Origin of the sequence: Raoultibacter timonensis (genome assembly GCF_022845715.1) — a bacterium.
GTDB lineage: Bacteria > Actinomycetota > Coriobacteriia > Coriobacteriales > Eggerthellaceae > Raoultibacter > Raoultibacter timonensis.
Genome location: NZ_AP025564.1, coordinates 2,768,227 through 3,229,599, shown reverse-complemented (window position 1 = coordinate 3,229,599; position 461,373 = coordinate 2,768,227). Strand labels below are relative to the sequence as shown.

Annotated in this window: 380 protein-coding genes, 6 rRNA genes and 1 other annotated feature (2 of these 387 cut by a window edge); of the genes, 226 read left to right on the top strand and 160 right to left on the bottom strand. The window is 60.6% G+C overall.

Annotated elements, in window-relative coordinates; translation table 11 throughout:
• Window positions 1-1,551, bottom strand: partial view of an acyltransferase family protein gene (locus MWL89_RS13260; RefSeq protein ID WP_244386611.1) — the 5' portion only. Its footprint begins 294 nt before the window's first position; only the first 1,551 of its 1,845 coding nucleotides appear in the window; the start codon lies at window positions 1,549-1,551; its stop codon lies beyond the left edge, outside the window.
• Between the two features lie 151 nt (window positions 1,552-1,702).
• On the bottom strand, window positions 1,703-1,834 hold the full coding sequence (locus MWL89_RS16335; RefSeq protein WP_279611926.1) for a hypothetical protein: 132 nt from the start codon (window positions 1,832-1,834) through the stop codon (window positions 1,703-1,705).
• 160 nt (window positions 1,835-1,994) lie between these two features.
• On the opposite strand from MWL89_RS16335, the gene MWL89_RS13255 reads away from it, so the two are divergent.
• The 3 genes from MWL89_RS13255 to MWL89_RS13245 all read left to right on the top strand — a co-directional run bounded on the left by MWL89_RS13255 (window position 1,995) and on the right by MWL89_RS13245 (window position 4,596).
• Entirely contained in the window at window positions 1,995-2,279 is a 285-nt protein-coding gene (locus MWL89_RS13255) for an ArsR/SmtB family transcription factor (RefSeq protein ID WP_244412610.1), read from the top strand.
• 75 nt (window positions 2,280-2,354) lie between these two features.
• On the top strand, window positions 2,355-2,573 hold the full coding sequence (locus MWL89_RS13250; RefSeq protein ID WP_102379827.1) for a cation transporter: 219 nt from the start codon (window positions 2,355-2,357) through the stop codon (window positions 2,571-2,573).
• Window positions 2,574-2,697: 124 nt separating this feature from the next.
• A complete protein-coding gene (locus MWL89_RS13245; protein WP_244386609.1) occupies window positions 2,698-4,596 on the top strand; it encodes a heavy metal translocating P-type ATPase in 1,899 nt (632 codons plus the stop codon).
• Between the two features lie 79 nt (window positions 4,597-4,675).
• Here MWL89_RS13245 and MWL89_RS13240 read toward each other — a convergent pair whose 3' ends face one another.
• From MWL89_RS13240 to cydD, 3 genes are all read right to left on the bottom strand, one after another.
• Entirely contained in the window at window positions 4,676-5,578 is a 903-nt protein-coding gene (locus tag MWL89_RS13240; RefSeq protein ID WP_244386607.1) for a hypothetical protein, read from the bottom strand.
• Between the two features lie 135 nt (window positions 5,579-5,713).
• On the bottom strand, window positions 5,714-7,465 hold the full coding sequence (gene cydC / locus MWL89_RS13235) for a thiol reductant ABC exporter subunit CydC (RefSeq protein ID WP_244386605.1): 1,752 nt from the start codon (window positions 7,463-7,465) through the stop codon (window positions 5,714-5,716).
• Entirely contained in the window at window positions 7,462-9,183 is a 1,722-nt protein-coding gene (gene cydD, locus MWL89_RS13230; RefSeq protein ID WP_244386603.1) for a thiol reductant ABC exporter subunit CydD, read from the bottom strand. Before cydD ends, cydC begins: the two co-directional genes overlap by 4 nt.
• A 343-nt stretch (window positions 9,184-9,526) precedes the next feature.
• On the opposite strand from cydD, the gene MWL89_RS13225 reads away from it, so the two are divergent.
• Window positions 9,527-9,973: a pyridoxamine 5'-phosphate oxidase family protein gene (locus MWL89_RS13225; RefSeq protein WP_244386601.1), complete on the top strand. Its 447-nt coding sequence runs from the start codon at window positions 9,527-9,529 to the stop codon at window positions 9,971-9,973.
• Between the two features lie 113 nt (window positions 9,974-10,086).
• On the opposite strand, the gene MWL89_RS13220 is transcribed toward MWL89_RS13225, so the two are convergent.
• The 3 genes from MWL89_RS13220 to MWL89_RS13210 form a co-directional block, all read right to left on the bottom strand.
• The gene (locus MWL89_RS13220) at window positions 10,087-10,596 is read right to left on the bottom strand and encodes a hypothetical protein (RefSeq protein WP_244386599.1); all 510 of its coding nucleotides are present in this window, start codon (window positions 10,594-10,596) and stop codon (window positions 10,087-10,089) included.
• 240 nt (window positions 10,597-10,836) lie between these two features.
• Complete coding sequence (locus MWL89_RS13215) at window positions 10,837-11,244, bottom strand: type II toxin-antitoxin system VapC family toxin (protein ID WP_244386598.1); 408 nt, start codon at window positions 11,242-11,244, stop codon at window positions 10,837-10,839.
• A complete protein-coding gene (locus tag MWL89_RS13210; protein ID WP_244386596.1) occupies window positions 11,241-11,609 on the bottom strand; it encodes an argininosuccinate lyase in 369 nt (122 codons plus the stop codon). Before MWL89_RS13210 ends, MWL89_RS13215 begins: the two co-directional genes overlap by 4 nt.
• 827 nt (window positions 11,610-12,436) lie before the next feature.
• Between MWL89_RS13210 and MWL89_RS13205 the strand changes: the two genes are divergently transcribed.
• Together MWL89_RS13205 and MWL89_RS13200 are read left to right on the top strand one after the other, a co-directional pair.
• Complete coding sequence (locus MWL89_RS13205) at window positions 12,437-12,841, top strand: metal-sensing transcriptional repressor (RefSeq protein WP_102379820.1); 405 nt, start codon at window positions 12,437-12,439, stop codon at window positions 12,839-12,841.
• 52 nt (window positions 12,842-12,893) lie between these two features.
• On the top strand, window positions 12,894-15,638 hold the full coding sequence (locus tag MWL89_RS13200; protein WP_244386594.1) for a heavy metal translocating P-type ATPase: 2,745 nt from the start codon (window positions 12,894-12,896) through the stop codon (window positions 15,636-15,638).
• 87 nt (window positions 15,639-15,725) lie between these two features.
• Here MWL89_RS13200 and MWL89_RS13195 read toward each other — a convergent pair whose 3' ends face one another.
• The 3 genes from MWL89_RS13195 to MWL89_RS13185 all read right to left on the bottom strand — a co-directional run bounded on the left by MWL89_RS13195 (window position 15,726) and on the right by MWL89_RS13185 (window position 17,814).
• On the bottom strand, window positions 15,726-16,499 hold the full coding sequence (locus MWL89_RS13195) for a CPBP family intramembrane glutamic endopeptidase (protein WP_244386592.1): 774 nt from the start codon (window positions 16,497-16,499) through the stop codon (window positions 15,726-15,728).
• A 605-nt stretch (window positions 16,500-17,104) separates the two neighbouring features.
• On the bottom strand, window positions 17,105-17,323 hold the full coding sequence (locus tag MWL89_RS13190) for a helix-turn-helix domain-containing protein (protein ID WP_244386590.1): 219 nt from the start codon (window positions 17,321-17,323) through the stop codon (window positions 17,105-17,107).
• An 8-nt stretch (window positions 17,324-17,331) separates the two neighbouring features.
• Complete coding sequence (locus MWL89_RS13185; protein WP_244386588.1) at window positions 17,332-17,814, bottom strand: hypothetical protein; 483 nt, start codon at window positions 17,812-17,814, stop codon at window positions 17,332-17,334.
• A 351-nt stretch (window positions 17,815-18,165) separates the two neighbouring features.
• Here MWL89_RS13185 and MWL89_RS13180 point away from each other — a divergent pair, with 351 nt between their 5' ends.
• From MWL89_RS13180 to MWL89_RS13150, 7 genes are all read left to right on the top strand, one after another.
• A complete protein-coding gene (locus MWL89_RS13180; protein ID WP_244386586.1) occupies window positions 18,166-18,816 on the top strand; it encodes a MarR family winged helix-turn-helix transcriptional regulator in 651 nt (216 codons plus the stop codon).
• Between the two features lie 63 nt (window positions 18,817-18,879).
• Complete coding sequence (locus MWL89_RS13175; protein WP_244386584.1) at window positions 18,880-19,608, top strand: GNAT family N-acetyltransferase; 729 nt, start codon at window positions 18,880-18,882, stop codon at window positions 19,606-19,608.
• A 797-nt stretch (window positions 19,609-20,405) separates the two neighbouring features.
• The gene (locus MWL89_RS13170) at window positions 20,406-22,769 is read left to right on the top strand and encodes a molybdopterin-dependent oxidoreductase (RefSeq protein WP_102379805.1); all 2,364 of its coding nucleotides are present in this window, start codon (window positions 20,406-20,408) and stop codon (window positions 22,767-22,769) included.
• Complete coding sequence (locus tag MWL89_RS13165; protein ID WP_102379804.1) at window positions 22,762-23,103, top strand: 4Fe-4S dicluster domain-containing protein; 342 nt, start codon at window positions 22,762-22,764, stop codon at window positions 23,101-23,103. Before MWL89_RS13170 ends, MWL89_RS13165 begins: the two co-directional genes overlap by 8 nt.
• A gap of 394 nt (window positions 23,104-23,497) precedes the next feature.
• Window positions 23,498-24,748 carry an MFS transporter gene (locus tag MWL89_RS13160; protein ID WP_180995249.1) on the top strand — a complete coding sequence of 417 codons (1,251 nt, stop codon included), beginning with the start codon at window positions 23,498-23,500 and terminating at the stop codon, window positions 24,746-24,748.
• Between the two features lie 64 nt (window positions 24,749-24,812).
• Entirely contained in the window at window positions 24,813-26,054 is a 1,242-nt protein-coding gene (locus MWL89_RS13155) for an MFS transporter (protein ID WP_180995248.1), read from the top strand.
• A 340-nt stretch (window positions 26,055-26,394) separates the two neighbouring features.
• A complete protein-coding gene (locus MWL89_RS13150; protein ID WP_244386582.1) occupies window positions 26,395-27,699 on the top strand; it encodes a trigger factor in 1,305 nt (434 codons plus the stop codon).
• A gap of 99 nt (window positions 27,700-27,798) precedes the next feature.
• Here the strand turns inward: MWL89_RS13150 and MWL89_RS13145 are convergent, their stop codons facing one another.
• The 3 genes from MWL89_RS13145 to MWL89_RS13135 form a co-directional block, all read right to left on the bottom strand.
• Window positions 27,799-29,406: a PucR family transcriptional regulator gene (locus MWL89_RS13145; protein ID WP_244386580.1), complete on the bottom strand. Its 1,608-nt coding sequence runs from the start codon at window positions 29,404-29,406 to the stop codon at window positions 27,799-27,801.
• 139 nt (window positions 29,407-29,545) lie between these two features.
• Window positions 29,546-30,853 carry an ATP-binding protein gene (locus tag MWL89_RS13140; protein ID WP_244386578.1) on the bottom strand — a complete coding sequence of 436 codons (1,308 nt, stop codon included), beginning with the start codon at window positions 30,851-30,853 and terminating at the stop codon, window positions 29,546-29,548.
• On the bottom strand, window positions 30,850-31,713 hold the full coding sequence (locus MWL89_RS13135; protein ID WP_244386577.1) for a LytR/AlgR family response regulator transcription factor: 864 nt from the start codon (window positions 31,711-31,713) through the stop codon (window positions 30,850-30,852). Before MWL89_RS13135 ends, MWL89_RS13140 begins: the two co-directional genes overlap by 4 nt.
• An 89-nt stretch (window positions 31,714-31,802) precedes the next feature.
• Between MWL89_RS13135 and MWL89_RS13130 the strand changes: the two genes are divergently transcribed.
• From MWL89_RS13130 to MWL89_RS13090, 9 genes are all read left to right on the top strand, one after another.
• Window positions 31,803-33,614 carry an FAD-binding protein gene (locus MWL89_RS13130; protein ID WP_244386576.1) on the top strand — a complete coding sequence of 604 codons (1,812 nt, stop codon included), beginning with the start codon at window positions 31,803-31,805 and terminating at the stop codon, window positions 33,612-33,614.
• Between the two features lie 181 nt (window positions 33,615-33,795).
• Complete coding sequence (locus MWL89_RS13125) at window positions 33,796-34,713, top strand: hypothetical protein (protein ID WP_244386575.1); 918 nt, start codon at window positions 33,796-33,798, stop codon at window positions 34,711-34,713.
• A 197-nt stretch (window positions 34,714-34,910) separates the two neighbouring features.
• Window positions 34,911-35,726, top strand: a complete 816-nt coding sequence (locus tag MWL89_RS13120; protein ID WP_244386573.1) for an ABC transporter substrate-binding protein — start codon at window positions 34,911-34,913, stop codon at window positions 35,724-35,726.
• 30 nt (window positions 35,727-35,756) lie between these two features.
• Window positions 35,757-37,196, top strand: coding sequence for an amino acid ABC transporter permease (locus tag MWL89_RS13115; RefSeq protein WP_102379794.1), 1,440 nt, complete (start codon window positions 35,757-35,759; stop codon window positions 37,194-37,196).
• A gap of 13 nt (window positions 37,197-37,209) precedes the next feature.
• The gene (locus tag MWL89_RS13110) at window positions 37,210-37,956 is read left to right on the top strand and encodes an amino acid ABC transporter ATP-binding protein (protein WP_244386572.1); all 747 of its coding nucleotides are present in this window, start codon (window positions 37,210-37,212) and stop codon (window positions 37,954-37,956) included.
• Between the two features lie 15 nt (window positions 37,957-37,971).
• Window positions 37,972-38,685, top strand: a complete 714-nt coding sequence (locus MWL89_RS13105) for a response regulator transcription factor (RefSeq protein ID WP_244386571.1) — start codon at window positions 37,972-37,974, stop codon at window positions 38,683-38,685.
• Window positions 38,686-38,920: 235 nt separating this feature from the next.
• Complete coding sequence (locus MWL89_RS13100; protein WP_244386569.1) at window positions 38,921-39,838, top strand: ABC transporter ATP-binding protein; 918 nt, start codon at window positions 38,921-38,923, stop codon at window positions 39,836-39,838.
• Window positions 39,838-40,611, top strand: coding sequence for an ABC transporter permease (locus MWL89_RS13095; RefSeq protein ID WP_244386567.1), 774 nt, complete (start codon window positions 39,838-39,840; stop codon window positions 40,609-40,611). Before MWL89_RS13100 ends, MWL89_RS13095 begins: the two co-directional genes overlap by 1 nt.
• 12 nt (window positions 40,612-40,623) lie before the next feature.
• The gene (locus tag MWL89_RS13090) at window positions 40,624-41,571 is read left to right on the top strand and encodes a sensor histidine kinase (protein WP_244386565.1); all 948 of its coding nucleotides are present in this window, start codon (window positions 40,624-40,626) and stop codon (window positions 41,569-41,571) included.
• Here MWL89_RS13090 and MWL89_RS13085 read toward each other — a convergent pair.
• The 5 genes from MWL89_RS13085 to MWL89_RS13065 form a co-directional block, all read right to left on the bottom strand.
• Entirely contained in the window at window positions 41,568-41,855 is a 288-nt protein-coding gene (locus tag MWL89_RS13085) for a HigA family addiction module antitoxin (protein ID WP_102379788.1), read from the bottom strand. The genes MWL89_RS13090 and MWL89_RS13085 overlap by 4 nt on opposite strands.
• Window positions 41,842-42,135: a type II toxin-antitoxin system RelE/ParE family toxin gene (locus tag MWL89_RS13080; protein ID WP_244386563.1), complete on the bottom strand. Its 294-nt coding sequence runs from the start codon at window positions 42,133-42,135 to the stop codon at window positions 41,842-41,844. Before MWL89_RS13080 ends, MWL89_RS13085 begins: the two co-directional genes overlap by 14 nt.
• A gap of 95 nt (window positions 42,136-42,230) precedes the next feature.
• Window positions 42,231-42,506 carry a hypothetical protein gene (locus tag MWL89_RS13075; RefSeq protein WP_102379786.1) on the bottom strand — a complete coding sequence of 92 codons (276 nt, stop codon included), beginning with the start codon at window positions 42,504-42,506 and terminating at the stop codon, window positions 42,231-42,233.
• Between the two features lie 281 nt (window positions 42,507-42,787).
• On the bottom strand, window positions 42,788-44,326 hold the full coding sequence (locus MWL89_RS13070; RefSeq protein ID WP_244386561.1) for a hypothetical protein: 1,539 nt from the start codon (window positions 44,324-44,326) through the stop codon (window positions 42,788-42,790).
• Entirely contained in the window at window positions 44,323-44,874 is a 552-nt protein-coding gene (locus MWL89_RS13065) for an RNA polymerase sigma factor (RefSeq protein WP_244386559.1), read from the bottom strand. The genes MWL89_RS13070 and MWL89_RS13065 overlap by 4 nt, the downstream gene beginning before the upstream one ends.
• A 235-nt stretch (window positions 44,875-45,109) precedes the next feature.
• On the opposite strand from MWL89_RS13065, the gene ahpC reads away from it, so the two are divergent.
• The 5 genes from ahpC (at window position 45,110) to MWL89_RS13040 (ending at window position 50,645) form a co-directional block, all read left to right on the top strand.
• Window positions 45,110-45,673: an alkyl hydroperoxide reductase subunit C gene (gene ahpC, locus MWL89_RS13060; protein ID WP_244386557.1), complete on the top strand. Its 564-nt coding sequence runs from the start codon at window positions 45,110-45,112 to the stop codon at window positions 45,671-45,673.
• Window positions 45,674-45,812: 139 nt separating this feature from the next.
• Entirely contained in the window at window positions 45,813-46,697 is an 885-nt protein-coding gene (locus MWL89_RS13055; RefSeq protein ID WP_244386555.1) for a methionyl aminopeptidase, read from the top strand.
• An 897-nt stretch (window positions 46,698-47,594) separates the two neighbouring features.
• Window positions 47,595-48,746: a hypothetical protein gene (locus MWL89_RS13050; RefSeq protein ID WP_244386553.1), complete on the top strand. Its 1,152-nt coding sequence runs from the start codon at window positions 47,595-47,597 to the stop codon at window positions 48,744-48,746.
• Window positions 48,743-50,254, top strand: a complete 1,512-nt coding sequence (locus tag MWL89_RS13045) for a hypothetical protein (protein WP_244386551.1) — start codon at window positions 48,743-48,745, stop codon at window positions 50,252-50,254. Before MWL89_RS13050 ends, MWL89_RS13045 begins: the two co-directional genes overlap by 4 nt.
• A gap of 79 nt (window positions 50,255-50,333) precedes the next feature.
• Window positions 50,334-50,645, top strand: coding sequence for a hypothetical protein (locus tag MWL89_RS13040; RefSeq protein WP_244386549.1), 312 nt, complete (start codon window positions 50,334-50,336; stop codon window positions 50,643-50,645).
• Window positions 50,646-51,368: 723 nt separating this feature from the next.
• Here MWL89_RS13040 and MWL89_RS13035 read toward each other — a convergent pair.
• Both MWL89_RS13035 and MWL89_RS13030 read right to left on the bottom strand, forming a co-directional pair.
• Window positions 51,369-52,934 carry an MDR family MFS transporter gene (locus tag MWL89_RS13035; protein ID WP_244386547.1) on the bottom strand — a complete coding sequence of 522 codons (1,566 nt, stop codon included), beginning with the start codon at window positions 52,932-52,934 and terminating at the stop codon, window positions 51,369-51,371.
• Between the two features lie 12 nt (window positions 52,935-52,946).
• Entirely contained in the window at window positions 52,947-53,384 is a 438-nt protein-coding gene (locus tag MWL89_RS13030; RefSeq protein ID WP_244386545.1) for a MarR family winged helix-turn-helix transcriptional regulator, read from the bottom strand.
• Between the two features lie 387 nt (window positions 53,385-53,771).
• On the opposite strand from MWL89_RS13030, the gene MWL89_RS13025 reads away from it, so the two are divergent.
• A complete protein-coding gene (locus tag MWL89_RS13025) occupies window positions 53,772-54,146 on the top strand; it encodes a VOC family protein (RefSeq protein ID WP_244386543.1) in 375 nt (124 codons plus the stop codon).
• A gap of 548 nt (window positions 54,147-54,694) precedes the next feature.
• Here MWL89_RS13025 and MWL89_RS13020 read toward each other — a convergent pair.
• The 6 genes from MWL89_RS13020 to MWL89_RS12995 form a co-directional block, all read right to left on the bottom strand.
• Window positions 54,695-55,351, bottom strand: a complete 657-nt coding sequence (locus MWL89_RS13020; RefSeq protein ID WP_244386542.1) for a DUF6320 domain-containing protein — start codon at window positions 55,349-55,351, stop codon at window positions 54,695-54,697.
• A complete protein-coding gene (locus MWL89_RS13015; RefSeq protein WP_244386541.1) occupies window positions 55,335-56,876 on the bottom strand; it encodes a phthiocerol/phthiodiolone dimycocerosyl transferase family protein in 1,542 nt (513 codons plus the stop codon). The genes MWL89_RS13020 and MWL89_RS13015 overlap by 17 nt, the downstream gene beginning before the upstream one ends.
• Entirely contained in the window at window positions 56,849-57,868 is a 1,020-nt protein-coding gene (locus tag MWL89_RS13010; RefSeq protein ID WP_244386540.1) for an alpha/beta hydrolase, read from the bottom strand. The genes MWL89_RS13015 and MWL89_RS13010 overlap by 28 nt, the downstream gene beginning before the upstream one ends.
• 337 nt (window positions 57,869-58,205) lie before the next feature.
• The gene (locus MWL89_RS13005; protein WP_244386538.1) at window positions 58,206-58,835 is read right to left on the bottom strand and encodes a hypothetical protein; all 630 of its coding nucleotides are present in this window, start codon (window positions 58,833-58,835) and stop codon (window positions 58,206-58,208) included.
• A gap of 125 nt (window positions 58,836-58,960) precedes the next feature.
• The gene (locus MWL89_RS13000; protein ID WP_244386536.1) at window positions 58,961-59,521 is read right to left on the bottom strand and encodes a TetR/AcrR family transcriptional regulator; all 561 of its coding nucleotides are present in this window, start codon (window positions 59,519-59,521) and stop codon (window positions 58,961-58,963) included.
• Window positions 59,522-59,671: 150 nt separating this feature from the next.
• The gene (locus MWL89_RS12995) at window positions 59,672-60,721 is read right to left on the bottom strand and encodes a hypothetical protein (RefSeq protein ID WP_244386534.1); all 1,050 of its coding nucleotides are present in this window, start codon (window positions 60,719-60,721) and stop codon (window positions 59,672-59,674) included.
• Between the two features lie 553 nt (window positions 60,722-61,274).
• Here MWL89_RS12995 and mnmA point away from each other — a divergent pair.
• From mnmA to uvrB, 3 genes are all read left to right on the top strand, one after another.
• Window positions 61,275-62,351 carry a tRNA 2-thiouridine(34) synthase MnmA gene (mnmA, locus tag MWL89_RS12990; protein WP_244386532.1) on the top strand — a complete coding sequence of 359 codons (1,077 nt, stop codon included), beginning with the start codon at window positions 61,275-61,277 and terminating at the stop codon, window positions 62,349-62,351.
• A 136-nt stretch (window positions 62,352-62,487) separates the two neighbouring features.
• Window positions 62,488-63,087 carry a dephospho-CoA kinase gene (gene coaE, locus MWL89_RS12985; RefSeq protein WP_102379769.1) on the top strand — a complete coding sequence of 200 codons (600 nt, stop codon included), beginning with the start codon at window positions 62,488-62,490 and terminating at the stop codon, window positions 63,085-63,087.
• Window positions 63,088-63,337: 250 nt separating this feature from the next.
• Entirely contained in the window at window positions 63,338-65,488 is a 2,151-nt protein-coding gene (gene uvrB / locus MWL89_RS12980) for an excinuclease ABC subunit UvrB (RefSeq protein ID WP_279611924.1), read from the top strand.
• A 1-nt stretch (window position 65,489) separates the two neighbouring features.
• Here the strand turns inward: uvrB and MWL89_RS12975 are convergent, their stop codons facing one another.
• Together MWL89_RS12975 and MWL89_RS12970 are read right to left on the bottom strand one after the other, a co-directional pair.
• Complete coding sequence (locus MWL89_RS12975; protein ID WP_244386530.1) at window positions 65,490-67,397, bottom strand: MFS transporter; 1,908 nt, start codon at window positions 67,395-67,397, stop codon at window positions 65,490-65,492.
• A 1,109-nt stretch (window positions 67,398-68,506) separates the two neighbouring features.
• Entirely contained in the window at window positions 68,507-69,838 is a 1,332-nt protein-coding gene (locus MWL89_RS12970) for an MFS transporter (protein ID WP_244386528.1), read from the bottom strand.
• Window positions 69,839-70,486: 648 nt separating this feature from the next.
• Between MWL89_RS12970 and MWL89_RS12965 the strand changes: the two genes are divergently transcribed.
• Window positions 70,487-70,918 (top strand): hypothetical protein, encoded by a 432-nt coding sequence (locus MWL89_RS12965; RefSeq protein ID WP_244386526.1) that lies wholly within the window; start codon window positions 70,487-70,489, stop codon window positions 70,916-70,918.
• Between the two features lie 113 nt (window positions 70,919-71,031).
• Here MWL89_RS12965 and MWL89_RS12960 read toward each other — a convergent pair whose 3' ends face one another.
• Window positions 71,032-72,801 (bottom strand): FAD-dependent oxidoreductase, encoded by a 1,770-nt coding sequence (locus MWL89_RS12960; protein WP_244386524.1) that lies wholly within the window; start codon window positions 72,799-72,801, stop codon window positions 71,032-71,034.
• Between the two features lie 309 nt (window positions 72,802-73,110).
• On the opposite strand from MWL89_RS12960, the gene MWL89_RS12955 reads away from it, so the two are divergent.
• The gene (locus tag MWL89_RS12955; protein ID WP_102379761.1) at window positions 73,111-74,577 is read left to right on the top strand and encodes a helix-turn-helix transcriptional regulator; all 1,467 of its coding nucleotides are present in this window, start codon (window positions 73,111-73,113) and stop codon (window positions 74,575-74,577) included.
• 202 nt (window positions 74,578-74,779) lie between these two features.
• Here the strand turns inward: MWL89_RS12955 and nifU are convergent, their stop codons facing one another.
• The 3 genes from nifU to cysK all read right to left on the bottom strand — a co-directional run bounded on the left by nifU (window position 74,780) and on the right by cysK (window position 77,424).
• Window positions 74,780-75,235, bottom strand: coding sequence for a Fe-S cluster assembly scaffold protein NifU (gene nifU, locus MWL89_RS12950; protein ID WP_102379760.1), 456 nt, complete (start codon window positions 75,233-75,235; stop codon window positions 74,780-74,782).
• 62 nt (window positions 75,236-75,297) lie between these two features.
• Window positions 75,298-76,485, bottom strand: a complete 1,188-nt coding sequence (gene nifS / locus MWL89_RS12945) for a cysteine desulfurase NifS (protein ID WP_244386522.1) — start codon at window positions 76,483-76,485, stop codon at window positions 75,298-75,300.
• Window positions 76,486-76,503: 18 nt separating this feature from the next.
• On the bottom strand, window positions 76,504-77,424 hold the full coding sequence (cysK, locus tag MWL89_RS12940; protein ID WP_244386518.1) for a cysteine synthase A: 921 nt from the start codon (window positions 77,422-77,424) through the stop codon (window positions 76,504-76,506).
• Between the two features lie 310 nt (window positions 77,425-77,734).
• On the opposite strand from cysK, the gene MWL89_RS12935 reads away from it, so the two are divergent.
• Complete coding sequence (locus MWL89_RS12935; RefSeq protein WP_102379757.1) at window positions 77,735-78,154, top strand: RrF2 family transcriptional regulator; 420 nt, start codon at window positions 77,735-77,737, stop codon at window positions 78,152-78,154.
• A gap of 12 nt (window positions 78,155-78,166) precedes the next feature.
• Here MWL89_RS12935 and MWL89_RS12930 read toward each other — a convergent pair whose 3' ends face one another.
• The gene (locus tag MWL89_RS12930) at window positions 78,167-79,420 is read right to left on the bottom strand and encodes a hypothetical protein (protein WP_244386516.1); all 1,254 of its coding nucleotides are present in this window, start codon (window positions 79,418-79,420) and stop codon (window positions 78,167-78,169) included.
• Window positions 79,421-79,642: 222 nt separating this feature from the next.
• Here MWL89_RS12930 and MWL89_RS12925 point away from each other — a divergent pair, with 222 nt between their 5' ends.
• From MWL89_RS12925 to MWL89_RS12915, 3 genes are read left to right on the top strand one after another with little or no spacing between them, the layout of a single operon-like run.
• Window positions 79,643-82,132: a molybdopterin-containing oxidoreductase family protein gene (locus tag MWL89_RS12925; protein WP_244386514.1), complete on the top strand. Its 2,490-nt coding sequence runs from the start codon at window positions 79,643-79,645 to the stop codon at window positions 82,130-82,132.
• A gap of 5 nt (window positions 82,133-82,137) precedes the next feature.
• Window positions 82,138-82,881, top strand: a complete 744-nt coding sequence (locus tag MWL89_RS12920) for a 4Fe-4S dicluster domain-containing protein (protein WP_244386512.1) — start codon at window positions 82,138-82,140, stop codon at window positions 82,879-82,881.
• Between the two features lie 51 nt (window positions 82,882-82,932).
• Window positions 82,933-84,177: an MFS transporter gene (locus tag MWL89_RS12915; RefSeq protein ID WP_244386510.1), complete on the top strand. Its 1,245-nt coding sequence runs from the start codon at window positions 82,933-82,935 to the stop codon at window positions 84,175-84,177.
• Window positions 84,178-84,665: 488 nt separating this feature from the next.
• Here the strand turns inward: MWL89_RS12915 and MWL89_RS12910 are convergent, their stop codons facing one another.
• The 3 genes from MWL89_RS12910 to MWL89_RS12900 are packed head-to-tail and all read right to left on the bottom strand — an operon-like array spanning window position 84,666 to window position 86,642.
• Entirely contained in the window at window positions 84,666-85,379 is a 714-nt protein-coding gene (locus MWL89_RS12910) for an ABC-2 transporter permease (RefSeq protein WP_244386508.1), read from the bottom strand.
• Complete coding sequence (locus tag MWL89_RS12905) at window positions 85,376-86,266, bottom strand: ABC transporter ATP-binding protein (RefSeq protein WP_244386506.1); 891 nt, start codon at window positions 86,264-86,266, stop codon at window positions 85,376-85,378. The genes MWL89_RS12910 and MWL89_RS12905 overlap by 4 nt, the downstream gene beginning before the upstream one ends.
• On the bottom strand, window positions 86,259-86,642 hold the full coding sequence (locus tag MWL89_RS12900) for a GntR family transcriptional regulator (protein ID WP_102379749.1): 384 nt from the start codon (window positions 86,640-86,642) through the stop codon (window positions 86,259-86,261). Before MWL89_RS12900 ends, MWL89_RS12905 begins: the two co-directional genes overlap by 8 nt.
• 391 nt (window positions 86,643-87,033) lie before the next feature.
• On the opposite strand from MWL89_RS12900, the gene MWL89_RS12895 reads away from it, so the two are divergent.
• The 5 genes from MWL89_RS12895 (at window position 87,034) to MWL89_RS12875 (ending at window position 93,883) form a co-directional block, all read left to right on the top strand.
• Complete coding sequence (locus MWL89_RS12895; RefSeq protein WP_244386505.1) at window positions 87,034-88,500, top strand: helix-turn-helix transcriptional regulator; 1,467 nt, start codon at window positions 87,034-87,036, stop codon at window positions 88,498-88,500.
• A gap of 147 nt (window positions 88,501-88,647) precedes the next feature.
• Window positions 88,648-89,868, top strand: a complete 1,221-nt coding sequence (locus tag MWL89_RS12890) for an MFS transporter (RefSeq protein ID WP_244386503.1) — start codon at window positions 88,648-88,650, stop codon at window positions 89,866-89,868.
• A gap of 180 nt (window positions 89,869-90,048) precedes the next feature.
• Window positions 90,049-92,304, top strand: coding sequence for a molybdopterin-dependent oxidoreductase (locus MWL89_RS12885; protein WP_244386501.1), 2,256 nt, complete (start codon window positions 90,049-90,051; stop codon window positions 92,302-92,304).
• A 3-nt stretch (window positions 92,305-92,307) separates the two neighbouring features.
• Entirely contained in the window at window positions 92,308-92,652 is a 345-nt protein-coding gene (locus MWL89_RS12880) for a 4Fe-4S binding protein (protein ID WP_244386498.1), read from the top strand.
• Window positions 92,653-92,665: 13 nt separating this feature from the next.
• Entirely contained in the window at window positions 92,666-93,883 is a 1,218-nt protein-coding gene (locus MWL89_RS12875) for an MFS transporter (RefSeq protein ID WP_102379744.1), read from the top strand.
• Window positions 93,884-94,189: 306 nt separating this feature from the next.
• Here the strand turns inward: MWL89_RS12875 and dtd are convergent, their stop codons facing one another.
• Window positions 94,190-94,636: a D-aminoacyl-tRNA deacylase gene (gene dtd, locus MWL89_RS12870; protein ID WP_244386495.1), complete on the bottom strand. Its 447-nt coding sequence runs from the start codon at window positions 94,634-94,636 to the stop codon at window positions 94,190-94,192.
• 12 nt (window positions 94,637-94,648) lie between these two features.
• Window positions 94,649-95,428 carry an EFR1 family ferrodoxin gene (locus MWL89_RS12865; RefSeq protein WP_102379742.1) on the bottom strand — a complete coding sequence of 260 codons (780 nt, stop codon included), beginning with the start codon at window positions 95,426-95,428 and terminating at the stop codon, window positions 94,649-94,651.
• A gap of 237 nt (window positions 95,429-95,665) precedes the next feature.
• Here MWL89_RS12865 and MWL89_RS12860 point away from each other — a divergent pair, with 237 nt between their 5' ends.
• The 4 genes from MWL89_RS12860 to MWL89_RS12845 all read left to right on the top strand — a co-directional run bounded on the left by MWL89_RS12860 (window position 95,666) and on the right by MWL89_RS12845 (window position 97,526).
• Entirely contained in the window at window positions 95,666-96,028 is a 363-nt protein-coding gene (locus MWL89_RS12860; protein WP_244386488.1) for an arsenate reductase family protein, read from the top strand.
• A 26-nt stretch (window positions 96,029-96,054) separates the two neighbouring features.
• Entirely contained in the window at window positions 96,055-96,681 is a 627-nt protein-coding gene (locus MWL89_RS12855) for an IMPACT family protein (RefSeq protein WP_244386486.1), read from the top strand.
• 77 nt (window positions 96,682-96,758) lie between these two features.
• Window positions 96,759-97,271: a flavodoxin family protein BilS gene (bilS, locus tag MWL89_RS12850; RefSeq protein WP_244386484.1), complete on the top strand. Its 513-nt coding sequence runs from the start codon at window positions 96,759-96,761 to the stop codon at window positions 97,269-97,271.
• 3 nt (window positions 97,272-97,274) lie between these two features.
• A complete protein-coding gene (locus MWL89_RS12845; protein WP_244386482.1) occupies window positions 97,275-97,526 on the top strand; it encodes a TfoX/Sxy family protein in 252 nt (83 codons plus the stop codon).
• Between the two features lie 155 nt (window positions 97,527-97,681).
• Here the strand turns inward: MWL89_RS12845 and MWL89_RS12840 are convergent, their stop codons facing one another.
• Both MWL89_RS12840 and crcB read right to left on the bottom strand, forming a co-directional pair.
• A complete protein-coding gene (locus MWL89_RS12840) occupies window positions 97,682-98,602 on the bottom strand; it encodes a DUF368 domain-containing protein (RefSeq protein ID WP_244386479.1) in 921 nt (306 codons plus the stop codon).
• A 4-nt stretch (window positions 98,603-98,606) separates the two neighbouring features.
• Window positions 98,607-99,011: a fluoride efflux transporter CrcB gene (crcB, locus tag MWL89_RS12835; RefSeq protein ID WP_244386477.1), complete on the bottom strand. Its 405-nt coding sequence runs from the start codon at window positions 99,009-99,011 to the stop codon at window positions 98,607-98,609.
• Between the two features lie 95 nt (window positions 99,012-99,106).
• On the opposite strand from crcB, the gene MWL89_RS12830 reads away from it, so the two are divergent.
• Entirely contained in the window at window positions 99,107-99,562 is a 456-nt protein-coding gene (locus tag MWL89_RS12830; protein WP_244386475.1) for a GNAT family N-acetyltransferase, read from the top strand.
• A 418-nt stretch (window positions 99,563-99,980) separates the two neighbouring features.
• Here MWL89_RS12830 and MWL89_RS12825 read toward each other — a convergent pair whose 3' ends face one another.
• From MWL89_RS12825 to MWL89_RS12805, 5 genes are read right to left on the bottom strand one after another with little or no spacing between them, the layout of a single operon-like run.
• Entirely contained in the window at window positions 99,981-100,799 is an 819-nt protein-coding gene (locus MWL89_RS12825) for an energy-coupling factor transporter transmembrane component T family protein (RefSeq protein ID WP_244386474.1), read from the bottom strand.
• A gap of 18 nt (window positions 100,800-100,817) precedes the next feature.
• Entirely contained in the window at window positions 100,818-101,417 is a 600-nt protein-coding gene (locus tag MWL89_RS12820) for a Gx transporter family protein (RefSeq protein WP_244386473.1), read from the bottom strand.
• Between the two features lie 23 nt (window positions 101,418-101,440).
• Window positions 101,441-101,992, bottom strand: a complete 552-nt coding sequence (locus MWL89_RS12815; protein WP_244386471.1) for a NusG domain II-containing protein — start codon at window positions 101,990-101,992, stop codon at window positions 101,441-101,443.
• 35 nt (window positions 101,993-102,027) lie between these two features.
• Window positions 102,028-103,074, bottom strand: coding sequence for an FAD:protein FMN transferase (locus MWL89_RS12810; RefSeq protein WP_244386469.1), 1,047 nt, complete (start codon window positions 103,072-103,074; stop codon window positions 102,028-102,030).
• A gap of 28 nt (window positions 103,075-103,102) precedes the next feature.
• Window positions 103,103-105,016, bottom strand: coding sequence for an FAD-dependent oxidoreductase (locus MWL89_RS12805; protein WP_244386467.1), 1,914 nt, complete (start codon window positions 105,014-105,016; stop codon window positions 103,103-103,105).
• Between the two features lie 231 nt (window positions 105,017-105,247).
• On the opposite strand from MWL89_RS12805, the gene MWL89_RS12800 reads away from it, so the two are divergent.
• Complete coding sequence (locus MWL89_RS12800; RefSeq protein ID WP_244386465.1) at window positions 105,248-106,684, top strand: helix-turn-helix transcriptional regulator; 1,437 nt, start codon at window positions 105,248-105,250, stop codon at window positions 106,682-106,684.
• 103 nt (window positions 106,685-106,787) lie between these two features.
• Here the strand turns inward: MWL89_RS12800 and MWL89_RS12795 are convergent, their stop codons facing one another.
• The 3 genes from MWL89_RS12795 to MWL89_RS12785 are packed head-to-tail and all read right to left on the bottom strand — an operon-like array spanning window position 106,788 to window position 109,227.
• On the bottom strand, window positions 106,788-107,504 hold the full coding sequence (locus MWL89_RS12795) for an ABC transporter permease (RefSeq protein ID WP_244386463.1): 717 nt from the start codon (window positions 107,502-107,504) through the stop codon (window positions 106,788-106,790).
• Window positions 107,501-108,367 (bottom strand): ABC transporter ATP-binding protein, encoded by an 867-nt coding sequence (locus tag MWL89_RS12790; protein ID WP_244386461.1) that lies wholly within the window; start codon window positions 108,365-108,367, stop codon window positions 107,501-107,503. The genes MWL89_RS12795 and MWL89_RS12790 overlap by 4 nt, the downstream gene beginning before the upstream one ends.
• Window positions 108,364-109,227, bottom strand: coding sequence for a MerR family transcriptional regulator (locus tag MWL89_RS12785; RefSeq protein ID WP_244386459.1), 864 nt, complete (start codon window positions 109,225-109,227; stop codon window positions 108,364-108,366). Before MWL89_RS12785 ends, MWL89_RS12790 begins: the two co-directional genes overlap by 4 nt.
• A 206-nt stretch (window positions 109,228-109,433) precedes the next feature.
• Between MWL89_RS12785 and MWL89_RS12780 the strand changes: the two genes are divergently transcribed.
• Entirely contained in the window at window positions 109,434-110,261 is an 828-nt protein-coding gene (locus MWL89_RS12780; protein WP_244386456.1) for a MerR family transcriptional regulator, read from the top strand.
• Window positions 110,262-110,380: 119 nt separating this feature from the next.
• Here the strand turns inward: MWL89_RS12780 and MWL89_RS12775 are convergent, their stop codons facing one another.
• A complete protein-coding gene (locus MWL89_RS12775; RefSeq protein ID WP_244386454.1) occupies window positions 110,381-110,782 on the bottom strand; it encodes a YbaN family protein in 402 nt (133 codons plus the stop codon).
• Window positions 110,783-111,007: 225 nt separating this feature from the next.
• Here MWL89_RS12775 and recN point away from each other — a divergent pair, with 225 nt between their 5' ends.
• The 7 genes from recN (at window position 111,008) to MWL89_RS12740 (ending at window position 118,187) form a co-directional block, all read left to right on the top strand.
• On the top strand, window positions 111,008-112,726 hold the full coding sequence (gene recN / locus MWL89_RS12770) for a DNA repair protein RecN (protein WP_244386451.1): 1,719 nt from the start codon (window positions 111,008-111,010) through the stop codon (window positions 112,724-112,726).
• A 320-nt stretch (window positions 112,727-113,046) separates the two neighbouring features.
• On the top strand, window positions 113,047-113,520 hold the full coding sequence (locus MWL89_RS12765) for a MarR family winged helix-turn-helix transcriptional regulator (protein ID WP_244386449.1): 474 nt from the start codon (window positions 113,047-113,049) through the stop codon (window positions 113,518-113,520).
• A gap of 682 nt (window positions 113,521-114,202) precedes the next feature.
• The gene (locus tag MWL89_RS12760; RefSeq protein ID WP_102379725.1) at window positions 114,203-114,823 is read left to right on the top strand and encodes a tryptophan transporter; all 621 of its coding nucleotides are present in this window, start codon (window positions 114,203-114,205) and stop codon (window positions 114,821-114,823) included.
• A 37-nt stretch (window positions 114,824-114,860) separates the two neighbouring features.
• Window positions 114,861-115,721, top strand: coding sequence for an energy-coupling factor ABC transporter ATP-binding protein (locus tag MWL89_RS12755; protein ID WP_244386448.1), 861 nt, complete (start codon window positions 114,861-114,863; stop codon window positions 115,719-115,721).
• The gene (locus tag MWL89_RS12750; protein ID WP_102379723.1) at window positions 115,718-116,572 is read left to right on the top strand and encodes an energy-coupling factor ABC transporter ATP-binding protein; all 855 of its coding nucleotides are present in this window, start codon (window positions 115,718-115,720) and stop codon (window positions 116,570-116,572) included. Before MWL89_RS12755 ends, MWL89_RS12750 begins: the two co-directional genes overlap by 4 nt.
• Window positions 116,572-117,318, top strand: a complete 747-nt coding sequence (locus tag MWL89_RS12745) for an energy-coupling factor transporter transmembrane component T family protein (RefSeq protein WP_102379722.1) — start codon at window positions 116,572-116,574, stop codon at window positions 117,316-117,318. The genes MWL89_RS12750 and MWL89_RS12745 overlap by 1 nt, the downstream gene beginning before the upstream one ends.
• Window positions 117,319-117,353: 35 nt before the next feature.
• On the top strand, window positions 117,354-118,187 hold the full coding sequence (locus tag MWL89_RS12740; protein WP_244386446.1) for a deoxyribonuclease IV: 834 nt from the start codon (window positions 117,354-117,356) through the stop codon (window positions 118,185-118,187).
• Between the two features lie 58 nt (window positions 118,188-118,245).
• On the opposite strand, the gene MWL89_RS12735 is transcribed toward MWL89_RS12740, so the two are convergent.
• Window positions 118,246-119,298: a BRO-N domain-containing protein gene (locus tag MWL89_RS12735; protein ID WP_244386444.1), complete on the bottom strand. Its 1,053-nt coding sequence runs from the start codon at window positions 119,296-119,298 to the stop codon at window positions 118,246-118,248.
• A gap of 237 nt (window positions 119,299-119,535) precedes the next feature.
• On the opposite strand from MWL89_RS12735, the gene MWL89_RS12730 reads away from it, so the two are divergent.
• The 4 genes from MWL89_RS12730 (at window position 119,536) to MWL89_RS12715 (ending at window position 123,154) form a co-directional block, all read left to right on the top strand.
• Window positions 119,536-120,267 carry a response regulator transcription factor gene (locus tag MWL89_RS12730; protein ID WP_244386442.1) on the top strand — a complete coding sequence of 244 codons (732 nt, stop codon included), beginning with the start codon at window positions 119,536-119,538 and terminating at the stop codon, window positions 120,265-120,267.
• 207 nt (window positions 120,268-120,474) lie between these two features.
• Window positions 120,475-121,383, top strand: a complete 909-nt coding sequence (locus MWL89_RS12725; RefSeq protein ID WP_102379719.1) for an ATP-binding cassette domain-containing protein — start codon at window positions 120,475-120,477, stop codon at window positions 121,381-121,383.
• Window positions 121,376-122,254, top strand: a complete 879-nt coding sequence (locus MWL89_RS12720) for an ABC transporter permease subunit (RefSeq protein WP_244386440.1) — start codon at window positions 121,376-121,378, stop codon at window positions 122,252-122,254. The genes MWL89_RS12725 and MWL89_RS12720 overlap by 8 nt, the downstream gene beginning before the upstream one ends.
• A gap of 3 nt (window positions 122,255-122,257) precedes the next feature.
• Window positions 122,258-123,154 (top strand): sensor histidine kinase, encoded by an 897-nt coding sequence (locus tag MWL89_RS12715; RefSeq protein WP_244386438.1) that lies wholly within the window; start codon window positions 122,258-122,260, stop codon window positions 123,152-123,154.
• Window positions 123,155-123,203: 49 nt separating this feature from the next.
• Here MWL89_RS12715 and MWL89_RS12710 read toward each other — a convergent pair whose 3' ends face one another.
• Window positions 123,204-124,568, bottom strand: a complete 1,365-nt coding sequence (locus tag MWL89_RS12710; RefSeq protein WP_244386436.1) for a winged helix-turn-helix domain-containing protein — start codon at window positions 124,566-124,568, stop codon at window positions 123,204-123,206.
• Window positions 124,569-124,905: 337 nt separating this feature from the next.
• Here MWL89_RS12710 and MWL89_RS12705 point away from each other — a divergent pair, with 337 nt between their 5' ends.
• On the top strand, window positions 124,906-125,691 hold the full coding sequence (locus tag MWL89_RS12705) for an alpha/beta hydrolase (protein ID WP_244386434.1): 786 nt from the start codon (window positions 124,906-124,908) through the stop codon (window positions 125,689-125,691).
• Here MWL89_RS12705 and MWL89_RS12700 read toward each other — a convergent pair.
• Window positions 125,669-126,031 (bottom strand): YxeA family protein, encoded by a 363-nt coding sequence (locus tag MWL89_RS12700; protein ID WP_244386432.1) that lies wholly within the window; start codon window positions 126,029-126,031, stop codon window positions 125,669-125,671. The two genes, MWL89_RS12705 and MWL89_RS12700, sit on opposite strands and share 23 nt — an antisense overlap.
• 325 nt (window positions 126,032-126,356) lie before the next feature.
• Here MWL89_RS12700 and MWL89_RS12695 point away from each other — a divergent pair, with 325 nt between their 5' ends.
• Complete coding sequence (locus tag MWL89_RS12695) at window positions 126,357-126,794, top strand: YjdF family protein (protein ID WP_102379714.1); 438 nt, start codon at window positions 126,357-126,359, stop codon at window positions 126,792-126,794.
• Window positions 126,795-126,805: 11 nt separating this feature from the next.
• On the opposite strand, the gene MWL89_RS12690 is transcribed toward MWL89_RS12695, so the two are convergent.
• From MWL89_RS12690 to MWL89_RS12680, 3 genes are all read right to left on the bottom strand, one after another.
• Window positions 126,806-127,690, bottom strand: coding sequence for an SPL family radical SAM protein (locus tag MWL89_RS12690; RefSeq protein ID WP_102379713.1), 885 nt, complete (start codon window positions 127,688-127,690; stop codon window positions 126,806-126,808).
• A 397-nt stretch (window positions 127,691-128,087) separates the two neighbouring features.
• Window positions 128,088-128,435, bottom strand: coding sequence for a nuclear transport factor 2 family protein (locus MWL89_RS12685; protein ID WP_244386430.1), 348 nt, complete (start codon window positions 128,433-128,435; stop codon window positions 128,088-128,090).
• A gap of 8 nt (window positions 128,436-128,443) precedes the next feature.
• Window positions 128,444-129,223 carry an SDR family oxidoreductase gene (locus MWL89_RS12680; RefSeq protein WP_102379712.1) on the bottom strand — a complete coding sequence of 260 codons (780 nt, stop codon included), beginning with the start codon at window positions 129,221-129,223 and terminating at the stop codon, window positions 128,444-128,446.
• 250 nt (window positions 129,224-129,473) lie between these two features.
• Here MWL89_RS12680 and MWL89_RS12675 point away from each other — a divergent pair, with 250 nt between their 5' ends.
• Complete coding sequence (locus MWL89_RS12675) at window positions 129,474-129,803, top strand: TfoX/Sxy family protein (RefSeq protein ID WP_244386428.1); 330 nt, start codon at window positions 129,474-129,476, stop codon at window positions 129,801-129,803.
• A complete protein-coding gene (locus MWL89_RS12670; protein WP_102379710.1) occupies window positions 129,800-130,219 on the top strand; it encodes a pyridoxamine 5'-phosphate oxidase family protein in 420 nt (139 codons plus the stop codon). Before MWL89_RS12675 ends, MWL89_RS12670 begins: the two co-directional genes overlap by 4 nt.
• 41 nt (window positions 130,220-130,260) lie before the next feature.
• Here the strand turns inward: MWL89_RS12670 and MWL89_RS12665 are convergent, their stop codons facing one another.
• The 5 genes from MWL89_RS12665 to MWL89_RS12645 form a co-directional block, all read right to left on the bottom strand.
• The gene (locus tag MWL89_RS12665; RefSeq protein WP_146040684.1) at window positions 130,261-131,151 is read right to left on the bottom strand and encodes an SPL family radical SAM protein; all 891 of its coding nucleotides are present in this window, start codon (window positions 131,149-131,151) and stop codon (window positions 130,261-130,263) included.
• Between the two features lie 137 nt (window positions 131,152-131,288).
• Entirely contained in the window at window positions 131,289-131,960 is a 672-nt protein-coding gene (locus tag MWL89_RS12660; RefSeq protein ID WP_102379708.1) for a GyrI-like domain-containing protein, read from the bottom strand.
• 37 nt (window positions 131,961-131,997) lie between these two features.
• A complete protein-coding gene (locus tag MWL89_RS12655) occupies window positions 131,998-132,465 on the bottom strand; it encodes a GyrI-like domain-containing protein (RefSeq protein ID WP_244386426.1) in 468 nt (155 codons plus the stop codon).
• A 521-nt stretch (window positions 132,466-132,986) separates the two neighbouring features.
• Complete coding sequence (locus MWL89_RS12650; RefSeq protein WP_244386424.1) at window positions 132,987-133,904, bottom strand: helix-turn-helix transcriptional regulator; 918 nt, start codon at window positions 133,902-133,904, stop codon at window positions 132,987-132,989.
• A 4-nt stretch (window positions 133,905-133,908) separates the two neighbouring features.
• Entirely contained in the window at window positions 133,909-134,526 is a 618-nt protein-coding gene (locus tag MWL89_RS12645; protein WP_102379704.1) for a GNAT family N-acetyltransferase, read from the bottom strand.
• A gap of 316 nt (window positions 134,527-134,842) precedes the next feature.
• Here MWL89_RS12645 and MWL89_RS12640 point away from each other — a divergent pair, with 316 nt between their 5' ends.
• The 4 genes from MWL89_RS12640 to pheT all read left to right on the top strand — a co-directional run bounded on the left by MWL89_RS12640 (window position 134,843) and on the right by pheT (window position 141,628).
• On the top strand, window positions 134,843-135,955 hold the full coding sequence (locus MWL89_RS12640) for a serine hydrolase (RefSeq protein ID WP_244386420.1): 1,113 nt from the start codon (window positions 134,843-134,845) through the stop codon (window positions 135,953-135,955).
• A 718-nt stretch (window positions 135,956-136,673) separates the two neighbouring features.
• Window positions 136,674-137,609: a serine hydrolase gene (locus tag MWL89_RS12635; protein ID WP_244386418.1), complete on the top strand. Its 936-nt coding sequence runs from the start codon at window positions 136,674-136,676 to the stop codon at window positions 137,607-137,609.
• Between the two features lie 447 nt (window positions 137,610-138,056).
• The gene (gene pheS, locus MWL89_RS12630) at window positions 138,057-139,118 is read left to right on the top strand and encodes a phenylalanine--tRNA ligase subunit alpha (protein ID WP_244386416.1); all 1,062 of its coding nucleotides are present in this window, start codon (window positions 138,057-138,059) and stop codon (window positions 139,116-139,118) included.
• 14 nt (window positions 139,119-139,132) lie between these two features.
• Window positions 139,133-141,628, top strand: a complete 2,496-nt coding sequence (gene pheT / locus MWL89_RS12625; RefSeq protein ID WP_244386414.1) for a phenylalanine--tRNA ligase subunit beta — start codon at window positions 139,133-139,135, stop codon at window positions 141,626-141,628.
• 99 nt (window positions 141,629-141,727) lie between these two features.
• On the opposite strand, the gene MWL89_RS12620 is transcribed toward pheT, so the two are convergent.
• Both MWL89_RS12620 and MWL89_RS12615 read right to left on the bottom strand, forming a co-directional pair.
• On the bottom strand, window positions 141,728-143,071 hold the full coding sequence (locus MWL89_RS12620) for an ATP-binding protein (RefSeq protein WP_244386404.1): 1,344 nt from the start codon (window positions 143,069-143,071) through the stop codon (window positions 141,728-141,730).
• Entirely contained in the window at window positions 143,068-143,775 is a 708-nt protein-coding gene (locus MWL89_RS12615) for a LytR/AlgR family response regulator transcription factor (RefSeq protein WP_244386402.1), read from the bottom strand. Before MWL89_RS12615 ends, MWL89_RS12620 begins: the two co-directional genes overlap by 4 nt.
• A gap of 170 nt (window positions 143,776-143,945) precedes the next feature.
• Here MWL89_RS12615 and MWL89_RS12610 point away from each other — a divergent pair, with 170 nt between their 5' ends.
• The 3 genes from MWL89_RS12610 to MWL89_RS12600 all read left to right on the top strand — a co-directional run bounded on the left by MWL89_RS12610 (window position 143,946) and on the right by MWL89_RS12600 (window position 148,463).
• On the top strand, window positions 143,946-145,703 hold the full coding sequence (locus MWL89_RS12610) for an FAD-dependent oxidoreductase (RefSeq protein ID WP_244386400.1): 1,758 nt from the start codon (window positions 143,946-143,948) through the stop codon (window positions 145,701-145,703).
• 208 nt (window positions 145,704-145,911) lie between these two features.
• Window positions 145,912-146,664 carry a DUF2087 domain-containing protein gene (locus MWL89_RS12605; RefSeq protein ID WP_102379697.1) on the top strand — a complete coding sequence of 251 codons (753 nt, stop codon included), beginning with the start codon at window positions 145,912-145,914 and terminating at the stop codon, window positions 146,662-146,664.
• 680 nt (window positions 146,665-147,344) lie between these two features.
• Complete coding sequence (locus MWL89_RS12600) at window positions 147,345-148,463, top strand: helix-turn-helix domain-containing protein (RefSeq protein ID WP_244386399.1); 1,119 nt, start codon at window positions 147,345-147,347, stop codon at window positions 148,461-148,463.
• Between the two features lie 19 nt (window positions 148,464-148,482).
• On the opposite strand, the gene MWL89_RS12595 is transcribed toward MWL89_RS12600, so the two are convergent.
• Window positions 148,483-148,740, bottom strand: a complete 258-nt coding sequence (locus tag MWL89_RS12595) for a hypothetical protein (protein WP_102379695.1) — start codon at window positions 148,738-148,740, stop codon at window positions 148,483-148,485.
• Between the two features lie 113 nt (window positions 148,741-148,853).
• On the opposite strand from MWL89_RS12595, the gene MWL89_RS12590 reads away from it, so the two are divergent.
• Both MWL89_RS12590 and MWL89_RS12585 read left to right on the top strand, forming a co-directional pair.
• Window positions 148,854-149,216 (top strand): hypothetical protein, encoded by a 363-nt coding sequence (locus tag MWL89_RS12590; RefSeq protein WP_244386398.1) that lies wholly within the window; start codon window positions 148,854-148,856, stop codon window positions 149,214-149,216.
• 595 nt (window positions 149,217-149,811) lie between these two features.
• Complete coding sequence (locus tag MWL89_RS12585) at window positions 149,812-152,217, top strand: glycoside hydrolase family 3 C-terminal domain-containing protein (RefSeq protein WP_244386397.1); 2,406 nt, start codon at window positions 149,812-149,814, stop codon at window positions 152,215-152,217.
• Window positions 152,218-152,271: 54 nt separating this feature from the next.
• Here the strand turns inward: MWL89_RS12585 and MWL89_RS12580 are convergent, their stop codons facing one another.
• On the bottom strand, window positions 152,272-152,556 hold the full coding sequence (locus MWL89_RS12580) for a response regulator transcription factor (protein WP_244386395.1): 285 nt from the start codon (window positions 152,554-152,556) through the stop codon (window positions 152,272-152,274).
• Between the two features lie 83 nt (window positions 152,557-152,639).
• Between MWL89_RS12580 and MWL89_RS12575 the strand changes: the two genes are divergently transcribed.
• Window positions 152,640-152,849, top strand: coding sequence for an FAD-binding protein (locus MWL89_RS12575; RefSeq protein ID WP_244386394.1), 210 nt, complete (start codon window positions 152,640-152,642; stop codon window positions 152,847-152,849).
• 125 nt (window positions 152,850-152,974) lie between these two features.
• Here MWL89_RS12575 and MWL89_RS12570 read toward each other — a convergent pair whose 3' ends face one another.
• Window positions 152,975-154,777 carry an FAD-dependent oxidoreductase gene (locus MWL89_RS12570; protein ID WP_244386393.1) on the bottom strand — a complete coding sequence of 601 codons (1,803 nt, stop codon included), beginning with the start codon at window positions 154,775-154,777 and terminating at the stop codon, window positions 152,975-152,977.
• A gap of 852 nt (window positions 154,778-155,629) precedes the next feature.
• Between MWL89_RS12570 and MWL89_RS12565 the strand changes: the two genes are divergently transcribed.
• From MWL89_RS12565 to MWL89_RS12530, 8 genes are all read left to right on the top strand, one after another.
• Window positions 155,630-156,541, top strand: a complete 912-nt coding sequence (locus MWL89_RS12565) for a helix-turn-helix transcriptional regulator (protein WP_244386391.1) — start codon at window positions 155,630-155,632, stop codon at window positions 156,539-156,541.
• A gap of 149 nt (window positions 156,542-156,690) precedes the next feature.
• Window positions 156,691-157,209, top strand: coding sequence for a response regulator transcription factor (locus tag MWL89_RS12560; RefSeq protein WP_244386390.1), 519 nt, complete (start codon window positions 156,691-156,693; stop codon window positions 157,207-157,209).
• On the top strand, window positions 157,206-157,682 hold the full coding sequence (locus MWL89_RS12555; RefSeq protein WP_244386389.1) for a response regulator transcription factor: 477 nt from the start codon (window positions 157,206-157,208) through the stop codon (window positions 157,680-157,682). Before MWL89_RS12560 ends, MWL89_RS12555 begins: the two co-directional genes overlap by 4 nt.
• 113 nt (window positions 157,683-157,795) lie before the next feature.
• Window positions 157,796-159,301: a sensor histidine kinase gene (locus MWL89_RS12550; protein ID WP_244386388.1), complete on the top strand. Its 1,506-nt coding sequence runs from the start codon at window positions 157,796-157,798 to the stop codon at window positions 159,299-159,301.
• A gap of 58 nt (window positions 159,302-159,359) precedes the next feature.
• Window positions 159,360-160,115 (top strand): TVP38/TMEM64 family protein, encoded by a 756-nt coding sequence (locus tag MWL89_RS12545; RefSeq protein ID WP_244386387.1) that lies wholly within the window; start codon window positions 159,360-159,362, stop codon window positions 160,113-160,115.
• A gap of 217 nt (window positions 160,116-160,332) precedes the next feature.
• Entirely contained in the window at window positions 160,333-161,532 is a 1,200-nt protein-coding gene (locus MWL89_RS12540) for a class II glutamine amidotransferase (RefSeq protein WP_244386385.1), read from the top strand.
• The gene (locus MWL89_RS12535) at window positions 161,525-163,030 is read left to right on the top strand and encodes a glutamate synthase-related protein (RefSeq protein WP_244386383.1); all 1,506 of its coding nucleotides are present in this window, start codon (window positions 161,525-161,527) and stop codon (window positions 163,028-163,030) included. The genes MWL89_RS12540 and MWL89_RS12535 overlap by 8 nt, the downstream gene beginning before the upstream one ends.
• A 4-nt stretch (window positions 163,031-163,034) precedes the next feature.
• The gene (locus MWL89_RS12530; RefSeq protein WP_244386381.1) at window positions 163,035-163,805 is read left to right on the top strand and encodes a GltB/FmdC/FwdC-like GXGXG domain-containing protein; all 771 of its coding nucleotides are present in this window, start codon (window positions 163,035-163,037) and stop codon (window positions 163,803-163,805) included.
• Between the two features lie 255 nt (window positions 163,806-164,060).
• On the opposite strand, the gene MWL89_RS12525 is transcribed toward MWL89_RS12530, so the two are convergent.
• From MWL89_RS12525 to MWL89_RS12510, 4 genes are all read right to left on the bottom strand, one after another.
• Window positions 164,061-164,489: an FKBP-type peptidyl-prolyl cis-trans isomerase gene (locus MWL89_RS12525; RefSeq protein WP_102379685.1), complete on the bottom strand. Its 429-nt coding sequence runs from the start codon at window positions 164,487-164,489 to the stop codon at window positions 164,061-164,063.
• Between the two features lie 263 nt (window positions 164,490-164,752).
• Window positions 164,753-165,187, bottom strand: a complete 435-nt coding sequence (locus MWL89_RS12520) for an FKBP-type peptidyl-prolyl cis-trans isomerase (RefSeq protein ID WP_244386379.1) — start codon at window positions 165,185-165,187, stop codon at window positions 164,753-164,755.
• 68 nt (window positions 165,188-165,255) lie between these two features.
• Window positions 165,256-165,489: a zinc ribbon domain-containing protein gene (locus tag MWL89_RS12515; RefSeq protein WP_244386377.1), complete on the bottom strand. Its 234-nt coding sequence runs from the start codon at window positions 165,487-165,489 to the stop codon at window positions 165,256-165,258.
• 126 nt (window positions 165,490-165,615) lie between these two features.
• Entirely contained in the window at window positions 165,616-167,055 is a 1,440-nt protein-coding gene (locus MWL89_RS12510; protein ID WP_244386375.1) for a LuxR family transcriptional regulator, read from the bottom strand.
• A 231-nt stretch (window positions 167,056-167,286) separates the two neighbouring features.
• Here MWL89_RS12510 and MWL89_RS12505 point away from each other — a divergent pair, with 231 nt between their 5' ends.
• From MWL89_RS12505 to MWL89_RS12490, 4 genes are all read left to right on the top strand, one after another.
• Window positions 167,287-169,902, top strand: a complete 2,616-nt coding sequence (locus MWL89_RS12505; RefSeq protein ID WP_244386373.1) for a molybdopterin-dependent oxidoreductase — start codon at window positions 167,287-167,289, stop codon at window positions 169,900-169,902.
• Window positions 169,903-169,986: 84 nt separating this feature from the next.
• The gene (locus MWL89_RS12500) at window positions 169,987-170,814 is read left to right on the top strand and encodes a 4Fe-4S dicluster domain-containing protein (RefSeq protein ID WP_244386371.1); all 828 of its coding nucleotides are present in this window, start codon (window positions 169,987-169,989) and stop codon (window positions 170,812-170,814) included.
• Between the two features lie 107 nt (window positions 170,815-170,921).
• Window positions 170,922-172,412, top strand: a complete 1,491-nt coding sequence (locus tag MWL89_RS12495; protein ID WP_102379681.1) for a uracil-xanthine permease family protein — start codon at window positions 170,922-170,924, stop codon at window positions 172,410-172,412.
• A gap of 203 nt (window positions 172,413-172,615) precedes the next feature.
• Window positions 172,616-173,926 (top strand): uracil-xanthine permease family protein, encoded by a 1,311-nt coding sequence (locus tag MWL89_RS12490; protein WP_244386369.1) that lies wholly within the window; start codon window positions 172,616-172,618, stop codon window positions 173,924-173,926.
• Window positions 173,927-174,028: 102 nt separating this feature from the next.
• On the opposite strand, the gene MWL89_RS12485 is transcribed toward MWL89_RS12490, so the two are convergent.
• Window positions 174,029-175,339, bottom strand: coding sequence for a glutamate-cysteine ligase family protein (locus MWL89_RS12485; RefSeq protein WP_244386366.1), 1,311 nt, complete (start codon window positions 175,337-175,339; stop codon window positions 174,029-174,031).
• A 127-nt stretch (window positions 175,340-175,466) separates the two neighbouring features.
• Here MWL89_RS12485 and MWL89_RS12480 point away from each other — a divergent pair, with 127 nt between their 5' ends.
• The 10 genes from MWL89_RS12480 (at window position 175,467) to MWL89_RS12435 (ending at window position 188,983) form a co-directional block, all read left to right on the top strand.
• Entirely contained in the window at window positions 175,467-177,314 is a 1,848-nt protein-coding gene (locus MWL89_RS12480; protein ID WP_102379678.1) for a nucleoside-diphosphate sugar epimerase/dehydratase, read from the top strand.
• A gap of 259 nt (window positions 177,315-177,573) precedes the next feature.
• Window positions 177,574-178,638 carry an N-acetyl-gamma-glutamyl-phosphate reductase gene (gene argC / locus MWL89_RS12475; protein ID WP_244386362.1) on the top strand — a complete coding sequence of 355 codons (1,065 nt, stop codon included), beginning with the start codon at window positions 177,574-177,576 and terminating at the stop codon, window positions 178,636-178,638.
• Window positions 178,639-178,658: 20 nt separating this feature from the next.
• The gene (gene argJ, locus MWL89_RS12470) at window positions 178,659-179,939 is read left to right on the top strand and encodes a bifunctional glutamate N-acetyltransferase/amino-acid acetyltransferase ArgJ (RefSeq protein WP_244386360.1); all 1,281 of its coding nucleotides are present in this window, start codon (window positions 178,659-178,661) and stop codon (window positions 179,937-179,939) included.
• Entirely contained in the window at window positions 179,936-180,919 is a 984-nt protein-coding gene (gene argB / locus MWL89_RS12465; protein ID WP_102379675.1) for an acetylglutamate kinase, read from the top strand. The genes argJ and argB overlap by 4 nt, the downstream gene beginning before the upstream one ends.
• A gap of 101 nt (window positions 180,920-181,020) precedes the next feature.
• Window positions 181,021-182,235 (top strand): aspartate aminotransferase family protein, encoded by a 1,215-nt coding sequence (locus MWL89_RS12460; protein ID WP_244386357.1) that lies wholly within the window; start codon window positions 181,021-181,023, stop codon window positions 182,233-182,235.
• 203 nt (window positions 182,236-182,438) lie between these two features.
• Window positions 182,439-182,867, top strand: a complete 429-nt coding sequence (locus MWL89_RS12455; protein ID WP_102379673.1) for an arginine repressor — start codon at window positions 182,439-182,441, stop codon at window positions 182,865-182,867.
• Between the two features lie 238 nt (window positions 182,868-183,105).
• Complete coding sequence (locus MWL89_RS12450) at window positions 183,106-184,464, top strand: argininosuccinate synthase (RefSeq protein WP_244386354.1); 1,359 nt, start codon at window positions 183,106-183,108, stop codon at window positions 184,462-184,464.
• Window positions 184,465-184,491: 27 nt separating this feature from the next.
• Window positions 184,492-185,883, top strand: coding sequence for an argininosuccinate lyase (gene argH, locus MWL89_RS12445; RefSeq protein ID WP_102379671.1), 1,392 nt, complete (start codon window positions 184,492-184,494; stop codon window positions 185,881-185,883).
• 232 nt (window positions 185,884-186,115) lie between these two features.
• Complete coding sequence (locus MWL89_RS12440) at window positions 186,116-188,449, top strand: transglycosylase domain-containing protein (RefSeq protein ID WP_244386350.1); 2,334 nt, start codon at window positions 186,116-186,118, stop codon at window positions 188,447-188,449.
• 27 nt (window positions 188,450-188,476) lie between these two features.
• Window positions 188,477-188,983: a SadB/YajI family lipoprotein gene (locus MWL89_RS12435; RefSeq protein WP_244386348.1), complete on the top strand. Its 507-nt coding sequence runs from the start codon at window positions 188,477-188,479 to the stop codon at window positions 188,981-188,983.
• 144 nt (window positions 188,984-189,127) lie between these two features.
• Here the strand turns inward: MWL89_RS12435 and MWL89_RS12430 are convergent, their stop codons facing one another.
• Complete coding sequence (locus MWL89_RS12430) at window positions 189,128-191,332, bottom strand: PBP1A family penicillin-binding protein (RefSeq protein ID WP_244386346.1); 2,205 nt, start codon at window positions 191,330-191,332, stop codon at window positions 189,128-189,130.
• Window positions 191,333-191,516: 184 nt separating this feature from the next.
• Here MWL89_RS12430 and MWL89_RS12425 point away from each other — a divergent pair, with 184 nt between their 5' ends.
• The 5 genes from MWL89_RS12425 (at window position 191,517) to MWL89_RS12405 (ending at window position 197,440) form a co-directional block, all read left to right on the top strand.
• Entirely contained in the window at window positions 191,517-193,991 is a 2,475-nt protein-coding gene (locus MWL89_RS12425) for a U32 family peptidase (RefSeq protein WP_244386343.1), read from the top strand.
• A 123-nt stretch (window positions 193,992-194,114) separates the two neighbouring features.
• Window positions 194,115-195,332 carry a tyrosine--tRNA ligase gene (gene tyrS / locus MWL89_RS12420; RefSeq protein ID WP_102379667.1) on the top strand — a complete coding sequence of 406 codons (1,218 nt, stop codon included), beginning with the start codon at window positions 194,115-194,117 and terminating at the stop codon, window positions 195,330-195,332.
• Between the two features lie 136 nt (window positions 195,333-195,468).
• Window positions 195,469-195,993: a hypothetical protein gene (locus MWL89_RS12415; RefSeq protein ID WP_244386339.1), complete on the top strand. Its 525-nt coding sequence runs from the start codon at window positions 195,469-195,471 to the stop codon at window positions 195,991-195,993.
• Window positions 195,994-196,085: 92 nt separating this feature from the next.
• The gene (locus tag MWL89_RS12410) at window positions 196,086-196,574 is read left to right on the top strand and encodes an RNA polymerase sigma factor (RefSeq protein ID WP_102380373.1); all 489 of its coding nucleotides are present in this window, start codon (window positions 196,086-196,088) and stop codon (window positions 196,572-196,574) included.
• Window positions 196,571-197,440, top strand: coding sequence for an anti-sigma-I factor RsgI family protein (locus tag MWL89_RS12405; protein ID WP_102379665.1), 870 nt, complete (start codon window positions 196,571-196,573; stop codon window positions 197,438-197,440). The genes MWL89_RS12410 and MWL89_RS12405 overlap by 4 nt, the downstream gene beginning before the upstream one ends.
• A gap of 18 nt (window positions 197,441-197,458) precedes the next feature.
• Here the strand turns inward: MWL89_RS12405 and MWL89_RS12400 are convergent, their stop codons facing one another.
• Both MWL89_RS12400 and MWL89_RS12395 read right to left on the bottom strand, forming a co-directional pair.
• Window positions 197,459-198,904 carry a TfoX/Sxy family DNA transformation protein gene (locus MWL89_RS12400; protein ID WP_244386334.1) on the bottom strand — a complete coding sequence of 482 codons (1,446 nt, stop codon included), beginning with the start codon at window positions 198,902-198,904 and terminating at the stop codon, window positions 197,459-197,461.
• 242 nt (window positions 198,905-199,146) lie between these two features.
• On the bottom strand, window positions 199,147-199,917 hold the full coding sequence (locus MWL89_RS12395) for a class I SAM-dependent methyltransferase (protein ID WP_244386329.1): 771 nt from the start codon (window positions 199,915-199,917) through the stop codon (window positions 199,147-199,149).
• Between the two features lie 664 nt (window positions 199,918-200,581).
• Between MWL89_RS12395 and MWL89_RS12390 the strand changes: the two genes are divergently transcribed.
• The 16 genes from MWL89_RS12390 (at window position 200,582) to acs (ending at window position 225,167) form a co-directional block, all read left to right on the top strand.
• Window positions 200,582-202,090: ribosomal RNA gene (locus MWL89_RS12390) — 16S ribosomal RNA — on the top strand.
• A gap of 284 nt (window positions 202,091-202,374) precedes the next feature.
• Window positions 202,375-205,341: ribosomal RNA gene (locus tag MWL89_RS12385) — 23S ribosomal RNA — on the top strand.
• Between the two features lie 99 nt (window positions 205,342-205,440).
• Window positions 205,441-205,554: ribosomal RNA gene (rrf, locus tag MWL89_RS12380) — 5S ribosomal RNA — on the top strand.
• The 16S, 23S and 5S rRNA genes sit together here, the layout of an rRNA operon.
• Window positions 205,555-205,712: 158 nt before the next feature.
• The gene (locus MWL89_RS12375) at window positions 205,713-207,128 is read left to right on the top strand and encodes a helix-turn-helix transcriptional regulator (protein WP_244386327.1); all 1,416 of its coding nucleotides are present in this window, start codon (window positions 205,713-205,715) and stop codon (window positions 207,126-207,128) included.
• A 548-nt stretch (window positions 207,129-207,676) separates the two neighbouring features.
• Window positions 207,677-209,185 (top strand): 16S ribosomal RNA (locus MWL89_RS12370).
• Between the two features lie 284 nt (window positions 209,186-209,469).
• Window positions 209,470-212,436: ribosomal RNA gene (locus MWL89_RS12365) — 23S ribosomal RNA — on the top strand.
• Window positions 212,437-212,535: 99 nt separating this feature from the next.
• Window positions 212,536-212,649: ribosomal RNA gene (gene rrf, locus MWL89_RS12360) — 5S ribosomal RNA — on the top strand.
• A gap of 274 nt (window positions 212,650-212,923) precedes the next feature.
• Window positions 212,924-213,526 carry a hypothetical protein gene (locus MWL89_RS12355; RefSeq protein ID WP_102377441.1) on the top strand — a complete coding sequence of 201 codons (603 nt, stop codon included), beginning with the start codon at window positions 212,924-212,926 and terminating at the stop codon, window positions 213,524-213,526.
• A gap of 75 nt (window positions 213,527-213,601) precedes the next feature.
• The gene (locus tag MWL89_RS12350) at window positions 213,602-214,693 is read left to right on the top strand and encodes an isocitrate/isopropylmalate dehydrogenase family protein (RefSeq protein WP_102377442.1); all 1,092 of its coding nucleotides are present in this window, start codon (window positions 213,602-213,604) and stop codon (window positions 214,691-214,693) included.
• A 76-nt stretch (window positions 214,694-214,769) separates the two neighbouring features.
• Window positions 214,770-217,430 (top strand): aconitate hydratase AcnA, encoded by a 2,661-nt coding sequence (gene acnA, locus MWL89_RS12345; protein WP_102377443.1) that lies wholly within the window; start codon window positions 214,770-214,772, stop codon window positions 217,428-217,430.
• 219 nt (window positions 217,431-217,649) lie between these two features.
• Entirely contained in the window at window positions 217,650-219,635 is a 1,986-nt protein-coding gene (locus MWL89_RS12340; protein WP_244386326.1) for a Tat pathway signal sequence, read from the top strand.
• Between the two features lie 86 nt (window positions 219,636-219,721).
• Window positions 219,722-219,856, top strand: a sequence feature (ribosomal protein L10 leader region).
• 67 nt (window positions 219,857-219,923) lie between these two features.
• Complete coding sequence (rplJ, locus tag MWL89_RS12335; protein ID WP_102377444.1) at window positions 219,924-220,445, top strand: 50S ribosomal protein L10; 522 nt, start codon at window positions 219,924-219,926, stop codon at window positions 220,443-220,445.
• Window positions 220,446-220,545: 100 nt separating this feature from the next.
• On the top strand, window positions 220,546-220,926 hold the full coding sequence (gene rplL, locus MWL89_RS12330; protein WP_102377445.1) for a 50S ribosomal protein L7/L12: 381 nt from the start codon (window positions 220,546-220,548) through the stop codon (window positions 220,924-220,926).
• Window positions 220,927-221,087: 161 nt separating this feature from the next.
• Entirely contained in the window at window positions 221,088-222,242 is a 1,155-nt protein-coding gene (locus MWL89_RS12325) for a DUF4013 domain-containing protein (RefSeq protein ID WP_244386325.1), read from the top strand.
• A gap of 226 nt (window positions 222,243-222,468) precedes the next feature.
• A complete protein-coding gene (locus tag MWL89_RS12320) occupies window positions 222,469-223,140 on the top strand; it encodes a hypothetical protein (RefSeq protein WP_244386324.1) in 672 nt (223 codons plus the stop codon).
• 35 nt (window positions 223,141-223,175) lie between these two features.
• Complete coding sequence (gene acs, locus MWL89_RS12315; protein ID WP_102377446.1) at window positions 223,176-225,167, top strand: acetate--CoA ligase; 1,992 nt, start codon at window positions 223,176-223,178, stop codon at window positions 225,165-225,167.
• 167 nt (window positions 225,168-225,334) lie between these two features.
• Here acs and MWL89_RS12310 read toward each other — a convergent pair whose 3' ends face one another.
• From MWL89_RS12310 to MWL89_RS12280, 7 genes are all read right to left on the bottom strand, one after another.
• On the bottom strand, window positions 225,335-226,165 hold the full coding sequence (locus MWL89_RS12310; protein ID WP_102377447.1) for a MerR family transcriptional regulator: 831 nt from the start codon (window positions 226,163-226,165) through the stop codon (window positions 225,335-225,337).
• Between the two features lie 245 nt (window positions 226,166-226,410).
• Window positions 226,411-227,463, bottom strand: a complete 1,053-nt coding sequence (locus tag MWL89_RS12305; protein ID WP_244386322.1) for a sugar ABC transporter substrate-binding protein — start codon at window positions 227,461-227,463, stop codon at window positions 226,411-226,413.
• Complete coding sequence (locus MWL89_RS12300; RefSeq protein ID WP_244386321.1) at window positions 227,460-229,676, bottom strand: bifunctional diguanylate cyclase/phosphodiesterase; 2,217 nt, start codon at window positions 229,674-229,676, stop codon at window positions 227,460-227,462. Before MWL89_RS12300 ends, MWL89_RS12305 begins: the two co-directional genes overlap by 4 nt.
• 140 nt (window positions 229,677-229,816) lie before the next feature.
• Window positions 229,817-231,592, bottom strand: coding sequence for a molecular chaperone DnaK (dnaK, locus tag MWL89_RS12295; RefSeq protein WP_102377449.1), 1,776 nt, complete (start codon window positions 231,590-231,592; stop codon window positions 229,817-229,819).
• Between the two features lie 24 nt (window positions 231,593-231,616).
• Window positions 231,617-232,369, bottom strand: a complete 753-nt coding sequence (locus MWL89_RS12290) for a J domain-containing protein (RefSeq protein ID WP_244386320.1) — start codon at window positions 232,367-232,369, stop codon at window positions 231,617-231,619.
• Complete coding sequence (locus MWL89_RS12285; RefSeq protein WP_180994950.1) at window positions 232,356-233,222, bottom strand: DUF5685 family protein; 867 nt, start codon at window positions 233,220-233,222, stop codon at window positions 232,356-232,358. The genes MWL89_RS12290 and MWL89_RS12285 overlap by 14 nt, the downstream gene beginning before the upstream one ends.
• A 73-nt stretch (window positions 233,223-233,295) precedes the next feature.
• Complete coding sequence (locus tag MWL89_RS12280; RefSeq protein ID WP_102377451.1) at window positions 233,296-233,733, bottom strand: MarR family winged helix-turn-helix transcriptional regulator; 438 nt, start codon at window positions 233,731-233,733, stop codon at window positions 233,296-233,298.
• Window positions 233,734-234,091: 358 nt separating this feature from the next.
• Between MWL89_RS12280 and MWL89_RS12275 the strand changes: the two genes are divergently transcribed.
• From MWL89_RS12275 to MWL89_RS12260, 4 genes are all read left to right on the top strand, one after another.
• Complete coding sequence (locus MWL89_RS12275; RefSeq protein WP_425226272.1) at window positions 234,092-236,701, top strand: DEAD/DEAH box helicase; 2,610 nt, start codon at window positions 234,092-234,094, stop codon at window positions 236,699-236,701.
• A 160-nt stretch (window positions 236,702-236,861) separates the two neighbouring features.
• Entirely contained in the window at window positions 236,862-238,649 is a 1,788-nt protein-coding gene (locus MWL89_RS12270; protein WP_102377452.1) for an ABC transporter ATP-binding protein, read from the top strand.
• Window positions 238,650-238,955: 306 nt separating this feature from the next.
• The gene (locus tag MWL89_RS12265) at window positions 238,956-240,224 is read left to right on the top strand and encodes a RidA family protein (RefSeq protein ID WP_244386318.1); all 1,269 of its coding nucleotides are present in this window, start codon (window positions 238,956-238,958) and stop codon (window positions 240,222-240,224) included.
• A gap of 235 nt (window positions 240,225-240,459) precedes the next feature.
• Entirely contained in the window at window positions 240,460-241,656 is a 1,197-nt protein-coding gene (locus MWL89_RS12260) for an NADP-dependent isocitrate dehydrogenase (RefSeq protein WP_244386316.1), read from the top strand.
• 842 nt (window positions 241,657-242,498) lie between these two features.
• Here MWL89_RS12260 and MWL89_RS12255 read toward each other — a convergent pair.
• The 4 genes from MWL89_RS12255 to MWL89_RS12240 form a co-directional block, all read right to left on the bottom strand.
• On the bottom strand, window positions 242,499-245,042 hold the full coding sequence (locus tag MWL89_RS12255) for an excinuclease ABC subunit UvrA (protein ID WP_244386312.1): 2,544 nt from the start codon (window positions 245,040-245,042) through the stop codon (window positions 242,499-242,501).
• 140 nt (window positions 245,043-245,182) lie between these two features.
• Entirely contained in the window at window positions 245,183-245,479 is a 297-nt protein-coding gene (locus MWL89_RS12250) for a DUF1905 domain-containing protein (protein WP_102377456.1), read from the bottom strand.
• 73 nt (window positions 245,480-245,552) lie between these two features.
• Window positions 245,553-247,700, bottom strand: coding sequence for a Tex family protein (locus MWL89_RS12245; RefSeq protein ID WP_244386309.1), 2,148 nt, complete (start codon window positions 247,698-247,700; stop codon window positions 245,553-245,555).
• 501 nt (window positions 247,701-248,201) lie between these two features.
• Window positions 248,202-250,724: a carboxylesterase family protein gene (locus MWL89_RS12240; RefSeq protein ID WP_244386306.1), complete on the bottom strand. Its 2,523-nt coding sequence runs from the start codon at window positions 250,722-250,724 to the stop codon at window positions 248,202-248,204.
• A 300-nt stretch (window positions 250,725-251,024) separates the two neighbouring features.
• On the opposite strand from MWL89_RS12240, the gene MWL89_RS12235 reads away from it, so the two are divergent.
• Window positions 251,025-251,366: an arsenate reductase family protein gene (locus MWL89_RS12235; RefSeq protein ID WP_102377460.1), complete on the top strand. Its 342-nt coding sequence runs from the start codon at window positions 251,025-251,027 to the stop codon at window positions 251,364-251,366.
• A gap of 93 nt (window positions 251,367-251,459) precedes the next feature.
• On the opposite strand, the gene MWL89_RS12230 is transcribed toward MWL89_RS12235, so the two are convergent.
• On the bottom strand, window positions 251,460-251,999 hold the full coding sequence (locus MWL89_RS12230; protein WP_244386303.1) for a GNAT family N-acetyltransferase: 540 nt from the start codon (window positions 251,997-251,999) through the stop codon (window positions 251,460-251,462).
• Complete coding sequence (locus MWL89_RS12225; protein ID WP_244386299.1) at window positions 251,996-252,946, bottom strand: DUF808 family protein; 951 nt, start codon at window positions 252,944-252,946, stop codon at window positions 251,996-251,998. The genes MWL89_RS12230 and MWL89_RS12225 overlap by 4 nt, the downstream gene beginning before the upstream one ends.
• Window positions 252,947-253,204: 258 nt before the next feature.
• Between MWL89_RS12225 and MWL89_RS12220 the strand changes: the two genes are divergently transcribed.
• Window positions 253,205-253,822 carry a DNA-3-methyladenine glycosylase I gene (locus MWL89_RS12220; protein ID WP_102377463.1) on the top strand — a complete coding sequence of 206 codons (618 nt, stop codon included), beginning with the start codon at window positions 253,205-253,207 and terminating at the stop codon, window positions 253,820-253,822.
• Window positions 253,823-253,895: 73 nt separating this feature from the next.
• Window positions 253,896-254,876 (top strand): alpha/beta fold hydrolase, encoded by a 981-nt coding sequence (locus tag MWL89_RS12215; RefSeq protein WP_244386298.1) that lies wholly within the window; start codon window positions 253,896-253,898, stop codon window positions 254,874-254,876.
• 80 nt (window positions 254,877-254,956) lie between these two features.
• Here MWL89_RS12215 and MWL89_RS12210 read toward each other — a convergent pair whose 3' ends face one another.
• The 5 genes from MWL89_RS12210 to MWL89_RS12190 all read right to left on the bottom strand — a co-directional run bounded on the left by MWL89_RS12210 (window position 254,957) and on the right by MWL89_RS12190 (window position 260,532).
• Complete coding sequence (locus MWL89_RS12210; protein ID WP_244386297.1) at window positions 254,957-255,943, bottom strand: ArsR family transcriptional regulator; 987 nt, start codon at window positions 255,941-255,943, stop codon at window positions 254,957-254,959.
• The gene (locus tag MWL89_RS12205) at window positions 255,915-257,663 is read right to left on the bottom strand and encodes an ABC transporter ATP-binding protein (protein WP_244386296.1); all 1,749 of its coding nucleotides are present in this window, start codon (window positions 257,661-257,663) and stop codon (window positions 255,915-255,917) included. Before MWL89_RS12205 ends, MWL89_RS12210 begins: the two co-directional genes overlap by 29 nt.
• Before the next feature lie 573 nt (window positions 257,664-258,236).
• Entirely contained in the window at window positions 258,237-258,728 is a 492-nt protein-coding gene (locus MWL89_RS12200) for a hypothetical protein (RefSeq protein ID WP_244386295.1), read from the bottom strand.
• 145 nt (window positions 258,729-258,873) lie between these two features.
• Window positions 258,874-259,512: a DJ-1/PfpI family protein gene (locus MWL89_RS12195; protein WP_244386294.1), complete on the bottom strand. Its 639-nt coding sequence runs from the start codon at window positions 259,510-259,512 to the stop codon at window positions 258,874-258,876.
• A gap of 111 nt (window positions 259,513-259,623) precedes the next feature.
• Window positions 259,624-260,532 (bottom strand): helix-turn-helix transcriptional regulator, encoded by a 909-nt coding sequence (locus tag MWL89_RS12190; protein ID WP_244386293.1) that lies wholly within the window; start codon window positions 260,530-260,532, stop codon window positions 259,624-259,626.
• Window positions 260,533-260,733: 201 nt separating this feature from the next.
• Between MWL89_RS12190 and nrfD the strand changes: the two genes are divergently transcribed.
• From nrfD to MWL89_RS12155, 7 genes are all read left to right on the top strand, one after another.
• Window positions 260,734-261,660 (top strand): NrfD/PsrC family molybdoenzyme membrane anchor subunit, encoded by a 927-nt coding sequence (nrfD, locus tag MWL89_RS12185; RefSeq protein ID WP_244386292.1) that lies wholly within the window; start codon window positions 260,734-260,736, stop codon window positions 261,658-261,660.
• 4 nt (window positions 261,661-261,664) lie between these two features.
• Window positions 261,665-262,147, top strand: coding sequence for a GntR family transcriptional regulator (locus tag MWL89_RS12180; RefSeq protein WP_102377471.1), 483 nt, complete (start codon window positions 261,665-261,667; stop codon window positions 262,145-262,147).
• 5 nt (window positions 262,148-262,152) lie between these two features.
• A complete protein-coding gene (locus tag MWL89_RS12175) occupies window positions 262,153-263,145 on the top strand; it encodes an SPFH domain-containing protein (RefSeq protein WP_102377472.1) in 993 nt (330 codons plus the stop codon).
• Window positions 263,146-263,414: 269 nt separating this feature from the next.
• A complete protein-coding gene (locus MWL89_RS12170) occupies window positions 263,415-265,889 on the top strand; it encodes a molybdopterin-containing oxidoreductase family protein (RefSeq protein ID WP_244386291.1) in 2,475 nt (824 codons plus the stop codon).
• Between the two features lie 13 nt (window positions 265,890-265,902).
• Window positions 265,903-266,529 carry a 4Fe-4S dicluster domain-containing protein gene (locus MWL89_RS12165; RefSeq protein ID WP_102377474.1) on the top strand — a complete coding sequence of 209 codons (627 nt, stop codon included), beginning with the start codon at window positions 265,903-265,905 and terminating at the stop codon, window positions 266,527-266,529.
• Between the two features lie 90 nt (window positions 266,530-266,619).
• Complete coding sequence (locus MWL89_RS12160) at window positions 266,620-267,303, top strand: TorD/DmsD family molecular chaperone (protein ID WP_244386289.1); 684 nt, start codon at window positions 266,620-266,622, stop codon at window positions 267,301-267,303.
• 40 nt (window positions 267,304-267,343) lie between these two features.
• Entirely contained in the window at window positions 267,344-268,066 is a 723-nt protein-coding gene (locus tag MWL89_RS12155) for a hypothetical protein (RefSeq protein ID WP_244386288.1), read from the top strand.
• Window positions 268,067-268,392: 326 nt separating this feature from the next.
• Here MWL89_RS12155 and MWL89_RS12150 read toward each other — a convergent pair whose 3' ends face one another.
• The 5 genes from MWL89_RS12150 to MWL89_RS12130 form a co-directional block, all read right to left on the bottom strand.
• On the bottom strand, window positions 268,393-269,940 hold the full coding sequence (locus MWL89_RS12150) for a flavocytochrome c (protein WP_244386287.1): 1,548 nt from the start codon (window positions 269,938-269,940) through the stop codon (window positions 268,393-268,395).
• A 139-nt stretch (window positions 269,941-270,079) separates the two neighbouring features.
• Window positions 270,080-271,513 (bottom strand): helix-turn-helix transcriptional regulator, encoded by a 1,434-nt coding sequence (locus MWL89_RS12145; protein WP_244386286.1) that lies wholly within the window; start codon window positions 271,511-271,513, stop codon window positions 270,080-270,082.
• Between the two features lie 13 nt (window positions 271,514-271,526).
• On the bottom strand, window positions 271,527-272,510 hold the full coding sequence (gene guaA / locus MWL89_RS12140; RefSeq protein ID WP_244386285.1) for a glutamine-hydrolyzing GMP synthase: 984 nt from the start codon (window positions 272,508-272,510) through the stop codon (window positions 271,527-271,529).
• Between the two features lie 180 nt (window positions 272,511-272,690).
• Window positions 272,691-273,005 (bottom strand): hypothetical protein, encoded by a 315-nt coding sequence (locus MWL89_RS12135; RefSeq protein ID WP_102377478.1) that lies wholly within the window; start codon window positions 273,003-273,005, stop codon window positions 272,691-272,693.
• Window positions 272,992-273,498: a helix-turn-helix transcriptional regulator gene (locus MWL89_RS12130; protein WP_244386284.1), complete on the bottom strand. Its 507-nt coding sequence runs from the start codon at window positions 273,496-273,498 to the stop codon at window positions 272,992-272,994. Before MWL89_RS12130 ends, MWL89_RS12135 begins: the two co-directional genes overlap by 14 nt.
• 202 nt (window positions 273,499-273,700) lie before the next feature.
• Here MWL89_RS12130 and MWL89_RS12125 point away from each other — a divergent pair, with 202 nt between their 5' ends.
• The 6 genes from MWL89_RS12125 (at window position 273,701) to MWL89_RS12100 (ending at window position 282,705) form a co-directional block, all read left to right on the top strand.
• Window positions 273,701-275,521: a YgiQ family radical SAM protein gene (locus MWL89_RS12125; RefSeq protein ID WP_244386283.1), complete on the top strand. Its 1,821-nt coding sequence runs from the start codon at window positions 273,701-273,703 to the stop codon at window positions 275,519-275,521.
• Window positions 275,522-275,646: 125 nt separating this feature from the next.
• Window positions 275,647-277,095: a M20/M25/M40 family metallo-hydrolase gene (locus MWL89_RS12120; RefSeq protein WP_244386282.1), complete on the top strand. Its 1,449-nt coding sequence runs from the start codon at window positions 275,647-275,649 to the stop codon at window positions 277,093-277,095.
• A 6-nt stretch (window positions 277,096-277,101) separates the two neighbouring features.
• The gene (locus MWL89_RS12115) at window positions 277,102-278,574 is read left to right on the top strand and encodes an MFS transporter (protein WP_244386281.1); all 1,473 of its coding nucleotides are present in this window, start codon (window positions 277,102-277,104) and stop codon (window positions 278,572-278,574) included.
• 213 nt (window positions 278,575-278,787) lie between these two features.
• Window positions 278,788-280,284, top strand: a complete 1,497-nt coding sequence (locus MWL89_RS12110; RefSeq protein ID WP_244386280.1) for a phytoene desaturase family protein — start codon at window positions 278,788-278,790, stop codon at window positions 280,282-280,284.
• Window positions 280,268-281,170, top strand: a complete 903-nt coding sequence (locus MWL89_RS12105) for a phytoene/squalene synthase family protein (RefSeq protein ID WP_244386279.1) — start codon at window positions 280,268-280,270, stop codon at window positions 281,168-281,170. Before MWL89_RS12110 ends, MWL89_RS12105 begins: the two co-directional genes overlap by 17 nt.
• Window positions 281,171-281,175: 5 nt before the next feature.
• A complete protein-coding gene (locus MWL89_RS12100; RefSeq protein WP_244386278.1) occupies window positions 281,176-282,705 on the top strand; it encodes a DUF92 domain-containing protein in 1,530 nt (509 codons plus the stop codon).
• 140 nt (window positions 282,706-282,845) lie between these two features.
• On the opposite strand, the gene MWL89_RS12095 is transcribed toward MWL89_RS12100, so the two are convergent.
• The 3 genes from MWL89_RS12095 to MWL89_RS12085 form a co-directional block, all read right to left on the bottom strand.
• On the bottom strand, window positions 282,846-283,520 hold the full coding sequence (locus tag MWL89_RS12095) for an alpha/beta hydrolase (protein ID WP_102377485.1): 675 nt from the start codon (window positions 283,518-283,520) through the stop codon (window positions 282,846-282,848).
• 721 nt (window positions 283,521-284,241) lie between these two features.
• Complete coding sequence (locus MWL89_RS12090) at window positions 284,242-285,234, bottom strand: DUF5692 family protein (protein WP_102377487.1); 993 nt, start codon at window positions 285,232-285,234, stop codon at window positions 284,242-284,244.
• A gap of 108 nt (window positions 285,235-285,342) precedes the next feature.
• Window positions 285,343-286,002 carry a TetR/AcrR family transcriptional regulator gene (locus MWL89_RS12085; protein ID WP_244386277.1) on the bottom strand — a complete coding sequence of 220 codons (660 nt, stop codon included), beginning with the start codon at window positions 286,000-286,002 and terminating at the stop codon, window positions 285,343-285,345.
• A gap of 181 nt (window positions 286,003-286,183) precedes the next feature.
• On the opposite strand from MWL89_RS12085, the gene MWL89_RS12080 reads away from it, so the two are divergent.
• From MWL89_RS12080 to MWL89_RS12065, 4 genes are all read left to right on the top strand, one after another.
• Window positions 286,184-286,756, top strand: a complete 573-nt coding sequence (locus MWL89_RS12080; protein WP_102377489.1) for a cytochrome c3 family protein — start codon at window positions 286,184-286,186, stop codon at window positions 286,754-286,756.
• Window positions 286,757-286,944: 188 nt separating this feature from the next.
• Window positions 286,945-287,550 carry an FMN-binding protein gene (locus MWL89_RS12075; RefSeq protein ID WP_244386275.1) on the top strand — a complete coding sequence of 202 codons (606 nt, stop codon included), beginning with the start codon at window positions 286,945-286,947 and terminating at the stop codon, window positions 287,548-287,550.
• On the top strand, window positions 287,547-289,406 hold the full coding sequence (locus MWL89_RS12070) for an FAD-binding protein (RefSeq protein WP_244386273.1): 1,860 nt from the start codon (window positions 287,547-287,549) through the stop codon (window positions 289,404-289,406). Before MWL89_RS12075 ends, MWL89_RS12070 begins: the two co-directional genes overlap by 4 nt.
• A 27-nt stretch (window positions 289,407-289,433) precedes the next feature.
• Window positions 289,434-290,171, top strand: coding sequence for a hypothetical protein (locus MWL89_RS12065; RefSeq protein ID WP_244386271.1), 738 nt, complete (start codon window positions 289,434-289,436; stop codon window positions 290,169-290,171).
• Between the two features lie 109 nt (window positions 290,172-290,280).
• Here MWL89_RS12065 and MWL89_RS12060 read toward each other — a convergent pair whose 3' ends face one another.
• Window positions 290,281-291,210, bottom strand: coding sequence for a MarR family winged helix-turn-helix transcriptional regulator (locus MWL89_RS12060; RefSeq protein ID WP_102377491.1), 930 nt, complete (start codon window positions 291,208-291,210; stop codon window positions 290,281-290,283).
• A 179-nt stretch (window positions 291,211-291,389) separates the two neighbouring features.
• On the opposite strand from MWL89_RS12060, the gene MWL89_RS12055 reads away from it, so the two are divergent.
• From MWL89_RS12055 to MWL89_RS12040, 4 genes are all read left to right on the top strand, one after another.
• Window positions 291,390-292,220: a class I SAM-dependent methyltransferase gene (locus tag MWL89_RS12055; RefSeq protein WP_244386269.1), complete on the top strand. Its 831-nt coding sequence runs from the start codon at window positions 291,390-291,392 to the stop codon at window positions 292,218-292,220.
• A gap of 78 nt (window positions 292,221-292,298) precedes the next feature.
• Complete coding sequence (locus MWL89_RS12050; RefSeq protein WP_102377493.1) at window positions 292,299-293,207, top strand: patatin-like phospholipase family protein; 909 nt, start codon at window positions 292,299-292,301, stop codon at window positions 293,205-293,207.
• A 75-nt stretch (window positions 293,208-293,282) separates the two neighbouring features.
• The gene (locus MWL89_RS12045) at window positions 293,283-294,158 is read left to right on the top strand and encodes a tRNA threonylcarbamoyladenosine dehydratase (protein ID WP_244386268.1); all 876 of its coding nucleotides are present in this window, start codon (window positions 293,283-293,285) and stop codon (window positions 294,156-294,158) included.
• The gene (locus tag MWL89_RS12040) at window positions 294,155-294,925 is read left to right on the top strand and encodes a TatD family hydrolase (RefSeq protein WP_244386266.1); all 771 of its coding nucleotides are present in this window, start codon (window positions 294,155-294,157) and stop codon (window positions 294,923-294,925) included. Before MWL89_RS12045 ends, MWL89_RS12040 begins: the two co-directional genes overlap by 4 nt.
• Here MWL89_RS12040 and MWL89_RS12035 read toward each other — a convergent pair.
• Window positions 294,922-295,500 carry a hypothetical protein gene (locus MWL89_RS12035; protein WP_102377496.1) on the bottom strand — a complete coding sequence of 193 codons (579 nt, stop codon included), beginning with the start codon at window positions 295,498-295,500 and terminating at the stop codon, window positions 294,922-294,924. The two genes, MWL89_RS12040 and MWL89_RS12035, sit on opposite strands and share 4 nt — an antisense overlap.
• Window positions 295,501-295,989: 489 nt before the next feature.
• On the opposite strand from MWL89_RS12035, the gene MWL89_RS12030 reads away from it, so the two are divergent.
• Complete coding sequence (locus tag MWL89_RS12030; protein ID WP_244386264.1) at window positions 295,990-297,105, top strand: hypothetical protein; 1,116 nt, start codon at window positions 295,990-295,992, stop codon at window positions 297,103-297,105.
• Between the two features lie 70 nt (window positions 297,106-297,175).
• Here MWL89_RS12030 and MWL89_RS12025 read toward each other — a convergent pair whose 3' ends face one another.
• A complete protein-coding gene (locus MWL89_RS12025; protein WP_102377498.1) occupies window positions 297,176-297,970 on the bottom strand; it encodes a nitroreductase family protein in 795 nt (264 codons plus the stop codon).
• 39 nt (window positions 297,971-298,009) lie between these two features.
• Complete coding sequence (locus tag MWL89_RS12020; RefSeq protein ID WP_244386263.1) at window positions 298,010-298,993, bottom strand: diaminopimelate dehydrogenase; 984 nt, start codon at window positions 298,991-298,993, stop codon at window positions 298,010-298,012.
• A 186-nt stretch (window positions 298,994-299,179) separates the two neighbouring features.
• Between MWL89_RS12020 and MWL89_RS12015 the strand changes: the two genes are divergently transcribed.
• The 4 genes from MWL89_RS12015 (at window position 299,180) to MWL89_RS12000 (ending at window position 302,595) form a co-directional block, all read left to right on the top strand.
• On the top strand, window positions 299,180-299,905 hold the full coding sequence (locus tag MWL89_RS12015; protein WP_244386261.1) for a response regulator transcription factor: 726 nt from the start codon (window positions 299,180-299,182) through the stop codon (window positions 299,903-299,905).
• 109 nt (window positions 299,906-300,014) lie between these two features.
• On the top strand, window positions 300,015-300,956 hold the full coding sequence (locus MWL89_RS12010) for an ABC transporter ATP-binding protein (protein ID WP_244386259.1): 942 nt from the start codon (window positions 300,015-300,017) through the stop codon (window positions 300,954-300,956).
• The gene (locus MWL89_RS12005) at window positions 300,950-301,720 is read left to right on the top strand and encodes a hypothetical protein (RefSeq protein WP_244386258.1); all 771 of its coding nucleotides are present in this window, start codon (window positions 300,950-300,952) and stop codon (window positions 301,718-301,720) included. The genes MWL89_RS12010 and MWL89_RS12005 overlap by 7 nt, the downstream gene beginning before the upstream one ends.
• Window positions 301,717-302,595, top strand: a complete 879-nt coding sequence (locus tag MWL89_RS12000) for a sensor histidine kinase (RefSeq protein WP_244386257.1) — start codon at window positions 301,717-301,719, stop codon at window positions 302,593-302,595. Before MWL89_RS12005 ends, MWL89_RS12000 begins: the two co-directional genes overlap by 4 nt.
• On the opposite strand, the gene MWL89_RS11995 is transcribed toward MWL89_RS12000, so the two are convergent.
• Window positions 302,592-303,290, bottom strand: coding sequence for a response regulator transcription factor (locus tag MWL89_RS11995; protein ID WP_244386255.1), 699 nt, complete (start codon window positions 303,288-303,290; stop codon window positions 302,592-302,594). The genes MWL89_RS12000 and MWL89_RS11995 overlap by 4 nt on opposite strands.
• Entirely contained in the window at window positions 303,268-305,034 is a 1,767-nt protein-coding gene (locus MWL89_RS11990) for an ATP-binding protein (protein ID WP_244386253.1), read from the bottom strand. Before MWL89_RS11990 ends, MWL89_RS11995 begins: the two co-directional genes overlap by 23 nt.
• 286 nt (window positions 305,035-305,320) lie before the next feature.
• Here MWL89_RS11990 and MWL89_RS11985 point away from each other — a divergent pair, with 286 nt between their 5' ends.
• On the top strand, window positions 305,321-307,675 hold the full coding sequence (locus tag MWL89_RS11985; protein WP_244386251.1) for a molybdopterin-containing oxidoreductase family protein: 2,355 nt from the start codon (window positions 305,321-305,323) through the stop codon (window positions 307,673-307,675).
• Between the two features lie 3 nt (window positions 307,676-307,678).
• Window positions 307,679-308,251 (top strand): 4Fe-4S dicluster domain-containing protein, encoded by a 573-nt coding sequence (locus MWL89_RS11980; RefSeq protein ID WP_244386249.1) that lies wholly within the window; start codon window positions 307,679-307,681, stop codon window positions 308,249-308,251.
• Window positions 308,252-308,331: 80 nt separating this feature from the next.
• On the opposite strand, the gene MWL89_RS11975 is transcribed toward MWL89_RS11980, so the two are convergent.
• Complete coding sequence (locus MWL89_RS11975) at window positions 308,332-309,993, bottom strand: FAD-dependent oxidoreductase (protein WP_244386247.1); 1,662 nt, start codon at window positions 309,991-309,993, stop codon at window positions 308,332-308,334.
• Window positions 309,994-310,248: 255 nt separating this feature from the next.
• Here MWL89_RS11975 and MWL89_RS11970 point away from each other — a divergent pair, with 255 nt between their 5' ends.
• Window positions 310,249-311,664, top strand: a complete 1,416-nt coding sequence (locus tag MWL89_RS11970) for a response regulator transcription factor (protein ID WP_244386245.1) — start codon at window positions 310,249-310,251, stop codon at window positions 311,662-311,664.
• 112 nt (window positions 311,665-311,776) lie between these two features.
• Here MWL89_RS11970 and MWL89_RS16420 read toward each other — a convergent pair whose 3' ends face one another.
• The 8 genes from MWL89_RS16420 to MWL89_RS11935 form a co-directional block, all read right to left on the bottom strand.
• Window positions 311,777-312,043, bottom strand: coding sequence for an aminoglycoside 6-adenylyltransferase (locus tag MWL89_RS16420; RefSeq protein WP_367997872.1), 267 nt, complete (start codon window positions 312,041-312,043; stop codon window positions 311,777-311,779).
• The gene (locus MWL89_RS11965) at window positions 311,943-312,629 is read right to left on the bottom strand and encodes an aminoglycoside 6-adenylyltransferase (RefSeq protein WP_244386243.1); all 687 of its coding nucleotides are present in this window, start codon (window positions 312,627-312,629) and stop codon (window positions 311,943-311,945) included. The genes MWL89_RS16420 and MWL89_RS11965 overlap by 101 nt, the downstream gene beginning before the upstream one ends.
• Window positions 312,630-312,654: 25 nt before the next feature.
• Window positions 312,655-314,826, bottom strand: coding sequence for a DEAD/DEAH box helicase (locus MWL89_RS11960; RefSeq protein WP_244386242.1), 2,172 nt, complete (start codon window positions 314,824-314,826; stop codon window positions 312,655-312,657).
• A complete protein-coding gene (locus MWL89_RS11955) occupies window positions 314,823-316,139 on the bottom strand; it encodes an ATP-binding protein (protein ID WP_244386241.1) in 1,317 nt (438 codons plus the stop codon). Before MWL89_RS11955 ends, MWL89_RS11960 begins: the two co-directional genes overlap by 4 nt.
• Complete coding sequence (locus MWL89_RS11950) at window positions 316,140-317,576, bottom strand: TerB N-terminal domain-containing protein (RefSeq protein WP_244386240.1); 1,437 nt, start codon at window positions 317,574-317,576, stop codon at window positions 316,140-316,142.
• Between the two features lie 486 nt (window positions 317,577-318,062).
• Window positions 318,063-322,148 (bottom strand): YidC/Oxa1 family membrane protein insertase, encoded by a 4,086-nt coding sequence (locus MWL89_RS11945; protein WP_244386239.1) that lies wholly within the window; start codon window positions 322,146-322,148, stop codon window positions 318,063-318,065.
• Between the two features lie 166 nt (window positions 322,149-322,314).
• Window positions 322,315-324,744, bottom strand: a complete 2,430-nt coding sequence (locus MWL89_RS11940) for an alkaline phosphatase family protein (RefSeq protein WP_244386237.1) — start codon at window positions 324,742-324,744, stop codon at window positions 322,315-322,317.
• A 364-nt stretch (window positions 324,745-325,108) separates the two neighbouring features.
• Window positions 325,109-325,252, bottom strand: a complete 144-nt coding sequence (locus MWL89_RS11935; RefSeq protein WP_180994956.1) for a hypothetical protein — start codon at window positions 325,250-325,252, stop codon at window positions 325,109-325,111.
• 621 nt (window positions 325,253-325,873) lie between these two features.
• Here MWL89_RS11935 and MWL89_RS11930 point away from each other — a divergent pair.
• On the top strand, window positions 325,874-327,727 hold the full coding sequence (locus MWL89_RS11930; protein WP_102377518.1) for an FAD-binding protein: 1,854 nt from the start codon (window positions 325,874-325,876) through the stop codon (window positions 327,725-327,727).
• 75 nt (window positions 327,728-327,802) lie between these two features.
• On the opposite strand, the gene MWL89_RS11925 is transcribed toward MWL89_RS11930, so the two are convergent.
• The 3 genes from MWL89_RS11925 to MWL89_RS11915 form a co-directional block, all read right to left on the bottom strand.
• Complete coding sequence (locus tag MWL89_RS11925; protein WP_102377519.1) at window positions 327,803-328,708, bottom strand: LysR family transcriptional regulator; 906 nt, start codon at window positions 328,706-328,708, stop codon at window positions 327,803-327,805.
• Between the two features lie 57 nt (window positions 328,709-328,765).
• Complete coding sequence (locus MWL89_RS11920) at window positions 328,766-330,304, bottom strand: LuxR family transcriptional regulator (protein ID WP_244386235.1); 1,539 nt, start codon at window positions 330,302-330,304, stop codon at window positions 328,766-328,768.
• A gap of 163 nt (window positions 330,305-330,467) precedes the next feature.
• Window positions 330,468-332,099 (bottom strand): FAD-dependent oxidoreductase, encoded by a 1,632-nt coding sequence (locus MWL89_RS11915; RefSeq protein ID WP_244386233.1) that lies wholly within the window; start codon window positions 332,097-332,099, stop codon window positions 330,468-330,470.
• A 475-nt stretch (window positions 332,100-332,574) separates the two neighbouring features.
• Between MWL89_RS11915 and MWL89_RS11910 the strand changes: the two genes are divergently transcribed.
• Window positions 332,575-333,561 (top strand): helix-turn-helix transcriptional regulator, encoded by a 987-nt coding sequence (locus tag MWL89_RS11910; protein ID WP_244386231.1) that lies wholly within the window; start codon window positions 332,575-332,577, stop codon window positions 333,559-333,561.
• Here the strand turns inward: MWL89_RS11910 and MWL89_RS11905 are convergent.
• Entirely contained in the window at window positions 333,505-334,143 is a 639-nt protein-coding gene (locus MWL89_RS11905) for a hypothetical protein (protein ID WP_244386229.1), read from the bottom strand. The two genes, MWL89_RS11910 and MWL89_RS11905, sit on opposite strands and share 57 nt — an antisense overlap.
• 813 nt (window positions 334,144-334,956) lie before the next feature.
• On the opposite strand from MWL89_RS11905, the gene MWL89_RS11900 reads away from it, so the two are divergent.
• From MWL89_RS11900 to MWL89_RS11885, 4 genes are all read left to right on the top strand, one after another.
• Window positions 334,957-335,628 (top strand): response regulator transcription factor, encoded by a 672-nt coding sequence (locus tag MWL89_RS11900; protein WP_102377524.1) that lies wholly within the window; start codon window positions 334,957-334,959, stop codon window positions 335,626-335,628.
• A gap of 1 nt (window position 335,629) precedes the next feature.
• On the top strand, window positions 335,630-336,682 hold the full coding sequence (locus MWL89_RS11895) for a sensor histidine kinase (RefSeq protein ID WP_244386228.1): 1,053 nt from the start codon (window positions 335,630-335,632) through the stop codon (window positions 336,680-336,682).
• Window positions 336,683-336,785: 103 nt separating this feature from the next.
• A complete protein-coding gene (locus MWL89_RS11890) occupies window positions 336,786-337,469 on the top strand; it encodes an ABC transporter ATP-binding protein (RefSeq protein WP_102377526.1) in 684 nt (227 codons plus the stop codon).
• On the top strand, window positions 337,466-340,429 hold the full coding sequence (locus tag MWL89_RS11885) for an ABC transporter permease (RefSeq protein WP_244386226.1): 2,964 nt from the start codon (window positions 337,466-337,468) through the stop codon (window positions 340,427-340,429). Before MWL89_RS11890 ends, MWL89_RS11885 begins: the two co-directional genes overlap by 4 nt.
• A gap of 631 nt (window positions 340,430-341,060) precedes the next feature.
• On the opposite strand, the gene MWL89_RS11880 is transcribed toward MWL89_RS11885, so the two are convergent.
• Window positions 341,061-341,717 carry a hypothetical protein gene (locus MWL89_RS11880; protein WP_244386224.1) on the bottom strand — a complete coding sequence of 219 codons (657 nt, stop codon included), beginning with the start codon at window positions 341,715-341,717 and terminating at the stop codon, window positions 341,061-341,063.
• A 263-nt stretch (window positions 341,718-341,980) separates the two neighbouring features.
• Between MWL89_RS11880 and MWL89_RS11875 the strand changes: the two genes are divergently transcribed.
• Window positions 341,981-343,225 carry a DUF1015 domain-containing protein gene (locus MWL89_RS11875; RefSeq protein WP_244386222.1) on the top strand — a complete coding sequence of 415 codons (1,245 nt, stop codon included), beginning with the start codon at window positions 341,981-341,983 and terminating at the stop codon, window positions 343,223-343,225.
• Window positions 343,226-343,745: 520 nt separating this feature from the next.
• Here MWL89_RS11875 and MWL89_RS11870 read toward each other — a convergent pair.
• Window positions 343,746-345,563, bottom strand: a complete 1,818-nt coding sequence (locus tag MWL89_RS11870) for an elongator complex protein 3 (RefSeq protein ID WP_244386220.1) — start codon at window positions 345,561-345,563, stop codon at window positions 343,746-343,748.
• Window positions 345,564-345,756: 193 nt separating this feature from the next.
• Between MWL89_RS11870 and MWL89_RS11865 the strand changes: the two genes are divergently transcribed.
• From MWL89_RS11865 to thrH, 3 genes are all read left to right on the top strand, one after another.
• A complete protein-coding gene (locus tag MWL89_RS11865) occupies window positions 345,757-346,509 on the top strand; it encodes a class I SAM-dependent methyltransferase (RefSeq protein ID WP_244386218.1) in 753 nt (250 codons plus the stop codon).
• A gap of 272 nt (window positions 346,510-346,781) precedes the next feature.
• A complete protein-coding gene (locus MWL89_RS11860; protein ID WP_244386216.1) occupies window positions 346,782-347,267 on the top strand; it encodes a hypothetical protein in 486 nt (161 codons plus the stop codon).
• A gap of 261 nt (window positions 347,268-347,528) precedes the next feature.
• On the top strand, window positions 347,529-348,131 hold the full coding sequence (thrH, locus tag MWL89_RS11855) for a bifunctional phosphoserine phosphatase/homoserine phosphotransferase ThrH (RefSeq protein ID WP_102377535.1): 603 nt from the start codon (window positions 347,529-347,531) through the stop codon (window positions 348,129-348,131).
• Window positions 348,132-348,280: 149 nt separating this feature from the next.
• Here the strand turns inward: thrH and MWL89_RS11850 are convergent, their stop codons facing one another.
• Window positions 348,281-349,705: an amidophosphoribosyltransferase gene (locus MWL89_RS11850; protein ID WP_244386214.1), complete on the bottom strand. Its 1,425-nt coding sequence runs from the start codon at window positions 349,703-349,705 to the stop codon at window positions 348,281-348,283.
• 206 nt (window positions 349,706-349,911) lie between these two features.
• Here MWL89_RS11850 and MWL89_RS11845 point away from each other — a divergent pair, with 206 nt between their 5' ends.
• The 4 genes from MWL89_RS11845 (at window position 349,912) to MWL89_RS11830 (ending at window position 356,767) form a co-directional block, all read left to right on the top strand.
• Window positions 349,912-350,916: an asparaginase gene (locus MWL89_RS11845; RefSeq protein ID WP_244386212.1), complete on the top strand. Its 1,005-nt coding sequence runs from the start codon at window positions 349,912-349,914 to the stop codon at window positions 350,914-350,916.
• Window positions 350,917-351,160: 244 nt separating this feature from the next.
• Complete coding sequence (locus MWL89_RS11840; RefSeq protein WP_244386210.1) at window positions 351,161-352,999, top strand: NAD(P)-binding protein; 1,839 nt, start codon at window positions 351,161-351,163, stop codon at window positions 352,997-352,999.
• Window positions 352,992-355,712 (top strand): formate dehydrogenase subunit alpha, encoded by a 2,721-nt coding sequence (gene fdhF / locus MWL89_RS11835; protein WP_244386209.1) that lies wholly within the window; start codon window positions 352,992-352,994, stop codon window positions 355,710-355,712. Before MWL89_RS11840 ends, fdhF begins: the two co-directional genes overlap by 8 nt.
• On the top strand, window positions 355,709-356,767 hold the full coding sequence (locus tag MWL89_RS11830; RefSeq protein WP_244386208.1) for a nucleoid-associated protein: 1,059 nt from the start codon (window positions 355,709-355,711) through the stop codon (window positions 356,765-356,767). The genes fdhF and MWL89_RS11830 overlap by 4 nt, the downstream gene beginning before the upstream one ends.
• Window positions 356,768-356,853: 86 nt before the next feature.
• On the opposite strand, the gene ettA is transcribed toward MWL89_RS11830, so the two are convergent.
• Window positions 356,854-358,533 (bottom strand): energy-dependent translational throttle protein EttA, encoded by a 1,680-nt coding sequence (gene ettA, locus MWL89_RS11825; protein ID WP_244386207.1) that lies wholly within the window; start codon window positions 358,531-358,533, stop codon window positions 356,854-356,856.
• Window positions 358,534-358,767: 234 nt separating this feature from the next.
• Between ettA and MWL89_RS11820 the strand changes: the two genes are divergently transcribed.
• The 7 genes from MWL89_RS11820 to MWL89_RS11790 all read left to right on the top strand — a co-directional run bounded on the left by MWL89_RS11820 (window position 358,768) and on the right by MWL89_RS11790 (window position 365,552).
• Entirely contained in the window at window positions 358,768-360,222 is a 1,455-nt protein-coding gene (locus MWL89_RS11820; RefSeq protein WP_244386206.1) for a helix-turn-helix transcriptional regulator, read from the top strand.
• A gap of 264 nt (window positions 360,223-360,486) precedes the next feature.
• The gene (locus MWL89_RS11815; RefSeq protein ID WP_102377542.1) at window positions 360,487-360,942 is read left to right on the top strand and encodes a hypothetical protein; all 456 of its coding nucleotides are present in this window, start codon (window positions 360,487-360,489) and stop codon (window positions 360,940-360,942) included.
• A 21-nt stretch (window positions 360,943-360,963) separates the two neighbouring features.
• Window positions 360,964-362,595, top strand: a complete 1,632-nt coding sequence (locus MWL89_RS11810; RefSeq protein WP_279611917.1) for an FAD-dependent oxidoreductase — start codon at window positions 360,964-360,966, stop codon at window positions 362,593-362,595.
• 178 nt (window positions 362,596-362,773) lie between these two features.
• Window positions 362,774-363,676: a helix-turn-helix transcriptional regulator gene (locus tag MWL89_RS11805; protein ID WP_244386205.1), complete on the top strand. Its 903-nt coding sequence runs from the start codon at window positions 362,774-362,776 to the stop codon at window positions 363,674-363,676.
• A gap of 60 nt (window positions 363,677-363,736) precedes the next feature.
• Window positions 363,737-364,165, top strand: a complete 429-nt coding sequence (locus tag MWL89_RS11800; protein ID WP_244386204.1) for a DUF3788 domain-containing protein — start codon at window positions 363,737-363,739, stop codon at window positions 364,163-364,165.
• A gap of 62 nt (window positions 364,166-364,227) precedes the next feature.
• On the top strand, window positions 364,228-364,638 hold the full coding sequence (locus MWL89_RS11795; RefSeq protein WP_244386203.1) for an MGMT family protein: 411 nt from the start codon (window positions 364,228-364,230) through the stop codon (window positions 364,636-364,638).
• A 125-nt stretch (window positions 364,639-364,763) separates the two neighbouring features.
• Window positions 364,764-365,552, top strand: a complete 789-nt coding sequence (locus tag MWL89_RS11790; protein ID WP_244386202.1) for a rhomboid family intramembrane serine protease — start codon at window positions 364,764-364,766, stop codon at window positions 365,550-365,552.
• A gap of 81 nt (window positions 365,553-365,633) precedes the next feature.
• Here the strand turns inward: MWL89_RS11790 and MWL89_RS11785 are convergent, their stop codons facing one another.
• Window positions 365,634-366,062, bottom strand: coding sequence for a hypothetical protein (locus MWL89_RS11785; RefSeq protein WP_244386200.1), 429 nt, complete (start codon window positions 366,060-366,062; stop codon window positions 365,634-365,636).
• A 201-nt stretch (window positions 366,063-366,263) separates the two neighbouring features.
• Here MWL89_RS11785 and MWL89_RS11780 point away from each other — a divergent pair, with 201 nt between their 5' ends.
• On the top strand, window positions 366,264-367,604 hold the full coding sequence (locus MWL89_RS11780) for a dihydrolipoyl dehydrogenase family protein (protein WP_244386198.1): 1,341 nt from the start codon (window positions 366,264-366,266) through the stop codon (window positions 367,602-367,604).
• A gap of 134 nt (window positions 367,605-367,738) precedes the next feature.
• On the opposite strand, the gene MWL89_RS11775 is transcribed toward MWL89_RS11780, so the two are convergent.
• The 5 genes from MWL89_RS11775 to MWL89_RS11755 all read right to left on the bottom strand — a co-directional run bounded on the left by MWL89_RS11775 (window position 367,739) and on the right by MWL89_RS11755 (window position 372,380).
• Window positions 367,739-368,632 carry a DUF5996 family protein gene (locus MWL89_RS11775; RefSeq protein WP_244386196.1) on the bottom strand — a complete coding sequence of 298 codons (894 nt, stop codon included), beginning with the start codon at window positions 368,630-368,632 and terminating at the stop codon, window positions 367,739-367,741.
• Between the two features lie 9 nt (window positions 368,633-368,641).
• Window positions 368,642-369,298, bottom strand: coding sequence for an ABC transporter permease (locus MWL89_RS11770; RefSeq protein ID WP_244386189.1), 657 nt, complete (start codon window positions 369,296-369,298; stop codon window positions 368,642-368,644).
• Complete coding sequence (locus MWL89_RS11765) at window positions 369,295-370,059, bottom strand: ABC transporter ATP-binding protein (protein WP_244386187.1); 765 nt, start codon at window positions 370,057-370,059, stop codon at window positions 369,295-369,297. The genes MWL89_RS11770 and MWL89_RS11765 overlap by 4 nt, the downstream gene beginning before the upstream one ends.
• A gap of 97 nt (window positions 370,060-370,156) precedes the next feature.
• Window positions 370,157-371,719: a glycine betaine ABC transporter substrate-binding protein gene (locus MWL89_RS11760; RefSeq protein WP_244386185.1), complete on the bottom strand. Its 1,563-nt coding sequence runs from the start codon at window positions 371,717-371,719 to the stop codon at window positions 370,157-370,159.
• Window positions 371,720-371,759: 40 nt separating this feature from the next.
• Window positions 371,760-372,380: a hydrolase gene (locus MWL89_RS11755; protein ID WP_102377552.1), complete on the bottom strand. Its 621-nt coding sequence runs from the start codon at window positions 372,378-372,380 to the stop codon at window positions 371,760-371,762.
• A 143-nt stretch (window positions 372,381-372,523) separates the two neighbouring features.
• On the opposite strand from MWL89_RS11755, the gene MWL89_RS11750 reads away from it, so the two are divergent.
• Window positions 372,524-372,739 carry a HigA family addiction module antitoxin gene (locus tag MWL89_RS11750; RefSeq protein ID WP_244386183.1) on the top strand — a complete coding sequence of 72 codons (216 nt, stop codon included), beginning with the start codon at window positions 372,524-372,526 and terminating at the stop codon, window positions 372,737-372,739.
• Between the two features lie 149 nt (window positions 372,740-372,888).
• On the opposite strand, the gene MWL89_RS11745 is transcribed toward MWL89_RS11750, so the two are convergent.
• The 3 genes from MWL89_RS11745 to MWL89_RS11735 form a co-directional block, all read right to left on the bottom strand.
• Window positions 372,889-374,676, bottom strand: a complete 1,788-nt coding sequence (locus tag MWL89_RS11745; protein WP_244386181.1) for an FAD-dependent oxidoreductase — start codon at window positions 374,674-374,676, stop codon at window positions 372,889-372,891.
• Between the two features lie 257 nt (window positions 374,677-374,933).
• The gene (locus tag MWL89_RS11740) at window positions 374,934-376,346 is read right to left on the bottom strand and encodes a helix-turn-helix transcriptional regulator (RefSeq protein ID WP_180994960.1); all 1,413 of its coding nucleotides are present in this window, start codon (window positions 376,344-376,346) and stop codon (window positions 374,934-374,936) included.
• A 193-nt stretch (window positions 376,347-376,539) separates the two neighbouring features.
• Window positions 376,540-378,018 (bottom strand): DUF2130 domain-containing protein, encoded by a 1,479-nt coding sequence (locus tag MWL89_RS11735; RefSeq protein ID WP_244386180.1) that lies wholly within the window; start codon window positions 378,016-378,018, stop codon window positions 376,540-376,542.
• Between the two features lie 240 nt (window positions 378,019-378,258).
• Between MWL89_RS11735 and MWL89_RS11730 the strand changes: the two genes are divergently transcribed.
• Window positions 378,259-378,426 (top strand): hypothetical protein, encoded by a 168-nt coding sequence (locus tag MWL89_RS11730; protein WP_180994961.1) that lies wholly within the window; start codon window positions 378,259-378,261, stop codon window positions 378,424-378,426.
• Window positions 378,427-378,470: 44 nt separating this feature from the next.
• Here MWL89_RS11730 and thpR read toward each other — a convergent pair whose 3' ends face one another.
• Together thpR and MWL89_RS11720 are read right to left on the bottom strand one after the other, a co-directional pair.
• Window positions 378,471-379,001 (bottom strand): RNA 2',3'-cyclic phosphodiesterase, encoded by a 531-nt coding sequence (thpR, locus tag MWL89_RS11725; RefSeq protein WP_244386179.1) that lies wholly within the window; start codon window positions 378,999-379,001, stop codon window positions 378,471-378,473.
• Window positions 379,002-379,010: 9 nt separating this feature from the next.
• Window positions 379,011-379,421 (bottom strand): peptide deformylase, encoded by a 411-nt coding sequence (locus MWL89_RS11720; RefSeq protein ID WP_244386178.1) that lies wholly within the window; start codon window positions 379,419-379,421, stop codon window positions 379,011-379,013.
• Between the two features lie 175 nt (window positions 379,422-379,596).
• Between MWL89_RS11720 and MWL89_RS11715 the strand changes: the two genes are divergently transcribed.
• Window positions 379,597-380,079: a flavodoxin gene (locus MWL89_RS11715; RefSeq protein WP_244386177.1), complete on the top strand. Its 483-nt coding sequence runs from the start codon at window positions 379,597-379,599 to the stop codon at window positions 380,077-380,079.
• A 156-nt stretch (window positions 380,080-380,235) separates the two neighbouring features.
• Here MWL89_RS11715 and MWL89_RS11710 read toward each other — a convergent pair whose 3' ends face one another.
• From MWL89_RS11710 to MWL89_RS11695, 4 genes are all read right to left on the bottom strand, one after another.
• Window positions 380,236-381,801, bottom strand: coding sequence for an amidohydrolase (locus MWL89_RS11710; RefSeq protein ID WP_244386176.1), 1,566 nt, complete (start codon window positions 381,799-381,801; stop codon window positions 380,236-380,238).
• An 8-nt stretch (window positions 381,802-381,809) separates the two neighbouring features.
• Entirely contained in the window at window positions 381,810-382,949 is a 1,140-nt protein-coding gene (locus MWL89_RS11705) for an aromatic amino acid transport family protein (protein ID WP_244386175.1), read from the bottom strand.
• A gap of 302 nt (window positions 382,950-383,251) precedes the next feature.
• Entirely contained in the window at window positions 383,252-383,671 is a 420-nt protein-coding gene (locus tag MWL89_RS11700) for a peptide deformylase (RefSeq protein WP_102377563.1), read from the bottom strand.
• A 151-nt stretch (window positions 383,672-383,822) separates the two neighbouring features.
• A complete protein-coding gene (locus MWL89_RS11695) occupies window positions 383,823-384,080 on the bottom strand; it encodes a helix-turn-helix domain-containing protein (RefSeq protein ID WP_102377564.1) in 258 nt (85 codons plus the stop codon).
• Window positions 384,081-384,346: 266 nt separating this feature from the next.
• On the opposite strand from MWL89_RS11695, the gene MWL89_RS11690 reads away from it, so the two are divergent.
• The 5 genes from MWL89_RS11690 (at window position 384,347) to MWL89_RS11670 (ending at window position 390,571) form a co-directional block, all read left to right on the top strand.
• Window positions 384,347-384,958 (top strand): cytochrome c3 family protein, encoded by a 612-nt coding sequence (locus tag MWL89_RS11690; protein WP_146040568.1) that lies wholly within the window; start codon window positions 384,347-384,349, stop codon window positions 384,956-384,958.
• 70 nt (window positions 384,959-385,028) lie between these two features.
• Complete coding sequence (locus MWL89_RS11685) at window positions 385,029-386,696, top strand: FAD-dependent oxidoreductase (RefSeq protein ID WP_244386174.1); 1,668 nt, start codon at window positions 385,029-385,031, stop codon at window positions 386,694-386,696.
• A 110-nt stretch (window positions 386,697-386,806) separates the two neighbouring features.
• Window positions 386,807-387,778 (top strand): hypothetical protein, encoded by a 972-nt coding sequence (locus MWL89_RS11680; protein WP_244386173.1) that lies wholly within the window; start codon window positions 386,807-386,809, stop codon window positions 387,776-387,778.
• Window positions 387,779-387,946: 168 nt separating this feature from the next.
• On the top strand, window positions 387,947-389,641 hold the full coding sequence (locus tag MWL89_RS11675; RefSeq protein ID WP_244386172.1) for a DUF2075 domain-containing protein: 1,695 nt from the start codon (window positions 387,947-387,949) through the stop codon (window positions 389,639-389,641).
• 396 nt (window positions 389,642-390,037) lie between these two features.
• The gene (locus MWL89_RS11670) at window positions 390,038-390,571 is read left to right on the top strand and encodes a hypothetical protein (RefSeq protein ID WP_244386171.1); all 534 of its coding nucleotides are present in this window, start codon (window positions 390,038-390,040) and stop codon (window positions 390,569-390,571) included.
• 675 nt (window positions 390,572-391,246) lie between these two features.
• Here MWL89_RS11670 and MWL89_RS11665 read toward each other — a convergent pair.
• From MWL89_RS11665 to MWL89_RS11655, 3 genes are all read right to left on the bottom strand, one after another.
• Window positions 391,247-391,987 carry a nuclease-related domain-containing protein gene (locus MWL89_RS11665; protein ID WP_244386170.1) on the bottom strand — a complete coding sequence of 247 codons (741 nt, stop codon included), beginning with the start codon at window positions 391,985-391,987 and terminating at the stop codon, window positions 391,247-391,249.
• Between the two features lie 315 nt (window positions 391,988-392,302).
• A complete protein-coding gene (locus MWL89_RS11660; RefSeq protein ID WP_244386169.1) occupies window positions 392,303-392,692 on the bottom strand; it encodes a hypothetical protein in 390 nt (129 codons plus the stop codon).
• A 199-nt stretch (window positions 392,693-392,891) separates the two neighbouring features.
• Window positions 392,892-394,334: a helix-turn-helix domain-containing protein gene (locus MWL89_RS11655; RefSeq protein WP_244386168.1), complete on the bottom strand. Its 1,443-nt coding sequence runs from the start codon at window positions 394,332-394,334 to the stop codon at window positions 392,892-392,894.
• Window positions 394,335-394,505: 171 nt separating this feature from the next.
• Here MWL89_RS11655 and MWL89_RS11650 point away from each other — a divergent pair, with 171 nt between their 5' ends.
• Window positions 394,506-396,254 (top strand): FAD-dependent oxidoreductase, encoded by a 1,749-nt coding sequence (locus MWL89_RS11650; RefSeq protein ID WP_244386166.1) that lies wholly within the window; start codon window positions 394,506-394,508, stop codon window positions 396,252-396,254.
• Between the two features lie 311 nt (window positions 396,255-396,565).
• Here MWL89_RS11650 and MWL89_RS11645 read toward each other — a convergent pair whose 3' ends face one another.
• On the bottom strand, window positions 396,566-398,146 hold the full coding sequence (locus tag MWL89_RS11645) for an FAD-dependent oxidoreductase (protein WP_244386165.1): 1,581 nt from the start codon (window positions 398,144-398,146) through the stop codon (window positions 396,566-396,568).
• A gap of 123 nt (window positions 398,147-398,269) precedes the next feature.
• Here MWL89_RS11645 and MWL89_RS11640 point away from each other — a divergent pair, with 123 nt between their 5' ends.
• Entirely contained in the window at window positions 398,270-399,169 is a 900-nt protein-coding gene (locus MWL89_RS11640) for a LysR family transcriptional regulator (protein WP_244386164.1), read from the top strand.
• A 717-nt stretch (window positions 399,170-399,886) separates the two neighbouring features.
• Here the strand turns inward: MWL89_RS11640 and MWL89_RS11635 are convergent.
• Both MWL89_RS11635 and MWL89_RS11630 read right to left on the bottom strand, forming a co-directional pair.
• Window positions 399,887-401,818, bottom strand: coding sequence for a hypothetical protein (locus tag MWL89_RS11635; protein WP_244386163.1), 1,932 nt, complete (start codon window positions 401,816-401,818; stop codon window positions 399,887-399,889).
• A gap of 44 nt (window positions 401,819-401,862) precedes the next feature.
• Window positions 401,863-402,891 carry a helix-turn-helix domain-containing protein gene (locus tag MWL89_RS11630; RefSeq protein ID WP_244386162.1) on the bottom strand — a complete coding sequence of 343 codons (1,029 nt, stop codon included), beginning with the start codon at window positions 402,889-402,891 and terminating at the stop codon, window positions 401,863-401,865.
• A gap of 159 nt (window positions 402,892-403,050) precedes the next feature.
• Here MWL89_RS11630 and MWL89_RS11625 point away from each other — a divergent pair, with 159 nt between their 5' ends.
• From MWL89_RS11625 to MWL89_RS11605, 5 genes are all read left to right on the top strand, one after another.
• Window positions 403,051-403,191 carry a hypothetical protein gene (locus MWL89_RS11625; RefSeq protein WP_244386161.1) on the top strand — a complete coding sequence of 47 codons (141 nt, stop codon included), beginning with the start codon at window positions 403,051-403,053 and terminating at the stop codon, window positions 403,189-403,191.
• A gap of 90 nt (window positions 403,192-403,281) precedes the next feature.
• Window positions 403,282-403,761 (top strand): tyrosine-type recombinase/integrase, encoded by a 480-nt coding sequence (locus MWL89_RS11620; protein ID WP_244386160.1) that lies wholly within the window; start codon window positions 403,282-403,284, stop codon window positions 403,759-403,761.
• A 26-nt stretch (window positions 403,762-403,787) separates the two neighbouring features.
• Window positions 403,788-404,312 carry a site-specific integrase gene (locus tag MWL89_RS11615; protein WP_244386159.1) on the top strand — a complete coding sequence of 175 codons (525 nt, stop codon included), beginning with the start codon at window positions 403,788-403,790 and terminating at the stop codon, window positions 404,310-404,312.
• Window positions 404,309-404,629: a BTB/POZ domain-containing protein gene (locus tag MWL89_RS11610; RefSeq protein WP_244386158.1), complete on the top strand. Its 321-nt coding sequence runs from the start codon at window positions 404,309-404,311 to the stop codon at window positions 404,627-404,629. The genes MWL89_RS11615 and MWL89_RS11610 overlap by 4 nt, the downstream gene beginning before the upstream one ends.
• Before the next feature lie 506 nt (window positions 404,630-405,135).
• Entirely contained in the window at window positions 405,136-406,197 is a 1,062-nt protein-coding gene (locus MWL89_RS11605; RefSeq protein WP_244386157.1) for a DNA cytosine methyltransferase, read from the top strand.
• On the opposite strand, the gene MWL89_RS11600 is transcribed toward MWL89_RS11605, so the two are convergent.
• Entirely contained in the window at window positions 406,192-407,292 is a 1,101-nt protein-coding gene (locus tag MWL89_RS11600; RefSeq protein ID WP_279611916.1) for a restriction endonuclease, SacI family, read from the bottom strand. The two genes, MWL89_RS11605 and MWL89_RS11600, sit on opposite strands and share 6 nt — an antisense overlap.
• Window positions 407,293-407,872: 580 nt before the next feature.
• Between MWL89_RS11600 and MWL89_RS16415 the strand changes: the two genes are divergently transcribed.
• Window positions 407,873-408,457 carry a DUF4143 domain-containing protein gene (locus tag MWL89_RS16415; protein WP_425226287.1) on the top strand — a complete coding sequence of 195 codons (585 nt, stop codon included), beginning with the start codon at window positions 407,873-407,875 and terminating at the stop codon, window positions 408,455-408,457.
• On the opposite strand, the gene MWL89_RS11595 is transcribed toward MWL89_RS16415, so the two are convergent.
• Window positions 408,380-409,264 carry a LysR family transcriptional regulator gene (locus tag MWL89_RS11595; protein ID WP_244386154.1) on the bottom strand — a complete coding sequence of 295 codons (885 nt, stop codon included), beginning with the start codon at window positions 409,262-409,264 and terminating at the stop codon, window positions 408,380-408,382. The two genes, MWL89_RS16415 and MWL89_RS11595, sit on opposite strands and share 78 nt — an antisense overlap.
• Before the next feature lie 143 nt (window positions 409,265-409,407).
• Here MWL89_RS11595 and MWL89_RS11590 point away from each other — a divergent pair, with 143 nt between their 5' ends.
• The gene (locus MWL89_RS11590) at window positions 409,408-411,159 is read left to right on the top strand and encodes an FAD-binding protein (RefSeq protein WP_244386153.1); all 1,752 of its coding nucleotides are present in this window, start codon (window positions 409,408-409,410) and stop codon (window positions 411,157-411,159) included.
• 273 nt (window positions 411,160-411,432) lie between these two features.
• Here MWL89_RS11590 and MWL89_RS11585 read toward each other — a convergent pair whose 3' ends face one another.
• Complete coding sequence (locus tag MWL89_RS11585) at window positions 411,433-411,786, bottom strand: hypothetical protein (protein ID WP_244386152.1); 354 nt, start codon at window positions 411,784-411,786, stop codon at window positions 411,433-411,435.
• Between the two features lie 81 nt (window positions 411,787-411,867).
• Here MWL89_RS11585 and MWL89_RS11580 point away from each other — a divergent pair, with 81 nt between their 5' ends.
• The 19 genes from MWL89_RS11580 (at window position 411,868) to MWL89_RS11490 (ending at window position 430,874) form a co-directional block, all read left to right on the top strand.
• Entirely contained in the window at window positions 411,868-412,821 is a 954-nt protein-coding gene (locus tag MWL89_RS11580) for an Abi family protein (RefSeq protein ID WP_244386151.1), read from the top strand.
• 216 nt (window positions 412,822-413,037) lie between these two features.
• Window positions 413,038-413,640: a Type 1 glutamine amidotransferase-like domain-containing protein gene (locus MWL89_RS11575; RefSeq protein WP_244386149.1), complete on the top strand. Its 603-nt coding sequence runs from the start codon at window positions 413,038-413,040 to the stop codon at window positions 413,638-413,640.
• Between the two features lie 124 nt (window positions 413,641-413,764).
• Window positions 413,765-414,436: a DUF3800 domain-containing protein gene (locus tag MWL89_RS11570; protein ID WP_244386147.1), complete on the top strand. Its 672-nt coding sequence runs from the start codon at window positions 413,765-413,767 to the stop codon at window positions 414,434-414,436.
• Window positions 414,437-415,214: 778 nt separating this feature from the next.
• The gene (locus MWL89_RS11565; protein WP_042433142.1) at window positions 415,215-415,433 is read left to right on the top strand and encodes a helix-turn-helix domain-containing protein; all 219 of its coding nucleotides are present in this window, start codon (window positions 415,215-415,217) and stop codon (window positions 415,431-415,433) included.
• 78 nt (window positions 415,434-415,511) lie between these two features.
• Window positions 415,512-415,760 carry a helix-turn-helix transcriptional regulator gene (locus MWL89_RS11560; RefSeq protein ID WP_101677788.1) on the top strand — a complete coding sequence of 83 codons (249 nt, stop codon included), beginning with the start codon at window positions 415,512-415,514 and terminating at the stop codon, window positions 415,758-415,760.
• A gap of 5 nt (window positions 415,761-415,765) precedes the next feature.
• On the top strand, window positions 415,766-416,281 hold the full coding sequence (locus tag MWL89_RS11555; RefSeq protein WP_244386145.1) for a hypothetical protein: 516 nt from the start codon (window positions 415,766-415,768) through the stop codon (window positions 416,279-416,281).
• Window positions 416,282-416,295: 14 nt separating this feature from the next.
• Window positions 416,296-417,084, top strand: a complete 789-nt coding sequence (locus MWL89_RS11550; protein WP_244386143.1) for an ATP-binding protein — start codon at window positions 416,296-416,298, stop codon at window positions 417,082-417,084.
• A 201-nt stretch (window positions 417,085-417,285) separates the two neighbouring features.
• A complete protein-coding gene (locus tag MWL89_RS11545) occupies window positions 417,286-417,819 on the top strand; it encodes a hypothetical protein (RefSeq protein ID WP_033500213.1) in 534 nt (177 codons plus the stop codon).
• Between the two features lie 57 nt (window positions 417,820-417,876).
• On the top strand, window positions 417,877-418,428 hold the full coding sequence (locus MWL89_RS11540) for a hypothetical protein (protein WP_244386141.1): 552 nt from the start codon (window positions 417,877-417,879) through the stop codon (window positions 418,426-418,428).
• Window positions 418,425-420,242: a VirD4-like conjugal transfer protein, CD1115 family gene (locus MWL89_RS11535; protein WP_244386139.1), complete on the top strand. Its 1,818-nt coding sequence runs from the start codon at window positions 418,425-418,427 to the stop codon at window positions 420,240-420,242. Before MWL89_RS11540 ends, MWL89_RS11535 begins: the two co-directional genes overlap by 4 nt.
• A gap of 84 nt (window positions 420,243-420,326) precedes the next feature.
• A complete protein-coding gene (locus MWL89_RS11530; RefSeq protein WP_006234636.1) occupies window positions 420,327-420,542 on the top strand; it encodes a hypothetical protein in 216 nt (71 codons plus the stop codon).
• Window positions 420,543-420,554: 12 nt separating this feature from the next.
• A complete protein-coding gene (locus tag MWL89_RS11525; RefSeq protein ID WP_244386137.1) occupies window positions 420,555-420,980 on the top strand; it encodes a PrgI family protein in 426 nt (141 codons plus the stop codon).
• On the top strand, window positions 420,949-423,426 hold the full coding sequence (locus tag MWL89_RS11520; RefSeq protein WP_425226271.1) for a VirB4-like conjugal transfer ATPase, CD1110 family: 2,478 nt from the start codon (window positions 420,949-420,951) through the stop codon (window positions 423,424-423,426). Before MWL89_RS11525 ends, MWL89_RS11520 begins: the two co-directional genes overlap by 32 nt.
• Window positions 423,427-423,428: 2 nt before the next feature.
• Window positions 423,429-425,030 carry an NlpC/P60 family protein gene (locus MWL89_RS11515; RefSeq protein ID WP_341801922.1) on the top strand — a complete coding sequence of 534 codons (1,602 nt, stop codon included), beginning with the start codon at window positions 423,429-423,431 and terminating at the stop codon, window positions 425,028-425,030.
• Between the two features lie 30 nt (window positions 425,031-425,060).
• Window positions 425,061-425,759 carry a hypothetical protein gene (locus tag MWL89_RS11510; RefSeq protein ID WP_244386135.1) on the top strand — a complete coding sequence of 233 codons (699 nt, stop codon included), beginning with the start codon at window positions 425,061-425,063 and terminating at the stop codon, window positions 425,757-425,759.
• A gap of 2 nt (window positions 425,760-425,761) precedes the next feature.
• Window positions 425,762-426,763, top strand: a complete 1,002-nt coding sequence (locus tag MWL89_RS11505; RefSeq protein ID WP_204244307.1) for a VirB6/TrbL-like conjugal transfer protein, CD1112 family — start codon at window positions 425,762-425,764, stop codon at window positions 426,761-426,763.
• A gap of 109 nt (window positions 426,764-426,872) precedes the next feature.
• Complete coding sequence (locus tag MWL89_RS11500) at window positions 426,873-427,331, top strand: hypothetical protein (protein WP_042433176.1); 459 nt, start codon at window positions 426,873-426,875, stop codon at window positions 427,329-427,331.
• 12 nt (window positions 427,332-427,343) lie between these two features.
• Complete coding sequence (locus MWL89_RS11495; protein WP_244386133.1) at window positions 427,344-430,070, top strand: VaFE repeat-containing surface-anchored protein; 2,727 nt, start codon at window positions 427,344-427,346, stop codon at window positions 430,068-430,070.
• Between the two features lie 72 nt (window positions 430,071-430,142).
• Window positions 430,143-430,874 carry a class B sortase gene (locus tag MWL89_RS11490; protein ID WP_244386131.1) on the top strand — a complete coding sequence of 244 codons (732 nt, stop codon included), beginning with the start codon at window positions 430,143-430,145 and terminating at the stop codon, window positions 430,872-430,874.
• Window positions 430,875-431,079: 205 nt separating this feature from the next.
• On the opposite strand, the gene MWL89_RS11485 is transcribed toward MWL89_RS11490, so the two are convergent.
• From MWL89_RS11485 to MWL89_RS11460, 6 genes are all read right to left on the bottom strand, one after another.
• Window positions 431,080-431,634, bottom strand: a complete 555-nt coding sequence (locus tag MWL89_RS11485; protein ID WP_244386129.1) for a hypothetical protein — start codon at window positions 431,632-431,634, stop codon at window positions 431,080-431,082.
• Window positions 431,631-432,902, bottom strand: coding sequence for a relaxase/mobilization nuclease domain-containing protein (locus MWL89_RS11480; protein WP_244386127.1), 1,272 nt, complete (start codon window positions 432,900-432,902; stop codon window positions 431,631-431,633). The genes MWL89_RS11485 and MWL89_RS11480 overlap by 4 nt, the downstream gene beginning before the upstream one ends.
• Complete coding sequence (locus MWL89_RS11475) at window positions 432,890-433,336, bottom strand: CopG family transcriptional regulator (RefSeq protein WP_244386126.1); 447 nt, start codon at window positions 433,334-433,336, stop codon at window positions 432,890-432,892. Before MWL89_RS11475 ends, MWL89_RS11480 begins: the two co-directional genes overlap by 13 nt.
• A gap of 210 nt (window positions 433,337-433,546) precedes the next feature.
• Window positions 433,547-434,503 (bottom strand): ParB/RepB/Spo0J family partition protein, encoded by a 957-nt coding sequence (locus MWL89_RS11470; protein WP_244386124.1) that lies wholly within the window; start codon window positions 434,501-434,503, stop codon window positions 433,547-433,549.
• Window positions 434,490-435,254: a ParA family protein gene (locus MWL89_RS11465; protein WP_244386123.1), complete on the bottom strand. Its 765-nt coding sequence runs from the start codon at window positions 435,252-435,254 to the stop codon at window positions 434,490-434,492. The genes MWL89_RS11470 and MWL89_RS11465 overlap by 14 nt, the downstream gene beginning before the upstream one ends.
• Before the next feature lie 204 nt (window positions 435,255-435,458).
• A complete protein-coding gene (locus MWL89_RS11460) occupies window positions 435,459-435,830 on the bottom strand; it encodes a YraN family protein (protein ID WP_123219256.1) in 372 nt (123 codons plus the stop codon).
• 546 nt (window positions 435,831-436,376) lie between these two features.
• Here MWL89_RS11460 and MWL89_RS11455 point away from each other — a divergent pair.
• The 5 genes from MWL89_RS11455 (at window position 436,377) to MWL89_RS11435 (ending at window position 440,981) form a co-directional block, all read left to right on the top strand.
• Window positions 436,377-436,652, top strand: coding sequence for a hypothetical protein (locus tag MWL89_RS11455; RefSeq protein ID WP_244386122.1), 276 nt, complete (start codon window positions 436,377-436,379; stop codon window positions 436,650-436,652).
• A 168-nt stretch (window positions 436,653-436,820) separates the two neighbouring features.
• Window positions 436,821-437,033, top strand: coding sequence for a YlcI/YnfO family protein (locus MWL89_RS11450; protein WP_229079560.1), 213 nt, complete (start codon window positions 436,821-436,823; stop codon window positions 437,031-437,033).
• Window positions 437,034-437,035: 2 nt separating this feature from the next.
• On the top strand, window positions 437,036-437,869 hold the full coding sequence (locus tag MWL89_RS11445; RefSeq protein WP_117752658.1) for a GIY-YIG nuclease family protein: 834 nt from the start codon (window positions 437,036-437,038) through the stop codon (window positions 437,867-437,869).
• The gene (locus tag MWL89_RS11440; protein ID WP_244386121.1) at window positions 437,870-440,431 is read left to right on the top strand and encodes a type I restriction-modification system subunit M; all 2,562 of its coding nucleotides are present in this window, start codon (window positions 437,870-437,872) and stop codon (window positions 440,429-440,431) included.
• 1 nt (window position 440,432) lies between these two features.
• Window positions 440,433-440,981: a restriction endonuclease subunit S gene (locus MWL89_RS11435; RefSeq protein WP_244386120.1), complete on the top strand. Its 549-nt coding sequence runs from the start codon at window positions 440,433-440,435 to the stop codon at window positions 440,979-440,981.
• Window positions 440,982-441,103: 122 nt separating this feature from the next.
• Here the strand turns inward: MWL89_RS11435 and MWL89_RS11430 are convergent, their stop codons facing one another.
• The 3 genes from MWL89_RS11430 to MWL89_RS11420 are packed head-to-tail and all read right to left on the bottom strand — an operon-like array spanning window position 441,104 to window position 442,807.
• Window positions 441,104-441,487 (bottom strand): hypothetical protein, encoded by a 384-nt coding sequence (locus MWL89_RS11430; RefSeq protein ID WP_425226286.1) that lies wholly within the window; start codon window positions 441,485-441,487, stop codon window positions 441,104-441,106.
• A gap of 44 nt (window positions 441,488-441,531) precedes the next feature.
• Entirely contained in the window at window positions 441,532-442,602 is a 1,071-nt protein-coding gene (locus MWL89_RS11425; protein WP_244386118.1) for a site-specific integrase, read from the bottom strand.
• Window position 442,603: 1 nt separating this feature from the next.
• Window positions 442,604-442,807 (bottom strand): hypothetical protein, encoded by a 204-nt coding sequence (locus MWL89_RS11420; RefSeq protein ID WP_244386117.1) that lies wholly within the window; start codon window positions 442,805-442,807, stop codon window positions 442,604-442,606.
• A gap of 140 nt (window positions 442,808-442,947) precedes the next feature.
• On the opposite strand from MWL89_RS11420, the gene MWL89_RS11415 reads away from it, so the two are divergent.
• Window positions 442,948-443,361 (top strand): helix-turn-helix domain-containing protein, encoded by a 414-nt coding sequence (locus tag MWL89_RS11415; protein WP_244386116.1) that lies wholly within the window; start codon window positions 442,948-442,950, stop codon window positions 443,359-443,361.
• A gap of 618 nt (window positions 443,362-443,979) precedes the next feature.
• Here MWL89_RS11415 and guaA (MWL89_RS11410) read toward each other — a convergent pair.
• Window positions 443,980-445,575 carry a glutamine-hydrolyzing GMP synthase gene (gene guaA / locus MWL89_RS11410; RefSeq protein ID WP_244386115.1) on the bottom strand — a complete coding sequence of 532 codons (1,596 nt, stop codon included), beginning with the start codon at window positions 445,573-445,575 and terminating at the stop codon, window positions 443,980-443,982.
• Window positions 445,576-445,974: 399 nt separating this feature from the next.
• Here guaA (MWL89_RS11410) and MWL89_RS11405 point away from each other — a divergent pair, with 399 nt between their 5' ends.
• Entirely contained in the window at window positions 445,975-446,391 is a 417-nt protein-coding gene (locus MWL89_RS11405) for a helix-turn-helix domain-containing protein (RefSeq protein WP_244386114.1), read from the top strand.
• A gap of 62 nt (window positions 446,392-446,453) precedes the next feature.
• On the opposite strand, the gene MWL89_RS11400 is transcribed toward MWL89_RS11405, so the two are convergent.
• Complete coding sequence (locus MWL89_RS11400; RefSeq protein WP_244386112.1) at window positions 446,454-448,085, bottom strand: FAD-dependent oxidoreductase; 1,632 nt, start codon at window positions 448,083-448,085, stop codon at window positions 446,454-446,456.
• Between the two features lie 231 nt (window positions 448,086-448,316).
• Between MWL89_RS11400 and MWL89_RS11395 the strand changes: the two genes are divergently transcribed.
• Genes MWL89_RS11395 through MWL89_RS11385 form a run of 3 tightly spaced genes read left to right on the top strand, consistent with a single transcriptional unit; the run spans window position 448,317 to window position 451,041 of the window.
• A complete protein-coding gene (locus MWL89_RS11395) occupies window positions 448,317-449,807 on the top strand; it encodes a helix-turn-helix transcriptional regulator (RefSeq protein WP_244386111.1) in 1,491 nt (496 codons plus the stop codon).
• Between the two features lie 52 nt (window positions 449,808-449,859).
• Complete coding sequence (locus MWL89_RS11390; RefSeq protein WP_244386110.1) at window positions 449,860-450,090, top strand: hypothetical protein; 231 nt, start codon at window positions 449,860-449,862, stop codon at window positions 450,088-450,090.
• Between the two features lie 15 nt (window positions 450,091-450,105).
• The gene (locus MWL89_RS11385; RefSeq protein ID WP_244386109.1) at window positions 450,106-451,041 is read left to right on the top strand and encodes an undecaprenyl-diphosphate phosphatase; all 936 of its coding nucleotides are present in this window, start codon (window positions 450,106-450,108) and stop codon (window positions 451,039-451,041) included.
• A gap of 128 nt (window positions 451,042-451,169) precedes the next feature.
• On the opposite strand, the gene MWL89_RS11380 is transcribed toward MWL89_RS11385, so the two are convergent.
• Window positions 451,170-452,642, bottom strand: a complete 1,473-nt coding sequence (locus MWL89_RS11380; protein ID WP_244386108.1) for a helix-turn-helix transcriptional regulator — start codon at window positions 452,640-452,642, stop codon at window positions 451,170-451,172.
• 306 nt (window positions 452,643-452,948) lie between these two features.
• On the opposite strand from MWL89_RS11380, the gene MWL89_RS11375 reads away from it, so the two are divergent.
• The 4 genes from MWL89_RS11375 to MWL89_RS11360 all read left to right on the top strand — a co-directional run bounded on the left by MWL89_RS11375 (window position 452,949) and on the right by MWL89_RS11360 (window position 458,640).
• Entirely contained in the window at window positions 452,949-454,265 is a 1,317-nt protein-coding gene (locus tag MWL89_RS11375; RefSeq protein WP_244386107.1) for an FAD-binding protein, read from the top strand.
• 313 nt (window positions 454,266-454,578) lie between these two features.
• A complete protein-coding gene (locus tag MWL89_RS11370) occupies window positions 454,579-454,860 on the top strand; it encodes a chorismate mutase (RefSeq protein WP_102377582.1) in 282 nt (93 codons plus the stop codon).
• Window positions 454,857-455,657, top strand: a complete 801-nt coding sequence (aroF, locus tag MWL89_RS11365; RefSeq protein ID WP_244386102.1) for a 3-deoxy-7-phosphoheptulonate synthase — start codon at window positions 454,857-454,859, stop codon at window positions 455,655-455,657. Before MWL89_RS11370 ends, aroF begins: the two co-directional genes overlap by 4 nt.
• Before the next feature lie 556 nt (window positions 455,658-456,213).
• Window positions 456,214-458,640 (top strand): ATP-dependent helicase, encoded by a 2,427-nt coding sequence (locus MWL89_RS11360; protein WP_244386099.1) that lies wholly within the window; start codon window positions 456,214-456,216, stop codon window positions 458,638-458,640.
• 134 nt (window positions 458,641-458,774) lie between these two features.
• Here MWL89_RS11360 and MWL89_RS11355 read toward each other — a convergent pair whose 3' ends face one another.
• On the bottom strand, window positions 458,775-460,547 hold the full coding sequence (locus MWL89_RS11355) for an FAD-dependent oxidoreductase (protein WP_244386097.1): 1,773 nt from the start codon (window positions 460,545-460,547) through the stop codon (window positions 458,775-458,777).
• Window positions 460,548-460,969: 422 nt separating this feature from the next.
• On the opposite strand from MWL89_RS11355, the gene MWL89_RS11350 reads away from it, so the two are divergent.
• Window positions 460,970-461,373: the 5' end (the start) of a helix-turn-helix domain-containing protein gene (locus tag MWL89_RS11350; protein WP_244386093.1), read on the top strand. It continues 886 nt past the right edge of the window; 404 of the gene's 1,290 nt are visible here — the first part of the coding sequence; the start codon lies at window positions 460,970-460,972; its stop codon lies beyond the right edge, outside the window.

The following is a 461,373-nucleotide window of genomic DNA, read 5'->3' as shown; positions in this document are numbered from 1 at the left end:
CACGACGGTTTTTCCGACGACGCCCGCATCGTCATAAGGGTCGAATACGCTTTTTGCCGTATAGAACTGACGGCTGATCTGTGCGTCGATGAGTCCGTCGGGGAAGGCTTCTTCGAAGTAGGGAACGGTTCGAACCGAGACCGAATCACCTATCATCACCGGGTTGTATTTCTTGACGACGGGATCGGGTTTTGGCGCTTCGATCACATCGCCTACATGGCGATCGCCTATGAGGGGCATGAGCGAAACGTCGAGCCCCATCTGCTGCTTGACGAGGGAGGCGCGGCTTTTCTCGGAGCTGGTTTTCATCTCGTCAATACCCTCGACTGCCGAAGTGGGCGGCACGATCGCGATGCCGCCGATGGCCATTGCGGCAACGATTCCGCAGCTTGCGAGGGCAACGAGGTGCTTTTGCGCAAACGCCTGCAGGTTAATTTCGCCCGATCGGACGCCTTTGACGAAGGTGCCGATGGCGCCTTTCCTGATCGGGTCTTCGATGAATTTGAACGAGAAGGCGGAAACGGCGAAGATGGCGGCGAGCTGCACCAGGCAGTACAGAAGGTTGATCTCGCCTGTGGCATTGCCGGGGTTCATGAGCAGCAGCACGGGGTAATGCCACAGATACATGCCGTAGGATCGTTTGCCGATCCAAACGAGCGGCCGCGCCGAGGCGATCGACCCGAACCTGCTTCGGGGGTTCGCGATTACCGCAATGACGACGGCGGTGAGCACCGAGGCGATTACGAGGCCGCCCCAGTACAGAAACGGCGAGAACCCGTCGGTAAACGCCACCATGAGCGCAAGGCCGGAAAACGCTGCAATGCCGATGCCGTCCATGGCCATGCGGCCTTGCTTGGTAAGGCGGGCGCCTACTTTGCCCATGCGACTCGCAGGCATCTTGAACGCGAGCCATGCTCCGATGAGCAGCGAGAAAGCGCGCGTATCGGTTCCGTAGTATACGCGGCTCGGATCGGCGATGGGATTGTAGAGAAAGGCCATGGCGAGTGCGGATGCGGCGGCGAGCACGACGGCTATGCGGCGCAAGAGCGGCCGTTTGGCCCCTAGCTTGAATGCGGCGAGCAGGGCGACGGGCCATACGAGGTAGAACTGCTCCTCGATGGCGAGCGACCAGAAGTGGTTGAGCGGCGAGGGCGCGCCGAGGGCTTCGAAATACGAGAGGTCGTGGAAGATGTACCACCAGTTGCTGAAGAAAAGAAGCGCAGGCGGTATGTCGGGACGCATCTTCGTGAGCAGCTCGTGGTTGAACGCGGTACAGAGGGCGGCTACGACTATGATGACGAACACGATGGCGGGCACGAGCCTTCGAACGCGCCGCAGCCAGAAATTCTTGAGGTCGATGGTTTTCGTTTGAGCCCATTCGGTTACCAGCAGGCCGGTGATCAAGTAGCCGGAAAGGACGAAGAATACGGTGACGCCAAGCAGTCCGCCTTGGGCCCACGAGAAGTTCATGTGGTAGGCGATGACCGCGAGAACCGCGAAAGCGCGCAAGCCATCGAGAGCGGGAATGTATCGCGATTTGGAGCCAGACATGCTGCAGTTCGTCCTTGGGTCAATGGTTGTCGAAACGTTCTTGCATCAACAGGAACCGATGCATTATAGCATCGCATTGCCTTATAAGCACAGCGAACGCGCGCAGGGATCGAGCGGTTGGGTCTAGGACGGCGAACGGTTGAAGCGGTGTTTACTTCATATTGGAAAAACGCTCGACCGCTTTCGCGAAGCTTTCGATCCCATCGGCGGTCCTGTTGGGTGCGCACGCCGGCGTTGTGGCGATAGCGTTGCCCGCAGCGCCGATATCTCGAAATATTTCCATACCCCCTTGACAGCTCCCTTCCTGTCCTTATACTTATGAACAGTTGTTCATATGTTTGAAAGGTAAAGCTATGGAAACGGAGAACGAGCGCACGGCGGCTGCCGAGGAAGCATCCGCATGCGGATGCGGGGAGCCCCATGGCGAAGAGGCCCCCGAGTGCATGCCCGATGAAGAACTCCTGTACGACCTCGCCGACTTGTTCAAGGTGTTCGGCGACACTACGCGCATCAAGATTCTCTACGCGCTCATGGGCAAGGAGCTGTGCGTAGCCGATATTGCCGAGACGATCGGGGCTACGCAGAGTGCGGTATCGCACCAGCTGCGCACGCTCAAACAATCGCGGCTCGTGCGTGCGAAGCGCGATGGGAAAAACGTTATCTACTCGCTTTCCGACGATCACGTATACACGATGCTCGCCCAGGGCATGACGCATATCTGCGAATAAGGGAACAATCGGGTGGCCCGCATATCGCGAAGGCGAAACCCGGATCCTCATACTGTTACGACGAAGGGATACCGCATGCGTAAGACATTCAAGCTCCAGGACCTCGATTGTGCGAACTGCGCGGCCAAGATGGAGAACGGCATCAAGAAGATAGACGGCGTGAATGACGCCACGATGAGCTTTATGACGCAGAAGCTTGTGATCGATGCCGACGACGGTCGGTTCAACGAGATTCTCGACGAGGTCGTCAGCGTGTGCAAGAAGGTAGAGCCCGATATGGTGATCCTTCGCTAACAGGTAAGCCGCACTGCCGCAGGGATAAAAGACGAAACCTGCGGTCCATCGATTACGTTATGTTCGCCGACGGGCGCGGTCTATCCTTATGCCCGAAACCGGATAGGCGAATGAAGGGAAAGCCATGAATAAGAAGCAGAAGCGAACGCTCATCCGCATCGTTGTTGCGATCGTGCTGTTCGCTATCATATATCCGCTGCCGCTCGAAAGCTGGTTCGGGAGCCCCCTGGGGCTCTACGTCGAGTTCGCGCTCTTCCTCGTTCCGTACCTGATCGCGGGCTACGACGTGCTGTTCAAAGCGGCGCGAAACATCGGGCACGGCCAGGTGTTCGACGAGAACTTCCTCATGAGCGTGGCGACCATCGGCGCGTTCGCGCTCGTGCTGTTTCCCGATTCCGATCCGCATATGGCCGAGGGCGCTGCAGTCATGCTGTTCTATCAGGTAGGCGAGCTGTTCCAGAGCTATGCGGTCGGCAAATCGCGCAAATCGATCGCCGACATGATGGATATCGCGCCCGACTACGCCAACGTCATGCGCGACGGCGAGCTCGTACAGGTGGATCCGTACGAGGTCGCCGTGGGCGACGAGATCGTCGTGAAGCCGGGCGAGCGCGTTCCGCTCGACGGTGTGGTCGTGTCGGGCGCGTCGCAGCTCGATACCGCGGCGCTCACCGGCGAGTCGGTTCCGCGCCACGTCGAGGCGGGTGCCGAGGTCATTTCGGGGTGCGTCAACATGACGGGCCTTCTGACCGTAAAGGTGGCCAAGCCGTTCGGCGAGTCGACCGTCTCGCGCATCCTCGAACTCGTCGAGAACGCGAGCGAGAAGAAGGCTCGCACCGAGAACTTCATCACGCGGTTCGCGCGCTACTACACGCCCGCCGTCGTGATCGTGGCCGTGCTGCTTGCGGTCGTACCGCCGCTGCTGTTCGGCCAGAACTGGTCGGACTGGGTGCAGCGCGGTCTGATCTTCCTTGTGGTTTCGTGCCCCTGCGCGCTCGTTATCTCCGTGCCGCTTTCGTTCTTCGGCGGCATCGGCGGTGCGTCGAGGCTCGGCATCCTCGTGAAGGGAAGCAACTACCTCGAGGCGCTCGGCGATACCGAGACGGTCGTGTTCGATAAGACGGGGACGCTCACCGACGGTACGTTCAGCGTGGTCGCGGTTCATCCCGAAACCGACGTCGATCCCGACCTCATCCTGTCGGTAGCGGCGCACGCCGAAGCGTACTCCGACCACCCGATCGCCCTGTCGGTCAAGGAGGCCTACTCGGGACCGATCGACCGCGAGCGCATCGCTGATGTGGAGGAGAGGGGCGGTCACGGCGTACGCGCTACGATCGACGAGCGGGTCGTGCTCGTGGGCAACGACAAGCTCATGTGCGAAGGCGGTGTGGACTACCACGATTGCGAGCTGACCGGCACGATTCTGCATGTGTCGCTCGACGGCGAATACATCGGCCATATCGTAATCGCCGATGTGATCAAGGAGGATGCCGCCAAGGCCATCGCCGAGCTCCATGCGGTGGGGGTGAAGCGAACCGTCATGCTCACGGGCGATCGCAAAGAGGTGGCCGCAGCCGTGGCTGCCGAGCTCGGCATCGACGAGTACCGCGCACAGCTGTTGCCGCAGGATAAGGTGGCTGCAGTCGAGAAGCTGCTCGATGAGACGACCGGTAAGGGCAAGCTCGCGTTCGTGGGCGACGGCATCAACGACGCGCCGGTGCTCACCCGCGCCGACATCGGCATCGCGATGGGCGCGATGGGTTCCGACGCCGCAATCGAGGCTGCCGATATCGTGCTGATGGACGACCGCCCCTCGAACATCGCGAAAGCCATCCACGTTGCCCGCAAAACCATGGGCATCGTGCGTCAGAACATTGTGTTTGCCCTGGCGATCAAGTTCCTCGTATTGATCTTGGCGGCGCTTGGCATCGCGAACATGTGGCTGGCCGTGTTCGCCGATGTGGGCGTGGCGGTGCTCGCCATTCTGAACGCCATGCGCGCGATGAACGTGAAACGGGATTAAGCTGCGGCTTCACGAGAAGCGCGGCATCTAAAGCGGCCCTGATCCTTGAGGATCGGGGCCGTTGTTCTGCCGATGCGAACTAGCCGCCAGTGCGCACTTTGCGGCGGACGTCTTCGGCTATCTGCAGCGATTCCGTGCGAAGCTCATGAAGATTGAGATCTTCGAGCGCAACAGGCTGGCCGGTTTTCGGAAACGCGCATGTACCCCGCAACGTTTCGTTGCTCTCATGCACCGCAATGCCTTGAATCATGAGCCCCAGCGGCTTCGCACAGGAAATTACCGTATCGCCGTATGCGTCGATTACCGCTTGCATCTTCTCGCGATCAGAAGCGTAGAGGTGCAGGCGATAGTATGGGGTGCCGCTTGCCGCCCGCCTGCTGAACTTCGTTTCCACCAGAGCCGCACCCTCGATCTTTTCGAGAATCGACCCGGCTTGGTCGAGGTTTTCGAAAGATCGGCAGAATGCGCGCTTAACCGTTTCGAGCAGGATGGACTGGTCGGCTCTCGCGTGGCGGGCGTCGGCTTTCGGCACCCGCTTTCCGCTCGGCGAGTCTGCCTGCGCGCATCCGAGCAGCTGGGCGATTCGCTCAACCGATTCGGGGAAGAGGTGGTGCTCCTTCATACCCGCCCTTGCGGGGTGGATTACGATCTCGTCAACATGGAGCCCCTCTTGCGCCATTGCGAGCCTCAGCAGTTCTCGGCGGGCGTTGATTTCCGAGCGGGCCATCGAATCATCGATGTAGACGCCTAGGAGGTACCATCCCTTGTCTTTCGCCGCGCCCTTGCGTGGCGCGGTATCCTCCTTGAAGTACAGGCCGTTCGTGTGGCTGAGCAGGAAGTCGGCAACGTTGGGATCGTCCGACCACGTGCTGACGACGGAATTCTTGTATCGCGTATTGTTTTGGGCAATGCGAAGCAGCTTGGCCTCGTCGGGATCGAGTGCCGCGAGAAGGTTCGATATTCCTGTGGCAAGGCTTTCCATGTTTTGCCTCTCGGATCGTGTCGGCGTCGAATAGTATAGCTTACCGCATACGATGCGCTCGGGCGAACACGAAAGCGGCGGGCGCACGGTTTGTCCTTGGCGCATGCTGCTTGCTGCGGATCGACCGGCTCATCGTCAAACCGGGATCGCGGTGCCTCGGTCGAATGCGAGCAGCCGTTGGTAGCGGGCGCTGGTTTGCTCGAGGTCGGCGGGCGAACCCGAGAGTTCGAGCTTGCCGTCCTCGATGAACACGACGCGATCCATCATCGAGGTGCCCTGGAGGTGATGGGTGATCATGACGAGCGTTTTGTCCCGCGTCGTTTCGAAGAACGTTTCGAGCAAAGCGCGTTCGGTTGCGGGGTCGAGGCCGACGGTGGGCTCATCGAGGATGATAATGGGCACGTCTTGGAGCAGGACGCGGGCGAGTGCGACGCGATGGCGCTCGCCTCCCGAAAAGCGCATGCCCGCCTCGTCGACGAGTGTGTCGAGGCCTTCGGGCAGCTGCGCGACCATGTCTGCGAGTCCGACCTTGCCGAGAACCTCCCGTATTTCATCATCGGTTGCGCGGGGGTTGCCGATCTGCAGATTCTCGCGCAGCGTCCGATTGAAAAGGTAGGTCTGCTGCTGGATAACGCCGATGTAGCGCGCCATGCTGTCGCCGAATCGGGTTGTCGCCACGCCGCCGAGCGTAACGGCGCCGGCAACCGGTTCGAGATCGCCGCGTATGAGCGAGGCGAGCGTGCTCTTGCCCGAACCGCTTTTTCCGAGGATCGCAAGCCGCTCGCCGTGCGCGATGTGAAGGGTGAGGTCATCGAGTACGCGGCGATTCGTGCCGGGATAGCGAAACGTCAGGCCGTCGATCGCTATATCGAGGGGCGCTTCGGGCTCGACCGCATCGCCTTCGGTGCGGTCGCTTGCCGGAAGTTCGCCCAGCCGCTCGATCGAATCGCGATACGAACTGGCTTCGGTTGCCGCTGCCGGCAGGGGGGTGAAGGCGTCTATGAGGGGGAAGAAGCCGAGTACGAATGCAGCGATCCAGTTGGCAGCGCCGCCATGGGCTCCGCCGAACATGTTTGCCGACCATACGAGCAGCATAACGGCGACCAGCGCGAACACTGCGCTCGTGAGAAGGTCGCGCCTGCGAGAGAAGCGTTCCGTCGATGCATCGATGTTCCTCATAGCGCGCTCGGTTGCTTTGTATCGGGCGAGGTACTCGTCGCCGCGATGCGAGAAGATCCAATCGGAGACGCCGAGCACGTTATCGGTGAGTTCGCTGTACAGTTCGTTCTTCATCGCTTTGCGCTTGGCGTTGCGTGCGCCGTTGACGAGCGCCGAGACGAGGGGTGCGAGAAACACGACCACGCCGAGGACGAGCAGCATCGCGAGGGCAAACCAGACCGAGAAGAACCCGAGGCCGATAACGATGGCGAAGTAGAGCAGCCAGGCCACGATCGTGGGGAAGACCGTGCGTAAGTACAGGTTCTGGATATGCCCGATATCTTCGGCGAGCAGCCCGAGGATATCGCCGGTTCTGCGGGATCGCTTGAAGGCTATCGCATCGCCTTCAAGCGCCTCGTAGAGCTTCAAGCGCAGACCCGACGTCATTCGGAGCACCCAATCATGGCTTGTGAGGCGCTCGAAGTATTGGAAGATCGGCTTTCCGATGCCGAATACGCGCACGAAGATGACGGGGAGGTGGATCATGAGGATGTTCCCCGGCATTTCGGCTGCACGGCTGATCAAATAGCCGGAGGTGAACATGAGGGCGCCTGCGAACACGAACGTAGCCAAGCCGAGTACAAGGGCGAGCACGAGGGCGCGACGATACTGCTTGAAGAACGGCTTGACCCAGCGATCGGCCTTGACGGTTGTCTTCCAGCTGCTCATCGGACCTCCGACCATTCCGTCAGCGCGGCAAGGGCGGCGAAGCTCTCGTTGCTCGCGCTTAAATCGGCAAGCGCTCCCTGCCCCGCGATGCGTCCGCGGTCCATGACGATGACCTCGTCCATGTCGTGCATCCAGTGCAGACGATGCGTAGCGAAGAAGACGAGCCTTCCTTCCATGAGCGGAAGCATCTTCTCTTTCAGCTCCATTTCCGTTTCGATGTCGAGGTGGGCGGTGGGCTCGTCGAAGAGCAGGATCCGCCGAGAACCGTCGAGGAAGGCGCGGGCGAGTGCGATCCGCTGCGCCTGGCCGCCGGAAAGCGGACGGGCCCCCTCGCCTATGATGGTTTCAAGGCCGTCGGGCAGTTCGTCGACGAGGCTGTCGAGCCCGACGATCTCGACGGCGCGCACGATATCCTCGGCGCATGCGCTCGGATGGTAGAACGCGATGTTGTCGCGCAGCGAGGCATGGAAAATATAGGGGTCCTGGGGAATGTAGATGACCTGTTTCTGCCAATCGGACTGCCCGAGATCGGGAAGGGCGGTGCCGTCGATCGAAACAGAGCCCTCGTTCGGCGCACAGAAGCCTCCGAGCAGGCTGATGAGCGTGCTTTTTCCCGCTCCGCTCGCTCCGACGATGCCGTACTTCTTCAAGCCGCTTGCCGTGAAAGAAATGCGGTCGAGCGTCGGCTGATCGGCGTATGCGAATCCGACGCCTTCGAGCGTGAGCCGCGATTCGTCCGACCAGGGTGAAATCGGTGTTTCGCTCGGTGTTCCGTCGGGCGAATCGATAAGGCTGCGAATGGATGAGAGGGCGTTCTTCCCATCGAGGGATGCGTGGTAGTCGGAGGCGAAGTTCCTGATGGGTCTGAAGTATTCGGGCGCAAGCACGAGGATGGCGAGCGCGGGGAACAGCACGAGCGTTCCGTCCAAAAGCCGCATGCCGAGCATGAAGGCAACCGCCGCGATCGAAAGCGTGGAGAACAGGTCGAGGACGAAGCTCGAGAGCGTAGCCACGCCGAGCGTCTTCATCGTGGCGATTCTGAACCGCTCGCTCACCTCGAAGATGGTCGTGCCGTAGCCTTTGCTCGCGCCGAAGAGTTTGAGGGTGTCGATTCCGCGCAGCGTATCGATGAAGTGGTTGGACATGATCTGGAAGGTGCGGTGCTGCTTCGAGGCCTTCTCCTTGGCGGTGCGACCGAGTATGGCCATGTAGAGGACGATGAACGGGAATGCGATGAGCATGATGAGTGCCGAGACCCAATCGAGGGGGAATGCGACGACGAGCAGGATGATCGGGATGACGAGCAACGCGCACATCTTGGGTAGGATGAGGCGAAAATACGTTTCGACTTGGTCGACGCCTTCGAGCACGGCTGCCGTAACACTGCCGGTGCCGTTTTCCTGCACGAGGCGCGCTTTCGAGGTGAACACTTTGTGCAGCAGTTCCGATCGGAGCGCGTCGGCGCGCTCGTAGGCGTAGCGATCCATGAAGCCGTCCTGAGCGTAGGCAACGCCCTGTTTGCCGATGAAGCACGCGAAAAAGAGGGCGATCCAGGCGAGCTGGTCGCCGAGGGCACCTCCGTACCAGAGGTTCGCGATGGCGCGTGCGAGCGACCAGGCTTCTCCGATGACGCACAGCGCTTGGCAGGCGGCGAATGCGCACAGTACGCCGAGGACCCGTTTGATCCCCGGCAAAGCGAAGACGGATTTGTCTAACATCGATTGCACTACCGTATGGTCCCTCGGTTGCTGTCGCAGGTGTTCTGGTTCATCCCGAAAGCAGAGTGTAGCACGCATGCCCCCTTTGTCGCTCGTTGACATCCTGCTGTAACCAATAATGATATAAATATAGTAGCATTTAATTTGAAAAGGCGCCACATGATGGAAGGCATGCAGGAACATCGTGTGCGAATCCGAGTTGCAAGCTCATGGTTTACATATGAGAACAGATGTTCTATATTGATAAGACGATAAGCCGGAACCCGCCAAAACATCGGACCATTTCCTCGCTGTGCGATCGGCTGGTGTTTTGGGCGAGTTCCGACAAGGAAAGGGATGTCCCATGGAACTCGATCTCAAAGATTTTGCAGAAACCGTCAAAGCCGAAGAGGTGATGTATTTGGCGACGGCGGCGGGCGATAGGGTGTCGGTCCGTCCGGTTAGCCCGCTTTTGCTCGATGAGAAGACCGTCTGCTTCTACACCAGCAAAGATGCACTCAAGTATGCTCAGATGAAAGAGAATCCCCATGTCGGATTCGTCGTCGGCGCGGTTGGCCGCTATCAGGGGGAGGGCACGGTGCGATTCCTCGGAAGCGTCTTCGCCGAAGAGAACGCTGCTCTTGCGAACGCATATAAAGCGAAATACCAAGGAGCCTTCGAGGAGGCGGCACCCGGCGAGGTGATGGAGTCAAACGAGTTCCTGGTCATCGATCTGGGCTTGCTGAGGGGCTGGATATTCGACAAGGAAAACCCCGAAGTACCGATCGGGCAGGGCGAAATCGCGTTCTGAGAGCCGTGATCCCCGCCTGCTCGCGATCCCCGGCTTTTCTCGGCTTCGAACTCGTCTTGTCGCGAACCGCTCTTTTCCAGGCGTAAGGGTTCGGGGCGCGAAGGCCTCGTCGTCTACTGCTTTACGAGCAGGGGAACGGCGAGGCTTATAAGCAGAAAGATGGCGAGGATGACGAGCAATACCGCGGTTGCCTTGCGGTTGAGCTTGACGTCTTCGGCCTTCAGGGCGTTTTCGGCTATGAGCTCGTTCTCGGCAACGCGTCGTTCCCGGCCCATCTTTACGAACATCCAAACGAGGTAGGCGACCAGCGCTGCCGCGAAAACTCCGCAGAGAACGCCGCCGGCTGCGTACACCGCTTCGTTGTTGAGGTAGCTGCCGAGCCCGAGCAGGGGAATGGCTGCAGTCATGGCGCAGCATATGATCATTGCGACCGATACGCGCTTGCCGAGCGTGCGCTGCTCGGGGCTGTTGTACTCCTCATCGGTTACGAAATTATTGCCGGCAATGGAGCGCAGCCATTGGCCGTGCCAGTACTTCCACGCCAAGAGCGCAAACAGGGCGAAGAGCGCGAGGGACAACGCGAGCCCTATGGCGAATGCACCGAGGTCGCCGACGTGTTTCATAGCTCACTTCCTGTCTTGCGCGGTCGGGGTCGCCCGACCCAGATCATCAATACCTTAGCATTGCTAAATATACCCGAATCACTGTTAATTGGCAAGGCGAACGCACGATGTCGAGTTGCGTTATCCATCCGAGGGGCTTCTTGGGCGTTCGGCGGGCGCTCTGTCCCGAAGCGACGGGGATCGTCTGCCGTAAGCGCATGGATGTTCTAGGGGTAGGGAAAACCGTGCGACAGAGCGAGTTTACAGATCCACCTCGCGCACGTAGTCTACCCCTGTTCGTTCGCAGAGGCTGACGAGCCCCCGATCAGCCGTGAAGAGAGTCGCTGCACGACGTCTGGCCAACGTCAGATACAGCAGGTCGTATACCGAATGGTCGAGGCGTGCCGCTTCGAGAAACGCCTCATCGATGTTCTCTTCCAAGGGGATCGTCTCGTCGACGAGAGCGAGCGCTTTGGTGGCGTAGCCTCGTGCGGCGTTGTGATCGAGGAGGCCGGCGTGAACGTACTTCCAAAACGCATTGCGTACTTCAACGGTAAAAAGCGCGCTTGTGACGACTTTTTCCCGCTCAAGCATGAGGGCCCTGAAACCAGATCCAAGCGATGTGCCGCGTGCTATTTCGACGGCGGCGCTGCAATCGAGCACGATCATAGGGCGCTGCTCCGCTTCGGCTCGACGGCGGCCATGCGCTCCTCGCGCATCTCGCGTACCAGGTTGGCTGAATCGGGGAACCCTTTAGGTACGTTTAGCAAGGGGAGCTCATCCATTTCGTCGAACAGCGCCTTGCGATACGCGATGCGCTCGGCCCATGGGTCGATATTGGCTGCCTCGGCTTGCTCGTCGAATATCGCAACAACAGATTCTAGCGGGTCGGACTGCTTTCTTTTGCGCATGCTCAGATAAGCCCTCATAACGTGTACGGTCTGCTGGGAGATGCTCCTGTCGTCAGCGGCAGCGCATGCCCGCAGGTCATCGTAGAGGTCTTCGGGAAAATCCCGAACTTGCAAGGCTGGCATAGGCACCTCCTTCATATTACATACTTTTTCATGAAGTATACATGCAGGATGGAAAGAGAGCAAGAGGATCGGGATTCTGGTCCAGTAACTTCGGTGGGCTTCGGTAGATAACGGCTATCGGCGGTCCTCTTCACGTGGAGGTTTCAGAGGCAATCTGGTTTACGGATTCGTCCAGTGCGAAGCGATCGGGGCGATGAATCTCGGCGCGCGCGAAAGGCGGGGTGCGGTGGAGATTGTCGGATCACTTGACGATGCAACGATGGCCGAAGTGATGGCTCGCGTTCTCGTCGTGATCGGCGCCGAGGCGGTCTAGCTTTCGGGTTCGCTGTAAGCTACTGTCGGCAGCGCCTGTTCGGAGACCCTGAGGCATCGGATCGTCGATGGTTGTGTGGGGCACGTCGGCGATGCTCCCAACATAGGGAAGCCATTCTATGTCCGCCAACCGCCGCTGTGCGATGGATTTCGGAGTCCCCTTCCGAATCCGAGACACGTTTCCCCTGATCAAAATTTTCCGAGCTGGATTATCAATAAAAAAACGTCGCACAGAGGCGGTTGGCGGACGTTGCATCGCGTGTTCCCTGCCGAATCGCTGCCGACATTGTCTCTGTTTGGGGCTTTGAATCGCCAGTTGCCGTCGGGGCCGCTCGGGGCCGGTAAACGGTGATTGCCGGTGGATGGGTCGGGCAGATCTTCCCTTTGCCTTCTCGAGCACATGCTTCCGTTTTGTAACTTGACAATACCCCTTGGGGGTATATACTTGCACGGAACGAACATACCCCTATGGGGCATATGAGCCCCGAGCGAGTCTTTCCACATAAGGACTGAACATGAACAAAACCAGACAAGGCGAAAAGGTATTCGAAGCCAACAGCGCTCCAGCGAACGACGGAGCAGGTGCTGCCCTTGACGCACCTGCCGGCAACGAAGCTGCGGCCGCTGCCTGCTGCCACCACAAGGACACACCCCGCAGCGCCGAATTCCAGGCCGATCTGCAAAAGCGGCTAAATCGTGCGATAGGTCAGCTCAACGGTGTGAAAGGGATGCTCGACGACAACCGTTACTGCGGCGATGTCCTCGTGCAGCTCGCCGCCGCCGAAAGCGCCATCCGAAGCGTTTCGGGAAAGCTGTTGCAGGATCATCTTGAAACCTGCGTTGTCGAGCAGATTCGACAGGGCAACGACGAGGTGGTCGGCGAAGTGATGCAGCTGATGAAGCGGTTCTCGCGTTTGTGATTTCCCGATCTCGGCGCAACGCTGCGCCGATTGCGAAGCAAGGAGCTATCCTATGAAACAGACATTCGACGTGACGGGCATGACGTGCGCAGCCTGTTCGGCGCGCGTCGAGAAGACGGCGAATGCGGTTCCCGGCGTCGAAAAGGCCACGGTGAACCTGCTTAAAAACTCGATGGAGGTCGACTATGACGGCGCGCCCGACACACTCGCCTCCATCAGCGCGGCCATCGACAAAGCGGGCTACGGCGCCGCACCGCGCCCGAGCGCTTCGTCGGGCGGCGGCGCGCGGCCCGCTCGAGGAGCCGCCAGCCCGGTGAACGCGGCGGCTGAGGAGGCAAAGACGGTCAAGATGCGCCTTATCGTCTCGTTCATCTTCACCATACCGTTGTTCTACCTGTCGATGGGCCATATGTTCGGCTGGCCGCTGCCGAGCGTCTTCCTCGGTGACGAGAACGTGCTCATCTTCGCATTCACCCAGTTCCTGTTGCTGCTTCCCGTTATTTTCGTCAACTTCAAGTTCTTCCGTGGGGGCTTCAAATCGCTGTTCCACGGCTCTCCCAACATGGATTCGCTCATCGCGCTCGGATCGACCGCTGCGACGGTGTACGGCATCTACGCGATCTACAAGATCGGGTACGCCCTCGGCTGGGGCGACATGCACCTGGCTCATGCGACGGCCATGGATCTGTACTTCGAATCGGCAGCCATGATCCTCACGCTCATCACGCTCGGCAAGTACTTCGAGGCGCGGGCGAAGGGCAAGACGACCGATGCCATCTCCAAGCTCATGGATCTCTCGCCCAAAACCGCAACGCGGCTCGTTGACGGTACCGAAGAAATCGTTCCTGCCGAAAGCGTGCGGGCGGGCGACATCCTCGTGGTCAAGGCGGGGGAGGGCGTTCCCGCCGACGGCGTGCTCGTCGAAGGCGGGGGAACGCTCGACGAATCGGTGATCACCGGCGAAAGCGTGCCGGTCGAGAAGGGGCCGGGCGATCCGGTTACCGGGGCGACGGTCAACCGCTCGGGGTGGTTCACCATGCGCGCCGAGAAGGTCGGCGAAGAGACGGCGCTTGCGAACATCATTCGGCTCGTTGACGAAGCTACGAGCTCGAAGGCCCCGATCGAGAAAATGGCCGACAGGATATCGGGCGTGTTCGTACCTGTGGTTATCGTCATCGCCGTTATCACGTTCGTTGTCTGGATGGCGATCGGGGGCACGCTCGAAACGGCGCTCTCGCACGCCGTCACCGTGCTCGTCATCTCATGTCCCTGCGCGCTCGGCCTTGCCACGCCGACGGCCATCATGGTGGGCACCGGTCGCGGGGCGGCGAGCGGCATCCTTGTGAAATCGGCAGAGGCGCTCGAGACGGCGCACGGCATCTCCACCGTCATGCTCGACAAGACCGGCACCATCACCCAGGGCAAGCCCGAGGTCACGGACGTGATCGAGGCGGGCGGTGCGGCTGTTGACGGCTCGGACGGGGGCGTCGCTTCGACGGGTGCGCAGCCAGGTGACGCGCGCGCGTTCATCGCGTTCGCTGCCGGCATCGAGAAGCGTTCCGAGCACCCGCTTGCCCAGGCGATCGTGAGCTACGCCGAGGCGCAGGGTGTCGAAGGCGCTGCGGTCGGGGACTTCTCCCAGATTCCCGGCGAGGGTATTTCCGCGACGGTCGATGGCGAAGCTTGTTTTGCCGGAAACCTCCGCATGATGGAGGCGCACGGCATCGACGCTTCCGCTTTTACCGACAGGGCCCGCTCGCTTGCCGACGACGGCAAGACGGTGCTCTACTTCGCCCGCGCAGGACGGCTCGTCGGCCTGATCGCAGTCGCCGACGTGGTAAAGCCCACGAGCAAGCTCGCGATCGACGAGCTGCGGCACATGGGCATCTCGACTGTCATGCTGACCGGTGATAACGAGCGCACCGCTGCCGCCATCCAGCGCCGCGTCGGCGTGGACACGGTGATCGCCGGGGTGCTGCCGCAGGACAAGGAGAAGATGGTACGCGATCTGGCGGCCCAGGGAACGGTTGCCATGGTGGGCGACGGCATCAACGACGCCCCGGCGCTCGCGCGCGCCGACGTGGGCATCGCGATCGGGGCGGGCACCGATATCGCCATCGAGAGCGCCGACATCGTGCTCATGCACAGCGATCTTGCCGATGTGCCGGCTGCTATCGGCCTTTCGCGGGCGACCATGCGCAACATCAAGCAGAACCTGTTCTGGGCGCTGTTCTACAACGCCATCTGCATCCCGATCGCGGCGGGCGTGCTCGCGGGCATCGGCATCAACCTCAACCCGATGATCGCCGCTGCTGCGATGAGCCTGAGTTCGGTATGCGTGGTATCCAATGCGCTCAGGCTGCGTCGATGGAAGCCCGCGCTTTCGGCGGGAACCGCCGATGAAGTAGGCGCGGGGGATAAAGGCGCTCACGGTCGACAGGCGAGTACCGATGCGATTGCCGGCCATGTTCCCGGCGAAGCGGCGCGAGCGACGGACGGGGACGCCGCCCAACGGCTGGATGCAGCCGAAACGGAAGCAGTCCGGATTGCTGGAAACGATACGGAACCGAACGGAAAGGACGCCACCATGGAAAAGACGCTCGATGTTGAAGGAATGATGTGCGCGCATTGCGTTGCGCACGTGAAGAAGGCGCTCGAGGGAATCGACGGCGTCGAGGAGGCTGTGGTCGATCTCGATGCGGGCGAGGCCACGGCGAAGCTTTCCGCCGACGTGGCCGACCAAACGCTCATCGACGCGGTGGTCGATGCGGGTTACGAGGCGAAGATCGCAAGCTAGGTACGATTGGGCGGGGGCGGATCGTACGCGGGACGGCGGGCCGCATGCCGTATGGGCAATCCTCGGCATTCGGCCTGCTGCGCGCCCTTACGACCCATCGGGATCCTCGCGGTTTTGTGCCTGCTCTATGGCATCGAGGATGATGCGGTTCGGGGCCCTGCCGTGGAAATAGTCGGGCTCGCGGACCATCTTCCGACGCTCTGCGAACAGCGTTACGAGGTCGTATCCGGCGTGGGCTATGGCCACGAGAAGCAGGCTTCCCGTGGCGAGGTAGGCGACGTTCAGCAGAACGGCGAGCGCGAGGGTGAGCGCGCTCGACCAGAAGTCGCGATAGCGAACGTGCGCGATCCAGAACACGAACGACGAAACGAACACGGCAATGATCGCCGCAAGCAGCGGCGGTACGAAAAGGGAGAAGCCGTACAGCAGCAAGCCGAGTAAAACGAAGCGGAACAGCAGCTCCTCGGTGAAGCCGGTCAGCACCATGAGGACGACGATGGCGCTTGCGGATAGGCGGGGCATCTCGCCGTTTACGCCCTGACGTGTCGCCAGGATCGCTTTTCTTCCCGATGCGCTGCGGAGCGCCCAGCGCTCGCATGCCCACGCGAGCGCGAGAAGCACAAGGGCGAGCGCGGCGCCGGCGACGGCTGCTTGTGCAGGGCTTTCGGTCAGCGAAGAGACGATACTTCGTATCCATGCGGAGCCAAATACCGTTTGCGCCCAATCACCCGAGGTCAACCCGGTGAGCGCGATGGTACCCGCGAAACCGATCAGCAGCAGAAGACCCTGGGAGAGGGCTATGTTCGCCACGAGGTGGCGTTCTTCGTTTTCATCGAGCGGATAGCGATCCCGAGCGTTCACCGCCGCCTCCTTTGATTCGAGGCCTTCAAATCATCGTAGCGCTGAGGCGTGCTTAAGAGGTGACGATTTGGGCAAGTCCACAGCGATTCCGTCGGAGGCGGGAGCGCGCCGCTGTATGATTGCCGATGCCTGCTCGGCGGCGATCTGGGCGTTTCGGCGATCCGGTGCAATCGACTGATATCCCGAGCGATATCGGAGATTCGCTTCGATTGGCATTCGCCTGGAACCCTGAGATGTCAGGCCCCATCGGCTGCTTGCCTTACCGCGCCGACGAGCGATGACGAACGACTTAGTTTTTTTGCCAGAGTCTTTGCTTGCTTCGATGTCCGCGAACCGCCCCTGTGCGACGTTTTTCGGCTGAATGGGGCAACCTTGAATTCTGCGACCTGCGATTATGCAAGCAAGTTCGAGTAAAATGTGCGGTTCGGCGTCGCACGAGGGGCTTTCGCGGACATTGAAGCGTCGTGATGCAATGCAATCTTGCACATCCTCGCGTGGGTACCGCCGTGGCGGTATAATTGTCCTGGTTTCGGAATGCTTGTGCGGTGTGCAAGGTGCATCCGTCGCCAAAGGGGCGTGAGAGGCGATTCCAGGAAGGCGGCTGGCTATTCCTCGCCCGTATCGTCGACATGTTCAAGGATGTCGCCAGGTTGGCATTTCAGCTCGGTGCAGATGGCGTCGAGCGTTTTGAATCGCACGCCGCTCACTTTGCCGTTTTTGAGTTTGGAGAGGTTGCCGTCGGCGATGCCCACCTTTTCGGCCAGATCCCCGAGCGAAATCTTGCGGTCCGCCATCACGCGGTCGAGACGTAAGATAATAGCCATGGCAAGCCCTAAATGATCTCGTAGTTTTCGTCTTGGACGAGGTAGCCGTACTCGAAGATCTGCCCGAGGCAGAACACCACGAACGCGAGAGCGAGAGCCATGATGCTGTTCTCGTCGAAAATGACGAAGGATATCGTGCCCGTTGCACCGCTGATGACGGCATAGCCGATCCATTGGGGCACCACGAGGGCAACGAACAGCAGTGCTGCGGCGATTTTGATTCTGCCGGGCAGCTCCTTGAAGAACGGGGTCTCTTCTTTGCCGATGCGAAAGAATATGAGTGCCGCGTATACGAGCAGAGCTGAGACGAGCGCGTATCGCAGGAGCCATACGCCTGCATTGACCTGGGCGCGAATATCGAATCCCGATTTTCCGATGATCCAGTTCCAGCCTCCCCAGAGAACCGCGCAAGTGCAGATCGCCGCAATGCACAGCAGGATGACTGCGATTGCCGTACTCGTTCTTTCGATCCTCGCCTTTACCTCGTTCATGCTGCCTCCTTCTGCTCGATGGCCGTATCGTATCATGAAGCATGATGAAAAACAGCAAGAATATGACGTTTTACGTCATATCTATGCGTATGTTTTGATTGGCTGGGCGTAATCGCGAAACGCTGCTTGCCGAAGAAGTCGTTTATTTCATCGAGAATCGATCGCGATTGCGGTCTAGCAGCCGGTTCGCCTTGAAGGAAGGGCGTATAGCTCAATCCCATCAGGCTTTATGTGCGTGTCTCCAAAATTCAAACGGTACCTGTAAAAAATATCTTGATTTCCAACAGGTACCCGTCTATTATGATGGGCATACTACAAACGGTACCTGTTAGAAATGTAAGGAGACCTATCATGGAGGCAACGACGAATGCGAATATAAACCTCTACGAAAAGCTCGCAACGCTTCAGCACCTGCTGATGCGGCAGCGGTTCGCCCGCAAGGGCGCAGGACCGGTCGCCGATCCCATGCGCGGCCAAGGCAGAATCCTCGCCCTCCTGAAAATAAAGGACGGCGTGAGCACCAAGGACATGTCGAGCGTGCTCGGCATCCGCACTTCTTCGCTCAACGAGCTTCTTTCCAAGCTCGAGGCAAAAGAATACGTTGTGCGCGAGCAATCGGAAGAAGACAAGCGCGTAATGGTGGTTAAGCTCACCGACAAGGGACGCGACGTCGAACAGCCCGCCGTCGGAGCGGCGACGGCCGATATGTTCGACTGTTTGACCGACGAGGAGAAGAAGGCTTTCGGCGAATGCCTCGATAAGATGATCGCGCACTTGGGCGCCGAGGTGAGCGAGCAGAGCGACGAGGATTTCGATGCCATGCTCCGCAAGCGCGAGAAGGCTTTCAAGAAGTTCTTCGGCGAAGGCCATCGATTCGACGGCCCCGAGGGGTTTCCGCCATTCGGCGCGTTCGGCCCGCGTGGCTGCTGCGATGGGTTCGATCCGCGTGACGAGGGCCGTCGCGGACATGGCCGCCGCTCGGAAGGTCGCGAGAGGGATTGAGCTTGCGGGTAGTAATCGGTAGCGGCGCTGGGCATTTCGATTAAGCGAGGTAACTTCATGGATATGGCGGAGAATTTGGGCAAGAGCGCGGGTGTGGGCGAGAGCTATGCCGACTTGCATGAGGAGGATGGATTCGCACGCGAGATGCGGGAGCTGGCGCTGAGTCTCGTCATGCAGGTGCCGTCTCGACCGCGAGCGGTATATGCGACACCGAACGACGAAGGTCTTGCAGTTGGCGACTCGATTACCATCAGGCTGGCTGATCAAAGCGATATTGAGACCATTTGCGCATTGCGCTGCGCTCAATCGGTCGAATACTGGGAGGTGGCGCCTTCAGACGATGCGTACCGCCTGTTCTGCACCCAAACGGAAGCGTACGTGCGCCGCAACCTCAACACGCATGTGTATTTTGCCCTTGTCGAATACGATGGCAGCGTCGTATCGATGTCGGGCCTCGAAGTGGTGGATCGGATGCCCGCCATCGCAATGCAAGGGGGCGCCGAGCGTGCTGCAACGATCGTATCGTGCTATACGCTCCCCCCGCATCGCGGCAGGGGGTACATGGGCCAAATGCTTTCAACGTGGACAGCCATTGCTCCTATGATCGGGGTGGATGCGATATACCTCGAGAGCCGCAATCCGTCGATGCAGCTGCTTGCGCTCGACGAAGGCTACGAGTATGTATCCGAGAAATATCGAATCGACCTGAGGTCGCTCGATAGCGCACCGAACCCCGTTCAGCTCGAAGTGCTCGAATCGAGGCACATGCCCGAGCAGCTGCCCGCAAGCTAGCCGCAACGCGCAGCCGAGGGGACCGTAGGCGGAAGTCGATCGATGCTGGCGGCGCTCGTCAACCCCCGCACCGTCGCCTTCGGGCACGGTTGAGTTTCGATGGGAGGTGCATCTCCCATCGAAACCGGCGGCTTGTGAACATGCGCTCCAAGAGCAAGAGGCCGCTCGTGTTGGCGGCCTCCTATGCTTTCGGAATGCTGGGAGGCTTGGGAGCACCGGGCGCTTTCGGTGCTTTGGGTGCGCCGCTCGTCTGCGGGGCTGCGGGCGGTTTGAGCGTTCCTTCTCCCGCAGCGCTTGGGGCGATCGATGAAAGATCGGACCCGCATCCCGAGCACGTTTCAGGAAAAGGCATTCCTGGAATAACGGGAATGATTTTGCCGCATTGCGGGCATTCTTTGGGTCCTGAGATATCAGCTGGTCTGAAGCACATGGCGATTCCTTTCTGCGCGGATGGATGAGGCGCTACGGTCGCAAGTATATGAATCAATATGCCGATCGCACATGGCAAAACCTCCAAAATCGTTCGTTTGATTTTGGAGGTTTTACTCTGCCACCTGCTCAATTCGCTGGTTGGAGCGACGCGCGTAAGGCGGTTCGAAAAAGCTCTAAAAATCGGCACCTACTTTTGTGAACTCTTCCATGTTCGACCTCATTTTTCTTGGATAGACTGCGCCCAACGGAGCTCTTTTTGGGACGGGGACAAAGCGTCGAATGGGTCGTATTCGAGCGCGCAACCGAGCTCTATCGGGGGCACCGTATGCATTCGGCATAAGCGGACGAGAGAGGAAGGTGGGGTTATGGAGCTTTTCGAAAAAAAGTTTGACCCTGAACTCTACAAGACTGATTTTCATTGGAAGGAGGGGGACTACGACGTTTACCGCGTGTGCCATTGGTCGGCACCGGGCTGCCACAACTCATGCGGCATTCTTCTGTATGTCAAGGATGGAAAGCTGGATCGGGTGGAAGGCGACCCGAATCAACCGTATAACAGAGGTCGCTTATGCATGCGCTGCCTTAACCTCCCCGAGGCGTGCAACGAGCTGCTCGATCGCCTGAAGTGGCCCGTGAAGCGGGTAGGCGAGCGCGGTGAAAACAAATGGGAGCGCATCAGCTGGGATGAGGCGTACGACATCATCGTCGAAAACGTTCAGCGCATTCAGAAGGAATGGGGCGCTGAAGCGATTTGCGGCATGATCGGTACCGGTCGAAACGTCTGCTGGCAAAACCCGCTGATTTGCTATGCGGGCTTCGGAACGCCCAATATGAGCTTTGGCTTCCTTTCCGGCGATTGCTGCATGGTTCCCCGCACGTCGCTGTCGTTCTGCGTGTGCGGAGATCTTCCTGTTGTGGACGCATCGCAGTTTAACGAGGAGCGCTGGGATCATCCCGAGTACGAATACCCTGAGGTTGTTCTCGTCTGGGGTAACGATGTGATCAAGTCGAACGGCGACGGCTTCCTCGGTCACTGGATCGTCGATATGATGACCCAAGCCAAGACGAAGCTCATCGTCGTCGATCCCGACCTTACCTGGTTGGCGTCTCGCGCTGACGTTTGGATTCAACCCAGGCCGGGTGTCGATTCCGCTATTGCCATGGCCATGACCAACGTGATCATTCAAGAAGATCTATACGATCATGATTTTGTAGAAAATTGGACGTATGGTTTTGAACAGCTGGCCGAAAGGGTCAAGGATATGACTCCTGAGAAGGCGGCTGAAATCGCTTGGGTCGATGCGGAGGATATCCGAAAAGCAGCTCGGATGTTTGCGGCGGCGAAGCCTGGCGCTCTCCAATGGGGATTGACCACCGACATGCGCGTTAACGGTATTTCCGAAGCGCATTGCCTCATGTCCCTGAACGCCATTTGCGGCAATGTCGACCAAGCCGGTGGCAACTACCTTGCCCGTGAAGCGTACAGCATGAACCTCGCCTATCTGTGCGGTTATTTCGAGAATCTCGACGTTGACATGCGCGCTAAACGCCTCGGCAACGATATCTCGCCCATGCATCAGTTCGGATTGAGCTCAACGGCTGCTTCGGACGTTGTGCTTCAGGCCATCGAATGCGGCGATCCGTATCCGGTGAAGATGCTGTGGTTCCAGGGCTGCAACTCGATTGCAAACATGGCTGCAGAAGCACCGCGCGTATACGATGCTATCAAGACAACCGAATTCAACGTCGTTGTCGACTACTGTATTACCCCGACGGCGGTTGCCTGCGCGGATATCGTGCTGCCGTGCGCTATGAGCCCCGAGCGCAACCAGCTCCGTACGTGGTGGACTCCGCTGCGCCAGTCGACGAGGGTTGTCGAGTACTACGAATCGAAGACCGATGAACAGATCATTCTTGAGCTCGGAAAACGCTTGAACCCCGATGCCTGGCCGTATGAGACCGATGTCGATCTGCTCAACGCCCGTCTCAAAGAGGGCGGTGTGCCCGAGGATTTCGCCGGATTGCAGGAGATGGTGTACGACTGGGAGCCGCTTCAGTACCATCGCTACGAAAAGGGCCTCCTGCGCCCCGACGGACAGCCTGGATTCAATACGCCGACAGGTATGATAGAGCTGTACTGCACGACTCTCGAGGCGTTCGGAAACGATCCGCTTCCCAGTTACGAAGAGCCGCCCGAGGGCCCGTTGAGCACCCCGAAACGGTTTGAAGAGTATCCGATCGTTCTCACGACGGGGCATCGTTCGTTCGAATTCTTCCATTCGGAGCATCGCAACCAGAAAACCATGCGCGAGTTCCATCCTGAGCCGCGGGTGCGCATCCACCCCGAAACCGCTGAGAAATACGGTATCGAAGACGGACAATGGGTTTGGATCGAGAATCAGCGCGGTCGCTGCCGTCAGATCGCCTGGGTGACCGAGGGCATGAAGCCCGATTGCGCAAGCGCCGAGCACGGTTGGTGGTTCCCCGAAACCGACGGCGCTGAACCCCATCTGTTCGGTGTGTTCGATTCCAACATCAACAACCTTACCTCGATGATGGTTGTCGGTGAGACGGGCTACGGCGCACCGTACAAGGGGTTGCTGTGCAAGATATACCCCTGCACCGAAGAAAATAGCAGAATCATGCCATCCGAGCAGGTCACCCGCCTCGGTGGTTGGGAGTACGACCGCGTTGAGAAGTTGGCTATGGGAGGTCATCAGTATGAGTAACAACTACGGACTTTTCATCAATTACGAGTATTGCACCGGCTGCCATACGTGTGAAGTTGCATGCAAGAAGGCGCTGAACCTTCCCGAAGGACAGCACGGGATCGTGCTCTGCGAGGATGGGCCTCGCAAGAATCTCAATGGCCAGTGGGAGCTTACCTACCTTCCGCTTCCTACCCATCTATGCGATTTCTGTGCCGATCGGGTAAGCGAAGGTCGCCTACCCAGCTGCGTGCATCATTGCCAGTCGGGGATTATGGTCTACGACACTTTGGATAACCTGGCAAAGCTGGCAGCAGAACATCCGCGCAGCGTCGTCTTCAGCTCTCAGCAATAAGCGAGAGTGAAGCGCCGTTGCGGCGGATCGCGTATCCGATTTCTATAGAAGGGAGATCGAAATGACTGAAAGGGAGCCTTTCCCAACGTTGGTTGTAAACGAAGTATGGGCTCGATGCGGCGGCTGCTGCGAATGCGAAGACGTATCTCACGGGCATGAGGGCGCCTGCGGGCAGCGGTGCATTCTCCCCATGCAGGGAGGCCCGAATATCGGTGGCTGGGAGGCTGTTGCTCGGGATCCCGATGGGCCTCTGACGGCCGAGAACTGCATGATCGTCTGTGCTCCGTGCTTTAAAAAGATGCGCGAGTCGGGGCAATAGCATCTGGTATTCGGCAGGGGGCGCTCTGTGCGGCATCCCCTGCCGGTCATTGTTCGCACGATGAAGGAGTCGTTTATGGACGAGTCGAAAAAAATAGCAAAGACGCCGTATGCGTGGTTGATCCTTGCTGCGGCGTGCCTTGCCCATTGTTTTTGGAATATCGCTATCATTCAGCCTGGCGGCCTCTCGCAATTCTTCTTTGACCCTGCCGGTGCGTACCTGTATACGCCCATGGAGTTTTCCATGGTTATGACCGTTCCGTTTCTTACAACGGGTCTGTTCGGCCTTGTGTTCGGCGTATGGGCGGACAAGAAAAGCCTTGCGATAGCTACCGACGTTGGCGCTATCTTGGGCCTTATCGGCGTAATCGCAAGAGTTTTCTTGTGCGACGGCGGATTCATGCCGATGTTTTGGTCGAGTTTTTTGATGGGCTTCGGTCTTGCGGGCCTCAATGCGAACGCTTCTAAAATATTCGCTTCGTGGTTCCGTCCTGAGAAAGTAGCTATGCTCATGGGGCTCTATATCGGCAGTTGTACGCTGGGCGCGGCAATTGCTTTGGGTATCGGAGCTCTTTTCGACGGATTGCGGTCGGCCTTTACCTTTTCCGCGATTCTCGGCGTTGTCGTGGTAGTGATCTACGTTGCCGTTCTGAGAGATCGTCCGAAAGGCGAGCCTAAGCCAGCGGCGGAGCCGACAATCGAGTATCTCAAAGTGGTTGCCAGCAAGAAGCTCATATGGCTTGCAGCCCTTGCAGCCGCTATCTTCATTGCGTTCGGGACAACGCAGAACAGCTATCTTACGCAGGCCTTGACGACTATCACGGGAGCCGATCTCCTGGGCGCTGGTTTCGTGGGAACGATCGTGAACGTTGCCGTTATCTGCGGTTCTTTGTTTTGGCCGTGGTTCGCTACGAAGGTCGGGCGATTCCGCATCGTCGCCGTTGGAGCTGTGCTCGCCGCTGTTTGCACGGCGATTGCCATCTTTGCTCTCCCGTTTGGCACATGGACGTACGTGCTGTATTTTATAGTCGGATTTGGTGCGGGCGGCGGAGCTCCGATCGTTATGGCGATGCCCGCCCTTATGCCCGGTGTGGGGGCTAAGTATGCAGGTGCTGGCGGCGGCCTGATCTCAACGGTCATGAACCTCGCTTCGTTCGTTCTGCCTTCGTTCGTGCTTGCACCTCTGTTTGCAAACGATATGAGCGTGCTCTTCACCGTTATCGTCGTCGGTTATGTTTTGTTCGCCGTGTCTCTGTTCGTCATCCCCGAGGTTGGCCGTAAGGGGAAGATATGGAAACAAGGAGGCTCCGAGGGGGCTGTTCGGTAGCCTTTTTCGCTGATCTGATCGTATCTATCTTATGTCCCGCGTTTCATTGCTTAGGGGGTTTGAAATGACGGAAATGAAGTACACGGTCTCTAAAGAGGGTATAAAGCTCTACAACTATCGATGGGTTATCATTGCCTGCATGTTCGTTGTTCATTGCTGTCTGAACGGGGCGCTTTTGATTCTCGGTGGAGCAGCGTTGAACGTGATGTCTGCGTTCGAGCTCGATCCCCAGGGTTTTTCGCTCTGCATGAGCGTTTCGTTTCTGACGGGAGCCATTCTCGGCATTCCGTCGGGGACGCTTGCCGATCGGATCGGTATCCGCAAGGTTATGATACTGGGCCTTGTTGTTGCCACCATAGGAGCGGTTTGGCGTGTGTTCGCCGTTGATTTCTGGACCTTGTTTTTATCCAGCTTCGTTATGGGCGTTGCACTTGCTGCGCTGAACGCCAATTCGGCAAAGCTGCTGAGATTGTGGTTTCCTGGCCGGTTCATGTCGGTTGGCATGGGGATCTACGTTGCCGGTGCGACGGTCGGCTCCGCAACTGCCATTGCATGCGGTCAGTTCGTCGATATTCATGCCGCCTTTATCGTGCTGGCCGTTCTACTTGGGATATGCGTTGTCGTCTGGGCTGTTTTCTGCAAGACGCACCCTGATGGCGAAGGTGGCGTTAATGAACCAGTCTTCGAACACATTGGCGTTGTCTGCCGAAGCAAGGGACTTTGGATAACGTGCATACTCATGTTTTTGATCATGGGCCTTTCGTTGACCGAAAACGGGTTTCAGGTGGCGGCGTTGACGTCCCCTGCTGCGGCAGGCGGGTTGGCCTGGGATCCCGTCTTGGCCGCTACGCTCACGTCGGCGACGAACGTATGCGTGTCGATTGGCGGCGTCTTGATTCCGGCTATAGCTGCGAGAATCAACAAGGTAAAACCCGTGTTTATCCCCGCGGCATTCGCGATGGCCTTGCTGGTGGCCATAGCGTGGTTCTGCGGCAACCCGATAATCACGTTCGTTTGCTTCCTGTGCCAGGGGGTTCTTATGGGAGGCGTTATCCCCATCGGGAAAACCATGCCGGGGCTCTTGCCGGATATCAAGCCAGAGCATATGGGCGCTGCCGGAGGCCTGCAATCAACGTGTCAGAACCTCGGTGCGTTTATAGTCCCTTCCTATATCGTAACGCCGCTTGCGGGTAGCAATTACACCAGCATTTTCATCGGCGTGATCGTGCTTTGCATCTTGATCGGATTAGTGGGTTTTGCTCACAAGGAGACCGGTGCAACCCCAGCGCACGATCGGACAGAGTAGAAAACGAGGTGTGGGCATGCCGTGTTATGTGTGCAATCCACAATGTGGCCGCTGTCGCCCCCCGCGCCGAGGAATGCGGCGATGCCCCTACTGCAACGTGCTTGCGATGCCCTCGGATGACTCTGACATTTTGGGCGAAAACGTATGCCCCCGATGCGGGCGCACGCTTCCAGAGCCTGAGAGCACCAAGTGCGAGTACACCAGGAGGCTGTGCGGAATTCCCTGCGTTCGGGCAGTTGAAGAGGCGGAGTCGGGGCTTTCGGAGCCATGTCCTTGGGGTGATGATTTCGGTCGATAGGGCCGATGGCATTTCGGTGCCAACCGATAGATAGGAGACGTCATGGACTATAAAGAGTGCGGGGAAAACGAAAGCAAACTGCAGAAGCGGTTCAGCGTGGCCCTTTCTCGAGACGAGTACGGCGAGCTTTCGCAAGAGATACTCGTCTTTCTCGCCATGCAAATGGGTGTTGACTACATTACAAACCAGCCCCAAGACGCATTGCGGAAGAAACTAGGCGACGATTTAGACCATCAGGTTGCGCTTTGCCTGGCGAATCAATGCGTTGACGAGATCGTAGGCAGGGAGGACCTGCCGGCGGCTCTCGAGCCGGTCGTTGAATCCATGGCGGGATATCCTGAAGGTCCGGAGTTCACCTTTGAAGCAACGGTGTATCTCAAGCCGGAACTTGAGTTATCGTCGTACGAGCCCGTAGCTCTCGCTCTGCCCGATTTCGCTGTATCGGACGATTTGGTCGCCCGGAACATGCAGGCCATTGTTGAAGAAAAAGCCCGCCTCGTCAAAGACGAGCAAGCGAGCGAAGCCGATGCCGGCACCAGAAACGTCATTTCGCTTGATACGAAAAAATGCGGGATGCAAGTGCGGGCCCTCACGATGGCGGAGACGGTTTATCGCATAGGCGATGGCTTGCTGCCCCCGCAGATAGAGGAACGGCTTCCCGGCATGAAGCCTGGCGATATCAAAGAGTTCTCGTTTGTCGTAAAAAGCAAGAATTTCCTCGGCCTTGAAGTCGAAGAGACGATGGACTGCGTGCTCCATCTGATCGATATTGTAAAAAAAGACACGCCTGACGTTACCGACGATTGGGTGAAGAGCTCCATACCGGGTGCGCATGATGTCGAGGGCTTTCGCACTTTGGTCAGGGAGAGTTTGGCCGAAAAGGCGCGCGTCGACTACGATAGGGCGAAAGAGGAAGCCGCTGCGTCTGCTCTAGCGCAGCGGTTAAGGGATCTCGATCTGCCGGAAGTATACTACGATTACGCCCGCGCGGGACTGATGCAGAATATCTCCGCGGCTCTTGCTAAGCAGGGTATTGCTGAAGAGGAATTCTATGCAATGCAGGGGGTCACGGGTGCTCAATTCATGGCACGTATGCGCATGAGGGCTGAAGAAGTTCTGCGTCAGGGTCTTGCGTTGGATGCCCTGGCCCGCCATGAGAACTTGGAAATTGGCGAGGATGACATATTTTGTGCACTGAGGACCATAGCTCCAGGAAGCGAGCTTGAGACGCGTAGGATGCTTGAAATGAACGGCCGTGTGTATCAGTTGCGCGAAATGGCATTGCGGGCCAAGGCGCGTACGCATCTTTTAGATAACGCGGTCATCCAGCTGGCCCAAAGCGCCTGAACGCTTTGAGGGCACTAAACGGTCCGAGTCGCTGTGCCTTGCGATTCGGACCGTCGTTTTTCATTCCGCGATCTTGAGGGCTTGCTCCGCAGATGCTTCCTACGGGGTATCTTGTCCGAGAATCTCTCGGTACAGTTCAGGGTTTCGCATGAGCTTGCAATACAGGATCGAGAAATCAAAGAGCACCCTATCGCGCGACCAGCTTTCGTCGAAGTTCAATCCGAAGCGCTTTTCGATTTTATCGATTCGATACAAGACGGTATTTCTATGCATGTGGAGCTTCTCTGCAACGGCGGTCGCTTTGCGTTCGTGATGAATGTACGATGCGAGAATGCGAGCATCGTCACCGCCGGTTGCGATGTCCTCTGCAATGATCTTCTCTAATATCGTATGGGAGAACGAGAAATCTTTGAGTTCTTGATTCATGTCGCTGGAGTCGAGGATAGCGAACTTGAGTACTTCTTCGAATGTATAGCACGGAGCCTGCAGCTCCTTGTCCGCTGTCGTAAAACGCTGTTCGAGGTTGACGAACTCTTTGTATTTGATGACGAGGTTAGTCTGCTGGTATGCAAACAAAAGGTTGGAAATGTCATCGAATACTTGCGACATTGCCACGTATCCTTTGATGGGGCCACAGCAACGAAGCAATTCTTCTTCAATAATCGAGTTCGAAAGAATGTTGTCGAGACCCTTCGAGTAGAGCAACACAAGCAAGTCATCGTTGTAGACTACGGGAAGGCATTTCCCATCGTTCATGTGTTTTGCTTCGTTAAGCAGGCTCGGCAAACCGTCATCGGCTTCGGGGTTCTCTGAAACGAAACGAAGGAGCCTGAATTCGGCATCAAGGGGGAAACCGATGTTGTACGCGTAATCGTTCAGCAGACCCTTGGCAACGTATCGCCCCTGTATCAATTCATCGAAAAGCGAATATGCCGAGAACCGGGCAGGGGAGTAGCTGCCCGTTTGCCGATCCGATTTTTCTGCAATCTTTTTTGCAAGCATGGCGAATAGGTCGCGTTGGCCCGGCGTTGGCTCTTTTTCGTACAGGGCGAGAACGTGGTAAAGGTCTTTGTTTTTGTTGCGAATGAGCTCATTCGCAACAAAAACATTGCTTGCCGTGCCCTTGAACGAGATCAAAGGCCTTCTCAGCATGAGTACGCTGTTGAGGATTTCCTTCTCACGTTCGGCGAACATCTTGCATAGGGGAAGATTCGCATTGAACCACGATCGAGCCAGCGGCACGAGATCGGCGTTATAGAGCAGCAGCGGCACTCCGAGAACCTTTCCGCTTTTGTGGAGTACCTGTTCGTACCCGTCAGAGGAAAGCGGGATCCGATCGAGTTCGTTTTGCCAAGCTTGGATTGAGAGAAAATAGTTCTGCAGTCTTTGCAATAGGTTAGCCGAACGGGAAGTGCCCCGTATGACGATTGCCTGATTGGGGATGTCGGGCGTCGCCTCGGAAGCATCCTCTTCGGCGATTACGATCAGGCAGGACGAGGGGTGAAGCTTCGATGCCTGTTCGGCGGCTTTGCCTTTGCATACGAACAGCATGTCCTTTTCGGGGACAATGCCCTTTTCCCAATGGACCGACGACACCCATTTGAATCCCTTGGGGGGATGTGCCGGTTCGGAGATAATCTCATTCGGTTGCAGCATGTCGATAACCATGTTGTACGAGATGGTGGTAATGTATGTGCCGTTAGCCACAGCGTCCCCCGATCCAATGGCCGCGCACCCAAAAGCGCCTCTGATGTTGCTTAGTGATGTGTTTTGCGGTATGCCTGCTTATCATACCATGTGGGTGGGCGCTTCTGCCGTTATGGTCTTGCGTACACCATAGCGCAAACTACGCGGGCACGGGGATTACGACGTTGAGCACGAACACGCCGTCCTTCGCCTCGAAGCTCATGGCTCCTCCGTGTTTCTGGGCTATTTCCTCGATGCTGTCCAATCCGAAACCGTGGCCTTCTCGCTGGCTTTTCGTGGTTGCCAGACGCTGCCCCCTCTTCGAAAGCTCGCCGACGAAGTTGTTGTTTACCCGCATGACCATGAGGTTGCGATCGTAGGATACCTTGAGGGCAATCTCGCGCAGCGCTTCTTCCCCAAGCGGGGCCGTAGCTTCGATGGCGTTGTCGAGGGCGTTGCCGAACAGCGCGCACAGTTCGAAGCTCGTCATGAAGCCGAGACGGCTGGCGTCGACGTAGGGGACGAGCCTGATCCGCTCGCTCTGGCAGAGGGCGGCCTTATCGGCAAGGATGATGTCGACCGCTTCGTTGCCCGTCTCGACGAACGCCTCGTACGGCGAGATGCTCTGGCTCATGCCCTCCACGAACGCCTGCACCTGGCCGATATCATGGCTTGATTCGAGGGTTCCCAGGTAGTGCTTCAGGTCGTGGTATTGGCGCCGCACCGCATCGACGGCGTTCTTCTTCATCGCATAGTGCTGATGCTGCTCGCGCAAGAGCGCCTCCATCTGCAGAAGCTCGGCTTTCTTCACGACCGAAGAAAGGTTCGCGGCGTTTACCACGATGATGACGATGATCGACCCGAGCAGCAGAAGCAAGGTGAGCACCATGTCCTGGTACAGGGGCGTATCGGCGTTCTCGTAGGCGTAGCTGCGCGATCGCAGCAGCATGAAGGGGAGGATGGGCAGAAGGATCGAGAGGCACTGGGTCCACGTGAGGTTCTCGGCGCCGTTGTCGAACAGCCAGCGGCTCACGAGAAGCGAGATGGCTGCCAGCACGCCGAAGGTCAGGCCGAAGTTCAAGAGCGTGAGCGCAAGGGGCGACCACTGCGAGAAAAGATCGACGAACGGCTGCATGAACAGGTCGAGGGCGACGATCTTTCCCGCCTCTACGCACAGGATGAACACGCAGCTGACGTAGAGGTCCTGCTGCTTGCTCGAGCTTTTCTCCCAACCGAGGTAGGAGAAGTACCCGGCGAGGCAGAGAAAGAAGTCGATGGAGAACTGCTGGTGCAGGTACGTGACCAGCATTTGGTAGGCAACAAGCGCGATGGCCGCCCATGCGGCGGGCCAGCCGAGCGGGCGGCGGCTTTGCAGGGGCCGTACGAGCACGAAGAACACGAGGCACTCGAGCAGGCAGGGAACCTGCCAGATGATGCCCGTCGTGTCGAGAAAGTACCCGCTTATCATAGGAACCGTCCTTTGTAATCGGCAAGCACCTTCATGAAGAAATGCTTGCGGTGCTTGCTGATGGGAATGGCCGTGCCGCGGACGACCACGTCTTTCGGCATGACGGTGTCGACGTAGGCGAGATTTACGAGAAACGATGCGTGTACGCGGAAGAACTGGGCGGGATCGAGTTTCTTTTCGATCGCCTGGAGCGCCTCGTTGCAGAAGATGCTGTTCGTATCGGTATGGACAAGCGAGCGTTTCTGCGATGTTTCTACGTACATGATCTTATTGCTGTTCACAAACACGTGCTCGCGGCCGCTGCGCAGGGTGACGAACCGCTCCCGCCGTTGTTCGAGCGTTTGTATCGCGCGCTGCATATGGGTGCGGAAAAGCGGATAGCGCAGCGGCTTGACGATGTAGGCAGACGCGTTGACCGTATATCCCTCGAGTGCGAACTGGATCATGTTCGTTACGAAGAATATGAGGACGTCCCCGTCGTGCGCGCGTATGGTGCGTGCCGTAGACAGGCCGTCGAGCCCTCCCATTTCGATATCGAGAAAGACGATGTCGGTGTCGGCGGGGTAGCGCTCGACAATATCCGCGCCGTCGTGAAAGACCGCAATGTCGAATGCGGTGCCCTGCTCCGCCGTAAAGCGGTCGAGCGCTTCGCGCAGAAGACGTGCGTCACAGTCGTCGTCCTCCACTATGCAGACGCGAATCGAATCCATACCGTCTCTTCCCGTGCGGCCGCGCAGCGCGACGAGCCGTTTTCGCCTGATGCCAGTATAGCAATTCGGCGAAAACGCTTTGTGCCCAATCGTTCCCGTCTCGCGGCCAAACGTCCATGGTTTCTTGAGGGCGGCCAACGGGCTTGCCATGATGTGCCCCGCAAGGGGGCCGGACGCATGAGCGGAACGTGTGCGCGGTGCATACGATGCCGGCCGCACCCAAGAGAAGGGATGTACGCATGGAGAACTTCGAGTCTGGACAAGGCGCTGGATTGTCGCGCCGTTCGTTTCTGATGGGCCTGGCGTTGGCCGGGTCGGCAGCGGCGGGAGCGGGACTTGCGGGCTGCAGCCCTGCGAGCTCGACTGCGGCGGCCGAAGACGGTGCCGCCGATAGTGCGGGCGAGGAGGCGGGAAGCGGGGCCTCGTCTACGTCGAACGTGGGAACCGACGTCAACGGCAATACCGTGTACTACTCGATGCGCCGTGACTGGTTGGGCGAAGCTCCGACGATAGCAGACGATCAGGTAACCGAAACCCAAGAGGCGGATATCGTGATCGTCGGCGCAGGGTATGCGGGATCGCAGTGCTTTCGCATGGCATGCGAGAAAGGTCTGACCTGCATCGTCGTCGACACGCAGGCAAAGGAGACGTTCGAGACGTACGGCGGGCAGCTCGGGCATTTCAACTCGACGTGGCAAGAAGAGGTGCTCGGCATTCCGAAAGATACGTTCGACCCGGTCGATTTCATCGACAGCTATCAGCTGCAGTCGGCGGGTCGTGCTCATCCCGATCTCATCAGGCAGTTCGCCCATCGCAACGGCGAAATGGTGGATTGGATGATGGAGCTGCAACCCGATCTTTCGGCTGTCACGGGCGTGAATTCGCTCAACACGAGCGGGGACTACAGCTACAAGAAGGGCTATTTCTGGACGTACCCGGCGGTCATCAACCTCGGGTCCGGCGCGTTCGAGACGTCGGGCGCCTTCTGCACCGCTTCGGTCGACAAAGGCATCGAGGCGAGCCCCGATTCGCAGGCGCTGTTCGGCTATACCGCCAAAGTTCTTGTCAAAGACGGCGATGCGGTGAGCGGCGTTATCGTGCAAAACGATGCGGACGAAACCTACGTCAAACTTGTCGGCGCCAAGGGCGTTGTGCTGGCGACCGGCGACTTCAGCGCCAATTCCGAGATGTACAGCGCGCTCTGCACCGAGGTGCAGGAATCGAACCCCTACACGCAGCTTGTAGGCTCGGGCCGCGACGGTTACGGCATCAGGATGGGCATGTGGGCCGGTGGCGTGATGGAACTCGGCCCGCGCGCTGCGATGGGCGGATGCACCTCGGCTCTGCCGATGGGCACGTTCGGCGCCGCATCGGGGCTGTGGATCAACAAATACGGCAAGCGCTACTGCAACGAGGCGTTCGGCGTACCGTTCGTGGCGGGCGTGCAATCGGCTCGTCAACCCATCGACAGCAGCATCATCCAGGTATGGGATAACGGGCATTGGCGCGAGTTCGCCCAGAACCAAGCGCTCGGGCACTTCAACCTGAGCGATATCAGCGATGCCAAGATGGACGAGCTCGCTGCTACGCTGCAATCCGCCGTCGATGCCGGTGCGACGGGCGTGAACGAGAGCCTGTTTGCAGCGGATACGCTTGAAGAGCTGGCGGGATATCTGGGCTTCGAGGGCGAAGCCGCCGACAATTTCGTCGAAGCGGTGCAGACCTACGATGCCTACGCGGCCGCGGGCAAAGACGATGATTATGCGAAACCTGCCGATATGATGTTCCGCATCAGCGAACCCCCGTACTTCGCCGAGAAGCTGCAGCGCAACGCCAACATCGTGCTCGTAACGCTTTCGGGCCTGTTCATCGACGGCGACGGCAGGTGCCTCGATCAGAACTTCGAGCCCATCGAGGGCCTCTATGCCACGGGGAACGCTTCCGGCGGTCGCTTCCCCCTGCAATACACCGCGCCCATGAACGGCATCAGCATCGGGTTTGCCACCGTGTTCGGCGCCCTTTTGGGTGAGCATCTGGCCGAACAGGCGTAAAGACCGGTACCGTTTATGCCGCCATCCGAGCGCCGGGCCGCAGCATGCGATGCACTGCGGCCCGGATTCGCTCGAATAAGCTGCGGGTCGCTCGTTTAGTCGAAGGGCGATGCCGCGCCGACCTCCGAGCGCGCGACGGCGTTGCGCGCTCGCTGCAGAAAGACAGACGATTGGAAAACCCATGTACAACCCCGATGCAAAGCAGCCGATAGCCTTGTTCCTCAGCGCTCCGTTTTGTCCTTGCGTGTGCCCGTACTGCATGCAGGCGACGCTCGAGGCGGGCGATCCGCGGGTGCGACGTGCCTACATTGAGGCGCTCGGCCGCGAGATCGAATCGGCGGCGGGCGGATTCGACGATTGCACCGTCGCGGCCGTTTGGGTGGGCGGTGGCATCGCGGGGCACATGTTCGACGAAGAGCTCGGCAATCTTCTCCGGTCGCTTCCCCGCATGTTCGATATGGCCGCTGATGCGGAAATCACGTGTACGGTGCATCCCGGCATGGTGAGCGTCGAGACGCTCAATGCTTGCAGAAGGGGGCGTGTGACGAGGCTCGCGGTGGAGTACGAAACCGCAAGCCCGTCGGAGTGGGCGACGCTTGGGAGATTTCTCGATCCGTCTGCCATGGATACGACGTCGATGGTTCTAGGAACCGCTGCCCGCGCGATGCTTTCGCTCGAGTTCAGCCTTGCCGTGGGCATAGCGGGGCAGACCACCGCCTCGCTTCGGCGAAGCATCGACAAGGCGATCGCCTACGGAGCCGCGCACATCACGCTGCAGTCCGTGAGCCCGCAAAGCCCCGCATGCGCTTCCTCCTCTGACGAAGAGCGCGCGCAGCTGCTCGGCTTCGCCACGGCCTACCTCACGGCACGCGGCTTCGATCAGTACCTTCCCCTGCTGTTCGCCCAACCGGGTGCCCGGTGCCGATATCGCGAATTGGAGGCGGGCGGTAGCGACGTGCTCGGGTTCGGCCTTGGAGCCCGAACCAGCTTCGCGGGAGTTCGGGCAACCAATACGACGGACCTCGACACCTACCTTCCTTACGCTGACGTCCCCGACGTGTGCGTTGCCGAGATCACGCGCCCCACGGCGGTTTGCTAGTTCGCCCGTGCGGCCGATCGCGATTGCTCACGCGGCCGCTATTGGTATCGCTCACACGGAAAGAGCATCCCGCTTAGCGAAAACACGGCCATGATCCAAAGAAATATTGGATAATGCAGCAGATACGCTTTATTATGGTAAAGCGGTTGTCCGTAGTAATTTTCGCATGTGGACCATGCAAAGAGGGAGGGATACCTATGAAATTGAAGAAATGGAGCCTGCTCGCCGTCGTCGGCGCGCTCGTTGCAGCGCTTGCGCTGTTCGGCTGCTCGTCGGGCGACGACGGTGCCAAGAAGGACGAAGGCGGAAGCGCTCCCGCCACTGAGTCGGGCTACGCGCTCATCAACGACGGCAAGCTGACCGTTGCCGCTTCGCTCGACTTCCCGCCGTTCGAGAACCTCAACGGCGACAAGCCCGAGGGCTTCGAGGTGGAGCTCATGCAGGCTCTGGCCGAGGAAATGGGCGTCGAGTGCGAGTACTTGCCGTCAACGAAGTTCGACACCATCGTGCCGCTCATCCAAACCGGCGGTAAGGCCGATGTGGGCGTGTCGGGCATCACCATTAACGACGAGCGCCTCGAGCAGGTTGATTTCACCGATCCGATCTGCGACGTGAACCAGGGCATCACCGTGCTCAAGGAGTCCGGCATCACCGAAGTGAACCAGCTCGAGGGCAAGAAGGTCGGCGCCCAGACGGGCACGACCGGCTACGAGTGGGCTGCCGAGAACATCAAGGACGTCGAGATGGTCGGCTTCGACGAGATGACCGCGGTATACGCAGCGCTGCAGTCGGGCCAGATCGATGCCATCGCCGTCGATTTGCCGGTGACCAACTACTACGTGAAGACCGCCTACACCGACTGCGAGGTCATCGCCGAGATCCCGACGGGCGAGCAGTACGGCATTGCGGTGAGCAAGGACAACCCCGAACTCACCAAGGCGCTCAACGAGGCTATCAAAGCAGTGCGCGATAGCGGGAAGTACGACGAAATTGCCGCCAAGTGGCTGCAATAACCTACCGAGCAATCTACAGATAGGGTGACGATGCGGACCGCTATTCAGTTCTTGCGGAAACACACTCTTAGCGCCGTGGCGATTCTGTTCGCCGCGGCGCTTGCCCTTTCGTTCGCCTTGCCGGTCCAAGCGCATGCCCTCGATGTGGAGCGCTGGACCGCCAAGCCGAACAAAGACGGCGATAGCACGACCGTTTTGGGCGCAACGGCAACGCGGGTAACGTGGCAGGGCCAATCCGCCGAAGACGAGTCGGTGGCCGGCGTGGTCATCGAGCTACCCGAGGGATCGACCGTCGAGGCCGAGAACGTTAAAACGACGGTGCTCGCGGGGCTCGATCGTCTCGAGGCCGAGGCCGAAGCGACCGTCGACGGATCTTCGGTCACAGTGGCGCTCTCCGAGCCGGCTCCGGCGGGCTCGCTCATCATGGTCGAGTGCAACCGAACGCTCTTGCCCGCAAACGGCGGCACGTTCGGCGTTGCGGGAAGCTACACCACCGCCGACGGGCAGCAGCACGAGATGCCAGCGACCGACCAGGTCATTACGGTTTCGAGCACGTCTCCAACGGAGCAGGCCTCGTCGTGGCTCGGCGAACAGGAATGGGTCAAGGCGTGGAACTCGAACAAGTTCCTCCACCTGTTCTTCGATCCCACGCTCATCGTCACTTCGGTGCCGGCGCTGTTCTCCGGCTGGCTCATGTCTTTGGGACTCGTCATCATCAGCTTCCCTCTTGCCATTCCGCTCGGCCTCATATGGTCGTTTTTGCGCATGGCGAAGCATCGCCTGCCGCGGGCCCTCGGCGCAACCTACATCAACATCGTTCGCGGAACGCCCCTGTTCCTGCAGCTCTACATTGCGTTTTTCGGCCTGCCGCTCATGGGCGTGCAGATGGACCCGTTCATGATGGGTGCCATCGTGCTCATCATGAACTCGAGCGCGTATCTGGCCGAGATATTCCGTGCGGGCATACAGTCGATCAACAAGGGCCAATCCGAGGCGGCGCGCTCGCTTGGCATGAGCGGCATGCAGACCATGTTCTTCGTGATCATCCCTCAGACGGTTCGCCGCGTTATCCCGACCATGACAAGCGAGTTCATCCTCATGTACAAGGACACCTCGCTTCTGGCTGCGGTCGGCGTCATGGAGCTCATGATGTACGCGAAAACCATTACGGCCGCAACGGGCAACGTGACGCCCTATATCGTGGCTGCGGGCTTCTACCTTATCGTGACCATCCCCATGACGAAGTTCATCAACTCGATGGAGGCGCGCATGGCACACGGCCATCGCAAGCACAAGAAATCCGATGGCGGCTCGGCGGGTACGGCGGAGGCGGCTTTCGAACCCGGCTCCGACGCCGCGGTGGCGCGCTCTATCCGCATGTCCGAAACGTTTGCCGGTCCGACCGAGGCCGATGCGGCAGCGCAGATCAAAAAGACCGCGCAGCGCAATGGCAACCACATCAGTCACTAGGGGTGAGCGGTAGATGAGCGAATCGAACAACGAGATCGTGGTCCGCATCGAGGACCTCCATAAGAGCTTCGACGATAACGAGGTGCTGCGCGGTATCGACCTCGCCGTGCGCCGCGGCGAGGTTGTGGTCATCCTCGGTCCTTCGGGTTCGGGCAAGTCGACGATGCTGCGGTGCGTGAACCTTCTGGAAAAGCCTACGGGAGGGCGCATCTTCTTCGAGGATACCGAGATCACGGCCAAGAAAACCGACATCAACGCCGTGCGTGCGAAAGTGGGCATGGTGTTTCAGAACTTCAACTTGTTCCCGCACCTGACGGCGAAGAAGAACGTGATGCTCGCCCAGCAGAAGGTGCTCAAGCGTTCCAGGGAAGAGGCCGAGCGCGTGGCCGTCGACCAGTTGACCCGGGTGGGTCTCGGCGACCGCATCGATTACAAGCCCTCCGAGCTCTCGGGCGGCCAGCAGCAGCGCGTGGCCATCGCCCGCGCGCTTGCCATGGATCCGCACGTGATGCTGTTCGACGAGGCTACGAGCGCGCTCGATCCGGAGCTCGTGCGCGACGTGCTCGGCGTTATGAAGGAGCTTGCCAAAGGCGGCATGACCATGATGGTGGTGACGCACGAGATGGGGTTCGCGCGCGACGTGGCCGATCGCGTCATCTTCATGGACGGCGGCGTGATCGTGGAGGAGGGAACGCCTGAGGCGGTGTTCGACAATCCGCAGTCCGACCGCACGAAGGACTTCCTCGGGCATATCTCGTAGAACACGGCGGCTACGATGGGCGATTGCGCGACAGCACAAAAGATCCTCGTCGTCGAGGATGACCAGGATATCAATGCCCTGCTTGCGAAGATCATGCGAAACGAGGGCTACGAGGCGGTCCAGGCGTACTCGGGCACCGAGGGGCTGCTCCGCATCGAAAGCGATGCTTTCGATCTCATACTGCTCGACATGATGCTGCCCGGTATGGACGGGATGTCGTTCGTAGCCCGGTTGCGCGGCGAGCTGCTATCGAGCACGCCCGTCATCGTCGTATCGGCAAAAGCGGGTCTTGCCGATAAGGTCGACATGCTTTCTCTCGGCGCCGACGATTACATCGTGAAGCCGTTCGAGCCCGAAGAGGTTGCCGTGCGCGTGCGGGCCGTACTGCGGCGCAGCGGAGACGCATCTGCGCGGGAGACGGACGGTGGGGGGAAGACGTACGTTTTCAAGGGCTTAACGCTGGACGAAACGGCTCGCAGGGTGATGCTCGACGACGCCGAAATCACGTTGACGGTATCGGAGTTCGATATCCTTTCCGTGCTGATCCAATCTCCCGACAAAGTGTTTTCCCGAGAGCGCCTCTACGAGCTCGTATGGAAGAGCGGTTATTACGGGGAGGATAACGCCATCAACGTCCATGTGAGCAATATCCGCAAGAAGCTTGCGGCGATTCGTCCCGACGAGGAATACATCAAGACGGTATGGGGCATCGGGTTCAAGCTCTCGTAGGCGGGATCTGCGCCGCGGTGCTTGCGGATGCGCGCGGACGGTGGCGATTCGGACTTCGGTCGGCGCAAAAGTCGATCTTGATCTGCGGGTATCCAACGGTCGCGGATTGGTTGCGGCATGGGTGCTGCGGCATCTTTACGATTTCCTTAGATTTCGTTGAGGACTTATTAAAGGCCCGAACGGTACAGTTCTCTCATGCAATCGAGATCGTGGGAGAAAGGAAGAACCGATACCTATGGATACGGTGATAGAAACAAGGGGCTTGACGAAGCGGTACGGTGATTTCGCCGCCCTGGACGGGGTGGGCGTTTCGGTGCGCCGTGGTGAGATATTCGGACTCGTCGGCGATAACGGAGCCGGAAAAACGACGCTCTTCAAGCTGCTATGCGGGCTTGCGTTTCCGAGCGGGGGCGAGATGCGCCTCTTCGGCGAACACGCGCAGGCCGATCTCGAACGGCAGCGTTCGCGGGTGGGGGCCATCATCGAGCAGCCGGGGTTCTATCCGAACCTGAGCGTCGAGAAGAACCTCGAGTACTACCGAATACAGAAAGGCGTTCCGGGCAAACAGGTGGTTTCGGAGCTTTTGGAGCTCATGCGCCTCACCCACGCGAAGAGGCGCGCATGCAAAAACCTTTCGATGGGAATGAAGCAGCGCCTCGGGCTCGCGATGGCGCTTCTGGGGGAGCCCGAGATCCTTATCCTCGATGAGCCGATCACGGGGCTCGACCCGAGCGGTATCGTCGAGATACGCGCGCTTCTGCAGCGGCTTAACCGCGAACGGGGAATTACCATCGTGCTTTCGAGCCACAATCTGGCCGAACTCGAACAGCTGGCAACCACCTATGCGTTCATGAGCCATGGGCGCATTCTGGAACAGGTGAGCGCCGAGCGCCTTGTTGCGCGATGCGCCGATTGCATCGACATTGCCGTCTCGGATGCCGAGCGCTACACGGCTCTGTTCGAAAAGAGCTTCGGGCAGACTCGCTATCAGGTGCTTCCCGACAAGACGGTGCGCATTTTCGATCCGCAGCAAAGCATTGAAGCCTACAGTGCTCTGGCGAGCGAGCAGGGGATGGGCATCTTCAAACTCGAACGGCATCGCATGTCGCTCGAGCAGTACTATCTGAATTTGAAGGAAAGGGGAATCGCGTAATGCTGAACTATATGAAAAGCGAGTGGTACCGCATCGTCCATGGCAAAGAATTGTACCTGATAACCGGCATACTCTCGGCGGTTGTTTTGGCGGCGAACGTCATCTTGTATGCGATGACGTTCGTCGAGGATGCGTTTCCCTATGCGTCGGTGCGATTTTCACTCAGCAACCTTTTGTATATGATGACCATGCTGTTCGCTCTCGGAGGCGTGCTCGTCGCCATATTGTACGCCGATGATCGGAAGAACGGCACGATGAAGAACGCGATCGTGCACGGCTGCTCGCGCACGAGCCTCTTCATCGGAAAGAGCCTCATCTCCGTGGCGGCGGGGCTCATATGCATGGCGGTGGTGCTGGTCGTCTATATCGGAAGCGCCGCGCTTTTGCTCGAAGGCCCCGCTGCAGAGCCTGCAGTCGAGCTTTTGATGGCCGTCGTAGCTGCGCTGCCCTCGGTTGTTGCAATCGTCGTGCTCGCGGTGGCGCTGGATGGTTTCTTTTCGAAGACGACCACCGCTATCGTCGCGTTCGTGGTCATCGTGTTCGCCATCCCGCAGGTGCTTGCGCTCATCGGTTTGCGCTATGAGCCGATCGCCGAGCTCGCCAGCTGGTTTCCGGCGGTCCTGTTCGGCAACGATGTGGGTGTATGGCCCCTTGATTTCACCATGCCGTGGGAACAGCTGTTAGGCTGGGCGAAATGCATGGTCGTCGGATTCGGATGGTTGGCGGTGTTTGCGGTTGCGGGCCTTTGGCGCGCACGCAGGGTTGAGCTGTAGGAAAGGAAGCGTATGGCTGAAGCGCCCTTGATCGTTGTGCTCGTACTGGCTCTCGTGGCTGCGGGGTACTTCTGCCTGCGGTACTTCCTGTTGAAACGCTCGCTGCGAAACGCCGATCGCGAACTGCGTGAAATTACGGAGGATTTAGGGGAGAACCGCATAGTCAAATTGGCTGCTCCCGATCGTGATCTGGAGGCGTTTCTCGGAACCGTCAACCAAGCGCTGGCCCATATCCGAGGCGAAGCTGTGCGCTACGCACGGCAGGAAGCCGAATTGAAGTCGCAGGTTGAACGTATTAGCCACGACCTGCGAACCCCGCTCACCTCGATCCTCGGATACTTGGCGCTTGTGGACGAGGGCGGCCTCGATGGGGAGACGCGCGATTCCCTTGCAACCGTGCGCCGCAAGGCCGATTCGCTTCAACGGCTGATCGCCCAGTTCTACGACCTCTCTTGCGTGAGGGGCGAAGATTACCGTCTCGATGTGGGCGAGGTTGAAGTCGGTCGGCTCGTGCGGGAGTCGGTTGCCGGGCAGTACCGGCTCCTCTCCGAGGCCGGACTCGAGGTGGACGTGGGGATTCCTTCGCATGCGGTGTTCGCGTTGGCAAACGAGGCTGCTGTCGAGCGCGTGCTGGCGAATCTGCTCACCAACGCCGGCAGGTACGCGAAGACGGCGTTCGAGGTAACGGTTTCGGAGAACGTGGACGAAAGCGGCGTTTCGCTCGTATTCGCCAACGATACCCGCACGCTCGACGAGAGCGAAGTCGTTCGCCTGTTCGAGCCGTTCTACACGGTCGATGGATCCCGTACGCAGGAGAGTTCGGGTTTGGGTCTGACGATTGCGCGGCACCTTGTCGAGCGCATGGGAGGTACCCTGACGGCGCAGACCGAGGTGCGCGGCGGTACTCAGTGGTTGAAGTTCGAAGTGGTGCTGCGGGCCGGCGGGTGCTCGGCGAACTAATCGACCAGGGTTTCGACGGCGGGGAAGTCGCACTGCTCGAGCGTCTTTACCTGATAGGTCATCTGAAGGCTCAGCCAGAAATCCGGCGTTGTGCCAAGCGCCTTTCCGATAAGATACGCCATTTCGGGCGTGATGGACCGCCTGCCGTGGATGATGTCCGAGATGGCGGATTGCGGCTTGCCGATCGCCTTGGCGAGACGGTACTGCGAAATGCCGAGCGGGTCGAGAAACTCCTCCTTAAGGATTTCACCTGGGTGAGAAAGGAGCGTTTTAATGGTAGTCAACGAATTCAACCTCCTCGATACCGTGTTTGGTCCAAGAAAAGCAGAGGCGCCACCGACTATTCATCCGTATACTGTAGCGTCCCTCGCGGTTTCCGCTGAGTTTCTCGAGTCGATTGCTGGGCGGGATGCGCAAATCGCCCAAACACCCCGATGCTTCAGCGGCGTCGAGCATCTGGAGCTTTCTCATCAGCGGCTTCCGGAGCTCTGGTGGCACGCGTCGGGATGCGGTTCCTGAGCAATCGATCCAAAAAGATTCGATGTCTCGATCTTTGAATTGCATGGCGGCTCCCATACTTCTGCAAAACAGAATGCTACTGCAAAACAGATATAAAGGCAAGCGCTGCTGTACCAGCGTGGCTTGCCGATCGCCTTGGGCTATCGGGTCGAGTAGTTGGGAGGAAGCGTGTCGAAGAGCATCTGGTGGAGCTTCCGCCTTCTCGTGCGGTAGTCTTCGCTGTCTTCAGGGGGTTCGACTCCCAGATGCCTCATGAGCTCATGGGCGATTTCCTCGTTCGCATCGAAATCGGCAAGCTGTTCGCAGGTTACCTCGATTACGGTGGCATCGGGGTGGGACGCAATATCGAACGGCCGTCTTCCCGGATCGTCGATGATGTCGATGGCTACGTTCGCTTCGGGCCAGTAGAGGCTCATGATCTGCTCCTTTGTCGCGGTGGCGGTATATTCTGAGTATAGAGCGGTCGTTTTGACTGTTCGTCCGACAGATTTCGCGGGGTTCTTGCAGAAATCGCACGCGGTCGCGACGCAAACCTTGCAGAAATCGGATGCGAATCGTACGGTTTGCGGAATCGATCGCGATCCCGGCGCGACGTGGGCCGCCGATCGTTCGGCGGCCCACAGGCTGTACTCGCGAATGCGCTGCGGCTTGTCAACCTCGAACCGCGATACGGTTCGAGGCGGTAACGCAGTTTCCCCTACGATGAGTCTCGAGCGTGCAGATCGACCACTGTCCCGTCGATGGTTACAGCTACCAGATCGTCGAAATCCTCGATAGGGGTGATGATGAAGATAGCTCCTTCCTGCGCGGTCAGATCGATCGAAGAGCCGTTTCTCGGTGCCTCGCTCAGATCCCTCTCCGTTCCGTCGCGGTACACGAGTCGCACGTCGGCATCGACGGCGTTTTGCTGTACGGCGGCATCGACAGCGTTTTCATCGGCTAACGCTTCATACGTGAAAGACAGCTTCACGCCGAGCGGCGAGACGCTCACGGCGTCGACGATGAAGTTCTTTCCCCTGTCGGGCAGAGCTACGCTTGTCTCGATCTCAAGCACGTCGATCCGCTCGGGCACGGTGAACGCCACTTCCCAGTTTCCTTCGATCAGGGTGTCATAGGAGAACCCGTATACGTGCAGCCGATAGTACGGCAGATCGGCTTCATCGATGCGGAAGACCGCTTCCCGGTAATCGCAGGCAAGGTAGACCATGCCGTCTTTCGGGTGCTCGTATGTTCCGTATCCCACCTCGTAATAGATGTCGATCTTTTCGCCCGTGCGCGTGTCGATGAGGTTGAACGATTGCATCGCCTCGGGGCCGCCGCTCACCTCATCTGTGGGGTTCATTTGAACGTGCAGAAGACCGTCTTGGTAGCAGATGTTGGATAGGTAGCCGGTATCGAGGCCAGGGATGGCAACGTGCATCTCGTCGCGCACGAGGACCCGATCGACGTCTTCGATGCGGTGCCCTTCTGCGACGAAATCCGTGCTCGACCCGCCGCTCAGTCCGCCCTCGCTCATCCAATCGATGTCTTCGAACGTTCCGCCTTGTCCGAGCAGCCCCGCAAGGTCGAGGTCTTCGGCGACCATGCTATGCTCTGCCCGATTGGCGTAGATGTTCGAAATCGATAAAGTGGCCGTTTCCCCCGATGCCAGCCCGGAACCCTGCATCATGAGCGTGGCGGTTTTCGTTTCGGGATCGTAGCTCAGCGTCTCCTCGCCATAGCCATGCGAATCGTCTCCATCGAGGCTCATCTTTCCGAAGTGCAGCTTATCGGACAGGCGATCGCCGGTCGTATCCTGCAGATCGACGACGAGGTAGGTGGTTTCGCCGTCGTTGATAGCCGCCGCTACGTCGAGCTTGATTCCCTGGTCGGTCGTGCTTGCGCCGATGGTCTGGGCTTGTGTGGCAATTTCTGCACCTCCCCCGAAATACGACACGAACAGTTCCTGGATGCGGTCGGCGTAGGCAAATCCCGCAAGCACGATAAGCGCTGCGGCCGCGAAGAGCGCGACGAAGCGCCCGGTTCTGCGATGGGGTACTTCGGGGGCCTGCTTTTTCTCGTCGACACAGCGGGGAACTGTTGCCCCATGTTGTTCGGCCGATGCCGCAGCGATCTTCTGGGCGAATCGTGCTTTGATGCGTTCGGTGCGATCGTCGTCGAAGGGGTGCTCGTACGACGCGATGTCATGCAGCGCGTCGTCGGGCAGGTTTTCAAGGGGGTTTTGGTTTTCGGTCATCGTTGATCCTCCCGATCGTCGGACAAGGAGACGGATAGGGTTCGCTTCGCCCGGTACAGTCGGTTCTCCACGTCCTTTTTCGCTCTGCCCATCGCTTCGGCGATGGCTGCAGGCTTCTGCTCGTAGAAGTATCGTCGTATGAGGATTTCGCGCGTCGGTTCGGGCAGGCATGCGATCGCTTCGTAGAGGGCCTGGTAGTCGATGGGGTCTTCGGGCTGGGCGGCGGCGAGCTGCTCATAGCAGTCTTCGAGCGAAACGGTCGAGTTTCGGGTTTGCTTGCGGAATGCGCTGACGGCTCGGTTTCTCGCCAGCGTGCAAAGATACGTTTTCAGGCTGCCTTTGCCCGCATCGAATCGTTCAGGGTACTGCCACAGCTGGAAGAACGCATCGCTCACGCATTCTTCGACATCCTCGGCAAAGAATCCTGCGGATTTCGGCAGATAGCGTCCCGCCACTACCCAGAGCAGCCGGGCGTACTCGTCGATGATCGCCTCGTACGCCCGCTGATCGCGCCGGCGCAGCTTCTCGATAAGCTCATGGTTGCCCAATCGTCCTCCTCGGTCGAAGGCCTGCGATGCGGCCGCCGCATCCTTCGTCGTTCACCGTTCTGTAAGCTTACCTATACGTATTCGCAGCGAAAGCGAAAAACACTCGCCGGATAGGGTAGATCGTGCGATCGGTCGGCATAATAATCACTTCCAAAGTAACAATTATGTGAAAGTTCGACACAGATAACATCGAAGGAGCTACTATGGCACCAACCACAAGAGACAGGAGCAACCCATGTCCATGATCAACCAGGAGATCGACGATTTTTCCGTCCAGGCCTTCCATAAAGACGATTTCGTCACCGTCACGAAGGACGACGTGCTGGGCGGGTGGTCGGTGTTCTTCTTCTATCCCGCCGACTTCACGTTCGTGTGTCCGACCGAGCTTGAGGATCTCGCCGCCATCTACGATAAGTTTCAGGAGGCCGGATGCGAGATATACTCGGTTTCGACCGACACTCACTTCGTCCACAAGGCGTGGCACGACACCTCCGAGAGCATCGCGAAACTCCCGTTCCCGATGCTCGCCGACCCGACGCATCGGCTCTGCGACATCTTCGACGTGTACATCGAGGGAGAAGGCGTGGCCGAGCGCGGCAGCTTCATCGTGAACCCCGAGGGCAAAATCGTGTGCTACGAGGTGAACGCGGGCAACATCGGGCGCAACGCCGCCGAGCTGCTGCGTCGTGTGCAGGCGAGCCAGTTCGTTGCCGAGCACGGCGATGCCGTGTGCCCGGCCCGCTGGATGCCGGGCGCCGAAGTGCTCCATCCGGGCATCGATCTGGTCGGCAAGCTGTAGACACGTCGTAAGCCTGATTGCCGCAATGATACTCGGCGCTGTGGCAGGTTTCGACATCGGACGATCAACCGAATAGGCGGTTCGCGGCCCGGGTTCGCCCGGGCCGCGGTACAATAGCCGCGAGAGAAAAGGATTGCGCATGTACGACGGCGAAGGACAACCCGGTCGCAACGACGAATGCTGGTGCGGCAGCGGCAGGAAATACAAGAAGTGCCACCTGGAGACCGATGAGCGGCTCCAGCAGCTCTACGAACAGGGGTTCGAGGTTCCGGCTCGCGGTTTGCTCAAAACACCCGCAGACATCGAGGGCATCAAGAAAAGCGCGGCTGTGAACATCGGCGTGCTCGACTACGTAGCCGAGCGCATCGGGCCTAACACGACCACCGGCGAGATCGACCGTTGGGTATACGATTACACGGTCGAGCACGGCGCCGTGCCGGCTCCGCTCGGTTACGAGGGCTATCCGAAAAGCGTATGCACTTCGGTGAACGAGGTGGTGTGCCACGGCATCCCCTCCGACGACGAGGTGCTCGTCGAGGGCGATATCGTCAACGTCGACTGCTCGACGATACTGGACGGCTATTTCTCGGACTCCTCGCGCATGTTCTGCATCGGCGAGGTGTCTCCCGAGAAGCGGGAGCTCGTGCGCGTGACGAAGGAGTCCCTCGACAAGGCGCTCGAGCAGGTAAAGCCCTGGGGCCTCATCGGCGATGTGGGCCAGGCGGTGAACGATTTCGCGAAGGAGCACGGTTATTCGGTCGTGCGCGAGTTCGGCGGCCACGGCATCGGCCTTGAGTTCCACGAGGATCCGTTCGTGAGCTTTGTCGCGCAGGCGAATACCGGCATGGTGCTCGTTCCGGGCCTCGTGTTCACCATCGAGCCGATGATCAACCTGGGGGCGCAGGAGATCGACATGAGCGATCCTAACGGCTGGACCGTGCGCACCGAAGACGGCAGCCCGACTGCCCAGTGGGAAATCCAGCTTGCGGTGACCGAGGACGGCTACGAGCTTTTGTCCTGGTAGGGCTGCGGCTGCATTGAGGCTATACGTGCCGCCTCGAAAACGAATACGTTTCGTGGAAAAGGCGATTGGCATAAAGTGAAGTAAACGTACAGTGTGGTCAGCGAAGCGTCCGACGATTCGTATTGCACCTACCTCCGGCGCTTTCATATCCCCAGTAGTTTCTTCGCCCTGCTTTCCGAGGGAGTGTCCTTGGTCCAATTCGCAAAACGGTTAGCTGTGTGTCTCCGTTCGGCGCATGGCGGCAATCTCGGCTCCTTCCTTTGCATCGAGCAGATTTGCCACAGGTGTTGAACGATTCGTACCGTGCGAGCGCCGGGAAATCTGTTTTGCATCCAGTGAGGTTTGCCGCCTGAAAGAGTCCGCAAACCGGGCTCTGAGGAACTTTTTGTATGTATACCGATAAGCTTTCATGTATCATCAAGTGAGCTGAGATTCGCCAATCGCTTTCGAACGCTTAGCGGCGGGTTGATTTGCGGAATCGGAAAATGCGAAACGGAAAGGTTGGAAGATGATGTTGATTGAAGCAGGCGGCGCGGGCGCTTCGGCGCCGGCGGCACGGTGCAAAATGCGCCGGGGGGGGTTCTGTTTTAAGAGCCGCTCTGCTGGCTTTTTCGGTATGCTTGGCGGCGTTGGCTCTTGCGGGATGCGCTGACACCGCTTCTCCTTCAAGTGGGGGGAACGCCCCAGCGGACGACGGTGCATCCGTCCCGGCTCAGAGCGGGCCGCCCCAAACCGATGAGCCCCAAGCCGCTGCCTCGGTCGACACCTACTACGCGCAACATACGCGCGGAAACACCATGACCCAGCTGGCCTCCACGTCGGGGGAGGTCGTCGAGCTGCCCGACGGATACCAGGTCGTAGGGCCCTATTCCGAGGGTTTGGTCATGGTGCGCTGGCTTGAAGCCTCGAACGACCGATGGGGGGGTCGGCACCGACGGGAACTTCGACTACGGGTTCATGGACGCGTCGGGCAACCTCGAAATCGAGGTGGACGATGCGGCGGCGTCCATTGGGCTGCCGGCCGAAAACGACGAAGGAGCCGCCCTGCGGTGCACTCCGGGCGCGTACTTTCAGGAAGATCGTGCGGTGCTGGACTGCCGGTACGGCGCGCGCGGCAACGAGTACCATTTCTCGCTGGTGATCGACGCCCAGGGAAGCGTCGTCGCCTGGACGGGGCTCGACGCCGGGTACATGGACGTCGAGTCGGCGGCCTCTTTGCCCTATACGAGCTTTCCCGACTCCATGGAGCTCGTCAACTTCCCCAGCTTCGGCATCGCGGGCGCGTACGAGGACGGGCTCCTTCGGACGAGTCTGGGCACGTCTCTGGCCCAAGACCATACGATTCTGCTCGATGCGGACGGGGAGGTGTACGCGAACTTCTACGGGTCCGACAGCTACGTGCGCAGCTCGGATCTGCTGAACTCCCGCTATGTCGTGGGCGGTCTGTACAACGTGTGCTCCTACGAGGCCCGCGCGCCCGAGGCGAACCCCGTCGACGCGTTCGACGTCGTCGACATCCTGGAAGCCGAGGATTTCGACGACGCCCAGATCGTCGATATGGCGGGGGACGGGCCGGCGGCCATCCTCAACGCGCGGTCGAACACCGCCAAAGGGGAGCGCGTGCTGACGGGCCTCTACGATATCGAGGCGGGCGCATGGATCGGCGAGCCCGTGCTGGGCGGCGGCGCGCAGGCGGCGCACTACGGTGCCTTCCCCGTCAGCATCGAGGGGAAATACAGCGAAGCGTACGAAGGCGGCTCGTGCGGGCTCATGTCGTCGGACGGAACGTGGCTTTTCGCACCCGACGCCCTCTACGGCGGCGCGACATGCAGCAAGATCGTTCACCTGCAGGGCACCTACTGGCTTGCGACGGCCGGCAAGGGCGACGGCGAGCGCAGCTACCTGATCGATGCCGCGAACCCATCGCTTCAGCCGGCTTGCGTGGATGATCTCGTGCTGCCCGAAGACTTCCGCGAGACCGACGCCATGGACGAGGAGCTCATAGAAGGCGCCTCCTCGCGCAACCAAGAGATGGGGGAGGCGCGATGAGCGCAGGGGTCGGTTCGCCCTCTCTCGGAACCGAACCGCTGCCGAAACCCGGGCCGTTGCTCGCCTTGGCCGTCGCCGCGTTCTTGCTGTGCGGATGTCTGGCGGGGTGCTCGGGCGAGGCGGGCTCCGGCCGGAGCGAGGCGGGAGGGCAAGGCGCGGTTTTCGCGCCCTCTCAGCTGGACGCGTCCGACGGTCCCGCCGGCGCGGAAGAGCAGATATCCTACATCGTGGGCAACGCCGGCCAGGCGCTGCCCGCCGAAGATCGCCCCTCGCGCGTTATGCAGCTGGGGGTTGATGCGGGAGTGGGAGCGGCGGCCCAGGAGGCGCTTCACATGCAGGAGTGGACGAACTACCTCTACGACGAGTCCGGACGCCTCGTGAAGACGGCGACGTTCGGCGAGACGGTCCTTGCCAATACGGTCTCCTCCTACGAGTACGACGCGGACGGCAGGCTGCTTTCCGCACGGGTCCAGTCGGGAGACGGGGACGTCGCGTCTCTCGACTACGCTTACGAAAACGGGAGGCTGGCAAGGGCGGAGGCGACGACGGTCGAAAAGGGGGAGGCGAGCGGCGCTGCCGTCGAAACGTATACCTACAATGAGGAATTCTGCGCTCTTACGGTTGACCAGTATTATGCGAACGGCGATTTGAAAGGAGCTTTCGTGGCGTACTTCGACGAAGAGCATCCTTGGGAGGGCAACCCCATCGATTACGACGGGGGGCGTATGGTATCTGCCGATGTTTACACTGCGGAAGGCGAGATGAAGCAGCATGAAGAGTTCGTCTACAACGAAGACGGCACCCCGTCGCTGAAAACCATCCAGGTGTTTCCCGTCGATGGCGGCGAGGAGTCGTACAGCGAGCGCGCGTACTCCTACGACGAGAACGGGTTCGAAACGTACATGACCTTCGAGCAGACCCTCGCCGACGTCCGCCAAGCGCACCGCATCGAGCGGACGTTCGGCGCCGACGGAAGGATGACGCGCAAAATCGAGCGGTCGAACACCGGCGACGAGGTGAGGACGTACGCTCGCGACGAGCGCGGGCGCGTCGTCGCGAGCAAGTGCGTCTCCGGCTGGGCCCCCATCGCGTGGTCCCCCTCCCTGACGGTGTACCAGTACGACCTGGGCCTGACCGAGGCGTCGCCTTCCGAGGAGGGCATGGAGGAGGCGGCGCAATACGAAAGCGACCGCTTGAGGGAAAGCTACTACGATCTGGCGGCCGTGTACGTGGCGGGAAGCTATCAGGCTAGGAGCGGAAGCATGTACGACGGGTCGCAGCCGGTGCTCGAGCTGCATGCCGACGGATCCGGCACCTTCGACGGCGTTTCGGGCAGATGGGAGTGGGACGATACCGCCCGCGCCCTCTACGCCTACATCGGCGGCGAGGCTCCCGCGTGGTACGTCTGGGGGCAGGAGGCGGGCTATCCGAGCGGGCAGCGCTTGGGCGACGGCGCATTCGCCGAGTTCGACCGCGTGCGTGACGAGAACGGCGTGCCGGTCGACTGACGCGCCCCGCGTGATCTCGTGGCGAGGCGTGCGTCTCGTCCAAGGCGAACGTATTCAAATCAACGATAGGAGGAACGATATGGACGTTAGCAGCGAAAGCCGGCCGACAGGATGGCGGGCGGCGGGCGCCGCATCCCGGGCAGTCGCGGTCGCGGTCGCGACCGCGCTGTTGGCAGGCCTCATCGCCATGCCGGGCTGCTCTTCTAAAACATGCAACGATTGCGGGGAAACGTTCTCTGGCCAGGCCTACTACCAAAGCTATTCCTCGAACCCGAACTACAACCCCTACCGGGAAGACGGAGGGGAGCTGTACGAGGGCGCCGGCACGATCTGCGAAGAGTGCGCGCAAGACCGCTGGGGAGACGATTACCGGGACCATAAGGCGAAATAGCGCGACGCACGGGGACGCGCGGAAGCCCGACCCGCCCTTCGCCTCGCTGAAAGGCGAAGGGCGCGAAGAGGGTCTTCGCATGCCACGCTTCCAGGATCGCGCTGATGCGAGAAACGAGGCGGCCGGGAATCGGTTGTGGCGTGCGGGGGATTGCTGGCTCGGCGATTCAGTTTGCGCGATCAATAACGCATGTTTGCCCTACGGAGGCAGCGGGGATGTTCGTGTCTATTCGGAAAGCAAGATGACGAAGCTTTTGCACGATCGGTTTTCTGAGACTTCATGGTTCAGGGTCGGGCGTACTTCGTGCATTGCATGGGCCGCGAAATGCACGGACTCCCGCTATCTCTGTCGCGCTGTTTTCTCGAGACACAGCGGGCCTCACAATGCAGGACCGATCTTGCCGAGCGGCTTTTCGGGGCGAAACCGAGTGTGACCAAGACGATTGAGAGGCTGCTTCGCTTGGACGCGTAGAAGAGGTGCGCAGCCGCTCGCAGGCGTTGCCCGTTCGTAGGCCTGCTGCAGCCAAAGCGCTGTTGTCTACAGCGGATACGACAGAACGATCGTTGACGGAACGGGGCATTGCGCCCGTGTGCATCTGCAAGCTTGCCGAAGAGGGAGCTTTGGATGGTTGCGCCTACGCGATCTTGCCGGGTGCGAACGTTTTGGACGGCGCAGCCTAGCACTAGTACCGTCGTTTAATACGGCTTAATGCGCAATTCGAAGCTATTTCGCCCCGTCTCCCATGTGCCCCGAATCCTCCACGGTGGTGGCGAGCGGCGTTTCTCTCAAGAAGAGCATGAGCGCGAGCCCTGCGATACCGAGGGGCAGCATGAAGAAGAACACGGGTACGAGCGCATCGTTGTATGCGGTGCCGAGCGCCTGCTGCACGGCTTCGGGCAGACCGTGCACGATGCCCGGTGTGAGCGAGTTCGCGTCGACTCCGAGCACCCCTGCGCCCCCGACCGACGAGAGGTTTTCGGCCAGCGTTCGGGTGAGGCCGCTCGTGAAGATGGCCCCGACGATGGAAGTGCCGAGCGTCGTGCCGACCTCACGGAAGAAGTTTGTCGCGGCGGTGGCCATGCCGACGACCGATGCCGAGAACTCGTTTTGCACGACGAGTACGAGGATCTCGAAGTTCAACCCGATGCCGAAGCCGAGCACCGCAAGGAACACCCCGATGAAAGCGAAGTGAAGCTCGGCGGTAATCGTCGTGAGGCAGGCGATGCCGACGACCATGATCACGAAGCTCGCTACCATGAGCTTCTTGTAGGTGCCGCGTTTGCTCACGGCGTAGCCCGAGATGAGCGAGGCGATGAAGTAGGCGATGCTCATGGGCATTTCCATGTAGCCGGCCGCGGTGGCGCTCATGCCGTCGACGATCTGGAAGTACGTGGGCAGGTAGGTGACGGCGCCCATCATGGCGAACGTTGCAATGAACCCGGCGATGGTGGCGATGTTGAAGTTGCGGTTCTTGAAGAGCTCAAGCGACATGATGGGCTCTTTCGCCCGACGTTCGGCCAAAACGAACAGGACGCCGAACGCGGCGGCAGCTGCGAAAAGCCCGACGATGACCGGAGAATTCCAAGCGTGTTCGGTGCCGCCCCACGAGGTGGCGAGCGTGACGCACGTTATGGCGATGGCGAGCGTCATGGTGCCCCAGAGATCGAACGAGGCTTTTTCCACGGTGCGCTTCGGCTTGGGCAGGCAGATGACGGCGGTGACGATGGCGACGGCTGCGAGCGGGATGTTGATCCAGAACGCCCAGCGCCAGCCGATGGTGTCGGTGAACAGGCCGCCCAAAAGCGGTCCGACGAGCATGGGCACGGCGTAGGCGATGCCCATGATGCTGAGGTACAGGGCGCGGTCGCGTGGCGGTATTACGTCGGCGACGATGGCTTGGGAGAGGATCATGAGACCGCCGCCCCCGAGTCCCTGCACGGCGCGGCCCGCCACGAGCCCTTCCATGGAGCCCGTGAGGCCGCAGACGACCGAACCAGCGACAAACAGGACGAGCGCTCCGATGAACAGCCCTTTGCGGCCGATGAGGTCGCCCATCTTCCCGTACAGCGGCATGGTGACAGTGGCCGCGAGCACGTAGGCGGTGGTTACCCACAGCATGTGGTTCACCCCGCCGAGCTCGCCGACGATGGTGGGCAGGGCGGTGGCGACGACGGTCTGATCGAGCGATCCGACGATCATGGCTACAAGCAGCCCGGCGAATACGGCGATGACCGATTTCTGGGGCAGCTCGATGGCGTGCGGGGTCTTGTCGTTTCGGGGAGATTCCATAGGTGTCTTTCCTTACGATTGCATTGCTTGCTGGAACAGGTCGAGAAACCGCTTGCTGATCTCATGCGCGCGGATCATATCGTCTTCGCCGATCTCATGCGCGCAGCGAAGTTCGATGCGGCGCAGGTCGCCCATTATCTCGTCGCAGCGGCGTTTGCCCTCGGCGGTCAGTACGTGAAGCTTGCTTCGTTTATCGGCCCCGTCGGTGCGATGGGTTGCCAGCCCCCGCCTCTCGAAGGTGCCGACGATAGAGCTGATCGTCTGCTTGGGCAAAAACAGTTCGGCGCACAGGCGCTTCTGGCTGATGCCTTCGGGGTTCTCCCCTAAAACGAAGAGAACCGACATCGAGTAGTACGACTCGCCGTAGCGCTTGGCGAACTCGCCGTACAGGTAATCCATGTGGAAGAAGTCCTCGTACATGTTGTCGATGTGCTGCCCGAACCTGTCCATTGCCTTGTCCCTTCGCACGAAGTCCCTGCAAGCGAGCGCACACGCTCGCAATTAGTCTGATATCGGACTAATTTAGCGTGAGACGGTGCGGGACGCAAGGGTTGCGGGGCGGTACTCTGTTTCTCCATAAGCCGCATTCGACGAATGCGCCCTCGCCCTATGCTGAACGTGCCACGGCGCATTCCCGTTGTGCGCAGCGGCGATTTCGTTGCCCGCGACAGGAGGTGCGCTCGAGCGGAAGCCCGCGAAGCGCTCGTGGCCGCAGACGGCAAACGCGCGACCGCACGGGGCCGATCGCCTGCTTGCGCAGCTTGCGTACCGCCTGTTCGATGGCGCATTATCGTGCTACACTGATGCCGTCGACCGCCAACGAGAAAGGACGATGCGATGATCGATCATATGAGCGTCAAGGTGAAGGACTTCGATAAGGCCGCAGCGTTTTACGAAGCCGCGCTTGCACCGCTCGGCTACGTCAAAGGCATCGAGTATCCCGGCGGCTTGCAGCTTCACGTCGAGGGCGAGCCGGGTGACGTATGGGTGATGGCCCTCAAGGACGACGAGGCGCCCCTGCCTACCCATATCGCGTTCACTGCGAAGGATGCCGAAGGCGTCAAGGCGTTTTACGAGGCGGCGCTTGCGGCGGGTGGAACCGATCACGGCGCCCCCGGTCCGCGCGATTACCATCCCGGCTACTATGCGGCGTTCGTGTACGATTTCGAGGGCAACAACATCGAAGCCGTCATCCACGACTTTGCCGAGTAGAGCAGCCTTTCGCGACCGCGCAAAAGGCCGTTGGGCAAACCGTTCACTCGGCCGGAGCGGAGCGAACGGTCGGGATGGGCCACCGGGCGGATTGTACGCCGATCGTCGGGCGGGTTGCGGAGCGCACCGCCAAGCCGGGGCATTTCGGTTCGGCCCAATCCGCTCGGTGGTTGTTGCACATGCACGATACTGAACCCGTGAAGGTAAGAAGGGAAATAGCTGACCTGCGGGTCTCGTACAGGTGCCCAACGATATCGCACTTATAGGGGCGTCGGATCGTTCAGTATCGCAATTCTCAAGCAGCAACCGTTCTTTCAGCGCGAGACCGGGGCAGACGCGCGCGAGACCGGAGCCGACCCTGCGCGAGGTCGCGGTCGACGTGCGTTGATACCATGCGTCGGCACCGTGCGCTAGCATGTCCGAAACATCGTATCGTCGTCAATGCTCATACGGGATCCGGTCCATGCTACAGGCGGCTTTCGATACGGCCGCTGCACGGTTGCGCCCTCGCATCCTCCGCGCAGCTTTCAGGCTGCGAGCCTTTCGCGTTACGCCGAAAACAGCTTGCGCATCTCGGCGAGCAGCTGCTTGCGCGTGAACACGAGCAGTGCGAGGAGGAACACGCTCGCAGTCAGTGCGCTCGCGTAGGCGAGCACGTTCCATGTGGTGAGGTTCAGCGCTACGAGCACGAGCGGCGTCAACCCGAGCAGCACGTCGAACAGCAGGTATTTGGCGTACCCCGACACGAACGTGCCTTTGAACACCGCGATGAGCACGGTGTCGAATACGAGGGCGACCAGACATATGCTCGGAATGACGAACGTGGTTATGATGAGGTTCTGCGACACGACGAACCATACGGCGGCGATGCCGAGCAGCACGAGGAAGTAGCGCACCACCACGCGCAGAAAGTCGGGCGAGTGCGTGAGGATGTTGCGCACGAACAGGTAGTTCACGGCGAGCGCCACGCACACCGTCAGTACGATGTCCCACGGAAGCGGTATGAGCTGCCCCAAGAACAGCATGACGAGCAGGCACACGCCGGTGGCGAACGCGAGTACCCGAAGCGCGATGGCTCCCGATTTGCGCACCCCGTTGCGAGGGAACGGCGACGGATCGGCTTCACCCGTGAGTTCGGCCTGGCAGAGGGGGCATCGGTCGAGGTCGCCGGTAAAGCTCACGCCGCATTTATTGCACTTCATCATCGTCGGCGCTCCTTTCCTCCCGGGCTACCTTCTGCTTTCTGGGCTTCGCGGGTTTTGCCGTTCGTTCGGTCTTTACGGCCCGTTCGGGCTTTGCGGGTTTTGCGGCCTGCTCCTGCGTCGTCGGCTTTTCGGGCTTTGCGGCCCGCTCGGGCTTCTCGGATCGTCGGGGTTTCCTCGGCGCCTTGGCCTTCTTGGGCTGCGGCTCGTCTTCTTCGCTTGCGGGCACCTGGCCGCCCAAGCGTTTGACGGAGGTTTCGAACTTGGCTTCCAGCCGGTCTTCGGCAACCTCTTCGCTCGTCTTGTTGATGTTGATGGAGCCTTCGATGCCCTGGCTCGAGAAGTACCGGCAGAAGTTCTTGATGATGTCGGGATTGGAGTACACCGAAGAGATGCCGATGCTCAGATCGTTGCCGAAGGAGCTGAGGAGGAAGTTGATTCCCGTAGTCGAGGTGAGCACGTTGATGTTGCGAATGTACGGGGCGAGCCGCTCGTCGATGGCGATCTGCCCGAGGTTCGAGACGGTCGTGGTGGTGTCGCGGGCGGCAAGGTAGGTGGCGAACTCGAGGATGAGGTCCTTTACGAACAGCGGCGCCAGGCGCAGGACGGGGTTCTTCTCGAGCGCGATCATGCGGTTCATGCGGGATTTGAGGTGTTCGGCGTTGGTGACCACCTTGAGTTGGGCGTGCACCTGCCTCGCCACCTCTTCGACGGGTTCGTCCTCGTCGCCCGGCACATAGGATACGAACGCCAATCCGAAGAAGTTCTTCGTGGTGGTGGATTTGAAGTGCTGGCGAAGGTCGACCGGCACGTCGAGGCGGATCGCGCGGTTTCGATCGCGCCGCGGCATCTCGGTGCGTATGGCGCACATGACGGCGGCGATGACGAGCGATGTCACGCTGACGCCGAACGAGCGTGCCAGTTCGAGAACCTGCGCGGCGGGCACGTGGTACTCCATGAACGTGGGATCGGCCTCGTCGCGCCAGCCGGTGATGCGGTATACCTTGGGCGCATGCGTTGCGGCGGCCTTGTCGCGCTCGTAGTACTTGTCGAAGCTGTTTTCAGACTTCTGGTGGTCGGAGCCGTCGTATTCCAGCGGGATGCCCTCGATGCCGTAGCGTTCTTGCAGGTAGGCGTAGAGCAGCGCCTTGAAAAAGCTCAGGGTTCCGCGCCCGTCCGATACGATGTGCGAGACTTCGAGGTTGATGCGGTTTCGATAGTAGCTCACGCGGAACAGGATGCTCTTCGCGTCGACGTGCAAGCCGAAGCAGATCGGCAGGTTCTCGCGCTGTACGACGGGCGGCTTGGTCGCCTGCTCGAGGTAGTGCCAGAACATGCCGCTGCGCAAGCTCACGTTGAAGCCGGGGAAGATGTCGACCGTTTTCTCGAGCGCATGCTGCAGTACTTCGGGATCCACCTCGTCTACGAGGGAGGCCGAATAGCGGAACACCGTTTGGGCGGAGCTGCCCGCCTGCGACGAATAGAATTTGCCGACGTTGTCTAGTCTGTACCAAGTAGCCCGAGCCACGCCGGTTCGTCCCCCTGTTCCAGCTCGTCCCCATCAAGGAAGTGCTTGATGATGCGATACGTGTCCTTAACGATGTTGAACACCGAGGGGTACAGAAGGTACCCGTGCACGGCGTCGAGCACACGATAGCACGCTACGCAGCCGCCGTCATCTGCCAGACGCTGCGCGAACACTTCGCCCTCGTCGCGCAAGGGGCAGTACTCGGCGGTGATCACGAGGGTGCGAGGCTGCTCGGCAAGGCTTGGTGCGATTAGCGGAGCGAAGTACGGCTTGTGGAGGTCTTCCGACGAGGAGGCGTACAACTCCATGTATCCCATGATGTCGCGCGCGGTGAGCAGGTAGTCCTCCCCGTTCTCGCGCACCGAATCGAACAGCGAGGTCGTCGGATTGTGGTCGTTGTACGTTGCGGGATACAAAAGCATCTGGGTGCGCGGCAGAAACTCGCCGCGATCGCGGGCCATGAGCGACACCACGGCGGCGAGGTTGCCGCCCGCGCTATCGCCGAACAGCACGATGTTTCCCGTGTCCACGTCGGATAGCAGCGTGCCCGCATGCAGCTGGCGCGCCACCTCGTAGCAGTCTTCGGGCGCCTGGGGGAAGCGGTGCTCGGGCGCGCGCCGATAGTCGACCGATACCACGCGCCGTTCGAGCTTGATCGCCATCGTGGTGCAGGCATCGGTATAGAAGTCCACGCTGCCGTTGACCCATCCGCCCCCGTGGAAGAACAGGATCGTGCCGCGGGAATCCTCGGTGACCTTGAGCCCCGAAGCGAGGGAGAAATCGATATCGAGCGGCGTGAACACGCGCAGGGGCAGCTCGAAGCCGTCGGGCATGGTCGCCTTGGCTTCGTCGATGCGGCAACGCGGATCGGGAATCATGAGCCTGGCGCTCACTTCCTCGGCGACGCGCTGTGCCTCGTAGGATTTCCTGATATCGGGTTTGATCCGCGAAGCCGCTTTGAAGGCGGCGAGGATCGCCTTGTTGATGGGCATGTCGATGCCGTCCTTTCGCAAAGAGCGGCGGCACCGATCCCGTGCCGGCTTGCCGCGCGGCGCACGCTCGCGCCGCTGATGGGTCTATCGTAGCACAGAGGGGCCGTCCTCCGTGCTACGAGCCGTACGCGTTTTCCATCCGTGATGCGCCGGCGAAGGGCGCTGCCGGGTGATCGGGTCCGTTCGGCAACCTGTAACCGAGAGGCGATCGCCCGTGCGGAGCCGACCGCGGGCGCTTCGCCGCAAACGGCCTGCGGGCGGCTCTTCTCAGGCGGACGGCAGGCGGGTTCGGCCGCCATTGCCGGTTTTCGCGCGGTTCGCCTCCGTCGCGCTGCTGTTATTCGCTGTGCGCGGGGCAGTCGACCGTCATGGTGGCAAAAGAGGCTTCGACGCGTGCGAGCCTTTCGGCATCGTAGCCGATGCGGTCGATTTCGGCGAGGTCGGCCTTGTCCTTTTCGCGGTCGGTTGCCGCCTTGGCGGCGCGTACCGATTCGATGGTTGCCACGCCGATGCGCGTACCGTCTTCGAGTTCGCGCATTTCGACGAAGTCGGCCTCGGCGAGGCTCTCGATCGCGGCGACGAGCAGCGCATCGTATCCGGCGAACGAGCGGTGGAGCGCGTTTCTCTGGGTGAGCTTGCCGTTCTCGATCCTGAAGGGGGCGAAGCTGACCATGACGCCGTCGGTGAGCGCATGCACGCCGTAATCCTCCCTTTTGGAATTGCATGTGATCTCCCGCGAATCGAGCGCGGCGTCGTAGAACCCCCGTGTTTGCAACCACGTGCGAACCGTCGGCATGTCTTCGTCGCGCACCGAGAAGTCGACGTCGTCATGACAACGGCCCGAAGCGTTGCCCGAGATGACCCAAGGTACCAGGCCTCCTTCGAGAAACACCTTGCCGGCGAGTTCGGGCGCGAGCAGGACCTTGAGGGCCACCGTCTTCGCATCGGTAAAGCTCGTGGTTTCCATGGGTTTCCAATCTCTCGGTTCTCGGTACTTCAAGCTCGGGTCTCTCGAGCTTTTGCTCCTGGTGCTTCGCGTGCGGCTTTGCGCTCGTTTCGGATAGGCGGCTCGCGGCGGCTCGGACGGTCGCGCTACGCGCTTTTCGGAGTGGTCAGTCTCATGAGGTAGTGCGCCTTTTCGACCACTTCGTCAATGCTGAGTTCGGGTTCGTCGAAGAGCCAGAGGCGGATGATGCCGACGAGGCCCGAGGCCACATAATGGAACAAGAACTCGACGTCCTGCTCGGCCATGTGAGGGTTCGCTCTTTCCCAATCGGCGTGGTACGCCTCGTAGAGAAACGAGATCACGCGATCGATGAAGTTCCCTTCGCCGCGGTTCTGGAATGCGGCGCGGATGAGCACGCGATGATCGGAAGCGAATGCGATGAGGGCCGGCGCCATGTCGAACACATTGGCGGGAAGCTGCTCGACATAGCGTTCGAATCCTGCGAACAGGTCGTCTTGCATGGCAAGCAGCAGGGCGAATTGGTCGGAGTAGTACTTGTAGAAGGTTTTGCGCGAGATGCCCGCATCGTCGCAGATTTCGCTTACGGTGATCTCGGATACAGGTTTGCACTCAAGGGCCCGCGAGAACGAATCGAAGAGGCATTGCTTGGTGTAGCGCTGCCGCGAGTCTTTCGGTTCGATGTACATCAGGGCTCCTCGTCGTTTTACGGTGGTCGGAAGGCTGCTGCTTTGCGCATTGGGCGATCGCCTGCCCTGTTCATTATAATCGCTTCCGCTGCACGGGCGGGCAAGGCGCTTGGCATTGCCGGAATCGTGGTTTTATCGAATGGGAATCCGTCAACGCCGCCCGGTCCTCGCGTGGGGGCGCCCGATGCTCCGCAGCAACCGCGCCTGCGCGAGCATCGTCCGCGCTTCGGCGTGAGCCGCCCAGAGCAGATACCTGAGCATGCGCTCGCGTTCGACCAGCTTGAGGACGAGCGCTGCGGGCGCAGCTCCCGAGTCGAGCCGCGTGCCGTACTCGGTGATCGAGTAGGCGTTGACTTCGAACCGTCCCGTCATGAGCATGGTAGCCGCGCAACCGAACTCGACGATCGGTTGCGCGTCCGCGACGCCCCTCGACTTCATCCGCTTGGCTTCACGGCTATTGTACGGCCTGATGGCGATATGATTCGCTCCGCTCGCGAGCGCGGTGTCGATGGTGCACTGGAGCTGGTGGGCGTCTTGACCCGGTTGGGCGAACGCGAAGTTGAGCGAAACGGTTTCGAAGGCCACTTCTTTCAATGCGGTAAGGGTCTCGGTGCAGACGGCGTTCGGCGAGACGGGGGCATCGGTTGCGCACGGCTCGGCAGCGCTCAGGTTGATGGCGATATGCGCGACCCCGGACTCTTTGAGCGTACGAAGCCGATCGGCAGTTACATCGGCCGATGCGAGTTCGAAACCCGTGCCGTTCGTAATGTCGAATCGCTCGCGAACCGACTGCATGAGGGCATCGACCTCCTGTTCGTCGAGCGCTGCGGTATTGCCCTTGATGAACAGCGTGGTGATGGTTTTCCGGGAGCCTGATTCGGCTTTGCGGAGGCGTCCGTCCGATACGCTGAAGGCGGTTCTCCAGGAAGCGGATCCTGCCGCATCGATCGCTCGGAGGATTTCGTCGAGAAGTTTGCGTTCGTCGCTCTCCCGCTGAGCGCGACTATGCGCGCCATCGTCGCATGCGCGATCGTTCAGGGGGGTGTTCGCGAAAGGAACGTGGATGTACATTCCCAGGTTGGCTGCCTCGGCGTAGTCGAAGTACGAACCCCGCTCGTGGGAAAAGCGCAGGGGTTTGATTGAGCTTAACTTGGTCGAACGTGACAGGCAGGCGTTGGCGAGCGAAGATACGGCTTTCATGGTTCCTCCCGTGATCGGTCGGGTGGTCGGTCGGTTCGGCGTCCGTGCATTGCCGATATTATAGACTTATGTTACTTAAGAAACAATAGACTATAAAAAAGAATGCAGGAGGACTCGATAGGGTGAGCTATCGCATTGTGCGCTCTTGGTTCGAAATGCGCACGGCACCGCGTTTCCATCGATGATCGGCAGGGTGAGCTGACGATACAAAAAATGCCGTCGTGAAGCGTTTTCGTTAGCCCCGGGTGTGCATTTTTGGGCACCTGAGGGCTTCCTCGGAGGCGTTCGAGAGCGCGTAAAGTTCTGATCTGGCGGTTCCGAAAGCGGGCGGAACGGCCTTCGCTGAAGCCGGGGGCGAAGGCTTCACAACGGCGTTTTTTTTGTCCTTTTTAGCGGGCATTCCGTGCAAAAGCGTTGTCGGCATCCCCGTTTGCTTGGGGGCGAATTGCGGGATTGGTATACTGCTAGAAATCTTGGAACCGTTTCGGGAACCCGTGGCTCCCGAAAAACTTTCGGCGTGGGGATTTCCTGCGTGCGATACGAAAGGCGCTGTATGGACGGCAAGGCACAAACAGGAACAACGCGCGTAGCCCTCGGAATGAGCGGCGGTGTTGACAGCGCCGTGTCGGCCGCCGTGCTCATGCGTGCGGGCTATGCGGTCGTCGGCGTTACGTGCCTGTTCGCTTCCGACGAGAAGTCGCAGGCGGCGGCCGAGGACGCAGCGGCGGTCTGCGCCCTTTTGGGCATCGAGCACGAGGTATGGGAGTGCGAAGGCGCGTTCGAGCGATCGGTCGTGCAGCCATTCGTGCGCGACTATGCCCAGGGGCTCACGCCGAGCCCCTGCGTTTCGTGCAACGCGCTCTGCAAGATGCCCCAATTGTTTGCGGCGGCCGATAGGTACGGGTGCGAAAAAGCTGCGACCGGCCATTATGCCCGCATCGCCCAATTCGAGGAAAGCGGGCGGTTTGCGGTGAAGGCGGCGCTCGACGCGTCGAAAGATCAAAGCTACATGCTCTCGCAGCTGACGCAGGCGCAGCTGGCGCGCCTCGTGCTTCCCCTGGGTGCAGCGACGAAAACGGACGTGCGCATGCTTGCGGCCGACCTCGGACTCCCGGTTGCCGATAAGCCCGAGAGCCAGGATATCTGCTTCATCGACGGCGATCACCTATCGTTTCTCGAAGAGCGGGGAGTTGCGGATGCGCCGGGTGTCATCGTCGATGCGCGGGGGCAAGCGCTCGGCCGCCATAACGGGCTTTTCCGCTATACCATCGGTCAGCGCAAGGGGATCGGCATTGCGGCGCCCGAACCGTACTACGTGATCGGCAAGCGCTTCGATCGAAACGAGCTCGTGGTCGGCTTCAAGCGCGAAACGCTTATCGGTACCGTTCGCGTCGCTCGTCCGAACTGGCAGGCGATCGAATCGCTCGACGCTCCGCTTGATTGCATGGTGAAGCTTCGCTACCGCAGCATCAAAGCCGCGTGCACGGTAACGCCGTGCGACGGGGGCTCGGTCGACGTTCGCCTGGTGAGCCCCCAGCCGACGACGGCGCCCGGCCAGCATGCGGTTTTCTACCTGGGCGAAACGGTGCTCGGCGGCGGGATGATCGAGGCGGTGGGCGACGGCTCGTAAGGCGGGCTGGGCGATGCCCGGCTCCGGCTTCGCAAGGCGCGAGGGCAACGTCTTGTCGCCCTGTCTTTTGCTGTGCGGATCGCTGTGATATGATGCGCGAAGGAATGCACGGGCAAGCGCGAGGAGGTCGCAGGACATGAAAAAGATCTTCATTATCGGCGGTATGGGCGCCGGGAAGTCGATGGCGACCAAAGCGCTCGTCGAGGAGGGATTGCCGTTCATCGACCTCGACGAAGTGGGGCATGAGGTTCTGACGCGCGATTACGTGAAGGCCGATCTGGTCGAGGCGTTCGGCGAGGATATCCTCAACGCCGAAGGCGAGGTCGACCGCCCCGCGCTCGCCGCAAAGGCGTTTGTCAACGAGATTCAGACGAGCCTGCTCAACAGCATCACGATGCCCCGTATCGAAGAGACTTTCGCCGACCGCATCGACGATCTTGCGAAGGAAAGCGAAGCGGTCGTTGTCGAATACTCCGCATTCAAGAACAGGAGCATTTCGCTTGCTGCCGATGCCGATTGCATCATCGCGGTGCTCGCTCCGCTCGACATGCGTATCGAGCGCGCCGTAGCGGCGGGGTGGGATGAGGAAGACGTCAAGCGCCGTATCGCGCGGCAGATCACCGACGCCGAGCGCATCGAGGTGGCCGACGTGGTGTTCCATAACGATTCCACTCCCGAGGATCTCAAGCGCCAGGTTGTCGAGTGGTGGGACGCCTTCAAGGCGGGAAACGCCTAGGACGAAACCGCTGGCTTTTCAGGTCGGTCGGCCGGATGGGGCCGCCGGTTCCGCGTTGCCGTTGGTTCCGAAAAGCTAACAGTTCGGTACAATCTTCACGAACATCTGTTCACTTCGCGTAGCATGTGGTACGCTAATACTCTTATGCGTACATGCGCCTGATCGACCGCGCGCGTGCGCGAAGCTTCGCGCACGGCGGCTTCGCGCGGCGCTTGTCGAATCGAACGTTTGACATGGGATCGGAGGAGCGATGGCTCACCTTTCGAATATAGATGGTATGGAGATGGCGGGCAAGCCGCAGGAGGTTCGCCTTGCCTCGACGCCGTTTCGCGCGGTGTCGCCGTTCGAGCCGGCGGGCGATCAGCCTCAGGCGATCGAGCGGCTTGCTGAAAACGTCGAAAACGGCATGCGCTACCAGACGCTTCTGGGTGTGACGGGCTCGGGTAAGACCTTCACCATGGCGAAGGTCATCGAGGCCACGCAGAAGCCAACGCTCGTCATGGCACCGAACAAGACGCTCGCGGCTCAGCTCGCTTCCGAGCTCAAGGAATTCTTCCCCGACAATTCGGTCGTGTACTTCGTCAGCTACTACGACTACTACCAGCCTGAAGCCTACGTGCCTTCGAGCGACACGTTCATCGAGAAGGACGCTTCGATCAACGAAGAGGTCGAGAAGCTGCGCCATGCGGCAACCTCGGCGTTGCTTTCGCGGCGCGACTGCATCGTGGTGGCGTCGGTGTCGTGCATCTACGGTATCGGCAGCCCGATGGACTACGCCGGCATGGCCGTGTTCGTCGACAAGGAAAAGGAGATGGATCGCGATACGGTCATCCACGACCTCATCGACATCCAGTACGACCGAAACGATTACGAGCTCAAGCGCGGTACGTTTCGCGTGCGCGGCGATAACCTCGACGTGTTCCCGCCCTACGCCGACAATCCCATCCGCATCGAGTTTTGGGGCGATGAGATCGAACGCATCGCCGAGGTCGACAACGTGACGGGCGAGGTGTTGAACGATTTCGAGGCGCTGCCGTTGTGGCCCGCGTCGCACTACGTGACGGCGCGCCCGAAGATGGACAAGGCCATCAAAACCATTGGCGAGGAACTGCGCGACCGCTTGGCCCAGTTCAAATCCGAAGGCAAGCTGCTCGAAGCGCAGCGGCTCGAAATGCGCGTCAATTACGATCTCGAGATGCTCGAGACGATGGGTTTCTGCTCGGGCATCGAGAACTATTCGCGCCATATGGACGGCCGCGATCCGGGCGAGCCCCCCTACACGCTCATCGACTACTTCCCGAAGGACTTCCTCTGCATCATCGACGAGAGCCATGTGACGGTGCCACAGATCCGCGGCATGCACGAGGGTGACCGCAGCCGCAAGATCACGCTCGCCGAGCATGGTTTCAGGCTTCCGAGCTGCCTTGACAACCGCCCCCTCCGCTTCGACGAGTTCGAGGAGCGCGTCCCGCAGTTCGTCTACGTGTCGGCGACTCCCGGCGATTACGAGGAGAAGGTATCGCAGGACAAGGTCGAGCAAATCATCCGCCCGACAGGGCTTCTCGATCCCGAGATCATCGTACGCACGTCGGCTTCGCAGATCGACGACATCATCGACGAGGCGAAGGAGCGCGCGGGGCGAGACGAGCGCGTTCTCATCACCACGCTCACGAAGAAGATGGCGGAGGATTTGACCGATCACCTCCTCGATCAGGGTGTGAAGGCCCGCTACATGCACTCCGACATCGCAACGCTCGAACGCGTCGAGATTCTTCGCGATCTGCGTCGCGGCGAGTTCGACGTGCTCGTGGGCATCAACCTGCTGCGCGAGGGCCTCGATTTGCCCGAGGTTTCGCTCGTGGCGATCCTCGATGCCGACAAGGAAGGGTTTCTGCGCAATCACCGTTCGCTCATCCAGACGATCGGCCGCGCTGCCCGTAACGTTTCGGGCCAGGTCATCATGTACGCCGACAAGATCACCGATTCGATGCGCCTCGCCATCGACGAGACGCGCCGCCGCCGCGAGATCCAGATGCAGTACAACGAGGAGCACGGCATCGAGCCGCAGACCATCCGCAAGGCCATCAACGACATCATGAGCTACGTGAAGGACGAGGTGGGCAACACCACCGCCGAGCAGGTGAACCTCGAGCTCGCGGCGCTTTCGCGCGAGGAGGTGCTGCGCATCATCTCCTCGATGGAGGACGACATGGCGTCCGCTTCCAAGAGCATGGACTTCGAGGAGGCCGCCCGCCTGCGCGACCAGGTGGTCAAGCTGCGCGCGCAGGTCGAGGGCTCGAGCGAGGACGACGTCCTCAAGCGGCTCAAGAAGGACGCCCGCAAAGGCAGCGCGTTCGGAAACCGCAAGCACGCCGCCTACGGGTCGAGCCAGCGGGCGTAGGCTAAGCTGCGTCCGAGGCGACCCTTTTCGGGAGCCCGGCGAATTCCGCCAAGAAGTAGCGTACGAGATCGGAGCGGCTCACGGTTCCCGCCAGCTTCCCGCCTGAAACGACGGGCACCTTCTTGATGTGCGGATCGGAGAGCGCGAGACAGACGTCTTCGACCGAAGCATCCGCCTCGATGCAGACGACCTTTTTCGTCGCAAGCTCCATAACGTTCGCCTTGAGCAGGTCGGGTACCCGCTCGGCCAGATCGCCCCGCTCCGCGATCGACAGGTAGGCGTACAGCGGATCCATCCGCTTGCGCTCGCCGCCGGTGAGGTAGCGCATGACGTCGCCGTCGGTGATGAAGCCGACCACCGCATCACGCGCATCGACGACGGGCACGCCGCCCGTCTGGGTCTTCACCATGGTGTCGATCGCTTCGAGCACGGTTGCGGTGTTTGCAACCCGATAGGCGTCCGACTTGCCGATCAGAGAAAGGATGGGAGCAGCCCTTGGCGTCTCGGCGCTATCCGCCATATCTTCGGTGAGTCCCGGTGCGCCTTTGTGCGCGTAGTACACTGCTACGAGGAACCCGATGATCGCGCATACCGCTGCGGCGAACACCGCGCTCGAGAACCCCGCCGCTTGCGCGAGCGTCGATGCGGCGCCCGCCTGCGATTCGGCGCCGACGCGCGTCGAGTAGATGCCGACGAACAGGGCCGGTCCGACGCAGGCGGCAATCTGGACGAACAGGTTCATGATCGTGACGCCGTTGCCGTTTTGGCTTCGGGTGAGGCTTGCGAGCCCTGCGGTCTGCGAGGGGGCGAAGACGAGCCCGACGCCCGCGTACACGAGCACCGATCCGACCAGGACGGGAACGAGGGCGGCGTTCATCGAAACGAAGGCGATGGCCACCTGTCCGATCGCTATGATGCCGAATCCGGTGGGGAGCAGCGGCCATGCGCCGATCTTGTCCATGACGCGTCCGCCGAAGATTGCGGTCACCGAGTTGACGAGGACGGGAACGAGGATGAGGAGGCCCGATACGAGAGCGGTGGCTTCAAGGGAGCCCTGGTAGTACAGGGGGAGCAGCACGCTCATCGAGAACGTGGTCATCATGGCAACGATCACGAGCGGGCAGGCGAGCGCGAAGCGCGGATTCACGAGCGGAGAAAGATCGATGAGCGGTTCGTCGAGCTTGCGCTGCCTCAGTACGAAAGCGGCGATCGTCGCTGCTCCTGCGATGAGGCCGGTGAAGCCGACGAAAACATCCGACGTGAACGACGAAAGACCGTAGACGAACGCCGTCAGGCCGATCGCTGCGAGGGCGACCGACGGGGCGTCGAGTACAGTGCGCTCGGTGTCGAGGATGCTCTTCACAGCGAAAGCGCCAACGACGACGATGACGGCGATGGCGACGGTGGGCAAGAAAAAGATCGACCTCCATCCGAGATAGGTGACCATCAGCCCCGAGATAACCGGCGCGAACGCGGGGCCGAGCGTGATGCAGCAGCTTCCGACGGAAAGGAAGGTGCCGAGCTTCTGCTTGGGCGCGATGGCGAGTACTGCGGTCATCATCAGGGGGATGAAGATGCCGGTTCCGACCGCTTGCAGCAGGCGGAATGCAAGCAGCAGGGGAAAGGTCGGCGCAACCAGGCATGCAGCCGAGCCGATAACGAGGAACGCCGATCCTGCGAAGAACAGCGTGCGAACCGAGAACCGCCGCGAAAGGTAGGCCATGCAGGCCACGATGATAGCCGTGACGATCATGTATCCGGTGACGAGCCATTGGGCGAGCGAGGAATCGACCGAGAACGCGGCGATGATGTCGACGAGTGCGACGTTCACGATGTTCTCGTTGAAGGCGGCGACGAATGCCGATGCGTAGAGAACCGCCAGCATGGGCAGCAAGTTTTTCTTATTCAATTAAGCATGATCCTTTCTACGGCTCGGCGAGGATCGAGAGTAACCGCCTCTCGCGCCGAGCTCGAACGAGCGTCTATTCTAGCGAAGAGCGGGCAGCGTTCGTAAGCGTTATTTTGTGGAGATTCGGGCGACGGCGGGCAGCGTTTGCACGGGCAGACCGGGCAGCGCAAGCGCGGGTGGGCGTTGCGGGTTTTGCTGGGCTCCGGTCGTCGCGGCAAACAATCATCGTATCGCAAACGCAGAACGCCAATAGCAATCCGCCGCTCTAAAGACTCGATCGGATGCGTATCGATGGCAGTTTGGTGGCGGATGGCTCTGGATCTGGCAGAGAATTCGACCTATGTCAAAAGATAAGGTAGTAAGTATCGCACGAGGGGGTTATTGCGATTTTGCCACCTGGTGTTTTCTTGCGGGTAGCCATATTATCAATAAAGTAAGTCATTCCTGAATTGACACAGGTCGAATTCTCTGCCAGATTAGGCGATGCCACTGTTAAGTCAGGATTGGCATGTGTCCGTTCGGAGGTTTCAAAACGTCGGCTCCCCTCAAGAGCTATGCGGAAGCGCGCCAATGGCGTTTTGGCAGCGGAAGGCCATGCGGGCCGTTAGCCTCCATCGGTCTGCGCTTGCGTGGCTCATGCCGACGGGTCGTCAGCAGTTGTGGCTAAGAGATGGCAACATTTGGTTTTCGGCCACCGAAGCGAGTGCGATAGGCGCCTGCACATCCACCCGATACCGATATTGACGACTCGTGTCTTGAGCGTGCGTTCAAGACACGAGTCGATGCGGTTAAACGTAGCTTTGCTTTCGAGCCTGTCGGGCTCAAGGGCGGCGAATGTGAGCGCTCGATATGCGTCTGCCTGCTTGCATCTGCGCTCGAAGTAGGTCGTTCGGATCGCTCTGCTTGTTCAGGCAGAGTCGGAAAGCCCGAAGAACCCGAAGAACCCGAAGAACCCGAAGAACCCGAAGAACCCGAAGAACCCGAAGAACCCGAAGAACCCGCTGATCGACGCCGCGCCGCCGATCACATCAGCGAGCCTTCGAGTTGGGCACCGCGCCGCCGACTCCTTGTCGGAAAACGGCGGCGGCGCGGAGATCTTGCCGCCGCTGCTATTCGCAGGTTTCGGCAATGCGGTTTGCGGTTCCGTCGGCCGCATCCGCACCCGGCTGTCCGTCCCCGATGCTCTCGGCAGCAGCCGTATCGAGTGCCCGGACGCTCTTGGGCAGGTAGAGCACAAGCCCCAATGCCAAACACAGGATGCCGTCGACCAGGAAGAACGGCGCGATGCCGATAGCCTCGGCGGTTACGCCGCCGATCGCCACGCCAAGCGGTGAGGCGAGGCCAATAGCCGCGGTGGTGAGGCCGAGCGCGCGGCCCATCTTCTCCTCGGGCACGTTTTTCTGCACGAGGGTGATGAGCGGGCCGTTGAACCAGGCGCACGCGACGGCCATGACGGCGCACAGTGCGACGAACACCCAGAACATGTTCGGCGTGAGCAGGCCGCATGCAGCTGTCGACGTGCCGACGATGATAGCGGCCACGGCCATGAGGCCGGCAAGGCGCTTACCGCCGCCCCACGCCATGAGGATGCCCGAGCCGACGAGCATGCCCACGCCGAACGCCGCCTCGGTGATCGATGCGGCGAAGCCGTCGCCCCCGAAGTGATCGTAGGTCATGAGCGGGAACATCGCGCCCAGAGGCCCGAACACCATCATGCCGAGCGTGATGCCCACGATCAGTATCATGAGACCGCGGTTCGCCGACAGCGCCTTCCATCCGTCTCGCATGTTGGCGAGCACGTGCTGGTTTTCCGTCGTTTCGTCGTGGATGGTCGGGATCTTTGCGAGTGCCAAGCCGAGCACGGCTACGCAGGCTCCCAAAAAGTCGAGGAACATGACCGAATAGAACCCGATAACGGTGTAGAGGAAGATGCCGAATGCCGGCGCGCCGATGCTCGCCATGCTCATGAGCAGCTGGTCGAGCGTGTTGATGCGCAGCAGGTGCTTCTCGGGCACGAGCAGCGGCATGGCCGCCATCATGGCGGGGCCGTGGAAGGCCTGGCCGATACTGCGGACGATGATCATGACGATGATGAGCCCGAACGACGCCTTTCCGAGCAGGATGAAGATGCCGAGTATGAGCGAGACCACGCCGACGCTCATGTCGGCGACGATCATGACGATCTTGCGGTTGTATTTATCGGCGATGACGCCGCCGAAGGGCGAGAGCAGCCCCTGGGGCAGATAGGCGCATATGGTTGCGGCGGCGAGCATGAGGGCGCTGCCGGTCGTCTCGGTGATGTACCACACGGCAGCATATCCTGCAGCGTAGCTCGTCACCATCGAGACGGCCTGACCCGCCCAGATGGTCGCGATAATCGCGAGCCAGCGCTTTGGCAAGGGTCGGCCCGCTGCGCTGAGTACGGTTGTCGATTCCGTCATATAATGAAACTCCTTGTTCTCGTTCGATGTTCAGTAGCGCGCTTTCAATTTCAGTGTGGGGTTGCGGGGGGAGCCTTGCCAGCTATTCCTGTTGGAATTTTCCGCAACTATCGGGTGCGGATGCGATGCAACTGTGCTGATCGGAGGCGCTCTGCCGCCACGGAAGTTCCGATTGCGCCCCATGATGGGCAGGCGCAGGGCAAGTGAAGCGATAGAACCGAAACAGTGCAAGGTGATTCGCATCCGCATGCCGAAGCACGCGTGATGTCGCGGACAAGTCTCTCGTACCCTAGCGGGTTAAAGAAACATGTGATGAATCCCTGCCATAATCTCCTCGGTTCCTCTCAGATCGATGCGAGGCTGGCATCTCGATTGCCGCCGTCGATCCGTAAACGGCCTTGAGTTTACCATGAGAAGGGAAGACGATCGACAGTTAATTGCGCAGCACGCGAGAAAAAGCGGAGAAACGGAAAACATACGGCATTGCGGAGAAAAATGGAAAGCTTGCTTTACATTGCATGAAGAGCTGTCTATACTATATGGAAAGCTAGCTTTACATTTTAGCCATAAGGTGCATTCGAGCCCGCATCTGCCGAGAGAGGTGCGAGGCGGTGTTCGAGTGGAACCGCGCATTCTAGGAGGATCCCGATGGCCACTGCAACGAAAAGTCGGACGACATCGGTCGTAACGCTGTCAATTGGGTTTTTGTGCCTGCTCGTCACGGTGGCGCTCGGTCTCAACATCGGCGGCGCTGCCGATATGTTCCCTACGGCGGGCAAGGCGGTGTGGGGCTTCGGCGGCTGCGCGGTTGCGCTTTTGATCTGCAGCATCGCATCGTGGCTCCATAAACCGACGTCAAGCGAGCTGGTGAGCGAAGCCGACGAGCGCAACATCGCCATACGGTCCCAAGCCGCCGAGAAGGCGTTTACGCTGCTTTCGGTGCTCGTGCCTATCGGGGTGCTCGCCTTGTTCGTCTCCGATCAGCTGAGTGTTGCCGGCGTGTTGATCATGATCGGTCTTGAAGTGGTTGCGTTTCTCGGCTACCTGTTGTGGATTGCAAAGATACAGCGAAGCATGTAGCGTTTCATACGCGCAGGAACGCACGGGTCTGAAACGGGCGAAGCCCGACTGGCGTTTGAGGGAACGCGCCGGTCGGGCTTCGCTGAAGAAAAGCGGGTACGGTCGGGTGATCGTTATTCCCAGGGTGAGAGCGCCGTGGCGTTCATCCCGGCGATGTAGGAGAAGGCGAATCCGGGGCCGAGCGTGCCGCCCGCGCCGTTGTAGAACAGGCCGGGCCCGCCGATGCCGGCGTTGTTGCCCGAGGCGTACAGGCGCGGGATGACTTCGCCCGTGACGCTGATGACCTCGGCCTTCTCGTTTACCTTCAAACCGCCCTTCGTGCACATCGGGTACGGCTCGCAGATGACGCAGTAGAACGGGCCCGCCTCGATGGGGGCGAGGCACGATTCGGGTCGCGAGGTGCCGCCCTGATCCCATTTCGTCTCGCCGCGATGGAGTTCGGGATCGACGCCTTGCGCAGCGTACTCGTTGTACGACTGGATGGTTTTGAGGGCGGTTTCGCGAGCGTAGGCATCGCGGAAAGGAATCTGGTCGAGCAGTGCCTCGAGGGTGTCGGCCTGGTAGGCCACCCAGGAGCATACGTCGCCGTTTGCGTCGCGCATGGTCGAGTTTTCAGCATCGGCGACGGTGGAGTCGCAGATGTAGAACGCGGGGATGTTCGTCCAGCTCGTTCCGTAGGTTGCACCCTCTTCGTCACCCGAGAGGCCCAGATCGCGGCCCCAGAAGCCATGCCAGAGCGAGTCGTAGTCGACGGCCTCGTCCATGAAGCGGCGCCCGAACTTGTTGAGCACGCACGATCCAGCCTTGCACATCAGGCCGTAGAACGTGCCGAGTCCGAAATCGTTGTATTCGGTGGGGGCGTCGCACCACTCGTGATAGGGCATGTCGGCAGGGTCGACGCAGACGACCTGGCCCCATGCATAGGACATGAGGTCGAGGTCGGCACCGACCGCCTGCCCCATGAGGATGCCCTCGCCCTTGCACGTGGCAACTTCCATCGTGCGGTTTGCGGGGATCTCCATGTACTGGCGCTTCATGTCGTCGTTCCAGCCGAAGCCGCCGGCGCCGAGGATGACCGCCTTCGACGCCTTGATGCTGACCGTTTTGCCGTTCTTGGTCTCGGCTTGCAGGCCGATGACCTCGGCGGTGCCATCATCGGTCGTGCGGGTGATCAGGCGCTTGGCGGTTGTGTTGGTGAGGATCTCTCCGCCGTACTTCTCGACGATGCCGTTGGCGAGGGGGTCGGTGACGAACGCGCCCGACGAGGTCGTGCCGAAGGCCCCGGTCATCTGACCGGCTTCGGTCGACTGCTTGCCGACGGGAGCGATGGTGCGCACCTGATCTTTTGCTCCGGGGAACACGTCGTAGTGATAGTCGATGCGGGGGCTGATCTCCCAGGACAAGTCGGCGGTTTCGGCGAGGAAGTCGATGGCTTCAGGCCCGTAGGTCAGAAACGCCTCGAGGATTTCGGGAGTCGATTTGCCGGCTGCGGTGGCCGTGATGTAGGCGAGCGCATCGTCGCGGTCGTCGAGGTTGTCGGCCATCGCCGTCGAGTTGAGCGGCATCCACGTCTGGCCGTTCGATGTGGCCGTCGTGCCGCCGGTTTTGTCGGCGGCTTCGATGATGATCACGCGATCGCCCTCGGCGGCAGCCTTGCCCGCACCGGTGAGCACGGTGCCCGACCCGACGACGGCCACGTCGCATTCGTAGTCCCATGACTCGGGTACGCCGACGGCGGCGTTTGCGGTTGCTCCCTGCGGAGCGCAGCCCGCAAGCGATGCCCCCGCTGCAGCTGCGGCGGCTACGCCGAGCGCTCCGAGAAACCCGCGGCGCGTCAGGCCCGCGGCGGTTTGGCCCTGCTCGGTTTTCATTACGTTTTCCATGATGGTCTCCTTGACTGACGGCGAGCGCCCAAGCGGTCTATGCGCGCTTGCCGTACAACCCCTCGTGTTCCCTCAAAACATCGATCGGACCCCGTGTCCGATCCGCCCCGCTTGGCGGCTGCTATCGTAGGGCGGTAAGGGGGCGGGGAGAATGGCCTGTATGGGGGTATTTGCTGAAACATTTGGTTGAACAGGAAAAACTTAATTATTATCACCCTGATCGGGTAATTGGCGATCGAGCCGAACGACATGAAAAGGTAATGCTATAATCGGCTCGAATCGTCGGGCCGGGGTGCGACAGGAGGCAGGATGGGCCGCGTTCTTCAAACGGTGAAGTCGACGGCGGACGACCTCAAGCGGGGCGGCATGATCGTCGTTCTCGGGTACATGATGTACGTCGCATGGGATTCGATGGAGCGGGACCGGTATCTGACGGCGTACCAGGGTGCTGGGGAGATACCCATCCTGTGGTCGCCGGCCTTCCTTACGGTCGCCCTGCTGTGCGCGTTGGCGGCGTTTCTCGCTCACAAAGGCATCGTGCGGACGCTCTACCTCAAGCCGCTCTGCATCGCAGTGCCGATTATCGGATCGGTGTCGAGCATCGTCTTGTGCCTGCAGCGCCTAGCGGGAGAAACGCCGAACCCCTGCCTTATCGCGACGTTCGGCTTGAGCATCGCGTGGTTCATTCTCGTGTGGGCGGAGCGGTTCGGCGCCATAGGGGGTTGGCGGACGTTTTCCATCGTGCTCGTGGCCGATGCCGTATCGGCGGTCGTACAGTACGTGTGCGTTCAGACCATGGGGTCTGCGGCTTTACTGGTTACCACGGCGCTGCTGCCAGTGCTCGCCGCTGTCTTGCTGCATTTCGCTCCGTATCGCGAGAGCGCTCGGGAGCTGAAGGGCAAATCCCCGACGTTCGCTTGGACGTGGGTTCTCGCGGTGGCGGTGGCGGCGTTCGGCGTCATGTACTTCATGCTCCGAAGCGTACTGTACACCCATTCCTACACGTTCATCAATGCGGCGATTGTTCCCGCCGGGTCGCTCTGCGCCCTTGCAGTGCTGTTCTGCCTTGCGGTGTTTCTGCCCCATGGGGATCGCTTTGCCAACCTGTTCATTCCCGGAGCGATTGCCATCGCCACGCTCATGTTCGTGTTCGCCATGGTGCTCACGCCGTTTCTCCATGCCGATGCGGTATGGAGCGTGCTCGTCGTCATGGGCAACCGTTTCGGGTTCGTCGCGCTTATCGTGGGTTTGGCCGAACTATCCCATCGGCAGAACGTCTTGCCCGTTTCGGTGTACGGGGTCGGTTTCGCTGCGCTGTATGCGGGGTATGCGGCAGGCGGCTTCGTCGGCGTGTATCTCGCCCAGTATGCCGAAAGCGTTACCGGCCTGCTGATCGGTTGCTCGATCCTCTCGCTTCTGTGCATCGGCCTTTCGTTCGCATGGATATTCCGCGAGCGTGCGGGTGAGGGCATAGCGAGGGTTGAGGGGGAGAAGGGATCGGCTGCCGCGCAATCGGAACCCTCGTCGTTCGATGGGTTCTTCGATGCGGCCATCGCCCAGGTGCAGCAGGAGTTCGAGCTGTCGCCGCGCGAAGCGGAGGTGCTCTCTCTCATGGCGCGGGGACGGACCGGTCCCTATATATCGGAAACGCTGTTTATCTCGCAGAACACGACCAAGAAGCACATCCAGCACATCTACCGTAAACTCGACATCCATTCGAACCAGGAGGCGATCGACTTGGTCGAGGCGCGTTGTCGCTTGCTCGGAAAGGCGTAATCGCTGTCGACGCCGACGGGCTGGCCGCCAGTCTTGGATGCGCTGCTGCAATGGCTCTGGGCGGCAGCCGCGCTCTTCTCGCTCGCGGCGCGATCGGTCTGGAGCCGAGCGTCCTGAGCGCATAAGCTCGAAGCCGAATGCTCGAAGGCGAAGAGCCGAAGCCCTCCGCCTTCGAACCTGTTTCGGTACGGCCCCGAAGCCGCTATGCGAGCGCGTACTCCGGCTCGGTTTCGTGCTCGTGAATGTCGGTCTTGGGCTTTTCGAGCCCCTCGATCACGATTCCCTCGCGTTCGGCGTAATCCCAGAGCGCGGCATGAATCGCCTCTTCGGCGAGCAGCGAGCAGTGCACCTTTACGGGCGGCAGGCCGTCGAGTGCTTCCATGACCGCCTTGTTCGTGACCTCGAGCGCTTCTTGGATCGTCTTGCCCTTGACGAGCTCGGTGGCCATCGAAGAGGTGGCGATGGCGGCGCCGCACCCGAAGGTCTTGAACTTCACGTCGCGGATGCGGCGGTTGTCGTCGATATCGAGGTATACGCGCATGATATCGCCGCACTGGGCGTTGCCGACGGTTCCGCATCCGCTGCAGTTCTCTATCTCGCCGACGTTTCTCGGGTTGGTGAAGTGGTCCATTACTTTTTCGCTATAGGCAAAAGCCATGATCGGCTCCTTCCGGTTTCTTTGCTTGCAGGTCTGTCGCCGTTCGCGCGACGGCTCGGTTTCTAACTTGCCTTTTTCTGGTCTTTGAGGAAGTCCTCGTACAGCGGGCTCATGGCGCGGAGGTTCTCGATCGTGCCCTTGAGCGCGTCGATCGTGTAGTCGACGTCCTCGCGGGTGGTGTCGCGTCCGAGTGTGAGGCGCAGCGACCCGTGCGCGATCTCGTGGGGCAACCCGATGGCCAGCAGCACGTGGCTCGGGTCGAGCGATCCCGAGGTGCAGGCCGATCCGCTCGAAGCGCTGACGCCCTTGAACGCGAGCTGCAGAAGCATGCCCTCGCCCTCGATGAACTCGAACGAGAAGTTCACGTTGTTGGGCAGGCGCTCGCGCCTGTGGCCGTTCAGGCGGCTGTGCGGAATTTCGCGTTCGATCCGCTCGATGGCGTAATCGCGCAGTTCGCACAGCCGTGCGGCCTCTTCTGCCTGCTCGGCTAACGCGAGCTCGGTCGCCTTGGCGAATCCGACGATGCCCGCGACGTTCTCGGTGCCCGCGCGAAGCCCGCGCTCCTGCTGGCCGCCGTGGATGAACGCCTTGCTTCGAACGCCTTTTCTCATGTAGAGGAGCCCCGTGCCCTTCGGCCCGTAGATCTTGTGGGCCGAAGCCGACAGCATGTCGATGCCCATTTCCTTGACGTCGATGGGCAGATGCCCGAACGCCTGAACCGCATCGGTATGGAAGAGCGCGCCGTGGGCGTGGGCGATCTTCGCAAGCTCGGCGAGGGGCTCGACGGTGCCGATCTCGTTGTTGGCGAACATGATCGAGACGAGGATCGTGTCAGGCCTCATGGCCGCTTCGAGCGCGGCGGGGGAGACGATGCCGAACTCGTCGACCGGCACATACGTGATCTCGAAGCCGCGTTTCTCGAGGTATTCGGCCGTATGGAGGATCGCGTGGTGCTCTATCGCGCTCGTGACGATGTGGCGGCCTTTGGACTCGTATGCCTCAGCCGTCGCGATGAGCGCCCAGTTGTCCGATTCGCTGCCGCCCGAAGTGAAGTACACCTCGCGATCATCGGCGTTGATGGCCTGCGCAACGGTGCGGCGCGCTTCGGCGAGCGTTGCGGCCGCCTCTTCCCCGAGGGGATAGATCGAGCTCGCATTGCCGTATGCTTCGGTGAGGTGCGGCATCATCGCTTCGAGGGCTTCGGGGCGCATCTGCGTGGTGGCCGCGTTGTCGAGATATATCTGCTTCATGGTGAATGCTCCTTGGTGCTATTTCGGCTCGATCATGGATAGGTAGCGCTCTCCGGTATCGGGCAGTACGACGACGATGGTCTTGCCTGCGAACTCGGGCCTTCGGGCAAGCGCGCGGGCGGCTGCCGTAGCGGCGCCCGACGAGATGCCCGCAAGCACCCCGAGGTTGCGGGAGAGCTCGGCTTGGACGGCGAACGCCTCGGCGGTGGGAATGCGGACGACCTCGTCGTATATCGCGGTGTCGAGCGTGTCGGGTATGAAGCCCGCGCCGATGCCCTGGATCTTGTGCGGTCCCGATTGCCCGCCCGAAAGCACGGGCGACTCGTCGGGTTCGACGGCCGCGATGAAGAGATCGGGATTCTTGTTCTTCAGGAACGCGCCCGCGCCCGAGATCGTGCCGCCGGTGCCGACGCCCGCGACGAGCACGTCGACGTTGCCGTCGGTGTCGCGCCAGATTTCGGGTCCGGTCGTTTCGAAGTGGACGCGCGGATTGGCGGGGTTCTCGAACTGCCGCGGCATGAATGCTGCAGGGTCTTCGCCGAGCAGTTCTTCCGCTTTCGCGATGGCGCCGGGCATGCCCTTCGCGCCTTCGGTCAGCACGAGTTCGGCGCCGTATGCCGCCAAGAGCTTCCTGCGCTCGATGCTCATGGTTTCGGGCATGACGAGTGTGAGGCCGTAGCCCCTGGCTGCGGCGAGCATGGCAAGGCCGATGCCGGTATTGCCGCTTGTGGGTTCGATGATGCGTCCGCCGGGGGCGATAAGGCCCTCGGCCTCGGCGTCGTCGAGCATCGCTTTGGCGATGCGATCCTTAACGCTTCCGCCGGGGTTGGCGGCTTCGAATTTGCCGAGTATTCGTGCGAGCTCCTGCTCGCCCGCAATGCCCGATATATCGAGTAGGGGGGTGTTGCCGATCAGGTTGTCGATGTTCCGTGCGTACATGGTGTGCTCCTCGTCGTTCGTCTTACGTCACCATAATTCCCAGTAATATACTAGGAATAAGATACTCGCAATAGTGGAAAAGTCAAGATATGTTGCCGAATGGTCGAAAAAACATAGTAATATAGTAGGAAATAGGCCCACGCGACGAGAATTCGAAGCCACATATGTGCTTTGTGCCCCTGCGGCGGTTTGCGGCGGGTACAATGAAGGCTGCTTTACCATGCTCGCCGAACCGACCGTATGATTGAGCTCATCGGTTTTCGGGCGTCAAGAAGTATTTCTAATCCGGATCAGACGATGGGGTACCGCAATGATGATTTCGACCAAAGGACGCTATGCCTTGCGCTTGATGATCGACGTCGCCGAACAGGGCGACGGCGCTCGCGTGCCGCTGCGCGAGGTCGCCGAGCGTCAATCCATCTCTATCAAGTACCTTGAGCAGCTTGCAGGAAGTCTGGTGCGCGCCGGCTTGCTGAAGAGCACGCGCGGCGCACGGGGCGGATATGTGCTCACGCGGCCCGCTGCCGAGATGACCGCAGGCGACGTGCTGCGAGCCGCCGAGGGCAGCTGCGCTCCGGTTGCATGCCTCGAGGATGATTTCGGGGTATGCCCGCGCAGGGGCGAGTGCAACACCATATCGTTTTGGGAAGGTCTCGATCAAACGATCGAGCAGTACGTCGATGGCGTATCGCTTGCCGATCTGGTGAACAAGCCCGATTGTGCGATGTAGCGGCTCGGTGCTTTACGAGCGCCTGTCTGCATCCCCGCCGTATTCGGGCTGCAGGATGGCGTCGAGTATCTTGTCGCGGTTGAGCAATTCGGAGGAGATTGCTTTCTCCATGAGCTTTTCAAGCGTTTCGGCGAGGTCGACGGCGCAGAACAGGCGGTGTTTCGACAGGCGGGATATCTCGCGGACTATTCCTGCTTCCGTGAGCTCTTTCATGGCGTTGTTGGTCGCTGAAAAACCCCGTCCGATTTTTTCTGACGCAATTGCAATGGTGAGGCAGGGCCATCCGAGGAATAGCTTGGCGAGCGTGAGCGTTGCTGAATCGCTCCGCGTCTTGCTGAGGCTTTTCTGCCATCTCTGCCAATAGGCGGCAAGGATGCTTTGGCAAAGGTAGGCGGTCTTCACGGCCATTTCAGCGCAATAGGAACTGTGTCGGAAATCCGTTTGCACACTCGTTTCGGAAGTCTTACTGTTGACGAGACCTTCCATGTTCGAAACGAGCGATTGAACGTGGCGTGTGACGTTTCGCGCCGGGCCGATGGCGAGTGGAGCGATGCTGCTGGTAAGGACTCCTCGCCGGTAGAAGACCAGATGGGAAAAAACTCGTTCGTATGCATCGAGGTTTCCCTCGTAGGGCTTGATCAGCTGCAGCTGGGCATGAGAGATTTCAGCTTGCGCCGAGGGGGTTAATATGTTTGCGTTCAAAAGGTCGATATAGTCGTCGATGAGCGCATCCTTCGCAGGCGTTTGTCGCCTGCTTTCGGCGGATTCCGCTTTCCTGCGGATCGCTCTTCGCTCGCGAGGATCGAGGGATTCCGGATTTGCGATGGCTTCGATCTCGTTTTCGTTGTACAGATCGCGGATCGTTTCGAAGATGCCCGAATCGATGACGGTGTCTTTCGCGATGTTGCGCGCGACCCAATCGACGGTTCGCATGTAGCGGTAGGAAACGGTGGCGCCCGAGGCGTCTTCGAGCCCCAGTTTGTTCGCGAGGCGGTAGAGCCTCGTGCAGTCGTCGTCGGTGAACGGGGTGTTGAGAATGGCGGCCTCCAGCTTAAGGAGGTCGAGGTATTTCACGCGTCTCCCATCGATGCTCACGGACGAAAGCGCCTCGACACGCAACAGCTGCTGCCTGGTTTCGCTCATGAGCTGGCTTTGGGATGCAAGTGCGTCGAACCTCACCAAGTCCATTTCTGAAGAAGAGAGAAGACCTGCGGTATAGCCGTCGATGCAGATCGATTCGTATCGGGATAAGCTGCGCATTTCCATTGGCTCCCCCTAAGACAAGTGCATGCGAGCATGGTTGTTCGTTCCGCTTGGATCATTATATTGTCATTTAGGGTAACAAGCTACAACATTGCAGGTTAGGGTCTCTTCCTGCAATTCAAAGCGCAAGGTCATCATTATTTCCATCTTGCTATAAATGAATTCCCTGTTCAAGACGATATGCTCCGCACCATAGCAGCCGAATTGATTCAGTGAGGGGGAATAATGACGAGAGAACGCGTAATCGGCGATCTTTCTGCGGCGCACGACGGCACAGAAATCAAGTACACGTGCTGTGCGCAGAACGGGTGTTGGGATGCCAGCTGCATCGTCAGATGCGAAACGAAAGACGGAGAGCTCGTTTCGCTTTCTGCGGATGACAGCATCAACGCCGGGTTGCCGCGCGAAGACGTGAGCGAGGAAGCTCTTTGGCAGGGCATGGTGCAGATGAGACCTTGCGCCATGGGCCACGCTTGGAAAGGGGAACTCAACGCCGAGACGAGGATCCTTCATCCGCTTAAGCGCATTGGGGGCAAAGGCCCGGGCAACGGTCATTTTGTCGAGATTTCTTGGGAAGAAGCGCTCGACACGGTTGCCGGAAAGCTAGTGGAATTCAAAGAAAAATACGGTCCGTACTGCATAGCCCACAGCGTAGACGATGTGTTCGAGGATTGCGGCTTCAAGCTGGCCCCTTGGTTTGGCATGGGCATGGCTGCGTGGGGCGATAGCTCATGTTCGGGAACGACGTGCGGTGAGAAAATGCACCTCGGATTCGACATGGTGGGGGCGTTTCACGGCAACACCGACGTATGCGTTGGCTTCGAGGCGCCCGATCTGTTCAATTCGAAGCTGATCGTGCTTTGGGGCCTCGATCCTTTGGTGGGTTGGTACGGGTCGGTCTCCTACTACATGAAACTCGCTGCAGAACGCGGCGCGCAGATCATCGTCATCGATCCGCGCTACACCAACAGCGCAGAGACGCTTGCCGACCAATGGCTTCCCATACGCCCCGGCACCGACATCGCCATGCTCCTTGCGGTCGCCTACGTTCTGTACAGCGAAGGCATTTACGACCGCGAATACGTTGACCGATGGGTTGAACCGGACGGCTTCGAGGCCTGGCGCCGATACGTCATGGGAGAAACCGATGGCATTCCGAAGACACCGGAGTGGGCAGAGCCTATCACCGCTCTTCCAGCGGAAACGATCAGGGGATTTGCGAATCTGTATGCAACGAGCAAGCCGGTCCACCTCCATTTTTACTATGCGCCGGCGAAACGTCATCTCGGCGAATATGCGGCGAACGCGGCGATGCTTTTGCAGGCGATGACGGGAAACCTCTCTATCCCGGGCGGTTGCGAGACGGGATGCAGTCTGATCACGCCTCCGAGGATGCCGTTCCCCTCCGTCGACTGGCAGCAGGCGGCTCCCGAGTACAATCCCCCCGTCTGTTACAACATCCAAAAGATTGCAGAGGCCATCATCCAGCGCCCGAACCTCGATAGCGGCACCATCGACGAGGAGACGTATCGCGCGCTCATCGGCTCGCCTCCGGCATCCCCGCTTCCGAACATTAAGATGATGATCGTCGAAAACCAGTATCCCATCAGTCACCACGAAACCAACAAGCGCATGAAATCGCTTGAGATGTGCGAGTTCAACTGGGGTTTCCAGTGGCATTACGGGCAGGCGTCCCTGGAGTTCATGGACATCGTGTTCCCGGGCGTCAACATGATGTTCGAATCGCGCGATAACTACCAACTTGGCTCGGAGCGGTTCATGTACGGCCCGAACGGCATGCGCAATTACTTTCTGTACGCCGATAAGATCTGCGAGCGTCCGGGCGAGGTGCGTCCGATCCATTGGGTACACACCGAAATTGCGAAGAGGCTCGGTATTGCGGAGAAGTACAATCCCCGTCTGGCGAACGTATCGCTTGACGAATGGGACGATGCGGTGCATGAACTCTATCACGAGGCCTACGATGCGTGGGCGGCCGATCCGACCGGTGAGCTGAAAGCGCTTGGTATCGAGCCGAAGCCTTGGAACGAATTCTTGAAGATGCCCGTCGTGCGCATCCCGATCGACAAACCCTTCTATCCTTACAAGAACTACATGGAAGCGGAAGAGGAGAAAAGCCCGTTTGCTACGCTGAGCGGCAAGATCGAGTTCTCTTCGAAGACGGTTGAGCTGCTCGATATGAGGACGCAGACCTGGTATCGGGGAGGTCTCGAGCCGATCCCCGTTTACGACCCCGCGTACATGGAAGGCAAACCCGCAAACGACAGCTTCTACAACCCGAAGGCCGAGCGGTATCCGCTCTCACTGGTAACGCCCGTCTCCGCATATCGGCAGCACGCCTGCCTCGACGCGAATCCCCAGCTGCGCGACGAGTGCTATCGCCACGCGATCTGGATGAGTCCCGTCGATGCAAAGAAGCGGGGTCTGAAAGACGGCGACGTTGCGCGCGCGTACAACGAATTCGGCGAGGTGCGCATGCCCGTGTACGTCACGTCCCGCATGATGCCGGGAACGGCCGCCGTGTTTCACGGCGCATGGTATACGCCGAAGATCGAAGAGAAGACGGAAAACATGCCCTACGGACTCGACCTGAGGGGCACGCCCAATTTTCTGATCGGCGATGAGCACGCTCCCCATATCGTCGGGGCGCTTCTCACGGCAGGGCTTATTGAAGTCGAGAGAGCTGGGAGGTAGTAGCAATGACCCAATACGGATTTTTCTTCGACCAGAGCCGCTGCTACGGCTGCCAAGCGTGCGCGACGGCGTGCAAAGACTGGAACGGCCTCGCGCCCGGTCCCGAGAAGTGGATGACCGTTTACGAATGGGAGTCGGGAGCCTTTCCTCTGACGAGGATCCATACCCTTGCGTTTTCATGCGGGCACTGCGAGAACCCTGCGTGCGTTCCCGCGTGCCCCGAGAATGCGGTTTTCAAGGAAGACCGGTTCGGCGCCGTTCTTGTCGATGACGAGAAATGCGTCGGATGCCGCGAATGCGCGAAGGCCTGCCCGTTCGGTGCTCCAAAGTTCGCCTCCGACGACGAGTGCGAGAAGATGAGCAAATGCACGATGTGCGTCGACAAGCTCATCAGGGGTGACCAGCCGCAGTGCGCACTTGCCTGTCCGATGCGCGCTTTCGATTTCGGTCCTTTGAGCGAGCTCATTGAGAAGTACGGCGATGTGCGCTCGCTTGAGGGTATGCCCGATACAGACGTTCTCAGGCCGGCTATGGTCTTCAAAGGGCTAGCCGAGCGCAAGGAGCTGATTCCGTTCGATGCCGAAAAGGTTATCAGACTCAATGCTGATCGCGGCGATCTGCCGAAACTCTTTGACGAGGCGACCGACGTCACGGAGATACCGGAAGGCATCGTTCTTCGGAACGGGCTCACGATGAGGCATGACTCTGCGGGCGACCTTATGCGGGCAACAAGAAATGATTTGGGGTAACGGCTGAGTGCAGCCAAACATATCAGTTTTCAACGTTTGAAAGGGGAACACGTGGAAGCAGCAAAGAAGAGCATAAGCGCGTACAACCCGAGGGTGGCCTGGCTTGCTCTCCTCGGTGGCGTTGCAATTTACTTCGTCAACAGTGCGGCCCAGTACAAGATTCCGCCCATCATGCTCGAACTCAACCAGGCTTTGGGGCTGACGCTATCGGAATCGGGGTGGCTCATGTCCATCATGAGCCTCTTCGGCTTGATCTTGGCATTGCCCGCCGGCGGCATAATCATGAAGATCGGCGTGAAGTGGACGACGGTCATCGCTGCCGGGTTCCAGCTCGTCGGTTCGCTGATCGGGACGTTCGCTGGCGGTTTCGAGTTGATGCTGGTCAGCAGGGCTCTCGAGGGCGTCGCCCTTGGTTTGTGCAATGTCGTCTCCTTCGCGGTGGTAACCTCGTTTTTCCCTTCGGAAAAGCGAGGCGTGCCGAATTCCTGCGTGACGGCGCTGTTTACCGTTTCGGTGTTCATGATGATGAACGTCGCCGTTCCGCTCGATAACAGCTTCGGCTGGCAGGGCATCTGGTGGTTCGTCAATATCCTGAGCGTTTTGGCGGTTCTTGCCGCCCTGTTCCTGATACCCGGCAAAGACAAGGAGATCGACTTCGACGAAGATGTCGAGCAGCCGGGCGTGAAAGAAAAGGTCGACTACAGGAAGCTTCTGAGGACGCCGGCGATCTGGATTCTACCCCTCGTGTTCATCGGTTTCAACATCGGCTACTACGGCATCTCCACCTATATGCCGACCTATCTTGTCGAGGTTGTCGGTGCCGATCAGGCTACCGCAAACTTCGCGGTAAGCTGGAACTCGCTCGTTGGACTTCCCGCAGCCCTCATTATCGGTGTGATCCTGAACAAGGTGAAGATTCCCAATCGCAAGTACGTTACGGCGATCACGATGTTCGTTCTTGCCGTTTGCTACTTCGTAGCGTTCAGTATGCCGACCGTCGAGTCCGCGGCGTTCCTGCTCATCTTTATGGGATTCATCTGCACCTTCGTTCCCGTTTCGCTCTATACGATCGGGCCGGATGCCATTCCTTCGGCGGCGTACGCAGCCATCATTCTCGCTATCGTCACCTTTGGCCAGAACCTTGGCATGACGCTTGGCCCGCTGGTCGTTGGCTACATCGTCGATGCGGCCGGTAACTTCGCAGCCAGTGCCATGCCGCTTGCGGTTCTGGCTGCCATAGGCGGCTTCGTCATGCTTTTCGTCAAAGTGAAGAAGCGAAACGCCAGCGAAGCGTAGCGGGATTCGGTAAAAGCTGCCGGCAGTGTAGAATCGAGAGAGAGGATCATCCAGTGTGTTTCAGACCGTCAAATGCTTCGGCATCGGAGGCGAACAAATGCCCCGAATGCGGAAAGGCCATTCCCCTGTTGGGGGGAGTCGTGCTGATGGAATGCCCTTTTTGCAAGTGTGATTTTTCCCCGTACATCAACCCCGACGGGACGCCTAAGATGAAGGCACCGGGCGCTTGCGCCCCTGCGGCACCAGGCATCCATCAGGCGCCAAGTGCTCCTGGGGCACCGAAGCCGCCTGCGGCCCCGAAACCGTAGCGCCTCGGGTTTTTTCGCTGCTGCATTAGCGCGATCGATTTGCGCTGGCGCTTGCAGTACGATCGAGGATATGACGAATCGATGGGAAGCGGTCCGATCCGTTGGGTTTGACGGGTCGGACCGCGTGCTATGCAGCGGTGATTCGTGCCTGTGCTTTCGAGCCGCTCGCGTCGGCCGCCCTTAGAACTCGCGCTTCGCGTAGAGCTTCACCGAGAGCATGCACGAGGCCAGGTAGATCACGGCGCTGACTGCGATGATAATGCCTGCGATCGCAAACGTCCCGGCAACGGTTTCCATCATCGATCCGACGGTGTTGAGAAACGGCATGAACGAACCGAAGTCAAGTTTGAACACCTCTCCCGAACCGACTCCGAGCAATATGACGACGAGGAAGAACACCGGCACGTAGCGAACGGCTTTCGTCATTCCGAAGCGGGCGATGAGGGGCAGCGTGATGGACAGCATGACGCAGATCATACCGACGGGCGCGATGGCGCTCAGCAGCATCTCCTGGGCGCTAAAGCTCGCCGATAGGCCGAACAGCTCCGGGATGTTGGGTATGAAACTCGATGCCGCGACAACGATCAGGCACGCTGCAAGCCCCAGCACAATGCTGAAAAGCAGCACGATCGCCAAACTCGCATACCTGCCTGCGATGACGTTTCTGCGAGAGAGCGGCAAGACGAGGCGGAACTGCTCCCAGTTGTTGCGCTCGTCGTAGGCGAGCAACGTGAACGCAAGGGAGAACGGCATCATGACACCGAGAAACGGTACGATCATGTAGATGTTTCCCATGAAGATCGACAGGGCAATCACGATAACCGTATACAGGAGCGCCTGTTGCTTCATGTACTTCTTAACGGTCAGAAGATCCGAGAGAATCATTGCCTTCATCGGGTCTCTCCTTTCAGCATCAATCCCATGTAGGTGTCGATGCTCGCCTTATCGAGTGCGATGTCCTTGAAGTTCTCGGCGAAGGCGAAGCGGTCGGGTACGAGTACGGAAATACCGTAGGTGTGACGCAGGTAGCGCATATCGCCGGGCGCGAAGAACCCGCTTTCCGCAAGGGACTCGAACTCGGCGGCGCGGCAGTGGGCAACGCCGGCGGTATCGGTGATGGCGTCTTTCTCAACGGAGAAGACGATGCGCCCCCCGTCGATGCAGACGATGTAGTCGGCGATCTTCTCGAGGTCGGAGGTGATGTGGCTCGACATGAGGATCCCGTGCCGTTCGTTGCGCATGAAGTCGCGCAGCACGTCGAGCGCTTCGTCTCGGGCGAGGGGATCGAGGCCCGCGGTCGCTTCGTCGAGGATGAGCAGTTCGGGTTTATGCGCAAGCGCGCAAGCAAGCGAGAGCTTCATGCCCATGCCGCGGGAGAGGTCCTTGACGGTTTTGTCTCGAGGCAGCTCGAACATGTCGAGATACCGTTCGAACAGGGTGCTATCCCAGGCGGCGTAGCAGTAGCTCATGAGCTTGCCGACGTTTTTGACGTTCATTTCCTCGGGAAACGAGCAGGTGTCGAAGACGACGCCCATGCGCTGTTTGATGGAGACGGTCTGCGAAGAGGACATGTGCGCATCGATACGCTGCCCGAACACTTCGATCGAGCCGGAATCGGGCGCGATGAGGCCGAGGACGGCCTTGATGGTGGTCGTTTTGCCGGCGCCGTTGGAACCGACGAACCCGACGATGCTTCCGGCGGGTACGTGCAAGTCGATATTCTGCAGGTCGAAGCCATCGTAGTGCTTCGACAGGTTTCGTATGTCAAGCAGGTTATTCATGGTCGTTGCTTTCTATCAGGAGTGCGAGCATGTCGATGAGGTCGTTCGGATCGATATCGGCGCTGTGCGCTTCGTCGATCGCCTGGGAAAGGAGGTCTTCGACTCGGCGGAGGCGTTCCTCGCGGAGAAGCTCGAGGTTGCCGCCGGCGACGAAGCTGCCTTTGCCCTGCACCGTCTCGATGAACCCTTGAGCCTCGAGGTCGGCGTAGGCGCGTTTGGTGGTGATAACGCTGATGCGCAGATCGCCTGCAAGCGCGCGAATGGAGGGAAGTTGCTGGCCCTCGGCGAGCTGCCCGCTCAGGATGAGGTCTTTCATCTGAGAGGTGATCTGCTCGTAGATGGGCTTGCTACTTGAATTTGAAATGATGATGTCCAATAGTGCTCCTCGGTTACCGGTTCGTGAGGCGCCCGGCGTCCCGAGTGCCTCGGTGGCCGGTTGCAGCGTCCCGCGTCCGGCCGGATAGGATCGAGCACGTTCCTCGCGCCTATCGTCGGGTATAGTGTATATACCCTATATGCACACTATAGACACAGTATACACACCCGTCAAGATGTTTTTGGAAAAGAGCCGAACCCGGTGAATTCGGTGATTTGCGGTATTTGACAAAATCGCGCGATTTGTTTCTAATGGGCGTACTCGGTGCCGGGAGCTCTGTCGCGGGCGGGGCACCTTGAGCGCTTTGCGACGAGCGGCGGTTGGCGGAAGTTGGCAGGGGGTTGCCCGTTTTCGAGCGCGACAATGTCTTACAACAGCATAAGGGGGAATCATGGCCGTTGCCGCAAACAACGATCAACAGCAGATGCTGCTCAGCCGAAGCGGGGCGACGCTCATAGCGGGCGTACTTTCGCTGGCGGCGTACTGGGGATGGATATTCTCGACGTATTCCTCGACGGTCATCAACCCGTTCGGATCCGATGGAATCACCGCTTATCTGGCTTTGCTGGTCATAGCGGCAGGGTCTTCGGCGCTGTGCATGTTCGTAACGGCGCTTGCCCCCGATCGGATGGAGTCGTTCTTCCGCGGGACGGGAGGCACGGTGCTTCTTGCAGTGCTTTCGCCGATCGGTTGCATTCCCGCTTTCCTGAGTCGTTTGGGCGTCGATGTCACGTTTGCCCAAGCGCTGGTTCCATGGATTGTATCCACGTTCGTATCGTCGCTGATCTTTCTTAAGACGGGAGCCTTCTTCGTATGGCTTAAACGCGCGAAGCTGTCGCGTTGCATCGCGCTGAGTTTTCTTCTGGCGGCGATGTTCTACGTGCTCTCGCTGCTGCTGTCTGCGATTGTGGGCGTTCTCCTGGTTATGGTGCTGCCGGTCGTTTCGTGCATCTGCACGCTTGTGGCCGACCGATATATGGCCGGTGCGCAGCCGGTCGACAAAGGTACGCGTGCGGCGGTCGAGCGCAGGAAGGAATCGCTCGGATCGCGCATCGCCGAGCTCAGGCATTTCGCACCGCTGACCCTTATCTACACCATATCCTTCGGGATCGTGTCGCATGTGGTGCTTTATCTGGCATCGGTGCACGATCTGATTATCGTCATCGCCGTGTCCATCCTTGTGTCCTCCGTGTTCGCCGCCGTCTGCTCGTTCGTGTTCAAGGCGAATTTCGAAGCGGAGCGCATACGCCGCTTGCTGTTGCCGCTCATCGCGGTTGCCCTGCTTCCGTTCCCCTATCTCTCGCCCGTGATGAAGGTCGTGTTTCTCTCGGTTGCGGTGTTCGGATTCACGTGCTTCGACGCCATCGGATGGGGAGATTTGGCCGATGAGGTGCGCGATCGCGGTTTGAAGCTTTTCGGTTACCTCAGTGCGGCGTCGACCATCAACTTCGCAGGTATTTTTGTGGGATGGGGTATCGGGTACCTCTTGTTTTCGCTTTTAGGGGAGGGCGGCTATGAAACGGGGTTCGGCATCGTTTCGATCGTTCTCGTCATACTGCTCATCCTCAATCTGGTGATGGACAGCATCGGGGAGACCGAAGGCGGCGGTGTTGCCAAGACGACGGAGTTCCGCGATACGTGGAAGGAGCGTTGCATGAGCGTGGCGCAAAGCCATAAGCTTACCAAGCAGGAAGAGCGCATATTCATCATGCTGGCGCGCGGCCGTAATTACAAACACATTTCAGACGAGCTCTATATATCGGTTCATACCGTCAAGACCCACATCTACCACATATACAAAAAGCTCGATATCCACTCCCAGCAAGAGCTTATCGACATGGTGGAGATCGAGCTGTGACAATGAGATCGATCTGCGAAAACCATTTCTCATACCCTATGTAATACCGCGTTTTGGCGCCAAAATGGCGACGGCGGTTCGATGTGCCGCGTGTGCCGCGTGCTCAATACTTGCGCTGCATGTATTGTTGCGGAAAGGGGGAGCACTATGCGTCGCAAAGCTTGGATTCCCGTATGGGCGATCATCATCGCCAGCATTTTGATTGCAACTCAATATGGGAAGGTTCCGCCATCACAGCCATCGATGATCGAGTCATTGGGCCTCTCGTACACCATGCAGGGGCTTCTGATGACGGCATTCTCTGCGTCGGCGCTTGTCATGGCGCTGTTTGGGGGAGTTCTGATCGATCGTTTCGGGGCGCGAAAGGTGGTGAGCGTGGCGCTTGTCGTATCCGTTGTCGGAACGGTGATCGGCATGTTCATGACCAATGATGCAGGATTGCTTGCATCGCGCGTATTGGAGGGAGCCGGCTACGGGGTAACCATGACGGCGGGTCCCGTGATCATCGCTGCGTGGTACGAACCGGCAAAGCGAGGAATCGTATCGGGCGTTTGGGGAGCGAACGTGGGCATCGGCATGCTGATTTCGCTTGGCGTTGCCAACCCCATTCTCTCGACCACCGATTGGACGGGCATGTGGGTGTTCTCGCTGATATCAACCGTGCTGGCAGCCGCGCTCGTCGTCATATGCGTCCGTATGCCCGACATGTCGCAACGGCGTGATCTCGATGAGATCGAGGCGGAGCGCGAAGGTAAGAAGCACGGTGTGCTCTGGGGCTATATGGCGCCGCTCGCCATGTTGACGGCGTTCATGTTCTTCCTCGTGGGTGGCGCAACCGATGCGTTCAACAGTTTCACCATCACCTATCTGAACATCGATTTGGGCCACACGTACGAAGATGCGAACATGGCTTCGATGATCGCATCGTTTGGTATGCTGGTCGGCTCCATCATCGTCGGTATTATCTTTGCGCGCGTTCGCGATAAGGGTATGGTGCTCATCGTCAACATCGTTCTTTGCATTGTCGTGCAGTTCGCCTGGTTCAATCTCGACGCTTCGATGCCGGTCATGTTCTTTGTGGCGTTTCTGGCAGGATGCGTGCTGGGAGCTGCGCCGACGCTCTTTTTCGCCATACCGCCGTTCGTCGCTCGCTCGTCTACGACGGTTGGTGCTGCCGTGGCGCTTGTGGTGCTCGGTCAGAATCTGGGAACGCTTGCCGTGCCCACACTCGTCGGATCGGTGCTCGACAATGCAAGCTACTCGGCTGCTGCGATGGTCATGGGCGGCCTGTCCTGCGTTGCGCTCGTTGCCGCATTCGTTTTTAGGGCACGTTTTCGCAAACGCGAGGAGCAGGCGGAAACAGCCTGATCGCACCTGTTTGAGCCGCATCATACCGTTGGTCATACCGGTTGTTTCGTAGGCGTTCAACCTTAATTCAGAGTACGAAATACGATGATCGGCCGATTACCGAGAGCCGATACGTACGGCAGAATCCACAACCAGTGCAAGGCATGAGTTCAGCAAGACGTGAGATCAAAAGGAGGAAAAATGGAAGACAAAAGGGAATATGCCCTCGTCGAGCATGAGAAACCGTTCAGGTACGATGAAGACGGTCTGCATGTGACGCGCGGGAGCGCATGGTCGGGCCCCGGATGCCATTTGGGGTGCGGCTTGCTCATGTACACCGATGACGAGGGCCGTCTCGTCAAGGTGGAGGGCGATCCGGAAAACCCCTTCAACGAAGGAAGGCTCTGCTGCCGCTGTCTGGCGTTGCCCGAAGTGGTCTATCACGAGGATCGCATTCTATATCCCATGAAGCGCGCCAAAGAGGATCGTGGCAAAGATCGATGGGAGCGTATCTCTTGGGAGGAGGCGCTCGACACCATTGCGACGACGTTTCTCGATCTGAAAGAGAAGTACGGCCCTGAGTGCATCGCATTCTACTCGGGCACGGGCCGCGATATCGGTCAATATATTACACGGTTGAGCTGGGGTTTTGGGAGTCCGAATTTCGTTTTCGCAATGAGCGGGCAGTCGTGCTACTCGCCGCGCGTTGCGGGATGCTTCGCGAATACCGGTGCGTTTTGGCTGGGAGACTACTCGCAGCAGTTCCCTGATCGCTACGATAATCCCAATTGGGTACTTCCCGAATGCATCGTCGTGTGGGGCAACAATCCCCTCGTATCGAACTCGGACGGCCTGTACGGCCATTGGATCGTCGATTGCATGAAGCGCGGATCGAAGCTCGTTACCATCGATCCGCGACTGACCTGGCTCGGAGCAAAATCGGAGCACTTCTTGCAGATCAGGCCCGGCACGGATGCCGCACTTGCTTTGGGTATGATCGACTACATCATCAAAGAAGACCTCTACGATCACGAGTTCGTCGATTTATGGTGCTACGGATTCGATGAGCTTGCCGAGCGGGCAGCGGAGTTTCCGCTCGGCAAAACGTCCGAGATCACGTGGATTCCCGAAGAGGATATTGCGGCAGTCGCCCGCTTCATCGCCGAGGCGAACAATGCGATCCTTCAGTGGGGCGTCGCCATCGACCAAACCAAGGAAACGATTCCGACCGCGCAGGCACTGCTCGCCGTCTTCGAGATCACCGGCAACATCGACAAACCGGGCGCTATGGTCAATCCGCCGAGCATTCTCTACTACGCCGCTGGCTGGGGATCGGAATTCCTGACCGAAGAGCAGTACAACAAGCGCATTGGGCTGCCCGAGTATCCGCTGTTGAACCTTGGGTTCCAGGAGTGCGCGACCGACGAGCTCATCAAGACGCTCGAGACGGGCAAGCCCTACAAGCTTCGGGCTGCGTGGCTGCAGACCACCAACATCCTTGCATGCACGAGCCCCGATCCGGAGCGCACGCTCGCGGCCCACAACAACTACGATTTCATTGTCTGCGTCGACCTGTTCATGACGCCGACGGCAATGGCACTCGCCGATATCTTCCTGCCCGCTACCACGTTCCCCGAACGTAACGGCCTGCGCATCGGCGACGGCATGCAGCGCGGCGAAACGATCAATCAGGTTATCGAGCCTCTCGGCGAATGCAAATCCGACATGGAAATCGATCTCGAGATCGGCAAACGTATCTCTCCCGACGTGTGGCCGTGGGATACGGTTGAAGACATGTACACGAGCATCCTTGCGGAAACAGGATACAACTTCGAGGAGATGCAGGAAGTCGCACCTGGGTTCCCCCCGTTCGAATACAACATGCATGAGAAGGGCACGCTGCGTGAAGACGGGCAACCCGGTTTCCAGACGCCGACCGGCCGCATCGAACTGTGGTCGCACTACTACAACCATGCCGATCTCGATCCGCTGCCGTATTTCGAGGAGCCGTCGCCGGGCCCTGGCGCCACTCCCGAGCTGCTCGACGAGTATCCGCTCGTGCTTACCACGGGTGCCCGCATTTGGAGCATGTTCCACTCGGAGCATCGGCAGATCCCGCACCTGAGAGCTTTGCATCCCGATGCGATAATCCAGGTCAATCCAAAGACTGCCGCCAAGTACGGCGTGAAAGACGGGGATTGGGTTTGGGTTGAGAACCAGCGCGGCCGCTGCAAGCGCCGCGTCGTTGAAACGCCGGTTATGGATGAGCGCGTGTGCAGCACCGACCATGCATGGTGGCTTCCCGAGGCGCCCGGCGAACTCGAGGACGGCCTATACGGCATGTTCGATCTCGACATCGGCAACCTCATCGAATACAAGTGCGGCAAATCGGGTTTTGGCGCTAACTACAAGACGCTGCTGTGCAAGATATATCGTGTCGATGAGGGGGAGGAGTAGGTTATGACTGCATACGGTTTGCTTATTGATTACGAGTGGTGCACCGGGTGCCATACCTGTGAGGTCGCCTGTCAGATGGAGCATGGGTATCCCGTTGACCAATGGGGGATAAAACTTGTCGAGGTGGGGCCTTGGGAGTATGCTCCCAAAACGTGGCAGTACACGTATCTGCCCGTCCCTACCGACCAGTGCGATCTGTGCGCTGAGCGCGTTGGCAAAGGCAGGGTTCCGACGTGCGTGCACCACTGCCAGGCGAAGTGCATCGAATACGGTCCCGTAGACGAGCTCGCTGCAAAGCTTGCCGAAAAGCCCAAGCAGAGCATTTTCCGTCCAGCCGAGACGAAGTAGAGGAGCGGTCTATATGAAGAAGCATGCTTGGATTCCCGTATGGGCCATCATCGTAGCCAGTATCCTGATCAGTTTCGAATACGGCAAAGTGCCGCCATCGCAGCCGTCGATGATCGAGGTTTTGGGCTTGTCGTATACCATGCAGGGCCTGCTGATGACCTCGTTCTCCGTTGCGGCTATCGTCATGGGCCTGGTTGGCGGAACGCTCATCGATCGCTTTGGCGCCCGCAAGATCGTGAGCATCGCTCTTGTGGTTTCGATCGTCGGTAACGTGCTGAGCCTGTTTTGGACAAGCGATGCGGGGTTGTTGGTTTCCCGCGTTATGGAGGGCTTTGGCTACGGTGCCGTAATGACGGGCGGGCCGGTGATCATTTCGGCTTGGTACGCTCCTGCAAAACGCGGTCTGGCTTACGGTGTGTGGGGTGCGAACGTAGGCGTCGGCATGCTCATCTGCACCGGTGCCGCCAATCCGATCCTCGCCGTATCCGATTGGTCGGGTATGTGGGTCTTTGCGCTCATCGGCGCGGTTTTGGCTCTGCTCATGGTTGCCATCTGCGTGGGCATGCCCGCCGACGAAGACAGGCAAGACCTTTTCCTCGACGATGGGTCGACGGTCGAGTCCGATGAAAAGCACGGGGTTTTATGGGGGTATCTGGCGCCGCTGCCCATTCTTGCTGCGCTCATGTTCTTTCTCGTGGGTGGCGCGACCGATGCGTTCAACAGCTTTACCATCACGTATTTGAACGTTGCGCTCGGCTACGACTACGGCGCGGCGAATCTCTGCTCGTTCATCGCTTCGATCGGCCTGCTTGTCGGTGCGGTCATCATGGGCTTCGTGTTCGCAAAGGCCAAGGATAAGGGCCTTGTTCTGATCGTCAATATCGTGCTGGCTGCCATCGGCCTGTTCCTGTGGTTCAGCATCGACCTTCCCCTGGAAGCTACCTACGTGATCGCGTTCTTCATCGGTTGCGTGCTCGGTGCCGCCCCCACCGCTTTCTTTGCCGTCGCTCCCATGACGGCGCGCTCTAAAGACACCGTGGGTTCGGCGAACGCCGTTATCGTGCTCGGCCAGAACATGGGTACGTTGGTTATCCCCACGGTAGTGGGCATGGTGCTCGACGCCTCATCGTTCATGATGGCGGCTATGGTCATGGGCGGCGTATCGGTTGTGGCTCTCGGCATTTCGTTTGCATGGCGCAGCATCTACCGGAAGAAGATGGCCGAGAAGTAAGGGATTCGAATACCTTATCGCAGTTGGATCGAATCGTTTCGGGGGCGGGCTTCTTCGGGGCCCGCCCCCGCGCTTAAAGGAGGAAGGTCGTGTGCTATCCATGTTGCGGTTGCGGTAAATGCAGGCCGAAGTTCACCATGCAAACTTGCCCGAGCTGCTGGCAGGAAAACGAACCCGGTGCAACCGCGTGTGCTCTGTGCGGCTATGCGTTTCCGCCGCGACCCGGCGTATCGGCCAAGAATGCGGTCGGAAAGAAGCGCGGCAGCGAAAGAAAAGGCGATAGCGGGACGGGCGGATCTGCGGGTTCTACAACGAATCGGTATCGAGCCAGAGCGTAAACGGCCCCTCGTTGACGAGCTTCACGTCCATCATGGCGGCGAACACGCCGGTATCTACGTGCGGCACATCTGCGCGGGCGAGATCGGCGAAGTATTCGTAGAGGCGCTTCGCCTCGTCGGGCGCACACGCTTCGGTGAACGAAGGACGGTTTCCCTTCTTGCAGTTGGCGAACAGCGTGAACTGGGATACAACGAGCACTTCGCCGCGCACGTCGGAAAGCGAAAGGTTCGTCTTGCCCTCGTCGTCTTCGAATATGCGAAGCTTGGCTGTTTTCGTCCAGAGCTTCTCCGCCTGCGCCTCGGTATCGCCGTGGCCGACGCCGAGAAAGATCACGAGACCCTTCCCGATAGAGCCGACCGTTTTACCGTCGACGTCCACTCGAGCTTCCGATACCCGCTGAACGAGCGCTCTCATGCTGCCCGCCGATCAGCCGGCCAGCACGGGGTTTACGTAGCGCCCGCGCGCTTCGGTCTTCTTGCCGTATTGAATCGAATGGAACGGACAGCGGTGAAGGCAGCCGAGGCATTGCGTGCAGCCCATCTCGGCCCAGCGCGGCCTTCCGTCGATGATGGTGATGGTGTTCGTGGGGCAGTTGTCGGCACAGCGTCCGCAGCCGATGCAGGTTTCGAGCGTGTAGAACTCCGCCGTTGAGCGGGGTTTTTCTTCGCTTTCGGTAAATTTGGACATGATCAGGCCGAACGGATTTCGGGTTTCCTTGCGCACGGCGGCGCGCTGCTTGACGTCTTCGGCGACGCGAAACGATTTCGCGAGGGCGTCGTCGAGGAGCTTCTCGCGTTTCCTGCCCTCGGCGGGTGCGTAGAGATAAGTGCAGTTACCGACCGATTTCACGCTGAACGAGGCATCGAGGTTGATGCCCTGGGTGCGTCGAAGCTCGTCGGCGAAGAACCGCGCCGTGTTGCCCACGAACGCTCCGCAAGAGAGCACCACATAACAGTATCCTGGCATGAACGGCTTACCGTCGCGGCCGGTGAAGCGCGCCTTTTTCAGAAAGGCGTCGATGATCGGCGGCGTCGTCCACGCGTAGACGGGAAATACGAATCCGAGGTTCTGCCCCTGGATCATCGTGAAATCGAACTGCTTGTACTTGTACGCCTTGCCGATGTCGACGATCGTATCGTTGGTCTCGTCGCCGAGTACCTGCGCCGTAGCGAGCGAGTTGCCCGTGCCGGTGAAGTAGAAGATCATGGTGCCCTCCTGGTCGTTTACTGGTATCCAGTATACGCATCGCCGCCGTTTCGGTCTTCGATTGCGAACGACTTGTTGATAATGCGTTAGGGCGGGTGCGATCGGCTGTGGCGGCGTCGGTGCGGCGGGCGGCAGGAGCGCTTCGCGAATCGGGCGGCCGGTTTGCGGCGGCAGCGCTCGTTTTCCGCGCAACGCCGATCGACTTTGCTATGATGGATTCAAACGGAAGGAGATCCTATGGCAGATATCGTATTCATCTGGTACCCGAAATGCTCGACGAGCAAAAAGGCCAAGAAGTGGCTCGACGATCACGGCATCGCATACACCGAGCGGGATATCGTCATCAACAATCCCACGGCAGTGGAGCTCAAAGCCTGGCATGCGAAAAGCGGGCTTCCCCTCAGGCGATTCTTCAATACGAGCGGTATGCTGTACCGCGAGCAGAACATCAAAGAGAAGCTCGATGCGGGCATGCCCGATGATGAGGCCTACGGGCTTTTGGCAACGAACGGCATGCTCGTGAAGCGCCCGATCGTCGTAGGCGACGATTTCGTGCTGACGGGCTTTCGCGAAGCCGATTGGGAACGGGCGCTCCTCTAGGGTGCCGAAAGCCGTACGCCGGTAGCATGACCGATCAATCCTACACAACCGTCGACGGGCTGGCCGTTGCCGAGGTTACCGAGAAGAAGAGCCGCTTCATCTCGTCTCTCTCGCACGCCGAAACCGAGGACGAAGCGCTGGCGTTCGTCGAAGCGATCAAGGCGGCCAACCGCATGGCGCGCCACAACGTCTATGCTTACGTTTTGCGCGAAGGCGGGCGCGTGCGCTACTCGGACGATGGCGAGCCTCAGAAGACCGCGGGGCTTCCGACGCTCGAAGTCGTAGCGCATGCGGGGCTTACCGACGTCGTCGTGGTAACCACCCGCTACTTCGGCGGCACCCTTCTCGGGACGGGCGGGCTCGTACGCGCCTATACGGCATCTGCGCAGGCCGCTGTCGAGGCTGCGCGACTTGTGGTGGTGTCGAGGTGCGTCGATGTGAGCACTGCGGTGCCGTATTCTCTCTATGAACAGGCGATCCGCATTGCGGATGCGTGCGGGGCCAAGGTCGAGCGCAGTGATTTTTCCGATGAGGTGGCGCTTGTCTTTCGCATACTCGACGGGACGCAGGCCCCCCTCGAAGAAAAGCTCTCAGAGCTTTCGCGCGGACAGGCTTTCGTTTCGGTGTCCGAGCCGTTCGATGCGGCGTTTTGAACGTCGCGTGACGGTTCGGTCGAGGGTGCTGCCTTTCCCCTTGCGCGCTGCTATGATGAGGGCGATAGGAGATGGCCATGAAGTACCTTATTACGTTTGCGAGTACGACGGGAAACACCCAGGAGCTCGCGCAAGCCGTACGCGAAGCGCTCGACCCCGAGGAGTGCGTCAACTTCGGCTCCACTATGATGATCGCGCCGCATGACGTGGTCGAGGCGAAACGGGTATACGTGGGGTTCTGGACCAACCGCGGTACTTGCCCCGATGCGATCGCTGAGTTTCTAGGCGGCCTTGCGGGCAAGGAGGTGTTCCTGTTCGGCACTGCTGGATTCGGTGAAAGCCAGGATTACTTCGATGGCATTCTTGCCCGAGTGAGGGAACATGTGCCGAAGAGTGCGCGCATCATCGGGGAATTCATGTGCCAAGGCAAGATGCCGTCGAGCGTGCGCACGCGCTACGAGGCGATGCTCTCGGATTCCGACGAAGAGGCGAAGGCGCGGTTTCTCATCGAGAACTTCGATCGTGCGAGCAGCCACCCCGACGAGACCGATCTGTCCAAACTCAAAGAAGCAGTAGGAAAGGCGAGGTGAGCCATGAAATTGAGCGAACTTCCCAACATCGGCGCCCATGCCGAACAGCAGCTGACCGAGGTCGGCATCGATACGGCGGAGGCATTGATCGAAGCCGGTGCCGAGCAGGCGTGGCTGCGGGTGAAGACCATCGATCCGGGCGTATGCCTCCATATGCTCTACGGCCTCGAGGGCGCGGTGCAGGGCATTCCGAAAAAGAACCTGTCGCCCGAGCGGAAAGCCGAGCTCAAGGCGTTCTTCGACGCTGAACAATAATTTTCGGCACGTACCCCCGAGGGTTTTGGGGCTCAACGCAACCGTCGGCGAAAACGCGCGGCATGCGCGAGTCCGCGCGATCGTCGGAATCGGGTTTCCGATCAGCGGAAGCGCCGGATACGAGCGCTTTTCCCGACTATCGGAAGCGTTGCGGGTTAGCGATCCTTGTGGTTTTCGCCGGGGGTGTCGTCGAGCTTTCTCTTGAGCAGTTGCAGCCCTGCGACAACGGCGCCGCCGATAAGGAAGAACAGGACGCTGAACTGACCCAATCCCATGGCGGGCATCGGCGAGGCAAGCGTGAGCGGCCCCTGCGTGATCGAGTACAGCGAGCCGATCATCATGCCGACGATGCAGTAGATCGTCTGCGACCGGTAGCGGCGCAGGCAGAATCGGATGAGTCTCACGAACAGCAGAACGCCGCATGCGACGCCCAGAACGAACACGCCCAGGATGGGTGCGTAGGCGAAGTCGAATCCCATGACGCTGCGCACTGCGCCCATGATGGGCACGTAGAGCCCGAATATCAGCAGCAGCGTCGAACCCGAGATGCCCGGCAGCACCATGGCCGAGATGGCTATCATGGCGGCGAAGAACACGTAGGCGACGAGTCCGAAATCGAGGTGTTCGATGGCCACGTTCACGCCTGCACCCGATGCGGGATTGAGCAGCGTGACGGCGACGACGAGCGCAATGCCCGCAACCGTAAAGGCGAGGTTGCCCCAGCGGCCTTGCAGCGATCGCTTTTCCTCGAGCGCAACAACGGGTATGGCAAACACGATGAAGCCCATGAACAGCGAGCTCACCTCGTAGATATGCGAATCGAAAAAGCTCGTGAGCACGGCGGCCGACATGCCGAAACCGACGATCCAGCCGATGGCGAGTTTGGCGAGAAACCTGATCGCTTCGAGCCGATCGTTTTTCTTTCCATGGAACAGATCGTCGAGCGAGCCGATGAACCGATCGTAGAATCCGAGCAGAAACGCGATTGTTCCGCCGGAAACGCCTGGCACGCTATCGGCCAGCGCCATGCAGAATCCCCGGATAAAATTGATCGCGAGGTTTTTGGCTCTGCGCACGGCGTTACGCCTTCCAGATGATCTGCGCTAGGAGGCGTCCCGCAAAAACGCCTACGAGGCAGAGGGCGAGGCTCAGCCCGATATAGAGCGCACCCAGGCCCGTTGCTCCCGATTGAAGGAGGTCGATGCTCTCGAGGCTGAACGTCGAGAAGGTGGTGAAACCACCGAGGATGCCGGTTATGCAGAAGAGCTTCCACGAGCCGCTCGTGGGAAAATCGGCTTGCATGAAGAAATGCGAGGCAAAGCCGATCACGAAGCACCCGACGATGTTGACGAAAATCGTCGCCACGGGAAATCCTGCGAGCGCATGTTCCGAGGGGATGAGCGCCTGTGTCGCCAGGGCGACACCGTAACGGCCAGCCGCCCCGATGGCGCCTCCTGCGGCGACGGCTAAGAAACTGAAAAGCATGGTCTGGGCTTTCTCGTGTAGTGTACGATAATCGAACCAAAAGGTATTGTAGGACATGTTGAACGGCCGCGTGCCGTTTTAGGGAAGAGGACACAATGGAAATGGAAACCGTCGCAAAAGGCGAGCGTACTGAAGAGCTTGTGCGCGCCGTTGCCGCCGTATGGGAGGCATCGATTCGCCCTACGCACCTGTTCCTTGCGGAGTCGGACATTGACGAGCTGCGCCCGCAGGTACGGCAAGCCCTATCGGCGGTCGACACGCTGGTGGTCGCGTTTGACGATGCGGGTAAGCCCGTGGGCTTTCTCGGGGTTGAAGGCGACATGATCGAGATGCTGTTCGTATCCCCTGAGCTGTTCGGCGCGGGGGTGGGCAGGCGGTTGCTCAACTATGCGACCAAAACGCTTGGCGCTCGCAGGCTCGATGTGAACGAAGGAAACCCCGGTGCCCGTGGATTCTACGAGCACATGGGCTTCGCGGTGGTCGGCCGCTCCGAAATCGACGGGCAGGGAAGGCCGTTTCCTCTGTTGCATATGGAGCTGCAAGACGAATAGGCCTTGTGCGGCGCGGGTTGCGTTTTCCGCGGCGAGATGTTCAGGGCCGGGCACATCTGCCCCGTCGGAGGCGGTGCTCCAGTCGCGCGTTGCTGAAATCTGGCATAAATTTCGAGGTATGGCAAAATATAGTATATTACTAATTAGTAAAGTGCATGGAAGATTTTTTCTGACCAGGAGTTTTTTTGGCAAGCATTCAAAAACTAGGTATGTAGCAGATTATCAAATTGCCATACCTCCAATTTTGTGCCACGTTCCGCGTGTTGCGAAACGTGAGGCCTGGATGGGAAGCTCGGATCGGCAAAGGTTTATTCTGCGGCATCTGCCATGCTTGCCGATACCTATCTTGCATCTTGTGATCGAGCCGCGTGTATCGTGGCAACCAGCGAATGCGTCTGGGCAAGCCGTAAGCGTGCCTTTACAGAAACACCGCGACGCAGGCAAGCAGTGCGACTCCGAGGGCTCCGGCGAGCGAATCGCTCCGCCTCATCCGCGCGATGCTAAGGTGCGTGCGTGCGGCACCGGTGTAGCAGCGGGCATCCATGGCGCAGGCGAGCGTATCAGCGCGCCTGAACAGGTTGATGAACAGCGGCGTGATGATCGGCACCCAAGCTTTGGCCCGCGTGAGCAGGCATCCTTCGTCGAAGCGCAGCCCCCGTGCCCTTTGCGCCTTCATGATGCGCTCTGCTTCCTCGACGGTCGAGGGAATGAATCGGATCGTCAATGCGCATACGACGGCCACGTCTTCAACGGGCACCTTGAGGCGGGTGAGCGGACGCAAAAGCGAGCGGACCGCATCGACGATATCGATAAGCGGGGTCGTGTAGGTGAGAAGCGAAGTTGCGGCAATAAGGAACACGATGCGCAGCGCGAAGAAAACACCGTTCTCGACGCCCTGAAGGCTGATGCCGAACGTTCCAGCAAGCGCGATGGTTCCTGTGCTCGCAGGCGCTCCGTCGCCCGATCCGGCGTTGAAAGTGAAGGCGTTGAGCGCCACCGTGAACAGCAGAATGAACAGGACCGGCTTGAGGCTCCGTACGGCGAGCTTTGCCGGGATGTTCGCGGCGACGTAGCCAAGGGCGCCGAGCGCGCCGCAGATGCAGATGCCGATCCAACCGGTCGAGAGGAACAGCGCGACCGCATACGCGATGACGAGAACGAGCTTAACGCGCGCGTCGGTGCGGTGAACGATGCTTGTGCCCGCTACGTACTGTCCGATGGTGATGTTCGCGCTCATGGCTTGCCTCCTGCGAACCTATGAGCGTTTCGCGGCGATTGCAGCAGCGTGTCGATTTGCCAGTCGATCGGCTGTTTTGCTGCGATCGCCGGGTGCGGTCTTGCTGCGGCCGCTAGCGGTTGCCTGCAAGGGGGGAAGCGCTCTCAGCACTCCGAATGCGATCGTCCCCGTTGCAATACCCGTAATGCAGGCGGCGATCACCATGGCGGGCAGGTTGACGAAGAGCGCGGGCGTCTGCATGATCGCTACGGCAACGCAAAGCTGGCCCATGTTGTGCAGCAGCGCTGCGATCACGCTGACGGCGACAAGCGAAAGCCTGCCGAAACGCCACGCTGCGTACATGCCGAGATACGCGAGCGCACTTCCCGCAAGGCTGTATACCGCCATCGAAGGAGCGCCGATTATAAGGGAGGTCACGCCTACTTTGAGGAGCATGACGGCAAACGCCCAGCGGGGTCCCATCAGATAGAGCGCAATGAGCACCGCTATGTTGGCGAGGCCGAGCTTCACTCCGGGAATCGCTATGGGGACGGGTATTGTCGCTTCAAGGTATCCGAGCACCAGGGTAAGTGCTGCGAAGAGGGCGATGTAGGCCAGTTGTTTCGTTTTTCCGCTCATGATTTCCTCCCAATGTACGGCGGCTAGCTTGCCACGGTGTCGATCGTCGATGCGCCTTCGTCGGTGCCGCCCTCGATGCTTACGATGAGCTTGTGGGGCAGGCACACGATGATCTCGCCTGCGCTGCCGATGGCGCCTTGGTTGATGCAGTCGTGACCGGGGCAGTCGGCTGAATCCATATGCACCTCGCCGTTCTCGACGGCTACGACGTTCGTGCCGAGGGCGGTCTCGACGGGGTAGCTGCCGTTTTCGCTGAGGGGGATTCGCTGCGTAGCCCCCTCGCTGTCGGTAATGACGGCTATTCGGTCGTCGGCGTTGGCTGCGAATGCGATTTGCATGCAGCCCCACGCGGCGATCGCAATGACGAGGAGCCCCGCAACGAACAGCAGGCTGCGATGCGATTGTCTTCTTGCGACGACGGATGCATCGAGCTTTTCTGCACCGCTCTCGGCTACGGGCGGGGCTGCTGATGCGGGTTGCCCGCCGATGCCGGATGCATAAGGAGATGCGGCGCTGTTTTCGGCGACGGACGAGTCTGCGGGTGCGGTGCGCATGCTGGTGTCGGGTGCGGCCATTGCGGCTTCCTTTCTCTCGTTTGCGGGATCGATGCTCATCGGGTTTGCTCCGTCACCATTCCCGACGAGGCGCTTGCGGTTCCTCCGGTTTCGATGAACAGCGCCTCGAGCCCGTCGTGCGATTCGATGAATGCCATGCCGGCCTCGGCGCCGAGCAAGAACGCGGTCGTTGTGCACGCGTCGCCGTCGAGCGAGGATGCGCTCACGATGGTGACGCTTGCGAGGCCGTTGTCGGCGGGCATGCCGGTTGCAGGGTCGAGCAGATGGTGGTACGTTCGGCCGTCCTGCACGAAGCTGCGTTCGTTGATGCCGCTTGCCACCACTGATTTGTCGGTAACGGGAACAGCGGCGAATGCGGTTCCCCGCGCCTCGTTGGGATCCTGCAGGCCAACGTTCCAGACCGACCCATCGGGTCGTCGTCCGAGCGCATAGGTGTTTCCGCCCAAGTTGACGAGCGCGCTTTCACAGCCGTTCTCCCGCAGCATCCGCGCTATGTCGTCGGCGATGTAGCCTTTGGCGATGCCGCCGAGATCGATTCGCGCAAGGGGGTCGCATACGCGTACCGTCTCGCCGTCGAGATCGACGGCGCGGTAGTCCACGTGAGCGAGCGCTTCGGCGAGCGCCTGCTCTTCGGGCACGATGCCCGCTTTGAAATCCCACAACGCCACAACGCCGCCGATGGTGATGTCGAACAGCCCGTTTGACTCCTCGCTGTAGGAGAGCGCCCGCGCGATGATGTCGGCCGTTTCAGGGTGCACGGCAACCGGATCGCCTGCGGCGTTGTTGATGAGGTCGACATCGCTTCCGGCGACCGTTTTCGAAAAGATGTTCTCGAAGTAGATGAGCCGCTTCTCTACCTGGCCGAGCAGGCTTTCGGGGCAATACGCCTCGATGCTCACCAGCGTATCGAACAGAAAGACGTCGAGCGTAGCGGCTTCGTTGCAAGAATGTGCTTTCCCGTCTGCGGGGGCGAGTCCCGCCGCGCTGGCGGCCGCTGAGGTGCAGCCGCCGAGCGCGGGTACGAGGCCCGCCCCAAGGGTGGCGAGAGCAGCAAGCGAGATGAAGTTTCTGCGGGTTAGCATCGGTGCACCTCGGCTCACTCGGGTGTTTCTAGTTCTCTGCGATGGCTTCGGCGGCAAGCTTGCCGGAAGTGAGTGCCCAGCCGTTGTTCGCGCCGGAGGGGGAGTTCGATCCCATAACGCCGCCGACGACTTCGCCCGAAGCGTACAGACCCTCGATGGGTTCGCCGCTCTTGTTCATGACCTGCAGCGAATCGTTCACTACGAGACCGCCCATGGTGGTGGCGTAGCGCGGCTTCTGCTCGACGAGGTAGTAGGGGCCTTCGCCGATCTTCATCTGGAGATACTCGCCCGTCCGTCCGAACTCGTCGGTTCCCGCATCGACGCCCGCGTTGTAGGCGTCGACCGTGGCCTGGAGCGTTGCAGGATCCATGCCGAGCACGCCGGCGAGCTCTTCGATCGTATCGCCGTGCGCGAAGATGGGGGTGGTGGAACCGTTGGCCTCAAGGTAGCCCTCGACGGCCTGCGTGTTGAAGCCGGTATCCTTGAGCTTGGTGCTCCATACGTCGAAGTTCTCTTGGTCCATCAAGAGGTAGAGCATCGAATCGGTCTGCTCGAGTTCGACTTCGAGGATTTCGTGGTTGGATGCCTTCTCGTTCACGACGCGCTCGCCCTCGGCGTTCACGAGGATCGTGCTCATCGGCCATACGAGCAGGTTGCCGTCGATCGTGGACTTGGCACGGCCCGGGGAAACCTCAGCGCCGTTGGGATAGAGCTTGGCGTATTCCATGAGGCGCGTATCGGCATCGATGCCCTCGGCGGTCGCCATGGTGAGGCCGTCGCCGGTGGATCCCATGAGGCCGTAGTAGAGCGAGTTCTGAAGCTCCTCGGTCAGGTATTCGTCGCTGTTGCCGTAGCCGCCCGTGGCGAGCACGACGGAATCGGCTTTGAGAACGTACGTGGTGCCGTCTTTGCCGGCGGCGTTCACGCCCACGACCTTGCCGTTCTCTTCGATGAGACTCTCGGCGGTCGTGTCGAGCAGCACGTCGGCTCCGGAATCCTTCACGGCCTGGCGAAGCGATTCGGTAGCGCCCGCGCCGCCGCCCGCGTAGGCGAGCTCGCGATCGTGGGAGTACTCGGCCAGGTCGTGCAGGCCGCCTTCCATGTTGTACTCGACGCCGGCGTACTCGTGGATCCAGTCGGTGGTTTCGCCGACGTTGTTCGCGTAGAGCTCGATGAGCTCGGGCACGCAGATGTCCTCGCCGTTCTTCTGGAAGTCCTCGACCATCGATTCGGCGCTGTCATCGGTGACGCCCGCTTCGGCCTGAAGCTTGCTGCCCGTGACAACCTGGTTGCCGCCGCTCACGGAGATCGATCCGCCGAGGCGGTAGGTTTTCTCGACCAAGATGACGTTCTTGCCGAGCTCCTGCAGGCGGATGGCGGCGGCCATGCCCGCACCGCCGCCGCCGACCACGATGGCGTCGGCTTCTTTTTCGACCGTCTCGGTCGACTTCTCTTGTGCGGGAACCTTCTTGAGCTGGCTCACGTTGCCGCCTGCCTGCTCGACGCAGTCGGTGATGGCGGCTACGAGCCCGAGGCTCGACATGGTAGCGCCCGACATCGTGTCGACGCCGAGGCTCTGATACTCGATTATGGAAGCGGGGATGGTCTCAAGCGCTTCCGCTGCCACGGTTTCGGTTTCCGATTGGGAGACCACCTTGATATCGGTGATGGCGTCTTCGCTGAACGTCACTTCTACGGTGATGTCGCCGCCATTGCCCGTGCCGGTACCGGTATAGGTGCCGGGCGTGTAGCTCTGCTCGGACGCGGCCTCGTTCGAGCCGCTATTGCCGCCGTTGCCCCCGTTGCTGCTGGGGCTGCAGGCGATCAGGCCCGAGAACACCAGCATCATGCTGAGCGCGAGGGCGAAAACGCGCGCGAGCGTAGCTTTGTTCTTGCTTCCGTGCGGTTTCGGCATGTTCGCCGTTCCCTGTTCGGTTTTCATCGTACCTCCTTATTGATTCTCTTCCTCGTTTTGCGGCGGATTGTCACCGCACGCCAATCGTATGGACGCAGGGTGGATCCGATAAGAACCCCAAACGGGTCGAATGCGGTTTTCATGCCACCCGAAACGGGTCTTATTGCCTTTATGGGGCCGTTTTCGGCGGCATCGATCGGGGGAAGCCGAAATGGTACAATCGGGCATGTTGTTTATGCGGGCGTAGGCGGGAGCAGCATGCGGTTCTTCAAGACGGTACAGCCGTGCAATCTCGGGCTGATGTGCATCCACATATGGATCTACTGCTCCACGCATCGCGCGATCCCCGCCGAGGGCATGCCGCTTATGACGGTGATGTACCTGGTGCTGTCGGTGTCGCTCGTGGCGATGGTCTTCGTCGAACGCGCGAAGCCGCTTGCGGAGCGCACGAAGCGCCGCGTTGACGTTGCGTCCGCGGTCTGCATGGCGTGCGCGGCGTTCTTCTTGACTTTTCCCTTGCCGTTTTCGGGCGCGTCGACCACGTTTTTGGGAGCTGTCCTCGGCGGCGTGAGCGTGGGGTGGACCTACGCTCGGTGGGCGGAGTTCTACGCCGAACTCGATATCCACTACGCGGCCCCGCTCGTGCTTCTGACCATGGCGCTCGGGTCGCTTGCGAAGACCGTCGTCGACCTGCTTCCCCCGGTGCCCGCTACGGTGGTGCTCGTGTGCATGCCGATCGTTGCATACGTCACGTTGTACCGCTCGACCGCGTCGGTACGCCCTGCGCTCGAGCCGTACCGCTATTACAACAGCCGCACCATCATGTCGCTGTGGCGTGTGGGATTCGGTATCGCCGTGTACAGCTTCACGGTGGGTGTTATCCAGTCGATGCCGCTTGCGCAGTTGGCTTCGACCGGGGTCGTGGCCATTGTCGCCAAGCATGCGGGCGAGATCGTCGTGGCGCTGGCGTTGCTGGCGTGGGTCGTGGCGTTCAAGCGGGGCCTCTCGTTCGGACGCATCTGGAACCTCGTGCTCGTGCTCATGGCCACGGCCCTCATATTCACGCCGTACCTTGAGGACGTGCTGAGCGGCTACCTGTTCACGTTCGTCGGCGTTGCGCAGACGTTCGTGATCATCATCCTGTTCCTCGCGCTCGCCGATATCGCGCGCCACAGCTCGTATCAGCCCATCACGGTGTTCGCCGCCGGATGGCTCGCCTACACGCTGCCGTTTTCGCTCGGCGATATCCTCGGCGAATCGCTCCAGGCGATCACGCCCGACGCGTCGATGGCCATGGCGGCCATCGTGTGGCTGCTCGTGATCGTCACGCTGCTCTTCTTCGACGAGTCGTCGGCGGGCAAGCGCCTCATCTTCACCGAGTTGAACGACGAAGGTGACGAGGATACGCCGGCTAAGCGCTTCGGCGCGCAGCAGGAGGCGCTCAACGAAGAGAAGGCCGCCGACATGTTGTCGCTTCGGTGCACGGCGCTCGCCAAGGAGCTGAAGCTCACGCCCCGCGAGCACGAGATCCTCGAGCTCATGGCGCGCGGCAGGAGCAAAACCTATATCGCCGAAGCGTTCTTCATCTCCGAGAACACGGTGCGCGGCCACGTGAAGCACCTCTATGCGAAGCTCGGCGTGCACAGCAAACAGGAGCTGGTGGATCGGGTCGAACAGACCGAGGTGAGAGGTTAGGGTTTGGCTGCGCTGCGTGAGTTCAGAGCAGCGCGACGGGCGGGCGGTTTTGAGAGAGCTTGCCCTGAAGTAGACCGATGCGGCGGTGCGCCCCCCGACCGCCCTACTCCGTGCGCCCGATCGCCTTTATGCGCAGGGCGCTTGCGAGCGCGAATACCCCGAACAACCCTACCATGAGCAAGACGTTTTGCACCACGTTCTCGCCCGAGAAGGCATTGAACGCCCACCGCGAGGGGAGGAGGCCCCCGATCGTGCGCATGGCTTCGGGGAGGAACTGATCGGGCAGCATGATGCCCGAGAGCATGATGCTTACGAGGAAGAGCATCATGGCGACTACCGAGAGCTTCGCTTGGCTTTTGAACAGCAGCCCGAGAAACACCCCGATTGAAACGGCGGCAGCCATGAAGCAGAGTGCCACGCCGAGAAACGGCAGCGCTTCGGCGACGGGCTCGGCTCCGAAGATGATCGGGGAGAGCGCGGCGATGACGCACGATACGACGAGCAGATGGGCGCATGCCGAGACGAACCCGTTGGCAGCCGCCGTCCACGGGGGCACGCCGCCGATCCGGTAGGCCTTGCGCATATCGGTTCCGAAGAACCCGACGATCGACGTCGGCACGCCCACGAACGCTCCCGCGCACACGGCGAACACCGTCATCGCATAGGCGAGCGTCTCCTTCATGCCCGGGTCGATCGACGAGAAGATGCCGCCCATGAACAGCAAGAAGGCGAGCGGCATGATGTAGTACATCATGAGGACGTCTTTTTTCCTGAAATCTATTTTCCACTGGAGCCAAACCCCGTACGCGAACGCCTTCATGCCGCATCTCCTCCCTTGGATATTTCCATGAATCGCTCCTCGAGGCTCGCGCGTTCGGTTCGAACGTCGAGTATCTCGAGTCCGTGCGTGCGTGCGATCGAAGCGATCTCGAACAGGGCTTCGCCAAGATTGCTTGCGCGAAACACGCTGTAGCCGCCATCTTCCCCGCAGTAGCTGCACGTTCGAACGAGGCGCGGCAAAGCCTCGCCCGAGGCCCGCACGGCGATGGTGGCGATCCGGCCTACTTCGCTTTTCAGCTCGGCCGGAGTTCCGCAAAACGCAATGCGGCCGTCGCGCAGGATCGCGAGCGTGTCGCAGAGCTCTTCGACTTCGGCCATATCGTGGCTTGCGAGGAGCACCGTCTTGCCTGCCGCCCGCATGGCCCTGATCTCGTCGTGGAGCTGTAGCCGACCTTCGATGTCGAGCCCTGCGGTCGGTTCGTCGAGTACGACGATGTCGGGGTCGCCGATGAGGGCGAGCGCTACGTGGAGCCTTTTCTTCTGGCCGACCGAAAGCGATCCGTAGCGCTTGTTTTTCAGCTGCTCGAGGTCGAATAGGGCGAGCGTCGGCGCGGTGGGCGTCTTGTTCCAGAGGCAGAACAGCGATACGGCCTCTTTGACCGTGCATTCGGCGACGATGCTCGAGGCTTGCAGCTGCACCCCGAGCGATCCGCCGAGTTCGACGGTTCCCCCGTCGGCGCACCGCAGGCCCTCGATGCATTCGATCGTCGTCGTCTTGCCCGCGCCGTTCACGCCGAGCAGCGCGAACACTTCGCCACGCGCCACCTGAAACGATACGCCTTTCAGTACCTGATTTAGGCCATAGCTTTTGGTGAGGTTCCTTACGTTCACGATCGCATTCATGCGTTTTCCTTCCTCGACCCGGACGTCGGTTGCGCGCCTTTGCGGTCGGCCTGCCTCTCTTCGTCTTCGCCGGCTTGCCCGAAGTCGAGTTCGGCCGCCTGCTCTTCGAGATACGAAAAGAGCGATCTTCCCATGAAGTCGTCGATGGCCTCTTGCCGTCCGCGCATTTCGTCGGGCCAGTTCTCTTTGCTTTGGCCGAACTCCATGAGTTGGGGAAGCAGGCCCATGTCGCCTTCGGTGAAGTCCTCGATCATCGCCCACATCGCCTGCGCCGCCGCTCGGCCTTCGGGGCCTGCGGGATCGGCTCCCGCCTGCGACAGCTCGTACATGCGATTCGAAACGGCTTCGAAACGCTGTGCAAGGCGGAGCATGAACTGCTCGTCGCGTTCAGCCCGCGCCTCTATGTGGGATTTGAGCTCGCTTCCGAACTCGTCGAGAGCGGGCCAATCGCGCTCCTCTACGGTGCGGACGGCGAAAATCGCATCGGCGACTCGCTCGAAATCGATCTCCGATTCGCCTCCGATCTCTTCGGCCACGAATTTCAGCGTGACGAGGGCTTCCTTCAGCCGCGCTATCTGCATTTCGGTGATCGCGATCTGACGATCGAGAAGCTGGCGAGCATGTGCTGCATCGGACTCTGCCGAGAGCTGCTGCTTTATTTCGTCGAGCGAAAGCCCGATGAACTTGAGCGAAAGAATGTGCTGCAGCCTTACGGCATCTTTCGGGCCGTAGAGGCGCCGACCTCCTTCCGAGTACGCGGAAGGCTTGAGCAGGCCCTGCCGATCGTAGTATTGCAGGGTTCGTACGGAGACTTTCATTTTGTCGGCAAGCTCGCCAACGGTGTACATCGAATCGATCATGGGCATCCTCGCATCGCGTTTACGTGCTGTACGGGCAAGCTTATTACATGACGCTACGTAACGAACAAGAGGTTTCCGAAAAGGTATTGACTCTTACGTTACGTCATAGTTTATGCTTGCTTGCAGCATGGGGATACGATCGAAAAGCCTGCAGGCGCTCCGTGCTGAAACATGAGAATCGATAGGCGGGAAACGAGAGGAGCCACATGGCGATGAGGCAAAGCGGGCCCCGAGGTGGCGAGGCGAACGCCGCGGGAGCTGCGCATGATCGCAATGCGAGGTATTCGGTGCACGAGCTCGCCGAGCTTTCGGGCGTGAGCGTGCGCACGCTGCACCATTACGACGCCATCGGGCTCTTGAAGCCCCAACGCGCTGAAAACAACTATCGGGTGTACGGGGCAGCCGAAGTCGATCGATTGCAGCAGATACTCCTGTACCGAGAAGTCGGCATGGGGCTCTCCGAGATCAGCCAGGTGCTCGACGGCAGCTTGTTTTGCGCCGAGCGGGCGCTCGAGGGACACCTTGCCCGCCTCATCGAGCAGCGTGAAAGAACGAACGTGCTGATCGCAAACGTGGAGAAAACGATTGCGAACAAGAAAGGAATGCTGGTTATGAACGATACGGAAAAATTCGAAGGATTCAAAAAGAAGCTCGTGGAGGACAACGAGCGGCAGTACGGAACAGAAGCGAGGGCGGCTTATGGCGATGAGGCCGTCGACGCGAGCAATGCGAAGGTGATGGGGATGAGCGAAGAACAGTATCAGGCGGTCCAAGGTATCGAGGCCGCCATGCGCGAAGCGCTCATCGCGGGCATGGCGGAAGGCGATCCCGCAGGCGAGCAGGCACAACGCGCCGCCGATCTGCATCGCCAGTGGCTCATCGCGTTCTGGAAGGACGGGCAGTATTCGCCTGCGGCCCATAAGGGCATGGTGGAGATGTACGTCGCCGACGAGCGGTTCAGGAAATACTACGAGGCGATGGCCCCCGGCGCGGCTGAGTTTCTCCGCGAGGCGGTTCTTGCGTACTGCTCGTAGCCGCACGGGCGGTCGTGGACGGATGGTGCCTTGCCGCTCTGTGCGGGCGCTGAAACGGCCCTGGAACCGAAAGGGGTTCCAGGGCCGTTCTGGTCGGATCACGCGTTTGATTCTGCGGCCTAGTCCGCCTCCTCCTGCCTCGAGAGCTCGAGCTGCTCGAGCGAGGTGGTGGGGATCCTCACGCACATGAGGTACAGAAGCCACAGCGCCACGAGGCCGAGCACGAGCCAGATGTACCAGCGCTGCACGAGAAAGGCGCTGATTCCCATGAGCACGTACGAAACGGCGAGGATACGCACTTTGACGGATGCGGGGATGCCCCCGTTCTCCTTGAAGGGGATCACGTACTTTCTGTAAACGCCGGTCGACATGATCCAGGCATGGCAGCGCGGGGACGATTTGGCGAACAGAAACGTTGCCAGAAGCAGAAACGGGGTGGTTGGCAGAACGGGAACGAACACGCCGATGAAACCGGCTATGCAGGCGATCCAGGCGCAAACGAGGAGTAGGTAGCGCTTCATGGGTCCCTTTCGTCGGGGCTGATGCAAGCCTGTCGGAGCATCGAGTATAGCAAATGCCGCGTGAATTCTCATCGGGGAAACCCCGGATAAGGCTCCATCCTGCTAAACTCCCATATATCGGAAAACCACAGGCGAGCGAACGCGCAGGGCAACCCCTGGCCGCTCGATGATGTTTTAGGACGCGATGCATATCGCCGCGTTGATTGGATAGGGAGGAGTCGTGCGATGATCGACGAGATACATGTGCAAAACGTCGCGTTGATACGGGAGGCGCATCTAGTACCGGCTCGCGGCCTAACGGTCTTGACCGGCGAAACGGGTGCGGGGAAGACGGCTCTGCTCTCTGCGTTGAAGCTCCTCTGCGGAGAGCGCGCCGATGCGGGGTACGTGCGCGAAGGCTCGTCCTCGCTGCTCGTCGAAGGCAGGCTGTTCTGCGGCGACGATCTCGACGGTACGGTGGTCTCCCGCAAGGTCGGTTCCGACGGCCGCTCTCGCGTGTCGATCGACGGATCGCTTGCGAGCGTCGGGGAACTTGCATCGCGCGTCGGCTCGACGGTTGATCTTTGCGGCCAGCACGAGCACCAGCGTCTGCTCAGGCAGCAGACGCACGTGGGCATGCTCGACGCATGGGCTGCCGAATCGATCGGTGCGGCTTTGGCCGCCTATCGTGAGGCGTTCTCGAAAGCTCAGGCGGCAGCCGCAGAGCTCGAACGAGTCGAAGAGGCGGGGCAGGCTTCGTCGGCGAAGTTGGACGAAGCCCGGTTCGTGCTGCAGCGGATCGACGAAATCAACCCCGTCGAAGGCGAATACGAAGAGCTCGCGAACACGCTCGCGAAAGCGGAGCACGCCGAGTCGCTTGCGCGCGCTGCCGATACGGCGCATGCCGCTTTGGCGGGGGAGTCGGGTGCCATTGACGCCGTGAGCGCTGCTGCTGCAGCGCTTGATTCCATGAGTGCGGTCGACGATCAGTTCGGCGCCCAAGCTGCAAGCCTGCGTGAGGCGACCTATGTGCTCGAAGACGTTGCGCGCGAGGCGCTCGCCTATCGCGATTCGATAGAGTACGACCCCGATACGCTGGCTGAGAACCAGGATCGCATGGGTGCGTTGCAGGGACTCATGCGCGCTTTCGGCCCGCGCATCGAAGACGTGCTCGCCCGACGCGACGAAGCGGCGGATCTCGTATCGCTCGTCGACGATTCCGCAGAGCGGGTGCGCCGTGCGCGCGCCGAGGCGGAGAAAGCCGAAAGCGAGCTCGCCGAAGCTGCGAATGCGCTCGACGAGGCTCGTCGAGAGGCTGCACCCCGATTCGCCCAGGCGGTATCGCGGCAGATGGCTCGCTTGGAAATGGGCGGAGCATCGATCGAGTGCTCCCTCGAGCGCCAAGCGCGCGGGCAATGGACCAAGACGGGCCCCTCTCGTTTCGAATTTCTCTTCAGGCCGGCCGAGGGTCTTGCCGCGCGTCCGCTCGCGCGGATTGCATCGGGGGGCGAAGTGAGCCGCGTCATGCTTGCGATCAAGGTCGTGCTCGGCGAAACCGACGAAGTCGAAACGCTCGTGTTCGACGAAGTGGACGCCGGGGTGGGCGGCGCCACGGCCGTAGCGCTCGCTGCGGTGCTCGCCGATCTTGCGAAAACCCACCAGGTTATCGTCGTTACGCATTTGCCGCAGGTTGCCGTAATGGGAGATGCGCATTATCTGGTTGCAAAGCAGGGCGATGCGGGAGCCCCCATCCCCCGAGTCGAGGGGCAATCCGGGGATCGAGATACCGGCGGGCAGGGTGCATCCGATGGCTCTTCGGGCGGGCTATCCGTTCCCGAAACCGTGCTCGTCTCGCTTGAGGGCGAGGCCCGCGTTGCCGAAGTGGCCCGCATGCTGTCGGGCGACGCTTCGGAAACCTCGCTTGCCCATGCTGCGGAAATGCTTGCGCGAGGGGATCGGCGCTAACCGCTTGGTTCCACCGTTCGTTGCGGGAGCGGAGCCGAAAACGCCCGGGCGGTCACGCTTCCGGGTCGCCTTCGGCACGCTCGTCTCGCATGGGGATGCGCCGTACGAGCATCTCCCGTTCTTTGGTGAGGTCAGATGCCTTTTTCTTGTGCGCGTGCTCAAAACCTGAGTTTTCACCCGTACAATTCTCGACGTATGTAAGGTAAAAGATTATATATACGTTATGAACTGAGAAAAAGTTCTTGTCGCAGGTCGCTACATGTATTATGATACCAATCAGTGACGTAATGACTTACCATTAGAGACCTCAAAGGAGTATCATGAAGGATAGCGACCACGTATCTGAGCACAGCCCCGATTACCTTATGCTGAGGATGCTTGTCGGTTTCGGCAACAAGCTCGGAACCATCGATCGTATGACGTTTCGTGAGTTGACCGGCCGCCAGTGCACCCTTATCGCGTCGATCGGGACGTTCGAAGAGCCTCCGACGCTCGGCCAGCTCGCCGAATGCGAGGGGAGCTCGCACCAGAACATCAAGCAGATGGCTTTGAAGCTTCAGGAGAAGGGCTACGTGAAGCTTCTGTCCGACTCGAGCGACGCGCGCAAGATCCGCGTGACGGCCACAAAGAAGGGCCATGAGTTCTGCAAAAAGCACCATGAAGCGGAAGACAAGTTTCTTGAGCTGCTGTTCCAAAACATCGGCGAGAAGGAAGTCGCAAACGTATCGAAGGTCATGAGCAAGCTCAATGAAAACCTCGACACCATGATCTGCGACGGGCTCAAGCTGAAGTAGCTTGCCGCCGGTCTACGACGTACGGCCTGGTCAGACGGCCTTGTTGTATGGTATAGCGCATCGCGCCGCATTCTTCTGCGAAACGGTGCGCCCGTTGTCGGCCAAAAGACACGGAATCGTTGGAAAAACCGTGTTTTACGACCGACAATGTTGGGCGCACGCAAAAGGCATATGCGCTGCGATGTGTCGCGCTGTGAAAAAACCGTTGACAGCATCGCGGGGGTATGTGCTATAGTACCCTCACAACTGAATACCTCAAACCGATGAGGCGAGAGTCAAGCCATCATGAGCACTCACAGAGAGCGGGCGTTGCTGGGAATCCCGTAGGAAGCTGGATGGTAAATGGTTCGCCGAGGGAAAGGGGAAAGGGCTGTTCGCAACCCGAGTATCTGGACCGTGAGCCTGCGTTAAGGGCAGAAAATGTGTTGGCATTTTCGTGAGAGGGCTCGATTTAGAGTCAAAAAAGGTGGCACCGCAGGTACAAGACCTGTCCTTTTCTCGAAGGACAGGTCTTTTTTGTTGCTGCGGCCACGCGAATGCCGGCGAAACCCGTATGGGGTTCTGCCGGAGCGTGCATCTTTTTTGATCTGCCGAAATCCTCATCCGAGTTCGTGCCGGCCGAATGAAACGCCCGGCGACGGGCAAAGGACGCGGGGCGACCCGCAGGAAAGGACTGAGGAACATGGCAGATCAGATCAAGCGCGAAATCGCAACGGAAGCAGCATCGGGCAAGGCGGCAACCGCCCGCAAGCGGAGCCTCGATGCCGAGCAGAAGAAGGGCTTCGACATTTCGGCGCTCATCCTCGTGGCGGTGCTACTTGCTGCGGGCGCCGTGCTCAAGATGACGGTCGGCAGCTTTGTCAATTTCTTCGGCATGAAACCGAACTTCATCATCGCCATGTACTGCTTGGCAATTCTGCTCGTTCGCCCCAATTTGGGGCAGGCGGCCATCATCGGCCTCATTGCGGGCGCGGTGTGCCAGCTGCTGCCGGGGACGCCCTACATCAACTTCATCTCCGAATTTCTCGGGGCGGTCGCCATGGCGGCGCTTATTCGCATCCCGATGAAGATCGGGCGGGCGAACCTGCAGACCATCGTGAGCACGTTCGTTGCAACCGTCGTTTCGGGCGGCGCATTCACCATCTGCCTGTTTCTGTTTCTCGGTGCCGATGCCTCGAGCTTGGTCGCCTACGTGCCCATCGTGCTGTGCACCGCGCTCATCAACTGCGTGATCGTCCAAGCGCTCTACGTACCGCTCGCGAAGGTGCTCAAGAAGGAAGCACCCGTGAAGGCGATCGCCTAGGCGCATCGGGAAACGGCAGACTGGAAGGATGAACGACATGGCTGCGGAGCACCAGCCCATCATCGCCATCGAAAAGGCGAGTTTCACCTACGAGGGTGCGAGCAAGCCCGCTCTCGAATCGATCGACCTTGCCGTGCACGAAGGCGATTTCCTCGGTATCATCGGCCCGTCGGGTGCGGGCAAATCGACGCTTGTGTACAGCATGAACGGGATCATTCCCCACTACTGCAAGGGCGATTTCTTCGGGTCGGTGTCGCTTGGGGGCAACGATACGTTCGAGACGAGCCTGACCGATCTCTCGCGCATCGCCGCGACGGTGTTTCAGGATATCGACGCGCAGATGGTGGCGTCGGTGGTCGAGGACGAGATTCTGTTCGGACTCGAGAATTTCGGCGTTTCCAAGACCGAGATCGAGCCGCGGCTCGCCGAGGCGCTCGCGAGTGTGGGTATATCCGACCTGCGCAACCGCGCCATCTCGTCGCTTTCGGGCGGCCAGAAGCAGAAGGTGGCCGTTGCGGCGGTGCTCGCGCTCAAGCCGCGGGTTCTCCTGCTCGACGAGCCGACTGGGGCGCTCGATCCTGCCAGTTCGCGGCAGATATTCGAACTCCTGCGCGAGCTGAACGAGCATCATGGGATCACCGTCGTCGTGGTCGAGCAGAAAATCGGGCTGCTTGCCGAGTTCACGAAACGCCTTGCGGTGCTTGCCGGCGGAACGCTGCGTTACTGCGACGAAACGCGTGCGGTTCTGCGTAACGCCGCCGAGCTGCTGGCGATCGGCGTGAACGTGCCGCGGGTCACCACGCTTTCGCTGCTGTTGCACGAAGAGGGTTACGGTATCGATCGGTTCGCAGTCGACGTCGACGAAGCGAAAGGTATGATCGAGGGGATTGTCGCATGAAAACAGTACTCGAATTCAACCAGGTGAGCTACGCATACGAAGCGCAGGCCGATGGCAATTCGGTGGTTTCGGGCCTTTCGTTCTCGATTCGAGAAGGCGAGTTCGTCGCCCTTATCGGAAGCAACGGTGCGGGAAAAACCACCACGTCCAAGCTCATGAACGGCCTTTTGAAGCCAACGGAAGGATCGGTGCTCGTCTGCGGTGCGCCGACGACCGAGCTTAAGACGAGCGCCGTCGCGCGCACGGTGGGTATGCTGTTTCAAGATCCCGATAGGCAGATCTGCCAGAATACGGTATACGAAGAGCTCGCGTTCGGCTTGCGCCTGCGCGATCTTTCCGAGGGCGAAGTTGCTGCACGTGTCGAGGAGGCCATTGAAGATTTCGGATTCGACGGGCAGGCGGCGCCGTTCATGCTCTCGCGGGGCGAGCGTCAACTGCTCGCCCTCGCTTCGGTCGTGGTGTGCGAACCCGAGGTGCTGATCCTCGACGAGCCCACGACCGGCCTCGACTACCGCGAATGCATGCACATCATGAACCGCATCAAGAAGCTCAACCATGCGGGCACGACCGTTGTTATGGTGTCGCACGACATGGAGCTCGTGTTCGACTTCGCAGGCCGCGTGCTCGCCATGGCGGCAGGCCGCCTCGTAGCCGACGGTGCGCCTGAGACGGTGTTTCGGGATGCTTCGGTCATGCGGGAGTCGTCGCTTGTTCCGCCCCAGATGATCGAACTGTCGCTTCGGCTTTCCGAGGAGCCCGAAAACGGCAGGGCATTCGCCCATGTCGCCTCATCGTACGAAATGCTCCAGGTGCTCAAGGCAGCTGGATTCAAGGGAAGAAGGGTTTCGTAATGGCCGGATTGCTTGATTACTCCGCAGGTTCGACGGTGCTGCACCGACTGAATCCCATCGCGAAGATCGCGCTTGCGCTCGCCGTTTGCATCGCGGCGTTTCTGAGCGACAGTTTCGTGTACCTACTTGTCTTACTTGCGTTCAACGTGTGCATCGGGCTTGTTGGCGGCATTCGCAAAAAGACGTTCTCGCTGCTGTTCGGCCTGGTGAAGATTTGCATCTTCCTCTTCGTCTTGCAGGTGCTGTTCATCCGCGCGGGCACGCCGGTGTTCTTGTTCGTGACCGACGAAGGCCTGCGCATCGCGACGCTTGTGGTGCTGCGCCTGATCGATGCGACGATGCCGCTTGCGCTCATGCTGGCGCTCACCCAGATGAGCGACCTTTCGAACGCGCTCGTGAAGGTGCTGCACCTGCCGTACAAGTACGCATTCACCGTTACGACGGCGCTCAAGTTCATTCCGGTGTTCACTGACGAGATGTCGTCCATCATCGAATCGCAGACGGCGCGCGGCGTCGACTTCGATACGAAGAACCCCATCCGCAAGCTCAGGCTCGTGCTGCCCCTGTGCGCCCCTTTGCTCATCACCTCGGTGGGTCGAACCGAGCAGGCGGCGATGGCAGCCGAGGTGCGCGGGTTCTACCTGCGCGACCGCTCGTCAGGCAGCAAGGAATACCCGTTCGGAATGATCGACGGAGGAGCGCTGGCGGTTATCGTGGTATTGGTGGTGCTCGCCGTGCTGGTATAGTGGTTGCCGGCCGCAAAAGAAAGCGAGTTACGAACATGCTGACGATCGGATGCCACCTGTCGAGTTCCAAAGGCTACCTCGCCATGGCGAAAGACGCCGTGTCGATCGATGCGAATACGTTCCAGTTCTTCACGCGCAATCCGCGCGGGGGCAAGGCGAAGGCCATCGATCCCGATGATGTGCGGGCGTTCTACGCCTTCGCTGAAGAGCAGGGGATAAAGACGATCCTTGCGCACGCCCCCTATACGCTCAACCCGGCGGCAGCCGAGGATCGCGTGAGGGAGTTCGCGCTCATGACGTTCAAGGACGATCTGGCCCGCATGGAGAACACACCGCACCAGATGTACAACTTCCATCCGGGAAGCCACGTCAAGCAGGGCATGGAGGTCGGCATTGCGAAGACAGCCGATGTGCTGAACGATGCGCTCAACGACAGTCAGACCACGACGGTGCTGCTCGAAACCATGTCGGGCAAGGGCACCGAGGTGGGAGGCCGTTTCGAGGAGCTTGCCGCCATCATCGACCGTGTGCAGCTCGGCGATCGGCTGGGCGTGTGTCTCGATACCTGTCACGTTTGGGACGCCGGCTACGACATCGCGGGCGGTCTTGACGGCGTGCTCGCCGAGTTCGACCGCATCGTCGGGATCGACCGCCTTAAAGCGATTCACCTCAACGATTCGCTCAACCCTTGTGGAGCGCATAAAGACCGCCATGCCACGATAGGGAACGGCGAGATCGGCTTTGAGGCGCTTGCGGCGGTGATGAACCATCCGCTGCTGCGCGACCTGCCGTTCTACCTTGAGACCCCCAACGATCTCGAAGGCCACGGCGCGGAGATCGCGCAGCTGAGGACGGCCTACATCGGTTAGATGCGCGGCGTAGGCCGGTTGCGGGGCGGCGACGCCGCCCGAACGCCGCGCCGTTCGGCTAGCGGCGCCCTGTGCGCGCCGCCGATTCCTCGATCGCCTGCGTTTCGATCACCTCGCTCATCAGCCGTCCGAAATCGGGTGCCGCTTTGCGGGTGATGACCGAATGCCCGATCTTCTTCTCGGCTGCTTTTCGGGCAATGCCCGCAACTTCGCCGCCGGATGCCGCCGCATCGCGGTGCTCGTCGAAGGTGCCGGGGTCGACGGCACGCTCGATTTCGGTGACGGTTGCTTCGGCGAGCGTGCACAGCGCGAGTTCCATATCGCCCATGTTGTCGCGAAGGCTTTCCTTCCCGAGCCCCTTATATGCTTTGCACTCGCGCGTCGTCAAGTCCGACCAGGCGCGGTATATGTCGTTGGTGAGGATGGCGTACTCCGAATTCGATGTGACGCCCCGCTCGGTCCATTCGAAGGGGAGGCTCTTTCGCGTGCGAATGGACGAGAGGCGCTGGCCGATCCATTCTTCGGTACAGCCCTTGCGGCGGTAATGGAGAATGGCGCGCTCTATTGCCTGCTCGGGATCGAATACTTCATCGATGCGCTCCTTTCCGATCCGTGCGAGCCAGAGCTTGAAAGGCTCTGCTTTGCGCGAGGGGATTATCTGCACGAGTCGAAGAACCTGCTCGGTGTTGCCGACGTCGGTAAGTCTCATTTTTCCGTCCGTCGCACGCATTTTCAAAGCGTTACAATTTGTAACGCTTTGATTTCCCTCGTCCTTGAGTCGCTTTTTCAGAACGCGCCAATAGGTTTGCGGCTTCGGGCTATCGGTAAGGACCTCTACCACATCGATGATCGAAAAATACCAATCCTCTTCGTCTTCCGACCAGACCGATCTGATCTCGCGGCCTTCGAACAGGTGCATCTCGCTCAGTCGGGGCGCTTCGCGCGGGGCGGTTGCGGCTCCTGCGCTGACCGCGTCGCCCGCTGCGGTTTCGTCGCCCGCACCGCCCAAGCTGTCTGCACCGCCCGAGCTGCTTGTCCCGCTCGATAGAGCCGCCGATCCTCTCGGGTTTCCCTCGGTACGCTTTGCGTGCCTATCCTCGGTTTTCAGCATGGCTTCGCCTTCCTTTCTTGAAGGTCCACAAAAACGATGAAGTTGGCAGGCGGCGGGGAATGTGCGAGCGAGGACGTAGCGAGCGATCGGTGCCGCCTCTTGATGTGCAAGCCAGCGGCATACCGTACGTGCTACTCATATAATACGAACATATGTTCTAATGTCAAGATATGTTTTCGAGAAATGTAATCTTGTGCGAAAATGGCACTTGAAAACGAATCCCACCGATAGGCAACCATGACCGCTCGCATACTCATCATCGAAGACGACGCCGATATCAACGAGGTTATCGCCACCCATCTCTCCCGCAACGGCTTTTCGTGTACGCAGGCTTATTCGGGAAGCGAAGCGCGCCTGTTGCTCGAAGTCTCGGCGCAAAGCGATTCTTCCTTCGACCTCGTGATCACCGACCTTATGCTCCCCGGCATCCGCGGGGAAGAGCTCGTCTCCCTCATCCGTGCCCGCGGCGATGTACCTGTGATCGTCGTGTCCGCGCAAAGCGAGCCTGCGGGCAAAGCCGAGCTGCTGCGCTGCGGGGCGGACGATTACCTTGTCAAGCCGTTCGACCTCGACGAACTGCTCGCCCGCGTTTCGGTGCAGTTGCGCCACGCGGCGCGGGCTCGCGGTAGTGCGGCGGCGCCGAACGCGGGCGAAGCGCCGTCGGATAAGGCGGCGCCTATGGTGTACAAGGAATGGGAGCTCGATCGAGAGTCCCGCACGTTCAGGGTTGCCGGCAACCCGGTGAAGCTAACCCGCATCGAGTACAACATCGTCGAGGCGCTCGTGCGTCGGCCGAAGAAAGTGTTTACCAAGCAGGAGCTTTTCGAGGTGGCATGGAACGAGGAGTGCTTCATCGAGGAAAAGGCCATCAACGTGCATGTCAGCAATATTCGCGGCAAACTCAAGCCTACGGGTACCGATTCCTATATCGAGACGGTATGGGGCATCGGGTTCAAGCTTGCGGATTAGGATGATCGTGCGAGCGCGTTGTGCGACCAAAGCGCGTCGCGCTTCTCGGATGGGCGGTTTCGGTTCGGCCGCGGCGGCATCATCCGAACGCCTCGGACCCCCTGTGCCTTCTTTAAGCTTTCTTAACGGTTTCGAGGCGATTGCTGAAACTCCCTTCCGTATCGTGGATGCATACCGAAACGAAAGCGGAAAAGAAAGGAGCGGACTGTGAACGTAATCGAGACCTACGGACTTGAGAAAACGTACGGCGGCAAGCGAGCCGTCGATCATTTCGACATGCACGTGGCCAAGGGCGACATTTACGGATTCGTCGGCCTCAACGGCGCCGGCAAATCGACGGTCATGAAGATGCTGGCAGGATTGGCGAAGCCGACGGGAGGCGAGATCAAGCTGTTCGGCGAGACGAGCGGCGGCGAGGCTGTTCGTCGCATGGGCGTGCTCGTCGAGGCCCCCGGGCTCTACGGCAACATGAGCGCTTACGACAACATGATGATGAAGGCGCTCGCCCTCGGCCTCGTCGATCCGAAACGCAAGGTAAACGATCTGCTTGCCTTTGTGGGCCTCGGGCATGTTGGAAACAAGAAGGCCAAGCAGTTCTCCATGGGTATGAAACAGCGCCTCGGCCTCGGACTCGCGCTTTTGGGCGATCCCGATCTGCTGCTGCTCGACGAGCCTTTGAACGGGCTCGATCCCGAGGGGGCGCGTGAGATCCGTGAGCTCATCATGCGCTTGAACGCAGAGCGCGGCATTACGGTCGTAATAAGCTCGCACATTCTCGAACAGCTCGGCCGCATGGCAACGCGCTACGGCGTGATACGCAACGGCCATATGGTTCGCGAGCTTTCCGCCGAGGAGGTCGAGAAAGAGTGCAGCGATTGCCTCCAGGTTTCGACCGTTGACCCCGCCCGATCGCTCGCCGTACTGCAGGAGCGGTTCCCCCAGGCCCGGTTCCAGGTTATGCCCGACAACTCGATCAGGATCTTCGGCGTTACCGATGCCGCCGCAATCGGCGGGGTTCTCAACGACGCCGGTATCGCCATCCAGGGGCTCTACGCCCATCGGCGCGATCTCGAGGAGTTCTTCGTGGGTTTGATGGGAGCTGAGTACCATGGTTAATATCTTGAGAATGGATTTCTACCGCGCTGTACGCAGCAAGTCGTTTTGGATCCTGCTCGGCAGTTTAGTGGTTCTCGGCTTGATCGCCATGGGATCGATCAGCTACATGCTCTCTCCCGAGTTCATGCAGACGATGCAGAACGCGAGCGGTGCAGCGGCGAGCTCGGGCTTCCAGTTCGGCATCTCGACCCCCGGCGGCGAACAGATCGACATGAGCGAGGTTAGCCAGAGCATCGACCAGGCGCAGTACATGCTTTCGGGCCTCACGCCCATGGCTCTCATCGGCAACATCTTTATGAACGGGGGAGGATTGGCATGCCTGTTCGTGGTATTCATCGCCATCTTCTTCGCAGCCGAATTCGAGAACGGTTTCAGCAAGAACGTGTTTACGGCTTCTCCGAGCCGCACGGTGTACCTTCTTACCCGTGCTGTTGAGATCGTGCTGTTCGCCATCGTGTTCACGCTCGTAACCGCGGCGGCGACGCTTGCGGGAGCTGCGATCTTCGGGATTGAGACGGTCGCTGCGTCGACGGGCGATATGGCGCTGTGGTTTGCGCTTGTGGTGCTCGTGCTTTCGGGCATGGGCATGCTCACAGCGCTGTTCGTGTGGCTGACGCGCAAGATGGCTGCTGCCATCGCCATCGGCATCGTGGTCGGCAGCGGTCTTGTCGTCTCGATCGTTCAGGCGCTGCTGTCGCTCTTCCCGGACATCGAGCATCTGGGCGATTTCACCCTGTACGCGTGCATGCGCTCGCTCGGGGTCGGTCTCGACGGTGGCTTGAGCGTCGCGCACATTGCGGCTGTCAGCCTCGTGTTCCTGGTCGGCTATGCCGCGTTGAGCCTGCTTATCCTCAAGAAAAAGGACGTCTAGGCCATGGACGCCCTGGTTGCCGTTATCATCGTTCTGGCTGTAGCGGTTGCCGTGCTTGCTGTCCAGGTCGTCCGTTCGGAGCGGGAACTGCGCAAGCTCGCGCAGTTCCTCAACCGCCGCGATTCGGCAAGCAATGCGCGCGTTACCATTTCGGTGCATTCGCGCGGGTTTTCGAGCTTGGGCCAGGCGATCAACCGGCAGCTCGATCGGCATCAGGGCGAACGGATTGCCGCCGAAGAGCATGCATCCGAGATGCGCCAGGGCCTCACCTATCTTTCGCACGATATCAGAACGCCCCTTGCCGGTGCAAAAGGGTATGCGCAGCTGCTCGAGGACGAGGGCGACGTCACGGCGAGAAGGCGCTATCTCGAGGCGATCGAGCGGCGTATCGACGATGCTTCGAAGCTCCTCGATCAGCTTTTCGCCTATGCGCAAGTGCAGGATCCCGATTATCGCATCGAACGCGAACCCGTGGACGCGAACGCGGCTTTGGCCGAAACGCTCGCGGCGCTGTATCCCCAATTCCAGGAGAAGGGATGGGCGCCGCGGATCGACCTCGAAGACGAGCAGCTCGTCGTATTGGCCGATGCCGAGGCCCTCGCGCGCATATTCCGCAACCTCGCGGTGAACGCGCTGCGCTACGGCGCCGATGCGCCGTCGATCGTGCAGCGTGGTCCGGGCATCTCGTTCTCGAATCGCGTGGAGGACCCCGGAGAGCTTGATGCGGCGCGATTGTTCGACCGGTTTTATCAAGGCAGCGAATCGCGGAGCGAAGGCAGCGGGGGCTTGGGCCTCGCCATCGTTGCTCAGCTTTGCAGGGCGATCGGCGCAGCTGCGACTGCGACGCTCGACGGCGACGTGCTTTCCGTAGCCGTCGAGTTCGAGGGCGCGCGGCGTTAGGTTGCACCCTGCGCTTGCGGTCGCCCTGCGTTCCCGGATTCTTTCCGTGCTAGGGATTGCACTTGCTGCACGGCGTGTACCCTTGTGCGACCGCATCTGACTGAGAGATGGCAATCTTGCTCTTCTTCAGGTATTGGCATCCGCTGGCGTGGTATTTTTCTCCGGTGTTGGTGATGTAGACCGTATAGCCACCTGTGTCGGGCGTGCTGCTGGCTGCGGCAGCCGCCGCTGCCGCAGCTGCTTCGGCTGCTGCAGCCTCCTCCTCTTCCGCTTGCTTTTCGGCCGCCTCCTTCTCGGCTTGCGCTCTTTGCATGGCGTCGGTATCTTTATCGAGCGTTAGCTTCACCGTGTGGCTCTCCTCGCCGTCGAAAGAGTATGAAACGGGGTCGGAGGCATAGATCGTTGTTTCGTCGGACAGCGCGGCGGTATCGATTGCGAAGTCGTAGGTTCCCTGTTCGTAGGCGAGCGTTTTTCGCTGTCCGGGCTTCACGTCTACCCGGTCGGCTTTCCCGGCATCTGCTCCTTTGGTGCAGGTGACAACTACGGGGACCGTTTTGTCCGAAGGCCATTCCTCTGCGGTGACGGTCAGGGTGAGCTTTGCCTTCTCTGCTTTTGCTTCGGCGGGTTCCGAATCCGCTTTCTGCGATACGGCCGCATCGGGGGCTTTCGAGGCGGTATCGGGCTTGGCGGTGCTTTCCGAGGGAGTCCCTGCAAAAACGAGGGATACACCCAGGAACACCGAAGCCGCAGAAAGTGCTATTGAGGCTTTGGGCGCTTTGGTGGCGGATTGGTTTTTCCTTGCTATCAGGAATGCTGCTATTGATGCGAAGCCGCAGAGTATGCCGAGCAAGGCAAGCGTCCTTGTGAGGCATAGCAGCACAGCTATGATGGCTAAAGCGAGAGGCAGTATCGGAAACGTGCGATGTGCGGTTTCGCTTCGCTGGGGCAAGTTGATAAAGGAGAAGCTCGATCCGGTTTGCGTCTGGGCGTGGTTCGGATCGGCTGGGCGCGCTGCGGGCGTTTCGGGAACCCGGTAGAGCCCATCTGCTGCGGGTTCTGCTGCTTTGCGACGAGCGTCTTCGGCATGTTTTGGCTGGGACGCACCGAGCGCATGCTCTTGCGCGAGCGCCTTGCCGTCGCCCGTCAATCGGACTTTTGCTTTTGCGGGATACTCGATGAGGCCTGCCTCGTGCAGTTCGGCACGTGCCTTCTTGAATCGGTTTCCGTAAAGCGTGGTTTTGCTCGCGCCGATTCGGTACGTTCGCTCCGCAACGCTCAGTCCGAGGATCGCGGCGGTGTCTTTTTCGAGCGAGGCTTCCGACTTCTGGCGCCCGCTCTTCAAAGCGTCGAGTATGGCGCGTCCGATGGCTTTCTCGTCGGGTATGCTGTTTTTCGTGACACGCTTCTCGTTCATGGTAGATCCCCTTTGCCAAATCGGCTGCAGCTCTAAGAACGGGCTGCATGCCCTAAATCCCCAGATGAGCACATTGTAGCAAAAATATTATCGAATCGATCATCATAGTGGTCGCCGTCGGCCGAGCGCGGCTGTCTTTGCGACTGCGGAAAGCTGCGACTGCGACGCTCGACGGCGACGTGCTTTCCGTAGCCGTCGAGTTCGAGGGCGCGCGGCGTTAGGCTTTGCGGTTTCAGATTCGAAACGATGCCAGTCTGTCCGCTGCGGTAATCCGCGGCAGGCGTATACTGGCCTTTTTCGGATTATGGTTTCGTTCGGGCGAGGCTCGGATCGAGAGATGGGCGGTGGTTGCGCGGTGGGAGTCGAGTCGGATGCGGGTAAACGAAAGCGTCGGCATGCTGGCAGGTGGATCGCCCTTGTTCTTGCGGCGATCGTGGTTCTAGCCGTGGGCGGGTTTGCGGTTTACGTAAACGATTACTACCACGCCGCTTCGGACAACGGCGCCTACCTTGAATCAACCGAAAGCGTTCCCGTCGAGCAAACGGACGGCCTCCTTGCTTTCGGCGATCCCGATTCGCAGGTCGGTCTTATCCTCTATCCGGGAGCCAAGGTTGCCTACGATGCCTATGCGCCGCTTATGAGCGGCTTGGCCGAGCGAGGGGTGTTCTGCGCGGTCGTCGAAGTGCCCTTCAACATCGCCTTTTTCGGTTCCGACGCGGCGGCGAAGGCGATCGAGGCGTATCCGAACGTGGGGTCGTGGTACGTGGGCGGCCATTCGCTCGGGGGCGTTGTTGCAAGCTCGTGGGCGGCCGACCATGCAGGCGAGGTCGAGGGCGTGGTACTGCTCGCATCGTATCCGACGGCCGACCTCTCCTCGTCCGATTTGCGGGCTATCTCCCTGTACGGCAGCGAGGACGAAGTGCTCAACCGCGACGCATACGACGAGGGTCGTGCGAAGCTGCCCTCGAGCGTTGAAGAGGTCGTGATCGAGGGCGGCAACCACGCCCAATTCGGCAATTACGGCGAACAGGCGGGCGATGGCGAGGCATCGATTTCACCCGAAGAACAGTGGGCCGAAGCCTCCTTCGCCATCGCCGATTTCATGAAGATGCGTGCGAGCTAAGCGCCTCCCGCGCTTGCTCCGGCACGTCCTCGTACGCCACTTCCTCCCAGGCGACAACACCTCGAATCGGCTTTGTCTCGAGTTCGAGATAAGCGCCCGCGCGCAGCTCGCGGCTTGTTTGGAAGGTGACGAGCGACCGGTTTCCCGCATCGTCGTAGGCGTCGAGGTTGTATTCGTACGCCATGCCTGCGCGCGGTTCGATGGGCCGCACCCTGCCGCTGTCGATTACGACATAGGAATGGCCGCTCTCCCCGTACAGAGCCCACGCTCCGAGTGCGGTAGCTCCTACCACCGCAGCGATTACCGCTCCGAGCCCGATGACGATTTTCGCTTTACCCATGTATGCTCCTGTCGATTCGATACCGCCGTCCACGATACGCGTGCTTCCTTGCGGTTATCTTGAGGAAACCTTGCAGCCACCTTACTTTCGGGAGCCGCTTGGCGGCGCTGCGTGGTTCGCGAGATGGAGCCAGGTGCGCTATACTGGCTTACGCGAAGATAAAAACACGATCCGGCCGGTAGTCCGGATGCGGGATTGCTCTTTTCGGCTGCAGCGAGCCTCGTGCGGGGCTCGCATGCACGTTCTCCGATTGCACAATTCCGTCAGTAACCTGCCTCCTTGGTTGTCCCTTCTTCGCGTGAGCGACAATGCAATAGGAGGAATCATGCAGGTCAATTCATCATCGACATTGACGATACTTCACGACGGCCAATTCTGGGTTGCCCTATGCGAGCACGAAGAAGCCGGGCTCTACGGTGCGCGGCGCATCGTGTTCGGACCCCACGAGCCGACCGACGAACTCGTGCTTGCATTCGTGTGCGGGCGATGGGACAAGCTCGGCATCCGTATGGGCGCAAAAAACGCAGACGGCGAAACCGGCATGCGCGCCGACCGCATCAACCCGAAGCGCATGCAGAGGATCGTGCGTCGCGCGATCGAGGCGCACGGCGTGGGAACGAAGGCCCAGCAGGCGATCCGCGAAGGGTACGAGGCGCATAAAGGCGAGTGCAAAGCGCAGGAAAAAGACGCCCGTCGCGCCGATGAGCAACGCCGGTTCGACCTCAAGCAGCAGAAGCGCAAGGAGAAGCGCAGGGGCCACTGACCCTGCGCTTTCTAGAACAGCCCCAGCTGACTCGGCTCCTTCTTTTTGTAGGCGTCGATGATGTCGGGCATGCGGTAGAGGATACCCGCTTCTTTACACCGCTTTCGGAGCAAGCCGAGCGCCTCGCGTTTGCGGGGCGAGTTGCACATATAGCGGTCGCCGAATTCGATTCGATAGCGATCGGGGAGTTCGGGCGAAACGTCGCCGAGCCGATCGAGGAAGTGCTCCTTTTGTCCCGCGCGCATGGTTACGCCGCCCATCGTGTAGATGAACCGCGCGCCCGCTCCCTTTGCCGCCGCAACCATCGCTTCGATCGTCTCGTCGTTGTCGGTGACGTAGGGTAGAAGGGGAGTGAACAGGATTCCGCAGAACAGATCTGCATCGGCAAGCTCGCGCAGGGCCGCGAGCCGCTTCGTCGGGAGGGGTGCGCAGGGTTCGATGATGCGGGCGAGGTTGTCGTCGGTCGTGGTGATCGTGAGCTTGACGATAGCCGAGTGCTGTTGGGCTATGCGTTGGAGGATGTCTATGTCGCGAGTGACGAGCGTGCTCTTCGTGTCGATCGAGACGCCGAACCCGTACTGCTCGACAAGCTCGAGGGCCCCGCGGGTTACTCCGAGCTCGCGCTCGAACGGATTGTACGTGTCCGACATCGCCCCGATGCCCACAACGCCTTTGCTTCGGCGAGAGCGCAGCTCGCGGTTCAGGATGGCGAGCGCATCGAACTTCACCCGCACCTCGTCGAAGTTCTCGATGCGGTAGCAATCGCTGCGGCTGTCGCAGTAGATGCAGCCGTGCGAGCACCCCCTGTACAGGTTCATGTTGTAGTCGATGCCGAACCACTGCGCATTGTCGTAGCGGACTTTCTGGAGGATGGATTTCGCCCTGATCGTTTTCATGGGTGCAGCATACCAGAGTAAAGCGGACAGGATGCGTCCTCTTCGGATGACAAGACGATCCGTGCGGGATGCACACGCCCGCCGCATGGTCCGACGCCAGAATCATAGCCCGATGTCCAGAGTTCGACCATTGCCTGACGGCAAAGCGGGGTTCCGCGTACAAAAAACGTCGACGTGAAGCGTTTGGACGGGCGCTGAGGCGTTGTTCCGGCGAATGCTTGCGGAGCCGAACGTGCATGCGGAACGGACGCCAGTCTGATCAGGCGATTCGTGGGAAACAAAAAACCAGTTCGATCGCCGAAGGGCTTGCGGGCTTCGCGTCGACGTTTTTTGTACGCTTGAGCGGGTTTCGGTGGCCTGAAACGAGGCGCAACGCCGAAACCCGCTTGCGTTCGGGCTATGCGGGGCGGATGACCATTTCCTGTATCAGGCTGTTATCGAGCGCGCAGCTGCCGTCGTTGCAGTTCTCGATCGTTGCAACGGCGTGGACGACGACGCCGTTGTAATCGGCGTAGAAGTTGACGGTGCGCTCGTCGATGACGCGCGGGTCGAGCATCGAGAAGCCGCTCAACACGAACTGGTTGTGGTAGAACATGTCGATGGCTCGCTTGCCGTAGGTGTAGAAGTTCTCAAGTCCCACAAGCTGCGGGCAGTAGTCGAACAGGCGGCACGTTTCGGTGAAGCACTCGGCTAGGGCCTCGTGATCCTTATTCTGCATGGCTTCGACGAAAGCTTGGATGATCATAGGGCCTCCTAGTAGACTTTCTCGGAATGCAAAAGCGCATCGGTGCCGCCATCGACGAACAGCACGACGCCGTTGATGCCGCGCGCTTCGGGCGAAGACAGAAATGCGATGGCGTTGGCGATCTCGGTCGGATCCATGAGCGGGTCGCCGCCGTAGTTGGTCGGCACCGGCAGCGCCCGCACGGCGACGAGCATCTCGTCGGTCAGCTGATCGGTCATGGCGGTACGCACGTTACCGGGGGCAACGGCGTTCACGCGTACGCCGCGCGCACCCCAGTCGGCGCTCATGCGACGCGCCCACCGGGCGAGGGCGTATTTCGTCGCCGCGTAGAACGCATGGGCGGTTGCGGGGTCGTAATCCTTGACCAAGTCGAGGATGCGGTCTTCGTCGGCCTGGTTGTTGAGCATGCCGACCACGTCCATGCGGGCAGCGCCCTGCGCGATGGTGTTCGACGATATGACGACGCAGTTGCCGCCCCTCTTCTCAAGCAGATCGCGCACGCCGATGGCCATCTCGGTAGCGCCGAAGTAGTTGAGCGAGATGATGAGCGGTATGCTGCCGTTGGCTGCGGAAACGCCGGCGTTGCAGATCATCGCGTCGATGCCGTCGGGATAGCGCTTGTGCAACTCGTCGATGGCTGCCGCGCGGCCCTCTTTCGAAGCGAGGTTCGCGTTGATGTCGCCTCCCTTGAGGTCGATGTTGACGACTTCGTGCCCCTGCTCTTTCAGGATCGAGGCGGTTTTGGCACCGATTCCGCTGGTGGCTCCGGTGATCACGTAGATACCCATGCGTATAAATCCTTATCTCGTAGAGCGCCCGTCGTTCGGCGTGCGCATCGCGTGAACCAGCGCATCATACCATGCCTGCGAGCAGGCTTTGTTTCCGGTTCGCCAACGTTGGGCGAGCAGCCTTTGACGGTCGGGGTTCGGTAATCTCTGCCGTATCTAACCCAATTTGACAAACAAATGTTCGTTTAGTATTATGTCTCGGACGATGATCGGCTGCGTGCGGAGGCGGCTGGCAGTTTCAGGAGGTTGCATGGCTTCAAGTCAAGAGTTCGCCGAGTACGTGTGCGATCAGCTCGCCGAAGCGGGTTTCATCCACGTTCGCAAGATGTTCGGCGAATACGGGGTGTACTGCGAGGGGAAGTATTTCGGCCTCATTTGCGATAATCGGTTCCTCGTCAAGATAACCGAAGGTGGAGAGAGGCTCATGCCCGGCTGCCCGCGGGGCTTGCCCTACGAGGGTGCCAAGGAGGCGTTCCTCATCGAAGATCTCGAGGATCGCAAGTTTCTCGCAGAGCTGGTGCGAACAACGTGCGCCGAGTTGCCCGCACCGAAACCGAAAAAGAAGAAGGCTCGCTCATGAAGGATGCAGCGCAGACTATCGGTAACCTTGTCGATCATCAGAACACGACGTTCATCGGCTCGGTCGGCGAGGACGGCTTTCCCGGCGTGAAGGCCATGCTGCCGCCGCGTAAGCGCGAGGGCATCCGCACGTTCTACTTTACGACGAACACGTCGTCGAGAAGGGTGGCCGATTTTCGCCGCGATTCGAAGGCGTGCATCTATTTCGTCGACCGGCGGTTCTTTCGCGGTGTCATGCTCCAGGGGACGATGGAGGTTCTCGAAGATGCGGAATACAAGGAGATGATCTGGGAAGGCGGCGATACGGCATATTATCCGCTCGGCGTTACCGATCCCGATTACTGCGTCCTGCGCTTCACGGCCGAGCGAGGCCGTTACTACCGTAACTTCTCTTCGGAGGATTTTGAAATCGAATAGCGCCTGCCCACCGTATCCCTGCGCCGCTTCAAGCGTATCGGCTAAAACAAGCTCGTCTGCTCCTGCTCGGTGTGGTTCTGGCTCGCATGGATGATGTCGTCCATGCGATAGAGAATACCCGCCTTATCGCATCGTTCCCGCAGCAGCGCAAGGATGTTGTTCAGTTCGAGGCTGTAGCAGAAATACGATGAGCCGTACGTGTCTCGGAACCGTTTTGCAAGTTTGGGAGACATGGCTTTGAGCTTGCTCATGAAGTATTCCTTCTGCCCGTCGCGAATGGATATTCCCCCCAGCGTGTAGATGAACCGCGCGCCGTTGTCGTGGGCAAGCTCGACGAGGGATTCGATGTTCTCTGCGGTATCGGTTACGAAGGGGACGAGGGGAGTGAGCATGACGCCGGTAAACAGGCCGCTGTCGCTGATCTCTTTCATGGCGGCGAAACGCTCGCTGCTCGACGGCGCATGGGGCTCGATGGTACGTGCCAGATCGTCATCCGCGGCGGTGATGGTGAACCGCACGTTTGCGGAGCGCGCCCAAGCGACCCGTTCGAGTACGTCGATGTCCCGGGTGACAAGCGGGCTCTTCGTGTTTACGTCGGCTCCGAATCGACAGTCGGCGATGATCTCGAGGGCCCGTCTCGTCACGCCGAATTCCTCTTCGTAAGGATTGTAGCAATCGGCGATAATGCCTGTGCTGATGATGCCGCTCGACTTCTTCGCGTGCAGCGATTTGGCGAGCAGCACATCGGTGCCTTCTTTTACCTGTACTTCGGTGAAGTCCTTTATCCCGTAGCAGTTGCTGCGACTGTCGCAGTAGATGCAGCCGTGCGTGCAGCCCCTGTACAGATTCATGACGTAGTCGATTCCGAACCATTCGGAAGGCTCGTAGCGAGACTTCTGCAGAATGGTCTTGGCGGGAATCATCCGAACCATGCCCTTTGCCCCTTTTCGGTTCGATGCTGCGCTGCAGCACTGTGTACATAAGGAATTACCGAAATAGTATAGCGAAGGACGAACCGATACCTGTGGGCATCGTGAGGATTCGAAGTGGCGAAGCGTTGTACGATGCGCTAGGCCGTACGGATGGGATGGCGAATGACCGTCTTCATGTTCTCGGGCTTACTGCGCCGTGGGTCTCCGAGGTATATCTCGTGGTGCCTGCGCGCGATGGGAAAAGCTTCTTGGTCGTCGGAGAAGTCGCTTGCGTATCCTTGCTCCTCGATGAAGCGGTCGAGCGCGATGATGGTAGCGGGCTCGTCGTCGTAGGGTCCCTTGTGCATCACCTGGGCGCACAGGCCTTCGTGCCACGTTTCGAACCGGGCAAGCGACATGTCGAGTTCGGGCTTCTTGCGGGAGGCTTCGTCTACGGCCCAGGCGAACACTTCGGGCGTGACGAACTCCGGTTGCCTGATCATCGAGATCCATGAAAACGCGCTCTTATCGTTGACCGTGATGCCGTTGAAAGGTTCGCCCTCGTTCCACCAAAGGCCCTCCAAGGGAGGCACTACATAGTCGAAGTACCCGTCGGGCTGGCTGCCGGACAGTTTGGACATCTTGATGGTGAATGCAAGGCCGTACAGGATGCCGACCGCTCGCTGGTACTCCCCGTTCTCTTCGTTGGGATCGCCTTTGCCGGCTACCATGATGAACCCCATGGCGGGCACGTCGATAACGGACGGCTTTGTTTTGGGAAGGTACAGATCGGGATATGCCTTCTTGTAGTCGAGCTTCGCTTCCGCCATGGGGTTCCTTTCGGTAAAGACGATTTGTGGGTGTGCGCTATCGGATTGCGATGTACAGGTCGATGTCGGTATCGCTCTGGTCGTCTGACGGGGGATACGCTTCGAAATCGACGGTCCAAGCGCGACGCGACGTCAGCTCTTCCATTGCCCAGATCTCGTTCCATGCCTCGACAACGGTGTTGACGCAGTCACCGTGAACGGTGAACTTCGCATAGGTGCCTGCCGGGATGATGAGCTCTTCCATGCGCTCGGGTACGGCTCCTTGAGCGCTGGCTGAACCGACCATCATGGCGTACGACTGGTCTTCCATGCTGTAATCGTAATACAGGCCATAGCACATATAGGGTTCGCTCGAGGCGTTCGGCACCGATTCGGCCATACCCTCGCCCATGAACGACTGCCAAAGGCCGCCGATTTTCTCAGAGCAGTCGGGTGCGTCGTTCGAGGTGCGGATGACCGGCCCGATGATGCGGCTTTCGGCAAGTTCGACAACGGTGTAATCCATGAGGTTCCTTTCGGTTGGGTTTGATGGTACCAGCATATCGCCCCTTAGCGGACAGGGTATGTCCTCTAATGCGAAAGAATTTCGAGGCACAATGCAACGCTTGTTGATCTGTGCCGATCTGTAGTTGCGGTGGGTCGGGCTTTCGTTCTTGCCAAAGCTTCGGGAGGAGATTCGCCAAAGTTCGGGTTGCGGCACGGGGGTGTGTCTCGCCTCGTCGGAAGCTGGCTTTCCGCTCGCCCGGAGTCCGTTCAGGGTCAACGCAAGGCCCCAGTTGCACGAAAACCCCGTACTCGTGGCAGAAAACGCAAGATATTCGTCGTAGGACGGCGCTGATGGGAAGGACTCGGCTTCCTCGTTTCATCCTCCTTCGAGTTGTCCCAGCTCAACGGCTTGCGGTCGGGATTAGATCATGGAAGGGGTTCCGATTGGCGACGAATACCATGCGTTTTCTGCCATCTTGATGCCTGTTCGGCGATTCGGCAGCGTATTGACCCGGCAGCGTATCGAGGATCGAACATGACCTAGTGCTGTTCGCAATATATGTCTGCCACCCGCTTCGCTTGTTCGCGCAGCCAAGTTCTCAGATCGTGCGGCTCCAAGACCTCGAGGGTCGATCCGAACGACAGAAGGTAGAACCTCGTTCGCTCGTCGAGCGTGCACGACAGGCGGACTTCGAGGCTGCCGTTGTCGAGGTGGCCGATCATCTCGGGGGCGAACTCCTCGCGGACGCGTTCTTTGGCCGATGAGGCGAAGCGGAGCACGAGCTCATCGTCGCCGCGCGGGCGCGCACCCGATTCGCCGAGCGATTCGGGTATCGGGCGCGCTGCGAAGCGGTCGGGCAGCAGCTCCATGTTTTCCCAGTCGATGCGAAACAGTTTGAAGGTGCGCCAGTCCTCGCGTTTGAGACAGTACGCCCTCACATACCAGCACGACTCCTTGAACACGAGGCGCGCAGGCTCTACGGTGCGCACCGACGCGTTGCCTGCGGCGTCGTAGTAGGGAAAGCGGAGGAGGTGGCGGGTGCATATGGCGCGCCTGATGGTGTCGAACGCGTGCTTGTACTCCGGGGGAGCGCCCCAGAACGAGAAGTCCATGTCGAGCCAGTCGACGGGTTCGCGCTGGAACACGCGGGCGAGGCGATCGCGGACCGCATCGTCATCGACCGCCCCGGTACGTCCGAGGGCGGAAAGCGCGGCGAGGATCTCTTCCTGCTCGGAATCGGATACAAGCGATTTGTCGAGCACGTAGTTGTCGAGCAGATGGACGCCGCCGCCCTTGCCCCTGGTCATGTAGACCGGCACGCCGGCACCGGACAGGGCGTCAACGTCGCGCCTGATGGTGCGGGTCGATACTTCGAGTTCGCGTGCAAGCTCGGCGGTGGTCATGCGCCGCCGCTCCATGAGCAGGTAGACGATTTCGAACAGGCGCCCCGTCTGCATGGTGCTACCCGATCGCCTTGTCGAAGCGAGACGGAACCTCTCCTCGAAGGATGCCTTCCACGAGAGAAGCGTCGAGTGCTGGAAGGGGGATGACGGGCTGCGGAGCGCCGGCGAAGCTCCCGATCTGCTTTTGATACCAGGCAACATCATGCCAGGCCCCGCATTTGAATCCCGCTTGCCTTTGGATGCCCATAAGTGAGAACCCCAGGGCTTCATGCAGCCCGATGCTCGCATCGTTCGGAACGGTGATGAGACTGAACACGTTGCGCACCCCTTGCGTTGCCAGGAGGCTCAGAAGCGCGGTGCAGAGCGTACGACCGAGCCCTGCACCCCGAAAGGCGGAGTCAAGGTATACGGACAGCTCGGCGTTCCATGCATAGGCCGCTCGCTCCCCGATGCGGTGGGCGTACGCGTATCCCGCTACCGTTTCGTCGCGCACCGCGACGATGAGGGGGTAGGTGTCAGCGAAACCGGCGAGCCTCGCACTGAAATCATCAAGCGAAGGTACGCTTGTCTCGAACGTGATAGCGGTTTCGTTTACGTAGGGTGCGTAAACCTCGAGAATGGCGGCGAAATCGCCGGTCCCGCCAAGTCGCAGCGTTACCTCGGACTGTTCTGCCATGGAATACGTCTTTCTCGATAGGGCCTGTGATCCTTGCGGTTGCGCAGCTGCCGGGCAAGCGGTTTTGCCGGGCAGCGCGAACGCCGTTTCATCCTAGCAGAACGAGGAAGCGCTGTGCGGCACCGCCGGGCAAACAGCATGCCATTCTTATGCAATAAGTTACCTGAATATATGTAGATTAATGATACATATCTGCCCAAGGCGTAAACATTTATCATAATACGGTTGTTTCCACCTGTATGGTGGCAAATTTGTTTTCCGTACCAGCCTGCCGAGCGGCGGGCTTTTTATATCGGGTAGCCGGTAGGAGCGCGGCATGGCAAAGCGGATCTACGTGGGACATAAGCCTCACTGGTACGAGAATCTTCCCGTATCTCCCGCCGTGCTCGCTCTCGTGTTGGCCGTCGTTGTGATAGGGGGAGGGGCGTGGGCCCTTCTCGGTATCTTCGCTTCTCCTCCCGAAGATGCGGGTGACGATGCGCCGGCAGAACTCGGGAGTGCGAGCGATGCCGTCGTCGAGTCGGTTGTCGAAGCTCCCGAACCCGAGCTTGAGTTCGACGCGTCTTCCGTCGATGCCGCATCGGGCGTATACGAGATCAACCTTTTCTCGGCGGTCGACGGGACGAGCGAGGTGCTCGGGGATTCCCAGACGGAAGCGATCGATGCGGCTATCGCAGATTTCGCTGATTTGGGCTATCAAGCGGGATTCGTGGTTCTTGACCTGCATACCGGTAAAGGTATCGGCTATAACGCCGACGAGGAGTTCTTTTCTGCGAGCACGATCAAGGCGCCGTTCGTGACGTTTCTCTACCAGGAGTTCGTTGACACCGGCGAGACGGAGCTCGACGAGCATCTTGACAAGGATTACGTCCTCGGCGGCACCGGTATCATGGCATCCGAAAGCAAGCAGGAATACGAGCTCGAAGAGGTGATAGCCGATACGATCGTCTATTCGGACAACACGGGGTACGGAATGCTTCGAGACCACTACGAAGGTCCGAGCTGGGATGAGTGGACTGCGGCGGCGGGCGTCCCCCAGGCCCTCAGCGTCGAGGGATGGTATCCCTTCTACGGAGCCCGCGACCTTGCGAAGTACTGGATCGCCATCAACGCCTACCTCGAAACCGGGTGCGAGGATGCCCTGAGCCTCAAGGAGCTTTTCGGGACGACTGAAATATCGTTTCTGCGCACGGCGCTCGGATCCCATTCCGAGGTATACGCAAAGGCCGGCTTCGAAATCGATTCAGAAAACGGCGATCTGGGGGCGATGAACGATGCGGGTATCGTATCCGGGCCGTCGGGCGATTACCTGATTGCCGTTATGTCGAACGCCGATTACGATTCCGAGTGGATGACCGAGAACACCGAGCTCATGACCAATCTCATCGTGGCGCTCGACGCGGCGCATGCGGAGTATCTCGCCGAGTAGCGGGTTTGCCGCACGGGCTTCGGCGGATTCGAAACCCGTTGCGCACACGGCGTCGTCCAACGGGCAAGCGATGCGCCTACGAGATGCTTCGACGCTGCTCAAGACCTGTTTGTTGCCGAATGACCGAGAAATCTATTTGAAGGTTCGCAATATATGAGTATCATACTTATATATGAGCGAACGGTATCCATACGGCGAGGGACCCCGTTCCCGCAGCGCTGCTGCGGGGTCTGATCGAAATGGCGTGCGCTCTCGCCATACCGTGGAGCGGGTATCCGTCTCGTTTGGGTCGGGACGCTCGGTGCCCGGCGGATTCGAGGACGATGACGCGAGCGAGCGTTCGTGCGGTGTGGAGCACGATTCGGGATCGCCTGGCCGCACGAAACGTGTGCCTCGCATCGACAACGGCTCGACAGCGCGTCGCGCAAAGGCGCGGCTCCCCCGAACCGGAAGCGAAGCACGCCAGCGGCCGGCTGCTCCGCCAACGAGGGGCGCTCGATCGTTCGATCGTTTCTCGGACTGGAACTCGCGTAGCGTCGGAGCGCCGGTTCTTGCGGGAAGGGAGGCGCTCGGCAGAAAGCCCCGTCGCGGGTTTTCTCCTTTCCGGGTTTTGGCGGCCGCAGCGGTTGTATGCTTCGTATTCGTGGGCGGGATGGCGCTTTTCGGCACTTTGGCTTCCGGGGAGCAGCACAGCGGGCATTCCGGGGAGCCGACGGAGTTGAGCTCGGCGGTGGACGGTGCCCTGACCGCCTTGGTTGAAAACCCGCCGCATCTCAATCTGGAGCAAACGGATCTCGCCATCGTGCCGAGCGGGCGTGACATCACTGCGTTTTCCGTGCTCAAAGGCACCGTGGAGCCTCTTGGAGAAAGCCAGTCCGCTACGCTGCGAGGTGCGATTTCGGCTTTCGGCGATAGCGGTTACCATGTGGGCTTCGTGGTGCTCGACCTGACGACGGGTCGAGGCGTCAGCTACAACGCCGATACCGATTTTTTCTCGGCGAGCACCGTTAAGGCGCCGTTCGTCACCTTCCTCTGGCAGGAGTTTATCGAGGGCGGCAGGGCTTCAGTCGAGGACGTGCTCGTCAAGGAAGACGTATACGGCGGTACGGGTGTCATGGCTTCGGAAGAGGGCAAAAGCGAGTATGCGCTCGAAGAGGTCATGGCCAATACGATCATGTACTCGGACAATACGGGATACGCGATGCTCCGCGATCACTACGACGGCGATAGCTGGGATGCGTGGACGGCGAAGGCGGGGGTCTCTCAGGCTACGAGCGATTCCGGCTGGTACTACGACTACGGGGCATGCGACCTCGCAAAGTACTGGATCGCCATCGATTCGTACCTCGAGGGGAATACCGAGGGCGCCCAGAGCATCGAGAAGCTGTTCGGATCGACGGAGGTGTCGTTTTTGCGGCAGGCTCTCGGATCGGACTGCGCGGTCTATGCGAAAGCCGGGTTCGAGTCCAGCTTTGTCGGCAGCGCTGCGGCGCTCAACGATGCGGGAATCGTGGAAAGCCCTTCGGGCGATTACCTCATCGCCGTCATGTCGGATGCCGATTACTCCTATCCCGATGCGACGGAAAACGCCTATCTCGTTGTCGATCTCATCAAGGCGCTCGACGGCGTCCATGCCGAGTTGCTTGCGGCATAGCCCCGCGGGTTCGCGGCGACTTATGTGGTATCCGCTTGAAAAATCTGGGACACGAGGCGCAGGATGGGCTATACTAACGCGTTACAACAGCATACCCAAATGCTATGACGAAGACAGCATCGCGGTTCCATGACGCCACCAGAGAAGAGCTCCATCGGCTGAGAAAGCTCGACGGCATGCACGATGATTCACTTTACCAGCAGCGGGGCTGAACGGTCGGGCTTCCCGACGCCAGTAGGTTTCGCCGGGCGCTCCCGTCACAGGGCACATGAGTGGACTGCTCGTCCGTTGCGCGCCCGATGGCGCTTTCGGTTTACGCGGCGGTCAACCGAGGTGGTACCGCGAGAGTCTTATCTCGTCCTTGGACAAAAGGATGGATAGGGCTCTTTTTTATTGCTCGCGCCCGGACGGTTTCCGCAGCGCGGGGTGATGACGAAAGGCAGGAACATGGCACTAACAGACGAATTGGCGGCGCTTCGCTCCGAAACGCTCGCCGCCATCGAGCAGGCGGCGGATTCCGCAGCGCTCGAACAGGTGCGCATCGCCGTGCTCGGCAAGTCGGGCACGCTTACCGGGTATCTGCGTTCGATGGGCAGCGTGCCCAAAGAGGAGCGCGCTTCCGTGGGCAAAACCGCCAACGAGGTACGCATCGCCGTCGAAGGAGCCCTCGAGGCGCGCAAAGCCGAGCTCTCGGCTGCGGAACTCGCGGCGAAGATCGACGCGAGTGCGGTGGACGTGACGCTTCCGGGCCGTGCCCAGCAGATGGGTACGCGTCACCTCATCAGCCGCATCACCGATGAAATCGCCGAGGTGTTCCTCGGCATCGGCTACACGGTGGTGTCGGGTCCCGAGGTGGAAACCGACTACTACAACTTCGAGGCTTTGAACGCACCGGCCGACCACCCGTCGCGCGGCTTGGCCGACACGTTTTACGTACGCGACCTCTCGGGTGCAGTTGCCAACGTGCGCGGGGAGTCGGACGTGCTGCTGCGCACGCAGACATCGACCGTGCAGGTGCACGCTATGGAGGATCGGGAGCTTCCCATCTTCGTTATCGCTCCGGGCAAGGTGTACCGCCGCGATGTGGCGGATCCGAGCCATCTGCCACAGTTCACCCAGATCGAAGGCCTTGTTATAGACAAGGGCATCACGTTCGGCGATCTCAAGGGGACGCTCGATTACCTGTGCAAGCAGATGTTCGGACCCGACCGCAAGACGCGGTTCCGCGCCCATTACTTCCCGTTTACGGAACCCTCTGCCGAAGTCGATGTGAGCTGCGGCATCTGCCATGGCGAAGGCTGCCGTTTCTGCAAGGGAACGGGCTGGCTCGAGATCCTCGGCTGCGGCATGGTCGATCCGAACGTGCTCTCCATGTCGGGGATCGATCCGGAGGAGTATTCCGGCTTCGCGTTCGGCATGGGCGTCGAGCGCATCGCGTGCCTCAAATACAACGTGCCCGATTTGCGCATGCTGCTCGAAGGCGACATGCGGTTCCTGCGTCAATTCTAGCGGAAGGCGTCTCAATGAAAGTATCTCTCAAATGGCTTAGCGAATACGTAGACGTGCCAGTCGATACGAAGGCCCTCTGCGATAGGCTCGATCTGACCGGTACGGGCGTCGAGGGCGTCGAGACCGTCGGCGCCGCGTTCGAGAACATCGTGTGCGGTCAGGTCGTCACCAAGGAAAAGCATCCCGATTCGGACCACATGTGGGTGACGACGGTGGACGTGGGCGCCTGCAACGCGGACGCCGACGGCAATCCGGAGCCGCTGCAGATCGTGTGCGGCGCGCAGAACTTCGATGCGGGCGACCATATCGTTGTGGCGATGGTGGGCGCGGAGCTTCCGGGCGGCATCAAGATCAAGAAATCGAAATTGCGCGGAGTCGCGAGCTGCGGCATGAACTGCTCGGAGCGCGAACTGGGGCTCGGCAACGATCATGACGGTATCATGATCCTTCCCGAGGACGCGCCCATCGGCGTCCCGTTTGCGGAGTACCGGCAGCTGACCGATACGGTGCTCGACCTGGAAATCACACCGAATCGCCCCGATTGCCTGAGCATGGTTGGCATGGCGCGCGAGCTGGGCGCGATGTACCAGCGCGATTGGACGAACCCGCTTGCCGCGATGGCGTCCGAAATGCGGCTCGATCAGGAGGCGGTGCCGGTTGATTCGGCGGTAAGCGTGACCATCGACGATCCGAAGCGCTGCCCCCGTTATTCGGCGCGCGTCATCCGCGGGTGCAAGGTGGGGCCGAGCCCCGACTGGATGGTCGAGCGCCTGGCGGCCATCGGTCAGCGTTCCATCAACAACATCGTCGACGTGACGAATTACATCCTGTTCCTGTTCGGACAGCCTCTCCACGCGTTCGACCTGCATAAGCTCACCGGCGCAGACGGATGCGCCCATGTGGTGATCCGCGCTGCCGAAGACGGCGAGAAGCTCGTAACACTCGACGGCGAGGCGCGTGAGCTCACCTCCGACATGACGGTCATCGCTACGCCCGAGCGCGGTGCGGTTGCGCTTGCCGGCGTCATGGGCGGGCTCGATACCGAGGTTACCGACCAGACGGTCGACATTCTGCTCGAGGCGGCCACCTTCGAAGCGGGGCGCACGAGCCGTACGAGCCGCAACCTCGGCCTCATCAGCGAAAGCTCCATGCGCTACGAGCGCGGTGTTGACGATCACGGGATCGACCTGCGCTCGGCCGCCGCTGCGGCGCTCATCGTGGAGGTCGCCGGCGGAGCGGTGAGCTGCGCTGCGGACAACGCCGCAGGCATCGTGGACGAATGGCCGCTGAAGTCCGAGGCCCCGCAGCTGGTTTTCCGCATTGCGCGCTTCTGCGACATGGTGGGCGCCGACATTCCCCGTGACTTCATCGAGGACGCTCTGCGCCGCTTGGGCTGCGAGGTTGCCGATTCCGACGAGGCTGACGCCTTGTCGGTTGTCGCGCCGACGTTCCGTCCCGATCTCGAGCGCGAGATCGATCTGTACGAGGAGGTTTTGCGCCTGTACGGGATGGACCGCGTTCCCGCAACGCTTCCCGGCGGGCGCGGGCGCGTCGGCACGCGCAGCGTAGCAGAGCAGAAGGTGTCGGTCATCCATGCGGCGCTCCGTGCGAGCGGTTTGAACGAAACCATGACCTACTCGTTCGCCGAGCCGACCGAACTCGAGCGTCTGCGCATGAAAACCGACGGCTTGGGCATTCCCGTCGAGCTTATCAATCCGATGAATGCGGATCAGTCGATCATGCGGCAAAGCATCATTCCCGGCCTTTTGCGTTCGGTTGCCTACAATCAGAGCCATGGCGTGAAGAACATACAGCTCTACGAGATGGGCGTCGTGTTCTTCGGGGCCGAGGGGCGCAAGAAGCCCAAGGAGAAGCAGAAGCTTGCCGGCGTGCTGGCGGGAGCAATGGGCGAAGCTGGTTGGAACGCGAATCCCGCGCCGTTCGATTTCTTCGACGGCAAGGGCGTGATCGAGAATCTGGTCCGCGAGCTCGCCATCCCCAAGGTGCGCTTCAAGGCTCTCGATGCTGAAGAGGCACCGCATTTGCAGCCCGGCCGTGCGGCCGAAGTGCTCAGCGGCGGCGCCGTGCTCGGTTGGGTGGGCGAGCTCCATCCGCTCGCGACGGAGGCCTACGAGGCTACGGCTCCCGTGGTTGCGTTCGAGTTCGATGTGGATGCGCTCGTCAAGGCGAGCTGCCCCGCACGCGATTACATCGACGTGCCGGTGTTCCCGGCGGTATCGATGGACGTTGCATTCGTCGTTGACGAGGGTGTGGCACACGAGCGCCTCATGCAGTGTATGAGCTCGGCGGGCGGCAAGATGCTCGAGAAGGCGGAACTGTTCGACGTGTACCGCGATGACGAGCGGGTCGGAAAAGGCAAGAAGTCGATGGCCTATGCGCTCACCTATCGTGCGCAGGATCGTACGCTGACGAGCGAAGAGGTCGATAAGGCCCACGAGCGCCTGATCAAAAAGGTGTCGGCAGCAACCGGTGCCGAGGTGCGCGGGTAACCGCACGGATAGCCGCCTGCAAGCGGCGGCAGGCGATTGCAGGGCGGGCGTCTTCGGGCGTCCGCCCTGTTCGTTTGCGGTGGACCGGCGGCATGTTTGCTATCGCGCGATCACCTCATTCGGGTCGATCGGGATCATGATGGTCAGCACGAACTCATCGTCTGCAATATCCCATGAAAGGTAGCCGCCGTACGATTCGGCAGTGAGCCGCATGCTCTTGATGCCGAATCCGTGGTTTTCCGTATCGGCCTTGGTCGTTCCTATCGAGGCTGTTTCGCAATCGATCGCTCCTGAAAACTGGTTTCTACATTGGATTACGGCGAGGTCGTTCGTGTAGGTGATGGTGAGACAGATGTCTTTCACTTCGTTTGAGGGAAGCTTCTGAGAGGCCTCTATGGCGTTATCGACCGCGTTGCCGACGATGGCGCATAGGTCGAAGCTGTTCATGAACCCGAGTTTGCCGCCGTCAACGTAAAATGCTGGTCTGATCCCGTTGTCCCAGCAGATTCTGCGCTTTTCGGTCAAAAGGATGTCAAGCACTTCGTTTCCTGTCTGCATCTCGCAAGCAAGGGGTTCGATTTCTTGCTTCACGGCAGAGGCGAATTCCTCGATATCATGCTTGTCGGGAGTGTATCCGCCTCGCCCGAGGTCTTCGATTTTGCCGATGTACTGCTTGAGATCGTGGTACCGTCTGTTTACCGCATCGACCGCTGTTTTTCCCGCTAGATACTGCATGTGCTGTTCGCGAAGGAGCGCCTGCATGTGCAGAAGCTCGTTGCGTTGGATCTGCGCTGAAAGATTGTGCGCATTTGCGACGATGATTGCGATCGTGCATACGCTGAGGAGAACAAGGATGAGCACCATATCCTGGTACAGCGTGTGGTTTGTCGAATCGTATACGTATCCGCTGGTGCGGATATAGGTATAGGGGATAAGCGGCAGAAGGATGAACAGGCTTTGGCTCCAGGAAAGACGTCCTACTCCCTCGCCGAAAACCCATCGCGATATAGCGAAGAGCGCGAGGGCGTCGAAGGCGACGTAAAGGGCTATCCAGATGGACGTGATTGCGATGGCCGACAAGGGTGAAAGCGCACTGAAGAGCGGCTGCATGATGCCGTCGACAGTGATGATTTTTCCAATCTCAGAGCAGAGGAGAAATACGCACGCAAGGTAAAGGGATTGACCATTGCGAGTGTTTCGCGTAAGGGCGAGGTATGCGGTGATCACTGCGATGTTGAGTATGAAATCGAACACGAAATCGAAGTGGAGCAGATGTACGCCATGCCAAAGGGCGAACAGGACGATTCCGCACGATGCGGCCTTGATAGACGTCATGCGCTTGCGTCCCAGCGGACGAACGAAGGCAACGAGCAGGGCGAGCTCTGCGGCCGATGCGACGATCCAGAACGGATCGGTGTAGGCGAGCATGTAATTGGTGATCATATCGTTTTCCCTACATAGTTGGTCAATGCTGCAAGAAAATCCTGTTTGCGGTGTTTGCTTACAGGAAGAGTCTGGTCGCTGACAAGGGCATCGGTTGGCGTGATGGTTTGGATATGGGCGAGGCTTACAAGATATGCGTTGTGGATGCGGAAAAACGAATGCCCAGCAAGCTTTTCTTCGATCGCCTTCATGGATTCGCTGCAGGGTAGTGGACCGCGTGTGGTGTGGATGACGGTTTTCTTCCGTTCGGTTTCCACGTAGGCGATCTCGTTTGCATCGACGAAAAGCGTTTGTTTTGCCTGTTTAACCGGTATAAGGTGCGTTCGGCGCCGCGCACTGCGTTCGACTGCTCTCTTGAGCATCTGGTAAAGCGATCGATAGGTTATCGGTTTGATGAGGAACCCCATGGCATCAACTGCGTACCCCTCGGGGGCAAGCTGTCCGTAATTGGTCATAAAGCAGATGGAAACGGTGGTGTCCAATTTCCGGATTGCATGGGCGGTTGCGAGTCCATCTAAGACGGGCATGTCGATGTCGAGGAGGACAAGATCGACATCATCGGTATAGTGTTCGAGCAACTCTCGGCCATTCTCGTAGCTGCGCAGGCACTTCTGCGACAACCCCTCGTCGATGCAGCGATCTAAGAGCAGTTTTACCCGCAGGGCGTCATCGTGGGAATCTTCGGCCATTGCAAGTGTGAACATCTTCAGCCTCCTGCTCTCAGTATACCGATGTCTGCTTGTTCCGTGCATCCAGACGGTCGCAGCAGACGGCCAGCCAGTCGGATTTTGTTGCGCCGCCTTGGCGGCATCGCCATTATCCGTGGTGTTCGGTCGAGTTGGCTGAATCTATCCGTCGAGGAAAGGACAAGGGGATGAATGCAAGCAAGGGATTGTCGAGGCGTTCGTTTTTAACGGGAACCGCGGTTGTCGGTGCTGGTGCGGCGCTATTCGGTATGGCGGGATGCTCGCCGTCGGGTGCGTCATCGGAGGCGAGCGCCGAGGCTGGTTCGGCTGCGGGCGTCGCGGAAAACGCGACTGTGCAAGCGGGGTATCTGACGTATTTCGATTGGTTGGGGGAAGAACCCGCGATCGATGATGCCGATATCGTCGAAACCGTGGATGCGGAAGTGGTGGTCATCGGCGGCGGAAACGCCGGGGTCTGCGCTGCCCTTGGGGCAGCCGAGGCGGGTGCGAAAGTGGTTGTTCTCGAAACGCAGACGGAAGACGTGTATACGTTTTTGGGCCACGATATAGGGCATCTTAACTCCGCGTGGTCGAAAGCCCACGGTGGCGACGAGATCGACGAGGTGGAGTTCATCCAGGATTGGACTCGCAGGAACATGAACCGCAGCAATTACGAGCTCGTCCGGCAGTTCGCTTCGGAAAGCGGTTCGGTACTCGATTGGATCCTTTCCCATCTCAGCGATGACATCGTTGAAAACTGCGGTATTTTCGGCGTTCCGAAGCCAACTGGGTATCCTGGCGAAATATCGGGCTACAAGTGCTGGTCGTCGGCTATTCATTTTCAGGATGAGGGTACCGATTGGCCCGATGCGGCAAAGGCGCTGAAAGCGGCAGCCGAAGATCTTGGCGCAGCATGGTACTTCGATTGCCGGGCTATGAAGATCGTCATGGACGGCGATCGGGCCGCGGGGGTAGTCGGCATGTCCTCGGACGGCACGTATACGAAGTTCTCCGCTTCGAAGGGCGTCATCATTGCGGCGGGGGACTACAGCGGAAATCCCGAAATGGTCTTTGCGTTGAACGACGAGTACCGTGATTTTGTGCAGTCGCGCAAACAGGATTACACCGAAATAGTCGGAAGCGGGCGTGTGGGCGACGGGCAGAAGCTCGGTTGTTGGGCGGGCGGTCGTATGGAGCCGGGGCCTCGCGCGTCGATGGGTCGCGCAATGGGCGCAGGTGCGTTCGGGGGTGTTGCGCTCCCGCAGCTGAACCGGGACGGTTTGCGGTTCATGAATGAGGGCATTCTGGGCGTTTGGGGCAATTTGTTTCAGGTTATGCGCCAGCCTAAAGGCATGATTTACGGTGTGGCGGACGCTTCGTGGCGCGAGTACATTCAGAAGAACGCGCCTGAGCACGTGTATCCGGGAACGGGCGGCTTTCATGATGGCGGATTCCTGGAAACGCTCGACGCGGAGATTCCCAACGTCTTGGGAACGGGAACCGAGGGCTACAAGATTCGCGGCTGCCTGACGTATGCGGGCGAAACGCTCGAAGAGCTGGCGGATAACCTTGGGTTGTCGGGAGAGCCCAAGGAGAACTTCCTGGCCTCCATCGAGCGCTACAACGAACTGTGCGAAAAGGGGGTTGATGAGGATTTTGGCAAAGACGCATTCCTTATGGACCCTATCGTCGAGCCGCCGTTCTATGCATCGGTCATCGACAGCAGCGAGTTCAAGTTGGGGCTTGTCGAGCTGAGTGGATTGGTAACCGATAAAAACCAGCAGGTGCTCGACTACGATGACGATCCTATACCCGGTCTCTACGCTACGGGGAATAGCTGCGGCGGCCGTTTCGCTCTGCAGTACTGCACGCCGATTGCGGGCATCAGCATCGGCTGGGCGACAACCATGGGCAAGCTCGTCGGCGAAACCGTAGCGGCAAGCTAGTTGGCGCGGTGCCGGATGCGGGCCCGGTGTGCTTGCCGTTGGGCCTAGCGGCAAGATCCGAACAAGAAGGACCTAGGGGAAACTCCGAGGTCCTTCTGCGCATATGTATGCAATATGTAGCATGTTGACAATATTTATAAACATAATCATAATACGTTTATGAAATACAGAACAAGCGAACACAGCATGTATGAATGGAGTAAACGCAATGGATTATGGGACATTGACTATCGAAGAAATCAGAAACGGCTACCGCTACGACGAGGCCGAGAAGGCGCACGTGTGCAACTACTGCGGGCGCATGTTCCCGCGGGGGCAGGTGTTTCCCATCGGCGATCGCTACTATACTCCCGAGTATGCGGCGAGGGAGCACATCGCCTCCGAGCACGATAGCTCGCTCAAGAAACTCATCGAGGGCGGTGCGAAATACAACACGTTCACCGATACGCAAAAGGAGTTGCTCGCGCTGTTCGGCGAGGGCCTGAGCGACAACGAGATCGCCAACAAGCTCGGCATCAAGGCGTCGACGGTTCGCCATCAGAAGTTCACCTTCCGCGAGAAGGCGAAGCAGGCGAAGTACTACCTGGCCGTTTACGAAGAGGTGTTCGGCGATGGCGGCAAGGCGCGCAAAGCCGACGACATCGTGGACATCCCCAATACGGCGACGATGATGGACGACCGCTACGTGATTACCGAGAAGGAGCGCGAGCGCATCCTCAAGAGCGAATTCGAGAGCATGAGGCCTCTCCGGTTGCGTCACTACCCGTTGAAGGCGAAGAAGCAGGTGGTCGTGCTGAGCGAGGTTGCGAAGCTGTTCGAGCTCGGCAAGAAATACACCGAGGCGGAGACGCGCGAGATGCTCGCTGCCGTGTACGAGGATTACAGCATGCTGCGTCGCTATCTGGTCGACTACGGCTTCATGGGCCGTACGAAAGACGGAACCGAATACTGGCTGAAGTAGCTCGCAGGCAAGGCGGCTATGAAAAAGCGGGGCGGCTGAGGTCGCCTCGCTTTGCGTTGTCGAGGGCTTTCGGGAAACGATGCCGCTCGACGGCGCGACCATAGGGGATTGGGTCCGCAGCTTGAAAAGAAGTACGGTTCGAGAGGCTGCGTTATGGCGGGGCCTCCCGGAAACTTCCTGGGGTTCTGCTGCGGAGTTCTCCGACTTGGAAGGTTATGCATCGTTGCGTCTGCGCGGCTCCCGCAATGAGCTTAATGTCCGCGAACCGCCTTCGTGCGAGGATTTTTCGGGCTGAACCGAGTTCGAAGAACCGGCGAACTGGGAAAACGCTTGTCTGTTGCGCAATGCACGTTCGAAAACCCTCGCACGAAGGCGGTTCGCGGACATCGTTCATCAGTTCTCCGCAACGCGCTCGGCCCCACAACGCGCACGGCTCCGCAACGCGCTCGGCTCCGCAACGCGCCTGGCCCCGCGACGTCCGCCCCCACAACGCGCACGGCTCCGCAACGCGCTCGGCCCCTGCTGCGCACAATTCCCGCAGTGTGCGGGAGCGAATCTCCACTTGACTATGAGGCCAAAAAGTCAACTATCGCTCCATTGCATCAACTATTGCGATATCCCATACTGGAATAGGACGGGCATATGCCCGTCGATGCGGGCGATCGTTTCGGAGGTGCGGCATGGAAAGCATCAACCTCGGCAGAATGATAGCGCAGCTGAGAAAATCGGCGGGTCTTACGCAAGCCGATCTGGCCGATCATCTCGGTGTGACCAAAGCTGCGGTTTCGAAATGGGAACTCGGGCAGAGTTTGCCCGACATAGCGCAGCTGCCGCGCATCGCATCGTATTTCTCGGTTACGATCGACGAGCTTTTCGCCTATCGGCCGCAGATGAGCGAGCGCGACATCAAGCGGCTCGCTGCCGAGATCTCGCAATTTCTGCCCGACGATACCGAAACGGCTATTGCCGAATGCCGTCGTTTCATCAAGGACTATTATTCGTGCTGGCCTCTCGTGATCAAGCTATCGCACCTGATGTACACAGCGGCAATCCGTGCCAATCCGTCAAAGCCCGATCCGTCGATCATCGAGGAGGCGTCGGGGTACTACGAGCATGTTGCCGAATGCGCCGATGACGTCGAAATGGTGAGGGCGGCAAGGTTCGTCGGCGCGGGTATGGCTTTGACGCAAGGCCGCTACGAGGAGGCCGTCGAGCGTTTCGAGGGGCTCAAGACCGCGCCGCCGCTCGAGGTCGAGCCATCCCTCGCTGCCGCGTATCGAATGCTCGGTGATACCGAGAAGGCGATCGAGATCAACCAGGAGCACTTGTATTGGAGCGTTTCGGGCGTGATAAACAGCTGTGCTGCGCTTATTCCACTCTGCGGACATGATGGTGAACGGCTGCATGCGCTCGTCACGGCTGTGGAAGGCGTGATCAAGTTGTTCGGCCTGTCGGATGCCAACCCCTCTTACGAGCTGTCTGCCCACTTCGCTGCGGCGTCGGCGTACAAGCAGATGGGGCAGCTCGACCGGGCCTACGAGCAACTGGAACAGTTCGCGCGCGATGCGGGGCGCGCCGATGAGCTGTTCTCGCTTGATCGCGATCCTGGGATGCTCTTCGATCGACTCGGCCATCTGTTTCGTCCCGAAGCCGACGACGATAGGGTATACCTCGAAAACACCATGGCGGGATTCGGGCGGCTCGGTCTGATCCAGATGCTCGAAACCGATCCAGCATGGGCGGACGCGCACGACGACCCACGGTTCGCCGCCATCGTTTCCTCGATCGAATCGTCGTAGACGGGCCGTTTCTGCGAGCTTACAGCCATCCGAGGGGATTTATGTTGGTGAGAAGGCAGAACGTTGTGGGCACGGCAAAGATTCCAGCGACGACGATGGCGTATCTCAAAGGGGATTTCCTCCGCTCGACGGGACTGCCGTTCGCTTGAGCTGCGTCGGCGAGGTATCGGACATCGTCGACGCAGCAGGCGACTCGGAACAAAAGCCAGGTGATTACGGCTCCGATGCCGGCGTACAGGAACAAGGAAATTGCCAAGAGTACGTAAAATCTAATCATATGCGCGCCGCCTTCCAGCGATTCCGAGCCGGTCGCGTCGGCGCGGAAAAATCGCTTATCTGGTAGGGTGCCTCGCCGCTCATCGCCGATAGCTCGTGAAAGGCAAAGCTTCGATGCGAAACGTCTATTCGATCGGAATATCCGTCTTCGAACATCCGATGGAATCTGCAGTAGACAGGTGTAAAGTAGATGCCGCTTGCCATGCCGGCTATGGCGCAGCCCAGCGATACGGCGCCTATGACGTGCAGCGGCGGTGCGTATTGCAGCCACGTTACGACTGCAACAAACGGGCTGGCGAACAAGGCGCCGAACAGCAGGCTTCCCAATGCGGCCCGGAAGAGGCCCCGAACGAAACCGAGCGCTTTGCGCACCCGGATCGCTATTGCGAGAAAAGCGAGGGGGAACGCCCCGCTTTGGAGAAGGTTGAAAAAGGCTTCCTGGTTGTTTCTCGCGGTAGCGCATTCGGCCGCGAATGAGAGAAGCACGATAGCCGTGCCGATTATCAGCGTCTCGAACGTCATTCGCCTTTGGGAACTTCGGTCCGGCAGGGTGGCGGGATCGGCGGCGACCCGTATCAGGCTCCCGTGCCCCCGTTTGTTTGCGTGGCGGTTGAGTCGCCCGGGAAGCCCGGCGTTCTCGTCGATTTTCATAAGCAGACAGGGTAAGCCAGCCGCGACGATGACGGATGCGACGAAAAGTGGGATGCCGAATGCGACCACGAGTCCCCGTTTCTCGAGCGATGGAGGTGTATCCGAATCGACACCGATTGTAGCAAGCTCTTACAGCTGCGGGTATTCGTCTGGCATTTGAACCGAGTAACTCTATTAAATATTCGTGAAAAGGTCATCTATCAGGATGTTCCTCAACCGCTTCGTCGCGTACGGCTGCGTACAGCCGTACGTTGGGCTTTTCGTCGAACGGGCTCTCGCTTTCCGGCATTGCGCCAACGCGGCGGAGCGCGCTTTGGGAATTCGGGGTGGACGGGGCGGCTCTCTGCGGGGGATAATGCCGTGAGCGGATGGGGCTTGCTGCGAGCTGGCTGCATTCTGCGCTTACGGCGGAAGGGACCCTATGGATATCGAAGCCATCGTTTCGAAGATGACGCTCGAGGAGAAATGTGATTGTCTTACCGGAAGCGACTACTGGACGTTCGGTGGATGCCCGAGGCTCGGTGTGGCACCCCTCGTTGTTGCGGATGGCCCGCACGGCCTGCGAAAGCAGCCCGGTCCAGCCGACAACCTCGGTATTGCGACCAGCGATCCAGCCGTATGCTTCCCGACGGCGAGCGCTTCGGCCTGCTCGTTCGACATCGATCTCATGAGGCGGATGGGAGAAGCTATCGGCGATGAGGCGCGCGAACAGCAGGTCGATATCGTGCTCGGCCCCGGGGTCAATATGAAGCGAAGCCCCCTGTGCGGGCGCAATTTTGAGTACTTCAGCGAAGATCCTCATCTGGCGGGGGAGCTGGCGGCAGCGTATGTAGAAGGGGTGCAAAGCAGGGGTGTGGGAACCTCCCTCAAGCACTTTGCGGCAAACAGTCAGGAGACCAACCGCCTGATCGTCGATTCGGTGATCGATGAGCGCGCGCTTCACGAGCTGTACCTCGAGCCGTTCCGCATTGCCATAGAGAAGGCGCATCCCTGGACGGTCATGACGGCGTACAACCTGGTGAACGGCGTTTATTGTTCTGAAAACAGCTACCTGATGGACGAGGTGGCTCGCGGGCTATGGGGCTTTGCGGGAGCTTTTATCACCGATTGGGGCGCCGAAAACGATAATGCGGCTAGTCTTCCAGCCGGTCTCGATCTTGTTATGCCGGGCCCGCGGCCCGATTATCGCGCCGATGTTCGCACCGCCGTCGAGTCGGGCGCTCTTGAGGAGAGCCTGCTCGACAAAGCCGTCGAACGAATACTGAAGCTGCACGAGCGGTGCGAGCGCCACGAGGCCGCATTCGTTGTACGCGATGCGCAGGCCCGCTTGTCCGTTGCACGCGAAGTGGCCGAGGGCTCGGCTGTCTTGGTGAAGAACGACGGGGTGCTGCCCCTTGCCGCCGATGCGTCGATCGCGCTCATCGGTGCGTTTGCCGAAGCTCCTCGGTACCAGGGAACGGGCTCGTCGAAGATAAACCCGGTCGCCCTGTGCTGCGCGCGCGAGGGGTTTGCCTCTCGGGGTGCGACATGCGCATACGCGCAGGGATACGATCGGAAGACGGGGGAAACCGACGAGGACATGCTTGCCGCCGCGGTCGAGCGAGCTCGCAGCGCCGAAGTGGCGGTCGTGTTCGTGGGACTTCCCGATGCGGCCGAGGCGGAGGGATCCGATCGGGCCGATATGGGCCTTCCCGACGGCCATAACCGGCTGGTTGCGGCCGTGTGCGACGTCAATCCGAATACGGTCGTCGTCGTTCAGGGGGGAGCCCCCGTCGAACTGCCGTGGCGCAGTAGGCCCAGCGCGATCCTTCTCAGCTATCTTGCGGGGTGCGAGGGGGGAAGCGCTACGGCGGCGATTCTCTTCGGAGACGCGAATCCGTCTGGAAAGCTTGCCGAAACATGGCCCGACCGCCTTGCCGACGTGCAGAACGCGAACTCGTACCCTGCCGCAGGTCGTCAAGCCCTTTACACCGAGAGCGTATATGCGGGGTATCGGTACTACGATGCCGCCGAGGTGGAACCTGCTTATCCGTTCGGCTTCGGCCTTTCCTACACGACGTTCGCGTATTCCGATTTGAGCATCGAAGGTGCGGGCGAAGGCTTTGATGTCTCGTGCACCGTGCGGAACAGCGGCGCCCGTAAAGGGGCGGAGGTCGTTCAGCTCTACGTTGCCCCCGTCGATCCGTGCGCGTTCATGGTGCCTCAGCAGCTCAAGGGCTTTGCGAAAGTGAGCTTGGAGCCTGGCGAGGAGAAGCGCATAACCATGGCTTTACCTCATCGGGCATTTGCCCATTACGATGCCGGCCGGGGCGACTGGATTGTCGAGGGGGGCTGTTACGAGATCAGAGTTTCGGCGTCGAGCAGGGACGTGCGGCTCGTCGACACGGTGCTTGTGCCAGGGGAGGTCGGGCATTCCGACGGGGTGCCCGACGTCTACCACCGCGTCGAGCCAGGGTGCTTCACCAACGAGGCGTTCCTCGCGCTGTACGGGCGCCCGTTTCCCAAGGTCCTGACGGCGATGCGCCCCTATACGGCGAATGCGACGGTCGGCGATCTGAGGACCTCGCTTATCGGCAGGCTCGTACAGGCTGCATTGCGTCGCGAGCTCAAGACCCTCATTCCCGACGACAAGGAGATGCGCGCCGCGTTCGATCGGGCGGCGATGGATACCCCTTTGCGCGCGGTAGCCATGTCGGGCATCGATATGAACGTTGTTAAAGGTGTGGTGGATATCCTGAACTACCGCTTCATCCGGGGAATCAAACGCCTCCGTGCCGTGAATTCGCATGCGAAGGACGCCGAAAGCCCGCGGGGCGAACGCCCGTGAGGCAATGCCGCTCAGTCGAGCGAGGCGGTTGCGAGAGCCGAGAACCCGTTCGGGCTACTCGCCTTCGGCGGTGATGATTTCTATAAGCTCGGCGCGCGAGTGGATGTCGAGCTTCAAGTAGATGCTCTTGATGTGCGATTTGACCGTGTTTTCGGAAACGAAGAGCTTTTCCGAAATAGCGTGCACGGTTCTTCCCTGGGCGAGGTGGAGGACGATTTCTCGTTCGCGCGGGGTAAACCGCTCGCGATCGGCAAGCGCGTTGCACTTGAGTGCGAGAACATCGAGGGGTTCCGCGCTCGTGGGCGTTTCCGCTACAACGAGCTGTGCAGCAAAGGCCATGACGACGATTTCGGCAAGATGGCGGAAAGGATGTTTCCCGTCGAGAACCCCCCGTACTGTGCGTGCTCGTTTACCGTGGGGGAATGCTCTACATATTCGGCGGTCTGGAGTGCGATCTCGATATGCACGTGCTCGATGACGACGATGTGCCGATCGAGGGCCTTTACGTCGCGGGCAATAGCATGGGCCGCCGCTTCCTCGTCGAGAAGCCCGTTGTCGTTGCCGGTTTGAGTTTGGCTACGGCAACGTCGTTCGGGCGTCTCGCCGGTGCAAACGCCGCCAAGGGAGTCTAGGGCCGGGCAGAGCGGCGCAGCAGCGCCGAGGCAAGGCGAATCGGGGCCCGCGCAGTTGAAGCGCGCGGGCCCCTGCATCGTCTCGGTCGCATGGACGGATCTTTCGATCCTGCAGCCGAGGTGTCCTACGACTGGGCGGCGTAGAGTCCGGCGAGGTATCCGTGCGTGATGCAGTTGCCGTGGTTCATGCCCGACATCAGCGTCGAATAGCTCGTGGCGAACTTCATGCCGACGGTGTTGCCCGCGCCCCAAAGACCTTCGATGGGGTCGCCTTCCTTGCTGAGGATCTGGAGCTTTCCGTTCGCCCGGAGGCCGAGGTAGGCACCCATGGCGGGAGCGACGTCGGCTCGGCAAGCGAAGAACGGCGGCGTATCGATGGGGAAGAGCTTGGCCGGGTCGCAGCCGAAATCGTCGTCCTTCTTCTGGGCGACGAGCTCGTTGTAGCGCTCGACCGACGCGATGAACGCATCGCGCGGCAGGCCGGCGAGGTCGGCAAGCTCCTCAAGCGTGTTCGCCCCGAACACCGGTCCGGCATAGGGGTCGAGCTTCGGGATGACGCCTTCGGGTTTGCCGACCGACGACATGAACGCTTCATGGAACGCCTCGATATACTCGGGTCCTGTGTAGCCGATGGCTACCGGCAGATCGGTGACCATGAGGTTGCGGTGCCCTGCGGCTTGGTAGGGCAAGCGGTCGCGCCAGTTCACGTCGATGATGTCGTAGCAGCAACGGTCGGGCTGGTTCATCACCTGGTCGTGCTTTTCCCAGATGCCCATGTCCTCGTTCCAGAAGCGCTCGCCTTTTTGGTTGACGCAGAGCGCAACCGTGCCGCCGATGCCCGATTCGCATGATCCCATGGCGGTGTCGCCGAAAAGATCCATTGCGGCACCGACCCACAGCGCCATGATCTGGGCGTCTCCGGTCGTACCGCCGAGCTCGAACGGTTCGAGTTCGAACATGGTTTCCCACTCCGGCTCGCCGCCGGTGACGATGCGGTAGTTCTTGACCATCTGCGGCGCGTATACCTTGTGCATGACTTCCGATCCGCATCCGAATTGCGCGCAGCCGCCGCCGCAGAGGATGACGCCCTTCGAGGCTTCGATTTTGGATATCGCCCCGCTCTTGTCCTTCACGTAGCCGCCGTTGACTTTGCCCGACTCGTCGGTCGTGAGCTTGATGACGGCCGAGCTGAACCGGAATTCCGCGCCGAGGTTCTGGGCGATGTCGCGGCTCTTTTCGCCGAGGTGGATCCAGGTGAGCGAGCCGGTGCCGTTATCGGGGTCCTCCTTGAAGTCGATCGCTCCGAGAAACGTCTTGCACATGTCGTTCGCTTCGGCTCGTTCGGCCGGCACGGGGTAGTAGGCGAGCGTTACGTTTGACATCTCGTCGGGCTCGTCGGCGATGGGCTCGATGTACCAATCGAGCACTTCGCCCGAGTAGTTGGCCCATAGCGATGCCAGGGCCATGTTGGCCCTGCCGACGCTCCGGCGCTGGTATTCGCACAGTATTTCCGATACGTCGACTTCGCCGATAAGCTCTTTCGATATCGAATTGTTCACCGAAGCGCATTGGAAGCCGTGGATGCTGATCCCCGTCTTCTTTTCGACGACGATGACCTTCGCTCCCGCTTCGGCCGCCGAGCGAGCTGCCGCGATGCCCGTGATGCCCGCTCCTACGATGAGCACGTCGCACGATACCGTCTCCTTCACGTCGGCATCGGCTACCTCGGGTGCGGTTCCGATGGCGCTTTCGTCGCCGGGTTTGATGTCGGCGGGCACCGAAGCCGCCCCGCTCGGTTCGCTGCCCGCGCTGCTATCCGTTTTCGCGGGTGCCGAGCATCCGGCAAGCCCTGCGACGGCCGCGCCTGCGCCGGCGAAGGCCCCCATCTTCAGAAAGTCGCGCCTGTTGAACGATGCATCGATACTCATAGCTGTTCCCTTCCTCGCGTTCGGTCGGCCTTGCACCCCTGCCGATCGAATCTGGTGTATGCTGCCTTGGTGAGGCGGTTAGCATCCTAGCAACTGGAAAACGAAAGCGCTTCACACCCGTTATGTGAATTCAATAGGGAATAACTTAATATAGAATGGAGCTATGCGTTTCGGCTGGAGCGACGGGAGGACGCGTGGCGCAACGCAGGATCAGAGCATCCGAGTACGTCTCGGAGCACCGGCGCAGCTTTGCGGCAAGCGTTGGCTTTGCGCTGTTCATGCTCTGCTGCATGCTGACCATTTGGGGCGGCCTTCCGCTTTTGGAGCGAACGGGGCTGACACTCCTCTCGCTGCTCGCATGGTGCTCGATACCGCTGTTCGCCACGATCGCCGCAGCGCTTTTTGTTTTGGCGTACGCACGGGCGCTCCCCCCGTCGGTGGCTCTCGTTGTCGAGGTGCTTTCCCGCCCCTGGGTTGCCTGCGCCCTCATCATCGGCAGCTACATCGTGCTCGCTTTGGTGGGCAGCCTGTCGGGAGAAGCGGCTGCATGCGCGTTCGGCGTTCTGGCGGGCGGGGGAATCGCCTCGCTGCTGATGCGGTGGGAGCTGGCGTTCGGCGCGCTCGGCGTGGGCGAGGTCGTCAAAGTCGTTCTTGCGGCGCTCGTCGTCCATTCGATCCTATTCGCGGTTCTCGCCTTGGCGCCGTTGCTCGTGCTCGAGGCGGTGTTCGTTTTAAGCACCGTCGGCTCGACGGCATTGCTCTGCTTTTTCGAACGCACGGGAAGATCGGGTGCGGCAGCGGGGGGGGGTCGGTGGATGCGCCTTCCGCACGGCGGGTGCGGAAGAAGGTGCGGTGCAGGATTCGGGCAAGGCGTCTTTCCGTCTCGATGCGCTTTTCAAGGCGCTCCGCAACCCTATCTTCTGCGTGGCCGCGACCGTATTCGCCGTGGCGATCACGCGGACCATGGCCTTGCAGACGGTGCCGCAGATGGTTGCCGCCGTGGGCATTACGAGCTCGATCGGCGCCGCCGTTACGGGGGGCGTGCTCGTTTTGGTGCTCGTCAGCCCGCTGGGCTCGGGAGCATGGGTGCGGGGCCCGAGCATCACCTCCCTTTACCGCATCATGTTTCCGGTGATCGCCACCGCGCTGCTGGTGCTCTCCATCTTCAACGGCACCGAGCTGATCGTCACGATGCTCCTGTACGCCGCGTTCTCGCTGCTGTTCGCCATGATCATGCCCTCGTGTCTCGAGACCGCCCAAAGCGAAGGCGTAGAGGTGCGGTTTGCATTCGGGGTGTTCGCGGGTATCGTGTACGCCGCGTTCGCGGCGGGAGCGCTGGCAAGCGTTGTCCTGTACCATGCCCGCGTGTTCGACGCCCCCATCCCGCTCATTGCCGCACTTCTCGTGCTCTATGCGCTGTCGATGGCGTATGCCGGCATGCAGCGCCGCGAGAAACCCCAGGGGGAACGAGATGCAGGCGAGGCGGCGACCGATGCTGCGGGGGAGGCGGTTGCGGCCTCGGATGCCTCGCTCGAGAAGCGGTGCGAAGCTATCGTTCGGCGCTTCGAGCTGAGCCCCCGCGAATCCGATGTGCTCGTTGCGTTCGCCCATGGTCGCAATGTCGCCTACCTTGCCGAAAGGCTCTGCCTTTCGGAGAACACCATCCGAAGCCATAGCAAGAGCCTTTACACGAAGCTCGGCATCCATTCGAAACAGGAACTGCTCGACCTTGTGGAGGAGGCGGGTAAGGGTGATTGCGGGTAGCTTGGAGGGTTTTGCAGTTGATGCTTTTTTGACATTCGTCTGGTATCGTTTTCGCTTGTCGGCAGGCGATGGCCGCCGAGCAGTTGAGAATTCGGCCGACCGAGCGGATCGGGGGCTTTTCGGGCAAGCGGGAAAGGCGAAGCGCATACGTGGTAGACGAAACGGGTACAGGGCGGGAGCGAGCCGACGGGCCGCTCATTCTAATCGCGGATGACGAGCGCGATATCGTGAGCATGCTCAAGAGCTATTTCGAGCTCAACGGCTACCTTGTGGCTACCGCGTTCGACGGGGCCCAGGTGCTCGATCGCGTGGGAAAGCGCCAGCCCGACATCATTCTGCTCGATATCAACATGCCTTCGGTAGACGGTATTTCGGCTTGCCGCATGATTCGCGATGCGGTTTCGTGCCCGATCATCTTCCTTACGGCCCGCGTCGAAGACGCCGATAAGCTCGAGGGCTTTGCGGCGGGGGGCGACGATTACGTAACCAAGCCGTTTTCGCTCGAGGTTCTCGGCGCTCGGGTATCTGCCCACATCGCGCGCGATCGCCGCGTCCGAACCCGCAGCGTCATTTGCGTGGACGAGGTGCTTTCGATCGATTTCGGACGCAGGGCGGTGCTTGTCAACGGCATCGAAGTGTCGATGACCAAGAAGGAATATGCCGCATGATTCGCGATGCGGTTTCGTGCCCGATCATCTTCCTTACGGCCCGCGTCGAAGACGCCGATAAGCTCGAGGGCTTTGCGGCGGGGGGCGACGATTACGTAACCAAGCCGTTTTCGCTCGAGGTTCTCGGCGCTCGGGTATCTGCCCACATCGCGCGCGATCGCCGCGTCCGAACCCGCAGCGTCATTTGCGTGGACGAGGTGCTTTCGATCGATTTCGGACGCAGGGCGGTGCTTGTCAACGGCATCGAAGTGTCGATGACCAAGAAGGAATACGAGATATGCGCGCTGCTCGTCAAGCACCGGGGGCAGACTTTCGACCGCGATCGCATATACGAGCTCGTGTGGGGCGAGCCGGGAGACGGCTCGGTGGTAACCGAGCACATCAGACGGCTGAGGAAATCGCTTTCCGAAGCGGGTGCCGAGGGCGATTACATCAAGACGGTATGGGGCGTGGGGTACCGATGGCGCGCATAGGAGGAGAGCCGCACGGTTAGGATCGCCCCGGTCCTCAACCGCATTGCGATCCGGGATTCGCTGATTCCGAATCGCGCCGCGCTCCGGCTGGCTTTGCGAAGGGCAAACCGGGCATGCTCCATCCCCTGCGCCGCTTGCGGGCGTTCATGCGCTCGTGCTCCCTGAAGACCGCATTCGCGATCTACGCGATAGCGGCCACCGTCGTCGCGCTCGCCGTGTCGACGGGCGCCGCAAGCGTTCTGTCTAACGCATCGTCTGAAATCTGGCGTGAATCCTCGGCTCGATCGGGGATGTACATCTACGTGAGCGACGCCAATGCGCTCGTGCCTGCCGAAGCTCTGTCGTGGTACGGCAACGAAGACGATTCCCTGTACGTTGAGGTTCCGGAAGACGAATCGGCCTTAGCCATACGGATTGACGAGCCGGGTTCGGATAGCGAAAGCATGCGCGTGTACGATGGGCGGATTCTCGACGGCGAGGACCTCGCCGAAGGCGCAACCGACGATCCCATTCCCCTTGCTGCCGTGCCCGCTTACGACGAGGCTCAGAAGAGACGCCTTCCCGAAGGCGCTGCCGACGGGTCTTTGCTGCCGGCGGACGAAAGAGGCGAAAAGCCGGCTTCGTCGGTCATGTCCTATTATGTCGCCCATCACCCCGAGGATGGCGCATACGACGCTTTGCAACTGCTCACGTTCCTCGTGTTCCCGGGAGTGTTCGCCCTCGTCTTCGTTGCGACGGCCCATCTGTTCTACCGCAATCATCTGAAGCAGCCGATTGCGACGATGCGCGGTGCTGCGCAGCGGATCGCCGAAAACGATCTCGATTTCGAGCTTGCGCCCGATAGCGGCAACGAGCTCGGCAAGCTTACCGAAAGCTTCGAGACGATGCGCGCGTCGCTTGTGACGAGCAACCGCGAAATGTGGCGGATGGTCGAGGCGCGCAAAGAGGCGAACGCGGCGTTCGCCCACGATCTGCGCACGCCGCTTACCGTGCTCGGGGGGCAGCTCGAGATGCTTGCATCGTATACGGCGAGCGGAAGTCTCGCCGCCGATCAGATCGAGGAGATGGCGCGTTCGTCGCAGCGGCAGGTTGAACGTATCGAGCGCTATATCGAAGCCATGCGCGATCTTGCAAAGCTCGACGATTGCGAGGTGGTCGCCGTCGACGTCGACGCAAGCCGCCTTGTCGAGCGCCTTGGCGAAGCGGCGCGAGCGCTGGCTGCCGATTGCGGCAAACGTTCCGACGTCATCGCCTCCGAGCTGCCCGAAACCGCACGCCTCGATGCCGATGTCGTCGAGAGGGTTGCAGGTAACCTCCTCGCGAATGCGGCGAGATACGCGACCTCCCTTGTCGTGTTGGTTTGCGCGGCGGACGGATCGGATCTCGTGGTGACCGTGGAGGACGACGGTCCCGGTTTTTCGGCAGAAGCCCTCGAGCAGGGGCTCGAACCCTACTATCGCGATACGTCTCGCCCCGATTCATCGGAGCATTTCGGGCTGGGCCTCGGTATATGCTCGTTGCTGGTTGCCAAGTGCGGCGGCTCGGTTGCTCTGTCGAACCGCTTCGACGAAACGGGCGCACGGGTGGAGGCCCGTTTCCCCGGCGTTTTCAATCGTTGATGCTTATTTGACACTTGCGTTCGATGATGATTCCGATGGATATATCGAAGGGATCATCATGCGGCGAGAAGCAGCGAAGACGGGACAGACGGCGTCGATTGAGCAACGAGGGGCCCTGATTGCGAAACGCGCGGCGGTAATCGCGGTCGCCGTTGCGGTGTTGGCTGCAACGCTTGCTTGGTCGGCGGTATACGGAAAAGACGCGTTTTCCCTGTTTACCGACGGCCAGCGATTGCAAGCGTGGGTCGACGAGCGCGGTGCTTTGGCTCCGGTCATCATGGTTCTGCTCGTGGTTGCCCAGGTGGTTGTTGCCGTCATTCCCGGCGAGCCGCTCGAGCTGGGGGCCGGTTATGCATTCGGGTTTTGGGAGGGGACCGCTCTCTGCCTTGCCGGCAGCCTGATCGGAACGGTCGTTGTCGTTGCTCTTACGCGGACCGCCGGCATGCGGGTTGTCGAGCTGTTCTTCTCTCGCGAAAAGATCGAGTCGATCTCATGGCTTCGCGCGTCGAAGCGATTCGAGCTCATCTTGTTCATCTGCTTTCTCGTTCCCGGCACGCCGAAGGACATCATGACCTATGTTGCGGGCCTTACGCCGTGCCGTCTGTCGCGCATTGCGGCCATCACGACCGTCGGCCGCATACCCTCTATCGTTTCGTCGACGCTCGCCTCGGCCTATGCTGCGCAAGGCGACTGGACGGCTACCGTTCTCGTCGCGGTTGTCACCCTCGTTTTGGTCGCCTGCGGCGCGGGGGCGTACGCGCTGATTGCGCGCCGGGAGAAGAATTCGGGCGGGACGGATGCCGTGCAGCCTTAACACACTCGAAACACGGCGCATATCCTTCTGAAACATAGCGCCCGTACACTCGTAGCACCACAGAATGCCGGCCCCGCACCTCGAGGCGTTCCGTCTGGGTTCGCAAACTCATCCGAGACGGCAGGTAGGGCGTTCGTCGGATGCTCGGTTGGCCGACGAACGCTCGCGGGCGGGGTACGCGTATTCACACGATGAAATGAGACGAGGTGTACAGCGCATGACCTTACGCGAAGGCGATATCAGGATTCCGTCCGGGTGCGCCATTGCGGGAATCATGGATAAAAGCGGCGGACTCCACGACGGGAGCGACATTCTGAAGTCCATCGCATTGATGCATGATCGCAGCAACGGCCTCGGTGGCGGGTTCGCCGCATACGGCATCTACCCTGCGTATCGGGATCTCTACGCGTTCCACATCATGTACGAGAGCAAAGAGGCGCGAAGCGAAACCGAAGCGTATCTCGATGGGTACTTCATCAGCGAGAAGCAGGAGCGCATTCCCACCGAAGCGGTGCGGGGCATCCAGGATCCGCCCGACATCTGGCGCTACTTCGTTGCGCCTCATCCGGTCAAGCTCAATATGAGCGGACTCGACGAAGCCGAATACACGATGCAGCATGTGTTTCGCATCAACGCTTCGATCCTCGGAGCTTTTGTAGCCTCGTCGGGCAAGAACATGGGAGCGTTCAAGGGGGTGGGCTATCCCGAAGACATCGGCGAGTTCTACCGCATCTGCGATTACAAGGCGTGGCTGTGGACCGCGCATGGCCGCTTTCCCACGAACACGCCCGGATGGTGGGGCGGGGCGCATCCGTTTACGCTGCTCAACTGGTCGATCGTGCACAACGGCGAAATATCGAGCTACGATGCCAACCGCCGCTACGTCGAGCAGTTCGGATACGATTGTACGCTCATGACCGACACCGAGGTCATCACCTACATCTTCGACCTGCTCATCCGCCGTCACGGGTTTTCGCAGGAGACGGCGGCCCGCATCATGTGCGCGCCTCTGTGGGACGAGATCGACCGCATGGAGCCCGAGCGGGCGGCGTACGAGACGGCGCTTCGATGCGTGTATTCGAGCGCGCTTGTGAACGGCCCCATGTCGGTCATCCTCGGCTCCGACGAAGGCTTGCTTGCTTTGAACGACCGCCTGAAGCTGCGTGCCCTTATGGCGGGCGAGAAGGGAAGCATGGTCTACCTCGCCAGCGAGCAGGCGGCGATCGAGATCGTATGCCCCGGCGTGGAGAACGTCGCTCCCATCGACGGAGGCGTGCCGTACGTGGTGCAGCTCGACGAAGTGGCTGCGCGCAAGGCGCAGGAATCGTGCGAGAACATCCCGGCGAAAGACCGGCTCCAAGAGCATTTGACCGGCGTTCTGCCGGCATCGAGCAAGGGGGTGCTCCGCCATGCTTGATTGCCTGCTTCCCCGCTACAAAGTGCTGCGCGACTCCGAGGCGTGCGTTGAGTGCGGCGTATGCGAGCGCTCGTGCGCCAACGGGGTCCACCATGCCGACGAAAAGAACGGCCGTTTGAGCGCCGATCACGCCAAGTGCGTGAACTGCCAGCGCTGCGTGGTCATGTGCCCGACCCTGGCTCTCGCCGTAACCGCGTGGCCCCAGGTGGGCAATGGGTCGAACAACTGGACGCTCGGCGTTATGCAGGATATCGCCAAACAGGCGCAAACCGGTGCGGTGCTCCTTTCGTCGATGGGAAACCCGCAGCATTATCCCATCTACTGGGATCATCTGCTGCTCAACGCGAGCCAGGTGACGAACCCGTCCATCGATCCGTTGCGCGAGCCGATGGAGACCCGCGTGTTTCTCGGAAGCCGCCCCGATAAGCTCGTGGTCAACGAGCGCGAACACGCGGTGGTTACCCGCATGCCTCCGCAGCTCAAGCTCGATATCCCCGTGATGTTCTCGGCTATGAGCTTCGGCTCGATATCCTTGAACGCGCAGAAATCGCTTGCGATGGCAGCCGTTGAGCTCGGCACGTACTTCAATACCGGCGAGGGCGGATTGCACAAGGATCTCGAGCGGTACGGCGACCACGCGATCGTGCAGGTGGCGTCGGGGCGCTTCGGCGTCGACATGCACTACCTCAATGCCGGCTCCATGATCGAAATCAAGATCGGCCAGGGGGCCAAGCCGGGCATCGGCGGGCATCTTCCCGGCGAGAAGATCAACGAGGAGGTCTCGCAGACCCGCATGATTCCGCAGGGAACCGATGCCATATCCCCCGCTCCGCACCACGACATCTACTCGATCGAGGACCTGCGCCAGCTTGTATTCTCGCTTAAGGAGGCCACGCGGTATACGGTGCCGGTTGCCGTCAAGATCGCAGCCGTCCACAACGTTGCGGCCATTGCGAGCGGTATCGCCCGCGCGGGCGCCGATGTGATCGTGCTCGACGGTTTTCGCGGCGGTACGGGCGCAGCGCCCGCGCGCATCCGCGACAACGTGGGCATCCCCATCGAACTCGCTCTTGCGGCGGTCGATCAGCGGTTGCGCGACGAAGGCATTCGCTCGAAGGTGAGCCTTGTTGCCGGCGGCTCCATCCGTTCGTCGGCCGACGTGGTTCGTGCGGTCGCCCTCGGAGCCGATGCGGTGTACAGCGCCACGGCGGCGCTCGTCGCCCTCGGGTGCCACCAGTGCCAGGACTGTGCAAGCGGCAGGTGCAACTGGGGTATCGCGACGCAGCGTCCCGATCTCGTGCGCCGTCTGAACCCGGAAATCGGCGCCGAGCGCGTGGTGAACCTCATGCGGGCGTGGAACCGCGAGATCGAGGAGATGATGGGCGGCATGGGCATCAACGCCATCGACAGCCTGCGCGGAAACCGGTTGATGCTGAGGGCGGTGGGCTTGAACGATAAGGAGCTCGAAATCCTCGGCGTGAGATATGCGGGGAGTTGATCGCATGAATAAGATAGGGACAGTGTGCGCAACGGGCAGCCCGGCCGAGTCCGCTGCGTGTTCGGTGACCCTTGGAACCGAACATTTTACCGAGGCGAACGCGCTTGTGCGCGAGGCGCTCGAGCGGGCGGATACCGTTGAGATTCGCGAGGCGTTCGCGCAACGCTATCTGGGGTGCGGGATGCCCAGCGGCAAGACGCTTCTGATTCATGGCGTTCCCGGTAACGATATGGCGTGCTATATGGACGGCGGCGCTATCGAGGTTTTCGGCAACGCGCAGGATCAGATCGGCAACACGATGAACGGCGGCAGCATCGTCGTCCATGGACGTTGCGGCGACGCTGCCGGCTACGGCATGCGCGGAGGCACGATATTCGTGCGCGATGGCTGCGGATGGCGCGTGGGCATTCATATGAAGCAGTTCGAGGGCAGATGCCCCATCATCGTTATCGGCGGCGATGCGGGGAGCTTCCTCGGGGAATACATGGCGGGCGGCATTATCGTGCTTTTGGGAAAGCCGGGAAGCTACCTTGCGACGGGCATGCATGGCGGCGTCATCTACATGAAACACGAACTCGCGTGCGCCGATGTTCCGAGGGGGCTTGTCCAAGAGCCGATCGACGAGGCCGACGAAGCCGTTGTCGGACGCCTGCTTATCGAGTACAACGAGCATTTCTCGCACGATCTCGGCGGGTCGGTCGATGCGAGCGCAACGGGTTTCTTTCGCTTGCGGCCCGCCTCGTCGAGGCCGTACGCAAGCATGTACGCCAATTGATTCGCGTCGCACGATCGTGCGCGCGATGGTATGACCCGCTGCCTTGTACGGGGGCCGCGCGGTCGGGGGCCGGGCTGTATCTGTGGCAGTCCGGCCCTTTTGCGTATCGAGTCGTTTGATGCCCCGTTGCCAGCCGCCTTGGCGGGCTGCCGACGAGGCTACCGTGCGAAACACCGATGCGCAGCTGGTTTCGGCTGCATGAAAAAAGCGAGCCGCAGGGGCTCGCTTTCGTATCCAACGCTGTTTGCGCGAGGGTTAGTCGGCGCACTCGACAAGCGTGATCTCGAAGTTGAGATCTTTGCCGGCGAGTTCGTGGTTCATATCGAACGTGGCAACGCCGTCGGTGATGTCCTTCACGAACACGGGGAAAGGCTGTCCTCCAGGACCCTGCATGTAGATGGTCTGGCCGACGGGCAGCTGGTCGCCGTTGGGGATCTGGGAGACGGGAATCTTTTGGATCAGCTCTTCGTTGTACTCGCCGTAGGCTTCTGCAGCGGGGATGTGGACGGTCTTGGTCTCGCCGACAGCGAGGTCTTTGACGGCGGCATCGAAGCCAGGGATCATCTGACCCACCATGCAGGTGAACTCGATGGGCTCGCCGCGGTCCACGGAGGAATCGAACTTGGTTCCATCGTCAAGCGTTCCGGTGTAGTGGACCTTGACCTTTTTGCCTTCGTTGCTCATAAAAGAGCTCCTTTCAAAAGAAAACAGTGGATTCAGTCTAACCGAACAGGTAAGCCCAGCCTGGCCGCAACGACGAAGCGGCGCAGCTTCGTCACAATTTCGTTGATTGGGATCGACGAAGACGTCGGCGGATGCTCGTCTCCGATTCCGGATCGGCGCGAAGGGCTCCGATCGTCAAAGGGGCAAGACGGTATTGCGGATGCGGGGCTTGCCTGAAAACCGGCGCGATTGCCCCGCCGCGGTTGCCGCCGCGTCGGGCCTCGCTAGCACCGATCGAGGTCGGTTACCGCGAGCAGGGTGATGGTGAAGTTGAGCGCTTTCGCGATGGCGTCGTGGTTCGTGTCGAACACGGCTTTCTCGTCGGTTACCTCGATGACGCGTGCGGGGAAGGTTTGCCCGGTGGGATCTTCGAGGTTGACCATCTCGCCAACGGGAAGCTTGAGATCGCTCGGAATCTTTCCGCGAGGGATCTCGATGATGCGCTCGTCGGATCGCTCTTCGTACGCCTCGTCGGCGGAGACGCGCACCGATCGCGTTTCCCCTGTTTTCATTGAACGCACGGTTTCCACGAATGCGGGCGGCATCCATCCGTCGATGCAGGGAAACTCGATCGGGGGGTCGGTCTGGTCGATGAACACGTGTCCGTCGTCGAACGTGCCCACGTACGAGACCCTTACCATTTTGTTGCTGTTGTCCATGATGCATCCTCGCTTGACGGCGGTAGCCGCTTCGGCTGTTCGATCGGGTCGGCAATCGCCGCCATCGACTAATCCTCTTCGAGGAACCATTCGATATGGCCGCATCGAGCGCAAATGAGGATCGTTGCGTTGCGGTTCGCCCAGTCGAGCCCGAGGAATGTCAGCCCCGCAGTGTTGAGCTGGGCCGTGCTCTTTTCGAACCTCTTCGAGCCGCAGTGCGAGCACTCGACGATCCTGTCTGCAACTTCGTAGCTTGCTCCGCCTTCGATAGGCGGTTCGTTCGAGCTGTTCTCGGATCCCATGATGCCCCCTTGATTGCCGATGCCTTCGGTTGGCTGCATGTCGATGACGCTTGGCCGCAATCGTACCCGTGTGGCGCTATGCCCATGATACGCTATGATGCTGTCGGTCTTGGCGAAAACGTCGGTTTACGGCCTCTCTTGCCGAAATGCGTCGAACATGTCCAAAAGCTCCATTTTCGTATGGATGCCCATCTTCTTGTAAATGTTGTACGTGTGCGTTTTCACGGTACCCGTGGCGATGAAGAGGTTCTGGGAAATGTACTGCGTCGTGCGGCCTTTCAGAAGCGGGTCGAGCACGTCGATCTCCCTTTTCGAGAGCTGCCATGATTTTCCGAATTGCCGAATGCACTCGTCGGGGGTCTGGCTCGGATTGTTGTTCTGCGCGAGCTTTTCTTCGAAACCCCTCTCTTCCGCTATGCCGCTGAGGGAAAACACCTCCTTTTCGGTGAATACCAACGTCGATGCCACGACGGTCACGACGGCGCCGATGCCGACGACGAACGCGATCGGGGACACGAAGGGCGGCAGCGTGGTTGTTGCCATGCCGATGAGCCAACCCGACAGCATGCCCGCCGTTATGGCGAAGCGGGCGATGCCGAAGGTCCGCAGCGGGGGAAGATCGTTCATCTTGATCGCATTGCAGTAGTCGTTGAGAATCAGTATTTCGAAAGCCAGGTAGGCCGTCATGATGAATATGTCTGCAACGATGAACGCGTTGTGCTCGGCGAAGAGGAGCACCGCGAGGCCGATGGAGAAGGCGAGGGGGACGAAGCGGTAGAAGTAGTATATCCCCCGTGCTTTCTTCTTCGAATTGAAAATCAGCGCGATGGCCAAGCCCAGCCCGATGCAGCACGGCGCTTCGATGTAGGGTCCCGCGACCGCACCGCTGAACCCGTTGCATACGGCAGTGCTCGTGACCATGCCGAACAGTATGGCGTATAGGCCGAGCGCTGCGGTCATTCTGGTTATGTAGGGAAAGATGGGCGCTTCCCTGTGGCCGTTCGGTCTCATTTCGCTGAGGATGGCACCCGATTCCCCCGATTCGTGCTCGTACAGCTTGTTCGAGAAGATAAACGTGATGCCGGATAGCACGGGGAGCGCAACGGCGCATGCGCGCGCAGCCTCTAATCCCGCCCACGTTATGCAAACGAAGAGGATCGAGCCCATGGCGTACGAAAGCGTCATGTACAAAGCGGTCTCACCGAGCTTCATGTGGCCGAAGAAGCTGAGCCAAAGCATGAAGATGGACGCATCGGCACACGCTACGAGGGCGATCGTCAGCGGCGAGGCGCCGAAGGCGATCAGGAGCACGGAAGCCAGGGGGCCGACAACGCTTCCCATGCAGAGGAGAAACATGCGCCCTGTGACGGAAGAGAGCCAGGCAGAAAAAACGATGATGAGCGCGATGCCCGCCAGCCGGAAGAGCAGCTCCATTGCCTCGAGGGGGTATACGAGTTGCGAAGCGCCTTCGAGAACGGGTGTCGGCGATACGCCAACGAGAAACAACCAAGCCCAATAGAAGCCGAATCCAAGCATGCGGATAGGAAAAAGCGTTTCAGTCTTCATGATTCCCCCTGACAAGATCAGTCGACTGCGATATCCGGTGACCTAAGCGGTCTGCCCCCTTGTTTAGTGTAGAGGGTTGAGGGTTCTCGCAACATAAACCAATAGTCGTAAAGATTCTTTCTGTCCTTTGGATGATTTGAAAAACAAGTCGTCGCACTTACGATTTCGCACGAAGCGTATCGGTTCGCAGAACGTGGATACGCATTGCATGACGAGAGAGGATGAGTGCTTATGGGCATTGAAACGAGAGGCGAAACCGTTTATCGGGGCATTGCGTGGTCGGCGTTTGCGTGCAGTGCGAACACGGCGGCTGTTGACGTCAAAGATGGGAAGATCATCCGTATTCGACCGCTCCATTATGACGAAGTTTCCACCGAAGAGCAACGCAAACCGTGGCGCATCGAAGCGCGCGGCAAGGTATTCGAGCCCGGTAAGAAGACGCTGCTGCCCCCGCTGTCGCTAACGTACAAGAAGCGCATCTACTCCCCGAACAGGGTTCTGTTTCCCATGAAGCGCGTGGATTGGGATCCGAACGGCGAGCGCAATCCCCAGAACCGCGGTCTTTCCAAGTACGAGCGAATCAGCTGGGACGAAGCCACCACCCTCATCGCATCCGAGATCAAGCGCATCCACGATACGTACGGGCCTTTGGCTATCATGTGCCAGGCTGACGGTCACGGGGAGACGAAGGTCGTGCATGCTCCTCACGGTGCGCAGGCGATGATGCTCGAACTGTGCGGCGGATACACGCTGCAGGCGCGCCAGCCCGACAGCTGGGAGGGCTGGTACTGGGGCGCCAAGCACATGTGGGGCATGGACCCGGTGGGGATGCAGGTCAACCAGAGGAATCTGTACAAAGACGTGTGCGAGCATGGCGATGCGGTTCTGTATTGGGGCTGCGACCTCGAGACTACGCCGTGGGGTTGGGGCGGCCAGCAGCCGAGCCGCATGGCGTACTTCCTGGAGGAGCTGGGCTTGAAATCCTTCTTCGTTTCACCTGACCTGAACTATACGGGCGCCTGTCATAAGGGAAAGTGGATTCCCGTGCTCCCCAACACCGATGCGGCACTGCAGCTGGCCATTGCGTATGTATGGATCACCGAGGGAACCTACTACAAAGAATACGTCGAGAGCCACACGGTCGGCTTCGATTGGTTCGAGTACTACGTGCTCGGCAACGAGGACGGCGTGCCGAAGACGCCGAAATGGGCTGAGGAGAAGTGCGGCGTGCCATCGTACACCATCAAGGCCTTCGCCCGCTACTGGGCCAAGCACGCCGTTTCGATCGCCCATGCGGACGGCGGCGGCATGATTCGCTCGCCGTTCTCGCACGAGCCCGCGCGACTCGAGATCGTTCTTTTGGCAATGCAGGGCCTGGGCAGGCCCGGTACGGGGCAGCTGCATATGATCGAGTTCGGGCAGTTCGGCTTCGACGAGTGGAACCCCATGCCCCGCTCCGAGAAGTACTTCGAGGTGCCGGGCGCCTACCACGGCTGGATGGAGACCATCGGACGGCAGAACTTCTTCCCGAAGACCATGACGCCGCAGGCGCTGACGCTTCCCGAAGGCGAGAAGCTGCGGTGGTACGGCCACGTCGTGTGCACCGCGCCCCGCGCCGATCAGTTCGTTCCGTTCGAGTTCCCCGCTGACGGCGCGCCGATGATCCATATGGTGGTTTCCGATTCCCCCAGCTGGACGACCTGCTGGAACGGCGGCTACTCCATGCAGGAAGCCTTGCGCAACGAACGCGTCGAAACCATCGTGATGCAGCACCCGTGGTTCGAGAACGATACGGCGTTCGCCGACATCATATTGCCGGTGAACACCATGTTCGAAGAGAAAGACGTGGCGGTCGACAACTGGTCGGGCCAGTTCAACATGATGTACATCCAGGACGACTGCATCGAGCCTTTGGGCGAATCGAAATCAGACTACGAGTGCGCCATCGAGGTTGCCAAGAAGCTGGAGCGCTACGGCGGGTCCTACGAGAACCTGGTGCAGCGCTATACGCAGGGCAAGACCGTCGACGAGTGGATCGAAGCCGGGTTCGAGAGCGCGCAGGCCGACAGCTTGATGACGTACGACGAGTTCGCAGAGAAGAAGATGTGCCTTGCGCCCACGGCGGACGGCTGGGAAGACGATCCGGTGGCTTTGAGGGCGTGGTACGACGATCCGGCATCCCAGCCCCTTTCGACTCCGACCCGGAAAATCGAAATCTACTCCACCGGGTTGGCGGAGCACTTTCCCGATGACACCGAACGGCCCATCGTTCCCCATTGGATCGAGGAGACCGAGGAGCACAAGGAGCGCATATCGAGCGACCGGGCTGTGAACTACCCCTTCCTCATGGTGACGAACCATCCCCGATGGCGCGTTCACTCCGAGCACGACGATGTCACCTGGATGCGCGAGATCCGCACGTGCAAGGTCGAGGGGCCCGATGGATACCTGTACGAGCCCGTTTGGATGAATCCCGTCGATGCGGGCAAGCTGGGCCTCGAAGACGGCGACGTGGTGCGCGTGTACAACGAGCGCGGAAGCGTTCTCGGTGGTATGTACGTCAACGAGAGGATCATGCCCGGGGCGGTGTACCAGGACCATGGGGCCCGCGTCGATCCGATTGTGACCGGGAAGTGCGGGCTCGACCGAGGCGGCGCCAACAACCTCATCTGCCCGACGGCCACCACGTCGAAAAACGCTGCCGGGGAGGCGACGAACGGCTTTTTGGTGAACGTCGAGAAGGTCGACGTGTTCTCCCTGGCCGAAGAGTACCCCGAGCAGTTCGGCCGCGAGTACGACCCGTCCGACGGCTTGCGGGTTTCCGCCTGGCTGGTCGACGGCCAATAGGGCATGCTTTGGCGCGGCGGACGCCGTTCGATTCGACGCCGCGTCGTGCAGCGCGATTCCACTGCGAAGAAAACGGAGAAGAGCATGAAGGTATTTGTATTTGATCTCGACGCGTGCAACGGGTGCCACAACTGCCAGGTTGCGTGCAAAGACGAGCACTGCGCTACGAATTGGCTTCCCTATGCAGAGGAGCAGCCCGATACCGGGCAGTTCTGGTGCAAGGTGGACGAGGAGGTGTGCGGAAGGGTTCCGCACGTCCGCGTGAACTACCTGCCCCATCTGTGTAACCATTGCGATAACGCACCCTGCATAGCCGCAGCTCCCGAGGCGGTATACAAACGCGAGGACGGTATCGTGATCATCGATCCCCGAGCTGCCCACGATCCCGAAGCGCTTGTCGCCTCATGCCCGTACGGCGCCATCTTCTGGAACAAGGAGTTGGGGATAGCGCAGAAGTGCACGGGATGCGCGCATCTGCTCGACGACGGGTGGGCCGAGCCGCGGTGCGTCGACTCCTGCTGCACGGGAGCCTTGCGGTTTGGGAGCGAGGAAGACTTCGCCGAGGAAATCGCTCGTGCCGAAGTACTGATCCCCGAAGCGGGTACCGCCCCGCGCGTGTACTACCTGAACAAACCGAAGCGCTTCATCGCCGCAACCATCGTTGATATCGAGGCCGATGAAGTGGTCGAGGATGCGATGGTCACCCTGCAGCGCATCATCGACGACGAAGTGGTTGCCGAGGTTCGAACCGACGAGCTCGGCGATGTGTGGCTCGAAAACCTTGAGCCGGACCGATACCGCATGCGGGTGAGCAAGGAAGGGTATCTGGATCTGCACCAGGAGTTCGACTTGTCCGAAAAGGACCGATCCGTCCCTGAAATGCGCTTCTATCGGGTTCCTGCTGCGGTTTAGACACCGCGGCTCTCATAGGGCGGCCCAATCGACTGCGGTCGATGCCCGAAGCGGGGATGCGAACAGCGGATCGGGCCGCATCGAATCGTTTACGCAAGGAGGTTTTTATGGGTAAGAACACAGGGGAGAAAAAGAAAGGGGCCCTCAAGCGGGGCTACGGGATGAACGAGGTTCCGCGGGCGGGTGAGCTCGGCGCTTTCGGCTTGCAGCACGCGCTGCTGATCCTGTTCCAGACGCTGCCCGCTCCGCTTTTGATAGCGGGCGGATTGGGGCTGGGGCCGGTCGAGACTTCGATTTTGATTGCATCGGCTCTGTTCGTCAGCGGCATCTGCACGTTCGTGCAGAGCTTCGGCGTCGGTCCTTTGGGAGCCAAGATCCCTATGGTCATGGTGGGCAGCTTCGTGTTCATCGCGCCCGCGCTGCTGATCATCCCCCAAGCGGGATTCGGCGGCTACATGGGGGCGTGCATCGTCGCGGCAATCATATGCGGCATCGTGTTCGTGCTCTTCTCCGATTGGCTCAAGGTGATCTTCCCCTCGTTCATCTCAGGTGCGGTTCTGCTCGTTTTGGGGACGGGCCTTATCGGCAACGCGCTTGCGAATTGCGCGGGCGGCAGCGGCGCTGCGACGTTCGGTGATCCGATCAACCTCGCCTTGGCCGCGGTAACCTTCCTCATCACGCTCGTTTTGAGCATTTTCGGAAAAGGGTTCATCCAGGGTGCCGCGCCGCTGATCGGCATGGCGGCGGGCTTCGTTGTTGCGATCTTTCTCGGCATGGTCGATTTCACGTCGGTTTCGGAGGCTGCCTGGTTCGGCCTTCCTCAGCCGCTGCACTGGGGCATATCGTTCCCCCTCGACGCGTGCCTGGTCATGACGCTCATCGCCGTCTGCGGTGTCGTTGAGATACTCGGTACGACCGCAGCGACCACCACGGTTGCCGACAATCGCATGGCGACTCCCGGCGAAACGAAGAAAACCGTGCTTACCCAGGCCGTTACGAGCGTGTTCGCGGGCATCTTCAATGCGGTGCCCACCATTTCCGGCAGTGCGAACATCGGCCTCATGGATGTCACCCGCGTATTCACGCGCTTTGCGGTATCCGTTGCGGGGGTTCTGGTCCTGCTGATGGGGCTGTGCCCGAAGCTGTCCGCGATCTTCTCGGTCATCCCGAACCCCGTTTTCGGCGGCGCGGTGCTCATGCTGTTCGGCTCCATCCTCGTCAACGGCATGAAGATCATCATGGATTCCGAGCAGACCTCGCGCACGCAGACCATTCTTGCGGTGTCGCTTGCCGTCGGCATCGGTTTCAACTCGGTGGCAGGAGCGCTCGATCAGTTCCCGTTCTGGGTGTCGACCATGCTCTGCGGCGTGCCGGGCACCGCGTTCGTTGCGGTGATCCTCAACGTCATCCTGCCCGGACGCAATCTGAAGAAGCAGTCGGTGTACGAGTATGCGGCATCTCTGGGCGAAGCGGATCTGCCCGCCGATGTCGAGCCCTCCGCGGGCATGAAGGCCGCCGAGGCTCTGCCTGACGATGCGGGCGGAGCGGCGGTGGCGGCCGATTACGTGCCCGACGATTCTGATTCGCGCAAGATCTGATCTCGCTCGCTGGGTGCGGTTCGTACTGTGCAAACGGAGCTGCACCCAGCGATCGGACCGCAGGCGGAAACTTTGTTGACCCTGGGTTTCGGTCCTGCCGATCCGATAGTCTATCGGTGCCTCAAAGCCCTTTGTCCCACCTTCAGGTGCTCGAGGCGCAACTTCAATCGGTCTTATCGAATCGATTGCTAAGGGGGAGTCCAATGAAATCGCAAGGATACGGGATGAACGAGCGCCCCCCGGTGCATGAGCTTGTCCCGTTCGGCATACAGCATGCGCTTCTGGTTGCTTTCCAGGCGCTGCCTGCGCCGTTGCTTATAGCTGCGGGGTTGGGATTCGATCCCGCCCAAACAACCATCCTCGTTGCCTGCGCTCTGTTCGTGGCGGGCATATCCACTCTCGTCCAGACGCTCGGTATCGGATCGGTTGGCGGCAAGCTGCCGATCGCTATGGTATGCAGCATCGTGTTCGTCTCGCCGGCGCTCGTGATCGCGCCGCAGGTCGGTTACGCGGGCTATGTCGGGGCCTGCCTCGTGGGCAGCATCGTGTGCGGCGTGGTTTTCGTTGTTTTTTCGGATAAGCTGAAGATACTTGTACCATCGTTCGTGTCGGGGGCGGTGGTGTTCGTCTTGGGGACCACGCTTCTCGGCGTTGCCCTGGCTTACTGTGCCGGTGGGTCGGGAAGCGTCGATTTCGGAGATCCGGCAAACTATCTGCTTGCGGGGTTGACGCTGATCACCGTTTTGATTTTCAACGTGTTCGGCAAAGGGTTCCTGCACGGAGCGGCCCCGCTTATCGGCCTTGCGGTGGGCTTTGCCGTAGCAGCCGTTATGGGTCGAGTCGACTTTGCCCCTGTTGTCGAAGCGGCATGGTTCGCCTTTCCCGAGCCGCTGCATTGGGGAATCGAGTTTCCGATCGAGGCGTGCATAACGATCGCATTCCTCGCCATCTGCGGCATAGCTGAACTCTTGGGGGATACGTCGGCGACCACGATGATAGCCGAAAAACGGATGCCCACAAAGAGGGAGACCCGCGGTGCGATATTCACGCAAGCTGTCACGAGTGCGTTCTCTGCGGTGTTCAACAACGGGCCGACTATTTCGGCGAGTGCGGATGTGGGCCTTTTGGGTATCACGAAGGTGTACAGCCGTTACGTTGTCGCTTTTGCCGGTGGCATCATGATACTGGCCGGTTTGTGCCCCAAGGTCAGCGCGCTGTGCTCCGTCATCCCCACTCCGGTGTTCGGAGGCGCGGTGATCTTGACGTTCGGGATCGTGATGGTAAGCGGCATGCAGATTATCATGAGGGAGAAACCCGATGCCAGAACGGTAACCATTCTGGCCGTTTCCCTTGCGGTCGGCCTGGGCTTCAACGCCCAGCCCGAAGCTTTGGCGGGTTTTCCTCTGTGGGTCTCCATGTTTCTGAGCGGCGTTCCCGGCACGGCGCTCACGGCCGTTGCCCTGAATCTGCTCCTCCCTGGAAGGAAGGGCCGGAAGGGAGATGCAGGGCAGTAGGCGAAACTGCGCATGATGGACATGGCAGGGTAGGCTCATGCGAGTGGCATGGTTGAGCGAAGGCGGGCGGCTGCCTGAGCGGGCGAGTCGTCCGCCTTCGCGCTAGCCGCGCTCTGCCAGATCGGCGAGGGTCACGCGGTCGGCGACGAGGCGTGCGAGCGGATCGAGGTAGTGCCGCTCGCTTTCTGCCAATCCTCTCCGTGCGATGGCGACCATCCGGTCGGCAAGATCGGCTACGGGGCGGCCGTATACTTCGGCAACGTACCCGCGTGCCATGAGCGCTTCTTTGGCGGCGTCGATGTCGGCTCCGCTGACGCCCCCGAACAGCGCATCGAGCGCGTCAAGCGTTTCTTGGGTGGCGAACAGGCCTTTGACGAGCCCGGCGTAGGCGATCGCATAGGGGATGGGCAAAGCGTCGGCCGGCCTGATCTCGATGTAGGTTTTCAACCGCACGTCGTTGAAGAACATGGAAACGGCGTGCTCGACGTCGCTCACGTCCATGACGGTATCGGCGTACAGCTCGCCGAACGTCTTCTCCGAATAACACCATCCGTGCTTTGCGCACGATACGAGGATCGCCGGGGTGTCGAGCACGTACTCGGCGTAGGCGCGCATGTCGAAGCCTTCGTCCATGACGCCGGGCACGAGGCCGCAGCGGTCGGGATCGCAGTACTTCCAGATCTCGGTTCTCATAAGTTTGTGCGGGCGCCGCTTGCCCTCGAACACGGGGGAGTTGTCGCATATGAGCGAGAAGACGGGTACGAGCGCATAGGCGAGGCGCAGCTTGCGCAGGCAATCTTCGGTCGACGCGTAGTCGATCGACACCTGGGTGGATGCGCTTCCCCGCATCATGCGCGGCCCCCAGGGGCTGATCTCGCCCAGGTAGAGGTTCATGAACTTGTAGCGGCGTTTCGGGATGAGCTCGAGATCCTCGGCGCGGGCCGTCGGATGGTAGCCGATGGTCAATGCCTCGAGGCCGACGGGCGAGAGGATGTCTTCCAGACGGTCCTCGAAGGCGAGAAAGCACGCTTCGGCGCTTTCGAGGCTCTTGAACGGCCCGGCGGAAAGCTCGAGCTGCGCGGCGGGTTCGAGGGTGACGGCTTCGCTTTTGCGGCTCACGCCGAGCAGATCGCCGTCCTCGGCGAACGTCGCCTCGGGGTAGTCTCGGTGAAGCTGTTCGAGCAGCCAATGCACGCCGTGCCCCTCGCTGTAGGATACGGGCTCTTCGCCCGCCGCCTTGACGATCGTATGCTCGAGCTCGATGCCGATTTCCCCGGTCACCGGCTTGATACCGCTCTCGTAGTACGCGACGATTGCGGCTATGTTCTGCTCACGTGCGGGCTGCGAACCGAGGTCTGCGCAGGCGGTCGGAACGGGCCGCTCTACCGCCGATTGCGTGGCTGTAGTATTCATGTAGTGAACTCCTGAAACCGTTTCGGTAGCTTTCCATGGTAATTGATTTGTGTACAATACTCCTTCGGCAGGGAAAACCTGTAGCGATTCTGAAACCAAACACATTTTTCGCTGAAAGCAAGGCGCAATGGATTTCCATATCACCAAGCGAACAGCACTTCTGCTGTTCTTCGATATAGCGGCGACGTATGCCGCTTACTGGCTTGCGTCGCTTCTGACCGATGTCGTCGGCGAGGTGTTTTACAACAACGAAATCTACTTCATGCTGGGCATCCTCGCGCTCATCAACGTGCTCGTGCTCGGCGTATTCCACCTGTACAACAACCTTTGGGAGTATGCGAGCGTCGACGAGGCGATCCAGATCGTGCTCGCCGTCGCCCTCTCCACGCTGGTGGGGGCCGTGTTCCTCTGGATCATCGACGTTCGCCTTCCCATCCGCGTGTTCTTCGTCGCCCTGTTCCTGCTCATCTTCTTCTGCGGGGGCATGCGCATGGTCTACCGTGTTGCACGGCGCAAGAAACGTGCATTCACCAGGCCCGAGCAAGCCTGCGACAGGCCCCGCACGCTCATCGTGGGCGCGGGCGAAACCGGCTCGCTCACCATCGATCGCATGGCGAGCAAGGATCCGCTCATGCCGGGCATCCCGCTTGCAGCCGTGGACGACGATCCCTCGAAACGGGGATTGCGCATCCACGGCGTGAAGGTCGAGGGCACGAGCGACGACATCCTCGAACTCGTCGACAAGTACGATATCGAGCAGATCGTCGTTGCCATCCCCTCCTCGACGCTCGAGGAGCGCAAGCGCATCTTCGGGATATGCACCAAGACCGACTGCAAGCTGCGTACGCTTCCGAACATCCGCGAGCTGCGCATCGACGAGCTCGGAGACGTGTCGCTGCGCGATGTCGACGTGGCCGATCTCCTGGGCCGCGAGGAAATCGTGCTCAACACGCGCACGGTTTCGGGCTATATCGCAGGCGAGACGGTGCTCGTCACGGGCGGCGGCGGATCGATCGGCAGCGAGCTTGCCCGACAGCTTTGCAAGGTGGCTCCTGCGCGCATCGTCATCTTCGACATCTACGAGAACGACGCCTACATGCTGAGAAACGAGCTTCTGGCCGAATACGACGATATCGAGATCGATATCGAGATCGGCAGCGTCTGCGACGCCGCCCGCATCAACGAGGTGTTCGAAAAATATCGGCCGGGCGCGGTGTTCCATGCCGCCGCTCACAAGCATGTGCCGCTCATGGAGATATGCCCGCGCGAGGCGATGCAGAACAACGTGTTCGGCACGCTCAACACGGTTCGGGCGGCCGATGCGTACGGGGTTGCCCGCTTCATCTTCATCTCCACCGACAAGGCCGTGAATCCCACTTCGGTCATGGGGGCGACCAAGCGCCTCGGCGAGATGGTCGTCCAATACTACGCCCGTACGTCGAAGACCGTGTTCTCGGCGGTTCGCTTCGGCAACGTGCTCGGCTCGAACGGCAGCGTCATCCCCGTGTTCAAGCGCCAGATCGCTGCGGGCGGTCCGGTGACGGTCACCCATCCCGATATCGAACGCTACTTCATGACCATCCCCGAGGCGTCGCGGCTCGTCATCCAGGCGGGCGGCCTTGCCAAGGGCGGGGAGATATTCATCCTCGACATGGGCGAGCCGGTGAAGATCGTCGATCTGGCCAAGAGCCTCATTCAACTTTCGGGGCTTACGCCCGACGTCGATATCGAGATCACCTTCACGGGTTTGCGCGAGGGGGAGAAGCTCTACGAGGAGCTTTTGATGGACGAGGAATCCACGCTGCCCACCACCAATTCCTCGATCATGATCTCCACCGGTCAGGAGATCAGCTACGACGAGGTTGCCGCAAAGCTCGACGAGGTCGAAGCGGCGATCGCGAAGACCGACGACGAAGCGATTGCGATTCTCGAAGCGGCCGTTCCCACCTACACCCATACGACGAACCGAGGGTAGGCCGCCCGGGCAACCGTGCGGCCTGTTTTCTACGTGCGATCGCTGCCGGTGGCCTTTCGGCGGTGCCTGCCGCGTCGCTCGCTGCGAAGCGAATCGGCTGTTTGCGCGTCTCGATCGCCGAGTGCGGAGGTCGGGCATCGTTACCGAATCATGACTTTTCGCGAACGAGTTCGCTCGTTTCCTTGCAAAACGAGCTGTACTTACCGTAGGATAGATGGCACGAAACACGCAGGTTTAAGGCATGAGCCGAGGAGCAGACATGACGATAAAAACGGGCATTGTTGGGGCGGCCGGATTCGCCGGCATCGAGCTCGTGCGGCTCCTGGGCGAGCATCCTTCGTTCGAAGTGGGCGTCGTCACCTCCGATTCGCTTGCCGGAACGCCGGTGTCGGATCTGTACCCCGCGCTCGACGGCCATACCGATCTCGTCTTCGAGAAGCACGGCGTCGATGCGCTCGAAGGATGCGATGCGGTCTTTCTCGCCGTGCCCCATACCGCAGCTATGTCGCAGGTGCCCGCGCTTCTCGAGGCGGGCATTTCCGTTTTCGATCTGTCGGCCGATTACCGGCTCAAAGACGCCGCCGTGTACAAGCGATGGTACGCCACCGAGCACACCTCGCCCGAGCTGCTCGAAAAGGCTGCGTTCGGCTTGCCTGAACTGTTCGCATCGGAGCTTGCACGTGCGGCAGCCGAGCGGGAGGCGGGCGCGGCTGCGCTCGTCGCATGCGCCGGCTGCTATCCGACGGCCACTTCGCTTGCGGCGTACCCCGCCATCCATGCGGGGCTTGTCGACGGGACGGTTATCGTCGATGCCGTATCGGGGGTGACGGGCGCTGGCAAGAAGGCGACGGAGCGGACGCATTTCTGCTTCGCGAACGAAAGCATCGAGGCCTACGGCGTCGGAACGCACCGCCATACGCCCGAAATCGAGCAGATCCTCGGACTCGAGGGCAAAGTCGTGTTCACGCCGCATCTGGCCCCGCTCAACCGCGGCATCCTCTCGACGGTGTATTTGCCGCTTTCCGCCGAGCATGCGGGCGAAACGTCGCTTGAAGCGATCCGCGACCTCTACACCGAATTTTATGCGGAAGATGCGTTCGTCCGCGTGCTTCCGCTCGGAACGATGCCGAAAACGGGATCGGTTGCGGGCAGCAACGCCTGCCACATCGGCCTCGCTCTTTCGGCTGCGGGCGATATGCTCATCGCGGTCGGCGCGATCGACAACCTCTGCAAAGGCGCCGCTGGCCAGGCCGTTCAGTGCGCGAACATCGTATTCGGACTCCCGGAGACGACGGGGCTTACGGCTCCGGCGCTTCCGGTTTAGCTTTGAAGAAAGGTTGCGGTATGGAACAGGGATGCATCAGGCTCGATCCGCCTCCGAATCTCACCGTCGTGGCAGACGGGGGAGTGGCGAGCGCGCACGGGTTTGCGGCCTGCGGCGTGCATGCGGGCATCCGCAGAAACCGCGACGAGCTCGATCTGGCGCTTGTCGTTGCCGACGAGCCGTGCGCGGCAGCGGGCATGTTCACGCAGAACGTGTTCTGCTCGGCGCCGGTTACCGTGTCGCGCGAACATCTCGACGGCGTGTCGTACGGCACCGCCCGCGCGGTGCTCGTCAACTCCGGCAACGCCAACGCGGCGACGGGCGACATCGGTCTGGCGAACGCGCGCGAAACGGCCCGCATGGCCGCCGATGCCATCGGCTGTACCGAAGACGAGGTGCTCGTCGCTTCGACGGGCGTGATCGGCGTTCATCTGCCCCTCGCTCCGTTCGAAGACCATCTCGGCGAGGCGGCTCACGCGCTTTCGGGGGCCGGCGGCCACGATGCAGCTTGCGCGATCATGACCACCGACACGTTTCCCAAGGAATACGCGGTGACCTACGAAAGCGGTGCTTTGGGGTTCGAGGGCATGCGCGTGACGATCGGCGGCATGGTGAAGGGTTCGGGCATGATCATGCCCAACATGGCCACGATGATCGCCGTCGTCACCACCGATGCGCCGATCGCGCCCGAGGCGGCGCACAGAGCGCTCAGGCAGGCGGTCGCCGTAAGCTTCAACAAGGTGACCGTCGATTCCGATACCTCCACCAACGATTCGTGCTTCTTGCTGGCGAGCGGCAAAGCCCCGGGCGCTCCGGGTTCCCTCATTGTCGATCGGGATCCTGCGTATTTCGAGTTTGCCGATGCGCTCGGGCACGTCTGCACGACGCTTGCGCGCGATATGGCCTGCGACGGGGAGGGGGCAACGCGCCTCATCACCGTCGAGGTGCGTGGTGCCGCGAGCGATGAGGATGCCGACTTGGCCGCTCGCGCCGTTGCCAACTCGCCGCTCGTGAAGACGGCGGTGTTCGGCCACGATGCCAACTGGGGCCGCATCGCGATGGCCATCGGCAAATCGGGCGCGGCGTTTCGCCAGGAAGACGTCTCGATCGACATCATGGGCATCGCCGTATGCCGCGGCGGCCTCACCGTCGAGTTCGACGAAGACGAGGCGCTGAAGCGTTTTGAAAACCCCGAGATCGTCCTTTCGGTCGATCTCGGTGCAGGCGAAGGTTCCGCCACGATGTGGACCTGCGACCTTACGCATGACTACGTGACGATCAACGGAGACTATCGAACATGAAGTACGCAAAGGACACCCGTCCCAAACCCGTATCCAGCAGAACCGCCGAGGTCCTCGTCGAGGCGCTGCCCTGGATCAAGAACATCACCGGCAAGACCGTCGTCATCAAGTACGGCGGATCGGCGATGGTCGACGGCCAGCTGCGCACCGATGTCATGAACGACATCGTCCTGCTGAAGATCATCGGCATCAACCCTGTCATCATCCACGGCGGCGGCCTTGCCATCACCGAGGCGATGAACCGGTTCAACATACCCGTGGAGTTCAAAGACGGTCAGCGCGTGACCACCGAGGAGGCCATGGAAGTCGTACGCATGGTGCTCATGGGCAAGGTGAACCAGGAGCTCGTCGAGGCGATGAACGAGCACGGCAACCTCGCCGTGGGCGTGAGCGGCGCCGATGCGGGTACGATCATGGCGGAGCAGAAGTCGCCCGAGCTCGGACGGGTGGGGCGCATCTCGCGCATCAATTCGGGGTATCTCGAAGACCTCATCAACGCCGATTACATCCCCGTCGTCGCATCCATCGCGATGGGCGAGGAAGGCGGTTACTACAATGTGAACGCCGATTTGGTGGCGGGCCACATCGCCGCGGCCATCGGGGCGCACAAGATCGTGTTCCTGACCGATGTCGACGGGCTCTACGAGGATTTCGACAACAAGGATTCGCTCATTTCGAACCTCACGATGTTCGAAGCGCAGTACATGGTTGAGAACAACGTCGTTTCGACGGGCATGATCCCGAAGCTTCAATCGTGCATCGCGGCGCTCGAGGCGGGGGTGTTCCGCGCCCATATCATCAACGGCACGACGCCGCATGCGCTTCTGCTCGAGCTGCTGACGAACACCGGGGTCGGCACCACCTTGCACAGTACGGAAGAGTCGTGCAGGTTCGATGCCCATCCGCTCGGCAACTTCGCGGCAAAGCTCATCGAGAACCGTCAGCGGCCGACCCTCATGAGCGATTCGAACGATCGATAGCGTTGGTTCGACGACGGCTGCGCCGCAGACGGCTGCGCCGCAGACGGCTGCGCCGCGGTTCGAAAGACAAGGTAATCCTTCAGGGAAGAAGGCGGATAGCTATGAGTTTGGCAGAACAGAAGACCCTCGAGTCGACGTACCTCATGAGCACGTACGCACGCAAGCCGATCGAGCTTGTGCGCGGCGAGGGCATGCGCGTGTTCGACGACGAGGGGCGCGCGTACCTCGATTTCGTGTCGGGGGTAGGCGCTGTGAGCCTCGGACATTGCCATCCGGCGGTGACGGATGCGGTTGCGGCACAGGCGGCGCAACTCATCCATGTGAGCAATTACTACTATATCGAGGGGCGCGGCCAGGTTGCCGAGCTTTTGTCCGGTTTGCTCAACGCGTGCACCGAAGAAGAGCATCCGTCCCCTTGGCAGAGCTTTTTCGCCAATTCGGGTGCCGAGGCCAACGAGTGCGCCATCAAGCTCGCCCGCCTGTGGGCCAAAAAGCACAAGGGAGGCGCCCAGACCATCGTGACGCTCGATCGGGGCTTCCACGGCAGGACGCTCGCCACGTTGGCCGCTACGGCGCAACCGGCCAAGCAGGAGGCGTTCAAACCCCTGCCGGCGGGGTTCGTCCACACCGTCCAAAACGACATTGCAGCGCTCGAGGCCCTGTTCGCCGAGCGGGGCGACGATATCTGCGCGGTTATGCTCGAATGCGTGCAGGGTGAAAGCGGCGTGCATCCGTGCACCGAGGGATACCTGCATGCGGTACGCGATTTGACGAACCAGCACAAAGCGTTGCTCATCTGCGATGAGATCCAGTGCGGTATGTACCGTTGCGGCACGTATCCGTTCGGGTTCCAGCACTTCGGCATCATGCCCGATATCGTGACCGTCGCCAAGGGCGTCGCCTCGGGTTTCCCGACCGGTATGTGCGCGGCGCGAAGCGACGTTGCGGCGGCGTTCGAGCCGGGCGACCACGGGTCGACGTTCGGGGGGAGTTGCTTGGCCGTCGCCGCCGCCAGGGCGACGATCGAGACGCTTGGCGAGATCGATGCGGCGGCAAACGCCGAAGAGGTGGGCGCGTATTTGCGCGAGCGGCTGTCGTCGCTGCCCCACGTCGGGGAGGTGCGCGGTCTGGGACTTATGTGCGCATGCGATTTCGATGGGTCGGTCGATGCGGGCGCGCTGACGATCGCCGGGCTGGAAGAGGGCCTTCTACTCAATTCCACCGGACCGCATACGTTGAGGTTTTTACCTCCCCTTGTCTGCGCGAAAGGCGATGTAGATGCGCTTATCGAGCGTCTGAGCAGGCTCTTATCTTAATCGGGGGATTCGTTGCGGACGAGAGCCGACGGTGTTTGACGAGAAACTTATGCATCTTTTGAAATTCTTATCGCACTTGCAGGCTTTTTACGTTAAGATAACCTGCATAAATTGCAAGGGTTTGTGCAGTTTTCTGCATATGCCCAGCAAAATGGTAGACCGTATGTGTTTTACTGCTCGAGTGAAGGACTGAAAGCGCCTACATGAGAAAGCGGCAACAGAGGCATGACGTCATTCGCGATATCATTCGCGAACACAACGTCAAAACACAGCGCGATCTGGCCGAACAGCTGCAAGCTGCCGGGTATGATTGCACTCAAGCCACTATATCCCGCGACATCATGGACATGGGGCTCGTCAAGTCTCGGGAAGGATTTTATGTTCTTCCTGAAGAGATGCGGTTGCAACGTATGGTCTCGGAACTAGTCGAGGAAGTACACTTAGCCGGTAATATGGTAGTTGTGAAGACATACTCAGGTGGAGCAGCAGGCGTCTCAGCCGCGCTCGATAAGGCAGCCCTTAAGGGCGCCCTGGGTACCGTTGCCGGCGACAACACCATCATGATTGCCACACCGACCCCCGAAGCTGCTTCGGATGTAGCGGGCGCAATCAACCGACTGCGACGACGTTAGTCGTCTATTTTCTTTTGGGGACGTATGCGCCCCTACCCTCATCCCCGCTCTACACTTGTGAGCCCGACCAGGACCTAAGCCTGCCCGGTCGGCGGCGATCCGCACAGCAGGATCGCTGAGTAGGTAAACCTGTACGAAAAACCGTATGCGTTGCCCAAAATCCCAAGGGAGCGGCCCGCCGCAAGGCATTCTCGGCTCATCAGACAAGGTAACAAGCCAGCAAGGAAGGAACTAAACAATGGCTAAGGATAAAGTTGTACTCGCGTATTCCGGTGGACTCGACACGTCGGTTTGTCTCAAGTGGCTCCAGGATGAGAAGAACCTCGACGTTATCGCGGTGGTCGGCGATGTGGGGCAGGAGCATGACGGCCTCGAAGAGATCAAAGAGAAGGCCCTCGCCCTCGGCGTGCTCGATTGCCTGATCGTCGACATGAGGGAAACGTTCGTTAACGAGTATCTGAGCAAGGCCCTCTATGCGAACGCCATGTACGAGAACAAGTACCCGCTCCTTTCGGCGCTCTCGAGACCGGCCATCTCCAAGCATCTGGTCGACGCCGCCCACAAGTACGGTGCGAAGTACATTGCCCACGGTTGCACCGGCAAGGGCAACGATCAGGTGAGGTTCGAGGCTTCCATCATGATGCTCGATCCCTCGATCGAGATCATCGCGCCCGTCCGGGAATGGGATCTCAAAACCAGGCCCGAAGAGATCGACTGGGCGTTGGCCCATGGCGTACCGGTTCCGGCCACGAAGGACAATCCGTATTCCATCGACGACAACCTGTGGGGCCGGGCCATCGAGTGCGGCGTGCTCGAAGACCCGTGGGCCGAGCCGCCGTCGGACATCTACACCATGACGGTCGATCCGCAAGACGCTCCCGACGAGCCCGAGTACGTGGAGATCAAGTTCTCCAAGGGCATCCCGTACGCCCTGAACGACAAGCAGATGAGCTTCATGGGCGTTATCCTCGAACTCAACAAGATCGCCGGCGCGAACGGCTTCGGCCGGATCGACATGATCGAGAACAGACTCGTCGGCGTGAAGAGCAGGGAATGCTACGAGGTTCCCGGGGCGCTCGCCCTCATCGAAGCGCATAAGGCGCTCGAGGACCTGTGCCTCGAGAGGGAAGTGCTGCACTACAAGCTCGGTATCGAGCAGAGCTGGGCGACCGCTGTCTACAACGGCTTGTGGTTCTCGCCGCTCAAAGAGGCGCTCGATGCGTTCCTCGCTTCTACCCAGCAATGCCTCTCGGGCACCGTGAAGGTGAAGTTCTACAAGGGATCCTGCACGGTTGTCGGACGGAAGAGCGCCTATTCTCTCTACGATTACGCGCTTGCTACCTACGATGCCGACGATGCGTTCGATCACGGTGCGGCCAAGGGCTTTATCGACCTGCATACGCTTTCGGCCAAGACCTGGGCTTCCAATCGGAGGCAAGAAGGCGCGCCCGCCGATGTGTTCAGCGCCGAGAAGGCTCAGGGGCCGCTCAAAAAAGGCAAGTACGATGCGGTGACCGAGATCGTGAAAGAAGACGACCACTCCGACATCGTCGAAGAGGCCGAGCAGGCAATGTACGGCACCGCGGTGAAGGCGTAAGGCCAAACGGCCCGGAAGGAGAAGAACATGGCATTGTGGTCAGGGAGATTCGAGCAGGGGGTCGATGCGTTCACGCAGCGCTTCGGCGCATCGCTGCCCGTCGACAAGGCGATGTACAGACAGGATATCGCCGGCTCCCGCGCACATGCGAACATGCTGGCGGCTCAAGGAGTGATCGCGGCTGAGGATGCGGCGGCGATCAGCGAGGGGCTATCGTCTATCGAGCGCTCGATAGACGAGGGCTCTTTCGCCTTCGACGTCAACGACGAGGATATCCATATGGCGGTCGAGAAGGTTCTCACCGCCGACGTCGGGGATGCGGGTGCGCGGTTGCATACGGGCCGCTCCCGCAACGATCAGGTGGCGACCGATGCCCGCCTGTTCGCCAAAGAGCTTTGCGGCGAACTCATAGCGCACAACGTATCGCTGCGCCGCGTGCTCGTCGAGAAGGCCGAAGAGCATTTCGGCACCGTCATGCCGGGATACACCCATATGCAGCACGCGCAGCCCGTGCTCTTCTCCCATCATATGCTCGCGTACTTCTGGATGCTTACCCGCGACTGCGTGCGCCTCAAGGCGGCCTACGATGCCGCCGATGCGAGCCCGCTCGGTTCGGCGGCGCTCGCTGGGACCACCTATCCGCTTGATCGGGGGATGACGGCCGCCGAACTCGGCTTTGCCGGCGTGACCGAAAACTCGCTCGATGCGGTATCCGATCGTGATTTTCTGCTCGACCTCGATTACGCGTGCGCGGTCTCGATGATGCATCTCTCGCGTTTGTGCGAGGAGATCATCCTGTGGTCGTCTTCCGAATTCGGGTTCATTACGCTGTCGGACAAGTACTCCACCGGCTCGTCGATCATGCCGCAGAAGAAGAACCCCGATTTCGCGGAGCTCATCCGCGGAAAAACCGGACGTGTGGTGGGCGATCTCGTCGGCCTGCTCGTCACGATGAAGGCGCTGCCGCTCGCATACAACAAAGACCTCCAGGAAGACAAGGAAGGCGCGATCGACGCAGCCCATACGCTTGCCGATTGCCTTGTATGCATGGACGGCATGATCGAGACCATGAGCGTGAACGCCGCCGCCATGCGCGAACAGGCGAAAAAAGGATTTCTCGCGGCAACCGACGTGGCCGATTACCTGGCCAAGAAGGGCATGCCGTTTCGGGCCGCCCACGAGGTTGTCGGCAATCTGGTATTGATGTGCGAAAAGCGCGGTTGCGACCTTGACGGACTGTCGGTCAAGGATTTCAAGGCCGCAAGCGATCTGTTCGACGAAGATATCGTTTCGGAGCTCGATCTTGAAAGCATCGTCGAGGCCCGCACCACCTACGGCGGCACCGGCCACGAAGCGGTGCGCGTTCAGCTGAAGCGGGCCCATGAGGTCCTCGAGCAGGACGCACGACTACACGGATAAGCTCCCTTCTGGAGCATTACCGCATGACAGGGACGGCCCGTGCGCATCGCGTGCGGGCCGTCGCCGTTTCGGCCGGGGTTGCTGCTCGGTGGCGCAAGGCCTACATCCACGGGGGTAGTTACGCGGTGCCTTCCTGAACGCCCTATGGCCTTTTTTCAGCAAACTTATGTACTTTCATAAGCCCAAGAGGCCTGATGGTAAAATGGGCGAAGTTTTTTCCTGGAGGTGACCCGTGGCTTCTCGCTCTATCAAGAACAGGCCCAACGTTAAGAAGAAGAACAAATGGACGGTGCCGCTTGCGGTGCTCGCCGTGCTGATTGCCGTCATCGCTGCAGGTGTGGGCGGTATTTGGGCGCTCGGCGAATCGTGGCTCAAGGACCTTCCCGACTACGAGAACGTCGATCAGTTCAACACTGCGCGCAAAACGACGGTTTTGGCGAGCGACGAGACAACCGTACTCGCCGAGTTCTACCTCGAAGACCGCGAGCCGGTAGAGCTCGACCAGATCAGCCAGTACGTGCTCGAGGGCACCGTGGCAACCGAGGACGAGCGCTTCTACGAGCACGGGGGATTCGACCTGTGGGGCATCGCCCGCGCGGTTGTGGTTAACCTGACCGGTTCGTCGCGCGAGGGCGCTTCGACCATCACGCAGCAGTTCGTGCGCAACACGATCCTCTTCGAGGAGGCCAACGATATCTCGATTAAGCGCAAGGTGCGCGAGATGTACCTCTCGATGAAGCTCGAGGAGATATACAGCAAGGATGAGATCCTGCTCATGTACCTCAACACCATCAACTACGGTTCAGGCGCCTACGGCATAGAGGCCGCCTCCCAGCGCTATTTCTCGAAGAGCGCAGCCGAGCTTACGCTCGTCGAGGCGGCTACGCTCATCGGCATACCCCAATCGCCCACCTACAACAACCCCATCGACTATCCCGATGCTTGCCAGGAACGGCGCAACCTCGTTTTGAACCGCATGCTGACGAACGGCTACATTTCGCAAGCGGAATACGACGAGGCGGTCAACACGCCGCTCGAACTCAACGTAACCGAGCGCTCGAACGACGGTATCTACCAGTACCCGTACTTCACGAGCTACGTGCGCGACTATCTTCTCTCCAAGTATTCGAAGTCCGAGATATTCGAAGGCGGCTGGACCGTGTACACCACGATCGATCCGACCATGCAGGCGCAGGCCGAGGCCGCCGCTCAGGCGAAGCGCGATACGCTCGCCGATAACTTCGATGTGGCGATGACGGTGGTCGACCCCGAAACCGGATTCGTGAAGGCAATGGTGGGCGGCAGGGACTATTACGCGAACCAATGGAACTTCGCTACGCAGGCGCAGCGGCAACCCGGGTCTTCCTTCAAGACGTTCACCCTGGTCGCCGCACTCGAGGCGGGTATCAATCCCCAAACTATGGTTGACTGTTCGACTACCATGACGGTGGACGGGGCCAAGATATCGAACATCTACAATATCAATTACGGAACCCGAAGCATCGCCCGCGCGTTCGCCGTGTCGTCGAACACGGGCTTCGTGAGGCTGGCGATGTCGCTTGGGCCTACGAAGGTCGCCGAAGTGGCCGAACGCATGGGGATCACGACCGATCTTCGTGCGGTTCCGACTCTTACGCTGGGTACGAGCGAAGTCACGACCATCGATATGGCCGAGGCGTACGGAACGATAGCCAACGGCGGGGTGAAGCAGGAGGCGACCGGCATCGAGCGCATCCTCGATCGCAACGGCAACATAATCGAAGACAACACCAACCGCCAGGGCGAGCAGGCGATCACTCCCGAGGTTGCCTCTGCAGCGACGCAGGTCATGGAGGGCGTCATCAACACGTCGGAGGGAACCGGCACTCGGGCAGCTCTGCCCTCGGGCCAGCCGGTCGCCGGCAAGACGGGCACGACCGACGATTACAACGACATCTGGTTCTGCGGGTTCACGCCGCAGCTTTCCGTTGCCATCTGGATCGGCGATCCCCGTGATATGAACGAGAGGCAATCCCTTTCCACCGACGAGACGGCGACGACTGTGTTCCGTGATTTCATGACCGCCGCTCTCGAGGGCCAGCCGATCGAGCAGTTCAAGAAGGCCTCCGCTCCTCCGTACAAGAACTACACCGACTCCAAGTGGAACATCGGCGGCAAGTCGAGCAGTTCGGACGACGAAGACGAGGATGCTAAGAAGAAGGCGGAGGAAGAAGAGAAGAAGAAGAAGCAGGAAGAGGAAGACAAGAAAAAGGAAGAGGAAGAAAACAACAAGCCCGATCCGACGCCGACGCCGACGCCCGATCCGACGCCAGAGCCCGATCCGACGCCAGAGCCCGATCCCGATCCGACGGATCCAACCGATCCGGGTCCGACGGATCCGACCACGCCGACGAATCCCACCGGCGCAGCGGCAACCGCTTCGCTCCGCTCTGCGGCTACCGCGTCTCGAGCAGCGGGCCTGTTTGCAACCCCGCCGTCTCCATATGCGGTCCGTAACGATTGGTTATCAGAGTTGTCATCGGGCAACGGGATTTCTTTTCGTACAATAAGCTTAACAGCAGCGTAATGCTCGGTATCGATACGAAAGGTACTCATGAAACGAACGAACCTCACTAGACTCCTGGTCGTCGCCCTCTTCGGTGCGTTGCTTGCGATGTCTCTGGGCGGCTGCATGGCTCAGAACAACACCGTCAACACCCAGCAGACGGAAAACCGCCAGTACATGTCGAAGGTCAATCAATCCATGGAGGATCTGACCAATCGCCTCGACAGCTTCAATCAGGCTGTTTCGAACAACGATTTGGTGGGCATGAAAACCCAGGCCGATAACGCGTTCAAAGCGATCGACGATTTGAACGCCCTCGAGGCACCCGAAGCGCTAAAAGATATTCAGACGGCTTACGTCGACGGCTGCACCGATCTCAAGGATGCGTTGAGCCTTTATGTCGATTTGTATACCGAGATCGAGAGCGCTACCGAAGAGGAGCCGTTCGATTACTCGACCTACGATGCCCGCCTGAAAGAGATCCAGGACAAGTACGATAGCGGAATCGATAAGCTTGAGGAAGCCGATAAAAAAGCCAACGAGATGCCCAATTAAGGCACGTGCTTCGAAGCAAAGCGAGCAGCTCGTCTAAGCCGAGCGAGCGGCGGATGCGAAAGCGACCCCATGGGGTCGCTTTTTTTACGTACCGATGTCCTGAAAGCGCAGAGATGCTCGCCTACGGAGGCGGGGAGCGAGGGCTTATCCTCCCGGGTTCGGGCCGAGGGATACGTGGAGGCGCACCTTGCCGCCCACCACTTCTTGGCTGATGACGATGCCTTGCGGCACGGTAGCCGAATACTCTTCAACGTATTCGGCGCTGTAGCCCGCAAGGGCGTTGGCGGCTTGGTCGAGCGTCATGCCGACGACATTCGGAGGAGCGGGTGGATCTGCGGGTTTATTCTGCTCCTGCTGCTTCTTCTCGTCCTCCTCCTGTTTCTTTTTCTCCTCTTCCTCTTTCTTCTTTTCTTCGGCTTCCTTTTTGCCTGCTTCGGTCTCTTTGTAGAGCTTGTCGTTCTGTTCTTTGTTGAACTTGTTGCCGTAGGACGGATCGGCTGCGGGGGCAAAATCTTGAATCTCGTATCCCTCGAGTGCCATGTTCATGAAATCCTGCCAAATGGCGTTGCATGAGAGGTTCTGGTTGCCCGGCTGTTCGTAGTCGGGGTTGCCGATCCAGATCGCGCAGGAGAGCTGGGGCGTATAGCCGACGAGCCAATGATCTTTGAAGTCTTCGGACGTTCCCGTCTTGCCGGCAACCGGTTGTCCGTTGTAGGGCATGTATCCTGCGGCCGTTCCCTCGGTAAATACCGTTTTGAGCACCTTGGTTACCGCATAGGCGACCTCTTCGGAAATAACCCGTTCGCCTTCGGTACTGCTCGAGCTGATCTCGTTGCCGTTGCGGTCGAGCACCTGGGTGATGGCTTCGGGCGAATGCTTGACGCCCCCGGTTGCGAAGGTTCCGTAAGCGCTGGCCATTTCCAGGGTGGTAACGTTGCCGGCGCCGAGCGTTGAAGTGAGAACCTCAGGTTGGGGGGTGGTGATTCCCAATCGGTATGCCGTTTCGACGGCCGTGTGCGGGGTTACCTCTTGGACGAGGCGAATGAAACCGGTGTTGGACGAGACGGCGGTGGCGCTCTGGATCGAGCGGATGCCGTAGTTGATGTTGCCGAAGTTCTCGACGGTGTATTCTGCGTTAACCTTGTACGGCGACGTGCAATCGATGAGGGTTGAAGGATTGATGCCCTGCTCGATGGCGGCGGTAAGGGTGAAGGGCTTGAACGAAGAGCCTGCCGATCGGCCTCCCTGCGTAGCAAGGTTCCATTCCTCGGTGTCGTAGTCTTTGCCGCCCACCATGGCGAGGATGTATCCGGTGTTCGGATCGAGGCAGGTAAGGGACACTTCGTCCTCTTCGCTCATGCGCGCGTACTGGTTCTCGCAGGCAAGCTCGGCCTTCGCCTGCATGGCGGGGTCGATCGTCGTGTAAACGGTAAGCCCGCCCTTGAACACCTCGGCCTGGGAGTACTCTTCGAGCAGCAGCTGGCGTACGTAGCTGGTGAAATACGGGTAGGCGTAGATGCCGTCGCTTGAGCGCGGGGGAGCGGGGTTGAGCACGAGCTCTTGTGCGCTCGCCTCGTCGTACTCTTCCTGGGTGATGTTGCCCGCGGTGAGCATGCGGCTCAGTACCACGTTGCGCCTGTCGCGGCAGGCGTCGGGGTTGGTTTTCGGATTGAGGTAGGTGGGCGACTGCGGGATGCCCACAAGCGTTGCCGCCTCGACGAGCGTGAGGTCGGCGGCTGATTTCTGGAAGTAGTTCTTGGCGGCCGTCTCGATACCGTAGCAGCCGTCGCCGTAGTTGATGGTGTTGAGGTACATGAGAAGGATATCGTCTTTCGAGTACACCTTTTCGAGTTGCGTTGCGAGTTCCGCCTCTCGGATCTTTCGTTCGAAGGATATCTCCGTCGCTTCTTCCGCGAGCAAGGTGTTGCGAACGAACTGCTGCGTGATGGTCGAGGCTCCTTCGAGCGCGCCTCCCCGAATGTTGTTGACGAGCGCGCGCACGATGCCCTGCGGGTCGACGCCGTTATGTTCGTAGAAGCGCACGTCTTCGGTTGCCACGGTGCCTTCGAGTACGTATTCGCTCACCTGATCGATGGCCACCGGCTCGCGGTTCTCGACGAAGAACTCAGCCAAGAGCGTGCCGTCTTTCGCGTACACGCGGGTTTTTTCGGCGAAGTTGAACGCATCGGATCCCTCGATGCTCGGAAGATCGTCGAGCCAGGAATTCATGACGCCGAGCGCGCCCTGCACGCCGCCGTACACGACGAAGCAGGCGGCGATCAAAACGATGATGACTCCCCATTTCGATGCGTGGGCGTGGACCTCGCGCTGTTTCCTTCGGTTCTTCATGCAAACACTATACTAGAAAGTGGGGCTTTTGTGCGCTCTCGCAGGGCTTTCTGCTTTATTTGGGTGAGGGCGACGCGGGGAGTGCCTATTCGCTATCATGTGCTTTGCATACGAGTAAGACGAGATCGGGTTGTTGCGCGATTCTTTCGACGCCCCGATCGCACCGATACGATTACGGATGGTCATGAACACAATGCAAACCGAAGCGCTTCGGGCAGCACCCGAACTGCTCGCTCCTGCGGGAAACGAGCAAAGTCTCCATGCGGCCGTGCAGGCGGGCGCCGATGCGGTATACCTGGGCGTCGAATCATTCAACGCGCGGCGCTCGGCCGAGAACTTTACGCTCGAAACGCTCGCTCGAGCGTGCGACTTTGCGCACTTGCGCAGCGTGTCCGTGTATCTGACGCTCAACACGGCCGTCCTTCCGAACGAAGCCGACGACGCCATGGAGCTCGCCCGTCAGGCGTTTCGGGCGGGCGTCGATGCGTTCATCGTACAGGATATCGGCATTGCATCCGAGCTCGCCCGAACGCTGCCCGAGGCCCGAGTCCATGTTTCAACCCAGATGAACACGCATTCGACGGCGGGTCTCGAAGCTGTCGCTGCGCTCGGCGCGAAGCGGGTAACGCTTGCGCGCGAGCTTTCGCTCGGTGAGGTCGGACGGATGGCGAGCGCTGCCGCCCGGCTGGGCATGGAAGTCGAGACGTTCGTGCACGGTGCTCTGTGCGTGTGCTATTCGGGACAGTGCTTCATGTCGTCGATGATCGGAGGCAGATCGGCCAATCGGGGCTTGTGCGCCCAGGCGTGCCGCCTGCCCTATACGCTTCACAACAAAGCGCTGCGCAAAACGCTCGATGCACCGGGTGAGCACCTGCTTTCGCCTAAAGATCTTCGCGCCATTGAGCTTCTGCCTTCGCTGGTTGAAGCGGGAGTCGCGTCGTTGAAGATCGAAGGCCGGATGAAGTCGCCCGATTACGTGTTCGCGGTCACGTCGGTGTATCGCCGTGCGCTCGACGAGGTGCTCGCTGCCCGAGCCTCGACGCTCGGCGACTCCGGACACGTGCGCTACCGCGTTGCCGATGAAGACGCCCAGGTGCTTGCCGAAGCGTTCTCGCGCGGATTCACCACCGCCTATCTCGAAGGCGAACGCGGCAACGATATCATGAGCTATGGGCGTCCGAACAACCGGGGCGTGTTCATCGGACGTGTTGCGCAGGTGCGCGACGGCTTGGTCGAGATAGCTGCGGAAGATGCCATCGTCGCAGGAGACGTGCTCGAATTCTGGACGAACAAAGGCCACTTCGCGTATCCCGTCGAGCGTATCGATGCGGTCGACGGCGCCACGGTGCGCGTGCCTCTGGCGAAGAAGGTCGGCAAAGGCGACCGCGTGTTTCGCGTGAGAAGTGCTGTCGCGGCCTACGTCGACGATGCGCTCGAGCCGCGCATTCCCGTCTCCGGAACCGTTGCCATGCGCATCGGCGAGCCGCTCGTCATGGAATTCTCGGCAGCGGGCTCGACTGCCCGGATCGAGGGGCCCGTGGTCGAGGCGGCCCGAACGAAGCCGGTTACCGAAGCGGAGATCCGCGAGCATGTCGACCGGTTGGGCAACCTGCCGTTTACGCTGCAGTCGCTCGATGTGACGGTTGACGAGGGCGTCGGAATTGGGTTTTCGCAGCTGCACAAACTGCGCACCCGGGCGTTGGGGCAGCTCGAAGAGGCGATGCTCGAACCGTACCGCGCCAGAAGGCTGCCGCGCATCGAGGCCCGTCGCGCCGTTGCTTCGCGATGCACGAACCGTTGCGATGTTGCCGTGCTGGCCACCAATCCCGCCTGCGCGCGCGCCGCTAAACGCGCGGGCGCGAACCTCATCTACGTTCCCGCGCTGAATTACAAACGCGGCGAGGCGGTCATTGCCGGGCAGGTGTCGGGAACCGCTGAGCAGGCGGGCTATCCCAAGCAGGCGATCATCGCATTGCCGACGGTCGGCCACGATGGCGAGGGCGGTTCCCGCGAAGGCGCGGTCGGGTTCGATCCATGGGCGTATGTGAAGACGGGCAAGCCCGTACTCGTCGAAAACCTCGGACAGCTCTTCGAGGCATCGCGCCTGGGTGCTCTTCCCGAAGTCGGCCCCCATCTCCCCCTGCTCAATCGCTTGGCGCTCGATGCCGCAGCCGATCTCGGGGCGGGGCGCGTATGGCTTTCGCCCGAGCTCTCGCTTGTCCAGATCGAGGCGCTTGGTAAGGGCGCACCGGTGCCGCTCGGGTTGACCGTCATCGGATCGCAGGAGCTCATGGTCACCGAGCACTGCCTACTGATGAGCCAGGGTCCTTGCAACGAGGATTGCGCGTCGTGCGCGCGGAGGAAGAGCCCTCACTACCTCAGGGATCGCAAGGGTTACGAGTTTCCGGTCGTCACCGATTGCTGCGGAAGAAGCCACTTGTACAATGCGGTCGCACTCGATATCGCCCATGCGGTGCCCGAGCTCATCGAAGCCGGGGTGTCGGCCATCATGGTCGATACGGCGCTCATGAACGTGGAGGAAACGACCAAGGCGGTTCAGCGGGCTGTTCGGGCCCGCGACATCGCGCTTTCGGGTGGCAATCGCGTGGCGAAGTCCGAAGGCGCCACGAGCGGGCATCTGTTCAGGGGGATTGCGTAGGGGCTCTCTTGCGCTTCGTGCGAAGCGGGCGGGCGTTCGGAGCCAAATGCGGCTTCATGTGCTACCATAACAAACCATCGTGCGGCTCGGGCCGCGCAATGTGGGAAACCGGTATTGAAGGAGATGAGTTCGATAACCCCCGAAGAGCAGATGCATATCATCAAGTCGGGTACGGCGCAGATCGTCCCCGAAAGCGCCTTGCTTGAGAAACTCAAGCAAGGAAAGACCCTCAATGTGAAGCTGGGCGTCGATCCGACGGCACCCGACATCCATCTCGGGCATGCGGTGCCGCTGCGCAAGCTGCGCACATTCCAGGATCTGGGTCACCGCGTGACGCTCATCATCGGCGACGGTACGGCGCTTATCGGCGATCCGTCGGGACGCAACTCGACACGCCCTCAGCTCACATCCGAACAGGTGAAGGCTAACGCCCAAACCTACGTCGATCAGGCTTATCAGATCCTCGATCCCGAAAAGACCACGCTCAAGTACAATTCCGAGTGGCTTTTGTCGCTCGATATGGAGGGCCTGCTCTCGCTTGCCTCCAACTTCACCGTCGCCCGTATTCTCGAGCGCGATGATTTTCATAACCGTTATACGTCGAACCAGCCCATCAGCTTGCACGAGTTTCTGTATCCGGTCATGCAGGCCTACGATTCGGTCGTCATCGACTCCGATGTTGAGATCGGTGGAACCGATCAGCTGTTCAACCTGCTTGCGGGCCGCGAGCTTATGGAGAAGAAGGGCATGGAGCCGCAGGTGTGCCTGACGCTGCCGCTTCTCGAGGGCACTGACGGCGTGCAGAAGATGTCGAAGAGCTACGGCAACTACATCGGCCTCACCGACGAGCCTGCCGATATGTTCGGCAAGGTCATGTCGATTCCCGACGAGCTTATGGTCAAATACTATCGCCTTGCATCGACCTGCTCGGTCGAGGAGGTCGACGAGATAGAGCGAGGCCTTGCTGCCGACGAGCTGCATCCCAACAAGGTGAAACGAGCCTTGGCGCGCAATATCGTTGCCGCGTACTACGACGAGGAGGCGGCTCGTGCCGCCGAAGATCAGTTCGACAAGGTTTTCAAACAGCACGAGATGCCCGACGACATCCCCGAGTTCAAGGCGGATCTCACGCCGAACGACGAGGGCCTGGTCTATCTGGCGAAGCTGCTTGCCGATGCAGGTCTTGCTTCGTCGGCCGGCGAAGCGCGCCGTCTCATCGACGGCGGTGGCGTGAAGATCGACGGTGAAGCGGTTGCCGCGAAATCCTACAACGTCGAGCCCGGTCGCCTCGAAGGCGCTGTGCTGCAGGTCGGCAAGCGCAAGTACGCCAAGCTGGTGTAAATCGGGAACGCCCGAAGGGGTTTTATCGAATAAAATGCGAGGACTTCTTCGGAAGTCCTCTTTTTTTAAAAAAGTTGCAAGGATTTCCTTCTCTTGATCGTTTTGGTAGGGTAAGGACAAGAAAAGGAGCAGAATCATGAATAGGAAGAAAGTTGCCGCCATCGTTATCGGAGCACTCGTCGTGGCGCTCGCCCTGCCGACGGTGGCGTTTGCCGGCTCGCATGGCGGATTCGGCGGTCGGTTCGCTCAGTGCCAAGGCGAAGGCTTGGGTGCTGCCGTCATGCGCACGCAGGGTGTGCTGAGCGAGGTAGGCGGCCGCGCCTTCGTCGATGCCGACGGTGACGGCGTGTGCGATCGCTATGCCGACGGCCGCTGCGGCGGCTACGTCGATGCCGACGGCGACGGCATCTGCGATGATTGCGGCTTCGAGGCGGGAGCCTGCCGAGGATACGTCGATGAGAACGCCGACGGCATATGCGACAATTACGCCGGCGGTGCGGGATGCGGGCGCGGCTACGTCGATGCCGACGGCGACGGCGTGTGCGACCGCTCCGGCTCCGGTGCTTGCGGGCAGGGCGGCAACGGCTCCCAGGGGTTCGGTGCCGGCCAAGGCGGCGGATACGGCATGGGGCATGGCGGCAAGCATCATCAACGTGCGTAACCACCGAGGCTGCCCGACGGCGGTTCGAACGACCGCCGTCGGGCAGCGTTGTGCTTCGGGTTGCGGCTTGAAGCGGGATTAAGATGGACGGCATGAGGAATAGATCCGATATAGAGCAGGTCATCGACGAGCACGGCAATACCGTGTGGCGCGTCTGCGTGCTCTACTTCCATCAGAGCCCCGATGCGCAAGACGCCTTTCAGGAGACGATGCTCAAATACGCATTGCACGGGGGCGATTTTGCCGATGCGGAGCACCGCAAGGCATGGCTCATCCGTGTGGCCACCAACGTTTGCAAAGATATGCTGAAGGCATCGCACCGCACGAGATCGGTGCTTGACGACGGGACGATTGCCTCTTCGTCGGCCTCGTCCGATACGCATTCGCAACCGGGCTGCGCCGAAGGCGAAGTGCTCGATGCCATGCTCGGCCTCACCGATCCTCCGAGAACGCCCGTTTACCTTGCTTTATACGAGGGGTATACGGCACCCGAGATAGCCGAGATGCTCGAAGCACCCGTAAATACCGTCTACTCGTGGATTGCTCGCGGAAGAAAGCTCTTGAAGGAGGCGCTCGCATGAACGAACTAGAACAGAGGATCCGCGAAGCCTTCGATGACGTTGTTCTTCCCGAAGAGGCCAAGCGCGCTACGCTCGAGGCCTACGATCGGCTCGCCTGCTCAGACGAGGTTGCCGGGGGGCCGGAGACGCCCGACCAGGCTACAGGTTTTGCCGTTTCCTCCTCGGTCGCAGCTGCGGCACGGCGATCGCGGGCACGTGTTCTGCGCAGGGTGGGGTTCGCCATGGCCGCCTGCATGGCGCTTGTCGCCATCGGGCTCGGCGGGTTTTCGGCGTACGCTACCGAAACCGCCCAAATCGGGATCGACGTGAATCCCTCGATCGAGATCGGAGTCAATCGGTTCGATTGCGTGGTGTCCGAGCGCGCCGTCAACGAGGATGGCGCCGAGCTACTCGGTCAAGTGTCCCTTGTGGGGAAAAGCTACGACGAGGCGATGGCGGCGCTCTCCCAGAGCGAGCTGTTCATGTCGTATGTAGGAGACGACGCGTACATCGAGATCAACGTGACATCCGACGATGCCTCCCAGGCCGAATCGCTTACCCAAGCATCCGACGCCTACCTGCAAACGCTTCCATGCCGCGGATCGTGCCATACGGTTTCTGTCGAGGATCGGGAGGAGGCCCTCGCTGCGGGTATGGGCGTAGGTCGCTACAACGCCGCCCTCGAGCTGATGGAACTCGACTCGAGCGTGACGCTTGAGGAATGCCGATCTATGACGATGCGAGAGCTGCGCGATCGCATTGCCGCTGCGGGGGGAGATGCGGAGGATGCTTCGACGGGAATGGGCGAACATCACGGCCAGGGATCGGGCAACGGGATGCGCGGGCAGGGAGCCGGAAACGGCCGCCGCAGCCATTCGGGCGAATGAGCTGCGGCTAACCTGCGTTTACAGGGCGAGCTTGCTGAACGATTTGAGCGCGGTTTTCGTCTCGTCGTCGAGCTCTTTGACCGCGATGCCCAGGACGGCTCCCTCAAGCGCATAGAGCCAGTTTATCGAGGTGGCGGGATCTTGCTTCTTCAGGAGCACCCACGATGCCCGGCTTCCCTTTTCCCGCAGTGCCTCTGCGGTTGGTATTCCGACCGATTCGAGTCGTGCGGCAAGCGCCTTGCCGATGCCGGGGAGGTTCTCGAGAGGGGTCTGCGCCCCCGATTTTGCCTGCGCGGGCTTGCGGCCTCTGCGGCGGCTCGGCTTCGCGGCGGGCTGCTCGTCTGGCCTCTGCGGCGCTTCGGCCTCTGCGGCGACGGGGGATTGCGGAGCTGCTTTCACTGCTCCTGTCGGCTTGGGCGCAGCTGTTTTCCGCTCGGCAACGGGGGCCTGCTCGGGGGATCCCTCGGCGCTCTTTGCGGCTTCGGCCGTTTGTGCGGGCTTGCGACGGGGGCGTTTCGGGCGGGGGGCCTTCGCCTCCTGTTCGGCTTGCGCCGGTGCCTCCTGGCTTTCTGGTGTTGCGATCGGTTCGGCCTCGTTCGGGCGGGGTTGGACCGCTGCTTCGGTGGATGCGGCGGAATCGTTGACGGCCGCGCGCGGCGCCTTCGACCTGCCGGCCGATCTGCGTGCGTTTTGTCGCTGGGGCTCGGCCGGCGCGCTTTCCTGCTGCTCGTCTTCGACATGCGCTGCATCGCCATCTGCGGGTGCAACCCCGTTGCCGTTCGCTTTTGCTGCAGAGCGCGGCTTGCGGCGTTTGCTCGACTTGCTGCGCTGCGAGCCGCCGTTGCCGACGCCGTTTCCGTTTTGCTGGACCGCTTCGTTGGCCGATTCGGGGAAAAGCGGCGCTCCCTCGACGGTGTAGCCCTCCTCGGGCTCGTCGGAGCCCGATGTCGAATCGAAGAGGTTGCGGATGTTGCGGTACATCGCGGTGCCGACGATCTGTCCGGCGGTGCGCACGAGCGCTTCGTGCACGTCTTTGCGGGAGTCGGCCGATACGAGGGCATCGGCCAGCATGAACTCGTCGATTGACTTCTTGAGGCCGAGGAAGCGGAACTCGTCGGCGTAGCGGTTCAGGAGGTAGTGGATCGCGGGTTTGTAGCCTTGGTCCTGGCTGACGATGTAGCCGTTCTCGATTTCGTGGCAGGCGATCCGGCGGCTGAGTTCGGCGATCAATTGCACGTCGAGGCTGTTCTTTACGCCGGAGTCCTGGCAGAGGATCCACTCGATGCGGGCGGGGGAGTCTTTGATCGACCCCTTCTGCTTCTGCGAGAGGTTGCTTTCCCGGTGAAACACGACGACGAGATCGTCTTCGCTGAGCGATTCGATGCCCTGCAGGCACGTGTTGATGTGGTTTTCGCTGTCGATGAAATAGGTACGACGCGCTTTGACGGGGGTTTCGGTTTCCATGATTACTCGTTTCTCTATCCTTGTATATGCGGAATAAGCGAATGGCGTCTTGCGTGCGCTCGCCATCGCCTTATCGATACGTTTTGCCAAGAGTAACAGAAATCGTAACCGCGATACGCATATGCAGAGAAGCAACATGCGATCTCGGCGCCGTACCCCGCTGGAAATCGTTCGGCATGTAGCGTTCTTGCAGGACTTGTCGGGGGGGGGGCGAGGCTCGTGCGGCGTTCGCGGCGGTCTCGCTAGCGATGCGAACGGGCCCGCAGAAGCCAAGTGGCGCCGACGATATCGTTGAGCAGCTCGTCGTATTCGCCCCTTTGGGCTTTAAGGTAGTGCGCGAACAGATCGGCCTGCTCGGGATGCATCGAGCTGAGTTCGTCGACGCGCTGCGCAATCCACCCCATCTCCTTGTCGTAATCCGTTGCGGAGTCGGTTGACGGGCGGCATGCGACGATTTCGAACCCGGCGTTTTCGAACAGGCTGTTCCAGGCATCCAAGGTGGGGTACGGAGCTGCCGTATCGTCGTCGTTCGCATAGGCGTCGTCGAGCAGCAAATGCCCCCCGTTCCGAAGCGTTTTCCGCAGCGCGGCAAGCATGGCTTCGGGTTCTCCGAGAACGGGGCCGACCGCACCGTAGACAGTGCAGTCGTACCCTGTTTCGCTCAGCACGCGCACCGTGATGTCGCCGATCTCGAAGGAGCATCGATCCGATACCCCTTCGCGTATCGCAGCGCTGCGCGCCTGCCCGATGAACTCGGGGATCGCATCGATTCCCTTGACGCGCATCGCGAGACGTTTAGCCAATGCGATGGCTACCGCGCCTTTGCCGCAGCCGAGATCGAGGGCTCGTTGCCGTTCGCCCGCGGGCACATGATCGGCTAAGAGCTCGACCATGTCATCCGGCGAGCTGCCCAGCTCCCAGAAATCCTGGAGCAAGTAGGCGAGGTAGGGGATGATGACGGTCGTATCCGCCGTCATCGATGCCGCAAGGTTCTGTTCCGTTTTCGTATCCATGGAAGTATTGTAACGTATTATCAGAGAAGGCTCCTGGGCTTTCATGAGTTGAGTCCGGGCTCAAGTGAATTCCCCGCATGCAAGCAAGCAAATATCTTTCCCTTATAAAGTAAAGCCGCCTGTCCGATAAAGCCCTTTGCCAATTAAGAGCGCTCAGGTGCGTTCGTCGGCGATGCCAGAGTCGGGCAATCGAGGGCGTCTCGCGGCTCCGTAGTGCCCAGCAGAGGCATCTTCCAGATGCTCATCAGGCAAAATAACGGAAAGAGAAAATAGACGCAATTTTCTTCGCAATATCCCTTGCGTTTTCTTTTTCATAGGTCTAATATATTCAACCCGCGCTTTTGGCGTGGGACCGCCCTAGAGTTTCGGATGATGCCGACCTTTTCAGGGAAATCAAAACGCTGAGAAATAAAGTTAAGATTTCCGAAAAAAGTTCTTGACACCGATACCGAGGGGCAGTAATATATCTCCTTGCGCGTTTGCCTCCGGCGGATGCGCGGGACGGCCCGGAAGGGCCGCCGAGAACCTTGAAAACCGGATACTGTGATACGAACAAGCTAGTAATAAACCTCGTCAGATGCCCGCCCCCAGAACAGGGCTCCGGGCACCTTGACAAAAGACCAAGATTCAAATTTTTCGAAGACGCGTCCTTCGGGGCGCTTTTTGAACGGAGAGTTTGATCCTGGCTCAGGATGAACGCTGGCGGCGTGCTTAACACATGCAAGTCGAACGAATAACCCACCTCCGGGTGGTTATAGAGTGGCGAACGGGTGAGTAACACGTGACCAACCTACCTCTCACTCCGGGATAACCCAGAGAAATCTGCGCTAATACCGGATACTCCGGGCACCTCGCATGGGGAGCCCGGGAAAGCCCCGACGGTGGGAGATGGGGTCGCGGCCTATTAGATAGTTGGTGGGGTAACGGCCTACCAAGTCGACGATAGGTAGCCGGGTTGAGAGACCGATCGGCCACATTGGGACTGAGATACGGCCCAGACTCCTACGGGAGGCAGCAGTGGGGAATTTTGCGCAATGGGGGAAACCCTGACGCAGCAACGCCGCGTGCGGGATGACGGCCTTCGGGTTGTAAACCGCTTTCAGCAGGGAAGAAATTGACGGTACCTGCAGAAGAAGCTCCGGCTAACTACGTGCCAGCAGCCGCGGTAATACGTAGGGAGCAAGCGTTATCCGGATTTATTGGGCGTAAAGCGCGCGTAGGCGGCCTGTTAAGCGGAATCTCTAATCTGAGGGCTCAACCCCCAGCCGGATTCCGAACTGGCAGGCTCGAGTTTGGTAGAGGAAGATGGAATTCCCAGTGTAGCGGTGAAATGCGCAGATATTGGGAAGAACACCGATGGCGAAGGCAGTCTTCTGGGCCAACACTGACGCTGAGGTGCGAAAGCTAGGGGAGCGAACAGGATTAGATACCCTGGTAGTCCTAGCCGTAAACGATGGGCACTAGGTGTGGGGAGGAGTACCTTTCCGTGCCGCAGCTAACGCATTAAGTGCCCCGCCTGGGGAGTACGGCCGCAAGGCTAAAACTCAAAGGAATTGACGGGGGCCCGCACAAGCAGCGGAGCATGTGGCTTAATTCGAAGCAACGCGAAGAACCTTACCAGGGCTTGACATTCAGGTGAAGCGGCGGAAACGCCGTGGCCGAAAGGAGCCTGAACAGGTGGTGCATGGCTGTCGTCAGCTCGTGTCGTGAGATGTTGGGTTAAGTCCCGCAACGAGCGCAACCCCTGTCGTATGTTGCCAGCATTAAGTTGGGGACTCATACGAGACTGCCGGCGTCAAGCCGGAGGAAGGTGGGGACGACGTCAAGTCATCATGCCCTTTATGTCCTGGGCTGCACACGTGCTACAATGGCCGGTACAACGGGCTGCGAACCCGCGAGGGCGAGCGAATCCCTTAAAACCGGTCCCAGTTCGGATTGGAGGCTGCAATTCGCCTCCATGAAGTCGGAGTTGCTAGTAATCGCGGATCAGCATGCCGCGGTGAATACGTTCCCGGGCCTTGTACACACCGCCCGTCACACCACCCGAGTTGTCTGCACCCGAAGTCGACGGCCTAACCTTTCGAGGGGGGAGTCGCCGAAGGTGTGGGGAGTAAGGGGGGTGAAGTCGTAACAAGGTAGCCGTACCGGAAGGTGCGGCTGGATCACCTCCTTTCTAGGGAGACTACATCAGTCAGGCGCAGTCGAGAGAACTCCTGCGACCTAGAAGATTCTTATCACAGATTCACTTAAGAGGAATCGCTGGCAGAAGCGTCCCTCGCAGTATCCGGTTTCGAAGGCTCTCGGCCTTCGGGGAGCCCCTCAGGGGCGCCCGCGCACCTTGAAAGTTGCATAGCGTTTAGTGAATCATTATTCAATTCTTTTAAGAAGTGAAGTGATTCGCATCACGATCGCGAATGATATTTGAAAGACCCAAATACTTTATTTAAGCATTTGTCAGATAAAGATATTAAGGGCACACGGTGGATGCCTTGGCATAAGAAGTCGATGAAGGACGTGACAAGCTGCGATAAGCTGCGGTGAGGTGCAAATTACCTTCGACCCGCAGATTTCCGAATGGGGGAACCCAGCCGGGGTAATGCCCGGTTACTCTGGCCCGAACACATAGGGCCAGCAGAGGCAACCCGGGGAACTGAAACATCTAAGTACCCGGAGGAAGAGAAATCAACCGAGATTCCGTTAGTAGCGGCGAGCGAACGCGGACCAGCCCAAACCCATGCACGTGTAAACATTAGGGTGTTGCTGCATGAGGTGTTGTGGGGCCGTCTATTCTTTCAACCTAATTTGACAGACGCAGTTACAAAGCGTCGCGGTAGCGGAACGGCATGGAAAGGCCGGCCAGAGCGGGTAAAAGCCCCGTACGCGAAACCCCGGCGCCTGCGAAGACGGTACCCGAGTAATGCCGGACACGTGAAATCCGGTATGAATCAGGGGGGACCACCCCCCAAGGCTAAATACTCTCTTATGACCGATAGCGAACCAGTACCGTGAGGGAAAGGTGAAAAGTACCCCGAGAGGGGAGTGAAATAGTACCTGAAACCGTGTGCCTACAAGCAGTCGGAGCAGTATTCGTACTGTGACGGCGTGCCTTTTGTAGAATGAGCCAGCGAGTTGCGGTGTGCGGCGAGGTTAAGTTTTGAAACGAGCCGTAGTGAAAGCGAGCCTTTAAGATGGCGTTTAGTCGTATGCTGCAGACGCGAAGCCGAGTGAGCTATCCATGGGCAGGCTGAAGCGGGGGTAAGACCCCGTGGAGGGCCGAACCCACTTCGGTTGAAAACGGAGGGGATGACCTGTGGATAGGAGTGAAAGGCTAATCAAACTCGGAGATATCTCGTTCTCCCCGAAATAGCTTTAGGGCTAGCCTCGATCGTTTAATACCGGTGGTAGAGCACTGGATCTTCTAGGGGGCTTCACCGCCTACCGAAAAGAACCAAACTCCGAATGCCGGTATTCCAGAGATCGGGAGTCAGAATATGTGGGCTAAGCTGTGTATTCGAAAGGGAAACAGCCCAGACCGCCTGCTAAGGTCCCTAAATCCATGCTAAGTGGCAAAGGATGTGCGTTTGCCTAGACAACCAGGATGTTGGCTTAGAAGCAGCCATGCATTTAAAGAGTGCGTAACAGCTCACTGGTCAAGTGGACATGCGCCGACAATTCACGGGGCTAAGCATGGTACCGAAGCAGCGGACTGAATTATTTCAGTGGTAGGGGAGCTTTCCATACCGGGTCGAAGCCGGAGGGTAACCGACGGTGGACTGTATGGAAGTGAGAATGCTGGCATGAGTAACGAGAGAAGTGCGAGAAACACTTCCGCCGTAAGCCTAAGGGTTCCTGGGCAAGGCTAATCCTCCCAGGGTCAGTCGGGAGCTAAGGCGAGGCCGCGAGGCGTAGCCGATGCACAACAGGTTGATATTCCTGTACCACCAACGAGCGTTACCACCGATGGGGTGACGGAGAAGGGTAGCTGGGCGGGGTTCTGGACGTCCCCGTGAAAGCGCGTAGGGCGGCGCGTAGGAAAATCCGCGCGCCACGAAGCCTGAGACGTTAGACGAAGCAATTGAGTGAAGTCAGTGAGCCCATGCTTCCAAGAAAAACCTCTAGGGAGCTACGTTGGTGCCCGTACCAAAACCGACACAGGTAGGCGGGTAGAACATACCAAGGCGATCGGGAGAACTATGGTTAAGGAACTCGGCATATTGACTCCGTAACTTCGGGAGAAGGAGTGCCCCTGACGGTGAAGGACCCCGCGTCCGGAGCTATCGGGGGTCGCAGTGAAACGGCCCAAGCGACTGTTTATCAAAAACACAGGACTCTGCTAAGTCGTAAGACGACGTATAGGGTCTGACGCCTGCCCGGTGCTGGAAGGTTACGTGGATGGGTTAGCGCAAGCGAAGCTCTGAAACTAAGCCCCAGTAAACGGCGGCCGTAACTATAACGGTCCTAAGGTAGCGAAATTCCTTGTCGGGTAAGTTCCGACCTGCACGAATGGCGTAACGATTTGGGCGCTGTCTCAACCATAGACCCGGTGAAATTGTATTATTCGTGAAGATGCGAATTACCTGCGGAAGGACGGAAAGACCCCGTGAACCTTTACTGCAGCTTGACATTGGTTGTTGGTTCGGTGTGTAGAGGATAGGTGGGAGACTTCGAAGCAGGGACGCCAGTTCCTGTGGAGTCGCCCTTGGAATACCACCCTCATCGTATCGGCAACCTAACGTGCGACCGTGATCCGGCGTGCGGACCGTGTCAGGTGGGTAGTTTGACTGGGGCGGTCGCCTCCTAAAATGTAACGGAGGCGTACGTAAGGTCTGCTCAGAACGGTTGGCAATCGTTCGTAGAGTATAAGAGTATAAGCAGGCTTGACTGCGAGACCTACAAGTCGAGCAGAGAGGAAACTCGGTTCTAGTGATCCGGCGGCTCAGAGTGGAATGGCCGTCGCTCAACGGATAAAAGGTACTCCGGGGATAACAGGCTGATCTTGCCCAAGAGTCCACATCGACGGCAAGGTTTGGCACCTCGATGTCGGCTCATCGCATCCTGGGGCTGAAGTTGGTCCCAAGGGTATGGCTGTTCGCCATTTAAAGCGGTACGCGAGCTGGGTTCAGAACGTCGTGAGACAGTTCGGTCCCTATCCTCCGTAGGCGTAAGAGAATTGAGAAGGGCTGCCCCTAGTACGAGAGGACCGGGGTGGACGAACCTCTGGTGTAGCAGTTGTCGACCAACGGCATAGCTGCTTAGCTACGTTCGGAACGGATAACCGCTGAAAGCATCTAAGTGGGAAGCCGGCTTCAAGATGAGTTCTCTTTTCGGTAAGACCCCTCGTAGACTACGAGGTCGATAGGCCGCAGCTGCAAGCGCTGCGAGGCGTTCAGGCGAGCGGTACTAATCGGTCGAGCTCTTTATCTTACCACTTTCACATCTTCGCGACGTGCGGACGAACGCTATGCAACCTTCAGGGTTGCGCGGGACTTGAGAACCGAATAGGTCTCGTGGAATACCTTCTACGAGCGCGACCATGGAGGCAGGGATCACCCGATCCCATTCCGAACTCGGCAGTTAAGCCTGCCATCGCCGAAAGTACTGCGGTGTAGTCCGTGGGAGGATAGGACGTCGTGCTCGTAGAGGGTATTTTTCTTTTTCGGCCCGCGGCCCCGCGGGCGCGGGCCCGCCTCGGCGGGCCCTTCGCGTATAGGGCGCGCGAAACGGATGCCGTTTCGTGTATGTTGTTGCGCAACGTGTTTGCAGATGCGCTTGTGCTGGCGAAAGGAGCGGAAGGGATGCGTCGTGCGATCGTAACCGTTGTTGGTTTCGCCTGCTTGTATGCGGTTGCCACGGTGTTCTTCTACTACGATTGGCTCTACGAGCTCCCCTTCGAGACGGATGCGTTCCTGTACGAAGTGTTCCTCAACGCATCGCTGTGCATCGCTGCCGTCGTCGTCGCCCTGCTGATGCGGTCCGCCGATGCGGTGAAGCCCATCGCCTATGCGGGCACGGCAGGGTATGCGGCTGCGCTCGCGCTGCTCTTCTTTGCATGGCAAACGGGGGCTGGGGAGGCTTTGGTGTATGCGGCGGGCGTGTGTGCCGGCATCGGCTCGGGTACGCTCATCCCGTTATGGTTCATGCGGATAGGGGAGACGGGAAGCCGGGGTTTCGGCTACGTCCTCGGTGCGGGATCGCTTCTGAGCGGGGTCACCATGCTGGCGGAGAACGCTCTGCCCGTAGCGTCGATGATCGTGTCGTGCGCGGTGCTTCTAGCCGTATCGCTTGTTGCGTTCGCTCGCCTCGAGCGGGTCTCAAGCCGGGTTTCGGATGAGGGCATCTTCGACCAAAGGGCCGTTGAGCGCAGAAAGGGCATATTCGCCTCCCTCGCCGCGCCGCTGGTGTATGTGTTTTTCCTCTCGATCATCTACGGTGCCCTCGATGTGGTGATGGCGGTCTCCGGACCTGTTCCCACGAGCGACTCGGGTACGATATTCCAGGGAACGAGCATTGTGACGAACATGTTCTTCCTGCTGTACGTCAGGTTCGGTCGCGGCCGATACGCCTCCTTGCTCAACATATGCTTGGGAATCATCGCAACGGGTTTGATCTTCTTCCCGTTCTTTCCCTCGGGATACGGCATGGCGCTTGTCGTGTTCGTCCATGCGGGGTGGGAGATCGCCCTGCTTGTATCCTATGCGCTGGCGATCGAGCTGCTGAGCGGCAATCGCCGGGGGATCGTGGCGGGTGCCGCCGCCGTGTTCGCGTTTCCTCGTCCGGGCGTCGTGCTCGGGTCGGGCATCGCGACGCTCGTTGCGGTGGACAACCAGTTCGCGTTCACGCAGCTCGCTATGGTGGCGTGCTCCCTTTTGTACTTGATCGTCGTCGGCGTGCTGTTCATCCGCACTAGGGAGAAGCGTGCGGCGGATCGGGCCATCAGGAAGCGCGACGAGATCATCGACCGCTATATAAAGGCGCGCGACGACCTTCGCAGCCTGGCATGCGACGAATTGGCGCAAGCGCATGGGCTGACGAAGCGCGAAACCGAGATGCTCCATCTGCTCTCCCAGGGAAGGGACGCGGCTTATATCGGAGAAGCGATGTTTCTGTCGCGCAATACGGTAAAGAGCTATTCGAAGTCGATCTACGCGAAACTCGACGTGCACTCGAAGCAGGAGCTCATCGATTTGGTCAACGATGCCGCGCCGTATTGAGTCGTCTTCGCTGCTGCACGGCGGATGCTAAGACATGCTGAAAGCGGTGAGATCGTCTTGCCGGGTCGGCGATCACGGCCCGCCAGCACGGTTTCCCGTGTCAATAACGTTAATGCCTTACTTGATGATTCTGTGGGCGCGAAGTTTTTGATAAAAACCTCTTGCCCGACGGGGCAACCCTATGTATTATATTTCAGCCGCGCTCGTAAGGGCGCGGATTGCTGTTCAGGGTTGTTCCCGATGCAAAGGCTTGGATCGGAGCGTTTCGTTCGCAAAGCGAGGCGGTCAGAAAAAAAGTTTTTGAAACTTCAAAAAAGTTGTTGACAGCGGGGTAACAGAACAGTAATATATCTCCTTGCGCGTTTGCCTCCGGCGGATGCGCGGGACGGCCCGGAAGGGCCGCCGAGAACCTTGAAAACCGGATACTGTGATACGAACAAGCTAGTAATAAACCTCGTCAGATGCCCGCCCCCAGAACAGGGCTCCGGGCACCTTGACAAAAGACCAAGATTCAAATTTTTCGAAGACGCGTCCTTCGGGGCGCTTTTTGAACGGAGAGTTTGATCCTGGCTCAGGATGAACGCTGGCGGCGTGCTTAACACATGCAAGTCGAACGAATAACCCACCTCCGGGTGGTTATAGAGTGGCGAACGGGTGAGTAACACGTGACCAACCTACCTCTCACTCCGGGATAACCCAGAGAAATCTGCGCTAATACCGGATACTCCGGGCACCTCGCATGGGGAGCCCGGGAAAGCCCCGACGGTGGGAGATGGGGTCGCGGCCTATTAGATAGTTGGTGGGGTAACGGCCTACCAAGTCGACGATAGGTAGCCGGGTTGAGAGACCGATCGGCCACATTGGGACTGAGATACGGCCCAGACTCCTACGGGAGGCAGCAGTGGGGAATTTTGCGCAATGGGGGAAACCCTGACGCAGCAACGCCGCGTGCGGGATGACGGCCTTCGGGTTGTAAACCGCTTTCAGCAGGGAAGAAATTGACGGTACCTGCAGAAGAAGCTCCGGCTAACTACGTGCCAGCAGCCGCGGTAATACGTAGGGAGCAAGCGTTATCCGGATTTATTGGGCGTAAAGCGCGCGTAGGCGGCCTGTTAAGCGGAATCTCTAATCTGAGGGCTCAACCCCCAGCCGGATTCCGAACTGGCAGGCTCGAGTTTGGTAGAGGAAGATGGAATTCCCAGTGTAGCGGTGAAATGCGCAGATATTGGGAAGAACACCGATGGCGAAGGCAGTCTTCTGGGCCAACACTGACGCTGAGGTGCGAAAGCTAGGGGAGCGAACAGGATTAGATACCCTGGTAGTCCTAGCCGTAAACGATGGGCACTAGGTGTGGGGAGGAGTACCTTTCCGTGCCGCAGCTAACGCATTAAGTGCCCCGCCTGGGGAGTACGGCCGCAAGGCTAAAACTCAAAGGAATTGACGGGGGCCCGCACAAGCAGCGGAGCATGTGGCTTAATTCGAAGCAACGCGAAGAACCTTACCAGGGCTTGACATTCAGGTGAAGCGGCGGAAACGCCGTGGCCGAAAGGAGCCTGAACAGGTGGTGCATGGCTGTCGTCAGCTCGTGTCGTGAGATGTTGGGTTAAGTCCCGCAACGAGCGCAACCCCTGTCGTATGTTGCCAGCATTAAGTTGGGGACTCATACGAGACTGCCGGCGTCAAGCCGGAGGAAGGTGGGGACGACGTCAAGTCATCATGCCCTTTATGTCCTGGGCTGCACACGTGCTACAATGGCCGGTACAACGGGCTGCGAACCCGCGAGGGCGAGCGAATCCCTTAAAACCGGTCCCAGTTCGGATTGGAGGCTGCAATTCGCCTCCATGAAGTCGGAGTTGCTAGTAATCGCGGATCAGCATGCCGCGGTGAATACGTTCCCGGGCCTTGTACACACCGCCCGTCACACCACCCGAGTTGTCTGCACCCGAAGTCGACGGCCTAACCTTTCGAGGGGGGAGTCGCCGAAGGTGTGGGGAGTAAGGGGGGTGAAGTCGTAACAAGGTAGCCGTACCGGAAGGTGCGGCTGGATCACCTCCTTTCTAGGGAGACTACATCAGTCAGGCGCAGTCGAGAGAACTCCTGCGACCTAGAAGATTCTTATCACAGATTCACTTAAGAGGAATCGCTGGCAGAAGCGTCCCTCGCAGTATCCGGTTTCGAAGGCTCTCGGCCTTCGGGGAGCCCCTCAGGGGCGCCCGCGCACCTTGAAAGTTGCATAGCGTTTAGTGAATCATTATTCAATTCTTTTAAGAAGTGAAGTGATTCGCATCACGATCGCGAATGATATTTGAAAGACCCAAATACTTTATTTAAGCATTTGTCAGATAAAGATATTAAGGGCACACGGTGGATGCCTTGGCATAAGAAGTCGATGAAGGACGTGACAAGCTGCGATAAGCTGCGGTGAGGTGCAAATTACCTTCGACCCGCAGATTTCCGAATGGGGGAACCCAGCCGGGGTAATGCCCGGTTACTCTGGCCCGAACACATAGGGCCAGCAGAGGCAACCCGGGGAACTGAAACATCTAAGTACCCGGAGGAAGAGAAATCAACCGAGATTCCGTTAGTAGCGGCGAGCGAACGCGGACCAGCCCAAACCCATGCACGTGTAAACATTAGGGTGTTGCTGCATGAGGTGTTGTGGGGCCGTCTATTCTTTCAACCTAATTTGACAGACGCAGTTACAAAGCGTCGCGGTAGCGGAACGGCATGGAAAGGCCGGCCAGAGCGGGTAAAAGCCCCGTACGCGAAACCCCGGCGCCTGCGAAGACGGTACCCGAGTAATGCCGGACACGTGAAATCCGGTATGAATCAGGGGGGACCACCCCCCAAGGCTAAATACTCTCTTATGACCGATAGCGAACCAGTACCGTGAGGGAAAGGTGAAAAGTACCCCGAGAGGGGAGTGAAATAGTACCTGAAACCGTGTGCCTACAAGCAGTCGGAGCAGTATTCGTACTGTGACGGCGTGCCTTTTGTAGAATGAGCCAGCGAGTTGCGGTGTGCGGCGAGGTTAAGTTTTGAAACGAGCCGTAGTGAAAGCGAGCCTTTAAGATGGCGTTTAGTCGTATGCTGCAGACGCGAAGCCGAGTGAGCTATCCATGGGCAGGCTGAAGCGGGGGTAAGACCCCGTGGAGGGCCGAACCCACTTCGGTTGAAAACGGAGGGGATGACCTGTGGATAGGAGTGAAAGGCTAATCAAACTCGGAGATATCTCGTTCTCCCCGAAATAGCTTTAGGGCTAGCCTCGATCGTTTAATACCGGTGGTAGAGCACTGGATCTTCTAGGGGGCTTCACCGCCTACCGAAAAGAACCAAACTCCGAATGCCGGTATTCCAGAGATCGGGAGTCAGAATATGTGGGCTAAGCTGTGTATTCGAAAGGGAAACAGCCCAGACCGCCTGCTAAGGTCCCTAAATCCATGCTAAGTGGCAAAGGATGTGCGTTTGCCTAGACAACCAGGATGTTGGCTTAGAAGCAGCCATGCATTTAAAGAGTGCGTAACAGCTCACTGGTCAAGTGGACATGCGCCGACAATTCACGGGGCTAAGCATGGTACCGAAGCAGCGGACTGAATTATTTCAGTGGTAGGGGAGCTTTCCATACCGGGTCGAAGCCGGAGGGTAACCGACGGTGGACTGTATGGAAGTGAGAATGCTGGCATGAGTAACGAGAGAAGTGCGAGAAACACTTCCGCCGTAAGCCTAAGGGTTCCTGGGCAAGGCTAATCCTCCCAGGGTCAGTCGGGAGCTAAGGCGAGGCCGCGAGGCGTAGCCGATGCACAACAGGTTGATATTCCTGTACCACCAACGAGCGTTACCACCGATGGGGTGACGGAGAAGGGTAGCTGGGCGGGGTTCTGGACGTCCCCGTGAAAGCGCGTAGGGCGGCGCGTAGGAAAATCCGCGCGCCACGAAGCCTGAGACGTTAGACGAAGCAATTGAGTGAAGTCAGTGAGCCCATGCTTCCAAGAAAAACCTCTAGGGAGCTACGTTGGTGCCCGTACCAAAACCGACACAGGTAGGCGGGTAGAACATACCAAGGCGATCGGGAGAACTATGGTTAAGGAACTCGGCATATTGACTCCGTAACTTCGGGAGAAGGAGTGCCCCTGACGGTGAAGGACCCCGCGTCCGGAGCTATCGGGGGTCGCAGTGAAACGGCCCAAGCGACTGTTTATCAAAAACACAGGACTCTGCTAAGTCGTAAGACGACGTATAGGGTCTGACGCCTGCCCGGTGCTGGAAGGTTACGTGGATGGGTTAGCGCAAGCGAAGCTCTGAAACTAAGCCCCAGTAAACGGCGGCCGTAACTATAACGGTCCTAAGGTAGCGAAATTCCTTGTCGGGTAAGTTCCGACCTGCACGAATGGCGTAACGATTTGGGCGCTGTCTCAACCATAGACCCGGTGAAATTGTATTATTCGTGAAGATGCGAATTACCTGCGGAAGGACGGAAAGACCCCGTGAACCTTTACTGCAGCTTGACATTGGTTGTTGGTTCGGTGTGTAGAGGATAGGTGGGAGACTTCGAAGCAGGGACGCCAGTTCCTGTGGAGTCGCCCTTGGAATACCACCCTCATCGTATCGGCAACCTAACGTGCGACCGTGATCCGGCGTGCGGACCGTGTCAGGTGGGTAGTTTGACTGGGGCGGTCGCCTCCTAAAATGTAACGGAGGCGTACGTAAGGTCTGCTCAGAACGGTTGGCAATCGTTCGTAGAGTATAAGAGTATAAGCAGGCTTGACTGCGAGACCTACAAGTCGAGCAGAGAGGAAACTCGGTTCTAGTGATCCGGCGGCTCAGAGTGGAATGGCCGTCGCTCAACGGATAAAAGGTACTCCGGGGATAACAGGCTGATCTTGCCCAAGAGTCCACATCGACGGCAAGGTTTGGCACCTCGATGTCGGCTCATCGCATCCTGGGGCTGAAGTTGGTCCCAAGGGTATGGCTGTTCGCCATTTAAAGCGGTACGCGAGCTGGGTTCAGAACGTCGTGAGACAGTTCGGTCCCTATCCTCCGTAGGCGTAAGAGAATTGAGAAGGGCTGCCCCTAGTACGAGAGGACCGGGGTGGACGAACCTCTGGTGTAGCAGTTGTCGACCAACGGCATAGCTGCTTAGCTACGTTCGGAACGGATAACCGCTGAAAGCATCTAAGTGGGAAGCCGGCTTCAAGATGAGTTCTCTTTTCGGTAAGACCCCTCGTAGACTACGAGGTCGATAGGCCGCAGCTGCAAGCGCTGCGAGGCGTTCAGGCGAGCGGTACTAATCGGTCGAGCTCTTTATCTTACCACTTTCACATCTTCGCGACGTGCGGACGAACGCTATGCAACCTTCAGGGTTGCGCGGGACTTGAGAACCGAATAGGTCTCGTGGAATACCTTCTACGAGCGCGACCATGGAGGCAGGGATCACCCGATCCCATTCCGAACTCGGCAGTTAAGCCTGCCATCGCCGAAAGTACTGCGGTGTAGTCCGTGGGAGGATAGGACGTCGTGCTCGTAGAGGGTATTTTTCTTTTTCGGCCCGCGGCCCCGCGGGCGCGGGCCCGCCTCGGCGGGCCCTTCGCGTATTTCGGCGGGTTTGTCAAACACGCCGCATAGCAGGCCCGCCGCCCGCCGCTTCTGCCGTGTTGATTCTGCGCGACGGACATGCTCGGTGCTGGCCAAACGGTATAATGAAAGCGAACATTCTGGCATACCCGTTGGCGTGCCCGGTAGACCTCGGGCCTGTACGTTCGATTCCGACAGACCCGGGCGGTAGATGGAGGCATCACGTGAGCGAAAAATCATTGGACGCAAAGAAGCTGGCCGAACAGGCAAGCGTGGACGACGTGGCACTCGGCGGTTTGGTCGACAACCTTTCGGGAGCCTCTCGCAGAGCACGGCAGCTTGCGGCGTCATCGCTTGCGATCGTTGCCAAGGAATCCCCCGAAAAGCTCGTCGATCACGCGGGAGCCCTCGTCGACGCCCTCAATCGCCCGGAGGCTCAAACGCGCTGGGAGTGCCTCGACGTTCTCACCGCGCTCGTCGATCGCGATACCCGCGCATGCGACAAGGCGGTCGGCGGCGCCGAGACGGCGCTGTTCGATGAGGACAGCGGTCCGGTGCGCCTCGCGGCGATGAGGTTTCTGTGCGCTCTCGGCGCTACGACCGAGAACCGCTCCGAGAAGGTATGGCCTTTGGTTGACGAGGCCATCCAGTGCTATCATGGCGATCTCGAGTTTCAGGACATGCTCGCCGCGGTCGTCGACTTCTCCGCCGGCAAGCTCAGCTCGGACGTGAAAAGCGATTTGGCCGAGCGCATGAAGTTCGATGCCGAGAACGGCCGGGGCGCCCTCAAGCGCCGGGCCTCTCAAATCATCGAGAACGTATCGTAGCTACTGAATCGAAACTTTGAAGATGCCGTTCGCGGCATCTTCTCGTATGGCTCATATCCGAGGAGGATCGCAGCAATGGCACAGCATACGGTCGCGCTCATTCCGGGCGACGGCATCGGTTTGGAAACGTCGACGGCGATGCGGCGCGTCGTCGAAGCGAGCGGCGCCGATATCGAGTGGGAGGTCGTCGAGGCGGGTGCCCATACGATCGACGAGTGCGGAACGCCGTTGCCCGAATCGACGATCGAGGCCGTTCGGCGAAACAAGGTCGCCATCAAGGGCCCGGTGTCTACGCCTGTGGGCAAGGGGTTCAGAAGCGTGAACGTGGCGCTCAGGCAGAGACTCGATCTGTACGCGTGCCTGCGCCCCGTGCTCTCGCTGCCGGGCGCGGGCGGGCGCTACGAGGGCGTTGACCTGGTGATCGTGCGCGAGAACTCCGAAGATCTTTACGCGGGCATCGAATTCGAGGAGGGAAGCGCGGAAACGGCCGAGCTGATCTCGTTCTGCGAACGCGCGGGGGCGGGCGCGATCCGCCCTGATTCGGGCATATCCATCAAGCCGGTTTCGGTGACGGCAACGCGCAATATCGTACGCTACGCTTTCGATTACGCGGTCAAGCACGGTCGCTCGAAGGTGACCGCCGTGCATAAGGCCAACATCATGAAGCACACCGACGGTTTATTCCTCCGCGTGGCGCGCGAGGTTGCCGAGGAGTATGCGGGCCGCATCGGTTTCGAAGACAGGATCATCGATGCGTTCTGCATGAACATGGTCATCGATCCCACGCAGTTCGACGTGGTCGTTTTTCCGAACCTCTACGGCGACATTGCGAGCGATCTCGGAGCCGGTTTGGTGGGCGGGCTGGGCATTGCGCCCGGCGCGAACATCGGCTCGGAGTGCGCGGTATTCGAGGCCGTGCACGGCTCGGCCCCCGACATCGCGGGCAAGAACATCGCAAATCCCACGGCGGAGATACTTTCGGCCGCCATGATGCTCGACCACCTCGGCGAACCTGCATGCGCCGCCCGCATCCGCGATGCCGTGCGTGCCGTATACGGTGCCGGGAGGGTGCTCACGGCTGACATTCGGCGAACGACCGGATCCACGCGTGCGGCAGCGGGTTGCAGCGAGTTCGCCGACGCGCTGATCGCGGAGATGACCGCATAGCCGATCGCGCATGCCTCACGGCATGCGTCGACATAGCAAAACCATGCACAGTTGAGACGAGAGGGGATACTAACCTATGACGCAAGACCAGTCCACCCGCACCGCCGAGCTTGCTGTCGGCGACGAGACGTACACCTACTATCCGGTGGCTCCGATCGCCGATGCGGAAAAGCTGCCGTTCTCTTTGACGGTCCTGCTTGAAAACGTCCTGAGATGCTCGGAGACCGACGAAGAGGCGCTTGATGCGGCTGCGCGGATCGTTGAGGCGGGCCTTGCGGGCGAGGTAGGAGAAGAGCTCTCGTACAGTCCCGCCCGCGTGCTCCTGCAGGATTTCACCGGCGTTCCGGTGTTCGTCGACTTCGCGGTTATGCGCGAGGCCATGGCCGCGCTCGGCGGCGACCCCGTAAAGGTCAACCCGCAGATACCCTGCGATCTGGTGATCGACCATTCGGTGATCGCAGACGAAGCGGGGTGCGCTTCCGCTCTCGAGAAGAACATGGAGCTCGAATTCGAGCGCAACGGCGAGCGCTACACCTTCCTCAAGTGGGCGCAGAGCTCGTTTCAGAACGTGCGCATCGTGCCCCCGGGGCGAGGCATCTGCCACCAGATCAACGTCGAGGAGTTTTCCCGGGTTGCGATGGTCCGCGAGGAAGCCGGGGGAAAAACCGTCTACTTCGACACGGTCGTCGGAACCGATAGCCATACGACTACGGCAAACGGCATCGGGGTCTTGAGCTGGGGCGTGGGGGGTATCGAAGCCGAAGCCGCAGCGCTCGGACAGCCCATCACCACGCTCGTGCCCCGCGTGGTGGGCGTCGAACTTACGGGCGCTCTATCCGAGGGGGTTTCCGCAATGGACCTTGCGCTCGTGTTCGCGAATATGCTGCGCGCACGCGGCGTTGTGGGGGCTTTCGTCGAGTGCTTCGGCCCGGGCCTCGAGAGCCTCACGGCCACGCAGCGCGCCTGCGTGGCGAACATGACGCCCGAATACGGATGCACTTGCACGCTGTTTCCCGTCGATCAGCAGACGCTCGACTACCTGCGCGTGACCGGCCGCAGCGCCGAGCAGATCGCGCTCATCGAGGCGTACGCCAAGGCGCAGGGGTTCTGGAACGATCCCGCTGCCGAACCGCGCGTATACGCCGAGGTGATCGAGCTCGATCTGTCCACCGTAAAGCGCAATCTTGCCGGCCCCTCGCGACCTCACGACCTCATCGTTGCCGCCGACGCGCAAGAGGCGTTTCGCTCGGTGTGCGCCGACCGCGGCCTCTCGCTCGACAAGAGGATTGCCGTCGAGGTGCGCGGCGAGCGGTGCGAGATCACCCATGGAGCCCTTGCCATCGCTGCGGTGACGAGCTGCACGACGGCAACCGATCCTGCCATGATGATCGCCTCGGGCCTCGTTGCGAAACGCGCGGCCGAAGCGGGCCTTTCTGCGAAGCCCTGGGTCAAGTGCGTGTTCGCTCCCGGTAGCAGGGCGACGGAGCTTTTGCTCGAGCGTGCGGGGCTTGTTGGGGGCCTGCAGAAGCTCGGCTTCTACAACTGCGGATTCGGATGCATGAGCTGCATCGGCAACTCGGGCCCCATCCTGCCCGCGATGCACGATGCGGCAGGCGAGGTCGAGCTTGCGAGCGTGCTGTCGGGCAACCGCAACTTCGAGGGCCGCATTTCGCCCGACGTCTCCCAAAACTACTTGGCTTCTCCCGCGATGGTCATCGCGTATTCGCTCGTCGGCACGATGGACTTCGACTTCGCAAACGAGCCGATCGGCGTGGGATCCGACGGCGAAGCGGTGTTTCTGGCCGATATCTGGCCGAGCGACGAAGAGATCGCCCGCGCTCTCGCAGAGCACGTGACCGCCGATCTTTACGAACAGGGACGCGAGGGGCTCATGGACGGCGATGCACGCTGGCAGGCCATCTCGGTCGATCCGAGTGCAACGTTTGCCTGGGACGAGAAGTCGACCTACGTTCGCCGCGCCCCGTATTTCGACGGTATGGCCGTGGAGCCTCGTGCCGTGGAGCCCATCGACGGCGCCCGCGTGCTCGTGAACCTCGGCGATTTCATCACGACCGACCATATCAGCCCCGCAGGGTCGATAGCGCTCGATTCGCCTGCGGCAGCCTACCTGCGCGAGCGGGGTGTTTCCGAAAGCTTCTTCAACACCTACGGTGCTCGTCGCGGTAACCACGAGGTCATGATGCGCGGCACGTTCGCCAACGTGAAGTTGCAAAACAAGCTTGCCGAAGGCAGGAAGGGCTGTTGGACGCTCAACCAGCTGAGCGGCGAGTTCACGAGCGTGTTCGATGCGGCTATGGATTACGGCAGCTCCGAGATCCCGCTCGTGGTATTCGCCGGCAAGATGTACGGAAGCGGCTCCTCGCGCGACTGGGCGGCCAAGGGCCCGATGCTGCTCGGCGTTCGGGCGGCGTTTGCGGAAAGCTTCGAGCGCATCCACCGTTCGAACCTCGTCGGCATGGGGATCCTGCCCCTGCAATTCCTCGAGGGCGAAAGCGCCGAATCGCTCGGTCTCGACGGCACCGAAACCGTTACCATCGGCGCCATCGACTTTTCGAGCGGTCTGCCCGATCCGGGCGTCGTGTCGGTGACGGCCGTAAAGGCCGATGGGAGCACGGTCGGTTTCGAGGCGATCGTGCGCGTCGATACGCCGACGGAGGGGCGCTACTTCGCCCACGGGGGCATCCTGCAATACGTGCTCCGCAACCTGGCAGAATAGGGCTCGGCCGCGTACGCGTCGGCGGACGCGCTGCGGAAAGGCGTCCGCCGTTCAGGTCGCTCTGCAGAAGGTGCCGCCACCGAGCCGCTTTGCGCGGCATGCGTATCACCATTCGGTAAACTTCTCGGGCCTTCCCTGCGCGGAAGGCCCTTTACGGTACAATACTAAGAACGTGTAAGCGATTTGCATTGCATTGTGCTTTAAGAAGGGAAGTTATTCGTGAAACAGACATCAGGTATAGATGCCTTGTTGGAAGCCCTGCGCCAATCGGGTGTGGACGTGGGAAGCGGGGGCAATCCGTTCTCGGGGAATTCCTCCGGCGACGGCGGCTCGGATGGGGAGTCGTCAGGCGGGGGAAACAAGCCGCCGCGGGTCGAGGTCTCGTTCGGGGACAAGATGGCAACGTGGGGCAAGAAGGCGATCATCATCGCGATCATTGCCATCGTCGTCATCGCAGCAGTGGCGTACTGGTGGTTCCATCCGCCCATCAACATCCATTCGACCGATACGTGGATGTTCGTAGCCATATTCATCCTGCTTCCGCTGTTCTTGTTCTTCTGGATGCGCTCGATGGCGTACAAGAAGGGCACCGGCAAATACGAGTACAACGAGAAGAAGGCGAAAACCTTCAAGATCGTTTCGTACCTTCCCGTGCTCGTGGTGCTTGTCGGCGTGATCGGCGCGGTCGCCTCGCTTTCGTTCTTCCCCGGCAATGCCGAGAAGTACGCGAGCATCCTCAAGACCACCGACGACGTGTTCGCCGAAGACATCAAGGAAGTCGACTACAACCAGATCCCGGTCATCGACCGCGATTCGGCGGTGCTTCTCGGCAACCGCACCATGGGCTCGATCCCCGAGTACGTGAGCCAGTTCGAGATATCGCCGCTCTACAGCCAGATCAACTACCAGGGTAGCCCCGTGCGCGTGAGTCCGCTCGGCTACGCCGACCTGTTCAAGTGGCTCGCAAACCGTGAACAGGGCATCCCCGCCTACGCGCTCGTCAACATGACGACGCAGGATGCCGAGATCGTGCGTCTGGGCGATAACCCGATCCGCTATTCTCAGTCGGAGCCGCTCGCGCGCAACATCGATCGTCACGTGCAGCTCAAGTACCCGTTCTACATGTTCGATCAATTTGCTTTCGAGATCGACGACGACGGCAAGCCGTGGTGGATCTGCCCGGTGCAGGATCGTACGATCGGACTCTTCGGCGGAAAGACCATCCAGCGCGTCGTTATGTGCGATGCCACCACGGGCGAATGCACCGACCTCTCGGTCGATGAGGTTCCGCAGTGGGTCGACCGCGTGTACCCTGCCGACCTCTTGGTCGAGCAGTACAACTGGTACGGCGCGTACAAGGACGGCTGGATCAACTCGTGGCTCGGCCAGCAGGGCGTTGTGCAGACCACGCCGGGCACCAACGGCCAGCTTGGTTACAACTACATCGCCAAAGACGATGACGTATGGGTGTACTCCGGTGTAACCTCGGCGACCGCCGACAACTCGATCGTCGGTTTCGTGCTGGTGAACCAGCGTACTGCGGAATCGCACTTCTACGAAGTGGCCGGCGCTACGGAAGATTCGGCGATGCGCTCGGCCGAGGGCCAGGTTCAGCATCTCGGCTACAACGCGACGTTCCCGTTGCTCATCAACATCAGCGGCCAGCCCACGTACTTCATGGCGCTCAAGGACAACGCCGGTCTCGTGAAGATGTTCGCGATGCTCGATATCCAGCGCTATCAAAACGTTGCAGTCGGCAATACGGTCGAAGAGACGCAACAGGCCTACAAGACGCTCTTGGCCACCAACGGCGTGGAGCTTTCGGACGAGGGCGATACGAGCATCGTTACGGAAACGAGCGGTACGATCGAGCGCATCGTGACGGCGGTTGTCGACGGCAACTCGCACTTCTACGTGAAACTCGTGGACGATACGAACCTCTACGACTTTGCGCTGCCGCGCCTCATGGGAATCGTGGCGTACGCCGAGGGCGACGAGATCACGTTCAACTACCTCGATTCGGACGGCGTGTGCGTGGCCGAGGAGATCATCGGGGAGCGGGTGTCTTCGGAGGCTGCTGCGGCGGCTGCGAAGGCGGCTAACTCCTCGTCGTCGGACGAGGAGGCGCAAGGTGCCGCCGGAGCGGCCGGCGACGCGGGTGCCGCTGCGGGCGCAGACGGTGCCGCCGCGGGAACGGCGGCGTAAGGCCGGACGAGGCTTCTTCGTGAAACCGCTTGACATCGTTCGAGAAGCGGCTAGTATATAACGATGCGTTTTTAAAACGCATGGAATGAAAGATTGTTCCGCTGCCCAAGACAGCAGGTACCGAAAGGTTTAATCGCGAAAGCGGCCCGCCGAGGTGGTCTGTAAATATGAGTTTTACGACCCCTGCTGTCATTGTGCACCAGGGGTCGTTTCTTTTGCATGAAAGCTCAAGATTCACCCACGATGAGGGACGGAACGCGAGTTTGCATGGAAAAGGAGGTGTAATTAATGCCCAACGTACATAACGTCGAAACGCTCGCCCTGATCAAGGAAGAGCTCAAGGATGTCAACGCCATGTGGGTCGTCGATTATCGCGGCTTGACGGTGAAGCAGATCCAGGAGTTGCGCGGCAACGTGCGCGAGGCGGGTGCAAGCATGAAGGTGTACAAGAACACGCTCATGCATCTCGCCCTAGACGAGCTCGAGCTTCCCAACATGGACGAGATTCTGGAAGGCCCTTCGGCCTTCGTGTTCGCCGGCGAGGATCCCGTTGCTTCTGCGAAGGCCCTGAAGGATTTCGCGAAGGCGAACAAGGTTCTCGAGATCAAGGGCGGCATGATGGACGGTAAGTTCGTCGATGCGGCGCAGGTCGAAGCTATTGCTTCTCTGCCGTCTCGCGAGGGTCTTATCGCTATGCTGCTCGGCACGATCAGCAACCCGCTGGTCCAGACGGTTCGCGTGCTCAACGCTCCGATGGAGGCGTTCGCTCGCTGCGTCAACCAGATTGCAGAGCAGAAACCTGCAGCTTAAGCGCTGTATTGAAGCCGGCAGCGTGAAACGAGGCCGGCGTTTGAAAACGAAAACGTGTATCCGCCTATGCTGCGGATAAAAGAAAAAAAGGAGAACCATCATGGCTGTGACCCGTGAAGAGATCGTCGAGGCATTGAAGGAAATGCCCGCCCTGGAGCTGTCCGAACTCGTGAAGGAACTCGAAGAGGTCTTCGGCGTTTCCGCTGCCGCTCCGGTTGCCGTTGCTGCCGCCCCTGCCGCAGGCGACGGTGCTGCCGCTGCTGAGGAGAAGACCGACTTCGACGTTGTGCTCGAGGGCTTCGGTGACAACAAGATCGCCGTTATCAAGGTCGTCCGTGAGATCACCGGCCTCGGCCTCAAAGAGGCCAAGGAGCTCGTCGAGAGCGCTCCGAAGCCGATCCAGGAGGGCGTTGCCAAGGACAAGGCCGAAGAGCTCAAGAAGCAGCTCGAGGATGCCGGCGCTGCCGTTACCCTCAAGTAACGAAGCCGTGCGCCTCGCCGCAGCGCCGATGCTGCGGTAAAACGCTTGGTGTTGCCGGTTCTTCATGAACCTAACACCTTGGAAACGAAACCAACGGGGGGAGCCTTGCGCTCCCCCCGTTGTGTATAGTGTGTTCCAATTTCATGGTAGAAAGGACACTCATGCAAGCTGGTTACTTCAAAACCGCATGGAGCGACGTCAAGAATTCGGGGGGATGGTTCGGCAAGATCCTGCTGCTTTCCCTTGTCGCCTTCATTCCCGTCTTCGGTGCCATCGCTATCGCAGGATACCTGTACGGATGGGCTCGCGATATCGCATGGGGCATCCACGGCCCCATGCCCAAGCGCATCTTCGGCAACGAGGACGGCAAGCTGTACAGCCGAGGCTTCTTCGTATTGGTAATAGGCTTCGTCTTTGCATTGCTTCCGTGGGCCATCGAGCTTGTTTGGGCCTTCGTGATGGGCTTCGGCTCGCTGACGTTCGGCTACAGCTACGGCGGCTACAGCGGCGGAACGTTTCTGTTCGGCGGTCTCATGACGCTGGTGTTTACGGCGCTGACGGTGGCAACCGCCTTTGCGGCCATGCTGTTCCAGTGGGTCGGTTCGATGCGCATGAGCATCTACGGGAGGCTTTCCGCCGGGTTCCAATTCAGCAAGATGTGGGCGATGATCCGCCATGACTTCGGCGGCCTCATGCGCATCTTCGGCATGTGCATCCTTCTGTCCGTCATCGTGTCGGTCGTCATCTCCGTGTTGTTCACGATCGTGATATTTGTTACGGTGCTCATCGGCATCGCCGCAACGGGCGGCAACTTGAGGGCCGATCATTTCGATGGAACCGTCATCGGCTGGATCATCGCGTTCGGCGGCCTGGCAATCGTAGGCTCGCTTCTCGTGGGCTATATAACGATAGCCGCGAGCATGTTCATCGCTACGCTCGTGGTTCGCGCCCTCGGTTACTGGACGCGTCAGTTCGATGTGCCGGCTTGGCGCGGACAGGACGATCCGATGCCCTTCGAGCTGCACGCGGCCGCGGCGCGTCAGGCTCAGCCGCCCTACCAGCACCCTGGGCAGCCCATGGGGTCTCAAGGGTACGGCCAGCCGTACCCGCCCCAAGGCCAGTCTGCCGGCATGTACGGCCAGCCCGTTGGACAGTGCGGTCAGGCTCCGCAGCAGCACGGCTACGGCCGACCCGACGCCTGCCCCTATCCTCAAGGTTCCCCGTCTGCTTCGAGCGGATTCGCGCCTGCGCCGGGGCAGGGCGGTGCCACGCCCGCCAGCCCTGATAAACCGGAAGGATCCGACTTTTCGCAGTAGCGCGCCTACCGATATTCGAGCTTTGCACCCAACGAGCGGCCCTGGTTCCCGGGGCCGCTCTTTTCCGTTCGCGGACGATTATTCGCCAGTCGTAGGCAAAAAATCCCGTTGTTCGTTGACCTTGTAATCGTTGCAACCCCCATGATGGCCTCACAGACAATCCGATACGAAATTTTGTAAGAGACGAAAAGGAAGCCCGAATGTAAGGAAGCAAAGGAGGCACGTCATGAAAGCGACGAAACAAGAGATGGATCTGCGGAAACCCCAGATGATTACGGAAAAGCTCGATGTGGCCGCACTCAACGCCCAGCGGCAGACGATGGCGGCGCCTATCAGCGAGCTTCACGGCGATATGCTCTGGTCGGTCGTCAAGAAGCTCCGCGAGCCCGAGCTGATCGCCTTCATCGCCGACCCCGATGTTACTCGCGCCTCCAAGATTTCGACCATTGCGAAGCTCAACGATGTCGATCTTCTGATCGCCCTGGCGGCGGCCGACGTTGAGATTTTCGCCCGAAGGGACGCCCTTCTGCGCATCGACGAACTCTGCGACAGCACGCCGCTTCCGCAAGCCGATGTCGAGCGTCTCGCTCCCTGCCTCGAGTTCAAAGAGCTCATTGCCTATGCAGTCGTGCTCATGGATATGTCCGACTACGATTGGTGCGCTCACTGCGGCGAGCATACCGTCGACGCGCTGTGCGCCGCGATGTACGAATGCCAGAGCATGCACGAATCGGTGCTCTTGGAGGATACGTTCGCCCATCTGAGCCATGCGCGCCCGGACCTCAACAAGAGCCTGCGTGCCTGCAGCCCCGACAAGTTCCTCACGGAAGATACGTACGCGCCGACGACGCCGACCGTCATGTATCTGGACCGCTACCCCGTAGACAACGTTGCATAGCCGAATCTGAAGACGAGAGCAGAAGGGACCCCCTCATGAAAAAGAACACGCGTACCGCATTCATCAGACATATGCTCGAAAACGAGCGATCCATCGAACCGTCTCCGGAGTTCAGCTATAAGGCGCTCATCAAGAGCCGGCAGGATTACGACGAGATGTACCATCGCTCGATCGAAGAGCCCGAAGCGTTCTGGGCGCAGATGGCCGAAACCCATATCGACTGGTTCAAGCCATGGGATGCCGTCGAGGAATTCGACTTCGAATCCGACAACCCTTACGTCAGGTACTTCCGCGGCGGCGAGCTCAACGTGTCCTATAACTGCCTCGATCGCCATCTTGACGGGCCGCGCAGGAACAAGGCCGCCCTCATCTGGCAGGGCGAACCGAACGAAGAGGTCGACGTCTACACGTATCAGCGTCTCCATCGCGAAGTGTGCAAGGCGGCGAACATGCTCAAGCGTCTGGGTGTGAAGAGGGGCGACCGCGTGGTGCTCTACCTCCCGATGGTTCCGCAGCTCGCCATCAGCATGCTCGCCTGCGCCCGTATCGGCGCGATCCACTGCGTCGTGTTCAGCGGCCTTTCGGCGGAGGCTCTCAAAGACCGTATCGTGGATTCGGGCGCAAAGGTCGTCATTACCTCGAATTACGGCTACCGTTCGGGCAAGATCCTCCACCTCAAGGACATCTGCGACAAGGCGCTCGATATGAGCCCCGGGGTCGAGGCGTGCGTCGTCGTCCGCCGCATCGAGAAGCGCACCGATATGAAGGTGGACCGCGACGTATGGTGGGACGATCAGATGGCGGCGGAATCACCGCATTGCGAGCCCGAGAACATGGAGTCGAACGATCCCCTGTTCATCCTCTACACGAGCGGTTCGACCGCCAAGCCCAAGGGCATTCTCCACGGCACCGGCGGCTATCTGCTGTATGCGACGCTTACGATGAAGTACGTGTTCGATCTCAAGGAAACCGACATCTACTGGTGCACCGCCGACGCAGGCTGGATTACCGGGCACTCCTATTTGGTGTACGGGCCTCTGTCCAACGGTGCAACGTCGCTCATGTTCGAGGGCGTTCCGAACTACCCGAAGCCGGACCGCTACTGGGATGTTGTCGAGAAGTTCGGCGTGAACATCCTCTACACCGCACCGACTGCGGTTCGCTCGATGATGAAAGACGGCGAACAGTGGGTGAACAACCACGACATCAGCACCCTGCGCCTGCTCGGTTCGGTAGGGGAGCCCATCACCTCGAAGGCGTGGCTGTGGTATTACTCGGCCGTCGGCCAGGGGCGCTGCCCCATTGCCGATACGTGGTGGCAGACCGAGACGGGCGGCGTCATGATCACGACGATCCCCGGCGCTGTCGATATGAAGCCCGGCTCTGCCGCCCTGCCGTTCTTCGGCATCTCCCCGCGGGTGATCGGCTCGGATGGCGACGATACAGCGCCCAACGAAGGTGGGAGCCTCGTGATATCGAGGCCGTGGCCCGGCATGATGCTCGGTGTATACAACAACCCCGAAGCCTTCAAGAACGTGTACTTCCCGATGCCCGGATTCTATCTGACGGGTGACGGCGCCTACCGCGACGAGGACGGCTACTTCTGGATCACGGGCCGCATCGACGACGTCATGAACGTTTCGGGTCACCGTATCGGCACCGCCGAAGTCGAAAGCGCACTCGTGTCGGTACTGCAGGTTGCCGAGGCGGCGGTTGTGGGCTATCCGCATCCGGTCAAGGGCGAGGGCATCTACGCGTATGTGACGGTCAAAGAGGGCACGGTTATCAACGACGACCTGCGCGCCGAGCTGTGCAACCACGTGAGGGCGAACATCGGACCCATCGCGACCCCCGATGTGATCCATTTCGCAAGCGCGCTGCCCAAGACCAGAAGCGGCAAGATCATGCGGCGCATCCTGCGCAAGATCGCCGCTCAGGACACCGAGAACCTGTGCGACATCTCGACGCTTTCCGAACCGTCGGTGGTCAACGACCTGATTCAAGAAACCAAGCGCATGAGCGCTTAGGCGCAAGCCGACGCGCACTGTTCATCGATACCGCCCGCGGCATGCGAAACGCTGTCGCGGGCGGTAGCCGTTTTCGGGAGGATTACCGAAAACGGACCGGCGGTTGGAAAAGCACGGAGCCCCGCATGCGATCGCTAGCATGCGGGGCTTCGTATGGTTGGCGGCGTTTAGGCGTTCACCAGCACCGAAATGTGAATCAGGTAATCCTCGGAGGAATCCGACATGAGATACGAGCTCATGTCGAGCTCGTAGATCGGTCCGAGCATGTCGAAACCCTCTTTCTTGACATAGCGGAAAAGCTTCTCGTAGGATCGCTCGACCGTGCTCGTGCCCCCTTGGTGCAAGATGACCGCATAGTTGCCCCGCGGCTTGCATTCGAGGCGATTGCCGAGGTGCATGCGGTTTTCCGGAGGCGAGACCCAGGTGATGAGCTTGGTGTAGTAGTATTCTTCGGGTTTGCTCGGATCGGGGATGTCGATGACGCGTCCGAGGGGGAATTTGGATACGCCGGCTGCCGAGCGGCAGAAATCGGAATGCTCGCTCATCGCTTTAGCGAAGGATTGCTGGGTTCGCTCGCGTTCGACCTCGGTTGTGATGAACCAGATCTCGTCCCAGTAGGACAGACGCGGCTTGTCTTTGGGGAAGAGAAGCGCTCTCTGGGTGATGTAGCGCATCTTCTCCATCATGCCTATGCGGGCATCGATGATGTCGCGCTGCCGTTCCATCTTCTGGATGCTCTCCTGAGCATTTTCGAGGAACAGCTCGGTCGATCGATTGTCGAGGTATTCCTTGATCTCCTTCATGGACATGCCGGTGTCGAGGAAGAAGCGGATGACGTCGAACATGTAGAGCTGCTTGAGCGAATAGTACCGGTATCCGTTTTCGCGCACTTCTTTCGGCTTGAGGAGGCCGATCTTGTCGTAGTGGATGAGCAGTTCTCTGCTGACGTTGCACATCTGAGCGAACTCCCCTGAGGAGAGCAGCAGCGAATCGTGCATTAGACCCCCTTTCGCAGTCGAGCGCTCGGCAGCCTGGCTAGGCGTTATCGGCTATCGTTGCCGCTGCGGTCGACTGTCGCCCGAAAAGCGGAACGCGGATCTGCCGGTTGGTGCGCTCGACGGTTGACCCGTGTATCGATACTACCGTAAGCTTGCAATGTCTTACCTGATAAAACGGGAAACGATGCGAAACGGCCTGCCAACGTGCTTTCGGCAGGCCGTTTCGCATCGGTGAGAGGCTTCGGCTATTCTCCGTATACATCCTCGCGGGTGAAGTATCCGCTGTCGATGAGGATCTTATCGAGGTTTTCTTTCGTGACGAGTTTCCCGGTGATGAGGTTTGCGGTGATGCCGTTTTCGGTTCCGTTATCGAAATCGGCGTTCGCGTTGACGGCCTCGCCCCGTGCGAGGTGGCATGCCTCGTCGACCGCTGTGGTGGCGAGTTCCTCGAGGTCCATGTACACCGTGACGCTCTGCTTTCCGTCGACGACGCGCTTTGCGGCATCGAGTTCGGCGTCCATGCCCGTGATGATTACCGGGTCGGTGATGCCGAGCTCGTCGAGCGCTTCGCGGCAGGCTCCCGCGATCTTATCATTCGGGGCAAGAATCGCATCGACCGAATTGCCGTTGGCGGACACTGCGTCGTATACAAGCTGCTTGGCCGCGTCCGGCGACCAGCCGGGTACGCTTGTTTCGAGGATGACGTTGATGTCGCTTCTTATGGGATCGATGTAGCGAAGTGCTCCCTCGTTGAGCAGCTCCGCGTTGTAGTCGCCCGGATCGCCGCTGAGGATGATGTAATCGCCCTCGTCTACGAGCTCGGTGAGGTACTGGCCGAGCGTCTGGCCGATGCGGCCGCTGTCGTAGCCGACGAACAGATCGACGTCCTCGTTGGTGATGGCGCGGGCGTAGTCGACGACGGGGACGTTGTGCTGTTTCGCGTAAGCGAGTATGTCCTGCACGTTGTTGACGTCGCGGGGCGTGAGAATGAGCACGTCGATGCCGCCGTCGATCATCTCGATGCAGTCTTCGGTCTGCGTTTTCGGCTCGTCGGTCTTGTTGAGGCGTACCTCGATCTCGACGTCGAGTTCCGCAGCCCGGTTCTCCATGTACTGCTGCTCGCTCACCCAGCGCGAAGCATCGCCGACGCCGAACGAGACGCCTATCTTCACCGGATCGCCGTTCTGCGCCTTGTCGGGCGAGGGCGCTTGGCTTTCCGTGCTGCATCCTGCGCCTACGAGCAGTATCGGGATGGCAAGCGCTGCGGCGAGGATGCCGCGCAAGATCGTTCGTGTCATAGCGTTCCTTTTCTCAAGATGGGTTCGAATTCGTCTTCGCTCATGGGGCGAGCGTAGAAGTACCCTTGGGCGACGAAGCATCCGTTGCGCTTCATGAGGTCGACGTTGTCGGCGGTTTCGACGCCTTCGACCACGACGTCGATATCGAGGTTTTGAGCCATCTGGGCGACGGAGGCGAAGATGACCGCCAGACGGTCGCTGTCTTCGGTGTTGCGCAGGAAGCCCTGGTCGATTTTCAGCACGTCGATCGGGATGTCCTTGAGCATGTTCAGGGAGGAATACCCCGAGCCGAAATCGTCCATCGCGACACAGAGCCCCTTTTCGTGGACGCTTTCGACAAACGATGCGATGGCTTCCTGGCTATCGAACATGGCGCTCTCCGTTAACTCCATTTCGATGAGGCGGGCGGGGACGCCGTATCGCCGGATCGTATCGGCCACGCGATCGATGAAACCATCGTCGAGCAGGTGCAGGCGAGAGAAGTTGACCGAAACGGGAACGCATTCGATGCCGTCGTCGAGGTTTTTCTTCAGGAACCGAAGAACCTTTTCGAGCACGGCCATATCGAGCTCGATGACCAAGCCGGTTTTCTCGCACATGGAAATGAATTCGAGCGGCGGGACGAGCGACCCGTCCTCTTTGCGCCACCTGACGAGCGCCTCCGCTCCGACGAGCGAGTTGGTTTCGACGTTGACCTTGGGCTGGTAGAAAGCCACGAACTCGTTTTGCTCGAGTGCGCGCTCGACGGCCCGCTTCATCTGCTCGTTGCGCGCAAGCCGTTCGTCGTGTTCTCGCGAGTAGTGCTCTATGCGCCGATGCAGGGTGCTTTTGGCACCGAGCGCGGCCGTACTCGCCTTGTCCGCCATGAGGTTTACGGTTTCGGGTGGATCGGGAACGTCGTAGACTCCTGCGGAGACGTATATCGTTGCGTCCTTTTGCGCCGTGGCGCAAGCGAGTATGCCTTCGAGTCTCGCGTCGTCCGCGTCGAAGACCAGGGCGATGAAGTGATCCCCGGATACGCGTGCAAGGGCTTCGCCTGGCTGCAGGTTCTCCTTTACCGCATCATGCATGGTTCTGAGGACGCGGTCGCCGAAATCGAAGCCGTAGTAGCTGTTGATGTACTTGAAGTTATCGATGTCGAACGCCACGAGGGAGCATTGCCTGCCGTCGTTTTTCTCGATGGCTTCTTTGACGTCGAGACCGAAACGGCTGAACGTGCTTCCTCCGGTAACCGGGTCGACGAACGCAACGCGCTCGAGGTTTTTCTGCTGGCGGCGCTTGTACGAAAGGAAGAGGAGCATGCAGATGGCAAAGACCGCAACCACGAGGAACAAGATGACGTAGAACAACTGCACGACAACGGCTGCATTGGGGGAGACGGCGGTGGTTGAAACACTTGTGATGAGATACCAATCGTGGATCGTCTCGATCGGCGTGTAGGCCGAGAAGCGCACCTCGCCGTTCTCCCTCGTTTCCATGAAGCCCGCTGTTCCGTTGCCGATATCGCCTTCAAGCTGTTTTGCAGCGTCTTGGTTCCCCCTCGCGTACAGCGCCCGGTAATAGTTCTCCGTCTCTTGGCTGTAGTCGCCGCCCTGCGAGCTGATGACGATGTACCCGTCGCTGTTGATGATGCTCATCGAGCCCTGGGACGAGAAAAGGGAGAGCGAGCAGATGTCGTACATCTCTTCGGGGGTGTACTGCTTCTGGAGCGTTCCGATGATCTGATCCTGGGAGTATACGGGTACGCTGATGACGAACATCTCGTCGCCGGTGATGCGCGAGATGACGCGCCCCGAGATGTTCGGGGTGCCTTCGAGGGCGAGTTTGAAGTAACCCCGTCCCGAAATGTCGAGCAGCGTACCGTCGGAGAACAATGCGGTGCCGTCGGTGTTCGCAACCGACATGCTCTCGCCGTTCTCGCGACCGCAGTACTCTTCGAAGGAGGCGGTGAGGGGGTCGCTTTCGGCGGTATGGGAACTTGCGATGTCGGCGAGCTGGTTGGCGGCGGTCTCGAGGTTGTTGACCTCGAGACCGATCTTGCTGGTGATCACGTCTTTGTTCTGCGTGACGATTTCGGTGAGGTTGATCTTGGAATCGGAGCTCAGGAGCGTTTGCACGTGCGTCATGAGGGCGACGACGGCGCCGAGCAGAACCGCGGCCAAGGCGATGATCGCGAGACGAGTAGCATGCAGTTTGAGGCGATCCAGTTTCACACTCACTACCTTGAACGGAAAATAAGCAGACGCCGCGGGGTGTGGCGTAATTGGCTTATTTTCCGTCAGGCGATAAGAAAAGACAATGAAATATAACCAATTAAGTTAGGATTTGGATAAACGGTTGAAGTTATTCCTGGTTATTTCTGCGACGAGGCGGTTTTTCGAGCGTGGGCACTCGATTGCTCGAGTGCTTCGGCGGCGGCTTTGAGGGCGTTGCGGTCGGCGTCGTCCATCTTCTCGGGTTTTTTCGCCAGCAACTTGCGCACGGCGGCAGCATCTGCCTTGATCGCTTTCTTCTCCTCTTTGTCGAGCTGCTTGCCGACCGAGTTCAGGGCGCTTTCGGCATCGTTCAGCAAACGCTGGGCGTCTTCGCGAACGACGAACGAATCGCGTCGCGCCTCATCGGCTGCAGCGTAGGTTTCGGCATCGCGGATAGCCTGCTCGATCTCGTCGTCCGACATGCGCTCCGAATCGGTGATGGTGATGGATTGCTCGTTGTTCGTGCCGAGGTCCTTGGCCGACACTTTGAGGATGCCGTTGGCATCGATATCGAACGTCACTTCGATCTGCGGTGTACCGGCAGGTGCGCGTTTGATGCCCTTGAGCTGGAAGTTCCCGATGGTTTTATTATCGGCTGCCATGGGACGCTCGCCCTGGAGCACGTGGACTTCGACCTTGGTCTGAAACGCCGCCGCGGTGGTGAACACCTGGGAATGACGGGCCGGCAGGGTGGTGTTGCGCTCGATGATGCGCGTGGCTACGCCGCCGATCGTTTCGATGGAGAGGCTGAGCGGCGTCACGTCGAGCAGCAGTATCTCGCCGCCGCGCGTAGCGAGCCCCGCCTTTGCGCCCGAAAGCGTATCGCCTTGGATGGCGGCTCCCTGCGCCACGCATTCGTCGGGGTTGATCGACGACGACGGTTCCTTGCCCGTGAGAGAGCGCACGTGCGCCTGTACGGCGGGGATGCGGGTGGAGCCGCCCACGAGCAGCACTTGGCCGAGCTCCGAAGCGGCGATCCCCGCATCGCTCAACGCTTGGTGCACCGGACCTGTCGTGCGCTCGACGAGGTCGCGCGTCATGTTCTCGAACGCGCTGCGCGTGAGCACCGTTTCCATATGGAGCGGACCGGTGCTCCCCTGGGCGAGAAATGGGAGGTTCACCGTTGTCGATTCGATGGAGGAGAGCTCCTTTTTCGCGGTAGCTGCAGCTTCGCGGATGCGTTCGTGCGCGGCGGGGTCGCGGCGCACGTCGACGCCGTGCTCGCGCAGGAACCCGTCGGCGAGGTAATCGACGATGCGTTCGTCGAAATCATCGCCGCCGAGATGGTTGTCGCCCGCCGTGGCGAGCACCTCGATAACCCCGTCGCCGATCTCGATGACCGATACGTCGAACGTACCGCCGCCCAAGTCGTACACCATGACCTTCTGCGCGCCTCCGTTGTCGAGCCCGTAGGCGAGCGCTGCTGCGGTCGGCTCGTTGATGATGCGCAGCACGTTGAGCCCCGCGATGCGCCCGGCATCCTTCGTGGCTTGCCGTTGCATGTCGTTGAAGTAGGCGGGTACGGTGATCACGGCATCGACGATATCGTGTCCCACATAGGCTTCCGCATCCTGCCGGAGCTTGCGCAGGATCATCGCCGACAGCTCCTGGGCGGTATAGCGCTTGTCGTCGAGCGCAGCGCGCCAGTCGGTACCCATATGCCGCTTCACCGATGCGAAGGTGCGGTGCGGGTTGGTGGCGGCTTGGCGCATGGCGACGGTGCCGACGAGGCGCTGGCCGTCTTTGCCGAACGCGACGACGCTCGGGGTGGTGCGCTCGCCTTCGGCGTTGGCGATGACGCTTGCACGCCCGCCCTCGACGAGGGCGACGCAGCTGTTGGTGGTACCGAGATCGATTCCTATGGTGGTGGTCATGCGCAATCCTTTCGTAAGGGAGCTTTAGAATCCGAGGCAGTAGGGTCGGCAGAACATCTGCGCAGCGAGCAGGCCGCAGCAGATGGTGGCGGGATCGATGCCGCCCCTCGTGAACCCTCGTTCCTGGCTTTCCTGCTGGTAGGTTTGCCCCGTTTGGCGAAACGTTCGTTCGACGCGTGCGTAGTCGGCGTTGCCGGGATCCATCTGCACCGCTTTGCGTATATGGTCGAACGCGAGCACGGTGTTGCCCGCGCCCTTGTTCGCGAGAGCCGAAAGGTAGTACCAGCGCGCGTTTCTGCCTGTGCTCGGTATCGAGCTTGCAGCTTCGACTGCCCGGTCGTAGCGCCCCGCGTTGATGTCGTCGATGATACGGCGAACCTCGGGCGAATCGGAGGCCGAGGCTTCGGGATGGACGGGCGCGCTCTGGGCGCTTTGCCCGAATCCGAACAGATCGTCGAGATCGATCCAGTCGTAGGGATTGCCCGATCCGGCTCCCCCTTGCGTTCCGCCGCCCGCATACGGCCCGCCCGTGTAGGGGTTTGCTCCCCCATACGGCCCGCCCGTCGACGATGCCGAGCCGACCGGCCGTTCCCGAGCGTACTTCTCGGGGTTCATGATGCGGTCGTATGCTTCGTTGACCTCGTTCATGCGACGCGCGGCGGCCTCGTCGTCGGGGTTGAGGTCGGGGTGGTTCTCGCGAGCCTTTTTCCGGTACGCTTTCTTCACGTCGTCCTGGGATGCGCCGCGCTCGACGCCGAGCACGCTATAGGGGTCCATCGCCATCGTCTGCTCCGTGCTGTTCGGGGGTTGCCGTTGCTTTGTCTTCCGGGGCGAATCGCTCGTTGTACGTGCCCCATACGCCTGCGTACAAAACGCTGCGCAGTATGTGGATATCCTGTTCGAGCGGCAAACGCTCGAATGCCTGAACCGCTTCGCCGATGAAGGCGAGCAGCGGTTCGCGGGCGACGTTCGGATCGATGCCGCCCGCGACGAGTGGGTTGTAGCTGCCCGACTTCACGTCGTCTTCGTAGTCGACGACCGCATCCATGAGGTAGACGAACTTTCCGATCGACGCCCCCATGCGGCGAAGCGCGCTTCCCCAGGGATCCTGCCTGCATACGAACAGCTCGCCGAGAAGTTCGCCGAAGCGGTTGCCGACCGCATCGGGCGAGGCGTTCGGCGATTGCTCGAGGGATCTCATCTCGGTGCAGGCGCGCTCGATCAGCTCGCATTGCTCGGGAATGCGCCCTTTGGCCTCCCGATAGGGTTTTGCGAGCAGTTTCGTTCCCGCACGGGCGATCGTCGCGTGATCGTCGTGCCAGTCGTCTTCGAGTTTATGGTAGGCGAGCGCAATGGAAAGGTCGGCTGCGTAATCGGTGTAGGTGCTGGCAGCGAAGCGGTGGGCTTCGATCGGATGCTGGGGGCAACGCGTTTCGCCGTGCTCTTCTGCGGGTTCGTAAAGGGAGTGGTAGAGCATGACGAGGAACGTCAGGTCGTAGGTGAGGCAGGCGCGGCTGCGCTCGCCGCCGCGTTGCTTAAGCGATCGGCAGAGTCCGCAGTACAGCTCGCGGTAGCGGGATTTTTCGGCGTCGCTCAGGTCGGCGGCGTTGACGGTCATGATGCCGAACATGCTGGCCTCCTCGTCGGTGTCGGTATCGGAGCTCTTTTGATCGATGCGCGCGCAGGGCGGTGGAGGACGTTCATCATGCGAGCTTTTCGGTGAACGAGCGGAGAAGGTGCAATCCGCGGATGATATCGTCGAACGTTTCTTTCGGTTCTGCCGCAAACGCTTCGGTGAAGCGGGCATCGACGGTATCGTCGATCGAGGCGAGCAGCGCGCTTCCCCGACCGGTGATGTGGATGGCCACGGCGCGCCCGTCTTCGCTGTGCCGCATCTTTTCAACGAGTCCCTTTTCTTCGAGTTTGCGGCATACCGGGGCGAGGTTGGTGCGCAGGATGCCCACGCGATCGCTGATCTGGCCTGCCGTTTGCCCGGCACCGTCCGCCAGCTCGGTCAAGACGATGAGCTGCTGGATGGTGAGGCCGTGGTCCTGGCAGATCGGAAGCATGGTTTTGTGGACGCTGTTCTGCATGGCGCGGGTGGTGGACATGAACTCGCGACGGAATTCGTTGGGCGTCATCGGTTGCTCGTTCCTTTCCGCGCGAGTTCGCTCTCGGCGAGGCGCTGCTGTCGTAAAACCCGAAATCCGATGCTCGGAGCTGCTTGCCGAAGCCCGTTCGTCGAACGCGAGTGATTCAAAAATATAGTAATAAAGTAATACTATTTTGAGAAACAGGCCTTCGTCACAAACCTATCACACCGTCATACCACAGGCGTATCACGCGTTCCCCATAAGACGGGCGTGCTTCGCTCTGGCTTCTCGGCGGACGATCCCCTAGACTTGTCAGAGCGGACGTGCATTCGCGCGCCGGTGCGGTCCGCATCGGGCTCGGCCAGTGCGGGTCGGCAGGATCCAGCGATATCGGAGGTAGTCTTTCTTGATCGAACAAACAGCGGATACGGCAGCGGATCACGGCGGCACGGACGCGTCCGCTTCCGCATCTTTGGGACGGCTTGCACCGAGCTGGTGGGAGCCCGACGATGACGACGCGGAGCCGGAGCCGTGGCTTACCGCCGACGAGGCTCTCGACCGCTTCCTCGATTGGGCCGCCTCGCGCGGCATCGAACTGTGGTCTCATCAGGAAGAGGCCCTTATGGACCTCATGGTCGGCGACCATGTGATCCTCGGTACGCCGACGGGGTCGGGCAAGTCGCTTGTGGCCCTCGGCTTGCACTTCATGGCGCTTGCGACAGGGCGCCGCGCATACTACACCGCTCCCATCAAGGCGCTCGTCAGCGAGAAGTTCTTCGATCTGGTGGATGTGCTGGGACGCGAGAACGTGGGCATGATCACAGGTGATACCCACATCAACACCCAGGCCCCGGTCATCTGCTGCACGGCCGAGATACTCGCGAACCTCGCACTGCGCGAAGGCGAGGGCGCCGATGTGGGCTGCGTGGCTATGGACGAGTTCCACTACTACGGCGACGCCGATCGCGGGTGGGCGTGGCAGGTGCCGTTGCTCACGCTGCCGAAAACCCAATTCTTGCTGATGAGCGCAACGCTCGGCGACGTGAGCGCCATCGCCGAATCGCTCAAGGAGCAGACGGGGACCGATGTGGACGTCGTTGCCGACGCGCCGCGCCCCGTTCCGCTCTCCTACGAGTACGTCGAGATGCCGCTCGAGGGTACGGTGGAGCTTGCTCTTCGAAAGGGCGAGGCGCCCCTGTATCTCGTGCACTTCTCGCAGGATGCGGCGCTTTCCACCGCTCAATCGCTATCGAGTTTCGGCGTGGCCACCAAAGAGCAGCGCGAGGGCATCAAGGAGGCCATGGCGGGCACGCGGTTCACCACCGCGTTCGGCAAGACGCTCAAACGGCTTCTCGCTTCCGGCGTGGGCGTGCACCACGCCGGCATGTTGCCGCGCTATCGGCTGCTGGTGGAAAAGCTTGCCCAACAGGGGCTTCTGCCCGTCATTTGCGGCACCGACACGCTGGGCGTGGGCATCAACGTCCCCATCCATACGGTGGTGCTCACCGCGCTCGCCAAGTTCGACGGGCACCGCATGCGGCGGCTGCGCGCCCGCGAATTCCATCAGATCGCGGGACGGGCGGGAAGGTCGGGCTTCGACACCGAGGGCATGGTGATAGCCGAAGCGCCCGAGCACGACATCGAGAACGCGCGCCTGGTTCTGAAGGCCGGGGGAGATCCGAAGAAGATCCGCAAGATCAAGAAGAAACAGGCTCCCGAGGGATTCGTCACCTGGAACGAGCAGACGTATCGGCGGCTCATCGAAGCCGTTCCCGAAACGCTCAAACCGCGCATGCGCATCACCCATTCCATGGTGCTGTCGGAGGTCGTGCAAGGAGGCGACGCCTACGGGCGGGTGCGGCGACTCATCGACGACTCCGCCCAGACCGCCGACGAGAAGGCGGCGCTCGCCTTGCGGGCGGACGAGGTGTTCGAGACGCTCATCGGCGCCGATGTTATCGAGCGCGTCGAGGGCGGCGCGGGGGGAGGCGTCGAGTACGTCACCACCGTCGATCTTCCTGAAGATTTTGCGCTCGACCAGCCTCTTTCTCCGTTTTTGCTGGCAGCGCTCGAGCTTTTGGATCCGGAAGAGGAGACGTATGCGCTCGACGTCATCTCCATGGCGGAGGCTACGCTCGAGGATCCCCGGCAGGTCCTGCGCGCGCAGGAGCGCCAGGCGAGGGATCGCGCTATGGCGGATATGAAGGCGGAGGGCATCGAGTACGAGGAGCGTTTGGAACGGATAGCCGACATCACGTACCCGAAGCCGCTGGAAGACCTGTTGGACGGCGCGTTCGAGCGCTACTGCGAAGAGGTTCCCTGGGCCCGTGATTTCGAGCTCGCGCCCAAATCGGTGCTTCGCGACATGCTGGAAACCGCATCGGATTTCAAGGGCTATGTGGGCCGCTACGGCATTGCCCGATCGGAGGGCACGCTGCTGCGCTATCTTTCCGATGCGTTTCGCGTGCTCGACCGTACGATCCCCGAAGACAAGCGCGACGAGCGGCTGAAAGACGTCATAGCCTGGCTGGGCTTCGTCGTGCGTTCGGTCGATTCGAGTTTGGTGGACGAGTGGGAGAGCGCCGGCTCGATGCTCGATGCCGCTCCTCCGGCCGCAACCGACGAAGTGGTGCGCGATCGTCGCGGGGTTGCCGTTCTGGTGCGCAACGCCCTTTTCTCGCGCGTGCGGTTAGCTGCGCGGGGCAAAGCGGCCGATCTCGGCAAGCTCGATCAGGAATGGGGCTGCGGCGAGGCTCGTTGGCAGCGGGCGCTCGACGCATACTACGACGTGCACGATGAGGTGCTCATCGATGCGGATGCGCGCTCGGCAGCCTATCTCGTTATCGACGAGTCCGACGAAAAGACCGAGCGCGTATGGCACGTGCATCAGATATTCAGCGATTCGGACGGCGATCGCGATTTCGGCATCGCGGCCGACGTGGACCTCGATGCAACGCAAGCCGAGAGCGAGGCCGTGTTCAAGAACTACCGCGTGGGGTTCTTCGAGGAGCTGTAGGTACCGTGCTCTGAGTTCGGTGGATGCGGCTTCTTCGCGCCTCTTTTGTTTTGGGGTTTCAGCGAATGAGCCGGGTGGTCGCCTGGAGTCTGCGCGGCGGGCTGCTCCCTGCGCCTTCTTGTGTCATAATCTAGGCGAGCATGAGAGAAGGGAATGCAGCATGGCACGGACGAGCGCTCCATCGACGACGCGGCGCACGCTTCACTATTTCTGGTTGGTTACGAGGAAGCACGTAGGGCTGTTCGCGGCTCTCATGGCGTCCACGATCGCTTTCGTGGCGCTGCTTTCGTACGGCAACCCCTATGTGATGAGCCTTGTGGTCGACCGCGTGAGTGCGGGCCCCGTTGCGGCCGATGAGGTGTTCGCCGTATTCGGTCCCTACATCCTCGCGCTCATCGGCATCAACGTGTTCGGGCAGGTGGCGAGCAAGCTGCAAGACTACACCATGTACCGGCTCGAGATCGCCGCCGCCTACGATCTTGCCACCATGTCGTTCGACGCGCTGTGCAACCAGTCCATGTCGTTTCACTCCAACCGGTTCGGCGGCACGCTCGTAAGCCAAACCACCAAGTTCATGAGCTCCTATCAGCTGCTGCTCGAAACCATCACGTTCCCGTTTCTGCCGGTTATCTGCTCGGTTGTGTTCACCTGCGCCATCCTTGCTCCCCGCGTGCCCGTCTACGTTGCCATCCTCATGGTGCTTTTGGCGGTGTATGCGGGGGTTTCGTACTACATGTACAAGCGCATCCTGCATTTGAACGAGCAGGCGGCGAGCGCGCAGAACCAGCTCTCCGGCGAGCTGTCCGACTCGGTGGCGAACATCCTCGCCGTGAAAACCTACGGACGCGAGGATTACGAGCGGGGTCTGTTCGACGAGGCCAACCGAGAAGTGGTCGCGCGCGATTCGAAGCGCATGTGGGCTTCTCTCACGCGCGGCATCGTAACGGCATGCATCACCATCGCCATCATGAGCGTGGTTGCGGTGTTCATCGCAGGGGGAAACGCCTGGTACGGTATCACGCCCGGTACGCTCGTGGTGATGTTCACCTACACCTACACCGTGACGAACCAGTTCAATTTCATCAACAACGGCTTGCAGCGGTTCAACCGCGCCTTCGGCGATGCGAGCGGCATGACCGTCATCCTTGACGAACCGCGCCTTGTTGCCGACAAGCCCGATGCGCTGCCGCTTGCGGTGCGCGAGGGGGCCATCGATTTCGAGGATATCGATTTTTGGTACACCGACGGCAATGCGCGCACGCAGGTATTCGACAAATTCGATCTGCATATTCCCGCAGGCCAGCGCGTGGGGCTCGTGGGTATGAGCGGTGCGGGAAAAACCACGCTCACGAAGCTTTTGCTGCGTTTGTCCGACATCCAGGAGGGGCGCATCCTCGTGGACGGGCAGAACATCGCCGACACCACGCAGCAATCGCTGCGCCGCCAGATCGCCTACGTTCCCCAGGAGGCGCTCCTGTTCCACCGCACGATCGCGGAGAACATCGCCTATGGGCGTCCCGAGGCCACGATGGACGAGATCCGCGAGGCGGCGCGGCAGGCGAACGCGCTCGAGTTCATCGAGCGGTTGCCCCAGGGGTTCGAAACGATCACCGGTGAGCGGGGCGTGAAGCTCTCGGGCGGGCAGCGTCAGCGTATCGCGATCGCGCGGGCGCTTTTGGCCGATTGCCCGGTGCTCGTGCTCGACGAAGCGACGAGCGCGCTCGATTCCGAAAGCGAGCAGCTCGTGCAGGACGCCCTTTCCACGCTCATGCGCGGGCGCACCTCCATTGTGGTGGCGCATCGTCTTTCCACGGTGGCGAGCCTCGACCGCATCGTCGTGCTCGAGGGCGGCAAGGTAGTGGAGGACGGACCTCATGAGCGCTTGATCGAGGCGGGCGGCGAGTACGCTCACCTGTGGAGCCGTCAGACCGGTGCATATTTAGAGTAGAGTCGTTTTCTGCGGCGGACTAATCGGTGAGTGGTAGGTACGGTATTCCTGCATGAAACGCAGGCGCGTCATCGGTTTTCTGCATGGCGTCTCCGTGCGCTTCCATTTTTCCCGGCAAACGGTCGAAAACGCGGTTTTCCACTGATCAGAAAAACCTTCGTTTCGGAATTGTGCACCTGCTCAAAGTCGGTATAATGCAGCCTTCCGCACAGCGGAAGCCCGTGGAGCACGGCGCGGGTGGGGCCTTCAAGCGGCCCTGTTGCAGGCGCCGCGAAACGGCGCATTCCGAAAGGGAGGTACATACTTATGAGCGGTGACAACGCGGTACTGGCACGAAACACTGAAGATGCGCCCAAGAGTCCTCTGCATTCCCAGACGGTGGCCTTCTCCCACTACAACAACCTGTCGGCGCAGCTGCCCGTCGATCCGAAGACGGGAAGCCTGGTCGATGGCGGTGTGCGGGAGCAGGCGACGCAGTGCTTCGAGAACATCAAGGCGATCGTGGACAGCATCGGCCATTCCCTGAGCGACGTGGTGCGCATCACGGTGTTCGTTCGAAACATCGAAGACATCGATGTCGTCGACGAGGTTTATCGGACGTATTTCCCGACGTACGTTCCCACGCGCACTTCGGTTGCCGTCGCGGATCTTCCCCTTGGTGCTTCGGTGCAGATCGAAGCTTTGCTCTCGAACGGCGAGGGCACCATCCCGAACGAGCCGCAGGCGGGCGACCTCATCAAGTACGTCAACAACACGGCAGAAGCTCCCCTGAGCGCGCTGCATTCCCAGACGGTGGCCTTCTCCCACTACAACAACCTGTCGGCGCAGCTGCCCGTCGATCCGAAATCGGGTCAACTGATCGTCGGCGGCGTGAGGGAGCAGACCGCGCAGTGCCTGAAAAACGTGAAGGCGATTCTTGCGAGCATCGACGTTCCCTTCGACGACATCGTCAAGATCACCGTCTTCCTCAAAGACCTTTCCGACATCGAGGTTGTAAACGAGGTCTACTCGATGTTCTTCCCCGATTCGGCGATCGCGCGAGCGGTAGGCTATGTTCCTGCGCGTACGGTGGTCGAGGCGGCGGCGTTGCCCATGCACGCTCTCGTGCAGATCGAAGCAGTGGTTTCGCACGGCGACGGTACTCCTCCGCAGGCCGTTGAGGACAGGCACGGGCTTATCGTGGAGGCGAACAACACCGACGCCGCACCGCGCAATCCGCTGTCAACCCAGACGGTCGCGTTCTCCCACTACAACAACATCTCCGCTCAGCTTCCCCTCGATCCCGCGACGGGCGAGCTCGTGGCGGGCGGCGCCAAGGAGCAGGCTGCGCAATGCCTGCAGAACATCAAGGCGATCGTCGAGAGCGTCGGCCATTCGCTCGACGATGTGGTCAAGGTGAACGTGTTCTTGCGCGATCTCGACGATGCGGAGGCTGTCGACGAGGCGTATGCGGCGTTTTTCCCTGGCGGCGTTCCCGCGCGCAGGACGGTCGGCGTATCCGCGTTGCCCCTGGATGCCCTGATCCAGATCGACGCTATCGTGGCGAATGCCGAAGGCACGCCTCCGATCGCGTAAACGGCTCGGCACCTGCTGAACACCGGGGCTCCCGATTTCGCCGATGGGCGATTTCGGGAGCCTTTTCTGTGCGGCGGCTTTATGCCGGGAGCGCCCTTGTTGACTTGTTTCGGATTCGCGGGCGCATCGGGCCCCGGCGGCGCGGTGCTGCGGTATCATGGAGTCGATGCAAAGTTCGGCATATCGGTGCGCCCCCCGCAACGGGCTGCGCCCACGCGAATACGAAAGGTTGACTATGACGAAGATAGAGATGACCACGCCCTTGGTGGAGATGGACGGCGACGAGATGACGCGCATCATCTGGCAGATGATCAAGGACGAGCTGCTTTATCCGCATATCGACCTGAAGACCGAATACTACGATCTGGGCTTGGAGCACCGCAACGCCACCGACGATCAGGTGACCGTCGACTCGGCCGAGGCTACCAAGCGTTTGGGCGTAGCCGTGAAGTGCGCCACCATCACGCCGAACGCCGCGCGCATGGACGAGTACGATCTCAAGAGCATGTGGAAGAGCCCCAACGGCACGATCCGCGCCATGCTCGACGGCACGGTGTTCCGCACGCCCATCACGGTCAAGGGCATCGAGCCGTGCGTGCGCAATTGGGTGAAGCCCATCACGATCGCCCGTCATGCGTACGGCGACGTGTACAAGAACACCGAGATGGTCATTCCCGGCCCCGGTACGGTGGAGCTTGTCTACACCGCAGCCGACGGAACCGAGATGCGCGAGCTCGTGCACCGGTTCGACGGCCCCGGCGTGGCGCAGGGCATGCACAACCTCGACGCCTCCATCGAAAGCTTCGCGCGCAGCTGCTTCGAGTATGCGCTCGATCTGGGGCAGGACATCTGGTTTGCCACCAAGGACACCATTTCCAAGAAATACGACCACCGCTTCAAGGACATCTTCCAGGAGATCTACGACGTCGAGTACGCCGCGCGTTTCGAGGAGGCGGGAATCGAGTACTTCTACACGCTCATAGACGACGCCGTGGCGCGCGTGATGAAGGCCGACGGAGGCTTCATCTGGGCGTGCAAGAACTACGACGGCGACGTGATGAGCGACATGGTGTCGTCTGCGTTCGGCTCGCTTGCGATGATGACCTCGGTGCTCGTCAGCCCCCAGGGATACTACGAGTACGAGGCGGCGCACGGCACGGTGCAGCGCCACTACTACAAGCACCTTGCCGGTGAGGAGACGTCCACGAACTCGGTGGCCACCATCTTCGCGTGGTCGGGGGCGCTGCGCAAGCGCGGCGAGCTCGACGGTCTGGCCGATCTGGTCGATTTCGCCGACCGGCTGGAAAAGGCCACGCTCGATACCATCGAAGCGGGGGAGATGACGGGGGATCTGGCGCGCATCACGACGCTCGAGAACCCGAAGACGCTCAGCACGCGCGATTTCATCCTGGCGATCGCCGAGCGTCTGTAACACGAAGGCGCATCGGGCGCGCAGCTTTGGGCTACGCGCCCGCATCGTGCTGGGGCGGCGTTGTTTCGGCCGCCGCCGTTTCGCCGCCGACGGACTCGCCGCGCCCCTTGCGCCTATGTCGGGTGTGCGGATCTTGGCGGTCAGGGACGTCGTGCCGGACATGACGGCCGTGGCTGCTGCGGCTGCTGGCCGGGTTGCTGCCGTTACCGCTCGGAGCCGGCTTCTGGTGCAGCTGTTGCGGCTGGTATGCGGTTGCCGCTGCCGGGAGCCGCCTTCGGGTGCAATCGTTGCGGATGGGTTGCTGCTGCCGTGCTTCCACGGGGTTTTGTCGAAAAACGGCTTCCTGATGGCGGCCAATCGTCGTTTTGCGCCGATTCGAGGTCGCTCCGAATCGCTCGAAGGCGCTTCGGGTTAAATCGCTCTACGAAATCGCAGGTCGGAAAATCAGCAACGGCAAACTTCGGTGCAAATCGATGCAAGGTTTTCGCAAAACAAGCCTTCGCCGCCATCAGGCGGCCGTTTTCGTCGCAAAGTTAGAATCGACGCGTTCTCGCGCAGCGCCTCGGCGCCGAACCGGTGCTTCGCGGCTTCGGGCGGGCTCGTGCCGAGATCGGTTTGACGGGGGGGGGTCTTTTCTGCGTGTTTTTCCTCGTTGTGTTACGTTCGGGCTAAACCTTCCTGATGACTGGTGTTTCGACCTGCGCCAACGCAGAAGGCTTCCTCCCGGCTTCGGTCCGGTTGCCTGAAAACGCCCTCGAAGCGGTCCGAAATGCAACACAACGCATGTTTTCCTGCGAATCCGGGTCGACGGCTGCTCGGCCGCAGATGCGTAGCCCCCGTGGCTATATGCGCTGCTTGAGGTAGCGTCCCGTTACGCTGGCGTCGTCGGCGGCGATCTCGGCGGGCGTGCCTGCAGCGACGATGAGCCCGCCCGCCTCGCCGCCTCCCGGTCCCATGTCGATCACGTAATCGGCGTTAGCTATCACATCGAGGTCGTGCTCGATGACCACGACGGTACCGCCCTGCTCGACGAGGCTCTGGAACACCTCGAGCAGGGTGCGCACGTCCAAGGGGTGCAGCCCGATGGTGGGCTCGTCGAACACGAACACCGCATCCTTCTGCACTCGGCCCATCTCGCTTGCGAGCTTGAGGCGCTGGGCCTCGCCGCCCGACAGCGCGGGCGTTGCCTCGCCGAGCGTGAGGTAGCCCAGTCCCAGGCCGTGGAGCGTTTGCAGGCGGGCATGCACCTTCTTGAGGTCGTCGGTCGCCGGCAGCGCTTCGTCAACGCTCATCGCCATGAGCTGGGGAAGCGTGAGGCCCGGGCCGCTCTCGCCCTTGCGGGGGCGATGGATCAGATTCGCTTCGTCGCCGTAGCGCGAGCCGCGGCAGGCGGGGCAGGTGATGTCCACGTCGGGGAGGAACTGGACGTCGAGGCTGATCGAACCCGTGCCGTCGCATACGGGGCAGCGGAGCTTGCCCGTGTTGTAGGAGAAATCTCCCGCCTTGCAGCTGGCTGCCTTCGCGTCGGCGGTGCGTGCGTAGGCGCGGCGCAGCTCGTCGTGCACGTTCGCGTAGGTGGCCACGGTGGAGCGAACGTTGGTACCGATGGGCGTGGCGTCGATGAGGTTCGCCCGCTTTATGCCGTCCGCCTCGATGGCCTTGACGTGGGACGGCGGCTCGGTGCCGGACGCGCTTGCCGCGAGGGCGACAACGAGGCTTTCCAGCACGAGGGTGGTTTTCCCCGATCCCGATACGCCGGTGACGGCGGTCAGCCGCCCGCGCGGGATGTCGACGATAAGCGGCTTGACGGTATGGAGGCCCTCGGTTTCGAGATGGATGTCCCCGATGGCGAACACGTCTCCTGCGCCGATGCGCTTGCGTACCCGCACCGATTCCGCTCCCGAAAGAAACGAGCCGATCCGTGAGGCGGGATTTGCCTCCACTTCGGCAAGCGGCCCCTCGGCGATCACCCGACCGCCGCTTGCGCCCGCGCCGGGGCCCATCTCGATGAGATGGTCGGCGTGCGTCAGGATATGCGTGTCGTGGTCCACCATGACAACCGAGTTCCCGTCCGCCAGCAGATCGCGCATGACGTCGAGAAGGCCGTCGATGTTCGAGGGATGCAGGCCGATGGAGGGCTCGTCGAGCACGTAGAGCACCCCGGTTGTGCGGTTGCGCACGGCGCGGGCCAGCTGCACGCGCTGGCGCTCGCCCGTGGAGAGCGTAGCGCTTGCGCGATCGAGTGAAAGGTAGCTGAGCCCCAGATCGACAAGACGGCGGGCCGTGTGCAGATACGACTCGCAGATGCTCGCTGCCATGGGCCGCATCTCGGGGGGCAGGGTTTCGGGCACGGCAGCCACCCATGCGATCGAATCGGCAAGGGTCTTCTCGGTTGCTTCGGCGAGGTTGATGCCCGCCACCTGCGGGTTGCGCGCCTGGACGGAGAGGCGCGAACCGTGGCAGACGGGGCAGGGGCCTTGCGTGAGGAAGCGGGCTACCCGCTTGAGCCCCTTCTCGTCCTTCGCTTTCGCAAGCGCGTTCTCTACGGTGTAGATGGCGTTGTAGTACGTGAAGTCCAGCTCGGCAAACGCATCGGTCTTCTTCGCCTTGTACAGGATGTGCTTCTTCTCGGCGGGTCCGTGAAAGACGATGTCGCGCTCTTCGGGCGTCAGCTCGCTGAAGGGGACATCGGTGCGGACGCCCATCTCGCGGGCAACCTGCTTCATGAGATCCCACATGAGCGTGCTCCACGGCACGACGGCGCCCTCGTCGATGGAAAGCGTTTCGTCGGGCACGAGGGAGTCGACATCGACCGTGCGCACGATGCCCGTGCCGTCGCATTCGGGGCAGGCCCCCTCACTGTTGAAGGCGAGCTGTTCTGCTCCCGGGCCGAAGAACTCGATGCCGCAGGTTGAGCACGTGATGGGCTGCTCGGCGGCAACGGCGAGCGTCGGGGGATTGCGGTGGCCGTTGGGGCATACGTGGCTGCCTGTGCGTGAGAACAGCAGACGCAGGCTGTTCAGCAGTTCGGTGGACGTGCCGAACGTGCTGCGAACGCCCGGTACGCTCGGACGCTGATGGAGCGCGAGCGCAGCGGGTACGTGGAGCACCTCGTCGACGGCGGCGCGGCTTGCCTGCGTGAGCCTGCGGCGCGTGTACGTCGAGAGCGCCTCGAGGTAGCGGCGCGACCCTTCGGCGTAGAGCACGCCCAAAGCGAGCGAGGACTTGCCCGACCCCGAAACCCCGGCGATGCCCACGAGCCGGTTTAAGGGGATGTCGACATCGATGTTCTTCAGGTTGTGGACGCGTGCCCCGCGCACCTGGATGCGATCGGGTTCTTGGGGACGGTTCTCGTGTTCGTCTGCGGGTGCGTTCGAGCTGGTCATGATGCCTCTTCGCGAGTTGGTTGTTGCAGTGTGCGCCCGAGTACTGCCGGGTGCCGTCTGATGCCGTCGGAGCGCGATACGATGATAGGCGATCTGCGCTTGCCGCGGGGCAATTGTAACGCGATGGGCACGTTGCCCGCTCAGCGCTGCCGGATGGAGAACGTTATCTCCACGGTGTCGCCCACATCGACGTGCAGCCGCTTTCTCGCCTTGGCGGGCAAAGCGAGAAAATGGGAGCCGTCCCCCAGAGGCAAGAGCGATGTGGGCCATGTGAAGCTGGCGGCGTTCGCCCGTGCGGTGGCCGTTACCGCGATGAGACCGCGATCCTGCAGATCGTAGTACGGTTCGCATAGGCTGGCGGGAACGGCTGCGTAGTACCAGCCGCCCGGCCGATCGAATAACTCGACAGGTGCTGCAAACGATTCGGGCCTGCTCATGGTTTGGTCCTTTCTCTGCCACGCGGGGTTTGGCAAGCATGTCGGTGGAGCACGCGCGGATCTTTTGCGTCCGTCACTTGTTCTTCACCATGGAAAGCGAGATCTTTCCCCTTTCCTTGTCGATGCCGGCAACCCATACGGTTACGGTATCGCCCACGGAGACGACTTCGCTCGGGTGCTTGACGAAGCGGTCGGCCATCTTAGACACGTGCACAAGGCCGTCCTGCTTCACGCCGATGTCGACGAATGCGCCGAAATCCACGACGTTGCGGACGGTGCCCGTAAGCTCCATGCCCAAGACGAGGTCGTCGAAAGAGCGGATGCCTTCGCTGAATACGACTTCGGGTGCGTCGTCGCGCGGATCGCGCCCCGGCTTTTCCAGCTCGGCTATGATGTCGCGCAGGGTGGGAAGCCCCACGCCGAGCTCGGCAGCCAGTGCCGGCACGTCTTCGATGCGCTCGCCGGCGTTGGGGATTCCGTGCCCCAGATCCTCGAGCTTCGCACCGGCCCGCTTGACGACCTCGCGTGCGACCGGATAGCTTTCGGGGTGGACGCTCGTAGCGTCGAGCGGGTTTCTTCCGCCCGAGATGCGCAGGAACCCGGCGCTGTTCTCGAACGCCTTCGCGCCCAGCTTGGGGACCTTTTTGAGCTCGCGGCGGTCGGTGAACCTGCCGTGCTCCTCGCGATAGGCGACGATGTTCTTCGCGACCGTTGCGTTGATGCCCGCCACGTAGCCGAGCAGGCTGGCGCTCGCGGTGTTGAGATCCACCCCCACGCGGTTGACGACGTTTTCCACCACATCGGCGAGTGCACGTCCGAGTTCTGCCTGGTTGAGGTCGTGCTGGTACTGGCCGACGCCGATGGACTGGGGCGGTATCTTCACGAGCTCGGCCAGCGGGTCTTGCAGCCTGCGGCCGAGGCTCATGGCTCCGCGCGTGGTTACGTCGAGGTCGGGATATTCCTCGCTTGCGAGCTTCGAGGCCGAGTAGACCGAAGCGCCCGCTTCGTTGACGATCGTGTAGCGAAGCGGTGCCGTGCTCTTCGCGATGAAATCGGCGACAACCTCCTCGGTTTCGCTGCTCCCCGTGCCGTTGCCGATGACGATGACGTTGATGTCGTAGCGCCGCACGTACTCGGCGAGCTTGCTCTGCGTCTTGGCCGTTTCCGATCTCGGCGGGGTGGGGTAGACGGTCGTATAGTCGAGGAGCTTGCCGTATTCATCGAGCACGGCGACCTTGCAGCCCGTGCGGTATCCCGGGTCGATGGCAATCACGCGCGCGTTTCGAACAGGGCGCTGCTGCAGGAGGTTCTCGGTGTTTTTGGCGAACACCCTGATGGCGTCGGTCTCGGCCCGCTCGGTGAGCTCGGCGCGCATCTCACGTTCGAGCGAGGGCGCCATCAGGCGCTTGTAGCAGTCGGCGAGGCATGCCTTCAAGGTGTCGGTGAAGATGCTCGGGCGACGAATCACCCGCTTTTCCAGCTGTTCGATCGCGAAGGCTTCGTCTGCGCGCACCCTGACCTTGAGCTTGCCTTCCTTCTCGCCGCGGTTGACGGCGAGGATCCGATGGTTGGGTATTTTGGAGATCGGCTCCGAGAACTCGTAGTACATCTCGTAGACGGTCTTCTCGTTTTTATCGGTTGCCTCGCATGTGAGGGCGCCGCGCTTTCTCGTGAAATCGCGCAGAAGCGCGGTGTGCTCCGCATCGTCGGCAACGTGCTCGGCGATGATGTCGGCAGCGCCCTGCAGGGCTGCTTCGGGCGTGCCGTAGCCTGCTTCGGCGTTGAGGTGCTCGGCGGCGATCGCGTAAGGATCGCCGTTCGAGCGGTTCTGCGCAAGCATGAGCAGCGCGAGCGGTTCCAGCCCCGCATCGCGTGCCTTGGAAGCGCGGGTGGCGCGCTTCTTCTTGAAGGGCTTGTAGAGGTCCTCGACGCGTTGCAGCACTGTTGCCGCCTCGATCTTCTTCTGCAGCTCGTCGGTGAGACCGCCCTGCTCTTCGATGGAGCGCAGGACCTCGGCCTTGCGTGCTTCGAGGTTCTTGAGGTATGTAAGTCGCTCGTCGAACTCGCGCAGGGTCACATCGTCGATGCCGCCCGTCGCCTCTTTGCGGTAGCGGGCGATGAACGGGATCGTATTGCCGTCGTCGATGAGGCCGATAACGGCGTCGACTTGGGCGGGCGCGAGCTTGAACTGGTCGGCGAGCAGGTTTTTGATGCTGGGCATGGGGTCTCGTTTCCTCGTTTTCAGAGTATTCTACCCGATGTGGCGATGCCCGGGCGACTGCCCGGCGCTTTTCGCAGTGCGCATGCCGTGGCTGCCGGGCATTCCGGTCAAGGCTTGTGCCCGATTCTTGTGCTATTGCGTATTCGGTGCGCGATGCATGGTGCATGGCTGCAGCTGGCAGCCGCGAAAGAGGGCTTCGCGGCTTCTCGTTCGCATGCAGACGGTTGCTGATTATGCGCCTATGCTCATGCACGCTTTTGACAAGCAATGCGCTTGATAATCACGATAATTACTTGTCAAAAGCGTGCATGAGCGGATGGCGGATGGGTATGGGGTGGGGGTGGACACGGGTATTGGCGTAGGGCGGCATGGGCGATATGGGCGGGCGCGTCGTAGCGGATACACACCCCGCTCGCGTCCGTTCGCGATGCCCCGCATCGCGCCAGTCGGCGAATGCGAAGCCCCCGCTCTGCGTCAGCGGGGGCTTCGTGCGGGCTCTTGCTATTCACCCCATATAAGTGACATGAGAAACGCGACATCCTCGGTTCCCTCCGCGGCGGAAAGGTGCGAATTCTGGCTGAGCGTCATCGTCTGCTTTTCGCTTTGGCTGTACGCCTCCCACTCTGCCCCGACAGGGGCGCCCTCGTTGGGATTGCCGCTTCTCACGAAGTTCAACCATCGATTGTGCACGTCGTCTGCAAACGCCCGGTCGTCTTCGCTGAGCCTGGTCGTCGGCGAGAACGTGTCGAATACGAAGGGGAGCTCCAGCGCATGCATGGTACCCAAGCCCGCCTCGTCGAGGGCTGCTACGCGGTAATCGAAATGGTACAGGTACACGTTTCGCCCGTCTGCGCTCAGCTTGTCGGCGAACACGTCGGTTCCCGCCCTCAAGCCCATCTTCATCATGAAGCGGGCCCGATCCGTTGCGCTGTTCGCTTCGTCGACGGGGTATCGCTCCAGTACGGCCGGCGCATTCTCGCCGAATATCGCTTCGACCAAATCGACGTAATCCTGCTCGCTGATGCCCTCCTCAACGAACAGCGTTCCCTCGTCGGTGTTGTATCCGCCGAGGATGTCAACGCTGTTGTACGCGCCGTCCGCGAGCGCCTGATAGGGGTTCTCGGGGAGGATCACGCCGTCGAACACGGGGAAGAACGCCGTGTTGGAGGGATGGATGATATCCATGACGAAGTTGCTATTCTCGGCGATCGCGAGCGCGTCGGCTTTCCTCATGTCGTCGAGCGATGTGGCTTCGAGGCTTCCCATGAGCCTTTCGGCATTACCGAGCGCCTGGCTTTTGTCGCCGCTGCTCAACGGCGCGACGAGCGGCTGTCCGAGAACGTTGCCGCTCTCCATGATCGCCTTGTGGAACAGGCCTTCAGCAAGCGGGCTGAGGATGAGGTTCGAGACGCTGAACGATCCGGCCGATTCCCCGCTGATCGTCACGTTGTTCGGATCGCCTCCGAAGCGCTCGATGTTCTCCTGCACCCAGCGAAGCCCCGCGATCTGATCGAGCATGCCGGCGTTGCCGATGTACCCGGTTTCGTCCTCGAGTTCCTCTGAGGTGAGGAATCCGAGCCCGTTCAGACGGTAGGAGATATTCACCTGCACCACGCCGTCCTGCGCAAAGCGGCTGCCGTCGTACATGGATTTCGAGGCCGATCCTTGCGTGAAGGCGCCCCCGTGGATAAACACCAGGACGGGTGCGAGCTCTTCGGTTTGCTCCTCGGGTTTCCAGATGTTGAGGTACAGGCAGTCCTCGCTCTTCTCCAGACCCGGCTCGTCGGCTGTCTGGATGGCCATGGGCGCGTACTCGCGGCAGTCGAGGACGCCGTCCCAGACTTGCAGGTCCTGCGGGGGAGAAAAGCGCTTGTCGCCTATCGGCGGTTCGGCGAAGGGGATGCCCTTGTAGCTGACCACGCCGTCCCACGCGACGCCTTTCGCCTGGCCGTATGCGGTGTCGACGACGTGCTCGCTGCCGCTGTGCTCGTACAGGTAGCCCTGCGCTCGCTTGACCGCGTTTTCGCGGATGTTGTGGTAGTAGAAGGGGTAGTCGCTCGCATGGAACACGCCCCGCGGGAACACGGCCGCCATCTCTTCGGGGAAGCTGAACTCGTCGACGTCGACCGTGGAGCAGACGACGGTGCCCCGCTCGAGGTTGACGGTCGCATCGGCGAATCCCGCGACGTCCTCGTATCCCCCCGTCTCGTCGTAGAAGCGCGATCCGAGGTTCTCGCTCGCCTGGGCGGGCTCGTCGGTGCGCGTCCACGTCAGGGGGTTGATGGCAACCGATCCGGGCAGCGCCACAGGGCTTGCGCCCTCGATTTCCGGCGCTTCGGTGTTGAAGGAGACGACGACGCCCGTATCGTTGGATCCTTCGGCGAACTTCAGGTGCGGGTTGTCGTCGAGCTCCTGCTGGGTGACCGAGTAGCCGATGATGTAGGCGGCAACCATGCGCTCGTAGACGTCGGGGTGATCTTTCATGTAGTCGATGAGCAGGCACTTGACCATTTCGGAACCCTGGGAGTGGCCGGCGAGGATGAAGGGGCGTCCGTCGTTGAAGTGCTCGAGGTAGTACACGAAGGCGGCAACCACATCGGTGTAGGGCACGCCGTACACGTACGATTCCTGCTCTTCGAGAGAAAGGGGAAGCAGATACATCGCATCGAGCTGGCGGTAGTAGGGTGCGAACACGTTGCCGGCATCCTCGTACGCGGAGGCTTGCGAGGCAAGGTTGCCGGGTGCCCCCTCGCGCATGCTTGCGTTGTCGATGGTGGAAACGTAGGGCTCGTCTGACTGTCTCGTCCATGCGGTGGGGTAGAGGTAGAAGACATCGACGGGTTTATCCGGTTCGTCGGCTATGCTCAGCCAGTTGCCTTCATCGGTGTAGTCCGACGGCTCGATGACGTCGCCGCGCTGGGGCGGGGCGGGTATGTCGCCGTCTTCCTGCTGGGGGGAGGTGCATCCTGCGAATGCGAGCAGTGCGAACGTGAGCAGCGCAATGCTGCTGAGAAGCTTCTTCATGAGCGTCCCTTCGTCGATTCTGCGAAAAGGGCCTTGAGCTCATCGGCCCCGTGACAGCTCCGGCAATTAAGTAATATGTTTCTATTTTATACTGAAATGCCTGTGGATGCTACAAGGGGTTTCGGCGAAGGTCGCCTACTCGTCTTGGGATATTACGGAAAGCTGCTTGTTCGGTGAGCGAAGGCGGTCGATGCTGCAAGTTTCACGCTGGCCTCAGGCTCGACGGCGGACTGCTCGCTTTCGATCCCGAATGATAGTAAAGTGCATAGTCGGCAAAACGGCAGAGGAAGCGGGAGCACGATGAATATTCAGGTGTTCGGAACCAAGAAGAGCTTCGATACGAAGAAGGCCCAGCGCTATTTCAAGGAGCGGCGCGTGAAGTTCCAGCTCATCGACTTGAAGGAAAAGGGAATGAGCAAAGGCGAGCTGGAATCGGTCTGTCGCGCGGTGGGCGGCATCGACAAGCTGATCGATCCCCAAGCGAAGGACGGGGATACGGTTGCCCTGCTCGCGTATTTGGCTCCCGAGCAGAAGTTCGACAAGGTTCTTGAGAACCAGCACGTCATCATGGAGCCCGTGGTGCGCAACGGCAAGCAGGCAACGGTGGGCTATGCCCCCGAGATATGGAAGACGTGGGAGTAGGGCTCGCAGGGTTTTCAGGCAGTAGCAGGCGGCAAGAGCAGCGCCGGGCGGCGCGCGGAAGGACTGGCGGAGGCGGTTACGGGAGCGCTTTCGTCATGCGTCCAGGTTCAAAAAGTACTCTCGGCTCTCGAAAAACCGAACTCCGTCGACATGGGCGGTGACGTCGTCGCGGTCGTAGGTGAATCCGAGCTTCTCGAGCACCTTTGCCGATGCGAGGTTCTCCTTGGCATGGCCGCCGGCAACCTTTCGTATCCCGAGATCGGTAGCGGCGAAATCGAGAATGGCTTTCATCGCCTCGGTCGTATACCCGCGATTCCAGTGGGACTTCTTGATGTTGTAGCCGACCTGATAGAGCTGGTAGTCCTCTTCCCAGATCAACCCACCGGAGCCGAACAGTTCGCCCGTCTCCTTGAGAACGAAACCCCAAATGTAGTTGTCGCGCGGTACGCGTGCATCGTCTTCGTGCTTCCACTCGATTTCTTTCAGCCACGCCATCGTATCGTCGATGGTACGATGCGGAAGCCAGCTCACGTACTTCGCAACCTCCTCGTCGCCGGTCCAGCCGTAAAAGGCGGTCTCGGCGTCGGCAAGGGTGAGCGGCCTGAGGATGAGACGCTCCGTTTCCAGCATCATGCGCTCTCGCTTTCTCGTGCGGCGGCGCCCCTGGCTTTCTTGGCGAGCTGGATGATTCCTGCGAGCGCCGCGCCGACAACGATGCCGAAGCACGCTGAGATCAGGGAGTCGACGCACCAGAGCAGAACGCCGTTGTCGATCGGGCCCGTGAGGTCGTGGACGATGGTGGCGAACAGCGGCAGGCCGACATCCGCGAGGTTCACGATGAGAAGGTGTCCGCCGACCCACAGCATGGCGGCAACGCCCACCACCGTCAAGAGCGCAAACACCTTCGGCATGAGTTTGACGAGGCCGATTCCGAATGCCTGCAGAAACGAGCTCGCCCTCTCGACGCCCCGTTCTGCAATCCAGCGCCCGGCATCGTCGATCTTGATGAGAAGGCCTACCGATCCGTAGACCAGAAGCGTCATCAGCACGGCGACGACGATGAGCATGGCGAGGCGCATCCACCAATCGCCCGATTCCAGGGCGTCGACCGAAATGAGCATGATCTCGGCCGAGAGCACGAAGTCGGTCGTCGCGGCACCCTGAACGATCGATCGTTCGTCTTTGGGGGATCTCTCGACGACGTCCTGCGCCGCAGCGGCTTCGCTGCGATGCCGAAGCCGATGGATGATCTTCTCGGCGCCTTCGTATGCGAGGTAGCATCCGCCGACGATGAGGGCCCAAGGGAAAACCCACGGTGCGATGGCCGAGAGGATCATTATCGCAACGATGATAATGCCTTTGTTGATGAGCGAGCGCTTTGCTATCGCGCCGACGACGGGCAGTTCGCGTGCGGGGGAGATGCCTTGCACGTACTGGGGCGTAACCGCGGCATCGTCTATGACGACGGCCGCGCACTTCGAGGCGGCTTTGCCTGCGCCCGCGGCAATATCGTCGATGCTGGCTGCGGCCGCTTTGGCCAGTACGGCAATGTCGTCGAGAAACGCGAAGAATGAGCTCACGGATAATCTGTCCTCACATCTGTTCCAGGTCAAAGGGAGCTAAAGCAAATAGTATAGCAGGGCGAGCGCGCGCGGCGGACAGCGCCGCTCAACTACACTTTCGTCACAGAGCACGCACTGCTATCGGGGCCGACTGCCTGCGGGCGGCGTGCGGGTTCTGATCGAGCTTGCTGCGATGCGCGCGTGATGCGCCGCTTGCGGTGCGATCCTGTATGATGGATGCGTACTCGACGACGCTCGAAGAAGGGGTTCGCCGCTATGGATGAGAAGTGCAGATGCTCGTGGCCGGGCGATATGCCGCTGTACGTGGACTATCACGACAACGAGTGGGGTCGGCCCACCCATGACGACCGCGAGCTGTTCGAGCTTTTGGTTCTCGAGGGCGCGCAGGCGGGCCTTTCGTGGATAACGATCCTCAAAAAGCGGGAAGCGTACCGTGAGGCATTCGACGGGTTCGATCCGGCCAAGGTGGCGCTCTACGACGAGGCGAAGGTGGAAGAGCTCATGCAAAACGCGGGGATCGTCCGCAACCGCCTTAAGGTCAACGCGGCCATAACCAACGCGAAGCTGTTTTTGGACGTGGTCGAGGAGTTTGGGAGCTTCGACGCGTTCCTGTGGGGCTACGTGGATGGAAGCCCTATCGTGAATCGGTGGTGCAGCGAGGACGAAATCCCGGCGAGTACGCCGCTTTCCGATAGGATTAGCAAGGATCTGAAGAAGCGGGGCTTCAAGTTCGTCGGTTCCACCATCGTGTACGCCTACATGCAGTCCATCGGCATGGTGAACGATCACGTTACCGGGTGCTTCGTGTATCGGGAGTTGGCAGGCGGGTCGGGCGCAACCGATTCTTGCTCAGATGCCAACCAGAATACCTAGCGCTTGCACGCCGCTCGCCTATAATCGAACCTACTATACACGGATCGGGCACAACGGCAAGGAGCGCATGCGCATGAACGAGAAGACCTTCATCGAGATCAACGGCATGCGTCAGGGCATGTTCATCCAAGGCGAAAGCGCCGAAAAGCCGGTGCTGTTGTTTTTGCACGGTGGCCCCGGGTCTCCCGAGGCTCCCTTTACCCAAAGCCTTCCCACCGGGTTGGGAGAGCTGTTCACCGTATGCTGGTGGGAGCAGCGGGGAAGCGGTATGACGTACCGGAAGGACACCCCGCCCGACACCATGACGATCGAGCAGATGGTCGACGATGCCCTGGCGGTGATCGGGTATTTGCGCGAGCGCTTCGGGAAGGAGAAGCTGTATGTGATGGGGCATTCCTGGGGATCGTTGCTCGGCGTCCTGGTTGCGCAGAGGGCTCCGGAGCTTCTACATGCCTATATCGGCATCGGTCAGCTGGCTCGACAGGATGAGTCGGAGCGGCTTGCATACGCGTACATGCTCGATCGGTTCCGCGAAGCAGGAGACAAGAGGATGCTTCGCAGGCTTGAGAAACACCCCATCGATCAGGGGGCCGCAATCGACTTCGAATACCTTTCGGTGCGAAGCTCGGGAATGACGAAGCTCGGTATCGGCATGGTGCACCGTTGGCGATCCATGGTCAAGCCGGTGCTGGCCGTGCTGCGCTTCAAGGGCTACACCATGCGGGAGAAGATGAACTACCCGAGGGGGAACGCCTTCTCGCTCAACTGCCTGTGGGACGAGGTTCTGGGCATCGATCTGTTCGAGCGGGTGCCTCGCTTGGAGGTTCCCGTCTATGTTTTCCACGGCGTGTTCGATTACCAGGTGTCATACGCGATCGCCAAGGAGTACCTGCAGGTGCTCGAGGCCCCCGTGAAGGGCTTCTACTCCTTCGAGAAGTCGGCCCACAGCCCCTGTTTCGAGGAGCCCGAGAAGATGTGCCGCATCCTGCGCGAGGACGTGCTGGCGAAAGCGGCCGTCTCGGATGGTTGCGTACGGCAGAAGCAGCGCGGATAGCCGCTCTTGGCACCGCGCATCATTGCGGGCGCATGCATTATCGCGTTGGTTCGTGTGCTTCGGCGGTGTGCTCTCGCTGGCTAGAGAAAGCTGCTTTCCAGCCAGGCGCGGTAGCGTTGTATGCCTTCGGGACAGAGACGGTAGTACGTCTTGCCATCCTTGAGCGATCCCTCGACAAAGCCGGCGGAAAGCAGCGCGCTCATGTGATGCGACGTCGTTGCGGGGGTGAGGTCGAGCATGCGGGCGATCTCCAGGTTGTACAGCTCCTCGGTTTTGAGTGCCGCGAGGATTTCCAGCCGGTGCGCGTCGTTGAGCGCTTTTGCGGCCAGGATGGCCTCGGTTTTGGAGAGGCCCTCGTCTTGCCCCGCGAAGACCTTGCTGATAAGCAGGCCGACAACGCAGAGACCGTCAAAGACGATGACGCCCAGAGCCGAGACCAGCGAAGGCACGATGCGGGCGTCGGGGTTTATCTTGAGGGCTTGCTCGACAACGTCGGGCAGGTTGCCTTTGCGCACCTGCTCCTCAAGCTGTTCGAGGAGCAGGCGTATTTCGGGCTCGAGCTTCGCGTATGCGTGTTCGAAAGCGGGCAGGTTCGCGTTGATCGCATCGACCACCACCCCGATCCTCTGCCGAGGCTGTTGGAGCAGGGCAGTGATCTGCCATTTCGCCTTGTCCGGCAATCCGCTTGCCTGAAGGGCGTCAACAACATCGTCGCTGGTTTCCAGAAGGTCGCTGAACGCTTTGAGGATTGTCTCATGCACTTTTTCGTCCGGAACGGCGCTGAAATCCTCGAGCCATTCCGGATGCAGGAAGATGAGGTCGATCAACGACAGCGCGAGCTCGTCGGACAGGTTCTCTATGAACTCGCCTCCCTCGGTATCCACCTTGCGGCTGGCGAAGGCGGCGAAGAATCCCTCGAGTATCGAGTAGTTCGCTGCGTAAAATGCCGTTCCGTTGATGCCGAAGTCGTCGAGCGCTTTGATCGCTTCCTTTTTCTGCTTCTTGCCCCAGCGGGGGAGGGTCAGCAGAAGAAACGTCTCAATGGCGGGATTCAGTTGGTATTTCATGCTGTTGGACCTCAACCTGTTCTGGAGCCTGACTGCTGTTTTCTAAGCGCTGGAACGAAGCGAAGGCACCTTGTTGTTCGACGAGCGAATCGAAGGTTCCGATCTCTTGAATGCGTCCCTCTCGCATGAAGAGTATAGCATCGTAGCGGCTAAAGAGCTCGGGCCTCAGGTTATGCGTGATGGTCACCATGGTCAGATCGTCGAGCTCCAGAAGGGCGCTCTCGATGTCGTAGGCGGTTTGGACGTCCACCGCGCTTGTTCCCTCGTCGAGGATGAGCAGAGGCTTCTGCTCGATAAGGGCGCGGGCGACGGCGATTCGCTGCCGTTGGCCCCCGGAGAGCTTGGAGCCCATTTCCCCGGCGCGTGTGGCAAGCCCGCTGTCGGTCTGATCGAGAAACTTCGCGACGCCGCTCGTCTTGAGGGCTGCTTGCCATTGCTCTTCGCGGTAGGTCCTGCCGAGGCCGATGTTGTACTCGATGGTGTCGTCGAACAGGTACACGCCCTGATGGATGGTGGACATTTTGCCGAGAAGCTGGTCGATGGCGAGTTCGCGAAGCTCGGTTCCATCGATGCGAATCGCGCCGCTGTAAGCGCTGTGCTCGCCCCCGAGCAGGCTCATGAGTGTGCTTTTTCCGCAGCCGCTTTCGCCTACGAGCGCGTACTTCCCGCCCTTTTCCAGGGTCAGATCGAGCTGGGATATTACCGGCTGATCCTCCGAATAGGCGAAGGTAAGGTTCTCGAACCGGATGTCCTTCTCGAATTTCGGCTCGTCTGTGCCGGTGAAGGCGGATGGCGCGGGGCGGCTCAGGTCTTTGAGCCTTTCGAGTACGGGCATTGCCCCCTGGATCTGGGGAACGCATTGCATGATGACCGCAACCGGCTGCACGAATGCGCCTGCGAGCTGAAGAATGGCCAGGAGCGCACCGGCGGTCATCTGCCCGTTCAACACGAGGAAGCCGGCGACCAGCATGGTGCCGATCTGAGATGCCGCGCCCACCACGGCGGCGATGCCCTCGCTGAACGACAACAGCTTGGAGACGGCGAACTTCTTGCGTGCGAGCTCGTCGTTTTGGCTGGAAAAGTCTTTTTTGGCACGATCGGTAAGGCGGTACGAGCGGATGACGTCGTAGCCTGAGAACTGGTCTTTCAGCTTCATGGTGAACAGGGAGAGCCCCGTCGAATAGGCCTCTTGGCGCTTGCCGATAGGCTTGCCGAGACTCGCCGGCAGAAGGTACATGAGGACGAGGCTGACGAGCATGATCCCGCCGATGAGAGGGCTGTAGACGAACAGGGTGACGGCTGCCATGACGAAGATGATGGCGTATTGAATCGTGTTGAGAAACGGCATGACGGCATTCTCTTCGACTATCGTCATATCGTTGGTGAGCGCCGAAAGGTAGTCGGCGGTGTTGGTTTTTCGGTAGTTCTCGGTGTCGCGGGATATGATGCCGCTCTGGACATCGGTCCGCAGATCTCGGATGGTATTGACGATGAGCTTCTTCTCGACAAGGGCGCCGCATACGGCGACGACGAGGAGCACGACGATGTAGGCTGCGACGACTCCTATCATGGTGGTGAAGAGCTCCCAGTTTCCGCTGGTGACAGCATTGAGGATGTTTTCCAGGATAACGGCCGCAGCAATGGTGAGCGCGGCGCTTGCGGTGCTCATGACCATGACGACGGCGAAGAGGGCTTTGTGGTTTCGGAAGAGCTTGAGCATGGGCTGCTCCTTTTTTTGTGGGCTGTCGTGTGCTTGCGGGACACATATTAGATAGATATCTAATTTAAGTCAATACGATGATTATCATATAATTGAATACAGCGAACCCATTGGTTTTGGCGGCTAGCTTCCCTTCCGCTGGCAAACCCTCATTGACGTGGTTCCGTCCGGAACCCCAAAGCGTCAGATGGGCGCCGGGCGGCCCGCGCGGGGCGTCGATTGCAGCGCGGCGGCAAAAAGGCGAACTCGTGGCAGAAAAGCGGAGTTATTCGTCTCCGTAGGATACCTCCCCCTCGGTGTCGGCTCCCCGACCGTCCCTGATCAGGCGCGATAAGACGGCTTTATGCGCTGGCTGCGTGCCTTGCCATCCTCAAGGGGTTCAGGCGACGAATATCTCCGCTTTTCTGCCACGAACCTGGGAATCTGGCGCGCAGCCGCGGGCGGTCGCGCCCGCCCGCGGCGTATGGCGGCGGCCTGGCGTCCGGCACCCGAACCCCGAAGGCCGCATGTTGATGGTGGCTTAACGGCGGAGATTCTCTTGGGTGCTTCGTCAGACGGCATGCATTGACGAGGCTATGCCCGGGTGGCGTAGAGGTCTACGTTGATGTGCCACGTGCCGTCGTCGGCGACCGTGACGTTCTGCCAATGGAAGGTATCGTCTTCTATGGTGGCGAAAACCCACTTCCGTCGCTCGTCGGCGATGTTTGTGAGCACTATCATGCCGTCCTGCTTCCTCGCTTCGAGCCGCATGATCCTGCCCGTGTAGCAGTAGGCGATGTCCCAGGCGTGCGTGCTGGGATTGTAGATGCGAAGCGTCGTTCCGTACTCCTCGTCGGGGTGGGGGATGTCGGTTCGCGTGTCGCGCGAGGGAAGGATGATCACATCCTGGATGGCCATGCCTTCGAGAACCCGCGCGAAGTACCATTCTCCTTTGAGCGAGCATGACATGTTGTGATCGATGTAGTCGAAGTCCCAGCTGCCGACGAGCCGTCCGAAGTAATCGTATTCCTCGGGCAGCTCGTCGCTTCGGGTTTCGCTTATCAGGGATTCGGTGAAGGTATGCATGCTGTGATCCTTCGCTGTGGGTTGCTATCGCACCCGCATTATACCCTTTGAAGCTCGATTCTCGCATGAGCGAGCTCGCGAGTCATCGATGTCCTTTTTGCATGCGATGCTCTTGCGCACCTGGCCCTTTTGCGGCGAGGGCCGATCAGCACCCATCGCCCGACGGCAGCGTTTGCATGAGGGCGAAGAAGTGCTCTGATTCGCCCGTTCTGAAGTACTCGTACCACGACTCCAGCGTATCCGCCTGAAACACACCGAGGCACTCGATGATGTGCTTCGTCCACAGCAGGGCACCAGTGGAGCTTGCGGTGATGAGCCCGCCATCCGATACCGACGGCTCGTCTCGGTACAGCGCGCTTCCCTTATAGCCGGGGGAAACCATTGTGAGAAAGCCCGGTCCGTTGCTGGTGTGCGGGCGCGCATCCAGAAGGCCGAAATCCGCAAGGGCGGCCGTGGCTCCGCAGATTGCGCATACCGTGGCGCCCGCAGAGAGCAGCTCGCCCGCCTTTTCGACAATGGCGGCATGGTGCGGGTCGTTCCAGGTGTTGGCGCCCGGCAGCAGTAGCGTGCTTGTCTTGCTCGCAACGACATCGTCGACTAGGCAATCGGGCGTTATCTCCACTCCGCCCATGGTGCTGATCGGCTTCTTGGAATAGCTGACCGTCTTGATCGCTAGCTGGGGTGCGTCCCTCTTGAAGAATCGCCTCGAATTGAGTTCCGCCAGAGCATATCCCAGCTCCCAGTCGGCCAGTGTGTCGAGGACGTAGACATAGATCGTGTGCATTGATTTCCTCTGTTCCCTTGGTTTCCAATCCGCGCCGATCATGGAAAGCGGATAGGACGATTGACGTTGCAGCCATACTAACAAGGGGAACACGACAGCAGTATGTCCTGTTTAGGAATATCGTGACAAAATATTTACGGCAACGGTTTTCAGATCATCTGCAATGAAGCGCGGCTCTACGACGGTCACCTTGTCGCCGAAGCCGAGCAGCCAGGTGAGGATGTAGTCGCGTTTCGTGAACGAGGTTTCAAACCGCAGCCCCTCGCCGGTCTCTTGGTAGCAGTGGGGCCCGTAGGCGTCGATCAGCCGATGCTTTACGGATGGGTCGAACAGGGCGATAAGCGCATGCTTCCCGTCTTTGGCAGCCCATGCCTCGAAATCTCGCTTTTTCGGGGGAACGTCCCGTGGTGAAAACGTCTCGTCGCATAGATGCAGGTTCCACAGGCGCTGGAGCTTGAACAGCCGAAAATCCGATCGATCCAAGCAGAATCCGAACACGTACCATGCTTCCCATTGGAAGATAACGAAGTGCGGTTCGACGCGACGACGGGATTCGCCCCTCTCGTAGACGTAGTCGAACTCGATGATCCGGTTCTCCAGCACGGCGCGCTTGATCAGCTCGATTTTCTCTGCAAGATGCTTTCCGTCATGGGAGGCGAGGTCGATGACGACGGGCTCGCGCATCGAGACGACCGCATCGGCATGCGCGTGGAGCTTGTCGAGGACGCGCTCAACATTCGACTGCCCGGATACGCTGCCGATCCCCTTCAGCGCAGCGATGATGTTCGACAGCTCGTCTGCGGTCAAAATGCTCTTGTCTAGCTTGAACCCCTCGATGATGGAGATGCCGCCTCCGCTTCCTTGCTGGGTTACGAGGGGGATTCCCGCCCTGCACATCGCATCGATGTCGCGTCCGATCGTACGGCGGCTGACCTCGAACTTCTCAGCCAGTTCGGGCGCGGTCACGCGATCCTTCTGCAGGAGTATGGTCAGTATGCCGAGCATTCGATCGAGTTTCATGTTGCATCACCTTGGACAGCATACCGTAAAAAGAGACGATGGGTGTTGAGCTCTATTGTGGCATACGCGTGGTTAGGCGATTTCAAAAAGTGCCAGTCTCCGATCACGACAAGCTATTGTTCCGCAGTACCTGAATGGGCTATCATTCTATCCTAGGATTGACGCGATGCGTTTTTCGGATGCGGGAGCAGGAGGTCGATCATGTTCGGTGTTTTGATCGTGTGCTACCTGTTCTTGGGCGGGCTTGGCGGGGGATTGTGTTTGGTTCTTTCTCTCGTGGGGCTCACCGTTCCGCGCGAAGAGCTTGGCCGGAGGATAACCGCGCCGTATTGCAGCTTCTTCCGGTACGGGTATGCCGTCTCGGCTTGTTCGCTTATCGCCGCCGCCCTGTGCCTGCTTGTCGACTCCGGAAACCATGGGGCCCTTGCCTACCTGTTCTTTTCGGGGCGAATCACCTATCTTTCGGTGGGGTCTTACCTGCTCGTGGGCGGTGTGGCGCTCAGCGCGGTCTTCGCTTATCTTTGGGCCGTACGATCGTCCGTACGCAGGGTGAGGGCTTTCAGGGCATTGCAGATCGCCGCCGCGTTGGTCGGCCTTGCGGTTGCCTTGTATACCGGGCTCTTTCTGGCGAGCATGCAGGCGGTTCCGTTTTGGAATACGCTCTGGCTGCCGGCGCTGTTTCTGCTCTCGTCGGTTTCTTGCGGTCTGGTTGCCGCCTTGATAGTGGGGCACATGAGCGGTGTATCCCTGCAGTTCGAGCAATACTTTGCACGGATGGCGGCCATCGATGCCGCCGTCATCGTTCTCGAGGCCGTTTGCCTGCTCGGTCTCGTTCTGGGTTCGCTGTTCGCGGGGGGCTCCGACTCCGCTTCCGCTGCGGCGAGCGCTTCGGCGTCCGCTCTTCTCTTCGGGGAATACGCGTGGGTTTTCTGGTCGGTATCGGTGGCGCTCGGTCTCGTTGCCGCATTCGTTGTCGATGCGACCGTTATGCGGGCCGGACAGATTCTGCCCGGTCGCCCCTGCTATTCTTTGGTACCGGGGGTATGCGTGTTCGCGGGTGCTTTCGCATTGAGGTTTTGCATGGTGATGGCAGGGGAGCATCCTGTCGCGAGTCTTTTAGGAGCGTGATCGTATGGCGACTGTTTCGGCCGACGGCTTCCCTTTCGAAGCCGATTCGGATTCGACCTCCCCTCTGTGGGTCCAGCTGCGAAAACGCATCGTGTTCTTGATAAGCTCCGGCTATTTGAAGCCGGGCGACCAGCTTCCCAAGATCCGCGAGCTGGCGGCGGCTTTGTCGATAAACTTCAATACGGTGAATAAGTCGTACTTGAGTTTGTCTTCCGACGGCTACGTGGAATCGATCCGAGGGAAGGGCGTTTTCGTCTGCAACGTGGCAAAGTCGGTTGACGAAGCGGAGCAAGGAGAACTGGAAGCCTTGCTGGACGACTGCCTCCAGGCCTGCAAAAACCTTGGACTGAGCTATGACGAGACGGTAGCGCAAATGACGCTCTACGTCCGTCGGTTGAAGATGCGGGAGGCTCAAGCGCACATTGAGCCGGGGAGCAACGTGATCGAGCTCAAGGCGCCGGATGCGTCAACGAAGAGGGAGGCGTAAGACACATGGCCAAAGACAAAAGCGGTTCGCCGATGCGGTTTCCGAAGGAAGAAACGGGGCGAACCGAAAGGCTCGGTGCCTACCAATTCGTTCCCAAAGACAACGCCCAGCCCCAAGGAGAACGCACGACGGGCGCGGGCATCATCTTGTTTTCGATGTTCGTATTCTGCGTCGTTTTCGTAGCGGTGTTCGCGCTTTGCTACGTGCTTCTCGGTCTTGCGTTGCCGCTTGTGGCGCTGCTCTCGTTTGCAGCCGCCGTGCTCGCGTCGATGTCGATACACATCGCTCAGCAATGGGAACGCGTGGTGGTTCTCCGTCTGGGCGGATTTAACCGCGTATCGGGCCCGGGCTTGTTTTGGACCATTCCGTTCTTCGAGCAGAACGCCATGCGCGTTGACTGCCGCGTACGCGCTACCACGCTCGATGCAAAGGAGACGCTTACGGCCGATCTGGTTCCTTTGGATGTGAACGCGGTCTTGCTGTGGATGGTCTACGACGCCAAGGCGGCCTGTACCGAGTGCAGCGATTTCAGCCGCACGGTCGAGCTGAGCGCGCAAGCCGCCCTGCGCGATGCCATCGGACGCTTAACCGCCGCAGAAGTGGCTATCCGGAGAGAGCAGTTGGACATCGACATCAAGGAGGCTTTGGAGGCGGAAGCCGAGCAATGGGGCCTTTCGGTGCTTTCGGTAAAGGTTCGCGATATTCTGCTCCCCTTCGAGCTGCAGGGCGTAATGAGCATGGAAGCCCAAGCGGAGCAGCGCCGCAAAGCTCGCGTGATCCTCATGGAGGCCGAGGAGGACATAGCCACCATGGTAAGCGCGGTAAGCGAGGTTTACGGTGGGGAAGACGCTGCCCTGAAACTGCGCTCGATGCACTTGCTGAACGAAAGCGTGCGTGAAGCTGGTAGCACGTTGGTGGTCCCCAGCAGCTTCAGCGAGGGGTTCGGCGATGTATTGCCCGATGAGGCGAAGAAAACGATCGCGAAGAAGTTGAAATAGGGAAGCGTTCCAGAAGAATTATCCTCAAAGAAGAAGCGAGCAATCCTAAGATTAGTATAGCAATCCTAGGATTAGCATGCTATGATTTGAGAAAATCGATCGGTTTTCAGAAACAAGCAAGAAGACGTGTAAACGCTTTATTTTTGCGTGGGATAAAGGACGCCGATTGTTTCGCTGCACAGTCTGCCGCAAAACTATGTGGTGTCCTCCGTTCGGTAGGGGGAGGATATATGGACAAATCCAGTAAAAAACTAACTAGAAGGTCGTTTTTGGCTACTACAGCTTTGGCTGCCGGCGCGCTGGCGACGGCAACGGCAGCTGGCTGCAGCAGCGTGGACGAATCGGGAGCCGGTGCCACGAGCGCCGAAACCGATACGGCTGCTCCGGAAGAATCGTACTTCGTCGGCACGTGCCATGGCAACTGCGGTGGGCGATGCGCTTTGAAGGCGACGGTACGTGACGGCAAGGTCGTCAGCACGCTGCCGATGGATTACACGAAAGAGAACGAAGGCCTGCGTGTCGGGTGCGTCAAAGGCGTGTCCAATCCGCTGCGCATCTACGGCCCTTCGCGCCTTCTGTATCCCATGAAGCGCGCCGGCGAACGCGGTAGCGGGGAGTGGGAGCAGATTTCTTGGGACGAGGCTATCGAGCTGTTCGCCAATCAGCTGAAGACCACCATGGAAACCTATGGCGGCGAGGCTAACATGTGGCAGGGCGGTGCCGGCAACATGAACGGCGTTCTCAACGGTACGCCGACGGGCATCATCAACAGCGCCCTGTTGCCGACTGGCGAAATCAAGCCGCTCGATGGCTTCAGCAAGGGTTATGCTAACTCGCGCCTTATCCAAAAGACCGGTGGCACCGTGCTGTCGGTTGGCCACGACATGGCCGGCATTGTGTTCGCCTTCGTGCATCTGACCCAGCCGCGGAGTGCGGTAGAGGACCTCGCAAACGCCAAGACCATCGTTTCTTGGGGTGCCAACCCCGCCGAGGCCTCCTTCTGCCGCGCTGCATGGAACTGGGTCTGCAAAGGCAGGGAGAACGGTGCGAAGCTCATTACCATCGACCCGCTGTTCACGTCGACTGCGGCCCATTCCGACGAATGGCTTCCCGTTCGCACCGGTACGGATGCGGCGCTCATGTGCGGCATGATCCACTACATCGTGGACAACGACCTCGCTGACTGGGATTACGTCAAGAACGGCTCCGTCGCTCCGTTCCTCATCGACGAGACGGGGGCCTATCTGCGGCTCTCGAACTTCGGTAAGGCCGAAGCCGGTGCAGACGATGACGTTCCGGTTGTATGGGACGAAGACGCCGGGGAATTCGTGGCGCATACGGAAGCCGTCAATCCTGCGATTCGCGGCACCTTCGATGCCGAGGGAACAAGCGTTCGTACGGTGTTCGACGCCGCCATGGAGAACATCGCGCCCTTCACGGTTGAATTCGCCGCCGAGGAATGCGGCATCTCCGTCGAGCAGATAGAGAATCTCGCCCGTACCTGCGCTACCGAGGGCCCGACGAGCTTCTATATCAACTACGGACTTGAGCATACGTACGAATCGTGGCGCATCTACTTCCTTATCGGGCTGCTTGCCTCCCTGACCCACAGCGTGGGCATCCCCGGCGGGTCTCACGTGGGCAGCATCGGCCTCGGCCACGAATCCGCCACCACGATCAAGCAGCCGAAAACGTTCAACGCGGACGGCTTCGTCGTCGAGGACGCGGTTCCCGGCAACCATTTCACGGGCGACTGGATCGTCCAGATTGCGGAGACCGGCCAGTGGGCGGGCAAGGATTTCCATATGGGCACGCTCGTCAACATGTGTGCCAATCCGCTCGACAACTTCTCCGGGTCGTCCGCTCTTTTGAAGGCGTACGACAAGATCGATTACATCATCACCATAGACAGCATCATGACCACCACGGCCCATTACTCCGACCTGGTTCTTCCTACCTGCATGCCCTGGGAGACCTATGAGTACATAGACGGGGGCATCTTCGAGCAGAAGGCCATCGAGCCGGTTGGCGATGCGAAGTCGGATTTCGATATCATCAAATCCGTTGCGGTGAAAATGGGCTACGACGATCTGATCGAGGGCGAGGGGCTCGACTTTTTGCGCTCGTATCTCGATACGCCGGAGAACATCGAGGCAGGTGTCGGTTTCGATGCGCTGTACGAAAACGGTGTCGTGGTGGGCGATTATTCGATGCCTGCTACCGTCGTGCCGGAGTACAACCCCTATGGCCGCACCCAGTTCTACATGGAGTACCTGATGCCGCGCGACGCTTGGGGGCAGGTGTTCGGCCTTCAGGACCGCTTGCCGTTCTATAAGCCGTCCATCGAGGCGTACGCGGATAATCCGGATCGCGAGAAGTATCCGCTCTACGGCTTCAGCAACCACGACCTCTACCACGGCCAAACGCTCTGGGTCCATAACGAATGGCTCAACACCTTCAGAACCATCGAGGGGAAGCCGTTCTGCCGCATGCATCCCGAGGTGGCAGAAGCGCGCGGCATCAAGACGGGCGATAAGGTGCGCGTGTTCAACGACCATGGTTCGTGCGTCTTGAACGCCCTCGTCACCGAGGGAATCCGCAACGATTCACTCTGGCTGCCGCACGGCTTTACGTGGGACGAGTTCGAGGAAGGCTACGCCCAATCGCTCACGCGTTGGTGCCCTGACGATGTAACGAGCAACAATAATTTCAATGACTGGATCTGTCAGGTCGAGAAGGTATAAGGGGGCATCGATTATGACTAAGTATGGAATGGCTATCGACACGAACCGCTGCACGGGCTGCAATATGTGTTCGATGTCTTGCAGGGTTGACCATAACCTACCGAACGACGTGCTTTACAGCAAAGCAGTCACCGACGGGAGCGAGTACTTCCGCGTGCCGACGGGAACGTATCCGAACGATCTGACGATGACGTTCTACACGATGGCGTGTCAGCATTGCGACAATCCCTCGTGCGTCGAGGTGTGTCCCACGGGCGCGGCGTATAAACGCGAAGAGGACGGCATCGTGCTCATCGACAACGAGAAGTGCATCGGATGCAAGAGCTGCGTCGCCGCATGCCCGTACGAGGGCGTACGCACCCTGCTGTCGTCCGAGCCGACCTATCCCCTCGATTTCCAGATCGGCGATTACCGGGCTCAGGAGCATAAACCGAACACTATGGAAAAATGCACCTTCTGCGTTGAGAGGATAGACAGCGGTGAGAGGCCTTTGTGCATCGATCTGTGCCCTGCCGTTGCCCGGTACTTCGGAGATCTCGACGATCCCGAATCGGAGATCTCGAAGGTCTTGCAGCAGCGCGAGTACGATCAGCTTTTGACCGACCAGGGTACCGGCCCCAACGTGTATTTCCTGCGGTAGAAGGCTTGCGCTTCGAGCGCATATGACGTGCGACGGGATCGGGGCGATGCGTTTCCGATCCCGTCGAGGAAGATGAGGGAGGGAATCAGGATGGGGGAAGGCAAAGCACCTGAGGAGTGGATGTGCGGGGCGACGGCGTTCGAGTTGCTGTCCCTTGCTTTTCTGCTGCCCACGAAAAATACCGCGGAAGCGTTGGTTGCGGGCGAGTTTGCGGACGCGTGCGAAGAGGTTTTGGAGGCGTTTGGGTGCGATTCGCCCGCGGTGGGCGATATTGCATCCTTTCTGGGGGATTATGACGGTAAAGATGCCGAAGAGGTTTTCCATGCTTTGCGCACGGAATACACCTACCTGTTCGTGGGGGAGCGGGAGCCGCGGGTCACTCCTTTCGTCGGCGTGTGGGCTGCGCAAGAACGCGGGCAGAAGGGCTTGCTTTTCGTGAGCAAGGAGTCGGTTGAGATCGAGCACTTCATGCGCGATCGCGGCGTTGCGAAAAACCTCGAAGCCGGCCAGGTCAACGACCCCGTGGACCATATCGGTACGGTTTTCGAATTCATGAAGTACCTTTGTTTGGCGAACGCGAAGGCGATCCAGGCTCCACAGGGCGTTGTCATCGAAGAAGGCGACTACGAGACGTTCGTTTGCGAACATGTTTCCCCCTATGCGCGTTGGTTCTCCGATCAGGTTTTCGAGCAGGCAAGATGTCCGTTTTATAAGGCGATGGCTTTGTTTCTCGGGCAGGTGCTCGAGCTTTTCGCTCCGATGCGAAGCGCGTAGGCTTTCATCTGGTTTTTTGTTGTAAGGGGGTGGCAGAGACGTGAGCTTTGCCCTGATCTTTGTTGTCACATCCGTTGTCGTCGTTGCGCTTGCGGGTTTCATAAAGGGGGTGCCGTGGTTGTTCTACGGTCTCTCTATCGTGGCGGTCGTGGTGCTGTTCGCCGGGGTGGAAGGATATATCGACGGCGGTTGGTGGAAGCCGCTCATTCTGCTGGTGAAGCGTTGCATGCTGGCGCTCTCGCTCTTCACGATCGTTATGTTCACCGGGGCGTTGTCGAGAGAGTCGTGGCTCGGCGTTCGGCTCCGCTCGATTCGATCCGAGCTTTCTATCGTCGCATGCATCCTCTGCGTGGGCCACGTATGCCAGTACCTTGTCGCGTACGTATCGCGTGCGATTGCGGGATCGCTTGATCTGCAGACGGGGGCGTCCATCTGCATCGCTCTGGTTTTGTTCGTGCTGCTGATCGTGTTGGGGGTTACGTCGGGCAATGCCATGAAGAGGCGGATGAAAGGCGTTAGCTGGAAGCGCATCCAATGGTTCGCCTACCCGTTCTTCCTTCTGACGTACGTTCACCTGATGCTGATGATCGCACCCGCAGCCCTTCTCGGCAGCGAGCAGGCGATCGTGAACGTGGCGCTGTATTCGATCGTATTTGCAGCATACGTGATCATGCGCCTCTATCGCTACGAAAAGGACAAGCGCGCCAGGTTGTCTGCCGAAGCGCGCGGAGGCGCGGGGGGTTTGGCGGGCACGGAAGGGTAGAGCGGGCACCCTTTTCGCCGTTTTTCACCGGAGGTTGCTCGGGGGCGGGCTGGTGCGAATCGTTCCCGATTCGCACCAGCCGCGATAGTGCGGGGTTTAATGCGCTTTTTGCATCAGTCTGGGCGGCATGCAGTCCATCGGCATGGTGAACGACCGTGTGGTGGATTGTTTCGTGCGGCGGAAGATGGGCGGTGTTGCGTAAGGTGCGTGGAGATCCGAACGGGCCGGAGTTTGCGGGCTGATGGAAAAACGACCTTGCCATTGCTCTCGTCGGCAGGGTCGTTTTCGGAGCGAGGGGCGTTTTTAGTCCAGTTCGATGCCGGGCTTTAGCACCAGCTTTCCTCTTTTGCTACGTTCTGGCCGGCTAGGGAGCCGTTGACGAGGCAGTCCGCGATGGAGCACGAGCCGAGCCGGCACGCTCCGTGCACGCCTCCGGTTGCTTCTCCCGCCGCGAACAGGCCGTCAATCGGTTGAAGCGAAACGTCGATGACGCGACAATCCGCATCGGTTTTCACGCCGCCCATGCAATGGTGGACCCGGGGCCAAACGCGCGTCACGCAATAGGGAGGCTCTTCGACCGGGAGGGCGTCTTCGGGAATCGCCTTGCCGAAATCCTCGTCGACCTTGTTAGCGACGAACGTGTTGTAACGGGCTATCTCGGCTTGCAGGGCTTCGAGCGGGATGTCGAACCTTTCGGCGATCTCCTCGATCGAATCCATCCGCCACGTGCATCCGGCATCGATGCATTTCTCCAGATACTCCAACGACCATTCCGGCAGATTGCGTTCGTCGACGATCTGGATCAGCGGCTTCTCGTTCGCGAGGATCGCATCGCAGTAGCGCTTCCGGTCAGTCAGCTCGTTTACGATGCGCTTGCCGGTTTGAGGGGCCACGACAGGCCCGTAGGGAAATCCCGCGTCGATATAGGTACCATCAGGGCCGTAGGTCTCAAGGTCGGGGCTGCACCAGGGCCCCAGCTGGATCCAATCCATATGGACGGTCAAGGCGTCGGCGTGCAAGGCCGGCTCCAAAGCCTCCCTGTTCGCTCCAGGGCGGTTGGTGTCCCCGACCGTTTCATCGAGCCTCGGATCATGCTGCATCCGCCACGCGACGTCGCCCGCAAAGCCCCCTGTTGCCAGCACTACCCCTTTCCTCGCTTTGATGTTGATGCATTGCCTATGGGGGTTGTCGGAGCGTTCCTGGGTTTCGCTGCTTTTCACAACCTTGGCTCCGATGACGCGGCCTTCGTCGTTTTTGACGAGCTCGGTAAGCAGAAGGTGGCATTCGACCGCGAGGCCCTTTGCATTCGCCTCGTTTCTGAGGGCCCCGACGATCGCGGCGCCCGCGCCCTCTGCCTTGAGCGTGCGGCGGATGGAATGCCCGCCGTAGGGCAGCACCTCGGTTTTGCCTTCGCCGTCTCGCACCCACGTAACGCCAAGACCGTTCAGCCATTCGTAGATGTCGTTCGTGCTTTCTGCGATCGTGCGGCACTTCTCGACGTCGTTGAGGTATAGGCCCGCTACGAGCATGTCGTTGACGTAGGCGTCGACGGAGTCTTGGATCCCGTTCTCCTTTTGCGCCGACGAACCGCACACGCCGAAATCGCCATCGCATTTGAGGGAATTTCCCCCGTCGCTTCCGCGTTTGTCGATGAGCACCACTTCAGCACCGGCATCATGCGCATGCAGGGCTGCGGAGTACCCGGCGAAGCCGCTTCCGACGACGAGGACGTCGGTTTCCCGGTCCCATGCGACCGAATCGGCATGTGCTTCGGCCGCACATGCGGCGATGCTCGCAGAGCCGATGATGCCGGCGCCCAGAAGGGCGCTCCCCTTGAGAAAACTCCTGCGCGACAAACTCTTCAATCCAGACATTGATCTGCCCCTCTCTCTTTTCGTGCAACCTGTCTTGGCTTCCAATCTCCATCGAGTATTGCAAGTTTTGACGAAAACAAGGTGCAGAAAGTGAGGGATCTTCGTACCCCATAATGAGGGATTTAGGCATAATGCCCGATCAATTGCTATGAGAGTTCACGAACTTGATAATGTCCTGCCTGTTGTGAACCCCGAGCTTGCGGTAGATCCTCTTTGTGTGCGTGCGCACGGTTTCCGGTGATACGTACAGCATCTCGGCTATCGTTTTCGAGGTGTAGCCTTGGGATATCAGCAAGACGATTTCCGTCTCGCGCGCGGTGAGCTCCTTTTCGTCCGCCACGTGCGACAGTATCTCGTAGTTCGAGGTTCTTTTGGCCGTGTCAAGGATCGCCTCGCTGAGCGCAGGGGCGTAGCGCACGAAAAACACGAAGGCTACGATGACCAACGCGAAGGCGAGCATCAAGAGCATCTCTTCACGGTAGGCGGAGACGGCCGCTTCCTCAAGTTGGAGGAGCATGGGGAGCACTGTGCCCACGACGGCCACCATGAATACGTTGATCGGCAGATACAGCACGCTGAACGCGGTGGCGCTCGACACCTGAGAGTTGCGGGCGACGCTTGCCGTGAATATCCAGAGAAGCAGTTTGAAGCACATGAAGCACGCCGCCAAGACGGCCGCCGCCCCTTCTTCGCTGGGAAACGCCCCCAAGGCGGCGGCGAACAGGCATCCGAAGAACGCTACGGCGATCGTCGACCATGCGACGATGAACGCATGGTCGTGGTTCTTGCTTCGCGAGCTTATGGCGAGTGCTGCGGACAGCAAAACCACGCAGGTGATCGAAGTGGAGATCGCCACCCACTGCGTGAAGGGGGCCGTGATTGCGCGGCTGCCGCTGTAGTTGACGAAGTCGTGGGCGAATGCTGCCGTGCAGAAAAAGATGCCGCACACGATGAAGGTGGGGATTTGGGCGTTCTCCAAATCGGCCAATCGGCTTGAGGTCGGCGGGTCGCTGTCCTTCCTGTTCGCCGAAAGCTGCCACAGTATGCTCGTGATGGGCGGCGTGGCGATTATGATCGCGCTGCCGATGGGTTCGGGCAGCAGGCTGCATAGGGTTATGGCGATTCCCAGCGCGAACGAGAGGAGAGGGACCATCATGCCGAATCGAGCGGATTCTTGGATTATCGTACGCCCCCATGCGAAGGTGATGACGATGAACCAGAGTATGGGGGCCGTGCTCGCGCAGAGCCGCGCTATCCAAAATGCCAGGCCTTCGCTTCTGAAGGGGATTAGGAAGAGCGCGACGCCGAGGCTGGCGACAAGCGAAAGAGCCGGCACAAGCCAGCTCTTTTCTTTGAAGAACGATTCGACGCGCTTTCGCTTGGCGAACAAAAGGGCGATGACCGCGATGGCAACGGCGCAGTAGGCGGTGAATGCGGCAAATGCGCCGTTGCTCGATCCGGCTTGCAGGGAAATGAAGTAGTCGACACGCGTGATGTCCACCGTCGACCAGTAAAACGCCATTCCGAAGACGATGGTCAGGAAACGAGCGGTATTCGGTCGAGCGGTCGACATTGCTGCGAGACGCCTATTCCCACTCGATCGTCCCGATCGGCTTGGGCGTGAGGTCGTAGCACACGCGGCAGACGCCGGGAACCTCGGTCAGGATGCGGTCGGTGATCTTCTTGAGCACGGCCCAGTCGATCTCGGGGACCTCGGCGGTCATGGCGTCGACGGTGTTGACCGCGCGGATGATGACGGGCCAGTCGAAGGCGCGCTTACCGTCGCGTACGCCGGTGGCGCGGAAGTCGGGGACGACGGTGAAGAACTGCCAGACGCTCTGGGTGAGGCCGGCGTTGTCGAACTCTTCGCGCAGGATGGCGTCGGCTTCGCGCAGCGCCTCAAGGCGGTCGCGGGTGATGGCGCCAAGGCAGCGCACGCCGAGGCCGGGGCCGGGGAAGGGCTGGCGGTACACCATCTCGTCGGGAAGGCCGAGTTCTTTGCCGACCACGCGGACTTCGTCCTTGTACAAAAGCTTGACCGGCTCGCACAGCTCGAACTGCAGATCGTCGGGTAGGCCGCCTACGTTGTGGTGGGCCTTCACGCCGTCGGATTCGATGATGTCGGGATAGATCGTGCCCTGGGCGAGAAAGCTCACCTCGTCACCCACTTTGCGTGCCTCTTCTTCGAACACGCGGACGAACTCGGCGCCGATGATCTTGCGCTTGGCCTCGGGCTCGGCCACGCCTTCGAGCAGTCCGAGGAAGCGGTCGACGGCGTCCACGTACACGAGGTTCGCATCGAGCTGGTTTTGGAACACGTCGACGACCTGCTCGCTCTCGCCGGCACGCATAAGGCCGTGGTTCACGTGCACGCAGATGAGCTGCTTGCCGATGGCCTTGATGAGGAGCGCAGCCACGACCGACGAATCCACGCCGCCCGAGAGGGCCAGCAGCACTTTCTTATCGCCTACCTGATCCTGGATCGCTGCAACCTGCTCGTCGATGAATGCCTGCGCCTGCTCAGGGGTGGCGATTCGTTCCATGTCGTCGGGACGCTTGTTCGGGTCCATTCGTGCTCCTTCTCGTATCCGATGATGTTCTTGGCAAATTATACGGGATATGATGCACGTTGGTATGCAGGTCGTTTGTTCTTTTTGGCGACGCGTCGATCCGTTGCGCCCGCCGTTTCCTCGCGGCGCCGCAAAGCGCATCGCGGTACGGGTTGCGATGCGCCGAAAGCGGTTCGGCGGCTACCGCAGGGGCTCGATCGAGACGATGTTTTTGATCGGGAGCACCCAGCGCGTGCCTTCCGGCACAGTGAACGAGGCGTACACGCTTTCGGCCAGCACGCAGTAGTCGTCGATGTCGAGGATGCGAACCGTGTCCTTGCTGCCCGTGGTGAACGTCATCTTGACGCAGGAGCCCACCGCGTCGCGCAGGCTGTCGGTGGAGGTGCTCTTCGGCGAGCCGACGCTGCGGGCGAGGCTCCGGATCTTTCCGTACATGCAGAACAGCGCGACAACGATCAGGAAAAGCCAGAGATTCGTCCAACTACTCGCATCCATCGAACGCACCTCCTTTCTGCTTTTGGGGCTCTTCGGCGCTCGGGGGCGCAACGATTTGGAATCCGGCAACCGAACCCATGTCGACGAGCTCGACTGCGCGGCCCTTGCGGGGGCGCTCGTACTCGACGCGCACCCAATCGGTATCCGCTTCGAGCACCCGCACGACGCCGTCGAAGCCGGCGCTCGCCATCAGCAAGCCGGAGGTGAGCGCTATTCGGCACTGCGAGCCCTCGAGCGATTTCAGCACGTGGGTGTCGATCCCGCCATCGTCTTTGCTGCCCGCGGCGACCGTCACGTCGATCTCGTCGTCGACCAGATCGTCGAGGCTGATGCGGTAGAGGGCTGCGAGCTCTATCGCCTTGCCTATGTCGGGTGCGCTCGACCCGCTTTCCCAGTTCGAGATGGTTTGCCGCGAAACCGAAAGCGCGTTCGCCACATCCTGCTGGCTCATCCCGCTTTTCCTGCGCAGCTTCATGAGCTTCTCGCCTACCATGCGTGCGGTCCTTTCTCGCTGTTTCGTGCTGCCCCCATTATTCCAGACGCGCTTGCGCCCTCCCGGCAAATATCGTTGGAATCTTGTCCAATTCTCTTTCCATCGGGCGAATCGAGCCGTGCCGGGCCGCTCTGCGCGCATGGTATACTCGCTGGCGCATGCAGATGCAGATGCGGGTGCGAAGGCGGCAGCGAGGAGTCGTATGGATCACGGGTTTTTACCGGTAAGCCACCGCGATATGCTCGATCGCGGATGGGACGCGGTCGATTTCGTGTACGTGTCGGGCGATGCGTACGTCGACCATCCCTCGTTCGGCAGCGCCATCATTACGCGGCTGCTCGAGGCCAACGGCTACAGAGTCGGTTTCATCGCGCAGCCCGACTGGACCGATGAGCAGAGCATCGCCGTGTTCGGCGAGCCGCGCCTCGGGTTCCTCGTTTCGGCGGGCAACATGGACTCCATGGTGAACCATTACACGGTGGCCAAGAAGAAGCGCAAGCGCGATGCGTACACGCCGGGTGGGCAGGCGGGCAAGCGACCGAACCATGCGGCGGTGGTGTACAGCAACCTGATCCGCCGCACGTACAAGAAGACGCCCATCATCCTCGGCGGCATCGAGGCGAGCCTGCGCAGGCTCGCGCATTACGACTACTGGTCCGACAAGCTCAAACGCTCGATCCTGCTCGACTCGGGCGCCGATCTGGTCTCGTACGGCATGGGGGAGCATTCCATCATCGAGATAGCCGACGCGCTTGCAAGCGGCCTTTCCATCGGCGACATCACCTATATCGACGGCACGGTGTATCGCGCCTCGTCGCTCGCGCACGTCTACGATGCCGAAATGCTGCCATCGTTTCTTGAGATGCAGGCCGACAAGCTCGCCTACGCGAGAAGCTTCGCCGTTCAGTACCGCAACAGCGATCCGTTTACGGGCAAGCGCCTCGTCGAGCCGTATTCCGATCACGAGTTTGTAGTGCAGAACCCGCCCGCGAGCCCGCTTACCCAAGAGGAGCTCGATGCGGTGTACCGCCTGCCGTATGCGCGCACGTACCATCCGATGTACGAGAAGGACGGCGGTGTTCCCGCGATCACCGAGGTGAAGTTCAGCCTTTCGAGCAACCGCGGGTGCTTCGGTGAGTGCTCGTTTTGCGCGCTCACCTTCCATCAGGGCCGCATCGTGCAGGCGCGCAGCCACGAATCGCTGCTGGACGAAGCGAAGCTCATCTGCGAAGACCCCGACTTCAAGGGCTACATCCACGATGTGGGCGGGCCGACGGCGAACTTCCGCGCTCCCGCGTGCGCCAAACAGCTCAAGAAAGGCGCGTGCCCGAACAAGCGCTGCCTGTTTCCCGAGCCGTGCAAGCAGCTCGACGCCGATCACGGGGATTACCTCGACCTCTTGGACAAGCTGCGCAAGCTGCCGGGCGTGAAGAAGGTGTTCGTGCGTTCGGGCATCCGCTTCGACTACGTGCTGGCCGATGCCGAGCACGGCGGCGATTTCGTCCGCAAACTCGCCGAGCACCACGTGAGCGGGCAGCTGCGTGTGGCCCCCGAACACGTATCCGATGCAGTGCTCTCGGTGATGGGCAAGCCGGAACACCGCGTGTACGAGCGGTTCGTCCGCGAATTCGACGCCGTCAACAAAAAGCTCGGCAAGAAGCAGTTCGCCGTTCCCTACCTCATGTCGTCGCATCCGGGCTCGACCCTCGCCGAGGCGATCGAGCTCGCCGAGTATTGCCGCGATCTGGGCTACATGCCCGAACAGGTGCAGGATTTCTACCCGACACCCTCCACGATGTCGACCTGCATGTACTACACGGGCGTCGATCCGCGCACTATGGAGCCGGTCTTCGTGCCGAGAAGCCCGCACGAGAAGGCGCTGCAGCGCGCGCTCATCCAGTACCGCGACCCGAAGAACTACGAGCTGGTGCTCGAGGCGCTGCGACGCGCGGGCCGCATGGATCTGTTCGGGTACGGACCGAAGTGCCTCATCCGCCCGAGGAAGAAGAAAAAAGGTCTATAATTACCCGCTGTACGGCAAGCGTACCGCGTCCCCCGCGCCGCACGGCTATGCAGCGGGGGAGACGCGAGCAAGTCCGGATCATCGTTGCCTGCGGCTGCGAGCTGCGACAGCGGAAAGGGGACGGTATGGCAGTACTTGTATGTATAGGTGCGATCATCGTTGTGCTTGTGGTCGTGCTGGTCGTAAACGCAGTGCGGCTCAAGCCGACACCGGTTGCCGATCCGCTGCCGCAGAGCTCGGCGGCGGGCGACGACGCAGCGGTCGAGCGGTTCCAGGAGATGCTCCGCATCCCCACGGTATGGGGTGCCGAGAACCCCGAAACCGACCATGAGCCGTTCGATCGATTCGTTCCACGCATGCGCGAGCTGTATCCGCTCGTGTTCGAAAACCTCGAGCTCACGCTTGTGGAAACGTACGGGATCATGCTCAAATGGACAGGGGCGAATCCCGCTCTCGATCCGGTCGTTCTCATGGCGCATCACGACGTCGTCTCGGCCAACCCCGTCGAGTGGACGCACGATCCGTTTGCGGCCGAAATCGAGGACGGCAAGATCTGGGCGCGCGGCGCGGTCGATACCAAATGCATTCTGGCGGCGCTCTTCGAGGCGACCGAAACCCTGCTCGCGGAAGGCTATGTGCCTCCGCGCGACATCTACCTCTGCTCGTCGAACTGCGAGGAGGACAACGGGAGCACCGCCCCCGCCATGGTCGAGCTCTTCAAGGAGCGCGGCATCGAGCCCTACCTCGTCCTCGACGAGGGGGGCGCTGTCATCGACAACCCGCCGCTCGGCGTGACGCGACCCTTCGCGGCCATCGGCGTGACCGAGAAGGGGCTGTTCAGCGCGTTTCTCACCGTCGATTCACAAGGCGGGCACGCCTCGACGCCCTCGCTTGAGGACGCCACGGCGAAGCTCGTCTCGGGCCTCGATGCGCTCCAGAAGAATCCTGCGCCCGCAAAGCTTTCGGCGCCCATCGAAGCCATGCTCAAGGAGCTCGCCTCCTACGGCGGCTTCGGCCTTCGGCTCGTGTTCGGCAACCTCTGGCTGTTCCGTCCGCTCGTGCTCAAGATCATGAAGGGCGATCACGAGACGGCGGCCATGGTGCGCACCACCTACGCCATCACCGAGCTCGAGGGGTCTCCCGCGGCGAACATCATCCCGAAGCAGGCGAGGGGCACGGTGAATGTGCGTATCGATCCGTCCGAGACGATCGACATCGCGCTTGGGCGCATCAAGGAGCGCTTCGACGATCAGACCGATTACGAGCTGCGGTTCGCCATCGACCCGTCGCCCATCTCGCCGTTCGACGATGCGGCGTTCGACTACCTGCGCGCGGTTACGCACAGCATCTATCCCGATGCGGGCATTGCGCCCTACGTGCAATCGTCCTCGAGCGACGCGCGCCACTGGCATCGCATCTGCCCGCGCACCTACCGGTTCGCAGGCTTTCTGTTCAAGGGAGATCAGCGCGCCCGCATCCACGGGCAGGACGAGAACCTCGATGTGGACGCCTACAAGCAGGGTATCGGTTTCTATCTCGAACTGATCCGCAACCTCGACCGATTGGGAAAGTGAGGCATCATGGCCGATACGACGACGGCTCAACACGACGGGCCGCAGGGCGCAGGAGCCTTGCTGGGCGAGGAAGCCTCCCGACCCGCAGAGGCGGCTCAAGGCGGGCGACCCCCGCAGGGCGGCAGGAAAGAAGGCGGTTTCTTCTACGGATGGTGGATCGTGATCGGCGGCCTTCTGATCATGGCCACATGCTATACGATCTTCGTGAACTGCATCCCCCTGTTCCAGTCGCACATGGTTGCCGACCTCGGCATATCGGTGGGGCAGTTCAACACGGGCGTATCCATCTGCACGGTGGTCGCCGTGTTCGCCTCGCTTGTAATCGGGCGGCTTACCGACAAGTGTTCGGCGCGGGTGCTTGCGGCGGTCACGATTCTCACGAGCTCGATCGTGCTTGTTCTGTTCTCGTTCATCACGGAGCTGTGGCAGCTCTACGCGCTCTGCGTTATCGCAGGCATGGTGGTGGTTGCGGGAACGCGCCTGCTCGTATCGGTGGTCATCGCGAACTGGTTCACGCTCAAGCGCGGCCTCGCCGTGTCCATCGCGCTCGCCGGTTCGGGCCTGGGCGGCGTGGTGCTCTCGCCCGTGACGAGCGCGATGATCGAGGGCTACGGGTGGCGCCCGGCGTTTCTGCTGCTTGCGGTGACGTGTCTCGTGGTCGCGCTGCCTCTCTCGGTGGCGACGTTCCGCAGCCGTCCAAGCGATAAGGGCCTCGAGCCCTACGGCGCCGGGCAGGTCGAGCAAACGAAATCCGACCGCTCTCCCGACGTGCCGGTAACCGTGTCGATCGGCTGGAAGCACCTGCGCAAGAGCGCCGGATTCTGGCTGCTCATCATCGGGTTCGTGATGATGGGAATCACGAACGGCGCCATCATCACCAACTCCATCTCCAACATGACGTCGGTTACGCTCGACGGCGTCGAGGTGGTCACGGGCGGGCACTCGACGCTCTGGGCGGGCACCGTGTGGTCGTTCTACCTGGCGGTGGTCATCTTCGCGAAGGTGGCGCTCGGTGCGATCTACGACCGCTGGGGCATGAAGACCGGTACCATTCTCGGCACCGCGACCTCGGTGCTCGCGGGTATCGCGCTGTGCTTCCCGGCAACCGATTGGGGCCCGATCCTCGCATGCCTGTTCTTCGGGTTCGCCACCTGCATGGGCACGGTGGCGCCGCCGATCATGGTGGTGAAGGAGTACGGCAAGAAGGATCTCGGAACCGTGACGGGCATCGTGACCGCGTTCGAGATGTTCGGCGCGGCCGTGGGCTCGGTTGTTTCGGGCATCATGTTCGACGCGTACTTCTCGTTCGTTCCCGTGTGGATCATGGTCATCATTGCGTCGGTGGTGATGGGCGTCACGCTTCTGGCCTCCATCCCCGCAGCCCGCAAGCTCGTCGAGCGCCGCCGTGCCGAAGGTGCGAGCGAGCTCGATGCGGAAGGCTTCGAGATCGATGCGATGGGTGTGCGCATAGGGGCGTAAGGGCGGAGAGCCGCCACGTGAGCCGCTGCGCGAGCCGCCTTTGACCCGGGCGGCTCGCATGCGTTCGGGCGCGCTTTTTGCGGGCCCTGCGGTAACGCCTGCATAACGCGGTTGGAACAGCTTGACCTAAAAACGCAGATCACAGCTCCGTATAAGTAAACCGAACCATACAATGACTTCATCGGTAGGCAAAACATGCTTCGAAGGAGTCGTATGAAACGGGTAATCGTGATCGGTGCCGGGGTGGCGGGATTGGCTGCCGCCATCCGGCTGCAGCACGCCGGATACGAGGTCGAGCTCTACGAGAAAGAACCTCGCGTCGGCGGAAAGATGAACCAGATACAGGGTGGCGGTTACACCTTCGATGTCGGGCCGACCATCGTCATGATGCCCTCTTTGTACCGCGAGGTCTTCGAGCTTGCGGGACGCGACCCCGACGACTACATTCCCATGGAGAAGATCGAGCCGATGCTCGAGATCAGCTTCTCGCCCGAGGATCGCCTGGCGCTTTCGAACGATCTTTCGGAGCTTACCGCGGCCGTCGAAGCGGTCAGCGAAGAGGACGCGCAGGGGTACTTCGAGTATCTCGCCACGCTCTACAAGCGCTACCTCATCGCGAAGAACAGCTTCCTGCAGCGCTCGTTTCGGGGTCCGGCCGATTTCTACAACCCGAAAAGCCTGGCCGCGGGCTTTCGGCTCCATACGCTCGGCGATGCGTACTCGTCGGTGTCGAAGTACGTGCGCGACGACCGGCTGCGCAAGGCGCTCGCGTTTCAGACCCTCTACATCGGCATTTCCCCTTACGAGGGACCCTCGCTCTACATGATCATCCCCATGATCGAGCTTTTGTACGGCGTCTGGTTCATCAAGGGCGGCATGTACACGATGGCCGATGTTCTGGGCAGGCTCTTCACCGAGCTGGGCGGCACGCTGCACCTGTCGGAGCCGGTCGAGCGCATCGCCGTACGGGGCGGGCGGGCGCGTGGGGTTGTAGTCGGCGATGAGGTGCGCGAGGCGGATTACGTAGTGTGCGATGCCGATTTCCCGTATGCCGTGAAGAACCTCGTGCAGGATGGCCGGGCGCGCGGGAAGTATACGCCGGAGAAGGTCGACGCGATGGACTACTCGTGCTCGTGCTTCATCTTGTACCTGGGACTCGACAAGCGCTATCCGCAGAGCGCCGTTCATTCCATCAGGTTTGCAGCCGATTTCAAGAAGAACATCGCCGACCTGTTCGACGAGGCGCGGTTTCCCGAAGACCCCTCGTTCTACCTGTACGCTCCCTCCGAGCTCGATCCCTCGCTTGCACCCGAAGGCTGCCAGACGCTCTACGTGCTCGTTCCCGTCCCGCCGATTTCCGAGACGTCGCCCTCGTGGACACCCGACGCGACGGCGCGGTACCGCGAGCGGGTGCTCGACCTCATCGAACGGGAAACCTCCTACCGCGACATTCGCGACCATATCGCGTTCGAGAAGGCCTATACGCCGGTCGATTTCTCCGAGCGGTTCAACGCGTACAACGGCGCGACGTTCGGGTTGCGTCCGACGCTCATGCAGAGCAACTACTACCGGCCGCACAACAAGGCGGCCGACTGCGAGAGCCTGTACTTTTGTGGAAGCAGCACCCATCCGGGTGCCGGAGTGCCCATCGTGCTCATGAGCGCGAAGCTGGCGGTTGAGGAGTTGATGCGCGATGACCGTGCAAACTGAGCTGTTCGAAAAACGTGCTGACGATTTCGCGTGGTGCGAGGAGGTCATCAAGCGCAATTCCAAAAGCTTCTACCGCGCGTTCTCTTTGCTGCCCGCTTGCAAGCGCGCGAGCGTGTACGCGCTCTACGCGTTCTGCCGCGCGGCCGACGATTCGGTCGATCGGGACAAGAGCGCCGAGGCGCTCGACCGGCTCGAGGGCGATCTCGCCGACTTCTTCGCGGGGCGCGTTCCCGATCAGCCGCTCTGGCGGGCGATGGGGGTTGTGCTCGAGAGCTTCTCGATCGACGAGCGGCCTTTCTTCGACATGATCGAGGGACAGCGGCGCGATCTTGCGTTCGAGCAGCCGAAAACGCTTGCCGATCTCGAGGAGTACGCCTATTACGTTGCCGGCTCGGTGGGCCTCATGCTGCTGCCGATCCTGCATGCCCGCGCAAGCGTGCCCGAGGAGCTGAAGCAGAGCGGGATCGATCTGGGCATCGCCATGCAGATTACGAACATCCTGCGGGATGTGGGGGAGGATTTGGACAACGGGCGCGTGTACCTGCCGGTCGAATCGATGCGTGCGGCGCACTACTCGCGAAGGGATCTCAAGCGGCGCCTTGTCGACGAATCGTTCGTGGACCTGTGGGAGTCGCTCGCCGAACGCGCCGAGGTGCTCTACCTGCCCATGCAGTTCGATGCGGCGCTGCTCGACGAGGACAGCCGGTTCGCAACGATCTCGTCGCTGTTTCTGTACCGCGGCATCCTCGATCAGGTGCGCGAGGGAGGCTACCGGTGCCTTACCTCGCGCAGTGTCGTGAGTCAGGACCAGGCGAGAAAGCTCATTGCCGAGGCGGAGGCGCTTCTTCGCGCGGAGCGCCCGCTCGTGTTCGCGGAAGTGCGGTGATCGGCATGGCGGGAAGCATTGCGGGAAACATCGCGGGCATCGTGGTGTCGGTTCTCTTCATCGGGCTTGTGCTCGGTGCCTCGGAGCTTCTGTCGCGCAGGGGCGTATCGTCCGAGGGAACGCGCAAAGTCGTGCACATAGCGCTTGGCGGCTGGTGGATCATCGCGATGCTGTTCTTCGATTCGCCGCTCTGGGCTGCCGCGCTTCCCCTCGCGTTCGTCTTCGTGAACGGCTACGCGTATCGCCAGGCGAAGCTCTCGTTCATGGCGAGGGAGGAGCACGACACGCCGGGTACGGTGTACTATGCGGTGTCGCTGACGGTGCTCTCGCTGTTCTCGTTTGGCATCGACGCGCCGTACGTGGGCGCGCTCGGCGTGTTTTCCATGGCGTTCGGCGACGGGTTCGCGGCCGTGATCGGCAAGCGGTTCGGCGTGCGGAAGCTTCCCGTCGTGCGGGACAAGTCGCTTGTTGGAAGCGCGACCATGCTCGGGGTGAGCTTCGCTGCCTGTGCGGCCGTGCTCGGGGCGGCCGGTGTTTCGCTCGCGCTGCCCATAGCGGCGCTCCTTGCGGTCGCGGCGACCGTGATCGAGGCGTTCTCGACCGACGGGCTCGACAACCTCTGGGTTCCCTTGGGCGTTTCGGCTCTGTACGTCGTGCTGTTTTTGCCTGCAGCGCCGTATGCGCCGGTGCTGCTCGGCATGCTCTTGAGCGGTGCTGTGGTAATGGCCTCGCTCAGGCTGGGGCTGTTGACGGTGAGCGGCGGCATGGGCGCGCTCGTGGTGGGAGCGCTTGCGTTCGCCATCGGGGGATGGCCCCTGTGGCTTCTGCTTATGTGGTTCTTCGGCAGTTCGAACATCGCCTCGAGGATCATGGCCAAGCGCACCGGCAAGGCGGCAAAGAAGGCGCACGAAACGCGCACGCTCAAGCAGGTGCTTGCGAACAGCGTGCCGTTTCTCGCGTGCGCCGTAGCCTACGTGGCGACAGGCGACTCGCGGTTCCTCATCGTGTCGGCGGCGGCCCTTGCCGCAAGCACGGCTGACACATGGGCATCGGAGATCGGGGTGTTCAGCAGAAAGCCCCCGATCAACATTCTTACCGGCACGAGAATGCAGCGCGGGCTCTCGGGCGGCGTGAGCCCGCTCGGCCTTGGAGCCACCGCGATCGGATCGACGACGTCCGCGTTTCTGGCGATGCTCTTGTTCCATGCGTTCGGCTACGCCGTGCCGACGGGTCCCGACGCTTTCTTCTTCATCATCGCATGCGGCATCCTGGGTTCGCTCGTCGACAGCGTGCTCGGGTCGCTCCTGCAGGCGAAATACCGCGGACCCGCCGAAGGCGAGCAAACCCTCGGCAGGCCGTGGGATGGGCGGACGGAAGGTTCGTCGGAGCTCGTCGAGAAGCTGCCGCGCGAAGGCGGTGCGGGCTACGCGCTCGTGTCGGGCTACGCCTGGGTCACTAACGACGCGGTCAACTTCCTGAGCGGGGCGATCGTAGTGGCGCTCGGGCTGATTGTGCTGGTCGGCTCGGGCGGCTAGCTGGAGGTCGCGCGCTGGTTCGGCGCTCAGCTCGAGCCGTTAGCGAGCGGTTGCATGCGGATCGTGCGATCGGCTAGGGAACCGTGCGCGGCTGGCCGACCGGCAGGAGCGCCGAGCCTGACCTGCTCGCCTGGTAAGTGCTACCGGGCGAGCAGGTGCGCCTCGAGTGCGTCGAGTGCGCGGTTCATCTTACCGGCGACGTTCTGGAAGTGGGTGCCCGCCGTCTGCTCGAAATCGACTACGGCTCCCTTTGCGTGCAGAACGTCGGCGACGGCGAACGTACGCTCCTGGACGACGCGCATGCGCTTGTTCTTCGTGATGTGCTCCTTGTCGCCTAGGGAGAGGTAGACGTAGGGGCCCGCGGGGCGGACGCGCGCGTTTTCGAGGTAGGGGAGCAGGTCGTCGTACCAAAGCGATCCCGATATGCTCGCCACCGCGACGAAGCGGTCGGTCCTCGTGAGAGCGTAGACGGCGAACAGCCCGGCGAGCGAATAGCCGGCGAGCGCTCGAGCTGCGGGTTGGACGCCGTGCTCTTGCTCGATAGCGGGAATCGCTTCGTCGACGAGCTTGCGAAGGAACGCGTCGGCGTTGCCGCCGAAATCTCCCTGCGCTCGCTTGAAGACTTTCCTGGCAGGCCATGGAGTAAGGTCGTCGTCCCAGTTGCTGTTCGGGATGCGGACGACCGTTGCGGCGCGATCGGTGGCTTCGGCATCGCGTTCGGCGCCTGCGGCGGTTTCCCGCTCGCTCGGCGAATCGATGAGGTAGATGCAGGGGGCTGATCTTCCCCCGGTGCCGAGACGGATGTCGTAGTGCATGGGTTTCTCCTTGGTCTGATGAGGCCCCTTTTGCTATTGTAGCTCCAAGTGAAGCGATTCGGCTCGCCAAGGCGAGGTCGGCGAGGCTGCGTCGGTCAGCCTTGCGGACTCGTTGGCTTGCGGGATTTACGGGGACTGCGAGACCCGTGGGGCCAGCGGGGCCAGTGGGACCAGTGGGATTCGTGAAACCTGCGAGACCCGTGGGACCAGTGGGTTTTACGGAACCTGCGGGTCTTGTGGGCTTGGGGAATCCGCCGCGTCCCTCGGTGTTCACGGGAGGATGTCGGCCGACTGGCCGTATGCGCTACACCCTCGGGTATGTAAGGTCTTTTAGTTCAAAAAAGTATCGCTCCGGTACAAAAAAGTGCGTTTGTGCGGCCTCGCAGAGCCGATTACGACCAGCAGGCGGTTCGGTGCGGCGCAGTTTGCTGCGTCGGACTAGAGTTTTCGCAGGTGGCGGTATTGGCAATGCACTTAACGGCTTCGGATTGGCCTTTGCGGGCGGCACAAACGAAAAAACGTGCACCGAACCCCTGCTTTTTCGTGCGCAATCTTTTTTTCGTGTCGTTTTGCGCATCGCACGCCCTCGCTCCAGCGCATGCAAAGGGGCCGCCCGTTTCTGAACGGACGGCCCCGGTTTGGTGTTTGTGCAACGGGCTCGCAGGTGCGGCTTCGGGAATGATTCCGCGTGCGGCTCGCCTGCTTGTGCGCCGAAAGGGCTCTACGCGACTTTCGGGGCGTCTTCTGCGCGGGCCATGGCTTTCTCGTAATCCTTGGTGCCGACGAAGATCTCGTTGGTGTAGGGATTGCGCTTGAGCTTCTTCGAGCGGTAGATCACGTAACCGATCGCAGCCACGTTGGCGAGCAGCGATATGATCGAGATGGTGAGATTGACGTTGGGGTTGTTCACCGACTGCACGGCGAACACGCTGGAGTCGAGGAACATCGGGAAGCACTGGGCGAACATGCACCAGATGGCAAGCGTGAACGCGCGGTTCTGGATCCAGCCGCCCTTGTTCCACAGGAATGCGGCGATGGTGGGCGCGAGCAGAAGCGCAAGGCCGCAGTAGAAGGAATGGGTGGGCAGGCAATTGTAGGTGTAGCAGAAGTTCCAGATGTCGTAGGAGATGATGAACACCCACGTCATGTCGGGCCAGAGCATGTCCTGCTTCTTCTTGGACACGTAGATGCCGAACCAGCCGGTCATGACGAAGATGTTGATGAGTCCTGCAATGCCGTTGAACACGTTGTGCCAGCCGCCGTACAGCGTGACGCCTTCAGAGGATACCCAGGTGGTGCCGAACGCGCGCACGGCCGATTCGAAATCGCTTACCACGGCAATGAGGATGTTGATGGCCACGATAACGAACGGGAAGCACTTGAACCAGTGCGATTTGCCGATCTTTCCCCACTTGTACTTGAGGGCCATGAAGCCGATGCAGCCGATGGTCGCGGCGTAGAGTTTCGCGTAGTGGAACCAGCTGTTCATGTACAGGTGCGTGGGATTGTTGAGCGCCCATTCGGCTCCCGACGCTGCGCTTACGGTGATTGCGATGAAGTAGACCGTGAGCCCTGCGGGAAGCACGATGAAGCAGAAGATGCCGCCTGCCCTCGTTCGCCGCGCGAACTCGTTGATGAGGATCAGGCTGATGAGTACGACGGCCCACCCGATCCACTGGTAGATGGCGTTTTCGCCGTAGACTTGGAATAGCATTGGCTGTACCCCTTTCGTTCCTTGGTTTGAGCGCACACTGCCAAGCGTCCCCTCGGACGTTCTCTTGATCAGGCATTTTGCGCGCCCGGTTCTCTTCTCTGTTTTCGGCTAGTCTGTGCGCTTCCTGCTGGTGCTCTCGTGCGGTTTATGCTCAGGGCCGTCGTGCGGCCCGGTTCCCCTATCCATGTGCAGCGTTTGGGCGATGAGGTCTTTGAGCACCTCGTCATCGACTTCCGGATGGCGGCGCACGAAGCCCACGATGCCGATGATCAGCACGTAGAATGTCTCGTACACGTGATCGATTTTGATCTCGTGCAGCGTTTCGTAATCGCGCACGGTGGTTTCGACGATGTAGGTTGCGGTGCGGTCGGCCACGCGGTTGAGGAACTCGAGGTAGAGCGCCGAGTTCTCCCGCGAGGCGAGGGCGCGCCTGAACGAATCGTTCTCGAAGACGCCGAGGCGCAGTATCCTCACCACGCTTTCGAGCGCGTGCTCGATGTTCCCCCGCTGCCGCTCGGCGTTCCAGTGGTGCAGTGCTTCGAGGTAATCGCCGATGTAATCGTCGAGCACCGCCGAGGTGACGGCTTCCTTGTCGGGGAAGTAGTGGTAGAACAGCGTTCTCGTGACGCCGACGCGGTTCGTGATGTCCTGCACCGATGTGCGGGAGAGACCCTGCTCCTCGAAGAGCTGGCGGGCCGCTTCGACGATGCTTGCGCGTCGTGCCTCATGCAGGCTGCTTTCGCTGTCCATCGGTCTCACCCCGCTCATCTTGTTCGGCTGTCCTTCGGTGAGCGCAGAATACGCTCTTGGTTGACGGATCGTCAATAGACACTTTCGACGATCCGTCAATGACTTTCGCTTGCGAGCATGATAGCATGGGCGCCATAAAAGTTCATTGCTGAAATAAAAACTATACTGCAATGAAGAAATAAAGGGGAAAGGATGCGGAATGGGGAATTCTGAGGAGGCATCAGCGAAGCGGGGAAGGAAGCGCTGGCCCATCGTCGTCGGCGTCGTTGCAGTTGCGATCGTGGCGGCGGGTGCGGGATTCGCCGTCTGGCACGAACAGCCCGGCTTCTGCAATGCGATCTGCCACAATCCGATGGACAACTACGTTGAGGGCTACTACGGCGACGAAACGCTCATGGTCAACTCCCATGCGCGCGAGGACGTGACGTGTCTCGAATGCCATGAGCCCAAGATGGACGAGCAGATTGCCGAGGGCCTCGCGTGGGCGTCGGGCAACTTCGCGACCGACGATGCGGGCAACATCGTGCGCACGGGCGTGACGGCCGACGAGAAGATGTGCACCCGAGCGGGGTGCCACGATTTCGATGAAGTCGTGGCTGCAACTGCCGACTGGGCGGGGGAAGCGGGCGTGAACCCCCATTCGTCGCATCAGGGCGTCGCCATCGACTGCAGCAACTGCCACGGCGCCCACAGCCAATCGTACATGTACTGCAACACCTGCCACGACTACGAAGTCCCCGAGGGCTGGGCGAGTCCCGCTGCGGGGCACTGAGCCGCAACGGGGCGTCGAGCTGCAGCGGAACGCTGGGCCGCTTCTGGGCGTCGAGCTGCAGCGGATGCTCGGTGCGAACCGCAGCGCTGTGCGCGCGACCGGTCGGCTGCTGATCGAGGCGCCGCCCGGCGCTGCGGATGCGGGCAACGGGAGTTGCCAGGTGATGGAACCACGAGGAGGAACACCTGATGAAAAGAACGACGATACTGGCGTGCGGTGCCGTGCTGACGCTCGGGCTGTCGGGCTGCGGGGCGACGTTTGAGGGCTCGGGGTCGAAGGACGCCGCAAGCGCCGAGCAGCTGGCGATGCGCGCCGACGACCCATGGGCTCGGGAGGTGGCGGCGAATCCGTCTGCGAAGGCGGCGGGAAACCTGCATGACGGCGTGTACGTGGGAACCGGCAAGGGCATGGAGGGCCTGATCACCGTGTCGCTCTTGGTGGACGACGGCCGCATTGCCTGCTTGGAGATCACCCAGGAGGGCGAAAGCCAGAGCAGGGGAGGCTTCGAGGCGATTCGCGACGGCAGGTTCGCAGCCATGATCGACGCCGCGCAGGGCTCCGACATCGATGCGATCTCGGGAGCCACCATCACGACGGCGGGGGTGCGCCAAGCCATCGACGACGCGCTTGCGCAGGCCGAGACCGGCATTGCCGTGACGAGCGCGGCGGAGGCTTCGGCTGACAAAGGGGCTTCGCCGAAAGCGACCGCATCGGACGGCAAAGCGGTCGCAGGCGAAGCGGACGCGGTCGAATCAGGGGAGCAGACGAACGGCATAGAGGGGAGCGACCGATGAGCGCGAGCAAGCACGGGGCGGGCAACCTTTCCCGCCGCGACTTTTTGACGACGGCGGCTGCCGTTGTGGGAGGTACGGCGGCAGCGGGCGTGATGGCCGGGGCGGTTCCCGTGCCGGTGGCCTACGGCATGGAAGAGGGCGTGATCGGCGACTGGTCCGCCGACGGCTCGCGGGACGCCTCGGTGCCCGCCAGCAGCCAGACGAACGCCTCCGGTGCCGACGGCACGTACCGCGAGCACAACGGCGCCGCCTTCCCGGCCGACGACGCGACCCCGATCCCGCCGCGCGCGGTGCCTGCGGCATGGGATTACGAATGCGAGATCTGCGTGGTTGGCGCGGGCGGCGGCGGCTTGAACGCGGCGGCGCGCGCAGCCGAGCTCGGCGCGCAGACCATCTGCGTCGAGGCGATGGGATTGCACGGCGGCAACGCGCAGGAGGCGGGCATGTGCGCTATCCTCGGCGGCTCCAAGCTGCAGGAATCCAAGCGGTTCGCCTTCCCGAGCTATCCGTTCGACGCCCGGGCGCTGGCCGACTGGGCCATCGACGAGTACCACTATGCCGCCGACCCGCATCTCATCTACCGCATCGCGGAGGCAGGCGGCGCGTGCATCGACTGGATGGGCGATTGCGGCGTGCGGTGGCGCCTCGGCGAAGTGCCCGTGTACGTGGCACCGAAGAACTCAACGCTCGACCATCACGTGCTCAAGATGAAGGATGCCACCGATGCCATGTTCAGCTTCGGTCAGAAACACGGCGTCGAATACCATTTCCAGAGTCCGGCCGAGGCGCTCGTGCAGGATGGCGACGGCCGTATCGTGGGCGTTGTGTGCCGCGAGGATTACAAGCGCGAGGTGTACATCCACGCCACGCAGGCCGTCATCCTCACGGCGGGCGGCTTCTGCAACAACAAGGCGCTCCTGAAAGAGTATATTCCCACCGCTGCGATGGGTTGCGCTTCGAGCTATCTGACGGCGGGCGAGACCGGCGAGTGCTTCCGCATGGGGCTCGGGGTGGATGCCGACGTGTCGGGGTTCAACAGCTCGGCATCGTTTGACGGCGGCGTCGATTGGGAGGCGGAGGGCGGGCAGTGGGCGCGGTTCCTCTACGACGGCATGACGCAGCTGTCGCGCCAGCCGTGGTTCACGATCGACCGCTGCGGCAACCGCCTGCGCTACATGGACAGCCGGGTGCACGAGGACGGCGCGAACGCCATCTACGCGCTCGGCGATCTGGCGACCATCCAGATGACGCCTCCGGGGCACCGCTCCTACATCGTGTTCGACGCGAACTACGAGGACCATCTGGCGGGATTCGCCCAAGAACACTGCCGCAAGCTCATCACGCCCGATCTGGAGCAGATCGAGAAGGTGCCCGAGCACTACCGCGACTGGCACCACGGCGTGCAGGACGCCATCGACGCCGACGTGCTCAAGAAACGCGACACGCTCGAGGAGCTCGAACGGGACCTCGGGTTCGCCGAAGGCGTGCTCGTCGAGGCCGTGAACAGGTGGAACGAAACGTGCGAGAGGGGCGAGGACGACTACATGTACCCCATGCCCGCCGAGTGGCTCCACGCCATATCGACGCCTCCGTTCTACGGGTGCCGCATCGGCGGCAACCTGTACGGCACGAAAGCGGGCCTGCTCATCAACGACGAGATGCAGGTGATCTCGACCAGCGGGAAGGCGATTCCCGGCCTGTACGCCGGCTGGCACACGGCGGGCGGTGCGTGCGGCGAGAACAGCTACATCGGCGATCCGATCTTGGGTTCGCTTTTGGGAGATGTGAGCCTGGCGTTTTGCGGGGGCTATCTGTGCGGAACGTATGCGGTGCAAAACGAACGGGAGAATGCGTAAGCGCAAGCTTACCGAAGGAGGTATGACATGCTGCAACACATGAAAGGCATGGCGCGCCCGTATGCGACGCTTTTCGTTCTCGCGCTCGTGGTGGCCGTGGTGGCGCGAATCGGGCTTGCGGTGATGGACGTCACGGGGACGCTCGCCTACGACTACATTTCGGCGGCCGACGTGCCGATGCTCGACGTCATCTGCTCGATCCTCACAGGATCGACGTTTGTGGCGTTCATGTTTCTGGCGGGCCTCGTGCTCGTGATATCGACGGCGGGCGTGGCGCTCTACGGGTTTCTTTACGAGCGCGGCTATGCGGGTGCCGGCAAGCCGGCGATGGCGTTTCTGTGGGGATGGGCCACGGCGCTCGTCGCCATCGTGTGCGCGTTTGTCGTGGCGAGCGGCATCCTTTCGGCGGTCCAGGTGGACTCGATGAGCTCGAAGCTGCCGTCGGCCGCAGTGCTGGTGGTGGCGCTCGTCGTGTTCGCGGCGTTTATTGGCACGCTTCTGGCGGCGGCCTCGCAGGTGATCTGCGCGTGCGTCGCCCAGGCCCGGGCGAGGGGCGGCGCGGGTTTGGGCCGTAGCCTCGTGGTCGCGGCGGCTGTATGCGGGCTTGCGGTCATGGTGCTTACGGTGGGCACGTTCGCGTCCATCAACACCCCGTCCATCCAGATGGGAGTGGTGCTCGCGTGGTTCGCCGCCGATGTCGTGGTGAACCTGGGCATCCTGTTCGGCGCGCGTGCGCTGGAAAAGCGGGCGGAAGCGGCTGTGTAGGGGCGATCGCGCGCGGGCGGCTTCCGATTCGGCGGCCGCTTGGCTTTGAGGTCGAGTGCAATCGCGGAGCTCGGCGGCTCGCAGCGCCGCAGTCGCGTACGGGGTTTGGCTAGCCGATGGGCTCCAGGAGGTCGAGCGCCGCCTTGCGTTCGGCCTCTTCGCGCGCCTGCATGTCGGCGAGAACCACATGCCCCGCTTCGGCGAGCGCAAGGCTTTGGCCCTCGTCGAGCCTGCTCCATAGAAACGTTTGCGCTACTTCGTCGACCGTGCGGGCGATGAGGCGCTGCACTTCGGATCCCTGCGGCGTAGCCGAAGCGAACACCGCTTTGCGATCGACGGGGCTCGCGAGGCGCTGCGCCCACGAACGGCCAGCGAGTCGGTCGACCGAGCGTGCGACGGTGACGGGAGTGAGCTGGAGCTGATGAGCCAGATCGCCGATTCTCAGGGGCGCGTTCGCCTCGCCGAGCTTCATGAGGACGAGGCACTCGTTAAAAGAAGCTCCGCAGGTGCCTCTCAGGGCGTCTTCCATGGCTTTGCGTATGAGTTCGAGCGAAACGAGCGTGCGCGAGGCGAAGTAGCGTTTTGCCGCTTCTTTCGAGAGGGGCGGATCGATGTTGGCACCCGCTGCGATCGATGCTTCGAGGATGCTGCGGTACGCTTTGTTCTGCGTGGGGAACAGGGAGTACAGCTGCTCGACGATGGCCTTGTTCGCCCGATCGACGAGAGCAGTGCCCTCTTTGGTTATGCGCACGTCGCGGATTCGCCCATCGCCCTTCGCTCTCTTGTGGCGTTTGACGAGCCTCTTTCCCTCAAGCGCGTTGACTACCTGAGAAGCTACGTTTGCCTTGATGTCGAGCAGGGCGGCGAGATCCGATTGGGCGAGGCCGGTGGGTGCGGCGGCCACCAGTTTGACGAGCGCGCGAAACTGGGTAACGCTCAGATCGCTCACGCTTTTCAGACCCGCCTTCAGGGCGCGGTGGGTCAGCTCGCATGCGACGAAGAACGATGAATCGAGCGACAGGTCGCTGCGGGTGGCCATGGTGACGTACTCCTTGCAATTGTTTCTCTGCTGAACTAATGGTATCCGTTCGCTTTCCACGGGGGCGGTATCGCGCAAAGTCTCCACGCAAAGCGCGGGCAAATGCACCCCTTTTTTAGAGTTCGTCGCCGTTCCCGTATAATGGCGAAACGGCCAACCTTGACAAGAAGGCGAATTCCATGGATCTCTACACCGCACTGCAAAGACCCCGGCCCTACGAACGGCAGGCGAGCATCTGGACCGATCCTCGCATTGCGCCTCAGATGCTTCGGGCTCACCTGGATTCCAGCAGCGATTCCGCGAGCTACGCACCGGGCAGGATCGACGAAACGGTTTCATTCCTGGTTGATGCGCTGCGACTGTCGCGGGGATCGTCGCTCGTCGACCTCGGATGCGGACCGGGGTTGTACGCCGAGCGGTTCGCCCGCGCGGGGGTGCAGGTGACGGGGGTCGATATATCCGAGCATTCGATTGCCCATGCGCTCGATCGGGCACACGGCAAGGGGCTGGATATCGAGTATCGCGTACAGAGCTATTGCGATCCGTTCGGGAGCGACTGCTTCGATGCCGCTATGCTCGTTTGGGAGGATTTCGGGGTGCTGTCGCCCGGGGAAAGGCGGGCGGTCCTCGAGAACGTGCGCCGTTCGCTTCGTCCCGGCGGAAGGTTCGCCCTCGACGTAGCGTCGGAGAAGCAGCTGCCCGACCCCGATGACGGTGCCGCTGGAACGTGGGAGGCGTACGAGGCGGGATTCTTCCGCGATCACCCTTACGTTGTCATGAGGAAAACGTGGTTGTTCTCGGAAACGCATTCGTTCTGCGAAACGAGCGTCGTGGTCGATGGCGGCATCACCGTCTATCAGAACCATCAGACGGTCTTTTCCGTACGGCGTATCGTCGATGAGCTTGAGGATGCGGGATTTTCCGTCGAAACCGTCGGCGACGATCTGCGAGGCACTCCGTATTCGGGCGAATCGCTTCAGATCGGAGTTGTTGCCGTAAAACCGCAATAGGCGGATGCGGATGTCGGGTTCGTCCACAGATGGAAATCCTAGCCGCCCCGACCGAAGGGCGCGGGTATACTGTGCTTCATGGAATCCCTTACGGTAAACATACCCGACGTGGCTCTCGTCATCGAAGGCGGCGGCATGCGGGCGAGCTATACGGCGGGCGCGATCGTCACGCTTTTGGAGCGCGGTCTTCATTTCGGGAAGGTCTACGGCATTTCGGCCGGGTCGAGCCATGCGGTCAACTACGTGTCGCGCGACATGGAGCGGACGAAGGCTTCGTTCGTCGATCTGGTAAATGATCCGCAGTTCGGCGGCGTGGCCAGCATGCTTTCGGGCAAAGGGTACTTCAACGGGCCGTACCTCTACGAGGGTGTGGCCGAACAGCTTGCAGGTACCGACGAGGTGTTCGCGTTCGATTGGGATACGTTTCGGGCGAACCCCGCCGACGTGCATATCGAGGGGTTCGATTGGGATACGGGCGAGACGGTGGCCTGGACGAAGGCCGACATGCCCACCATGCGCGCCATGATGCTGCGCGTGCGGGCGAGCTCGACCATGCCCATCTTCATGCCTCCGACCGTGATAGACGGGCGCACGTACATGGACGGCGGCATGGGGGATAGCTGGGGCGTGCTGCTCGATGCTGCGCGCCGCGACGGGTTCGAACGTTTCTTCATCGTGCGTTCGCAAAAGCGCGGCTACCGAAAAAAGCCCTTGGGGTCCGTCTCGCAGGCGCTGTTTCGGGCCGCGTTTCGGCAGCACCCGCTGGTAGCGCAGCGCTCGATCGAGCGCTGGCGGTTCTACAACGATATCCTCGACGAGGTCGAACGGCTCGAAGCCGAGGGGTCAGCAATGGTATTCTACCCCGAAGAGATGCCCGTTTCGAACAAGGAAACCCGCTACGATAGGCTGCGGGCCGCCTACGATCGCGGGTACGCCCAGGCGCAGCGCGAAGCCGATAGCTGGGTGTCTTGGCTGGGGGTTTCATAGCGTCGCTTCGCGATGTCGCAGGGAATCGGCAGATGCTTGTCGTGCTACCATAGACGCCGACAGAAAGGACGGTCTATGGCAGCCGATGGTCAGAATGCCGCTTCGAAGCTCGAAGTCATATTGGGTCGCGAAGGCGTAAGGCGCCTTGGCGAATCGACCGTTATGGTGCTCGGCCTCGGGGGCGTGGGCTCCAACTGCGTCGAAGCTTTGGCTCGCGGCGGTGTGGGGCGCCTCGTCATCGTCGATCACGATGTCGTGCAGGAGAGCAACATCAACAGGCAGGCGATTGCCTTCCATAGCACCGTAGGCCGCAAAAAAACCGATGTTATGCGGGCGATGATCGCCGACATCAATCCCGATACCGCGGTTGTTGCCCACGATATGTTCGTGCTTCCCGACAACCTGGGCGGTCTGTTCGACGAACACGAAAACGCATTCGACTACGTGGTCGACGCCATCGACACGGTGTCGACAAAGCTTGCGCTCGCTGCGCTCGCTCAGGAACGGAAAATCCGTCTCATCAGCAGCATGGGGGCAGCCAATAAGCTCCATCCCGAGTGCTTCCGCACGGCAGACATCTACGAAACCGTCAATTGTCCGCTGTGCCGCGTCATGCGTAAAGAGGCGAGGAAGCGCGGCATCGAGCGCCTTCGCGTGCTGTATTCGTGCGAGCAGCCGGTTGAAACGGCTGCGGCCGAAGGCGCGCAACGGCGCGAGCGAACGAACCTCGGAACCGCATCGTTCGTGCCGCCGATCATGGGCCAGATGCTAGCGGGCGAGGTGATCCGTGCATTATCGGGCATCGGTCAGGATCGCGAATCCGTGGACAGCGCGATGAAACTGGCCGATTCGATCAAGCCGAACCGGTGGGAATCGGGCAGCGTGCGGGCTTCGGGTGCCGATGCGGGAGGCGCTTGCGTTTCGAAGGCTGCGGGGAAGGGCGTTCGATGAGGATCTTCGACATGCACTGCCATCTTGATTTCGCAGACGACGCCCAGCGCGCCGCACGCGAAGCGGCCGCGCGCGGCATCGGCTGTTTTTCGGTGACGGTAACGCCGCAGGATTACGAAGCCGCCGTCTGCGAGCTCGAACCATGCGAAAACGTACGGGTGGGGCTCGGCCTGCATCCGTGGTGGGTGGCCGACGGCCTTTGCGGTGAAGACGACATCGCCCTGTTCGAGCGGCTCGCCGCATCGACGGCTTTCATCGGGGAGGTGGGACTCGACTTCGGCGCGCGCCGCTCGGGAACCGAGGACGCGCAGGTTGTGGCCTTCGAGCGCGTGCTTTCGGCGTGCGCTGCGGGCGGCAAGGTGCTGTCCGTCCATGCGGTTAAGGCGGAAGACGCAGTACTCGACCTGCTCGAACGCCATGCGCTGCCCGAAGGCAATGCGTGCATCCTGCACTGGTTTTCCGGTTCGTCGGATCAGCTGCAGCGAGCGGTAGCGCTCGGGTGCTTTTTCTCGGTCGGCCCTCGCATGGTGGCCTCGAAGCGCGGGCGCGAGTATGCGAAGGCAATCCCTCTCGACAGGCTCCTTCTCGAAACCGATGCGCCGCCTCAGCCTGGCTCGGCCATCCCCTACGGCGAGATCGAGACCCTGCTGGTTTCCGCACTCGAGGCTGTCGAGCTCTTGCGGGGCGAAGGTGCGGCTGCCCGCATCGCCCAGACGAGCGAACGACTGCTCGGCGGGCGCATCGAAGGGCGTCTCGGGGCTGTCTAGCGGTAGTCGCTTTCGTCGGCGAATTGCCAGCCGAGCAACGCGTCGCCGACGAGCCTGAACTCGAAGGGCAAAGGCTTTGCGAGCTTGCCTTCGTCGATGTTCATCGGAATGGCTTCGAGTTCGTGCTGCATCTCGAAAAACGAGATATCGTCGAACACCTCGCCGTACTCGTCGGCTTCGTCGGGGTCGATTTCGAGTATGGCGATCACGGCGTCGAGGTAGCCGTCCAGCCTCTCGCTGCTTGTCCTGATGGCATCGATCTCGCTTCGCTTGAAGACGGAGAGCTCGGCGCAATACCAGCCGATGGCGTCCTCGTCGTCTTCGCCCATGAGGTCGCTGAGAACGATATCGTTCTTCTCGAGATCCTCGATGGTGTAGCATTCGGCGAGCACGTCGGGCGTGACGAGCATCGCCTCGTTCTCGTCGCAATCGCTCATCACGTAGATGGCGAGCAGGATGAGCATGTCATCGCGATAGTCGAGCGAGATGCCGAAGTGGTAGTTCGGATCGTCGTGGTACGACCCCCAGAAGATATCGGGCTGGTTTTCGAGGAGGGTCTGAGCGGTGGCTGCCATGGCGTTCCTTTCCGAGGATGCTGCGCGCGGGCGCGCATGCAAACTATAGCACGGAAACCCGCGCTCCGGCCGCAGAGGAGGCCTTACGCCGCCTGCGGCGGGACTCGGGTGCCGGAGCGCTTCTCGCAGAGGACGGAAAACGCAACGAACAGCAGGACGGCGGCGAGAGGGAACGGCATGTCGAAGGAGCCTGCGGCGACGACAGGCGGAATCCCACTATGACGAATGCTGGCAAAGCGATCGCGTTTCCGCGGGGTATGCGGACCTCGGTGCGCCGGATTGCGGACGATTTCAGGAGGCGATGCGCACGTTCTATGGCTGGGAGGTAACGGTTGGATGGAGAATCGCATGCCTGCGATTCCGTGCGTTATGTTCGGAGGAAAGATACTGCGCGCGGGCGATGGGCCATGCAGTCGTCGTCTCTGGCGATGGACGCCCGCGCCATCCCGCACGCTGCGCGACAACGACAATGCCGAAAGGAGGCCTTCGATGGCGCATGGGACCCAAGAAGTTCGAGCCGAGCAACCTCGGAAGGGGGGCCTGTTCGACGACCTTTCGGCGACGCAGGTTATCGCCGGGGCGCTGGCGGCGGTCACCTCGATGCTGCTGGCCTCGCAGATAGGCATTGCCGGTTCGGTGATCGGCGTGGCCGTCGGCTCGGTCGTTTCGGCGGTTGCATCGCAACTGTACAAGAAGTTCCTTGCGGCTTCGGCCGAAAAGATCAAAGACCTGCATCCCATCGAGGCTTCTGCCGGGGCGGCGACGTTCGGGCCCCCGGCAGACGAGGCGATGCCTTCCGAAGCCGCTGGGCAAGGCGAGAGCGAAACCGCGTGGCGAACGGACGGGGAAACCAATCGCTTCGACACGGTTGCCGTCCCTGCGAAAACAGCGGTTTTACCCGTTGTCCCCCGGCAATCGACTACGCCGAGCCTCGACGACACCGCCCTGCAGGGCGACGCGACAGTCATTCGAGCGAAGACGATGCGCAGGCGCAAGAAGCAACTGCAGCGGCGCGTGGCGGCGGTCGCCGCCGTGTCGGCCTTGGTCGCCGTAGTGGTTTCGGCGTTCCTCGTGAATGCGGTTACCGATGGACAGGGCATCGGCGCCAAAGTTTCGCCTTTGCCGTCGATTGCCGGGCAAAGCCAGTCTTCGGATGCTGGGCGGGAATCCAGCTCCTCCGAAGGAGATTCGGCTGCGCAAAACGGTAAGGCGCAAGACGAGAGCGCCTCTTCGTCCGACGATGCGTCGAAGGGCGCGGATTCCGATCAGTCGGGAAGCGACGCCTCTTCGGGCAGCGGTCAGGCTGGCGGTGCGACCGACCCCTCGAATCCGTCGGGCGGAAGCGGGGGACAGGGTTCCGGGAGCGGCTCGGACGGAAGCGGGACCGCCGGCGACGGCCAGGGGTCGGACGGGCAAGGCTCCGGCTCGGGCACCGGCCAGGGGTCGGGTTCCGGTTCGGGTTCAGACGGCGGCTCGGGCACCGGCAGCGGCTCGACCTCCGGCTCCGGCCAGGGGTCGACCGGCAAGAACACGAGCGGATCGAACATCGCGCAGGTGGGCAGCGGACAGTCGGCCAAAAGCACAGCGAGTGCGACCCCGCGGTAGGGCGGTGCGTTCGCCGTCGGATCGGCGCGCTGTCCGCCCGTACGCCGGGCGGACAGCGCCGGTCGAATCGCTATCGGAGGATAACCGAGGCTGGTTTTCTCGGTGCCGTGCGCCGATACGAAACGGCAGGATAGCCGGCGAGCATGCAGCAGGATATCTCCTTGCCTTCGATGCCGAGCCAGCTTTCGAGCGTCTTGCTTCCCGAAACGATGTGCCTCAGGTATCCGCTGTGCAGCACGCCCGCGCCGTGCGCGACGGCGGCGAGTTCCATGTTCGCTGCCGCGAGGCCTCCGTCCCACGGGTTTTTGGTGACTACGAGAAAGAACGTCGGAGCGTTGAAGAAGAGACGGTCTTCGCTGTTCTTGCGATAGGCTTCGTGCATCTGATCGAAGATGCGGGCGTACGGCGATCGCTCTTGCGCAAGCCGTTCGGCCACACGGGGGAGCTCGTCCCAAAGCATCTGCTTGAATTCGGCGAGCCCCTTCTTGACGACGACGATCTTCGTGCGCTGCCTGTTTCGGGCGGTTGGGGTGTAGCGGGCCGCCTGGATCATGTCGTCGATGACCGCATCGTCTAGGGTTTCGCTGGTGTACGAGCGGACGCTCCGGCGGGATTTGACGGCTCGAATCAGCTGGCTGGAGTTGAGCGCGGGCATACGATTGATGCTCTCGACGTCTTCCATGTCGTACGAGGGGATGCTCGCCGCCTCCGTCGGGCATACGGCAACGCAATGCCCGCATTCGAGGCAGGGGCCGCTCACGACGGCGATCCCGTCTTCAAGGCGCAGTACTCCCGGGAAGCAATCGTCCACGCATTCACCGCATCCGATGCAGCGGTCGGCGTCTATGTGCACAGCGATGCCCATGAGCGCTCCTTTTCGTATCTCGGATCCGTTTTCGGTTTCCTACAGGAGGTGTTCGCGCAGGTACTCGCCGCCGTACGGAGAGAGATACGCGGGCGCGATATCGAACACGGTGCGGGCTCCCGCTTGGCCCTCCTGTGCGAGGCGGTGCGCTGCACGGGCGAAGGCGACGAGGACGTTGCCGGTGAATCCGGGGTTCGAACCGAGCTTGAGGGAGTACTCGATGAGGGCGGGGTTTCCGTCTCCGGTCTCGCCGCTGCGGAGGACGAACCCGCCGTGCGGCATGGCGGCGTGATCGCGGTCGAGTTCCTCCTGCGAGATGAAATGCACGGTCGTGTCGTAGTCGGCGAAGTAGTTGGGCATGGTTATGATCTGCTCTTCGACGGCGTCCGCGTCGGCGCCTTCGTCGAGCACGACCCAGCACTCGCGCAGATGCTTCTGCCTTGTGGTGAGCTCGGGGTTCGAGCCGGAGCGCACTGCTTCGAGGGCCGCTTCGACGGGAATGGTGTACTGCTTCGCATCGGCGACGCCTTCGATGCGGCGGATGGCATCGGAGTGACCCTGGCTCACGCCGCGGCCCCAGAACGTGTAGTCGGTGCCCTCGGGCAGCACGCAGGTGCCGTACAGGCGGTTGAGCGAGAACATGCCCGGATCCCAACCGCATGAGATGACGGCGATGGTGCCCGCATCCTGCGCGGCCTTGTTGACGATGGCGAAGTGCTCGGGGATGTTCGCGTGGGTGTCGAAGCTGTCGACTACGGTGTAGCGGGCCGCGTAGCGGGGGGTCTGCTCGGGCAGGTCGGTCGCGCTTCCGCCACAGAGAATGAGCACGTCGATATCGTCGGCGCCCTGATCGAGTTCGCTTGCGGGGCGCACGGGCACGTCTTTGGTGTGCGCAGCGACCGTCGAGGGATCGCGGCGGGTGAATATGCCGGCGAGCTCCATATCGTCGTGCTGTCCGATCGCGAGCTCGACGCCGCGTCCGAGGTTTCCGTAGCCGAGAATGCCGATGCGTATGCGTTTCATGAGTCTCCTTGCTGGTTGTCGTGTACGGGTCCGTGTATGTGCTGGATACATACTAATGCTGCGCTCGGCGCGATAGGGAAGAGAATCCGCAAGCCAACGGAGAATACAGAACGCCGCGCAAGTCATGTGCCGTACCGAACGCAGCGGCGAAGTGGAGATTCGCGACCGCTTTGCTATAATCGCGGCATGGATTTTGGGAACAACACGAAACCGAGCATTCTCGTCGTCGAGGACGATGCGGCGATCAACGACGTCGTGCGTTCGTTTCTCGGCAAAGCGGGATACGCGTGCACGCCGGCGTACTCGGGAACCGAGGCGCGCCTGCTCATGCAGGATGCAGGCGCGTACGACCTCGTGATCTGCGACCTCATGCTGCCGGGCATGCGCGGCGAGGATGTCGTGAGCATCTTCCGCGAAGGCAGCGATGCGCCCGTCATCGTGATATCGGCGAAAAGCGATGTTTCGAGCAAGGTCGATCTTTTGAGGATCGGCGCCGACGACTACCTCGTGAAGCCCTTCGACCTCGAGGAGCTGCTCGCGCGCGTCGAGGTGCAGGCGCGGCGCGCATCGCAGCGCTCGGGGATGGGCAAAGCGCCCGGCCGCACGCTTCGCTTCCGCACGTGGGAGATAGACCTCGACGAGCGCGCGTTTCGCGTTGCGGGAACGCCGGTCAGGCTCACGCGCACCGAGTTCGAGATGGTCGCCGCGCTCATGGCCCATCCGATGCGGGTGTTTTCGAAGAAGGACCTCTCGGCGGCGGCCTGGGGCGACGAGGGGGCGCTTGAGGAGAAGAGCGTGAGTACGCATGTCGGCAACATCCGCAGCAAGCTCAAGGAGACGGGAACCGACGGCTTCATCGAGACGGTATGGGGCGTGGGTTTCAGGCTCGCAGACGACTCGCAACGGCGATGAATCGGGACTGCACGCCATCTTGGAACTTTCTTGCAGCTTCCCCGGAGGTTCCTGAAAATCCGTTCTCTATCGTGGAGGCAATGCAAAACCTCCAGGAAGGGGAAACGGTATGAATGCTCTTCGGACCGTGGCGCTCGGCAAGCGATACGGCAGGACGTGGGCGGTCGATCACGTGACCATGACGGTGGCTCCGGGTGACATCTACGGATTCGTCGGCCGCAACGGGGCCGGAAAATCGACGCTCATGAAGATGGTGGCGGGATTGTCGCTGCCGACAGAGGGATACATCGAGCTGTTCGGCGACGTCGTGCGCCCCGGCGAGACGAGCTCGCGGGTCGGGTCGATCATCGAGGGGCCCGGCGTGCATCCCAACCTTTCGGGGCTCGACAACGTGATGTGCCGCGCGCTTGCGCTCGGATCGGCGAACCCCCGCGCGATCTCGGGCGACGTGCTCGAGTTCGTGGGCCTTTCCGATGTTGCCAAGCATCGGGCGGGATCGTACTCGCTCGGCATGAAGCAGCGTCTCGGCCTTGCGCTCGCTTTGGTGGGCTCGCCCGATCTGCTGCTGCTCGACGAACCCTTCAACGGGCTCGATCCGGAAGGCGTGCGCGACATCCGCAGCCTCATCACGCGCCTCAACGAGGATCGGGGCATCACGGTTTTCATCAGCTCGCACGTGCTTGATCAGCTCGAGCGCATGGTAACGCGCTACGGGGTCATACGCGGCGGGCGCCTGGTGCGCGAGCTGACGGTTGAGGATGTCGATCGGGAATGCTCCGACTACCTATGCATCGAAAGCCCCGAATGCGAGATGGCGCTCGCTGTGCTCGAGCGGGCGCGGCCCGACGCCTCCCTCGGCGTATACGGAGACGGGTCGATCCGCGTCGATTCCGGCCTTCCCTCCGAGGAGGCGGGCTGGATTCTCGCCGAGGCCGGGATCCCCGTATCGGCGATGTATCGCCACTCCCGCGATATCGAGGACTACTTCGTCGAGCTGATGGACCAGGGGATTTCGCAGGACGGTCGCTCGGGGGGAGGTGCGTCATGCTGAGCATGCTGAGGTCGAATCTGTACCGCCTTGTGAAAACGCGCCTTACATGGGTGTACGTTATCGTGTGCGGGCTGATTATCTGCTGGGACCCCCTTGTGTGGTTTTTCACGGCGAGTTCGCCCGCGTCCTATGGCGACCCGCTCAACCCGACCATGACCGCGGTGCAGATGTACGGGAAAGCTCTCGGATCGGGGGTTTTGTTCCTAGCGAGTGTCTACTGTGCGGTTTTCTTCGCTGCCGATTTCGAGACGAAATCGATCAAGAACGTGCTTCAGGCAAAAGGCGGGCGCGTATCGTATGCGCTTGCTGCGGTGGCAACGGTCCTTGTCGTGCAGGTGGGAGCCATAGTTGCGGGTTCGGTGGTGGCCACAGTGGTGTATCAGGCTCTCGGTTTTGCGATCGCCGAAAGCAGCGCGGTTGATCTGGCGCTTTTGTTCTGCCAGTTCCTGCTCGTTTCGACGGCGTATTCGCTCATTGCCGTCCTCCTTGCGTTTGCCACAGGGAACGAGACGCTGGCTACGGTTGTGACGCTTGCCGTTTCATCAGGCCTTCTTGAATCGTTTCTGCGGGTGGGGCTTGCGAACGTATTCGCTGATTTTCCGCCGCTGCGCGACTGCCTCGATGGGTACCTTGCCGTCCAAATGAACCTTTTGAGTAAAGGGACGGTATCGGATGCGGGCGGGTTCGCGGCTGCTGCGGCAACGTGCGCCGTCGCACTCGGCTTGTGCGTGCTGGTAATGAAGAAAAGGGAGCTTGCAAAATGATCGTCGCCGTTATCGTCCTCTCGGTTGCCGTTGTGCTGCTTCTCGTGCTTGCCCTGTGCTATGAGCGGGAGTTTCGAAGCGTCGCGCGGTTCCTCGGGGGCGCAGACGATGCCAGCAACCAGCGTTTGACGGTCGAGCTGCGCACGCCGGGAACCGTCAAGGCGGCAAGCGCGGTGAACGGCCTGATCGACGATCAGGGGCGCGTGCGCCGCGAGGTTGAGGGCGAGAGGAGGCGCTTCCGCGAGGACATGGCGGCGCTTTCGCACGATGTGCGCACGCCGCTTGCCGGGGCCCAGGGCTACCTGCAGCTCTACGGCTTCGAGGACGACCCGGACGAGCGGGAGCGCTGCGTGAGCGAAGCGCGGGCGCGGCTCGCCGCGATGAAAGAGCTCGTCGACCAGCTGTTCGAGTACACGAAGGCCCGCGATCCCGACTGCGATCCTTGCGAGGGGGCGACATCGGTGTACGACGCGGTTGTCGAGGCGTTCACCTCGCTGTACCCGAGCTTCGCCGGCAAGGAATGGGAGCCGGCCATCGATTTCGAGGACGAGGCGCTTGCGGTGTCGGCGGACGTCGACGATCTCGTGCGCGTGTTCTCGAACCTTGCGGCGAACTGCTTGCAGCACGGCTCGTCGGCCCCGACGGTTGTGCAGCGCGGCCGCACCGTTGCCGTCTCGAACCGCGTGGACGACCCCGCTGCCATCGACGAGAGGCGATTGTTCTCGCGATTCTACCGAGCCGACGCATCGAGGGGATCGGCGGGCAGCGGTCTGGGCCTCGCGATCGTGGCGAGCCTGTGCGAGAGGATGGGGGCCACGGTTGGGGCCTCTATCGAGGGCGACACGCTGACCGTCGAGATCGAGCTGCCACGCTAGCACGCCTCGGGTTCGAGGCGGTAGCCGATGCCCCAGACGGTTTGGATGATGCGGGGATCGGACGGATCGTCTTCGACCTTTTCGCGGAGCTTCTTGATGAACACGGTGATGCTCGACGTCTCACCGACGAATTCCTTTCCCCACGCCGCCTCGACCAGCTGCTCTTTGGAGAGTACGATGCCGGGGTTGCTGGCAAGCGCGAAGAATATCTTGAACTCTTTCGGCGTGAGCGAGAGCCTCTCGTCTCCTTTCGTTACGCGGAACTGCGCGACGTCGAGGGTGAAGCGGCCGATGTCGAGCACCTCGTCTTTCGAGGCCGTTGCGACGCCCATGTTCGCGCGGCGGAGGTGCGCCTCGATGTGCATGAGCAGCTCGCGCGGATCGAACGGCTTTACCATGTAGTCGTCGCCTCCGGCCTGAAAGCCGATGCCCTTGTCCACGATGTCGCCCTTGGCCGAGAGGAAGATGATGGGAGCTGTGATGCCACGTGCGCGCAGCTCGCGGCATGCGGCGAAGCCGTCCATCTTCGGCATCATGACATCCATGATGATGAGATCGGGCTTTTCCTGCTCGGCTATTGCAAGTGCGTCGAAACCGTTGTCGGCGTAGGCGAACTCGTATCCCGCATCGAGGAGCATGCTCGACACGAGCCGTTCGATGCTGATTTCGTCGTCAACGAGCAGTATCTTCATCATATTCCTCCGTATCGACGGGTGCGTAGGGGATCCGCACGGTGAACGTGCTCCCCGCTTTGCGAGCCGACGAGACCGACACGGTGCCGCCGTGGAGTTCGGTGAGCTCTTTGACTACGGCGAGGCCGAGCCCCGTTCCTCGGTAGCGGCGGTTAGGCGATTGCCCTGCCTGTCGGTAGCGTTCGAAGATGCCTTCCCGGTCTTCCTCGGCAATGCCGATGCCGTCGTCGGCGACCGATATGACGATGGATCCGAGATCGGGCGAGCTTCCGTCTCCGGTGCTGTCTCCGGCGTCTTTCCCGTGCGCTTCGGGAGGCGCGAATACGGCACGCACGTCGACCGTTCCCCCGGCATGCGTGTACTTGATGGCGTTGTCGACGAGGTTTTCGAGTATGCGGCGAAGCTTCTCCCAATCGGCCATCGAGAGCGGGATGTCGGAATCGGCCCGTGCCGTCAGCGCGATGTCCTTGTTCTTGGCAACGGGTTCGAGCGAGTTTTTGATGAAGCCGATCAGGTCGACGAAATCGACGGGTTCGGTGATGAGCTCGTTTTTATGGGCTTCGGCCTTCGAGATGGTGAGGATGTTGTTTACCATGTTCAGCAACAGCGTTGCATTCGCCTCGATCTCCTCGACGGCGTTGCACGTTTTGTCGTCGAGCGAATCGACGGTGCGTAGGATGCGGGCGAACGCGAGTATCGAGGTGAGCGGTGTGCGCAGCTCGTGGCTCATGATAGCGAAGAACTCGTTTTTGTAGGCGGTCTCCTCGCTCAGTTTGTCGAGCGTTTTCTTGAGCTCCGATTTCTGGTAGATGAGCAGATCGTTTAAGGCTGATAGCTCGTCGGTCTGGTTCTTGACCTCGGTCTCCATGCTGGTGTAGAGCCGCTCGAGGCGCCGCGCCATCTTGTCGAAGTCGTTCGCGAACTCCGTGATCTCGTCGGGACGCCCCGTGTTCTGCAGGTTGAGTTCGTAATCGAACGCGCCCTTGCCGATCTGCTTGGCGGCGTTTCCGAGCGCTTCGATGGGACGCAGCACGAGCTTGCTTACGGCAACGTATATGCCGATGCAGGCGATCACGAGCACGAGCAGCACCATGAACACCTGCTGGATCACGCTCGTCTGCATCCCGGCCGCGTAGATGTCCATGGGTTCGATGATGGACATGGCACCGCCGATATCGCCGACTTGCATGCCCTCCTTTTCGTAGCCGTACTGATCGAGCTCGCCTACGGGCTCGCCGTGGCATTCGAGGCATGTCTCGGTTACGTAGAGCGGCTCGGTATAGCGGAATACGCGCTGGCCGTTCTCGTCGGTTCCCACCCCGTAGTAGGCTTCGAGCTCGGGATCGGCGGCAAACGCCTCGAACGCCTCTTTCTCGAACTCGTCGGGTGCGCTTGCCAGTTGGCGCGGGTTCTCCTTGACGAAGTGAATTACGTAGTCGGTCTGGGTGGTGAACAGGGTGCTGACCGATTTTGCAGCCACAACGCACACGAGGTGCTTCGTACGGAAGGTGCCGTCATCGTTGCGGTTGATAATGTCTTGGTTGATGTCGACGAAATCCCATACGGCGCGCATTTCGTCGGCGAGCACCTCGGCCTTCTCGAGGGCTTCGTTCTGCGATTGCTGCTGCTGGAGGTTCACGTTCCAGAGCGCGTCGACGATCATGAGGATAACGACAAGCGCGCCGATCAAGACGGCGAATTTGAAGCGGATGCCGTAACGGAACGGCTTAGCGTTCTTTGCGAGCATTTCATCCTCCGTGCGCCTGCGTTCGGTCCCCTTGCTTCCCCGTGCGCCCAACCGCGCCCTCGTCTGTACGGCGCCCCTCGCCGTCGTAACCATTATCTGCGAAAATACGTCCGAGGGGAACGGGCTTGGGGCTCGGTAATTCTTTTTTAATACTTTGCAGGAATTTCTTAATGGAAAGTTCAATTCGTAACCATTGAATCACGCTGTCGAAGTGCGGAGAATGAACGAGAGGGGCACCGGGGGTGAAACGGTGCTATCGAGTAAGACGATCGAGGAAGGGAACTCTATGAAGCAATCTGCTGATCATGGAATGCCGTCGCTTTCGCGCAGGACGTTCGTGGCCGCAGCGGCTGCGACGGGCGCAGCTGCCGTCGGCCTCGCCGGATGCAGCCCGGCGGCCGAGAAGGAGCCTGAGAAAGAAGCATCGCCGGAAGTGGTTGACCCGTATGCGAATGCCCAAGTGTTCTATACGTCCTGTCCGCCCGAGTGCCAGCATCACAATTTAAAGGCGTATGTCGTTGACGGTGAAATCGTTAAAGTCGAATCCTCCGAGATGAATGACTGCTCGGCATGTGCTCGCGGTATTTCGCGTAGCTATATGTCCAAGGATCCCAATCGGCTGACGGTGCCGCTGCTTCGCGATGGAGAAAAGGGATCCGGTTCATTCAAAGAGATCACGTGGGATGAAGCGTTTGACCTTATCGAAGAAAAGTTTAGGGATGCCATAGAGACCGATGGGGTTCAGTCTATTTGCTATGTAACTGGATCGGGGAACTTCGGTTCGATGCACGGTCCGGTTGCAACAGCGTTTTTTGCTCATTTGGGCGGTGCCAGCACCACGGTCGGCTCGCTGTGCTGCGCGGGAACGACTGCGGCGCAGGTCCCTATTTACGGACAGCGTTTTCTCGACACGCGAAACCAGATAGAAAAAAGCGATTACGTGATCGTGTGGGGCAATAACCCCTCCATCTCCAAGCAAGGTTATTTTCAACGTTTCGAGAGAGTCATCGAAAACGGTGGCAAGGTTGTCGTGATTGATCCGATCTTCACCGAATCGGCTTCCAAGGCCTCGGAATGGATTTCCCCGTGGCCCGGTACCGATGCGGCGATGGCGCTTGCGATGATCAAGGTTGTCATCGACGAAGAACTTTACGATAAGGAATATACGCTCGCGCATACGTGTGCTCCGTGTCTCGTTGACAAATCGACGGGCGAGCCGGTTCTTGAGGACGAGGCTGATCCTGCATCGTTCGTAGTGTTTGACGCTGCAGGTGGCGAGATCGTTCGACATGATAAGAGCGGGGTAGAGGCGGCGCTTACGCTCGATGGAACATCGGCTGCCGATGCATATAGCACTGAGTTCGAATTGATATACGCCGAAGCTGCAAAGTGGGACGTTGCTGCAGCCGAGGCTGAATGCGGCGTTCCTGCGGCCGATATCGAACGCTTGGCGCGCGAATACGCCCAGGCTGACAGGGCTATGATCATCCAGAATATGGGCGGATTCATGAGAACTGAAAACGGCACCAATGCGGTTGCCACCCAACTGTATCTGGCAGCACTCTGCGGGCATGTGGGGCACGAGGGCGACGGAGTCAGCGATGCTGGCGGTGTAAACGAGGTGAAAACGGGGGCTCCCATCGAGGTTCCCAAACTCGATAACACGGTTCCGGCGATCCCTCGATTCAGATTCGGCGAAGCCGTTCTCAATGAGGACCCGCTCAAAGTGAACGTATTCTGGTCGATGACCGGTAACCCGATGACCCAGTGGCCGAACACCAATATGGTACGTAAGGGTTTGGAGAAGATCCCCTTTGTCGTAACGGTGGACCAATACCTAACCTCGACTGCTTTGTATTCGGATCTTGTGCTACCGGTTGCTGCCCAGTTCGAACACGAAGACGTATTGGCAAATCATCGTAGTCACTGGATTCAGCTTTGCGAGAAAGCCATCGACGGACCCGGTGAAGTGAAGAGTGATTTCGACATATTCGCCGAGCTTGCTGGCCGATTCGATTTTGGGGAGGCGTTCAGCAAGCCGATGGAGGAAATGATCTCAAACGTGCTTGAACCAACGGGCGTTAGCTATGACGAACTGGTTGAGCAGAAGGCCGTTGATGTGGTCGGGTACGACTACATTCCCTATAAGGACGGTCAGTTTCTTACCAAGTCGAAGAAAGCGGAATTCTGGGTTGCCGCATGGAAGAAAGAGGGCTTTAGCCCGATTGCCACGTACGTTCGTGCCGAAGAGGATGCGCGCAATGAAAACGAGCTCGCATCGAAGTATCCTTTGTTCAGCGTGCAGCGCAAAACATACCGCAGTGTGCATTCGACTTTCAACAATCTCGAGTGGATGGATGAAGTGTGCGACGTGCAGCCGGTTATTCTCCTGAACGAGGCAGACGCCGAATCGCGCGGCATCGCAGATGGCGATACGGTTGTCGTGTACAACGATCGCGGTGAGCATCGTGGCATCGCCGAGGTAGGTACCAGAATCAAGCAAGGTGTCGTCGGCTTGCAGAACGGTTGGTGGGAGCAACAGGGCGGTTCGAGCAGTTACGTTACCAACGATAAGTGGAAGACGCTCGGCGGAACCCATTGCTGCAATCAAACTCTTGTCGAAGTGAAAAAGGAGGCGTAAACCATGGCGCTTGGATTCTGGATGAACAACAAGAACTGCTACGGGTGCAAAACGTGCTCCATTGCATGCAAGAGCGAGAAGCAATTGAACAACGGTGTTTTGCTTCGCCATGTTATCGAAATAAAGCAGAAAGAGCCTTTAGCTGTATCGTTTCTGTCGATGTCGTGCAACCATTGCGAGGAACCGGCCTGTCTGAAGAACTGCCCGGTGCAAGCTTATACTAAACTTGAAAACGGTATCGTGCAGCAGAACCACGATCTATGTATTGGCTGCCAAACCTGTGTTGAGGCATGCCCCTACGGTGCGCCGTGCTATGACGAGCAGGAGAGCAAGACGTACAAGTGCGATATGTGCGTAGATCGCCAAGCGGCAGGTCTGCTTCCTGCATGCGTTGCGGCGTGTCCTGGCATGAACCTTGCAGTTGACGAAATGGATAGTCTGCAGAGTTCGCATGCGGCTGATATCGTATCCGACGACGCGACGGAAACGCAGCCGAACTTCGTGATTACCGTCGATCCGCTGCTGAAGGGTGAACCGGATAACGCTGTGGTGGAAAACGTTGCTTCGAAGGCGTAAGCGCTTTTAGGTTGAGCGACAAAAAGAGAGCGGGCGCGACCATCCGGTCGCGCCCGCTCTCTGCGTAGCTTCGGTCCGGTTTATTCTTTCGCGATGAGCTCGCGTGCCGCTATGCGACCGAACACCATGCACTCGGTGATGTTGCCGCTGCCCTGGTATTTAGCAGCCCACAGCGATCCGAACTCTCCCGAGGAGTACAGGTTTGGGATGGGTTCGCCGTCGGTGTTGATGATCTGTGCTCTCTCGTTGCGGCGCGGGCCTCCGTCGGTGTTGAGAATCTCGGGGATGCACTTGATGGCGTAAAACGGCGGTGTGCTCACCGGAGCCAGCTGATCTGCCGGACGGTGGAACTGCTCGTCTTTGCCGTTTGCGCACGATTCGTTCCATACGTTGACGGTGTTCACCAGCTCGTCGACGGGCACCTCCATAAGCGCCGCAAGCTCTTCGATGGTGTCGGCAACAAGCGCGTAGCCGTCGGCTACCGCATCGATGCTGGGGTCGATCTCGGTTTTCTCGGTCTGGTTTTGCAGCGTGTTGTTTGCCACGTCTTTGCCCATGTAGGCACCGAATCGCTTGCCTTCGGAGTCATATACGAACCACTGTTTTGCGGGGAGGGGCAGCATCTTCCATTCGCCGCCGAAGTTCTGGTGTCCGTGACGACAGCCGTAGTGGAGCGAGAGGGGACCCTCTTCGCCCTGCGTGAACATGGTGGTCCCCTCCCATTCTTGATAGAAGCGGCGCCCGTTCACGCCCACCACGATGCCAAGCGCTTTTTTCAGGCTTCGGTACGGCATGGTTTTCTCGCCGTCGAGGCTGATACCGTTTGACCATGCACCTGCGAAGCTGTTCATGTGCCACATGCTGGCGCCGAGTTTCGCGCAAATCCGGTGCCCGTCACCTGTGTTTGCGGTGGCGCCCGCTGCGTGCATCTGTTCGAAGGAGAGGTAGTCCTGAAGCATCTCGGTGTCGTTTTCGAAGCCTCCGCACGTCATGACCACACCTTTACGCGCTTTTACGTAGACCCCCTTTCCCTTTTCATCGTATATGCCGCCGAGCACGGCTTTGGTTTCGGGGTCTTGAACAAGCGCGGTCAACGGTGCGTTCGTTTTGCGGGTGACCGTATCGGGGTACTGCTCCAATACCGAACTCAGAAACTTGCTTATATGCTGGCGGTCTTCGTCGGCGTTGTCCTTTTTGAACTGGCATTTTGAAAACGAGCCCGAGTTCTCCAGTTCGAACCATTCGGCTTTGCCGTCGCCTTGCGGGGTTATCTTCACGTCATCTTCGGTCATACCCAGGCTCTCAAGCCAATCCCAGTTCTCAGCGGTGCCTTGCGCATACACCTCGTAGATCGACTCGGGCGTGGCTGTGAAGCCCTCTACGAGCGCCTTCATGTACACGGCGAAGCTCTCGGGGTCCTCCGTGATATGAAACGATCCGCTGCAGACGGGCGAATTGCCGCTGCCGATGAGAGTCGATCCCTTTTCGAGCAGAAGCGTGGTTTCGCCGTTTCCTTCGGTTGCCATAGCGACTGCCGTTGCGAGACCTGCCGCCCCGGCTCCGACAACAAGGACGTCGAACTCTTCGTCCCACTGGATGTCGTGAACCGATTCCGCTTGGGCGTTCGCCTCGTTTTTGGCGGACGGTGCGCATCCCGCAAGACCCAATGCGGCGGCGCCCAGCATTGCGGCTCCGCTCGTCTTAATGAAGTTGCGTCGCGAAAGCGAGTTTCTTTTTTCCATCGTATCCTCCTGTTGCGTTCATCCCTGAATGCCTCGATTCGTCTTCTGGTACGGTTTTCGTATCCGGCTCGAAGCTTGCTGCCACGATATGCTGAGCAAGCATTCTTCGTGAGACCCCAATAGGAGCAAACCGGTGAAAACCGTGTAGCCCGATTCGGGCGAAAAAGCCTGCCGCGCGTGCGCGCGGTACTTCGGAAGGAGGTTTTACGGATGCGAAGGACGCTTTGTGTGTGATAATGCGGGCGAGGAGGTTCCATGACGAGTTGTCGGGGAGATAGCGGGCAGGCGATGAACGTCGTTGCGATGGCGGTCGGTTTTTTCGTGTGGTACACCTGCTCGAACTGGGTGAGCGCACTGAGCTACGATGCCTCGTTTTCCCACTGGTGGCTCAATCGGTCGGGAGCGGTTGTGGTTGCGACCATCGTGCTGTGCATCGTTCTTTGGCGCGTGGAGATTCCCGATCGCGCGGCACGGGTACTCGATTGGGCGTTCGCCGTCTGCTATGCCGCTGCGATGCTGATGCTTTCGGCTGCGGGAGCCGACGAGGCGTTGCTCGGAATGCTCGTGGCGGCGCTCGTCCTGTTCGCTGGCGCACAGGTGTGGATGGTTGCGCGATGGGGATCGCGCTATGGGAGATCGTCGACTTCCGACGTGGCCAAAGCGCTGTTGCTGGCCATTGTGCTGGTGGCCGCCGCGAAAGCCGTGACGACTTTTCTTCCCGAACCTGCGACGATGACGTGCATGCTGCTGCTCCCGTTTCTTTCTGCAGGCATGCTGGTCTTCCATAGGACGAACATCGGGTGCGAGGCTCCCGTCGACCTGTGGTTCACGAAGCGATCGCTTGTTCCGTTCTCGCGGATTATCGTCGCGATGGCCGTGTTCTTCTACATCTGGTCGATTCTCAACATGGCGCTCAAGCAAAACACCGGCCATTACAGCTTCGGCACTGCGGCCACCCCATCGTTTACACTGGCGTCCCAGGCGATCTTGCTCGTGTTCTGCGTTTCGGTGTACTGGTGGGTTTTCGTGCGCCGCGGACATATGGACATTACCGTGGTTTGGCGGTTCGCCTACGTGCTTATGGCCTTCGCGTTGTTCATGCTGACCGTTCTCGGCATGGCGCAGCTCATCCAGGCCTTTACCGGGGCGGCTATCGTTATTGCGAAGATGTTTTTATGGCTGGGGCTCGCAAACGTCGCCTTGCATAGCGCGTACAAGCCGTTCATGGTGTTCTGTCCCGGCATGCTGCTCTATTCGATTCCCGATTGGCTGGGAAGGAGCACGGCGTCGTTTTTTGGGCTGACGTCGTTCGATTCGGTGCTCGTATCGGCGCTTCTCGTGGTGAGCGTTGTCATGGTGGCGTTTTTCCTGCCGTCCCGCTCTCCCGATGTCCAATTGCTTCTCTCCGACCTGAACGGCACGGAGCGTCCGAGCGGTCCGGAAGTCGACGTCATCGACGGGCGTTGCGCTGCCGTGGGCGAACAGCGTGGACTGTCGAAGCGCGAAATAGAAATCATGCAGTACCTGTGCAAAGGACGCTCGCGACCTTACATCGCAGAAACGCTGTATCTTTCCGAGAACACCGTTCGCACTCATTCGCGGCGCATCTATGCCAAGCTCGACATCCACAACCGCCAAGAGCTGCTCGATCTGGTAAGCGGGGATCGGTAAACCGCTGTTGTCTCGGTGGGGTATACCTCGGGATCAGCGCGCATTGGTCGCTGCGTTTTAGCGAGCCGTCTGTTTGCGCCGGTTGCCTGTTGTGGCGATGGCAAGCAAGAGCTCATTGCTCCGCCTTTAGCGTCTCGATGTATTCTTCGATTGCCTTTCTGCGGTTCGGGCAACCGTACGAAAGGGATTCGCATACTTCGATCAGGGCGCTTTCGAACAGGTCGAGAGCTGCATAGAGGCTTTTCCATGCTGCGTCGATGCTGTCGAGCCGATACGTTTTAAACAGCGCTTCGCGTTCGCTTTCCGACAGAAAGCGGGAGTAGCCATTTGTCGTGCTTTCCCGTATTGAGCGGAAACCCGTTTCGCGCGCCTGCCGCATAGCCGAGCATCCGAAGAAGCTCGACGCGCAGTATCTGCTCGAACATCCAGTTCGCAAACAAGAGCTCGTTGCGCAGCAGTCCTCTTGCTGCATAGGTGCAGGCGAAGAAGAATTCGTTTGCACAGTCGCCGACGTATGCCGGTCGAGGTTTCTGTATCCAAAACCGCTCGTCGAACGGCTCCTTTATGTCCGCGCAGACGCCGTCTTTATCGAGCAGAACCCGAATCAACGGATCTTGTCGGGCGTACTCGGCGGCATCGGTATCGGGAACGAGGGTGAGGTCTATTTTCGTGCCGTCGGAAAACAGCATCAAATAGTAAAACCACCTGGCGGGAAAGTCGGGTGGGAATAATTCCATCGCCTCGGGTTTTTGCAAAAAGACTACATCGCCGAACGCTTCGAGCCACGCTTCGGAGCGGGTAAAGCTTTCTACATCCGTGACCAAGAAGGCGGCATCGTAATCCTGCCACGCGTCGGGAGGCACGCTTGAATTGACACGGCTTCCTTCGAGCGTCGCTGCGCGAATTCTCTCGTCCGAGCGCGCAATCCTCGTAAAAAGCGCAAACATCTCTGCTGAAGTCCTCATGATTGCTCTTTGCGGCTAACTGGCGCTACCTCCCGTATCCCATATCCTTCACCAGCCCGTCGAAATCGAGGAAGTCCTCGACGAACTGCTTGCGCACGAGCGAATAGGGAACGAACGCGTTGTACTTGCTCGCGATCTCTATGCCGTCGGGCAAAGGCAGGCTGTGCAGGTCTGGCTGCGATGCGAGGATCGCGTGGATTTCGTTTTCGAGCTCCTCGGCGGTGCCGCTGTAGTTCACCTCGAGATAAACCGACGTCCTCCAGGGAACCTTGCTCTTGATGCCCCTTCCGAGCAGGCAGAAGTGCAGGGTGAACAGCTGTCGCGTGCCCACCCAGGGAAAGACGGCGAACGTGCGATCCGATAGCGGCGTGACCAGATGGTCGGCGATGCCGCTTCCCAATGCGAGGTAGCGAATTTCGCGGAGGCGCTCGGCGCAGCTTTCGCTCAGATACGGGTAGTGCTTGCCGTTTCGAAGGACGTCTCGCACGGTGCGCACGAGCACCGTATGCAGCTCCGATTCGAAATCGACGTCCCAATCGACCACCGAGATGCCGCCTACGCGCTTGACGAAGATGACCTTCGACTTCTCGTTTACGGCGACGGTTTCCCATGTTATGCCGGCGAGCGAGAATCTCATGCCTGCGGGGTATACCTTGTCGACGGTGCCGATGGGCTTGTTCTCGTCTTTCACGAGGTAGTATTCGGGCACGATGAATACGGTGTAAAAGTGGAAGTGGTTGACGATCTTCTCACCGATGCGCCCGATGATGAGGCCGCCCTGCTCCGTCGGCTGCACGTGCTCGGTTTCGACGAGGTGGCTGAGCAGCAGGCGATAGTCGTCTTGGCTGATCTCGCGGAAGCTCTCGAGCGAGAGGATCTCCTGCGCAAGGGAAGCGGGGGAGAGCTCCCCGTTGCTTTTCAGGCAGCTCATGGTCTGGTGGTAGAGCAGCGAATAGGGGTGTCTCTGCGGCGGGATCGGTTCGATCCAGCGCTTTTTGGTGTACAGCTCGATGATGGCGATGAGCCTGAGAAACGACCAATTGATCGGGCCGAGCTTGTCGGCTGCGGTGGCCTGGACGTCTTCGACGAACGTGAACAGAAGCTCGGGGATCTGCCCGCGCCGCCCGCATCGCCCGAGGCGCTGGGCGAAGCTCGAAACGGTGGCGGGCGCTCCGATCTGGACCGCCTGGTCGAGCGAGCCGATGTCGATGCCGAGTTCGAGCGTAACGGTGGCCCCGGTGACGATCTTGTCCTCGGATATCTTCATCTCGTCTTCGGCTTGCTCTCGCAGCTGAGCCGATACGTTGCCGTGATGGACGCGGTACACGTCTGGTGCCTTGTTTTTGATCGCGATCTCCCGAAGGTTGGCCATGATGAACTCGATTTCCTCGCGGGAGTTTGCGAAGACGATCGTTTTCTTGTCGAGCGTCATTTTGAACAGATATTCGAAGTGCGCGCGGTCGCCTGAATCGGCGAGGTTCTCATCGCCGTCCTGCGCCTTGACGAAACGGTGGACGAACAGGCGGATGCTGCCGCTCTTCTCGTCGGTCACCGGCGCCATGCAGTCGCGTCCCGAGCCGGTGCTGAGCCAGCTCTGCGCAAGCCCGAGATCGCCCAAGGTGGCGGAAAGTCCGATGCGGCGCGGTGCGGTGCCGGTGATCCTCTGCAGCCGTTCGAGCAAGCAGAGCACCTGGATGCCCCGCGAATCGCGCATGAAGTGGTGCACTTCGTCGATGATAACGTAGCGCAGATCTGAGAACATCTTGATGCAGGCGCCCCGCTTGTTCATGAGCAGGCTCTCAAGCGATTCGGGTGTGATCTGAAGAACGCCTTCGGGGTTCTTCACAAGCGCGTTCTTCTTGGACACCGACGCGTCGCCGTGCCACTTGCAGACGGGTATGTTGCCGTCGACGAGAATCTGCTCGAGGCGTTTGAACTGATCGTTGATAAGGGCTTTGAGAGGGCTGATGTACAGAACGCCCACCGATTTTGCGGGATTCTCGAAAAGATCGGTCAGCACGGGCAGAAACGCGGCCTCGGTTTTGCCCGATGCGGTGCCCGAGGACAAAAGCAGGTTGCTCTCGGTGTCGAAGATGACCTCGCATGCCGCTACCTGGACGGCGCGGAGCTCCGACCAGCCGTTGACATAGATATAATCCTGGATAAAGGGAGCCAGCCGCCCGAACGCATCGCTCATAGCTCGAACTCCGCGAAGTCGCTGTGAATGTCTTCATCGGTAAGGCCGCCCTTGGCCATGGCGAAGCTGTTGTCGCCCAAAACCTCCTGGATGCTCGTCCGGGGGTTCTGGTGAGCGATGCCGAGAATTTCGATGAAGTCGCGGATGATCTCGCGCGGGGTGATATGGGTATCGGCGCCCACTCGGTTGTACTCGACGGTGAGGAAGTACACGAGATCCTTGTGGCCGATCGACGGCTCGTAGCCGTAGAGCTGCGCATGGATGTCGCGTAGCTTTTCGACGAGCACGTACAGCTCTTCCTGCGAGAGCATCTCCAAGCGGATGATCGGCGCGGTGAGGTCCTTTCTGCCGTCGGTTGAGAAATGCCCCTCGGTCAGGCGCGACCTGAGCGCCTCGTAGCTGAAGATGCCCTTGTAGCGGTCTTCGACGCACTGGGGCGTGCATCCCATCAGAAAGCCAATGTGCTGGGCCTTGCCCTGCAGAGCGTCGTTGTACATCGTGAGCAGCTTCTCGTAGTTGTTCTGCCTCGATACGGAATTGGGTATCTTGAAGATGTTCACGAGCTCGTCGACCATGACGAGCGTGCCGTTGTAGCCGGCTCCTACGACGAATGCGGCGATGATCTTCAGGAAGTCATACCAGGTGTCGTCGGAGACGATCCAGTTGATGCCGAGGTCCGCCTTCGCCTCGCGCCTTGAAGCGTACTCGCCCCGAAACCACTTGAGAACGTTCGATTTCGTTGCCTGATCGTCGGTACGGTACGCGCTGTAGTACAGCGCGACGGCCCGCGCGAACTCGAACCCGTTCACCATGCCCTCGAGCTCGTTGGTGACCCGGTAGATGCTCCGCTCCACCCGCGCATCGAACGCGGCGCTTCCGACGGGATGCTCTTGGGCGACCTCGGCTTGGATGCTCGAAATCCAGCGTTCGAGCACGAGCGAGAGTGCGCCCCCGTCCGGCTTCGATTTGACCGACATGGTGCGCACGAGTTCCTTGTAGGTGGCAAGACCCTGACCCTTGGTGCCCGCGAACCGCCGCTCGGGCGAGAGGTCTGCGTCCATGACAACGAACCCCTTGGCGGTGGCGTAGTTGCGGATGGTTTGGAGCAGGAAGCTCTTGCCGCTTCCGTACTTGCCGACGATGAACCGAAACGTCGCCCCGCCGTCTTCGATGATGCCGATGTCATGCAGGATGGCATCGATCTCGCGCGTGCGGCCGACCGTTATGTATTCGAGGCCGACGCGCGGCACCACCCCTCCCTTGAGCGCGTTCATCACGACGTTCGCTATGCGTTTCGGTACCTGGTTTTCCATCTATGCATCCATCGCTTTCCTGAGGTCTCGTTCGTAATCTTCGTACACGTGCACCGCATCCCCGACTTCGAGGATCGCATCGCCGATGATGTCTGCGGCCTTCTCGTTGATGCCGTCGACGAGCACCTCGGGCATGACGTTGCAATCGAGCGCGCATCGGCTGACGTCTTCGTGCGCCAGGGCTGCCCGGACGGCATCCGCCTCGGCTTCGCTGAACAGCGTTGCGAGCTCGGCCCAGGCATCGGACGGATCCGGCGTATCCCGTGCTATGGGAACGGGTTCGAGAAGGCTCGTCGACTCGCTTGGAGGCTCGGCTTCCGCAAGAGGCTGCGTCGGCAAAACCAGAGTGGGGTCAACGATGGGTACCAGGAGCTTTTCCTGCGTCGAGAGGGCGTCGATCCGTATTCGCTTGAGATTGCCGGGATCAACGGCAATCGTCTTGCGGGTGAAGCGCCGGTAGAATTCGTCGCACGCCCGCTCGACTTCGTCGGTGATCGAAATCCCGATTCGCTCGAACGCGTTTTGGTCGACCGCCTTGAAGGAGTCGAGATCGGCCGAAAGGCGGTAGCGAAATTTCCGAATCGTGCGCAAACGGGCTTCCGTCGCCTTCATGATGTAGCCGATCAGCTGCGAGCCTCCATTGTCGAGCGAAACGGTTTTTGCTGTCCATACGCCATCTTCGTGCTCGTATACCTCCTTTCCGGAGATGCGGACCACGTGATCCTCCTGTGCAAGGTGGTCGTAGAACAGCGCCCTGACGAACGGTGTCCATCGCGAGGGGCGCTTGGCAACGCGAAAGACGAAATCATCGAAGCAGCGCTTCTTTTCAGAAAACACCCCGCGCAGCCGGTCGAGCACGAACGCGAAGCACCGGCGGATCAGATCGCTGGTTTCGTTGGTGTAGAAGATCGAACGCCTGATGTCGTAAGCCGCTATGCCCGAGAACAGATCGAAGCCCTCGTCTGCGTTCGCTTCGAAACAGAATACGGTGGGGTAAAACGCCTGCATGTCCTGTTCGAGTGCGAACGATCGAAACGACGCGTCGGGCAGGTAGTACACGAAGTAATCCTTGATCCAGGCGGGTACGTAGCGATCGAGGACGGGATCGCTCGTCCGGAGGGTGTCCCAGAGCTCGACGAGCTTCTCGAGCCCTTCGCGGGGATCGGAAACGCCGATGTTGTGCAAGAGCTCGTAGGCATAGAGAAACGCATACGAGGTATCCGTTTCTTGGATAAAGCCCCTGCGGGCATTCGTGCGCCAGCTGAAATATGTTCTCAGCTGCCCGTAGCCCATCTTCTGGTAACGAGGGTAGTAGCAAGAGAACGAGGCGCTTCCTTCGTACTCGTCGGCATGGTCGGCGGCGAGTACGGCCTGTTGGTAGAACACCTCTGCCTTGCCCATGTGGTACCAGACGCCCTGCTGCGCGATGTGCCTCATGTCGCGGAAAAGCGCTTGCGCTTTGTCCGGATCGGGGCAGATCGGCTGCGGTTCGGAGCGGGGCCTCCCGGCGCAAGGGGCATTGAGGCCCGTGGACTTTGTCAGCCGTTGCTCGGCCACTTCGAGCTCTACGAACGACCCGACGGGCGCTTGCCGGACATGCGCATGCGCCCGAGCCGCCTGGCGCGTAGGCCGCGCTTCCCGCGGCGGGATAGGGCAGGGGCGGTAACCCTGCTCCGAGTCGATGCCGTATATCATTCTTCCCGCGCCCACAACACCTCAGCTTACCGCGATTTGAAAAGAACATTCGTTCGATAGTATACAAGCGAACGAATGTTTGTCAATAATGGGTACGGTGCCCCGATGGGCTATGGCGCTCGGGCGCGGATCCGATTCGGGCGGGCAGCTGGACGGCGGCAAAAAAAGAACGCCGCTTTCGGCGACGTTCTCGGTTGTGCGTTGCGGATCGGCTGCGTACGGGTCGTGCTAGCTTTTGGGCGGGCTGACGGGCCAAAAGCTTTCGGTCAATTTCCAATTGTTGAAGTCGAGCGCATCGCCGCTGATCTCGATCTCTTGGATACCGGTGTCGTGACTGCCGTCCGCAATGGTCATGTAATAGATTCGCTTGCGGTTCGGGTCGTCGACCTCGAAGACCGTCTCGCCGTACTTCGCGCTATCGCCTCCCATTGCCTGGATGACGGTCGGATGGAAGTCCATATGGCTCACGGGCATATCGGATACGGCAATCGGCTGCCGCTCGCCGCTTTCGTTGGCAGGTTTGACGAGCATGATCGGGCTTGAGGCGCCCCATTTCAGGTCTGGTAGGACGGGCGGGATGTACCAGTACCCATGGTCGGCGGTTACGATGATCGTCGATGAGTCGTACACGCCGAGTTCCTTCATCTGTTCAAGGTATTCGTTGACGATCCTCATAGATCCGATCGCCTGCTGCGTGAAGGAGGAACCGTTTTCTCCTACGTTGTTGCCATTCTCGTCGAGGGTGTAGGGGGGATGCGCTCCCGAAAGGTGAATGAATCGGAAGGCGCCTGCTTTGCCGTCGTCGACCAGGCTCAGCTTCGATTCCTTGAGTTTCTCGAAGTAAGCGGCATCGTTCATCTGGTAGAGCGTGTTCGCGTCGTCTCCGCTGTCGACGGTTGAAACCATTTCGTTGTTCATCTCGTCGGTGTAGAACCAGAATTGCGGCTTGAGCAGCCATGGCATGTCCCGGTAGAGCGCTGCTTTCGCAAGAATCGCAATGGAGCCGGAAACGTTGACGTGTCGTATGCTCGTCGGGTGCAGGTTGACGGTTTGCTCAGCAAGCTCTTTTTCGGCGGGAAGCGTGTAATCCATTCCAAGGGAATCGCTGTACAGACCGATCGAATAATCGGTGTCGTATACGTCGTTGAGAAAGCTCGCGTTGCCGTATCGGTTGGCGAGGAAGTCGTCGAAGGTCTGCCCTTTCTTGGGCTCGACGTCGGTGAGCAGGAACGGCACCGCATAGCGTGTGGGAACCATTGACCCCGTAGAGTTTTCGAAGAACGTGAAGTCTTCGAACGGCTGAAGTAAATCCGGCTCAACCTTGAGGACGTTCTTCAGGTCTGCCGTGTCGTAGGTATCGAGGACGAATACCACGACGTTGCTTTCGGTCGATAGCTCGAACAAACCGTCCTCGGTACAGGCGATCGGTTCGGTTTCCTCCTTCCCGCCGGTTAGCACGTCTGGGTCAACGATGAGACTCGCCAGGCCGACGCTCTGCACCGCAATGAGGGCCACCGCTGTCGCTGTAGCGATCATTCGCGTTTGGCGGGCAAACTTGCGGCTCACGAGAATCAGCGCCGTGATCAGGGCTATCCATACGAATGCGGTAGTGAAGGTCGTCATGGTGTAATCCTGCCAGGGTACCGACGTTCCGTCGGCGGTTGGGAGGCCCTGGTTCATGAACATGGCTTGGACGTAGCAGCCCATGGCGATGCCCGTCGTAGCGAGGAAGGCGACGGTGAACGCGCGGCCTCTGAGCACCGACATGAGGAGGGCGCACGCGAGCGCAAGGCAGCTGGCAAAAGCGACCATGTACCAGCCGACATTCCCGACGCCCATGGTTAGGCTGCTTGCGTTCGAGGCGACGATTTCAACGGGGGCGACGACGAACAGGGTGTAGAAGAGAAACGCCGAGGCGATAAGCCCGTAGCCGATTCGCGCACGCCAACGAAGCTTATTCGCTGGATCGCGTTTTTCAACGCCCGCGCGGGCGGGTTGGTTCGAGGGCGGACGTTTGTCGCCGTGCATGCCGACGTCCTGGTTGCCCTCGGAAGCCGCGTCGCCGACGGGCTCGCCGGCGACGACGCGGTGGATGTCCCCCTCGACCTCCTTGCGCGCGTTCTCGTCGATCTTGAGAAGCGAGAACAGCTTGCGCCTCGTCTTGCGGAAGGCCACGCCGAGCACGGCCGAGAGAGCCACGGCGACGCCGGCGAGCGCCTGGATGGTGTAGGTCATCACGGAGGGGTCGACGTAGGCGTAGGCGGGCTCCGCCATGAACGGGAGGGCGAAGAGCGTCGCGACGGCCGCCTCGGGGAGGTGCGACGCCGCGGCCCTCGAGAGGCGCCGCGCGGCTCCCCCCTCGGCCCGGCCAGCCTCCTGCGCCCCGGGCCCGCCGCTGCGGGGGCCTTCGGACCCCCCTGCGGCGCGCTGCTTCTCGAGTAGGCGCGAGAGCAGGAACTCGCCTGCAACTTCGGCGCTATGGCCGAGGTTGAATACGGAGCGTTCGGTGGCTTCGGCGATGCGGTTGCGCCATTTTTCCTGGTTTGCGAGCATCTCCGTCACGGTTTCGGCTAGCCTGTCGAGACCGTCGAGCGGAAGCGACGTGCCGATCTCGCTGCGCAGCGAGATATCGGTGGGCACGATGCCGAGTTCTTCGTAATCGGGGTTGTTGACTTTCATGGGCGTGTCGATGAAGATGCTCGGCTTGTTCGTGGAGAAGGAAAACTCGTGGGCAACCGTCGACCAGTCGGTGATCAGGATATCGGAGGTGAATACCGATTCGTTCGACGAGAAATCGTCCTCGAAGTGCAGCTCGTCGTCGGGTTTGCCGGCGTGGCGGGCGAGGATTGCTTCCCAGCGGGGACGGTAGCGTTTGGTGTATTCGGGGTGCGGCCGCACGATGATGCGGTATCCCTGCCCGTCGAGGCCTTCGATGAGTTCGTCTATGCAGGTATCGAGGATGCAGCCTTCCTGCCATGAGGGCGCGATGATCACGGTCGGACGATAGCTTTTCCGTACGCTCTTTGCGGCGATTTTCTCGTAGTTCTCGATGGTGCGGTCGAGCAGATCGTAGCCATAGGGAACCAGTGTTTTTGCGGGCGTATCGTAGAGCTCCTCAGCGCGTCGAAGCTCATCGATCTGATGCTGTCCGACGCACATGATGGTGTCGTATCCGTCAAACGCCCCTTTGTTCGGCGTCATGTGGGTCGAGGTCATGTGGTGGAAGAAGAACACGTACTCGGTGTCGTCGCAAACGTATGAGCGCTTGATATAGTAATTGTCGAGGTCCTCGAGTGTGGCGACGACCATTTGCGCGTCCATCTTCATCATGAGCGTGATGATGCGTTTCGGCCCGATGTAGTAGGGGCGGATGCGCGGCTGATCTTCGGCTATGCAAAATATCTGGTCATCGGGATCGCTGGTGACGTAGTGGATGGGCATATCCGAGTTTTCGAGCAGCCATTCGATCGTTCCTTGGAAGTACTTGTAGAAGCCACTGCTTTCAGAGTAGAAGACGATGTGCTTGTTGACGACGTTGAAGAAGCGCTTGTAGTCGGCTTTCTCGCGTTTTGCGAGAGGGTTTCTCTGGTACCACTTCTCGCCGTTCGCATCGAGCGCCTCGAGCTCCGCAAGCTCGTTTTTGCTCGCTTCGAGGTCCTCGTAGTCGATGTGCTTTTTGGGCGGGATGATCACGTTGCAAAGCGCCTGGATGGCGATGGACATGAGGTTGGAGCAGACCCAATAGAAACCCATGCCCGTTGCAACGAAGATGCCGAGCACGAACGACAGGCCGATCGACAGGCCGTTCGTCATGTTTTTCTCGGCACGCGATTGCTCGCGTTGCAGCGGATTAATGCGGTTTTGCGCGAACCCCATAACGATCGCCGAGAGTCCGGCGAAGAGCGGCATGAGCCAGGAGATGCCGCCGTCGGTTGCGGGAACCATGCCCAAAAGCTCGGTACCTGGGGCACCGTAGTCGGTGATCGAGTGAATTACGTCGACAAGGCCGAATAGGATGAGGATCTGCACGGCGAGCGGTACGAGGCTCAGCATCGGATGGTAGTGCTTTTCCTTGAACATCTCGTGTTGCTTGTCGCCGATGGTTTCGCGGTCGCCGAAGTACTTGACCTTGATGCGGTTGAGGCTCGGCATGAGCTGCACCATGACGATGCTGTTCTTCTGGCACCACAGCGACATGGGCAAGAGGATGATTTTGACGATGACGGTGAACAGGAGTATGGCGATCCACCAATTGCCCGTGAGTTGATAGCATGGCTTCATGATGAAGTCGAGCGCTTGCGCAAGCCATTCCATTGTGCGAGAGACCCTTCCCCGATCGAAGATCGTGCGTCGCATGATATGAAGTCGCGACAAAACCCGGCTGTCGTGACGGCCGAATGACTATGATAAACCTAGTGCGCTCTACCGAGAAGCCCTCAATATGCAAGTTGCTTGCATATTGAACGAATGCGATCTGCGGTTAGTCTTCGGGCGGTGTGATGGGCCAATCGTTTCCAGTCAGTTTCCAGTTGTTGAAGTCGAGCGCATCGCCGCTGATTTCGATTTCCCTGATGCCCGTATCGTGCCTGCCGTTCGAGGTGGTCATGTAGTAAAGGCGCTTCCGGCCGGGATCGTTGATCTCGAAAACCGTATCGCCGTATGCGTCGCTGTCGCCGCCGATCGCCTCGATGACGGTCGGATGAAAATCCATGTGACTGACGGGGGCGTTCGAAATCGCCATCGGTTTTCGGCTTCCAGAATCGTTGGCTGGCTTTACGAGCATGATCGGGCTTGTTGGCCCAGCAACCATGTCGGGCGTGCTGTACCAGTAGCCGTGGTCTGCCGTGACGACGATCGTCGAGGAGTCGTACACGCCGAGCTCCTTCATCTGCTCGAGGTATTCTCCGACTATGTTGAGCGCGCCTTCGGCTTGCTGATCGAGCGTTGCGTTTCCCTCGCCGACCTCGGTGCAGCTTTCGTCCATGAGGTAGGGAATATGGGTGCCGTTAAGGTGTATGAACCTGAACGCGCCCGCGGTTCCCTCGTCGACGACGCTGAGGCGTTTGGTCGTGAGCTTTTCGTAATAAGCGGGGTCGTTCATTTGGTAGAGGGTGCTCGCGTCGTCTCTTTCGTCGGCGCTGAGGGTTACCATGGCGTTGTTCATTTCATCGGTGTAATACCAGAACGATGGCTTGAGGGCCCAGGGGAGATCGCGGTACAGGGCGCTCTTTGCGAGCATCTTGATCGTTTCCATTGCGTTGATCTGCTTTTTCTCGGTCGAATGCAGGTTGACGGTGCTTCGGGCTATTTCCTTTTCCTTGTCGGTGTCGAAATCGAGCTCAAGCGAGTCGCTGTACAGGCCGATCGAATAGTCAGCGGCGGCAACATCGGGCAAAAAGGTGCTGTTGTTGTATCGGTTTTCGTAAAACTCGTCGAAGGATTTCCCCTTTTCGGGAAGGGCGGCGGTGGTGAGGAAGGGCACGCCGTAGCGTGTGGGAACCATAGATCCGGTAACGTTGCTGAACAAGGTGAAATCTTCGAACGGGAGAAAGCAATCCGGTGCGATCTCGTGAATGCGGAGCAAATCGTTCGTATCGTACGTGTCGAGCACGAACACTACGACGTTATTTTCGGGGGCGAGCTCGAACAGGCCGTCCTCGGTGCATTCGAACTTCTCTGCGCCCATTGCTGTAAGTGCCTCGGGGTTGAGAAGCAGGCTTGCAACTCCGATGCTTTGCACGATGACGAGTGCGATTGCCGCAGCAGCTCCGAGAATGCGCGACAGCCGTGGCCTGATTAGGCTTGCTGTTCCCAATGCTGCGAGAAGGGCAAGCCATACGGCGGCGGTCCCCCAGGTTTTCGGTGCGTGGTCCTGCCAAGAAACCGGATTTCCGTCGGCAATCGGAAGGCCTTGGTTCATAAACATTGCCTGCAGATAGCAACATATGGCGAACCCCGTTACCGCAGCGAGGGCGACGGCAAAAGCCTTGCCGCGCAATGCCGACAGGAGCAACGCGCATGCTATCGTAAGTCCCGCGGAAAACGCCACCATGTACCAGCCGACGTCTTCGATGCCGACGAGAAGGCTCCCTGAATTCGATGCGACGATTTCGAGGGGGGCGACAACAAGCAGGGTGTAGAAGAGAAACGCCGATGCGAGGAGCGCGTATCCGAAGCGAGCGCCCCATCGGATTCTTTTGGACGCGGAGTCGTCCCCGTCTTTTTTTGCGTCGCCGGCTCGGCTCCCCTCGAGAGTCTCTTCGCGGGGCGGGAGCGGCGCTCCGTCGTCGCCGACGGGCTCGCCGGCTGCGACGCGGTGGATGTCCCCCTCGACCTCCTTGCGCGCGTTCTCGTCGATCTTGAGAAGCGAGAACAGCTTGCGCCTCGTCTTGCGGAAGGCCACGCCGAGCACGGCCGAGAGAGCCACGGCGACGCCGGCGAGCGCCTGGATGGTGTAGGTCATCACGGAGGGGTCGACGTAGGCGTAGGCGGGCTCCGCCATGAACGGGAGGGCGAAGAGCGTCGCGACGGCCGCCTCGGGGAGGTGCGACGCCGCGGCCCTCGAGAGGCGCCGCGCGGCTCCCCCCTCGGCCCGGCCAGCCTCCTGCGCCCCGGGCCCGCCGCTGCGGGGGGCTTCGGACCCCCCTGCGGCGCGCTGCTTCTCGAGCAGGCGCGAGAGCGGGAATTTGTTGCGCTGTTTATCGCTGATGAACTTGCGTTTGCCGAAACGCTTGACCTTGGTGCGGCTGGGGCTCGTCATGAGCCGCTGCATGACAACGCTGCTCTTTCGGCACTGCAACGTTATCAGTGAGAAGATAAAGGCGATCAGGGGTATGGCAAACCACCAGTCGTCTGCGAGCTGGTGGTACGGCTCCGTGATGAAGCCGAGCGCTTGCGCAGGCCATTCCATTGTGCGAGAGGTCCCTCCTGGTCGGTGTTCGCGCTGCGCGGTGCCAGAGTGTAGTTAAACGCAGCTGCTATGACAGTCGAATGACCATGATAAACCTAGTGTACGGAACCGAGAAGCCCATAATACAAAAGCGAATGACTTATTGAATCGGCGCGGGTTGCTATGTCGGGTAGTGTTATCGGGCTGACGCTATCATCGCGTTGTACGGAGTCTGATCGAGAGGTCGGTATTGAGCTGCTACGGGGAGCGCCGCTCTCGGAGTCGAGCGCCGCTCGTTTTGTACGCAAGCACGCCACCGATGGCGGTGGCGTGCGTTTCTCCGACGCAGCTTCCGCGCCGCGGATCATTTCGCTTTTCGATGTCGTCAGGAGTTCATTCTCTCGATGTTCGCGTAAGCCAGCTCTTCGAGCATGCGGTAGAGCGGCTGTACGTCGAATCCCTTGGGGAACTCCAGGGTCTTCGATGCGGTTTGCGTCTCGTGCGCCTGTGACATTGCCGAGTTTGCCATGTCTTTCATCTTGCCTTACAGCGCCATCTTCTCTTCCCCTCTGTTTTTGCTTCGAGAGCGATGAACCTCTTTCCCGGTGCATGGCCGAACGGCTGGCTCCCGCCTTGCCTCCTTACGCGGCGCAACATTCTCAGTGGAATCATTAGAGGATGATTTCACCGGTGCTGCTTGACGGGCTATTCGAATATCGAGAATGCATGATGCGCGACCTGCTTCGCGGTTGTCGGGGATGCCGCCTTCGCTATGGCGAGCAGACGCTAGGCACCGCTATTCGATCGCGATTTTCGATGGCTGCCCATCGAATCTGGGTGATGCGAACCCCTATTTTGCGAATAGTCCAAACTGATGCTCGTCGGTACAGGGAGGCGCCCGATGAAATAATCACAGTCAATAAGGTTGCTCCATGAGATTGTCGGTGTTGGTCAACCGCATTTTCGACAACGAGAAGTTGCCTGCCCGTCAATGCATGCTTGACGGGCGCGGCTCCGCCGCCGTGATACGCTCGAAGAGCCAAAACACGTGAGAGTGTTCAGTGCACCCCGGGGATAGAGCAATTGATTGCGGTGCGAGGGTCGGAAGCCCGATTTCCTTGCGCCGGACTTGATCATTGGAGGGAACAGCATGGAAACATCGCGTAAGAAAATCACGGAAGAAAAAACGTCGTCCGCGTTTTCGCGCAGGTCGTTTGTCAAAGGCGGACTCATGGCGAGCGCAGCGGCGCTCGGCGGCGTAGCGCTCGCCGGTTGCGCGGCGCCTGCATCGTCGGAGTCGAAGGGCTCTGAAGGTTCTGCAGAAGGTGCTTCGGCTCCGACTGACGAGATAACGGCGCGGCTCGCCGAGCGCGTCAAGGGCGCCGATCTGCCCGATGCCGCTCCGATCCTGCCCGTCGATCCGCCTGAGGCGTGGGACGACGAGGCCGACGTGGTCGTCGTCGGCGTCGGCGGCGGGGGACTCGTGGCCACGGCGTATCTGGCGCAACAGGGGCTTACGGTGATCGGCATCGAGAAAGAGGGTATCGTCGGCGGGGCGAGCCGCCATGCCTGCACGTTCGCCAATGTGTTCGGCGGCTCGAAAGAGCAGAACGAGATGGAGTTCTCGGTGCCGACGTTCCCGCCCGACGTGCATGCTTTCATGCGCATGTACGAACAGGACAACTCCTATTCGATCGACGAAAAGTACCTGAAGAACATGCTCGAGATGTCGGGCCCTGCGTGCGACTGGATCATGGAGCAGGATGGCATGAACATGGTCTGCCTCGGCCCCATCTGGCACGACAAAGACGTGCATGACGGCAAGCAGAGCGTGGTGCTCGGTATGGACAACCCCACGAACGCAATGGAGGCGGTGGCTCTCGCCGAAGGCGCCGATATCCGCCTGTCGACCAAGTGCGCAAACCTCGTTTCCGACGGAACGCGCGTTCTCGGCGTGGTTGCCGAATCGGGCGGCAAGGAAAGCTTCATTAAAGCGAACAAGGGCGTCATCCTTTCTGCGGGCGGCTTCGGCATGAACCGCGACCTCATCCAGGCGTACCTGCCGAGCGCGTACGAGGGCACGGTGCAGGGCGGCCCCATGCCGTCCCATACCGGAGAGGTGTTCCGCATGGGCCTCGGACTCGGTGCCGACTTCGCGGGATACGATTCGTGGAGCTGCTGGGAGGGCGCCATCGACGAGGAAACTTCGGGTGGCGACGGCCAGTTCTGGCACTACTTCTGGCACGGCGAGCGCCAGCTGTTCCACAACCCGTGGCTCATCATCGACAAGCGCGGCAACCGCCAGCCGTACTTCGCCCAGACCCAAGAGCTCTTCGCGAACCCCGGCGGACAGATGGGCGACTTGAGCAACTGCGCGGCATGGATGTCGGCGGTGGGGCACAAGGTGTACTCCATCTGCGACTCGAACTTCCCCGAAAACGTGTTCGAGAACAACGTGCTCCTGCCCACCCAATCGGACCGCAACCGCATTCCGATCACCGATGCCGATACGCTCATCGACAACGGCGGTCTCGTTTCGGCCGACTGGCTTGCGGAAGTCGAGGATGCGGTCGCGCGCGGTGCGGTCAAGAAGGCCGACACGCTCGAAGAGCTTGCCGAGATGCTGACGCTCGATCCCGCCGTGCTGAAAAAGGCCGTCGAGGAGTACAACGAGATGTGCGCCAAGGGCGTCGACGAGGACATGTCGACCCCGTACGACCCCACGTGGCTCCACCCCGTCCAGGATCCGCCGTTCTACGGCGCGATCGTGGGCGGCCAGATGGCCAAGACCATGTGCGGCCTGCGCACCGACGAGAACCTGCAGGTCATGAGAGAGGACGGCACGCTCATCGACGGTCTGTACGCCAACGCGACTACGGCGGGCGGACTTTCGGGTGAAGCGAACTACGGATGCTTCTGGAATTCGACGGTGTTCGGCGGCGTGGGCACGAGCTGGATCACCGGCTGGATCGCAGCCCAGTGCCTCATCGAAAACGAGGGCTAGCGCACGCCGAGCCCTAAAACCCCTCCCAATGCGGGGCCGTCTCGTCCGAGGCGGCCCCGCCGTGCTTGCGGTGCGCTAACGGCGCACCCCGTTGCGGATGAACGTGGCGAGCTTTGCGGCTTGGGGCTTCGCGTTCGATTCGCTGTAGGCGAGGCAAAGGGGCAGATCGATCCGATCCTCCGGATGGAATGCCATGAACTCCGATTCGGGGTAGGCCGTCTTCATCGCGGGGTCGAAGGGCTGCAGATGGACTCCGCCTTCGTTGCAGAACACGTTGATGGCGTCGTCGTTCAAGGGAACTTCCTGGAAGAGCGGCTCGAATCCGCATTCGCGGCAGCGCGAGATGAACAGGCGGGTGAAGCAGTCGAAATCGAAGGGGCTTCGGATGGGGACGCCCTTGAGATCGGCGAGCTTGACGGGGGCTTTTTCGCAGAAGGAATTCCCTTTGAGCGTGATGACCCTCGTTTCGACCATCGATACGGGAACGAACTTGATGCCGGGGCGCTCGTATTCGCCGTGGACGAACCCGATGTCAATGGACCCGTCTGCGAGCGCGTTGAGCGTTGCCGTGTCGGAGAGCTTGTAGGTGGCGATGGTGCAGCCCGGCGTGCGGTTCCTGAACTCGTGCATGAGCCGTATCGGCTCGAGGGCGTCGTTGAAGAACAGGTAGTCGAGCGGAAACGATTTGAACGAGATCGAGATGGTCGTGCGTTCGGTTGATCCCGTGCGGCGCGCATCGAGATACAGATCGACTTCGTCCAGCTCGCGCAGCACGTTATCGGCGTGCTTGAGTATCTCGGTGCCCTCTTCGGTTGGGCTCATCTTGCCGTCGCGGTTGAAGATGTCGAAACCGAGCTCCTGTTCGAGCGAGCGTATCGCCTTCGAGATGGCCTGCTTGGATACATACAGGTCCTCCGAGGCTTTCGCCACGCTTCCGCATCGGGCGACCGATGCGATGTACTTCAGTTGATGCAGCTCCATGTGCGGCTCCCTCTTCCCTTGCAGCGCGTCCGGCCCGTGCGCATGTCGATCAATGCGCTATGCGTTTCCCGGCTTCTTCCCCCCGACTGCCTCTTTGCTCCCTGGCGATTTCAGCTTTATGAACAACTCCTCGCGCGTGGCGACGTTTGTTTTGAGGTAGATCTTGGAGATGTGCGTTTTCACGGTGCTCTGCGAGATGTGCAGCTCTTGGGAGATGAGGCGGATCGTGTAACCGTCCATGAGCAAGGCGAACACCTCCGCTTCGCGCGTTGAGAAGTTGGCCTCGGCCACGATGTCGTCGAAGGCCTCTTCGGTGCGCTCGGGTTGGTGGCGCTCGTCGGTTGCGGGGAGCTCGGCTATGCCCACCGCGAACAGAAGCTCGAGGTCGCGCGGGGTGAATACCGTGAACAGGAGTATGACCGCAACCAGATCGATGCCGAGCGTCAGGTAGTACATCTGCTCGGTTCCGGCGAACAGGGAGGTGTTCACGAGCGCGTGGCCGAAAAAGCCCCCGAGGCACACGGGGAACCCGCAGATGAGCCCGTAGGTTTGCGCGGTCGAGGTATGGAGGCGCCTGATGAGCAGCGCGCTTATGGCGAACACCACGGCGTCGAGCATGTTGCGCAGCGATCCTGTGATCCACGAGAACGCGGGGGAGTGGTAGGAGCCGAGCGTGGTGGCGATGAAGAGGATCACGATGACGGCCATCGCTGCGTAGAACCCCTTCGTCAGGGCGATGAGCTCCTGCTTGGGCGGCGCCACCACGATGAGGACGAACAGAAGGCTCAAGAGCAGCGTGCCGAAGTTGATGAGCTGAAACGACATGGACGAGGCGTCGAGATCCGATGCGGCCAAGCCCTCCTGCTTGGTGAGCACGGCGATGAAGAACACGACGAAGCAGACCATCGAAAGCTTGAGGACGCTCTTCTTCGATATGCCGAGCGCGCTGAACTCGTCGGTCGTCCGGGCGAAGAAGTTTTGGGTGCCGCGGGAGCCTGCGGTTTTCGGCGTGCTTTCCGGAGGCCCTTTCGGGCAGTTGATCCGACGGAGGAAGATCGCAACGATGACCGGCGTGAGCGCAAGCGACAGAAGCGAGAGGGCAGACGGCAGCGAGACGGTGACGAAGTAGTAGGCGATGCCGATGATCTTCGAGAGGCCGACGGAGATGAACAGGTCTTTGGCCTTCAGGTTGATGTAGGCGTTGGCGCACGACATCATGAACCATGCCGCCCCGACGCCTGCGAGCCCCGCTCCGACCCAGACGAAGTCGATGGGTATCCAGCCGACGCCGATCGCGGCGCTGACGGCGATGCTTCCCGAAAGCAAGCAGGCGGCGGCAACGAACGCGCTCGGTCGTTTGAACGAGGCGTCGATCTTTCGGTAGAGGAGCACGCCGAGCAGAATGGCGACGGTCATGAAGAGCGAGAACCAGTACAGATAGGTTTCCAGGCCCGCTGGATTGCCCGAGGATTCGGGGGGAAAGAGCGTAAACGAGGAGGTTTGGACATCGAGCCATCCCCACATGAGGCCCAAAGAAAGAAACCCCATGGTCGGCCAGCGCGCTTCCGCGCAATCGAGTGTCCTGTTCGGTATCAATGAACCTCCGAATGCCTTATAGGTCGTATGTTCAGTATTCGAGCATTATACCGCCTTTACGCACCGATCCCTCGGCGGGCACCGTATCGGTGCGTTGCGCCGAGGGAGTCGGTCGGTATGCGATTGCCTTTTCGGTTCGACGGGCGGCTGCTTGCTTGGCGGGCTAGTCGGTGATGCCGCAGGCGCGCCAGGCGGCAACGCGTCCGGTCAGAAACGCCCTGCCGACGCTCATGCCCGGCGTCGACATCTTCTGGTAGACGCCCCCGAAGAAGTTGCCCGAGTTGTTGCCGGCGGCATAGAGCCCCTCGATCGGCTTGCCGTCTTCGCCGAGCACCTGCATGTCGGCGTTCACCTCGAGGCCGCTCAGCGTGGTGAGCACCGATGCGTGGCGGGGGATTGCGTAGAACGGCGCCTTCGCGATCGGCTTCACCTTGTAGCCGAGCTTCCCGAAATCGGGCTCGTAGTCGTAGTCGCCCTCGGCAAGCTCGTTGTAGCGCTTGACGGTTGCGGCGAAGGCGTCGGCGGGAACGCCCATCTGCTCGGCGAGATCCTCGATGGTGTCGGCCTTGTACACCCAGCCGTTTTCAACGCCGTCGGGAACGATCATGGTCCAGTCGCCGTACTGGGTCATGCCGGTGCCCATGTTAGGCAGGTCCTCCATGTAGTTGTCGTCGAATATCTGGAAGTGCATCTGATCGGGCTGGCGCACATCCTGCGCCCACACCTCGTCGTAGCTCACATCCTCGTTCGAGAAGCGCACGCCTTCGGCGTTGACGCGCAGGAACGGGATGGTCGTGCCCTGCAGCGTGTGGAACCTCAGGCTCGGATCGTAGTGGATGTTCGAGCAATGCGGCGAGCGCTGGATCTGGCCACCGGCCCACATGCCCATGAGGATGCCGTCGCCTGTGGTTACGTCGGGGCGGGTGTAGGCCGAGTCAAGGCCGTCTGCCTGCTGGAGGTATTCGGCGCGCATCTCGGGATTGCACTCGTAGCCGCCTGCCGCCAGGATGACGCCCTTCTTCGCGTTGCAGAGGATGTACTCGCCCGCTTCGGTTTGGCCGATGACGCCCGTGACGCGCCCGCTTTCATCCTGGCGCAGCTGGACGGCCGGCGTGTTGTAGCGAACCTCGGTGTTGCCGCGTTCGACCGCGTCGTTCACGAGCTCGGTGGCGAGCGTCATCATGGTGCCCGTGCCGATCATCTCGCCGACGGGGATGAAGGTGGTCTGATACGAGCGGTTCCAATGCTCCGAGGGCGCCACGGGCTCTTCGATGATGAACGGCCCGTACTTCGTCTCGCCGAAGCGCTCGACGATCCAGTCGGCAAGATTGCCGCTGTAGTTGACCCAGTTGCCGAGCACCTCCCACTTGCCGAGGTTGCAGCCGGTCTCGCGGTTCATGTCACCGACGATCTCCCAGCCGTTCACGTCGTAGCCCATATCCTTCTGCATTTTGCTGCCGATGGCGGTGAACACGAAGCCGTGCGAGTAGACGCTCTCGATTTTCTGCAGCACGATGACGCTCGCACCCTCTTCGGAAGCGGTTGCCGCAGCGACGGCTCCCGCGTTGCCCGCCCCGACGACCACGATGTCGGCTTCGAGCGTTTCGGCGATCTGGTCGTCGCTGATGGGCTCCGGCTTCGCCTTGTAGTCCTTGGCTGCCTCAGGTCTCTGCTCGGTGCCGCCGTTCTCGGATGCGCTCTGCGCGGGCGAGGCGCATCCCGCAAGTCCCGCCAATGCTGCGGCGCCTCCCAGCGCGACGCCACCCTTGATAAAGCTCCTGCGATCGAGTTCCATGACTGTCTCCCTTCCTTCGTTTGATTCCCTCTCGCCGCTGTGTTTCGATTGCGGCGGAATGGCTTCATGCTAGGGGCGCGGGCGGAAAGGCGCATCGTGCAAAGCGTCTAGAAAGCGGATTTGGCGCTCAACTATTCGGACTAGTCCGGGGTAGACGGGCATCCGATCAGGTGAATCGATGCCGAGGCGATATGGCGCGCCCGAGGGTGGGACGGTCTGAAGTACGCGCGAGGCTTGCGGCTACCGAGGCGAGGGCAGCGATAGCTCGAACGTCGTGGTGCCGTCGGCGCTTTCCGCCGTGAGCGTACCGCCGAGATTCTCGGCGCAGGCACGTGCTATGGATAGGCCGGTGCCACGGAAACGGACGGTATGTGTACCATATTAGGGACAGAAATTGCGGAGAGTCCATTATCATGGAAACCCTATCGCTGCAAAACGCGTGCGACTGCAGGTCGCCTGGTCGTAAAGGGGAGTCATGGCCGAAGGACGTCAGAAGCTCAAACTGCTGTACCTGATGAAGATGCTCAACGAGGAAACCGATTCCGCGTGCGGGCTCACCATGTCGCAGATCATCGACAGACTCGAGGATCGGGGGATATCTGCGGAGCGCAAATCGATCTACCGCGACATCGAGACTCTGCGTGATTTCGGCTTGGACGTGCGAACGTACCAGCGAAAGCCGGTCGAGTACGCGGTCGAGGATCGCGACTTCGCCTTTCCGGAGCTGTTACTGCTCGTGGATGCAGTGCAGAGCTCGCGCTTCCTCACGCAGCGCAAGAGTGACGCGCTCGTCCGCAGCGTCAAGAAGCTCGCCTCGGAGCGTCAGCGTAAGCTTCTCGATAAGCGGCTGCATGTGGAAGGCCGCATCAAAACACAGAACGAATCGGTGTTCAACAACGTCGACCGCATTCAGGAGGCGCTCGCTAAACGGCGTAGGGTCTCGTTTTTCTATTTCAAATACGATGCAGCGAAGGAAAAGACCCTACAGCACGGCGGAGAGCGCTATGCTGAGACGCCCGTGCAGCTCGTTTACTCGGATGGGTGCTACTATCTGGTCGCATTCAACGAGAAGCACGACGATTTCGTAAACTACCGTGTGGATCGCATGGACGAGATCGAGGTGCTCGACGAGCCCGCGCAGCGCAACGAGCGGATTGCGAACTTCGATCCGCAGAAGCTCGAGGATCGTGCGTTCGGCATGTACAGCGGCAAGCCGGTTTCGGCCGAGCTTCTGGTTGAGGAAGAGGCTATGAGTGCCGTGATCGACCGGTTCGGCAAAGACGTGCAGTCGGTACCAACCGGCGAAGGCTGTGCACGCGTGAGCGCCGTCGTGATGAAGAGCCCCGTGTTCTTCGGCTGGCTTGCCCAGTTCGGCGACCGCGTGCGCATCGAGAAGCCCAAATCGCTAGCTTGCGAGTATCGGGACTACCTCGCTCGGATCGTGGAAGCGTACGGGAGGTGACCAAGGGGAAGCGCCTTTGGGCCGTTCGGTCGTGCCGCCAATCGTGAGGGCGAGAAAGCGGGAGTCTTCGATCTGCCGATTTCTCCGGACGGTTCTGATCGCGCACGCGCTTTTGCTGGCAAGCACGCGTAGGCATTCGTCTTCGCCTGCAAGGATTTCAAGCGCGATCGACGAAGCGCACTCGCCTGGGTGGACGGTAAGCCGCTCGGTCTTCGCTCCCATCATGCGCGAAAGAGGCCGGTAGCTTTCCCACTGCGCAACCGGGCCGCCTTCGCTGCCGGCGCTTGCCGCATGGGGGCTTTCGGCCGGACTGCTTGGGATGCCGCTTTGGAGGTATGGCGCATCGGTGTCGATGTCTCCGAAACAGAGCAGTGGCTTGCCGTCGCGCGATGGCATGACGGCGATGTCGCATGTTTCGAGTCTTATGATGATCGGAGCGTCAAGCACCCATTCGCCGATCAGGGTGTTTCGCGCGCACAGGATATCGGCGATGTACGAGCCGGAGAGATCTTTGAGGCGATCGTTCCATTTCTTGATTCGGCAGATGATGGGTGCATGGGCTCCTGTGCTCTTCATGTTCATGCGCTTCCTTATCGTCTGTGGCGTTCGTCGGTCTTTCTCAAGAGGATACAGGCAATGAGAAGAACAGATGTACGAAATCCGGGACAGCTTGTCGGAGCTTTTCGAAACGAGTGACCTCGCTGTTGCGTTCGATTTCCGAGAACCAGGATGGACGGCCCGCGGCGCTCTGGGTTCGAGGTGCGTTTGGGCTGCCGATATCGGCATGTGCCCGTTGGGGTTTTGGGCGTCGAAGCGCGGGGCTGCCTTTGGGGCTGCTTGCAAGTACACCGATCGGGCTGATACGCTCCTCGAGCGGGTTTTTCTTCGTTGTGTTGCATTTGGAGCGGAGCTGCTCGCACGCCCGACGCCTCGACCTGCGCCTACGCGAAAACTCGGTCGGCATTGGCTCGCGAAAGTCTGGAAACCTGCCCGAAACGGCCATCAAACGCAACACAATGAGGAAAAACCCGTAGAGAGGGACCGTTCAGCCATCTTGCTGCAACACGGTGCGGAAAAACGTGCATAACGGACGCGTCCGCCTGCGAACCGCTCCTGTCTGCGGACGATGTTAGCCTGCGGGACTCATCCACCTGCGAGCCGCGTCCACCTGCGGGACTCATCCACCTGCGAGCTGCATCCACCAGCGAACCGCATCGACCTGCGTGCGGCGTCCACCGGCGGTCGGCATCGGCGCGCAAGAACGCCGTGCGCTGCAGGTTGCATGTGCTTCGATATCCGTTTGATGGTTCAAGCGGATCAGACGAGCCGTCGGGTTGGCGCGCACCGAGCGACTAGCGTATCATGCGGTGAGTCGAAACCTGTTGGAGGTAGTGTATGCGCATACTGCTCGTGGAAGACGACGCGGCTATCGTGGCCGCTCTTTCGAACCTGCTTGAGAGCGAGGGGTACGAGGTTGCATCCTCGTCTCGCCAAGACGAGGCGGTGGGTCTGCTCGAATCCTCTTCGTACGATCTTGCCCTGCTCGACGTTTCGCTCGAGCAGGGGAGCGGCTTCGCCGTGTGCGCCGCCGCCCGCGAAAAGGCACCTGCCATGCCCGTCATGTTTCTGACGGCTTCCGATGACGAGTACAGCACCGTCGCTGGCCTCGATATGGGTGCGATTGATTACATCGCTAAGCCGTTTCGGGCGCGCGAGCTGCTCGCCCGCATCAACGCCGCACTGCGCCGTACGCAGGGAACGGCGGCTCAGCTCGTTCTCGGCGATGTCGAAATCGATCCCGTTTCCGCTACCGTGCGCAAGCGGGGCAGCGAAATCGTGCTCTCCGCGCTCGAATACCGATTGCTGCTCCTGTTCGCCCAGCATGCGGGTTCGCTCGTCTCGCGGGAGCGCATGCGCAATGCGCTGTGGGACAGCGCGGGCGAGTACGTGAGCGATAACGCCATCAACGTGTACATCAAGCGCCTGCGCGAGCGCATCGAGGACGATCCGTCCGATCCGAAGATCATCGTGACCGTGCGCGGTCTCGGCTATAAGGCGGGAAACTGACATGGGCGCTTTCGTACGAAATCCCGCCCTCGCGCGGCAGACGGCTATCCTCGTTGCGGCACAGGCGATCGTATGCGTCGGAGCCTTTGCCATTGCGGGGGGAGCTGCGGCCGTTGGCGCCGCCATCGCAGGCTTCGTTGCCGTCTTGCTGTTCTGCGTGTTCTCGCTGATGCGCCATCGTGAAATAACGCGGCTTTCCTCCGAGATCGACGAGGTGCTCCATGCGGGGCGCCGTGTCGATCTCACCGATTGCCGCGAGGGCGATGTGGCGGTGCTGCGCAACGAGGTTGCAAAGATGGTCGCGCGTCTTGCCCGCACTGCGGAGTCGCTCGAGCGGGAAAAGAGCGCCCTTGCCGATGCGCTCGCCGACGTATCCCATCAGATACGGACCCCTCTCACGGCGATCGAGCTGATGATTCCCGTGATCGAGCGGTCGAAAAGCGAAGAGGAGCGGGCGCGTTGGCTCCATGAGCTCGAGCGCATGGTGGACCGGGTGTCGTGGCTCGTGACGGCGCTGCTGAAGATGGCGAAACTCGACGCCGGGGCCGTGCGGCTGCAACGTCGCCCTGTCGACGTACCGAGGGCCGTTGAGGCCGCCGTTGACCCGCTTGCCGTCGCGCTCGACATGCGCGGCGTTACCTGCACGGTTGACGCGAGTGGTGCGGAATCGTTCGAGGGCGACGGTGCCTGGACGACCGAAGCGGTCGAGAACATCGTCAAGAACTGCATGGAGCATACGCCCGAGGGCGGCTGCATTGCGGTGACCGTGGAGCAAGACGCCGTCGCCTGCCGTATCCGCATTGCGGATACGGGTCCGGGTATCGCCGAAGAGGATCTTCCCCATATATTCGAGCGCTTCTACCGGGGAGGGGATCGCCTGTCCGGCGAGCTGGGGGAACGCGGCGACGGCGATGCTTTCCGCACGCAGGGTTTCGGTATAGGCCTCTCGCTTGCGCAATCGCTGATATCGGCGCAGGGCGGGTCGCTGCGGGCTGGCAACCTCGATTCGGGCGGAGCTTGCTTCGACATCGTTTTCCCTAAGGTGACGGTGTAGGTTCGCAAGGAGAATTACAATTCCGTAATGCGAGCGTCATGTCCGAGCAAGGCGCTTCTGCGAAGCTTGTTTCGAGCATTCATTGACGAAGAAGGCGGACGCTATGGACATCATCACCGTACAGCATCTCACCAAGGTTTACGGAACGGGGCCAGCGGCGACCCGTGCACTCGACGACGTGTCGTTTTCCATAGCGGAAGGCGAATACGTCGCGATTGTGGGATCTTCGGGTTCGGGCAAATCGACGCTTTTGCATCTTATGGGCGGGGTTGACCGCCCCACATCGGGTACCGTGCTCTTGAACGGAGCCGATGTATACGCGCGCTCCGATGAGGAGCTGGCGGTGTTCCGGCGGCGCGAGGTGGGGTTGGTGTATCAGTTCTACAACCTCATTCCCGTGCTCAACGTGGTGGAGAACATGACGCTTCCCGTTTCGCTCGACGGACGCCCCGTAAACGAAGCGCGACTGGCCTCTTTGCTTGCATCCCTCGGCCTCGAGGGACGGGAGGGGCATCTGCCCAACCAGCTTTCGGGCGGCCAGCAGCAGCGCGTGGCCATCGGGCGGGCGCTCATGAACGCGCCTGCGGTGGTGCTCGCCGACGAGCCGACCGGCAACCTCGACTCGAAGAACAGCCGCGAGATCATGGCGCTTCTGCGTGCGTCGAACAAAGAGATGGGCCAGACGCTTGTGGTCATTACGCACGACGAGGACATCGCGCTTTCGGCCGACCGCATCATCGCGATCGAGGACGGGCGAGTCGCGCGCGATGAGAGGATCAGACGATGAGCGTGATGACCTCGTTCACGCTGCGTTCCCTCAAGAAGAACCGCGTGCGCACCGTGGTCTCCGTCATCGGCATCGCGTTGTCGTGCGCGCTCATCACGGCGGTGTTCACGAGCGTGACGAGCCTGCAGGCGGGGCTTCTCGAGCGTACGCTTGCAACCGAGGGTTCGTGGCAAGTCGCATCGTCGCAGATTTCCGAGCGAGCCTACGAATCGTTTCTGCAGAGCGATACCGTGGTCGATATGGCGGTTTCGCGGGAGCTCGGGTCGGCGAAGCTGACCGAACAGGATAGCAGGTCCATGGGCGAGTTCGTTGCGGTGAGGACGTATCCCGAAACCGTTAAGGGCACGTTCACCCCCGACGGGGCGCCGCTCACGATAGTCCCCGAACTCGAAGAGGGCCGCTTGCCCGAGTCGTCTGGCGAAATCGTACTGCCCGATTACTGCAAGGGCGTTGCGCTCGGCGAAGATGCTGCGGATGCCGGTGTGGTGTCGGACGGCGCGCTCGAGGTGGGAAGCACGCTCACGCTCAACCTCGGAACGCGTGTGGTCGAAGACGCCAACGACGGACGGCGGCGCACGCTCGAAAGCTTCGGGAACGGTTATCTTTCCCCTGAAAACGGGTATCCGAGCGAGGAGGAACTTGTCGATGCGAGCGTACGGGATTACACGGTTGTGGGTTTCTACGAGCGCCAATCGAATTTCGGGGGGAGCGATTTTACGGCATCTTCGTCTTCGATCGTTGCCTTGACGAGCGCGGGCGCATCGAGCGAGGGGATCATCGGCGTGTATTTCACTGTTCAGGGCCTTTCGAGCTCTGCCGAGATTCAAGCGTTCGCGAACGGTCTGACAGCCGAAGACCATTCTTTTCTCATGTACCATGCAAATCTGTTCCGCTATCAGGGTATCGCCGACGGGCGCCCCATCGAGGGCACGCTCTGGATGATCGCGATCGTGCTGACCATCGTGATCGTTGTGGCGTCGGTTTCGCTCATCTACAACTCGTTCGCCATTTCTGTGGCCGATCGAACGAGGCAATTCGGACTGCTCTCGTCCATCGGAGCCTCGAAAAAGCAATTGCGGCGCTCTGTTCTGTTCGAGGCGTTCTTCCTCGGGCTCGCCGGCGTACCCGTTGGCGTGCTTGCGGGCATCGGTGGCGTTGCGGTGGTGTTCGCGCTCACACAGGATGCGTTTGCGGCGCTTTTGGGCACGGGGGGAACGGTGTCGCTTTCCGTCGATCCGCTGGTGCTTGCAGTGGTCGTGCTGCTTTCGGTTGCAACGCTGCTCGCAAGCGCATGGATTCCCGCACGTAGAGCGGGCAAGGTATCGGCCGTCGACGCCATCAGGCAGGCGCAGGATGTGAAGGTGTCGAAGCGTTCCATGCGCCGAATGCGGGCGGCAGGCGGGAGTGCGGCGAAGCGCGGAAACGGCGTGCCCGCAGGCGTATCGGGGCTTGCCGGGAAGCTGTTCGGCGCCCCGGGGTTCATAGCTCACCGCAATCTTTCACGGGCGAGCTCGCGCGGACGAACGGTGGTGGTGTCGCTCGCCGTGAGCGTGGCACTCATCGTGGTGGCAGGAAGCGTGGCGCTGTACCTGACGCCTATAGCCGACCGCGCCGAGAGCAAGGACGCGGCGGGGAGCGGAGCGGACGTTATCGTGTCGGGATCTGCTCCTGAAATGGCGGAGCTGAACGGCTTTTCGAACGATCTCGATGAATTTCGGGCGAAAGCCGAAAAGCTTGGCGGCATCGAGTTCTTGAGTTCGTATCGCCAAGGTCAGGCGGAGACGGTCATTCCCGCCGACATGATTTCGGAGGACGGCCGCGTGGTGGGTGCCGATCTCGATGAGCAGCGGAATTCGCCTTGGGTTCCCTCGAGCTTCGGGAGCGACGGCAACTACATCGGCGATCTTACCGTTTTCTACCTCGACGGTACATCATGGGCCGATCTGGTGCGCAGCCTCGGGCTCGATGTGGCGGAGTATACCGATCCCGAAAACCCTCGGGCTATCGGGCTCAATCGCTACCAGGGCATTTTCGGCGACGATTCGTATGCCGATGTGAAGCCGTTGGCGCAAACCGGCTCGATCGACCTGTATGCGATCGAATACAACCTTGAGAATGATACGGGTTCGTGGGGTTCGACGGGGCTGCAGGAAGATGCGGACGGAAACCTTGTCGTGGGGTACGTGAACCAGTACAGCGATGGGATGCCGGAAACGATGGAAAAGCCGCTCGAGGACGTGTCGAGGAAGACGACCGTCGAAGTGGGCGCATTGACCGACGAGGTGCCCGCATCGGTCAATTCGGGAAGCGCATCGATCCACTTCCCCGTGATTCTTTTGCCGGAAAGCGTTGCGGGCAGCACTGCCGGCGCAACGAGCCCGAGCGGCGACAGGAGCGTGTTCGACTTCTATTGGACGAATTTCTCCTTCAAGGCGGAGGACCATGCGGATGCAGCCGAGGCGCTTGAGGGGTTGGCAAGCGATTCCGAGCTGCTCGATTTCAGGGTGTTCGATGTGGCCGAATCGGCTCGCCAAAACCGCCTCATCGCGCAAGCGGTGCAGCTGTTCATCTCCTGCTTCGCGGTTATCATGCTGCTCATATCGGTAGCGAACGTGTTCAATACGTTGACGAACAGCATCATCCTGCGCACGCGAGAGTTCGCGATGCTGAAATCGGTGGGCATGGGGGACAAGGCGTTCTTGCGCATGCTCGTGTACGAATGTGCGAGCTATGCGGTGCGCGGCTTGGTGATAGGGCTTGTGGTAGCGGTGGGGGCGACGTATTTGCTCTACCGTGCTTCGAGCATATCGTTTACGGGGCTCGTGTTCGGCCTGCCGTGGGCCTACGTGGGGCTTGCCGTGGCCGTTGTGCTGGTCGTGCTTGCTTTGAGCGTCGTGTTCGCGCTGCGCAGAAGCCATGCGTCGAACGTCGTGGACGCGCTGAGGGCCGATGCGGTGTGAGGGAGGAGCCTTCTCCGTAGCTCCTCCCCGCGTGGATCATCTCGGCGGAACTCTATAAATACCCGTGCCGCAAGTCGTCCACCGATGAGCACCGTGTTTTGATGTACGGGCGTATTTCTGGAACCTCCAGTATCAACAGCCTTGCAAATGCCGGAGACAAGCTGTTGTTTATGCCGAGGGGCTGCCCATTTCTCGCCTTGAAACGCCTCCTTCGGGTTTCCTCGATGATCCATTGGATCGAGGTCCTTCGTTGCAGTGAGGCTTCTCGCTTGGCAAGATTCGCTATGAAGTGCCACGCTTCTGGATTCCTTCTGATCCAGTGGAAAGCCCTTTGCATCTGCGGGTTGTTCCTCCAGAACGGGGGTACCGATTGCGACGAATGTATGGTCTTGCTAACGGCTATGTACATAGCTTGTTCTCCTTTGTGATGGGTGTTGGCCAATTGCTGGTATGTTTATCACGAGGAGCGCAGCTGGTATCACAACGTATTCGTGTGGTACACTTCGTTATGCTCAAAGGGGCTGTGCTCCTGAGTTCGTGGTTGTCTCTGTTGCAGCGGGGGCAACCACTTTTTTACTGGTGGGTCCATTGATCCTCCTTTGCGTGATTTTTTGCTCGTGGCGCTGTGATTCTATGCTTTCATTGATATTTCGAATTTTGCATTGGGGAATGCAAGAGATATTGCCTCAAGGGTTGCGGTTAAATTTTCTGGAGGAAATGAGGGGTCGACAACCATGCTCACTTCTTGTTTGCCTTGCTTCTGGCTAGTAGAGGGGGCGGGGGGTGTTGATGCTGTTGATGTGGGGTTGCAGGTGTTGGACGTTTTATTCTCGTTGGCTTGCTTCGCAATGTTCTGACGATCTGGCTTGAGTGCACTTTTTTCGGTCGCGTCGGCAAGCATGTTGAAGAATCGCAGGGTTTTTCTTGCTCCGTCTTCCTTGAATCCACCGAACTCCTGAAGGCATTCTAGTTTTTCCTGCCTACCGATTTTGGCATCTGAAAGCACGGGAATTGCTTCAGAGGGGAATGCTTCGTTTATGATTTCCCAACAGACGTCTGGATAAGCCTGATTGTCAATCCATCTTTGACCTCGTTTGGTGAGCTTGCCTGTCGAGTCGATTATTCCGAAATCCTTCAAGCACGAAGCGCTCCGTTGGGCGGTGTTGTTGGATTCGATGCTTTTTATTTCTGCTAGAAGGTCGTGAGAAGTGGCTCGAAACCCAGGGTCGTCTTGAAATTTTTTTCGAATGTCTTCCCAAGCCGCCTTCGATATCATGATGACTTTCATAGCTCTCCTTTCCCTACGAGAACTCATTATAGCCAACCTGTCCTCTGGGAACAAGGGTATGGGGTCAATAAGGGGCAAAAGGACAAACAGGGAGATTCGCTCCTCTGTCGACCCTTAAGGGGGTCGACAGAGGGCAAGGTGTTTTTCGTGAAAACGAGCAGCTGTTAGCCAATTGGACCTTTCGTCGAGAGTATCGTTCAAGCCTGGAGTATATGCGCTACCCTGTAAACCAGCTGTGAAACCGATGAGCGAGGATGGCGCGCATGGCCGACGTGGTTCCCTTTTCCTGTATTCGCCCCCACGAGGATCGGGCGAGTGAAGTAGCTTCGCTTCCCTACGATGTATTCAGCCTCGATGAGGCGCGATCCGAAATCGAGCGGCATCCCCACTCGTTTCTCAGGATCGACCTTGCTGAGGCGACGCTGCCCGATTCGGTGGAAAAGCACGACGAGGCCATTTACGCACGGGCGAAGGCGCTGCTCGACGAATCCATCGCGGACGGCACGTACGTCGAGGACGACGAGCCGAGCTATTATCTCTATCGCCTGCGTGCAGCCGATGGCCGTTCGCAGACCGGCGTTGTCGGATGCGCCTCGATCGACGATTACGAGAGCGGCGTTATCAAGAAGCACGAGAAAACCCGTGCCGACAAGGAGATCGACCGCATTCGCCACGTCGATACGTGCGGTGCGCAGACGGGTCCCATCTTCTTGGCGTTTCGCTCCGACGGCGCGGTAGAAGCGGTGATCGACCGCGTTGAGTCGCAGCCGTCCCTGTATGATTTCGAGGCGGATGACGGTGTGCGCCACACGGTGTGGCGTGTGGACGATCCCGTCGACACCGAGACGATTCGGCGGACGTTCGAGCAGACCTCTGCCCTCTACATTGCCGACGGGCATCATCGTGCGGCTTCTGCCGTGAAAGCGGGGCTGCTGCGTCGAGAAGCCGCCCGTGCTGCGGGTGTTGGGGGGCCGCTCGAATCCGACCATTTCCTCTCCGTAATCTTTCCGAGCGAGCAGTTGACCATTCTCGATTACAACCGCGTGGTCGCCGACTTGAACGGACTTGCTCTGGACGAGTTCCTCGAGCGGGTTGGGGAGCGCTTCGATGTGGGGGAAGCGAGCGAGCATCCGTGCAAGCCCGCACGCAAGGGGTGCTACGGCATGTACGTGGGCGGCGTTTGGCATCCGCTTGCAATCAAAGAAGCCTATCGTTCGGATGATCCCGTAGCCGGTCTCGACGTGGCGCTTCTGCAGGATAACCTGCTCGGCCCCGTGCTCGGCATCGGAGACCCCCGCACCGATAAGCGCATCGACTTCGTGGGCGGCATCCGCGGGCTCGACGAGCTTGCTCGGCGGGTCGATATGGGCATGGCGGTGGCGTTCGCGCTGCATCCGACCTCGATCGACGAGCTGTTCGCCGTTGCCGACGCGGGGCTTCTCATGCCGCCGAAATCGACCTGGTTCGAGCCGAAGCTCAGAAGCGGGCTGTTCATCCACCGGATATAGGGAACCTTGCCAGGCCTCTTCTGATTCGGCAGCTGGCCGCAGAGCGGATCGTCGGCCTTCGTCGCGTCGATGCTTCGCATGGGGATTCGGCTGGCGCGATAATGCGGAACGGCGGACGCTGTTTTATTGATAATGAGTTTTTGCATGAAAGGAGCTTCCGTGTGGCGGCGAAGGCCCGTTTTGCGAAAATAACGACGCCCGGAAATCGAAAACCGCTGACTCCGTAAAACGTGAGCTGGGCTTTCTCGGAACAGCTTTGCGGCCGTAAACCTCTAGAGCCACTCAGGTTTCGCAAAACGAGCCTTCGCCGCCAATTTTGGGCGAAATATGGGAAAAACCTCGAAACCGAACAGTTCACAGGCCGCCTTCGGAGCTTCATGCTTGAGCAGGGGAACGCCTCTTTAGATTGTCCCTCGCTGCTATTCTGCGACGGTCTCGGCGCGAACGGCGGGTTCGGGATTCGCGAGGCAATTGTCGAAGGGCGGCACCTCTGTTCGATGCCGCTCTGTTTTCGGGGTTCTTAGTCGAGTGCTCGTTGCTGGTAGAGTCCGTTATCGGTGAAGCCCAGGCTGCGGTAGTACTCGCGGGTGCCGACCGAGCTGATGACGTTGACGCTTCGGTAGCCTGCTTCCTTCGCCATGCTGCAGGCTCGCTCGACGAGCTGCCTGCCGAGTCCCAGGTGCTGCGCCCCGTCGCCCGATTTGTGCAGGCCGGCAACCTTGCCGTACACGTGCACCTCCCTGATCATTGCCTCGCCCGGTTTGACGGGTAGCTCGGGGCGTTCGGCGACGGCGCTCCGATCGGGAAGGGAGAGCCGCAAGAACCCCGCGATCCTGCCGTCGGGAGCGATCCACTGGAGGAAGTGCTCGCGTGCGACGGTGGTGTCGTAGGTGATGATGTCGAGCGTCAGATCGTCGACGGCGGGCTCGTCGGTGCTGATCTCGCGGTAGCGTATTTCTCCTATGGGCACCTTCTCCTCGTCGGCTTTGCGCTCGACCATCTGGCGGAGGTTGACCTTCTTGTTCCCCGCGACGATGTCGTGCGCCGAGATGTCGCGGATCATGCGGGATATGCGCACGAACGGGGGCGTGGCTGCCGCGTCGGCCACGAGCACGTCGAGCAGCTCCTCTTCGGTGTACGGGCGCCACGTGCCGCGCTCATAGTGCTCGCAGAGGCCTGTTCCCGCCACGAGTGCGCACGGGTAGAGCTTCACCTCGTCGGGAAGGTACGCGCCTTCGGTGACCAGGTGTTTGTAGTCGCGCTTGTCCGCATCGACGGTGGATCCGTAGAGGTTCGCCATGAAGTGCACGTGGATCTTGAATCCGAACAGGCGGAGCAGCTCGAAGGCCGTCTGAATCTCCCGCGTGCCGATGGCGCGATCGTTCATCGCAAGGATGCGCTCGTCGAGGCTCTGGATGCCCATCTGGACCTTGGTGCAGCCGAGCTGCCTGATCAGCGTGAGGTTGCCGACGGATAGGGTGTCGGGTCGGGTTTCGATGACCAGCCCGACCGCGCGGTGTTGGGCTTTCTCGTTTGCCGTTTGCTGCAAAGCGAGTTCCTCGAGGCCGGTGTTTTGTCTGGCGGAAACGCTCATCCAGCCCTCGTTTTCCCCGTAAAGCTGGCGCATCGCCTGATTGTAGCTGAGCGAGCCGCTTGCGATCGCCTGTTGTTTTTCGGCGACGAATTCGATGAGGTCGTCCTTGCGGTTGCTCAGCCCCGCTGTTTCGTAGAACCGCCTCCGCTCCTTCGCGCTCTCTTCTGCGCCATCGGGTTCGCCGGCTTCGTTGAGCGCTCGGAACAGCTCCTTGACGAACCAGATCTGGTAGCCTTCGGGGTAATCGGACCACGTGCCTCCAAGCACGATCAACTCGACTTTGTCGGTGACGTGCCCCATGTGCGTCAGCGCGCGCAATCGCGAAACCACCTGCAGGTAAGGATCGAAGTAGTTGCGCTCGGCACGCTGGCAGGCGGGTTCGTCAGCCAGGTAGCTCTTGGGCATGCGCAGATCGTTGGGGCAGTACAGGCAGTTGCTTGCACAGGGCCACGGCTTCGTGATGACGGTAATGGTGGCCACGCCCGACGCGGTGCGTCGCGGCTTCACCTGAAGCGTTCGGATGAGCTTCTTTTCCGTTTCGGCGTCGACGTTCCAGCTTTTCCACCGTGCGTGGTCGGACTCTTTGACTTTGAGGTAGTACGGCAGCAACCGTTTTTTCGCGTAGTGGCGTTGGTCGTCCGTGCGATTGCGGTTGTGTTTGCGTACGATCGACTCGACGAAGGTTGCGTCAAGGCGATCGGCAGTTGCGAGCTCTGCGAGTATTTCCAGAATGATGTCGTCCATGCTATAGGGCATTCTATAATAAGGGCGGCCAATCCGCCCCCGAATCGAACGGCGATGTTTGTTGCATATCGAAACAGCTGAAAAACTCCGCGCCCTCACGAGCGACTTCTATCGTGTTCAGTGCGACTCGTTTTCCGCAACGAGGCAGGCACCCTGGAACGGGTGGAAGCGATGCCTCGACGAGATAAGGCGCTTGGGTGAGCTGGGCGCTGCCGAGGACGGGATCGGGAAAGGAGCGCGCGATGCAGGCGCATCCGGGGAGAGCCGGACCCTTTCGGTGTTCGATCTCGCATGCGGAAACCTGCGGTTTGAGGCGTTCCTCGCTTCCGCGCTGCCCGAAACCGCGGTGTCGGTGTACGCGGTCGATAACTGCGATAGTCTCGTGTCGGACGCCGCGCTTGCGGAATACGCGCCTGATGGCGGCCTCGGCGATACGCAAGACAGCCAGAGCGAACCGCTTGCGCGGCCGCGGGTTGCGTATCAAAACCTCGACGTGCTCGATGTGCTTGCGGCTGGCGGCGTCATCGGCGATTGCCTGCAAGCCCCCATGTGCGACCTCAGCGTATCGTTCGGGTTCATGCATCATGTTCCCCTGCCCGACCATCGCCATGCCGTGCTCGATGCGCTTGTCGACCAGACGCGTTCGGGAGGCTTGGCGATCGTGTCTTTGTGGCAGTTCATGGAGAACGAGAGGCTGGCCGAGAAGGCACGGGCCACGCGCGAACGCGCGCTGCTCGAGCTCGGTCTGCCGGAATTGGACGCAGGCGATTTTCTGCTCGGATGGAAAAACGTTCCGGGCGCATACCGCTACTGCCATAGTTTTTCGGAAAGCGAGATCGACGATCTGGTTTCTGCGGTGCGGGCGAGGGCGACCCTTGTTTCCCGATTCAAGGCCGATGGTCGAACCGACGACCTCAATACCTATCTCGTCTTCGAAGCGAAATAGCCGCCTGCGTCAAGTTGCCGCATTGCGGCGACGAACCTGCCGCACGTGCTTTTGCGAACCTGGTCGTCTTTTGGATGGCATTGGTTGCGGGTGCGCGGAGGCGATTCGCGCGAGTTTCGTTCGACGCCCCTGTCTCGCCAGTCGTTTTCCTGCTCGCGATGGCGGCTGCTTTTCCGTGTAAACCGTTGGGAAAACAACGGAATCGTTTATGCGTTCGCGCTATAGTCGAAGGAATTGGTAGGAAGCGGCTATTTAAGCGGACGGAGCAAGCGATGAAGAAAACGGAATTGGCTGTACCGCGGCAACGGCGGCGAGCTGTTTTCTCTGCGTTCGTCGTTTTGGCGGTCATTTTGTGTGCAGCGCTTCTTACTGCATGCTCGTATGCGGAGACCACGGTGGGGCAGGCGGGGTTCCGGGGGTCGCAGCAGGCGGGCGATTCCGCTCTGCCCGATCTTGATGGTGAGTACGCCTACGTGCTTGCCAGGGTCCTCTCGAAAGACGCCGAGGAGAACAGCATCGAAATCGAGGTTGTCCCATGGAACGACGATCGCCCCTTCAGCAAGGGGAAGCTCGTTGCAGGCGATACCGGTTCGGTGTCGTGTTCCGAGCTCGTGTTCTTTCCGGCGGGTATCGGCGATGGATCGACGGTGGTCGTGTGCTGCTTGAGCGCGGATGCCGATGCGTTCCCCCTGACCGCCTGCACGATAGAGAAGCTCGAGCTGTTCGAGGAGCGAGTCGATCGGTGGGCTACCTCGTGATGCGCCCATCCTGTACCCGTCTGCAAGCGGCGGGGCGGCTGCTATGTGCTTGCGGAATCGCGAAAGGGCTGTGCGCTTGATTCGGACGCCGAGTGAGGCGCGACGCGGCTCGCCTGCTTTTCGCCCCGATCGTCCGGGCTCATTGCGACATGCGGTCTTCGGGGCTTTCGATGGTGGCTTTTACCCATCTGGTCGAAGCGAGTTGACAAGCGCGCGCCCAACTGGAAAAATCGCTGGGACGGCTATAAGGAGGGAATTCCCATGAACGTAGTTTGCCTCGATTTAGAGGGCGTGCTCGTCCCCGAGATCTGGATCGCATTTGCCGAGGAGAGCGGCATCCCCGAGTTGAAGCGCACCACGCGCGACGAACCGGACTACGGCAAGCTCATGGAGTACCGCCTCGGCATCCTGCGAGAGCGCGGGCTCGGACTCAAAGAGATTCAGGAAACCATCGCGAAGATCGATCCCATGCCCGGCGCGAAGGCGTTTCTCGACGAGCTGCGCGCCTATACGCAGGTGATCATCATCAGCGATACCTTCGAGCAGTTTGCCAAGCCGCTCATGGAGAAGCTCGGATGGCCGACGATCTTCTGCAACACGCTCGAGGTTGCCGCGGACGGCGAGATCACGGGGTTTCGGATGCGCTGCCCCGAATCCAAGCTCACCACGGTGCGCGCTCTGCAATCGTGCGGGTTCGAAACCGTTGCCGCGGGCGACAGCTTCAACGACCTTGGTATGATCAAGGCGAGCAAGGCGGGATTTCTGTTCAAGAGCCCCGATTCCATCAAGGCCGACAACCCCGACCTTCCTGCGTTCGACGAATACGGAGAGCTCATGGCGGCTATTAGGGAAGCGGTGGACTAGGCGCCCCTCGTCTGAGTGCGCGTTTCGCAAAGCTCGCACTCATCCGCGTAAATCAAAAGCGGCTCACGTTGTGGGAGCCGCTTTTTACGTCTTAAGGCGATGCGCGGGGCGGAGCGGTGTCCGAGCGGGCGTCGCGGTTCACCGGATATCTATTCCTTGCCCGTCCAGCAGTAGGTGCATACTTTCTCGGGATCGATGCCGATGGCTTCGAGCATGCCGTCAAGCGATTGGAACCCGAGCGAATCGAAGCCCATTTCCTCGCAGATGGCCGAGAGCATGCATTTGCCCCGTTCGGTCGAGCTGTCGGCGTACTCGTCGAGATGGTTCTGGCCTTCGTCGCCCTCGAGCTGCTGGACTACGCGGCGGGCCAAGAGCTCCATTTCCGATTTGCTGCTCGAGAAGCTCAGATACTTGCAGCTGAACATGATGGGCGGGCAGGCCGAGCGCATATGCACTTCGGCGGCTCCCGCACCGTACAGGAAGTCGATGGTCTCGCGCAGCTGCGTGCCGCGCACGATGGAATCGTCCACGAACAAGAGCTTTTTGCCGTTGATCAGCTCGGGAACGGGTACCTGCTTCATCTTTGCCACGCGGTTGCGCACCTCTTGGTTGGAGGGCATGAACGAACGGGCCCATGTGGGCGTGTACTTGATGAACGGGCGGGCGAAAGGAATCTGGCATTCGGTCGAATAGCCGATGGCGTGCGGAACTCCGGAATCGGGCACGCCCGCTACGTAGTCGACCTGCGGCACGCCGCCGGCCGCCGCTTCGTCGCGCGCCATGATGGCACCGTTTCTGTAGCGCACGACCTCGACGTTCTCACCCTCGTAGTTCGAGTTGGGATAGCCGTAGTACGTCCAGAGAAACGCGCATATCTTCATCTCGTCGCCGGCGGGCGAAAGGGTTTCGTATCCGTCGGCGGTCACGCATACGATCTCTCCGGGACCCAGCTCGTATTCGTCGTCGTAGTCGAGCTTGTGATAGGGAAACGATTCGAACGATATGCAAAAGCCCTCGCCGTTCTTCCCGATGAGGACGGGCAGGCGGCCTTGCTTGTCGCGCGCCGCGATGATACGGCCGTCGTTGGTTATGATGAGCAGCGTGAGCGATCCTTCGACTTCGTTCTGAGCGTATTTGATGCCCGAGACGAAATCGTCCTTCTGGTTGATGAGAGCGGCGATCAGCTCGGTGGTGTTCACGGCCCCCGAGCTCATGGCCATAAACTGCTTGCCGCCGTCAGAGAAGTGCGATTCGACCAGATCTTCCGCGTTGTTGACCGCTCCGACGGTGGTTATGCCGAACGTACCGAGATGGGAGCGCACGAGCAGCGGCTGGGGATCGGTGTCGCTGATGCAGCCGATGCCGGTGCAGCCGCGGAACCCAGGCAGGTCGTTTTCGAAACGCGTGCGAAACGGCGTGTTCTCGATCGAGTGAATCTCGCGCTGGAAGCCGCTGTTCGCGTCGTGAAAGATCATGCCCGCGCGTCGCGTTCCCAGATGCGAGTGGTAGTCCACGCCGAAAAACACGTCCAGCACCACGTCGTTATGGGATGCAGCTCCGAAAAATCCGCCCATTGTATACCTCTCGTCCTGCCTTAACCGCCTGTTGCGCTAACAAAGATTTCAGTATAAAGCTCCCAGCCTCGTAATGGGCCGAGGTGTAGGCGAGCTTCGCAAATATTCGCTTGATGGAGTTTTTCCGTGCGGTCTAGCCCGCCGATGCGGAGTACGGGTACTGTTGCTCATCGACAAGCGAGCAGGCTATTCGAGAAAGCACCAAGATGAAGAAGATCCTTTTGATCGCCACTGGCGGAACCATCGCTTCGGTTGAGGACGGCTGCGGGTTGGCCCCCGCGCTGACGGGCGAAGAGCTGACGGCGTTCGTCCCCCAGCTCGGCGATCTGTGCGAGCTCGGTTTCGTGCAGCTCATGAACATCGACAGCACGAACATGCGACCTGCCGACTGGATGCGCATACGCGCTGCGATCGTTGACGCCTACGACGCCTACGACGGGTTCGTCGTGCTGCACGGCACCGATACGATGGCCTATACGGCGGCGGCCCTTTCCTACCTTATCCAGAACAGCCCCAAGCCCATCGTGCTTACCGGGTCGCAGCAACCTATGGCGAGCCCGTTTACCGATGCCAAGCTCAATCTGTACCAGAGCGTTCTCTTCGCCGCCGACGATCGCTCGTGCGATGTGTCGGTGGTGTTCGGGGGAGCGGTGGTTGCGGGAACGCGGGCGCGCAAGCAGCGTACGATGAGCTTCAACGCGTTCATGAGCGTCAACTTCCCCGAGATAGCGCTCATCAGGAACGACCGCATCGTGCGTGCGGGGGCCCCGGTAACGTGCGCGGGCGCCGGCGGCGCACCGATCGTGTACGATCGGTTGAACGAGCGCGTGTTCGTGCTCAAGCTCACGCCCGAGATGAATCCGAGCATCTTCGATCTGCTCAAGAACGATTACGACGCCATCATACTCGAGACGTTCGGCATAGGGGGCATACCCGACTACGGCGACTACCGTCGTGCGATCTTCGGGTGGGTGGATTCGGGCAGGACGCTCGTGGTGACCACGCAGGTGCCCGAGGAAGGCTGCGACCTCGGCGTGTACGAAGTCGGGCGCGCGTACGCCGATCATTGCGGCATCCTCAAGGGCGCCGATATGACCACCGAGGCCCTTGTGGCGAAAACCATGTGGGCGCTCGGGCAGACGAGCGATCCCGACGAGGTGAAAAAGCTGTTCTACCGCGTGGTGAACCACGATCGGATGATGGTGGGCTAGCGTTCGAGGCTGTTTGCGGGCCGCGGCAGGTGCCAACGGCGCTCCGCGGCGTTCTTCCGTGCCGAACGCCGCTTGTGCAAGGACGCTTGCGGAACGCTTTCGGGCGATTTCGTGACGATGATCGCGGGGGCGCTCTATGCGATAGAATTACCCCGTTGCTTATTCGATGTGCCGTGCGGGGCTGCGCTTTCTGCGCGATCGGCACGACGATTCCGATTCTTTACGCATGATACGGGAGGAACCAATGGCGATGATATCGGTTGCACCGAAATCGGCTTCAGATGCCCGGGTATCCGAATATCTGAACAGGCACGCACGTCGTGTCGAGACGTGCCCCCCGGGTACCTGCCCGCTTGTCGTGCAGCTTTCGCTGCTCAGGGCGAGCGGGGCGCAAACGTGCGGGAAGTGCGTGCCGTGCCGCGACGGGATCCCGCGCCTGGCGGGCATGCTCGAGCGCATTGTCGACTGCGAAGCCGACGAAGGCGCGCTCGAATCCCTGCGCGCGCTCGCCGAGATGATCCGTGATACGGCGGATTGCGCGATCGGCTACGAAGCTGCGGACGCCGTGCTTGCGGGCCTCGACTCGTTCGCCGACGAGTACCGAAGCCATATCGAGCAGCGAGCCTGTTCGCCGGGCGTCGGCCAGACGGTTCCCTGCGAAACGCTGTGTCCGGCGCACGTGGACGTGCCCGCCTACATCGCGTTCGTTGCCGAGGGCGACTATGCGAGCGCCATCAACACAATACGCAAAGACAACCCGTTTCCGACCGCCTGCGCGTTCGTGTGCGAACACCCCTGCGAACAGCGGTGCCGCCGAGCGCTTATCGATGCGCCGATAAACATCCGCGCCGTCAAGAAGTTCGCCGTCGACCAGGTTCCTGCCGATTCGGTTCCCGTACCCGCTCGCAGCGCCGCTACGGGACGCTCGGTTGCCGTTATCGGGGGAGGTCCGAGCGGGCTCACCTGCGCGTACTATCTGGCGCTCATGGGGCATGCGGTTACGATATACGAAGGAAAGCGCCAGCTCGGCGGCATGCTCCGTTACGGCATTCCCGCCTACCGCTTCCCGCGCGAGCGCCTCGACGAGGATATCCGCGCGATCCTTTCCACGGGGGGCATCGAGGTGCGCTGCGATACCCTTGTCGGCGAGAGGGAGATGGACGAGATCGTCCGCGAGTTCGATGCCGTCTACGTAGCCATCGGTGCGCAGGCGGGTAAGACCCTGCGGATAGAAAACGACGACGCGGAAGGCGTTTCGCCCGCCATCGATCTGTTGAACGCTATCGGCGAAGGCGCATACCCCGACTACACGGGAAAGAGGGTAGTGGTTGTGGGCGGCGGAAACGTTGCCATGGACTGCGCTCGCACCGCCGTGCGGGCAGGTGCCGACGAGGTGTCGATCGTGTACCGTCGGCGCAAAGAGGACATGACGGCGCTTCCCGCCGAGGTGGAAAGCGCTATGGCGGAGGGCGTCGAGATGATAACGCTCGAAGCTCCGGTGGCCGTCGAGGTCGACGGGCAGGGCCGCTGCGCGGCGCTTGTTACGCAGCCGCAGATGATCGGACCCGTGCGCGGCGGCAGGCCGTCTCCGCTTGCTGCCGATAAGCCGCAGCGTCGAATCGAGGCCGAGGCGATCCTCGTCGCGGTGGGCCAGAGCGTGGTCGCCCGCCCGTTCGAGGATTTCGGCTTGGAATCTGCGTGGGGCTGCCTCGTAACCGACGAGTACATGAGGGCGAAAGGCCGCGACAACGTGTTCGCTGGTGGAGAGTGCTGCAGCGGTTCCTCGACGGTGATCAGGGAAATCGGCGCTGGCAAGGTTGCCGCGCGCAACATCGACGAGTTCCTCGGCTACCACCATACGCTCGACGGCGCCCCGTCCGTCCCCGAGCCGCAGTTCAACGATCGGACGCCGAGGGGCCGCGTGGAGGTAGCGGAGCGCCCCGCCCGCGTTCGCAAGCATGATTTTTCCGAGGTCGAGGAAGGCATGAGCCGCGAAGAGGCGAGGCAGGAGTGTGGTCGGTGCCTGCGCTGCGACTGCTTCGGCTGCGGCACGTTGGAAGAGGGGAGGCAGCGCTATGCCTAGCATTGCGATAGACGGGGTGCGCCTCGAGGTTTCCGAGCGGACGACCATTCTCGAGGCAGCGCGCGAAGCGGGCATCCGCATACCGACGCTGTGCTACCTGAAGGACGTAAACGCAATCGGCTCGTGCCGCGTGTGCGTGGTGGAGGTCGAAGGTGAAGAGCATCCGGTGCCGTCGTGCACGACGGTTGCGCGGGACGGCATGGTCGTTACGACGAACTCGCCGAAGCTCGCCTCGTATCGGCGCACGGCGCTCGATCTCATCCTTTCCGAGCACGGACTCGATTCGACGCGGTACTGTTTCTCGTGCGTGAAGAACGGCGCCTGCGAGCTGGCCGATCTGTGCCGCGAGTACGGGGTGGTCGAGCCGTCTGCACGGGTGGAGAGAAAACGCGAGCCCGTGCTCGACTCCAATCCGTTCCTCGTTTACGATCCGAACCTGTGCATCGCGTGCCAGCGATGCGTGGGCGCCTGCAACAACGCGGCGCGCAACCACACGCTTCGCGCGGGCAAGCGTGCGGCACGCACCGTCATCGAAGCTCCGTTCGGCGAGAACTGGCGCGATACGACGTGCGAATCGTGCGGAAACTGCGCTGCTGCGTGCCCGACAGGTGCGCTTTCGGCCAAACGCAGGGCGGGCTACCGCGTTTGGGAGACCGAGCGCGTGCGCACCACCTGCCCGCACTGCGGCGTCGGATGCCAGCTGAACCTCGTGGTGAAGGACGGCCGCATCGTCGATGCCGAAGCGGCACCGGGACCTGCGAACAAATCGCTCCTCTGCGTGAAAGGGCGCTTTGCGAGCTACGACTTCGTGGGATCGCCCGAGCGCTTGCGCACGCCTCTTGTGAAGAACCCCGAAACCGGCGAATTCGAACCGGCGACTTGGGACGAGGCGCTTGACCTCGTGGCCTCGAGGTTCGCCGACCTGAAAGAGCGCTACGGCGGCGAAGCGCTCGCGGCCTTCGCTTGCGCCCGCTCGACGAACGAGGACATCTACCTGTTGCAGAAGATGGCGCGTACGGCCTTCGGCACGAACAACGTGGACAACTGCGCTCGCGTGTGCCATGCGCCGAGCGTTTCGGGCTTGGCGGCCACGCTGGGCTCGGGTGCCATGACGAACACGATCGAGGACGTAACGCGCGAGGCCGACGTCATCATGCTCGTGGGATCGAATCCCGAAGAGGCCCATCCGGTATTCGGCATGCAGATCCGCGCCGCCGTGGAAAACGGCGCGAAACTCATCGTGGTCGATCCGCGCGACATCCGCCTTACCGAGCGCGCCGACGTCCATCTCAAGCTGCGTCCCGGAACCAACGTCGCCTTCGCGAACGGCATGGTGCACATACTCATCAACGAGGGGCTCGTCGATCGGGAGTTCATCGAGGAGCGCACCGAGGGCTTCGACCGACTGGCAAGAATGGTGCAGGAGTACACGCCCGAGCGGGTTGCCGAAATCTGCGGGATCGACGCGCGCGATCTCGTTTCTGCGGCGAAGCTGTACGGAAGCGCGGAGCGGGCGCCGATCATCTACTGTTTGGGCGTGACGGAGCATTCGAGCGGCACCGAGGGCGTGATGTCGCTTTCGAACATCGCCATGGTGTGCGGTAAGCTTGGGCGCCCCGGCTGCGGCGTGAACCCGGTTCGCGGCCAGAACAACGTGCAGGGCGCCTGCGACATGGGAGCGACGCCGGGCGATTTCCCCGGCTATCAGAAGCTCACCAACCCCGAGGTCGCCGAGAAGTTCGAGCGGGCCTGGAGTACCGAGCTCAGCCGCGTGCCCGGCCTCATGGCCACGGAATGCTTCCCCGCCATGGTGGACGGCAGGATCAAGGGGCTGTTCGTCTTCGGCGAGGATCCTGTTCGCACCGACCCCGATACGGGGCACGTCATCAAGGCGCTCGAAGCCCTCGATTTCCTCGTGGTCGACGACCTGTTCATGACCGAGACCGCACGGTACGCCGATGTGATTCTGCCCGGGCGAAGCTACGCCGAGAAGGAAGGCACCTTCACCAACACCGAGCGCCGCGTACAGCGCGTGCGCAAGGCGGTGGATATCGGCGGCGACACCCTGCTCGACACCGACATCTTCACCGAGATCATGAATCGCATGGGCTATCCGCAGCCGCATTTGAGCGCGGCGCAGATCATGGACGAGATCGCTTCGCTCACCCCGTCGTACGGCGGCATCAGCCATGCGCGCCTCGACGGCACGGAGGTTGCTGGGCAAGGCCTGCAATGGCCGTGTCCGAATAGGGATCATCCGGGTACGGCCATCCTGCATGTGGGCAGCTTCTCGCGCGGCATCGGCGCGTATTCGACCGCCGAGTACCGCGAGGCCACCGAGCAGCCCGACGGGGATTACCCGTTCATCCTGATGACGGGCCGCATCCTCTACCAGTACAACGCCTGTGCGATGACGGGGAGAGCCGAGGGCATCAACGAGGTGGCGCCGAGTTCGTTCATCGAGATGAACGAACGGGATGCCTCTGCCCTCGGCATTGCAGACGGGGACAGGGTGAAGGTCGCGTCGCGGCGGGGCGAAGTCGAGACGACGGCGCGCGTATCGGACAAGACATCGCCCGGCGAAACGTGGATGCCGTTCCACTTCCAAGACGGGAACAGCAACTGGCTCACGATCGCCGCATTGGACACTATAGCGAAGACTCCCGAGTACAAGGTGTGCGCGGTGAGGGTAGAAAGGGCTAAAACTTCATGAAGATCAACCACGCAGTCCTGCACGTACTCGATTTCGTATCGTGCGTGAACGTGATGTCGCACGAGGAGATCGACCTTGCGAGCAAGAACGCCAAGCGGTACGTGACGGGGCATGCGAAGCGCGCTCTGAGCAACCTCGATAACAAGCGCGGCGAGTTTGCGGGCGATAGCATGTTCGCCGAGGAGATTCGCAGCTACTTTCGCGGACAGCGCGATTTCGTCGACCTGTCCATCCAGGTAGCGGAGTTCATCGCCGGCGAGCTCGGGCGCATGGAAAAGACGCCCTCGACCGATGTGCTCGTCATCGATTTTGAAGACGAGACGAAGGCGGCTGTGGGGGATATGACCGACGAGGAGATCGACGCCGCGTTCGAGGGGCACGGCAAGCGCTACTTCGCGCTGTTCCTGCTCGAAGCGCATCAGGCGTTCATGCACGAAGTCGGCCGCGGGGAAAGCGGCGAGGTGCTCGTGGACATCGAGCGCCACCACGCCATCCTGCCGAACCCCTCGCAGAAGGTGCAGTCCTTCGCGCTCGTCGAGAAAGGCACGATGAACGTGCTGTTCTGCGACAAGGCGCGCGAGATCGCAGGCGAGGAGCGTTGGCTCATTCCCGACGGGCTGCTGCAGTGCTCGATGAAGCCTTCGGGTAAGGAGATGTTCGATACCGTGGCCCGCATCGTCGAGGAGGTGGCCGAAGAGTACGGCGCCAATCCCGCCGTGGCCGTTTCGAAGGCGAAGGCGTACGTGGCGGAGAGCTCGCAGGAATCCGAAGAGGTGTATCCCGAAGAGCTCGGCCGCGAGGTGTTCGAAGACGACGCCCTGCAGAAGCGCTTCGAGGAGGCGGTGGCCGAAAAGGCGCTGCCCGAGCGCGTGGTGATGGGCAAGGCGGTTGCCGAGCGCGTGGCGAAGAACCACAAGATCAGAACCGATACCGGCATCGAGATAACGTTTCCCGCCGAGTACAGCCAAAGCCCCGAGTTCATCGAGTTCGTGAGCGAGCCGAACGGCCTGATATCGATCGAGCTGAAGAACATCGGGAGGATCGAGAACAAGTAGGGCGGACACCCCGCGTTCTCGTGAACTGCGGGGCGCCCGCTAAGGTGTTAGGCCTCGGCTTCGAGCAGACGCTTGGCCGATTGATTTTAATCCCTTGTGAGCTTGCGGTGCAGGCGGTGGGGCTTCGAAGCCTCGGGCCCCAGGCGCGCGATGCGGTTCTCCTGGTAGGATTCGAAGTTGCCTTCGAACCAGTACCAGTTGCCCGGATCCTCGTCGGTGCCCTCCCACGCGAGAATGTGCGTGGCGATGCGGTCGAGGAACCAGCGGTCGTGGCTGACGACAACCGAGCAGCCCGGGAAGTTCAAAAGCGCATCTTCGAGGCTCGAGAGCGTCTCGACATCGAGGTCGTTGGTGGGCTCGTCGAGCAGGAGCAGGTTGCCGCCCTGCTTGAGCGTGAGGGCGAGGTTCAGGCGGTTCCGCTCGCCGCCCGAGAGGACGCCTGAGGGCTTCTGCTGGTCGGATCCTTTGAATCCGAAACTCGCCACGTAAGCGCGGCTCGGGATTTCCGTATCTCCGACCATCATGTAATCGTTTCCGTCGGATACGACTTCCCAGAGGCTCTTCTTCGGGTCGATGCCCTCGCGGTTCTGATCGACGTATGATATCTTCACCGATTCGCCGATCTCGAGAGTGCCGCCCGAAAGCGGCTCGAGGCCGACGATGGTCTTGAACAGCGTCGTCTTGCCAACGCCGTTCGGCCCGATCACGCCGACGATGCCGTTGCGGGGCAGCGTGAAGGAGAGGTCGTTTATGAGCACGCGGTCGCCGAACGCCTTGTGCAGATGCTCCGCAACGATGACCTTCGAGCCCAGGCGCGGGCCGACGGGAATCTGGATGTCGGCGAAGTCAAGCTTCTTGGCGGCGCGGGCTTCGGCTTCCATCTGCTCGTAGCGTTCGAGGCGGGCCTTGCTCTTGGCTTGGCGCGCCTTCGGGGAGCTGCGTACCCATTCGAGCTCGGACTGCATGCGTTTGGCGAGCTTCGCCTGCTGCTGCCCCTGCGATTCGAGGCGCTTCGCCTTGGTTTCGAGGTAGGTGGAGTAGTTGCCCTTGTAGGGATAGAGATGTCCGCGGTCGACTTCGCAGATCCACTCGGCCACGTTGTCGAGGAAGTAGCGGTCGTGCGTGACGGCGAGCACCGCGCCCTCGTAGGTGTGGAGGAACTGCTCGAGCCAGAGCACCGATTCGGCATCGAGGTGGTTGGTGGGCTCGTCGAGCAGCAGCAGGTCGGGTGCTTCGAGCAGCAGGCGGCACAGCGCTACGCGTCGCCGCTCGCCGCCCGAGAGCTGCGAGACGGGGGCATCGGGATCGGGGCACTGGAGCGCATCCATCGCCTGGGCGAGCTGGCTGTCGAGGTCCCACGCGTTCGCTGCGTCGATTTCGGTTTGCAGTTGGCCCATTTCATCCATGAGCGCATCGAAGTCGGCGTCGGGCGAGGCCATCTCTTCGCCGATCTGATTGAAGCGCTCGATTTTCGCGAGGATGTCGCCGAAAGCCTGCTTGATGTTATCGATGACGGATTTATCCTCGTCGAGCGGAGGCTCCTGTTCGAGGATGCCCACCGTGTAGCCGGGCGTGAGGCGTGCGTCGCCGTTGGTGACGTCCTCGATGCCCGCCATGATCTTGAGCAGCGTCGATTTGCCCATGCCGTTGGGTCCGACGACGCCGATCTTCGCGCCGGGGTAGAACGAGAGCGTCACGTCGTCGAGGATGACCTTGTCGCCGTGCGCTTTGCGCGCCTGATACATTTGATAGATGAATTCTGCCATGTGCCTGTTCCTGAGTCGTGGTTTTTGTTGCGTGGATATTGTCGCATGAGTGGGTGCGGAATTCGATGCCATCTTTACACTGCACCGCTTCGCTACAGTCGGCGGGTTTTGGCGGACGCGGGAACCCGAGCGGCGCCGAAGCGGCCGCCTTTTCCGTTCTGCGGACAAAGCGCAGGCGCTTTATCGAGCCGATACTGGTATTATTTCCCGTGGAGGCAAGGGGATTGGAAAGAGATGTCCGAGCGAAGCAGGAAGATCAAATTGACCGGCGCGGCCTCATGGCTCGCTATTCTCGGTGCAGCGTTTTTCTGGATGTGGCTCGATAGGGGCATGTTCGGTTCCGCGCTGCTTTCCCTTTCGAGCCAAGAGGCGACCGGGGCGGCTACCGTCGTTTTGATGGTAGCGAATATCCTGAGCTTCGTCGTCGTATACGCGGTTGTTGCCAAGAAGGGCGCTTGGTCCGATTGGCCCGTCAAGCTCGTTGCGGCCGCCGCCCTCGCTGGGGTGTTCGGCGGCTTGATCTGCGTTCTGTTTCGCGGAGCGGACGACGCGCTCCTATCGTGCATCGGCGGAGCCCTTCTCGGCGCAGCAATGGGATTCTTCAATGTGATATGGGGCTTGATCGCCGTTTCTCAAGGCGTGGAGAAAACCGTTCTGCATATCTCGGGGGCCTGGGGCATCAGCCTGTTCTTCAACGCGGCCATGGCGTGGGCCCCTGTGCCCGTTGAAAGCCTGGCGGTGCTGCTGTTGCCGCTGCTTTCGCTCGCGTGTTACGCGATTCTCGGCCGGCTGCAATCGAGGGACCGATATGCGATCGAGTTTAGGTACGGCTCAGACGAACCATCCGCAAAGGGGAAGAAAGCGTTCGGCATCGATATGCAGTTCCTCGTGGTCATCCTCGTTTTTTGCTGCGCATTCGGATTCGTAAGCTGGTTCGGGGCTGCCGGCGATCCGGTCTCGACGGGTACGGATGCCGAGTACCTCGCCATTGCGCGCTGCGCGGTCGCCTTGATTTTCTTTATCGTGTGCTGCCTATTCTCGATGAAGCATGTCGGCGTTTTGCTGAGGGGCGCGCTTTCGCTGGTTGCCGCAGGCGTAGTCGTTCTGACCATCGGGGTGTTCATCCCGCCCATGAACGAGCCCGGCCGCATTTTGGTGGCGATGGGGTATTCCGGCTTCGACGTTTTGGTCTGGACGCTGATATCGTATTACTCCCGTGCGTCGGTTACGCGTGCCGTGCAGGTGATAGCGGTGGCCATGATCGCCGAGCAGATCGGTATTCTGCTCGGTATCGTAAGCGGCATCGTCGTCGACCGTATTGCCATCGGAACGTTCGAATCGAGTATTTTCCTGGCTGCGATGAACTACGCGCTGTTGCTTGCCTGCTTCGCGTTGCTCAGGCGCTACGACAGCAGGCCCATCTTATCGGACGATGCTCCTGCGGAAACGTCGCTTTCGGGTGATTCCCGCATCGCGGTCGACCGCTTTGCAGAGAACGCGCAACTGACATCCCGGGAAAAGCAGGTCGCGTATTTCTTGGCCGAGGGAAGAAACGTCCCGTACATTTCCAAAAAACTGTTCGTATCGGAAAACACCGTGAAATCCCACGTGCGCCACATCTACGAAAAGAGCGGCGTCCACAACAGGCAAGAGCTTCTCGACGAGCTCGAAGCCATCAGGCATCCCTGAAGCCAAGGCAGGCGAAAAGCGGTTCGAAGCACGGCGGTCGATTGGCCGCCGTGCTTTATTCGAGATTGTTTTCCCAGATGGATCGCTATGGTCAGTTTCTGATGAGGCTGATTCTCGAAAAAATCAACAGTTTGTGATGTGGAGCGAAGCGCACCCTGCATGCATGGTGGCGGTGTTCCCGATTGCGTGTGAAAACCGCATGGCATCGAGGGATGCGTTTATTGGGTTCATGCGTGTTGTCTGCTAGAAAAGGAGATGAGGATTATGAGGAATGAGGGATCGAAGTTGAGGAATCTCGCGGCGCTTGCTGTTGTCGCCGTAGTCGTGGCGGCTATGGTCGGCCTTGCGGGATGCGCTCAGGGAGGCGCCGAGGTTTCGAACGAGAACAAAGCTAATGCCAAGACGGTCATCAAAGCGGCGAGCAACGTATTCGCCTCGACCGAGAGCCTTGATTTGACCGATCAAGACAGTCCGGCGACGATCGATCAGAACGACCCGCGTTTCGCAGATTTCTTTAGCGAGCTGCAGGCGTACAAAACCATGTCTGGTTTGGAATTGAAGGACTGTTCGTTCACGGTGACGATCCAGAGCGTTACCGCCTCGACCGCGCGAGGCGATAGCACTCAGACGAACTACCGCTACACCATTACCGGTGCAGATATGGATGTAAACGGCGTTGGCATTTCATACGACACCAAAGCTGGATTCAGCTCCAAGTAGACGCAAACAGACAGGAGGATCATGATGCAGGGACAAAACATTTCACGGAGGAATTTCCTCGGTTTGAGCGCTGTCGGTGTGGCCGCTGCTGCGGGGATGGGTTTGGCCGGTTGCTCCTCGAAGCAGGCTGAGGGCGCGAGCGGCGCTGCGCAGGGTAAAGCGGTGAACAGCTCGGGCATCGAGGTCGACCCCTCGAAGATCACGGAAACCATCGAGTGCGAGATCTTGGTCGTCGGCGGCGGCTTCGCCGGCTTGGCGGCTGCGGTTCAGGCTGCCGAAAACGGGGACGATGTTATTCTCATTGAGGCCCAAACAACGCTTGGCGGTAACGGGCAGGGCGTGGAGGGCACGTTCGCCGTCGACTCGAAGTACCAGAAGGAACAGGGCATCACCGTCGATCGCTCGATCATCATGCACGAGGAGCTGGGCAAAGCCCAGTGGGTTCCGAACGGTTTGTTCTACAAGGATCTCATGGAGAATTCGGCAGACAACATCCAGTGGGCCGTTGAAACGTGCGGTTCGGTTATCAGCGGTCTGATCGACAACTATCCGTGCGGCGCGGTTGCCGGCAGCGTCAATACGTTCCATTGGTGGGAGGATGGCGCAGCGTACGTTGGCTACATTCAGCCGATGGAAAAGAAGCTTCGCGAATACGGGGCAAGCATCGATCTGAACACTCGGGGCCTCGAGTTCAGCTATGCGGAAGACGGTTCCATTGCGGGCGTGATAGCGCTCGATGCGTTCGGCGACCTTGTCGAATACGCCGCCAAGGCAATCATCATAGCAACGGGTGGCTTTGCGGACGACGACAAGCGCTTGAAGAAGCTGGGATTCAGCATGGATACGCTCGAGCGCATCGGCACCCCCGGCCACTACGGCGACGGCGTCAACATGACGCTCGCGGCAGGCGCCTCCGAGTTCAACGGCGTATGCTACCTGAAGTACAACCGTATCAGCCATGGAGACGTCGAGATATTCGGGCCGTTGTGGACGGGTTTCTGCTTCGGCGGACCGTTCCTGTGGCTGAACGAGGATTGCGAGCGCTTCGTTGATGAAAGCATGGCCCTTCGCGTCGGCAACGTGGTCACGCAGTCGGCTCCTATCCACAATCAGCCTAATTGCACGGCGCTGAGCGTGTTCGATCAAACCGTGTTCGATCAGAAGATCGCCGAAACCAAAGACATGGCAGACGAGTGGGCGGTAAGCGTCGAAGAGCAGTGGCAGACCATTCTGGAAACGGGCGACGATGGTTTTATGGCCGACACCCTCGACGAGCTTGCGGAGAAGGCCGGCGTCGATGCGGCAGCCTTGAAGGCGGCGGTCGACGAGTACAACGCGGCGTGCGCTGCGGGAGTCGATAGCCTGTTCGGCAAGGATAAGGAATACCTTCAGGAGATCAGCACGCCTCCCTTCTACATCAGCCGTATTCACGAGGTGATGGAGGGTCCCTTGGGCGGCGTGGTGACCGACCGCACGTTCCGCCCCTTGCTCGAAGAGGGGGGACGCATCGAGAACGTGTTCGTGATCGGCCTCGACGGTATCATGCTCTATCGCGACGTGTACCCGATGGACGTTCCAGGATCGGCGAGCGCGGAATGCCTGAACGGCGGCCGCGTATCGGCCAACGAGGCTCACAAGCTCATCAAGGGGTAGCGGCTTCCGATCGGCTTTGCTTTGCGGCGGACTCCGGCGGGGTCCGCCGTTTTTGTTTCCGGAGGATTGTCGAAGCTGCGCGGAGATGCGTTTGGTATGGTTGTGTCAGTTTGCCGCCATGTCGTTGCGCACGCAAAACGCTGTGTCGTATGGGTATGCCGAAGGAGCTTTGATTCCGATGAAAATCGACCGCATGTTCAAAATCGTCTACCTGCTCATGGGCCGCGACAGGATGACGGTCGGCGAGCTCGCCGAGCATCTCGAGGTCTCGACGCGCACCGTCCATCGCGATATCGAATCGCTCATGCAGGCGGGCATTCCCCTCTACACGAGCCGCGGATCCGAGGGCGGCGTGTCGCTCATGGACGGATTCGTGCTCGACAAAGCGGTGCTTTCGGGGGAGGAGCAGGCGCAGGTTCTGTTTGGATTGCAGAGCCTTCCGAGAGACGGGGCCCTCGATGGCACGGCGCTGAGGAAGTTGAAAGCGCTGTTCGGGGGGCCGGAATCCGATTGGATCGAAGTCGACTTCTCGCGGTGGGGCTACAAGCAAAAGGACGATACCCAGTTCGAAACCCTGCGCAGCGCCATCCTTCTCGAGCAGTCGATCCGATTTCGCTATGCGAGCTCGCACGGCTCGATAACCGAGCGGAAGGCTTACCCGCTCAAGCTCGTGTTCAAGTCGAGGGCGTGGTACCTGCAGGCGTTCTGCCTCATGCGCAACCAGTACCGAACGTTCAGAGTGACCCGGATGATCGACGTCGGATTCGGCGACGGGCACTTCGATCGGGACCGCTTCGACGTTCCGAAGCTCGAGGCGGAAGGCCCGCGCTCCTTTGAGCTGGTCACGCTCGAGCTCGTGTTCGAACCCCACGTGGCCTCGCGGGTGTACGACGAGTTCGACGTCGATGCGATCGAGGTGTCGGACGAGGGCGGGCTGCACGTGTACACCCCGTACCCCGACGGGCCATACCTGTATGATCTGCTCTCGTCGTTCGGCAGCGCGGTCGAGGTAATCGAGCCCGAATACGTGAGGAGGCGGCTTGCGGGGGATGGCGCCGACGATTCCGCTCGCCGTATATGACACACAGCTGTCATATACGGTGTGGGACAATGGGGCGAACCACGCTTGAGAGGAGACGCAATGGACTGGAACGAGCGGTATTCGGCTGAAGACCAGCCGAGCTTGAAGGCTATAGACGAGTTCGTGAACACGGAGCTGTGGTCGGATATGAATACGTTTCTGCGGGAAAGCTACGGGGTCGAGCCCGAAACGTCCTACAGCTGCTGTTCGGGGCAGCCGGGCTGGAACGTGAAGTACCGCAAGGCGGGCCGATCGCTGTGCACGCTGTACCCGATGGAGGGCTTCTTCATCGCGCTCGTGGTCATCGGCAACAAGGAGTACGACGAGGCGCTCGAGGTCATCCCCGAATGCACGCCGTACACGCGGGCGCTGTTCGAGCGAACGCAGCACAGCGCGGGCGGGCGCTGGCTCATGATCAACGTGACCGATGAGGCCATCCTCGACGATGTGAAGCGGCTCGTGCAGGTGCGCCGGAAGATCAAGCGCTGAGGCGGCGATCGCCGGCTTTCGCCGATCGTGCTACCATATGCTCCGACAGGGGTGAAGACAGCATGTTCAAGGAAGTCAAAGATGTCGAAGACGGTAAAGCTCCGGGTCTGATCGACATGGACGAAACGTTCTTCAGGCGCGTATACGAGCAGGTGGCGCGGGTGCCCGAGGGCACGGTGTGCACGTACGGCACCATCGCGGAGCTTGCGGGATACCCGAGGGCTTCTCGCGAAGTCGGCTACGCTATGAGCCGCGCCTTGAGCGAATGGAACCTCCCGTACCACCGCATCGTCAACGCCAAGGGAACCCTTGCGCCGGCTTATGCGTTCGGCGGCAAGGACAAGCAGCGCGAGCTTCTTGAAAGCGAGGGCGTGACGTTCGTGGACGAAGAGACCATCGACATGAAAAAGCATCGCTGGCCGCCCGAGCCCGTTTCGGGCGAATCGGAGCCTGAGCAGCTTTCCCTGCTGTAGGCGCTTCGATCGTATCGCCCTCGTTGTGCCGCTAACGAATGGATGACGGGGGGCGATTGGCGGCGGCCGCGCTGATGCGTCGTGGTACCATGATGCGATTGTGTTGCGCAGCCAAGGAGCGAGCTTTGCCGATAAGAGTCGATAACGAACCCCGAATCAACCGAACCGTCATTGACGACGACCAGCTGAAGAAGATGCTCTCATCGAGCAAGCCGTCGTTTCTCCAGCAGAACAAGTTCCGTATCGTAACGCTGGTTCTTATCGCTATCAATGTGATCGTATTCGCGATCGAGGCCGTGCTTGCCGGTTTCAGGGTGAGCATCCCTACGACCGTGCTCGTCGACATGGGAGCGATGTACGCGCCCCTGATCCAATCGGCCGCCGATCTGTACCGATTCGTCACACCGATGTTTCTGCATGTCGATCTCATGCATCTGGCGTTCAACATGGTTGCGCTCTACAGCGTAGGCGAAGTGCTCGAGCGGGTGCTCGGGCGCGGCAACTTCCTGCTGCTGTACTTCATCGGCGGCATCACCGGCAACGTGATTTCCTACGCGTCGAGCGTGTTTCTGCCCGGGCAGGCGGTCGTGAGCGCCGGTGCGTCTACAAGCGTGTTCGCCCTCTTCGTGGCGGTGGCGCTCCTGGGCTTGCTCCACAAGGGAAATCGCAGGTACTTTTCGCAGTACAGCAAGAGCATGCTCAGCATCATAGCCATCAACGTCGTCTACACCTTCCTGGTGCCGAGCATATCGATCAGCGGACACTTGGGCGGAGCGCTCGGCGGCCTGATCGCCATGTTCATGATCCCGAGCAAGAACCTGCGGGTGCCTGTAGCGGTTCGGGTCGTCGTTGCCGTAGCGTGGGTCGCCTCACTCGGATGGCTCGCAGTGTCGCAGGGGATCGTAGGATCGTAGGCTTGCAGGCGCGCGAAGCAGGTTGCGGTGCCTTGCATCCGGCTCGGTTCGCCGGCGGGGTCGGGCAGCTTTTGCCGCCGTTCATCCCGCGGGGTGTTCCCATGCGGGACTGACGAGCTCATCCACTTTCTTGATGAGTGGATACCCTGTGGCGGCGCCCGCTACCGCTCCAACGGCGTTGGCGAGCCAATCACCCGGCGAAAGCGCATAGTCGAAGGCAAGGAAGGCAAGCGCCTCGTAAGCGACTCCGACGAGCCCTGCGAGAATAGCCGCCATAATGCACGCCGAGGCGAGCGGCATGTGCTGCCACAGTGCGTTGACGAGCACGATGCTCAGGACTGCGAATCCAAGAACGCTGCCAAGGGGCGAGGGGATGCCGAGGTTCGGCCCCGCGATGAGGACGACGCCCGTCCAGGCGAAAACCAGCACCCAGCGCATGACGGTAAGGGCTTTTGGCCTCTTGTTCGGCATCGGCGTGCTCACTGCTCTGTTCGACGAATCGTGTTCCATGCTGAAACCCTACCACGGGCTTTCGGCGGCATCGAGCGCAGCGCGCTCCTGTGCCCGTTTCGTTATGTAATCTAAACGCTTACGTTTCGGCAGCGATACCCGTCCGTGCATTGCGCCTGCGCCTTTTTTCGCGCACTCTGAAACCATGCATTGCGTTCGAATTGAAACGAGAGCGCACCGTGGCCTTCGAAGGAGCAGACGATGGAAAAATACGATGTTGTGGTAATCGGATCGGGGCCGGGCGGTGCTGCTGCGGCCTACGCGCTCAAAGACGGCGGTAAACGGGTCGCGCTCGTCGAGGACGATCTGTGGGGCGGCACCTGTCCCAACCGGGGGTGCGACCCGAAGAAGATGCTCGTAAGCGGCATGGAGGTGGTGGAGCGCAACAACCAGATGCTCGGAAGGGGGTTCTCCCTCATCGAATCGATCGACTGGCCCGAGCTCATGGCTTTCAAGCGCTCGTACACCGATCCGTTTCCCCGGTCGTTCAAAAAGGGCGTCGAGGCATACGGCATCGACGCCATCGAGGGATCGGCGCGCTTCGTCGGCGACAACCGCATCGAGGCGGGCGACGCTGTCATCGAGGCGGACGCATTCGTCATCGCAACGGGGCAGCGGCCGAGCATCCTCGGCATCGAGGGCAGCGAGCATCTCCTCACCAGTACCGATTTCCTCGACATGGACGAGCTGCCGAAATGCATGGCGTTCCTCGGCGCGGGCTACATAGCATTCGAGCTGGCGGCCATCGCGAGCGCGGCGGGCAGCGAAGTCACCATCGTCCACCACAACGACAGGCCCCTGAAGGGCTTCGACTCCGATCTGGTAGACAGTTTGGTCGAAGCGTACGAGGACAGGGGCATTTCGTTCGCGTTCGATGTGGACATCGAAGCGATTGCGGAAGACGAACGGGGCTACCTGCTTCGAGGAAGGGGCTCGGGCGATCGGGAGTATGTCGAGCGGTTCGACTGCGTGGTAGGCGCGACGGGGCGCATCCCCAACGTCGAGGCGCTCGATCTGGAAAACGCCCATGTCAACTACGATGGACACGGCATAACGGTCGACGGCTTCCTTCAAACGTCGAACCCGGCGGTCTACGCGTGCGGCGACGTCGTCGCCAAGAAGGCCCCGAAGCTCACGCCGACCGCTTCGTTCGAAGGCGCCTACCTTGCGCGGCGCATCCTCGGGAGCGCAGCCGAGCCCTTGGCGTATCCGCCCATCGTCTCGATCGTGTACGGGAGCCCGAAGCTCGCCCAGGTCGGAGTGAGTCCAGCGGAGGCGGCCGAGCGCGACGGGTCGTACAAGCTCGATGAGATGGACCTTACGAACTGGTTCACGTACCGCCGCATCGGGGAGCCCGTCTCGAAGGTGAAGCTCGTGCACGAAGGCGATCGGCTCGTAGGCGCCAGCGCCCTGAGTTCGCAAGCCGATGCGCTGATCAACCATCTGGCGATACTGATCGACAACGCTATCGTGCATGAGGATTTCAATCGGATGATTCTCGGTTCGCCGACGCTTGCGAGCGATCTGCCCTCGCTCGTCTAGCGCGGCCGAACATAGCGAAGCGGTGCCCCGTTGCGGATCGGATCCGAGCGGGGCACCGCTCGTTTGCGCCTGATGACAAGCTTATGGGTGCGACATGCGGTGGTTTTGCCGCGCCGTCGTGCGACAGCGTCCTTTTACGCGAAGAGCGGTGCAGTGAACCACTCCTTCTTCTCCCAGTCGCCCCTGTTCGAAAGCGCGTGGAACGCCTCTTCGAAGAACTGCTTGATCTCGCTTTCGGGGTCGTTCGCGTCGAGCGCCCGTTCGAGCGGCAGGAAGTATTCTGCCTTCTCGGTGCTGTAGAAGCCGAGCGACGAGGGGCTGAGCGTATGCGAGAGGTCTTCCTCGACGAACGGGTAGGGCAGCACGAAGAAGCTCGGATTGTCTTCGGCCTCGTCGCCCGGCCAGAACCCGAACTCGATGAGTTCCTCGTCGAAGGCGACCTTTTCGATGATGCCCTCGCCCGGGAAGGGTGCCGGCTTGCCGCTGTACAGGACGCCGGTTACATCGAACGTTCCCCAGAACAGGTTCGGCAAAGCGGTTTTGCAGCGGAATCCCGAGAGGAAACCGAGGATGATTCGGTAGGCGAACGCGAACATGCCAAAACCTTCGATAGCTTCGCCCGCATCATAGCGACGCGGTTCGGTGTTCTCATCGAAGGGCGTGGTGACGCTCATTTCTTGGGGCACGGGATTGATGCGGACATCCGCACCGATATCTTCGAGCATGCGTTGGAAGTCGGCGTAGTACTCGGCGACGGATCGTCCGTCGCGCAGACCGAAGGAGCTTTGCTTCCCGTTGGTGCCCACGGCGGTTACGGTCGAGTCGAAGAGGTCGATCGTGACGGTGCACGCCGCACCCGAATACGGCACGAGGCCGGTGGTGAACCCCCGGGCAGTCAGCGGAAGGGTGACCTGCTGCCATTCGGGTTGCGCGGGCATTTCGGCGAGTTTGAACTTGCCGAGCATCTGCGAGACGAGGTGTATCGTTTGCGCGGTACTCGCCCAGGATGAGTAGGTGGTTGCTTTCATGTCGTCTCCTTAATCGAAGGTTTTTTCTCGGTTGTCGGGCGCATCGGCCCCGGTGCGCTCCAGCCGCTTCTCTACCAGCTTCAGAAGGGCGTCGGCGATGATGGCGAGGCCTCCTGCGAGGATTGCGCCCCAGAGGATCTTGACGGTGTTCATAGTCCGGAGTCCGTCGAAGAGCAAGGTGCCGATGCCGCCTGCGTTGATGAGCGCGGCGATGGTGATGATGCCGATCGTCGAGACGGCGGAGAGCCGAATGCCGGTGAACAGGACCTTCTTGGCAAGCGGCAGCCTGATCTTAACGAGGATCTGCATCGTGCTCATGCCCATGCCGGTGGCGGCTTCGATGATGGCGGGGTCGACGCCTTCGAGTCCCGCGAGGAAGTTGCGCAGCAGAAGGTACTGGTTGTAGGTGACCAAGACGATGAGGGCCGTGGTGGTTCCCAGCCCCGTCAGCGGGATGAGCAGCACGAACAACGCCAGGCTCGGGATGGAGTAGATGATCGAGAAGAGGTAGGTGAGCACGCGCGCGAGCGTTTTCGAGTACATCGACGCGATCGTCAGAACCGCTGCGACGGCGAGCGATACGACAAGCGTTATCACGAGCAGCTCGAGGTGCTGGAGCAGGGGAGTGATCAGCTTGTCGGGATAGGAGAGGAGGTAGTCGATCATTCGAGCTCCTCCCAAAACCGCTCCTGCTCGCGTGCCGACGCGATGAGCGATGCGGTGAAACCGTCCGCGGGGTTGAGCGCGATGTTGCGCGGGGTATCGAACTGGCGCACCCGTCCGCCGTCCATGACAATCACGCGATCTCCCAGCTTGAACGCCTCGTTGATGTCGTGGGTGACGAAGAGGAAGGTTTTGCGCAGGTCCTTGTGGAGGCGAAGGAGCTCGTCTTGGAGGCTGGTGCGGGTGATCGCGTCGATTGCGCCGAACGGCTCGTCGAGCAGCATGATCTTCGGGTCGACGGCGAGCGCGCGGGCGAGTCCCACGCGCTGCTGCTGGCCTCCCGAAAGCTGCGAGGGGTAGCGCCCCCGGTATTCGCGCGGATCGAGCCCCACCACCTCGAGCAGTTCGTCGACGCGGCGTTCGATGACGGGCTTCTCCCATTTGAGGAGCTTCGGCACCGTAGCCACGTTGTCGGCGATCGTCATATGGGGAAAGAGGCCCACCTGCTGGATCACGTATCCGATGCGCCTTCTCACGACGACCTTGTCGACCGTCGAGATGTCCTCGCCGAACAGCATGATGGTGCCCTCGGTGGGCTCGTATAAGCGGTTGACCATCTTGAGGAGGGTGGTCTTCCCGCATCCCGACGTGCCGAGGATGGTGATGAACTCGCCTTCGTCGATCGAGAGGGAAACGGAGTTCACGGCCGGTGCGCTGGCATCGGGGAACCGCTTCGTCACGTCGATCATCTCAATGGCTTTCATAGTGGGGCATTCCTATCGTCTTCGTTCGGCAGAGCCCGCCTTGTTCGACGCGGCTCGCCTGGGTTCGGTGCTTCTCGTCGGCGTTCCTGCCGCAGCGCTACTTGATCGAGTCGTAGTACTCGCGAGCCACCTCGTCGTATTCGCGCTTATCGACGTCGACGGCGGCGTTTAAGGCCGTGACGTTCTCGGTGGTGAGGGTTGCGCTCACCTTGTTGAGTATGTCGGCGATCTCCGGGTTGGCGGCAAGGACGTCGTTGCGCACGATGGGCGCGAGGTTGTAAGGAGGCCATACCTGCAAGTCGTCGACGAGCAGCGTGTACTCGTCGGTGTTCGTGAGCTGGCCTTCGGTGGTGTAGGCGGGCGAGACGTCGCCTTCGCCGCTTGAGAGCACGCTGTACTTCAGGCCGTTGTCGTACACCTTCGAGGATTTCCAGTCGAACGTTCCGTATGCGGCTTCGAGGGCCGGCAGGCCGTCTTCGCGCGCGTCGAACTCGCCTTGCGAGGCGAAGTTCAGCTCGCTCGCGTGTTTCTGCAGATCGGATATAGTCTTGATGCCGTACTGGTCAGCTACCGAGGTGCGGATGACGAGGCCTTGTCCGTCGTTCGCCTGCGAGTAATCGAGCCAGGTGATGTCGAACCGCTTGTCGTACTCGTCCTTGACGGTTTCGTACACCTTTTCGGGGTCGGTGATCATATCCATGTTGAGCACCGAGAGCAGGCCGGTTCCGGTGTATTCGGGATAGAGGTCGATCTCGTTGCTCGTGATGGTGGTGTGGATGACCGAGCTCGCCACGGCGGGAACGCGCTCGACGGTATAGCCCGCATCTTCGAGCGCGATCGCGTAGATCTCGCTTACGACGATGTTCTCGGTGAAGTCCTTCGAGCCTACGCGAACGGTCGCCTTGCCGTCGTCGTTCGAGCCGCCGGCGCTGCCGCACGCGACGAGCGTTACCGCAAGACCTACCACGGCGAGGCAGGCAACAACCTGTTTCAGGGGTTTCATTCCAGAACCTTCTTTCCTTCTTGTGTGTCGGTGCGTTCCCAATACGTATTCCAGCAGATCGAAGAGCAGGCTTACGGCGAGCGAGATGAGTGCAACCGATACCCCGCCCACGATGACGAGGTCCATACGGTTCAAGCCGAGGCCCGTGAATATGAGCTCGCCCAAGCCGCCTGCGCCGATCTTCGCGGCAAGCGTGGCACTCGCGATGATCTCGATCGCGGCGGTTTTCATGCCGGCGAGGATGAGAGGGGTGGCCAGCGGGAAGCGAACCTTGAACAGCAGCTGCCGATCGGTCATGCCGAGGCCGAGGCCCGTCTCCACGATTGCGGGATCGACCTGCGCAAGGCCCGCCGTCGTGTTCATAAGGATGGCGGGCACGGCGAGCAGGACAAGCGCGATCGATGCGGGCAGCACGCCCGTTCCCATGATGGGGATGAACAGGAGCAGGATCGCGAGGCTCGGTATGACGCGCAGGACTTGGAAGAATGCGAGCAGGGGCTTGCCGCCGCGCTGGTGCTTCCAGCAAAGGTAGCCGCACGGCACGCCGATAACGACCGCGATGGCGAACGCGATGGAGCTGATTTCGATATGCTGCAGAAAAGCCTGCTGTAATTCGGATCCGTTGGTGCTCAGGTATGCGAGAATCTTTTCACCCATAAGAACTGCTGTCGCCTATCTGTTGGTGGCCGGGCGCGTTCTACATGCCCACGAAGGCACGGGCTTCGAACATGAGGTCGCTGAACTCCCTGACCGTCTCGTCGCGAGCCCAGTCGCGTTGCAGCTCGCAGATCATCTGGGGGATCGTGATCAGCTGCGCGCCTTGCTGCTCGATGCGGCGCAGCGCCGTTTCGTGGGCGAGCAGGCTCGTGCCGCCGACGGCGTCGACGACGGGATACACCTCGTAGCCCTCGCGCATGGCATCGAGCGCGGGGAAGGCGAGGCAGACCTCGGTCCACAGCGCGCACATGATGAGCTTCTTTCTGCCGGTGCGCTCGACGGCGGCAACGAACGCGGGGTCTTCCCAGGAGTTCATGGTCGTGCGATCGATCGATTCGACGTCGCTCAGAACCTCGCGCAAAGGCGGAATCGTGTCCTGGTTGCGCGTGGTTGCAACGTTCACCGTGGTGAGGACGACGGGCAGGTCGAAGGTCTTGGCGGTGCGGGCGACGAGCACGATGTTGTTGATGATGTCGCTTGCGCGGGCGGAGCCTACCGAGTGAATTTGGGTGGGCTGGTAATCGATGACGATAAGCGCTGAGTTTTCGGGGGTGAGCAGATGATCGGTCTGCGGGTTACGCGGTTTTGCGGCGGTGCTCATAATGGCGTTCCTTCCAATTGGGAGCCAAAGGATATCTTTTACAAGGATTGTAGTTCGCCCCTGCCGCTTTCGGGCGAAGCGTTGCCTGTGTCGCCGTCTTGTTACCGCGCCGTTAGGATGCGCGGCGGCTTTCTCCCGCAGGCGTGCAGCAAACGGGTGGACCGGCTGGCCGCATCGGGCAGATCGTTGCGGGAAAGCGGGCGATAACCGCAGATACCGATCTGCGGTTGTGTAGATTCTTCGGGCTGTCGAATGGATACTGGCTGCGCGCGCAGGCGGCATACGATATGGAGACGACATCCCGCAAGATCGCCGACGAGCTTGCTTCGATTCAGCCGTGGGACAAAACGCCGGCATAGGGTTTTCGATTGCGTGGTTGCCGTTCGAGCACGGTTACGGCAGAGCGCCGGGGCGGCATGGGAGGATGGGCCGCCCCGGCGATGCGGGGGATACTACCGGTGCATTGCGGGAGATCGAGTGCTGCGAGCTCGGATCTGACCGGTCCTTGCTAGGCCAAAGGCGTGGCGGCGATGTTCTTGCCGGCCACGTAGCCGTAGTACATAGCCATGGAATGGCTGATGCCCGGCATCTTGAACGGGTACTTCACGGCGAAGCGGTCGCCCTGTATGTTGCCTACGGCGTACAGGCCGGGGATGGGCTTGATGTCCTTGTTGTACACGCGGCACTCCTCGTCGGAACGCAGGCCCCCCATGGTGGTGAGGCAGAAGCCGAGGCCAGTGCGCTGAGCGCAGAAGGGGCCGTCCTGTACGGGCCACAGGTACTTCTCGGACTTGCGAAAATCGTCGTCGTAGCCGTTAGCGCACATCTCGTTGTAGCGCTCGATGCTCGCAAGGGCGCTTTCCGCATCCATGCCGGGGATGGATGCGAGCAGCTCTTCGATGGTGTCGGCCTTGAAGACGGTCTCGCCGTCCACGCGCTCCTCCATTTGAGCCAAGGTCCACGGTCCGCGGCCGAGTACGCGCCCCTTCACCGGGTCGAAGGATTGAGGTGCTTGCTCGTCGAGATGCGAGTCGAAGATGAGGAAGCACTTGCCCTGGGGCTGCGATTCCAACGCCACCTCCACATCGGTACAGTCTATCTCTTCGTTCATGAAACGCTCGCCGTTGTAGTTCAGGTGCAGATGGGGCGTGGTCATGCCCACGAGGCTCATGTCCGCCGTGTCGGCGTGGCCACCCATGACGTGGCACATGGGCGCCATGTTCAGGCTGAAGTCGGCACCGGCCCACGCACCCAGGCGGTAGCCGTCGCCCGTATTGGTGAGGTTGCCTTCCGCGTCGTAGTTGGGCCATGGATTGAGGTTGCCCACCTTCACCACGGTCGGGTAGAACTTAGCCATGATCCCCTCGTCGCTTTCGCATCCGCCGGTGGCTAGGATAACGCCGTTGCGACTGGTGATCTTCTTGTACTGGCCGGTCTCGGCGTTGCGGACGTAGACGCCGCGCACGGTGCCGTCCTCGTCGGTGATGAGCTGCTCGGCGAAGTGGCCGTAGAGGGCCTGGCCCCCGGCGTCGATTGCGCGTTGGGCGTTCTCGTTCACCACATGCTCGTGGTCGGTGAAGTAAATGCGCACGGGGTAGAACGCCTTGTTCTCGGTCCAGTCGGCATCGCGATAGCTCATCGACGAAACGGCGTAGGGGTGCTCGAGGCTCTTCTGGAGGTACTGCCCGTTGATGGCGTCGGCTTCCTCGGGGGAGGAAGGGTAGTAGATGTCCGGATCGCCTGCGGCCCACCAGTCGAACACCTCTGATTCGTTCTGCATGAACTTGCGCACGATGCGGTAGTTGGAGTATCCGCCCGAGTTGCCCCATTCCTCCTGGGCGAGCTCGTCGATGTCGAGCTCTGGAAGGCCCAGACGCTCGTTGAGGGACCCGTTGACGTAGCAGTAGTTGTCGGAGCGACACTGCGGCGCAGTGCCCTTTTCCACGGCGATGACGCTGAGTCCCTCCTCTGCGGCGGAGCGGAAGGCGGCAACGCCCGAAACGCCCAGGCCGACGATGACGGCGTCGGCTTCAAGCGTCTCTTCTATCCGGTCTTCGGCGATGGCTTCGGGTGCGTCGGGCCAGGGGTATTCCGAAGTGCCCGATGCCGAAGTGCCGGTGTTCTCTGGTGCAGCTTCGGAGCTGCTCGCGGTGCTTTGGGGCGCGCAGCCTCCGAGGGCGGTCACGGCGCCGCCGAGGCCCAGAAGGGCGGTTCCCGTGAGGAACGCGCGGCGCGATAGCCCGCGGGCCCTGTTTTCTGTTGTAAAGGCTTCCTGCTCTGTTTTCGGTGTCTGCATAGTGCCGATCCCCTTTCTTGAGTTGCGATCAAAGCGGCGTACAGGGTGCCGTGTCATCCCGCCGACTCGTCGGCCGCAGACGATGCTTTCGCGCCAACGGCCGGGGTGCAGCGGGTGCAAGGCGTGGGCGCAGTATGGCTCCTGCGGCGAAAGGGCACTATCGCTCAGGGGGTATGAAAGCGGTGTTCCTTGTCACCCGAAAACGGATGACAAGGAAGAAACACCAGATCAACTAAATGAAAAAAAGAACCGTGCGGTCATTGCCAGAAGAGGTCGATGAGCTGGTCTCGGGAGTGGACGCCGGTCTTCTCGTAGATGCGCCGAATATGGGTTTTCACGGTGTTGCTGGAAATGAACAGCTTTTCGGCGATATAGGGTGCCGACCGCTTCTCGAGAAGCAGCACGAGGATTTCGGTTTCGCGTTCGGACAGGCCGTAGATGGCGGCGAGCTCCCGTTCCCGACGATGGGCCTCGCTGTCTTCGCGCTGGGGGCGCCTGCGCAGCAGCGAGAAGGCGACGACCGTCAGGAAGACGATGCGCAGCGAGATGCTGATGGATTGGGCCAGGGCGTCTTCCAAGTACGGGTACAGGCTCATGACGAGGAGCGCGAAGCCGAGTACGATAACGTTGACGAGGCTGGCGGCCAAGGGGAGGACGGCGCGCGAACACGATTCCCTTGAAAAAGCCGTGAGGAATATGGCACCGATGGCCGCGTCGCAGAACCCGAGCACCGGGTTGAAGCTCGCCGACGGGCCCAATGTGTCCAGGCCGCTCGTCTGCAGGAGCCATGCAACAACGAGGATCGATATGCAGGCCAGCGAGCCGACTTTGCACAGGATGTCGCCTGCGGATGCTGCGGCGGCGGTTCTTCCCCTGGCTGCGATGATGCCGATGGCGAGGAGCAGCGCTCCCGCCAGCAGCGATCCGAGGGTGCTTGCGATGGAGACGCCCTCGCCGGCGTCGCTTCGAATGACAAGGGATTCGCTGTTGGCACCCCACATGCAACCGATCGTGAATACGCAGAGCAGCAAGCATCCGATGTTGATCCAGCTGTGTTGGAAGAATTCTCCGAGATCGTGCTTGGGCGCGGGCGCCGAGGCCTCGCCGAGAGGGGTTTTAACTGGACGTATGGAACCGACGAGAAGGAGCGCCACCATCGCGTACAGGGCGAACCAGACAGCGGTGCCCAGATGGCTCGGAAAGGCCGATACCAGGACCAGCTTCATGAGGGCGGCAAGGAAAAGCCCCGCACCGGCGACGAGCAGGGCCTGGGCGCGCGAAAAGCAGTGGAGTTCCGCCTCGATGCAAACAAGGGCGAAACCGAAGCCGACGCCCAAGAGGATGCCGGCTGCCACGGCGGCTACAGCGACGCCTTCCCCGCACAGGGCGATGGGAACGGCGGCGACGCTGGCAGCGAGGAACCCCGCACAGAAGTTGCGGCGCAGCGCGAAACCGAGTGCGGCTGAAATCGTCAGAAGGACAGACGTTGCGAGCGCCGAGGCCAGGGCGGAGCGAAACACCGTCCAGAACGTACTTGCGAGCTGGGAGGTAGAGGCGACGAGCCGGCTGAGGTCCGCGAAGATGAGCAAGAGGAGGAATAGGGACGCTACTGCAAGAACCGTCATGCCGCCGCGCACTGCGGGCAGACCTTGCCCTTTGCGGATGTTCACGAACCCAAAGCCTCCCTCTTTGATCCGAAAGTGCCTCATTATATCACAGGGCAGTGCGGAGCCGGGAGCTTCCGCCTCCGCACTGCCCTGTGATCGCTTCCGTCGCGGTTTGGCTGCCACGATCTGGGGGGAAGCCAGGTGAAAGCCGAAGCCCGAGCGGGTTTCGCGAGAGCAATACCTTGGGCGGCCGATCTCAGTTTGGCGTTTCGGAACCCTCGCTGCTCGCTTCGCCGAGGCGCCTGCCCTGTTCGAGCTCCTCGAACTTCGCCTTCATGGTGGGGTTGTTGCGCGTAAGCTTCTTGATGGTGAGGTTTTCGGCTTTGTCGTTCGCGAGGCGCAGGTTCCTGTCGGAGGACAGAAGCGCGTCCTTCGTTTTCTGCAGGTGGTCGATCGTCTTGTCGATCTCGTCGATCGCGGTTTGGAACTTGCGGCTTGCCAGCTCGTAGTTGCGCGCAAATCCCGTTTTGAAATCGTTCATCTGCTCTTCGAAGTTGGTGATGTCGATGTTCTGGCTGCGCAGCGTCTGCAGCTGCGCCTTGTACTCGAGCGAGTTCATGCCCGCATCGCGCAGGAGCGTGATCATGGGGATGAAGAACTGGGGCCGGATGACGTACATCTTCGGATAGCGGTAGCTCACATCGACGATGCCGGTGTTGTACAATTCGCTTTCGGGTTCGAGCAGCGAAACGAGGATGGCGTATTCGCATCCCTTGGTCGTGCGGTCCTTGTCGAGCTTCTTGAGGAAATCCTCGTTCTTGTGCTTGGTGACGGTCTCGTCGTTCTCGTTCTTCATCTCGAACATGATGGAGACGATCTCGTTGCCGTTCTCGTCACACTCGCGGAAGATGTAATCGCCCTTGCTGCCCGAGCTGGCATCGTTGTCCTTCTCGAACTGAGCTGCCCTGAAAGCGGTTGCGCGCAGCTTGTTGAATTCGGTCTCGCAGTGCTGTTCGAGGGTTTCGCCGACCATCTTGGTGGAGAGCTTCGCCTTCATGTCGCGCAAACGCTCGATCTCCTGATCCTTGAAGCGGATGATCTCCTGTTTCGATTGCAGTTCGCTGTGCATCTTCTCTTTGTACGACGCCTCGATCTGCGCCTTCTCGCTTTCCTTGAGCTTCACCTCGTTGGCGAGCGCATCGCGTTCCCGTTCGGCTTTCGAGACGGCCTCCTGGACGGCGAGCTGCTTCTGCGTCTCGAACGCGGCAACCTGCGCCTGCAGCGCATCGCGTTCTTTTTCGACGCCCGCAAGCGCTTCCTGTACCGCGAGCTGCTTTTGGGTTTCGAATGCATCGAGCGCTGCCTGCAAGGCGTCGCGCTCCTTCTCGAGCTTGGCGGCGGTCTCTTGTACGGCGAGCGTCTTCTCGTTGCCGAAAGCCTGTATCTGCGATTTCAGGCTTTCGATCTCGGAATCCTTTTGGCTGAGGGCCTCCTGCACCTGCAGATTCAGCTTGGATATCTCGGCATCCTTCTGCCCGAGCTCCCTCTGGTTTTGGGCGGCGAGCTTTTCTTGGGCAAGCTGCACCGCCTGATCCTTCTCGCGTTGCATCGCCTGCTCGCGCTCGCGGATGGCCTCGTCGAACTCGTGGTTGCGCACCTGCTGCACGATCGCGGCGTAGCCGGATTCGTCGACGGTGAAAACCTGTCCGCAATGCGGGCACCTGATCTCGTTCATGCAAGGCCTTCTTTCGCTCTGCTCGGGTAGCTCGTGTTGGTTGGTATTGTAAACGAGGTTGTACGGGTGCGTGTACCGAATTGGGGGCAGGTACCGCTTCTTGCGGGCGGTGTGACGGCGTTTTTCGAGCGAAGCCCCATGCCTCCTTCGCGGTATAGGTGTCCTTATATTGGTACATGTGCTGTGTCGATGTGCGGTATCGTGCGGTGCATAGAAACAAAACGACGAACGGCGGGCGCTATGGAAAAGGAATACGGAAAGCTGGTTGAGGAGCTGCGTCGGGAACGGGCGCTTCTGGTTCGGTTCGAGGAGCTCGAGCGCAAGCGAGAAGCCGAGGCGATGGCGAGCATCGAGGGCAAGGCGAACGCGGTTATCGAGCTGCTGGTTGCCTATCGGCGTCCTGCTTGAGGCGGATAGGGCGGTTCGACTGCGGCGTTTGCGAATCGTGCCGATCAGCTAGGTTTCGCTTCGAGGCGGGCGGTGTACAGGGGCTTGTAGGTTGCGCCGTCCCGTGCAAGCGTGCTCTTGAAAAGCGTGACCGCAGAGGCCTCGTCGTTTAAGGGAAAGGCGAGGGGCGGAAGATCGGTTCGGGGGATACGTACGCGGCGTGCGAGGGTGATGTGGGGCTTGAACGGCTTGCCGTCGTAAGCGACTCCTCGGGCGCCGAGCTCCTCGCGCACGGTTTCGGCGAGGCGCATGAGATCGGGCGTTGCGGCGATGCCGAGCCAAAGCGTCGCGTCGCTTGCACGACCGAATTTCCCGAGGCCGTCGCTTCGCAGGGGGATGGCTGCGGCATTTGTGCAAGCTGCTTCGATGGCGGATGCGATGCCTGCTTCGGTCGCTTCGCCGAGAAAGGCAAGGGTGAGATGGTAGGTTTCTGCTGCAAGAAAGCGCCCTTCGACAGCATACTTCAGCTGCCGCGAGAGCGCAGCGATATCCGAGGCGAATGCCTGCGGAAGCTCGAGTGCGACGAATACTCTCACGGCGGCCCCTTAGATGACGATCCCGTTTGTGTGGTCGATCTCGTGCTGGATGATCTGCGCGGTCCAGCCCGTGTACGTTTTCGTTCTCTCGTGAAAATCGGCGTCCTCATAGCACACCTTGATGGTGCGGTAGCGCGTGCTGGGGCGGCGTCCGATAAGCGAGAGGCATCCCTCTTCGGCGTCGTAAGCGCCTGCGCTGCTGACGATTTCGGGATTGTACATGATGCGATGGGTTCCCTCGTCATCGAAGACGATGATGCGCTTGGGCACGCCGATCATGTTCGCGGCCATGCCCACGCACTCGTGAGCATGCGCGGCAAGCGTGTCGAGCAGGTCCTGGGCCGTTTGAGCGTCTGCGGTGGTCGCAGGTTCCGACGGACGGGCGAGGAATATCTCGTTGGTCATGATGGGCTTGATCATGGGTGCTCCGGTTCTTGCAGGACGAACAGTGTACATGCCTCAGTGTAACCGAGCTTTCTCGTCCGTGTGCCTTCTTGCGAACGCCGATAGTGCGATTGCTGTTAGAATCTCCATTTGACTTCGAGTGCACTCCAGGTTCTACAATCGTAGAAAAGCAAACGAACAGGAGGCATCAATGAGTAAAAAAGCACTGGTGGCGTACTTCTCGTGCAGCGGTGCGACGAAAGGCGTCGCAGAATCGCTGGCGGAGGTGGTGGGAGCCGATCTTTTCGAGATCGAGCCCGAAGAGCCCTACACCGACGCCGATCTCGATTGGACGAACAAGCAAAGTCGCAGCACGGTGGAGATGAACGATCCCTCGTCGAGGCCTGCGATCAAGAGCGCCGTTGCCGACATGAGCAGCTACGAGGTTGTGTTCGTCGGCTTTCCCATCTGGTGGTACGTGGCACCGACCATCATCAACGCGTTCCTCGAATCATACGACTTTGCTGGCAAGACGATCGTACCGTTCTGTACGTCGGGCGGAAGCGGCGTCGGCCGCACCGGCGAGGTGCTCCAAGCGCTTTGCCCCGATTCCGTTTCGTGGCGTCCGGCCAAGCTGTTGAACGGCGCATCGCCGACGAGCCTGCGGGCATGGGTCGGGAGCCTGGATTTGTAGGGACTCCGGGCACACGGGCACGGGTGCGTTGCCAGGTTGCGCCGCCGGGGCTCTTGCGCAGCGTTGACGCCGTCCGTTTTCGATGCGAGTTCGAGAGTTCTTGCGACGGCTTGCCGGTTCGCCGCCAAAATTCATGTGCGGACGGTTGCCGATGCCCTAAATCTTTTTCGGTCTCGTCGTAAGCAGACGCACGAACGTGCCGAGCCCGTCGGGCAGGGGTTTGTAGCGTTTGCCGTGGAGCCACGTGTCTTGTGCATGCACGCCTTCGAGACTCGCCGGTTCGATGTCGAGCAGGTTTACAGCGCAGGTGAAAAAGCTCGCCTCGTAGCCTTCGCGCAGAAGGCCCTTCTTCTCGCCGAGCATCTCTCCGCCGTTCGCGGTGTAGGTTTTGAGCGCCTCGTAGGCCGAGAGCGACTGGTCCTCGACGTAGAACTCGCGCATGCCGCGCATCTGGAGGAACGGGTCGACCGATTGCACGGGCGCGTCGGTCGATCCGCAAAGCGGCACGCCCGCTTCGGCCAGGCGCGCAAGGGGAATCTGGCTCGCTATCTGGCTTTCGCTCAGGTAGCGTTCGTAGCCGTGCAGGTAGCGTTTGTCGATCCAGGCGTAGCCCGGCTGCACCGTGACGAAGGGCTTCAGCTCGCAGACGCGCTTGACGGCATCTTCTGAGGGGAACTCGCAGTGATCGATGCGGTGTCGCCCGGGTATGCGCTCGAAGATGCCCACCAGCTGGTCGATGGCCGCATCTCCTATGGCGTGTGCCGAAACCGTGTACCCGCGGTTCGCGAAGCCCTCGACGGTGCGGGCGAGCTCGTCGGTGTCGAAGTAGAGCGAGCCTGTGGAGCCATCGGCGTAGGGCTCCGAAAACGCCGCCGTGCGCGATCCCACCGACCCGTCGAGCTCCCACTTCATGCAGCCGCCCACGCGGTTCGCTCCCATGCGGGGGAGCACTTTCTGGAGCTTCGTCTGGTCCATGTACTGGGGGAACAGGCGGACGTCAAGCGGGAAGCGCTGCGCGAGGAGCGCGGTGAGCTCGGCCATGCGGTCGCGTTCGCTGTCGTCGGTTCCCTCGAGGGCGCACACGGTACCGATGCCGTAGGCGGCGCACTGGTTGCAGAAGTGCGCGATACCGTGCGCGAGCGCAGCAGGCGTGATGCTCGAGGCCAGGTGGTCGGTGAACTTCCCGAGGTTCGCATCGTGGGCGGGGCCGGAAAGTATGCCGTCGGGTGCGACGTCCTCAAGCCCGAGCGCGTCGAGGAGGGCCGATGAGCACGCTCCCGAATGGCCGTCGATGTTGATGATCCAGACGGGCGCGCCGCCCGCCCACTCGTCGAGCTCATGGCGGTTGGGCAGGCGCCCCTCGTCCACGGCGGCGGATACGTAGTTGCTGAAGATGAGGAGCGACCCGGGCTTCGATTCCGCCGCGTATGAGCGAATCTTTTGCTCGAGGCCCGCAAGGTTGTGCGGTTCCACGCCGCCGTGCACGATATCGCAGATCTGCTCTCCCATGCTTGCGAGCGCAATGCTCTCGAGCATGTGCAGGTGCGCATCGATGAGCGCGGGGAACACGTGCGCGCCCGCGAGGTCGACCGTTTTCGCGTTCGAGCCGTCGGCCGGCTCGTCGAACCCCGTGATCACGCCGTCTTCGACCGTCATCGTGGCGTGCGTGTCGGTCTCGCTTTCCATGGTGTGGAAGGTTGCGTTGGTGAAAACGGTCTTCATGGCGGCTCCTAAATGCCGACTGCGCTGCCGATGGCCATGAATAGGAACGCCAGCAGCACGACCACCTGCATGGGGGTGCTGGCCAGGGCGTCCGACAGGAGCAGCCTGCCGTTTTGGCGGCGGCAGCGACGAAACGCCGGCACTACGAGAAACGCCATCATGATGGCGATGAGGCCGCCGGCAGTGCGCATGATGTCGAGGAACCCGCCGAGGTTCAAGAGCACGAGGATGAGCGAGGGCAGCGTGGCGATGAGCCAGCACACCCGCCGATTCCACTTCGTCTGCTCTTCGATGATGTCGGACAGCGCGAGCGAGATCGACCAGTACGTGGTGAGCATCGCGAGCACGGTGAACGCCGATCCGAGCACCTGGGCCCAGAGCCCTATGCCCTCCGACCAGCCGATCATCGCGAGCTCGGTGATGCGCGCGGAGCTTGCGAGCGAGCAGGTGACGATGACGACGATGAACATGAGGTTGAGCCCGAGCCCGATAAGGATTGCCTTGCGCACTTTGGCGGGATCGCGATCGAGCCCCTCGACGGCTTGCGGCACGCTGAAGAACGCGACGAACGAGAACATGGCCATGCCAAAGAAGGCGAGGATCTCGTTGGGTTGGCCCACGGTACCGAAGGGAAGCGGGTTATGCCAGTTGAAGAGCGAGGCAACGCCGAGTATCGCCACGATGACGATGATGATGCTGACCGATATGGCCTCGCTCACGCCGAGCACTTTGAGCCCGAAGAACACCACGGCTGCAGCGATCACGTAGAACAAGAGCTGGGCTGCCAAAGGCGGAAGCCCTGCCGCTTGGAATATCTCGGCACCGCCGGCGATGTAGGCGGCGAGGTTCGTGATGAGCACGAGCGTGGTGAGGACGAACAGCGCGATAACGAATACGTTGCCGCGCTTGCCGCGGAAGAGGTACGTGCGGAATACCGAGATGACCTGCGTTCCCTTGCCGCTTCCGATGGTGATTTCGGCAAGCATCATATGCATGCAGTAGCTGAAGAAGAACGCCGCCAGCATGATGGCAAGGCCGGGGACGAGCCCGGCGCGATCAACGAGGTAGGGAAGCGTCATGACGCCGCTGCCCACGCCGTACCCGGTGATAATGCAGGCCGCCTGCCAGACCGTGAGTTTTTTCTCCATGGGTGGAAATCCGTTCCTTGTCTATCGAATGCCAAATGCAACACTGCATTGTACACCGCGTACGGGCGCTTCGGAATGGCGGGTTGCTTGATCGAGGTGCGCGGGACTCAGCCGCGCTTTGAGCCCTGACGGCTGATGCCGCCTTTGTGGCCCGATGCTTTGTTCGGTCCCATGCCGGCGCAGGGACGGCTGGTCGCCCGCGGAGTTGCCAGGCGCGCTTCCTTTGCGGCGAGCGCACGCGCCCATCGCTCTTTGTCGGTATTGTTCGGGGCTTTTGCCATGGTGCGGCTGTCTGCGTGGAGCTAGACCAGCTTGCCCTTGCAGTGGTCGATCATATGCTGGATGATCTGAGCCGTCCATCCCGTGAAATCCTTCTTGCGGGCCACGAGCGCGCCGTCGACGAGCTCGTCGTAGGCGACCTTGATGCGGTCGTAGCGCGTCACCTTGGATTCGTCTTCGAGCGAGAGGCAGCCCTCGACGGCCTTGAACGCGCCGAGCGCCTGCTTGAGTACAGGATTGTACATGACGTGCGGCTGGTCGTTGTCGTCGAGATACACCACGACGCGCTTGGCGACGCCGATCTGGTTGGCGGCCAGGCATGCGGCGCCCTCGAGCGACGCGATGGTGTCGAGCAGGTCCTGTGCCACGGCTTCGTCTTCGGCCGTAGCCGCCTCGCAGGGCTGCGAGAGGATCGCTTCGTCTTGTACCAGTTCCTTGATCATGGTGCTCCTGTCGTGGTTGGGCGGTGCGCGCGCCTTCGCATGGCGAAGGCGCGTTGGTTGCTTGGTGAATTTTAGCATGAAGGCGGATGCTTGTTGATCGGTTTGGGCCGATGGCAAAAGATCGCGTGCGCCCGCGAGCCGGTAGCAGCGCTTATTCGAAGTCGAGCAGCTCCCGGATGTCCATATCGAACACGTCTGCGAGGGCGAGCAACGTGAACAGGCGTGGGTTCATGGGGGTGCCCGGTTTGGATTCGCCCTTTTCGAACTTCTGGTACGTGTAGGCCGATATGCCTGCGGCGTGGGCAACGCCCTCCTGGCTCATTCCGCACTCATCGCGAAGCATGCGAAGGCGTTGTGCGAGCTTTGCCGAGTAGGTCTCGGGAGGAATCTGTCGCTTACGGGTATCCATGCACTCATAATTCCTTAAATTCCCTCTAGACACTACCATACATGTATGGGAATATATTTATGGAATGAAAGGGCGGGAAATATGCGGGCGGGGATTGGGGTTCTCAGCCGATCCCGCTAGAGGCGGGGCTTGCGAAAACAGTCAGGCGTTTCGCAAGTGGTTTTGGTTTTCCTGGACAACTGAAGAAGGCAATTCGAAGGCCGTGCAGCAAGGGCGAATCCCTCCTGCGGCCTTGTTACACCTGCTCGAAATCGAAAGGGGATTCGATGGGGACAATTCGGGGAAAGGCACGTTGGGCGGCGGGAGCTCTCATGACGATATGCGCGGTTCTGGCATGCGCGGGCTGCGCTCCGCAGGCGGCAGACTCCGCCAAAGCGGAAAACTCGCATGAAAGCCCGATTGCATCAGTCGATTTTACCTGGTCACCCGATTCCGATTGCTCGATGTGCCATGCGGACGAAGCGAAGTCGCTGCAGGATTCAACGTTTCCGGCTGCTGTTCACGAACGGGAAGCCGTCGAGTGCGCAACCTGCCACGGCGATGAGTCCAAGCTGTCCGCGGCGCACGAGGGAGCCCTTCCCGATTCCGAAATGCCGACACGGCTGAAAAGCACTGCGGTAGCCGAACAGGTATGCCTTGACTGCCATGATGATGCCGCTGCCCTCGCGCAAGCAACTGCGGGCAGCACGGCTCTCGTCGATTCCGAGGGAACGGCGGCCAACCCCCATGCGCTTCCCGATTCCGAAGACCACGAGGGTATCTCTTGTTCCGATTGCCACAAAATGCACACGTCCGACCCCGTGGACAAGACGGCTATGAACGCTTGCCTCAGCTGCCATCACGAAGGCGTATTCGAATGCTACACCTGCCACGAATAGCGTAGGCAGCAGGCGTTCTTGATGGGTATTGGCGGTATGAGACCGCTTGCCGTAGAGGAAAGGGGAACAGATGGAACATGCGGTATCGAGGAGGAGCTTCCTCAAAGGCGTCGGCCTTGCGGGAGGCGCCGTGGGAGCGGGGATGCTCCTCAACGGATGCGCTTCGGGTGAGAGCGATGCGGGCGAGGCAGCCCCTTGGTGGGCTCCCGAATCGTGGGATATCGAGACCGACGTTATCGTGGTCGGTACCGGCGATGCGGGCTCGCCGGCTGCCATCCGCGCGGTCGATGCGGGTGCCGAGGTTATCATGATCGACAAAGGCGAGTTCTTCGGCGGCTGCTCGGTGCTCGGCGGCGGCAACTGCCAGCTTGCGTGCACGAGCGTTCAGAAGCGCTTCGACATCGAAGACAAGCCGGAGTGGGCCTTCGAAGACCAGATGGAATTCGGTCTGTACCGCTCCAATCCGGAGGTTCTGCAGGCGTGGATCGACACTTCCGACGAGTACGCTACGTGGGTGGAGGACGTATGCGGCGGCGAGTGGGTCGACGTGACCAAGCAGGAACCCGCCCGTGTACCGCGCTCGCATCAGATTGCCGAGCACAACGGCCAGCCCAAGGGTTCGGGCGTCGTGTTCTCGATGCTGTTCCACGAGCAGCTCGAAGCCCGCGGCGTGCAGATTCTGCTCGAACACAAGATGACGAAGATATACCGCGAACCCGGTGGCCCTGTGCTCGGTCTCGAGGTCGAAACGCCCGACGGCACCATCGCCATGAAGGCCCGCAAGGGCGTTGTGATCGCGACGGGCGGATTCAAGGGCAACCCGCGGATGATCCGGGCCCAGCACGCCGCGTTCGACGAGACGCTGATCTGGACCGGTTGGCCCGACGTCCTGCCGACCGGCGACGGGCATCTGTGCGTGACGGATATCGGCGGCGGTTGCGTCGACATGTCGTTCATCATGGAATTCAGCGGCAGGCTCGGCAGCCGCCAGTACGTGCGGTGGGACCGCCCGCATTTCGACAATCCCTCGACGAAGACGGGACTTCCTTCGGGTAAGCTCGACCACATGGTGTTCGTGCAGAACCAGGGTACCCGCTACCTCAACGAGGCCGGGTGGGAGGCTGGGCACACGCTTCCGTGGCTTCCCCACATGGTTGCTTTCCTCCAGATCGAGGGCAGGCCGCGCATGGAGTGGTTCGTGACCGACCAGGCAGGCGCTGTAGATGCCGGCTGGGATAAGTACGAGGATGCGTTCTTGAATCCTGATTCCGAGAAGACGCCGTGCTGCGAACCGGGTTGGGTCGCGAAGGCGGATACCATCGCCGAACTCGCAGAGCAGATGGGCGTGCCGGCCGACAACCTCGAAGCGACTATCGCGCAGTACAACGAGTATGCCGCAGCGGGCGAAGATCCCGATTTCGGCAGACCCGGGCCCCTCTATCCGGTTGCCGAGCCGCCGTTCTGGGCTGCGCGCTGGTGCCGTATGCCGCACGACCAGTGCACGGGCATCCGCGTGAACCAGAACATGCAGGTTGTTGATCAGTCGTTTCAGTGGCAGCCCGAAGGTTGTGACAGCGTTCCCATCAGCGAAGAGCCGATTATCCCGCACCTGTACGCCGCAGGCGAGTGCACGGGCGGCACAGGCGGTGCCGTACGCGGAAGCGGCAAGCGCGGCTGGTATCAGGTGCACGGCTACATTGCAGGCAATCTCGCCGCACAGGAGGATCCGATCGCATAGCAGGCGTTTTGGTTGGGCTGGCTAGGGGCGAGCTCCTGCGAGTCAAGGATAGTGTTTTGGCGGGAAGGGGCTCGACGCTCCTTCCCGCCTCTGCGTGAAAGGACGTTGCGATGGACGAAGCGGGAACGGCGCTTGACGGCGTGACAGGCGAGACTGATGGCTCTTTGGCGGTTGTAACGCATGCTCCCGAGCTTGTGTTGAGCAGGCGCAGGCTCGCCCGATGGTCGGGCGGAGCCGATCTGACTTTGATCGCGAGGGTAAGTTGCTTGGATTTCTGCGATCTCAGGGGCACCAAGGTGCTTATGAGGAGCAGCTCGGGCGAAGCATGGGAAGAGGAGATCGTAGCCTTCAACGGAGCCGAGAACGAGACGCGCGAGATTGCGGTTTTCGTAGGTCCTGATGTAGGGGCTTATTCGTGGACGGCGACGTATCGGGATGCGGGAGACGATGGCCGACTGGCCCACTCCGAAGTTACGAGCACGGTTTCGTTCGAATACCGTCCGCATGCGGTGAGCTTGGCGACGTGGGGCGCGTCGCTGCCGGCCGTTGTGGGACAGACCGTTATTGTGCGGATTGGTGCGAAGTGCGCTGACGGATGTTGTTTGGGCGGCGCGGGGTTTCGTGTGTGCGACGATGGTGGGCGAGAGGTTGCTGCTGGTGTTCTTAGCGAGGCGCCCCGGGAGGGTACCGATGGACTCTACGGAGCCGAGGCGTCCTTTGCGGCACCCGAAGAGCTGGGAGTTCATCGCTACACGGTGGTGCTCGACGCTTTTGACGGCCACGACGAGGCGCGATCGACGTTTGCATTTCTGGTGATCGAGGAGCCGTCCTGCAAGATCGAGGTAATCGTGACCGACGAGGACGCCGGCAACCCCATCGCCTCTGCACGGGTTTCGCTCCATCCTTTTGTCGAGACAACCGGAAGCGATGGGCGCGCGGTGCTTCCCGCCGATATCGGCAAAGGGGTTCTGCGCGTTGTCGCCGAAGACTACGAGGACGAGCTGCTTTCGCTTGTGGTGGCGGGGGATACGGAGTTGCATGTTGCACTCAAGAGGAAGCCCGAGGACGTGGGGGATTTCTAGTTCGTAAGGTACTTTACCTTTCGGTATTGTCTAAGTGATAAAACGATCACCGCCTGAGCCTTCTTGCCGATAGCATATCTGCTGCACAATCGCGTTTTGCGATAGAATGGCATCGGCCCGTGATCTTTTCATTTGGAAGCACAAGGCGATACCGAGAGGCGCAGATCCATGAATATTGTTCCAACCGAATTCGCTCCAGAACCGCCAAAAGGCTCGTCATTCATTATCGACAGGTGCCCTTTTCGCTATGGCGAGCGTATCGATATGGCTGTTTTGAACTTAGCCGAAGATAAGATAATCAATTGGCCCATGGTGTACATATTGGCCAACGAGGACACTGCTTATGTTGGACAAACGACGAGTGTTGCCAATCGTGTAAATCAGCATGGCGCAAACGAGGAAAAGAAAGACTTTGCCAGCGTCAATATCATTTTCAACGAAGAGTTCAATGTTTCTGCGGTAACCGATTACGAGCATCGTCTCATCGGCCTTATGCATGCTGACGGTAGATATAGACTAACGAACAAGAACGATGGCATGACGGACACGAATTACTTTTCGAAAGCTCAGTATGCCGATATGTTCGAAGATCTTTGGGAAGAGCTCAGGCGCTTGGAGCTTGCCGAGCATACGATTGACGAAATCGAAGAATCCGAAGTGTTCAAGTACTCACCTTATAAAGGATTGACCCCCGATCAAAGGGTTGCACTCGATAAGATTCTTGAAGCCATCGATGGTGGTCTTGATGAGGCGAAGCCCATCGTTGTTGAAGGAATGCCCGGAACCGGGAAAACGATCCTTGCGATCTATTTGCTGAAGGCCCTGAAAGACAACCCTAAGTATGCTGGAATGAACGTTCGGATTGTCGAACCAGTTACATCGCTTCGGAACACTCTCAGGAAAACGCTCGCCAACGTAAGCGGTATGAACGCCGACGACATAATCGGCCCTGCCGATCTCATTAAGCCTGACTGCCGATATGCGGGAAGGGGTACGAAAAGTTTCGACATCGTTCTTATCGACGAGGCCCATCGGCTAAAGCGAAGGGTGAATCTTGGCACGCAGTTTGGGAATTTCGACAAAGTAAACGAGGAGCTTGGTCTGCCTAAGGGGGCAAACCAAATCGAATGGATACTCGACCAGGTGAAGCTACCCGTTTTCTTTTACGATCCCTTGCAGACGGTAGGTCCTTCGTGCGTTGGGAGAGAGGTGGTCCGGTCTTCTCTCGGCGATGCCGTTTTAAATCCGATACGGCTTGATAGTCAAATGCGAGTTAAGGGCGGGAAGGAATATCTTGACTACATTGCTTCGATTCTCGCCGATGCTGATCCCGAACCCCAAACGTTTGAGGGGTACGATGTGGTGATGCACGAGAGGTTCGAGGATTTCGTTGCAAGCTTTGAGGAGACGTATAAAAAGCATACCTTGAGCAGGATGATCGCTGGATATGCCTGGAAGTGGGTGTCCAAAAACGACGCTGAAGAATACGATATCGAAATCGATGGCGTACGGAAACGATGGAATTGCACCTACGACAACTGGGTTGGAAAAGGCGTAGACGATCCCGCCGTTGCTCGCGAGGTCGGGTGCATCCACTCAACTCAGGGATATGACTTGAGCTATGCGTACGTCATCATTGGCAACGACATTAAGCTGAATCCGTCAACCGGAAAACTGGAAGCGAATAAAGACAGCTATTTCGATAGGAACGGCTACGCGACGGCTTCGCCCGAAGAGCTAACTCAGTATATTAAGAATATCTACTACGTTCTGCTGACGAGAGGGATTTACGGGACGCATATCTATGTGTGCGATGAGGGGTTAAGGGAGTGTTTTGGGCGATACTTCAAAGCGATCGATTAGGTGCTGGGCATATAGATCAATAGTCGTATTCTCGTTCGACGGAGCTTGCTTACCGTTTTGGGTGCTTTATGATTGCGATCGACATGCTGATAAGGGTCTAGACTGCTTTACATGTACGTCCTTATCGTTAAACGTGCGCTCTCTGTATCGAAGTACAACGAATGACATCGTGTCTTCGACTCGACGTGAACAGGATAGGCGGTTGTTTTATGAATATTGGTTGTGCGATTGACCCTTACGATAGGGAATCAAGCTTGTATCCCATGGCGTACCTTGACGTGTTGGGGGACTACTCAAAGAATAAGGGATCAAGCCCATGCGGATGAAACGCTTTATACCCTTCATAACCTTTACGCCCTTGAGACTTCAGTGGCGAGGGAAACATTCAAGGAGAAAGTGAAAATTTGTTTTCGTATTTTTTCCGATAATCTTGTTGTCGCATTGCCTCTTTCAGGTGATGTTGAGAAGCAGCATTGGGAGATTATTTTGTTTATGAGAACCGTCTCCAATATTCAGTCTTCATGTGTTGGAGGCATCGTTGGTTGGCTACTGCGGGGCGGGATGACGATCGGTCCTGCCTATATGGATGAAGTGATGGTGTGGGGTGAGGCTCTTGTTGAAGCACATCATTTAGAGGATCGATTGGCGGTCTTTCCCCGAATAGTGCTTGCCGAGAATACGGCATGCAGCTTGTTGAAGGACGAGGAGCTATCCGCTTTTGTAAACCAGGATTTTGATGGATTGTATTACCTTAACTATCTTTCTAATTGGTCGTACTGCGGAGAGATACTTGCGGCGGGCTTTGAGAGGATGAAGCAAGAGGCTTTGCCGAACGCTCGTCCTGATGTAGTACAGAAGTTAAGGTGGCATATGAATTATGCGAATCGGGAGCTGGAGAGAAAGGGTGAAAACGCGCGCCTCTCCCTTTAGCAGGAGCTCATCGAGCTTGTCCTATCAAGAACAGAATGACGGACCTTCAATGATCGACGGCATGAAGCCTCCATGGGGGTAAGGAGAGGTTCGACTACTTCCCCGGGTTGCTTACCTGTTCGATATACTTCAATATTTGAAAGATTGTTTTGCGTCTACAGAAGTCGAGCAGCTAAGTGGCAATAAGGTCACTAGTATCGGCTATCATTTTTCTTGAGCTCAACGAGGGCGTCGTAGGGCTATCTGTAAAGTTCTTCTCTTTTCAAGCTTTTGACGTAGCGTTCGATCTCTTGTCGTGCTCTTATTGGCGGAGATCCGCCTCTTTTCCGATTCTTCGACTTCGCGCATGAAGGCATCGGCTACGCTGGGAAACACGGTAAAGCACAACGCGGCCACTTGCTTGCAGATGGCGTGACGATCTTTTGCGAAAGGGCAATCGCAGTGGGCGCTCCTGGGATGTTCCGTATCAATGACGGTATGGTACGGATCGGCCGCTGGTCCATTGATAGAGCTTTTGTACATGCCTTCCGCTGCCTGCTCGAACGATGCAATTTTCCTTACTTGAAGTAGTCGTATCCTCGCCACAAAGAGGAGTTGCTTGCGAGAGACCAAAGGCGCATGGGGACCCCTCTTTCGTCTGTCGTCGTTCGCCGGCTAGCTTCGGGTTTACTCGTGCTAGAGGTTCTTCGTGTATCTGCACGCGGGATATGCGCTGCACCCTAGAAAGACACCATGCTTACCTTTCCGCTCAACCAACTTGCCTCCACAATAGGGGCAGATCTGTCCTGCTTGGATGCCCTTCACCGTCTCGATGTGCTCGATGGCTTTCTCTTCGGTCTTGCACATGCTTTCGATAGCGTTCGCGAGGCTTTCCAGCTGAGCTTGATTGAAAACAGGAGTTCGATTATCGAGCGCTCGGTTCACGTCTCGTACCAAATGGTGTCTCCGAAGAATCTTGCAGCTCTCTGTGTCGGGCGGAACGGCTTTGAGCTCGCAGCGCTCGGAGAAGACGATGAACGACAAGAATGCGCTTTCGGGAACGCCGAGGTGGTTTGCCAATGCGCGGATATGCGATCGGTTTTGCATGATGGGGTTGTAGAAGCGGTTTTTCTGGCCGCCTTTCAGGGATTGGGTCCACTGCTGCTGTTCAGCCGAACCGAATATCCAGCCCGAATAGTTCTTGCTTTCGAAGACGAGGATGCCCTTTTCATGCAGCTGTACTACGTCGATTTCGGTGGTGCGTCCACGCGTGGGCACGTAGATGTTCGTGAACGTTTTGAAGCTGCCGGGGATACTGCCGTGGGCAAGGGCGTAGTCGGTTAGGAACTCGCCGTAGTGACCCGAGCCATCAAATACGTGCTCGAGCTTCTTGAATAGACCGGGTTCTTCTCCCTTAATCCTGTTCAGCAGTCCCATGCGGCAACCTCGCGCATCATCGGCTTTGGTAGACAAGTCCATGCTATCACCGCTTGGGTCATACTTGGCTCATCTATTTTGGGGGCTTCGGGGTATTGGGCGTCGGTATGTTCTTTGTGGGCGACCTCGTCGGCGTTCGGCGGTGGTATTCGAGCGCGAGGCAGAAAAGCTATCGCATGCCATGGCGCGGGGTGGTAACGGTGGTGGTATCGCCTGCGGGATTCAGTAAAACCATTGCCGTCTCGGCATGGCCTGCAGCCTTGGACAATACGACGGCCGTCTGGCTGCATGCAGTTGAAGTCGACTCGAAGGGGGCTAAACCATGGCGTAGATCATGTCCCAAGTAATAACTTTCCTGATCGCGCCGCACGCTTTTCTGTAATCACCGGCAGCAACGGCTGCCTCGTAAGCATGTTTTACGGTAGATTCATCGATTCCGACAGCTTCGGCTATCCAGAGAAGCGAGGCGGCGTTCATGAGCCCGTTGTAACATCGCCTAGCGCTTTTGTTGGGTATCTGCCTTGAGTACGAGCCGTAGCCTTTGGTTTCATTGGATTTGAACCACTCGACCATATGCTCTCGTTCGGTGTTTCCGGTTTTATCCGGGGAATCATGTACTTCGTCGATGTACTTGTCGGAATAAGGATAGTGGTCCGCTTTCGTCGAGAGAATGCTCGAGAACGTCTTGCACCTGATATCGGTCATGTTGCCATCCTTATCAATCTTTCCTTATAAGTGTACGCTTCTCGCACGGTTTTCCTGCGCGTCCTAGTTTTATCGCATGCTCGAAGTCTGATTCGGCGATTTTTGTTCGACAACCGATATCTAAACGAGTTTGGTTTGCTCGGTATGTTCGATTATTGCATGATGAATACCCAAACCGAAAGCGTAAGCTTATTGACGGCTATTTTCTAGAGTGGTGTAGCATGCCCTCAGATACGAGATCGATGAGCTCTTGCTTCGTGTGTATCTCCAACTTTTGATAGATCTTTTTTATGTGCGTCTGCACCGTTCCTGTCGATAGATATGCCATGTCAGCAATCTTTTTAGCACTGTTTCCCTGCGACACGAATAGCATGATCTCTGTTTCGCGATCGGTGAGCCCATAGTCTTTTCCTAATTGTTGAACCGTTCTCTTTCGGACATCATCTTCGAACTCGTATCCTGGTTTTCCATCTGCATCAAAGGCTTTGTTCCGAAGGAAGATGAGCGATGCGATCACGATGAGAAGACTTCCGATGATCGAAAACAACCCTGCGTTTTCATCGAAGGTTGCTTGGGTCACGCTTACGAACGAAGGAACGGCAAAATAGCTGAGAAGCCATGCTATTACTTCAGGAATGAGAAAGAATGATCCCAGCAAAACGACAGGAGAGGTTCGAGTCGTTTGGACGCTGCCAAGCAAAGCGATCCATAGGAAAAAGCTCAAATACGAGCGAGCGATAATGATTATCGCCCGTCCGTAAACGCCCCACTCAGAGTTAAGGGCGCTCATGAAAAGCAAACCTGCTAGGAATACCACAATAAGCCCAATCCATATTGAGTAGAGCAGCTTTTCACGATGAGTCGATACGACGATCGCCAAACAGAGGATCACGGAGAAAAGGACGGACACCGTATTGATCTCGATCGGTCCAAGCACGGGTTCGTCGCTGAAGGTACCGGGATATATGAATCCTCGAATAGTCCCCCCCACCAAAAGCGCCAATACGAGAACCGCGATCATGCCGAGGGGTGCTTTATTGAGAGAAGCCAAAGAGCTCTCTGTCGAGAATCTCAGCGGAATGTCTTTTGCTCGGTACCGTGCGGCCATAAACCAGCACAACCCCGAGATCAAGGGAGCGCTTACCGGCAGAAATGCGGGTATGGGATCAGGAAGAGAGCTTGTTGTCAGAAGAACGAAACTGAAGAGAAACGCCACAACGGAATAGAGGAGCATCTTCTTCCCGGGGAGCTTAAGCGCTTCGAATCCCCAAGCGAAGGTAAGGCAAACAAAACTCGCAGCGCATCCGATTATCCCCCCTATCGCAAGAAAGGGCCCGACGGATCCCGCATTTGGTGACACGTAAATGCACAGGCCCCCCAAGGTTCCTGCAGCGGCAAGAACGGCGGTCCATGTCTTCCTTCTCGATATCGCCTGCAAAACACCGTTGTTCAGAAAAACAGCAACAAGGGCTAGGAGGACGATGCCAAAAAGGTAAAAGGCATACAGGAGATGTTGATCAACAGAAGACGAATCTGCGAGAGAAAACAGGTACTGGAAATATGAGCGCCGAGGCACCGTCCAATAAAAAGCCATTCCCACAATGTAGAAGGCATGAGAAGTTTGAAACGAGATTTTATTCACAAGCTGCACCTTAGCAAAGTTTCACCTGTTAGATTACTGCGAAATGGTATATACCTAAAAATTCGGTACCCATTTTTACCCATTTTACCAACTTATTAGAGATTTCAAAGCCGCACGCATTGCGCATTCTAGCGTCAAGCAGTTGTCGCTGCTTTCTCTATTCAGTCTTCCATGGATAGGGTGGAAAAGCAACAAGAAACGGAGGGTATTATGAGTATGGATCGAAGGACTTTTTTTAAAGGTGCTGCCGCTGTCGGGGCAACAGCGGTAACAGCAAGCTTGATAGGGTGCAGTAGCGGAGGCGCGAACGAAGCAAACGGATCGGATGCAACGGATAGGCGATATCCGGGAATACTCGATGCGCAAGACTTCGAAAACTCAGTGGTAAAGATCGACCCTATCAGCGAATTCGTCGCCGAGCATACCTATGATATCGTTGTCGTGGGTGCGGGGACATCGGGGCTGCCGGCTATCCTCACGGCACTAGAGGAGGGCGCCTCGGTAGCCTGTCTTCAAAAAGAAAGCGTTCCTGTTTCCCAAGGCAGTTCATCGACGGGTTTCCTCATCGATGAAAGCACCGAAACGGGTCTCCTGCGCTTCATGCAGATATTCAGAGAAAAGTGCGAGTTTCGCGTCAACTGGGATCTTCTCAAGACCTATGTAGACCACTCTGGGGAAACGATTATGTGGATGTATAAAATGGGGCAAGAAGTCGGTTTTTCGCCCTATAAGACAATCAAGGAATACGTTTCTTACGATGAAAACGGGTACGTGACGAAATTGACCAATCGGTTCGGACCGAAGCCGCAGAATAACAATAATCTCATAGCGAAGCTTTCTGATATGGCCGAACAGAAGGGGGCCGAATTCTTTTACAGTACACCAGCCGTTCAGCTTATCGTGGAAAACGGAGCGGTTACCGGTGTTGTCGGCGAGTCGAAGGAGGGGTACATAAAATTCAATGCAGAAAAGGCAGTGATCCTTGCTACGGGCGACTATCAGAACAATGACAGTATGGTGGAGAAATATAGCCCCGACCTCGTTAACTTCGCTCGTAAGCAAATCAATAAAACCGGAGACGGACATCTGATGTCGATGCTTGCCGGAGCGCAGATGTGCGGCGTCAATCATTCGCATCAAATGCATGATGGGGACACGGGCCCCATGCGAAACGAGCCTTTTCTGGCGGTCAGCGTTGAGGGAAAACGCTTCATGAACGAAGAGATCGTCATGAGCAATTGGAACATGGGCCTACGCGACAACCCGTACCCGGCGGGACAATTCTGTCACATTTTTGACAATGATTATGCGGCACAAGTTACAGAGTGGGGTGGGAAACCTGCTTCAGAGAAGGAAATTCTTGCCTATTCGCCAGAGTCGGGAGTAAGTGCGGAAGAAGGGGGTCTAACTGATGGGCGCATGGATGATCTGATCGCTACCTATTATGCCGATACGCTTGATGAACTCGCTGAAAAGCTCGAAATTCCCGCTGATGCGCTTAAGGAAAGTGTGAAACGATACAACGAATTGTGCGCAGCAAAGGCAGACACCGACTTCGGTAAGCAGGCTAAGTATTTGCAGCCCATTGAAAACCCACCATTTTGGGGAGTGCGCCGCAATATTCGCATAACGGCAATATGCTGCGGGATTGCGGTCGATCCAAACTACCAAGTGGTCGATGAGGAAAAGAATCCCATACCGGGTCTTTATGCCGTAGGGTTCAGCGCTGGTGATATATGCGGCTCAGTCGAATGGAATACGTACGTCGTCGGCATGTCCAACGGAACCTGCATGACTTCAGGGCGCATTGCAGCCGCCCATGCAGTAAACGGCGAAATCAAACTTTCCAAACCTGTTACCTGGGAGGAAATGTCGGAATACTATACAAACCTCGGTCAAGGCGGAGGACGCGCTTTCTAGCCCTAGGCGGAACGGCTGACACGTTTTGGCAGAACGAGGAGTCGTGTTTGCAAATGCGCAAGGGATGGTGGAGAAGACGCCGGGGATCACCGGAAAAATGACGGGCCTGAAAACCTTCACTCTCAATGGCGGATCCGCTGTCTATCGAGAGGGGAGTCTGTTAGATATATACAAAAGACTCCCCTCTATGACTTTCGATAGTCTATCATGATGCTCTTTGATGCTAATGCCTCCAAAAGCAGGAGACTCCCGGGGCAATCCTGGGAGTCTCCTGCTTTTGGATTCAAAGAGACGATAAGGCGACAACAGGCCTATTCAATGATCTTGGCGCCTGCAAGTCTGCCGCCTGTTGCGCACCAACCCTGCTGGCTGCCAGTCATGGTTCCGACATCGTAGTCGAAGCCGTAAATACCCGCCGCGTCGCAGCCAACTGCGAACAAGCCGGGAATCACGCCGCCGCCTTCAGCGACGACTTGCATGTCGGGGGTAACCTTCAGGCCGCCAACGGTGGTGTAAAAGCTGGGAAGCAGCAAAGAGGTGTAGAAGGGTGGCTCGACGCGATGCAGCAGCGACGGATCCTTGCCAAACTCCTCGTCAATGCCGGCGTCGGCGAACCCGTTGTAGCGCTCAACGGAAGCCTTCAGGCCATCGGCATCGATTCCGTAGAACTCGGCGATTTCGTCCAAGGTATCGAACTTGGTGATATCGGGATCAGCGGCAACGTCGTCAACCAAAGTGGGGAAGGGGCCCATGACTCCGCCGGCGACAAGAACGAAGAGACCGTTCTCCTGCACATCCAGAAGCTCAGTCTCAGTGACGATGGACACGATCTTTTCCTGAGCCAGCGCCGTGTTGCCCAGGAAGGTGAAGTCGCCGGTGCTGTTTTCGTTCCAGAAGCGAGCTCCGCTTTCATTGACCTGGAAGTTGCAAGACTGTCCGAACGCAACAGCGACAGGGGTTTCGTAGCTGAAGGAGCTGGGGGGAGCTAGGAGGGAGTTCATGACCGCCTCGGGATGGTGCAAAGCGCCACCTGCCGCAACGCCCATGCTGATGCCGTTGCCGTCATGGCCTTCAGATCCCCAGAAGACGTATCCGTCAAGGTCGTTATGGGAGAACTCCTTAAACATCTCCGCGTTGTTGCCATAGCCGCCAGTTGCCAGGATAACGCCCTTTGCTGTGTTGATCAGGATCTCGCCGTTCTCGGTCTCGGCATAAATGCCCTTGACTGCACCGTCTTCGATCAAAAGCTCGGTAGCAGGGCTGGAGATTCTGAACTCGACGCCCATTGCGCGAGCGGAGTCTTCCAGCGGAGGAAGCATGTACTTGCCGACGCCTCCGGTAAGCCTGCCGCCCTCATTGGGCAGGAGCCAAGTGGGTGCAGAGCCGGCAATCTTGAACAAATCGTAGAAGGTTGCACCGTGGGTCTCAAGCCAGTCGATGGTGGGACCGCACTCATCGAGGAATTTACGCAGAACGACCTGGTTGCACGCCCAGTGATGATACAAGACAGACTTGTCCATCATTTCCTGGGGGTCGATCTCCACGCCCAATTCTTTCTGGAGTCTAGAGCCGATGGCGCCCACGCCTTCGGCGAAGACGGAAGAGCCGTACAAGGCGCCATTCTTCTCGAGGACGATGACCTTGGCGCCGTTTTCGGCGGCGCTCAGGGCCGCGCAAATGCCGGCGGTTCCGCTGCCAACAACGACGACGTCGCAATCCAGTGTTTCTACGGGATTGTGTTCAACGGGAGCGGCGCTGGAGCCGTCGGCCGCGTCCCCTGCGCCCATGGCATTCGAACAGCCCGCCAATGTAATGGCGCTAGCTCCCGCAAGGGCCAGGCCGGCCATTCCGGCGCCAGCAAGAAACGATCTCCTGTTCATGCTTGTTTTCATAAGGGTTCCTTTCCTCAAAAAAAGTAGATCGTACGTTGAGTTTATGTGCCCGGGCGTGTACCGTCTAATGCATTTATGTGCTATACTCCATTCCATATTGGAATGACGAGAGGCACATTCCCAATGCGCATAGATCAACTCCGAAGCTTCGTCGTTTTATCCGACGAGCGCAACTTCACAAAGGCTGCCGAGCGGCTGTATATGACCCAGCCCAACTTGACCAAGCACATGAAGGCTTTGGAGGGAGAGCTGGGCTGCAAGCTCGTTACGCGAGACCCTCGCAGTGTCGGCTTGACCGCAGCGGGGGCGGCGTTTCTTCCTTTCGCCCGAAAGACCGTTCGTGCCATGGATGACGGCGTCGCCGCAATGCGCGAAGCCCAGAGGCACGAGGGGCAATCGTTGAGAATAGGCGGCAGCTTCCTGAGCTACAACATGATTGCCCCGCAGCTGGCCGCAGATTTCGCCGAAACCCGCCCTGAGCTCCGCATCGAGTTCAGCGAAGTCAGAATGGAAAGGGCTATCGTTGACATCCGGAAGGGAGAGTTGGCGGGCGCTTTTCTGGGGTCCGTGGACCTCAACGACTTTTCGGAGCCCTTGCGGCACATTCCCATAGAAGTCATGGGCGAGAAGGCCTTGGTCGGCTGCAGCCATCCGTGGGCGAGTCGAGAATGGATAAGCAAAGACGACTTGGAGGGAAGCACCCTTCTGTACGCGGGAAGACTTCCCAGCCCGCGCATAAGCCCCGTCATGAAGGACCTGGAGGATTTCGGCATAAGCGCGTCAATCAACCTGGTTGACCTAGAGGGCAGTATGTTCAGAATGGTGGAACTCGGTCAGGGGGCCGCCTGCGTGCCAAACCACTGGACTGCTGAGGGCTACAGCGTCATCGAAGTCCCCTATATTTCTGACAAACGTATCAACTGCTCTTTTGTCTGGAACTCTCAACATATGAGCCATCCGTTGAAAGAGTTTATTGACTACCTTCACGCTAAGAATCTGAACGAAAAAAATCCTGCGCAATAGATTTTTCATTTCGAATAATGTTACTTGGGCCGGACTACTCATTTGCTGAGTTGCTCATTTGGTCGTACGCAATTCCACCTACGATCAAGGCTAGTGAAACCATTTGAGCCAATGTATAGGAAGTAGCGCTTCTGTTGCGATCCTATCCTTGATCATAGCTCGATCGCTCGGGTTCAATCTTGCCCGTAAGAGAGCCATCCCTCTGGGTGCCAAGATAGTGGGTTACGACCTCTTCAACTGTCGTTCCTTTTCTCTTGATGGCGACAGGTAGACCTTCTTTTTCTGCCAACTCGTTGATCTCGTCGAGCTACGCCAGACCCACTTTTAGCCTCACGCTTCAGGCGACCCTCCATCGTCTTAGATTTGGCTCTCCGCTTACCATCTTTGCCGCGATAGCAAGCGCTAACCGCCCATGTATTCGAAGAGCTCTTCTTATAGAGCAAGCCAGTATAGAAAGCCGTTTTCCGGCCTCTGAGCGCTCTTGGCTCATTCCGGCATTTCCATCATATTCTGAAACAAGATATCGAAAAGCCGTTACTGTGAAAATCCAAAGTAGCGGCGTTATCAGGAGTTTTGTTATAGTTATCTGATATACAATTACCCCCCCTCGAATCGAATAAATGTTCTTATATTGCACTTCATTATACGATTTGCACTTCAGTTTATCCTCGTTGATGCAGTTGGCAAACCGTTGATACTCAAATAGTGCTCAGCGTACTAATCACAAGCGAACTTTAGTTTAAATTCTCGTATTTCCGCGTCGATGTCAGCACGACTCAAATTGAGCGCGAACTCAAAAGGTATTGATTGAGCCATAGGGTGAGCATGCTGGTTCATCATGGTCTTTTTGCTGCACAAAAAACTGCGATTGACCGCCGGGGATCCATCCCACTGTGGCGGCTTTCCTTCTCTTGGGAAAATATAGTCGATCTTTTCACCCAGTTGTTTTCCTTGAAGATTCCTGCGTTCATCTTCGGCAATGCCTTCCATGAGTCGTTTCTCGACCCACACCCTCAATGCAATGAACAGGATCATTTTTTCGATGCACATATCAATAAATGTAGGCTGAATTTTGCAATCGTTTTTCTTGTCGATAAGGTCGACAAGGTATTGATTTGTCAGGACTCCTTGAGTGCCAGACCATTCGAAGGGGCTGTCATAATGGAACAGTTGAGATTGTTCGCTGTCTCCTTCGCGTTTCGATATTTCACGAAGGTAAGGAAGTGCGGTAACCGTGGCCTGATTTGTCGATGATTCGGCTTGCTGCATGAAAGCTTCAGGGGAGAGCCTACGTCCTTCATTCTTTCTTGGAACGTTGATGTCGGTTAGGAAGATACTCTTGTCGATTCTCTCAAGGTATTGATATTGAAATGTGCCGGGTGCTTGGCTATCGGCAATATTGATGCAGTTCATATTGTGCGTAAATACTGTAATGGGTCGATTATCTTCTCTCACCATCTTTACAAGTTCGAACATGATTACATATTGATTAGCAAGGTCGAAGCTCGAAAGTGGATCATCGATGATTAACGACTTTGAGTCATTCGCGATGTAGGCGTTAATGCCAACGATTAGCACCATGAGGTTTATTTCGCCGGTGCTATACGTGTCAGCATTTCTAGGGAGCGTGACCTCGATCGCTCCCCGTTCTTTCAAGAACTTCACCTTATTCGAATCTACATCGTATTTTGTGCAAAAGAAGTCTCTGATTTGGTCTCTGCGGTTTTCGAGTGCGTGGAAGAATGAGTCGCGCTTTTCTTCCAGCTTTTTTATTTCTTTATTTACCCTCTTCACCTCTTTGGCGATCGCGTCCAGTTCATCTGCTCGTGACTCGTTTCCTCGAGACAATATCGCTGCCAAAATATGGTCGTCAGAGGTTTTCGATTCGTCCCTAGAGGCTTCGATAATGGAGTCAATGCGATTAACTGCTTGCTCGAGCGAGATTTCGGGATGCTTTCTTTGATATTCGGTTAGGAGGGCCGATTTTGTTGTGGAAAGGCCATCCCTGCGCTTCTTAATGAGTTCCTTAATCCCGTCAATCTTTGTTCCGCAAATCGGACAAGAGTTGTCATTGTCGTCTAGTATCGACTCGAGCCTCGACATTGTTTCTTGAATTATGCCATTCCTTATTTCGCTAATCTCATCTGCAAGCAAAGTTGCTTTTTTTACTGTCGCGGCATTCGCAATATAGAAAGTCGTATTTTCTGGCTGAACAGCGGAAAAGAACTCTTTAGCTGTGTCTGGATTATAGCTTTCGATAGTTGAAAGCTCTTCTTTTTTGCAGTTTTTTCTGCTGGGGATAACCTCTTCTATTCTCGCTGCAGATGTTAGGCCGTATTGCTTAAGTGCTCCACCCAAATCAAACTTTCCCATAAGCTCCGCGAGCTTTTCCCTTGCTTCTTGAAGAGAGGCGATGTCGGCGCCAATGGTAATGGTCTTTCTCGACTTTAGTATGCCGCTTTTGTAGTCCTCGCAATCAACGAAAGTGGCCTGATTGCCAAGCTTGGTTTGCAAATGCCTGTATATTGAAGTTTTACCAACTCCATTGGGTGCCCAGATGATGCTGCTTTTATTCAAATCGAGATCAAACTTTTGGAAGTCTAGGTATTCAATACCTGCCATTTGATCATTATGGATTACGAGCTCCATGTCGTTTACCCTTTCACATTCTTTTGCCGGCATCAAGTAAGCAGCTACGCCCTCGGCGGCAGCTCGGCCGTCACATTGACCTGACGCCTGCCGGACTGCTTGAAGGCGCGGTCGGTCTCTTCGCCCATCAGGTCGAACGTTGCGATCCGGAAGGAGAAGTCCTCCTGCCTCGCCGCGGTCGGATCGGCCTTCAGCTCGTCTATCTTGTCGGCTAGGCAGACAAAGCCCCGCCCCATCATGTTGTCCTGTGTGCGCAGTCGGGGGCCGGCGTCCACATCGTTCTCTGGCGTCAGACTCGCGGTCTTCGCGATGGCGAACAGGTAGTGCATCGCCTGGTTTGGGCTGCCGAAGTAGTGCCTCGCTAGCGCCGCGTCGGTGATTCTCAGCGCGCCGCAGAGCGACTCTATCTGTTTCGCGCGGGGCAAGCGCTTGCCCTGTTCGTAGCTGCGCAGCGTGAATAGGCCGATGCCCGCCCTGTCCGCGAGCTCTTCTTGGGTAAGGCCGCAGATGAGGCGGATCTCCTTCAGGGCCTCGGCGAAGCGTCTGCTGACCCACCGCTGCTCGGAGTCGGGCCTCATCGGGTCGTACTCGGGGTACACGTCGGGGAAGTCGGCCTTGCTGAAGTGGTCGTGGAACACGTCCTTCCAGAGCTCGTAGTCGTCGCGGAACGTGTTCTCGTTGGCACACATCGCCTCGTACGCCTTAGCCCACCGTCGCACGCCCTCGACAAAGAACTCGCGCACGGGGACGAAGTAGGCGCATTCCTCGTCGTAGCCGAACTCGAAACCGTAGGCGTCGGCGAGCTCGACCGTCATGAGGAACAGCTCGTTCAGGCTGGCGAGGCCGTTGAACGTGGCCAGCGCCTCGGGCATGACCTCCAGCGCGGTGGCAAGTCCCCGCAGATGCTCGGGCTTCGGCGTGCGCCTGGCTAGCTCGTAGTTGCGCACGGTGGACTCGTCGATGCCGGCGATCTTCGCGACCTCCTTCTGGGTGAGGCCGCGCTGCGCCCTCAGCTTCTCCGCAAGGCGGTACTCCTCGCGCTCCCTCGACAGGAACGGGTTCCTCACGTCCATTGAGCCTCCTCGTCCGCGCTTGCGCGCGAACTCCGTGGAATCGATAATACATCTGTATTCTAAATTAGCAGTGCGCAAATGTCTTGCTTTACAGTGCGCAGTTGTACTGCTATGACAGTGCGCAAACGTATCACTCCTGAATCGAAGGAGGCGAACAGGATGAAGATGATAAACGCGAAAGAGATAGTGGAGCTGAGGGGCGTCTCAAAGGCTACCGCCTACAAGATCATCCGCCAGGGCAACGCAGAGCTCGAGGAAAGCGGCTGCAGGACCGTGCAGGGCAGAGTAAACCGCGATTAATTTGAGTGCATGTACTTCTCGATGCCCGAGTAAAAGACGAGGGGGCGATTAGCATGGCGGTAGGCAAAGGAGAAGAACGGCACCTACACCGTGCAGTGCTGGTACTGCGACCAGCTCACCGGCGAGCGTCGAAAGAAGACCAAGCGCGGCTTCAGGAAGAAGGCCGACGTCGTCCAGTGGGAGCGCGGCTTTCTCATGAAGGCTGCAGGCTCGCCCATCAGGAGGTTTTCCGACTACTGCAAGATCTACAAGGCGGACCTGCTCCCGCGCCCGAAGTACAACACCTGGCGAACTAAGGACTACATCATCCGCGACAAGATCCTACCGTACTTCGGCGAGAAGAGGCTCTGCGACATCTCGCCAACTGATGTGCTGGAGCGGCAGACGCGGCTGATGGCGCGGACGGATCCGAAGAAGGGCAGGCGCTACAAGAAGACGTACCTACGCGCCGTGAACAACGTGCTGTCGGGCATGCTCAACCACGTCGTGCGCTTCTACGGATTCGCCGTGTACCCGATTGCGAAGACGGGGGGAATCGGCAGCGCGAAAGCAGACGAGATGAACTACTAGAGTGCTTCAAGTTCTTCGAGGAGGTCATGGACAAGCCCGCCTCCTTCGCGATATTCGAGCTTCTGTACTGGTGCGGAATACGCGAGGGCGAGGCGCTCGCGCTCATGTCCGAGGACTTCGACTTCCAGAAGAGCCTGCTGAGGATCACCAAGAGCTACCAGCGCATAGATGGGCGCGACGTCGTCACCGCGCCCAAGACCGCGAAATCGGTGCGCACTGTGGCGATGCCCGATTTCGTTGCCGAGGAGGTCGAGGAGTACATGCGGCTTGAGTCCTGCGAGGAGGGCGAGCGCATATTCCCCTTCGGCGAGTCGTACCTCTGCCACGAGATGGAAAGGGGCTGCAAGGCGTCGGGCGTGAAGCGCATACGTGTGCACGCCCTGTGCCACTCCCACGTGCCTGCTCATCGAGATGGGGTTCAGCATCGTTGCGATCGCAAACCGCGTGGGGCACGAGAGCGCCGACATCACGTTCCGCTACGCGCACCTGTTCCCGAATACGCAGGGCGACATGGCGCGCAAGCTGAGCCAGGAGAGGAGATTCGGGGATGAGCGATGAGCTGACAGACCCCCACGGGTGCTGGCGCAGCAAGACCGTGGCGTTCCGCGTCTCGCCCGAAGAGGACGAGCGCATAGACGCCCAGGTCGCCATGAGCGGTCTGACCAAGCACGAGAAGGTCAGCGACGAGGAGTGGAGGCGAGGACCCGTCCCCGATGTCGTTCACGCTGTCATAGCATTTGTGAGGGGCGGGCAGGCGCCTTCGTGGAGCGGGACGGCGTCCGACCTGCTGGCCGCGGTCGGAGGCGACGTGTGCGCCAACATCCTGAGCAAGTACCTCAACGAGCATTCGGGCTACATGGAGATGTAGAGCGTCGTCTACTCCCGTGGGAAGACCGGGAACGAGAAGCTCATCTGCTTGGAGCGAGGGTCGATCGGGGTCGATGGGAACGATGGTTCGCACATATAGGTTTCCATCGACCCTCATCGACCCTTCCTCTAGGGGCGCAGGGCATCCCCCGCACGTTTCAGGCAATGTAGTGCTTGCCTGCGCATGGCGGTTCCGAGGAGCCTGCTATTGTGTGGGCGAGCGTCTATCTCGTGTGCATGCGTGGCTGAAAACCGTCATGTATACGAGATGGGCTACTTGCCGGATTTGATGTCTGAGGCCCGTTTTGGGGAGGGCCGCTTCGGCAACGGCGGTTGTCAAAAAAGTGGTAAAAATGCGCCTGTAATTGTCGCCCGCAATGTGCTCGCTAGGGTCTGCGGAGTTTGGGATTCGGGCTGTAGATGAATGGGCCATGTACTTTCAGTCGATTGCAAGGTATTGAGGTAAAATAAAACGTTGAATTACTATGAATGGGAGGTTTCCGAAGAATGTCGAACAGCTGCGAAAGGCTCAATGCTATCTCGCTGTTTTCCGGCGCTGGAGGCCTCGATATCGGGTTTGAAAACACCGGTTTCAACATTGTTTTTGCTAATGAGATAGACAAGAATGCCGCGGCAACCTGGAGGGCCAATCGCCCTTATGGCGAAGTGATGCACGAGGGTGATCTTCTCGACTACATCGCGGCGTTTTCTGCATACAGAGGCGTAGACGTTGTTTTCGGAGGGCCTCCATGCCAGGGCTTTTCCGTTGCGGGCAAGATGAACCCGGACGATCCAAGAAGTCAGCTCATATGGTCCTTTCTTAAAGTGGTAGAAGAGGCACAGCCTCGCGCTTTCGTTATTGAGAACGTCCGCGCCCTTGCGCGGTTGAGCAGATGGAGAGAAGTTCGCAGCGGCATAGTCGCCTATGCCTCAGATCTTGGCTACGATTGCGATTTCGAGGTGTATTCTGCCGGCGACTACGGTGTTCCCCAGAACAGGGAGCGCGTTGTTTTCTTCGGAATTAGGAAGGACTGCGGAAGGGCAAAGCAGTTCTTCAGCAAGATGCAGCAGAAGAAATCGAAGCCCAAGGACCTCAAAGAGGTGCTTCTTAGCGCTGGAGAATACGGGACGGCAGAAAACCCGCAAACTTGCACATCGCATGTCTCTCTTGCGAAAAGCCCGGTTCTTCGCAAGAGTCCCTATGCAGGAATGCTTGTGAACGGTGCGGGCAGGCCAATGAATCTCGCAGGGGCGGCTCATACCCTCCCAGCATCGATGGGAGGAAACAAAACCCCCATCATCGACGAATGCGCTCTGCGTGAAGACAGGGAGAATTGGTTCGAAACGTACCACAGGCGTTTGCTTGCCGAGGAGACCACTCCGGATGTCGAGGTCGTACCCGATACGATTCGCCGCCTTACCGTGAAAGAGGCTGCCTTGTTGCAGACTTTCCCGGCGAACTATGTCTTTTCAGGACCCAAGACCGCTCAGTACAAGCAGATCGGCAATGCGGTAGCTTGCAATTTTGCGGAGGCCATAGGTTCGTCTGTTGCTGAAACCCTTCTATAGGGTTTCAATCCTTTGATAAACCCAGCTCATCGCTTCAGGTGTGGCATGGACCTTCACCATGGCGTCTTCCAACAGGGAGAAAACGAACGGTGCATCGAGGTCATATTGAGTGGCGAAGAAGTAGTCGAGCAGTGAATCTATGGTCATGACCCCAATCATCATGCCCTTCTGCTCGTATTCCTTCTTTGCATCATTGAAATAACGATAAATCTCATCATTCAGCGCGCTTGCTCGCCCGGCAATAAAAAGCATCGAAGGGGCACCGCATTCGTGTGCCGTTTTTGCTGCTTTCTGAACTTCTACGGCCGTAAACGGTTTGTCCTTCAGCTCGATCGCTAGGCAGGGGCTTCCGTCTGGGTGGTAGATATCCAAGTCGCTCATCTGGCTGCTTGATGCTCCAGATTGATTGACTGGATGCGCGACGACTTTGTAGCCTTCCTTTTTGGGGTATGTGACAGAGAAGATGGAATGAGCCACTAATAGCAATGCCAGACCGCCATAGGTTTTGTCCAAGAGGGAGTCCATGAAATTGCGCGTTGAAAAGACGTTGGTGGACACGATTGCTGTCGAGAATGCTTCTGCCCTTTGTCTCTTGGCTTCGGCAATCAGCAGGCATTCTGTTAGGAAATAATCGAGGCATTCCCTGGCATCAGCGGAGTTAGTGACTTTTGGAAGATTGTCGCAGAGCGCGTAAAGTGCCTTCTTCGGGTCTCCGCCTGCCGATTTGTTTTCCTTGCTCAGGCGAGGATGCCGTCCGGGGTTGTTTACCAATGGGTCTTCATTGCTGCCGTCCAATACATCGTCAAGGAAATCCTTTTGGAACTTGTAGACGACGCGACTACATAGTGATCGTGCGTCATATGCGCCATCAGACTCGTCTCCTGCTTGAAGGGAGAGTATGTCGATGTTTTCATTCGTCGCCTTTGCCGTAAGTGCTGTCAGCAGGATATAGCGATAGGTAAGGCAATTCTTTCCGCTGAGAACGAAATCAATCGTTGGCTTAATGGGGCAGAGGAGTTGCGGGTCGCTCTTTACGCGCCGCAGAGAAGCCATCAGCTCGTTCATTGCCAATGTTTGGTCTACTGTCTGCTCCAATTCGCTCGACCCCCCCGCTCTTCATTGTCGGAACTGAAATGATGTATTGTTTGTCGTTCCGATGCTAACGTACTAATAATACACGTTTTCGCTGGATATGCTCAGGTTGGGTACTATCTCGTGCCTCTGGGTACCAAATGGGTACCAACCGTTCGAGACTGTATGGGTTCCGGTAGCTTCTATTGCTGCCCTGAGTGATCCGTAGATCTGCCGCATGAACAGGGCGTTTTTGTATCACTATAGTAAGCCTGGACGATGATATTATGGTGACATCAAAGAGACAGGTAAGAGGTCATTGAAGAGGATATGAGCTTCGTACTCCTTGATATTGCAAAGTGTCTCGTTCGGGTGGCTTGCGTATTACCTGGAAAAACTGAATATAAAAGGAGTGCTTCCGAAAACTCAGAGCACTCCATAAACTAATACATTAGCGCACTGTTTCTATTCCCACTCGATAGTTAAATCGTGTCTCATTTTCTTCAGCCTTTTCGTAGTGAATCGTGTTTCAAAAATTGGTATAGCGGACGTTTCGTAGGCTGAATAGTCGCGGCATGAGAAACGGCCATCGCCGGAATCGTTTATTGCGAAGCAAACCGATTCGAGGAAAGGCGATGACCGCATCCGATCGTCTACTCGCATTCGGTCGGCCGTCAAAAGGCACCTCGCCGATCCTTCTCTTGCTGCCGCCGCGTTGGGAGCCTCTGTCGAAACGCTGATTCAAGATCTTGAGACGCTCGGTTTTCTTTTCGAGTCGCTCGTGGCTCATGACCTGATTGCCTACGCCGGGGCGACGGGAGCCCAGGTCAGGCACTACCACGACGACAACGACCTTGAGGAGGACCTCGTTTTGGAGGCGCCTGACGGGGCTTGGATGCCGGTTGAAGTTAAGCTTGGCGCTTCTCAGGTGGATGCGGCGGCGAAGAATCTGCTTGCCCTGAAAGGCAAGATGGAGCGTGGCGGCTATCGTCCTCCAAGTGCTTTGCTTGTGGCGGTGGGCGTTTTCGGCATTCCGAAAACGGAGGAGGCGAAAAGGACCCGCGCTCCGCGGTTTAGTATTCTTTCGCGGGCCCCTTCGGTTCTCTCCGCTCTAGATTTCGCGGATCCGCTTCGAGATGTAGCGGACGAAGTTTTCCACTATACGCTTGCCGTTCGACTTGTCCCATAGCAGATAAACTCTGTTTTCATAGTCCGAGCGGTAGGGAACGGAGATGATTCTTTGCTCGATGGGGAGGTGGGAGTTGGGGATCGCGGTGATCGCGCGTTTCTCCTCGACGAGCTGGAAGGTGTTGCTGTCGAATCCGGCCTGCACGTACTCGATATTGGCGCCCTTTTCTTTGAGGTCACGCTGCAGGGGGCTGATGATTGTAGTCGGCTTGATGTAGGGGTAGACGAACTTCTCGCCGATGATGTCGTCGATGGTGGCGTAGTCCCTGCTGGCAAGTGGATGGTCTTCCCAGACGAGGATTTGCTCAGTGACGGTCGTGATGGCGAGGCGGTTGAGCGAGTCGGGCAGAAGCGAGGGATCGGTCACTCCGAGAACCGCGGCGTCAAGGCTTCCGCCGACGAGCAGTTCGATGAGGCCTAGGACATCCCGCTCCTCGACCTTGACGACAACCTCCGGGTGGCTCGAACAATAGTCCTCGAGCCATCGCTCGACAGGATGGCTGAGAAACAGGTAGACGAAGCCGACGGACAGAGACCTCTCCTTTGTCTCCCTTGCGTGTCGCATGTCTGCAACAGCCGCGTCGATCTCGCCCAGGGCCGCCTTCGCAGCAGGGAGGAAGATGTCCCCCTGATCCGTAAGTGCCACGCTTCGAGTCGAGCGTTCGAACAGCCGCACTCCCAGGTCGCTCTCAAGGCGGGCGATTTGCTTCGTGAGGGCGGGCTGTGTGATGAAGAGACGCTTGGACGCCTTCACGAAGCTGCTCTCCTCGGCGACGGCGACAAAGCTCCTCAGATGCTCGGTGTTCATGGAATGCTCTCTGCTTTCCTGTTTCTACCTCGTATTATTCCAATTGAGAAATAATACCATCCGATTCGGTATTTCTCAATTCCGAGTTCGGCTCCGAAAATAGTGAGTTGTTGGGGATAAGGAATTATCTAAGGAGGAAAACCATGAAACCAATCCTTTCCACCGAATCCATGGATCGCCGCGGCTTCCTCGCTCTCGCCGGTTTGGGTGCAGGTGCCCTCGCTGCGTCATCGCTCGCCGGCTGCGCACCGAATGCGACCACCGCCGGAGCGGATGTATCCGCCAATGCTCAGGCGCTGCCTGAGGGCGTTCCCGCCTGGTTGGGCGTCGCGCCCGAGATATCGGAGTCCGACATCGTCGAGACCCGTGAGACTGAGATGCTCATCGTCGGCGCCGGCAACGCGGGCATGGTGGCTGCCGCTACCGCCGCTGATGCGGGCATCGATTTCGTCGTCGCCGAGGCTGCGGGCGCCGTGGCAACCGGCCGCTTCTGGAACGGCTTCGTGAACACGCGCTTGCACGAGGAGGCCGGCGTCAAGCTCGACGGCCTCAAGATCATGAACGAGCTCGCCCGCTACGCCTCGGGCATCTGCGACCAGAACGTCTACCGCACGTGGGTTGAGGAGAGCGCCGAAACCTTCGACTACGTCGACGGCATCATGTCCGCCGCCGGCTACAAGGTTTGGCTCGATCTTGACAATTACGGCAACCATGCCACTGGCGGCACCGACTACGTGATTGTTCCGATTCAGCACATGTGGTACAAGGAGGAGGAGGCCCAGGGCCTCAAGGCGCTTTCGGCCATCATCGGCTCTCGCAACCGCAACCAGGAGCTAGAGGACTATATTAACGGAAAGGGCTACCAGGTCAGCTTTCTGCACCGTCTGGTCAAGCTGATCCGCGAGGAGGGCGGCAGGGTCGAGGGCGGCATCTTCGAGACGCCCGAGGGCTATGTTCGTATCAACGCCAGCAAGGGCGTGATCATGACCTGCGGTGGCTACGCCTCCAACCTCGAGATGCTCGAGGCCATGAGTCCCATGGGCGTGAACGTGGTGGTGTCCCAGTCCGAGCCCAACAACGACGGAACGGGCCTGAAGGCGGCTATGTGGATCGGTGCGGCGAAGGACCCGGTGGGCGCCCCGATGGTGTTCGACCGCGGCGCCGTCGCTCCCGGCGTGGATGCTGGCCCCACCGGTGGCGTATATCCCAGCGCCCAGCTGCAGCCCCTCGGCAGTATTCCCTTCATGCGCGTCAACCGCAATGGTCGCCGTTTCTGCAACGAGTCAGGCCCCTATGACGTGGAGTGCTTCCAGGGCCAGCGCCAACCCGGTGGAGTGTGGGCTACAGTCATTGACGCCGATTATGCGGCCCAGGCCGCCCAGATCAACGTGATCGGCTGCGCCCGAACCGGCACCGAGCTGTGCCAGATCGCCGCCATGTCGGGCGGCTTCGAGAACGAAGGCATGTTCTTCGGGCCCCTCATGCAGCAGGGCATGTTCTTCAAGGCGGACACCCTCGAGGAGATGGCCGACCTGCTTCAGCTTCCCAAGGACGCGTTCCTCGAGCAGGTGGAGGAGTACAACCAGATGTGCGACGCCGGCGTGGACCACGTGTACGGAAAGGAGGGCTATCGCCTGACGCCCATCCGCAAGGCTCCGTTCTACGGCTATTGGACCGGCAGCTACATCATGTGCACCATCGACGGCATGATCATCAACAGTGACATGCAGGTGCTCGACACTGAGGGTCAGATTATCGAGGGCCTCTACGCGGCGGGCAACTGCTCGGGCAGCAAGTTCGCCAACAACTACCCCGAGTACTTCGTCGGCGTGGCCAGCGGTAGCGCCATGGTGGAGGGCCGCCACGCCGTGCGCCATATCCTCGGCAAGGCATAGAACGCCGCGAGACCGCGAATCGAGCTTCTCTTGCTGGGCGGCTCATGTTGAGTAAGCGCAAAAGCGCAGGCAGAGACGATTTGCGAAACGTCGTGAAGTCAGGTAAAAAGGCCCGTGATGCCGATTTGAAGCCTCGAAATCGCTTAAATCGTGGTCACGGGCCGATTCTTCAATCAGCTAGAAACATGAAAACCGCAGTTCGGATGCAATTTATACGACCTACTAGCCACTATGACCTTATTCCCACTCGATGGCTCTGTTTTTGTCGTCCCGTCATTCCAGTTGCACCCAGTTTTCGGTGCCGTCTCGAGACGAGTGCCGCCAGGTAACGCCATGTCGCGTTTCGTCGGCTTCGGGGACAAAAGCGGGGACAACTCCAAAAACTTTTTTCAAACTCAAGGGCATTGAGTTTTTGTTTTTGTCCCAAAGGGCGCGGCGGGCCGCCTTTGGAGGCTCGATTTCGCCGAAAACGCCCGTTTTGAAACTCAACCGACCTTTAGCGTGCAAGCCGCCAGCTTCAACCGCAAGTGAGTCAGCGCTGGTGGTTTTCGAGCCGTTCGCAAAACCGCAGGTCACAGGTCTTTGGTATCGGTGGGCAAAGTGAGTAGTCTCGGGGGGCTTGCCCATGAGTTGACAAGCAAGCCTTCAGAGTTTCGAGAAAACATACTGGTAGAATATGGTCTGCAAATCAATGACAGGAGACCGACGATGGCCGATATCCCGAGCAGGAAGCCCATCCTCACAATAGAACAGCAGATCGAGCACCTGAGGCGGAAGGGCGTCTCCTTCGAGCTGTGCTCCGAAGCGGAAGCCGCGCGCATCCTGGCCGGCCAAGATCACTATTTCAGACTCGCTGCCTACCGCGTGTTGTTCCCCAAACGCGTAGGCGGGCCGCGAGACGGCCAATACGCCGGGCTCGACTTCGGGCACCTCGTCGACCTCGCCGCCATCGACCGCGAGCTGCGCAGCTTCCTGCTGCCGCTGACCCTTGACGTGGAGAACTCCGCGAAGACCAGGCTGGTCGAGCGCATCACCGAAAAGCCGGACGAGGACGGCTACTCGATCTTCTCCGACTACCTTGCAGCCCTCAACCACGGCGACCGCAACCGCAGGGAGGGAGAGCTCAACCGCCTGAAAAACGACGCCTACCTCGGATCGCTCGTTTCGAGGTACCCGATTGGCGAGATGCCGGCGTGGGTCTTTCTGGAGCTGTCGTCTTTCGGCGCCTTCGCCGACTTCTACCTCTTCTGCGCCGATCGATGGGGCGATTCCGAGATGAGGGACGAGCACTACATGCTCAGGCGCGCGAACTCGCTGCGAAACGCCGCGGCGCATTCGAGCGCCATCGTGAACGGGCTCGGCTCGTCATCGAGCGCGCCGCAGCTGAGGTACCCCGCGCCGCTGGCCGCGGCTCTCGGCGAAATCGGCGTGTCCAAGCGCCTCAGGCGCTCGAAGATGCGCAATCCACGCATCCTGCAGATGACCGTCCTCGCTTACGCCTACTCTCGATTCGTTCCTAGGGAGAAAGCAGAAGGGACTCCCGAGAGGCTACTCGCTCTTGCCGATAGGTCCGAGCTTCACGGCGACTGGTACGCGGGCAGCACAGTGATAGCCTCGTCGCACGACTTCATTGCGATGGTCTTCAAAGCCTGGCTCGGGTAGGATCTGCTTCCCACTTGCGCGCAAGCTTTGCTCGGTGCTGATGTGCGCGTCAAGCATCCATGGGATTGACAAAGAGGCGTTTAGCTGCATAATGGACTCTAGTTAGAAACCCTCGGGTTTGCGGGGCGGGATCGTGAAAGCGATTCTGCCCTATTTTTTTGCTCGCACATTCCTCTTCTCGACGAGCAATTCCGGGCTACCTAAAGGAGAACATGGATGAAGCTGTTTTTATGTTCGCACTTTTCAAGTGTAGGAAGTTTGATAAAAGAAGAAATTGATAACAAGAAAGTCGCATTTATTCCCACAGCTTCGCTGCGTGAAGGCTACACCGGTTATGTCGGCTCGGCTCGAAAGCTATTTAATACACTGGGAGCAACCGTAACTGAAATTGATATTTCAACGGAAGCTTATTCAACGATACAGTCCGTTTTTGAAGATGTGGATGTAATCTATTTTACCGGTGGAAATTCTTTCTTCCTTATGGACCAGCTCCGTAAAACGGGAACGGATGAGCTGTTGAAGAAAGAATTGGCAAAGGGAAAACTGATGATCGGTGAATCGGCAGGTGCGATTATATGCGCTCCTACCATCCAATATATTGAGCAAATGGATGAAAAGCCGGAGGACTACTCACAGGAAGATGATGCAGGGCTTGATTTGATCGATTTCTATGTTCTTCCGCATTATCTTACGGCACCATTTAAGAAGGTTACCGAGAAAATAATGACTGAGTTTTCGGATTTGAATCTATGCCCAATTAACAACCGTCAGGGAATTGTAATTGATGGTGAAGGCTCAAAGGTTATTTGCAAAGACTAATTTGAAAATTCGAGTGTCCTTGAATTTTCGGACAGTGCATGATACAAGGTAATTGGTTTTCCGTTAGGAAGGCTTCCAAGTGCCGGGGACGTTTTTCCCGGCTTTTTTCTTATCCATGAGAGCAATGCGGGAACTCAGCATCTTCGTCGACGAGTCGGGAAGCGACGGCCTTTCCGACCGCCACTACCTGCTCACCGTCGTCATGCACGACCAATCCGAGAGCATCGCGGATTCGATCGCGGCATATGAGGGCGCCCTTCGCGCCAAGGGGCTCCCGGACATACCCTTCCATGCGTCGCCGCTCATGAACGGCAAGGACCAGTATTCGGGGCTCGACCTGAGGACGCGCAAGATGATGCTCGGCTCGTTCCGCGTCTTCTTCCGCCACATGCCCGTAAAGTACCACACCCTCGCATACGCGACCAAGCAGTTCGCCTCGATCGACAAGCTCGCGGGGGCGATGCGAAGGGATATCGTGAACTTCCTGTTCGACAACCTCGCGGAGCTGCAATCCTACGATATGGTCAAGGTCTACTATGACAACGGCCGGCGCTCCATCGCCGAGTCGCTGCACCGCGCAATCGAGTACGCGCTGTCGAAGGACGCCGTCGTCTACCGATCGGCGCAGCCCTCCGAGTACCGGCTTTCGCAGGCGGCGGACTACATCTGCACCATGGAACTCACGGCAATTAAATACGCGGAGCACACCGCCACCGCGACGGACGAGAAGTTCTTCGGCAAGTGGTCCGATTTCAAGAAGGGCATACTCAAAGAGACGCGCAAGAAGCTCGTCTAGAGAGGCGATCAGCCCTTGGCGGAGCGTTTACCGACAATGGAGTCTGTTACGCGGGGGGGGGTGTTGATAAGACGCCACTTAGCTGCATAATAGGTTCCAGTTAGAAACCCTCGGGTTTGCGGGGCGGGATCGTGAAAGCGATTCTGCCCTATTTTTTTGCCCCTATTTCTTGCATGCCTCAATGGCTTCCGCATTCGCTCCCCATTGGTTCAGAAAGGGTTCGGGGAAATCGTCGAGTTGATTGCGCCCTCGCGTTTTACAAAATAGAGCGCAAGGCCCTTTAGCTCGACTTATTGCCTTTTGAGCCCCGCCGCTCGTCCATCCCAGCTTGCCCAGACGGCCCTCCCGCGGTGCCCGTGTCCCAACGGATGGGTACCATTTATCCGGGTGCACCTGGGGCAACGGGCCGGCAGGCCCGCGCAAGGTCGCTCGCATAACACGCAACATCAAACACGACAGAAGAGGCGAACGACAGATGCCGGACCCCGGACGACAGCACCGCGGAAGACGAGCATTCCGACCGCAACCGAACAACTCCAGCTACTAGGCAGGCGCCCGCATGGGCGCCTTTTACTTTTCAGGGACTTAGCTGCCGGCTAAGACACGCGGCTCATGGCCGTTTCGTGAAGACGCGACCAGCTCGACCCACCTCGACCCGTCTCCTCTCCTGCCGTGCTCACCAATCGACATCAGGCGGTTCAATCGTCGCGCAGACGAAAAGGGACACGGTGCCGTGCGGGGTGCTCGCGCGGTGCCGCACGGGAAGATTGGAGGAACCATGGCACGCACAGCCGAATGCGCCGCGCCCGAGGGAAGCCAAGATCGGGACGAATGGATGACGGTGATCGAGATGCAGGAGTACATGAGGGCGAGCCGAAACAAGGCGTACGACCTCATCTGGTCGGGAGAGATCGACTCGTACAGGCTCGGAAGGAAGCTCCTGGTGTCGAGGGCGTCAGTGGACGCCTACATCGAGTCGAGGAGCGGCAGGAAATGACGGCGGCGACCGCCCCGGGAGCCGCCCGCGGCCGGGCACGCGAGGGAGCCTCGAGACGAAAGGAGCTCGAGGACGACCATGACCAAGAGCATTAGCAGGAGCCAGGTGAGGCTCATCGCATCGACCAACGCGATATTCGGCGCCGACGAGGCGTGCGCGATGCTGCGCATCAGCCGCGACGCCATGTACCGGCTCGCCAAGGACCCCGACGACCCGTTCCCGATCCGCTACATCGGCGGCAAGACACGCGACGGCATCGTGCTGCACGACGAGCTCGTCGCATGGGTCGAGCGGAACAGCATCGTCGGCTCGCCCAGAAGGGGCTAGCGCCGATGGCGGCCACAGGCCCGAAGGAGCGCGACGGCCCCTCCCCGCGCGAGTTCACGACGGTACGGCACTTCATGATGGCGGACCTGGGCCTCTCCGGCCTTCCCCTGCTCGTCTACGCGCGCATCTTCGGCTTCTGCGACGCCGGGTGCGGCTATTTCGAGAGCAAGGGCGGCCTGGCCCGATTCCTCAACGTGCAGGAGCGCAGCGTCCACCGCGCCATCCGCGACCTGCTCGACCGGGGCCTCATCGAAGAGTGCGGCATGCACGCCCCGGCGCGCGGGCACGCCACCAAGCGGTACCGCATCGTGCGCGAGAGACTGCCGCCCGGAGCGCTGGCAACTCCTGACGAATCGTCAGGGTTCCCGGCGCGAAAGGGTGACGAAATGACAGGGTTCGCCGAGAACAAGGGTGACGAACCGTCAGGGTTCGCAGCCCGAACCCCTGACGAGATGACAGGGAAACCCCTGACGATATGCCACCCAATAAGCAAAAGGGACAACAAGGACTTCAAAAGATAAGGAAGGGGCGCCCGATGGACCGAGCGGGACTCATCACCCTGGAGCAGGCCCGTGCGGCCGGGCTCTCCTTCGACGAGCCGGAGCCGAGGGCGTGCCCGCACTGCGGCGCCGCCCTCGATCCGCTCGGCGCGGCGCTGGCGGGCAGGGTCGCCTGGGTCTCCGCCGCCCCCTGCCCGTGCGAGGGCGCGGCTCGCGAGCGGGAGGCCGAGGCGCGAAGGCGCGCGGCCCTCGCCGCCAAGGAGGAGGCCGTCCGCCGGGAGAAGGCGCTCTCGCGCGCGGGCATCCCCAGGCGCTACTGGGCCGCCGAGGCCGACCGCCCCGAGTTCGCCGAGTACATCGCCTCGTTTGCGGGCAACGGGGGCGCCGGGCTCTACATACACGGGGGCGTCGGCGCCGGCAAGACGCACGCCGCCTCCGCCATGGCCAGGCTGTTCGCCGAGGCCGGCTACGACGTCGCCTTCACGACGGCCAAGGGCATGCTCGAGCGCGTGAAGGCGACGTTCGACGAGGGCGGCACCGAGGCCGCCGTCGCGCGGTACGCCAAGTGCGACGTGCTCGTGCTCGACGACCTCGGCAAGGAGGACGCGACGGAATGGTCCGTCGGCACCGTGTTCAGCGTGCTCGACGCGCGCTACGAGGACATGCGCCCGACCATCGTCACGTCGAACTACGCGCCGAGCGCGCTGGCGGACAGGCTCGCAAGGCGCGGCGAGCGCGTAACGGCAGAGGCGATCGCGAGCAGGATCTCCCAGACCTGCAGGACCGTCTACCTGGGCGGAAGGGACAGGCGCCGCCTCGGCTAGCTTGTGCGCTTCCCGTGGAGGCGCGGACGGCTCGACCCAGCTCGACTCATCGCGGGCGGCCCCACTCTCTACCGCAATCGAAATCGCTATACACGTCTTGGGCGGCGCCGACGCGCCAGCACGCACGCCTGCTCCGACTCGCACCGTGCCCCCATCGCGAGGACGCCGCCCGCCAAACAACAAACGAAAGGCGGAGGGCCCATGGACGGCTTCGAGAGGATAACCGGCCGCGAGCACGACGGGCTCGTGGAGAAGTGCCAGGAGAACGGCTGGCTCAAGGTCGGCGGCTTCGACTGGCAGGACGACCCGTTCCTCGAGGAGTACCCCTACGAGTTCTCCCGCACGGATAGCGTCGACAGGCTCCGCGAGGCGCTCGGCTCGGGCAACTGGGCCATACGCCAGGGGTTCTGCTACCGCGACCTCGCGTTCATCCAGCAGGTGAACGGCGGCGACGAGTGGTGGACGCTCAAGCGCGACGGCGACGCGTGGACCGGCTTCGAGAGCTGGAGCTTCGGCGCCATCGCCCAGGAGCCCGAGCGCTTCGAGCGCGCCATGCGCGACATGTGCGAGGCGACGCCGGAGCAGTGCCGCAGCGGCGAGTGGGCCCATCTGCACGAGAAGGCGCCCGAGCCGCTGGCGCAGCGCGCCGCGTCCGCCCGCGAGGCGAGCCGCGCGCACGCCGGGCAGGAAGCCCGCGCCCCAATGGCGCGCGAGAGGGCCGTCGGGGCCGAATAGGGACAACCGGGGCGCGAAGGCGCCCCTTTTTCATCTCGACTGGAAGGGAGGCGCGGGATGGCGAGCGACTACGGGGACGAGGCGGGCGGCAAGCTGCTCGACTGGATGCTGAGGATCGGCCAGGAGGCCGGCGCCGAGGCAATGGCGCGCAGCGCGAGGGAGCTCTCCGAGCGCCTCGCGGGAATCCGCGGGACCATCGCCGGCGGGCGCGCCGAGGCCATCGCGGCCGACGGCGTGCCGACCTATGCGAAGCTCAGCCTCGAGGAGCTCTCTGGGCTTCCCGAGTACGCGACGATCAAGGAGGTCGTCTCCGACAAGCTGCGCGCCGCGTCGGTCGAGCACCACATCATCCCCGGCGAGGGCCGCGACTGGCTGCTCTTCAAGGTGGAGGACGCCCCCGAGGTCGACGAGGCCTTCCGCCAGCTGGAGCAAGAGACGGGCAAGGCCGCCGATCGCGCAAGGGAGCGGCTCTCCGAGATAGCCGAGAGGCGCCGGGCGCCCGAGCGGCTGGCGGAGCGCGCCGAGCGTGCGCGCGAGGCGTCGAGGGCCCACAGCCAGGGCATCGGCCGGGACCGCGGCCCGCGCCAGATCGAGGGGCCCGAGAGATGAGGTGGCAGGCGGCGGCCGCGCTGGCCGCGGCGGCGTTCGCCGCGGGAGACTTCGCGGCCGCGGCAATCGCGGCGTCGGGCGCGAACCCGATCCTCGACCCGGAGGCCGCCATGGCGGCGATCCCCGCGGCGCTCCGCGCGGGGCGCGTCTTCTCCGCGGAGGCGCTTCCCCTGTGCGCCGGGACCGCCTGCGCGTGCGGCGCGCTCCTCGCCTGGGCCCGCTCACTGGGGACCAAGGGGGCCCGGCGCGACGGCGAGGAGCACGGTAGCTCCAGGTGGGCCACGCGCAAGGACATCGCGCCCTTCGGCGACCCCAAGGACCCCGACAACAACATCATCCTCACCGACAACGCGCGCATCCGCCTCGTGAGCCGCAGGTTCGACCTCTCCACCGACACCAACGACAACGTGCTCGTGGTTGGAGGACCCGGCACCGGCAAGACGCGCTACTACGTCAAGCCGAACCTCCTGCAGGCCAACGCCAGCTTCTTCGTGACCGACCCGAAGGGCACGCTCATCCGCGAGATGGGCGGCGCGCTGGCGGAGCTCGGCTACGAGATCCGCGCGTTCGACACCATCGACTTCGCGCGCTCCATGCGCTTCAACCCCATAGCCTACATACGCGACGAGGCGGGCGTCATCCGCTTCGCCCGCGGCATCGTCGCCAACACCGAGGGCGAGGCCGACCACAAGGGCGACCCCTACTGGGAGAAGGCCGAGCGCCTGGTCTACACCGCGCTCACGGCCTACCTCGTCATGCACTGCGAGCCCGCCGACCGAAACCTCGACGGGCTGCTCACGCTGCTCTCGCTCGCCGACGCACGCGACGACCCGGGCTACATGAGCCCGCTCGACATGGTGTTCCGCGAGCTGGAGACCGGCGAGCGCTACGTCAGGCGCGGCGGCGCTTCGGCGGAGGGCGGATCGCTGCGCGGCTTCGCCGAGGAGGACGGCGCGTGGGAGTGGGTCAAGGTCCGCGAGCCGGCGCCGCCCGACGACTTCGCGCTCGCGAGCTACCGCGAGTTCCGCGTCGCCGCCGGCGACACCATGAAATCGATGCTCTCGAGCTGCAACGTCCGCCTGAAGCCGCTGTCCATCCGCGCCGTGCGCGACCTCACCTCCAAAGACGAGCTCGACCTCGCCCACATGGGCGACGAGGGCGCCAAGGTCGCGCTCTTCGCGTCGATGAGCGACACCGACTCGACCTTCGACTTCCTGTTCGCCCTGCTCATGGACACGGCCGTGAGCGCGCTCTGCGCCGAGGCGCTCGAGGCGCACGGCGGCTCGCTGCCCACGACGGTGCACTTCGTCTTCGACGAGTTTGCCAACATCGGGCGCATACCCGACTTCGAGCGGACCATCGCCGTCACCCGCAGCAGGAACATCGCCGTCTCGATGATCGCCCAGTCGCTCTCGCAGCTGAAGGAGACCTACGGCGACAACAACGCCGAGACCATCGTGAACGCCTGCGACACGCTGCTCTACCTGGGCGGCAAGGCGAACGAGACCAACGAGGAGATCAGCAAGATGGCCGGCAAGCAGACGGTGGCGAGCGAGACGCAGAGCGACTCGCGGGGCGCCGGCTGGACCCGGACCGTGAACCGGGCCGTCTCCGAGCGCGACCTCATACAGCCCGCCGAGGTGGCGCGCATGCCGCGCGAGGACGCGCTCGTGCTCGTGAACGGGTGCATGCCGCTCATGGACCGGAAGTACCGGCTCGAGCGCCACCCGCGCTCGCGCCTGCTCGAGGAGGCCGCGCGCCGCGGCCCGTTCGACTTCGCGGAGTACCGCAGGCGGAAGGACGGCGCCTCGTGACGGGGCCGCGGAGGGCGCGGGCCTCCCCCGCCGCGGGGGAGGAACAGCAAGGAACATCGTCAACCGAAAGCAAAGGAGAGCAGCATGCTCGCAAACGTCATCAAGCTCGTGTCGGGCTGCGTGACCTTCCTCGGCGGCTTCCTGGTCGTGTGGGGAGCGGTCTCGCTCGGCCTGGCCATCAGGGAGCAGCAGGGCGGCCCGCAGATCGCGACCGCCATATCCACCATCGCCGGCGGCGCGATCATCATCGCCGCGTCGGTCTACTTCGGGCAGCTGGACACGTCCTGGCTGCCGGCATAGGGGGCGTCTCGAATGGCGCTCCGGATACCGGTGCAGAAGGACATCGGGGAGTACGAGGAGAAGATCGTCGGGAAGATGAGCCTGCGCACGCTCGCCTGCGTGTCGCTCGGCTTCGGCAGCGCGGTCGGGGCGGCGGCCTTCGTCCACCTGGGCCTGCGCGCAGACGTCGCGGACGCGGCCTTCCCGATCATGCTCTGCAGCATGCCGTTCTGGCTCGCCGGGTTCTGGCGGCCCTTCGGCATGCGCGCCGAGGAGCTGCTGCCTCTCCTGGCGGCCCACGAGCTCTCCCCGCAGCTGCTCGCGTACGAGCCCTGCCTCGCCGGGAGCCTTCCCGAGGGCTCGCCGCAGCCGGGCCGCCCGGGGCGTCGCGCGAGGCGCAGGGCCAGGAAGAAAGGAGCCGAGCTCTATGAGCCGAGCAAGAACCAACAAGGAGAATAGGCCGAAGCGCCCGAGCACCCTCGGGCTGCTCCTCGGCGGCACGGGCGGGCGCAAGGACGCCTCGAAGGGCGCGGAGGCCGAGCGGCAGAGGCGCCGCCGGGAGCGCGACCGCTCGCGCGAGATGGCCGGCTTCGTCGGCTACGACGCCATGTACAGGGACGGAATCGCCCAGGTGATGCCCGGGGTGTTCAGCCAGACGGTCGAGTTCTCCGACATCAGCTACCAGTCCGCGCGCAAGGAGGCGCGCGAGACGGCCTTCACCGTGATGAGCTCGCTGTTCAACTACTTCCCGGCGGACTCCCACGTGCAGATCCAGGTCGTGAACGCGCCCATCCCCGCCGACGAGGTCGGCCGCAAGGTCTTCTTCGAGCCCGGGGAGCGCGCCACGGCAGGGCTCGCCGAAGAGTACAACCGGATCCTCAACGACAAGATGCGCGAGGGCGTCTCGAACCTCGTGCGCCACCGCTACCTGACCTACGCCGTGGGCGCCGACGACGTCGACGCCGCGGTGCCCAAGCTCGCGCGCATCCGGGGCGACGTGGAGCAGACGCTCGCGCGCATACGCTGCTCGTCGCGCGCCCTCGACGGCGCCGAGAGGCTCGAGCTTTTGCAGGGGCAGCTGCGCCCGGGGTCGCGCTTCGAGTTCTCCTGGGACAAATTGTCCCCGACGTCGGGCGCGCGCACGAAGGACTTCGTCATGCCCTCCACGCTCGACTTCAAGCCCGAGGGCAGGTCGGACTGCTTCCGCAGCGACGGGCGCTACGGCGCGGTGCTCGCGGTGCGCAGCTTCGGGTCGGTCATCGAGGAGACCTACCTCGCCTCCATCATCGACCTGCCGCTGCCGCTCAACGTGACGCTGCACGTGCAGCCCATCGCGCAGAGCGAGGCGCTCGCGCTCGTGAAGCGCCAGATCGACTGGATGGACAAGGAGATCATCGACGAGCAGATGAGCGCCGTGAAGAAGGGCTACGACTACCAGATCCTGCCGCCCGAGCTGCGCTTCTCGAAGGAGGAGGCCGAGGAGCTGCTCGACTTCCTGCGCAACAAGTCCGAGCGCCTGTTCGTCTACACGGGTCTCGTCTACACCTGGGCCGACAGCCTCGAGGAGCTCGACCGCCGCGTCCAGCAGGTGACGAGCGTCGCGCAGGGCTGCACGATCGGCCTCGAGCCGCTCCACTTCCGCCAGCGCCAGGCGCTCAACTCGGTGCTCCCGCTCGGGGACAACCACGTCACCGTGAGCCGCTACCTCACCACGGGGCAGGTCGCGATGCAGATGCCCTTCGCCAGCCAGAGCCTCGACGAGGCGGGCGGCGGCTACTACGGGCAGTCCAAGGAGAGCGGGAACCTGGTGCTGTGCGACCGCAAGCGCCTGGCGAGCCCCATGGGCTTCGTGTGCGGCAAGCCCGGCTCGGGCAAGAGCTTCTCGGTGAAGCGCGAGATAACCAACACCGTGCTCGCGCACCCCGAGGACGAGGTCGTGATCTTCGACCCTGCCGGCGAGTACGGCAACCTCGTCGGCGCGCTCGGCGGCGCGAACGTCGAGCTCGCCCCGGGATGCTCGGCGGTGCTCAACCCCCTCGACACCGCCGACGTCGCGGACCGCGCCGACGCCGCCAAGCTCGCGTACAAGACCGACGCGGTGCTCGCGCTCTCGAGCGCGCTCATGGCCGAGGGCCGCGAGGGCCTGCCGGAGCGCGACCGCTCGATCATCGCCCGCTGCGTCGGCGAGGCGTACCGGGAGTGCGCGAGGGACGGCCGCCTGCCCACGCTCGGCGACTTCCACGCGGCGCTGCTCGCTCAGCCCGAGCCCGAGGCCGCCGACATCGCGCTGCGCTACGAGCGCTACGTGAAGGGCGCGTTCTCCTTCTTCAACGGCCAGAGCAACGTGGCGCTCGACAACCGCATCACCAACATCGACATGCACGGCCTCGGCCAGAACATGCGCGTGTTCGGCATGATCACGGCGCTCGAGATGGTGCGCAACCGCGTGATGGTAACGCCGCCGCGCCCCAACTACACCTGGCTCTACATCGACGAGGTGCAGAGCCTCTTCGCGCACCCGACGGTGGTCGAGTACTTCGCCCGCCTGTGGCGCGAGGGGCGCAAGTTCGGCCTCATCTGCACCGGCATCAGCCAGAACACGAGCCACATGCTGGCCAACGCCGAGGCCCGCGACATGGTGCTCAACTCCGAGTTCTTCCTGCTGCACAAGCAGTCCACCGCCGACCTCGACGCGTGGGCGGAGATGCTCCAGCTCTCCGCCACGGAGCGCGGCTACATCGGCGACGCCGTCAAGCCCGGCGAGGGGCTGCTCATCAGCGCGGGGATCCGCGTGCCCATCACCGACGACTTCCCTAAAGGCCCGCTCTACGACCTGTGGAACACCAAGCCCGCAGAGGTCGCCGAGCGCGAGATGCGCCGGGCGGCGCGAGAGGCGAAGGAGTAGCCGTGGCTCGTCCGAGCGAGGGCGGCGGGATGCTCGAGGTGGTCGGGGCGCAGCGCCGCGACGTGCTCACCGCGGGCGACGTCGCGGAGACCGAGCGCGACTCCCTGGGAAACGTCTCGGAGGGTGCCGGCCCGCTCGACGAGGCGGGAGGCCCCGCCGCAACGGCGAAGGGGCGCCCTTCCAGGCCCGACGCGCCGGAAGGCGGGCTCGGGGACAAATTGTCCCAACCAGCCGGCGACCGGCGCGCGGCGGCCGCGATGCGCTCGCGCGTCGATGCGGCGAAGCTGGCGATCGCCCGGGAGGCCGTCTCCCAGCTCGACGACTCGGAGGAGCTCGAGGGCGCCTCGGGCATGTACGACGCGGGGCGTGCGGCCAAGAAGGCCGCGGGAGGGCTGCGGCAGAGGAAGGCGAAGAAAGCAGCCCAAGGCAGCCGCAAGGCGGCGACCGCCCTCGGCGCCCCAAAGGGAGGCGCGCGCGGCCCCGAGGCAGCCGGCGCGACCGCCCCGGCCAAGCATCAAGCGGCCCAGGCGGCCGCGCAGGCGTCGGGCGAGGCGGCCCGCGCCGCGGGGTCGAAGGGCGCCGCCTCCGCGATCGCGGGCGCGGTCTCGGGCGCAGCGCCCGCCCTGCTCGGGGCGGTGGCCGGCATCGTGGCCTTCGCCGCCTGCGCGCTCGCCGTCGCGCAGCTGCTGAGCGCGCTGTTCGGCTTCTGGGACGACGCGGCCTCCAAGCAGGGCCTCGAGGGGCTGCCGCCCTACATCACCTACGAGATGGTCGAGGCGGCGCTCGAGTGCCAGGAGGAGTACGGGCACCCGGCGGGCTGCACCATCGCGCAGATCATCCAGGAGTCCGGCCAGGGCGACCGCATGAGCCAGCTCGCAGAGCGCGACCACAACCTCTTCGGCATGAAGTGGTGGGCGGGCTACGCGGGCTGCCCCGAGGTGGCAGGCAAGGCGAACTGGGCCACCAGCGAGGAGTACGTGCCCGGCGAGCACACCCAGATCACAGCGAGCTTCATCCGCTTCACCGGCGACGCCGAGTGCATCCGCTTCCGCAGCAGGGTCTTCCTGCAGGCGGAGCGCTACTCGGGCAACGCCCTCATCCGCGAGGCGATCGAGAGGCACGACTCGGACAGGATGGCCGAGGGGCTCAAGGACGCCGGCTGGGCGACCGACTCGTCCTACGTCGAGTCCCTGAAGTCGATCATGGCGCAATGGGGCCTCTACAGGTTCGACTCCATGACGGTCGAGGACCTGAAGGACCCGGCCGCGAGCGGGAACGCGATCGTCGAGGCGGCGTACAGCCAGCTCGGCGTGCCCTACGTGTGGGGAGGCTCGACCCCCGGCAAGGCGCTCGACTGCAGCGGGCTCACGCAGTACTGCTACGCGCAGGCGGGCATCCGCATAAGCCACTACACGGGTTCCCAGTACGAGGAGCTCAGGCGCATACCGCTCTCGGAGGCGAAGCCCGGCGACATCCTCTACCGCTCGGGCCACGTGGCCATCTACATCGGCGACGACAGGTACATACACGAGCCGCGAACGGGCGACGTGTGCCGTATAGCGAGCGGCATCGGCAGCTTCAGCTGCGCGCTCACCGCGAGATAGGAGAAACCAATGCAGGGAAAGTCAAGGGTCATGGCCGCCGTCGCGGCAAGCGCGCTCACCGTGGCGCTCGGCGCGGGCGCGGCGCGCTGCGCCATCGCCCCGCAGGAAGGCGCGCAGGATAGTCCCCAGGAGCAAGAGCAGCCCGCGGCTGCAGGCGCCGACGTGGCAACCGGGAAGGCCGCCTCGGGCGCCGAGGCGCTCTGGAACACGGCATGGACGGGCGCAGACGACCCGACAGCCACGCTGCGGATCGTCGAGGGCGCCATGGTGGAGAGCGCGGGCGGCACCGAGCGCGCCTGGTTCTTCTCGGCCGAGGAGCCCTCCGAGGCCGGCGGCGCGCTCAGCGTGCCCATCGAGGTCAAGGGAACCGGCGACAAGGCGGGAGGCCTGTCGCTCATCCAGGTCTCGGGCGACGGGGACAAACGCACCCTGGCATGCGACCTCCTGACGCAGGCGTACGTGCCCCAGAAGGCGCAAGACGGAGCGTTCTCCGTGACCGGCACCGACGACCGCCTCTCCGAGGCGCTTGGCGCAGACGTCGCCGCCATCGAGGAGGCCGTCGCCGGGAAGGCGGCGGAGGTGTCCCCGCAGGCGACGGGAGCCACCTGGGACAAGGAGGTGTGGCTCGACTACGCCGGAAACGTCGCGTCGACGACCTTCACGCTCGACGACCCCGCCTCGACGGCGGTCACCGTGGTTTCGCGCGGCGGCTCGCTGGAGGCGATGTAGCCGTGCGGGCGCTTGAATCGCGACGCCGAAGGGCGTTCGCCATCTCCGCCGCGACGGCATTCGCCCTCTGCGCGCTCCTGCTCGTCCCCGCGCAGCCGGCATACGCCGACATAGCCGGGGACGTCAACGATTGGCTGTGCGGCCTTCTGCGCGACTGCTGCAACTGGATGTTCAAGGCGCAGACGGGCGTGCTCGGGTCAATCGGCGCGAACGGGATCCTCTCGGCCGACTTCGCGCACATGCTCACGAGCTCGAGCGACCTGACCATGCACGACGTCGCCCGGGGCGTATGGCAGGTTGCCATCCTGCCGATCGGGTGCGGGGTGCTCGGCCTGGTCTTCACCCTGAAGCTCATCGAGATCTCCCAGCGCATGGACGGCAGCCAGAGCCTTCCCGGCGTCAAGGAGGTCGTTTTCCTCCTCGTGTTCTTCGCCGTGTTCCTGTTCCTCATACAGAACAGCTTCGACCTGATGGCGTCGATCTACGAGGTCTGCGGGCTCGCCATCGACCGAGTCGAGGCGCTCTTCGGCGCCGGAGGCGCGCTCGACCTGCCCGAGGTGTCCGTCGTCACCACCGACGACGACATCCCGTCGCTCATCGCCATGCTCGTCGTGAGCCTCATCAGCTGGGTCGTGGTGCTGGCGGCCTACGTCGTCGCCCTCGTGGTCTGCTGGGCCCGCGCGCTCCAGCTCTACATCATGGCCGCGTTCGCCCCGATCCCGCTGGCGTTCCTCGGCATGGACGCCACGCGCCAGATAGGCCTTGGCTACCTGAAGAGCTTCGGGGCGGTCTGCATCGCCGGCGTCATTATCCTCGTGCTGCTCATATCGTTCCCGCTCGTGCTCGGCGGGCTCACCGGGGCGAACCCCGGGACGGGCACCCCGGCCGACGCGGTCGCGAACGGGCTCACCTACGCGCTGCAGTACCTGGCCATGTGCGTGCTGCTCATCCTGGCCCTCGTGAAAAGCGGCTCCTGGGCGCGCGACATCGTGAGCGGCTTCTAGCGGAAAAGCGAGGAAGGGGGCGGTCGCCATGAGATAGGGGCACCGCGCCGGGGCACGCGTCCCGGCGGATGAAGACAAGGACCGATTGAAAACGAAAAGGAGGAAAGACATGGAAGAGAGGAAGAACGTGTACCTCTCGCTGCACAAGAGCTTCGTGCGCGAGGGCATCGAGTACACCGACCGCGCGACCGGCGAGGCCAGGACCTTCAACTCGGCGACCCTTCCCAAGGGCACCGTCGTCGACGGCGTGGACGTGGGAGGCTACGAGTTCAGCCCCATGTTCGTGAACGAGAGCCGCTTCAAGGGGGCCGACTTCCGGGACATACCGCTGCTCGCGAACCGCGAGGTGTGGCTGAGGAAGACGGTGATGGGCCCGGACGGCCAGCCCGAGCTCGACGAGGGCGGCCGCGCGGTCAAGGACACCGTGAAGGTCATGCCGGCGCAGCTCAAGGAGGCCGTTGACGCAGGTCGCTCGCGCTACCTCGCGGAGCGCGCCGAGCACGCCCGCCAGGCGAGCCGCGCCGCCGAGCACGAGGCGCCCCGCGCCCAGCGAAGCGTCGAGAGATAGGGAGGCGGAAAGATGAACGCAGCGAAAGACTGCACCCTGCAGGAAAAGCTCCTCCGATGCGCCATGGCGCTCATCCTGGCGGCGGGGGCGCTGCTCGCCTCCGTGGCGGCCTCGCCCGCCTACGCCGCGCCGAGCACGGTAGACGTGTCCATCGGCGGCAAGATCCCCTACGGCGGCTTCGCCACCACGTGGATGAGCGCCGACGGGAACATCGCCTACTGCGCCGAGCCCTCGTCCCCGACGCCCGCGCCGGGCTCCTACTCGACGAGCCCCGTGCCGAGCGGCGACGTGACAGCGGCCATCTGGTACTCGTTCGGCTCTCCCGGCTTCGACGCGTCGATGTTCCCGGGCAGCTGGTACGACGGCGGCGGCTGGGACGACGCGAAGTACGCCGCGGCGAGCCACGTGCTCATCGCCTACGCCTACTCTGGGTCCGAGTCGGCTGCCACGCACGGCACGAGCGCCGAGTTCGCCTCCTGGGCGAAATCCGAGCTGATCGGCGGGACCTTCGCCAAGATGAAGGCGGGCGCCGGCAAGGTATCCGCCGGGTTCGAGGCGTTCTGCGTCAGGACCGGCGGCGGCTCCCAGACGCTCGTGAGCTTCAGCTGGTCCGCAGGCGGCGTCAAGGTCGCCAAAGAGGACTCCGAGGCGGGCGCCGAGCCCCAGGGCGACGCCTCGCTCGACGGCGCGAGCTTCTCCGTAGTGAACGAGACCGGCCGATACGTGCTGGTCTGCGGCAAGTACTACGCCGACGGCGAGGTCTGCGCCACGATCAAGACCGCTCCCGAGGACGGGTCGCACGTCGCCGCCACCGGCGCCGGCGCGCTTCCCGCGGGCAGCTACCGCATCGTCGAGTCCGGAGCGCCCGAGGGCTACGACGCCAGCGACACCCCCGTCGCGTTTGCCGTGAAGGCCGGCGAGGTAGCCGACCTCACGGGCGACCCCGTGACCGACGAGGTCTTCCGCGGCGGCGTGCAGGTGACCAAGTCCGACAAGGAGCTGCAGGCGTCCGAGGCGCTCGCGGGCAGCGGCCACAAGGAGGCGCCTGGCGAGCACCCCGGCCTCGACGGGATCGAGTTCACCGTCACGAACCGCTCGGCGCACAAGGTCCTCGTTGACGGCGAATGGCGCGAGCCGGGCGAAGCCGTGGCCACGCTGACCACCGCATGGAACGACGAGGCCGGCGCCTACACCGCGCAGACCGCGGCCAACGCACTGCCGTACGGAACCTACGACGTGCGGGAGACGGCGACGAACGGGAGCTACCTGCTGACCGACGGCGAGCCCCGCGCCTTCGAGGTCCGCACCGGCGGCGAGATCGTGAGCGCCTCCGCGGACGGCGCCGCGCTCGAGTTCCGCGACCAGGTGGTGCGCAACGACCTCGAGCTCTCCAAGAAGAGCGAGTCCGACAACGCCGGCCTCATGGTCCCGTTCGCCATCGAGAACGCGGCCACCGGCGAGACTCACGTGCTGGTCACGGACCGCAACGGCGACGCGTCGACCGCGAGCAGCTGGAACAAGCACTCGAGGGGCACCAACGCCAACGACGCCCTGCTCGGCCACGAGGGCCCGATTGCTGCCGCCGACATGGACCCGAAGGCCGGCATCTGGTTCTCGCTCGGCGAGGACGGCTCCTCGGCACCGGTCGACGACTCGCTGGCGGCCCTGCCGTACGGCGCCTACACCATGACCGAGCTGCGCTGCGATGCCAACGAGGGCCTCGAGCTCATCACGAGGAGCTTCTGGATCGATCGCGACTCGACGGTCGCGAAGGCCGTGTGGATGGGCCTCGACGACCAGGAGGGCCCGCGCATCTCCACCACCGCAAAGGACGGCGCGGACGGCGACAAGGACGTCTCGGCCGACGCCGAGGCCAAAGTCGTCGACGCGGTCGCCTACGAGGGGCTGAAAGCCGGCGAGGAATACGAGCTCTCGGCAACCCTCCTCGACAAGGCGACCGGCGAGCCCGTGGCCGACGCCTCGGGCAAGCCCGTTGAGGCCAAGGCCGGGTTCGAGCCCGCGCTCTCGACGGGCAGCCAGGACGTCGAGATCGCCTTCGACGCGAGCCTGCTCGGCGGCCGCGACCTGGTCGTGTTCGAGAGCCTGCGCAAGGACGGCGCCGAGGTGGCGTCGCACGCGGACCTCTCCGACGAGGGCCAGACCGTCCACGTCGCCGTCGAGGTGGGCACCCAGGCGGCCGACGCCGCCGACGGCGACCAGGTGATCGAGGCCGGCAAGGCCAAGGTCGTCGACACGGTGGCCTACAAGGGCCTCGTCCCCGGCGAGACCTACATCGCCGTGGGCACGCTCATGGACAAGGGCACCGGAGAGCCGTTCCTCGACAAGGACGGCAACGAGGTGACCGCGCGCACGCCCTTCGAGCCCGAGGCGCCCTCCGGCACCGTCGAGGTGACCTTCGAGTTCGACACCGAGGGCCTGGCCGAGGGAGACGAGCTCGTCGTCTTCGAGAAGGTCCTGGACTCCGCCGGCAACGTCGTCGCGGCCCACGAGGACATCGACTCCGCCGAGCAGAGCGTCGTCGTGGACAACCCCGACACGCCCGAGGTGCCCGAGGAGCCCTACGCCAAGACCGGGGCCGACGCCCCCGACGGCACCGGCTACGCCGCGGCCGCGGGCATCGCCCTGGCAGCTGCGGCGGGCGCGGGCGGAGCGCTCGCGTACCGCAAGCGCAAGGCGGCCGCGAGCAAGGACGAGGCGGCCGAAAAGCCGGAAGAGTAGCGGCGCCGCATCGGCACCGAACCGGAGGCCCTGGGCGCTCGCCCGGGGCCTCCCCTGCGAACGGGGGAGGACATGAACAAAGGGAAAGCCGCCACGGCGCTCGCCATTGCCGTGGCGTTGCTGGCGCTGGCGGCGCTCGCCGTCCTGCCGCAGCCCGAGAGGAACCCGTACGTGGTGCGCGAGGTGCCCGCTGCGGAAGAGGACGCGGCAATGGAGGCTCAAGAGACGGGAGGCGGAATCGACTGGGACGCCCTTCCCGCCTCCGTCGTCGCTTGGGTGCGCGTGCCGGGCACGACCGTCGACTACCCGATCGTCCAGGGCCGGCCCGAATCGCCCGACTTCTACCTCACGCACGATGCTAACGGCGAGCGCTCCGCATGGGGCGCTCCCTACATCGACGCCGGGTGCGCGCAGGGCGCCGAGAGCCCGCTCGTCATCGTCTACGGGCACCACATGTCCGACGGCACCATGTTCGCGCCGCTCGCGCAATACTCGTCGCGCGGCTTCGCCGAGGGGCACCGCACCATCCATGTCTTCACCCGCGAGAAGGCGATCGAGCTCGAGGTCTTCGCGGCCGACGTGGTCGACGCGAGCTCGGAGGGCAAGCGGACCGACTTCGCCGACGCGGCGGATCTCGACGCCTACCTCGGGGACAAATTGTCCCGGTGCGAGGTCGTCCTGGAAGATTCGGCGGACGTCGCGCATGCCTGGGCCTTCGTGACGTGCAGCTACCAGACGAGCAACTCGCGCACCGTCGTCTACGCGAAGGAGGTGGAAGGATGGGATTCGCGCCCTTCGGAATAGGGCTCCTCATGGGGCTCCTCACGCTCACGGCCTACGCCTGCTGCGCAGCCGGCGACGACGACCGGGACTAGCCGTGGGAAATCGAAATCGCACAACGGAAAGAGGCGGGCAGTTGCCCGCCTCTTCTCACATCACCCACTTGAACACGGCGCGGAACAGCCAGACGAAAAAGCCCAGCGTGACCTTAAGCGCCGCCATGAGGAACCTACCAAGCCTCTTCATCGACGTCACCCCAATCTTCCTTGACCTTGCGGGCGCCCTCGTCGGCGCCCCCTTCCTTCTCTTCCGCGAGCAGCCTCGCCAGCTCGTCTGGCACGCCCGGGACCTCCGCCCTCCCCAGTGCGCGCTGCAGGTCCCTTATCTGCGATTTCAGCGGTTTTGAGGGAGGACCCACGTGCTCGCGGTAGCAGGCGCCGATCGCTGCCGCGTCGCACAGGTACCCCCGCACCCGGGCGAACGCCTCGTCCCCGTCGAGCAGGACGCGGCGGGCTCGCCCGAGCTCGGCCTCCGAGGCCAGCATGAAGCGCCACCCGCGGGACCTGCGCGCCGCCGGGATGCCGTCCGCGGGCGCGTCGGCGCGCCAGTCGTCTCGCACCTGGTGCCAGTTCGCCGTGAGCCAGAGCCCCTTCTCGGGCTCCTCGCGCATCTCGAGCTCGAACTCCGTGAGCATGTTCGCGCCGGAGAACGGCGACCCTTCCGTGAACGAGAGCGTGTCGAACAGCGTCGTCCTGCCGCCCTCGTACTCTATCCTCACCATCATCTCCGGCCCCTCTCCCTGCGCTGGTCCTGCTGGGCCCGCTGCCGCTCGGCGGCGAGGATGCGCTGCTGCTCGTCCGCTCGGTGGCACTGGCGCGAATTGCCGCTGGCATCGTCGCGCCCTTCACCGTCCCCGTAGCGGGTCTTGAGCGGCATGAGCCCGTTCTCGGCCATGTAGGCGCGCGCAGCCTCGAGGCGGCGGCACCCCTCGCCGCCCGCCTGGCCGCGGCGCTCGAGCGTCGCCATCCTGAGCCCGAACTCCTCGATGGACTCGACGTCGAACTTCGCGCACGTCTCGAGCGCCGAGGAGAGCCTGCTCAGCTCCGAGAGGTCGTTGAGCTCGAGGGCCCGCTCGGCGGCCTCGCGGATTCGCGCGGTGCTCGCGTCCGTGGGGCGGTAGGCGCCTTCGCGCTCGAAGCGCCGGCTGAGCATCTCCTTGCCGTAGACGAACCCCAGGCGCTCGCCGCTGACCTTCTTGGACGGCTCCTCGGCCAGGCTGAACACCCAGTCGTCCCGCCGCGCCTTGGCCGAGTTGTCGGCGACGTGCACGCCCAGGGCGTCGAGGATGCCGAGGAACTCCGCCTCGTCGCGCGCCGTGGTCTTGGCGAGCGCGACGCGGGCGCGGATGTCGCCGACCCACGAGTAGCCGCCAGAGCGCATGATCTCCTTCTCGGCCCGGCCCAGGTAGACGTTCCTGCGGCTCCTGGGCCCGCCCGCGCCGGCATGCCCGCGCGCCTTCGAGGGGGATTCGGGCGCCCGGTCGTTGGAGAGACCCGACAGCCCGCGCTCGCGGGCCATGTCCTGCAGGTCGCGGTTGAGGTCCTCGGGATGCTGGGTCTGCATGCGGTAGCCGGTGCGGAGGTTGGCGTTGTTCACGACGATGTGCGCGTGCGGTATGCCGCGGGCGTTGTCGTCGTGGTAGACGATGGTGATCTCGTGGTCGCCGAAGTGCTTGAGCGCCCACGAGCACGCGAGCTCTCGCAGCGCAGCCAGGTCGATGTCGTCGCCGGGGTCCGGCGAGAGCACGAAGTGCTTGAACGTGCGGGCGGGCTTTCCCCTCCAGGGTGCGTCCGTGCCGAACGCGGCGCGCGTGGCGTCCATCTCGGCGTCCCAGGCGCAGGCCTCCTTTGCCTCGTCTCCCAGCGCGCCGGCGTCGCGCTCGTCGTAGCTCAGATTGAACAGGTCTCGCGCCAGGGCGCGGCCTCCCTTCTCGAGGTAGCGGCGGATGCCGCCCGTCGAGCCGTGGCCGCTTATCGGCTTCAGGATCGGCATGGCGATCCCTCCACGAGCGAGTCGGCCCCGATGCGCCCGAGCTCGGCCGCCATCTCTCGGGCCGCACCGTTCACGTCGGCGAGCTCCCGCTCGATCGTCGGGATGCTCTCCGCGACGAGGTCCCGGTCGACATGCCCGTGGCGCGCATGGAAGTTGATGAGGTTCATCGCGTGCACGGCCTGGTTGTAGTGGTAGCCCCACTTCGTGAGCTCGCGCGACATCGCCCACAGGGCCCTGCGGTCCACGAGTATGCGGTGCTCGTCTCCCGCGTTGGCCTCAGTCGACAGCGGTATGCGCACGAGGTAGCGCAGGTACTCCGACTTGCTGAGGCCGGCGCGCTCGCACCGCTCGCAGAGCGCGTCGTAGTCGCTTCCCTCCATGCGGAACGTGACGCGGCGCTCCTTGCCCCCGGCGCCGCCGGTGCTCTCTTCCATTGCGGATTCCTTTCCTCTGGCCCGCCGCGCGGCGGGCGCGTCTCTCTAGGGGCGCGGGGGATCCCCCGCAGGCGGCGGCCCGGCTCGGGCGCCGCCTCTGGGACCGGGCCTCGCGAAAGCGGGCTCCCGAACGGCCCGCGGCATGACGGGTCCGAGGCCGCCCGGTCCCCAAGTGCTATGGACGCCCGACGCGATGTCGGACGCCATAGGCTACTTGCTGGATTTCGAGCGTGAAGCCCTTCTTCGGACCTTCCGGGCCCCTGCGCCCGCCTCCGCGTAGGGCGCGGTCATGAGCGCCATCTCCCGCAGCAGCGAGAGGTCGGCCGGGCTCGGGCTCTCGGGCGGGCTCTCGAGGAAGTCGGCAACGAGCCTCGCAGCCTTGGCGATGCGCCCGTCGGGGCCGGCCTGGGCCTTCCCCTCGCTCCTCACGTAGTCGGAGAGCTCCCGCTTGGTGCGCCGCCAGGGCTCCATGGCGGCGTGCATCTCCGCCTGGCGCTCCTTCGGCATGCCCGCGAGCGAGCGCACCGCCTCGGCGCTGAGGTTGCCGCGGTCGGCCTCGGCGGCCCACTCGGGTGAGAGGTCCTCGGCGATGCGGCGGGCAAGCCTCTCCTCGCGCGCGATGGTCTTGCCGGAGACCTTGCGACCCGTCTGCCGCTCGATGATGGCGGCCTTAACGTCGTCGACGCGCATGCCGGAAAGCGACGGGTCCTCGGAGCGCAGGCGCACGGCGTCGCCCCTGAGCGCCTCGGTCGCGGCTGCGCGCTCGGTCACGGTGAGAGCGCGGGTGAAGTAGTTCGCGGCGTGGAGCAGCGTCACCGCCCGCTCGTCGTCGATGCCCTCTATCACGCGGCAGGGCATCCTCTCGTAGGCGGGGTCGTCCTTCGCGAGCAGCGCGTAGGCGGCCTTGCGGCGGTGCCCGGAGACCATCTGCCACGAGCCGTCGCCCATCTTGCGAACGAGCGGCAGGTCGGTGAGGCCGTCCTGGCGTATCGACTCGGCGAGCTCGGCTATGCCCGCCGGGTCCATGGAGTACGCGGCGTTCGCAGGGTGGTCGGCGATGTCGGCCACCGCGATCTCGGACACCGGGTAGCGCCCGCGGGTGCGCGACGCGCCGTCGAGCAGCCCCGTGATGGTGAAGCCCGCGGCCACCTGGCTAGGCGAGCTCACGGGACACCTCGTCGGCGAGTGCCTCGTAGTCGCGCGCGGGGCGGCTCCCCGGCTCGAAGGCCGCCACCGGCTTCCACTGCCAGCTTCCCTCGCAGACCTTGCTGCTCGCGTGGATGACCGTCTCGAACTGCTCGTCCGGGAAGAAGCCGTCGAGCACGGCCGCGCCCGTGGCCTCGGCGTTGGTCATGCGGCCGGGCACGCAGGTGCGCAGTATCTTCCATCTGGGCGTGGGCATGCGCAGGGCGTCCGCGATGGAGCGCGTCGCCTCCACTGTGAGCGCGGTGCCGCGCATCACGGTGGAGTCGAGCTTCACGGGGATGACGACCATACCGCCCTCCGCCGCGGCGAGGTAGGCGTTGAAGGCGAGCCTGCGCATCACGGGGCTGCAGTCGATCAGGCAGGCGTCGTAGGAGCCCGAGGCGTCGTCGAGTGCGAACTTGAGGCGCTGCTCGCGCAGGAGCATCTCGTTCTGGTCTACGAGGTCGATGGTCGAGGCCACCACGTCGAGGTTCTCCCCGGCGGCGTAGGCGACCTCCTCCACGGGCGCGCCGCCGTAGAGCAGCTCGACCGAGGTGCGGCGCTCTGAGGCGGCCCGGTCGTAGAGGCCGAAGAAGTCGGTGGCCGACGCCTGCGGGTCGAGGTCGACGAGCAGGGTCCGAAGGCCCCGGGCGGCAAAGATGGCCGCCAGGTTCACGGCGGTCGTCGTCTTGCCGACGCCGCCCTTGTAGTTGGAAATGGCTATCGTGCGCATGGGTCGCGTCCTCTCTAGCGTGGGGCGCGCCTCGCCGCATCCGGTCCGGCGCGCCCCGAGTCTCGGAGCGTCGGGACAAAACCGTACGGATTTGTCCGACAAGCGGAGTGTACCACGAAAACGTACGGATATGTACGCTTTCGTGGTACAGGGGCCGGATTTCGGGGAAACCCGGCCCCGGGAGCCCGGGGCCGGGCGAGCCGCCTAGGAGAGCGGCTCCATCTCGCCGAAGCAGTTGACGTGGTGGCGCAGGAGCGCTCGGTTCTCCTTGACGACCATCATCGCCACCTCGTCGAAGCGGACCGGGGTGTCGGCGTAGTCGTCGCCGTTGCCGGCGAGCCACGCCGCCGCCAGCGCCTCGCGCAGCCCGCGCGCCCTGTGGGCCTCGGGGAAGCCGTCCGTCCCGATGCGGACCGTGGCGTCGACGAACACCAGGGTCCCGTCCTCGTCCACCGCCACGAGGTCGATTCCGCCGATGCCCTCGGGGCCCTGCCAGGCCTCGTCGACGATCTCGTAGCCCTTGCGCTCGAGGAAGGCCTTGACCGCGCCCATCGCCTTTTCCTTCATGTCGTTCATGTCTTGCTCCTTAGACTCTGAGGCCCGCCCCTGTGGCGTGCCTTGCGCCGCGTGAGTCGCATGCAGCGCGGGCGTGCCGGCAAGGGAGGAAGCGAAGTCGGACGTGGTTATAGAAATCTCCCGACGGCAGTTTTTCGCGTTGTTCGCGCGCGGAGCGCATGGGGCGAAGAACCCGAAAAAGTGTCGCGCCCCTTGCGGGGAGCTCGCCGGCGTGCGACCCTGCGCGTCCAAGGAGCGCCGGGGCGGGTTTCGGATCGGAGGGGCGCAGACGTGCGGCATGGAATCGGGCATGGGCGCCAGGGCTTTGCGGGCGTGGGATGCGACCCGTCGGCGGTTGCTGGGCTCCCACGGAGATTGGCGACGACGTCGCTGCGGGGACGGAAGCGGGTTCCCGAGCCGTGGTGCCGCGGCATGAGTCAGGACGGACGGCTTTCCCGTGCCGCTTGCGGCCGATGTGCGCACGAGATCGCTGGCGGTGAGGCTTTTCGTTGCGCGGAACGGCTACGGTGCTGCGCGACACGTCCGTTGTGAGAAGGAGACAAGCAGATGTTGGGCTACGAAGAAAAGGTAGAGCGCCTCGAACTGCTCGACGCGGTGGCGGATGCCGGGAGGCTGGCGAGGGGCTTGGACCAGTTGCTCGAGTCCCTGGCGCATGCCGACCAGCTGGACCCGCTCGACGTCGAGGGGATCCTGGCCCTGAGGTCGATAAGCGAGAGGTGCGCCGAGCGCATCGACGGCGCCGCGCGAATCTTGGAGGCTCAGAACGAGGTTCTCTACGCCGAGGAGCGGGCAAACGCCAAACCTCGCGAAAACGAGAGGTGAGGACCCAAACGAAAGCGGCCATCCAAGCCCAATCAGGGCGTCCTTCGCCGTCGGCGCTCATATAAAGCCTGGGCATCGGCTGTCCTCGCATTCCCAGTGCCGCCGCGTGCTGCCGCGTTATAATGCTGCAAACGCATTTGTATTGCATTTCGAGCGATGGGAGCGCAGATGCCTGACAGCTACAAGGAGCTCATTAAGGGCAACCCCGACGAGACCGAGATCAGAAGTTTCCTGGTGGACGGCGACCAGGTCTCCGTGACCCTGCGCATCCCCGACACCCTGCGCGACGCGGCGAAGGAGGAGGCGGCCCTGCGGGGCATGAGCTTCTCCGCCTTCGTGCGCACCTGCATGATCGAAGAGCTCGCGAAGAAGGGGGCGTGAGCATGATCCGAGTCAAGACCCTCACCGTCCAGCTCATAGACGCGCAGCCGGACCGCATCCGCATCTGCCGCATCGACGGCGAGTCGCTTGTGACCGTCGTCGTTCCGAGGGAGGACCTCGCAGAGGCGAAGTCGCTGCCGAACATCCCGCAGCGCGGCGTCTACTACCTGCTCGACGAGGACCACGGCAACGTGAGCCGCGTCTACGCTGGGCAGACGACCCAGGGCATCGCCCGGCTCGACGCACACAAAGCAAAGAAGGAGTTCTGGAACAAGGCCGTCATGTTCCTCGACGACGACCAGAACATCAGCAGAGACGCGCTGGACGTCCTCGAGGCAAAGGCCATCGACTACGTGCGCACCCACGGCTCGTACGAGACCGACAACTCGGCGACGCCCAAGCCCTACGTCGACCCGTACAAGGAAGAGGCCGTCGAGCGCCTGCACGAGAGGATCCTCTTCAGGATGGCGGCTCTGGGGTACGACCTCGACAGGGTCGACCGGGGTCCCGCGGGTGCGCCGGCGGTCTTCCACACGAAGAAGAACGGCATACGCGGGGCGGGGCGCTACGACAAGGCCAGCGGGCACTTCACCGTGCTCGCCGGTTCGAAAGTGAACCTCTCGAGGCCCGTGCTGAAGAACGCAGGCGTCGCGGCCGTGCGCAGGGAGATCTTCGGCGATTCGGGCGGCATCGCAGAGCTCGCCGAGGACCTCGAGTTCCCGACGCCCAGCGCCGCGGCGGTGTTCGTGCTCGGCGGCAGCCAGAACGGCTGGACCGAATGGGTAAGCGACGACGGGGAAACGCTCAACCAAGTCTATAGAAGCGAGGAAAACTAGATGAACAAGCAGCAGCTGGCCTCCAAGATATGGGAGTCCGCCAACAAGATGCGATCCAAGATCGAGGCTAACGAGTACAAGGACTACATTCTGGGATTCATCTTCTACAAGTTCCTGTCCGAGACCGAGGTTGCCCGCCTGAAGGCGCGCGACTTCGCCGAGGAGGACCTGCCCAGCCTGGTGGAAGACGACGAGGAGACGGTCGAGTTCGTCAAGGGCGAGTGCGGCTACTTCATCGCCTATGACAACCTCTTCTCCACCTGGGTCGCTAAGGGCGGCGACTTCGAGATATCGAACGTGCGCGACGCCCTCTCTGCCTTTAGCCGCAACATCGACCCTGCCCGCAAGCGCGTTTTCGACGGCATCTTCGACACGCTGCAGACGGGCCTCTCCAAGCTGGGCACCGATGCGCGCAGCCAGTCCAAGGCAGCCCGCGACCTCATCTATCTCATTAAGGACATCCCGATGGACGGTCGCCAGGACTACGACGTGCTTGGCTTCATCTACGAGTACTTGATCAGCAACTTCGCCGCCAACGCCGGTAAGAAAGCAGGCGAGTTCTATACGCCGCACGAAGTCTCCATGCTCATGAGCGAGATAGTCTCGTGGCACCTGGCCGGACGCGAGAACATCACTATCTACGACCCCACGAGCGGATCGGGCTCGCTGCTTATCAATATCGGCAAAGCCGTGGCGCGACGCAACGGCGACCCGGACTCCATCAAGTATTATGCGCAGGAGCTCAAGGAAAACACCTACAACCTCACGCGCATGAACCTGGTTATGCGCGGAATACTCCCCGACAACATCGTGGCGCGCAATGGCGATACGCTCGAAGACGACTGGCCCTGGTTCGATACGGTCGAGAACAAGGACGAGACCTACGATCCGCTGTTCGTCGATGCCGTGGTGTCTAATCCTCCGTACTCCCAGAACTGGGATCCCGAAGACAAGGAGCTCGATCCGCGTTTCAAGTTCGGCGTTGCCCCTAAATCCAAGGCCGATTACGCTTTCCTTTTGCATGATTTGTACCACTTGCGCCCCGACGGCATCATGTGCATCGTTCTGCCCCATGGCGTGCTGTTCCGCGGCGGCGAGGAGGGAACCATCCGAAAAAACTTGGTGGAGAACCGCCACATCCAGGCCATCATAGGCCTTCCTGCCAACATCTTCTTCGGTACGGGCATCCCGACCATCGTCATGGTGCTTCGCAAGCAGCGCGAGACGAGCGACGTGCTGGTCGTGGATGCGTCGAAGCACTTTGTGAAGGAAGGCAAGAACAACAAGCTGCGGGCAAGCGACATCAAGCGTATCGTCGACGCCGTGACAACGAACGCGACCGTCGACAAGTTCAGCCGCCTGGTTCCCATCGACGAGATCCGAGCCAACGACTATAACCTCAACATCCCGCGCTATGTGGACTCGTCCGAAGCTGCCGAGAGCTGGGACGTGTACGCCACCATGTTCGGCGGCGTGCCGAAGGCCGAGGTCGACGCGCTCGAGCGCTACTGGAAGGTATGGCCGAGCCTCAAAGGGCAGCTCTACCGCGACGCCGGCGGGTCGTGCCTTGCGCCCGCGACCGACGACGTTGCGCAAGCGGCGAAGGGAAACGCCGACGTCCGCGCCTTCCTGGGCGGCTACCGTGATGCGATAGGCAATTTACCTGCCGCGCTGCGAAGCCGTTTGGTAGACGGCGCCGATGAAGTCGATACCGTGGCGGAGGAAGAGGCCATCGCAGAGCTTTTGAAAGACGCGCTGGCGGGCGTGGCCCTTATCGACGGCTACGACGCCTACCAGGCGCTCGACGACGCCTGGGCGGGAATCTCCGGCGACCTGGAGGTCATCCAGACCGAGGGGAAAGGCGCCGTGCGCAAGGTAGACCCGAATATGGTGGTCAAGAAGAAGAACGGCAAAGACGTCGAGGTGCAGGACGGCTGGGCTGGCCGCATCCTGCCGTTTGCGCTTGTGCAAGAACGCCTGCTTGCCGAAGATGTCAAGGAGATTGCTTCCCGCGATTCCCGCCTAGGCGAGATATCGCAGGAAATTGACGAGATTCTCGAGAGCTTCGACGAGATGGACAAGGAATCTTCCGCTGCTGTCAGCGACGAAGGCTCGTTTGTGGCGGCAGAGCTCAAGAAGGCCGTGAAGGCTATCGGAAAGCACCCCGAAAACGATTTCGAGCAAGGTCTGGTTCGTGCGCAGGCGCTGCTCGATGAGGAGAAAGGCCTCAAGAAGGCGAACAAGGAAGCGAGAGCGGCTCTTGAGGAGACGACCAAGGAGGTCATCGAGGGCCTGACCGACGCCCAGTGCGACGATCTGCTGGCTGCCAAGTGGATAGAGCCGCTGCAGGCCGAGCTCCTGGCCCTTCCCGAAACCGTTGTGAGCGATTTCATCGCGAAGGTAGCTGCGCTCAACGCCAAATACGCGACAACCTACTCGGACGTGTGCAACCAGATAGATGATGCAGAAAGCCAGCTGGCAGACATGCTGGGGCAGCTCACGGGCAACGAGTACGACATGGCGGGCATCGCCGAGCTGCGCAAGCTGCTGGGCGGTGAGTAGCATGGCGGAGAAGCAGAATACGCCAGAAATCCGCTTCAAGGGTTTCACTGACCCTTGGGAACAGCGTAAGTTGGGGGGTATTGCCCCTGTAACAATGGGGCAATCCCCAAATGGAGCTTGCTATACGGACAATCCAAACGATGCTGTTCTCGTTCAGGGAAATGCCGATTTGAAAGATGGCTGGGTTTTTCCTCGTGTCTGGACTACAGAGATCACGAAAACAGCCAAAGCTGGAGATCTAATCATGAGCGTTCGTGCTCCTGTCGGCGCAGTGGGAAAAACCGCCTATGACGTGGTCCTCGGCCGCGGTGTTGCCGGAATTGCCGGCAATGAGTTTCTGTTTCAAGCCTTGTCTAAAAAGGAAGCCGAGGGGTATTGGTCTACTGTTTCTGCTGGTTCGACCTTTGATTCTATTAATGGAGACGAACTCAGAAATACGCCGGTCGATTATCCCCGCAGCAAGCCAGAGCGTGAGGCGGTTGGAAGCTGTTTATCTAGAATCGATTGCCTCATCACCCTTCATCAGCGTACGCAATCCGCCCCCTTATAAACAAGCAGAGACAAAGGTGGGGCCTCAGTCGTTTGACTCGGGGCTCTTTAAATTTGTGACTCATTTATTGACCCGATTTCCCAAAATAGATCATTTCGGGATGGGCGGTTTCGAATGCTCCGCTACCCGCGCCCCATCCCGAAAATGCTCACGTCATCGCCGCCGCTGTCTTCAGGCGCCTCAGCCACGCCTGGGGGCATCTTCGTTTGCAACGCTTCCTTCGCAGACACATCGACTGGTTCGCCGAGAGCCAGGAAGAACTCCATAACCAGCTTGATGCGTTGCTGCAGAGACTCGCTCAGCTCGCCGTAGGGTGCCGCAAGGCACACTTCCTTAGTCAGCTCCGCCATCGAGTCCCTCAGCGCCTTCTGCACGCTCACGGAGGGCCTCACCTCAACCTGGGCGTCGGTCAGCTTGGCGATGATGTAATCCTGTCTACACATACCGCTCCATGCTGCCATGTCGCATATCAACTTGCGTTCTTCCGATGAGCAGCGGAACGCCATCGTCTTGCTGCGCTTTCGGGCGCTGTTCTCGCACGGCATCCTTCTTACCCCCTCGCTCCGTCGAGCGCGGCGGCCATCTCGTCCTGCTTCGTGGGGAACAGGTGCGCGTATCGGTAGGTGATGTCAACCGCCTCGTGGCCCATGCGCTCGGCGATGGCAAGCGCGGAGAAGCCCATCTCGATCAGCAGGCTCACATGGCTGTGGCGTATGTCGTGTATGCGGATGCGCTTCACGCCCGACGCCTTGCACCCGCGCTCCATCTCGTGGGCCAGGAAGTGCTTGGTAACGGCGAACAGGCGCTCGTCGGGGGCAACGTCGTCGCGCATCTCGATGAACTCGGCCATCTCGTCGCGCAGGAAGGCCGGCATGACGATCGTGCGCACCGATTTTGGAGTCTTGGGGTCGGTCACGGTGTCCACGCCGCGGAGGCTCTGGTACGACTTGTTGATGCGCAGCCGCGAGCTCTCCAGCATGAAGTCGGACGGCGTGAGCGCCAGGAGCTCGCCGCAGCGGATGCCCGTCCAGTAGAGCAGCTCGAAGGCGTGGAACGAGAGGGGCTTGTCCATGACGGCCTCGCTGAACCTCAGGTACTCGTCCTTGGTCCAGAACTGCATCTCGCCGCCCTTCTTCGAGCCTATCTTGTCGACCCTGCGCACCGGGTTGTCGGTGAGGCCGTAGTAGCGCTCGGCGTGGTTGAAGATGGCGTTGAGCTGGTTGTTCACCGTGCGCAGGTACGTCGGCGCCCAGGGCTTCCCGTCGGCGTCCCGGTGCTCGGTGAGCTCGTTTTGCCACCTGATGACGTCGATCGGCCTCACGTCGCACATGCGCATGTCCCCGAAGAACGGCACGAGCTTGTCGTTGATGATGTACTCCTTGGTGATCCACGTGTGCTCGCGTATGCGCGGCTTCACCTCGGAGGCGTACACCTCGATGAACTCGGAGAACGTCATGTCCATCGCCCCGCCGTTAAGGCTCTTGAACTGGCCCTCCCACACGGCGGCCTCCACCTCGGAGGAGAAGCCGCGCTTCGTCTTATGGCGCTTCGAGCCGCGGGCGTCGCGGTAGTAGCACTGCACGTAGTACGTGCCGTTGTTGCCATCCTTGTACACGGGCATGTCAGTCCGCCTCCGGGAAGTACAGGGCGTCGAAGACGTCGCTTCGAACGCGCCCGCGGATAACCACGCGCCCGCGCGCCTCCTGCTCGGCGTTTATCTTTCTGATCACCTCGTAGGCGCTGCCCTTCTTGATCCTCAGCAGCTCCGCGACCTCGTCGGCGTCCAGCATGTGCGGCCTCGGCGTCTTCGCCACCTTCTCGTCCATGGCTCCTCCAATCAATGGCGTACGGATACGTACGGTTTACAGATTCAGAGTAAACGTACGAATCCGTACTGTCAATAGAATTGCGTACATTTGCGTACGCTGATAAGATGTGCTGGTACGTAATTCCAGGAGGAGAGCGCATGTCCGTAGGCGAGAACATAAGGCGGTACCGTAAGTCACGCGGCATGACGCAGGCGCAGCTCGCCGAGGCGGTCGGCCTGACCGAGGGGGCCGTGCGCCACTATGAGAGCGGCATCCGCGCAGTGAAGCCCGAGCTGCTCGAGTCCATCGCCGCCGCGCTCGGCGTTTCCGTCAACGCCCTCAAGGATTACGGCGTCGAGACCGCGGGCGACCTCATGTCGCTGCTCGTGCGGCTCGAGGACTCCTTCGGCATCGTTCCCTCCGCTGACGGCACGGGCCTCTCCCTGAACCCCAAGGCGCTGCACGCGCCCAAAGCCGCGATGGCGATCGAGCTATGGGCCGAGAAGCGCGAGCAGGTCGAGAACGGCGAGATCGACGCCGGCGAATACGAGGACTGGAAAGCCTCGCTGTAGCGGCTCTCCGCATTTCGCAACCAACATAATCGAATCAGGACGGCAGACTAAGCGCCGAGCACCGCGCGCTTCCCTGATCTGCTGAGTTTTTACTCCCCGTTGCATGCGGAGGCGTTTCAGGCGTGCCTGGGGAGTAAATGCCGCGGTGGCTTACATGGCGGTACACGGCGGTACGCCGCGGCATTTCCCCTGGTTACTCCCGTTTTCCTTGAGACGGCGAGATTCTTTACTCCCCATTAACGACCTGAGGAAACGCCGTGCAAAGACCGCCAAAAAGCCTGTTGAGTTTGATTTGAGTTTCGCGGACTCAGAAACGGCCTCGTTTCGCCCTCGGGGACAAAAACCGCGCGTCCACTCACTTGGGATAAATCCTTACTCCCATTCCCCCGAATACCGCCCCGTACTTTGTTGTCTTGAAACACGGGGAGTAAATAGCGAAATCGCAGGTGAAAGGGAGTAAAAAGGCAAAGAAAAAGCCTCCGTTCCAACATGGGAACGGAGGCTCGATAATCGGTTTTACTCACCAATGTCGCTGGCGGCTTTGCCGTGACTCTCGTACGAAACGAAACTCAGCAGCACAGTGCAGCACTCAAAAGTGCAGGCCAGAGCCCTGTCGGCTTACTCCCATTCGATCGTCGCCGGCGGCTTGCTCGTGATATCGTACGCAACCCGGTTCACGCCCGGCACCTCGGCGACGATCCGGCTCGAGATCCTCCCGAGCACCTCGTAGGGGAGCTTCGCCCAGTCGGCGGTCATGGCGTCGCTCGACTCGACGGCGCGCAGGATGATGGGGTAGGCGTAGGTCCGCTCGTCGCCCATGACGCCGACGCTCTTGACGTCGGGGAGCACGGCGAAGTACTGCCACACGCTGCGCTCGGAGTTGCGCTCACCGGTCTCGGCGAACACCGCGGCGTTGTAGGCGTCGAGCTCCTCGCGCACGATCGCGTCGGCCTCCTTCAGGATGGAGAGCTTCTCGAGCGTCACGGTGCCGATGATGCGGATGGCGAGCCCCGGGCCGGGGAAGGGCTGGCGGTGCACGATGTGGTCGGGGAGTCCCAGCGCCGTGCCCAATGCCCGTACCTCGTCCTTGAAGAAGTGGTCCAAGGGCTCGATCAGGTCGAAGTGCACGCCTTCGGGAAACGGGATCAGGTTGTGGTGGCTCTTGATGGTGGACGCCTTACCGCCCGTCTTGCGGGCGCCGCTCTCGATGATGTCGGGGTAGATGGTCCCCTGCGCCAAGAACTGCACGCCGTCCAGGTCCTGCGCGACGGTGAAGAACTCCTTCCAGAACTGCGAGCCGATGATGCGTCGCTTCTCTTCGGGTTCCACCACATCGGCGAGCAGAGCAGCGTAGCGATCCTCGGCATGCACGTGCACGAAGTCCACGTCGAACTGGCGGGTGAACACCTCTTCAACCTCTTCGGGCTCGTTTTTGCGCAACAGGCCGTGGTTTACGAACACGCAGGTGAGCTGTCGTCCGATCGCGCGGGCGCACAGCGCCGCCACCACGCTCGAATCGACGCCGCCCGAAAGGCCGAGGATCACGCGCTTGTCGCCTACCTGCTCGCGGATGGCGGCAACCGATTCCTCGATGATGCTTCCCATGGTCCATGTAGGCTCAAGGCCGCAGATTTCGAACAAGAAGTTCTCGAGCATGGCGCTGCCGTATTCGGTGTGGCGCACCTCGGGGTGGAACTGCGTTGCGAACAGCTTCGCTCCTGCATTTTCCATCGAGGCGACGGGGCAGGTGGGAGTCGATGAGGTTACCGTGAAGCCGGCGGGTACTGCGGTCACGGCGTCGCGGTGGCTCATCCAGACGGTCTGCTCGTCGGGCGTGCCAGCAAGCAGCTCGGAGGCGCCAGCCCGCACGATCGAGGCGGGACCGTATTCGCCCGCATCGGTATGGCCGACGGTGCCGCCGAGCGCGACGGCCATCGCCTGTTGCCCGTAGCAGAACCCGAGCACGGGTATGCCGAGCTTCAGTATCTCGGGGTCCAGCGTGGGGGCGTCATCCGCATACACGCTCGCAGGGCCTCCCGACAAGATGATGGCCGAGGGGTTCTCGGCGCGCATCTCTTCGGCGGATATGTCGCAGGGCACGATCTCGGAATACACGTGCAGATCGCGCACGCGACGGGCGATGAGCTGGCCGTACTGAGCTCCGAAATCGACGACGACGACTTTCTGATCAGGCGAGGTTGCTGCAAGTGTCACGGGTGCTCCTAATCTTTATACAACTGGGTGCACGCTGACTGGTCGGGTGCCCGCACATCGCGTGCCGAAAAATAGCAACACTATAGTACACGAACGTTTCCGGTCGGTTTCGTCGTGTGCGTAAGCGTCACGCCATTTCCTTTTCAAAGCCATGCTTCGTTGCTGCCCGCCATCATTCCGCAATAAGGGCGCTCGCCCAAACGCTAAAGCAACCTGGGGAAACAATGCGCACCTTCGGTCGCCCGGCATCCTGAACCCAGCCGTTTACGCAGTTCACCCCAAGGTAAACCAGAGGTCTACCCAACTCAACTGGCGGTCGCCCGGGCGAACTCGCAAGAAGTGATACGATGCGATTGCTGCAGAAGCGGCGAACCCGACCCGAAACCGAGGAATGAGCCCATGAGCACCCAAACGCTTGGAGCGATGATCGCGTCGCTGAGGAAAGAACACGGAATGGCCCAGCTCGAGCTGGCGGAGAAAATGGGCGTGACCGACAAGGCCGTCTCGAAATGGGAGCGGGACGTGTCGTGTCCGGACATCAACCTGCTGCCAAAGCTCGCGGAGGTGTTCGACGTCTCGGTCGACCAGCTCATGCGGGTCAAGTCGAAATCGCAGGCGGGCGGCATCCGAAAGGAGGCAGAGCGCATCATCGTGCTCGCTTTCAAGGCGGTCGCCTTGGCGATGGGGGTGGCCGTGCTCGTGCTGTCGATATTGGGGTCGCTCGACATGCGCACGGGATTCACCCTACTGGGCATCGGCCTGGTGTGCGTGGGGATTACGCTCTTCTCGGGCCAAGCCAGCGGCAAGGATTCGTGAGCGGAGCCCACGATCGGCCCGGTGAGGGAGGGGTCCCGCCGGGCCGCCGTATGCATCAACCTCTATGCGGTCACGCTATCGAAGTCGTCCATCATGTCCTTGATGGAAAGGACGCCGAGGATGAAACCGCGCCCGATCGAGCCGCCGGGGAGCACCATGGGGTACTCGTGGCCGTAGAACGATCCGCCGCAGTCTCCTGCCGCCCACAGACCCTTGATGACGTCGCCGTTGTTGTTGAGCACGCGGCTGTGCTCTTCGACCTGCAGGCCGCCGACGGTCGCGAGCACGCCGGGAGCGCGCTTGATGGCGTAGAATGGGGGCTCCTTGATGGCGTTGTAGCCCATGAACTCGCCCTTGACGCCGAAGTCCTCGTCGACGCCCTTCTCGCACAGCTCGTTGTAGCGCTCGACGGTCGCAAGGAAGGTCTCCTTGTCGATGTCGTAGGCGTCCGCTAGGCCTTCAAGCGTGTCGGATTCGATGATGGCCCCGCCCTTCACGGCCTTCGCCCAATCGTTTGCGGGGTCGGCCGTCTCGCGGCTGTGGCTGTTGGGGTTGGGCATGTCGTCGATGTGGTCCATCCAGTGCGAATCGGTGATCTGGAAGGCGAGCTTCTCGGGCTGCGCCGCCACCGCCTGCACAACGCCCTGGTAGGGTGCGTCCTCGTTGCCGAAGCGCTCGCCCTTCTTGTTCACGCGCAGCCACGGGATGCCGGAGAAGGGCGCGTTGCCCTCGGGCAGCCACGTGGGGTCGAAGTGCATCATGAGCGCGTGGGGCGCAGGCGTGATCTGCGCGTTGATCCACGAGCCCATCCTCACGGCATCGCCGGTGTTGTTGGGGGCTCCATGCATGTTGTGCACGCCGAGCAAGAGGGGAGCGTAGCATTCGAGCATCTCCTCGTCGTCGGAGATGTCGCCGCATGCCATCAAGACGCCCTTGGAGGTGTTGACGCGTACGTACTCGCCCTTCTTGTTCTGCCCGATGACGCCGGTCACCGCACCGCTCTCGTCGGTGATAAGCTGCACGGCGGGCGTGTCCCACAGCATGGTGGCGCCTGCGGCTTCGGCCTTGTCTCCCATGAGTTTGAGGAGCTCTGCGTACTGGGCGTAACGGGTCGAAAAATCGTTGTCGACGTACCATCCGAGGGTCTGGCCCTTTTCGACGACGACGGGGGTCAGCTCCGTGGTGTTGTCGAGGATCCAGTTCATCACTTCGCCGCCGCGGTTCAGGAAGTTCATGACCAGCTTCCCGTTGTCGCGGCCGTTCGAGATCTCGGCGAAATCGGCGTACAGCTCGCCGGTGTCGAACGGCTCTCCGCCCGATTCGAGCCACACCTTGTTGTTGATGGCGTTGGCGCACCAGCCGTTCGAGATCGCGGCGTTTCCCTTCTGCAGAACGACGGTGTTCAGCCCGTGGGTGGCTGCGTACATGGCCGACGGCGCTCCGGCAGCGCCCAATCCGACGATGCAGACGTCGGCGTCGTAGGTCTCGACGAAATCGGTGATGGGCTCGGGCTTTTTAGACCAGCTCCACCGTCCGCCTTCCGTTGCGGTTGCCGCGCCGTCGGACTTCTGCGTATCCTCGGCAGATGCCGAAGGGCTTGCGGGCGAGCAGGCGGCCAAGCCGGCTCCGGCGGCAACGGCCGCACCGCTTGCCAGTGCTCCCTTTAAAAAACTGCGCCTCGAAAGATCCCTCATAGTAGCCTCCGTTCCTCTAAGCGTCCCCCGTGCAAAATCCCTGTTTCGTGCTATAACGTTTGATCGTGCCCGGGGCGCTGCGTATCCCTTTACGCAACAGGTAAAAGGTTAGTCACCCCGTGCTTTTTTTTGAAATCGCAACACGCTGCTTCTTCTGGGTGATTTCTCGGGGATTTTGTCACCCTTTTGCAGAAAAGTTGGGTTATGCGACCGGATATGAGGGTGGTGCAGATGGCTCGGGAGACCGTATCGTTCAGCATTCAAGCCGAAAAACTGTGGAAGAGCTTCTTCCCGGTTCCGTTCTGTTTTATGGGAATGGGCATCTTTCGCGTATGGACCGAAACCCTGTATGCCAACTCGCAAGTCGATTTTCCCGCGCTTTCTTTCGGTACATTGGTGTCGTTTTTCGACGCCTACGCGCTGTTCGACTACCTCTCGGCCTTCATTCTTGTCCTTTTAGCGGTTTTCGCCAAAAGAATTGCGCCCCTGTACACGCATCCGTGGGCGATCGTTGTGACGTTCGTGGCGATGATAAGCGCGGTGTGTATCAATTTCGCATCCATCTACTATCCCGAGCTGGCGTCCGCCCTCAGGCTGCCGGCCGTCATATCCGGCTCGGTCGGCGTTGCGCTCATCCTCATGCTCTGGTCGGAGTTTTTCGGCTGCATCAATCCTGTGCGCGTTGTCGGCTACTATGCTGCGGGCATCGTCGTCAGCTGCATCGTTCTCTGGATGTTCAAGGGGCTTTTGCTGCCGTGGCTGTGGGTGGGGACGTGCGTCGTGCCCGTGGTCTCGCTGCTGTGCCTCTGGCGATCGTACACGAGGCTGCCCTTCGATGCGTACCCGCCCGCATACCAGCACGACTTCCTCTTCCCGTGGAAACCGGTGCTGGTTATCGGCATCTACTCGTTCGTGTACGGCATGCGCGGCGGCGTTTTCTCGAACACCCTGTCGATGAACTCCGGCATGGGCGCGTTCGCGGGCGCGCTCGTGGTGTATCTGCTCGTGAGCCGCTTCGGCGAGAAGCTCGATTTCTCGTTGCTCTGGAAGATGGCCATGCCCCTTATGATCGTATCGCTTGCGCCTTTGGACGGGGTCGTGGCCGAGTGGTCGACGATCGCGGATTTCTGCGCGTTGGCGAGCTACACCATACTGCTGTTGCTCATCATGGCCATCATGAGCAACCTGTGCTACCGCTACGGGGTCTGCGCGCTCTGGATCTTCGCGATCGAGCGGGCCATCCGAATGGCATCGTCCCAAACGGGACGGCTCGTCGGCGAGAACATCGTGAACTCGACCGCGCTTCCCGATTTCGCCCAGTCGCTTGCACTGGTGGTCATGGCGGGCTCGCTCGTCGCCGTCATGTGCGTGTTCTTCTCGGAAAAGCACGTCACCTCGCAATGGGGCGTAGTGCTCAAGCATCCCATAGCCGACGATCTGGAACTCTACATGGAGAAGAACCGCCTGGGCATCAAGTGCAAGGAGCTTGCCGACGATCACGGCCTCACGGCGCGCGAGAGCGAGATCCTGCTCCTCATCGCCCGGGGAAAGCACCTCTCGCAGATCGCCGGCGAGCTGAGTATCAGCAACAACACGGTGAAGACGCACATCCGCCACATCTATGCGAAGCTCGCCGTCAATTCCCGAAACGAGCTCATGGCTTTGCTGGGAGTCAAGAAGCGGTCCGCAAAGGGCGCAGAGAAAGACCCCATCCCAGGATGACATCATGGTGTATTTTTCGCGGCTTGCGGGGTCGTCGTGTACAATGCAGCGCATGGACAAAAAGCGAGTGGAAATAGACGAGGATAAACGCAAGGACCTGCACGAGTCCTTCAACAACCGCATCTCGTACGTGTGCAAGCTCGCGGCGCTCGTCATCGCCGTTGTCGCGTTCGGGTCGGTCATCCTCGGCCAGGACGATAAGACGTTCGTCATCCTCGGCCTGTGCGTCTCGGTCGCCCTGCTCGCCATCGCATCGCTGCAAGACAATTCCGGCAAAAAGTAAAAGGTATTCAAACGTATGATTATCGAAGCGCTCAAGGCCTTCCTCGTCGGCATCGTCGAGGGCATCACCGAATGGCTTCCCATCTCGTCGACCGGCCACATGATCCTCGTCGACGAGTTCGTCAAGCTGCAGGTATCGGAAGAGTTCCTCGCCCTGTTCCTCGTGGTGATCCAGATCGGCGCCATCCTCGCCGTGCTCATCCTGTACTTCCACAAGCTCAACCCCTTCTCGTCGCGCAAGAGCGCACCCGAGAAGAAGAGCACGTGGCGGCTGTGGGGGATGGTCGTGATCGGTTGCATTCCCGCCGCGATCTTCGGCTTCGCGCTCGATGATTGGGTAAACGAGCACTTCTACAACAAGGTCGTCGTGGCCGCGATGCTCATCTTGTACGGCATCGTCTTCATCGTGCTCGAGCGCCGCAACCGCAAGCGCTTGCGCCAGGCCGAGGCCATGGTTGCCGCCCCGCGCGGCCGTCATGCGCGCGTCGAGCCGGGCGATGTGGGAGACGCGGCCGAAGAGGCGCTCTTCAAGGTGACCGATGTCGACGACATCGATTGGAGGACCGCGCTCAAGATCGGGCTGTTCCAGGTGCTCGCCATCGTACCGGGTACGAGCCGCTCGGGCGCCACCATCATCGGCGGCATGCTGTGCGGCTGCTCGCGTACCGCGGCGGCGGAATTCACGTTCTTCCTGGCCATTCCCGTCATGCTCGGCTGGGGGCTGGTGAAGGTGGTCAAGTTCGTGATGGCGGGCCTTGCCATGACCCAGGTGGAGATCGTCGTGCTCGTGGTGGGCATCGTAACGGCGTTCGCCATGTCCATCGTCGCCATCCGCTTCCTCATGGGCTACATCAAGAAGAACGACTTCACGGCGTTCGGTTGGTACCGCATCGTCGTGGGCGTGCTCGTGCTCGGGTACTTCTTCTTCGAGTCGATGGGTATGCTGCCGTAAGGCTGCTGCGCATGCAAGCTTTCAGGGCCGTCCGCAGTGCGGGCGGCTTTTTTGCGGCGCTGTTCGACGGATGCTCGATGGTCGAAGCGCAGTTCGATCGGGCCTAACGTGCGTGCGAGCGCCTTTCTTCAGTACGTCTCCACCATATCGATGAGCTCCTGCTGGGAGTGCAGGTCCATCTTCTGGTAGATATGCTTGATGTGCGTTTTGATGGTGTTGCGCGAGATCACAAGCTCCTCCTCGATGAAGGGCACGTTGCGGCCTTTCGCCAGCAGCTTGAACACGTCGGTCTCGCGTTCGGTGAGCGCGAAGCGCTCGGCGATGCGGGCGCATTGGGCCTCGATCGCATCGGAGCGGTCGCTTTCGGGCTCGGCGGTCGGCTCGAGCAGGGGTACCGACTCGATGCCCTCGATGGTCTTCTCGAAGCTGAACGTGCGCAGAACGAGCAGGTTGAATGCCGAGAACGCGAGCACTACGAGCACGACGGCGCCCGGCACGAGCAGCGGTTGGTCGACGAGCAGCCCGTTGGTCAGGTGCCCGAGCGAGGTTCCCACGAGCGATCCGGCTCCGGTAGCGAACTGGCCCCATGCGAATATCGGCAGCGCGTGGAGCGGATTGCGCCGGCCGATTGCAGCGAGGGCGTAGTATACGAGCACCGTAAAGCAATCGGATCCCGCCGCAAGCAGAATGTTCGGGGCGGCGGTTCCTTCGAACTGCGGAACGAGCACGCAGAGGAATCCGGCGAGAACGAACAGCGATGCCACCTGGTAGAGGATGTCGGCAGGTGCGGCCTTGCCCGCAACGAGCGTTTGCACGGCCACGACGGCGAGAGGCAGGAGCGCGAGGAGGGTGAACTGCGGCATACCGTCGGATTCGCCGAACATGAGCGAGAACCCGAAAGCGATGCGGAACACGAAGAACGAGACGAACAGGATGTGCGAGTAGGGGAGAAACGCACGCGGCTCGGTGAGGGCGAGCGTCGAGGCGCCGGGGTTGGTGCGGATGCGTTCGAGTATCGGGCGGGCCGAGGGGTAGGCGAGGGCGATGATGGCAAAGGGGGAGAGCGCGAATGCGATCGTGCCGACCTCGCCGGGCAGCGCGACGAACGCGATGCGCAGCACGTAGGCGGTGGCGAGGCTGCCGGCGATGCCCACCGCTGCCGCTCGGGGGCTGAGCGATATGAGCACGATGCAGGCGAGCACCGACGCGAGTGCGCGGCCGGCGTTCATCGCGATGGAGCCGATGGTGAGGACGGTGGGGTTCGCCGAAGCAAGACCCGCCGCAACCATGGCGAGGCCGACGGCTCCGATGAGGACGGCGAAGCCGGCAAGCTTTCGGGGTTCGAAGATGTTCGGTCGCAGGGAGGCTGCGATGGCGACGACGAGGTTGGTGGTAAACGAGCTTACCGTGGCAAACTCGCGCGCCATGCCGTAGACGAGGGTGAACCGGGGGAATACGTACTGGTTGAGAAGCCATGTTGCAAGAAACAGGAGAACGAGCGCCGCAAAGCAGCGCACCCACCGTGCGTTTGCGATTTCATCCAGAAGCCGTCGGTTCGATCCGTTTTCGGCTGCAGTATCTTCTTGCTGCGTGTATTCCAAGGAGGTCTCCTTCCCCGGCAAGTATAGCAAAGGTTAACGATGCGGTTTTGTCTGCCCGCCTCTCGGGTTCAGCTGAGCTTAGAAAAATTCCGTTTTCCGAAAAATGCTCTTGATAGCGTGCTCTTAAGATATCTGATCAGCAGAAACGTAAATCTCCCCTCGTCTGGGTGATGGCGAAACCGAGGCGATTTCCATAATGGGGGCCGTACAGCGAACCCGGCGATAGCGATGAGCCGGCCGGGTCGGATACGGGTATCGGCGCATCCGAGCGGCTGCGTCGGAAAACACGAAAGGGAGAACAAGGATATGGGAATCGAAACCAAAAGTGGCATTTCTCGCCGCAGCTTTCTTGGGCTTGCGGGCATTGCGGGTGTCGGCGCCGTGGCCGGCCTTGCGGGATGCTCGCCGCAGCAGAACGGATCGGGGTCGAACGGCTCCGCCCAGGCGGCTGAAGGCGCTTCGGGTGCGGCGGCTGCGGGCGGCCAGGCCGACTGGCTCGGCAGCGCCCCCGACGTCTCCGAGGGCGATATCGTCGAGACGAAGACCACCGATGTGCTCATCGTGGGCGCGGGCAACGGCGGCATGATGGCGGCCGCAACGGCGACCGACGAGGGCGTCGATTTCATCATCTGCGAGAAGAACGACAAGCCGCAGAGCACGCGCCATTGGATCGGCGCAGTCGACACCGCCCAGCAGAAGGCCGCGGGCGTCGAGATCGACCATGGCGAGCTCATCAACGAGCTCGCACGCTACGCGTCCTACAAGTGCGACATGGACGTGTGGAAGGTGTGGATCAACGAATCCGCCGAAATGCTTTCCTACCTCGATCCGATCATGGAGGCGTCGCTCGGTTTGACGGCTACCGTCGATACCGAGAAGTTCGACAAGCAGCTCCACTACACGCCCATGGTGCAGCACATGTACCTCGAGGACGCCGCGCTTCCCGGCAACGTGTTCCAGTCGAACGTGGGTACGCAGCCGTTCATGAAGGTCGACCGCACGGGCAAGCGCTTCGTCAACGAGGCGTCGCCGTACGAGGCCGTGTGCTTCGCCTCGAGCAACCGCCCCGGCGGCGTGTGGTGCGAGGTGTGGGACGGAAACATCGTCGAGGACGTCGAGCGCTTCTCCACCGTCGGCTGCTCGAAGGGCATCGCCCAGCAGTTCGCAGCGGGCGTCACGCCCGACGAGATGTTCGCGAAGCAGATCGAGGGCGGCACCGTGTTCAAGGCCGACACGATCGAAGAGCTCGCCGACATGCTCGGGTTCGCAGGCGAGGCCAAGGAGAACTTCCTCGCGCAGGTCGACCGTTACAACGAGCTGTACGACCAGCAGAGCGACGACGACTACGGCAAGGAGGCCTTCCGCCTGTCCGCGCTGCGTACCGCCCCGTTCTACGGCGGTTGGTTCGGAGCCTGCTACCTCACCACGGTCGACGGCATCAAGATCAACGCCAATATGCAGGCGCTCGACGAGAACGAAGAGGTCATCGAAGGCCTGTACTGCGCGGGCGACTGCTCGGGCAGCCTGTTCGCCGATAACTATCCCGAGTACATCATCGGATGCGCGTGCGGTCGCACCCTCACCTTCTCGCGCCACGCCGTGAAGTACATGAAGGAGAACTAACCTATCAGTCGGTAGCCCAGCCTGCGCGCCCGTTTCCGCATCCCTCCGCGGAAACGGGCGTTTCCGTGTGTGCCGCCGATGGCTCCCGAGGGCATCTGCGCTCTTTTCCGATCGGACGCTGCTCTTCGGCTCGAGTGTTTCCTCATGCGAACTTCTCCGTGAACTTTCCCCGTCCGCCCCGTGCGCTGCGCGGCTTTTGCTATCATGATGCCCACACGAGGGCGCTCTTGCGTTTCGGTCGCGGTTTTCAGCCTGGCCACTGCGTGATGCGCCTTGCTCGTTACCGTTTTTTGTGAATCTGAAAGGAAAGCCGATGTCTGAAGAAAACAGCGTACTCGCGCAAATCCAAGAACATCGTGCAAAGATCGATGAGATCGATCGCGAAATCGTCTCGCTGCTGAACAAGCGCGCGGGCCATTCGCTGGTCATCCGTGGTCTCAAGCCCGGTGCTCATCTGGGCTTGTATGACGCGAGGCGAGAAGAGGAGATCTTCGAGCGGGTCGACGGCTACAACGAGGGTCCTTTGTATAACGAGAACCTGCGTGAGATATATGCCAGTATCCTCAAAGTTATGAAGGAGACCCCGTCAGTATGAACGAGCAGATAGCAACCAAACTGCCGGATTACGGAACGCGCACGGACGAGATCACCATCTTCGCCGGGCCGTGCTCCGTCGAATCCGAAGAACAATTCGACGAAGTGGCCGAATGCATCGCGGGCCTCGGTCTCACGTGGGTCCGCGGCGGCGCGTTCAAGCCGCGCACCAACCCGCACTCGTTCCAAGGCCTGGGTGAGGAAGCGCTTCAGATCATGAAGGCGTCGGGCGAGAAGTGGGGCCTTAAGACCCTCACCGAGGTGATGGACTCCGCGCACTGCGAGCTTGTGCACTCGTACGTGGACGGCCTGCAGGTAGGTGCGCGCAACTTCCAGAACTTCAGCTTGCTGAAGAACATCGGTATCGTCACGGCCGAATCGCACAAGATGGTGCTCTACAAGCGCGGGTTCGCCGGCACCATTGCCGAATGGCTCGCCGCCACCGATTACCTGACCGCCGAGGGCAACGACAACGTCGTGTTGTGCGAGCGCGGCATCCGCACGTTCGAGACGGCTACGCGCTTCACGCTCGACATATCGGCCGTACCCGTCATCCACAAGCAGAGCCTCTACCCGGTGTGCGTGGACGTGTCGCATCCGGCCGGCGTGCGCGACCTCGTTCCGTCGCTTGCGAAGGCGGCCGTTGCGGTCGGATGCGATTCGATCATGATCGAGGTGCATCCCAATCCGCCCAAGGCCCTCTCCGACGGTCCGCAGCAGCTCACGCCCGCCCAATTTACCGATCTGGTGGCAGAGCTCCGCGAAATTGCCGCCGTGTTCGGCAAGAAGATCGTGTAGAGCGCGGTAACAACGAACCGTGTACGACGTGCCGCCCGGGACATCGGGCGGCACGCTTGCGTGCGGGGTTGCGGGATGTGTCGTCCTCGGCTTTGCTCCGGATCCCCTTGTTCGCGGCAGGAAAACGGAGTTATTCGTCGTTTAAAGCCCCCTTGGAGGCGAAGCCATCCTCCGCTACGTCGAGCCATTCTCTTTCGCCTGATCAGAAAGATGGCTGGGAAACGGGTTGCGAGGAAGGGCTCTGGCGATGACGAATAAGTCCGTTTTCCTGCCACGAGTTCGCCGATTTGCTGCTGGATGCCCGAAATCGGGGTCAACATGGTGACCGTTCGGGGTTCTAGGCACCTGATCTTCGTCGAGCGTTGTGCGGACTGCTGATTTCAGGCGATGAGGCGCGGGTACCCGGCCACGGCATTGACCCCGCGCGTGCGGAGGATGCAGCAAGGCCTGTCGAATCCATAGGTCTGCATTTCTCACGCAGCCCGCCCCTCTGAGTCCAAGAAGCGGTAGAATACACCTTCTGACTACAGCAACGTTTCGAAAGAAAGCGCGTCCTATGCCAATCGACATCGATTCTCTGAACCCTGCCCAGAAAGAGGCGGTCCTCTGCACCGAGGGCCCGCTGCTCGTGCTCGCGGGGGCGGGCAGCGGCAAGACCCGCGTGCTCACGTACCGCATCGCGAACCTCATCGAGAACAAGGACGTCGCCCCGTGGCGGATTCTCGCGATCACGTTCACGAACAAGGCAGCGGCGGAGATGCGCGAGCGCCTGGGCGCGCTTGTGGGGCCTGCTGCCCGCGGCATGTGGGTGTCGACGTTCCACAGCATGTGCGTGCGCATGCTGCGCGCCGATGCCGAGCGCCTCGGCTTTACCAAAGCGTTCACCATCTACGCCGACGACGATTCGAAGCGCCTGTTCAAGGACATCATGGCCGAGCTCGATATCGATCCGAAGCGCTATCCGGTGAACGCCCTGAGGAACCGCATATCCACGGCCAAGAACGAGCTCATCGTGCCGGGCGATTTCGAGGCGCAGGCGGCCGATCCCATCGCGAAGGTGGCGGCGCGCGTGTACACGCGGTTGCAGGAGCGTCTGCGCGCGGCGAACGCGTTCGATTTCGACGACCTTCTGCTCTACGCGTACCTGCTGCTCAAGAACCATCCCGACGTGCTCGAGGCCTATCAGGACCGCTTCCGCTACCTCATGGTGGACGAGTATCAGGATACGAACCACGCGCAGTACTCCATCACGACGCTTCTGGCCGCCAAGCACAAGAACATCATGGTGGTGGGCGACGACGACCAGTCCATCTACTCGTGGCGCGGCGCCGACATCCGCAACATCCTCGAGTTCGAAAACGACTATCCCGAGGCCCATACCGTCAAGCTCGAGCAGAACTACCGCAGCGTCGGCAACATCCTCGCCGCAGCCAACGCGGTTATCGCCAATAACCAGCATCGCAAGGCCAAGAAACTCTTCACCTCGGAGGGCGACGGCGACAAGATTTCGGTGTACATGGCCTCCGACGAGCGCGACGAGGGCCGCTGGATCGCAGGCGAGATAGAGAAGCGCAAGGCCGAGGGGTTCTCGTACAACCAGATCGCCGTGTTCTACCGCACCAACGCGCAGAGTCGCATGATCGAGGATATGCTCGTGCGCGCAGGCGTGCCGTACCGCATCGTCGGCGGCACGCGCTTCTTCGATCGCGCGGAGATCCGCGACGTTATGGCGTATCTGACGCTCGTGGTGAACCCCGCCGACGACATGGCGGCAAAACGCGTAATCAACGTGCCGCGCCGCGGCATCGGCAAGACCACGATCGAGCTCATCGACCGCGAAGCGCGCGAGAACCGCATGACGTTCATGGAGGCGGCCGAGCTCGTGATCGGCGACGAGAGCGTCAGGCTCGCAACGCGCAAGGCGCTCGGCGAATTCGTCGGCCTGATCAAGGACGCGGGCACCTACGGCGGCGACCTGCGCAAGGTGGTCGAAGCCATCATCGACAAGAGCGGCCTCATCTCGGCGCTCATCGCCGAAGACACCGACGAAGCGCGCGGGCGCGTCGAGAACATCCAGGAGTTCCTCGGTGTTGTCGACGAGTACACCGACACCCACGACGAGAGCGATGCGGAATACGCTGCACCCACCGCGGGTGGCCAAGCGCTCGCGGAAGCGAACGACGCGGGCGCACTTGAGGCCGTCGTCCTGGGCGAGGGCGGCGATGTACAGCTGTCCATCGGCGTCGGGCAGGACGAGGACGCCCCCGTCCGCGTGCTTTCGGCCAACTCGCTCGCCGACTTCATCGAATGGGTGACGCTGCGTACCGATCTCGACACCATGTCGGACGATGGCACGGCGGTCACGCTCATGACGGTGCACTCGTCGAAGGGTCTCGAATTCGATTGCGTGTTCGTGGGCGGCATGGAAGAGACGCTCTTTCCCCATATGAACTCGACCAGCGATCCGAGCGGCATCGAGGAGGAGCGCCGGCTCGCCTACGTGGCTATCACGCGCGCCCGCAAGAAGCTCTACCTCACGTGCGCTTACGCGCGCCAGATATTCGGCCAGACGCAGGCGAATCCCACCTCGCGCTTCATCGCCGAGATCCCGAGCGAGCTGCGTCAGACAACGGGCCTCGGCTCGTCGGGCTTCGAGGGCACGGGCTGGGAGAAACGGGGTAGCCGCAAGGGCATCGCCGGATCGGGAACCGAGGCGGGCGGCGGTCGCGTGTTCGGCCAGTCGAGCGCTTCGGGCCCGTCGAGCCGTGCAACGCGCAGCTCGTATTCGGGGTTCGTGCGCGATACGGGGAAGAAGGCTGCCGCGAGCATGTCGTTCGGAGTCGGCGATACCGTCGACCACAAGACGTTCGGACGCGGCAAGGTCGTGAAGGTCGACGGCGACACGCTCCACATCAGGTTCGCGAAGACCGGCGCAACCAAGAAGCTCCTGAAGGATTATGCACCCATCGTGAAGATCGGGTAGGGACCGAAAAGCCCGCATGGGGATTGGCCGAGCGGGCGGCGGGCAAGCGACTGAAAACGCCCCCGCATCGACTGACGCGGGGGCGTTTCTGCTATCGAGCGATTCGGTTGCCGCTCGCAGGGCAAAGGCGTCGTTTAGATGCCTGCGGCTGCGTTTTCGCCTGCAAGTTTGCCGAACGTGAGGGCGCATGCGAGGCTGTGACCGCCAACGGTCACGGGGTACTCGACCAGGTAGCGCCCGCCCTGGGTGTTACCTGCGACGTACAGGCCCTTGATGGGGTCTCCGTTTTCGTCGAGGGGATGCAGGTCGGTGTCGCATTCGAGCCCGCCCATGAGCACGAGCATACCTGCGGAATCGAAACGGCAGGCGTAGAAGGGCGGCGTATCGACGGGGAACATGCGGCTGCCGATCTTGCCGTAATCCTCATCGATGCCCTTCGCGGCAAGCTCGTTGTACCGTTCGATGGATGCCTTCACGTTCTCGACGGGAAGGCCCATTCCCTCGGCCAGCTCCTCGATCGTATCGGCCTTCAGGGTGACGGCGCCCTCTACCATCTCATCGGTGGTGTATCCGAGAGCGAATCCTTCGAGAACGGTTTTGTACTGGTCTTTTTCGTCGTCGGAGATGTAGTAGTTGACGAATCCGTGTCCGGTTCCCTGTGCCGCTAACTGCGTTTTCCAGTTGGCGTCGAATATCTGCCACGATTTGGTGCCGAGGGCTGCGAGCTCGGGATCGGGGGAGACGGGCTGGCGGGATAGCTGGTCGGCGATGTTCTGGCCGGGGATGTCCTCGTTCATGAACCGGTTGCCTTCCATGTTGAGCTGCAGGAAGGCATCGACGCCCAAAGCGCCGCCCATGTGGTGCGTCATCGGCGCATAGGGTCCGAGTTCCATGTGGGCTCCCGCCCATACCCCCATGCGCTGCCCGTCACCGGTGTTGCAGAAATCGCCGTTTACGTCGACCTCGCTGTAGAACGAAGCGAACTCGTCGGCCTGAGGGGCGTAGTAGTGGCGCATTTCCTTGTTGCCGCCCATGTCTCCCGTGCAGAGACAGACCGCTTGTGCGTTGATGCGCGTATACGTTTCTCCCTTGGCGTCATGCACGTACGCGCCTGTGACGGCGCCGGTCGATTCGTCGACGATGAGCTGCTCGGCGAATGTTCCGAACAGGAACTCGGCGCCGGCGGCGAGCGCTTTGTCGCGGCAGTTCTCGCAGCCCCATTGCATATTGGGGTTGAGGTTGATGGTGCCGTGGAAGAACGGGTAGTACTCCGTTTTGTAGTCGTAGCCCTCAAGCGGGGGCCAGAAGATGGGGCGGAGGAAGTTCGGGTTGTCGGTAGTTTTGTTGTCGGCGGTTTTTGCTACGAGCTCGTAGTCGGCTCCCTCGACAAACCAGTCGAAGGCTTCGCCCGAATGGTCGTACCAGTAGTTGAGGAAATCAGGGTTGGGACGGTAGCACATGTCCTTCATGAGCTGATTGACAATATCGGCCTTCGGCGCCCACTCGATGCCGATGCTTTTTTGGATTTTGGAATTGACGACGCCGAATGCGCCGGCCATGCCGACTACGCCGATATCGTCTTGCCTTTCAACGCCGATGACGCGAGCGCCCGCTTCGGCGGCGGCGCGCGATGCCGCAATGCCTGCTAGCCCGAGTCCGAGCACAAGCACGTCGCAGTCTTTTTCTTCCGCAACGTTTGCGGGGACTTCGGGCTTGGCGAGGAATGGCGGCGTGTATTCGGACGGATTGGTCGCCGTCGATCCAGCGGCAGCCTCGGTTGCTGCGCCTCCTTGGGCGGCCTTATCGGCTGGAGCGCAGCCAGCGAGTCCTGCGCCTGCTGCGACTGCGGCCGCTGCGCCCAGGCCGATGAAGGAACGACGCGACAGTTCGATGCGGTTTGCTTTCATGATACCCTCCTTAGTTTCTGTTCTTGCTTATTTGCGGCCCATTCGATGCGGCCGCGAACCGAACAGTACTCCCTCAGCGCTTGTGCAAACCTCCTCCGAAGGCGGGTGATTTTTGCGAAAGTGCTGGTCTAGGCCACCTGAAACGGGTGATATAGAAGTGGGATAGAGATAAATCGACTCTCGTTTGCATTCCGGCAGGTATACTGTGGCAAGACAGGAAGGGGACTATGAAGCGCTTGCTTACAAACATGCGTAACGTTGCTTTGCGGGATGCTTTGTGTTTCGGGGGATATGCGCTTTACCTCGTTTTCTCGTACATGGCTTTCCATTCCTTTACGCTGTTCGCTCCCGCCTCCGCCCTCGATGCCGTTTCGCAGACTCTCTTTCTTGCAACCGTCCTCGGCTCGAGAGTATGTGTTTTCGTGGCCATCGCTTTCTTTTCGTTGCGCAGTACGGGACCCGATACGCTTGTTTCCGTGCTTGTCGCCTGCGGAGTGGCGTTGTTCGGTTTCCTCGTTTGCGGTATGGCGCTGCAGTTTTCCATCGACGTGGAATTCGGTCGCATTCTGCCTTGGCTGATGTTCGGCGGCGTGTGTCTCGGCGCGGGGGATGCCCTCATGGTCCTTTTGTGGGCGCGATTCTGCAAAACGTTTACGCTGCGGAGCGTTTACCTCTTTGTCCTGCTCAGCAATATGGCGAGCTTGGTGATCTATTTTCTCATGACGCTTCTGCCCCCTGCGTTGGTCATCCCGGCCACGGCGGTTCTCTTTGTGATTTCTTCGGTGTGCGTGAAGCGGTCGATTTCGATTCGGGTTCCGGCGGTGAG

Excerpts from the sequence above, each read along its gene's own strand:
- MWL89_RS16335 (WP_279611926.1), bottom strand. The coding sequence starts at position 1,834 with ATGGAAATATTTCGAGATATCGGCGCTGCGGGCAACGCTATCGCCACA.
- MWL89_RS13255 (WP_244412610.1), top strand. The coding sequence starts at position 1,995 with ATGCCCGATGAAGAACTCCTGTACGACCTCGCCGACTTGTTCAAGGTG.
- MWL89_RS13250 (WP_102379827.1), top strand. The coding sequence starts at position 2,355 with ATGCGTAAGACATTCAAGCTCCAGGACCTCGATTGTGCGAACTGCGCG.
- MWL89_RS13245 (WP_244386609.1), top strand. The coding sequence starts at position 2,698 with ATGAATAAGAAGCAGAAGCGAACGCTCATCCGCATCGTTGTTGCGATC.
- MWL89_RS13240 (WP_244386607.1), bottom strand. The coding sequence starts at position 5,578 with ATGGAAAGCCTTGCCACAGGAATATCGAACCTTCTCGCGGCACTCGAT.
- cydC (WP_244386605.1), bottom strand. The coding sequence starts at position 7,465 with ATGAGCAGCTGGAAGACAACCGTCAAGGCCGATCGCTGGGTCAAGCCG.
- cydD (WP_244386603.1), bottom strand. The coding sequence starts at position 9,183 with ATGTTAGACAAATCCGTCTTCGCTTTGCCGGGGATCAAACGGGTCCTC.
- MWL89_RS13225 (WP_244386601.1), top strand. The coding sequence starts at position 9,527 with ATGGAACTCGATCTCAAAGATTTTGCAGAAACCGTCAAAGCCGAAGAG.
- MWL89_RS13220 (WP_244386599.1), bottom strand. The coding sequence starts at position 10,596 with ATGAAACACGTCGGCGACCTCGGTGCATTCGCCATAGGGCTCGCGTTG.
- MWL89_RS13215 (WP_244386598.1), bottom strand. The coding sequence starts at position 11,244 with ATGATCGTGCTCGATTGCAGCGCCGCCGTCGAAATAGCACGCGGCACA.
- MWL89_RS13210 (WP_244386596.1), bottom strand. The coding sequence starts at position 11,609 with ATGCCAGCCTTGCAAGTTCGGGATTTTCCCGAAGACCTCTACGATGAC.
- MWL89_RS13205 (WP_102379820.1), top strand. The coding sequence starts at position 12,437 with ATGAACAAAACCAGACAAGGCGAAAAGGTATTCGAAGCCAACAGCGCT.
- MWL89_RS13200 (WP_244386594.1), top strand. The coding sequence starts at position 12,894 with ATGAAACAGACATTCGACGTGACGGGCATGACGTGCGCAGCCTGTTCG.
- MWL89_RS13190 (WP_244386590.1), bottom strand. The coding sequence starts at position 17,323 with ATGGCTATTATCTTACGTCTCGACCGCGTGATGGCGGACCGCAAGATT.
- MWL89_RS13185 (WP_244386588.1), bottom strand. The coding sequence starts at position 17,814 with ATGAACGAGGTAAAGGCGAGGATCGAAAGAACGAGTACGGCAATCGCA.
- MWL89_RS13180 (WP_244386586.1), top strand. The coding sequence starts at position 18,166 with ATGGAGGCAACGACGAATGCGAATATAAACCTCTACGAAAAGCTCGCA.
- MWL89_RS13175 (WP_244386584.1), top strand. The coding sequence starts at position 18,880 with ATGGCGGAGAATTTGGGCAAGAGCGCGGGTGTGGGCGAGAGCTATGCC.
- MWL89_RS13170 (WP_102379805.1), top strand. The coding sequence starts at position 20,406 with ATGGAGCTTTTCGAAAAAAAGTTTGACCCTGAACTCTACAAGACTGAT.
- MWL89_RS13165 (WP_102379804.1), top strand. The coding sequence starts at position 22,762 with ATGAGTAACAACTACGGACTTTTCATCAATTACGAGTATTGCACCGGC.
- MWL89_RS13160 (WP_180995249.1), top strand. The coding sequence starts at position 23,498 with ATGGACGAGTCGAAAAAAATAGCAAAGACGCCGTATGCGTGGTTGATC.
- MWL89_RS13155 (WP_180995248.1), top strand. The coding sequence starts at position 24,813 with ATGACGGAAATGAAGTACACGGTCTCTAAAGAGGGTATAAAGCTCTAC.
- MWL89_RS13150 (WP_244386582.1), top strand. The coding sequence starts at position 26,395 with ATGGACTATAAAGAGTGCGGGGAAAACGAAAGCAAACTGCAGAAGCGG.
- MWL89_RS13140 (WP_244386578.1), bottom strand. The coding sequence starts at position 30,853 with ATGATAAGCGGGTACTTTCTCGACACGACGGGCATCATCTGGCAGGTT.
- MWL89_RS13135 (WP_244386577.1), bottom strand. The coding sequence starts at position 31,713 with ATGGCAAGCCCGTTGGCCGCCCTCAAGAAACCATGGACGTTTGGCCGC.
- MWL89_RS13130 (WP_244386576.1), top strand. The coding sequence starts at position 31,803 with ATGGAGAACTTCGAGTCTGGACAAGGCGCTGGATTGTCGCGCCGTTCG.
- MWL89_RS13125 (WP_244386575.1), top strand. The coding sequence starts at position 33,796 with ATGTACAACCCCGATGCAAAGCAGCCGATAGCCTTGTTCCTCAGCGCT.
- MWL89_RS13120 (WP_244386573.1), top strand. The coding sequence starts at position 34,911 with ATGAAATTGAAGAAATGGAGCCTGCTCGCCGTCGTCGGCGCGCTCGTT.
- MWL89_RS13115 (WP_102379794.1), top strand. The coding sequence starts at position 35,757 with ATGCGGACCGCTATTCAGTTCTTGCGGAAACACACTCTTAGCGCCGTG.
- MWL89_RS13110 (WP_244386572.1), top strand. The coding sequence starts at position 37,210 with ATGAGCGAATCGAACAACGAGATCGTGGTCCGCATCGAGGACCTCCAT.
- MWL89_RS13105 (WP_244386571.1), top strand. The coding sequence starts at position 37,972 with ATGGGCGATTGCGCGACAGCACAAAAGATCCTCGTCGTCGAGGATGAC.
- MWL89_RS13100 (WP_244386569.1), top strand. The coding sequence starts at position 38,921 with ATGGATACGGTGATAGAAACAAGGGGCTTGACGAAGCGGTACGGTGAT.
- MWL89_RS13095 (WP_244386567.1), top strand. The coding sequence starts at position 39,838 with ATGCTGAACTATATGAAAAGCGAGTGGTACCGCATCGTCCATGGCAAA.
- MWL89_RS13090 (WP_244386565.1), top strand. The coding sequence starts at position 40,624 with ATGGCTGAAGCGCCCTTGATCGTTGTGCTCGTACTGGCTCTCGTGGCT.
- MWL89_RS13080 (WP_244386563.1), bottom strand. The coding sequence starts at position 42,135 with ATGCAATTCAAAGATCGAGACATCGAATCTTTTTGGATCGATTGCTCA.
- MWL89_RS13075 (WP_102379786.1), bottom strand. The coding sequence starts at position 42,506 with ATGAGCCTCTACTGGCCCGAAGCGAACGTAGCCATCGACATCATCGAC.
- MWL89_RS13070 (WP_244386561.1), bottom strand. The coding sequence starts at position 44,326 with ATGACCGAAAACCAAAACCCCCTTGAAAACCTGCCCGACGACGCGCTG.
- ahpC (WP_244386557.1), top strand. The coding sequence starts at position 45,110 with ATGTCCATGATCAACCAGGAGATCGACGATTTTTCCGTCCAGGCCTTC.
- MWL89_RS13055 (WP_244386555.1), top strand. The coding sequence starts at position 45,813 with ATGTACGACGGCGAAGGACAACCCGGTCGCAACGACGAATGCTGGTGC.
- MWL89_RS13045 (WP_244386551.1), top strand. The coding sequence starts at position 48,743 with ATGAGCGCAGGGGTCGGTTCGCCCTCTCTCGGAACCGAACCGCTGCCG.
- MWL89_RS13040 (WP_244386549.1), top strand. The coding sequence starts at position 50,334 with ATGGACGTTAGCAGCGAAAGCCGGCCGACAGGATGGCGGGCGGCGGGC.
- MWL89_RS13035 (WP_244386547.1), bottom strand. The coding sequence starts at position 52,934 with ATGGAATCTCCCCGAAACGACAAGACCCCGCACGCCATCGAGCTGCCC.
- MWL89_RS13030 (WP_244386545.1), bottom strand. The coding sequence starts at position 53,384 with ATGGACAGGTTCGGGCAGCACATCGACAACATGTACGAGGACTTCTTC.
- MWL89_RS13025 (WP_244386543.1), top strand. The coding sequence starts at position 53,772 with ATGATCGATCATATGAGCGTCAAGGTGAAGGACTTCGATAAGGCCGCA.
- MWL89_RS13020 (WP_244386542.1), bottom strand. The coding sequence starts at position 55,351 with ATGATGAAGTGCAATAAATGCGGCGTGAGCTTTACCGGCGACCTCGAC.
- MWL89_RS13010 (WP_244386540.1), bottom strand. The coding sequence starts at position 57,868 with ATGCCCATCAACAAGGCGATCCTCGCCGCCTTCAAAGCGGCTTCGCGG.
- MWL89_RS13005 (WP_244386538.1), bottom strand. The coding sequence starts at position 58,835 with ATGGAAACCACGAGCTTTACCGATGCGAAGACGGTGGCCCTCAAGGTC.
- MWL89_RS13000 (WP_244386536.1), bottom strand. The coding sequence starts at position 59,521 with ATGTACATCGAACCGAAAGACTCGCGGCAGCGCTACACCAAGCAATGC.
- MWL89_RS12995 (WP_244386534.1), bottom strand. The coding sequence starts at position 60,721 with ATGAAAGCCGTATCTTCGCTCGCCAACGCCTGCCTGTCACGTTCGACC.
- mnmA (WP_244386532.1), top strand. The coding sequence starts at position 61,275 with ATGGACGGCAAGGCACAAACAGGAACAACGCGCGTAGCCCTCGGAATG.
- coaE (WP_102379769.1), top strand. The coding sequence starts at position 62,488 with ATGAAAAAGATCTTCATTATCGGCGGTATGGGCGCCGGGAAGTCGATG.
- uvrB (WP_279611924.1), top strand. The coding sequence starts at position 63,338 with ATGGCTCACCTTTCGAATATAGATGGTATGGAGATGGCGGGCAAGCCG.
- MWL89_RS12970 (WP_244386528.1), bottom strand. The coding sequence starts at position 69,838 with ATGACGGAATCGACAACCGTACTCAGCGCAGCGGGCCGACCCTTGCCA.
- MWL89_RS12965 (WP_244386526.1), top strand. The coding sequence starts at position 70,487 with ATGGCCACTGCAACGAAAAGTCGGACGACATCGGTCGTAACGCTGTCA.
- MWL89_RS12960 (WP_244386524.1), bottom strand. The coding sequence starts at position 72,801 with ATGGAAAACGTAATGAAAACCGAGCAGGGCCAAACCGCCGCGGGCCTG.
- MWL89_RS12955 (WP_102379761.1), top strand. The coding sequence starts at position 73,111 with ATGGGCCGCGTTCTTCAAACGGTGAAGTCGACGGCGGACGACCTCAAG.
- nifU (WP_102379760.1), bottom strand. The coding sequence starts at position 75,235 with ATGGCTTTTGCCTATAGCGAAAAAGTAATGGACCACTTCACCAACCCG.
- nifS (WP_244386522.1), bottom strand. The coding sequence starts at position 76,485 with ATGAAGCAGATATATCTCGACAACGCGGCCACCACGCAGATGCGCCCC.
- cysK (WP_244386518.1), bottom strand. The coding sequence starts at position 77,424 with ATGTACGCACGGAACATCGACAACCTGATCGGCAACACCCCCCTACTC.
- MWL89_RS12935 (WP_102379757.1), top strand. The coding sequence starts at position 77,735 with ATGATGATTTCGACCAAAGGACGCTATGCCTTGCGCTTGATGATCGAC.
- MWL89_RS12930 (WP_244386516.1), bottom strand. The coding sequence starts at position 79,420 with ATGGAAATGCGCAGCTTATCCCGATACGAATCGATCTGCATCGACGGC.
- MWL89_RS12925 (WP_244386514.1), top strand. The coding sequence starts at position 79,643 with ATGACGAGAGAACGCGTAATCGGCGATCTTTCTGCGGCGCACGACGGC.
- MWL89_RS12920 (WP_244386512.1), top strand. The coding sequence starts at position 82,138 with ATGACCCAATACGGATTTTTCTTCGACCAGAGCCGCTGCTACGGCTGC.
- MWL89_RS12910 (WP_244386508.1), bottom strand. The coding sequence starts at position 85,379 with ATGAAGGCAATGATTCTCTCGGATCTTCTGACCGTTAAGAAGTACATG.
- MWL89_RS12905 (WP_244386506.1), bottom strand. The coding sequence starts at position 86,266 with ATGAATAACCTGCTTGACATACGAAACCTGTCGAAGCACTACGATGGC.
- MWL89_RS12895 (WP_244386505.1), top strand. The coding sequence starts at position 87,034 with ATGGCCGTTGCCGCAAACAACGATCAACAGCAGATGCTGCTCAGCCGA.
- MWL89_RS12890 (WP_244386503.1), top strand. The coding sequence starts at position 88,648 with ATGCGTCGCAAAGCTTGGATTCCCGTATGGGCGATCATCATCGCCAGC.
- MWL89_RS12885 (WP_244386501.1), top strand. The coding sequence starts at position 90,049 with ATGGAAGACAAAAGGGAATATGCCCTCGTCGAGCATGAGAAACCGTTC.
- MWL89_RS12880 (WP_244386498.1), top strand. The coding sequence starts at position 92,308 with ATGACTGCATACGGTTTGCTTATTGATTACGAGTGGTGCACCGGGTGC.
- MWL89_RS12875 (WP_102379744.1), top strand. The coding sequence starts at position 92,666 with ATGAAGAAGCATGCTTGGATTCCCGTATGGGCCATCATCGTAGCCAGT.
- dtd (WP_244386495.1), bottom strand. The coding sequence starts at position 94,636 with ATGAGAGCGCTCGTTCAGCGGGTATCGGAAGCTCGAGTGGACGTCGAC.
- MWL89_RS12865 (WP_102379742.1), bottom strand. The coding sequence starts at position 95,428 with ATGATCTTCTACTTCACCGGCACGGGCAACTCGCTCGCTACGGCGCAG.
- MWL89_RS12860 (WP_244386488.1), top strand. The coding sequence starts at position 95,666 with ATGGCAGATATCGTATTCATCTGGTACCCGAAATGCTCGACGAGCAAA.
- MWL89_RS12855 (WP_244386486.1), top strand. The coding sequence starts at position 96,055 with ATGACCGATCAATCCTACACAACCGTCGACGGGCTGGCCGTTGCCGAG.
- bilS (WP_244386484.1), top strand. The coding sequence starts at position 96,759 with ATGAAGTACCTTATTACGTTTGCGAGTACGACGGGAAACACCCAGGAG.
- MWL89_RS12845 (WP_244386482.1), top strand. The coding sequence starts at position 97,275 with ATGAAATTGAGCGAACTTCCCAACATCGGCGCCCATGCCGAACAGCAG.
- crcB (WP_244386477.1), bottom strand. The coding sequence starts at position 99,011 with ATGCTTTTCAGTTTCTTAGCCGTCGCCGCAGGAGGCGCCATCGGGGCG.
- MWL89_RS12830 (WP_244386475.1), top strand. The coding sequence starts at position 99,107 with ATGGAAATGGAAACCGTCGCAAAAGGCGAGCGTACTGAAGAGCTTGTG.
- MWL89_RS12825 (WP_244386474.1), bottom strand. The coding sequence starts at position 100,799 with ATGAGCGCGAACATCACCATCGGACAGTACGTAGCGGGCACAAGCATC.
- MWL89_RS12820 (WP_244386473.1), bottom strand. The coding sequence starts at position 101,417 with ATGAGCGGAAAAACGAAACAACTGGCCTACATCGCCCTCTTCGCAGCA.
- MWL89_RS12815 (WP_244386471.1), bottom strand. The coding sequence starts at position 101,992 with ATGGCCGCACCCGACACCAGCATGCGCACCGCACCCGCAGACTCGTCC.
- MWL89_RS12810 (WP_244386469.1), bottom strand. The coding sequence starts at position 103,074 with ATGCTAACCCGCAGAAACTTCATCTCGCTTGCTGCTCTCGCCACCCTT.
- MWL89_RS12805 (WP_244386467.1), bottom strand. The coding sequence starts at position 105,016 with ATGAAAACCGAACAGGGAACGGCGAACATGCCGAAACCGCACGGAAGC.
- MWL89_RS12800 (WP_244386465.1), top strand. The coding sequence starts at position 105,248 with ATGCGGTTCTTCAAGACGGTACAGCCGTGCAATCTCGGGCTGATGTGC.
- MWL89_RS12795 (WP_244386463.1), bottom strand. The coding sequence starts at position 107,504 with ATGAAGGCGTTCGCGTACGGGGTTTGGCTCCAGTGGAAAATAGATTTC.
- MWL89_RS12790 (WP_244386461.1), bottom strand. The coding sequence starts at position 108,367 with ATGAATGCGATCGTGAACGTAAGGAACCTCACCAAAAGCTATGGCCTA.
- MWL89_RS12785 (WP_244386459.1), bottom strand. The coding sequence starts at position 109,227 with ATGATCGATTCGATGTACACCGTTGGCGAGCTTGCCGACAAAATGAAA.
- MWL89_RS12780 (WP_244386456.1), top strand. The coding sequence starts at position 109,434 with ATGGCGATGAGGCAAAGCGGGCCCCGAGGTGGCGAGGCGAACGCCGCG.
- MWL89_RS12775 (WP_244386454.1), bottom strand. The coding sequence starts at position 110,782 with ATGAAGCGCTACCTACTCCTCGTTTGCGCCTGGATCGCCTGCATAGCC.
- recN (WP_244386451.1), top strand. The coding sequence starts at position 111,008 with ATGATCGACGAGATACATGTGCAAAACGTCGCGTTGATACGGGAGGCG.
- MWL89_RS12765 (WP_244386449.1), top strand. The coding sequence starts at position 113,047 with ATGAAGGATAGCGACCACGTATCTGAGCACAGCCCCGATTACCTTATG.
- MWL89_RS12760 (WP_102379725.1), top strand. The coding sequence starts at position 114,203 with ATGGCAGATCAGATCAAGCGCGAAATCGCAACGGAAGCAGCATCGGGC.
- MWL89_RS12755 (WP_244386448.1), top strand. The coding sequence starts at position 114,861 with ATGGCTGCGGAGCACCAGCCCATCATCGCCATCGAAAAGGCGAGTTTC.
- MWL89_RS12750 (WP_102379723.1), top strand. The coding sequence starts at position 115,718 with ATGAAAACAGTACTCGAATTCAACCAGGTGAGCTACGCATACGAAGCG.
- MWL89_RS12745 (WP_102379722.1), top strand. The coding sequence starts at position 116,572 with ATGGCCGGATTGCTTGATTACTCCGCAGGTTCGACGGTGCTGCACCGA.
- MWL89_RS12740 (WP_244386446.1), top strand. The coding sequence starts at position 117,354 with ATGCTGACGATCGGATGCCACCTGTCGAGTTCCAAAGGCTACCTCGCC.
- MWL89_RS12735 (WP_244386444.1), bottom strand. The coding sequence starts at position 119,298 with ATGCTGAAAACCGAGGATAGGCACGCAAAGCGTACCGAGGGAAACCCG.
- MWL89_RS12730 (WP_244386442.1), top strand. The coding sequence starts at position 119,536 with ATGACCGCTCGCATACTCATCATCGAAGACGACGCCGATATCAACGAG.
- MWL89_RS12720 (WP_244386440.1), top strand. The coding sequence starts at position 121,376 with ATGGTTAATATCTTGAGAATGGATTTCTACCGCGCTGTACGCAGCAAG.
- MWL89_RS12715 (WP_244386438.1), top strand. The coding sequence starts at position 122,258 with ATGGACGCCCTGGTTGCCGTTATCATCGTTCTGGCTGTAGCGGTTGCC.
- MWL89_RS12710 (WP_244386436.1), bottom strand. The coding sequence starts at position 124,568 with ATGAACGAGAAGCGTGTCACGAAAAACAGCATACCCGACGAGAAAGCC.
- MWL89_RS12705 (WP_244386434.1), top strand. The coding sequence starts at position 124,906 with ATGGGCGGTGGTTGCGCGGTGGGAGTCGAGTCGGATGCGGGTAAACGA.
- MWL89_RS12700 (WP_244386432.1), bottom strand. The coding sequence starts at position 126,031 with ATGGGTAAAGCGAAAATCGTCATCGGGCTCGGAGCGGTAATCGCTGCG.
- MWL89_RS12695 (WP_102379714.1), top strand. The coding sequence starts at position 126,357 with ATGCAGGTCAATTCATCATCGACATTGACGATACTTCACGACGGCCAA.
- MWL89_RS12690 (WP_102379713.1), bottom strand. The coding sequence starts at position 127,690 with ATGAAAACGATCAGGGCGAAATCCATCCTCCAGAAAGTCCGCTACGAC.
- MWL89_RS12685 (WP_244386430.1), bottom strand. The coding sequence starts at position 128,435 with ATGATCATCCAAGCTTTCGTCGAAGCCATGCAGAATAAGGATCACGAG.
- MWL89_RS12680 (WP_102379712.1), bottom strand. The coding sequence starts at position 129,223 with ATGGGTATCTACGTGATCACCGGAGCCACCAGCGGAATCGGTGCCAAA.
- MWL89_RS12675 (WP_244386428.1), top strand. The coding sequence starts at position 129,474 with ATGGCTTCAAGTCAAGAGTTCGCCGAGTACGTGTGCGATCAGCTCGCC.
- MWL89_RS12670 (WP_102379710.1), top strand. The coding sequence starts at position 129,800 with ATGAAGGATGCAGCGCAGACTATCGGTAACCTTGTCGATCATCAGAAC.
- MWL89_RS12665 (WP_146040684.1), bottom strand. The coding sequence starts at position 131,151 with ATGGTTCGGATGATTCCCGCCAAGACCATTCTGCAGAAGTCTCGCTAC.
- MWL89_RS12660 (WP_102379708.1), bottom strand. The coding sequence starts at position 131,960 with ATGGCGGAAGCGAAGCTCGACTACAAGAAGGCATATCCCGATCTGTAC.
- MWL89_RS12655 (WP_244386426.1), bottom strand. The coding sequence starts at position 132,465 with ATGGATTACACCGTTGTCGAACTTGCCGAAAGCCGCATCATCGGGCCG.
- MWL89_RS12650 (WP_244386424.1), bottom strand. The coding sequence starts at position 133,904 with ATGCAGACGGGGCGCCTGTTCGAAATCGTCTACCTGCTCATGGAGCGG.
- MWL89_RS12645 (WP_102379704.1), bottom strand. The coding sequence starts at position 134,526 with ATGGCAGAACAGTCCGAGGTAACGCTGCGACTTGGCGGGACCGGCGAT.
- MWL89_RS12640 (WP_244386420.1), top strand. The coding sequence starts at position 134,843 with ATGGCAAAGCGGATCTACGTGGGACATAAGCCTCACTGGTACGAGAAT.
- pheS (WP_244386416.1), top strand. The coding sequence starts at position 138,057 with ATGGCACTAACAGACGAATTGGCGGCGCTTCGCTCCGAAACGCTCGCC.
- pheT (WP_244386414.1), top strand. The coding sequence starts at position 139,133 with ATGAAAGTATCTCTCAAATGGCTTAGCGAATACGTAGACGTGCCAGTC.
- MWL89_RS12620 (WP_244386404.1), bottom strand. The coding sequence starts at position 143,071 with ATGATCACCAATTACATGCTCGCCTACACCGATCCGTTCTGGATCGTC.
- MWL89_RS12615 (WP_244386402.1), bottom strand. The coding sequence starts at position 143,775 with ATGTTCACACTTGCAATGGCCGAAGATTCCCACGATGACGCCCTGCGG.
- MWL89_RS12610 (WP_244386400.1), top strand. The coding sequence starts at position 143,946 with ATGAATGCAAGCAAGGGATTGTCGAGGCGTTCGTTTTTAACGGGAACC.
- MWL89_RS12605 (WP_102379697.1), top strand. The coding sequence starts at position 145,912 with ATGGATTATGGGACATTGACTATCGAAGAAATCAGAAACGGCTACCGC.
- MWL89_RS12600 (WP_244386399.1), top strand. The coding sequence starts at position 147,345 with ATGGAAAGCATCAACCTCGGCAGAATGATAGCGCAGCTGAGAAAATCG.
- MWL89_RS12595 (WP_102379695.1), bottom strand. The coding sequence starts at position 148,740 with ATGATTAGATTTTACGTACTCTTGGCAATTTCCTTGTTCCTGTACGCC.
- MWL89_RS12590 (WP_244386398.1), top strand. The coding sequence starts at position 148,854 with ATGCGAAACGTCTATTCGATCGGAATATCCGTCTTCGAACATCCGATG.
- MWL89_RS12585 (WP_244386397.1), top strand. The coding sequence starts at position 149,812 with ATGGATATCGAAGCCATCGTTTCGAAGATGACGCTCGAGGAGAAATGT.
- MWL89_RS12580 (WP_244386395.1), bottom strand. The coding sequence starts at position 152,556 with ATGGCCTTTGCTGCACAGCTCGTTGTAGCGGAAACGCCCACGAGCGCG.
- MWL89_RS12575 (WP_244386394.1), top strand. The coding sequence starts at position 152,640 with ATGCTCTACATATTCGGCGGTCTGGAGTGCGATCTCGATATGCACGTG.
- MWL89_RS12570 (WP_244386393.1), bottom strand. The coding sequence starts at position 154,777 with ATGAGTATCGATGCATCGTTCAACAGGCGCGACTTTCTGAAGATGGGG.
- MWL89_RS12555 (WP_244386389.1), top strand. The coding sequence starts at position 157,206 with ATGATTCGCGATGCGGTTTCGTGCCCGATCATCTTCCTTACGGCCCGC.
- MWL89_RS12550 (WP_244386388.1), top strand. The coding sequence starts at position 157,796 with ATGCTCCATCCCCTGCGCCGCTTGCGGGCGTTCATGCGCTCGTGCTCC.
- MWL89_RS12545 (WP_244386387.1), top strand. The coding sequence starts at position 159,360 with ATGCGGCGAGAAGCAGCGAAGACGGGACAGACGGCGTCGATTGAGCAA.
- MWL89_RS12540 (WP_244386385.1), top strand. The coding sequence starts at position 160,333 with ATGACCTTACGCGAAGGCGATATCAGGATTCCGTCCGGGTGCGCCATT.
- MWL89_RS12535 (WP_244386383.1), top strand. The coding sequence starts at position 161,525 with ATGCTTGATTGCCTGCTTCCCCGCTACAAAGTGCTGCGCGACTCCGAG.
- MWL89_RS12530 (WP_244386381.1), top strand. The coding sequence starts at position 163,035 with ATGAATAAGATAGGGACAGTGTGCGCAACGGGCAGCCCGGCCGAGTCC.
- MWL89_RS12525 (WP_102379685.1), bottom strand. The coding sequence starts at position 164,489 with ATGAGCAACGAAGGCAAAAAGGTCAAGGTCCACTACACCGGAACGCTT.
- MWL89_RS12520 (WP_244386379.1), bottom strand. The coding sequence starts at position 165,187 with ATGGACAACAGCAACAAAATGGTAAGGGTCTCGTACGTGGGCACGTTC.
- MWL89_RS12515 (WP_244386377.1), bottom strand. The coding sequence starts at position 165,489 with ATGGGATCCGAGAACAGCTCGAACGAACCGCCTATCGAAGGCGGAGCA.
- MWL89_RS12510 (WP_244386375.1), bottom strand. The coding sequence starts at position 167,055 with ATGAAGACTGAAACGCTTTTTCCTATCCGCATGCTTGGATTCGGCTTC.
- MWL89_RS12505 (WP_244386373.1), top strand. The coding sequence starts at position 167,287 with ATGGGCATTGAAACGAGAGGCGAAACCGTTTATCGGGGCATTGCGTGG.
- MWL89_RS12500 (WP_244386371.1), top strand. The coding sequence starts at position 169,987 with ATGAAGGTATTTGTATTTGATCTCGACGCGTGCAACGGGTGCCACAAC.
- MWL89_RS12495 (WP_102379681.1), top strand. The coding sequence starts at position 170,922 with ATGGGTAAGAACACAGGGGAGAAAAAGAAAGGGGCCCTCAAGCGGGGC.
- MWL89_RS12490 (WP_244386369.1), top strand. The coding sequence starts at position 172,616 with ATGAAATCGCAAGGATACGGGATGAACGAGCGCCCCCCGGTGCATGAG.
- MWL89_RS12485 (WP_244386366.1), bottom strand. The coding sequence starts at position 175,339 with ATGAATACTACAGCCACGCAATCGGCGGTAGAGCGGCCCGTTCCGACC.
- MWL89_RS12480 (WP_102379678.1), top strand. The coding sequence starts at position 175,467 with ATGGATTTCCATATCACCAAGCGAACAGCACTTCTGCTGTTCTTCGAT.
- argC (WP_244386362.1), top strand. The coding sequence starts at position 177,574 with ATGACGATAAAAACGGGCATTGTTGGGGCGGCCGGATTCGCCGGCATC.
- argJ (WP_244386360.1), top strand. The coding sequence starts at position 178,659 with ATGGAACAGGGATGCATCAGGCTCGATCCGCCTCCGAATCTCACCGTC.
- argB (WP_102379675.1), top strand. The coding sequence starts at position 179,936 with ATGAAGTACGCAAAGGACACCCGTCCCAAACCCGTATCCAGCAGAACC.
- MWL89_RS12460 (WP_244386357.1), top strand. The coding sequence starts at position 181,021 with ATGAGTTTGGCAGAACAGAAGACCCTCGAGTCGACGTACCTCATGAGC.
- MWL89_RS12455 (WP_102379673.1), top strand. The coding sequence starts at position 182,439 with ATGAGAAAGCGGCAACAGAGGCATGACGTCATTCGCGATATCATTCGC.
- MWL89_RS12450 (WP_244386354.1), top strand. The coding sequence starts at position 183,106 with ATGGCTAAGGATAAAGTTGTACTCGCGTATTCCGGTGGACTCGACACG.
- argH (WP_102379671.1), top strand. The coding sequence starts at position 184,492 with ATGGCATTGTGGTCAGGGAGATTCGAGCAGGGGGTCGATGCGTTCACG.
- MWL89_RS12435 (WP_244386348.1), top strand. The coding sequence starts at position 188,477 with ATGAAACGAACGAACCTCACTAGACTCCTGGTCGTCGCCCTCTTCGGT.
- MWL89_RS12430 (WP_244386346.1), bottom strand. The coding sequence starts at position 191,332 with ATGAAGAACCGAAGGAAACAGCGCGAGGTCCACGCCCACGCATCGAAA.
- MWL89_RS12425 (WP_244386343.1), top strand. The coding sequence starts at position 191,517 with ATGAACACAATGCAAACCGAAGCGCTTCGGGCAGCACCCGAACTGCTC.
- tyrS (WP_102379667.1), top strand. The coding sequence starts at position 194,115 with ATGAGTTCGATAACCCCCGAAGAGCAGATGCATATCATCAAGTCGGGT.
- MWL89_RS12415 (WP_244386339.1), top strand. The coding sequence starts at position 195,469 with ATGAATAGGAAGAAAGTTGCCGCCATCGTTATCGGAGCACTCGTCGTG.
- MWL89_RS12410 (WP_102380373.1), top strand. The coding sequence starts at position 196,086 with ATGAGGAATAGATCCGATATAGAGCAGGTCATCGACGAGCACGGCAAT.
- MWL89_RS12405 (WP_102379665.1), top strand. The coding sequence starts at position 196,571 with ATGAACGAACTAGAACAGAGGATCCGCGAAGCCTTCGATGACGTTGTT.
- MWL89_RS12400 (WP_244386334.1), bottom strand. The coding sequence starts at position 198,904 with ATGGAAACCGAAACCCCCGTCAAAGCGCGTCGTACCTATTTCATCGAC.
- MWL89_RS12395 (WP_244386329.1), bottom strand. The coding sequence starts at position 199,917 with ATGGATACGAAAACGGAACAGAACCTTGCGGCATCGATGACGGCGGAT.
- MWL89_RS12375 (WP_244386327.1), top strand. The coding sequence starts at position 205,713 with ATGCGTCGTGCGATCGTAACCGTTGTTGGTTTCGCCTGCTTGTATGCG.
- MWL89_RS12350 (WP_102377442.1), top strand. The coding sequence starts at position 213,602 with ATGGCACAGCATACGGTCGCGCTCATTCCGGGCGACGGCATCGGTTTG.
- acnA (WP_102377443.1), top strand. The coding sequence starts at position 214,770 with ATGACGCAAGACCAGTCCACCCGCACCGCCGAGCTTGCTGTCGGCGAC.
- rplJ (WP_102377444.1), top strand. The coding sequence starts at position 219,924 with ATGCCCAACGTACATAACGTCGAAACGCTCGCCCTGATCAAGGAAGAG.
- rplL (WP_102377445.1), top strand. The coding sequence starts at position 220,546 with ATGGCTGTGACCCGTGAAGAGATCGTCGAGGCATTGAAGGAAATGCCC.
- MWL89_RS12325 (WP_244386325.1), top strand. The coding sequence starts at position 221,088 with ATGCAAGCTGGTTACTTCAAAACCGCATGGAGCGACGTCAAGAATTCG.
- MWL89_RS12320 (WP_244386324.1), top strand. The coding sequence starts at position 222,469 with ATGAAAGCGACGAAACAAGAGATGGATCTGCGGAAACCCCAGATGATT.
- acs (WP_102377446.1), top strand. The coding sequence starts at position 223,176 with ATGAAAAAGAACACGCGTACCGCATTCATCAGACATATGCTCGAAAAC.
- MWL89_RS12310 (WP_102377447.1), bottom strand. The coding sequence starts at position 226,165 with ATGCACGATTCGCTGCTGCTCTCCTCAGGGGAGTTCGCTCAGATGTGC.
- MWL89_RS12305 (WP_244386322.1), bottom strand. The coding sequence starts at position 227,463 with ATGACACGAACGATCTTGCGCGGCATCCTCGCCGCAGCGCTTGCCATC.
- dnaK (WP_102377449.1), bottom strand. The coding sequence starts at position 231,592 with ATGACCACCACCATAGGAATCGATCTCGGTACCACCAACAGCTGCGTC.
- MWL89_RS12290 (WP_244386320.1), bottom strand. The coding sequence starts at position 232,369 with ATGGACCCCTATAGCGTGCTCGGCGTCGAGCGCGGCGCATCCCAGGAC.
- MWL89_RS12285 (WP_180994950.1), bottom strand. The coding sequence starts at position 233,222 with ATGTTCGGCATCATGACCGTCAACGCCGCCGACCTGAGCGACGCCGAA.
- MWL89_RS12280 (WP_102377451.1), bottom strand. The coding sequence starts at position 233,733 with ATGACGCCCAACGAATTCCGTCGCGAGTTCATGTCCACCACCCGCGCC.
- MWL89_RS12270 (WP_102377452.1), top strand. The coding sequence starts at position 236,862 with ATGGCACGGACGAGCGCTCCATCGACGACGCGGCGCACGCTTCACTAT.
- MWL89_RS12265 (WP_244386318.1), top strand. The coding sequence starts at position 238,956 with ATGAGCGGTGACAACGCGGTACTGGCACGAAACACTGAAGATGCGCCC.
- MWL89_RS12260 (WP_244386316.1), top strand. The coding sequence starts at position 240,460 with ATGACGAAGATAGAGATGACCACGCCCTTGGTGGAGATGGACGGCGAC.
- MWL89_RS12255 (WP_244386312.1), bottom strand. The coding sequence starts at position 245,042 with ATGACCAGCTCGAACGCACCCGCAGACGAACACGAGAACCGTCCCCAA.
- MWL89_RS12250 (WP_102377456.1), bottom strand. The coding sequence starts at position 245,479 with ATGAGCAGGCCCGAATCGTTTGCAGCACCTGTCGAGTTATTCGATCGG.
- MWL89_RS12245 (WP_244386309.1), bottom strand. The coding sequence starts at position 247,700 with ATGCCCAGCATCAAAAACCTGCTCGCCGACCAGTTCAAGCTCGCGCCC.
- MWL89_RS12240 (WP_244386306.1), bottom strand. The coding sequence starts at position 250,724 with ATGAAGAAGCTTCTCAGCAGCATTGCGCTGCTCACGTTCGCACTGCTC.
- MWL89_RS12235 (WP_102377460.1), top strand. The coding sequence starts at position 251,025 with ATGAATATTCAGGTGTTCGGAACCAAGAAGAGCTTCGATACGAAGAAG.
- MWL89_RS12230 (WP_244386303.1), bottom strand. The coding sequence starts at position 251,999 with ATGATGCTGGAAACGGAGCGTCTCATCCTCAGGCCGCTCACCCTTGCC.
- MWL89_RS12220 (WP_102377463.1), top strand. The coding sequence starts at position 253,205 with ATGGATGAGAAGTGCAGATGCTCGTGGCCGGGCGATATGCCGCTGTAC.
- MWL89_RS12215 (WP_244386298.1), top strand. The coding sequence starts at position 253,896 with ATGAACGAGAAGACCTTCATCGAGATCAACGGCATGCGTCAGGGCATG.
- MWL89_RS12210 (WP_244386297.1), bottom strand. The coding sequence starts at position 255,943 with ATGAAATACCAACTGAATCCCGCCATTGAGACGTTTCTTCTGCTGACC.
- MWL89_RS12205 (WP_244386296.1), bottom strand. The coding sequence starts at position 257,663 with ATGCTCAAGCTCTTCCGAAACCACAAAGCCCTCTTCGCCGTCGTCATG.
- MWL89_RS12200 (WP_244386295.1), bottom strand. The coding sequence starts at position 258,728 with ATGCATACCTTCACCGAATCCCTGATAAGCGAAACCCGAAGCGACGAG.
- MWL89_RS12195 (WP_244386294.1), bottom strand. The coding sequence starts at position 259,512 with ATGCACACGATCTATGTCTACGTCCTCGACACACTGGCCGACTGGGAG.
- MWL89_RS12190 (WP_244386293.1), bottom strand. The coding sequence starts at position 260,532 with ATGAAACTCGATCGAATGCTCGGCATACTGACCATACTCCTGCAGAAG.
- nrfD (WP_244386292.1), top strand. The coding sequence starts at position 260,734 with ATGTTCGGTGTTTTGATCGTGTGCTACCTGTTCTTGGGCGGGCTTGGC.
- MWL89_RS12180 (WP_102377471.1), top strand. The coding sequence starts at position 261,665 with ATGGCGACTGTTTCGGCCGACGGCTTCCCTTTCGAAGCCGATTCGGAT.
- MWL89_RS12175 (WP_102377472.1), top strand. The coding sequence starts at position 262,153 with ATGGCCAAAGACAAAAGCGGTTCGCCGATGCGGTTTCCGAAGGAAGAA.
- MWL89_RS12165 (WP_102377474.1), top strand. The coding sequence starts at position 265,903 with ATGACTAAGTATGGAATGGCTATCGACACGAACCGCTGCACGGGCTGC.
- MWL89_RS12160 (WP_244386289.1), top strand. The coding sequence starts at position 266,620 with ATGGGGGAAGGCAAAGCACCTGAGGAGTGGATGTGCGGGGCGACGGCG.
- MWL89_RS12150 (WP_244386287.1), bottom strand. The coding sequence starts at position 269,940 with ATGTCTGGATTGAAGAGTTTGTCGCGCAGGAGTTTTCTCAAGGGGAGC.
- MWL89_RS12145 (WP_244386286.1), bottom strand. The coding sequence starts at position 271,513 with ATGTCGACCGCTCGACCGAATACCGCTCGTTTCCTGACCATCGTCTTC.
- guaA (WP_244386285.1), bottom strand. The coding sequence starts at position 272,510 with ATGGACCCGAACAAGCGTCCCGACGACATGGAACGAATCGCCACCCCT.
- MWL89_RS12135 (WP_102377478.1), bottom strand. The coding sequence starts at position 273,005 with ATGGATGCGAGTAGTTGGACGAATCTCTGGCTTTTCCTGATCGTTGTC.
- MWL89_RS12130 (WP_244386284.1), bottom strand. The coding sequence starts at position 273,498 with ATGGTAGGCGAGAAGCTCATGAAGCTGCGCAGGAAAAGCGGGATGAGC.
- MWL89_RS12125 (WP_244386283.1), top strand. The coding sequence starts at position 273,701 with ATGGATCACGGGTTTTTACCGGTAAGCCACCGCGATATGCTCGATCGC.
- MWL89_RS12120 (WP_244386282.1), top strand. The coding sequence starts at position 275,647 with ATGGCAGTACTTGTATGTATAGGTGCGATCATCGTTGTGCTTGTGGTC.
- MWL89_RS12115 (WP_244386281.1), top strand. The coding sequence starts at position 277,102 with ATGGCCGATACGACGACGGCTCAACACGACGGGCCGCAGGGCGCAGGA.
- MWL89_RS12110 (WP_244386280.1), top strand. The coding sequence starts at position 278,788 with ATGAAACGGGTAATCGTGATCGGTGCCGGGGTGGCGGGATTGGCTGCC.
- MWL89_RS12105 (WP_244386279.1), top strand. The coding sequence starts at position 280,268 with ATGACCGTGCAAACTGAGCTGTTCGAAAAACGTGCTGACGATTTCGCG.
- MWL89_RS12100 (WP_244386278.1), top strand. The coding sequence starts at position 281,176 with ATGGCGGGAAGCATTGCGGGAAACATCGCGGGCATCGTGGTGTCGGTT.
- MWL89_RS12095 (WP_102377485.1), bottom strand. The coding sequence starts at position 283,520 with ATGCACTACGACATCCGTCTCGGCACCGGGGGAAGATCAGCCCCCTGC.
- MWL89_RS12090 (WP_102377487.1), bottom strand. The coding sequence starts at position 285,234 with ATGCTATTCCAAGTCTACGGCGAAAACGCCATCTACCAGTGGATCGGG.
- MWL89_RS12085 (WP_244386277.1), bottom strand. The coding sequence starts at position 286,002 with ATGAGCGGGGTGAGACCGATGGACAGCGAAAGCAGCCTGCATGAGGCA.
- MWL89_RS12080 (WP_102377489.1), top strand. The coding sequence starts at position 286,184 with ATGGGGAATTCTGAGGAGGCATCAGCGAAGCGGGGAAGGAAGCGCTGG.
- MWL89_RS12075 (WP_244386275.1), top strand. The coding sequence starts at position 286,945 with ATGAAAAGAACGACGATACTGGCGTGCGGTGCCGTGCTGACGCTCGGG.
- MWL89_RS12070 (WP_244386273.1), top strand. The coding sequence starts at position 287,547 with ATGAGCGCGAGCAAGCACGGGGCGGGCAACCTTTCCCGCCGCGACTTT.
- MWL89_RS12065 (WP_244386271.1), top strand. The coding sequence starts at position 289,434 with ATGCTGCAACACATGAAAGGCATGGCGCGCCCGTATGCGACGCTTTTC.
- MWL89_RS12060 (WP_102377491.1), bottom strand. The coding sequence starts at position 291,210 with ATGGCCACCCGCAGCGACCTGTCGCTCGATTCATCGTTCTTCGTCGCA.
- MWL89_RS12055 (WP_244386269.1), top strand. The coding sequence starts at position 291,390 with ATGGATCTCTACACCGCACTGCAAAGACCCCGGCCCTACGAACGGCAG.
- MWL89_RS12050 (WP_102377493.1), top strand. The coding sequence starts at position 292,299 with ATGGAATCCCTTACGGTAAACATACCCGACGTGGCTCTCGTCATCGAA.
- MWL89_RS12045 (WP_244386268.1), top strand. The coding sequence starts at position 293,283 with ATGGCAGCCGATGGTCAGAATGCCGCTTCGAAGCTCGAAGTCATATTG.
- MWL89_RS12040 (WP_244386266.1), top strand. The coding sequence starts at position 294,155 with ATGAGGATCTTCGACATGCACTGCCATCTTGATTTCGCAGACGACGCC.
- MWL89_RS12035 (WP_102377496.1), bottom strand. The coding sequence starts at position 295,500 with ATGGCAGCCACCGCTCAGACCCTCCTCGAAAACCAGCCCGATATCTTC.
- MWL89_RS12030 (WP_244386264.1), top strand. The coding sequence starts at position 295,990 with ATGGCGCATGGGACCCAAGAAGTTCGAGCCGAGCAACCTCGGAAGGGG.
- MWL89_RS12025 (WP_102377498.1), bottom strand. The coding sequence starts at position 297,970 with ATGGGCATCGCTGTGCACATAGACGCCGACCGCTGCATCGGATGCGGT.
- MWL89_RS12020 (WP_244386263.1), bottom strand. The coding sequence starts at position 298,993 with ATGAAACGCATACGCATCGGCATTCTCGGCTACGGAAACCTCGGACGC.
- MWL89_RS12015 (WP_244386261.1), top strand. The coding sequence starts at position 299,180 with ATGGATTTTGGGAACAACACGAAACCGAGCATTCTCGTCGTCGAGGAC.
- MWL89_RS12010 (WP_244386259.1), top strand. The coding sequence starts at position 300,015 with ATGAATGCTCTTCGGACCGTGGCGCTCGGCAAGCGATACGGCAGGACG.
- MWL89_RS12005 (WP_244386258.1), top strand. The coding sequence starts at position 300,950 with ATGCTGAGCATGCTGAGGTCGAATCTGTACCGCCTTGTGAAAACGCGC.
- MWL89_RS12000 (WP_244386257.1), top strand. The coding sequence starts at position 301,717 with ATGATCGTCGCCGTTATCGTCCTCTCGGTTGCCGTTGTGCTGCTTCTC.
- MWL89_RS11995 (WP_244386255.1), bottom strand. The coding sequence starts at position 303,290 with ATGATGAAGATACTGCTCGTTGACGACGAAATCAGCATCGAACGGCTC.
- MWL89_RS11990 (WP_244386253.1), bottom strand. The coding sequence starts at position 305,034 with ATGCTCGCAAAGAACGCTAAGCCGTTCCGTTACGGCATCCGCTTCAAA.
- MWL89_RS11985 (WP_244386251.1), top strand. The coding sequence starts at position 305,321 with ATGAAGCAATCTGCTGATCATGGAATGCCGTCGCTTTCGCGCAGGACG.
- MWL89_RS11980 (WP_244386249.1), top strand. The coding sequence starts at position 307,679 with ATGGCGCTTGGATTCTGGATGAACAACAAGAACTGCTACGGGTGCAAA.
- MWL89_RS11975 (WP_244386247.1), bottom strand. The coding sequence starts at position 309,993 with ATGGAAAAAAGAAACTCGCTTTCGCGACGCAACTTCATTAAGACGAGC.
- MWL89_RS11970 (WP_244386245.1), top strand. The coding sequence starts at position 310,249 with ATGACGAGTTGTCGGGGAGATAGCGGGCAGGCGATGAACGTCGTTGCG.
- MWL89_RS16420 (WP_367997872.1), bottom strand. The coding sequence starts at position 312,043 with ATGCGGCAGGCGCGCGAAACGGGTTTCCGCTCAATACGGGAAAGCACG.
- MWL89_RS11965 (WP_244386243.1), bottom strand. The coding sequence starts at position 312,629 with ATGAGGACTTCAGCAGAGATGTTTGCGCTTTTTACGAGGATTGCGCGC.
- MWL89_RS11960 (WP_244386242.1), bottom strand. The coding sequence starts at position 314,826 with ATGAGCGATGCGTTCGGGCGGCTGGCTCCCTTTATCCAGGATTATATC.
- MWL89_RS11955 (WP_244386241.1), bottom strand. The coding sequence starts at position 316,139 with ATGGAAAACCAGGTACCGAAACGCATAGCGAACGTCGTGATGAACGCG.
- MWL89_RS11950 (WP_244386240.1), bottom strand. The coding sequence starts at position 317,576 with ATGAGGCACATCGCGCAGCAGGGCGTCTGGTACCACATGGGCAAGGCA.
- MWL89_RS11945 (WP_244386239.1), bottom strand. The coding sequence starts at position 322,148 with ATGGAATGGCTTGCGCAAGCGCTCGACTTCATCATGAAGCCATGCTAT.
- MWL89_RS11940 (WP_244386237.1), bottom strand. The coding sequence starts at position 324,744 with ATGGAATGGCCTGCGCAAGCGCTCGGCTTCATCACGGAGCCGTACCAC.
- MWL89_RS11935 (WP_180994956.1), bottom strand. The coding sequence starts at position 325,252 with ATGGCAAACTCGGCAATGTCACAGGCGCACGAGACGCAAACCGCATCG.
- MWL89_RS11930 (WP_102377518.1), top strand. The coding sequence starts at position 325,874 with ATGGAAACATCGCGTAAGAAAATCACGGAAGAAAAAACGTCGTCCGCG.
- MWL89_RS11925 (WP_102377519.1), bottom strand. The coding sequence starts at position 328,708 with ATGGAGCTGCATCAACTGAAGTACATCGCATCGGTCGCCCGATGCGGA.
- MWL89_RS11915 (WP_244386233.1), bottom strand. The coding sequence starts at position 332,099 with ATGGAACTCGATCGCAGGAGCTTTATCAAGGGTGGCGTCGCGCTGGGA.
- MWL89_RS11910 (WP_244386231.1), top strand. The coding sequence starts at position 332,575 with ATGGCCGAAGGACGTCAGAAGCTCAAACTGCTGTACCTGATGAAGATG.
- MWL89_RS11905 (WP_244386229.1), bottom strand. The coding sequence starts at position 334,143 with ATGAACATGAAGAGCACAGGAGCCCATGCACCCATCATCTGCCGAATC.
- MWL89_RS11900 (WP_102377524.1), top strand. The coding sequence starts at position 334,957 with ATGCGCATACTGCTCGTGGAAGACGACGCGGCTATCGTGGCCGCTCTT.
- MWL89_RS11895 (WP_244386228.1), top strand. The coding sequence starts at position 335,630 with ATGGGCGCTTTCGTACGAAATCCCGCCCTCGCGCGGCAGACGGCTATC.
- MWL89_RS11890 (WP_102377526.1), top strand. The coding sequence starts at position 336,786 with ATGGACATCATCACCGTACAGCATCTCACCAAGGTTTACGGAACGGGG.
- MWL89_RS11885 (WP_244386226.1), top strand. The coding sequence starts at position 337,466 with ATGAGCGTGATGACCTCGTTCACGCTGCGTTCCCTCAAGAAGAACCGC.
- MWL89_RS11880 (WP_244386224.1), bottom strand. The coding sequence starts at position 341,717 with ATGAAAGTCATCATGATATCGAAGGCGGCTTGGGAAGACATTCGAAAA.
- MWL89_RS11875 (WP_244386222.1), top strand. The coding sequence starts at position 341,981 with ATGGCCGACGTGGTTCCCTTTTCCTGTATTCGCCCCCACGAGGATCGG.
- MWL89_RS11870 (WP_244386220.1), bottom strand. The coding sequence starts at position 345,563 with ATGGACGACATCATTCTGGAAATACTCGCAGAGCTCGCAACTGCCGAT.
- MWL89_RS11860 (WP_244386216.1), top strand. The coding sequence starts at position 346,782 with ATGAAGAAAACGGAATTGGCTGTACCGCGGCAACGGCGGCGAGCTGTT.
- thrH (WP_102377535.1), top strand. The coding sequence starts at position 347,529 with ATGAACGTAGTTTGCCTCGATTTAGAGGGCGTGCTCGTCCCCGAGATC.
- MWL89_RS11850 (WP_244386214.1), bottom strand. The coding sequence starts at position 349,705 with ATGGGCGGATTTTTCGGAGCTGCATCCCATAACGACGTGGTGCTGGAC.
- MWL89_RS11845 (WP_244386212.1), top strand. The coding sequence starts at position 349,912 with ATGAAGAAGATCCTTTTGATCGCCACTGGCGGAACCATCGCTTCGGTT.
- MWL89_RS11840 (WP_244386210.1), top strand. The coding sequence starts at position 351,161 with ATGGCGATGATATCGGTTGCACCGAAATCGGCTTCAGATGCCCGGGTA.
- fdhF (WP_244386209.1), top strand. The coding sequence starts at position 352,992 with ATGCCTAGCATTGCGATAGACGGGGTGCGCCTCGAGGTTTCCGAGCGG.
- MWL89_RS11830 (WP_244386208.1), top strand. The coding sequence starts at position 355,709 with ATGAAGATCAACCACGCAGTCCTGCACGTACTCGATTTCGTATCGTGC.
- ettA (WP_244386207.1), bottom strand. The coding sequence starts at position 358,533 with ATGGCAGAATTCATCTATCAAATGTATCAGGCGCGCAAAGCGCACGGC.
- MWL89_RS11820 (WP_244386206.1), top strand. The coding sequence starts at position 358,768 with ATGTCCGAGCGAAGCAGGAAGATCAAATTGACCGGCGCGGCCTCATGG.
- MWL89_RS11815 (WP_102377542.1), top strand. The coding sequence starts at position 360,487 with ATGAGGAATGAGGGATCGAAGTTGAGGAATCTCGCGGCGCTTGCTGTT.
- MWL89_RS11810 (WP_279611917.1), top strand. The coding sequence starts at position 360,964 with ATGATGCAGGGACAAAACATTTCACGGAGGAATTTCCTCGGTTTGAGC.
- MWL89_RS11805 (WP_244386205.1), top strand. The coding sequence starts at position 362,774 with ATGAAAATCGACCGCATGTTCAAAATCGTCTACCTGCTCATGGGCCGC.
- MWL89_RS11800 (WP_244386204.1), top strand. The coding sequence starts at position 363,737 with ATGGACTGGAACGAGCGGTATTCGGCTGAAGACCAGCCGAGCTTGAAG.
- MWL89_RS11795 (WP_244386203.1), top strand. The coding sequence starts at position 364,228 with ATGTTCAAGGAAGTCAAAGATGTCGAAGACGGTAAAGCTCCGGGTCTG.
- MWL89_RS11785 (WP_244386200.1), bottom strand. The coding sequence starts at position 366,062 with ATGGAACACGATTCGTCGAACAGAGCAGTGAGCACGCCGATGCCGAAC.
- MWL89_RS11780 (WP_244386198.1), top strand. The coding sequence starts at position 366,264 with ATGGAAAAATACGATGTTGTGGTAATCGGATCGGGGCCGGGCGGTGCT.
- MWL89_RS11775 (WP_244386196.1), bottom strand. The coding sequence starts at position 368,632 with ATGAAAGCAACCACCTACTCATCCTGGGCGAGTACCGCGCAAACGATA.
- MWL89_RS11770 (WP_244386189.1), bottom strand. The coding sequence starts at position 369,298 with ATGATCGACTACCTCCTCTCCTATCCCGACAAGCTGATCACTCCCCTG.
- MWL89_RS11765 (WP_244386187.1), bottom strand. The coding sequence starts at position 370,059 with ATGAAAGCCATTGAGATGATCGACGTGACGAAGCGGTTCCCCGATGCC.
- MWL89_RS11760 (WP_244386185.1), bottom strand. The coding sequence starts at position 371,719 with ATGGGTGAAAAGATTCTCGCATACCTGAGCACCAACGGATCCGAATTA.
- MWL89_RS11755 (WP_102377552.1), bottom strand. The coding sequence starts at position 372,380 with ATGAGCACCGCCGCAAAACCGCGTAACCCGCAGACCGATCATCTGCTC.
- MWL89_RS11745 (WP_244386181.1), bottom strand. The coding sequence starts at position 374,676 with ATGCAGACACCGAAAACAGAGCAGGAAGCCTTTACAACAGAAAACAGG.
- MWL89_RS11735 (WP_244386180.1), bottom strand. The coding sequence starts at position 378,018 with ATGAACGAGATCAGGTGCCCGCATTGCGGACAGGTTTTCACCGTCGAC.
- MWL89_RS11730 (WP_180994961.1), top strand. The coding sequence starts at position 378,259 with ATGGAAAAGGAATACGGAAAGCTGGTTGAGGAGCTGCGTCGGGAACGG.
- MWL89_RS11720 (WP_244386178.1), bottom strand. The coding sequence starts at position 379,421 with ATGATCAAGCCCATCATGACCAACGAGATATTCCTCGCCCGTCCGTCG.
- MWL89_RS11715 (WP_244386177.1), top strand. The coding sequence starts at position 379,597 with ATGAGTAAAAAAGCACTGGTGGCGTACTTCTCGTGCAGCGGTGCGACG.
- MWL89_RS11710 (WP_244386176.1), bottom strand. The coding sequence starts at position 381,801 with ATGAAGACCGTTTTCACCAACGCAACCTTCCACACCATGGAAAGCGAG.
- MWL89_RS11705 (WP_244386175.1), bottom strand. The coding sequence starts at position 382,949 with ATGGAGAAAAAACTCACGGTCTGGCAGGCGGCCTGCATTATCACCGGG.
- MWL89_RS11700 (WP_102377563.1), bottom strand. The coding sequence starts at position 383,671 with ATGATCAAGGAACTGGTACAAGACGAAGCGATCCTCTCGCAGCCCTGC.
- MWL89_RS11695 (WP_102377564.1), bottom strand. The coding sequence starts at position 384,080 with ATGGATACCCGTAAGCGACAGATTCCTCCCGAGACCTACTCGGCAAAG.
- MWL89_RS11690 (WP_146040568.1), top strand. The coding sequence starts at position 384,347 with ATGGGGACAATTCGGGGAAAGGCACGTTGGGCGGCGGGAGCTCTCATG.
- MWL89_RS11685 (WP_244386174.1), top strand. The coding sequence starts at position 385,029 with ATGGAACATGCGGTATCGAGGAGGAGCTTCCTCAAAGGCGTCGGCCTT.
- MWL89_RS11680 (WP_244386173.1), top strand. The coding sequence starts at position 386,807 with ATGGACGAAGCGGGAACGGCGCTTGACGGCGTGACAGGCGAGACTGAT.
- MWL89_RS11675 (WP_244386172.1), top strand. The coding sequence starts at position 387,947 with ATGAATATTGTTCCAACCGAATTCGCTCCAGAACCGCCAAAAGGCTCG.
- MWL89_RS11665 (WP_244386170.1), bottom strand. The coding sequence starts at position 391,987 with ATGGGACTGCTGAACAGGATTAAGGGAGAAGAACCCGGTCTATTCAAG.
- MWL89_RS11660 (WP_244386169.1), bottom strand. The coding sequence starts at position 392,692 with ATGACCGATATCAGGTGCAAGACGTTCTCGAGCATTCTCTCGACGAAA.
- MWL89_RS11650 (WP_244386166.1), top strand. The coding sequence starts at position 394,506 with ATGGATAGGGTGGAAAAGCAACAAGAAACGGAGGGTATTATGAGTATG.
- MWL89_RS11645 (WP_244386165.1), bottom strand. The coding sequence starts at position 398,146 with ATGAAAACAAGCATGAACAGGAGATCGTTTCTTGCTGGCGCCGGAATG.
- MWL89_RS11640 (WP_244386164.1), top strand. The coding sequence starts at position 398,270 with ATGCGCATAGATCAACTCCGAAGCTTCGTCGTTTTATCCGACGAGCGC.
- MWL89_RS11635 (WP_244386163.1), bottom strand. The coding sequence starts at position 401,818 with ATGGAGCTCGTAATCCATAATGATCAAATGGCAGGTATTGAATACCTA.
- MWL89_RS11630 (WP_244386162.1), bottom strand. The coding sequence starts at position 402,891 with ATGGACGTGAGGAACCCGTTCCTGTCGAGGGAGCGCGAGGAGTACCGC.
- MWL89_RS11625 (WP_244386161.1), top strand. The coding sequence starts at position 403,051 with ATGAAGATGATAAACGCGAAAGAGATAGTGGAGCTGAGGGGCGTCTCA.
- MWL89_RS11615 (WP_244386159.1), top strand. The coding sequence starts at position 403,788 with ATGGACAAGCCCGCCTCCTTCGCGATATTCGAGCTTCTGTACTGGTGC.
- MWL89_RS11610 (WP_244386158.1), top strand. The coding sequence starts at position 404,309 with ATGAGCGATGAGCTGACAGACCCCCACGGGTGCTGGCGCAGCAAGACC.
- MWL89_RS11605 (WP_244386157.1), top strand. The coding sequence starts at position 405,136 with ATGTCGAACAGCTGCGAAAGGCTCAATGCTATCTCGCTGTTTTCCGGC.
- MWL89_RS11595 (WP_244386154.1), bottom strand. The coding sequence starts at position 409,264 with ATGAACACCGAGCATCTGAGGAGCTTTGTCGCCGTCGCCGAGGAGAGC.
- MWL89_RS11590 (WP_244386153.1), top strand. The coding sequence starts at position 409,408 with ATGAAACCAATCCTTTCCACCGAATCCATGGATCGCCGCGGCTTCCTC.
- MWL89_RS11585 (WP_244386152.1), bottom strand. The coding sequence starts at position 411,786 with ATGGGCAAGCCCCCCGAGACTACTCACTTTGCCCACCGATACCAAAGA.
- MWL89_RS11580 (WP_244386151.1), top strand. The coding sequence starts at position 411,868 with ATGGCCGATATCCCGAGCAGGAAGCCCATCCTCACAATAGAACAGCAG.
- MWL89_RS11575 (WP_244386149.1), top strand. The coding sequence starts at position 413,038 with ATGAAGCTGTTTTTATGTTCGCACTTTTCAAGTGTAGGAAGTTTGATA.
- MWL89_RS11570 (WP_244386147.1), top strand. The coding sequence starts at position 413,765 with ATGCGGGAACTCAGCATCTTCGTCGACGAGTCGGGAAGCGACGGCCTT.
- MWL89_RS11565 (WP_042433142.1), top strand. The coding sequence starts at position 415,215 with ATGGCACGCACAGCCGAATGCGCCGCGCCCGAGGGAAGCCAAGATCGG.
- MWL89_RS11560 (WP_101677788.1), top strand. The coding sequence starts at position 415,512 with ATGACCAAGAGCATTAGCAGGAGCCAGGTGAGGCTCATCGCATCGACC.
- MWL89_RS11555 (WP_244386145.1), top strand. The coding sequence starts at position 415,766 with ATGGCGGCCACAGGCCCGAAGGAGCGCGACGGCCCCTCCCCGCGCGAG.
- MWL89_RS11550 (WP_244386143.1), top strand. The coding sequence starts at position 416,296 with ATGGACCGAGCGGGACTCATCACCCTGGAGCAGGCCCGTGCGGCCGGG.
- MWL89_RS11545 (WP_033500213.1), top strand. The coding sequence starts at position 417,286 with ATGGACGGCTTCGAGAGGATAACCGGCCGCGAGCACGACGGGCTCGTG.
- MWL89_RS11540 (WP_244386141.1), top strand. The coding sequence starts at position 417,877 with ATGGCGAGCGACTACGGGGACGAGGCGGGCGGCAAGCTGCTCGACTGG.
- MWL89_RS11535 (WP_244386139.1), top strand. The coding sequence starts at position 418,425 with ATGAGGTGGCAGGCGGCGGCCGCGCTGGCCGCGGCGGCGTTCGCCGCG.
- MWL89_RS11530 (WP_006234636.1), top strand. The coding sequence starts at position 420,327 with ATGCTCGCAAACGTCATCAAGCTCGTGTCGGGCTGCGTGACCTTCCTC.
- MWL89_RS11525 (WP_244386137.1), top strand. The coding sequence starts at position 420,555 with ATGGCGCTCCGGATACCGGTGCAGAAGGACATCGGGGAGTACGAGGAG.
- MWL89_RS11520 (WP_425226271.1), top strand. The coding sequence starts at position 420,949 with ATGAGCCGAGCAAGAACCAACAAGGAGAATAGGCCGAAGCGCCCGAGC.
- MWL89_RS11510 (WP_244386135.1), top strand. The coding sequence starts at position 425,061 with ATGGCCGCCGTCGCGGCAAGCGCGCTCACCGTGGCGCTCGGCGCGGGC.
- MWL89_RS11500 (WP_042433176.1), top strand. The coding sequence starts at position 426,873 with ATGGAAGAGAGGAAGAACGTGTACCTCTCGCTGCACAAGAGCTTCGTG.
- MWL89_RS11495 (WP_244386133.1), top strand. The coding sequence starts at position 427,344 with ATGAACGCAGCGAAAGACTGCACCCTGCAGGAAAAGCTCCTCCGATGC.
- MWL89_RS11490 (WP_244386131.1), top strand. The coding sequence starts at position 430,143 with ATGAACAAAGGGAAAGCCGCCACGGCGCTCGCCATTGCCGTGGCGTTG.
- MWL89_RS11485 (WP_244386129.1), bottom strand. The coding sequence starts at position 431,634 with ATGATGGTGAGGATAGAGTACGAGGGCGGCAGGACGACGCTGTTCGAC.
- MWL89_RS11480 (WP_244386127.1), bottom strand. The coding sequence starts at position 432,902 with ATGCCGATCCTGAAGCCGATAAGCGGCCACGGCTCGACGGGCGGCATC.
- MWL89_RS11475 (WP_244386126.1), bottom strand. The coding sequence starts at position 433,336 with ATGGAAGAGAGCACCGGCGGCGCCGGGGGCAAGGAGCGCCGCGTCACG.
- MWL89_RS11465 (WP_244386123.1), bottom strand. The coding sequence starts at position 435,254 with ATGCGCACGATAGCCATTTCCAACTACAAGGGCGGCGTCGGCAAGACG.
- MWL89_RS11460 (WP_123219256.1), bottom strand. The coding sequence starts at position 435,830 with ATGAACGACATGAAGGAAAAGGCGATGGGCGCGGTCAAGGCCTTCCTC.
- MWL89_RS11455 (WP_244386122.1), top strand. The coding sequence starts at position 436,377 with ATGTTGGGCTACGAAGAAAAGGTAGAGCGCCTCGAACTGCTCGACGCG.
- MWL89_RS11450 (WP_229079560.1), top strand. The coding sequence starts at position 436,821 with ATGCCTGACAGCTACAAGGAGCTCATTAAGGGCAACCCCGACGAGACC.
- MWL89_RS11445 (WP_117752658.1), top strand. The coding sequence starts at position 437,036 with ATGATCCGAGTCAAGACCCTCACCGTCCAGCTCATAGACGCGCAGCCG.
- MWL89_RS11440 (WP_244386121.1), top strand. The coding sequence starts at position 437,870 with ATGAACAAGCAGCAGCTGGCCTCCAAGATATGGGAGTCCGCCAACAAG.
- MWL89_RS11435 (WP_244386120.1), top strand. The coding sequence starts at position 440,433 with ATGGCGGAGAAGCAGAATACGCCAGAAATCCGCTTCAAGGGTTTCACT.
- MWL89_RS11430 (WP_425226286.1), bottom strand. The coding sequence starts at position 441,487 with ATGGCGTTCCGCTGCTCATCGGAAGAACGCAAGTTGATATGCGACATG.
- MWL89_RS11425 (WP_244386118.1), bottom strand. The coding sequence starts at position 442,602 with ATGCCCGTGTACAAGGATGGCAACAACGGCACGTACTACGTGCAGTGC.
- MWL89_RS11420 (WP_244386117.1), bottom strand. The coding sequence starts at position 442,807 with ATGGACGAGAAGGTGGCGAAGACGCCGAGGCCGCACATGCTGGACGCC.
- MWL89_RS11415 (WP_244386116.1), top strand. The coding sequence starts at position 442,948 with ATGTCCGTAGGCGAGAACATAAGGCGGTACCGTAAGTCACGCGGCATG.
- MWL89_RS11405 (WP_244386114.1), top strand. The coding sequence starts at position 445,975 with ATGAGCACCCAAACGCTTGGAGCGATGATCGCGTCGCTGAGGAAAGAA.
- MWL89_RS11400 (WP_244386112.1), bottom strand. The coding sequence starts at position 448,085 with ATGAGGGATCTTTCGAGGCGCAGTTTTTTAAAGGGAGCACTGGCAAGC.
- MWL89_RS11395 (WP_244386111.1), top strand. The coding sequence starts at position 448,317 with ATGGCTCGGGAGACCGTATCGTTCAGCATTCAAGCCGAAAAACTGTGG.
- MWL89_RS11390 (WP_244386110.1), top strand. The coding sequence starts at position 449,860 with ATGGACAAAAAGCGAGTGGAAATAGACGAGGATAAACGCAAGGACCTG.
- MWL89_RS11385 (WP_244386109.1), top strand. The coding sequence starts at position 450,106 with ATGATTATCGAAGCGCTCAAGGCCTTCCTCGTCGGCATCGTCGAGGGC.
- MWL89_RS11375 (WP_244386107.1), top strand. The coding sequence starts at position 452,949 with ATGGGAATCGAAACCAAAAGTGGCATTTCTCGCCGCAGCTTTCTTGGG.
- MWL89_RS11370 (WP_102377582.1), top strand. The coding sequence starts at position 454,579 with ATGTCTGAAGAAAACAGCGTACTCGCGCAAATCCAAGAACATCGTGCA.
- aroF (WP_244386102.1), top strand. The coding sequence starts at position 454,857 with ATGAACGAGCAGATAGCAACCAAACTGCCGGATTACGGAACGCGCACG.
- MWL89_RS11360 (WP_244386099.1), top strand. The coding sequence starts at position 456,214 with ATGCCAATCGACATCGATTCTCTGAACCCTGCCCAGAAAGAGGCGGTC.
- MWL89_RS11355 (WP_244386097.1), bottom strand. The coding sequence starts at position 460,547 with ATGAAAGCAAACCGCATCGAACTGTCGCGTCGTTCCTTCATCGGCCTG.